Origin of the sequence: Uliginosibacterium aquaticum (genome assembly GCF_012972705.2) — a bacterium.
Taxonomy (GTDB): domain Bacteria; phylum Pseudomonadota; class Gammaproteobacteria; order Burkholderiales; family Rhodocyclaceae; genus Uliginosibacterium; species Uliginosibacterium aquaticum.
Window position 1 is genome coordinate 219725 of record NZ_JABCSC020000003.1, and the last position, 450902, is coordinate 670626.

At 63.7% G+C, this 450902-nt stretch carries 422 protein-coding genes, 1 tRNA gene, 1 other RNA gene and 4 riboswitches (1 of these 428 cut by a window edge); of the genes, 194 read left to right on the plus strand and 230 right to left on the minus strand.

Translation table 11 applies throughout. From position 1 onward, the window contains the following. A protein-coding gene (locus HJ583_RS12390) for a hypothetical protein (RefSeq protein WP_170022219.1) crosses the window boundary here: on the minus strand, positions 1-422 show its 5' portion. It extends 235 nt beyond the left edge of the window; only the first 422 of its 657 coding nucleotides appear in the window; its start codon is at positions 420-422; its stop codon lies off the left edge, out of view. 122 nt (positions 423-544) lie between these two features. Between HJ583_RS12390 and HJ583_RS12395 the strand changes: the two genes are divergently transcribed. The 3 genes from HJ583_RS12395 to HJ583_RS12405 all read left to right on the plus strand — a co-directional run bounded on the left by HJ583_RS12395 (position 545) and on the right by HJ583_RS12405 (position 3118). Further along, complete coding sequence (locus HJ583_RS12395; RefSeq protein ID WP_170022220.1) at positions 545-1273, plus strand: YebC/PmpR family DNA-binding transcriptional regulator; 729 nt, start codon at positions 545-547, stop codon at positions 1271-1273. A gap of 63 nt (positions 1274-1336) precedes the next feature. After that, positions 1337-2242: an EamA family transporter gene (locus HJ583_RS12400; RefSeq protein WP_170022221.1), complete on the plus strand. Its 906-nt coding sequence runs from the start codon at positions 1337-1339 to the stop codon at positions 2240-2242. Between the two features lie 12 nt (positions 2243-2254). Continuing rightward, positions 2255-3118 (plus strand): DMT family transporter, encoded by an 864-nt coding sequence (locus HJ583_RS12405; protein WP_170022222.1) that lies wholly within the window; start codon positions 2255-2257, stop codon positions 3116-3118. A gap of 1 nt (position 3119) precedes the next feature. On the opposite strand, the gene HJ583_RS12410 is transcribed toward HJ583_RS12405, so the two are convergent. From HJ583_RS12410 to HJ583_RS12435, 6 genes are all read right to left on the minus strand, one after another. Then, the gene (locus HJ583_RS12410) at positions 3120-4496 is read right to left on the minus strand and encodes an exonuclease domain-containing protein (protein ID WP_170022223.1); all 1377 of its coding nucleotides are present in this window, start codon (positions 4494-4496) and stop codon (positions 3120-3122) included. A 66-nt stretch (positions 4497-4562) separates the two neighbouring features. Continuing rightward, the gene (locus HJ583_RS12415) at positions 4563-4748 is read right to left on the minus strand and encodes a DUF3460 family protein (protein WP_101940665.1); all 186 of its coding nucleotides are present in this window, start codon (positions 4746-4748) and stop codon (positions 4563-4565) included. A gap of 26 nt (positions 4749-4774) precedes the next feature. Beyond that, entirely contained in the window at positions 4775-6973 is a 2199-nt protein-coding gene (locus HJ583_RS12420; protein ID WP_217423443.1) for a RelA/SpoT family protein, read from the minus strand. Positions 6974-7073: 100 nt separating this feature from the next. Beyond that, a complete protein-coding gene (rpoZ, locus tag HJ583_RS12425) occupies positions 7074-7280 on the minus strand; it encodes a DNA-directed RNA polymerase subunit omega (protein ID WP_101940666.1) in 207 nt (68 codons plus the stop codon). Between the two features lie 17 nt (positions 7281-7297). Further along, positions 7298-7906 carry a guanylate kinase gene (gene gmk, locus HJ583_RS12430; RefSeq protein WP_101940667.1) on the minus strand — a complete coding sequence of 203 codons (609 nt, stop codon included), beginning with the start codon at positions 7904-7906 and terminating at the stop codon, positions 7298-7300. Between the two features lie 3 nt (positions 7907-7909). Next, the gene (locus HJ583_RS12435) at positions 7910-8776 is read right to left on the minus strand and encodes a YicC/YloC family endoribonuclease (RefSeq protein ID WP_170022225.1); all 867 of its coding nucleotides are present in this window, start codon (positions 8774-8776) and stop codon (positions 7910-7912) included. 87 nt (positions 8777-8863) lie between these two features. Between HJ583_RS12435 and HJ583_RS12440 the strand changes: the two genes are divergently transcribed. The 8 genes from HJ583_RS12440 (at position 8864) to HJ583_RS12475 (ending at position 15339) form a co-directional block, all read left to right on the plus strand. Beyond that, positions 8864-9817 (plus strand): serine/threonine protein kinase, encoded by a 954-nt coding sequence (locus tag HJ583_RS12440; RefSeq protein WP_101940669.1) that lies wholly within the window; start codon positions 8864-8866, stop codon positions 9815-9817. Beyond that, on the plus strand, positions 9814-10743 hold the full coding sequence (locus HJ583_RS12445; protein WP_101940670.1) for a PP2C family protein-serine/threonine phosphatase: 930 nt from the start codon (positions 9814-9816) through the stop codon (positions 10741-10743). Before HJ583_RS12440 ends, HJ583_RS12445 begins: the two co-directional genes overlap by 4 nt. Before the next feature lie 201 nt (positions 10744-10944). After that, the gene (gene rph, locus HJ583_RS12450; protein WP_170022226.1) at positions 10945-11661 is read left to right on the plus strand and encodes a ribonuclease PH; all 717 of its coding nucleotides are present in this window, start codon (positions 10945-10947) and stop codon (positions 11659-11661) included. 51 nt (positions 11662-11712) lie between these two features. Then, complete coding sequence (gene can, locus HJ583_RS12455) at positions 11713-12369, plus strand: carbonate dehydratase (protein ID WP_170022227.1); 657 nt, start codon at positions 11713-11715, stop codon at positions 12367-12369. Between the two features lie 100 nt (positions 12370-12469). Next, entirely contained in the window at positions 12470-13030 is a 561-nt protein-coding gene (locus HJ583_RS12460) for an SPOR domain-containing protein (RefSeq protein WP_170022228.1), read from the plus strand. Between the two features lie 35 nt (positions 13031-13065). Next, on the plus strand, positions 13066-13674 hold the full coding sequence (locus HJ583_RS12465) for a thiol:disulfide interchange protein DsbA/DsbL (protein ID WP_101940674.1): 609 nt from the start codon (positions 13066-13068) through the stop codon (positions 13672-13674). Then, positions 13671-14438: an SDR family oxidoreductase gene (locus tag HJ583_RS12470; protein ID WP_328824884.1), complete on the plus strand. Its 768-nt coding sequence runs from the start codon at positions 13671-13673 to the stop codon at positions 14436-14438. The genes HJ583_RS12465 and HJ583_RS12470 overlap by 4 nt, the downstream gene beginning before the upstream one ends. Further along, the gene (locus HJ583_RS12475; RefSeq protein ID WP_170022229.1) at positions 14386-15339 is read left to right on the plus strand and encodes a DMT family transporter; all 954 of its coding nucleotides are present in this window, start codon (positions 14386-14388) and stop codon (positions 15337-15339) included. Before HJ583_RS12470 ends, HJ583_RS12475 begins: the two co-directional genes overlap by 53 nt. On the opposite strand, the gene HJ583_RS12480 is transcribed toward HJ583_RS12475, so the two are convergent. From HJ583_RS12480 to lptM, 3 genes are all read right to left on the minus strand, one after another. Beyond that, a complete protein-coding gene (locus HJ583_RS12480; protein WP_170022230.1) occupies positions 15340-18555 on the minus strand; it encodes a PAS domain S-box protein in 3216 nt (1071 codons plus the stop codon). A gap of 39 nt (positions 18556-18594) precedes the next feature. Continuing rightward, positions 18595-20853 carry a GGDEF/EAL domain-containing response regulator gene (locus HJ583_RS12485; protein WP_328824885.1) on the minus strand — a complete coding sequence of 753 codons (2259 nt, stop codon included), beginning with the start codon at positions 20851-20853 and terminating at the stop codon, positions 18595-18597. A gap of 200 nt (positions 20854-21053) precedes the next feature. Continuing rightward, on the minus strand, positions 21054-21164 hold the full coding sequence (lptM, locus tag HJ583_RS12490) for an LPS translocon maturation chaperone LptM (protein WP_217423406.1): 111 nt from the start codon (positions 21162-21164) through the stop codon (positions 21054-21056). 65 nt (positions 21165-21229) lie between these two features. Here lptM and cyaY point away from each other — a divergent pair, with 65 nt between their 5' ends. Further along, complete coding sequence (gene cyaY, locus HJ583_RS12495; RefSeq protein WP_170022701.1) at positions 21230-21562, plus strand: iron donor protein CyaY; 333 nt, start codon at positions 21230-21232, stop codon at positions 21560-21562. Between the two features lies 1 nt (position 21563). On the opposite strand, the gene HJ583_RS12500 is transcribed toward cyaY, so the two are convergent. Further along, positions 21564-23819, minus strand: a complete 2256-nt coding sequence (locus HJ583_RS12500; RefSeq protein ID WP_235943842.1) for a penicillin-binding protein 1A — start codon at positions 23817-23819, stop codon at positions 21564-21566. 252 nt (positions 23820-24071) lie between these two features. On the opposite strand from HJ583_RS12500, the gene HJ583_RS12505 reads away from it, so the two are divergent. From HJ583_RS12505 to HJ583_RS12545, 9 genes are all read left to right on the plus strand, one after another. Continuing rightward, positions 24072-25148, plus strand: a complete 1077-nt coding sequence (locus HJ583_RS12505; protein WP_170022233.1) for a pilus assembly protein PilM — start codon at positions 24072-24074, stop codon at positions 25146-25148. Then, positions 25145-25738 (plus strand): PilN domain-containing protein, encoded by a 594-nt coding sequence (locus HJ583_RS12510; RefSeq protein WP_170022234.1) that lies wholly within the window; start codon positions 25145-25147, stop codon positions 25736-25738. The genes HJ583_RS12505 and HJ583_RS12510 overlap by 4 nt, the downstream gene beginning before the upstream one ends. After that, on the plus strand, positions 25735-26379 hold the full coding sequence (locus tag HJ583_RS12515) for a type IV pilus inner membrane component PilO (RefSeq protein WP_170022235.1): 645 nt from the start codon (positions 25735-25737) through the stop codon (positions 26377-26379). The genes HJ583_RS12510 and HJ583_RS12515 overlap by 4 nt, the downstream gene beginning before the upstream one ends. 20 nt (positions 26380-26399) lie before the next feature. Beyond that, positions 26400-26918 (plus strand): pilus assembly protein PilP, encoded by a 519-nt coding sequence (locus HJ583_RS12520; RefSeq protein ID WP_170022236.1) that lies wholly within the window; start codon positions 26400-26402, stop codon positions 26916-26918. Then, positions 26915-29053 (plus strand): type IV pilus secretin PilQ, encoded by a 2139-nt coding sequence (pilQ, locus tag HJ583_RS12525; protein WP_170022237.1) that lies wholly within the window; start codon positions 26915-26917, stop codon positions 29051-29053. Before HJ583_RS12520 ends, pilQ begins: the two co-directional genes overlap by 4 nt. A gap of 91 nt (positions 29054-29144) precedes the next feature. After that, positions 29145-29681, plus strand: a complete 537-nt coding sequence (locus HJ583_RS12530; protein WP_328824886.1) for a shikimate kinase — start codon at positions 29145-29147, stop codon at positions 29679-29681. Beyond that, positions 29663-30745, plus strand: coding sequence for a 3-dehydroquinate synthase (gene aroB / locus HJ583_RS12535; protein ID WP_170022238.1), 1083 nt, complete (start codon positions 29663-29665; stop codon positions 30743-30745). The genes HJ583_RS12530 and aroB overlap by 19 nt, the downstream gene beginning before the upstream one ends. Before the next feature lie 2 nt (positions 30746-30747). Then, positions 30748-31875: a deoxyguanosinetriphosphate triphosphohydrolase gene (locus HJ583_RS12540; RefSeq protein ID WP_170022239.1), complete on the plus strand. Its 1128-nt coding sequence runs from the start codon at positions 30748-30750 to the stop codon at positions 31873-31875. A gap of 9 nt (positions 31876-31884) precedes the next feature. Further along, a complete protein-coding gene (locus HJ583_RS12545) occupies positions 31885-32580 on the plus strand; it encodes a transposase (RefSeq protein ID WP_170022240.1) in 696 nt (231 codons plus the stop codon). Between the two features lie 72 nt (positions 32581-32652). Here the strand turns inward: HJ583_RS12545 and HJ583_RS12550 are convergent, their stop codons facing one another. After that, positions 32653-34107 carry a DegQ family serine endoprotease gene (locus HJ583_RS12550; protein WP_170022241.1) on the minus strand — a complete coding sequence of 485 codons (1455 nt, stop codon included), beginning with the start codon at positions 34105-34107 and terminating at the stop codon, positions 32653-32655. Between the two features lie 235 nt (positions 34108-34342). Between HJ583_RS12550 and HJ583_RS12555 the strand changes: the two genes are divergently transcribed. Further along, positions 34343-35260 (plus strand): hydrogen peroxide-inducible genes activator, encoded by a 918-nt coding sequence (locus HJ583_RS12555; RefSeq protein ID WP_170022704.1) that lies wholly within the window; start codon positions 34343-34345, stop codon positions 35258-35260. Between the two features lie 62 nt (positions 35261-35322). Here HJ583_RS12555 and yecR read toward each other — a convergent pair whose 3' ends face one another. The 8 genes from yecR to ydiK all read right to left on the minus strand — a co-directional run bounded on the left by yecR (position 35323) and on the right by ydiK (position 46736). Further along, positions 35323-35652 carry a YecR family lipoprotein gene (yecR, locus tag HJ583_RS12560; RefSeq protein ID WP_170022242.1) on the minus strand — a complete coding sequence of 110 codons (330 nt, stop codon included), beginning with the start codon at positions 35650-35652 and terminating at the stop codon, positions 35323-35325. A 67-nt stretch (positions 35653-35719) separates the two neighbouring features. Beyond that, positions 35720-36988 carry a phosphoribosylamine--glycine ligase gene (gene purD, locus HJ583_RS12565; RefSeq protein WP_170022243.1) on the minus strand — a complete coding sequence of 423 codons (1269 nt, stop codon included), beginning with the start codon at positions 36986-36988 and terminating at the stop codon, positions 35720-35722. Positions 36989-37009: 21 nt separating this feature from the next. Beyond that, positions 37010-38605, minus strand: coding sequence for a bifunctional phosphoribosylaminoimidazolecarboxamide formyltransferase/IMP cyclohydrolase (gene purH, locus HJ583_RS12570; protein ID WP_170022244.1), 1596 nt, complete (start codon positions 38603-38605; stop codon positions 37010-37012). Positions 38606-38660: 55 nt separating this feature from the next. Further along, entirely contained in the window at positions 38661-38897 is a 237-nt protein-coding gene (locus HJ583_RS12575; RefSeq protein ID WP_101940691.1) for a helix-turn-helix domain-containing protein, read from the minus strand. Beyond that, positions 38894-39907, minus strand: a complete 1014-nt coding sequence (dusB, locus tag HJ583_RS12580; protein ID WP_170022245.1) for a tRNA dihydrouridine synthase DusB — start codon at positions 39905-39907, stop codon at positions 38894-38896. The genes HJ583_RS12575 and dusB overlap by 4 nt, the downstream gene beginning before the upstream one ends. Positions 39908-40057: 150 nt before the next feature. After that, the gene (locus tag HJ583_RS12585; protein ID WP_170022246.1) at positions 40058-43861 is read right to left on the minus strand and encodes a translocation/assembly module TamB domain-containing protein; all 3804 of its coding nucleotides are present in this window, start codon (positions 43859-43861) and stop codon (positions 40058-40060) included. Then, entirely contained in the window at positions 43861-45594 is a 1734-nt protein-coding gene (locus HJ583_RS12590; RefSeq protein WP_170022247.1) for an autotransporter assembly complex protein TamA, read from the minus strand. Before HJ583_RS12590 ends, HJ583_RS12585 begins: the two co-directional genes overlap by 1 nt. Positions 45595-45605: 11 nt before the next feature. Then, positions 45606-46736, minus strand: a complete 1131-nt coding sequence (gene ydiK / locus HJ583_RS12595) for an AI-2E family transporter YdiK (RefSeq protein ID WP_170022248.1) — start codon at positions 46734-46736, stop codon at positions 45606-45608. A 242-nt stretch (positions 46737-46978) separates the two neighbouring features. Here ydiK and HJ583_RS12600 point away from each other — a divergent pair, with 242 nt between their 5' ends. The 7 genes from HJ583_RS12600 (at position 46979) to HJ583_RS12630 (ending at position 55723) form a co-directional block, all read left to right on the plus strand. Beyond that, positions 46979-48244 carry a putative acyl-CoA thioester hydrolase gene (locus tag HJ583_RS12600; RefSeq protein ID WP_170022249.1) on the plus strand — a complete coding sequence of 422 codons (1266 nt, stop codon included), beginning with the start codon at positions 46979-46981 and terminating at the stop codon, positions 48242-48244. 44 nt (positions 48245-48288) lie between these two features. Next, complete coding sequence (locus tag HJ583_RS12605; protein ID WP_170022250.1) at positions 48289-48666, plus strand: hypothetical protein; 378 nt, start codon at positions 48289-48291, stop codon at positions 48664-48666. Between the two features lie 67 nt (positions 48667-48733). Then, complete coding sequence (locus HJ583_RS12610) at positions 48734-49066, plus strand: copper-binding protein (RefSeq protein ID WP_170022251.1); 333 nt, start codon at positions 48734-48736, stop codon at positions 49064-49066. Between the two features lie 10 nt (positions 49067-49076). Then, entirely contained in the window at positions 49077-49568 is a 492-nt protein-coding gene (locus tag HJ583_RS12615) for a cupredoxin domain-containing protein (protein WP_170022252.1), read from the plus strand. Then, positions 49565-50830 (plus strand): TolC family protein, encoded by a 1266-nt coding sequence (locus HJ583_RS12620; protein ID WP_170022253.1) that lies wholly within the window; start codon positions 49565-49567, stop codon positions 50828-50830. The genes HJ583_RS12615 and HJ583_RS12620 overlap by 4 nt, the downstream gene beginning before the upstream one ends. Beyond that, entirely contained in the window at positions 50827-52314 is a 1488-nt protein-coding gene (locus HJ583_RS12625) for an efflux RND transporter periplasmic adaptor subunit (protein WP_170022254.1), read from the plus strand. The genes HJ583_RS12620 and HJ583_RS12625 overlap by 4 nt, the downstream gene beginning before the upstream one ends. Before the next feature lie 139 nt (positions 52315-52453). Then, positions 52454-55723, plus strand: coding sequence for an efflux RND transporter permease subunit (locus HJ583_RS12630; protein WP_170022255.1), 3270 nt, complete (start codon positions 52454-52456; stop codon positions 55721-55723). Positions 55724-55894: 171 nt separating this feature from the next. Here HJ583_RS12630 and HJ583_RS12635 read toward each other — a convergent pair whose 3' ends face one another. Both HJ583_RS12635 and HJ583_RS12640 read right to left on the minus strand, forming a co-directional pair. Then, positions 55895-56719, minus strand: coding sequence for a hypothetical protein (locus HJ583_RS12635; protein WP_170022256.1), 825 nt, complete (start codon positions 56717-56719; stop codon positions 55895-55897). A gap of 37 nt (positions 56720-56756) precedes the next feature. Beyond that, positions 56757-57443, minus strand: coding sequence for an NUDIX hydrolase (locus HJ583_RS12640; protein WP_170022257.1), 687 nt, complete (start codon positions 57441-57443; stop codon positions 56757-56759). A gap of 154 nt (positions 57444-57597) precedes the next feature. Between HJ583_RS12640 and HJ583_RS12645 the strand changes: the two genes are divergently transcribed. The 7 genes from HJ583_RS12645 to HJ583_RS12675 are packed head-to-tail and all read left to right on the plus strand — an operon-like array spanning position 57598 to position 64942. Beyond that, the gene (locus HJ583_RS12645; protein WP_170022258.1) at positions 57598-58464 is read left to right on the plus strand and encodes a cysteine hydrolase family protein; all 867 of its coding nucleotides are present in this window, start codon (positions 57598-57600) and stop codon (positions 58462-58464) included. Positions 58465-58498: 34 nt separating this feature from the next. Continuing rightward, the gene (gene pncB / locus HJ583_RS12650; protein ID WP_217423407.1) at positions 58499-59704 is read left to right on the plus strand and encodes a nicotinate phosphoribosyltransferase; all 1206 of its coding nucleotides are present in this window, start codon (positions 58499-58501) and stop codon (positions 59702-59704) included. A gap of 12 nt (positions 59705-59716) precedes the next feature. After that, complete coding sequence (locus tag HJ583_RS12655; RefSeq protein WP_170022260.1) at positions 59717-60220, plus strand: NADAR family protein; 504 nt, start codon at positions 59717-59719, stop codon at positions 60218-60220. Beyond that, positions 60217-61929: an NAD+ synthase gene (locus HJ583_RS12660; protein WP_170022261.1), complete on the plus strand. Its 1713-nt coding sequence runs from the start codon at positions 60217-60219 to the stop codon at positions 61927-61929. Before HJ583_RS12655 ends, HJ583_RS12660 begins: the two co-directional genes overlap by 4 nt. Positions 61930-61939: 10 nt before the next feature. After that, complete coding sequence (locus tag HJ583_RS12665) at positions 61940-62959, plus strand: NUDIX domain-containing protein (protein WP_170022262.1); 1020 nt, start codon at positions 61940-61942, stop codon at positions 62957-62959. Positions 62960-62984: 25 nt separating this feature from the next. Continuing rightward, positions 62985-64004 carry an SPFH domain-containing protein gene (locus HJ583_RS12670; protein ID WP_101940710.1) on the plus strand — a complete coding sequence of 340 codons (1020 nt, stop codon included), beginning with the start codon at positions 62985-62987 and terminating at the stop codon, positions 64002-64004. Between the two features lie 2 nt (positions 64005-64006). Continuing rightward, on the plus strand, positions 64007-64942 hold the full coding sequence (locus HJ583_RS12675; RefSeq protein ID WP_170022263.1) for a diacylglycerol kinase catalytic domain-containing protein: 936 nt from the start codon (positions 64007-64009) through the stop codon (positions 64940-64942). Positions 64943-64962: 20 nt separating this feature from the next. On the opposite strand, the gene HJ583_RS12680 is transcribed toward HJ583_RS12675, so the two are convergent. Next, complete coding sequence (locus HJ583_RS12680; protein WP_170022264.1) at positions 64963-65658, minus strand: DsbA family protein; 696 nt, start codon at positions 65656-65658, stop codon at positions 64963-64965. A 95-nt stretch (positions 65659-65753) separates the two neighbouring features. Then, on the minus strand, positions 65754-66626 hold the full coding sequence (locus HJ583_RS12685) for an MBL fold metallo-hydrolase (RefSeq protein ID WP_170022265.1): 873 nt from the start codon (positions 66624-66626) through the stop codon (positions 65754-65756). 104 nt (positions 66627-66730) lie between these two features. Here HJ583_RS12685 and HJ583_RS12690 point away from each other — a divergent pair, with 104 nt between their 5' ends. From HJ583_RS12690 to HJ583_RS12700, 3 genes are all read left to right on the plus strand, one after another. Beyond that, positions 66731-67618: a LysR family transcriptional regulator gene (locus HJ583_RS12690; RefSeq protein ID WP_170022266.1), complete on the plus strand. Its 888-nt coding sequence runs from the start codon at positions 66731-66733 to the stop codon at positions 67616-67618. Between the two features lie 89 nt (positions 67619-67707). Continuing rightward, positions 67708-69621 carry a linalool dehydratase/isomerase domain-containing protein gene (locus HJ583_RS19135; RefSeq protein ID WP_170022267.1) on the plus strand — a complete coding sequence of 638 codons (1914 nt, stop codon included), beginning with the start codon at positions 67708-67710 and terminating at the stop codon, positions 69619-69621. A 137-nt stretch (positions 69622-69758) separates the two neighbouring features. Then, positions 69759-70157 (plus strand): diacylglycerol kinase family protein, encoded by a 399-nt coding sequence (locus tag HJ583_RS12700; protein WP_170022268.1) that lies wholly within the window; start codon positions 69759-69761, stop codon positions 70155-70157. A gap of 90 nt (positions 70158-70247) precedes the next feature. Here the strand turns inward: HJ583_RS12700 and HJ583_RS12705 are convergent, their stop codons facing one another. Beyond that, entirely contained in the window at positions 70248-71135 is an 888-nt protein-coding gene (locus tag HJ583_RS12705) for a LysR family transcriptional regulator (RefSeq protein ID WP_170022269.1), read from the minus strand. Positions 71136-71239: 104 nt separating this feature from the next. Between HJ583_RS12705 and HJ583_RS12710 the strand changes: the two genes are divergently transcribed. From HJ583_RS12710 to pelA, 5 genes are all read left to right on the plus strand, one after another. Further along, complete coding sequence (locus HJ583_RS12710) at positions 71240-72205, plus strand: DMT family transporter (protein ID WP_170022270.1); 966 nt, start codon at positions 71240-71242, stop codon at positions 72203-72205. A 112-nt stretch (positions 72206-72317) separates the two neighbouring features. Continuing rightward, on the plus strand, positions 72318-74339 hold the full coding sequence (locus HJ583_RS12715; RefSeq protein WP_170022271.1) for a PEP/pyruvate-binding domain-containing protein: 2022 nt from the start codon (positions 72318-72320) through the stop codon (positions 74337-74339). A 43-nt stretch (positions 74340-74382) separates the two neighbouring features. Continuing rightward, complete coding sequence (locus HJ583_RS12720; RefSeq protein ID WP_170022272.1) at positions 74383-75396, plus strand: zinc-binding alcohol dehydrogenase family protein; 1014 nt, start codon at positions 74383-74385, stop codon at positions 75394-75396. Positions 75397-75688: 292 nt separating this feature from the next. Then, positions 75689-76603: an amino acid ABC transporter substrate-binding protein gene (locus HJ583_RS12725; protein WP_170022273.1), complete on the plus strand. Its 915-nt coding sequence runs from the start codon at positions 75689-75691 to the stop codon at positions 76601-76603. Positions 76604-76821: 218 nt separating this feature from the next. Beyond that, on the plus strand, positions 76822-78174 hold the full coding sequence (gene pelA / locus HJ583_RS12730; protein ID WP_170022274.1) for a pectate lyase: 1353 nt from the start codon (positions 76822-76824) through the stop codon (positions 78172-78174). Positions 78175-78236: 62 nt separating this feature from the next. On the opposite strand, the gene leuE is transcribed toward pelA, so the two are convergent. Together leuE and HJ583_RS12740 are read right to left on the minus strand one after the other, a co-directional pair. Next, positions 78237-78881, minus strand: a complete 645-nt coding sequence (gene leuE, locus HJ583_RS12735) for a leucine efflux protein LeuE (protein ID WP_170022275.1) — start codon at positions 78879-78881, stop codon at positions 78237-78239. 640 nt (positions 78882-79521) lie between these two features. After that, the gene (locus tag HJ583_RS12740; RefSeq protein WP_170022276.1) at positions 79522-80094 is read right to left on the minus strand and encodes a cytochrome b; all 573 of its coding nucleotides are present in this window, start codon (positions 80092-80094) and stop codon (positions 79522-79524) included. Between the two features lie 799 nt (positions 80095-80893). Here HJ583_RS12740 and HJ583_RS12745 point away from each other — a divergent pair. Beyond that, positions 80894-83068 carry a putative bifunctional diguanylate cyclase/phosphodiesterase gene (locus tag HJ583_RS12745; RefSeq protein ID WP_170022277.1) on the plus strand — a complete coding sequence of 725 codons (2175 nt, stop codon included), beginning with the start codon at positions 80894-80896 and terminating at the stop codon, positions 83066-83068. A 52-nt stretch (positions 83069-83120) separates the two neighbouring features. On the opposite strand, the gene HJ583_RS12750 is transcribed toward HJ583_RS12745, so the two are convergent. The 4 genes from HJ583_RS12750 to HJ583_RS12765 all read right to left on the minus strand — a co-directional run bounded on the left by HJ583_RS12750 (position 83121) and on the right by HJ583_RS12765 (position 86890). Then, positions 83121-83720 (minus strand): hypothetical protein, encoded by a 600-nt coding sequence (locus tag HJ583_RS12750; protein ID WP_170022278.1) that lies wholly within the window; start codon positions 83718-83720, stop codon positions 83121-83123. A 201-nt stretch (positions 83721-83921) separates the two neighbouring features. Beyond that, on the minus strand, positions 83922-84848 hold the full coding sequence (locus HJ583_RS12755) for a hypothetical protein (RefSeq protein WP_170022279.1): 927 nt from the start codon (positions 84846-84848) through the stop codon (positions 83922-83924). A 193-nt stretch (positions 84849-85041) separates the two neighbouring features. Next, positions 85042-85899 (minus strand): putative phage abortive infection protein, encoded by an 858-nt coding sequence (locus HJ583_RS12760; RefSeq protein WP_170022280.1) that lies wholly within the window; start codon positions 85897-85899, stop codon positions 85042-85044. Positions 85900-85978: 79 nt separating this feature from the next. Next, positions 85979-86890: a putative phage abortive infection protein gene (locus HJ583_RS12765; RefSeq protein ID WP_170022281.1), complete on the minus strand. Its 912-nt coding sequence runs from the start codon at positions 86888-86890 to the stop codon at positions 85979-85981. A gap of 535 nt (positions 86891-87425) precedes the next feature. Here HJ583_RS12765 and HJ583_RS12770 point away from each other — a divergent pair. Both HJ583_RS12770 and HJ583_RS12775 read left to right on the plus strand, forming a co-directional pair. After that, complete coding sequence (locus HJ583_RS12770) at positions 87426-89558, plus strand: putative bifunctional diguanylate cyclase/phosphodiesterase (RefSeq protein ID WP_170022282.1); 2133 nt, start codon at positions 87426-87428, stop codon at positions 89556-89558. Positions 89559-89566: 8 nt separating this feature from the next. Next, positions 89567-90340 (plus strand): GDSL-type esterase/lipase family protein, encoded by a 774-nt coding sequence (locus HJ583_RS12775; protein ID WP_170022283.1) that lies wholly within the window; start codon positions 89567-89569, stop codon positions 90338-90340. A 42-nt stretch (positions 90341-90382) separates the two neighbouring features. Here the strand turns inward: HJ583_RS12775 and HJ583_RS12780 are convergent, their stop codons facing one another. After that, positions 90383-91267, minus strand: a complete 885-nt coding sequence (locus tag HJ583_RS12780; RefSeq protein WP_170022284.1) for a LysR family transcriptional regulator — start codon at positions 91265-91267, stop codon at positions 90383-90385. Between the two features lie 105 nt (positions 91268-91372). Between HJ583_RS12780 and HJ583_RS12785 the strand changes: the two genes are divergently transcribed. Beyond that, positions 91373-92377 (plus strand): NAD-dependent epimerase/dehydratase family protein, encoded by a 1005-nt coding sequence (locus HJ583_RS12785; protein ID WP_235943843.1) that lies wholly within the window; start codon positions 91373-91375, stop codon positions 92375-92377. A 162-nt stretch (positions 92378-92539) separates the two neighbouring features. Next, positions 92540-93850: a right-handed parallel beta-helix repeat-containing protein gene (locus HJ583_RS12790; protein WP_170022285.1), complete on the plus strand. Its 1311-nt coding sequence runs from the start codon at positions 92540-92542 to the stop codon at positions 93848-93850. A gap of 90 nt (positions 93851-93940) precedes the next feature. Here the strand turns inward: HJ583_RS12790 and HJ583_RS12795 are convergent, their stop codons facing one another. Then, positions 93941-94555, minus strand: a complete 615-nt coding sequence (locus HJ583_RS12795; RefSeq protein WP_170022286.1) for a TetR/AcrR family transcriptional regulator — start codon at positions 94553-94555, stop codon at positions 93941-93943. Positions 94556-94757: 202 nt separating this feature from the next. On the opposite strand from HJ583_RS12795, the gene HJ583_RS12800 reads away from it, so the two are divergent. The 5 genes from HJ583_RS12800 (at position 94758) to HJ583_RS12820 (ending at position 99526) form a co-directional block, all read left to right on the plus strand. Beyond that, a complete protein-coding gene (locus HJ583_RS12800; RefSeq protein ID WP_217423408.1) occupies positions 94758-96845 on the plus strand; it encodes a VIT and vWA domain-containing protein in 2088 nt (695 codons plus the stop codon). Further along, positions 96842-97465, plus strand: a complete 624-nt coding sequence (gene rrtA, locus HJ583_RS12805; protein ID WP_170022288.1) for a rhombosortase — start codon at positions 96842-96844, stop codon at positions 97463-97465. The genes HJ583_RS12800 and rrtA overlap by 4 nt, the downstream gene beginning before the upstream one ends. A gap of 149 nt (positions 97466-97614) precedes the next feature. Beyond that, positions 97615-98208 carry a YiiX family permuted papain-like enzyme gene (locus HJ583_RS12810; RefSeq protein WP_170022289.1) on the plus strand — a complete coding sequence of 198 codons (594 nt, stop codon included), beginning with the start codon at positions 97615-97617 and terminating at the stop codon, positions 98206-98208. Next, positions 98198-98926, plus strand: a complete 729-nt coding sequence (locus HJ583_RS12815; protein ID WP_217423409.1) for a lipase family protein — start codon at positions 98198-98200, stop codon at positions 98924-98926. Before HJ583_RS12810 ends, HJ583_RS12815 begins: the two co-directional genes overlap by 11 nt. 162 nt (positions 98927-99088) lie before the next feature. After that, a complete protein-coding gene (locus tag HJ583_RS12820; RefSeq protein ID WP_101940736.1) occupies positions 99089-99526 on the plus strand; it encodes a nucleoside deaminase in 438 nt (145 codons plus the stop codon). Positions 99527-99566: 40 nt separating this feature from the next. Here HJ583_RS12820 and HJ583_RS12825 read toward each other — a convergent pair whose 3' ends face one another. Both HJ583_RS12825 and HJ583_RS12830 read right to left on the minus strand, forming a co-directional pair. After that, entirely contained in the window at positions 99567-100364 is a 798-nt protein-coding gene (locus HJ583_RS12825) for a DnaJ domain-containing protein (RefSeq protein WP_170022290.1), read from the minus strand. A 168-nt stretch (positions 100365-100532) separates the two neighbouring features. Further along, positions 100533-101234: a CatA-like O-acetyltransferase gene (locus tag HJ583_RS12830; protein ID WP_170022291.1), complete on the minus strand. Its 702-nt coding sequence runs from the start codon at positions 101232-101234 to the stop codon at positions 100533-100535. A 175-nt stretch (positions 101235-101409) separates the two neighbouring features. On the opposite strand from HJ583_RS12830, the gene HJ583_RS12835 reads away from it, so the two are divergent. Then, positions 101410-103290, plus strand: a complete 1881-nt coding sequence (locus HJ583_RS12835; protein WP_170022292.1) for a methyl-accepting chemotaxis protein — start codon at positions 101410-101412, stop codon at positions 103288-103290. Between the two features lie 292 nt (positions 103291-103582). Here HJ583_RS12835 and HJ583_RS12840 read toward each other — a convergent pair whose 3' ends face one another. Continuing rightward, the gene (locus HJ583_RS12840; protein ID WP_170022293.1) at positions 103583-103921 is read right to left on the minus strand and encodes a hypothetical protein; all 339 of its coding nucleotides are present in this window, start codon (positions 103919-103921) and stop codon (positions 103583-103585) included. A gap of 198 nt (positions 103922-104119) precedes the next feature. Next, complete coding sequence (locus HJ583_RS12845) at positions 104120-105028, minus strand: LysR family transcriptional regulator (protein ID WP_170022294.1); 909 nt, start codon at positions 105026-105028, stop codon at positions 104120-104122. Positions 105029-105154: 126 nt separating this feature from the next. Here HJ583_RS12845 and HJ583_RS12850 point away from each other — a divergent pair, with 126 nt between their 5' ends. Next, positions 105155-105913, plus strand: a complete 759-nt coding sequence (locus tag HJ583_RS12850) for an SDR family NAD(P)-dependent oxidoreductase (RefSeq protein ID WP_170022295.1) — start codon at positions 105155-105157, stop codon at positions 105911-105913. Positions 105914-105976: 63 nt separating this feature from the next. Here HJ583_RS12850 and HJ583_RS12855 read toward each other — a convergent pair whose 3' ends face one another. Genes HJ583_RS12855 through HJ583_RS12865 form a run of 3 tightly spaced genes read right to left on the minus strand, consistent with a single transcriptional unit; the run spans position 105977 to position 108888 of the window. Beyond that, positions 105977-106972 (minus strand): cytochrome d ubiquinol oxidase subunit II, encoded by a 996-nt coding sequence (locus tag HJ583_RS12855; RefSeq protein ID WP_170022296.1) that lies wholly within the window; start codon positions 106970-106972, stop codon positions 105977-105979. Next, complete coding sequence (locus HJ583_RS12860) at positions 106969-108300, minus strand: cytochrome ubiquinol oxidase subunit I (protein ID WP_170022297.1); 1332 nt, start codon at positions 108298-108300, stop codon at positions 106969-106971. Before HJ583_RS12860 ends, HJ583_RS12855 begins: the two co-directional genes overlap by 4 nt. A gap of 30 nt (positions 108301-108330) precedes the next feature. Then, on the minus strand, positions 108331-108888 hold the full coding sequence (locus HJ583_RS12865) for a GbsR/MarR family transcriptional regulator (RefSeq protein WP_170022298.1): 558 nt from the start codon (positions 108886-108888) through the stop codon (positions 108331-108333). Between the two features lie 380 nt (positions 108889-109268). Here HJ583_RS12865 and HJ583_RS12870 point away from each other — a divergent pair, with 380 nt between their 5' ends. Beyond that, on the plus strand, positions 109269-110147 hold the full coding sequence (locus tag HJ583_RS12870; RefSeq protein WP_170022299.1) for a DUF6268 family outer membrane beta-barrel protein: 879 nt from the start codon (positions 109269-109271) through the stop codon (positions 110145-110147). A 38-nt stretch (positions 110148-110185) separates the two neighbouring features. Here the strand turns inward: HJ583_RS12870 and HJ583_RS12875 are convergent, their stop codons facing one another. From HJ583_RS12875 to aas, 16 genes are all read right to left on the minus strand, one after another. Then, a complete protein-coding gene (locus HJ583_RS12875; RefSeq protein ID WP_170022300.1) occupies positions 110186-112357 on the minus strand; it encodes a GumC family protein in 2172 nt (723 codons plus the stop codon). Positions 112358-112367: 10 nt separating this feature from the next. Further along, positions 112368-113414, minus strand: a complete 1047-nt coding sequence (locus tag HJ583_RS12880) for an acyltransferase family protein (protein WP_170022301.1) — start codon at positions 113412-113414, stop codon at positions 112368-112370. Then, positions 113411-114526, minus strand: a complete 1116-nt coding sequence (locus HJ583_RS12885) for a glycosyltransferase family 4 protein (protein WP_170022302.1) — start codon at positions 114524-114526, stop codon at positions 113411-113413. The genes HJ583_RS12880 and HJ583_RS12885 overlap by 4 nt, the downstream gene beginning before the upstream one ends. A gap of 15 nt (positions 114527-114541) precedes the next feature. After that, positions 114542-115555: an acyltransferase family protein gene (locus HJ583_RS12890; RefSeq protein WP_170022303.1), complete on the minus strand. Its 1014-nt coding sequence runs from the start codon at positions 115553-115555 to the stop codon at positions 114542-114544. After that, complete coding sequence (locus HJ583_RS12895) at positions 115542-116609, minus strand: acyltransferase family protein (RefSeq protein WP_170022304.1); 1068 nt, start codon at positions 116607-116609, stop codon at positions 115542-115544. The genes HJ583_RS12890 and HJ583_RS12895 overlap by 14 nt, the downstream gene beginning before the upstream one ends. After that, on the minus strand, positions 116606-117625 hold the full coding sequence (locus HJ583_RS12900; protein ID WP_170022305.1) for a glycosyltransferase: 1020 nt from the start codon (positions 117623-117625) through the stop codon (positions 116606-116608). The genes HJ583_RS12895 and HJ583_RS12900 overlap by 4 nt, the downstream gene beginning before the upstream one ends. Then, positions 117622-118692 (minus strand): glycosyltransferase family 4 protein, encoded by a 1071-nt coding sequence (locus tag HJ583_RS12905; RefSeq protein ID WP_170022306.1) that lies wholly within the window; start codon positions 118690-118692, stop codon positions 117622-117624. The genes HJ583_RS12900 and HJ583_RS12905 overlap by 4 nt, the downstream gene beginning before the upstream one ends. Further along, the gene (locus HJ583_RS12910) at positions 118685-119920 is read right to left on the minus strand and encodes a glycosyltransferase family 9 protein (RefSeq protein ID WP_170022307.1); all 1236 of its coding nucleotides are present in this window, start codon (positions 119918-119920) and stop codon (positions 118685-118687) included. Before HJ583_RS12910 ends, HJ583_RS12905 begins: the two co-directional genes overlap by 8 nt. Further along, positions 119917-121344 (minus strand): hypothetical protein, encoded by a 1428-nt coding sequence (locus HJ583_RS12915; RefSeq protein ID WP_170022308.1) that lies wholly within the window; start codon positions 121342-121344, stop codon positions 119917-119919. Before HJ583_RS12915 ends, HJ583_RS12910 begins: the two co-directional genes overlap by 4 nt. An 8-nt stretch (positions 121345-121352) precedes the next feature. Next, positions 121353-122294 (minus strand): glycosyltransferase family 2 protein, encoded by a 942-nt coding sequence (locus HJ583_RS12920; protein ID WP_170022309.1) that lies wholly within the window; start codon positions 122292-122294, stop codon positions 121353-121355. Then, a complete protein-coding gene (locus HJ583_RS12925; RefSeq protein WP_170022310.1) occupies positions 122291-123559 on the minus strand; it encodes an oligosaccharide flippase family protein in 1269 nt (422 codons plus the stop codon). Before HJ583_RS12925 ends, HJ583_RS12920 begins: the two co-directional genes overlap by 4 nt. Positions 123560-123632: 73 nt before the next feature. Continuing rightward, positions 123633-124886, minus strand: coding sequence for a hypothetical protein (locus HJ583_RS12930; protein WP_170022311.1), 1254 nt, complete (start codon positions 124884-124886; stop codon positions 123633-123635). A 7-nt stretch (positions 124887-124893) separates the two neighbouring features. Continuing rightward, on the minus strand, positions 124894-125061 hold the full coding sequence (locus tag HJ583_RS12935) for a hypothetical protein (protein ID WP_158239116.1): 168 nt from the start codon (positions 125059-125061) through the stop codon (positions 124894-124896). Between the two features lie 52 nt (positions 125062-125113). Then, positions 125114-126520: an undecaprenyl-phosphate glucose phosphotransferase gene (locus tag HJ583_RS12940; protein WP_217423410.1), complete on the minus strand. Its 1407-nt coding sequence runs from the start codon at positions 126518-126520 to the stop codon at positions 125114-125116. A 376-nt stretch (positions 126521-126896) separates the two neighbouring features. Further along, a complete protein-coding gene (locus tag HJ583_RS12945) occupies positions 126897-129050 on the minus strand; it encodes an AMP-binding protein (protein WP_170022312.1) in 2154 nt (717 codons plus the stop codon). A gap of 124 nt (positions 129051-129174) precedes the next feature. Continuing rightward, a complete protein-coding gene (aas, locus tag HJ583_RS12950) occupies positions 129175-131325 on the minus strand; it encodes a bifunctional acyl-ACP--phospholipid O-acyltransferase/long-chain-fatty-acid--ACP ligase (protein WP_170022313.1) in 2151 nt (716 codons plus the stop codon). A gap of 503 nt (positions 131326-131828) precedes the next feature. On the opposite strand from aas, the gene HJ583_RS12955 reads away from it, so the two are divergent. The 9 genes from HJ583_RS12955 to HJ583_RS12995 all read left to right on the plus strand — a co-directional run bounded on the left by HJ583_RS12955 (position 131829) and on the right by HJ583_RS12995 (position 138828). Continuing rightward, positions 131829-132170: an ATP synthase subunit I gene (locus HJ583_RS12955; protein ID WP_170022314.1), complete on the plus strand. Its 342-nt coding sequence runs from the start codon at positions 131829-131831 to the stop codon at positions 132168-132170. A 1-nt stretch (position 132171) separates the two neighbouring features. Beyond that, on the plus strand, positions 132172-133071 hold the full coding sequence (gene atpB / locus HJ583_RS12960; protein ID WP_170022315.1) for a F0F1 ATP synthase subunit A: 900 nt from the start codon (positions 132172-132174) through the stop codon (positions 133069-133071). A 58-nt stretch (positions 133072-133129) separates the two neighbouring features. Beyond that, entirely contained in the window at positions 133130-133372 is a 243-nt protein-coding gene (atpE, locus tag HJ583_RS12965) for a F0F1 ATP synthase subunit C (protein ID WP_101940759.1), read from the plus strand. A gap of 46 nt (positions 133373-133418) precedes the next feature. After that, on the plus strand, positions 133419-133892 hold the full coding sequence (locus HJ583_RS12970) for a F0F1 ATP synthase subunit B (RefSeq protein WP_101940760.1): 474 nt from the start codon (positions 133419-133421) through the stop codon (positions 133890-133892). 3 nt (positions 133893-133895) lie between these two features. Continuing rightward, complete coding sequence (locus HJ583_RS12975) at positions 133896-134432, plus strand: F0F1 ATP synthase subunit delta (RefSeq protein ID WP_170022316.1); 537 nt, start codon at positions 133896-133898, stop codon at positions 134430-134432. Positions 134433-134442: 10 nt separating this feature from the next. Further along, complete coding sequence (gene atpA, locus HJ583_RS12980) at positions 134443-135984, plus strand: F0F1 ATP synthase subunit alpha (RefSeq protein WP_101940762.1); 1542 nt, start codon at positions 134443-134445, stop codon at positions 135982-135984. A 12-nt stretch (positions 135985-135996) separates the two neighbouring features. After that, the gene (gene atpG / locus HJ583_RS12985; RefSeq protein WP_101940763.1) at positions 135997-136866 is read left to right on the plus strand and encodes a F0F1 ATP synthase subunit gamma; all 870 of its coding nucleotides are present in this window, start codon (positions 135997-135999) and stop codon (positions 136864-136866) included. A gap of 23 nt (positions 136867-136889) precedes the next feature. Beyond that, positions 136890-138314 (plus strand): F0F1 ATP synthase subunit beta, encoded by a 1425-nt coding sequence (gene atpD, locus HJ583_RS12990; protein WP_170022317.1) that lies wholly within the window; start codon positions 136890-136892, stop codon positions 138312-138314. An 88-nt stretch (positions 138315-138402) separates the two neighbouring features. Further along, positions 138403-138828: a F0F1 ATP synthase subunit epsilon gene (locus HJ583_RS12995; protein WP_101940765.1), complete on the plus strand. Its 426-nt coding sequence runs from the start codon at positions 138403-138405 to the stop codon at positions 138826-138828. 53 nt (positions 138829-138881) lie between these two features. Here HJ583_RS12995 and HJ583_RS13000 read toward each other — a convergent pair whose 3' ends face one another. The 4 genes from HJ583_RS13000 to HJ583_RS13015 all read right to left on the minus strand — a co-directional run bounded on the left by HJ583_RS13000 (position 138882) and on the right by HJ583_RS13015 (position 141673). After that, positions 138882-139466: a ubiquinone biosynthesis accessory factor UbiJ gene (locus tag HJ583_RS13000; protein ID WP_170022318.1), complete on the minus strand. Its 585-nt coding sequence runs from the start codon at positions 139464-139466 to the stop codon at positions 138882-138884. A gap of 41 nt (positions 139467-139507) precedes the next feature. Next, a complete protein-coding gene (locus tag HJ583_RS13005; protein ID WP_170022319.1) occupies positions 139508-140401 on the minus strand; it encodes a Tim44 domain-containing protein in 894 nt (297 codons plus the stop codon). 89 nt (positions 140402-140490) lie between these two features. Continuing rightward, positions 140491-141228: a bifunctional demethylmenaquinone methyltransferase/2-methoxy-6-polyprenyl-1,4-benzoquinol methylase UbiE gene (gene ubiE / locus HJ583_RS13010; protein ID WP_170022320.1), complete on the minus strand. Its 738-nt coding sequence runs from the start codon at positions 141226-141228 to the stop codon at positions 140491-140493. Positions 141229-141238: 10 nt separating this feature from the next. Next, positions 141239-141673 (minus strand): gamma-butyrobetaine hydroxylase-like domain-containing protein, encoded by a 435-nt coding sequence (locus HJ583_RS13015; protein ID WP_170022321.1) that lies wholly within the window; start codon positions 141671-141673, stop codon positions 141239-141241. 172 nt (positions 141674-141845) lie between these two features. Between HJ583_RS13015 and phoB the strand changes: the two genes are divergently transcribed. Continuing rightward, positions 141846-142556 (plus strand): phosphate regulon transcriptional regulator PhoB, encoded by a 711-nt coding sequence (gene phoB, locus HJ583_RS13020; RefSeq protein ID WP_101940770.1) that lies wholly within the window; start codon positions 141846-141848, stop codon positions 142554-142556. A 56-nt stretch (positions 142557-142612) separates the two neighbouring features. After that, on the plus strand, positions 142613-143890 hold the full coding sequence (phoR, locus tag HJ583_RS13025) for a phosphate regulon sensor histidine kinase PhoR (protein WP_170022322.1): 1278 nt from the start codon (positions 142613-142615) through the stop codon (positions 143888-143890). Here the strand turns inward: phoR and HJ583_RS13030 are convergent. The 5 genes from HJ583_RS13030 to HJ583_RS13050 all read right to left on the minus strand — a co-directional run bounded on the left by HJ583_RS13030 (position 143841) and on the right by HJ583_RS13050 (position 149013). After that, on the minus strand, positions 143841-145499 hold the full coding sequence (locus tag HJ583_RS13030) for a hypothetical protein (RefSeq protein ID WP_170022323.1): 1659 nt from the start codon (positions 145497-145499) through the stop codon (positions 143841-143843). The genes phoR and HJ583_RS13030 overlap by 50 nt on opposite strands. 300 nt (positions 145500-145799) lie before the next feature. Further along, on the minus strand, positions 145800-146864 hold the full coding sequence (locus HJ583_RS13035; RefSeq protein ID WP_170022324.1) for a CobW family GTP-binding protein: 1065 nt from the start codon (positions 146862-146864) through the stop codon (positions 145800-145802). After that, positions 146854-147636 (minus strand): ZIP family metal transporter, encoded by a 783-nt coding sequence (locus HJ583_RS13040; RefSeq protein ID WP_101940774.1) that lies wholly within the window; start codon positions 147634-147636, stop codon positions 146854-146856. Before HJ583_RS13040 ends, HJ583_RS13035 begins: the two co-directional genes overlap by 11 nt. Then, positions 147633-148073, minus strand: a complete 441-nt coding sequence (locus HJ583_RS13045) for a Fur family transcriptional regulator (RefSeq protein WP_101940775.1) — start codon at positions 148071-148073, stop codon at positions 147633-147635. Before HJ583_RS13045 ends, HJ583_RS13040 begins: the two co-directional genes overlap by 4 nt. Positions 148074-148119: 46 nt before the next feature. Next, the gene (locus HJ583_RS13050; protein WP_170022325.1) at positions 148120-149013 is read right to left on the minus strand and encodes a LysR substrate-binding domain-containing protein; all 894 of its coding nucleotides are present in this window, start codon (positions 149011-149013) and stop codon (positions 148120-148122) included. Positions 149014-149113: 100 nt separating this feature from the next. Here HJ583_RS13050 and aroE point away from each other — a divergent pair, with 100 nt between their 5' ends. Together aroE and HJ583_RS13060 are read left to right on the plus strand one after the other, a co-directional pair. Further along, the gene (gene aroE, locus HJ583_RS13055; protein WP_170022326.1) at positions 149114-149938 is read left to right on the plus strand and encodes a shikimate dehydrogenase; all 825 of its coding nucleotides are present in this window, start codon (positions 149114-149116) and stop codon (positions 149936-149938) included. A gap of 92 nt (positions 149939-150030) precedes the next feature. After that, positions 150031-150801, plus strand: a complete 771-nt coding sequence (locus tag HJ583_RS13060) for a sulfite exporter TauE/SafE family protein (protein WP_170022327.1) — start codon at positions 150031-150033, stop codon at positions 150799-150801. Between the two features lie 76 nt (positions 150802-150877). Here the strand turns inward: HJ583_RS13060 and corA are convergent, their stop codons facing one another. After that, complete coding sequence (gene corA, locus HJ583_RS13065; protein WP_217423411.1) at positions 150878-152218, minus strand: magnesium/cobalt transporter CorA; 1341 nt, start codon at positions 152216-152218, stop codon at positions 150878-150880. Between the two features lie 345 nt (positions 152219-152563). Then, on the minus strand, positions 152564-153268 hold the full coding sequence (gene mtgA / locus HJ583_RS13070; protein WP_170022328.1) for a monofunctional biosynthetic peptidoglycan transglycosylase: 705 nt from the start codon (positions 153266-153268) through the stop codon (positions 152564-152566). A 214-nt stretch (positions 153269-153482) separates the two neighbouring features. Between mtgA and HJ583_RS13075 the strand changes: the two genes are divergently transcribed. After that, positions 153483-155441 (plus strand): DUF4914 family protein, encoded by a 1959-nt coding sequence (locus HJ583_RS13075; RefSeq protein WP_170022329.1) that lies wholly within the window; start codon positions 153483-153485, stop codon positions 155439-155441. 127 nt (positions 155442-155568) lie between these two features. After that, positions 155569-157281 (plus strand): diphosphate--fructose-6-phosphate 1-phosphotransferase, encoded by a 1713-nt coding sequence (locus HJ583_RS13080; RefSeq protein ID WP_170022330.1) that lies wholly within the window; start codon positions 155569-155571, stop codon positions 157279-157281. 92 nt (positions 157282-157373) lie between these two features. Here the strand turns inward: HJ583_RS13080 and HJ583_RS13085 are convergent, their stop codons facing one another. The 3 genes from HJ583_RS13085 to ilvA are packed head-to-tail and all read right to left on the minus strand — an operon-like array spanning position 157374 to position 160487. Continuing rightward, positions 157374-158537, minus strand: coding sequence for an AAA family ATPase (locus HJ583_RS13085; RefSeq protein WP_170022331.1), 1164 nt, complete (start codon positions 158535-158537; stop codon positions 157374-157376). A gap of 15 nt (positions 158538-158552) precedes the next feature. Further along, positions 158553-158921: a VOC family protein gene (locus HJ583_RS13090; protein ID WP_170022332.1), complete on the minus strand. Its 369-nt coding sequence runs from the start codon at positions 158919-158921 to the stop codon at positions 158553-158555. Positions 158922-158960: 39 nt separating this feature from the next. Further along, the gene (gene ilvA, locus HJ583_RS13095) at positions 158961-160487 is read right to left on the minus strand and encodes a threonine ammonia-lyase, biosynthetic (RefSeq protein WP_170022333.1); all 1527 of its coding nucleotides are present in this window, start codon (positions 160485-160487) and stop codon (positions 158961-158963) included. A gap of 158 nt (positions 160488-160645) precedes the next feature. Here ilvA and HJ583_RS13100 point away from each other — a divergent pair, with 158 nt between their 5' ends. Beyond that, entirely contained in the window at positions 160646-161506 is an 861-nt protein-coding gene (locus tag HJ583_RS13100; protein WP_170022334.1) for an EamA family transporter, read from the plus strand. Between the two features lie 43 nt (positions 161507-161549). Here HJ583_RS13100 and HJ583_RS13105 read toward each other — a convergent pair whose 3' ends face one another. After that, on the minus strand, positions 161550-162557 hold the full coding sequence (locus HJ583_RS13105; RefSeq protein WP_170022335.1) for a glycoside hydrolase family protein: 1008 nt from the start codon (positions 162555-162557) through the stop codon (positions 161550-161552). Between the two features lie 22 nt (positions 162558-162579). Continuing rightward, the gene (locus HJ583_RS13110) at positions 162580-164916 is read right to left on the minus strand and encodes a di-heme oxidoreductase family protein (RefSeq protein WP_217423412.1); all 2337 of its coding nucleotides are present in this window, start codon (positions 164914-164916) and stop codon (positions 162580-162582) included. A 303-nt stretch (positions 164917-165219) separates the two neighbouring features. Here HJ583_RS13110 and HJ583_RS13115 point away from each other — a divergent pair, with 303 nt between their 5' ends. Continuing rightward, positions 165220-166356, plus strand: coding sequence for a PQQ-dependent sugar dehydrogenase (locus HJ583_RS13115; RefSeq protein WP_170022336.1), 1137 nt, complete (start codon positions 165220-165222; stop codon positions 166354-166356). A 46-nt stretch (positions 166357-166402) separates the two neighbouring features. Here HJ583_RS13115 and HJ583_RS13120 read toward each other — a convergent pair whose 3' ends face one another. Beyond that, complete coding sequence (locus tag HJ583_RS13120; protein ID WP_170022337.1) at positions 166403-167674, minus strand: O-acetylhomoserine aminocarboxypropyltransferase/cysteine synthase family protein; 1272 nt, start codon at positions 167672-167674, stop codon at positions 166403-166405. Between the two features lie 148 nt (positions 167675-167822). Here HJ583_RS13120 and pyrF point away from each other — a divergent pair, with 148 nt between their 5' ends. Next, positions 167823-168638 (plus strand): orotidine-5'-phosphate decarboxylase, encoded by an 816-nt coding sequence (gene pyrF / locus HJ583_RS13125; protein ID WP_170022338.1) that lies wholly within the window; start codon positions 167823-167825, stop codon positions 168636-168638. Between the two features lie 91 nt (positions 168639-168729). On the opposite strand, the gene HJ583_RS13130 is transcribed toward pyrF, so the two are convergent. Further along, a complete protein-coding gene (locus tag HJ583_RS13130; RefSeq protein WP_170022339.1) occupies positions 168730-169005 on the minus strand; it encodes a TFIIB-type zinc ribbon-containing protein in 276 nt (91 codons plus the stop codon). A gap of 191 nt (positions 169006-169196) precedes the next feature. Here HJ583_RS13130 and HJ583_RS13135 point away from each other — a divergent pair, with 191 nt between their 5' ends. From HJ583_RS13135 to HJ583_RS13155, 5 genes are all read left to right on the plus strand, one after another. After that, entirely contained in the window at positions 169197-169640 is a 444-nt protein-coding gene (locus tag HJ583_RS13135) for a MarR family winged helix-turn-helix transcriptional regulator (protein ID WP_170022340.1), read from the plus strand. A 1-nt stretch (position 169641) separates the two neighbouring features. Next, complete coding sequence (locus tag HJ583_RS13140; protein WP_170022341.1) at positions 169642-171195, plus strand: MFS transporter; 1554 nt, start codon at positions 169642-169644, stop codon at positions 171193-171195. A gap of 92 nt (positions 171196-171287) precedes the next feature. Further along, the gene (locus HJ583_RS13145; protein WP_170022342.1) at positions 171288-172127 is read left to right on the plus strand and encodes a VOC family protein; all 840 of its coding nucleotides are present in this window, start codon (positions 171288-171290) and stop codon (positions 172125-172127) included. A 7-nt stretch (positions 172128-172134) separates the two neighbouring features. Continuing rightward, positions 172135-172641 carry a hypothetical protein gene (locus HJ583_RS13150; RefSeq protein WP_170022343.1) on the plus strand — a complete coding sequence of 169 codons (507 nt, stop codon included), beginning with the start codon at positions 172135-172137 and terminating at the stop codon, positions 172639-172641. A gap of 46 nt (positions 172642-172687) precedes the next feature. Next, on the plus strand, positions 172688-173545 hold the full coding sequence (locus HJ583_RS13155; RefSeq protein WP_170022344.1) for a methylated-DNA--[protein]-cysteine S-methyltransferase: 858 nt from the start codon (positions 172688-172690) through the stop codon (positions 173543-173545). Here HJ583_RS13155 and HJ583_RS13160 read toward each other — a convergent pair whose 3' ends face one another. Beyond that, positions 173546-174118, minus strand: a complete 573-nt coding sequence (locus HJ583_RS13160) for a TMEM165/GDT1 family protein (RefSeq protein ID WP_170022711.1) — start codon at positions 174116-174118, stop codon at positions 173546-173548. Between the two features lie 12 nt (positions 174119-174130). After that, a riboswitch (yybP-ykoY riboswitch) is annotated at positions 174131-174305 on the minus strand. 262 nt (positions 174306-174567) lie between these two features. Here HJ583_RS13160 and HJ583_RS13165 point away from each other — a divergent pair. Continuing rightward, entirely contained in the window at positions 174568-175641 is a 1074-nt protein-coding gene (locus tag HJ583_RS13165) for a pectate lyase (RefSeq protein WP_217423413.1), read from the plus strand. A 59-nt stretch (positions 175642-175700) separates the two neighbouring features. Here HJ583_RS13165 and HJ583_RS13170 read toward each other — a convergent pair whose 3' ends face one another. Beyond that, the gene (locus HJ583_RS13170) at positions 175701-176066 is read right to left on the minus strand and encodes a DUF2195 family protein (RefSeq protein WP_170022345.1); all 366 of its coding nucleotides are present in this window, start codon (positions 176064-176066) and stop codon (positions 175701-175703) included. A 185-nt stretch (positions 176067-176251) separates the two neighbouring features. On the opposite strand from HJ583_RS13170, the gene HJ583_RS13175 reads away from it, so the two are divergent. Beyond that, positions 176252-177373 (plus strand): phosphoserine transaminase, encoded by a 1122-nt coding sequence (locus HJ583_RS13175; RefSeq protein ID WP_170022346.1) that lies wholly within the window; start codon positions 176252-176254, stop codon positions 177371-177373. A 296-nt stretch (positions 177374-177669) separates the two neighbouring features. Continuing rightward, positions 177670-178473, plus strand: a complete 804-nt coding sequence (locus HJ583_RS13180; protein ID WP_170022347.1) for a DUF2846 domain-containing protein — start codon at positions 177670-177672, stop codon at positions 178471-178473. Between the two features lie 133 nt (positions 178474-178606). On the opposite strand, the gene HJ583_RS13185 is transcribed toward HJ583_RS13180, so the two are convergent. Further along, positions 178607-179659, minus strand: a complete 1053-nt coding sequence (locus tag HJ583_RS13185) for a hypothetical protein (protein WP_170022348.1) — start codon at positions 179657-179659, stop codon at positions 178607-178609. Between HJ583_RS13185 and HJ583_RS13190 the strand changes: the two genes are divergently transcribed. Further along, a complete protein-coding gene (locus tag HJ583_RS13190) occupies positions 179658-179840 on the plus strand; it encodes a hypothetical protein (protein ID WP_170022349.1) in 183 nt (60 codons plus the stop codon). The two genes, HJ583_RS13185 and HJ583_RS13190, sit on opposite strands and share 2 nt — an antisense overlap. Before the next feature lie 229 nt (positions 179841-180069). On the opposite strand, the gene HJ583_RS13195 is transcribed toward HJ583_RS13190, so the two are convergent. Both HJ583_RS13195 and HJ583_RS13200 read right to left on the minus strand, forming a co-directional pair. Then, positions 180070-180327 carry a TIGR02647 family protein gene (locus HJ583_RS13195; RefSeq protein ID WP_101940800.1) on the minus strand — a complete coding sequence of 86 codons (258 nt, stop codon included), beginning with the start codon at positions 180325-180327 and terminating at the stop codon, positions 180070-180072. 177 nt (positions 180328-180504) lie between these two features. Continuing rightward, entirely contained in the window at positions 180505-182112 is a 1608-nt protein-coding gene (locus HJ583_RS13200; RefSeq protein ID WP_268968161.1) for a GDSL-type esterase/lipase family protein, read from the minus strand. 4 nt (positions 182113-182116) lie between these two features. Here HJ583_RS13200 and HJ583_RS18990 point away from each other — a divergent pair, with 4 nt between their 5' ends. Further along, complete coding sequence (locus tag HJ583_RS18990) at positions 182117-182413, plus strand: hypothetical protein (RefSeq protein ID WP_217423416.1); 297 nt, start codon at positions 182117-182119, stop codon at positions 182411-182413. A gap of 178 nt (positions 182414-182591) precedes the next feature. Then, on the plus strand, positions 182592-183527 hold the full coding sequence (locus tag HJ583_RS13205; protein ID WP_170022351.1) for a ZIP family metal transporter: 936 nt from the start codon (positions 182592-182594) through the stop codon (positions 183525-183527). 74 nt (positions 183528-183601) lie between these two features. On the opposite strand, the gene HJ583_RS13210 is transcribed toward HJ583_RS13205, so the two are convergent. Then, entirely contained in the window at positions 183602-185422 is a 1821-nt protein-coding gene (locus tag HJ583_RS13210; RefSeq protein ID WP_170022352.1) for a PHA/PHB synthase family protein, read from the minus strand. A 30-nt stretch (positions 185423-185452) separates the two neighbouring features. Next, positions 185453-186475, minus strand: a complete 1023-nt coding sequence (locus tag HJ583_RS13215; protein WP_170022353.1) for an MBL fold metallo-hydrolase — start codon at positions 186473-186475, stop codon at positions 185453-185455. A gap of 149 nt (positions 186476-186624) precedes the next feature. Between HJ583_RS13215 and HJ583_RS13220 the strand changes: the two genes are divergently transcribed. The 5 genes from HJ583_RS13220 to HJ583_RS13240 are packed head-to-tail and all read left to right on the plus strand — an operon-like array spanning position 186625 to position 189333. After that, positions 186625-187302: an SDR family oxidoreductase gene (locus HJ583_RS13220; RefSeq protein ID WP_170022354.1), complete on the plus strand. Its 678-nt coding sequence runs from the start codon at positions 186625-186627 to the stop codon at positions 187300-187302. A gap of 2 nt (positions 187303-187304) precedes the next feature. Continuing rightward, positions 187305-187508 (plus strand): DUF1289 domain-containing protein, encoded by a 204-nt coding sequence (locus HJ583_RS13225; protein WP_101940806.1) that lies wholly within the window; start codon positions 187305-187307, stop codon positions 187506-187508. 42 nt (positions 187509-187550) lie between these two features. Beyond that, positions 187551-188408, plus strand: a complete 858-nt coding sequence (gene rapZ / locus HJ583_RS13230) for an RNase adapter RapZ (RefSeq protein ID WP_170022355.1) — start codon at positions 187551-187553, stop codon at positions 188406-188408. 3 nt (positions 188409-188411) lie between these two features. After that, positions 188412-188795, plus strand: coding sequence for a NusG domain II-containing protein (locus HJ583_RS13235; RefSeq protein ID WP_170022356.1), 384 nt, complete (start codon positions 188412-188414; stop codon positions 188793-188795). 1 nt (position 188796) lies between these two features. Continuing rightward, positions 188797-189333: a Gx transporter family protein gene (locus HJ583_RS13240; protein WP_170022357.1), complete on the plus strand. Its 537-nt coding sequence runs from the start codon at positions 188797-188799 to the stop codon at positions 189331-189333. On the opposite strand, the gene HJ583_RS13245 is transcribed toward HJ583_RS13240, so the two are convergent. After that, positions 189299-190243, minus strand: a complete 945-nt coding sequence (locus tag HJ583_RS13245) for a CysB family HTH-type transcriptional regulator (RefSeq protein ID WP_101940810.1) — start codon at positions 190241-190243, stop codon at positions 189299-189301. The genes HJ583_RS13240 and HJ583_RS13245 overlap by 35 nt on opposite strands. 156 nt (positions 190244-190399) lie before the next feature. Here HJ583_RS13245 and HJ583_RS13250 point away from each other — a divergent pair, with 156 nt between their 5' ends. From HJ583_RS13250 to HJ583_RS13280, 7 genes are all read left to right on the plus strand, one after another. After that, a complete protein-coding gene (locus tag HJ583_RS13250) occupies positions 190400-191182 on the plus strand; it encodes a sulfite exporter TauE/SafE family protein (protein ID WP_101940811.1) in 783 nt (260 codons plus the stop codon). An 18-nt stretch (positions 191183-191200) separates the two neighbouring features. Further along, positions 191201-192883: a nitrite/sulfite reductase gene (locus tag HJ583_RS13255; RefSeq protein ID WP_170022358.1), complete on the plus strand. Its 1683-nt coding sequence runs from the start codon at positions 191201-191203 to the stop codon at positions 192881-192883. A 3-nt stretch (positions 192884-192886) separates the two neighbouring features. Continuing rightward, a complete protein-coding gene (locus HJ583_RS13260) occupies positions 192887-193501 on the plus strand; it encodes a DUF934 domain-containing protein (RefSeq protein WP_170022359.1) in 615 nt (204 codons plus the stop codon). A gap of 1 nt (position 193502) precedes the next feature. After that, positions 193503-194258: a phosphoadenylyl-sulfate reductase gene (locus HJ583_RS13265; protein ID WP_170022360.1), complete on the plus strand. Its 756-nt coding sequence runs from the start codon at positions 193503-193505 to the stop codon at positions 194256-194258. 37 nt (positions 194259-194295) lie between these two features. Further along, complete coding sequence (cysD, locus tag HJ583_RS13270) at positions 194296-195231, plus strand: sulfate adenylyltransferase subunit CysD (RefSeq protein WP_170022361.1); 936 nt, start codon at positions 194296-194298, stop codon at positions 195229-195231. 1 nt (position 195232) lies between these two features. Further along, a complete protein-coding gene (locus tag HJ583_RS13275) occupies positions 195233-196519 on the plus strand; it encodes a sulfate adenylyltransferase subunit 1 (protein ID WP_170022362.1) in 1287 nt (428 codons plus the stop codon). Between the two features lie 188 nt (positions 196520-196707). Further along, entirely contained in the window at positions 196708-198162 is a 1455-nt protein-coding gene (locus tag HJ583_RS13280; RefSeq protein WP_170022363.1) for an MFS transporter, read from the plus strand. 83 nt (positions 198163-198245) lie between these two features. Here the strand turns inward: HJ583_RS13280 and HJ583_RS13285 are convergent, their stop codons facing one another. Next, on the minus strand, positions 198246-198476 hold the full coding sequence (locus HJ583_RS13285) for a hypothetical protein (protein WP_170022364.1): 231 nt from the start codon (positions 198474-198476) through the stop codon (positions 198246-198248). A 169-nt stretch (positions 198477-198645) separates the two neighbouring features. On the opposite strand from HJ583_RS13285, the gene HJ583_RS13290 reads away from it, so the two are divergent. Then, a complete protein-coding gene (locus HJ583_RS13290) occupies positions 198646-200223 on the plus strand; it encodes a hypothetical protein (protein WP_170022365.1) in 1578 nt (525 codons plus the stop codon). Here the strand turns inward: HJ583_RS13290 and HJ583_RS13295 are convergent. The 8 genes from HJ583_RS13295 to HJ583_RS13330 form a co-directional block, all read right to left on the minus strand. Next, positions 200210-200443 carry an RNA-binding S4 domain-containing protein gene (locus tag HJ583_RS13295; protein ID WP_101940820.1) on the minus strand — a complete coding sequence of 78 codons (234 nt, stop codon included), beginning with the start codon at positions 200441-200443 and terminating at the stop codon, positions 200210-200212. The two genes, HJ583_RS13290 and HJ583_RS13295, sit on opposite strands and share 14 nt — an antisense overlap. Continuing rightward, entirely contained in the window at positions 200440-201339 is a 900-nt protein-coding gene (locus HJ583_RS13300) for an aldose 1-epimerase (protein WP_170022366.1), read from the minus strand. The genes HJ583_RS13295 and HJ583_RS13300 overlap by 4 nt, the downstream gene beginning before the upstream one ends. 88 nt (positions 201340-201427) lie before the next feature. Next, complete coding sequence (locus HJ583_RS13305) at positions 201428-202219, minus strand: alpha/beta hydrolase (RefSeq protein WP_170022367.1); 792 nt, start codon at positions 202217-202219, stop codon at positions 201428-201430. Next, positions 202216-204165, minus strand: coding sequence for a transglycosylase domain-containing protein (locus tag HJ583_RS13310; protein ID WP_170022368.1), 1950 nt, complete (start codon positions 204163-204165; stop codon positions 202216-202218). Before HJ583_RS13310 ends, HJ583_RS13305 begins: the two co-directional genes overlap by 4 nt. A gap of 66 nt (positions 204166-204231) precedes the next feature. Next, a complete protein-coding gene (locus tag HJ583_RS13315; RefSeq protein ID WP_170022369.1) occupies positions 204232-205464 on the minus strand; it encodes a multifunctional CCA addition/repair protein in 1233 nt (410 codons plus the stop codon). Further along, entirely contained in the window at positions 205461-207596 is a 2136-nt protein-coding gene (locus tag HJ583_RS13320; RefSeq protein WP_170022370.1) for an AsmA family protein, read from the minus strand. Before HJ583_RS13320 ends, HJ583_RS13315 begins: the two co-directional genes overlap by 4 nt. 145 nt (positions 207597-207741) lie before the next feature. Continuing rightward, positions 207742-209190 carry a pectate lyase family protein gene (locus HJ583_RS13325; RefSeq protein ID WP_170022371.1) on the minus strand — a complete coding sequence of 483 codons (1449 nt, stop codon included), beginning with the start codon at positions 209188-209190 and terminating at the stop codon, positions 207742-207744. Between the two features lie 171 nt (positions 209191-209361). After that, a complete protein-coding gene (locus HJ583_RS13330; RefSeq protein ID WP_170022372.1) occupies positions 209362-210810 on the minus strand; it encodes a cryptochrome/photolyase family protein in 1449 nt (482 codons plus the stop codon). 54 nt (positions 210811-210864) lie between these two features. Here HJ583_RS13330 and HJ583_RS13335 point away from each other — a divergent pair, with 54 nt between their 5' ends. The 5 genes from HJ583_RS13335 to HJ583_RS13355 are packed head-to-tail and all read left to right on the plus strand — an operon-like array spanning position 210865 to position 214577. Further along, positions 210865-211428, plus strand: coding sequence for a YqgE/AlgH family protein (locus tag HJ583_RS13335; RefSeq protein ID WP_170022373.1), 564 nt, complete (start codon positions 210865-210867; stop codon positions 211426-211428). Further along, complete coding sequence (gene ruvX / locus HJ583_RS13340; RefSeq protein WP_170022374.1) at positions 211428-211856, plus strand: Holliday junction resolvase RuvX; 429 nt, start codon at positions 211428-211430, stop codon at positions 211854-211856. Before HJ583_RS13335 ends, ruvX begins: the two co-directional genes overlap by 1 nt. Then, positions 211843-212343 carry a bifunctional pyr operon transcriptional regulator/uracil phosphoribosyltransferase PyrR gene (gene pyrR / locus HJ583_RS13345; protein WP_170022375.1) on the plus strand — a complete coding sequence of 167 codons (501 nt, stop codon included), beginning with the start codon at positions 211843-211845 and terminating at the stop codon, positions 212341-212343. The genes ruvX and pyrR overlap by 14 nt, the downstream gene beginning before the upstream one ends. After that, entirely contained in the window at positions 212336-213298 is a 963-nt protein-coding gene (locus tag HJ583_RS13350) for an aspartate carbamoyltransferase catalytic subunit (RefSeq protein WP_170022376.1), read from the plus strand. The genes pyrR and HJ583_RS13350 overlap by 8 nt, the downstream gene beginning before the upstream one ends. A gap of 4 nt (positions 213299-213302) precedes the next feature. Beyond that, a complete protein-coding gene (locus tag HJ583_RS13355) occupies positions 213303-214577 on the plus strand; it encodes a dihydroorotase (protein WP_170022377.1) in 1275 nt (424 codons plus the stop codon). 65 nt (positions 214578-214642) lie between these two features. Here HJ583_RS13355 and HJ583_RS13360 read toward each other — a convergent pair whose 3' ends face one another. Further along, positions 214643-216802, minus strand: coding sequence for a S8 family peptidase (locus HJ583_RS13360; RefSeq protein WP_170022378.1), 2160 nt, complete (start codon positions 216800-216802; stop codon positions 214643-214645). A 215-nt stretch (positions 216803-217017) separates the two neighbouring features. Continuing rightward, positions 217018-217100: riboswitch (cyclic di-GMP riboswitch) on the minus strand. Positions 217101-217283: 183 nt separating this feature from the next. Here HJ583_RS13360 and HJ583_RS13365 point away from each other — a divergent pair. After that, on the plus strand, positions 217284-218516 hold the full coding sequence (locus HJ583_RS13365) for a phosphoglycerate kinase (protein WP_170022379.1): 1233 nt from the start codon (positions 217284-217286) through the stop codon (positions 218514-218516). Between the two features lie 65 nt (positions 218517-218581). On the opposite strand, the gene HJ583_RS13370 is transcribed toward HJ583_RS13365, so the two are convergent. Continuing rightward, positions 218582-218869 (minus strand): hypothetical protein, encoded by a 288-nt coding sequence (locus HJ583_RS13370; RefSeq protein ID WP_170022380.1) that lies wholly within the window; start codon positions 218867-218869, stop codon positions 218582-218584. A 270-nt stretch (positions 218870-219139) separates the two neighbouring features. Here HJ583_RS13370 and HJ583_RS13375 point away from each other — a divergent pair, with 270 nt between their 5' ends. After that, positions 219140-219583, plus strand: a complete 444-nt coding sequence (locus HJ583_RS13375) for a GFA family protein (RefSeq protein ID WP_170022381.1) — start codon at positions 219140-219142, stop codon at positions 219581-219583. Between the two features lie 11 nt (positions 219584-219594). Here HJ583_RS13375 and HJ583_RS13380 read toward each other — a convergent pair whose 3' ends face one another. The 4 genes from HJ583_RS13380 to HJ583_RS13395 all read right to left on the minus strand — a co-directional run bounded on the left by HJ583_RS13380 (position 219595) and on the right by HJ583_RS13395 (position 221355). Further along, complete coding sequence (locus HJ583_RS13380) at positions 219595-219807, minus strand: KTSC domain-containing protein (RefSeq protein WP_101940837.1); 213 nt, start codon at positions 219805-219807, stop codon at positions 219595-219597. Positions 219808-219822: 15 nt separating this feature from the next. Further along, positions 219823-220368 carry a DUF2799 domain-containing protein gene (locus HJ583_RS13385; RefSeq protein ID WP_170022382.1) on the minus strand — a complete coding sequence of 182 codons (546 nt, stop codon included), beginning with the start codon at positions 220366-220368 and terminating at the stop codon, positions 219823-219825. 94 nt (positions 220369-220462) lie between these two features. After that, positions 220463-220963: a hypothetical protein gene (locus tag HJ583_RS18995; RefSeq protein ID WP_217423418.1), complete on the minus strand. Its 501-nt coding sequence runs from the start codon at positions 220961-220963 to the stop codon at positions 220463-220465. Beyond that, the gene (locus HJ583_RS13395; RefSeq protein ID WP_170022383.1) at positions 220960-221355 is read right to left on the minus strand and encodes a DUF134 domain-containing protein; all 396 of its coding nucleotides are present in this window, start codon (positions 221353-221355) and stop codon (positions 220960-220962) included. The genes HJ583_RS18995 and HJ583_RS13395 overlap by 4 nt, the downstream gene beginning before the upstream one ends. An 86-nt stretch (positions 221356-221441) precedes the next feature. Here HJ583_RS13395 and HJ583_RS13400 point away from each other — a divergent pair, with 86 nt between their 5' ends. Next, positions 221442-221777, plus strand: a complete 336-nt coding sequence (locus HJ583_RS13400; RefSeq protein ID WP_170022384.1) for a rhodanese-like domain-containing protein — start codon at positions 221442-221444, stop codon at positions 221775-221777. Between the two features lie 57 nt (positions 221778-221834). Here HJ583_RS13400 and mscL read toward each other — a convergent pair whose 3' ends face one another. Further along, positions 221835-222263 carry a large conductance mechanosensitive channel protein MscL gene (gene mscL / locus HJ583_RS13405; protein WP_101940841.1) on the minus strand — a complete coding sequence of 143 codons (429 nt, stop codon included), beginning with the start codon at positions 222261-222263 and terminating at the stop codon, positions 221835-221837. 114 nt (positions 222264-222377) lie between these two features. Here mscL and HJ583_RS13410 point away from each other — a divergent pair, with 114 nt between their 5' ends. The 3 genes from HJ583_RS13410 to HJ583_RS13420 all read left to right on the plus strand — a co-directional run bounded on the left by HJ583_RS13410 (position 222378) and on the right by HJ583_RS13420 (position 226995). Continuing rightward, positions 222378-223973, plus strand: a complete 1596-nt coding sequence (locus HJ583_RS13410; protein WP_170022385.1) for a FecR domain-containing protein — start codon at positions 222378-222380, stop codon at positions 223971-223973. A 10-nt stretch (positions 223974-223983) separates the two neighbouring features. Beyond that, entirely contained in the window at positions 223984-226200 is a 2217-nt protein-coding gene (locus tag HJ583_RS13415) for a CHASE2 domain-containing protein (protein ID WP_170022386.1), read from the plus strand. 75 nt (positions 226201-226275) lie between these two features. After that, positions 226276-226995: a response regulator transcription factor gene (locus HJ583_RS13420; RefSeq protein ID WP_170022387.1), complete on the plus strand. Its 720-nt coding sequence runs from the start codon at positions 226276-226278 to the stop codon at positions 226993-226995. Between the two features lie 82 nt (positions 226996-227077). Here HJ583_RS13420 and HJ583_RS13425 read toward each other — a convergent pair whose 3' ends face one another. From HJ583_RS13425 to HJ583_RS13440, 4 genes are all read right to left on the minus strand, one after another. Beyond that, positions 227078-228259, minus strand: a complete 1182-nt coding sequence (locus HJ583_RS13425) for an NnrS family protein (RefSeq protein ID WP_170022388.1) — start codon at positions 228257-228259, stop codon at positions 227078-227080. A gap of 159 nt (positions 228260-228418) precedes the next feature. Beyond that, positions 228419-228724, minus strand: coding sequence for a high-potential iron-sulfur protein (locus HJ583_RS13430; protein ID WP_170022389.1), 306 nt, complete (start codon positions 228722-228724; stop codon positions 228419-228421). A 63-nt stretch (positions 228725-228787) separates the two neighbouring features. Beyond that, a complete protein-coding gene (locus HJ583_RS13435; RefSeq protein WP_170022390.1) occupies positions 228788-230371 on the minus strand; it encodes an NAD(P)-binding protein in 1584 nt (527 codons plus the stop codon). A gap of 18 nt (positions 230372-230389) precedes the next feature. After that, positions 230390-231901, minus strand: coding sequence for a polyamine aminopropyltransferase (locus HJ583_RS13440; RefSeq protein ID WP_170022391.1), 1512 nt, complete (start codon positions 231899-231901; stop codon positions 230390-230392). Positions 231902-231983: 82 nt separating this feature from the next. Between HJ583_RS13440 and HJ583_RS13445 the strand changes: the two genes are divergently transcribed. The 4 genes from HJ583_RS13445 (at position 231984) to HJ583_RS13460 (ending at position 234791) form a co-directional block, all read left to right on the plus strand. Further along, the gene (locus HJ583_RS13445; protein WP_217423419.1) at positions 231984-232376 is read left to right on the plus strand and encodes a DUF350 domain-containing protein; all 393 of its coding nucleotides are present in this window, start codon (positions 231984-231986) and stop codon (positions 232374-232376) included. Between the two features lie 133 nt (positions 232377-232509). Next, the gene (locus HJ583_RS13450) at positions 232510-233004 is read left to right on the plus strand and encodes a GNAT family N-acetyltransferase (RefSeq protein WP_170022393.1); all 495 of its coding nucleotides are present in this window, start codon (positions 232510-232512) and stop codon (positions 233002-233004) included. A gap of 31 nt (positions 233005-233035) precedes the next feature. Next, a complete protein-coding gene (locus HJ583_RS13455; protein WP_170022394.1) occupies positions 233036-234049 on the plus strand; it encodes an SPFH domain-containing protein in 1014 nt (337 codons plus the stop codon). Between the two features lie 100 nt (positions 234050-234149). Then, on the plus strand, positions 234150-234791 hold the full coding sequence (locus HJ583_RS13460) for a hypothetical protein (protein ID WP_170022395.1): 642 nt from the start codon (positions 234150-234152) through the stop codon (positions 234789-234791). A gap of 396 nt (positions 234792-235187) precedes the next feature. Here the strand turns inward: HJ583_RS13460 and cowN are convergent, their stop codons facing one another. After that, positions 235188-235514 (minus strand): N(2)-fixation sustaining protein CowN, encoded by a 327-nt coding sequence (gene cowN / locus HJ583_RS13465; protein WP_170022396.1) that lies wholly within the window; start codon positions 235512-235514, stop codon positions 235188-235190. A 65-nt stretch (positions 235515-235579) separates the two neighbouring features. Continuing rightward, on the minus strand, positions 235580-236260 hold the full coding sequence (locus HJ583_RS13470; protein WP_170022397.1) for a Crp/Fnr family transcriptional regulator: 681 nt from the start codon (positions 236258-236260) through the stop codon (positions 235580-235582). Between the two features lie 213 nt (positions 236261-236473). Between HJ583_RS13470 and dksA the strand changes: the two genes are divergently transcribed. Then, complete coding sequence (gene dksA, locus HJ583_RS13475; protein WP_217423420.1) at positions 236474-236896, plus strand: RNA polymerase-binding protein DksA; 423 nt, start codon at positions 236474-236476, stop codon at positions 236894-236896. Between the two features lie 94 nt (positions 236897-236990). Here the strand turns inward: dksA and HJ583_RS13480 are convergent, their stop codons facing one another. The 3 genes from HJ583_RS13480 to HJ583_RS13490 all read right to left on the minus strand — a co-directional run bounded on the left by HJ583_RS13480 (position 236991) and on the right by HJ583_RS13490 (position 241862). After that, positions 236991-237911, minus strand: a complete 921-nt coding sequence (locus tag HJ583_RS13480; protein WP_170022398.1) for a substrate-binding periplasmic protein — start codon at positions 237909-237911, stop codon at positions 236991-236993. A gap of 54 nt (positions 237912-237965) precedes the next feature. After that, a complete protein-coding gene (locus tag HJ583_RS13485) occupies positions 237966-239651 on the minus strand; it encodes a sensor histidine kinase (RefSeq protein WP_170022399.1) in 1686 nt (561 codons plus the stop codon). Between the two features lie 207 nt (positions 239652-239858). Then, the gene (locus HJ583_RS13490) at positions 239859-241862 is read right to left on the minus strand and encodes a bacteriohemerythrin (protein ID WP_170022400.1); all 2004 of its coding nucleotides are present in this window, start codon (positions 241860-241862) and stop codon (positions 239859-239861) included. Between the two features lie 190 nt (positions 241863-242052). Between HJ583_RS13490 and HJ583_RS13495 the strand changes: the two genes are divergently transcribed. Next, the gene (locus tag HJ583_RS13495; RefSeq protein ID WP_170022401.1) at positions 242053-243393 is read left to right on the plus strand and encodes a peptidase U32 family protein; all 1341 of its coding nucleotides are present in this window, start codon (positions 242053-242055) and stop codon (positions 243391-243393) included. Positions 243394-243424: 31 nt separating this feature from the next. On the opposite strand, the gene arfB is transcribed toward HJ583_RS13495, so the two are convergent. Continuing rightward, a complete protein-coding gene (gene arfB / locus HJ583_RS13500; RefSeq protein ID WP_170022402.1) occupies positions 243425-243832 on the minus strand; it encodes an alternative ribosome rescue aminoacyl-tRNA hydrolase ArfB in 408 nt (135 codons plus the stop codon). Positions 243833-243986: 154 nt separating this feature from the next. Here arfB and HJ583_RS13505 point away from each other — a divergent pair, with 154 nt between their 5' ends. Beyond that, on the plus strand, positions 243987-244619 hold the full coding sequence (locus HJ583_RS13505) for a hypothetical protein (protein WP_170022403.1): 633 nt from the start codon (positions 243987-243989) through the stop codon (positions 244617-244619). A gap of 5 nt (positions 244620-244624) precedes the next feature. On the opposite strand, the gene HJ583_RS13510 is transcribed toward HJ583_RS13505, so the two are convergent. The 4 genes from HJ583_RS13510 to HJ583_RS13525 form a co-directional block, all read right to left on the minus strand. After that, positions 244625-246967, minus strand: a complete 2343-nt coding sequence (locus HJ583_RS13510) for a mechanosensitive ion channel domain-containing protein (RefSeq protein WP_170022404.1) — start codon at positions 246965-246967, stop codon at positions 244625-244627. A 54-nt stretch (positions 246968-247021) separates the two neighbouring features. Next, positions 247022-247420 (minus strand): DUF4124 domain-containing protein, encoded by a 399-nt coding sequence (locus HJ583_RS13515; RefSeq protein ID WP_170022405.1) that lies wholly within the window; start codon positions 247418-247420, stop codon positions 247022-247024. 115 nt (positions 247421-247535) lie between these two features. Beyond that, positions 247536-247706, minus strand: a complete 171-nt coding sequence (locus HJ583_RS13520) for a hypothetical protein (RefSeq protein WP_170022406.1) — start codon at positions 247704-247706, stop codon at positions 247536-247538. Then, a complete protein-coding gene (locus tag HJ583_RS13525; RefSeq protein ID WP_170022407.1) occupies positions 247706-249172 on the minus strand; it encodes a DUF4178 domain-containing protein in 1467 nt (488 codons plus the stop codon). The genes HJ583_RS13520 and HJ583_RS13525 overlap by 1 nt, the downstream gene beginning before the upstream one ends. Before the next feature lie 129 nt (positions 249173-249301). Here HJ583_RS13525 and ruvA point away from each other — a divergent pair, with 129 nt between their 5' ends. Then, positions 249302-249889, plus strand: coding sequence for a Holliday junction branch migration protein RuvA (gene ruvA / locus HJ583_RS13530; RefSeq protein WP_170022408.1), 588 nt, complete (start codon positions 249302-249304; stop codon positions 249887-249889). A gap of 8 nt (positions 249890-249897) precedes the next feature. Next, the gene (locus HJ583_RS13535) at positions 249898-250263 is read left to right on the plus strand and encodes a DUF3592 domain-containing protein (RefSeq protein WP_170022409.1); all 366 of its coding nucleotides are present in this window, start codon (positions 249898-249900) and stop codon (positions 250261-250263) included. Between the two features lie 96 nt (positions 250264-250359). On the opposite strand, the gene HJ583_RS13540 is transcribed toward HJ583_RS13535, so the two are convergent. The 3 genes from HJ583_RS13540 to HJ583_RS13550 form a co-directional block, all read right to left on the minus strand. Continuing rightward, entirely contained in the window at positions 250360-251229 is an 870-nt protein-coding gene (locus tag HJ583_RS13540) for a spermine/spermidine synthase domain-containing protein (RefSeq protein ID WP_170022410.1), read from the minus strand. Positions 251230-251293: 64 nt separating this feature from the next. After that, on the minus strand, positions 251294-252775 hold the full coding sequence (locus HJ583_RS13545) for a glutamate synthase subunit beta (RefSeq protein ID WP_170022411.1): 1482 nt from the start codon (positions 252773-252775) through the stop codon (positions 251294-251296). Between the two features lie 19 nt (positions 252776-252794). Further along, a complete protein-coding gene (locus HJ583_RS13550) occupies positions 252795-257477 on the minus strand; it encodes a glutamate synthase-related protein (protein WP_170022412.1) in 4683 nt (1560 codons plus the stop codon). Positions 257478-257869: 392 nt separating this feature from the next. On the opposite strand from HJ583_RS13550, the gene HJ583_RS13555 reads away from it, so the two are divergent. After that, positions 257870-258865: an alginate lyase family protein gene (locus tag HJ583_RS13555; RefSeq protein WP_170022413.1), complete on the plus strand. Its 996-nt coding sequence runs from the start codon at positions 257870-257872 to the stop codon at positions 258863-258865. A 33-nt stretch (positions 258866-258898) separates the two neighbouring features. Here the strand turns inward: HJ583_RS13555 and fumC are convergent, their stop codons facing one another. Both fumC and HJ583_RS13565 read right to left on the minus strand, forming a co-directional pair. Beyond that, positions 258899-260284: a class II fumarate hydratase gene (gene fumC / locus HJ583_RS13560; RefSeq protein ID WP_170022414.1), complete on the minus strand. Its 1386-nt coding sequence runs from the start codon at positions 260282-260284 to the stop codon at positions 258899-258901. Between the two features lie 423 nt (positions 260285-260707). Further along, positions 260708-260783: transfer RNA gene (locus HJ583_RS13565), tRNA-Ala, on the minus strand. An 81-nt stretch (positions 260784-260864) separates the two neighbouring features. Between HJ583_RS13565 and HJ583_RS13570 the strand changes: the two genes are divergently transcribed. From HJ583_RS13570 to dctP, 3 genes are all read left to right on the plus strand, one after another. Beyond that, the gene (locus tag HJ583_RS13570; protein WP_101940871.1) at positions 260865-261590 is read left to right on the plus strand and encodes an AzlC family ABC transporter permease; all 726 of its coding nucleotides are present in this window, start codon (positions 260865-260867) and stop codon (positions 261588-261590) included. After that, on the plus strand, positions 261583-261918 hold the full coding sequence (locus tag HJ583_RS13575) for an AzlD domain-containing protein (RefSeq protein ID WP_170022415.1): 336 nt from the start codon (positions 261583-261585) through the stop codon (positions 261916-261918). The genes HJ583_RS13570 and HJ583_RS13575 overlap by 8 nt, the downstream gene beginning before the upstream one ends. Before the next feature lie 144 nt (positions 261919-262062). After that, positions 262063-263049, plus strand: a complete 987-nt coding sequence (gene dctP / locus HJ583_RS13580) for a TRAP transporter substrate-binding protein DctP (RefSeq protein WP_328824889.1) — start codon at positions 262063-262065, stop codon at positions 263047-263049. Between the two features lie 50 nt (positions 263050-263099). Here dctP and HJ583_RS13585 read toward each other — a convergent pair whose 3' ends face one another. Together HJ583_RS13585 and mpl are read right to left on the minus strand one after the other, a co-directional pair. Next, positions 263100-263696 carry an SCO family protein gene (locus HJ583_RS13585; RefSeq protein ID WP_170022416.1) on the minus strand — a complete coding sequence of 199 codons (597 nt, stop codon included), beginning with the start codon at positions 263694-263696 and terminating at the stop codon, positions 263100-263102. Between the two features lies 1 nt (position 263697). Further along, entirely contained in the window at positions 263698-265053 is a 1356-nt protein-coding gene (mpl, locus tag HJ583_RS13590; RefSeq protein WP_170022417.1) for a UDP-N-acetylmuramate:L-alanyl-gamma-D-glutamyl-meso-diaminopimelate ligase, read from the minus strand. A 58-nt stretch (positions 265054-265111) separates the two neighbouring features. On the opposite strand from mpl, the gene HJ583_RS13595 reads away from it, so the two are divergent. From HJ583_RS13595 to tpx, 8 genes are all read left to right on the plus strand, one after another. Then, complete coding sequence (locus tag HJ583_RS13595; RefSeq protein WP_235943844.1) at positions 265112-265720, plus strand: hypothetical protein; 609 nt, start codon at positions 265112-265114, stop codon at positions 265718-265720. After that, entirely contained in the window at positions 265717-266271 is a 555-nt protein-coding gene (locus tag HJ583_RS13600) for a TlpA disulfide reductase family protein (RefSeq protein ID WP_217423421.1), read from the plus strand. The genes HJ583_RS13595 and HJ583_RS13600 overlap by 4 nt, the downstream gene beginning before the upstream one ends. A gap of 41 nt (positions 266272-266312) precedes the next feature. Next, positions 266313-266825 carry a type II 3-dehydroquinate dehydratase gene (aroQ, locus tag HJ583_RS13605; protein ID WP_170022418.1) on the plus strand — a complete coding sequence of 171 codons (513 nt, stop codon included), beginning with the start codon at positions 266313-266315 and terminating at the stop codon, positions 266823-266825. Positions 266826-266883: 58 nt separating this feature from the next. After that, positions 266884-267333, plus strand: a complete 450-nt coding sequence (gene accB / locus HJ583_RS13610) for an acetyl-CoA carboxylase biotin carboxyl carrier protein (protein WP_170022419.1) — start codon at positions 266884-266886, stop codon at positions 267331-267333. A gap of 116 nt (positions 267334-267449) precedes the next feature. Further along, positions 267450-268796 (plus strand): acetyl-CoA carboxylase biotin carboxylase subunit, encoded by a 1347-nt coding sequence (gene accC / locus HJ583_RS13615; protein ID WP_170022420.1) that lies wholly within the window; start codon positions 267450-267452, stop codon positions 268794-268796. Between the two features lie 3 nt (positions 268797-268799). Then, complete coding sequence (prmA, locus tag HJ583_RS13620; protein ID WP_170022421.1) at positions 268800-269693, plus strand: 50S ribosomal protein L11 methyltransferase; 894 nt, start codon at positions 268800-268802, stop codon at positions 269691-269693. Further along, a complete protein-coding gene (locus HJ583_RS13625) occupies positions 269687-270994 on the plus strand; it encodes a DUF3426 domain-containing protein (RefSeq protein ID WP_170022422.1) in 1308 nt (435 codons plus the stop codon). The genes prmA and HJ583_RS13625 overlap by 7 nt, the downstream gene beginning before the upstream one ends. Positions 270995-271191: 197 nt before the next feature. Further along, positions 271192-271689, plus strand: coding sequence for a thiol peroxidase (gene tpx / locus HJ583_RS13630; RefSeq protein WP_170022423.1), 498 nt, complete (start codon positions 271192-271194; stop codon positions 271687-271689). Positions 271690-271741: 52 nt separating this feature from the next. On the opposite strand, the gene HJ583_RS13635 is transcribed toward tpx, so the two are convergent. The 5 genes from HJ583_RS13635 to rfaQ are packed head-to-tail and all read right to left on the minus strand — an operon-like array spanning position 271742 to position 276509. Then, a complete protein-coding gene (locus tag HJ583_RS13635) occupies positions 271742-271951 on the minus strand; it encodes a hypothetical protein (RefSeq protein WP_170022424.1) in 210 nt (69 codons plus the stop codon). A gap of 5 nt (positions 271952-271956) precedes the next feature. Continuing rightward, positions 271957-273063 (minus strand): glycosyltransferase family 9 protein, encoded by a 1107-nt coding sequence (locus HJ583_RS13640; RefSeq protein WP_170022425.1) that lies wholly within the window; start codon positions 273061-273063, stop codon positions 271957-271959. Then, entirely contained in the window at positions 273060-274190 is a 1131-nt protein-coding gene (locus tag HJ583_RS13645; protein ID WP_101940882.1) for a glycosyltransferase family 4 protein, read from the minus strand. Before HJ583_RS13645 ends, HJ583_RS13640 begins: the two co-directional genes overlap by 4 nt. A 34-nt stretch (positions 274191-274224) precedes the next feature. Further along, the gene (locus HJ583_RS13650) at positions 274225-275412 is read right to left on the minus strand and encodes a glycosyltransferase family 4 protein (RefSeq protein ID WP_170022426.1); all 1188 of its coding nucleotides are present in this window, start codon (positions 275410-275412) and stop codon (positions 274225-274227) included. Next, positions 275412-276509, minus strand: coding sequence for a putative lipopolysaccharide heptosyltransferase III (rfaQ, locus tag HJ583_RS13655; protein WP_170022427.1), 1098 nt, complete (start codon positions 276507-276509; stop codon positions 275412-275414). Before rfaQ ends, HJ583_RS13650 begins: the two co-directional genes overlap by 1 nt. A gap of 130 nt (positions 276510-276639) precedes the next feature. On the opposite strand from rfaQ, the gene HJ583_RS13660 reads away from it, so the two are divergent. Continuing rightward, on the plus strand, positions 276640-277065 hold the full coding sequence (locus HJ583_RS13660) for a hemerythrin domain-containing protein (RefSeq protein ID WP_170022428.1): 426 nt from the start codon (positions 276640-276642) through the stop codon (positions 277063-277065). On the opposite strand, the gene cobC is transcribed toward HJ583_RS13660, so the two are convergent. From cobC to btuB, 16 genes are all read right to left on the minus strand, one after another. Beyond that, a complete protein-coding gene (cobC, locus tag HJ583_RS13665) occupies positions 277066-277635 on the minus strand; it encodes an alpha-ribazole phosphatase family protein (protein ID WP_170022429.1) in 570 nt (189 codons plus the stop codon). Between the two features lie 20 nt (positions 277636-277655). Beyond that, entirely contained in the window at positions 277656-278426 is a 771-nt protein-coding gene (locus HJ583_RS13670) for an adenosylcobinamide-GDP ribazoletransferase (RefSeq protein ID WP_170022430.1), read from the minus strand. A gap of 55 nt (positions 278427-278481) precedes the next feature. Then, positions 278482-279537 (minus strand): nicotinate-nucleotide--dimethylbenzimidazole phosphoribosyltransferase, encoded by a 1056-nt coding sequence (gene cobT, locus HJ583_RS13675; RefSeq protein ID WP_235943845.1) that lies wholly within the window; start codon positions 279535-279537, stop codon positions 278482-278484. A 7-nt stretch (positions 279538-279544) separates the two neighbouring features. Continuing rightward, positions 279545-280714, minus strand: coding sequence for a GNAT family N-acetyltransferase (locus HJ583_RS13680; RefSeq protein WP_170022432.1), 1170 nt, complete (start codon positions 280712-280714; stop codon positions 279545-279547). After that, positions 280711-281277, minus strand: a complete 567-nt coding sequence (locus HJ583_RS13685) for a bifunctional adenosylcobinamide kinase/adenosylcobinamide-phosphate guanylyltransferase (protein WP_170022433.1) — start codon at positions 281275-281277, stop codon at positions 280711-280713. The genes HJ583_RS13680 and HJ583_RS13685 overlap by 4 nt, the downstream gene beginning before the upstream one ends. Then, complete coding sequence (locus tag HJ583_RS13690) at positions 281274-282200, minus strand: cobalamin-binding protein (RefSeq protein WP_170022434.1); 927 nt, start codon at positions 282198-282200, stop codon at positions 281274-281276. The genes HJ583_RS13685 and HJ583_RS13690 overlap by 4 nt, the downstream gene beginning before the upstream one ends. A gap of 98 nt (positions 282201-282298) precedes the next feature. Beyond that, positions 282299-283081, minus strand: coding sequence for an ABC transporter ATP-binding protein (locus HJ583_RS13695; RefSeq protein ID WP_170022435.1), 783 nt, complete (start codon positions 283079-283081; stop codon positions 282299-282301). Continuing rightward, a complete protein-coding gene (locus HJ583_RS13700) occupies positions 283078-284052 on the minus strand; it encodes a FecCD family ABC transporter permease (protein WP_170022436.1) in 975 nt (324 codons plus the stop codon). Before HJ583_RS13700 ends, HJ583_RS13695 begins: the two co-directional genes overlap by 4 nt. A 9-nt stretch (positions 284053-284061) precedes the next feature. Next, positions 284062-284727 (minus strand): phosphopantetheine-binding protein, encoded by a 666-nt coding sequence (locus HJ583_RS13705; protein WP_170022437.1) that lies wholly within the window; start codon positions 284725-284727, stop codon positions 284062-284064. A gap of 154 nt (positions 284728-284881) precedes the next feature. After that, positions 284882-286351, minus strand: a complete 1470-nt coding sequence (locus HJ583_RS13710) for a cobyric acid synthase (RefSeq protein WP_170022438.1) — start codon at positions 286349-286351, stop codon at positions 284882-284884. A gap of 103 nt (positions 286352-286454) precedes the next feature. Further along, complete coding sequence (cobD, locus tag HJ583_RS13715; RefSeq protein WP_235943846.1) at positions 286455-287447, minus strand: threonine-phosphate decarboxylase CobD; 993 nt, start codon at positions 287445-287447, stop codon at positions 286455-286457. Further along, positions 287431-288339, minus strand: a complete 909-nt coding sequence (gene cbiB, locus HJ583_RS13720) for an adenosylcobinamide-phosphate synthase CbiB (protein WP_170022440.1) — start codon at positions 288337-288339, stop codon at positions 287431-287433. Before cbiB ends, cobD begins: the two co-directional genes overlap by 17 nt. After that, positions 288336-289133 (minus strand): cobalamin-binding protein, encoded by a 798-nt coding sequence (locus HJ583_RS13725; protein WP_170022441.1) that lies wholly within the window; start codon positions 289131-289133, stop codon positions 288336-288338. The genes cbiB and HJ583_RS13725 overlap by 4 nt, the downstream gene beginning before the upstream one ends. Then, positions 289130-290428 (minus strand): cobyrinate a,c-diamide synthase, encoded by a 1299-nt coding sequence (locus HJ583_RS13730; RefSeq protein WP_170022442.1) that lies wholly within the window; start codon positions 290426-290428, stop codon positions 289130-289132. The genes HJ583_RS13725 and HJ583_RS13730 overlap by 4 nt, the downstream gene beginning before the upstream one ends. Positions 290429-290456: 28 nt before the next feature. Then, on the minus strand, positions 290457-291071 hold the full coding sequence (gene cobO / locus HJ583_RS13735; RefSeq protein ID WP_170022443.1) for a cob(I)yrinic acid a,c-diamide adenosyltransferase: 615 nt from the start codon (positions 291069-291071) through the stop codon (positions 290457-290459). 48 nt (positions 291072-291119) lie between these two features. Continuing rightward, a complete protein-coding gene (gene btuB / locus HJ583_RS13740) occupies positions 291120-292937 on the minus strand; it encodes a TonB-dependent vitamin B12 receptor (protein WP_170022444.1) in 1818 nt (605 codons plus the stop codon). A gap of 110 nt (positions 292938-293047) precedes the next feature. Further along, a riboswitch (cobalamin riboswitch) is annotated at positions 293048-293272 on the minus strand. 23 nt (positions 293273-293295) lie between these two features. Between btuB and HJ583_RS13745 the strand changes: the two genes are divergently transcribed. From HJ583_RS13745 to HJ583_RS13765, 5 genes are all read left to right on the plus strand, one after another. Beyond that, on the plus strand, positions 293296-293535 hold the full coding sequence (locus tag HJ583_RS13745; RefSeq protein ID WP_216821635.1) for a hypothetical protein: 240 nt from the start codon (positions 293296-293298) through the stop codon (positions 293533-293535). Positions 293536-293543: 8 nt separating this feature from the next. Continuing rightward, complete coding sequence (locus HJ583_RS13750; RefSeq protein WP_158239128.1) at positions 293544-293831, plus strand: cell division protein ZapA; 288 nt, start codon at positions 293544-293546, stop codon at positions 293829-293831. Between the two features lie 97 nt (positions 293832-293928). Then, positions 293929-294111: non-coding RNA, 6S RNA (gene ssrS / locus HJ583_RS13755), on the plus strand. A gap of 122 nt (positions 294112-294233) precedes the next feature. After that, the gene (locus tag HJ583_RS13760) at positions 294234-294701 is read left to right on the plus strand and encodes an EVE domain-containing protein (protein WP_170022445.1); all 468 of its coding nucleotides are present in this window, start codon (positions 294234-294236) and stop codon (positions 294699-294701) included. 665 nt (positions 294702-295366) lie between these two features. After that, positions 295367-295570 carry a hypothetical protein gene (locus tag HJ583_RS13765; RefSeq protein ID WP_101940903.1) on the plus strand — a complete coding sequence of 68 codons (204 nt, stop codon included), beginning with the start codon at positions 295367-295369 and terminating at the stop codon, positions 295568-295570. A gap of 128 nt (positions 295571-295698) precedes the next feature. On the opposite strand, the gene HJ583_RS13770 is transcribed toward HJ583_RS13765, so the two are convergent. The 5 genes from HJ583_RS13770 to HJ583_RS13790 all read right to left on the minus strand — a co-directional run bounded on the left by HJ583_RS13770 (position 295699) and on the right by HJ583_RS13790 (position 299731). Next, positions 295699-297003 (minus strand): DcaP family trimeric outer membrane transporter, encoded by a 1305-nt coding sequence (locus HJ583_RS13770; RefSeq protein WP_101940904.1) that lies wholly within the window; start codon positions 297001-297003, stop codon positions 295699-295701. Positions 297004-297043: 40 nt separating this feature from the next. Beyond that, entirely contained in the window at positions 297044-297778 is a 735-nt protein-coding gene (locus HJ583_RS13775; protein ID WP_143707342.1) for an amino acid ABC transporter ATP-binding protein, read from the minus strand. Positions 297779-297801: 23 nt separating this feature from the next. Further along, positions 297802-298557 carry an amino acid ABC transporter permease gene (locus HJ583_RS13780; protein ID WP_101940906.1) on the minus strand — a complete coding sequence of 252 codons (756 nt, stop codon included), beginning with the start codon at positions 298555-298557 and terminating at the stop codon, positions 297802-297804. 62 nt (positions 298558-298619) lie between these two features. After that, positions 298620-299387, minus strand: coding sequence for an ABC transporter substrate-binding protein (locus HJ583_RS13785; protein ID WP_170022446.1), 768 nt, complete (start codon positions 299385-299387; stop codon positions 298620-298622). A 188-nt stretch (positions 299388-299575) separates the two neighbouring features. Beyond that, positions 299576-299731, minus strand: coding sequence for a hypothetical protein (locus tag HJ583_RS13790; protein WP_158239129.1), 156 nt, complete (start codon positions 299729-299731; stop codon positions 299576-299578). A gap of 293 nt (positions 299732-300024) precedes the next feature. Here HJ583_RS13790 and HJ583_RS13795 point away from each other — a divergent pair, with 293 nt between their 5' ends. Further along, on the plus strand, positions 300025-300948 hold the full coding sequence (locus tag HJ583_RS13795; RefSeq protein ID WP_101940908.1) for a LysR family transcriptional regulator: 924 nt from the start codon (positions 300025-300027) through the stop codon (positions 300946-300948). Between the two features lie 106 nt (positions 300949-301054). Next, complete coding sequence (locus HJ583_RS13800) at positions 301055-303691, plus strand: putative bifunctional diguanylate cyclase/phosphodiesterase (RefSeq protein WP_170022447.1); 2637 nt, start codon at positions 301055-301057, stop codon at positions 303689-303691. A gap of 13 nt (positions 303692-303704) precedes the next feature. Here HJ583_RS13800 and HJ583_RS13805 read toward each other — a convergent pair whose 3' ends face one another. Then, a complete protein-coding gene (locus tag HJ583_RS13805; protein WP_217423422.1) occupies positions 303705-303953 on the minus strand; it encodes a lipoprotein in 249 nt (82 codons plus the stop codon). Positions 303954-303964: 11 nt separating this feature from the next. Continuing rightward, entirely contained in the window at positions 303965-306643 is a 2679-nt protein-coding gene (gene pepN, locus HJ583_RS13810; protein WP_170022449.1) for an aminopeptidase N, read from the minus strand. 201 nt (positions 306644-306844) lie between these two features. Between pepN and HJ583_RS13815 the strand changes: the two genes are divergently transcribed. Beyond that, complete coding sequence (locus HJ583_RS13815) at positions 306845-307258, plus strand: hemerythrin domain-containing protein (protein ID WP_101940912.1); 414 nt, start codon at positions 306845-306847, stop codon at positions 307256-307258. Between the two features lie 67 nt (positions 307259-307325). Here HJ583_RS13815 and HJ583_RS13820 read toward each other — a convergent pair whose 3' ends face one another. From HJ583_RS13820 to HJ583_RS13830, 3 genes are all read right to left on the minus strand, one after another. Beyond that, entirely contained in the window at positions 307326-308369 is a 1044-nt protein-coding gene (locus HJ583_RS13820; protein WP_170022450.1) for a sugar kinase, read from the minus strand. Between the two features lie 93 nt (positions 308370-308462). Beyond that, entirely contained in the window at positions 308463-309656 is a 1194-nt protein-coding gene (locus HJ583_RS13825) for an acetate/propionate family kinase (protein WP_170022451.1), read from the minus strand. 16 nt (positions 309657-309672) lie between these two features. Further along, complete coding sequence (locus HJ583_RS13830) at positions 309673-311091, minus strand: bifunctional enoyl-CoA hydratase/phosphate acetyltransferase (protein WP_170022452.1); 1419 nt, start codon at positions 311089-311091, stop codon at positions 309673-309675. Between the two features lie 169 nt (positions 311092-311260). On the opposite strand from HJ583_RS13830, the gene glmU reads away from it, so the two are divergent. After that, entirely contained in the window at positions 311261-312625 is a 1365-nt protein-coding gene (gene glmU, locus HJ583_RS13835) for a bifunctional UDP-N-acetylglucosamine diphosphorylase/glucosamine-1-phosphate N-acetyltransferase GlmU (RefSeq protein WP_170022453.1), read from the plus strand. Here glmU and HJ583_RS13840 read toward each other — a convergent pair whose 3' ends face one another. The 4 genes from HJ583_RS13840 to HJ583_RS19350 form a co-directional block, all read right to left on the minus strand. Next, positions 312626-313072 (minus strand): ribonuclease HI family protein, encoded by a 447-nt coding sequence (locus tag HJ583_RS13840; protein WP_170022454.1) that lies wholly within the window; start codon positions 313070-313072, stop codon positions 312626-312628. Positions 313073-313133: 61 nt separating this feature from the next. Continuing rightward, positions 313134-314687, minus strand: a complete 1554-nt coding sequence (locus HJ583_RS13845) for a response regulator (protein WP_170022455.1) — start codon at positions 314685-314687, stop codon at positions 313134-313136. Next, the gene (locus HJ583_RS13850; protein ID WP_170022456.1) at positions 314684-316219 is read right to left on the minus strand and encodes an ATP-binding protein; all 1536 of its coding nucleotides are present in this window, start codon (positions 316217-316219) and stop codon (positions 314684-314686) included. The genes HJ583_RS13845 and HJ583_RS13850 overlap by 4 nt, the downstream gene beginning before the upstream one ends. Positions 316220-316556: 337 nt before the next feature. After that, positions 316557-316718 carry a hypothetical protein gene (locus tag HJ583_RS19350; RefSeq protein ID WP_328824910.1) on the minus strand — a complete coding sequence of 54 codons (162 nt, stop codon included), beginning with the start codon at positions 316716-316718 and terminating at the stop codon, positions 316557-316559. Here HJ583_RS19350 and HJ583_RS13855 point away from each other — a divergent pair. The 3 genes from HJ583_RS13855 (at position 316656) to HJ583_RS13865 (ending at position 319183) form a co-directional block, all read left to right on the plus strand. Next, the gene (locus HJ583_RS13855) at positions 316656-317693 is read left to right on the plus strand and encodes a glycosyltransferase (RefSeq protein ID WP_328824908.1); all 1038 of its coding nucleotides are present in this window, start codon (positions 316656-316658) and stop codon (positions 317691-317693) included. The genes HJ583_RS19350 and HJ583_RS13855 overlap by 63 nt on opposite strands. Before the next feature lie 38 nt (positions 317694-317731). Further along, on the plus strand, positions 317732-318235 hold the full coding sequence (locus HJ583_RS13860) for a putative toxin-antitoxin system toxin component, PIN family (RefSeq protein WP_170022458.1): 504 nt from the start codon (positions 317732-317734) through the stop codon (positions 318233-318235). A gap of 132 nt (positions 318236-318367) precedes the next feature. Next, complete coding sequence (locus HJ583_RS13865; RefSeq protein WP_170022459.1) at positions 318368-319183, plus strand: mechanosensitive ion channel family protein; 816 nt, start codon at positions 318368-318370, stop codon at positions 319181-319183. A 179-nt stretch (positions 319184-319362) separates the two neighbouring features. Here HJ583_RS13865 and HJ583_RS13870 read toward each other — a convergent pair whose 3' ends face one another. Then, on the minus strand, positions 319363-319857 hold the full coding sequence (locus tag HJ583_RS13870; protein ID WP_170022460.1) for a flavin reductase family protein: 495 nt from the start codon (positions 319855-319857) through the stop codon (positions 319363-319365). A gap of 77 nt (positions 319858-319934) precedes the next feature. Beyond that, on the minus strand, positions 319935-320441 hold the full coding sequence (locus tag HJ583_RS13875) for a hypothetical protein (protein WP_170022033.1): 507 nt from the start codon (positions 320439-320441) through the stop codon (positions 319935-319937). Positions 320442-320607: 166 nt separating this feature from the next. Next, positions 320608-320709, plus strand: a riboswitch (TPP riboswitch). Between the two features lie 43 nt (positions 320710-320752). On the opposite strand from HJ583_RS13875, the gene thiC reads away from it, so the two are divergent. Beyond that, positions 320753-322666, plus strand: coding sequence for a phosphomethylpyrimidine synthase ThiC (gene thiC, locus HJ583_RS13880; RefSeq protein ID WP_170022461.1), 1914 nt, complete (start codon positions 320753-320755; stop codon positions 322664-322666). Between the two features lie 189 nt (positions 322667-322855). Here thiC and HJ583_RS13885 read toward each other — a convergent pair whose 3' ends face one another. The 3 genes from HJ583_RS13885 to HJ583_RS13895 form a co-directional block, all read right to left on the minus strand. After that, positions 322856-324478 (minus strand): methyl-accepting chemotaxis protein, encoded by a 1623-nt coding sequence (locus tag HJ583_RS13885; protein WP_170022462.1) that lies wholly within the window; start codon positions 324476-324478, stop codon positions 322856-322858. Positions 324479-324559: 81 nt separating this feature from the next. Beyond that, positions 324560-326017 carry a hypothetical protein gene (locus HJ583_RS13890; protein WP_173863644.1) on the minus strand — a complete coding sequence of 486 codons (1458 nt, stop codon included), beginning with the start codon at positions 326015-326017 and terminating at the stop codon, positions 324560-324562. Between the two features lie 192 nt (positions 326018-326209). Further along, positions 326210-327313, minus strand: a complete 1104-nt coding sequence (locus tag HJ583_RS13895) for a response regulator (RefSeq protein WP_170022463.1) — start codon at positions 327311-327313, stop codon at positions 326210-326212. A 188-nt stretch (positions 327314-327501) separates the two neighbouring features. Between HJ583_RS13895 and HJ583_RS13900 the strand changes: the two genes are divergently transcribed. Further along, complete coding sequence (locus HJ583_RS13900; protein ID WP_170022464.1) at positions 327502-327693, plus strand: hypothetical protein; 192 nt, start codon at positions 327502-327504, stop codon at positions 327691-327693. Positions 327694-327699: 6 nt separating this feature from the next. On the opposite strand, the gene HJ583_RS13905 is transcribed toward HJ583_RS13900, so the two are convergent. From HJ583_RS13905 to HJ583_RS13970, 14 genes are all read right to left on the minus strand, one after another. Beyond that, complete coding sequence (locus tag HJ583_RS13905) at positions 327700-328416, minus strand: uracil-DNA glycosylase family protein (protein ID WP_170022465.1); 717 nt, start codon at positions 328414-328416, stop codon at positions 327700-327702. Next, positions 328413-329678, minus strand: a complete 1266-nt coding sequence (locus HJ583_RS13910; RefSeq protein ID WP_328824893.1) for an AmpG family muropeptide MFS transporter — start codon at positions 329676-329678, stop codon at positions 328413-328415. Before HJ583_RS13910 ends, HJ583_RS13905 begins: the two co-directional genes overlap by 4 nt. A 127-nt stretch (positions 329679-329805) precedes the next feature. Continuing rightward, on the minus strand, positions 329806-330552 hold the full coding sequence (locus HJ583_RS13915) for an anaerobic ribonucleoside-triphosphate reductase activating protein (RefSeq protein WP_170022466.1): 747 nt from the start codon (positions 330550-330552) through the stop codon (positions 329806-329808). Positions 330553-330632: 80 nt separating this feature from the next. Continuing rightward, positions 330633-334100, minus strand: coding sequence for a pectinesterase family protein (locus HJ583_RS13920; protein WP_170022467.1), 3468 nt, complete (start codon positions 334098-334100; stop codon positions 330633-330635). A 151-nt stretch (positions 334101-334251) separates the two neighbouring features. Next, complete coding sequence (gene metW / locus HJ583_RS13925; RefSeq protein ID WP_170022468.1) at positions 334252-334857, minus strand: methionine biosynthesis protein MetW; 606 nt, start codon at positions 334855-334857, stop codon at positions 334252-334254. 1 nt (position 334858) lies between these two features. Next, a complete protein-coding gene (gene metX, locus HJ583_RS13930) occupies positions 334859-335989 on the minus strand; it encodes a homoserine O-succinyltransferase MetX (protein ID WP_170022469.1) in 1131 nt (376 codons plus the stop codon). 156 nt (positions 335990-336145) lie between these two features. Further along, positions 336146-337867, minus strand: a complete 1722-nt coding sequence (ptsP, locus tag HJ583_RS13935; protein ID WP_101940932.1) for a phosphoenolpyruvate--protein phosphotransferase — start codon at positions 337865-337867, stop codon at positions 336146-336148. A gap of 9 nt (positions 337868-337876) precedes the next feature. Continuing rightward, a complete protein-coding gene (locus HJ583_RS13940) occupies positions 337877-338146 on the minus strand; it encodes an HPr family phosphocarrier protein (RefSeq protein ID WP_101940933.1) in 270 nt (89 codons plus the stop codon). A 1-nt stretch (position 338147) separates the two neighbouring features. After that, entirely contained in the window at positions 338148-338543 is a 396-nt protein-coding gene (locus HJ583_RS13945) for a PTS sugar transporter subunit IIA (protein WP_170022470.1), read from the minus strand. Between the two features lie 49 nt (positions 338544-338592). Further along, complete coding sequence (locus tag HJ583_RS13950; protein ID WP_170022471.1) at positions 338593-339642, minus strand: FAD:protein FMN transferase; 1050 nt, start codon at positions 339640-339642, stop codon at positions 338593-338595. 31 nt (positions 339643-339673) lie between these two features. Continuing rightward, positions 339674-340528: a M48 family metalloprotease gene (locus HJ583_RS13955; protein WP_170022472.1), complete on the minus strand. Its 855-nt coding sequence runs from the start codon at positions 340526-340528 to the stop codon at positions 339674-339676. Positions 340529-340899: 371 nt separating this feature from the next. After that, positions 340900-341835 carry a glutathione synthase gene (gene gshB, locus HJ583_RS13960; RefSeq protein ID WP_170022473.1) on the minus strand — a complete coding sequence of 312 codons (936 nt, stop codon included), beginning with the start codon at positions 341833-341835 and terminating at the stop codon, positions 340900-340902. Beyond that, positions 341832-343124, minus strand: a complete 1293-nt coding sequence (gene gshA / locus HJ583_RS13965) for a glutamate--cysteine ligase (protein ID WP_170022474.1) — start codon at positions 343122-343124, stop codon at positions 341832-341834. Before gshA ends, gshB begins: the two co-directional genes overlap by 4 nt. A gap of 85 nt (positions 343125-343209) precedes the next feature. Continuing rightward, on the minus strand, positions 343210-344187 hold the full coding sequence (locus tag HJ583_RS13970; protein WP_170022475.1) for a phospholipase A: 978 nt from the start codon (positions 344185-344187) through the stop codon (positions 343210-343212). Between the two features lie 155 nt (positions 344188-344342). Here HJ583_RS13970 and HJ583_RS13975 point away from each other — a divergent pair, with 155 nt between their 5' ends. The 8 genes from HJ583_RS13975 to HJ583_RS14010 all read left to right on the plus strand — a co-directional run bounded on the left by HJ583_RS13975 (position 344343) and on the right by HJ583_RS14010 (position 349630). Then, positions 344343-344942: a riboflavin synthase gene (locus tag HJ583_RS13975; protein WP_170022476.1), complete on the plus strand. Its 600-nt coding sequence runs from the start codon at positions 344343-344345 to the stop codon at positions 344940-344942. Next, positions 344939-346042, plus strand: coding sequence for a bifunctional 3,4-dihydroxy-2-butanone-4-phosphate synthase/GTP cyclohydrolase II (gene ribBA / locus HJ583_RS13980; RefSeq protein ID WP_101940941.1), 1104 nt, complete (start codon positions 344939-344941; stop codon positions 346040-346042). Before HJ583_RS13975 ends, ribBA begins: the two co-directional genes overlap by 4 nt. 9 nt (positions 346043-346051) lie before the next feature. Beyond that, entirely contained in the window at positions 346052-346525 is a 474-nt protein-coding gene (gene ribH / locus HJ583_RS13985; protein WP_170022477.1) for a 6,7-dimethyl-8-ribityllumazine synthase, read from the plus strand. Beyond that, positions 346522-347007, plus strand: coding sequence for a transcription antitermination factor NusB (gene nusB, locus HJ583_RS13990; RefSeq protein WP_101940943.1), 486 nt, complete (start codon positions 346522-346524; stop codon positions 347005-347007). The genes ribH and nusB overlap by 4 nt, the downstream gene beginning before the upstream one ends. 62 nt (positions 347008-347069) lie before the next feature. Further along, on the plus strand, positions 347070-348032 hold the full coding sequence (thiL, locus tag HJ583_RS13995; protein ID WP_170022478.1) for a thiamine-phosphate kinase: 963 nt from the start codon (positions 347070-347072) through the stop codon (positions 348030-348032). A gap of 47 nt (positions 348033-348079) precedes the next feature. Continuing rightward, positions 348080-348574: a phosphatidylglycerophosphatase A family protein gene (locus HJ583_RS14000; protein ID WP_170022479.1), complete on the plus strand. Its 495-nt coding sequence runs from the start codon at positions 348080-348082 to the stop codon at positions 348572-348574. Next, positions 348571-349146 (plus strand): HD domain-containing protein, encoded by a 576-nt coding sequence (locus HJ583_RS14005; protein WP_170022480.1) that lies wholly within the window; start codon positions 348571-348573, stop codon positions 349144-349146. The genes HJ583_RS14000 and HJ583_RS14005 overlap by 4 nt, the downstream gene beginning before the upstream one ends. Beyond that, complete coding sequence (locus HJ583_RS14010; RefSeq protein ID WP_170022481.1) at positions 349139-349630, plus strand: CinA family protein; 492 nt, start codon at positions 349139-349141, stop codon at positions 349628-349630. Before HJ583_RS14005 ends, HJ583_RS14010 begins: the two co-directional genes overlap by 8 nt. On the opposite strand, the gene HJ583_RS14015 is transcribed toward HJ583_RS14010, so the two are convergent. The 3 genes from HJ583_RS14015 to HJ583_RS14025 all read right to left on the minus strand — a co-directional run bounded on the left by HJ583_RS14015 (position 349622) and on the right by HJ583_RS14025 (position 354880). After that, positions 349622-350368, minus strand: a complete 747-nt coding sequence (locus tag HJ583_RS14015; protein ID WP_170022482.1) for an NYN domain-containing protein — start codon at positions 350366-350368, stop codon at positions 349622-349624. The two genes, HJ583_RS14010 and HJ583_RS14015, sit on opposite strands and share 9 nt — an antisense overlap. 88 nt (positions 350369-350456) lie before the next feature. Beyond that, on the minus strand, positions 350457-353531 hold the full coding sequence (locus tag HJ583_RS14020) for an efflux RND transporter permease subunit (protein ID WP_170022483.1): 3075 nt from the start codon (positions 353529-353531) through the stop codon (positions 350457-350459). Continuing rightward, positions 353528-354880 (minus strand): efflux RND transporter periplasmic adaptor subunit, encoded by a 1353-nt coding sequence (locus tag HJ583_RS14025; protein WP_170022484.1) that lies wholly within the window; start codon positions 354878-354880, stop codon positions 353528-353530. Before HJ583_RS14025 ends, HJ583_RS14020 begins: the two co-directional genes overlap by 4 nt. Before the next feature lie 268 nt (positions 354881-355148). On the opposite strand from HJ583_RS14025, the gene recA reads away from it, so the two are divergent. The 7 genes from recA to hprK all read left to right on the plus strand — a co-directional run bounded on the left by recA (position 355149) and on the right by hprK (position 360772). Then, a complete protein-coding gene (gene recA / locus HJ583_RS14030; RefSeq protein WP_170022485.1) occupies positions 355149-356168 on the plus strand; it encodes a recombinase RecA in 1020 nt (339 codons plus the stop codon). 5 nt (positions 356169-356173) lie between these two features. Next, positions 356174-356638 carry a recombination regulator RecX gene (gene recX, locus HJ583_RS14035; protein ID WP_170022486.1) on the plus strand — a complete coding sequence of 155 codons (465 nt, stop codon included), beginning with the start codon at positions 356174-356176 and terminating at the stop codon, positions 356636-356638. Beyond that, complete coding sequence (lptB, locus tag HJ583_RS14040) at positions 356619-357341, plus strand: LPS export ABC transporter ATP-binding protein (RefSeq protein WP_101940952.1); 723 nt, start codon at positions 356619-356621, stop codon at positions 357339-357341. The genes recX and lptB overlap by 20 nt, the downstream gene beginning before the upstream one ends. 34 nt (positions 357342-357375) lie before the next feature. Continuing rightward, positions 357376-358887 (plus strand): RNA polymerase factor sigma-54, encoded by a 1512-nt coding sequence (locus HJ583_RS14045; protein ID WP_170022487.1) that lies wholly within the window; start codon positions 357376-357378, stop codon positions 358885-358887. An 18-nt stretch (positions 358888-358905) separates the two neighbouring features. After that, a complete protein-coding gene (hpf, locus tag HJ583_RS14050) occupies positions 358906-359235 on the plus strand; it encodes a ribosome hibernation-promoting factor, HPF/YfiA family (protein ID WP_101940954.1) in 330 nt (109 codons plus the stop codon). A 135-nt stretch (positions 359236-359370) separates the two neighbouring features. Further along, positions 359371-359856, plus strand: coding sequence for a PTS sugar transporter subunit IIA (locus HJ583_RS14055; protein ID WP_170022488.1), 486 nt, complete (start codon positions 359371-359373; stop codon positions 359854-359856). Further along, positions 359825-360772: an HPr(Ser) kinase/phosphatase gene (hprK, locus tag HJ583_RS14060; RefSeq protein ID WP_170022489.1), complete on the plus strand. Its 948-nt coding sequence runs from the start codon at positions 359825-359827 to the stop codon at positions 360770-360772. The genes HJ583_RS14055 and hprK overlap by 32 nt, the downstream gene beginning before the upstream one ends. 61 nt (positions 360773-360833) lie before the next feature. On the opposite strand, the gene HJ583_RS14065 is transcribed toward hprK, so the two are convergent. Further along, on the minus strand, positions 360834-362093 hold the full coding sequence (locus HJ583_RS14065) for a putative Na+/H+ antiporter (RefSeq protein WP_170022490.1): 1260 nt from the start codon (positions 362091-362093) through the stop codon (positions 360834-360836). A 133-nt stretch (positions 362094-362226) separates the two neighbouring features. Between HJ583_RS14065 and HJ583_RS14070 the strand changes: the two genes are divergently transcribed. Further along, positions 362227-363228 (plus strand): hypothetical protein, encoded by a 1002-nt coding sequence (locus HJ583_RS14070; RefSeq protein WP_217423423.1) that lies wholly within the window; start codon positions 362227-362229, stop codon positions 363226-363228. Between the two features lie 18 nt (positions 363229-363246). Here HJ583_RS14070 and HJ583_RS14075 read toward each other — a convergent pair whose 3' ends face one another. Both HJ583_RS14075 and HJ583_RS14080 read right to left on the minus strand, forming a co-directional pair. Then, positions 363247-364425, minus strand: coding sequence for an MFS transporter (locus tag HJ583_RS14075; RefSeq protein WP_170022491.1), 1179 nt, complete (start codon positions 364423-364425; stop codon positions 363247-363249). A gap of 42 nt (positions 364426-364467) precedes the next feature. Then, positions 364468-365157 (minus strand): Crp/Fnr family transcriptional regulator, encoded by a 690-nt coding sequence (locus HJ583_RS14080; RefSeq protein WP_170022492.1) that lies wholly within the window; start codon positions 365155-365157, stop codon positions 364468-364470. A 55-nt stretch (positions 365158-365212) separates the two neighbouring features. Between HJ583_RS14080 and earP the strand changes: the two genes are divergently transcribed. Further along, entirely contained in the window at positions 365213-366394 is a 1182-nt protein-coding gene (gene earP, locus HJ583_RS14085) for an elongation factor P maturation arginine rhamnosyltransferase EarP (RefSeq protein WP_170022493.1), read from the plus strand. Positions 366395-366437: 43 nt separating this feature from the next. Next, a complete protein-coding gene (gene efp / locus HJ583_RS14090) occupies positions 366438-366995 on the plus strand; it encodes an elongation factor P (protein ID WP_101940961.1) in 558 nt (185 codons plus the stop codon). Between the two features lie 83 nt (positions 366996-367078). Here efp and HJ583_RS14095 read toward each other — a convergent pair whose 3' ends face one another. Further along, the gene (locus HJ583_RS14095) at positions 367079-367510 is read right to left on the minus strand and encodes a hypothetical protein (protein WP_170022494.1); all 432 of its coding nucleotides are present in this window, start codon (positions 367508-367510) and stop codon (positions 367079-367081) included. A 137-nt stretch (positions 367511-367647) separates the two neighbouring features. Here HJ583_RS14095 and HJ583_RS14100 point away from each other — a divergent pair, with 137 nt between their 5' ends. Further along, positions 367648-369057 carry an aminotransferase-like domain-containing protein gene (locus HJ583_RS14100; RefSeq protein ID WP_170022495.1) on the plus strand — a complete coding sequence of 470 codons (1410 nt, stop codon included), beginning with the start codon at positions 367648-367650 and terminating at the stop codon, positions 369055-369057. A 49-nt stretch (positions 369058-369106) separates the two neighbouring features. Beyond that, positions 369107-370414, plus strand: a complete 1308-nt coding sequence (locus tag HJ583_RS14105) for a chloride channel protein (RefSeq protein ID WP_170022496.1) — start codon at positions 369107-369109, stop codon at positions 370412-370414. Here the strand turns inward: HJ583_RS14105 and HJ583_RS14110 are convergent. Next, the gene (locus HJ583_RS14110; RefSeq protein ID WP_170022497.1) at positions 370398-371837 is read right to left on the minus strand and encodes a carbonic anhydrase; all 1440 of its coding nucleotides are present in this window, start codon (positions 371835-371837) and stop codon (positions 370398-370400) included. The genes HJ583_RS14105 and HJ583_RS14110 overlap by 17 nt on opposite strands. A 118-nt stretch (positions 371838-371955) precedes the next feature. On the opposite strand from HJ583_RS14110, the gene mutY reads away from it, so the two are divergent. Beyond that, positions 371956-372984 carry an A/G-specific adenine glycosylase gene (gene mutY / locus HJ583_RS14115; RefSeq protein ID WP_170022498.1) on the plus strand — a complete coding sequence of 343 codons (1029 nt, stop codon included), beginning with the start codon at positions 371956-371958 and terminating at the stop codon, positions 372982-372984. Here the strand turns inward: mutY and HJ583_RS14120 are convergent. Together HJ583_RS14120 and HJ583_RS14125 are read right to left on the minus strand one after the other, a co-directional pair. Further along, positions 372981-373193 (minus strand): ClpX C4-type zinc finger protein, encoded by a 213-nt coding sequence (locus tag HJ583_RS14120; protein WP_216821637.1) that lies wholly within the window; start codon positions 373191-373193, stop codon positions 372981-372983. The two genes, mutY and HJ583_RS14120, sit on opposite strands and share 4 nt — an antisense overlap. A 196-nt stretch (positions 373194-373389) precedes the next feature. After that, the gene (locus HJ583_RS14125; RefSeq protein ID WP_170022499.1) at positions 373390-373992 is read right to left on the minus strand and encodes an LON peptidase substrate-binding domain-containing protein; all 603 of its coding nucleotides are present in this window, start codon (positions 373990-373992) and stop codon (positions 373390-373392) included. A gap of 72 nt (positions 373993-374064) precedes the next feature. Between HJ583_RS14125 and HJ583_RS14130 the strand changes: the two genes are divergently transcribed. Both HJ583_RS14130 and HJ583_RS14135 read left to right on the plus strand, forming a co-directional pair. Beyond that, positions 374065-375231 (plus strand): class I SAM-dependent methyltransferase, encoded by a 1167-nt coding sequence (locus tag HJ583_RS14130; RefSeq protein ID WP_170022500.1) that lies wholly within the window; start codon positions 374065-374067, stop codon positions 375229-375231. Between the two features lie 117 nt (positions 375232-375348). Further along, positions 375349-376179 (plus strand): type IV pili methyl-accepting chemotaxis transducer N-terminal domain-containing protein, encoded by an 831-nt coding sequence (locus HJ583_RS14135; RefSeq protein ID WP_170022501.1) that lies wholly within the window; start codon positions 375349-375351, stop codon positions 376177-376179. A 72-nt stretch (positions 376180-376251) separates the two neighbouring features. Here the strand turns inward: HJ583_RS14135 and HJ583_RS14140 are convergent, their stop codons facing one another. The 7 genes from HJ583_RS14140 to HJ583_RS14170 all read right to left on the minus strand — a co-directional run bounded on the left by HJ583_RS14140 (position 376252) and on the right by HJ583_RS14170 (position 381725). Continuing rightward, positions 376252-376449 carry a hypothetical protein gene (locus HJ583_RS14140; protein ID WP_170022502.1) on the minus strand — a complete coding sequence of 66 codons (198 nt, stop codon included), beginning with the start codon at positions 376447-376449 and terminating at the stop codon, positions 376252-376254. Between the two features lie 308 nt (positions 376450-376757). Continuing rightward, a complete protein-coding gene (locus HJ583_RS14145; RefSeq protein ID WP_170022503.1) occupies positions 376758-377738 on the minus strand; it encodes an asparaginase in 981 nt (326 codons plus the stop codon). A 71-nt stretch (positions 377739-377809) separates the two neighbouring features. Further along, positions 377810-378538, minus strand: coding sequence for an amino acid ABC transporter ATP-binding protein (locus HJ583_RS14150; RefSeq protein ID WP_170022504.1), 729 nt, complete (start codon positions 378536-378538; stop codon positions 377810-377812). 15 nt (positions 378539-378553) lie between these two features. Beyond that, positions 378554-379219: an amino acid ABC transporter permease gene (locus HJ583_RS14155; RefSeq protein WP_101940970.1), complete on the minus strand. Its 666-nt coding sequence runs from the start codon at positions 379217-379219 to the stop codon at positions 378554-378556. A gap of 11 nt (positions 379220-379230) precedes the next feature. Then, positions 379231-379968 carry an amino acid ABC transporter permease gene (locus HJ583_RS14160; RefSeq protein ID WP_170022505.1) on the minus strand — a complete coding sequence of 246 codons (738 nt, stop codon included), beginning with the start codon at positions 379966-379968 and terminating at the stop codon, positions 379231-379233. 60 nt (positions 379969-380028) lie between these two features. Then, entirely contained in the window at positions 380029-380937 is a 909-nt protein-coding gene (locus tag HJ583_RS14165; RefSeq protein WP_170022506.1) for a transporter substrate-binding domain-containing protein, read from the minus strand. 167 nt (positions 380938-381104) lie between these two features. Continuing rightward, positions 381105-381725, minus strand: coding sequence for a TetR family transcriptional regulator (locus tag HJ583_RS14170; RefSeq protein WP_170022507.1), 621 nt, complete (start codon positions 381723-381725; stop codon positions 381105-381107). A 164-nt stretch (positions 381726-381889) separates the two neighbouring features. Between HJ583_RS14170 and HJ583_RS14175 the strand changes: the two genes are divergently transcribed. From HJ583_RS14175 to HJ583_RS14185, 3 genes are read left to right on the plus strand one after another with little or no spacing between them, the layout of a single operon-like run. Continuing rightward, a complete protein-coding gene (locus HJ583_RS14175) occupies positions 381890-383086 on the plus strand; it encodes an efflux RND transporter periplasmic adaptor subunit (protein WP_170022508.1) in 1197 nt (398 codons plus the stop codon). A gap of 14 nt (positions 383087-383100) precedes the next feature. Continuing rightward, positions 383101-386247 carry an efflux RND transporter permease subunit gene (locus tag HJ583_RS14180; protein ID WP_170022509.1) on the plus strand — a complete coding sequence of 1049 codons (3147 nt, stop codon included), beginning with the start codon at positions 383101-383103 and terminating at the stop codon, positions 386245-386247. Beyond that, positions 386244-387641, plus strand: coding sequence for an efflux transporter outer membrane subunit (locus tag HJ583_RS14185; RefSeq protein ID WP_328824895.1), 1398 nt, complete (start codon positions 386244-386246; stop codon positions 387639-387641). The genes HJ583_RS14180 and HJ583_RS14185 overlap by 4 nt, the downstream gene beginning before the upstream one ends. A 240-nt stretch (positions 387642-387881) precedes the next feature. Here HJ583_RS14185 and HJ583_RS14190 read toward each other — a convergent pair whose 3' ends face one another. The 3 genes from HJ583_RS14190 to HJ583_RS14200 form a co-directional block, all read right to left on the minus strand. Continuing rightward, a complete protein-coding gene (locus HJ583_RS14190) occupies positions 387882-389090 on the minus strand; it encodes an ABC transporter permease (protein ID WP_170022510.1) in 1209 nt (402 codons plus the stop codon). Then, positions 389087-389785, minus strand: coding sequence for an ABC transporter ATP-binding protein (locus tag HJ583_RS14195; protein WP_170022511.1), 699 nt, complete (start codon positions 389783-389785; stop codon positions 389087-389089). Before HJ583_RS14195 ends, HJ583_RS14190 begins: the two co-directional genes overlap by 4 nt. 85 nt (positions 389786-389870) lie before the next feature. Further along, positions 389871-391031 (minus strand): efflux RND transporter periplasmic adaptor subunit, encoded by a 1161-nt coding sequence (locus HJ583_RS14200; protein WP_170022512.1) that lies wholly within the window; start codon positions 391029-391031, stop codon positions 389871-389873. Positions 391032-391161: 130 nt separating this feature from the next. On the opposite strand from HJ583_RS14200, the gene HJ583_RS14205 reads away from it, so the two are divergent. After that, a complete protein-coding gene (locus HJ583_RS14205) occupies positions 391162-392478 on the plus strand; it encodes an enoyl ACP reductase FabMG family protein (protein WP_170022513.1) in 1317 nt (438 codons plus the stop codon). Positions 392479-392713: 235 nt separating this feature from the next. Here the strand turns inward: HJ583_RS14205 and HJ583_RS14210 are convergent, their stop codons facing one another. The 9 genes from HJ583_RS14210 to pyrE form a co-directional block, all read right to left on the minus strand. Continuing rightward, a complete protein-coding gene (locus HJ583_RS14210; RefSeq protein ID WP_170022514.1) occupies positions 392714-394177 on the minus strand; it encodes a hypothetical protein in 1464 nt (487 codons plus the stop codon). Between the two features lie 81 nt (positions 394178-394258). Further along, positions 394259-395557: a tryptophan--tRNA ligase gene (locus HJ583_RS14215; protein ID WP_170022515.1), complete on the minus strand. Its 1299-nt coding sequence runs from the start codon at positions 395555-395557 to the stop codon at positions 394259-394261. Between the two features lie 102 nt (positions 395558-395659). Further along, entirely contained in the window at positions 395660-396814 is a 1155-nt protein-coding gene (locus HJ583_RS14220) for a GNAT family N-acetyltransferase (protein ID WP_170022516.1), read from the minus strand. A 135-nt stretch (positions 396815-396949) separates the two neighbouring features. Further along, positions 396950-397516 carry a YceI family protein gene (locus HJ583_RS14225; RefSeq protein WP_170022517.1) on the minus strand — a complete coding sequence of 189 codons (567 nt, stop codon included), beginning with the start codon at positions 397514-397516 and terminating at the stop codon, positions 396950-396952. A 37-nt stretch (positions 397517-397553) separates the two neighbouring features. Next, positions 397554-398123 carry a YceI family protein gene (locus HJ583_RS14230; RefSeq protein ID WP_170022518.1) on the minus strand — a complete coding sequence of 190 codons (570 nt, stop codon included), beginning with the start codon at positions 398121-398123 and terminating at the stop codon, positions 397554-397556. A gap of 24 nt (positions 398124-398147) precedes the next feature. Further along, positions 398148-398699: a cytochrome b gene (locus HJ583_RS14235; protein ID WP_101943234.1), complete on the minus strand. Its 552-nt coding sequence runs from the start codon at positions 398697-398699 to the stop codon at positions 398148-398150. A 198-nt stretch (positions 398700-398897) separates the two neighbouring features. Beyond that, positions 398898-400988, minus strand: a complete 2091-nt coding sequence (locus tag HJ583_RS14240) for a molybdopterin-containing oxidoreductase family protein (protein WP_170022519.1) — start codon at positions 400986-400988, stop codon at positions 398898-398900. A gap of 4 nt (positions 400989-400992) precedes the next feature. Further along, positions 400993-401610, minus strand: a complete 618-nt coding sequence (locus HJ583_RS14245; RefSeq protein ID WP_170022520.1) for a hypothetical protein — start codon at positions 401608-401610, stop codon at positions 400993-400995. A 1-nt stretch (position 401611) separates the two neighbouring features. Beyond that, positions 401612-402250: an orotate phosphoribosyltransferase gene (gene pyrE / locus HJ583_RS14250; protein ID WP_170022521.1), complete on the minus strand. Its 639-nt coding sequence runs from the start codon at positions 402248-402250 to the stop codon at positions 401612-401614. A 32-nt stretch (positions 402251-402282) separates the two neighbouring features. Here pyrE and HJ583_RS14255 point away from each other — a divergent pair, with 32 nt between their 5' ends. From HJ583_RS14255 to HJ583_RS14295, 9 genes are all read left to right on the plus strand, one after another. Beyond that, complete coding sequence (locus tag HJ583_RS14255; protein WP_170022522.1) at positions 402283-403077, plus strand: exodeoxyribonuclease III; 795 nt, start codon at positions 402283-402285, stop codon at positions 403075-403077. 79 nt (positions 403078-403156) lie between these two features. Next, positions 403157-403408, plus strand: a complete 252-nt coding sequence (locus HJ583_RS14260) for an acyl carrier protein (protein WP_101943242.1) — start codon at positions 403157-403159, stop codon at positions 403406-403408. Beyond that, positions 403401-404657 carry a beta-ketoacyl-[acyl-carrier-protein] synthase family protein gene (locus HJ583_RS14265; protein ID WP_170022523.1) on the plus strand — a complete coding sequence of 419 codons (1257 nt, stop codon included), beginning with the start codon at positions 403401-403403 and terminating at the stop codon, positions 404655-404657. The genes HJ583_RS14260 and HJ583_RS14265 overlap by 8 nt, the downstream gene beginning before the upstream one ends. Then, complete coding sequence (locus HJ583_RS14270) at positions 404654-405628, plus strand: chorismate transformation enzyme, FkbO/Hyg5 family (protein ID WP_328824897.1); 975 nt, start codon at positions 404654-404656, stop codon at positions 405626-405628. Before HJ583_RS14265 ends, HJ583_RS14270 begins: the two co-directional genes overlap by 4 nt. Then, positions 405625-406446, plus strand: a complete 822-nt coding sequence (locus HJ583_RS14275; protein WP_170022524.1) for a MipA/OmpV family protein — start codon at positions 405625-405627, stop codon at positions 406444-406446. Before HJ583_RS14270 ends, HJ583_RS14275 begins: the two co-directional genes overlap by 4 nt. Before the next feature lie 13 nt (positions 406447-406459). Further along, positions 406460-407221 (plus strand): lysophospholipid acyltransferase family protein, encoded by a 762-nt coding sequence (locus HJ583_RS14280; protein ID WP_170022525.1) that lies wholly within the window; start codon positions 406460-406462, stop codon positions 407219-407221. Between the two features lies 1 nt (position 407222). Beyond that, positions 407223-407981: a glycosyltransferase family 2 protein gene (locus HJ583_RS14285; RefSeq protein WP_170022526.1), complete on the plus strand. Its 759-nt coding sequence runs from the start codon at positions 407223-407225 to the stop codon at positions 407979-407981. Between the two features lie 25 nt (positions 407982-408006). Beyond that, entirely contained in the window at positions 408007-408780 is a 774-nt protein-coding gene (locus HJ583_RS14290; RefSeq protein WP_170022527.1) for a class I SAM-dependent methyltransferase, read from the plus strand. A 68-nt stretch (positions 408781-408848) separates the two neighbouring features. Beyond that, positions 408849-409904, plus strand: coding sequence for an RNA methyltransferase (locus HJ583_RS14295; RefSeq protein ID WP_170022528.1), 1056 nt, complete (start codon positions 408849-408851; stop codon positions 409902-409904). A gap of 62 nt (positions 409905-409966) precedes the next feature. On the opposite strand, the gene HJ583_RS14300 is transcribed toward HJ583_RS14295, so the two are convergent. The 14 genes from HJ583_RS14300 to HJ583_RS14365 form a co-directional block, all read right to left on the minus strand. Beyond that, positions 409967-410338: a 50S ribosome-binding protein YggL gene (locus HJ583_RS14300; protein WP_170022529.1), complete on the minus strand. Its 372-nt coding sequence runs from the start codon at positions 410336-410338 to the stop codon at positions 409967-409969. A gap of 504 nt (positions 410339-410842) precedes the next feature. Continuing rightward, positions 410843-411562, minus strand: a complete 720-nt coding sequence (fabG, locus tag HJ583_RS14305; RefSeq protein WP_170022530.1) for a 3-oxoacyl-ACP reductase FabG — start codon at positions 411560-411562, stop codon at positions 410843-410845. A gap of 85 nt (positions 411563-411647) precedes the next feature. Continuing rightward, positions 411648-412082 (minus strand): 3-hydroxylacyl-ACP dehydratase, encoded by a 435-nt coding sequence (locus tag HJ583_RS14310; protein WP_170022531.1) that lies wholly within the window; start codon positions 412080-412082, stop codon positions 411648-411650. Then, on the minus strand, positions 412082-414097 hold the full coding sequence (locus HJ583_RS19355) for a beta-ketoacyl-ACP synthase (RefSeq protein WP_328824898.1): 2016 nt from the start codon (positions 414095-414097) through the stop codon (positions 412082-412084). Before HJ583_RS19355 ends, HJ583_RS14310 begins: the two co-directional genes overlap by 1 nt. Before the next feature lie 384 nt (positions 414098-414481). Further along, positions 414482-415207, minus strand: coding sequence for a class I SAM-dependent methyltransferase (locus HJ583_RS14320; protein ID WP_170022532.1), 726 nt, complete (start codon positions 415205-415207; stop codon positions 414482-414484). Further along, positions 415204-415992, minus strand: a complete 789-nt coding sequence (locus HJ583_RS14325) for a polysaccharide deacetylase family protein (RefSeq protein ID WP_170022533.1) — start codon at positions 415990-415992, stop codon at positions 415204-415206. Before HJ583_RS14325 ends, HJ583_RS14320 begins: the two co-directional genes overlap by 4 nt. Then, the gene (locus HJ583_RS14330) at positions 415989-416645 is read right to left on the minus strand and encodes an alpha/beta fold hydrolase (protein ID WP_170022534.1); all 657 of its coding nucleotides are present in this window, start codon (positions 416643-416645) and stop codon (positions 415989-415991) included. The genes HJ583_RS14325 and HJ583_RS14330 overlap by 4 nt, the downstream gene beginning before the upstream one ends. Continuing rightward, on the minus strand, positions 416629-418977 hold the full coding sequence (locus tag HJ583_RS14335; protein ID WP_328824899.1) for an MMPL family transporter: 2349 nt from the start codon (positions 418975-418977) through the stop codon (positions 416629-416631). The genes HJ583_RS14330 and HJ583_RS14335 overlap by 17 nt, the downstream gene beginning before the upstream one ends. Then, positions 418974-419582 (minus strand): LolA-related protein, encoded by a 609-nt coding sequence (locus HJ583_RS14340; RefSeq protein ID WP_328824900.1) that lies wholly within the window; start codon positions 419580-419582, stop codon positions 418974-418976. The genes HJ583_RS14335 and HJ583_RS14340 overlap by 4 nt, the downstream gene beginning before the upstream one ends. Beyond that, positions 419566-420486, minus strand: coding sequence for an LpxL/LpxP family acyltransferase (locus tag HJ583_RS14345; protein WP_170022722.1), 921 nt, complete (start codon positions 420484-420486; stop codon positions 419566-419568). Before HJ583_RS14345 ends, HJ583_RS14340 begins: the two co-directional genes overlap by 17 nt. A 5-nt stretch (positions 420487-420491) precedes the next feature. After that, on the minus strand, positions 420492-420785 hold the full coding sequence (locus HJ583_RS14350) for a beta-hydroxyacyl-ACP dehydratase (RefSeq protein ID WP_170022535.1): 294 nt from the start codon (positions 420783-420785) through the stop codon (positions 420492-420494). 1 nt (position 420786) lies between these two features. Beyond that, complete coding sequence (locus HJ583_RS14355) at positions 420787-422172, minus strand: AMP-binding protein (protein ID WP_170022536.1); 1386 nt, start codon at positions 422170-422172, stop codon at positions 420787-420789. Between the two features lie 8 nt (positions 422173-422180). Then, positions 422181-422825, minus strand: a complete 645-nt coding sequence (locus HJ583_RS14360; protein ID WP_170022537.1) for a COG4648 family protein — start codon at positions 422823-422825, stop codon at positions 422181-422183. Positions 422826-422831: 6 nt separating this feature from the next. Beyond that, complete coding sequence (locus HJ583_RS14365) at positions 422832-423119, minus strand: phosphopantetheine-binding protein (RefSeq protein ID WP_101943260.1); 288 nt, start codon at positions 423117-423119, stop codon at positions 422832-422834. A gap of 140 nt (positions 423120-423259) precedes the next feature. Here HJ583_RS14365 and HJ583_RS14370 point away from each other — a divergent pair, with 140 nt between their 5' ends. Next, entirely contained in the window at positions 423260-423826 is a 567-nt protein-coding gene (locus tag HJ583_RS14370) for a hypoxanthine-guanine phosphoribosyltransferase (RefSeq protein WP_101943261.1), read from the plus strand. Positions 423827-424022: 196 nt separating this feature from the next. Next, positions 424023-424469, plus strand: a complete 447-nt coding sequence (locus HJ583_RS14375; protein WP_170022538.1) for a DUF2846 domain-containing protein — start codon at positions 424023-424025, stop codon at positions 424467-424469. A gap of 97 nt (positions 424470-424566) precedes the next feature. Here HJ583_RS14375 and HJ583_RS14380 read toward each other — a convergent pair whose 3' ends face one another. The 3 genes from HJ583_RS14380 to HJ583_RS14390 form a co-directional block, all read right to left on the minus strand. Beyond that, on the minus strand, positions 424567-424902 hold the full coding sequence (locus tag HJ583_RS14380) for a GlpM family protein (protein ID WP_101943263.1): 336 nt from the start codon (positions 424900-424902) through the stop codon (positions 424567-424569). A gap of 15 nt (positions 424903-424917) precedes the next feature. After that, positions 424918-425763, minus strand: a complete 846-nt coding sequence (locus tag HJ583_RS14385; protein WP_170022539.1) for a putative RNA methyltransferase — start codon at positions 425761-425763, stop codon at positions 424918-424920. A 66-nt stretch (positions 425764-425829) separates the two neighbouring features. After that, positions 425830-427029, minus strand: a complete 1200-nt coding sequence (locus tag HJ583_RS14390; RefSeq protein ID WP_170022540.1) for an ABC transporter permease — start codon at positions 427027-427029, stop codon at positions 425830-425832. A gap of 318 nt (positions 427030-427347) precedes the next feature. Between HJ583_RS14390 and msrA the strand changes: the two genes are divergently transcribed. The 7 genes from msrA to HJ583_RS14425 all read left to right on the plus strand — a co-directional run bounded on the left by msrA (position 427348) and on the right by HJ583_RS14425 (position 436708). Beyond that, positions 427348-427929, plus strand: a complete 582-nt coding sequence (gene msrA / locus HJ583_RS14395) for a peptide-methionine (S)-S-oxide reductase MsrA (protein ID WP_170022541.1) — start codon at positions 427348-427350, stop codon at positions 427927-427929. Next, on the plus strand, positions 427926-428873 hold the full coding sequence (locus tag HJ583_RS14400; RefSeq protein ID WP_170022542.1) for an MBL fold metallo-hydrolase: 948 nt from the start codon (positions 427926-427928) through the stop codon (positions 428871-428873). Before msrA ends, HJ583_RS14400 begins: the two co-directional genes overlap by 4 nt. Next, entirely contained in the window at positions 428852-429634 is a 783-nt protein-coding gene (locus HJ583_RS14405; RefSeq protein ID WP_170022543.1) for a tRNA threonylcarbamoyladenosine dehydratase, read from the plus strand. Before HJ583_RS14400 ends, HJ583_RS14405 begins: the two co-directional genes overlap by 22 nt. 3 nt (positions 429635-429637) lie before the next feature. Then, on the plus strand, positions 429638-429997 hold the full coding sequence (locus HJ583_RS14410; RefSeq protein WP_170022544.1) for a sirohydrochlorin chelatase: 360 nt from the start codon (positions 429638-429640) through the stop codon (positions 429995-429997). Positions 429998-430170: 173 nt separating this feature from the next. Next, entirely contained in the window at positions 430171-434238 is a 4068-nt protein-coding gene (locus HJ583_RS14415) for a PAS domain-containing sensor histidine kinase (protein ID WP_170022545.1), read from the plus strand. Beyond that, positions 434235-435137, plus strand: a complete 903-nt coding sequence (locus HJ583_RS14420) for a response regulator (protein ID WP_170022546.1) — start codon at positions 434235-434237, stop codon at positions 435135-435137. The genes HJ583_RS14415 and HJ583_RS14420 overlap by 4 nt, the downstream gene beginning before the upstream one ends. Positions 435138-435139: 2 nt before the next feature. Then, positions 435140-436708 (plus strand): SpoIIE family protein phosphatase, encoded by a 1569-nt coding sequence (locus HJ583_RS14425; RefSeq protein WP_170022547.1) that lies wholly within the window; start codon positions 435140-435142, stop codon positions 436706-436708. A 68-nt stretch (positions 436709-436776) separates the two neighbouring features. On the opposite strand, the gene HJ583_RS14430 is transcribed toward HJ583_RS14425, so the two are convergent. The 5 genes from HJ583_RS14430 to clpS all read right to left on the minus strand — a co-directional run bounded on the left by HJ583_RS14430 (position 436777) and on the right by clpS (position 442305). Continuing rightward, positions 436777-437160, minus strand: coding sequence for a SpoIIAA family protein (locus HJ583_RS14430; protein ID WP_170022548.1), 384 nt, complete (start codon positions 437158-437160; stop codon positions 436777-436779). A gap of 75 nt (positions 437161-437235) precedes the next feature. Continuing rightward, complete coding sequence (locus tag HJ583_RS14435; RefSeq protein WP_170022549.1) at positions 437236-438105, minus strand: DMT family transporter; 870 nt, start codon at positions 438103-438105, stop codon at positions 437236-437238. A 109-nt stretch (positions 438106-438214) separates the two neighbouring features. Further along, complete coding sequence (gene aceA, locus HJ583_RS14440) at positions 438215-439519, minus strand: isocitrate lyase (RefSeq protein ID WP_101943274.1); 1305 nt, start codon at positions 439517-439519, stop codon at positions 438215-438217. Between the two features lie 194 nt (positions 439520-439713). Then, positions 439714-441996: an ATP-dependent Clp protease ATP-binding subunit ClpA gene (clpA, locus tag HJ583_RS14445; protein ID WP_170022550.1), complete on the minus strand. Its 2283-nt coding sequence runs from the start codon at positions 441994-441996 to the stop codon at positions 439714-439716. Beyond that, positions 441997-442305, minus strand: a complete 309-nt coding sequence (gene clpS, locus HJ583_RS14450) for an ATP-dependent Clp protease adapter ClpS (RefSeq protein ID WP_101943276.1) — start codon at positions 442303-442305, stop codon at positions 441997-441999. Between the two features lie 374 nt (positions 442306-442679). On the opposite strand from clpS, the gene HJ583_RS14455 reads away from it, so the two are divergent. From HJ583_RS14455 to HJ583_RS14465, 3 genes are all read left to right on the plus strand, one after another. Beyond that, a complete protein-coding gene (locus HJ583_RS14455) occupies positions 442680-442886 on the plus strand; it encodes a cold-shock protein (RefSeq protein ID WP_101943277.1) in 207 nt (68 codons plus the stop codon). A 98-nt stretch (positions 442887-442984) separates the two neighbouring features. Next, complete coding sequence (locus tag HJ583_RS14460; RefSeq protein WP_170022551.1) at positions 442985-443521, plus strand: pseudouridine synthase; 537 nt, start codon at positions 442985-442987, stop codon at positions 443519-443521. Positions 443522-443567: 46 nt separating this feature from the next. Next, positions 443568-443990: a DUF192 domain-containing protein gene (locus HJ583_RS14465; protein WP_101943279.1), complete on the plus strand. Its 423-nt coding sequence runs from the start codon at positions 443568-443570 to the stop codon at positions 443988-443990. Positions 443991-444034: 44 nt separating this feature from the next. Here HJ583_RS14465 and HJ583_RS14470 read toward each other — a convergent pair whose 3' ends face one another. The 6 genes from HJ583_RS14470 to HJ583_RS14495 all read right to left on the minus strand — a co-directional run bounded on the left by HJ583_RS14470 (position 444035) and on the right by HJ583_RS14495 (position 450860). Continuing rightward, on the minus strand, positions 444035-445510 hold the full coding sequence (locus HJ583_RS14470) for a DEAD/DEAH box helicase (protein WP_170022552.1): 1476 nt from the start codon (positions 445508-445510) through the stop codon (positions 444035-444037). A gap of 75 nt (positions 445511-445585) precedes the next feature. Then, positions 445586-446701, minus strand: a complete 1116-nt coding sequence (gene rlmM, locus HJ583_RS14475) for a 23S rRNA (cytidine(2498)-2'-O)-methyltransferase RlmM (protein ID WP_170022553.1) — start codon at positions 446699-446701, stop codon at positions 445586-445588. 22 nt (positions 446702-446723) lie between these two features. After that, complete coding sequence (locus HJ583_RS14480; RefSeq protein ID WP_170022554.1) at positions 446724-447683, minus strand: LysR family transcriptional regulator; 960 nt, start codon at positions 447681-447683, stop codon at positions 446724-446726. Then, positions 447680-448528, minus strand: a complete 849-nt coding sequence (locus HJ583_RS14485; RefSeq protein WP_328824901.1) for a gamma-glutamyl-gamma-aminobutyrate hydrolase family protein — start codon at positions 448526-448528, stop codon at positions 447680-447682. The genes HJ583_RS14480 and HJ583_RS14485 overlap by 4 nt, the downstream gene beginning before the upstream one ends. Further along, the gene (locus HJ583_RS14490; RefSeq protein ID WP_170022555.1) at positions 448525-449643 is read right to left on the minus strand and encodes a YbdK family carboxylate-amine ligase; all 1119 of its coding nucleotides are present in this window, start codon (positions 449641-449643) and stop codon (positions 448525-448527) included. Before HJ583_RS14490 ends, HJ583_RS14485 begins: the two co-directional genes overlap by 4 nt. Continuing rightward, positions 449640-450860, minus strand: a complete 1221-nt coding sequence (locus tag HJ583_RS14495) for a cation:proton antiporter (protein WP_170022556.1) — start codon at positions 450858-450860, stop codon at positions 449640-449642. The genes HJ583_RS14490 and HJ583_RS14495 overlap by 4 nt, the downstream gene beginning before the upstream one ends. Positions 450861-450902 lie beyond the last annotated feature (42 nt).

A 450902-nucleotide genomic window follows, 5' to 3' on the forward strand; every position in this document is an offset into this window, starting at 1 on the left:
ACTTCCGGCGAGAGCTCCAGATCGCTCTGGATGGCTTCGACGCCGGCGTTGCCCTTGAGCAGGCCGGAGCGTTGCAGGGTGTCGAAGGCCCAGCAGTCGGCGCGCTTGACTTGCTCAGTGCTGCGCTCGCGATCAATCGGCTGGCCCAGGCGGGTGATCGCGCAGGCGTGGGCATAGAAGAAGGCGCGGGTCTCGGGCAGCAATTGCGGCATCAGGCTCGGGTTGTAGGTGATCACCCGGTTGCCCTCCACCAGCAGGACGTCGACCAGTTGCGGCAGGGCCGGATCTGCTTTGCTGGCGACCGGGCGATTCATGCCGTCGGTGCAGCCGGCGAAGCTGAAGTTGACGGTGGGGGCGGCCAGCGCATGGGCGCTGCCCAGGCACAGCAGCAGGCTGGCGAACAGGTTGAACAGGGTTTTCATGACTTTCTCCGGCGGATGAACTGAATCTAGCAGGGAAACCCTGCTCCTTCGGCTGGCTGACTGATAGGCGGCTGTATAATCCGGACCTTTGCAAATCCAGCCTAATTTAACAGGGGAGCACCATGGCCGGTCATTCCAAATGGGCCAATATCCAGCACCGCAAGGGGCGTCAGGATGCCAAGCGGGGCAAGGTATTCACCAAGCTGATCAAGGAAATCACCGTTGCCGCCAAACTGGGCGGCGGCGACCTGGGCAGCAATCCGCGCCTGCGCCTGGCCGTGGAAAAGGGCAAGGCCGAATCCTTGCCCAAGGACAACATCGAAAACGCCATCAAGCGCGGTACCGGCCAGCTCGAAGGCGTGGTGTATGAAGAAGCGCGCTACGAAGGTTACGGCATTGGCGGCGCGGCAGTGATCGTGGATTGCCTCACCGACAATAAGGTGCGGACCGTGGCTGATGTGCGCCATGCCTTCTCCAAGTACGGCGGCAACATGGGCACCGATGGCTGCGTGGCCTTCCAGTTCAAGCACTGTGGCACCTTGCTGTTTGCCCCGGGCACGAATGAAGATGCACTGATGGAGGCTGGCCTCGAAGCGGGGGCGGAAGATGTGGTGACCAATGATGACGGTTCGATCGAAGTCATCACCGGGCCCTGGGAATTCACGGCGGTGAAGGAGGCACTTGAGGCTGCAGGCTTCAAGGCTGAATTCGGTGAAGTCACCATGAAGGCGCTGAACGAAACCGAACTGGGGGCGGAGGAGAGCGTGCGCATGCAGAAGCTGCTCGATGCGTTGGAATCCCTCGACGACGTGCAGGATGTGTATACGTCTGCAGTGATGGACGAAGCCTGATCCCTCGTTCATGCTTTGCCCGGAAGGCGGCGCATTCTGCGCCGCCTTTTGTTTGGAAGCCGAATGCCCCTGACTCCGTTGCTGCTCGTTCTGCTGGCCGCTTTGATTCATGCCAGCTGGAATCTGATTGCCAAGAAATCCGGCGGCGATGCACGCTTTGCCGTGCTGACCTGCCTGACGCTGGCTGTGGTGTGGGCACCGCTGGGGGCCTTCATGGCCTGGCGCGATGCCGGTGCTTACGGAACGCTGCAGTGGGCCCTGATCGTCGCCAGTGGCGTGCTTCACATCGTCTATTACCTGTGCCTGCTGCGGGGCTATCGGCTGGGTGATCTGTCGGTGGTGTACCCCCTGGCGCGCGGCACCGGGCCGCTGATCACGGCACTGGTTGCAACGAGTTTCATGGGCGAGAGCCTGCGTGCGCTGGGCTGGTTCGGGGTGGCGGGAATCGTTGGTGGCACTTTGCTGATTGCGGGGGGCCCTGCCCTGTTGAGCAGGCTGCGCGCCCAAACCGACTCGGTGTCCGAGCAGGCACGGCTGCGCGCCGGTCTCGCGTACGGCGTATTGACGGGCGTTTTCATTGGCGCCTATTCCTTGCTGGATGGCTATGCCGTCAAGCATGCAGCGGTGTCGCCGATCCTGCTCGACTACCTGGGGAACCTGGCGCGCTTGCCACTCTTGCTGGGCTTGATGCTGCTGACCCAGCGTGAAGCCGTGATGAGCCTGCCGGCGTACTGGCGCCAGATGTGGAAGCCGGCCTTGCTGGTCGGCGCGATTTCTCCGGTGTCGTATGTCATGGTCTTGTACGCAGCGACCATGGCGCCGCTGTCGCAGGTCGCACCGGCGCGTGAGTTGTCGATGCTCTTTGCTGCCTTGCTGGGCGGCCATCTGCTGGGCGAGCGCGATGCCCCCATCCGCCTGCTCGGCGCAAGTTTCATTGCGCTGGGTGTGCTGCTGCTGACCCAATCCTGAACCGGAATCATCATGCTTGAACGTTTGCTGGCCCCCGTCTTCGTCCTGCTCTGGAGTACCGGTTTCATCGGTGCGAAATTTGGTCTGCCTTATGCCGATGCGCTGCATTTCCTGAGCGCCCGCTATGTGCTGGTGATCGTCTTCATGGGGCTGGCGGCGTTGATCTTCCGTGCTCCCTGGCCGCGCGACCCGCGCCGGGTGCTGCACATTGCGGTGGCGGGTGTGCTGATCCAGGCGACCTATCTGGGCGGGGTTTTCGTGGCCATCCAGCAAGGTCTGCCAGCAGCGCTGACCAGCCTGATCGTGGGCTTGCAACCCATCCTCACCGCGCTGGCGGCCGGCATCCTGCTGGGCGAACGGGTCAGTGGCCGCCAGTGGCAAGGCCTGGCTTTGGGTTTCATCGGTGTGCTGCTGGTGGTGAGCAATAGCCGCAACCCAGGCCTCAATCAGGCCTGGCAATGGTCAGCATTGTGGCCGGCGGCGATTGCGTTGCTGGGCATCACCTTGGGCACGCTGTACCAGAAGCGTTTCTGCCCGCATTTCGATCTGCGCAGCGGGGCGGTGATCCAGTTTGCCGCCAGCCTGCTGGTGACCCTGCCGTTGGCCCTCAGCTTTGAACCGCGCAGTATCGAGTGGACGGGTAGTTTCTGGTTCGCGCTGCTGTGGCTGGTGCTGATGCTGTCGGTGGCGTCGATCAGCGTGCTGAATCTTTTGATCCGGCGCGGCTCGGTGGTGAAGGTGACGAGCCTGTTCTATCTCACCCCGGGCGTGACGGCCTTGTGCGCCTGGCTGCTGTTTGACGAGCGCCTCGGCGCCTTGGCCCTGCTAGGCATGGCGCTGGGCGCCTTCGGCGTGTGGCGCGCTCGCGCCAGCTGAGTCAGAGCGGCCGGATGCGGGCCTGATTGCCCGGTACATTCAGCCAGCGGGTCAACATGCGGTAAACGTCGGCATCGAAGCGGCGGGGCGGTGGGCTGGCCAGCAGTTCGGCCAGTGTGCTCTCGTCGCAGGCACTGCCGAGGCGGCACCAATGATCGAAGACCTGGATTTCACTGCGCTGAGTGCCTTCATGGGTTTCCGCCAGCAGTACAGCACCACGCCAGGGCCAGGCTGTGAGGCGCAGGGCGGCCATCACGGTCGCCAGGCGCAGATCATGTACGCGGGTGTCTTCGCGGCCCACGCAGACGCCGTGGCAACGTCCCAGATGTACGGCCTGACAAGGGCCACCACCCATTTCCAGACCGATCCGGCTGGCGCACAGCTTGTGTTGGCGGGCCAGCTCCTGCAGCGCGGTGCGTGCTTCGCGTTCGCCACGGAAGCAGCCGGAGATGTCGGTCCAGCCGGCCGGGTCCGTGCCGCTCAGATCGGCCAGTTCCAGTACCGGCGCTTTCAGGCTGTGGCGCAGCCAGCGCCAGCCAAACGCGGCAGTGGCCGGCTGCTCGCGTAACTCGCGGGCCAGCTGTAATTCCTTGAGCTGGGCGCCGAATTCGCCAGCGCAGGGGAAGCTTGCCACGTCATGCACGGCTGCCGCGATCTTCTTGTTCTTGGCGCTGGCGCGCCCGGCGGTGAAGAAACCCAGCACCTGTGAGCGCAGATCGCGGGCGCGACCAATCTCCAGCACCTGCCCGGTGGTGGAGCGGAAGACGTAGGCGCCGGGACTGTCCGGCAGGGCTTCGAGATCGCCGATCGGCAGTCGCGGCACGCTGCTGGTGGCAAAGGCCTTGTCCCAGGCGCGCTGCAGGCGTTCGCTGTCGGCGCGCCCGCGTGCGTCCTGCAGGAATTGCCAGACGATGCGGGCGTCATCCAGTGCGCGGTGGCGTGCATCGATGGTGTAGCCGTGACGGGCGATGATGGCGTCCAGCCCGTGCTTGGCGAACTCCGGATCGAGGGCCCGCGAGAATTTCACTGAGCACATTACCGGCGCATCCCAGGCGAGGCCCAGTTGCTCGAAGGCGGCACGCAGGAAGTTGTAGTCGAAGCGCGCGTTGTGGGCCACGAAAACGGCATCCGCGAGCTTCTCACGCACGTTCTCGGCCAGCGCCGCGAAACTCGGCGCATCGGCCACCATCGTGTCAGTGATGCCGATCAGTTCCTGGATGCGTTCCGGGATTGGCATGCCCGGATTGACCAGGCTGCTCCACTGGTCGATGAGTTCTCCGCCCTCAACGACCAGGATGGCGATCTCGGTGATGCGGTCACGGCTGGGGTCGGCGCCGGTGGTTTCGAGGTCGACGATGGCGAGGCGGGGGAAATGCATGCGGTGTCGGGCATGGGGAGCAGTGGATCGGAGCGTATGAGGTCCGACTCGCCACTCCCGCAAACATCATTCCTGAGAGAAATACGGATAGGCTTTTTGCGCCACTTTCGATTCGGCATTGGCTTGCTGCTCAGCGGGCGCTTGCGGCTTGTCCCACCACAGGGCGCGGCCTTTCTGCTTTTCCTGCAGCTCTTCCGGATGCTGCTCGAGCCAGCTGTTCATGAACTGGGTGAATTCGGAAACGTAGGGCATGGTCTTCTCTCTCTGTTTCTGGGGTGTCAGCGTTTTTCGGCGGCTTTGTCGCCGCTGCGGTCGCGCACGATGCGCACCACATCCGGGATGTGGCGCACCGCGCGCATGATGCGTGCGAGATGCGGGCGGTTCTTTACCTGGATGGTGAAGTGGATGATGGTATCGCCACCATGCTCGCTTTCCATGTTCACATTCTGGATGTTGGCTTCCTGATCAGCGATCGCCGAGGCCACGCGGGCCAGCACGCCACGGCGATGGTGGATCAGCACGCGGATGCCGACATCGAACAGACGCTCGCCGCCAGCCTCCCACTCCACGTCCACCCAGCGGTCGCGCTCGGAAGAGTGATTGCGGGTCAGCACCGGGCAGTCGTTGAGGTGCACTTCTAGCCCCTGATCCTTGCGCAGCAGACCCACGATCGGGTCGCCCGGGATTGGCCGGCAGCAGCGCGCCATCTGTATCGCCATGCCCTCGCCACCCTGGATCAGCACCGGTGTGGGGGTGCGCGGGCGGGCCGGTGTTTCGCCGTCACTGATGGCCTTCTCGTCCTGCAGGTCGGCCAGGCGCCGCGCAACCATCGCGGCCAGGCGCTTGCCAAGGCCAATGTCGGTGAAGATCTCCTCGCGCTGCTTGCACGAGAACTCCTTCAGGAAGCGCTCCCAGGCCGTGGTGCCGATATCCGACAGGTGCAGGCCGATGTGTCGCAGCGATTGCGAGAGCAGGCGCTCACCCAGATGAGTGGCCTCTTCCTGATGCACGGTCTTCAGGAAGTGGCGGATCTCGGCCCGTGCCTTGCCGGTGCGCACATACGAGAGCCAGGCCGGATTCGGGTGAGCATGCTGGGCAGTGGTGATTTCGACCTGATCGCCATTCTTGAGCTCGCTGCGCAGAGGGCGCAGCTCGCCATTGATGCGGCAGGCCACGCAGCGGTTGCCCACGTCGGTGTGGACCGAATAGGCAAAATCGACGGCGGTGGCGCCACGCGGCAGGTTGCGGATTTGCCCGGCCGGGGTGAACACGAAGACTTCGCCCGGAAACAGGTCGATCTTCACGTGCTCGAGGAATTCGGAGGAATCACCCGAGGTGGATTGCAACTCGAGCAGGGATTGCAGCCAGTTGTGGGTCTTGTGCTGCAGGTCGGACAGGGATTGCGCCGTACCGTCCTTGTACAGCCAGTGCGAAGCCACGCCGGATTCGGCTACGGCGTGCATTTCGTTGGTACGGATCTGTACTTCCACCGGCAGGCCGTTGGGGCCGATCACCGTGGTATGCAGGGACTGGTAGCCGTTGGCCTTGGGCAGGGCAATGTAGTCCTTCATCTTGCCCGGCACCGGCTTGTAAAGCTCATGCAGGGCGCCCAGGGCGAGGTAGCAGCCGGGGATGTCCTTGACCAGGATGCGGAAGCCGTAGATATCCAGCACCTGCTCGAAACTGAGGCGTTTCTCGAGCATCTTGCGATAGATGCCGAACAGATGCTTCTCGCGCCCATACACCTCGGCATCCACGCCCCAGACCGGCATGCGCTCACGGATGCTGGTCATCAGGCGCATGATCAGCTCGCGCTGATCCCCCCGCACGGCCCGCAGTGCCTTACCCAGCACGCGATAGCGCATCGGGTGGGTGTTCTTGAAGGCCAGTTCCTGCAGCTCACGGTAGAGCGTGTTGAGGCCCAGACGATTGGCGATCGGAGCGAAGATTTCCAGCGTTTCGCGTGCAATCCGGCGGCGCTTGTCCGGCCGCACGGCGTCCAGTGTGCGCATGTTGTGCAGGCGGTCGGCCAGCTTGATCAGGATCACGCGCACGTCGCGGGCCATGGCGAGGAACATCTTGCGATAGTTCTCGGCCTGGGCCTGCTGATAGGTCTGGGATTCGATGCGGTCGAGTTTGGAGACGCCATCGACCAGCTCAGCGGCCGTCTTGCCAAACTGTCCTTCGATGTCGGACTTGGTGACGTGCGAATCTTCCATCACGTCGTGCAGCAGGCCGGCAATCAGGGCCTGGGCATCGAGGTGCCACTGGGCGAGGGTTTCCGCTACGGCCAGCGGATGGAAGACATATGGCTCTCCGCTGATGCGGAACTGCCCGGCGTGAGCATGCGAAGCTAGCTCAAAGGCGGCTTCGAGACGTTCGACATCTTCGGGCTTGAGATAGCGCGCAGCCTGGGTACGCAGGCGGGCGAACTCTACGGCTTCGTCGAAGCCGTTGTCAGCCGCTGCGCCGAACATGCCCGAGGTGGGCAGGGCCGGCTGCGGCGGGCTGAGTGGGGCAAGAGGCCTGGGCTCCATCGATTGCTCTCCGGGTGCTGGCGACAGGCCCCTGTGGGGCTCAGGACTGACTGCGGGTGAGCAGTTCGCGGCCGAGTTTGCCGGCAGCGATTTCACGCAGGGCCACGACGGTGGGTTTGTCGCGTCCGGCTTCCACCAGCGGGGTGTTGCCGGCGGTGAGCTGGCGGGCGCGGTAGGTTGCAGCCAGGGTCAGTTCAAAGCGGTTGGAGATCATGTGCAGACAGTCGTCGACCGTGATGCGGGCCATGGCGGAATCCTTTTTCGTCAGACAGCGGGGAGAAAACTCAGCGGGTGGCGCGCTCGGACAACTGCGGTGCGCAACCGTGCACAACGCACGACACAGCACAGCTCGTCGAGCGCGACCTGCAAGTCATTGTTAATTATAACGTAGTCGAAGTGATCTACCTGACGCATTTCGTCCTCGGCCGCCGCAAGGCGCTGCGCAATGACTTCTTCGCTGTCCGTACCACGCCCGCGCAGGCGTTTGCCGAGCACGTCGAAGCTCGGTGGCTGAATGAAAATGCTCACCGCGTCCGGGAAAATGTTGCGCACCTGGGCCGCGCCCTGGCAGTCGATTTCCAGCAACACATCATGCCCGGCGGCGAGCTGTTCCTCCAGCCAGGGGCGCGAGCTGGCGTAGAAGTTGCCATGAACTTCGGCCCACTCCAGGAATTCACCCCGATCGCGGCGGGCCAGAAAGTCGGCCGAGCTGGTGAAGTTGTAATGCACGCCATTCACCTCGCCTTCGCGCGGTGCACGGGTGGTGAAGGAGACAGACAGGCGCACCGCCGCGTCGCGCGAAAGGAGGGCGCGCACCAGGGTGGTCTTGCCGGCACCGGAAGGCGCGGCGACGATGAAGAGGCTACCGGACATGGCTTACTCCAGATTCTGCACTTGTTCGCGCATCTGCTCGATGTAGACCTTGAGATCGACCGCAATTTCCGTAAGTTGAGGCGAGACGGCCTTCGAGCCGAGGGTGTTGGCTTCGCGATTGAGCTCTTGCATGAGGAAGTCCAGACGCTTGCCGACGGCACCGCCCTTGCCGAGTACGCGTTCGACTTCGTCAAGGTGGGCGTTCAGGCGGGTGATTTCTTCGGCCACGTCAGCGCGTTGCGCAAACAGGGTCACTTCCTGGCGGATACGGTCCTCGTCCAGCGAGGCCACTGCTTCGCGCAGGCGCGTGGTGAGCTTCTCGCGGTATTCGCTTACGGCGGCTGGCACGATTGGAGCGGCTACGGCCACGCGCTCGCGGATCAGGCCGACACGCTCGCGCAGCATGGCCACCAGCTTCTCGCCTTCGCGGGCCCGCGAAGCGCGCAGTTCGCCCAGTGCAGCGCGGGCAATCTCATGCACGGCAGCGGTGAGGCGCTCATGATCCAGGCCTTCCTCGGCGAGCACGCCAGGGTAGCGGAGGATCTCGGCAGTGGACAGCGGACTGGCATCCGGGAAGCTTTCACGGACCCGGTTTTGTGCGGCGCGCAACTGCTCCAGCATGTCGCCGTTGATGGAAAGCCCGCTGTTTCCGCTTGCCACCGCCTGTAAGCTCATGCGGCATTCGATCTTGCCGCGTGATACGCTGGCGTTGATCTGTTCGCGGACGATAGGCTCCGCAAAGCGCAGATCTTCGACGATGCGGAACGCCAGATCCAGGTAGCGGGAATTCACGCTACGCAGTTCGATCTGAAGAGAAGCTTTGCCCACGTCGCGCGAAAGCGCGGCGTAGCCGGTCATGCTGAATACCATGGGAACTTTCCTGGACAGGCGACCGCCTTTACTTGCCGCAGCCAAAGCCTGAGAATTGATTGAACGCGGATCATAACGCCCGGATACATGCCGTCTCAAGTTAATAGCGCCCTGCCGCCCGGCTTTCAGCTGGAGCAATACCGTATCGAGCAACAGCTCAGCTTGGGCGGGTTTTCGATCGTCTATCTGGCGACGGATCAGGACGGCAAGCCGGTCGCGATCAAGGAATACCTGCCGAATTCGCTGGCCTTGCGCAAAGGCGGCGAGATTGAGCCGCAGATTGATGAGGAGCATCAGGCCGCCTTTCGTTACGGCATGAAGTGCTTCTTCGAGGAAGGGCGCTCGCTCGCCAAACTGATGCATCCGAACGTGGTGCGGGTGCTGAACTTCTTCCGCGCCAACGGCACCGTGTACATGGTCATGCAGTTCGAGCGCGGCCGTACCCTGCAGGACTTCATCCAGCGCAACAAGGGGCATATCAAGGAGCGTTTCATTCGCGGCGTGTTCACCCGCATGCTCAATGGCCTGCGTGAAGTGCACTCGCACAAGCTGCTGCACCTCGATATCAAGCCTTCCAACATTTACCTGCGCAACGATGGCACGCCGGTGTTGCTCGATTTCGGCGCTGCCCGCCAGACCCTGGCGCAGGACCAGCCGATGTTGAAACCGATGTATACCCCGGGTTTTGCGCCGCCCGAACAGTTCAATGACCGCGAACACCTCGGTCCGTGGAGTGACATCTATAGTACTGGTGCGGCGATGTATGCCTGCCTGGCGGGTGTCGCACCCCAGCGCTCGGACGAACGCCTCAAGAAAGACCTGATGGAGCCGGCCGTCAAACGCTGGCCCGGTCAGTACTCCCCTCATCTGCTGCAGACGATCGACTGGTGCCTCAATCTCGATCCGCTGCAACGCCCGCAAAGCGTGTATGCACTGCAGAAGGAACTCCTCACCCGTACCCGCTTCATCGCCCATGAGGCACCTACGACCGTGCTCGGCAAGGTGATGCACCGCCTGCGAGCCCTTACAGGTAAAGCATGAAGTTCACGATCTACCAGGAAAGCCGCCCCGGTGCCCGCCCCAACAATCAGGATCGGGTAGCCTACAGCTATACACGCGAATCCTTGCTGCTGGTGGTGGCTGATGGCATGGGGGGGCATCTGCACGGCGAGATTGCTGCCCAGATCGCTGTGCAGTACATCATCGAGTCCTTCCAGCGTGCGGCCAAGCCGCTGGTGCAGGACGAACTGATGTTCCTCTCGCGTTGCCTCGGCAACGCCCATGCCGCAATCCAGGACTACGCCTTCGACAAAAGCCTGCCGGAAGCTCCGCGTACTACCATCGTGGCCTGCCTGATCCAGAACAGCGTGGCGTATTGGGCGCACGCAGGTGATTCGCGCCTCTATCTGATTCGCCGTGGCCGGATTGCCCAGCAGACCAAGGATCACTCGCGTCTGCAGATGATGCTTGATCAGGGCCTGATCGACGAAGAGGCCGCTGCCCGCCATCCGGCGCGCAACCGTATCTTCAGCTGCCTGGGCGGCACCCACTCGCCGCAGATCGAGTTTTCCTCGCCAGTGCCGCTGTTTGCTAACGACCTGCTCGTGATGTGTACCGACGGGGTGTGGGGCAATCTCACCAATGAGGATTTCATCGACCGTCTCGGCGACAGCAATATCCTCGATACCTCGCCCCGCCTGCTGGATCTGGCCGAGAGCCAGGGCGGGCTGACTTGTGACAACCTGTCGATGCTGTCCATGCGCTGGCATGACGATTACGCCGATGAGCAGGCTTCGACGATCTCCACCGAGACCATGCCGGCCGATGGCATTACCACCAAGATGGAAGGTTTCGCCCGGGGCCGCCATCATGAAGCTGGCAGCCTGAGCGACTCGGATATCGAGAAGGCGATCGACGAGATCAACCTCGCGATCCAGAAGTATTCCAAGTTCGACCCGGGTAAATAAGGCGTTCGGCTACTGCGCGAACGGGGCCTGAAACTGCGATGCTCGCCGTACTCTAGTACGGCTGCGCTTCTCCTTTCAGTCGCCGTCCGCTCGCTACGCCGGCTGCCTCATTTACAGCCTTGGCGTTTTCGTAGGGCGCAATCGAAGCGAAACGCTTTGCGCCGCCTGTTTTCTACCTTTCAACAATTCTGACATTCCATCATGCGCCCCTCCAACCGCCTCCCCGACCAGCTGCGCGATGTGCGCATCACCCGGAATTACACCTGCCACGCCGAAGGCTCGGTCCTGATCGAGTTCGGCAACACCAAGGTGCTGTGCACCGCTTCGGTGGAGGAAAACGTGCCGCCCTTTCTGCGTGGCAAGGGTGAAGGGTGGGTTACTGCGGAATACGGCATGCTGCCGCGTTCCACGCACACCCGCATGGCCCGCGAAGCGGCGAAGGGCAAGCAGAGTGGTCGCACCCAGGAAATCCAGCGTTTGATTGGCCGCAGTCTGCGCGCGGTGGTTGATCTGAAGGCGCTCGGCGAGCGTCAGATCACCATCGACTGCGATGTACTGCAGGCTGACGGCGGGACGCGCACGGCCTCTATCACCGGCGCCTGTGTGGCGCTGTACGATGCCTTGCAGGGACTGGTGGCTGCCGGCAAGCTGGCGCATAGCCCACTGAAGGATTGGGTGGCAGCGATCTCGGTGGGCGTGTTCGAGGGCGAAGCGGTGCTGGATCTGGATTACCCGGAAGATTCTGCCTGCGATACCGACATGAATGTGGTGATGACCGGCAGTGGCGGCTTCGTCGAAGTGCAGGGGACGGCAGAAGGCGCGCCCTTTGCGCGTGCCGAGCTGGACAGTCTGCTGGCCTTGGCGGGTGCGGGTATTGCGCAGTTGGTCGAGCTCCAGAAGGCCGCTGTCGCGGCCTGAACTTTCGGGCCGCGTTAGAATCCGAACCCGGTCTATTTTTTGAATCTGCCCATGAGCATTTCACCGAGCGAACTCTTCGAACGCAACCGCGCCTGGTCACAGAAGGAGCGCGACAACGATCCGGAGTATTTCTCCCGTCTGGTCCAGCAGCAGAGCCCGGAGTTTTTGTGGATCGGCTGCTCGGACAGCCGCGTGCCGGCCAATGAGATCATCGGTCTGGCGCCGGGTGAGGTTTTCGTTCACCGGAATATCGCCAATGTGGTGGTGCACACCGACCTGAACTGCCTGTCCGTGATCCAGTATTCAGTCGATGTGTTGAAGGTAAAGCACATTCTGGTGGTGGGCCACTATGGTTGTGGCGGGGTGCGTGCGGCGATGGATAACGTTCGCGTGGGCTTGGCGGACAACTGGTTGCGTCATGTTCAGGACGTGCGTGACAAGTACCGCAGCTGGCTGGCTGGGATCGACGACCCGCTGCAGCGTTGCGAGCGCCTGTGCGAACTCAATGTGGCCGAGCAGGTGCTCAATGTGAGTGAAACCACGGTGCTGCGGGATGCTTGGGCGCGGGGGCAAGATGTGGCCGTGCATGGCTGGATCTACGGGCTCGCCGACGGTATCGTCAGCGAACTGGGCAGCAATCTGTTGCGCGAAGATGATGCCCATGATGTGTATGAGGCCACCGTCGCTCAGATCATGCAGCGCAGCTGAATGTGGCTTTCGTGCCGGGTGGCGGTGCCGCCCGGCCCCGTGGCGCAAGCCGGGCATGAGCTGCGGTTATACTCGGCGAAATTTTCCCAGGGGTTCCTGAATGTCCAGTCAAATCAGTTTCCGTCATGCGCAGCGCGGCAGTACGGCTTCAGGGCTGCTGGTCGGCTTGCTGATCGGCGTGCTGATTGCCGCCGGCGTGGCGCTCTACATCAACTTCGGCCCCAAGCCTTTTGTGACCAAGGTCGAGCAGGCGCCGCGTCCTGCCGCTAGTGCGCCGGCAGCCCAGAGCGCGCCGATCGCGCTGCCGGGCAAACCGGGCGATGCCCCGGTTGAAAAGCCCAAGTACGATTTCTACAAGATTCTGCCTGGTGGCGAGGCGGCTTCGGCTCCGGTCAGTAACAAACCGGCGGAGGCGCCTGCTGCGGACAAGATCTTCCTGCAGGCTGGCGCGTTCCAGAACCCCTCCGACGCCGACAATCTGAAGGCCAGATTGGCTTTGCTCGGCATCGAATCGAACGTTCAGCGCGTAGATCTGTCCGAGAAGGGCATTTTCTATCGCGTGAGGCTTGGCGGTTTCGCCACGCCTGATGCAGCGGACGCGATGCGCGCCCGTTTGCTCACCGAAGGAATCGAAGCCAGTGTAGTCAAGGCCAAGCCCTGAACCGCGCTCATCCCAAGCCTATCCGGAGACCCAGCATGCAACGTCGTAGCACCCTCAAAGTCCTTCTCGCCGGCCTTCTCGCCGGTGCCAGCCTGATTGCTCATGCCGAGGGCGTGAAGGAGCTCAGCCCGCCGCAGCCGACCCTGCCGGCCGGCCAGATCGAAGTGATCGAGTTCTTCTCCTACGGCTGCCCGCACTGCAGCAATTTCGAGCCCCTGCTGGTCAAGTGGCGTGCCCAGCAGAAGCCGGACGTGGTGGTCAAGAAGGTGCCAGTTTCTTTCGGGCGTGCCGAATGGGCCGCGCTGGGTCGTCTGTACATTACCCTGAGCGCCCTGGGACAGGCTGACAATCTGACTCCGGCAGTGTTCGAGGCGGTACACAAGGACCGCATCCGCCTGGAGGATGAAAAGGTGCGTAATGACTGGCTCGCCAAGAAGGGCGTGGACGTCAAGAAATTCAACGATACCTGGCGCTCGTTCAGCGTGGATGCTCAGTACAAGCGTGCTGAACAGATGTCGGTGAGCTACAAGGTCATGTCGGTGCCGAATCTGGTGGTGGCCGGCAAGTATCTGGTTGAAGGCGGTGATCCTGCTGGCCTGAGCACCGTGGATGGCCTGATCGCCAAGGTCCGCGCCGGCAAGTGAGTCTGAAGGTCTTCATCACCGGCGCCTCCAGTGGCATCGGCGCCGCGCTGGCGCACGCTTATGCCGCCAAGGGGGCCAGCTTGGGCCTGCTTGGGCGCCGTGGCGAGGCGCTCGAAGCCTTGTGCGCCAGCCTGCCGGGCGAACATCTGGTGCTGGTGGCGGACGTGACCCGTCCTGAGGAGCTGGCTGCCGCCGCACGCAGTTTTATGGCGCGGTTTGGTGTGCCGGATGTCGTGATTGCCAACGCGGGCGTGTCTGCTGGCACGCTCAGCGAGGAGCAGGGCGATCTAGCCGTGTTCGACGGCATCCTGCGCACCAATCTGCTTGGCATGGTGGCTACCTTCCAGCCCTTCATCGTGCCGATGCGGCGCGAGAGGCGCGGTCAGCTGGTTGGTATCTCCTCGGTGGCGGGGGTGCGTGGTCTGCCTGGTGCCGGGGCCTACAGTGCTTCCAAAGCGGCCGCCAGCCGCTATCTGGAGAGCTTGAGGGTCGAGCTGCGGGGCACGGGAGTCAAGGTGAGCGAAATCCGCCCCGGCTATATCCGAACGCCGATGACCGATGTGAATACTTATCGCATGCCCTTCATCATTGATGCGGACGAGGCCGCCCGACGCTTCATCCGGGCCATTGAGCGCGCACCCGCGCGAGCCACGATTCCCTGGCAGATGGCCATCGTGGCGCGCCTGCTGGCCGCGTTGCCGAGCTTTCTGTATGACCGTTTCGCAGCCCGCGCTGGGCGCAAACCACGTGGCCTCAAGCTCTGAGCAGATGAAGCAGGCTGTGCCCGGTGGTCTTTACCTTCGCTTGGTGCTGACCACTTTTTTCTGGGGCGGCACTTTCATTGCGGGACGTTTCCTGGCCCAGAGCATGCCGCACTTTCTGGCGGCGACCCTGCGTTTCTGTTTTGCCCTGCTGGGCCTGCTGCTATATGCACTTGGCACCGGTCAGCGCCTGTACTGGCCAGATCGGCGCCAGTGGGGTGTGGCACTGGCGCTTGGTGCGAGTGGCATCTTTGCCTACAACGCCGGTTTCTTTGCCGGGCTCGCTCAGGTAGCAGCCAGCCGCGCGGCCTTGCTGGTGGCCGCCAGCCCAGTGATAACCCTGTGCACGGTGCAATGGCTCAATCGCGCTGCCTGGTCAGCCCGGCAGATCAGCGGGGTGCTGCTGTCCTTCTGCGGGGCGGTGCTGGTGGTGTCGCACGGTGATCTGGCGGGCTTGCTGCATGGTGCGGTGGGGCAGGGCGAGCTGTTCATCTTCGGGGCGGTGGTGGCCTGGGTGGTCTACACCCTTGTGATGCGTTACTACGCGCGCGGCTTCGAGGCTTTGTCGATGACTTTCTTTGCCATCCTGTGCGGCACCCTGCTGCTGGCCGTGCCAGCCGGTGGGGAGCTGGTGGCGACGGGGTGGCCCGCATTGGGCTGGCAGGCCTGGCTGGCGCTGGCTTACATGGGGCTGCTGGGGACTTCACTGGCCTTCGTGTGGTATTCGCAAGCCGTGGCCGTGATCGGCGCAGCGCGCGCTACTCAGTTCACCAATCTGGTGCCGGTGTTCGGCGTGCTGTTGTCGGTGCTGCTGCTGGGCGAAAGCCTGGTCTGGTCGAGCCTGGGCGGTGGCCTGCTGGTGGTGGCCGGGGTGATGTGGGTGAATCGGGCCGCGCGCTCCTGATCAGGTGGCGCTGGCTTTGGGAGGCACTGGCGTGTCTTCCTGTGCGGGGGCTTTGAGCGGGATGCAGATACGGAAACAACTGCCCTGTCCAGGGCTGCTGTCCACCGTGATTTCGCCACCGAGAATGCCGGTGACGATGTTATGCACGATGTTTAGGCCCAGCCCGGTGCCGTCGCGACCGAGCTTGGTGGTGAAGAAGGGGTCGAAAATGCGCCGCAGGTTGTTGGCGTGAATCCCGATGCCATCATCCTGACAGGTGAAGATGACCCCCCCGGAGCCATCGAGTTCGGCGCGCAGCCGTACCGTGCCACGCTCCCGGCCTTCGAAGGCGTGCAGGATGGTGTTGTTGAGCAGGTTGGCGATGACCTGGCCGAGCGGTCCCGGATAGCTGTCGAGGCTGATGCCGGCCGGGATCTCGGTTTCGATGCTGTGGCTGGTTTTGCGGAATACCGGCTGCATGGTGACGACGATTTCACTGACTACCTCCGCCAGTTCGAAACGGCGGCGCTGTGAGCTGGTCTGATCCACGGCGACCTGCTTGAAGCTGCTGATCAGCTCGGCGGCACGCTGCAGGTTGCGCAGCAGGATGTCGGCTGCGGATTCGGACTCGGCGACGTAGTTATCCAGCGTGGAGCGACGCAGGCCGGCCTCCATCTGTTCGCGGAAACTCTGGTTCACATCGTGCAACGTGCTGGCCACCATCAGGCTGTTGCCGATGGGGGTGTTGAGCTCGTGGGCGATTCCGGCTACCAACGAGCCCAGCGCTGCAAGCTTCTCGGAGCGCACGAGTTCGTCCAGGGTGCGTTTGAGACGCTCAAGGGTTTTTTCCAGTTCGGCATTGGTAGTGGCCAGATCATGGGTGCGTTCGGTGACGCGCTTCTCAAGCGATTGATTGAGCTCTTCCACCTGTCGCTGTGCTTCGAGCAGGGAGGTGACGTCCACGGTGGCCACCAGCAGGCAGGGCTCTTCATCCATGCTGATCTGACGTACATAGATCTGGCAGTCGCGGATCTCTCCTTCACAGGTGCGCAGGCGCATGTCCGCACCCGATACTTCGCCTGCCTCGTTCAGCAACTGCAATACCCATTCACGCTCGCGCTGATCGGTATAGATCGGGGTGGCCAGCACGGGCTGACCGACGACCTCATGGCGCGGGTAGCCGAAGTTCTGCAGGAAGCTCGGATTCACGTCGAGGCAGACGCTGTCGCTGCGGCGCAGGACCCCGATCGGGATCGGTGAGTACTGGAAGATCGACGAGAATTTCTGCTCGCTGTGACGCAGCGCTTCAAGCGTCAGTAGGCGCTGGAACTCGGTGCTGGCGCGTGCCGCTCCGAGTGCTGCAAGGGATTGGGCTGCTTCGGTGGCAACCAGGGGGGAGTCGAAGAGCAGGGTCAGATGGCCGCTGACCTGCTGCTGGCTGTCCACCACGGGCTCGAGAATCAGGGCCTGGGTGAGGCTGCAGCCCCAGCTCACGGCGTCGCGTGATATCGCTTCATAGGCCCCCGTATTTAGGAGCAGGGCGCCGGTGCGCTCGGCATAGGCGGCCAGCGTGGTGCGGCCCGGGTGATGCCCCCCCACTAGCGACCAGCCAGGTGCGCAGAGGCTGGCACTGATGTCCACGCCGTCGCGGGTATGGGTAGCCAAATAGGCGGCCTGGGCACCGCAGCCGCGTGCGATCACGCCAAGCAGTTGCTCGAGGAACATGCCCGGACTCAATTCGCCACCAAGGCGGGCAATGGCCCGCAGCGCGTCAGTGGTGTGACGGCGCTCGGTGACGTCGGTCATCAGGGCAACCCATTGGATGATCTGTTCGTTGTCGTCGCGCAGCGGCTGCAACTCCAGGGATACCCAGAAGCTCTGCCCGTCCTGCCCGCGGCAGGGCATCTCCAGTTCGGTCAGATGGCGCCCGTTGTTCATTGCCGCTTCGATGGCCGAGGCCCGTGAAGTTTCGCCTGTCAGCTCCTGGGCCTGCAGCACGTCGACCAGCGCCTGTCCGCGCACCTCGCTGGCGTGGCCGGAGCAGCGTTCGGCGAAGGCATGGTTGATCCACTCGATGCGTCCACTGGCGTCGGTGAGGGCCACGAGGTTGCTGGTCAGGCGTACCACAGTGGCGAGTCGGCGGATTTCGTCGTCCGAGCGTTGACGCTCGGTGATGTCTTCAACCATTGCGACGATGCGCTGACCGGTGCCGGCGCTGTCGCGGATCAGGCTGTTGTACCACTGGCAGGTCACGCCGGCCGCGTCCGAACGCTTGCAGGCGAGCTTGATGTGTGGGCTGGCAACGCTGCGTTCGAGCAGCTGGTTCACGCTCAGATTGTCACGTGCGTCCTTGCTGTTGGCCACCAGCATGCCGGCATGGCGTCCGAGCACCTCCTCCCGGCGCCAACCGAAGATGCGTACGGCTGCTTCGTTCCAGTCCAGGATGTGCCAGCCAAGATCGAATTCGATTACTGCCAATGGACTCTGCTCGACCAGGGTGCGCAGACGCTGTTCACGATCACGCAATGCCGCCTCGACCCGCATGCGTTCGCGCAGGTCGACCTCCAGCGCACGGTTCTTCTGCTCCAGGGTGTGGAACAAGCCCTGCAGTGCCTGGCGAGTGACCTCGAGCTGAGCTTCTACATCCCCGATTTCGTCGCGGCGTGAGGGAATGATCGGCTTGTCGAGTTCGCCCCGCGCCAGCGATACGGCTTCCTCGCCGAGCCTCAGCAGCGGGCGGCCGACACGGCGTTGCAGCACGAACAGAATCAGCACGACGCTGATGATCACCTGCAGCGCCAGCAGGCTGCCAAAACCGAGGATCTGGTTGAGCAGGGCGCTGCGCAGAGGGGCTTCGGAGAGTTCGATGCGCACCCGGCCGATGGTTTCGCCACGATGCATGACCTGACGCTCGAGAACGTGCACCACACCTTCGCGGCGCTCCGGAAATTCGCGGAATACGAAGCGGCCGAGGTGGGGGTCGAGAATCTCGACGGTGACTAGGGCTGACTCCTTCATCACGGCTTCGACCAGCGCCGCCGCGGATTCGCTGTCGAGCGCCCATAGGCTTTCGCGCACACCCAGTGCAATGACGTCGGCATCGTGCTGCAGAGTGAGGGCTACCTCGCTGCGGAGCTTGTCGGCGTAGGAAACGCGGGCCAGGTAGAAACCGACCACCAGCGCAGGCAGCAGCATGCCCAGCAGGACGGCCGTGACGACAGCGCGGCGGACGGTCATGTTCAAACCGGAATCCTCCGGCGGCCGGACGCTGCGGGCTCAGTCCGCGGCGTCATCGCGGGCTCCGTGATTGCGTAGCCATTCGACCAGATGCTGAGGCTCCATCGGGCGGGCATACAGGTAGCCCTGAGCATCGTCACAACCCAGTTCGCGCAGGATGTTCGCCTGCTCGGCTGTTTCGACGCCTTCGGCAAGCACTGAGAGATCCAGCTTGTGTCCGAGCTGGATGACCAGTTCGGGAATTCGCCGCGAGCGCTCGTTGTCACCGATCTCGCCGACGAAGGTGCGATCAATCTTGAGCCGGTCTACCTTGAGACGCTGCAGATAGGAGAGTGAGGAGAAGCCCGTGCCGAAGTCGTCCACTGCGATCTTTACTCCCAGAGCTTTGATGCTCTCCAGCGTGCGGGCGAGGAAATCGGCTTCCTCCATGGCCATCGACTCGGTGATCTCGAGTTCAATCAACTGCGGACTGGCACCGCTGTCATGCAGCGCCGACTGCAGGGTGGCGAGGAAGCGCGGGTGGCGGAGCTGGCTGACTGAAACGTTGATGGCCATCGACAACTGCGGGTAGCCGTGGCGCGCGAGCTCCGCTTGCTGGAAGCAGGACATGCGCAGGACCCATTCTCCAATGCCGACGATCATGCCTGAGTGTTCGGCAATCGGGATGAAGCGGGCGGGTTCGATCAGGCGCCCATCCTCTGCACGCCAGCGCAGCAGCGCCTCGATGCCGCAGACCTGGCCACTGTGCAGCGAAATCTGTGGTTGATAGCACAGGAACAGGCGCTGGCGCTCGATCGCTACGCGCAGGGCCTGCATCAGCTTGGAGCGTTCGCGGATTTCCAGCGCCATGTCGCGCGTGAAGAACACATATTCGCCGCGTGCCTGTACCTTGGCGCGACGCAGGGCGAGGTAGGCGCTCTTGAGTGCTTCGGCGCCATTGCCGTCGATATCGGCCAGATGTGCGATCCCCATCGTGGCGGAAATCATCAGTTCCTGCTGCTGGATCAGGAAGGCCTCGCGGAACAGCCCCTGCAGGTTGGCCGGCAGCAATTGCTCGATCTGGCCAAGAATGGCGAAGGTGTCGGCCGACAGACGGGCCAGTACGCACTGGGAACCAAGGGCGCCATGCAGGCGCTCGGCGACAGCCTTGAGCAACTCGTCGCCATACTGGTGACCGAGAGCATCGTTGCTTTCGGCGAAACCGTCGAGATCAAGCAGTGCCAGGGTATAGCGGCCGCGCTCGCCGCCAAGGAGGCGTTCGTCGAGTTTGTTGATGAGGCTGCGGCGGTTGGGCAGGCCGGTCAGCGAATCGAAATAGGCGTAGTCGTGCAACTGAGAGAACAGCAAGGTGTTCTCCAGCCCGATCGAGATATTGGCGCAGAACACCTCGAGGAGCTGACGGCAACTGTCATCCACAGCCAGCGGAGCGTCCAGATAGGCCGCCATGTTGCGCTGGGTGCGGCTGCCGAAGAAGAGGGTAGTGCAGTCTTCGGCGAAAATGTGATGACCTGCGTCGAGGCAGCGATCCAAGGCGCGGTGTACGCGCTCGTCCCCGATTTCGTCGAGTGGCAGATTGATCAGCGAGGCATAGCGCCCGGCCGCTGCGATCACTACGGTACTGTCCTCACCGCTTTCGAGTTCGGGTGGGCGCTGCACGCAGATCAGGCCTTCGGGCTGTACGCCGAGCAGGGCTGACATCTGGGTAATCACTCCGGCGGCAAAGTTGCGGATGCCGGACAAGGCCAGCAACTCGCCGCTGGCACGCACGATCATGTCCAGCCCACGCCGGTTGGCATTGATGGTGCGGATCTGGCGATACGAGCGAACAGCCGAGGTGAGGGCGGTAAACAGTTTGTTGCGGGTGAGCTCGGACTTGGTCTTGTAATCGTTGATGTCATAGTCGCGGATCGCATCCATTTCTGGTGCGTAGCCGGGCTGACCGGTGCGCAGGATGATGCGGGTCTCGCCCATGCCGAATTCATCGCGGATGGTGCGTACGAGCTTCAGGCCGGAGTCTTCCTCCTCCATCACCACGTCGAGCAGGATCACCGCGATGTCTCGGTCGCGTGCCAGCAGGTCACGCGCCTGGGCGGCGGAGTCGGCGTGCAGGAAGGTCAGCGGGCTGCCGAGGATATCGGTGCCGCGCAGTGCAAACGTGGTGGTGGTGTGCACATCCGGATCGTCGTCAACGATCAGGATGCGCCAGGGGGCATTGTTGGTAGGGACTCTCGGGGCAGCCCGCTCCGGCCCGGGGTCTCCGGCAAATACCAGCTCGTCGTCAGCAGCCTTGTCTACCACGATCGTCTCCCGTAGCTTGCTTGTAGCGCGCGGAAGACCAGACTTCCGGGGCTCTCAATGCTTATCGGCCCACGCCAGGCTGGACTTGAAGCCTCAGACGGGGTCTGAGCTGCTTTCTACCACTGAGCAGGTGATGCAGGACTGGCTGCGCGCCGTCCTGGTATGCATCTGCCCGCAAGGGCAGAAGTCGCTAGAATGCTTCAGGCAGGCGCGGACTGAGTCGGTGCGGGGCGTTGCGCCGGGGGATGCTCGAGCGGGCCCTTGATGCCGCAGGCAGCCAGGCTCAGGCTCAGGAAGGCGAGAAGAATCATCGGGCGCATGGTATCCGGACGCAGACAGGGAGATGGGCGCCCATCTTAACAAGGAGTGCAGCAGTATGGACGAAGCGGAATTCCTGGCCTTGGCCGAGGCGGTGCTGGCAAGGCTGGAGGCCAGCATTGAGCGGGCCGCCGAGGCGGCGGGCGTAGATATCGATCTGGAGCCGCAGGAAGGCGGCATTCTCAAGCTGGAGTTCGACAACCGCAGCCAGATCATCATCAATCGCCATGCCGCGGCGCGTGAGATCTGGGTGGCCGCACGTTCAGGCGGTTTTCATTTCCGATGTGAGGGCGAACAGTGGGTTGGAACGCGCGATGGTGCCGAGCTGTACGCCATGCTCTCCGGCCTGATCAGCGAACAGGCAGGAGAGCAGGTTCAGCTCCTGCATTGACTTATTCCGGGGCAGCTGCCGGGGCTGACGCCTCAGGCGCCGCTGCCTGCGGCAAATGTTCGGCGTAGATGTAGTCCGGTCCTTCGCGCTCGAAGCTCGGCTTGACCTCGACAAGGCCCTCCGGCGCGGCGAGATACTGCTCCGGCTTGTCCTTGAGAGCGCGACGCATGTAGTCAATCCAGATCGGGAGTGCCAGCGCACCACCGGTTTCACCTGAGCCAAGCTTCTTGGGCTGATCGAAACCCACCCAGGCAATGCCGACCAGACTGGGCTGGTAGCCACAGAACCAGGCGTCGACATACTCGTTGGTTGTACCGGTCTTGCCTGCTAGATCGCCTCGCCCTAGTGCCATCGCCTTGCCGGCCGTGCCGCGACGGACCACGTCCTTCATCATCAGGTCCGAGAGGTAAACATTGCGCGGATCCAGTACGCGTTCGGATTCGTCGCTACCGGCGCGCTGCGGTTCAACCTTCGCCAGCACCCGCCCTTCACTGTCGAGCATTTCCTTCACGATATAGGGGCGGATGCGATAACCCCCATTGGCGAAGATCGAGTAAGCAGCACCCATCTGCCAGGGGGTAACAGCGCCAGAGCCCAGTGCCAGGGTCAGGTAGGGAGGATTCTTGACCGGGTCGAAACCGAAACGACTGGTTACGTAATCCTGCCCGTAGGCCGGCGTGATCGCTTGCAGCACGCGGATGGCAACCATGTTCTTGGACTTCGCGAGGGCGGTACGCAGGCTCATCGGGCCTTCGTACTTACCATCGTAGTTGCCTGGATTCCAGGCCTGGCTGCCCGTCTGCTCCGCGGAGAAACTCAAGGGCGCATCGTCGAATACGCTGCCAGGCGTAAAGCCCTTGTCGATGGCCGCCGAGAAAATGAAGGGTTTGAAGCTGGAGCCAGGCTGACGCCAGGCCAGGGTGGCGTGGTTGAACTTGTTGCGATTGAAATCAAAGCCGCCCACAAGCGATTTGATGGCACCGTCGCGCGGATCCAGTGACACGAAGGCCCCTTCAACCTGTGGCGGTTGCACAACCTGCCAGCCCTTGGCGTATTTCGCCACCCGGATGACTGCCCCGGGGGATACGCGTTTAGCCTGAGCCGCATTCTCCGCCATCAAGGGCATCGGGTATTTGAGAGCATCGCCGCTGATCTCGATCTGCTCGCCGCCCCGCAGATAGGCCACCAGTTTCTGGCGCGAAGCTTCCAGCACGATGGCCGCACGCATCTCGTCCAGATCCGGGAATGGCTCGATCAGGTCTTCCAGTGTTTCCTCCGACCCTTCGGCCTTGAGTTGCGCCAGATCGACCCTGCCTTCGGCGCCCCTGTAGCCATGCCGGCGTTCGTAGTCGATCAAGCCGCGCCGTAGTCCCTCGTAGGCGGCCTGCTGGTCGAGTTTGCTGATGGTGGTGATGACCTTGATGCCGCTACTGTAGACGTCATCCTTGAACTGCTCGTAGGCTAGTTGGCGAGCCATTTCGGCGACGAATTCGGCATGCAGGGCAGGTGCTGCGGCCTGTACTGCATGGCGGCCCTGAGCTAGGCGTAGGGGCTCGCCACGCGCTTGATCGAGTGCTTTCTCATCAATGAATCCCAGTTCGCGCATGCGGCGAAGTACATAGTGCTGGCGCTCTGTCGCGCGTGACAGATTAACTACCGGGTTGTAGCGGGAGGGTGCTTTGGGCAATCCGGCGAGCATTGCGAATTCGGCGTTGCTGAGCGCTTGAAGATCCTTGCCAAAATAGGTTTGCGCTGCAGCAGCAAAACCATAGGCACGCTGGCCCAGATAGATCTGGTTGATATAGACCTCAAGAATCTGATCCTTGCTCAGACTCTGCTCTATCTTGAAAGACAGCAGGATTTCATACAGCTTGCGACTGACTGTTTTCTCGCGGCTCAGATAAAAGTTGCGTGCGACCTGCATGGTGATCGTACTGCCGCCTTGCTTGCTGCTTCCGACCAGATTCAACAGGGTTGCGCGCATCAGACCGGCGATATCGACACCACCGTGTTCAAAGAAACGATCATCTTCCGCTGCCAGGATGGCGTGCTTGAGACCCTCCGGCACATCCCGTATGGCGACGAATGTACGACGTTCCTCGCCGAATTCCCCAATCAGCGCGCCATCCGAGGTATAGATGCGCAGAGGAATACGCGGCTTGTAATCAGCCAGAGCCTCCAGCGACGGCAGTTGCGGCCAGGCAAAGGCAGCAGCAACGGCAATCCCTGCCGCTGCCAGCAGAGGCAGTCCAAGCATTACAGCAAGACAAAGGATGAGCAGGCGGTTTCGCATGGTGGCCCCGATTGTTTGAAGGGCGATTATATGCGCCCTGCCGGAGCGGGCTTGAAGCGCAGGACGGACGGGGTTGTCTTTCGAGCCAGGCTGCCTACCGTTCGGCGTCCATATGCTTTACTTGTATCGCGAGTTACTGTTAGGATTTAAAGTAATTTATTGTAAGTGCGCCCAAGTATCTGATTCTTAACGATATTTAGAGGACAGCCAGACGTTATGGATATCAAAACCTTGCTGGGAGGAAAATCGAAAGCCTTGATAGGGCTGGACATTTCCTCTTCCGCAGTCAAATTGGTGGAATTGGCCGAAGCAGGCTCGAACCAGTACAGGCTCGAGCGCTATGCGATCGAGCCGCTTCCGCGCGATGCCGTTACGGATGGCAATATTGCCAGCCTTGAAGCGGTGGCAGAGTCCATCCGGCGTGCCTGGAAACGCTTGGGCTCCTCTACTCGCCAGGTTGCGTTGGCCTTGCCGGCTGCAGCCGTGATCACTAAAAAGATCACCTTGCCGGCTGGCCTGCGTGAGCTGGAAATGGAGGTTCAGGTTGAGTCTGAGGCTAACCAGTACATTCCATTTGCGATCGAGGAAGTCAATCTTGACTATCAGGTGCTTGGTTCTGCCAACACCGGCGCGGATGAAGTCGAAGTGTTGATCGCAGCCTCCCGCAAGGAGAAGGTTGAGGATCGTGTGGCTGCTGCTGAGGCCGCAGGTCTCAAGGCTACGGTGATGGACGTTGAGTCTTTCGCTTCGCAAGCTGCTTTCGATCTGATCAAGCGTCGTCTGCCTGAGGCGGGTAGGGGTAAGGTTGTTGCCTTGGTGGATATCGGTGCGCAGATGATGAAGGTCACCATCCTGCGCGACGAGAATGTTCTGTATTCGCGTGAGCAGGCATTCGGCGGCAATCAGCTGACTCAGGATATTTCCCGCAGTTACGGAATGAGTACCGAGGAAGCTGAATCCGCCAAGCGTTCCAACAGTTTGCCGGAAAACTACGAGCACGATTTGCTACGGCCGTTCAGTGAAAGCGTGGCGCTTGAGATCTCGCGTGCCTTGCAGTTTTTCTTCACTTCGACCCAGTTCAATCAGGTTGACCACATCATTCTTTCCGGAGGCTGTGCAGTGATTCCGGGTATCGACCAGATTGTGGCCGGGCGGACTCAGGTCACGACAGAAGTGGCCAATCCTTTTGTAGGGATGGCGCTCTCGCAGCGCGTACGCCCCAAAAATCTGGCTGCCGAGGCGCCAGCCTTGCTTGTCGCATGTGGTTTGGCTTTGCGGAGGTTTGACGCATGATTCGCATCAACCTGTTACCGCACCGTGAAGAGGCGCGCAAAGACCGTCGTCAGCAGTTTATTAGCCTTGCCGTGCTGATGGTTCTGGCGGGCGCCACGGTATGGTTTGTCGGCAGCACCCTGATCGGCAGCCAGATCGACGCACAGAACTCCTCCAATGACTTCCTCAAGCGCGAGATTGCTTCTCTGGACAAGGAAATCGCTGAAATTGCGCGCCTCAAGGAGCAGACCCAATCGCTGCTGGCACGCAAGCAGGTAATCGAATCCCTGCAAGGAAACCGGACCGAGACGGTTACGGTATTCAACGAGTTGGTCAAGCAGATGCCAGAAGGGGTATTCCTCAAGTCCGTCAAGCAGACCGGCAACGGGATCGTATTTGTCGGCCTGTCGCAATCCAATGCCCGTGTCTCCCAGTTGATGCGCAACCTTGATGCTTCACCGATCTTTGAGCGGCCGATGCTGCAGGAGATCAAGGCCGTGAGTTACAAGGGACGTCAGGTGGGCGAGTTCATCCTGGGGGTCAGCATCGAACGTGCGCCAATTGAGGGTGCGGATGCAGCAAAAGCGCCTGCTGCGGGGGGCAAGTCATGAAAGATATTCGCCTCGATCGCATCATCAGCGATTTCCGTCAGCTTGATCCGAACGACCCTGGCGTCTGGCCGCTGGCGCCGAAAGTTCTGGCTCTGGTACTGATTCTTGCTGCCGTGATCGCTGCTGGTTGGTGGTTTGACTGGAAGGGCAAGCTGGAGCAGCTTGAGCAGGCTCAGCAGGAAGAGGTCAAGCTCAAGGATGAGTGGCTCGGAAAGAAGCGTCAGGCTGTCAACCTTGATGAATACCGCAAGCAACTGGCCGAGATGGACCGTCAGTTTGGCGCCTTGCTCAAGCAGTTGCCGAACAAGTCCGAGATGGAAACCTTGTTGATCGATATCAACCAGGCAGGTCGCGGTCGAGGTCTGCAATTCGAATTGTGGAAGCCGGGCCAGGAGGCCATCAAGGTTTTTTACGCCGAACTGCCGATCGCCCTTGCGATTACTGGGTCATATCATGACCTTGGACAGTTCGTGAGTGATGTGGCTAAGCTGCCGCGGATCGTGACCTTGCGTGACCTTAACGTGGCGCCTGGTAAAGATGGGCAGCTAAAGATGGATGCTTTTGCCGTGACCTATCGTTATCTTGATGACGAGGAAGTGGCCAAACAGAAGCGTTCCAAGGCTGGCGAGAAGAAGAATTGAGGCCAGGGATGAAGAAAATCATGAAACCTGTCTGGCTGATTCTGTCTTTTGCTCTTTTGCTGAGTGCTTGCAGCAGCGATGAGCATCAGGATCTGCGTGCCTGGATGGCAAACGAGACTCAGGGTATGCAGGGCAGGATCCAGCCTTTGCCCAAACTGACCCAGTTCCCGGTTGTGGAATACGAGGTGGTGGGCCAGGTTGACCCCTTTCAGGCGAGTCGTCTGGAGCCCGAGAAGCGGGGTGGGAAGGCCAGTCCGCGCAACGACACGCGCCGCCGCGAACCGCTGGAATCCTATCCGCTCGAGACGCTCAACATGGTCGGCATGATGCTGATGAACGGTAAGCCGGTTGCGCTGGTGAAGGCTGACAAGACCATTCATCAGGTCCGTGCTGGGAATTATCTGGGCCAGAACTTTGGAGTGGTGACCAAGATCACCGAAAACGACCTCACGTTGAAAGAGCTGATCGAGGACGCCAATGGCGACTGGATCGAGCGTTTCAGCACCATGCAGCTGCAAGAGCAGGAGACGAAGAAATGAAAACCGTAACGCGTCTGATTGCGCCGGTATTGTGTGTGCTCGTTGGCATCGTTGCGAGCGGCACTGCCAGCGCGCAGGGCTCGCCGGCCGCCGCTGCTGCCGAAGCCAAAAACAGTATTGAGTCTATTCAAGCAGTCCAGTCTGCCACGGGCATCACTCTCAAGGTGACCCTCAAGCAGCCACTGGAAGGTCAGCTTGGCAGTTTCAGTGTGTCGAATCCTGCACGCGTAGCGATCGATCTGCCCTCGACTTCGAATGGCACGGGCAAGACCGCCCAGACTATCGGTGAGGGCGATGTTCGCAGCGTAAATATCGTTCAGGTCGCCGACCGCACACGCTTGGTTATCAACCTGTTGCGCCCCCTGGCTTACGACACGAAAATCGAGGGTCGCGAGTTGCTGATCAATCTGGCAGTGGCTACGGCTAAATCGCCGGAGGCAACGACGACTGCTCGTTTTGCCGAGCAGAAAGGCGGTCCTGACGCGCATTCGATTCGCGACATCAATTTCCGCCGCGGCAAGGATGGCGAAGGTCGTGTAGTAATCGATCTGTCAGATGCCAATACTGGGATTGATATTCGCCAGTCCGGCACCAAGCTGATCGTTGATTTTCTCAAGACTTCGGCGCCAGATCGTTTGCGCAAGAGCCTTGACGTGACCGATTTTGGCACGCCGATCACCAATGTCACGACGATCCAGCAGGGCGGTGCAGTGCGCATGACCATCACCCCGACTGGCATGTGGGAGCACAACGCTTACCAGACTGATAACCAGTTCGTGTTGGAGGTGAAGCCCAGTCAGGAAGATCCGCGCAAACTGGTACAGGGCAGCTCTCGTGCCGTGAAATATGCGGGTGAGAAGCTGTCGCTAAATTTCCAGAACATCGATGTACGTTCGGTGCTGCAGGTTATCTCTGACTTCACCAATTTCAACATCATCACCAGCGACTCAGTGACTGGCTCCCTGACCCTGCGTTTGAAGGATGTTCCTTGGGATCAGGCATTGGAGATCATTCTCCAGGCCAAAGGGCTGGATCTGCGCAAGAACGGTAATGTGATCTGGATTGCGCCGCGTGAAGAGCTTGCCGCCCGCGAGAAGCTTGAACTCGAGTCCAAGATGCAGATCAATGACCTGGAGCCGCTGCGCACAGAAACCTTCCAGATCAACTATCACAGCGCCAAGGCCATTTTCGACGGCATCCTGAAAGACAAGGAAAAGACCATCCTGTCGAAGCGCGGTGCGGTAATCATGGACGAACGCAGCAACAAGCTGATCGTGACTGACACGGCACAACGCCTGGATGATGTGCGTCGTATGCTGGGCGACATCGATCTGCCGGCACGCCAGGTTCTGATCGAAGCCCAGATCATCGAAGCTGAAGATAGCTTCAGCCGCAACCTTGGTGCTCGCTTCGGTGTGCACAATACGGGCGGTACTGCGGGCGGTGGTCGTTATGCACTGGGTGGCAATGTGGCCGACACTGGCTATCACACTGGTCAGGTGTCGGATACGCCTAATTTTCTGACCGATGCACTGAGCTTCAATAACCCGGCCTCTTCGATTGCAGGCAAGTCAGCCGGCCAGTTCGCCTTGACTCTGTGGAACAGCGCCGCTACCCGCTTCCTGAACCTTGAAATTTCGGCGCTGGAAGCGGATGGCCGCGGCCGCGTGGTGTCTCGTCCGCGGGTCATGACGGCTGATCAGATCGAAGCGCTGATTGAACAGGGCGTGGAAATTCCGTATCAGAATGCCACCAGTTCCGGGGCTACTTCGGTTCAGTTCCGCAAAGCTAACCTGTCGCTGAAGGTCAAGCCACAGATTACGCCGGATGGGCGTGTGGCGATGTCACTGGATATCAACAAGGACACCCCGAACACCTCTATCGCCACGGGTGCTGGCGTAGCCATCGATACCAAACACGTCAAGACCGAGGTTTTGGTCGAGAACGGAGGTACAGTGGTGATCGGTGGTATTTTCCAGCAGGAAACAAAGGGTGTTGTGACCAAGGTGCCGCTGTTGGGTGACCTGCCGGTACTGGGCTATCTGTTCCGCAACGATGAAAAGAGTGACAAGAAAATCGAGTTGATGGTCTTCATTACGCCGAAGATCCTGACCGATCAGGTCGTCTCGCGCTGACCCTGGAGTTCCTTTGAAAAACCCGCCCCACCTGATGGTCCGGCGGGTTTTTTCTTGCCGGCAGCAATCGCGGCGCTGTTAAAATCGGCGGGTGAATACCACTCAAGCCAACATTTATCTGGTCGGGCTGATGGGCTCGGGTAAGACCACCATCGGGCGCCAGTTGGCGCGTCGCATGGGGCGTGCCTTCTATGATTCCGACCATGAAATCGTCCATCGCACTGGCGTAAGGATCCCGATCATTTTTGAACTCGAGGGTGAGGCGGGTTTTCGTCGTCGCGAGACGCAGGTGATTGCCGAGCTTGCGCAAGAGGGTGGCGTGGTGGTGGCTACGGGCGGTGGTGCGGTGTTGGATCCAGCCAACCGTGCCTGCATGAAGGAGTCTGGTTGGGTGATCTATCTGGATGTGCCGACCCATATCCTGCTTGAGCGAACCCGCCACGACACCAATCGTCCGCTGCTGCAGGTTGCGGACCCGGCAGCCAAACTGAATGCCTTGCGCACTGAACGTGATCCGCTGTATCGGGAAATCGCCGGCCTGGTGATTGATGGCTCGCGCCTGAACTCACAGACTGCGGTGAGCAAGATCCTCGCTGAATGGGAAAAACGATGCGAACTGTCAACGTAGCGCTGGCTGAGCGCAGTTATCCGATCCGGATCGGACGTGGCCTGCTGGCCTCGGCTGATCTGCTTGTGCCTTCTCTGAAGACTTCGCGTGCGGCCATCGTGACCAATGAAGTGGTTGCGCCTCTGCATCTGGCCACTCTGCGCGACAGTCTGAAGGCCGCCGGCGTAAGCCTGACCGAGATCGTCTTGCCGGATGGCGAGGCGCACAAGGACTGGCCGACCCTGAACCTGATCTTCGACGGTTTGCTGGGGGCTCGCTGTGAGCGTTCGACGACACTGATTGCCCTCGGCGGCGGCGTAATTGGTGACATGACTGGCTTTGCGGCTGCAACCTACCAGCGCGGGGTGCCCTTCATCCAGATTCCGACGACCCTGCTGTCCTTGGTTGACTCCTCGGTAGGGGGCAAGACGGCCATCAACCATCCGCTCGGCAAGAACATGATCGGCGCCTTCTACCAACCGAGACTGGTACTGGCGGATATCGACACCTTGCAGACCCTGCCCGAACAGGAGCTCAAAGCTGGCCTGGCCGAGGTTATCAAGTACGGCTTCATCCGTGACCTGCCGTTCCTTGAGTGGCTGGAAGCCAATCTGGATGCCTTGCTGGCACGGGATCCGGCTGCGCTGGCCTACGCCGTCGAGCGCAGTTGCATCAACAAGGCCGAGGTCGTGGCGGCCGACGAGACCGAGCAAGGCGAGCGTGCCTTGCTCAATCTGGGTCATACCTTCGGCCACGCCATTGAGGCCGGTCTGGGCTTTGGAGTCTGGCTGCATGGCGAGGCAGTGGCTGCGGGCACCGTGATGGCGGCAGAGCTTTCTGCACGCCTGGGGATGTTGAGTTCAGCTGACGTGACGCGCGTACGGCGCATTCTGGAACGCGCCGGTCTGCCCTCCGTGGGGCCCAGGCTCGGCGCTGATCGCTACATCGAGCTGATGCGTCATGACAAGAAAGTCGAAGCGGGGCGTTTGCGTCTGATCCTGTTGCAGCAGGTCGGGCAAGGCATCATTTACGACTCCGCCTCACTCGAGGATATCGCCGCAGCCATCGACAGCTGCTGCGCTTGACGATGCAGATCCCACTTGCGCCCTATGCCGTCAGCGAAGCCAACAGCCGCGGACGCCAGGTGCGCGAGGCGGCACCGAGTGCACGCAGTGAATTCCAGCGTGATCGTGATCGCATCATCCATTGCTCCGCATTTCGACGCCTGGAGTACAAGACTCAGGTCTTCGTGAATCATGAAGGCGACCTCTTCCGGACCCGCCTGACCCACAGCATCGAAGTGGCGCAGATCGGCCGTTCGCTGGCTCGATCGCTGGCACTCAACGAAGATCTGGTCGAAGCCATTGCGCTCTCACACGATCTGGGCCACACGCCTTTCGGCCATGCGGGGCAGGACGCACTCAACGATTGCATGAAGCCCCATGGCGGCTTCGAGCACAACCTGCAATCCCTGCGCATCGTTGATCAGCTTGAGGAGCGCTATGCGGAGTTCGACGGCCTCAACCTGATGTATGAGACCCGCGAAGGTATCCTCAAGCACTGCTCTCTGCCCAATGCTCACAAGCTTGGTGAGCTGGGGCAGCGCTTTATAGAGAAGCAGCAGCCTTCGCTGGAGGCGCAGCTGTGCAATCTGGCCGACTCGATTGCCTACAACAACCACGACGTGGATGACGGCTTGCGCGCTGGTCTGCTGACGCTTGAGCAGCTGGAGCATGTCGAGGCCTTCGCGCGGCATAGTGCAGCAGTGAGGGCGCGTTATCCCGCGCTAGCCGGTCGACGCCTGATCCACGAAACAGTGCGACGCATGATCAATGCGCAAGCCGTCGACCTGATCGAACAGACTCGCGCCAATATTGATGCTGCTGGCATCTCCACGCTCGACGATGTACGGAGCGCCTCCGCGCTGGTGGCTTTCTCGCCGGCGATGGGCCGTGAGTTGCAGCAATTGCAGCAGTTTCTACGCGACAACCTTTACTGGCACTATCAGGTGCTGCGCGAGATGAGCAAGGCACGGCGCATCATTGCCGATTTGTTCGAGCTGTTCATGGCGGACACCCGTTTGTTGCCGCCGCAGTATCAGGCCATGGCTCGGGACGACAAGGCGCGCTCAATTGCCGACTATATCGCGGGCATGACTGATCGCTACGCAATGAAAGAACATCGCCGTCTCTTCTCACTGGCCGACGGCAAGTAAGGTCTGTGCATGAGCCGCCTGCCGCGCCTCTACATTTCGGGCATGCCACAGCTGGTGCTGCAGCGTGGCAATAATCGAGCCCCTGTCTTTCTCGACGAGACGGACTTCCAGCAGTATCGCCTGCACCTGCGCGAGGCTGCCCGCGAGGCTGGTGTCGCGTTACATGCCTATGTACTGATGCCCGATCATGCTCACCTGTTGATCACCCCGCCCGACGAGGGCGCCGCGGGCAACATGATGCAGCGTCTTGGCCGGCGCTATGTGCGCTGGTTCAACGATCGCCATCTGCGCAGCGGCACCTTGTGGGAGGGGCGTTACCGTTCCACCGTGATCGAACCCATGCACTGGTTGCTGGCGGCCAGCCGTTATATCGAACTGAATCCGTTGCGGGCGGGGCATGCGGCCAGTGCCGAGCATTACCCTTGGTCCAGCTGCCGCCATCACCTCGGTCTTGAGCCGGATCCACTCATTACCGACCATGCGCGCTACTGGGCCTTAGGCAATACGCCCTTCGAACGCCAGGCGGCCTATCGTGCCTTGCTGGAGTCCGGTACGCCGCTAGATGAGCTGGATGCTATCCGCTATGCCGCCAACCGCGGCTGGATGCTGGGCGAATTGCCGCTGGCGAGTGGGGAGCTGAGCCCCAACCGGCGCCTGACCCCCTTGCCCAAAGGGCGTCCGCGCAAGAAGCCGTTGGAGGGGTGAAAAAAACGGCCGCTTTGCGGCGGCCGTTGCAACACAGAGCCCGTCCTGCACTCTGCCGGGGAGGAGACAAAATCAGTTCAGGCGAACCACCACATATTGCTGGTTTTCGCCACGCTGGATCAGCAGCGGTACGCTCTTGCCGGCTGCTTCAACAGCCTTGCGCAGTTGTTCAGCGCTGGAGACCTTCTGGTTGCTCACGCCGAGGATCAGATCGCCCTGACGGATACCGGCCTTGGCCGCCGCACCCGAAACTTCCTCGACCAGCAGCCCCGCCGTCACACCACTGCGGCGCGCTTCCTGAGCATTGAGCTGGCGTACTACCAGACCCAGTTTGCCGCCCGGTGTAGCCGCCTCATCGTTGCTTACCGCAACGCGCTCGCTGGCCTGTTCGCCGAGCTTCACGCTGAGGTCGCGACTGGTCTTGTCGCGCCATACCTTGAGCTTCACCGAGTCACCCGGATTACGCTCACCAATGATGCGCGGCAGATCCGTGGAGTCTTCGACTTTTGCGCCATCCACCTGCTGAATGATGTCACCCGCCTGCAGGCCGGCCTTGTCCGCCGGGCCACCAGGCTCGACCGAGTTCACCAGCGCACCGCTAGGCTTGTCGAGACCGAAAGACTGGGCCAGATCCTTGTCCATGCCCTGAATCACCACCCCGAGGCGGCCGCGGGAAACCTTGCCGTGCTTCTGCAACTGTTCCTTCACCTTCAAGGCGGTATCGATCGGGATTGAAAACGAGATTCCCATATAGCCGCCGGAGCGCGAGTAGATCTGCGAATTGATGCCGATCACTTCGCCATCCAGATTGATCAGCGGACCGCCGGAGTTGCCGGGGTTGATGGCCACGTCGGTCTGAATGAAGTTCACATAGCTATCGCCGTCCAGGCGGCGCGCCTTGGCCGAGATGATGCCGGCGGTGACGGTGTTCTCCAGGCCGAAGGGCGAGCCCATGGCGATCACCCACTGGCCGGGCTTGCTGGCATCGGGATTGCCGGTCTTCACCGTAGGCAGGTTTTTGCCATCAATCTTGATCAGGGCCACGTCGGTACGCTTGTCCGCACCGATCACCTTGGCCTTGAATTCGCGCTTGTCGGTGAGCTTGACCGTGACTTCACTGGCGCCGTCCACCACATGGGCGTTGGTCAGGATGTAACCATCTGCGCTCAGAATGAAGCCCGAACCGACGCCTTGCTGTATGCGTGGCTGCGCTTGCTGACCCTGGCCCTGACCAGGAATGCCGAAGCGGCGGAAGAATTCGAAGAAGGGATCGTTCTCGTCGATCGGAAAGCCACTGCGGCTGGGCTTTTCGATGCTGGTAACACTGATGTTGACCACCGCCGGGCCAATGGCTTCGACCAGCCCGCTGAAGTCGGGCAGGCCGGCGCGGGCTGCGCTCACGGCTGCCGGGCTGACGGCCGGCGTGCTGGCGTGGGATGAGGGCATGCCGGACTCTTGCAGGCAGCCGGTAAACGCAACGGTGGCGACGCTGGCCACGAGACTTGCGCGGAAGAAGGAACGACGCATCGGGTCCTCCGGGAATGAGGGGTTGTGGGATGACGAGCGCTTTGTTGTAGCGCGAAGTGTCGGACTGTGCCGGTCGGGAGAGGTTCCACCGATTACATCCGCTTACAAAAAGTGGGGCGACCTGCAGAAACTTCAAGTCCGGTCGACATCGATCAAGCAAGCTATCTATCGGAGTGCATATAATTGGAAAATCCTATTCATGCGCTTCAGCCGGATTCCGGAGCCGGGCATTCCCATGACCCTCACTGATCTGCGTTACATCGTCGCGCTCGCGCAAGAACGCCATTTCGGGCGTGCTGCCGAGAAATGCCATGTCTCCCAGCCGACCCTGTCGGTGGCCGTCAAGAAGCTCGAGGAACAGCTCGGGGTGCTGCTCTTCGAGCGTAGCGCGGTGGACGTGAAAGTTACCGAGATTGGCCGCCACATCGTCGAGCAGGCCGAGCGCGTGTTGCGCGAGGCGAGCCAGATCCGCGATCTGGCTGAGGCCGGGCGGGATGCCTTGTCCGGCCCCTTGCGCATTGGCGTGATCTACACCATCGCGCCTTACCTGCTGCCTTCCCTGATTCCGCTGCTGGCTGAGCGCGCGCCGCGCATGCCGCTGATGATCCAGGAGAACTACACCCATCGTCTCGCTGATCAGCTCAAGAAGGGGGAAATCGACGTGGCCATCCTGGCCTTGCCTTTTGCCGAGCAAGGCATCGTGACCCAGGCCGTGTATGACGAGCCCTTCCGCGTGGTGATGCCCGCAGCGCATCCCTGGGTAAAGGAAGAAGCCCTGACGACTGCCAAGCTGCAGGAAGAGCCGCTGCTATTGCTGGGGGCCGGCAACTGTTTTCGCGATCAGGTGCTGGAAGCCTGCCCGCGCTGTGCTCATGGCACGGGCCTGCAAAAGACCATGGAAGGCAGTTCGCTGGAGACCATCCGCCACATGGTGGCGACCGGACTGGGGGTGACGGTGCTGCCGAGCTCGGCAGCTGACCCGCTGGTGGATAGCCAGAAGCTGGTGGCTATTCGGCCTTTCGCAGCGCCGGAGCCGACGCGGAGGGTGGCGATTGCCTGGCGAGTGACTTACCCGCGCACCAAGGTCATCGACCTCTTGCGCGCGGCCATTCTCGACAGTGGCTTGCCCGGCGCCACGCCGGTACGCAGCTGAACTGCTGGCCCGTGTGAGCCAGGGCTGACCCAGGCGGGTCAGCCGTTCTCAGGCCCAATCGCTCAGCGCAGGCAGCGGAACTTCTGGCTCATCACGAAGCGCCCACAACCCATGCCTCGCAGCGACACGCAGCGCTCTTCGGGCTGGCTCATGGGTTGTTCTGCCCCGCCAGTGAAGCCCCATTCGCGACATGCGGCGCTGGCTTCATTAAGACTGCCAGTGCTGGCGCCCTTGCCATTGTCGATGCGGGTCTGATCCCAGGAAATTTCCACGAAACCGGCATCCTTGCTGCCGCCGCTACGCAGAAAGTCGCTCTGATCCAGCGTGGCACAAGCAGCCAGCAGGAGCAGACCGAAAACCGTTGCGCTTAATACCTTCATCTTCTTGTGCATCTTCCAACCCCCGTCGTGAATATGCGGCGCAGTGCGCGGCGGGCGCACTGCGGGTCTGATGCAGGCTTCAGCGCTTGATGGCGCGGTGCCCGATGTCGCGGCGGTACTGCATGCCGTCGAATTGGATCTGGCTGGTCAGCTCGTAAGCGCGGGTCTGCGCTTCCTTCACCGAGTCTCCCAGCGCCGTGACGCACAGTACGCGACCGCCATTGGAGACTACCTTGCCGTCGCGTAAGGTGGTGCCGGCATGGAACACATGGGCATCCTCTACCTTGGCATCCAGCCCAGAGATCACGTCACCCTTCTTCGGATCATCCGGATAGCCCCCTGCAGCCAGCACCACGCCCAGCGCCACACGGCGATCCCAGTCGGCTTCGGCGGTATCGAGCTTGCCGGCAATACCGGCCTCGATCAGGTCGACCAGGTCGGTTTTCAGACGCATCATGATCGGCTGGGTCTCGGGGTCGCCGAAGCGGCAGTTGAACTCCACCACGCGCGGCGCGCCGGCTTCGTCGATCATCAGGCCAGCGTAGAGGAAGCCGCTGTAGGGCAGGCCGTCGGAGGCCATGCCGGCCAGCGTCGGGTTGATGATCTCGCGCATCACGCGGGCGTGGATCTGCGGCGTCACCACCGGGGCCGGCGAGTAGGCGCCCATGCCACCGGTATTGGGGCCTTCATCGCCATCCTTTAGGCGTTTGTGATCCTGGCTGGTGGCCATGGCGAGCGCGTTCTTGCCGTCGGCCATCACGATGAAACTGGCTTCCTCGCCGGCCATGAATTCCTCGATCACCACGCGCGCGCCGGCGTCACCCATCTTGTTGCCGAGCAGCATCATGTCGATGGCTTCGTGCGCTTCCGCGAGCGACATGGCGACCACCACGCCCTTGCCGGCGGCAAGGCCATCGGCCTTGATCACGATCGGCGCGCCCTCCTGGTCCACATAGGCGTGGGCCTGTGCGGCGTCGGAGAAGGTCTGGTACTTGGCGGTCGGGATGCCGTGACGGATCAGGAACTGCTTAGCGAAATCCTTGGAGGACTCCAGTTGCGCACAGGCCTTGGTCGGCCCGAAGATCGGCAGCCCCTCGGCGCGGAACGCATCCACCACACCGGCGGCCAGCGGAGCTTCAGGGCCGACCACGGTGAGGCCGATGCCTTCCTTGCGGACCAGGGCGATCCATTCCGGAATGCTGCTGGCCGGTACGTTTTCCAGACCGGGTTCGGTGGCTGTGCCGGCATTGCCCGGCGCGACGTAGACCTTCTGGATGCGCGGCGACTGGGCCAGTTTCCAGGCCAGGGCGTGTTCACGACCGCCGGAACCGATTACGAGAATTTTCATGACTTTTTGATTCCCTGCTGATCAATGGCGGAAATGACGGAAACCCGTGAACACCATGGCGACGTTCTGCTCATCCGCTGCAGCGATCACTTCGGCATCACGCATCGAACCGCCCGGCTGGATCACGGCGGTGGCGCCGGCTTGGGCCAGTACGTCCAGACCGTCGCGGAAGGGGAAGAAGGCGTCGGATGCCACCACGCAACCCGGGATCACCAGACCGGCGTTCTCGGCCTTGATCTTGGCGATGCGGGCTGAATCCACGCGGCTCATCTGGCCGGCGCCGACGCCGACGGTCATGCCGTCCTTGCAATACACGATGGCGTTGGACTTGACGTACTTGGCCACGCGCCAGGCGAAGAGCAGGTCGCTGACTTCCTTCGGCGTTGGGGCACGCTTGGTGACGACCTTCAGGTCAGCTTCGGTCAGCACGGCGTCATCATAGGTTTGCACCAAGAGGCCGCCGGCCACGCGCTTGTAGTCGGTCTGGCTGATCTTGCCGAGCGGGCAGGTCAGCACGCGCACGTTCTTCTTCACGGCCAGCAGTTCGAGGGCTTCGGCGGTGTAGGACGGGGCGATGCAGACTTCCATGAACTGGCCGGAGATGGCTTCGGCCGTGGCTTTGTCGACTTCGGCATTGAAGGCGATGATGCCGCCGAAGGCCGAGGTCGGGTCGGTCGAGAAGGCCTTGCGATAGGCTTCTTCAGCCGTCGCGCCGAGGGCCACACCGCAGGGGTTGGCGTGCTTGACGATCACACAGGCAACAGCCGAGGTATCGAAGGCCTTGACGCATTCCCAGGCGGCATCGGAGTCGGCGATGTTGTTGTAGGAGAGTTCCTTGCCCTGCAGCTGGGTGTAGCTGCCGATGCCGCCAGCGGGCGAAGCGAGGTCGCGATAGAAGGCGGCGGTCTGGTGCGGGTTCTCGCCGTAGCGCAGGTCCTGCACCTTGTCGAAGGCCAGTTGCAGGCGGGTCGGGTACTCGGCGCGAACCGGCGCGGCGGCTTCATTGAGCTGATCGGCATCGACGGCGGTGAGCCAGTTGGCGATCATCGAATCGTAACGCGCGGTGTGGGTGAAGGCCTTGCGGGCCAGCTCGAAGCGGGTCTTGTGCGACAGCGCGCCGGCGTTGGACTTCAGCTCTTCCAGAATCGCAGCGTAGTCGCTCGGCTCGGTCACGATGCCGCAACCACCGCAGGCATTGCCGTGGTTCTTGGCGGCGGCGCGGACCATGGTCGGGCCGCCGATGTCGATGTTTTCAATCGCGTCAGCCAGAGTGCAGCCTTCCTTGGCGACAGTGGCCTGGAAGGGGTAGAGGTTCACCACCACCAGATCGATGCGCGGGATGTTGTGCGCGTCGATGGTGTCGAGGTGCTCCTTCAGATCGCGGCGGGCCAGGATGCCGCCGTGCACCTTGGGGTGCAGGGTCTTGACGCGGCCGTCGAGCATCTCGGGGAAGCCGGTGTAGTCACCCACGTCGGTCACGTCCAGCCCGGCATCGCGCAGGCTCTTGGCGGTGCCGCCGGTCGAGAGGAGTTCGACGCCGAGGGCGGCGAGTTCGCGGGCGAACTCGACCACGCCGGTCTTGTCGGAGACGCTGAGGAGGGCTTGGGTGACTTTCATGGTGTGGGCCTGTAGAGCGTAAGAGTGGAGATTCGGACGTGGGCGCGCAGCAGATTCAGAGCAGGCCGTGATCGGTCAGCTTGCGGCGCAGGGTGTTGCGGGTAATGCCAAGAAGTTCGGCCGCCTGGGTCTGGTTGTTGCTGACCCGCCCCATGATCGATTCGAGCAGCGGGCGTTCCACCTGGCGGATGACCATGTCGTAAATGTCGACGGGTTTCTCACCGTCCAGATCGGCAAAGTAGCGATCGAGTGCCTGTGTCACACACAGAGCGATATCGTTTTTCTTGTTCATGCGGCCAATGCCTCAGGCTGATTGTTGTCGTCTTGCAGGCTGGGAGCCTGCTGGATGAAAAATTCGTCGATGGCGTCGAACTGCTCCTGCGGCGTTTCGAGCTGGTTCAGGTGCTGGCGGAAGACCTGCGCGCCGGCGATGCCCTTGGTGTACCAGCCAATGTGCTTGCGGCCCACGCGTACACCACCGAGTTCGCCGTAGAAGGCATGCAGCTCGGCCAGATGGCTGCGGCAGATGGCGTGGATTTCGGCCAGCGCAGGGGCGGCGAGGGTTTCGCCGGTGGCGAGGTAATGCGCGATTTCGCGGAAGATCCACGGCCGGCCTTGCGCTGCACGACCAATCATCACGCCGTCGGCACCGGTGTAGTCGAGCACGAACTTGGCTTTTTGCGGCGAATCGATATCGCCATTGGCGATCACCGGGATACCGCGCTGGGACTTCACCGTGGCAATCGTGTCGTATTCGGCATTACCGGTGTAGAGATCGGCGCGGGTGCGGCCATGAATTGCGATCAGGCGGATGCCGGATTCCTCGGCAATGCGCGCGATAGTGGGCGCGTTGCGGTGCTCACGATCCCAGCCGGTGCGGAATTTCAGTGTCACCGGCACTTCCGGCACGGCGGCAACGACGCTTTCCAGAATCCGGGCGACCAGCAATTCATCGCGCATCAGCGCCGAGCCGGCGGCGACATTGCAGACTTTTTTGGCCGGGCAACCCATGTTGATGTCGATGATCTGGGCGCCATGATCACGATTGTGGCGGGCGGCGGCAGCCATCATGGCCGGGTCCGAGCCTGCGATCTGGACCGAGATCGGGCCGCTCTCGCCCGCGTGGTCGGTGCGCCGGCGGGTCTTGTTGCTGGCGTAGAGGAGCGCGTTGGAGGTGACCATCTCGGACACGGCCAGGCCCGCACCGAGCTGCCTGCACAGCTGGCGGAAGGGGCGATCCGTCACGCCGGCCATGGGCGCGAGGAAGAGGTTGTTTTGTAACTGGAATCCAGCGAATTGCATGGCGACGGGCAGGCGCGGCGCTGCGCAGAAATGGAGCAGGGAAGGGGCGCGATTCTACCCGAAGCGCGCTGAGGATTGCTTACTTTTTGCGCAGCAAATGTGGCGTATCAACAAGTGGCCTTGCTCGCTGGCAGGCAGAGGCCGCAGCGTCTACTTGCTGCGGCCGAAACGCAGGGCGTAATGCAGGTCCAGCGAGTTATCGCTGCCAGTGCGGCCGACCAGGGTCAGGGCGCGCGAGAGGCGGTAGCTGAGCTTTACCACGCTGCCCGCGTCGAGCATGGATTCTTCGTAGGCGATGGAAAAACGGTTGAAGAGGGTTTTACCGACAGTCAGGATCTGATCGTTCGATTCGCTGGTGCTGCTGTTGCTGAAGCCGCCGGTACTGGCGATGCGGCTGCCGCGCCCATTGCTGCTGCCATCGAGCGAGCCGGTGCGCATCTCGAATTGATCGATGCCGAGATTCTGGGCGATCCGAGTGTCACCGAGCAGGCCGGCGGCGGCGGAGATCAGCAGGCTGGCGTCGGTGCCGGTGTAACCCTCGTCCGGGCCGCGCCCGAAGAGCATCCAGCTGAGCTTTTCCTGATCCGGCAGATCCGGTTCGGACACCAGCCTGACCTTCGGTTTTTGCAGGCTGCCGGTGACCTCGACGCCCGCCTCCACGCTGGGGGTGCTGCGCAGGGCGAGGATGTTGAGGCCGGGGTTGCCGACCGGGCCGACGAAGTTGAGCAGGCCGCGGCGGATGTCGAGGCGTGCGCCATAGGCTTCGAAGAGGCCACCGCTGGCGTCGACCGAGCCATTCACGCGCAGCGGATCGGCATCGCTGCTCCTCAGGCGCAGTTCGCCGGCCAGGCGGGTGTTGAGACCGGCGCCCTTGAAGTAGAAGGCCGGGCCGAGATCGGCGCTGAGGTCGATGCGTACCCCATAGGCTGAGGATTTGCGCGTTTCCTTGCCGCGCACCCGCACGTCGTCCGAAAGCTGGGGCCGACTGGCCGGCGGCATTTCGAAGCGGGCCGCGTCAGCCTTGAGCTTGCCGCTGAGGGAGAGGTGCTCATCTTCCACCCGTGCATCGGCCTGGCCCGAGAGCAGCAGCCAGCTGCCCGGCTTTTGCATCACGCCGACGCGCTCGGCCGCAATCGCCAGATCGCCCTTGCCGCTGGTAAGGTTCAGCCCGCCACGCGCTTCGAGCCGGCCGGGCTGGGCGGTCAGGCGTTCCAGCGGCAGGCGTGCATCTTGTGGCAAGGCCCGGTGCGGGGCATCGAAGCTGAGCTGGCGTACACTGAGCTGATCCCCGAGCAGCTCGATGTCGAGCGCCCCCTTATCCAGCCACAAACCGGTATCCGGCCATTGCAGGCCGAGCCCCTCGCCGTGCAGGCGGGCCTGCCACTGCGGCGTCTGCAGCGAACCGGCCAGCGCGGCCTCGCCCTTGAGGCGGCCACTGGCGCGCAGGCTCTTGTTGACCAGTGCGGCGAGGACCGATAGATCGGGTAGCGCCAGTTCGGCCTGGCCTTGCAGCGGGCGCTCGAGCAGTGGCGGAGAGTCCGGCGCGCTGGGCAGGCTCAGGCTGGCCTGCAGGCGACCGGCTAGATTGCTGAGAATCTGCACTTGCAGACTGCTGCGGGTATTGCTGAGGCTGGCGCTGGCTTCCAGGGTGGTGAGACCCAGCGCGCGGCCGTCGGCCAGCTGCAGATCGCCGCTGCTGCGCGCGAGGCGCATGTGGCCGGCCTGTAGCGGTGGGTAGTACACATCCCAATCGCCGTCGAGGCGCAGATCGCCCGGCAGTTTCAGCAACGGCGCCGGGGCCAGGCCTTGAAGGCTGCCGCGGCTGTGGAGCTGGCCGGCCAGCCAGTCGAGCTGGAGGAGATTGAGGCGGGCTTCGCCGAGGCGGAACTCGCTGTTGCCCAACTGCACGCCCTGAGTGCCGACACTGAGGGTTTCATTGCGAACCAGTTGCAGCGGCAGGGCGGCGCCGTCCAGTGTCAGGCGGGTCAGCTGACCTTGCCAGTGCGTGGCTTTCAGATCAGCCGCGCCTTGCGCCTCTGCCTGCAGGGCGAGCTTGCCCTGGTGTGCCTGCAGGCTGGCGTGGTGTTGTTGCAGGCTGCCGTCGATCCGGGCACCGAGCTGCTCAAGCGGATTTTGGCCCTCGATCTGCAGCTGACCGAGGCTCAGTTGCAGCAGCAAGGGGGCGCTGGGTTGCGGCGAGAAGTGCAGCTCGGCGTCGAGTGCCTTGAGCTGGAAGTAGCCGGGGGCGCCGAGTTGTGGGCTGCTGGCCTGGAGTTCCAGTGCCGGGGCGGCCAGTGCACCGCGCAAACGGGCTTGTGCGCGGAGGCTGCCGGCCAGGCCCAGTTGCTCCAGGTGAGGGGCGGTCAGCGTGAGTTCGAGCAGGTCATCGCGCTGGCCGAGGCGGCCCTTGATGTCGAGCTGGTTGGCGCCGGCCACGAGCTGCAGGCGGCCGATTTCCAGTTGTGCGTTGGCGAACAGGAGTTGGCCTTCGCCGCTCAGGGCGTGGCCGGCCACGCTGGAGTCGCGCAGGCTGAAGCTGGCTTGGGCGCGCGCTTGGGCGCCCAATCGGCCGCTGGCGTCGAGGTGGGCATTCAGGCGGGTGACCGGCAGGGCCGCGAAGCGGGCGAGGTCGAGCGCCTCCATCCGGCCCTGCAGGCTGAACTCGCCCGAGGCTTGCTCGAAGCGGCCGCTGGCCTGCAGGCGGGCCGGGCCGCTGGCGAGTTCCAGTGCTTCGAGCTGGAGGCTGCTGGCGTCACGGTGCGCGCGCGCTTTGAGCTGCAGGCGCTTGTCGCTGAGTTGCAGATCGAGGGATTGCGCTTGGGTCGCGATGCGGCTATCGAAGCGCCCATTGAGGCTCGCCGGCAAGGCCTTTGAGTGCAGGGCGGCGGGGTTCAGGGCGTAGATCCGGCCGGCCAGATCAAGGTGGCCGGCCTGCCATTCACCTGTGCCGGCGAGCTGACCGGCACGGCCCAGATCGAGCTGCCAGCGGCTCAGGCTCAGGCGCTCGGCCTGCCAGCGTCCGGTGAGGTTCAGGTGCTGCACCGGCAAGAGATCGCGCTCGGACAGGCCCGGGCGTTGGTTGCGGGCTTCGAGCTGGAAGTCCTGCGCATTGCTGCGGGCTTCGATATCGATGCGGGCTACGGGCGCGGCGGCGAACCAGCTGTGCGGATCGAGGCCGCGCAAGTTCAGCTCGGCAGCTCGCAAGGGCTGAGGCTGGAAGGGTTCGAGCTGGAGATGGCCGTTGCCATTCAGGCTGCCGCTGGCGTCCAGGCTGACATGCAGGGCGCTGAGCTTGCCCTCGGTGCGGGTGTTCAGCAAGAAGGCCTGTTCGCCTTTCTGCTCGAGCTGCAGGCGGGCCGCCAGAGCGTGCGGCGCCGCAGTGGCGAGGCTGGCTTCACCGCTGAGGGCCAGGCGCTGGCTGCGCAGGCTGGCGAGATTCAGCCGGTAGCCAGCGGCATCCGCGTCGAGACTGGCTTCGAGGCCCTTCAGGCTGCCAGGCAGGCCGGCGATTTCGAGTGTGCTGACGGCCAGACGGTGGACGCGCAGGCTGAGCGGTGGGGCCGGAATGTCCGGCGCCTGCAGCGGGCTGTCGTCGCCGGGCGCCGCGGTGAAGTGGACGCGGGCGGCTTGCAGCAGATCGGCTTCGAAGCGCCCGTGCAGCAGGGCGGCCGGTTGCCAGGCGAGGCTCAGGGCGTCGATTTCCAGATGGCTGCCATCGGCACCCTGCCAGCGCAGGCTGGCCAGTTCCAGTGGCCCCAGCAGGCGGCCGTGCAGTCCTTGCAATTGAAGGCCCGGGACGAAGCCTTGCGCACCACGCCCGACGGCCTGCAGGCCGCTGTCGCTGGTCACCAGCCAGCCGAGGCCGCCCGCCAGGACCAGGCTGGCAGCGGCACTGGCCCACAATGTGGGGCGCAGAACACCTGCCAGCGTGGGGAGCAGGTGGAGCTTGGGCATCAGAAGGGAATCGCCAGCGAGAAGTGGGCGCGCCATTCGTGCTCGCGTTCGCCCCAGGCGAGATCAAGCGCCAGCGGGCCGACCGGGCTGCGCCAGCGCGGGCCGAAGCCTATCGCACGGGCGAGGCGGAAGTCACCGAGTTCATCCCGCGCGTCGCCGGCGTCTACGAAGCTAGCGGCCCCCCAGCTCGGACCGAACCAGTGGGTGTATTCGGCGCTGAGCACGGCGAGGTAGCGCGCGCCATACACGGTACTGCCTTCCTGGATGCCGAGGCTCTGGTAGCGATAACCACGCACGGACTGGGAGCCGCCGGTGCGGAACAGCCAGTCGCTCGGGATGCCTTCGGTTTCGTGGGTGAGGGTGGCGCCCAGCTCGGTGCGCAGGGACAGGGTGTCGATGCTGCCGATGGGTAGGTAGTAGTGGCCGCGCCCGTGGATGCGGAAGAAGGCCTCATCCGGCCGGGTCGGACGCACGCCGCCGCCGAGCTGGCCCATCAGGGCCACGCCACGACGCGGCGCGGTGGCAGAGTCGAGATGGCGCCAGGACCACATGCGGTTGAGTGTGATGGCGCGATTGTCCTGCGTGTCACGATCCGGGCTGGACTGGGTCTCGGCCTGCCAGTTGAGCGTGTCGCGGATTTCGAGTGCGCCGCGCGAGTGCGTGCGGATGATGCCGTAGGCCGCACTCTCGGTGTAGAGGTTCTCGATGTCGGAGCGTTCGCCGCCGATACCAAAACCGTAATTGGCGCCGAAGCGGGTGCGTGGCATGAAGACGTCCACGAAAGCGGCCTGGCGGCGCTGTTCGAGATCCGCGCCGGTATGCATTTCCCAGCCGCGTCCGAAGAGGTCAGAGGTGTCGAAGGCGAGGCCGACGCGTGCCCCGGTATTCGAGCTGTAGCCGATGCTGCTGCTGATGGCGTGGGCTTCGCGCTCGGCGAGGCGGACCAACACCTCACGCACCTGCGGTTCGGGGCTGTTTGCCGCGGCCGGAGGTTGAAGCTCTACCTGCACGGCCGAGAAGTAGGGAGTGCGCTGCAGGGATTGCTGCAGCTCCAGCATCGCATCGGTGCTGAAGGGCTCCCCCGGGATGACTCCGATGGCATAGCGTGCGGCGAGGCTCTCGCTATGGCGCTTGAGCCCGCTGTAGCGGATCTGGCCGAAGACCGCGCGCGGATTGCTGCGATAGACGAGACTCAGGACCACGCTGGCGCTGGCCGGATCCACCTCGGCATCGCTGCTGATCAGGCTGGCATCCGGGAAGTGTTCGCTGCCAAGCTGGGTCAGCAGGTTGGTCTTGGCGCGCTCCCAGTCATCCTGGCTGAAGGCCGTGCCGGCCGGCAGCAACCAGCTCTCCTGCAGCTGTGCCTGCTCCTCGGCCGTGAGGGATCCTTCAATCTGCAGGGCCACGCGGGTGATGTGGGCCCGCGGACCGCTGTCCACCTCCAGCAGCAGATCGGCATCAAGCATGTTCATGCGCAGCTGCGGGCTGAAGTAGCCGGCGGTGGCGAGCAGCTCGCGGGTCTGCCGTTCGAGGCTGTGTTGCTGTGAATCGCGCCACTCGCCGCCGCGTGCCAGCTCATCCGCGTCATATACAAGATGAGTCCGGAGCAGCGTCAGCACATCGGCCGGCGCTTCGATCCGTAGCGCTGCACCGGCCATACCCGTCCAGCACAGGGCCAGCAGGCAGGCGAGCAGACGGGCAGGGCTGCGCTTTGGGCAGGGCGGGCGCTTCATCCGGGGCGGTTTCAGTCCGCGGCCTGCGCAGCATCTACCACGGCCACGGCCACGGGCTCGCTTAGCAGTGGGGCGCTGGTATTGGGGGCTTCATCCTCGGCCAGCCAGGAGCCGGCCAGGGTGTAGCTGATCGCCAGCAGCAGCGGGCCGAGGAAAATGCCCAGCAGACCGAAGCTCATCAGGCCGCCGATCACCCCCGCGAGGATCAGCAGCAGCGGCAGATCTGCGCCAAGCCTGATCAGCCAGGGACGCAGCACGTTGTCGAGATTCACTACCACCAGCGTCCACACCAGCAGGAAGGTTCCCATACCGCTCTGATCCGTGCTGTAGAGCCAGATCACGGCAGGTGCCAGCACGGGCAGCACGCCCAGCTGGGCGATGCACAGGATCAGCATCAGGGCGGTGAGCACGGCCGCCATCGGAATACCCGAGATCAGCAGGCCGATGCCGCCAAGCAAGGCCTGCACGACGGCGGTAACGCCTACGCCGAGCGCTACCCCGCGAATGGCTCCCACCCCCAGCTCGAGCATGCTTTCGCCACGCTTGCCGCCCAGTTTGTGGGCGAAGCGGCGCAGGGTGGCGGCCGTGGCTTCGCCGTTCATGTAGAGAATGGCGGCGAGCACGATGGCCAGCAGGATCTGCAGCAGGATCAGGCCGAGGCCACCGATGCGCGCGGCAAACCATTTGCTGAGGCTGCCCAGATGCGGCACCACCTTGGCAGCCAGTCCCTGCGCGCCGAGTTCGGCAAACTGGCCCCACAGCTCGGCCAGGCGCGGCCCGGCGAGCGGTAGGCCAGCCAGCCAGGCTGGGGCGGAGGGGACTTTCATGCCTTCAACATTGCTGACCAGGGCGATCAACTGGTCCGAATGATCCAGCAAGGTCGTGATGGCGGCCATGAAGGGCAGGAACAGGGCCAGCAACAGGATTCCGATCAGGGCCAGTACTGCAAGGCTACGACGGCCCCACAGGCGTTTTTCGAGGCGCAGCATCAGTGGCCAGGATGCCACGACGATCATCGTCGCCCAGGTCAGTGCCAGCAAGAACGGCGACAGTACCCACAGCGAAGCGAGCAGCAGGCCACAGGTGAGGGTGACGCTCAGGAGGGTCTGGGCGAGGTCACGGCGGTGCGGAAAGGCAGGCATGGGGGCGCTCCGGCTGGACGGCAATGGACGGGTGTTCAATGATAAGCGAATCGGCTGGAGGCGCTGCTGCCCGCATGGTGCACAGCCGCAGCGGCCGGGCATGGGCGCTGCTACATCAATTTGCAGACGCGGATCAAAAGTGTTGGTTCGAAGCCTTGAGCAATACCACTGCCGATGCTAGGGTTGCGACCGGTATCATGCCTTCACTTCCGGCGTGGCCTGACGCTGGAGTATTTCCCCTCATGAATCACCTTGCCTCTCCCGAACTCGCGCACCGGGATGCCCCGTCCGGAACTGCCGGGCGATTGAGCCCGCCCAACACCGCGCAGCGTCCTCAGCTCAGTGCGGCGGAAGCGGCGGCGTTCGTGGCGGCGGCGTATTTCGCCGAGGGCGGCCTGCACGCCGCGCCGGACGGCCCTTGGCGGCCTGCCGCCATTGCCGATTCGCGTGCCGACTTCGTCGTCGGCCCCGGCGGCAGTCATGCCAGTGTGCAGGCCGCAGTGAATGCGGCGATCCGCAGTGGCCGCGTCGAGCGTCAGTACATTCACATCCTGCCCGGCGTGTATCGCGGGGCGGTCTATATCCCGGCCTTTGCGCCGCCGCTGAGCCTCGTCGGCTGCGGCTGCCATGGCTCCGACGTGCGCATTGAGCTATGCCTCGATTCGCGTATGACGGTGGCGGAGTACATTCAGCGTGTGAATCCGGCCGCTGAATTCCAGCCCGGAGATCCGGCTTGGCATATGTATCAGGCCTGCGCCGGGCGTCCGGACGACAAGAGTATCGATACTCCCAGCGCGGCCGTGTTCTGGAGCCAGGCCAGCGATCTGCAGCTGAAGAATTTCAGCATCGTAAACAGCCAGCTCGACACGGTGGATGGCAGCACTCACCAGGCCGTGGCCCTGCGCAGCGATGGTGATCGCTGCCAGCTCGAAGGCCTGCGCCTGATCAGCCGCCAGGACACCTTCTTCTGCAATGCCGGCGAGGCCCCGCGTGCCGCCAATGCGATGGGCGCTTACGCCCGTGATCGCGATGCCCGCGTGCTGGCGACCGAGTGCTACATCGAAGGTGATACCGACTATGTGTTCGGCAGTGCCAGCGCCGTGTTCCAGCGCTGTGAGTTTCATTCCGTTTCCAGCCGGCGCCGTGCACCGACCATCGTGTTTGCGCCGGACACGCATCCGGGCAAGCGCTTCGGCTTCCTCGCGCTGGACTGCCGCTTCACTGCAGACGCCTGGCTGCAACAGGATGGCCGCAGCTTCCTTGGCCGCAGCTGGGATCAGGGCGCTGGCAATACCGGCTACCTGCCAGGCAAGACGGCCAACGGCCAGCTCGTGATCCGCGACAGTTTCATAGACGCCGCCTGTGGCGCCGACAGCCCCTGGGACCACGCCGCCACCACGCGCCGGCCGCACCGCGGCAATGCCGATCCGGCACGCGATCTGGATGACCCGGGCTTCAACCGCCTGTGGGAGTTCAACAATTACGGGCCGGGGGCGGTCGCGCGCTGAACAGGGCTGACACCTGGCGCGCAATTTCGTACTAAACTCCAGCCATGCGTGCCCTGTTCCGCCTCCTCTGCATCTGCCTGCTGGCTCTGAGCGTTCCCGTTCAGGGCCTGGCGGCCGTACAGATGAGCCTGCTCTTTCCGGTGGCCGGGCAGGATCAGCCGGTGGCCGAAAACCTGCACGCCAGTTGCCATGGCGCCAGTACCGCGGCGGATGGTGGCAGCTCGCAGCAAGAGCGCGGCCAGCACCACGCCCCCCTCAAGCTCAAGGCCTGCGGCAGTTGCTGTGGAGCCATGCTCGACGCCAGCGTCGTGCCGTCCGCTCTGCCGACGCAGGCTGGCAGCAGCTACCTGCTGTTGCCCGCTGGCACTCCGCCGAGCCATATTCCGGACGGCCTCGAGCGTCCGCCCAGACGCCTTTCCTGAACTCCGCCTCAAGCGCTGGCAGCCTTCTGCCCGCCATTTGTCGTTGTACTCAATTCAGGAAATTGCCATGAACATCCGTATCGCCTTCGCGAGCGTCCTGCTCGCCCTTGCCTCTCTTTCGCAACCCGCTCTGGCCCAGGGCATGAACCATGACATGCATGCCGGCCATGCCATGGGTCAGGAACTGGTACCCGCCGAAGTACGCGCCCTCGATCTGAAAGCACGCAAGATCACCCTCAAGCACGGGGACCTGAAGAACCTCGGCATGCCCGGCATGACCATGGTTTTCGCGCTCGACAAGAAGCTTGTCCTGCCTGCCGATCTGAAGGCCGGCGACAAGGTCGAGGTACGGGTCGAAGACCTCGGCGGCGTCCTGACCGTCACCACCCTCAAGCGCTGAGGTCACCGCCATGATCCGCAGACCATTCCAGATGGTCTGGCTGAGTGCCGCCCTTGCCGGGCTGGCACCGCCAGTACTCGCCCATACCCATACCCCGGCGCAGGCAGCGACCCAGCCCGCCGAGCAGACTGCCTGGGGCATCGCCGGCAGCACCGATGCCTCCGTGCGCAGCATTGAAATCCGCATGACCGATGACATGCGTTTCACCCCTGCCAGCATTCGCGTGAAGCAGGGCGAAACGATCCGCTTCGTCATCAGCAACGCCGGGCGCAAGCTGCACGAAATGGTGATCGGCACACCCGGCGCAATTGCCGAGCACGCTGCACTGATGAAGAAATTCCCGAAGATGGAGCATGCCGACGCTTGGATGGCACATGTGCTGCCGCGTCAGCGCGGCGAGCTGCTATGGCATTTCAATCGCCCTGGCAGCTTCGAGTTCGCCTGTCTGGTCGGCAATCACTATGCACAAGGCATGCGCGGCATGATCGAGGTGACACCATGAAAAGAGTCCTGCCCTGGCTGGCCTTGCTGCTGGCCGCTCCGCTGCTGGCGGCCGAACCGCTCAGCCTGGAGGAGGCGCGTCGGATCGCCGAGACGCGGGCGCCGCAGATCGAAGCCCTGCGTGCACAGGAGATGGCGGCGCGCGAGATGGCCGTGGCGGCCGGTCAGTTGCCGGATCCGGTGCTCAAGCTGGGTCTTAGCAACGTGCCCACCGATGGCGAGATGGCCTGGAGCCTGACGCAGGAGAGCATGACCATGCGCCAGATCGGTGTGATGCAGGAGTTCACGCGTGGCGACAAGCGCCAGGCGCGCGCCGACAAGGCCCTGCGGGAGGCTGAACTGGCGCATGTGAGCCAGCGCCAGAGCCTGGCTGACACACGTCGCGACACTACTCTGGCCTGGCTCGATCTTGCTTATCAGGGCAGCATGCAGGCCTTGCTGGAGAGCCAGATCGCCGAACTGCATCTGCAGCAGCAGGCGGCTGACGCGGCCTTTCGCGCCGGCCGTGGCGAGCAGGCCGATGTGTTTGCCAACCAGCTGGCGATTGCCCGCAGCCAGGATCAGCTGGCTCAGATGAAGCGTGACATTCTCATGGCCCGCTCACGACTGGCGCGCTGGATCGGCGAGGACGCGGAGCGCCCGCTGGCGCCGCCACCTGAGCTGAAGAGCCAGCTGCAGGTGCATCCGGCACTGGCCGAGTCTGCCGAGCAACATCCCTTGCTGGCGAGCCAGCAGGCCCTGGTCGCTCTGGCGGAAGCGGATGCCCGCATGGCGCGTGAAAATCGCACTCCGGATATCGCCGTCGAGTTGATGTATGGCCAGCGCGGCCCGGGCTTTTCCAACCTCGTCTCTGTGAACCTGTCCATGCCGCTGCCCTGGGATCGGGCCAGCCGGCAGGATCGCGAGCATGGGGCGCGCCTGGCTCAGCTCGATCAGGCGCGTGCCCAGCAGGCCGACATGCAACGCGCCTACCGCGCCGAGCTGCGCGGCAATCTGGCCGTGCTCGATAACGCGCGCGAACGCCTGCAACGCTACGACCAGCAACTGCTGCCGTTGGCCCAGCAGCAGGTCGAAGCGGCGCTCGCTGCCTACCGTGCCGGCAGCGGTTCGCTGACCCGCGTGCTCGAAGCCCGCCGCATGGCGCTCGACACCCGCATGGAGCGCCAGCGCGTGGCGCTGGAAGCCGCCCGCGCCTGGGCCCAGCTTAATTTCCTGAATCCGCAGGAGGCGTCTGTCTCCGCTGCGCATGGAGAACAACCATGAACAATCACCGTCAGAAACTCATCGCCTTTGCCGTCCTGCTCGCCTTGGGCGCGGTCGGCTACGGCGCTTACCAACTCGGCAGTCGCCACGCCGCACCGGCTGTAGCAGAAAGCCACGACGCGAAGATTGACCCGGGTACGGGCCGCCGCGTGCTGTACTGGCACGACCCGATGGTGCCCGGCCAGAAGTTCGACAAGCCGGGCAAGTCGCCCTTCATGGACATGCAGCTGGTGCCGGTTTTCGCTGATGAGGCGGCCGATGCCGGCGGCATCAGCGTGAGCCCACGCCAGACCCAGAACCTCGGCCTGCGCACGGTTGAAGTCGCACGGGGCAGCCTCAGTCCGCAGATTAAAGTGAGCGGCAGCGTAGCCTGGAACGAGCGCGGCCTCACGGTTGTGCAGGCGCGCAATACCGGCTTCGTTGAGAAGCTCTTCGTACGTGCCACCCTGGATCGCGTGGCCAAGGGTCAGCCACTGGCCGAGCTGTATGTGCCCGACTGGGTCGCCGCCCAGGAAGAATTTCTCGCCGTGAAGAAGATGGCGGGTGAGGGCATGGCCGCCTTGCTCGATGCTGCGCGCCAGCGCATGCGTCAGGCCGGCATGAGCGAAGCCCTGATCGCGCAGGTCGACAAATCGGGCACGGTGCAGGCGCGCATCACGATCACGGCACCCGCCGCTGGCAGCGTGATCGAACTCGCCGCGCGCGAAGGCATGACGGTGATGGCGGGCGCCACCCTGTTCCGCATCAACGCGCTGGACAGCGTGTGGGTGAATGCCGAAATCCCCGAGAGCCAGGCCGCCCTGATCAAACCGGGCATGCCTGTAGAAGCAAGCCTGGCGGGCTTCTCCGGGCAGATGTTCAAAGGCACAGTGCAGGCCATCCTGCCCGAGGTGGAAGCCAGCACGCGCACGCTGAAGGCGCGCATCGAGCTCGCCAATCCCGGCGGGCGTCTGTCGCCGGGCATGTTTGTACGGATTGCTCTAGGCAGCACGGCGAAGTCGGGACTGGTGATCCCGAGCGAAGCCCTGATCCGCACCGGCAGCCGCAGCGTGGTGATGCTCGCCGAGGGTGAAGGCAAGTACCGCCCGGTGGACGTGCAGACCGGGCAGGAAGCCAATGGCCAGATCGAGATCACCAGTGGCCTCGCCGCCGGGCAGAAGGTGGTTGTCTCCGGCCAGTTCCTGCTCGATTCGGAAGCCAGCCTGCGCTCGGTCGGCACACGTGTCGCCGAACCGATGGCACTGACGGCGAAGGAGTATCAGGTCGAAGCCGTGTTCGAATCGGTCGTGGATGACATGGCCATGATTTCGCACCCGGCGATTCCCGAGTTGAAATGGGGCGCGATGACCATGGGCTTCAAGTTGCCGAAAGACGGCCTGCCCAAGGATCTGAAGCCCGGCCAGAAGGTGCACATCGCCTTCACCACACCGGCAAGCGGCGAGCCGCAGCTCACGCATGTGATGGCGATTGGGGGTGGGAAATGAAACAGCCAAACCTAACCCCCCCAGCCCCCCTTATCAGGGGGGAGTACGGTTCGTGCATGATGGTTTGCTCCTCCCCTGATAAGGGGAGGTCGGGAGGGGTTAAAACGCTCGCAATAGCCTCGCCCTCTGGGAGGTCAGCATGATCGCCCAACTCATCCGCTGGTCGATCAGCAACCGCTTCCTCGTCCTGCTCGCCACGGTGATGCTCACGGCATGGGGCATCTACGCCGCACTGCGCACGCCACTGGATGCGCTGCCGGATCTGTCCGACGTGCAGGTGATCATCCGCACCAGCTACCCGGGGCAGGCGCCGCAGATCGTCGAGAATCAGGTCACCTATCCGCTCACCACCACCATGCTCTCGGTGCCGGGCGCGAAGACGGTGCGCGGCTTCTCCTTCTTCGGCGACTCCTTCGTCTACGTGCTCTTCGAAGATGGCACCGACCTGTACTGGGCGCGTTCGCGCGTGCTGGAGTATCTGAATCAGGTGCAGTCGCGTCTGCCGCCGTCCGCCAAGACCGCGCTCGGGCCGGATGCCACCGGCGTGGGCTGGATCTACAGCTACGCGCTGGTCGACAAAAGCGGCAAGCACGATCTGGCGCAGCTGAGATCGCTGCAGGACTGGTTCCTCAAGTACGAGCTGAAGACCGTGCCAAACGTGGCCGAGGTCGCCTCGGTGGGCGGCATGGTCAAGCAGTATCAGATCGTGCTGAATCCCGACCGGCTGCGCGCCTACGGGCTGAGCCATGCGATGGTCATCGACGCCATTGGCCGCGCCAATCAGGAAACCGGCGGCTCGGTGCTGGAGCTGGGTGAGGCCGAATACATGGTGCGCGCCTCGGGCTATCTGCAGACCCTCGACGATTTCCGCAAGATTCCGCTGATGGCCGAAGCCTCCGGCGTATCGGTGCGCCTTGGCGACGTGGCCAATGTGCAGATCGGCCCCGAGATGCGCCGCGGGATTGCTGAACTCGACGGCGAGGGTGAAGTCGCGGGGGGCGTGGTCGTCTTGCGTAGCGGTAAGAATGCGCTGGAAGCCATCCACGCGGTGAAGGCCAAGCTGGAGTCCCTCAAATCCAGCCTGCCCGAAGGCGTGGAGATCGTGCCGACCTATGATCGCGGCGACCTGATCGAACGCGCGGTGGACAACCTCAGCCACAAGCTGCTGGAGGAATTCATCGTTGTGGCGCTGGTGTGCTTCATCTTCCTGTTCCACTTGCGCTCCTCGCTGGTGGCGATCATCTCGCTGCCGCTGGGCGTGCTGATGGCCTTCATCGTGATGCACTATCAGGGCGTTAATGCGAACATCATGTCACTGGGCGGCATCGCGATTGCCATCGGGGCGATGGTGGATGCGGCGGTTGTGATGATCGAGAACGCGCACAAGCATCTGGAAAAATGGAAGCATGCGCACGCTACTTCCCCTCTCCCGCTTGCGGGAGAGGGTGGCCCGCAGGGCCGGGAGAGGGGTTTTGCAGTGGGCGAGACGCCCCTCTCCCCCGCCCCCTCTCCCCAAAGGGGCGAGGGGAGTCCTCGCGAGCCAACGCCCGCCGAACACTGGCAGATCATCGCGGAAGCCGCCGCCGAAGTCGGCCCGGCGCTGTTCTTCTCGCTGCTGATCATCACTCTCTCCTTCATTCCGGTATTCACGCTGGAGGCGCAGGAGGGGCGGCTGTTCTCGCCGCTGGCCTTCACCAAGACCTACGCGATGGCCGCTGCGGCTGCGCTGGCCGTCACGCTGATCCCGGTGCTGATGGGTTACCTGATTCGCGGCAAGATCCCGGACGAGCACAAGAACCCGCTCAACCGCTTCCTGATCGCGATCTATCGCCCGCTGCTCGACGGCGTACTGGCCTGGCCGAAAGCCACGCTGGCCGGCGCGCTGCTGCTCTTGCTGCTGAGTCTGTGGCCGCTGCAGCACATCGGCGGCGAGTTCATGCCGCCGATGGACGAAGGCGATCTGCTCTACATGCCGACCGCCTTGCCGATGCTCTCCGCTGGCAAAGCCAGCGAGTTGTTGCAGCAGACCGACCGTTTGATCAAGACGGTGCCCGAAGTCGCGCGCGTCTTCGGCAAGGCGGGGCGCGCCGAAACGGCGACCGACCCGGCGCCGATCGAGATGTTCGAGACCACCATCCAGTTCAAGCCGAAGAGTGAATGGCGGCCGGGCATGACCACCGAGAAGCTGATCGAGGAACTGGATCGCATCGTCAAGGTGCCGGGGCTGGCCAACATCTGGGTGCCGCCGATCCGCAACCGCATCGACATGCTCGCCACCGGCATCAAGAGCCCGGTGGGCATCAAGGTGGGCGGGGCTTCGCTGGCCGAGATCGAGCGCCTCACCACCCAGATCGAACGCGTGGTGAAGGAGGTGCCCGGTGTCAGCTCGGCCCTGGCCGAGCGCCTCACCGGCGGACGCTACATCGACGTGAACATCGACCGCGACGCCGCCGCGCGTTTCGGCATGAACATCGCCGATGTACAGAGCGTGGTGAGCGCGGCCATCGGCGGCGAGAACGTCGGCGAGACCATCGAGGGTCTGGCGCGCTATCCGATCAATGTGCGCTACCCGCGCGAGCTGCGCGATTCGGTACAGAAGCTGCGCGAGCTGCCCATCGTCGGCCCGCGTGCCCAGCGCCTGTCACTCGGTGACGTGGCGCAGATCCGCATCAGCGACGGCCCGCCCATGCTCAAGAGCGAAAACGCGCGCCTCTCCGGCTGGGTCTATGTCGACATCCGTGGCCGCGATCTGGCGCGCACCGTGCATGACATGCAGCAAGCCGTCAGCGCACAGGTAAAGATGCCAGCAGGTTATTCGCTGGCCTGGTCGGGTCAGTTCGAGTACATGGAACGCGCCGCCGCGAAGATGAAGATCGTGGTGCCTTTCACCCTGATGATCATCTTCCTGCTGCTCTACCTAACCTTCCGCCGCGTCGATGAAGCCTTGCTGATCATGGCCACGCTGCCCTTCGCGCTGGTCGGCGGTATCTGGCTGCTGTGGCTGCTGGGCTACAACCTGTCCGTTGCGGGCGCAGTGGGCTTCATCGCGCTGGCCGGGGTGTCGGCCGAGTTTGGTGTGATCATGCTGCTGTACCTGAAGCACGCTTGGGAAGAACGCTTGGCCCAAGGCATGAGCGACACGGAAGCCCTGTGTGATGCGATCCGCGAAGGTGCGGTGCTGCGCGTGCGCCCCAAGGCCATGACCGTGGCGGTAATCCTTGCCGGCCTCTTGCCCATCATGTGGGGCGGCGGCACCGGCTCTGAGGTGATGCAGCGCATTGCGGCACCGATGGTCGGCGGCATGATCACTGCGCCGCTGCTGTCGATGTTTCTGGTGCCGGCGGCGTATCTGCTGATGCGCAGAAGAAAACCTGGCGTGGACGAGACGCAGGCGTCGTCCGACTCCTGACGCAGCCTCGCTCCCGTCGGTTTGAAGGAACCCGATCGGCGGGTGATAGCGTTTAGTTAGGCGTTTGGCATTACGTTTTAGTCGTCTCTGTGAAAGCGGGGATCCAGCGTTGCTCGACGGCGCTGGATTTCCGCTCAGAGCGGCGCTTCAGGCTGGTGGCTTTGTGCCCGTCTATTGTGCTGCCCAGCAGCCCCTGGCCTCGGACACAGGCGTGACCCGCTGTACCGTGCCGCCGTCATCAAGCACGACTTCCACTTCGTAGGCAATCACGCTGGGATCGGCGGCCACTTGCTCGCGGAGCCCTGCGGGTACGCGCTTTTCCTCCGCTTCGTAGGAGGCGCTGCAATCCGGCGGCTGCGAGGCACTCAGGCCGGTGGCCTGGCGAATGGTCTGCCAGCAAGCCTCTGGAGCGGCACGCAGCGAGCAGCTGGCCAGGTGGATACGCTCGTAGCGCAGCTTCAACAGGCTGCTATGCCAGGGCCTGTCCTCCGGTCGTTGCGGGGGGCTCAGCAGCTCGATGCGGTGCAGCCCGCCGCTCAGGTCCGCAAATATTTTCCGGCCATCCTGGGTGAAGACGGCAAAGCCTTGTCCATCATTGCGGCCATCGTCACTGGTGAAGAACACGAAGGGGGCTTTGACGCCCTCGAAATAGCCAGCCCAGTCGGTGGTATCGACGACCCGTTCACCGCGCGCTTTCTGGCGCGTACAAGACGGGGGTTTCTTGTCGGGCGGGACTGGAATGATGGCCAGACGTGCCGCGCCTTTCTCGCCCAGATCGACCTGCTTGATCATCAGGCCGGGGTAATGGAAGCACGCCACTTCCGGCTTCGTGTGTGGATTCAGCGGGTCGGGAGGCAGGCGCAGGTGTTGTTCCTGGATGGGCTGGTCAAACAGCGGCTGGGCGTCCTGCGCATGAGCGCTGGCAAAACCAAGGCAGCTCGTCAGGAGTGCGGAAAGGCTGCGGATGACGCGGGTCTGGGGGCGTGCTTCGGGCATGAGATATCCGGGAGTGAAAACCCGGCAGACGCAGGACTTAGCCTGCGGCAGCCGTCAGGGAGCGGGGCGAAACGGACAGACACTGCTGAAACTCGTGCTTGAGGCGATAGAGCTGGGCCGGCCGGTTGGCGCGGCCGGTTTCCATGGCGCCCTCCACCGCTTCCAGCATGTCCAGCTCTTCCATCTTGCGGCGGAAACTCACCTTGTTGATCGGCTCACCGAGCACCGCTTCATAGACGGCCTGCAGGCGTGGCAGGGTGAATTGCTCGCCACACAGATAGACCGGCAGCGAGGAGTAGCTGCTCTTGTTGCGCACCCGCTGCACCGCAGCCTGCACGATGTCCTTGTGGTCGAAGGGCAGGCCCTTGAGCTGCTCGACGGCTTGCAGCACCAGGCCAGGCGCCGGCTCCTGTTCGATCAGTTCGGCCGGAAGCAGGGCGTAGTAGGCGATCGAGATGGACCAGCCACGCGGATCGCGACTGGCCCCGGAAAAAGTGCCGAGCTGTTCCAGGTAAGGGCTGGCAATGCCGGTCTTCTCGCGCAGCATGCGACTTGCGGCGTCCAGCGTATCCACATCTTCCTCGGGGTGGATATAGCCGCCGGGGAGCGCCGGACTGCCTTCGAAGGGCGCGCGCTCGCGCCGCCACAGCGCCACGTTCAAGACCGTTCCGCGCAGGCACAGCAGTACGACGTCGACAGTGCAGATGATGGCCTTCTGAGGCATCAGGAATCCCTGCTTAGTTGCAAAAAGACACGAACAGTCTAGCGACTATCCGTGATTTTTACGACTCCGGTACGGTGTTAGTTGCAAAATGCATCTAAGTTGTTTAGAGTGGATCCATACCCGCCGGGAAACGCGGGTGATCCAGGAGAAATTCATGGCTCAGCGCAATCTTCATCTGCTCATCATCGACCCGCAGAACGATTTCTGTGATCTGCCCGCCGACTATTGCCCGCTCGATCCGCTCGGCGGCCGTTTTGCACCGAGCCTGCCGGTGCCCGGCGCTCACGCTGACATGCTGGCCCTTGCTGCCTTGATCGACGCTGGCCGCGCGGGGCTAGAAGCCATCACGGTCACGCTCGATTCGCACCAGCACCTCGATATCGCTCACCCGACCTTCTGGCAGGATGCCGATGGCCAGGGCGTCGCACCCTTCACCCAGATTACGGCCGCCGAGCTGCGTGCAGGCCGCTACCTGCCGCGCGCGCCGCAGTGGCAGGTGCGCGCGCAAAGCTATCTCGATGCACTGGAGGCCGCGGGTCGTTATACCCACATGGTCTGGCCGGTGCATTGCGAGATCGGCAGCTGGGGTCACAACATTCACCATGTTCTGCGCCTGGCACTCAATCGCTGGGAAGAGGCCCGGACGGCCATCGTCGCCAAAGTCAGCAAGGGCGAAAACCCGCTGACCGAACACTACAGCGCGATGCAGGCCGAGGTGCCGGATCCGGCGGATGCCGCCACCCAGCTCAATGAGGCGCTGCTGGCCCGGCTGCGCAGTGCAGAGCGCGTCTTCATCGCTGGCGAGGCGGGCAGTCACTGCGTCAGGGCCACCACCGAACACATCGTGGCGCACTGGCCGGCCGCCGAGCTGGGCAAGCTGGTGCTGATCGAGGATTGCATCAGCCCGGTGAGCGGTTTCGAGTCCGCGTATGCGGAATTCCTCGCCGCGATGCGCGAGCGCGGCGTGCAGTTGATGAACGCCAGCGAAGTGCGTGCAGAACTGCTGGACAATGCGCGTTGAAATGACAGGCAGGACCCTCGGCGGAGCCACACACATGCAAGCCAATCAGACACCGGTCGTACGCAGCCTGCTGGAGAACGACCTCTACAAATTCACGATGTGGCAGGCCTTGCTGCACAGCAACCCCGGCGCTCAGGCGGAGTACCGGTTTGTCTGCCGCAACCGGCCGGCCTTTCCGCTCGCCGAGCTGAAGGACGAGGTGGAGCGTGAGCTCGATCACCTGTGCAGCCTGTACTTCACCCAGGATGAGCTGGATTACCTCGCCAGCCTGCGCTTCATCAAGAGCGATTTCGTCGATTTCCTCTCCCTGTTCCGTTTTCAACGCCGCTTCATCGAAGTGCGCGCGGTGGGCGAAACGCTGGAGATCGTGGCACGCGGCCCCCTGGTGCACGTGATGGGCTTCGAGATATTCGTACTCTATATCGTGAACGAGTTGTACTTCCGCCGGCTGCCGCAGGAAGGGGTGATGACCGTGGCCCGCGAACGTCTGCAGGCCAAGATCGGCGTGTTGCAGGCCGGTTTGCAGAGCATTCCGGCGAACACGGCCTCTCCCTTCGTGCTCTTCGACTTCGGCCTGCGCCGCCGCTACTCGGGGGCCTGGCAGGAGGAGGTGGTGCAGCGCTTTGCCGAGGTGGCTCCCCAGCACTTTCGGGGCACCTCCAACGTCTACCTGGCGAAGCAGTTTGGCCTGACCCCGATCGGCACCATGGCCCATGAATATCTGCAGGCCTACCAGTCCTTCGGCTTCCGTCTGCGCGATTTCCAGAAGGCCGCTCTGGAGGGGTGGGTGCAGGAGTTCCGGGGGGATCTCGGCGTGGCGCTGACCGATGTCGTCGGCATGGATGCCTTCCTGCGCGATTTCGATCTGTATTTCGCCAAGCTCTTCGATGGTTTGCGCCACGATTCCGGCGATCCCGTCGTGTGGGGTGAGAAGGCCATCGCCCACTACCACAAGCTGCGCATCGATCCGGCCAGCAAGCGTCTGGTGTTTTCAGACGGTCTCAACATTCCGCGCGCGCTGGAGCTGTATCACCACTTCCACGGCCGCATCCAGACCAGTTTCGGCATCGGCACTGATCTCTCCAACGACACGCCGCACAAGGCCCTCAACATCGTCATGAAGATCACCGCCTGCAATGGCCAGCCAGTGGCCAAGCTCTCCGATGCACCGGGCAAGACGCTGTGCGAGGACGAAACCTTCCTCGCCTACCTGCGTCAGGTTTTCGATCATTCGCTCTGAGGCAGTAGCCCGATGCGCCTTACTCCGCAGATGCTGCTGTTCTGGCGAGCCAACGAGATCTACTCGAACTGGTACCCCAGCGTGTTCGAGATCGATGGGCAGCGCTTCAATTGCGGCGAGCAGTGGATGATGTTTGCCAAGGCCCGCCTGTTCGGCGATGCAGAGATGGCTGCGGCGATCCTGGCCGAAGTCCATCCGCGGCGGCAGAAGCTGCTGGGTCGCAAGATCCGCGGTTTCGACAGCGTGCGCTGGTCTGATGAGTGCGAGGCACTGGTGGCCATCGGGCTGCTCGAGAAATTCCGTCAGAACCCGGCGCTGGGCGAAGCCTTGCTCGCTACCGGCGAGCGCCTTCTCGTCGAAGCCAGCCCGGACGATCCGATCTGGGGCATCGGGCTGGAAGAGGAAGACCCGCGCGCGCTCGATCCCACCCAATGGCAAGGTGAGAACCGCCTCGGCAAGGTGCTGATGCAGGTGCGCACCCGCTTGCAACAATTTTCAGGCAGATCCTGTTCATGACATCCGGCTTCAAACTCACCCTCGCACAGATCAACCCGACCGTTGGGGACATCACCGGCAACTGCGCCCTGATGCAGGCCGCGGCCAACCGGGCCCAGGCTGCAGGCGCCAGCCTGGTGGTCTTCCCGGAACTCTCGCTGACCGGTTACTACCCCGGTGACCTGCTCGACGAGCCGGACTTCCTTGCCCGCATCGAGCAAGGCCTGGCGGACCTGTTGGCCGTTACCCGCAGCACGCCGGGTCTGCACTGGGTGGTGGGGGCGCCGCAGCGTCGCGAGGGGCCGGGCAAGGCACTGCAGAATTGCCTGCTGGTGCTGGCCGATGGCGCGGTGCGCCTGCGCTATGCCAAACAGCTCCTGCCGACCTACAACATCTTCGATGAACGCCGCCACTTCGAACCGGGGCCGGACCTGGCCCGCGTGTTGCGCGTGGGCGGCCAGCAGGTCGGCTTCCTGATCTGTGAAGATGGCTGGAACGATGAAGGGCGCGACTATGCAGTGAACCCCTTCGAGCGCCTGGCCGATGCCGCGCCGGATCTGGTCGTATCGATCAACGCCTCACCCTCCAGCATCGGCAAGCATGCCCTGCGCCGCAAGCTCTTCGCGGCGGCGAGCGCTCGCCATCAACTGCCGCTGGTGTACGTGAATCAGGTCGGCGGGCATGACCAGATCATCTACGACGGTTCTTCCTTCGCCGTGGAGCCGCAGGCCGGCGTGGTCTTCGAGGCGGAGCGCTTCAGCGAGGCCATCCGGACCCTGACTTTCGACGACGGCCATTTCTGCGAGGCCAGTGGCGCCCGCCTGCCACCCAGCAGCGATGAAGGCCTGCCGGCGATGGAGTTCTACCGTCGCCAGATCGTGCTGGGCCTGCGCGACTACGCCCGCCGCTGCGGTTTCACGCGAGCTGTGGTCGGCTCTTCCGGCGGGATCGACAGTGCCCTGACCCTGGCGTTGGCAGCCGAGGCGCTGGGGGCGGAGAACGTTGTCGGCATCACCATGCCCTCGAAGTTCTCCAGTGCCGGCAGCGTCGATGATTCCGTTGATCTGTGCCGCAATCTCGGCGTGCGCCTGATCGAGCATCCGATCCGCGATCTCGTGGCCACTTACGGTGAGGGCTTCTCCGCGGCCTTCGAGGCGCCACTGCAGGGCCTCACGCTGGAGAACCTGCAGGCACGCGTGCGCGGAACCATCCTGATGGAATATTCCAATGCCTTCGGCCACCTGCTGCTCACCACCGGCAACAAGAGCGAGATCTCGGTGGGCTACTGCACCCTGTATGGCGATACCAACGGTGGACTCGGGCTCATTGGCGATCTCTACAAGACCGAAGTCTTCGAGCTGTGTCGCCACCTCAATGCCGCAGCAGGCCGGGAGCTGATTCCGGTTGCGATCATCGACAAGGAGCCCTCCGCCGAACTCGCACCGGGTCAGCGCGATACCGATAGCCTGCCGCCCTATCCGGTGCTGGACGCGATCCTCAAGCAGCTCATCGAGGGCGAACGCCTCGGCGAGGATGAGCGCGCCGCCGTGGCTGCCGCCTTCGCCCGGCAGCAGGCCGGCGAGGAGGGGAGGGCGCTGATTTCACGCATCAAGCGCATGATCGCCCGCAACGAATACAAGCGCCGTCAGGCCCCGCCGATCCTGCGCCTGCGCGGGCGTGCCTTCGGCAGCGGGCGGCAGATGCCGATTGCGGCGAAATACGATTTCTGAGGAGAAACAGATGAGTCAATTCGATGCCGCCGTTCTGATCGGCCGCTTCCAGCCCTTCCACAACGGTCATGCCGCCTTGCTCGCCCAGGCGCTGGAAACCGCCCCGCGCGTGATCGTGCTGCTCGGCTCGGCCTTCTCCGCCCGCAATGCCAAGAACCCCTTCAGCTGGGAAGAGCGCGCCGCGATGATGGGCTGCACCTTGAGCGAGGCGCAGCGTGCTCGCGTCAGCTTCCTGCCGATGCGCGATTACTACGACGACGCGCGCTGGGCATCGGCTGCCGCGGCACTGGTCGAGCAGGCGCTCGGCCACAAGGCCCGCGTGGCCCTGATCGGTTACCTGAAAGACGCTTCCAGCCAGTACCTGAACCGCTTCCCGGACTGGGAATTCATCGGCATGCCAAGGCAGGGCGAGATCGATGCCACCGCCCTGCGCCGGATCTGGTTCGAGGGTGAGGATCCGGAGGTGACCCGCGCCTTGCTCGCGCCGCTGCTGCCCGCCGCCGCGCTGCACTACATGCGTGGCTGGGCCGCCTTGCCGATGTTCGCCCATCTGCGCGACGAGCACTTCGCCGTCGAGGAGAGCCGCAAGGTCTGGGGCAACGGGCCTTTCATCACCGTCGATGCGGTGGTCAAGGCGTCGGAACAGATCCTGCTGGTCAAGCGTGGCCGTGCACCGGGCAAAGGCACCTGGGCGCTGCCCGGTGGTTTTCTGGACGGGCGTGAGCGTGTGCTGCAGGGCGCGATCCGCGAACTGCGGGAGGAAACCGGCTTTGGCCTGCTCGATGCCACGCTGGAAGAGGCCTTGGCGGGGACCGCCGTGTTCGATCACCCCGATCGCAGCACCCGCGCCCGCACCATCACCCATGCCCACTTCTTCGACCTGAAGCACACCCGCCCGCCCGAAGTGGAAGGCGCCGATGATGCGGCCGAGGCGAAGTGGTTCCCCATCGCACAACTCGCCGGCATGGAAGGCGAGTTTTTCGAAGATCACTTCAATATCCTCAACCACTTCCTCGCTCTCGTTAACTGAATCCACGATCACGTAAGGAGCATCCATGTTCGGCATCCGCTTCATCAAGGTCGGCCCGACCGACTTCCTGTTGCAGTACAAGAGTGGCAAGGTTGTGCGCGAGGGCGTGGGCTTGTCCTTCTTCTATTACGGCCCGACCAGCTCGCTGGTGCGCGTGCCGGTGGGCAGTGTCGATGTGCCCTTCATCTTCGAAGAGGCCACGGCAGATTTTCAGTCGGTCACCGTGCAGGGCCAGCTTTCCTATCGCGTCACAGACCCGCGCAAGCTGGCCCAGTTGATGAATTTCACCCTGGCGGCGAATGGTCGTGATTACGCCTCAGAGGACCCGCAGAAACTGCCGCAGCGCCTCATCAACCACGCTCAGGTGCTGACCAGTTCGTCGTTGCGCGTGATGTCCCTGCGTGAGGCGTTGGGCGGGGCAGATCGCCTGGTGGGCAGCGTGCGGGTCGGCATGCAGGCTGCCGATGTGATCACCTCGCTGGGCATCGAGGTGCTCGGGCTCTCCATCCTGGCCATCAAGCCAACGCCGGAGACCTCGCGCGCGCTTGAGGCCGAAGCCCGCGAAGCCATCCTGCGTCAGGCGGACGAGGCGGTGTTCGCGCGGCGCAATGCTGCCGTGGAGCAGGAGCGCTCGATCAAGGAGAACGAGCTGAATACCGAGATTGCGGTGGAGAACAAGAAGCGCCAGATCAAGGAAGCGCAGATGGACGCGGAGAAATCCGTGCAGCAGAAGAAGCGCGAGCTGCGCGAAGCGGAGATGGCCACCAAGATCGCGCTGGAAGAGCAGAACAAGGATCTGCTGGCACTCTCCACGGCCAACACCCGCGAGGAGGCTGATGCCAAGGCCTATGGCATTTCGGCCATGATGCGCGCGCTCTCCGAAACCGATCCGAAGGTCTTGCAGGCTCTCACCAGTGCCCGCCTCGATGCGGCGCAACTGGTCGCGCTGTCGTTCAAGGAGCTGGCCGAGAACGCCGGCAAGATCGGTGAGCTCAATATCTCCTCCGAGCTGCTGCAGGGCCTGCTTGAGCGCGAGCGCAACTGAGCATGGAGCGCAGCAGCGAGAACAAGATCGTGCTGGTGACGCGGCGCACCCGGCTTGAAGAGCTGATCCAGCGCTTCAATACCGAGGGGCAGGCGCGCTTCTACGTCGAACATCTCGGTGCGGACTTTTCCGACTATCAGCTGGAGCATCGCCATTACCGTGAAGCGGTGACGGCAACCAGTCAGGCCCTGGCCCGCCACGGACGCCTGCAGGTGCTGGACCGAGCCTTCGTGCCGAACTTCGTGTTTGGCCCGCACGATACGGTCGTCGCGCTGGGTCAGGACGGGTTGGTGGCCAATGTGCTGAAGTATCTCGATGGTCAGCCACTGATTGGTGTGAATCCGGATCCGGCGCGTTGGGAAGGTGTGCTTCTGCCTTTCGTTGTGCGTGATCTGGATCGCCTCTTGCCCGAGGTATTCGCTGCCCGGCGTCCGCTGCATGAGGTGAGCATGGCGCAGGCCAGCCTCAATACCGGAGAGACCCTGTGTGCGGTGAATGACCTGTTCATCGGGCCACGCACGCACACTTCGGCGCGCTACGAAATCAGCTGCGGCGGGGTGACCGAGCGCCAGTCCTCCAGCGGCATCATCGTGTCGACCGGGATGGGCGGCAGTGGCTGGTTGCGCAGCGTGCTGGCCGGTGCCAGCGGCATCGCCACTGCGCTTGGTGGGGATGCGAATGCTGGTGTACTCGAAGACTTTCGCTGGGAGTCTGACTATCTGTACTTTTCGGTGCGCGAGCCTTGGCCCAGCAAGACTTCGGCCAGCAGCATCAGCTTCGGACAAGTCTCACGCGAGGCGCCGCTGATTCTGGTGTCGCAGATGGCTGAGAACGGCGTCATTTTCAGCGATGGCATCGAGAGCGACTACCTGCAGTTCAATGCCGGCACCCGCGCCACCATCAGCCTGGCCGAGCGGCGCGGGATCCTGGTTGGCTGAACAATAGGGGCGCGCCTGCTTCAGGCGTCCGTACAGCCATCCAGCCCGCAATGCGGAATCATTTCTTCCTCGTCCGCTGCCGGCACTTGCTGGCGTAGGGCCGCAGCGAAGGCTTCCGGCTGGCCGAGGAAGGGGCTGACGTCGATACGCGCGAGCGCGCCATCGGCCTGCTCCAGTACCAGGGTCGGGAAGCCCTGGCCGCCGACGCGGGCGAGCCAGTGGCGGCTTTCACGGAAGTGCTGCTCGGTGGCTTCACCCGCGAGTCGCTCGAACGCGGCAGTGAACGCAGCGGCCTCCAGCCCGAGTTCGGCAGCCAGCGCCTGCAGCACGGCTTGATCGGCGATACGGCGGCCCTCGACGTAGTGCGCATGTTGCAGGTGGTGTGCCATGTCCAGCCCCCGCCCTGCGAGTTCCTCGGCAGCGAGGATGGCGGTGGTCGGCGGAGCGGAGTCCATCACGGCCGTGGTGTCACGCAGCAAGCCTTCGAAATAGGCTTCGCCGAAGGGCTGGCCGGTGAGCTGGGCGATGCGGCGGTCGTGTGGCAGCACGTAGTCGCGCCATTGCGGAGTGATGCTGCGCCGGTTGGCGCCGCTCATCATGCCGCCGCCATGCAGGGCGATGCTGAGGCCGGGCACGGCATGCGCTGCGCGGAGCAGCGGGGCGACGGCATAGCACCAGCCGCAAAGGGGATCAAAGATGTAGTGGAGCGTGCTCATGGGGATTTCCTGCGTCTGTTTTTAGTATTCATGACACGCCATTCCCGCTTGCGCAGGAATGGCGGGGCCGGGGCATCAAGTATTGCGCGTTGCGCTCACTGCGGCCACTTCATTTCGCCCTTGATGACCTTGGCCGAAATTTCCAGCGAGGCCGCTTCGCCGGCTTGTGGGTAGCTCGCGCTCATGGCCTTGATCAGGGTGGCGGAGTCCTTGGCCCGGGCGGCTTCCTTTTCGAAGGCCTTGAGGTAATCGCCGGTGTAGCTCACCGCACCGAGGCCTTTGGGCGCATCACCCAGGTAGTGTCCGGGCACCACTGCGGCGGGCTTCAGCGCGGCGATGGCCTTGAGGGTGGCCTGCCAGTCCTGGCGTGACTTGGCGCTCTGCGTGTCGGCCACCCACACATGGATGCCACTGGAGACGACGACGCCCCCGGCTACGGTCTTGAGCGAGGGAATCCACAGATAGCTGCGCTCCGGGCTCGGGCCTTTGAGGCCCTTGATCTGGATGCGCTGGCCTTCGAGCTTGAGCGTATCGCCGGCCAGCACCTCGGGCAGCACCAGCTTCTGCGGCGCATTGTCCTTGAGGATCGGGCCCCAGTAGGCGAGCTTGCTGTCCATGCTGGCCTTGATGTGGGCCACGGTCTGCGGTGTGGCGACGATCTTCGCGGCCGGGAAAGCGGCCTGGATCACGTCCAGCCCGAAGTAGTAGTCCGGATCGCTGTGGCTGATGTAGATGGTGCTGAGGGTCTTGCCGCTGGCCTTGAGCTTCTGCACCAGGGCTTCGGCATCGTTACGCTGGAACTGGGCATCGATCAGGATGGCTTCGTGCTCGCCACTCAGAATGCTGGAGCTGACCGGGAAAATGGCGTTCTCGCCGGGGTTGTAGACCTCCAGCGTGAGCGGCGCAGCCTGGGCGGCCGCCGTGAAACCGAGGGTGGCGAGGGCGATGAGGAGAGGCTTGCGGAGCATGTCGGGCTTCCTTGTTCGGGTTGGAGTGAGCGAAGCATAGGTTGCGCAGATCGCGCGAAAAACCCGCTATCCTGCAATGATTGATTGCTTGAATCGGACGAATTGTGGATCGCATCATCGCCGCCGAAGTGTTTGTCACCATCACCGAGCGTGGCAGCCTGATCGCAGCGGCCGAAGCGCTGCAGATGTCACGCGCCATGGTCACGCGTTACCTTGCCGAGATGGAGCACTGGGCCGGCGCCCGCCTCCTGCATCGGACCACGCGCCGCCTCGGCCTCACTTCTGCGGGAGAGGCCACCCTGGTGCGCTGCCGCGAGATGCTGGCGCTGGCCGGGCAGATGCCGCGCGCGGCCGATGCGCTGGCGGATGAACCCGCCGGCATGCTGCGCATCGCCTGCGCGCCCTCACTGGCCCTGGCGAGTCTGGCGGCGGCGGTGGCGGCCTATCTTGCGCGCTATCCGCGCACCGCGATCGATCTGCAGATCGGCAACAAGGTGGTGAATCTGGTCGAGGAGCGCATCGATCTGGCGATCCGCATCACCAATCAGCTGGATCCGAACCTCATCGCCCGCCCGCTGGGCCAGTGCCCTTCGGTGATCTGCGCCGCACCGGCCTATCTGCAGGCGCGGGGTACGCCGCAGCGTGCTGAGGACCTGGCCCTGCACAACTGCCTGACCTACGCCTATTTCGGCAAGAGCCTGTGGAATTTCGAGCGCGGTAGCGAGCAGCTGAGCGTGCCGGTGAGTGGCAATCTCAGCGCCAATGATTCGGTCGTGTTGCTGCAGGCCGCCGTGGAAGGCGCGGGCATCAGTATGCAGCCGGTGTATTCCGCCGCGTCCCTGATTGCCAGTGGCAAACTGGTCGCCCTGCTGCCGCAGGAAGTGCCACAGCTGTTGGGCATTTACGGCATCTACAGCTCGCGCCAGCACCAGTCCGCCACCCTGCGCACGATGCTGGACTTTCTGGCGAGCTGGTTCGCGCGGCCGGGCTGACTTCACACCGGGCTCACACGCGCCTCACACAGGCCGGCCAGACTGGGCGCCTGTCCTGATGCCTGTCCTGATGCCTGTCCGGAGTCCGTGTGAGCCCCTGCCTGTTGCCCGATCGTCGTCTGCCCTGTGGCCCGCTGAGCCTGTCACGCCTGCTGCGGCTGGGCGCGATCTATGGCCTGCTGTGCCTGAGCGGTGCGGCCCTCGCCGGGGGCGCAGGCGAGCGTTTCTGGCAGGTCTTCGGCCTCGGCCTGATCCTGCCTGGCGGCGGTTTCTTTGCACGTGCCGATTGCGCCTCCGCAGTGGGGCTGCTGCAGGCAGGGCTGTTCGTTGCCAGCCTGCTGATTTTTGCCGCGGCGTGCCTGCTTTGGTTCGCCACCGGCAATCTGCTGGCGCCACCGGTGGCCTGGCTGCTGGCTGCACTGACGGCCGCGTGGATGCAGCCCGGCGGGGCCAGCGCGGATTCACTGCGCGAGCTTTGCCTGCTGGTGCTGTGCGGTTTGCTGAGCGCGCTCCTGCTGAGCGTGCTGCATGCCTGGCGTGGCCGCCGGCAGCGGGTACAGGCCAATCATGATCTGGTTCATGAGGCCGCAGCGCTTGCCTGCCGGTTCGAGCGGCCCGCCGAAGTCTTGCCCGCCGAGCTGAGCCCGCAGGAGCTCAAGCTGATGGGCTTCGTGCTCGACCGAGCCCTGCAGCCGATGGCTGAGTTCGAGGGTTTCGAATGGCGCGACCAGTTCCAGACCGCGGCCGTGCGCTACCAGCTGCACTTCATGGGCTACGCCCTGGCGATGGCGCGCAGCACCCGCCTGCCGGCCTTCAGCGGCTACCTCGATGAGGCCCAGCAGAACCTGATCCACAAGCAGGCCGATCACCGCGTCTGGCGTTACTGGGCACTTGAAAACCTGTGGGGCAACCTGCGCCGCGATCCAGACCCCATCGCGCGCGAAAACATCATGTACACCGGTTTTCTGGCCACCCAGATGGCGCTCTATCAGGCGTCCTCCGGGCGCCGCGAGTTTGCCCGGCCCGGCAGCCTGCCGCTCAGGCATCCCGATAGCAGGCTTTACCAGGCCGATCTGCCGGCGCTGACGGCTGCGCTGCAGCGCGGCTTCGGAGACTCTCCCTTCACCCTGATGGCTTGCGAGCCGAACTGGATTTATCCGCTCTGCAATGCCATCGGCGTAGCCGGCATCCGGGCCTGCGATGCCCAGCGCGGGGAGCGGCACTGGGCCGGCCTTGCCGCGCGCTTTCGCGCCTCGCTTGAAACCGAATTCATCACCCTTGGCGGGGCCTTCGTGCCCTGTCGTTCGAGTCATACCGGGCTGGCCTTGCCGGGCATCGGCGGCGCCATGCCGCAGGCCTTGCCGAGCTTCTTCCTGAACGCCAGCCTGCCGGACATCGCCCTGCGCCAGTGGCTGCTGCTGCGACGCAGCCTGCTCGATGCGCGCGGAGCCCTGCGCCTGACGCGCTTCTGGTCGATCGATACCGGCAACTACGGCCACTCGCCGGCTGCGGCCCTGGCGGCCACGGCGCTCGCGGCGGTGGAGATGGGCGATCGCGAAGTCGCCGGCTTGTGTTTCGAAGCCCTTGAGCAGACCTGCCCGGCACGGGACGAGTCCGCGCAGGGCGGCCCATTCTGGCGCCCGCGCGCCTCGGTGTGGGCGCATGCCGTGGAGCTGATGGCGCGCACTGGTGAGGCAGGGGCTTTCCGGCGCCTGGTCACTCAGCCGAGCCTGCCTGCCCGCCAGCCGCATATCAGCCGCGCCGCCTATCCCGAAGTGCGGGTGGCACGTGCCGTGCAGCATGGCGGTGTGCTCATGGCTACCCTCTATCCGGGTTTGCGCCCCGGCCTGCAGACGCTCGATCTGGCCGGGTTGCGGCCGGGCCAGATCCATCTCTGCAGCGGCTGTGTCGAAACCCGGGTGCGTGCCGATGCGCAGGGTGCGGCGCGCGTGACGGTGTCGCTCGACGCGCGCCGCGAGATCCTGATCCAGCCCTACACCTGAGGAGACAGAAATGGCCTGTTGCGTATTGATTGCCGCTGCCTGCGGCCTCGTGCTGGCGGCCTTGCGCGCCTTGCCGGGGCGTACTCGGCGTACAGCGCCGGACCCGCTGCGCTGGCAGCCCGCACGGAGGCCTCCACATGCGCCGCGCTGAGGGCCGGGCGGATGGCCGCTTCTCGCTGCGGCAGCGCCTGCGAAGTTTCCGTTACGCCGGCAGCGGCATCGCCTTCATGTTGCGCACCCAGCACAACGCCTGGATCCATCTCGCCTGCACGCTGGCGGTGGGTGCGCTGGGGCTGGCCTTGCGGATCAGCGCGGCGGACTGGCGCTGGCTGCTCGTGGCAATGGCGCTGGTGTGGCTGGCCGAGCTGATCAACACCGCCATCGAGTTCGTCTGCGATCTGGTTTCGCCTGGGCATGATGAACGCGTCCGGCGCGCCAAGGATCTGGCTGCCGGCGCAGTGCTGGTTTGCGCGCTGACCGCCGCCGCGCTGGGCGCCCTCACCCTGTGGCCGAGGCTGAGCGCGTTGGCGCTGTGACGGGGCTGGCTGTCGGGGCCGTTGCAGGGCCGGCTTCAGCCGGCGGGGCCTGGGTGGAGTGTGGTTCTGCGGCTGAAGCCGCGGGCGCGCTCAGGCTAGCCGCCCCGGCAGCAGGAAGTCGATGAAGGCGCGGGTCTTGGCGGGCAGCAGGCGATCCGGCAGGGTCACGAGGTGGATCTGGCGTGGCGGCATCTGGCAATCGGCCAGGACCTCGATCAGTTCGCCGCGCTGCAACTCTGCATCCACCAGGTAGCGCGACAGGGCGACGATGCCGAGGCCTTCGAGGGCCGCGCTGCGCATCACTTCAACGCTGTTGACGGCCAGCGAGCCGGCCACTTCCAGCGCCAGCAGTTCGCCTTGCGGGGTGCGCAGCTGCCAGTTGTTGAGGCGGACTTCGCCGGCATAGAAGATGCAGTTGTGGCGCGCCAGCTCCTGCGCCTGGAGTGGTATGCCATGTGTCTTCAGGTAGGCCGGCGCAGCGCAGATCACATAGGGCAGCTCGGCCAGGTGGCGCGCCACCAGCCCGGGCGCCGGGGTGTTGGTGAGGCGGATGGCGATGTCGACCGCACTGGCCGCCAGATCGGCGAGCTGATCGCTCAGCTGCAGCTCGACCCGGATTTCCGGGTAACGCAGCAGGAAGCGCCCGATTTGCGGACCCAGCACGCGGTTGCCCCAGGAATGCGGCGCCGTGATCCGCAGGGTGCCACGCGGCGTGCTGGAGAGTTCCTGCAGATGCGCCTCGGCGCTGTTCATCTCGTCGAGCACGCGGCGGCAGTAGGCATACAGCGCCTCGCCGGCCTCAGTGAGGCTCTGGCGGCGGGTCGTGCGATGCAGCAGGGTGAGGCCGAAATCCTTTTCCAGCGCGCTGATGCGCTTGCTCACCACGGCGCGCGAGCAGCCGAGGCGGTCTGCCGCAGCCGAAAAGCCACCCGCTTCAACCACTTCGGCAAAGCTGGCCATATTGATCAGGCGTTCCATGATTTGCACTCATTAAGAAACAATCATGTTCGACTGTAGCGCTTTTTTGACAGATCGACTCACCCTAAACTGCAGCCATCCCCCGCTGCAACCGAGATCACGCCATGTCCGCCTTCCCGCTCCGTCTGAGTCCCGCTGCCTGGGGCGGGCTCGCCCTGCTGACCGCCACCGTCATGTGGGGCGCCGCCTTCCCGGTCTCGAAAGCCGTGCTGGCCGACATGGACCCGATCAGCATGAGCCTGTGGCGCTATGGCATCGCTGCGCCGATCTTCATGGCCCTGCTGGCCTGGCGCGAAGGCGCGGCCGCCTGGCGCCTCGAGGGCCAGGGCTGGAAGTTGCTGGGCCTTGGCACCTTGGGGTTTGCAGGCTTCAACCTGCTCATGTTCTACGCTGTGGGCATGTCGCGGCCGGAGTTCGGTGCCATCGTGATGGCCCTCCAGCCCCTGATCGCGGTGCTGATCCAGTGGGCCCGCAGTGGCCAGCGCCCGGCGGCGCGCAGTTTCGTGGCCCTGGCCCTGGCGGTGGTGGGCGTGCTCCTGCTGACCACCGACGGCCACCCGGCGCGGCTCACCGAACATGCGGCGCTGCTGCCCACCCTGATGATGATTGCCGGCGGAATGTGCTGGGTGCTGTATTCGATGGGCGCGGCAGCCTTCCCGCATTGGTCGCCGCTGCGCTACACCGCGCTCAGCAGCAGCGGAGGGGCGCTCGGGCTGGTGGCTTTCTGGCTGCTGGCGGGCGTCTTCGGTGCGCTGCGCCTGCCCTCCGCCGCAGCCTTGCCCGCGCTGGCCCCGGCCCTGCTGTTTCTGGTGCTGCTGGCTGCCGTGCTGGCGGTGCTGTGCTGGAATCAGGGCATGCGCCAGATCGGCGCTCAGCGTGGCCTGCTCTTCATCAACGTGGTGCCGCTCACCGCACTGCTGATCGGCGTGCTGCGTGGCCATGCGCTGGGCAATGGCGAGCTGATCGGGGCGGCACTGGTGCTGGTGAGTCTGGTGCTCAACCAGCTGGGCGGGCAGGCCGGGGCCAAGCCTTCCTCAATCCTGCGCCCGGCGCTGGCAACGCCCAAATGAAGGCGCGAGATGGCCGGATCAGTGGCCCGCAGGTGCTCCGGCTGGCAGACCAGTGGCCCAAGGCCGGTGGCATGATGAGGGCCCTGTCATTACCCCGGCATTTTCATTCAGCATGAGCTGCGCTGCGTCCGTTTCCTCCCTGGCTTGCCGCCTCCGCCGAATCGCCCTGGCGGCGCTGTGCCTGATCTCCCTTAGCGCGCTGCCCGCCCAGGCCCAGCTGGCAGCCAAGCCCTCGGCCTTCCGCGCGGCAGGAGAAGTCGATCCCCTGCCGCCGGCAAGCGAGGCCTATCGCCATCACATCAGCCAGCGTGCCGACTTCGATCGCCTGGCGCGGCGCTACAACCTCGGCACGCCGCTGGAGCTGCCGCACCTGCTGTTCCTGATTGACCGCCAGCATGGCGATCAGCCCTACTTCATCAATACCCGACGCTATGGGCTGCATGAGCAATTCCTGACCCGCGGGCCACTCCACCTGCAGCTCGGGCGCGCCGCCATGGCCGCCAACTACCGTGCGCCGGACCGACGCTTCATCCTCGGCACCCTGAGCTGGCAGAACAGCACGCAGCAATGGACCTTCGAATGCTGGGAGGGCGACCAGCTCGATACGAGCCTGCTGCGCACCGCGCAGCAAAGCCTGCAGGCAGCCTTCTTCGCGCCCTTGCTGTTCAAGGCCAACGCGCAGGCCCATGAGCGGGTGGCGACCGCCGCCGGCGTGGCCTTCGTGTCGCAGGAGCAACTGATCCGCGAGCAGGCTTTTCTGCCCCTCAACGAGGGCGTGGCGAGGGGCCGGGTGCGTGTGGTGCCAGCAGGCGGCATCGTGGCCGATGCAGATCCACAGGACATCCTGGTGCTCGACGAAGTGCCGATCAGCCTGCCGCCGGTGGCGGGCGTCATCACCAGCCGTCCCTCCACGGTCATCTCGCATGTCAACCTGCTCGCCAAGGGCTGGGGCATTCCGAATGCCTGGTTGCGCAACGCGCTCTCGGAGCTGTCCGGTTACGACCGGCAGTGGGTGGAACTGCGGGTGACGCGCACCGGCTACACGATCCAGCCGATTCCGCCGCAGACACTGGTCATCGCGCACAAGGCCCGCACGCTGCCGCGGCCCGATCTCAGCCACCAGAGCCTGACGCCACTGGGCCAGCTGCACGCCCGGGATCGCGCGCATTGCGGCGCCAAGGCCGCCAATCTGGGTGAAATCCGCGCAGCAAAGATTCCCTCGGTGCAGGTGCCGGATGGTTTCTGCATTCCCTTTGCGCGCTACGCCGAGTTCATCAAGCGTGCCGACGCCCAGGCCCTGATCCAGGCAGCGCTGGTCACGCCGCACTTTCACGACGATGCCCGCGTGCGCCATGCCGCGCTGGAGACCCTGCGCAGCCAGCTCATCGCCCTGCCGCTACCGGCCGCCTGGCTGGCTGAGTGGCAGGCGCAGTGGCAACAGCAACTGGGCGGCACGGGCGTCTTCGTGCGCAGCTCCTCCAACTCGGAAGACCTGCCCGGTTTCAGTGGCGCCGGCCTCTACACCACCGTGCCCAATGTGCGCCTCGCCGAGGCCTTACCCGAGGCCGTCAAGACCGTCTGGGCCTCGGTCTTCAACAGCGAAGCCTTCGAGGCCCGCCGCGCCGGCGCCATCTCGCTGGAGGCGGTGGCCATGGGCGTGCTCGTCCAGACCGCCATCGATGCGCGCCGCTCCGGCGTCATGATCACCCGTGATCCTTTCGATCCGGCGCATCGCGGCGCCAGCTACATCGCCGCCAAGCGCGGCATCGGCATCAAGGTCGTCGAGGGCCGCCGGATCGCCGAGCAAGTCATGGTCGACGCGCGCAGCGGCGCTGTGCAGTTGCTCAGCCGCACCGACGAACAGAGCGAGCTGACCCTCGATGAATCCGGCGGCGTGCGCGAGCGCGCCATCGACGAGGCCCACCAGCAGCAGGCCGTGCTCGACGAAGCCAGCGCCCGGCGGCTCGCGCGCGTTGGCAGCGCCATCCGCCAATTGTTCCGGGGTCGCGATCAGGACATCGAATGGGCCACCACCGAGGGCGAGCAGATCGTCGTCCTGCAGGCCCGCCCCTATGCAGCCGCAGTGCCCACCCGGCTGGCCACCCAGCCCCCCAGACGCCCCGCCCGAAGCTGACACACGCTTCGCAACATTCCCACCGCAAGCAGGAGAACCGCCCATGAAAGCCGTTGCCTACCAGAACATCCTCCCCATCGAGCACAGCGATGCCTTGCTGGACCTTGAGTTGCCCGAGCCCCAGCACGGCCCGCACGATCTGCTGGTTGAAGTGAGTGCCATCGCCGTCAATCCGGTCGATACCAAGGTGCGCAAGAGCGCGGCCCCGGCGGCGGGCGAGTTCAAGGTACTGGGCTGGGACGCCGTCGGCCGGGTGCTCGCCGTGGGCGCCGAGGTGACGCTGTTCAAGGCCGGCGATCGCGTCTGGTACGCTGGCTCCATCGCCCGCGCGGGTGCCAACAGCCAGCGCCATGTGGTGGACGCACGCATCGTCGGGCATGCCCCGCAGTCCCTGCCGGATGCACAGGCCGCGGCGCTGCCGCTGACTGGCCTGACCGCCTGGGAAATGCTGTTTGACCGCCTCGAAGTGAAGCAGGGCGGCACGAGCGACGATGCCATCCTGATCATCGGCGCAGCCGGCGGCGTCGGCTCGATCATGACCCAGCTGGCACGCCAGCTCACCGGTCTCACCGTGATCGGCAGCGCTTCTCGGCCCGAAACCCAGGCCTGGGTGCGGGAACTCGGCGCCCATCATGTGATCGACCATAGCCAGCCGCTCAGCGAGGAACTCAAGCGCATCGGTATCCCGCAGGTGCGCTACGTGGTGAGCCTCACCCAGACCGACCAGCACATCGCCCAGATCGCCGAATGCCTCGCACCGCAAGGCCGTTTCGGCCTCATCGACGATCCGGCGCCCTTCGACATCAAGCTGCTCAAGCGCAAGTCCGTGTCCCTGCACTGGGAGCTGATGTTCACCCGCGCCCTGTTCAACACGCCGGACATGATCGCCCAGCACCAGATCCTCGACCGGCTCGCCGCCCTGGTCGACGCCGGCCAGATCCGCAGCACCCTCGGCGAGCACTTCGGCCCGATCAATGCGGCCAACCTCAAGCGCGCCCATGCCCTGCTCGAATCGGGCAAGGCCCGCGGCAAGATCGTGCTCGAAGGCTGGCGCTGAACGCAGTGGGGCAGGGCGCCCGCCGGGGCGCCCTGCCGCAGTCGGCACAGCGTGAAAGTACAGGGTGACGGGCTTGGGCGTGCCGCAGCAATGGCCCTTGAGCCAGGGCAGGCTTGTGAAAAATAAGGTTTCACAGAAAGAAGATATACAAGCCGTACGAAAGGGTATGTTTTAGAATCGAACCAGTTCGCAGTTGCTCACCGCCCCGGTTGAGCATGTGCGTTTGCCTGGCGGGCGGATTGATCCGTCTGCACCAGGCCATCTCCTGTATTTTTGAAGATCAAGGTTCCCGATGCTGTACATCCTTTCCCGTCTTTCTTCCGGCCTGGCGATTGCCGGCCTGCTCGTTGCCAGTTCCGTTGCGCATGCCCAGACGCCCGCTGATTCGCTGGCCCGCATTCGCCAGACCCAGACCATCACCATTGCCAACCGCGAAGCCTCGCGCCCCTTCTCCTTCGTCGATGAAAAGGGTCAGGCCAGCGGCTACTCCGTCGAGCTGTGCCAGCGCGTGGTCGAGCGCCTGCGCAAGGATCTCAAGCTGCCCAACCTCAAGGCGCAGTACATCACCGTGAGCGGCGCCGAGCGCATCCCCAAGATCAAGAGCGGCGAAGCCGACATGGAATGCGGCTCCACCACCAACACCAAGGCACGTCAGGAACAGGTCTCCTTCTCCTACACGATCTTCGTGGCCGGCATGAAGATCCTCACCCGCAAGAATTCCGGCATCACCGATCTGCGCACCATCACCAATGGCAGCATCGCACTGAGCAAGGGCACCACCTCCGAGAAGCTCTTCAACCAGCTGCGTGATCAGGAGCTGCGCACCACCGAGCTCAAGAGCTACCCCAGCAACACCGAAGCCCTCAAGGCCCTGCAAGCTGGCAAGGCCGTCGCCTTCCCGCAGGACGACGTGCTCCTCTCCGGCCTGCTGTCCACCCTGCCGGATCGCGATCAATACGCCCTGGCCGGTGACTACCTCTCGATCGAGCCCTACGCCATCATGGTGCGCAAGGACGACAACGAACTGCGCAGCGCCATCGACAAGACCCTCGTCGAGCTCTACGCCAGCGGCGAGATCAACCGCATCTACGACAAGTGGTTCAACACCTCCAGCCTGCAAGTGCCGATGTCGCGCCTCACCCGCGAAGCCTTCACCCGTCCGGCCAAGGATTCCGGCTTTGCCAAGGTGCTCGGCTACACCCTGTAATCACGCATGCAGGCGGCCTCACCGCCTGACGCGCTGTTCGCATCACCCGGAAGGCCTCGCGCAAGCGAGGCCTTTTTGCTGCGCGGCAGTTCAAGATCGCAAGCGGGGCCGGCAGAAAAAAGAAGCCCCCGAAGCCCTCCGCATGGTCAGAATGCGGCTGGGCTGGCCGCAATCCGGCACGGCCCGATCAAACAAGAAACATCCTTGGGAGGAGAACCATGATCACAACACGCCACAGCGTGCTTGCCCTGCTGCTTTGCGCCGGCCTCAGTGCCTGCGGGGGCGGCGGCAGCACATCCGCCAGCACATCCAGCAACCCGGCGAGCAGCAGTGCCGCCAGCAGCGCAGCGGTTTCGAGCTCGGCTGCCAGCAGCAGCGCGAACCGATCCACCACCAGTAGCTCCAGCAGCAGCGCCGCGGTCAGCAGCGCAGCTCCGATCCTCAGCCAGAGCGGCAACCCCGCCAGCGGCGAGATGACGACTTACCAGATCCTGCTCAGCACCACCGGCGATGCAGCGGCCAAGCTCGCTGCAGACATGGCCAAGGCCGACATCATGCTGACCTGGCAGACCACCGAGGGCGGCTTCTACAAGCACCTCACCGACTACAAGAACACCGCCAGCACGAGCAAGACAGCCCTGTACACGGTGGCTTATGTCTCGGGCAGCAAGTCCTCCAGCTGGCTGGGCGTGAATGATGAGAGCCTGGGCACCATCGACAACGACGCCACCACCTCGGAGCTCTTCTTCCTGGCCGACGTTTACAAACGCAGCGGCGACACCAAGTACCGCGATGCGGCCCGCAAGACGCTCGATTTCCTGCTCCTGATGCAATACCCCTCGGGCGGCTTCCCGCAAGTCTACCCGGCGCGCAAGGCAGACACGCCCTATTCCAACTTCGTCACCTTCAATGACGACGCCATGGCGCGGGTGATGCTGGTGCTCGATCAGGTCGCCAAGAAGACGGCCCCGCTGGATGCCACCGACCTGTTCACCGCCGACCAGTACGCCAAGCTGGCCACCGCCATCGACAAGGGCGTGGACTACATCCTCAAATCCCAGATCGTGCAGAACGGGGTGAAAACGGTGTGGTGCGCCCAGCACGACCCGGTGAGCTACGTGGCACGTGAGGGGCGCGCCTATGAATGGCCCTCCAAGAGCGGCAAGGAATCGGTCGGCGTGATCGGCTATCTGATGAGCCGGCCGCAAACTGCCGAGATCAAGGCAGCCGTGCAGGCCGGTCTGGCCTGGTTCCGCAGCAGCGCCGTGCAGGTGGCCAACACTGCCTACATCAATCGCGCCTCCGGCAGCACCGACATCACTTACAACCCGATCCAGACTCAGGCGGGCAGCGTGATGTGGTATCGCTTCTATGATCTGGACAAGGATGTCGGCTTCTTCAGCGGCCGCACCCCGAACGGCAGCGATTGCAGCACCCCGGCCCCCTTCGCCACCTGTACCGGCAAGCAGTACGACATCATGGCCATCGAAGCCGAGCGTCGCTACGGCTACTCCTGGGGCGGCGCCTACGCCTCCAGCCTGCTGAGCTACGCCACATCGGTCGGCTACTGAGCCACTGCAAGCGCATGAAAAAGGCCCCGCCAGTGCGGGGCCTTTTTTCTGCCTGCTGCCGATCAGCTCAGGCTGGCCGTGGCCAGCTTCATACCGAAGCCCAGAAACACCCCGCCCACGCTCGCCGTACCGGCAGCAGCGAGGCGCTGGCGGCTGCGGAACTGGGCCGCCAGATAAGCCCCGCCGAAGATCAGCGCCGAGAGATACAGCGCGCTCAGGATCTGCAGGATCACGCCCAGGATCAGGAAAGCCACCGCCGGCTGAGCCGCCTGCGGATCCACGAACTGGATGAAGAAGGAAATGAAGAACAGGATCGCCTTCGGATTCATCAGGCTGATCACCAGCGCACGCTGGAAGGGCTTCGAGGCTTCCGCCTGCGCTTCGCCTCCTGCCGGCGCGTCGCCACGCCAGTTCGCCAGCGCCTGGCGCAACAGGCTCAGCCCCACCCAGCCCAGATAAGCCGCCCCCGCATACTTCACCAGCATGAACAGCGCCGGATGCGTCTTCAGCAAGGAGGCCGCGCCGGCTGCCGACAGGATCATCAGCACGGTATCGCCCAGGAATACCCCGCAGGCGCCGCAATAACCCGCCGCCACGCCCTCGCGTGAGGCCACCGCCATCACATACAGCGAATTCGGGCCGGGCAGCAGCACGATGAACAGCGCGCCCAGCGCATAGGTCCAGATATCCGTCACACCGTAAAACATGCCTCACTCCTGGAGCAGAAAAACAGCCGAAAGCTTACGCCTTTGTCCGCCGTCCCGGCCGGCTTCAGCCGGCGGAGCCCGGGGTGGCGTGGGGCAGATGCGGCTCAAGCCGCACCTACAAACCCCAACCCGTCTCCAACAAATGCCCTGTAGGGCCGGCTTCAGCCGGCGGGGCTCGGGGTGGCGTGGGGCACATGCGGCTGAAGCCGCACCTACGAAAACCCACCCATCTTCAACAAATGCCCCGTAGGGCCGGCTTCAGCCGGCGGGGCCCGGGGTGGCGTGGGGCGCATGCGGCTGAAGCCGCACCTACAAAAACCCCACCCGTCTCTGATCAATGCCCCGTAGGGCCGGCTTCAGCCGGCGGAGCCCGGGGTGGAGTGGGGCAGATGCGGCTGAAGCCGCACCTACGAAAACCCACCCATCTTCAACAAATGCCCCGTAGGGCCGGCTTCAGCCGGCGGAGCCCGAGGTGGAGTGGGGCAGATGCGGCTAAAGCCGCACCTACAAACCCCCAACCCGTCTCCAACAAATGCCCTGTAGGGCCGGCTTCAGCCGGCGGGGCCCGAGGTGGCGTGGGGCAGATGCGGCAGAAGCCGTACCTACGGCAACCCCACCCAGAGCCACCCCGTGACCGCCCTCAGGCGTCCCGCCCCTCGGTCTGCGGCACGCCACGGCGCTGTGGCCGCGGCAGATCGAAGCCCATCCGCGAGAGCAGGCCATCCTTCAGGATGAACTGGTGAAACAGCGCGCCGCCGATGTGCAGCACCAGCGCCCCGCTCAGCACACAGGCCCCCACCACATGCACCGTGAACGCAAACAGCGACACGATCTCCGCCGGGAACGCCTCCCCGCGCAGGGCCATCAGCGGCAGGCCGGTCTGCAGTGCCATCGCTGCGCCGCTCACGATCATTGTCAGCACCAGCAGATCCAGCCCGCGGTGCACGATCCCGGCCAGCACATCGGCCCAGCCCATGCCGGACGAAAGCCCCGGCAGGCGCTTGCTGCGCCGCCGCCAGAACAGGCGCAGCAAGGTGCCGCCGCAGATCAGCACCCCCACGCTCATGTGGCGCAGGGCCGAGGCCATCTTCTCCGGATCTTCGTCCGGAATCTGCGACATGATGAAAGTGCTCATCACCAGCGCGGCGGTGACCATGAGTGCCACGGCCCAGTGCAGGACCCGGATGACCCAATGATGTCGTACTGCTTCCATGATTCTTCTTCCTTGTCTGAATGGTTCAAAGTCGGAGCCGTCACACACGGAAGGAATCGCAGAAGCTACAGACACACCGGGGCCTCAAAGCGGAATGAGGCCCCCGAAAAAAGGCATGAGAAAACGGGAATGGGCGGCGCTCATTCCCTTCAGGAGCAGGAAGCTCCTGATTGCTACAACGGCTGGGGAGGGCGCCGGCGGCCTGTCATCCTGCGCAGCGGGTTCAGGCAGAACCGGCCGGCACGCAATTCCACCTGATTCGCTACGACTGGCAGTACCAACTCCTGGCCGGGAACCACGGTGATTGCCATGCATGCATGGTGAACAGCACCGCCCTACACCACGCAGCCACCATGCCAGAGGCCATGCCCGATAGCTTATACCCCGCCTGCGGGAATCCGCATGAGCCGGAAACGGCCACGGCACAAGGCCTCCGGGGGTGATGGTGGCGTGCAACGAGACCGGTTCTGGCCTCTGCAGTGACAAGAGCGGGCCGGGCAGCCCCCCAGGCTGCGACGTCAGGCGCCACAAGCTTGTCGCCAAGCCGACAGGCTTGTGGCAAAGCCACCCCGGGCAAGGAACGGAATTGTCGGCATCCACCCACGGCAGCCCTGCCAACACTGGATTCCAGCCCCGCTGCGGCAAGCCACAGGCATCCAGCCGCGCACCGCATGTGGTTGGGCGGAATCCGAAGTTACCCACCCGCGATATTGCGTCGTTCGCCCTTTCGTACAGATCTGGAAGTATTCTTCACTCCCTGAGCGGGGCAAATAGATCCCGCCTTCTGAAGGCCCCAACGATGAGTTCCCCACTGATCAGCGCCTACCTGATTTCCGTAGGCATCCTGCTGATGGCCGCTGCACATGCGTCGATTCTGGCGCGGGGCATCGGGCATGCACGTGAAAACTGGTCGTTCGCGGCCATCTGCTTAGGTTTTGCTGGCTTCCAGTTCTGCAATGCGCTGCAGTATTCGGCGCCGGATCACGCGCGCGCGCTGGCGGCGCATCTGTGGGTGAATTTCTTCTCGCTACTGGTGATTCCGCCGGTAGCGCTGGCCGCCGCAGCGCTGGATCCGAAGAAGCGCTCGCGACAGCCGTTTGTGTGGCTCACGGGCTTCGTGCTGCTGGTGATGGCCTACAACTTCCTCACCCCTTACGGCTACCGCTTCCATGCGCTGAACCCGGACACGCCGCGGAGCCTGCCCTGGGGCGAGAACATCCACATGATCCAGGGCCAGGCGAGTCTGGTGTACCGGGCTGCGCGCCTGGTCTTGCTGATTGTGTTGGCCTACGCGCTGGGGGTGACTTTCTCGCTGATGCGCATGAAGGATCGGCTCTCGAGCACGCTGATCTGGATCGGGCTGGCGATCATGCTGGTGACGCTGCTGCTTTCGAGCCTGTCTGATATTGGGGTGATCAGCCTGCCTCACCTCGGCGGCTTCGGTTTCGTGTTTCTGGCGGGGGCTTTTTCGCTGGTGGTGCGCAAGGAAATGCGCGTGCGCGAGTTGCAGGAAAAACACAATGCCCTGGCCTTGGCCAGGGAAGTGCAGGAGAGGCTGCTGGCCGATGCACGGGCCGATCAGATCCTGCATCACGACGCGCTGACTGGCCTGCCGAACCGGGCCGGTTTCATCCAGCGCCTCGAACACGCCATTGAGCAGCACGGATCTGCTGAAACGAAGATTGCCGTGCTGCTGTTTGATATCGACCACCTCGGTGCGGTGAAGGGCACTCATGGCCTTGCCACCGGTGATGAGCTGTTGCTGCAGGTGAGCCAGCGCCTGCGTGCCCGGATCCGCGACCGCGATGTACTGGCCCGCTCCCGCAGCGATGGCTTTGCGCTGATAGCGAGCCGGATCAAGGCCAAAACGGGTGTCAGCGTCTTGTGCGAAAAGCTCAGCGGCATGCTGGCCGAAGCGGTGGAACTGGAAGGCCAGCACTTCAAGCTCAGCGCCAGCATCGGGCTGGCGATCTATCCGGATGACGCAAGCAGCGCTGGCGAGCTGCTGTCTGCCGCCGAGCTGGCCCTGCACGAGGCGAAGAATGCCGGGGTGAGCCAGATCCGCAGTTTCCACCCGGCGCTGAAAGAGAATTTCCGCCAGCGTATCGGCCTCGAATCGGCGCTGCGCGAGGCGCTGGAGAGGAAGCAGTTCTTCCTTTGCTATCAGCCGCAGGTCAGTGCCAGCACGGGCCGCACCGTGGGCATGGAAGCGCTGCTTCGCTGGCAGCACCCGGAGCTGGGGCTCGTCTCCCCACTGCATTTCATTCCGCTCGCCGAGGCCAACGGCTTGATCAGCCACATCGGCGCCTGGGTGATTGACACGGCCTGCGCCCAGCTCGCGGCCTGGCGGCAGGCCGGGCACGCCGATCTGCGCATGGCGGTGAACCTCTCGGCCACCCAGTTGCTCAACCCTTATCTGGAAGACACCTTGCTCGGCGCCATCGCCAGCCATGGCCTGGTGCCGGCCGATCTGGAGCTGGAAATCACCGAATCCGTGCTGATCCAGGATCCGGATCAGACGGTGCTGCGCTTCAACGCCCTGCGCAAGCTGGGCCTGCGCCTGTCCATCGACGATTTCGGTACCGGTTACTCCTCGCTGAGCTACTTGCGCGTGCTGCCGGTGCAGGCCTTCAAACTGGATCGCAGCTTTGTGGAAGGGCTCGGCAAGGACGAGACCAGCCTCGAAATCTGTGCCAGCGCGATCCGCCTGGCGCAGAACCTGAACCTCGATATCGTGGCCGAAGGCGTAGAGACTTCCGCCCAGGCCGAGTGGCTGCGCGCGCTGGGCTGCCCGATCTTCCAGGGCTTCCTGTTTGCACGCCCGCTGATGGCGGAAGCGGCCACCGCGCATCTGGCGCAGGAGCGTGCCGGGGGCATCACGGCGGAGGCGGCCGGCACGGAACTTCCCCGCTTGCCTTCAGTGTTGGCGGCGCAATCCCACTCCGGCTTGTCTGCCTACAGGGCTCGCCTCTGACGCATATCGCAACGGGTTCCAGGCGTGTGCCCGCCTTGGCGCTGCAGGCTGCTCAGCAGCGCTCTGCGTGGCGCAAATCCGAGAGCCTGCGGCGCTCAGTCGTCCAGTGATCGCCCATGGCGGCGGAGTGCGGCTGGCGCAGCAGCGAATCGAGGCGCTGGATATCGGCCCATAGCGCCTGACACCGCTCCGCACGCGGCGGCTGCGGCGCAGGGGACGGCGACGGGGCGGCCACGGCGGTGCGCGCCACTTCCGCAGCCCGGGCCTGCTCCAGTTCGGCCAGCTGCTGCTGATAAGGCTTGGCGGGCGCGATGCCGGCGGCCGCCGGCGCCGCATTCACCGGCTTCACTTCAGCGCTGACGGCGCAATCGCGCTCCGGCTTGTCGGTATACACGGCGCGCCCCTGACTCATGCAGCGATAAGTGCCGGGCGCATAGCGTGGCGCTGCCGGTGCGGGCGGCGGTGCAAGCAAGGCGGGTTCGGGCAGGGGGCTGTGCGGATTCGCCATCGCCGTAGCAGCCGGCGGCATGGAGATTTCCGGCTCCGTAGGCGACGCAGGCATGCGCCCCAGATATTCCAGCCCCAGCAGCACTGCCAATGGCACTGCAATGGCCCCGACAATCGCCCACACCCGGGCGGAATCTTTTCTCATGGATTGAATGGCGAACAGCTTGAAAAACCGTGAGTCGTGTGGCGTAGGGCGGAGTGCCAACTCCGCCATTTTTATTCAGGCATGCGGTGGAGTTTCGCTCCCTTTACGTACTTCTAACGTTTGACGTGAGGGGAGGCCGAAGCCGAAAACTGTTCATCTCGATGGCATTGTTAGGCTACGTGGATTCGAAGGCAGTCTGCATCAAAAAAGGACCTGCTGATTCATTACGAGTTTTTTATATTCGCGATGTCGCTTTCCTTGTGGCGTCTCAATAGTGCTTTGTCCGTCCGTTTTGTCTATCACTGTAATGACAGAGTAGCCTGTAACCTCGGTTTCACCGATTTCATTGAATTTTCGATGTATATTGAGTACGCAGTTGATACAGCTTCCATGCTGAAATGAAATCTGCTTTTGAAGGACGGAGTTTTTAAATTCAGCGTCAGACATGATGAAGCTGATTGTTTCTCTTTCATAAATCCCCTTCCATTTAAAGTTTCCTTCTTTTAAGACGGGGGCTACGATCTCAATGACTGCGTTATCTATGGTTTCTGTTGGTAGGCTGTTATCGAGAAGAATGTACTTTGTAAAGTCCGTGCGTCGAACCAAGTGCTCACTGACGATATCATGGTTGATTATGTCGTGAGCAGAGAAACCCACTGCGGTTACTTTTTTGTGCCCGTTTAAGTTCTTGTAAAAATTTGAGCGTCTGGATTGGATTTTTACGTTTGACTCGGCAGCCTTTACGGCCTCTTCGATTGCTTTTGTAGAGACGGCGCCTTTTTTAATCTCACTTCTAAGTGTCTCAAGAGCAAGGCGTTTTTCTTCGACGATAAGTTTCTTCTCTTCAATCGTTAGCTCTTGAATTGTTTTTTCCCTCAAATCCTTTTCGGCGTCAGAGATGGGGATTCTACTTAAAGCCGTGCTAACTATAGAAACGAGAACTGTGAATATCGTGAGTGTTGTGTTTATCTGAACACTGTTCTCGCCATAAACCTTCCAGTACTCTCGAAGACCACCTTCACTGAGAGGGAGGCTTTCAATGCTGATGGACGTACCAAGTGTTGCACAGACCTCTTGAAAAATGGCAAGCAACTCTGACTCACATTTGTTTCTGACAAATGCGTCCATTGTGTGCGAATCGTTTTCGAGGTAGTAGTGAATCTGAAAGTTGTCTGCCTGATTCATCATCTTGGTGGCGCGTCCATGGTTTAGTGACACGGATTACTAGGCCTAACAAACGAAAGGGAGAGGCTGCCGGAGCGATGCTCAAGGAACCACAAGCGCAGCTTGTGGCTGCCCCTCTCAACTTTAGTTTTAGAAATTATTTGGGATACGCTTCCCATGAATTGATGTCGGCAGAAATCACCCCGGATTTCCTGAAATTTTTGTCGTAGTTTCCAAAATCTTTGTCCTTAATCCACTCTAGGATTTCATAACGCGCCACATATTTTTTGAACTCAATCCCGTCATCCAGACAGCAGTTTAAATACAGCAGTTTTAGCTCAAGATGCGACATCTGGGCGCGAACAATCTTTGCATATTTGTATTTTTCTTCTCTGGAAAAAGCTTCAGATTCGTCAATTGTTTTGAATATGTGGTAAAGGTTTCTAAAGTAGTGGCCTAAGTACTGCTTTCTGAAGAAACCATGATAATAAAGGCTGTAGGTTTCATGGAGCTTTGCAAGTCGCTCTTGAGTCGTTGCTGAGATTTCGATTTTCTGTCGTTGATACCGAGTCTTCACTTCTTTCTCGAAAACCCAAAAAGCTCTAAGCCCGGAGTTTACTTCTTCAATTTCTTCACTCTCGCTTGGCTCGACTTTGGCCTGATGTTCGGGTTGTGTGTCACCATCCGATTTTCTTTTGTGCTTAGTTCTTACTTCAAAGCTGGAGACGATTTTGCTTTGAAGGTCAAGCATTCTGAAGACAATGTCTTTATCCGCACTCTTTGCAATACTGCTTTTTTGGTAATAAACAATTAGTGCGATATTGAAAAATGCTAAAAGTGGATTTAAGACACCGCCGAAGTAATCGCCGAATTGACCGAATGCGGAGTAGGCTTTTTCATAGCCATCGGCGGGGCCTAAAACCGTTCCGAATTCCCACAAATAGACAGCCAAGATGCCAAGAGATGATAGGGCTGGAACTATGAGCATCCAATAGTTTTTGATTAATTTACGCATTCTGCGCTCTTGATTTCTAACGTCTGACATAACCGGCGCTGCGTGGCTTCATCGCGCAGAGTCCGTGTTGGTGGATGGGTTAGCCGCGTTGCCCATAGTCCGCATTGCTGCCAAATGCTGTCGGTTTGTAATGGGCAACAAGATTATCGAGTAGCTCCCTATTTTGATGGTCTGGAATTCTGAGTGGCATGTGTTCGAAGAATTCGTAGCGCTCGACAAGCAGTTTGTACGGCCGATATGGGTCTTGACTATTTTTGGTAAAGCAATTAACTGCAAGAAGGTAATACACCGTCTCCGGGACAAAAGACCTCACGATGTTCGAGTAGAACTTCTCGTTAGCAGAGGGCGTTGTGTCCTCTAAACTTTGAACATTGAAATGGCCGACAAGCGATGTGTTAGGGCTGTTTGTCGCAACAAACTTCAGGATTTGGTACAAAATTCTGAAATATTGATTTAGCAATGGGTCGTGTTTTAGCAGCACATTTTTGGCTGCCTGCAATGACGTTGTGTATGGAGTTAGTCGGTGCAAATCGCTGCCAATTAGGTCGTGTTTTAATGCCGTTACAACGCTGTTCCTATCGGTTGGTTTTCCCTCAAAGTCATGCCGAACACCTTCGGCTAAGAGTTGTTCCAATAGATTGTTTAGCTGGTTAAGAAGCGCAAAAAAGGTGTCTTCAAACCGTTGTTTGTCGAGCGTGGAAGCTTGTGCTTTCAAAGCTTGACTTGACTCCTTCAATTCATTTCTCGAAAGCTCAAGCTCTGTTTGGTTTTGGAATAGAGTAACCAAAAGCATTATGAGTCCGAGAAATGAGAAGATTGGGTTAAGAGTCCCGCCGAAGAAATCGCCGAGCACCCCCCAGTCTGCGCGGGTTGCATTTAGCAGGATATCGGTGCCAAAAGCGGCCGTGTATAGCGCGTAAAGCTGCCATGCGAACACTGCGGCTATTAGCAGTACGACTAAGAGAAGGATAAGCAGCCAGTACTTTTTCATGGGCATCACATTCGAGGAAGCGGCTAACGTGAAGTGGACACCAGCGCGTCCGTTTACTGGCTTATTGGTCAAAACGACCTGAATTTTTAAGCCATTGTTTTACAAATACGAAAACCGAGGTCAGGCCTGGCCTTTTGCCATCAGGGCTCATCCTCCAGCGCATGAGCCACCGCCAGCCCCCGATCCAAGAACCCAATCAGCATCATCCCCAGCGCATTCCGGCGTCAATTCCATTTCCTCTAAAAGTGTGAGAAATATCAAATCCGCCGGCAATTTCCTTGTCATCGGCATTGGGCGCTCTCCTTGCGCGATGCCATCCGGATCGGCTCGAGGGCCTATCCCGTACAGTTAAAACCCGATCAAGACTGCTCAGGCGCTGGAGCCGCTGGGGCTGCGTCCTGGCGGGCTTTCACTGCGCCGGAAGCCCGCCCGTTTGGTCGGCGACGTTGCGGCGTTCGCCCTTTCGTACGGATCTGGAAGTATTCTTCACATCCTGAGCGGGGCAGATAGATCCCGCCTTTTCAAGGCCCGAACGATGAGCTCCCCACTGATCAGTGCTTATCTGATTTCCGTTGGCATCCTGCTGATGGCCGCTGCGCATGCGGCGATCCTGGCGCGGGGCAGCGGGCATGCGCGCGTGAACTGGTCCTTCGCGGCGATCTGCGTGGGTTTTGCCGGCTTCCAGTTCTGTAATGCGCTGCAGTATTCGGCGCCGGATCACGCGCGCGCGCTGGCGGCGCATCTGTGGGTGAATTTCTTTTCGGTGCTGGTGATTCCGCCGATTGCGCTGGCGGCTGCGGCGCTGGATCCGAAGAAGCGTTCGCGGCAGCCGTTTGTGTGGCTGATGGGCTTCGTGCTGCTGGTGATCGGCTACAACTTCTTCATGCCTTATGGCTACCGTTTCTATGCGCTGGACCCGGACAAGCTGCTGACCCTGCCCTGGGGCGAGAACATCCGGATGATCCAGGGCCAGGCGAATCTGGTGTACCGGGCGACGCGTCTGGTGTCGCTGATCGTGATGGTCTACACGCTGGGGGTGACTTTCTCGCTGATGCGCATGAAGGATCGGCTCTCGAGCACGCTGATCTGGATCGGGCTGGCGATCATGCTGGTGACGCTGGCGCTGTCGAGCATGTCCGATTCGGGGGTGATCAGCGTGCCCTACCTCGGCGGCTTCGGTTTCGTGTTTCTGGCCGGCTCGTTCTCGCTGGTGGTGCGCAAGGAAATGCGCGTGCGCGAGCTGCAGGAGAAGCGCATTGCGCGGGCCCTGGCCAAGGAGGTGCAGGGGCGGCGGCTGGCTGATGCGCGGGCCGATCAGATCCTGCATCACGATGCGCTGACCGGCCTGCCAAATCGGGCCGGTTTCATCCTGTGCCTCGAAAACATGATCGCGCAGCACAGCCCTGAGACGAAGATCGCAGTGCTGCTGTTTGATATCGACCGCCTCGGCGCGCTCAAGGGGACCCACGGCCTCGCCACCAGTGATGAGCTGTTGCTGCAGGTGAGCCAGCGCTTGCGCGGCCGGATTCGCGACAGCGATGTGCTGGCCCGCTCGCGCAGCGATGGCTTCGCGCTGATTGCCAGCCAGATCAAGACGGCCTCGGGCGTCGGGGTGTTCTGCGAGAAGCTCCGCGGCACGCTGACCGAGGCGGTGGCGGTAGAGGGTCAGCACTTCAAGCTCAGCGCCAGCATCGGGCTGGCGATCTATCCGGATGACGCGACCAACGCCGGCGAGCTGCTGTCTGCCGCCGAGCTGGCCCTGCATGAGGCGAAGAATGCCGGGGTGAGCCAGATCCGCAGTTTCCATCCGGCGCTGAAGGAGAATTTCCGCCAGCGTATCGGCCTCGAATCGGCGCTGCGCGAGGCACTGGATCGGAAGCAGTTCTTCCTCTGCTATCAGCCACAGGTGAGCGCCAGCACGGGCCGCACCCTGGGCATGGAGGCACTGATCCGCTGGCAGCACCCGGAGCTGGGCCTCGTCTCCCCGCTGCATTTCATTCCGCTGGCCGAGGCCAACGGCTTGATCGGCCATATCGGAGCCTGGGTGATCGACACGGCCTGCGCTCAGCTCGCGGCCTGGCGGCAGGCTGGGCATGCCGATCTGCGCATGGCGGTGAACCTTTCGGCCACTCAGTTGCTCGATCCCTATCTGGAAGACACGCTGCTCGGCGCCATCGCCGGCCATGGTCTGGTGCCGGCGGATCTGGAGCTGGAAATCACCGAATCGGTGCTGATCCAGGATCCGGAGCAGACCGTGGCGCGCTTCAACGCCCTGCGCCAGCTGGGCCTGCGCCTGTCCATCGATGATTTCGGCACCGGTTACTCCTCGCTGAGCTATCTGCGGGTGCTGCCGGTGCAGGCCTTCAAGCTCGACCGCAGCTTTGTGGAAGGGCTCGGCAAGGACGAGACCAGCCTCGAAATCTGCGCCAGCGCGATTCGCCTGGCGCAGAACCTGAACCTCGACATCATCGCCGAGGGCGTCGAGACCCAGGCCCAGGCCGAGTGGTTGCGCGCGCTGGGCTGCCCGATCTTTCAGGGTTATCTGTTTGCGCGCCCGCTGGTGGCGGAAGCGGCCACTGAGCATCTGGCGCAGGAGCGCGCCGGTGGGCCGGGCGCGGCGGGCGAGCTGTTGCTGCCAGGCTTCGGGCCGGCGCCCTTGCTGCCATGAGGCGGGCGATGCGCAGTGGTTTCTTCCGGCACGGGCTGATGGGCGCGGCACTGGCCGGGCTGCTGCTGGGCTGTGCGGCGCTGCCGCCGCAATCGTCGCCGAGCGTGCCGGGCGTGGCGCGCAGCGTGCCGGCGCTGGAGAAGAAGGATGGCGGCGTGTTCCTGCGCAAACACGCGGCCTGCCTGCAGCAGGTGCAGGGTGGCGATGTGGAGCTGCTCTTTCTCGGCGATTCGATCACCGAAGGCTGGGCGAAGCAGCCGGCGCTATGGCAACAGCATTACGGCGCCTGGCGCACGGCCAACTGCGGGGTGGGCGGTGATCGCGTCGAGCATGTGCTGTGGCGCCTCGATCATGGTCTGCTGGCACAGACCCGGCCGCGTGTGGTGGTGCTGATGATCGGCACCAACAACAGCGCTTCGCAGGGCGCGGATTACATTGTGGCCGGCATCCAGGACATTCTCGCCACGCTGCAGGCGGGCTCGCCGCAGAGCCGGGTGCTGCTGCTCGGCGTGCTGCCGCGCGGGCCGCGCCGCAATGCCGATGGCAGCATGGATGACGGGCTTCGGCGGATGGAAGTGATCCGCGCCGTGAATGCGCGCCTCGCGCAGCTCGATGATGGCCAGCGCCTGCGCTATCTGGATATCGGCGAGCGCTTTCTGGTGGAGGGCCGTATCCCGCCCGAGCTGATGCCGGATCAGCTCCACCCTGGCACGCGTGGCTATGCCATCTGGGCCGATGCGATGCAGGGCCTGCTCGACGAGATGATGGCGCAGACGCGGTAGCGGCGCCTTCCGCCGCGTGTGGCCTTACGCAAGGGGCATGCTTCAGCCAAGGAGTGTGCGCAGGCTGCTTGCCAGCGCTTCGAACACCACCTTGCAGCGCGGGCTGTTGCGCAGATCGGTGTGCATGGCGACCCAGGTCGGCAGCGCTATGCTGATCTGAGGCAACAGCGCCTGCAGCTGGGCATCGCGGCGCGCCACGCCGTGCTGGCAGAAGCCGATGCCGGCTGCAGCACGGAGCAGGGCGAGCTGGCCGAGGTCGCTGTCGCAGCGCAGGGCAAAGGCTTCGCGCCGCCACTGCGCGAAGCCCTTGCCGGCGGCCCGGATGAAAGGGGTTTCGAGATCGAAGCCGATCAGGTCGTGCTGCGCCAGCTCGGCCACGCTCGCCGGCTCGCCCTTGCGCGCGAGGTAGTCGCGGTGGGCGTGCAGGCCCACGGTCACGCTGCCGACGCGAGTGGCGAGGAGTACATCCTGGCGCGGCGGGGTCATGCGTACGGCGATGTCCACCTCGCGCTGGACAAGATCCTGCACCCGGTTGCTGAGCACCAGTTCGATCTCGAGTTCGGGATGGGTCTGGCGCAGGCGGGCGAGGATCGGTGGCAGCCATTCGATGCCCATCACCTCGCTGGCCGAGACGCGCACCGCGCCGCGGACGTTTTCGCCCAGGCCGCCGGCCACGCGCTCCAGCGAGGCGGCAATGCTGTGCATGGCTTCGATGTGGCCGCGCAGGGCGGTGGCGGCATCGGTGGCGGCGAGGCCGGTCTGTGAGCGGGTGAACAGCGCCACGCCCAGTTGCTGCTCCAGTGCCGCGACCTGTCGCCCGAGGGTGGGCTGGGTCAGGCCCAGCGCGCGGGCGGCGCCTGAGAGTGAGCCTTCCTGCAACACGGCGAGGAAGCTGCGGTAGAGATCCCAGGGGATGGTGGTGGTCATGCATAAATGTATAGCGGCGCTACGCATTTGGGTAATTTCCGTTTGATCTGGTGGCGCCCAGAATGCAGCGCATCGCAAGTCTGCGAGGCGAAAAGGAGCGGCGTGATGGACAGGAACGAAACGGCAGGGAACGGCGAGATGCCCCAGCGGGCGCTGGTGCTGGGGGCTTCGGGCGGGGTGGGCGGCGAGCTGGCGCGCGAGCTGCTGCGGGCGGGCTGGCAGGTGCGTGGCCTCAAGCGCGGGCTGGGCGTGCCGCGCCTGTTGCGTGACGGAATCGAATGGCTGGACGGCGATGCGCTGAAAGAGGCCGATGTGCTGTCTGCCGCCGAGGGTTGCGCGGTGATTGCGCATGCGGTGAATCCGCCGGGTTACCGCAACTGGGGCGAGCTGGTCTTGCCGATGCTGGCCAATACGCTGGCGGCGGCGCGTCAGCAGGGCGCCACGATCCTCTTGCCGGGCACGGTGTACAACTATGGTCCGGACACTTTCCCGCTGATTGCGGAGGATGCGCCGCAGGCGCCGATCACCCGCAAGGGGGCGATCCGGGTCGAGCTTGAGCGCCGTCTGCAGGCGGCGGCGGAGGCCGGCGAGCTGCGGGTGATCATCGTGCGGGCCGGCGATTTCTTCGGGCCGCAGGCGCGCAACAGCTGGTTTTCGCAAGGCATGCTGAAGCCGGGGCGGGTGCCCAGCGCCATGCAATGGCCGGGTCGCCCCGGTGTGGGCCACCAGTTCGCCTATCTGCCGGATGTGGCGCGCACGATGCGGCGTCTGCTCGAAGTGCGCGAGCGCCTGCCGGCCTTCAGCCGCTTCAATATGGCCGGTCACTGGGATCCGGATGGCCGTGCCCTGGCGCAGGCGGTGTGCCGCGTGTTGCAGCGCCGGGGGCTGGCCGTGCCGCGGCTGAAAGCCTTTCCGTGGTGGCTGATGCGGCTCGCCGCGCCCTTCGTGACGACGCTGCGCGAGCTGCTGGACATGCGCTACCTGTGGCAGACCGAAGTGCGCATGACGAACGCGCGTCTGCTTGAAGTGCTGGGCGAGGAGCCGCATACCCCGCTGGACGAGGCCATCGAGGCGACGCTGGTAGGCATGGGCTGCCTGGCGCAACGCTGAGAGTGGAGGGGCGTGCACTGCCTGTCGGGCCGGGCGAACCGTCTGGCTCGCTGCGCCAGAAATGCGCAATCCTGGTCAAGACAATGCGGAGGTCTGGTCATAAGGTCGCCGGGCAGTTCCCAAAACCACAAGGGCATACGCCCGCGATCACGGAGACGATCAATGCACACAACTCATTCCCTGCGCTTCCTGGGCAGTCTCATGCTGGGCTTCTCGGCGGCGGCTTCGGCCGGCACCTATTACGTGGCCCCGGGGGGTAGCGATACTGCGGCCGGCACCCAGGCCGCTCCCTGGAAAACGCTGAGCCGCGCCCAGACCAGTGCCGTGGCGGGTGACACCGTTTACGTGCGCGGCGGCACCTACACCATCAAGACCGGCGTGAACAGCTGCGCCTCGCAGACCGATGTGGTCAATGCCATTCTGCTCAACAAGAGCGGGGCTACCAGCAATCCGATCAAATACTGGGCCTACCCCGGTGAAACGCCGGTCTTCGATTTCAGCAAGATGACGGACAACTGCCGCGTGAAGGGCATCAACCTCAGCGCCTCGTGGGTGCACCTCAAGGGGCTGGAGATCAAGGGCGTGCCGCAGGGTAACTACCTGAACCACGAATCCTGGGGCGTGTGGGTGAATGGCAGCCGTAATGTGCTGGAGCAGCTGAATGTGCACAACATCATGGGGGCCGGCGTGTTCATCCAGAACGGCGGTTACAACCTGGTGCTGAACACCGATTCGCACGATAACTACGATCCCAAAACCTCCAACGGCGCAGGCCAGAGCGCGGACGGTTTCGGAGCTCACATCAAGGCCAGCAATCCCGGCAATGTGTTCCGCGGTTGTCGCGCCTGGAACAACTCCGATGATGGCTTCGATCTCATCAACGCCTATTCCAGCGTGACCATCGAAGATTCCTGGGCCTGGTCGCACGGTTACCTGCCGGGCACCACCGCTTCGCTGCCAGCCGGCAACGGCAATGGCTTCAAGATCGGCGGCTACGGCGGTGTGTATGTGGCCGGCGCGCCCAAGCACATCGTGCGCAAGTCGGTAGCCTTCAACAACAAGGCCAGCGGCTTCTATGCCAATCACCACCCGGTGGCGAACGACTACTTCAACAACACCGGCTACAACAACGGCATCGATTTCAACCTGCTCGGCATCGATTCCAGTGGCGCGGCGGTGAACCTTGGCACCCTGCGCAACAACATCGCGTACAAGGGCAGCCTGCTGGCTAACAACGCGGGCGTGAACACGCGCTACAACAGCTGGGATGCGGCTACCGGGGTGTCCGTGTCGGATGCGGATTTCCAGTCGGTGTCGACCAGCGGCTGGGATGCCGCCCGCCAGTCCGACGGCAGCCTGCCAGTGTTGAGCAAGCTGCGCCTGGCCAGCAGCAGCGACCTCATCAACAAGGGGGGCGACGTAGGCCTCAGCTACACCGGCTCTGCACCGGATCTGGGCGCCTTCGAGCGCTGAGCGGGACGTTCGCAGGGGCGGTTTCAGACCGCCGGGCGCGGGTGGGCTGAAGCCCTACCCGCGCCCGCCGTGGCACAAGCGGCCGTGTCTTCAGGCCGCCTGGTGGGTGCTGCGGAAACCGCGCAGGAAATTCTCGATCAGCATGTGGCTCATGGCTTCGGCATCCTGCCCGCCAGCGAGCTCCATGCGCTGGCTGATCTTGAGCAGGCAGATGCCGTGCACGCTGGCCCACAGTACCCGCGCGGCCTGCTCCACTTCGGTGGCACTGGCCCGGTCCGCCAGCGGGGCGAGCGCCGCTTCGACCAGCCCGAACACCTTGCCGACTTTCTGCAGGTGGCTCGCCGGCAGGGCACCGCCTTGTGCCGCGATGTATTCAAAAAGCATGTTCCAGCGCGGTGCGTCGTTTTCGGCATAGGCGATGTAGGCGCGTGCCAGCGCGAACACGGCTTCCTCGGGGCGGGTGGAGGCGCCGCTGCGCGCCTGCAACCAGGCGTAGAGCTTGTCCAGCGTGCGCTCGTTCACCTGGCGCACGACGTCGTCGAGGTTCTCGAAGACGAGGTAGAGGGTGCCCACGGTGTAGTCGATGGCGGCGGCCAGCTTGCGTGCCGAGAGCCCCTTGTAGCCCTCGGCGACGACGATGCGCTCGGCCGCATCGAGCGCCATCTGGTGGATTTCTTCCCTGCTGTGATCGTTGCGCCTGGCCATCCTGACTGTCTCCGCGTGGGTGCTGATGTCGTTGGAGAAGATTTTACCTGTTTATTGAACGACGTTCATTTGTGTGCTACAAACGCATCTGAACGATGTTCAATTGAACTTGGGTGCGTTGGCTGTTGCGCCCCGCAAATGAACAGGTTCTTTTTTCAGGCCGTTAATTGAACGGTGTTTATTACGCGAGGCGAAGATGAACATGATCCGGAAGAGTCGCTTGGGGATGTGGCGGATGCTGATCCTGCTGCTCGGCATGCTGGCGGGAACGATGGTGCAGGCGGCGGGTTTGCTGACCCCTGTTGATGGCAGCAAGCCGCCGCTTGATCTGCGCGAGCAGCATGTGAAGGTAGTGATCGAGGATGGCTTTGCGGTCACCACGGTGGAGCAGGTGTTCCATAACCCGCATGACAAGGATCTGGAAGCGATCTACTCCTTCCCGGTGCCGGAGCATGGCGCGGTGGGCGAATTCACGCTGTGGATCGATGGCAAGCCGGTCACCGGTGAAGTGCTGGAGAAGCAGCAGGCCCGCCAGCTCTACGAGCAGGAAAAGAAGGCCGGGCGTGATGCCGGCCTGACCGAGAAGGACAGCTACAAGACCTTCGACATCAGCGTGGCGCCCGTGCGTGCCGGCCAGGACACGCGCATCCGCCTCGTCTATCTGCAGGCGGCAGCCGTGGATACCGGCATCGGCCGCTATGTGTATCCGCTCGAAGAGGGCGGCGTGGATGAGCAGAAGCTGGCTTTCTGGACCGCCAACCCGAAGGTGAGCGGCAGCTTCAGTTTCAACCTGCACCTCAAATCCAGCTATCCGGTGGATGGTATCCGCGTGCCGAACCAGGGCGCGGCGCAGGTGAGCCAGATTGGCCCCGGCGAATGGAAGGTGAGCCTCAGCAGCCAGGGCGCTACCGGCCCGGCCGCCAGTGAGAGCGGCAAGCCGGCCAGCGCTTCGGCGCCGGCGGCTTTCAACCCGCAGAGCGGCGGTGCGGCCTTTTCGCTGGACAAGGATCTGGTGGTGTACTGGCGCCACAAGGCCGGCCTGCCGGGCAGCGTCGATCTGGTCACCTACAAGCCGGATGCAGCCAAGCGTGGCACTTTCATGCTGACCGTGACGCCGGGTGACGACCTCAAGCCGATCACCGAGGGCAGCGACTGGATTTTCGTGCTGGACATGTCCGGCTCCATGACGGGCAAGTACGCCACGCTGGCTGACGGCGTGCAGCGCTCGCTCGGCAAGCTGCGCCCGAATGACCGCTTTCGCATCGTGCTGTTCAACGACCGTGCGACGGAGCTGACCGGGGGCTACGTGAATGCCACGCCGGAGATGGTCAAGCGCTATAGCGCCGAAGTGGCCGCGGTGCGTCCGAGCAGCGGCACCAATCTCTTCGCGGGTCTGCAAGTCGGGATGGACGCGCTGGAGGCAGACCGCACCAGTGCCATCGTGCTGGTTACCGATGGCGTGGCCAACGTGGGTGAAACCGCGCAGCGCAAGTTCATCGAGCTGATCCAGAAGAAGGATGTCCGCCTGTTCACCTTCATCATGGGCAACAGCGCCAATCGCCCGTTGCTCGAAGCGCTGACCCGTGCCTCCAACGGCTTTGCGATCAGCATCTCGAACAGCGACGACATCGTCGGCCAGTTGCTGACGGCGGTGAGCAAGGTGAGCCACGAAGCCCTGCACGGCGTGCAGGTGAAGATCAACGGCGTGAAGACGGACGACCTCACGCCGGCCCAGATCGGCAGCCTCTACCGTGGCCAGCAACTGGTGCTGATCGGCCACTACTGGGGCGACGGGCCGGCCAAGGTGGAGCTCACTGGGCGCGTTTCCGGCAACCCGAAAACCTACCGCACCGAATTCGCCTTCCCGGCGAAAACGGCTCAGCACCCGGAGCTGGAACGCCTGTGGGCCTATGCTTCGATCGAAGCGCTGCAAGCCGAGATGGCAGACTTCGGCGAGAAGGCCGACCTCAAGCGTGCGGCCACCGATCTGGCCCTGGAGTACTCGCTGGTGACCGACTACACCTCGATGCTGGTGTTGCGCGAGGAGCAGTTCGCCGCCAACAAGATCGAGCGCCGCAATCAGGCGCGCGTGGCGGCCGAGGACGCGGCGCGCCAGCAACGCGCACAGGGCGGCCCGGTGTCGCGCCGGGTGGATACCCAGCAGCCGATCAGCCAGGCTCCGCGTGCCAGTCACAGCGGTGGTAGTGGCGGCGGTGCGCTGGATGGCTGGAACGTGGCTGCGCTGTTGGCTCTGCTGGTCCTGAGCCTGCGTCTGCGCCGCGCGGCATGAGCGAGTCATCCCTTTCGCAAGCAGAGCCGGGCTGGCGTGGCTGGCCCTGGCTCAGCGCCCTCGGGGTGGCGCTGGCCATTCTGCTGTGGCTGGGCTTCGGCCCGGCCCCGGCGGCCCTGGTGTATGACCGGGGCGCCATCGCCGATGGCGAGTGGTGGCGCCTCCTCACCGCGCACTTCGTGCATAGCGATGGCGGCCACGCGCTGTGGGATATCAGTGCGCTGGCGATCATCGGCAGCCTGATGGAAACGCACGGCCGCTGCCGCATGCTGGTCGCCGCCGTGCTCGGCCTGCTCGCAGTGGATCTCGGTCTGTGGTTCGGCATGCCCGAGCTGGCGCGCTACTGCGGCCTCTCAGGCATGCTGAATGGATTGTTCGTGGTGGCGCTGGCCGACCTGTGGTGGGCGCACCGGCATCCGCTGTTCCTGCTCGCAGGCTGCGGGCTGGTCGTGAAGCTGCTGCTGGAGATCAGCGCCGGTCAGTCACTCGTCGTCAACACCGCCTGGCCCAGCGTGCCGTTGACGCATCTGGCTGGCGCCCTGGGCGGACTGCTGCTGCTGTGGTGGCGAAGCCTGGTGGTGTGCTTGCGCTGGAGCCGGCGGCTGGAGCACCCCGCCTGAGGTGGCGGACGTATTGGCCGCAGCCTGCGCCCAGGCGAGCGGGTGTTTGACGCGTCATGTGTTGTGGCCGAGCATCCGGCACTTGTCATATGAGGCAGCCCGTGCAGAGGGAGAAGTCGGCCTGTCTGCCCTTGAATCAGGAGTATCAGATGGGTCGCGCAGCCGTCGTCTTGTTCGCTCTGCTGATGGGGCAATCTGCCCAGGGCTATTCGCCACAAGCAGGAGACATCGTTTTTCACACCTCCCTGTCGAGTCAGAGCAGGGCCGTGCAGCTGGCGACAAAATCCCGCTACAGCCATATGGGGATTGTGCTGTTCCGCGATGGACAAGCTTTTGTCCTGGAGGCGGTACAGCCGGTCAGATACACCCCCTTACAGCAGTGGCTGGATCGAGGAAAGGACCGCCGCTATGTCATCAAGCGGCTCAAGACCCCCTGGTCGGAGGCGGCCATCAAGAGGCTGCAGCAGGACAGCAGTCACTATGAAGGCAAGCCTTATGACCTCGCCTTCGAATGGTCTGACAACCGGATCTACTGTTCCGAACTGGTGTGGAAACTCTACAAATCGGCGGCCGGAATTGAACTGGCGCCGCTGTCGAAACTGGGCGACTTTGATCTCAGCCACCCTTCGGTTCAAACCAAATTGAAGGAGCGCTATGGAAACAGACTGCCGCTTGCCGAGCCCGTCATCGCGCCGGCAGCCATCTTCGAATCTCCGCTGCTGAGGACCGTCAGTGAGCGATGAACGCTGCGCGCCGTCGCCGGCTAGCCGCCTCGCCGCGAGGGCGCCAGCGGACGCCCTGCAGGCATTGTTCATCCACGGCATGGGGCGCACCCCCTTGTCGGGATGGCGGATGCTGCGCACGCTTCAGGCGAACGGAATCGCAACCGGCACATTTGCTTACTCGACTGCGCTGCAGGATTTTGAACAGATCTCCCGCCGGCTCTCCGAACGCATTCAGATGCTCGCCGCCAGGGGCAACTACATTCTGATTGGCCATTCACTGGGAGGCGTGTTGCTCCGTTCGGCACTGGCTTCGCTCCCGGCCGCCACGCGCCAGCCTCTGAGGGTTTTTCTGCTTGGCTCTCCCACCCGGGCCGCGCGTTTGGCCCGGATGCTTGAACGCAATGTCGTCTTCCGGATCGCGACCGGGGATTGCGGCCAGCTGCTGGCTTCAGATGATCGGATGGGCGCCCTGTCGCCGGTGGCGGCGCCCACCACCCGCATCTGTGGAGATCGCGGGATCGCGCTGACCTCACGGTGGTTTGGCGCTGAGCCCAACGATGGTGTGGTGGCGCTGGCGGAAACTTCTGCACCCTGGATCAACGAAGCCGTCTTGGTGCCGGTCGTCCACACCTTCCTGCCCTCCAGCGCGCAGGTGGCGAGGATCATTCTGCTCCGCACGAGCGAAGACGCAGCCCGTCAAGGCAAGACCGGAGCGCTCCAGGCTCCCGGCGAGTGAGCCTTTCCAGACCGTGCTACGACCTGTTGCCCGGCGCGGATGAGTGAGCTCTGCATGCAGCGCAGGATGCGCTGGCGTCGATCTGCTGCACAGCCGGAGCAGGCTGCGGCACAATCATTCCGTGAGCAGGTTTTTCAGCCCCGCAGCGTGAAAGGAATTGCCATGGACATCTATATGCAGGCCGCCATTGAAGAGGCCGAGAAGGGGCGTGCCGAGGGCGGCATTCCGATCGGTTCGGTCTTGGTGCATGAGGGCCGCATCATCGGCCGCGGGCATAACCGCCGGGTGCAGCAGGGCAGTGCGATCCTGCACGGCGAGATGGATGCGCTGGAAAATGCCGGCCGCCTGCCGGCCCGTGTCTATCGCGAGGCTGTGCTCTACACCACGCTTTCACCCTGTCCGATGTGCAGCGGCGCGATTGCCTTGTATGGCATTCCGAAGGTGATCGTGGGTGAGAACGAGACCTTCATGGGCGAGGAAGGCTGGCTGCGCGCGCGCGGGGTCGAGGTGGACGTGCGTCAGGACGCACGCTGCGTGCATCTGATGCGCGAGTTCATCGCGGCGTGCCCGGAGCTGTGGAACGAGGATATCGGGGTATAGGCAGGCAAGGGGCGCGCTCGCGCGCCCGTCTGGCCTTCACTCAGCGCGGGTAATAGCCGTAGGGCGAGGATGAGGACTGGCTGCTCGGGATGCCGCCCGAGGTGCGCCGGTTATCCCGCTCGAGCTGGCGCAGATAGGCCTGCTCCTTGGCGAGGCGATTTCTGGCGTCGCTTTCTTCCCGTCGGCGCAGGGATTCCTGCTCGCTCTGGAGGCGTTGCTGGGAGCGCTGGGCGGCGAGTTCTTCGCGGCGTTGCTGGGACTCCTGGCTGGCGAGGTTGCGGTCCACTTCCCGGCTGATGCTGCGGGCTTCGGATTCGAAGCGGCGCTGCTCGGCCAGGCGGCGCGCCTCTTCCTGTTCCTGAGCGCGGCGCGCATCGCGCTGGGCGGCCAGCTCTGCGGCTTCGGTGCGTGCCCGGGCTTCGTCCTCCAGCCTTTGCTGTTCCAGCTTCAGCACTTCGGCGGCCACACGTTGCCGCTCGAGTTCGACCTTGTGGTTGAAGTAGAAGTAGCTGCCCACGCCGATGGCCAGCAGGATCACGGCCGCCCACTTGAGGCCATTGCCAATGCCTGCTTCTGCTTCGACCGGTGCATAGCTGTAGGCCACTTCCTGTGCAGGCGGATTGCGGCGGGCGTCGTAGCGCTCACGGCGCTGCGGATTGGAGAGGGTCTGCCAGGCGTCCTTGATCAGATTGAAGTGGGTATCCGGATCCAGGGTGTCCGACTTCAGCTTGCCTTCCAGATACCTGGCTTTCAGGCGCTCATAGGCGGATTCGATGGCATCGGCCGAAGCGCTCTGGCTCACTTCGAGCAAATCGTAAAGCGTCTTTTCCTGGGGCATGTGCAGACCTGTCTGGCTCAAGAAGTCGAGATGCCCTGCGCAGGTGCTTCCGGCGGGCACTGACGGATTCGGTGTTTGCCGTGAATATATCGTTTTCAAGCCATCGACATGCGGCGCAATGAGGCCCAAAAGCGGAATTTTTCCGCCTTTCGGACGGATTCTGCGGCCTCAGGCGAAGCGCTGCTGGAAATCCGTGATCAGTGCATTCAGCACATGCGGATCGGTGCAGGCGTGGTGCAGCTTGGCGGCCAGCGGGATCAGCAGGCGGCCGCCCTGCTCGTAGCGCTGGCCGAAGTAGAAGCCGGGCTGACACTGGATCCGGCTCTGGCGCCAGTGCAGGCTCAGGCCGCTGAAGCGCAGCTGCGGCAGATTGCCGATGAAGCAGGCCGCGAGAAAGGTGGTTTCTGGCAGGCGCGGCAGTTCGCCACGCCGGGCTGCGTCGAGCTGCTGGCGATAGTGCCCGGCAAAGTCGGCAAGGCTGAGGCGGGTGGTGTTCTCGAGCAGCAGTTCAGTGAAGCGCTGGGCGCCGCCGATGGCCACCGGCACCACGATCGGGGCATTCTCCAGCACCCACCATTCGGCATGAAACCGGCGTAGCTGGAAATCGGGCTGGCCCTGCATCGCCTGGGCCAGATGCCAGATGAGGAAGGAAAAGAAGCTCAGGCCGGCAAGGCCTTGCGCGCGATAGGCGGCATGCGCTTCAGTAACGTCCAGCTGCAGGGTGATGTCGACGAAGGGGTCCTGCGCCACCGTCTCGTCAGTGAAGAAATCCAGCGCCCAATCGAGATAGCCCTTGCGCTCGGCGCTGCTCAGCGGGCGGGCGGACCAGGCTTGCAGGCTGTCCGGCGGGAGGGGCGGGGTCTGGTTCATGGTGTCCGGGAGGAGAAGTCGCGGGCTGCATTCTCGCTCATGCGGCGCAATTGCGCGGCGCTGGCCTGTGGGGGGAGGATCGGGAGCCAAAAAAGGCGACGATTCTGCTCAAGGCAGGATGAGGTGCTGCCGTGAATACATGCTTCCCCGTATGTTCAATTCACCGCGTACAGCCATGACTCTCCGCTCCCGCCTGATCCTCTTCGTCACCGCACTGGTGACGGCCATCATCCTGATCCTGTCCACCGCGGCCTATCTGCGCATGCAGGACGAGATCACCAACGGGGTCGAACGCGAGATCCAGGCTGCGGTGGTGGGCAGTGGCGAGGCGCTGAGCCGCTGGGCCATGCAGCGCAGCGATGCGATCCAGGCCGCGGCCAGCCATGTCAGCAGCAGCACCGAACCCTATCTGCCGCTCCAGATCGGCAAGGAGGGCGGGCGTTTTGACCAGACCTTCGCGGGCTTTGCCGACAAGCGCATGCACTATCACAACCCGGAGAAGAAGCCTCCCGAAGGCTATGACCCGACCTCGCGCGCCTGGTACAAGAAGGCCAGCGAGGAGAAGACGGCCGTTCTCACCGCGCCTTACGTGTTCTCGTCGACCAAGAAACTCGGCGTGACCTTCGCTGCGCCGGTGCTTGAGAATCAGAGTGTGGTGGGGGTGGTGGGCGGCGATATTGCGCTCGAAGACATCATCAAGCTGACCCAGGACATCAAGCTCAACGGCGAGGGCTATGCCTTCCTCGTGACGCGTGACGGCAAGATCGTGGCGCACCCGGCCGGCGAAAGCACGCTCAAGCCGGTGAGCGAGATTCTGCCGGGGCTGGCGAGCGAGGACCTGCTGCGCCTTGCCGGCGCCCGGAAGCTGGAGGAGATGCAGATCGATGGCCGTGCCAGCCTCGTCAGCATCACGCCGGTCGCCGGTACGGACTGGCTGCTGGGAACGGTGATCGACCGCGACAAGATCTTCGCGCCGCTCAAGGGCATGCTGGTCTTGCTGCTGGCGCTGGGCGTGATCCTTGGCGGCGTAGCGGTAGGCGTGGCGAATCTGGCCCTGGCACGTCTGCTGGGAGGCCTCAACCGCCTGCGCGATGCGCTGATCGAGATAGCCTCCGGCGGCGGCGACCTGACGCGCACCCTGCCGATCGCGCATCGCGATGAAATCGGCCTCACGGCGGAGGCCTTCAACCGCTTCACTGCGAGCTTGCGCGAGATGTTCCTCGCCGTGCGCGAGCAATCCACCCAGATGGGGAGCGCCGTGCACAGCCTTGAGCAGGCGACCCGCACCTTGTCGACCGATTCGGTGAAGCAGGCAGATCTGTCGACCTCGACGGCAGCGACGATCGAAGAAATCACGGTGAGCATCAATCACATCGCTGATAACGCCCAGGAAGCCGAACAGACCGCCATCAACACGGGTCGCATCTCGCAGGAATCGGCTGCCGCCGTGGATGAACTGGCGGCCGGCATCGACCGCATCTCCGGCTCGGTCGAACAGCTCTCGGCCACGCTCGGCCGCCTTGGCACCAGCTCCACCCAGATCACCAGCATCATTGGCGTGATCAAGGAGATTGCCGAGCAGACCAATCTGCTGGCCCTGAATGCGGCCATTGAGGCGGCACGCGCGGGCGAACAGGGACGGGGCTTTGCCGTGGTGGCCGATGAAGTGCGCAAGCTTGCCGAGCGCACCGGCAAGGCCACCGTGGAGATCGGCCAGCTCATCGAGTCCAATCACCGTGAGATCGCTTCGGCGCTCGATGACATGGACAGCACGCGGCGCTCGGTGGTGGAGGGCGTCAGCACCTCGCACCAGGTCGCGCAGCGCATGGGCGGCATCGATGCGCAGATGAACCAGGTGGTGCGTGGCATCCGTGACATTGCCGAGGCCACCCGCGAGCAGTCGGCCGCCACCAACGAGATGGCGCGGGCGGCGGAGCAGGTGACGCGGATGACCACCGAGACCGACGTGGCCGTGCAGTCGGCCGCGGGCAATGCCGCGCAACTGCATCAGCTCTCGCAGCAACTGCAGGCGCTGGTCGCCCAGTTCCGCCTGTGAGGCGGCCGGGCGTTCTGCCACAGGGCGGCGCGCCCATCCTGAAGCAGGCGTTCGGGCCCTGGAGGGGGCCGAACACCGTTGTGGGTGCGTCGCAGCGGCTGAGCCGCAGGCCTCTTTTCAGTCCTAGTCCGGCCGGCTGAAGGCGACCCTAAGAAGCTGTTCGCGATCTTACTGCGAGGCCGTGATCAGGGCTCATGCGCTGCTCGGAATCCTCATTTATCAACATAAACTCTGGTTCCTGTGCGGCTCTTCACTCTGCTGACGGCCTCTCGCGACAGATCGTGAACAGCTTCTAAAGCATTGCCAGGGCGCGGCGGGTCAGGAAACCATCGACGGCTTTGGACTGTTCCTCGATGCGTTTGAGCAGGCGACGTTTTTCCTGCGGACAGATCAGGATGTGCACCGGCTCGACCACCAGTTGCTGCCCCGCCAGTGATGCCGGCAGCCCTTCGGCCCGGATCGCTTCGGCAAAGTTCAGCGCGACCTGGGCGTTGTCGATCATGGCGTGGGCAGAGTAGTCGCGCACCTCGCCGCTGACCGAGATGAAGCGGCAGTCGCTCAGGCGACGCATCTTGTTGCCCTGCTGCGGCTTGTGGCAAGCCACCGTCCAATAGTTGATGCTTTCCTTCATTGCTGCCGAAAGCGGCTGGCCCCGGCCGCCGCTTTCCCCCCGTCTGCAACTCGTCCTGCGTTCTTGTCGTCACCCGCTCTGGCGATCTGGCGGGGGCTTGTGGCTGCGCGCACATTGGCCGCTGCCGGGAGATATATCGACCCTGCCTGCTACGACTTTAGTGTCAGTCTGGTGGCGCGCTGCAAGCTTTGCGCTGGATCAGTCGGCCGCCAGTCTTTCGGCCATCAGGCCGGCCAGCCAGTGCATGAACACCTGGACCCGGCGCGGCAGGTGGCGGCGATTGGCGTAGAGCAGGGAGACCGCCATGGCCGGCGCCGTGAAGGCCGGCAGGATATCGATCAGGCGACCGGCCTCAAGGTGACCACGCACGCCGGCACGCGGCACCTGGATGATGCCCAGGCCCGCAAGGCAGGCGCCTTCGTAGGAAAAGGTGGCGTTGACGCTCAGTGCGCCGGGCAGGGGAATGCTCTGAGTGTGGCCCTGCGCATCCACATACTCGAAACCGTCCGGGCGGGCGCCGAGGGTTGGCAGGTAATTCACCAGCTGGTGGCCGGCCAGCTCGGCCAGCGTGTGCGGCGTGCCGTAGCGGGCGAGGTAGGCCGGGCTGGCGAAGTTGCCCATGCGGTAGTGGCCCAGCGGCCGCGCGATCAGGCTGGAGTCGCTCAGGGTGCCCACCCGCAGTACGCAATCAAAACCTTCGCGGACCAGATCGACGCGTCGATCAGTGGAAGAGAGCTCGATCTCCAGCCCCGGGTGCTCGGCGAGAAAGGCCGGCAACTGCGGGATGACCAGATCGCGCGCGACAGCCTGCGGCATGTCCACCCGCAAGCGCCCGCGCAGCTCCGTGGGGCCGGCGCGGAACAGGCCCTGCAGCTCTTCCATGTCGGCCAGCATGTCGCGGCTGCGCTCGTAGAACACCTGGCCGTCCTGGGTCATCTGGACGCGGCGCGTGGTCCGGTGCAGCAGGCGGGTGCCGAGCAGGTTCTCGAGCTGCTGCACGGCGGCCGAAACGCTGGCCTTGGGCAGGCCCAGTTGCTCGGCGGTGCTCGTGAAGCTGGCCAGCTCGGCAACGCGCACATAGATACGCATGGCGTCCAGTTGATTCATGTCCCGACTCACTGTTCGTGGAATGCGAACAGTTTAGTCATTTTTGCGGTGTTTATCGCGGAGGTCCTGGTTAATAGACTGGCTTCACTGGCTCAACCCGAGCCAAGCCCACTCAAGGAGCTCAGCATGACTCGCAAGATCGCCCTCATTACCGGTGGCAGCCGTGGCCTTGGTCGCAGCGCCGCCCTCAAGCTTGCCGCGCGCGGCGTCGACGTGATCCTCACCTATCGCAGCCAGGTGGCCGAAGCGCAGGCCGTGGTGGCCGAGATCGAGGCGCTGGGCGCGCATGCCGTGGCCCTGCAACTGGAGGCTGGCGATGTCGCCAGCTTCCCGGCATTCATCGCCGAGGTGCGCAATGCACTGCAGACGCACTGGCAGCGCAGTCAGTTCGATTACCTGCTCAACAATGCCGGCATGGGCGTGTATGGCAGCATCGCCGAGACCAGCGAGGCGCAGTTCGACCAGCTTGTGAATGTGCATCTGAAGGGCGTGTTCTTCCTGACCCAGGGCTTGCTGCCGCTGATTGCCGAGGGCGGCCGCATCCTCAATGTGTCCTCCGGCCTGGCCCGCTTCTCCTTGCCGGGCTATGCCGCCTATGCAGCCATGAAGGGGGCCATCGAAGTCTTCACGCGCTACCTCGCGCTGGAGCTGGGGCCACGCCGGATTGCGGCCAATGTGATCGCGCCGGGTGCCATCGAGACCGATTTCGGCGGTGCTGCCGTGCGCAACAACCCGCAGCTGAATGCCATGATCGCCGGCCAGACTGCGCTGGGGCGTGTCGGCCAAGCCGACGACATCGGCAGCCTGATGGCGCTGCTGCTGTCGGACGAAGCCGGCTGGGTCAATGGCCAGCGCGTGGAAGCTTCAGGCGGCATCCATCTGTAAGTGCATCTGGCATTCGGGCATAGGCAGGCGTGGCGTCGGCCACTCCTGCAGTCTGTCACCGTATCAACCGTAGCTGAGGCTGCTGCTCTTGCCGCGGAACACCCAGTAGGAGAAGGCGGTGTAGGCCAGGATCATCGGCACGGTGATCACCGTGCCGATGAAGATCACCGTCAGCGCCGGGGTGGAGGCCGCGGCCTGGAACAGGCTCAGGCGGTCCATGATGATGTAGGGATAGAGGCTGTAGGCGAGGCCGAAGAACCCCATCAGCAGCACGAAGATGCTCAGCACGAAGGGCAGCCAGGCAAACTCTTCACGCACCCTGGGCCGCCCCAGCACCCAGCCCAGGCCCAGCAGGGCCGCGCCGCAGCTGAGTGGAATCGGCAGCAGGGCGAGGAAGACCGGCATTGCGAACCACTTGGCCCGCACCGTGTCGCTGAGCCAGGGCGTGGCCAGCGAAATCAGGATCAGCCCCAGCGCCACCGGCAGCAGGGCTCGCCGGCCCCAGCGCTGCGCCTTTTCCTGCAGTGCGCCTTCGCTCTTCAGGAGCAGCCAGCAGGCGCCGAGCAGCACATAGGCGGCCGGCAGGGCCAGCGCGATCAGCCCGGCAAACGCCAGCGGCCCGGCGCCTTCGGCAAAGCCGCTGATGTAGCGGCCAAGCATCCAGCCCTGGGCGAGGGAGGCGGTCAGCGAGCCGGCGAAGAACGCCAGGTCCCACAGACCCTGGTGCTGGTCGCGCGCCTTGACGCGGAAATCAAAGGCCACCCCGCGCAGGATCAGGCCGATCAGCATGGCCGTGACCGGCAGGTAGAGCGCTCCGAGGATCAGGCCATGGGCCTGCGGAAAGGCGATCAGCAGGATGCCCACGCCGAGCACCAGCCAGGTTTCGTTGGCGTCCCAGAAGGGGCCGATGGCGGCGATCATGGCGTCCTTCTCGGCCCGCTCGACCAGTGGCAGGAGCAGGCCCACGCCGAGATCGAAGCCGTCGAGCAGCACATACAGCAGCATCGCCACACCCAGCACGGCGAAGAAGAATACGGGCAGGAACTGATCGAAATTCATGCTGCATCTCCTGCGGCTTGGCCGGCTTTGCCGGCCATGTAGAAAAGGACGCTGACATAGGCGGCCAGGAGCAGCGCATAGGTGATCAGATAGGCCGTGAGCGAGATGGCGATGGTGGCGGCCGGGGCCGGGCCGACCAGATCGGCGGTGAGCAGTTCGCCGAACACCAGCCAGGGCTGGCGGCCGATCTCGGTGACATACCAGCCGGCGAGGGTCGCGACCCAGCCGGAGAAACTCATCGCCGCGAGGAGGCGCAGCAAGGGGCGTGGCAGGGCCTCGGCACGCCCGGCGCGGCGCAGCGCCCAGACTCCGGCCCAGCTGGCGAACAGCATCAGCACGCCCACCCCGACCATGATCCGGAAGCCCCAGAACAGCGGCGCTACCGGCGGATGGCGGCCTTCGAACTCACTGAGCCCGCGGATCTCGCCGGCCATGTCATGGGTCAGGATCAGGCTGGCGAGCTTCGGGATGCCGATCTCGAAATGGTTGCTGCGGGTTTTTTCATCCGGCAGGGCGAAGAGCAGCAGCGGTGCGCCGCGCTCGGTCTGCCACACGCCTTCGATCGCGGCGATCTTCTGGGGCTGATGCTTAAGAGTGTTGAGGCCGTGAAGATCGCCCAGCAGGATCTGCAGCGGGATCAGCAGCGCGGCTGCGAAGAGACCGGTGCGCAGCGCTACGCCGGTAGCGGCGCTGGCCCGTCCGCGCAGGATCTGCCAGGCCGACAGGCCGGCGATCAGGAAGGCCGCGGTGAGGCCGGAAGCCAGCAGCATATGGCCGAAGCGATACGGGAAGGAGGGGTTGAAGATCACCTCCAGCCAGCTCGCTACATGATACTGGCCGCCCTCGACGTAGAAGCCTGCCGGCGTCTGCATCCAGGAATTCAGGGCCAGGATCCAGAACGCCGAGGCCGTGGTGCCCAGCGCCACCAGCGCCGTGGCGGCCAGGTGCAGGCGCTCGGATACACGGTCATGGCCGAACAGCATCACGCCGAGGAAGGTGGCTTCGAGGAAGAAGGCGGTGAGCACTTCGTAGCCCAGCAGCGGTCCGGCGATATTGCCGACCCGCTGCATGTAGCCGGGCCAGTTGGTGCCGAACTGGAAGCTCATGGTGATGCCCGAGACCACGCCCATTGCGAAAGTCAGCGCGAAGACCTTGGTCCACAGCCGGTAGGCTTCCAGCCAGGCCGTGTCGCGGCTGCGGATCCAGCGCCAGCGGAAGAACAGCAGTGCCCAGCACAGGGCGATGCTGATGGTGGGAAACAGGATGTGAAAGCTGATGTTGGCCGCGAACTGCAGGCGGGCCAGGAGGAGGGGGTCGAGGGCGTCCATGTCGGTTCTCTGTGCTGCGCTGAAACGGGGCTAAGTGCGTGGCTTGGCGCCTGTGGCGCGCTTGATCTTGTCGGTGAAGTCGAGCAGCTTGTGGACGGTGGAGCCCATGCCCATCAGCTTGCTGAGGGTGGCGCTGTCGAGGCGCTGGATATCGTCGAACCAGTTGGTGAGTTGCTCGATCAGGCCGTGCATGTCGCGCATGCGCTCCTGGGCGTGGCGATCCTCGGCGCTGGCAGCGTCGTCCATCAGCGCGGCGCGCAGCATCGACAGGGTTGGCTCGATCTCGCGGCGGCGACGCTCTTCCGCCAGCGTGCGGAACACCTCCCAGGCGTCGCCGGGGGCCTCGAAATACTCGCGCCGGTCGTTCGGAAAATGGCGCAGACGCACCAGCCGCCAGGCCTGCAGCTCCTTGAGGCCCATGCTGACATTGGAGCGCGAAAACTCCAGTTCCTCGGCGATCTGGTCGGCATTGATCGGCTCGGCGGAGACGTAGATCAGCGCGTAGATCTGCCCCACGGTGCGGTTGATGCCCCAGCGGGAACCCATCTCGCCGAAGTGCGAAACGAAACTGCGGACAAGGGGAGTCATGTCCAGCTCTCTGTTGTTTATTGATCTGGATCAAGCCTATCACAAGTTTCAGGAATTACTGAAAATTGAAAATTCTGCTTTTGCAGGGCCGGCCTTTTCCGCCGGGGGCCGAGTTGGCGGGGAGCCCATGTGGCCCAAACCGCCTTCGTGACTCCGACTTGTGCGCCATGACAAGCTCGCGCCGGAGCTGTTTTTCCAAGGCCGGATTCGGCCGCTGGCGCCCGAACAGGCACGGCCTCGTCTGGCGTGGTGGGCCGCTGCTCTGGCGAGCTGGCCTGAAGCGGCTCGTCCGGGCATGATCGGGCAATGAACTTTGTTCTCCAGCCTGTGTCACACGCCCGGTTAACGCCGTCCTCCCTCTCTTTCCCCGAAAGCTGCTCATGACCGTCCGCAAGATTCTCGCCGCCACCTGCCTGTTGTGGGGCGCCTGCGCCCAGGCCCAGATGGCGGGCACCAGCGTGTCGCTGGGCCAGGTCCACCTGAATGAAGCCAACCTGTCCGGGGGGGGCTCGACTTCGGTGGAAAACACCCAGCTGTCCTTCTCCCACACCGCAGCGATCGGCGCCGGCACCACGTTGGGCCTGCAGCTGCGCGGCGATCACGAATTCTGGTCTTTCGAGGGCACGCGTGCCGCGCCCTGGCAGGATGTGCAGCGCTTGTCGCTGGGCCTGCCGCTGAGCCGCAGCCTGTCGGACGGCTGGAGCATGATGCTGACGCCGCGCGCCGAATGGGCCGGTGAGGAGGATGCCAAGAGCAGCGATTCGCTGGCCTGGGGTCTGATCGCGGGCGCCAACAAGCAGTTCGGTCAGGGCCAGCGCATCGGCTTCGGTCTGACAGCCTCGCGCACCCTGGACAAGGACACCGAGTTCTTCCCCTTCGTGATGGTCGACTGGCGCTTTAACGAGCAATGGCGCCTGTTCAACCCGCTGGGCCTGGGCCTGTCCGGGCCGGCTGGCCTCGAGCTGGCTTATCGCGTGACGCCTGGCGTGGAACTGGGCCTGGGCGGCTCCTGGCGTAATTCGCGCTTCCGCCTCGCCGAAGACAATGCCTTCTCGGCCGGCGGTGTCGGTCAGCTGAGCTATGTGCCGGTGTTCCTGCACCTGTCCTGGAAGCCGGTGCCGGTGTTCAGCCTGGATGCCTACGCCGGCATGATGCTCAATGGCCGCCTCAAGGTTGAAGATCGCGATGGCAACGATGTGAGCACCCAGTACATGGACAACACGCCGTCCTTCGGGCTGGCCGCGAGCTTCCGTTTCTAGGATGCTGGGCGGTTGAGGCTCCGCCGCGGGTGAGCCGCTCAGGCCTCGCTGATCGCCGGCTGCATGGCCAGCCCGCTTGCGGTGGGGCCGGGCGGTGAAGTCACGTTGTTGAAGACCAGGCCGAGGATGCGCCCGCGCGCACGCCGCAGGCGCCGCAGCGAACGCGCTGAGAGCGGGTGCACGGTGTCGCGGGCCCGCACTACCAGCAGGCAGCGGGTGCACAGCGGGGCCAGGGCCAGCGCATCGCTGACCGGTGCCAGCGGTGGTGAATCAATGATGATGTTGGCGTAACGGGTGGATAGCTGCGCGAGCAGCTCCACCATGCGCGGCGATTGCAGCGCTTCGAGCGGTTCCGTCAGGGGCAGGCCGGCCGGCATCACATCCAGATCGCTGCCGATCAGGCGATGGATGCAGCGTTCCACCGCTACCCCCAGTTGCAGATGATTGCCCAGGCCCGGCAGCTCGCGTTGAACGCCGAGCTGTTCAGTCAGGCCGGCGCGGCGCAGGTCGGCATCGATCAGCAGGCACGGCCCGGTCTGCGCCATGGCGAGTGCCAGATTGGCGCTGATGGTGCTTTTGCCTTCACCGGCGACGCTGGAGGTGATCAGGGTGCGCCGGCAGCTGAGGTCCAGATCGGCCAGCAATATGCTTGAGCGCAGGCTGCGGATGCTCTCGGCGAGGCGGCTCAACGGTGCGTCCACCTGAACCGTGGCCAGGCTGCGGACCCAGGGCAGCGACACCCAGGGCAGTTCGGCGAGCACCGGGTGGGCAAAGCGTCGCTCGGCCTCGCTGGCGCTGAATACACCGAGCGCCAGGCGATCGCGCAGGATGGCGAACAGCGCTGCGAGCAGCAGGCCCAGCACACCAGCGGCGAGGATCAGGCGTGGCCGGTTCGGGCTCACCGGGCGCAGCTGAGGGCTTGCCGACTGGATCAGGCGGGCCGGATCGCCGCGCAGATCGTGCTGGGCGCTGACTTCCTTGTTCCGCACGCTGAAGCGCGCGTGATGACTGCGGTCGCTGGCGACCTGACGCTCCAGCGCGGCCAGCGCCGCTTCATCGCGATTGAGCCGCTGCACCACGGCGCGGGCGCTGTCGAGTTCGGCCTGCAGCATGCGTTCGCTGGCACGGGCGCGCTGGGCGTCCGCCTCCAGCCCGGCCAGGGCCACGCTGATCAGGTTGTTCAGGCGCTCCTCGGCGGAGGCCAGCTCGGCCGCGGCTTCGCGTAGGCGCGGATGCTCGCTGCCGTAGCGCTCTTGCAGGCGGGCCAGATTCTGGCGGGCCAGATCGCTTACGCCGCGCGCGCTCTGCACATCGGCATTGCCCAGCACACCGGGCAGGCGCGCACGCTCGTCGGGCGCGGCAGTGCGGGCCTGTTCCCAGGCGCTCTCGGCACTGATCCGGCGGCTGCGGGCGCTGGCCAGCTGGATGCCCAGATCGGTGATGCGCTGGGCGACGAGGGCCTGGCCGTTGCCGCCCAGATCCACCAGCCCACGTCGTTCGCGAAAGGCCTGCAGGGCGCGTTCCGAGGACTTGAGGCTCTGCAGTTGCTGTGCTTCGTGCTGGCTGAGGACTTCGCCGGCCTGCTCGGCATTCAGGATGCGGGTTTCGAGCAGGGCGCCGAGATAGTTGTCCACCACGCCATTGGCCACCCGCGCGGCTAGCGCCGGATCGGCCGCATAGAAGCGGATCGCCAGCAGCTGGCTCTTGCCCACCGGCGCCACCTGCAAGCGGCTGGCATAGTGCTGCCAGGTCGCCTCGGCGAGCAGTTCAGGGGTCCATTCGATGGCTTCCGGGGTCTTGCCGATGAGCCCCAGCAGGCGGGCGCGCAGGCCGGGGCGGGCACGGCGCGGATCGAACTCGGCCTCGTCCCACAGCTTGAGGCTGTCCACCACGCGCAGGCCCAGGCTGCGCGAGCCGAGGTATTCCGCCTGGGTTACGAAATGACTGCGCCCGCCCTGCACTTCGCTGAGATCGTCGAGGGCCAGTAGCTGCCCCGGGTTGTCGCCGATCAGCAGCAGGGCCTCGGCTTCGTGCAGCGGCGTCATGAGCAGGCTGGCGAGGCCCGCCAGTACCGCCAGCAGGGCGCCAGCCGCCAGCACCTGCCATTTGCGGCTGCGGATGCTGTGCCAGTAGTCGAGCAGCTCCGGCCTGCCGGGCAGGGCACGCGGACTGTGCTCGAAGCGAAGATAGCGTGGCTCGAATGCCGGCATCGGGGTAGGCCTAGCGCCTGCGGGCGTGCAGCTGACGGGTGAGGGGTTGCTCCAGCCAGAAATACAGCAGGGCAGCGAAGAAGCAGGCAGCAATCACGCTGAGGCTGCCGCCGAGGATCACAACGGTCAGCTGCTCGCCGCCACCGGACTTGAGCAGGCGTGCCAGCGCGATCATGACGAAGGCGTGACTCAGATAGAGCGTGTAGGAGGCGTCACCCATGCGGCTTAGCCAGGCGCCGGCGCGGCCTTCGCAGAAGCTGCCGGAGAGGCTGCAGGCCACCACCAGCAGGGCCGGCAGGCCCCAGGTCCACCAGCGGTAGGTGTCGGCCAGGCCGCCGGTGTATTCGCCGCCGAACAGGCGGGTGGCAAACAGGAAGCACAGGCCGGCCAGGGTCAGCAGGGCGGGGCGCCAGGCGAGCGGGATGCGCAGACCGGATGCTCCCAGCAGCAGACCGAAACCGAACTCGATGATCAGCGGGCTGCTGTACCAGGACTGGGCATGCTGCAGGCCGGCCAGCCCTGCCAGCGCCGGCACCCCCAGCATGAGTACGGCGATGCAGACGGGCCGCCAGCGTACGCGCGGAAAGAGCAGGGTCAGGCTGCACAGGGCATAGAAGTACATCTCGTAGACCAGCGTCCAGGCCACGCCCATGACCAGTGGATCCTCGCGCGCAATCCCCGGCAGCAGGAAGATCGACGACAGAAAGCGCGGCAGGGAGTATTCGAGCGAGCGGAAGGCCAGGCCGCTGCTCCACAGCAGCAGGATCAGGCACAGGAAGGACCAGTAGATCGGGAAGATGCGGCGGATCCGGCGGCGCATGAAATCCCCGGCCCTGACTTCGGGCGAGAAGCCGCGCGTGCTGTGCCACATCACATAGCCGCTGATCACGAAGAAGATGTCGACGCCGCAGGCGCCTACCGTAGTGATGAACTTGGGCAGCATCACCAGCGGGCTGGCGTGCAGCTCTTCGAGCACATGGTGGATCAACACCAGCAGCGCGGCGACAAAGCGCAGCTGCTGCAGGCCGATGAGTTGATCACGGGCCGGGCTGATCATGCTGGGGCGTATGTCTCGGCCAGTTGCTGGAAGCGCTGGCGGAACTGGGCATGTCCAAAGCGCTCGGCATTGCGCCGGCAGGCCAGTGGATCGAAGCCGGCGCCGGCCTCGAAGGCCTCCACTGCGGCGCAGATCGCGTCCACATCCTGGCGCGCAAAGAACAGGCCGGTGTGCTCGGCCGGATCTCCGGTGGCAATCACTGTTTCGAGTGCCCCGCCGCGCCCGAAGGCAATCACCGGAGTGCCACAGGCCTGGGCTTCGACCGGCGTGATGCCGAAATCCTCCTCGGCTGCGAAGACGAAGCCGCGCGCGCGCTGCATGTGATCGCGCAGCACCTCGAAGCTCTGGTAGCCGAGCAGGCTTACATTGGGAGTGGCGAGGGCGCGGCATTTCTCGAATTCGGGCCCGTCACCGATCATCACCAGGCGGCGTCCGGGCATCCTGGCGAAGGCTTCGACGATCAGCGGCATCTTCTTGTAGGGCACCATGCGCGAGGCGGCGAGATAGAAGTCCTCCTTGTCGCCGCCCAGGGCAAAGCCGGAGACATCCACCGGTGGATGCAGCACCGCTGCCTCGCGCCCATACACCTTGCGGATGCGTTTGGCGATGAAGGCTGAGTTGGCGATGAAGTGATCCACCCCGTTGGCTGTGCGTACATCCCACAAGCGCATGTAGTGCAGCAACGCGCGCACGATCCAGGCCTTGAGGCCGCTGGTGAGGCCGGATTCCTGCAGGTATTGATGCTGCAGATCCCAGGCATAGCGGATCGGTGAGTGGCAGTAGCAGATGTGGGTCTGGTTCGGCCCGGTGAGCACGCCCTTGGCCACTGCATGGCTGCTGGAGATGATCAGCTCATAGGCCGACAGATCGAGCTGCTCCATGGCCAGCGGCATCAGTGGCAGGTAGTGGCGAAACCACTTGCGCGCGCGCGGCAGCTTCTGGATGAAGCTGGTGACTGGCGTGCGCCCGCCGAGAAAGGCGCGCTGATTGTCCGGCAGAAAATCCGCTACCGCGAAAAGGTCGGCCTCCGGGTAGAGGGTGAGCAGCTGCTCGACAACTTTCTCGCTGCCGGCGTAAGTGGCCAGCCATTCATGGACGATGGCTATCTTCATGACACTCTCCTGAGCTCAGCCGAGGCCGAGCAGGCGGTTGATATTCCAGCGTCGTGCCAGTGCCGCCAGCGCGAGCGGAACGCCGATGCCCAGCAATAGCTGGCTGGGCAGGATCAGCCACAGGGCTTCGATGTGCAGCAGCTTGACCAAAGCAATCCGGGTGCCTGCCACGATCAGTACATGCAGCACGTAGATGCTCATGGAGAATTGGCCCAGGCATTGCAACCAACTCAGGTGCTGGCCCCAGCAGCGGCAGGCGAGGATCACGGCGCCCACCCCGGCCAGGGTGGCGGGCAGAATCGGGAGATTGAGGCCGGGCGCGTCGCCGTGGTCCTGCACCAGAATGGAGACCGTGCCGCAGGCCAGCAGCAGCAGCGGCACCAGCACGGGCGCGGCGCGACGCAGGGCGGCCTCGCCTGGCCACAGCGGGGCATTGCCGAGGAGGCAGCCGGCGAAGTAGGCCCAGGCTGGCATGGCGGTCCACACCAGGATGCTGGCGCTCTCTGGCCAAGCCCACAGGGCGGCGAGCGACAGCGCGCTGGCCGCACCCAGGCACAGGCTGCGCGGGATGCGCTGGCTGAACAGGGCGCACAGGTGCAGCAGGAACAGGGCATAGAGAAACCAGAACTGGGCCGGCGGCTGCCACAGAAAGGAAATCAGGCGCTGCGCGTCGAAGGGGTACTGATGGTTGGTGTAGGCCGAGCCCAGATGGTTGGCGAGGCTCTGCAGGAAGCCCCACAGGAAATAAGGCCACACCACGCCGATCAGGGTGGCCTGGAGGAAGCGTCCGCTGCCCTTGGCGAGTCGTGCGTCCACGAGACTGCCGGCCAGCCAGAAGAACAGCGGCATGTGAAAGCTGTAGATCGCGTAGAACAGGTGAGCGCCGAAGCCGCTTCGCTCGATGAGGCCGGCGTCGCGCAGGCCACCGAGGATGTGGCCCAGCACCACCAGTAAGATACCGATGCCGCGCGCGGCATCCAGCCAAGCGAGGCGTGCGGGCGTGGCAGAGTGCGTTTCAGGGGGCGCCATGGCAAAGTTTCCGGATCAAGCTGCGAGGGTAGAAAACAAACTGACCGAGGCTGTGACGGTTCAGCACGGCATGATCGAGCAGAGCCGGCAGCAGGATGGCCAGGATCAGCGCCAGCCAGGGAGAATCGCTGCGGCTGGCAATGGCGTGCTGGAGCATCGGGTGCAGCACCATGATCGGCAGGCTGCTGCGGCCCAGCCAGGCGGCGGCCGCAAAACCGCCCAGCGCGTGGCGGGCCAGCAGCAGGCAGCTGAGGGTGCCAGCGAGAGCGGCCAGGGCGGTCCAGGCCGGAGTCGGGCCGATCTGGGCGTGGGCCAGCTCGAGGGTCCACGGCAGCAACTGGCGCGCCGACTGGCTGAAGGCCAGCGCCCACAGTGGCAAGAGCAGGGCCAGCAGCCACAGTACCGGGGTGCTCCGGGCTGGCCAGGCAATCCAGGCGCGCCCGAGCAGGATGAAACCGCTGATGAAGGGCACCACATTGGCCGACCAGGGCAGCAGGGCGTTTGATCCGGCGCCGTGCCAGGTCATCTGCTTGAGCGGCGGACTCTTGTCGACCTCGCCGAGGCAGGCGGCTCCGATGCCGATCAGCAGCAGCGCGCAGGCGCTGAGCCAGCTCGCCTGGCGGGCGGGGCGCTGCTCGCAGAAGTGGATCAGCGGCCAGGCCAGCAGCATGCCCAGAGCCAGGGCGGGCAGGAACCACAGAGTATCGACGCGCAGGCTGGTAGCCGTGCCGTACAGGATGCCCAGCAGCACATGCAGCAGGCGCGGCTGCGGGGTCGGCACGAAGTTGCCGTCCAGGCCGAGCGCCAGTGGCAGGAAGGCCAGCGACACGATGCCGTAGATCCACACCAGCGAGCCGATCCGGACCAGCCACTGGCGCGGGCTGAGATCGCACAGGGTGAGGCCGGCGATGGCGAAGAACATCGGCATGTGAAAGGAATAGATCAGCCCGCGTAGTGCGCCATAGCCGACCAGCGGGCTGTGGCCGAGCACCACCAGTACCACGCCGAGGCCCTTGGCTACATCGATCCACTGCTGGCGCGGGCGGCTGCTCATGCGGCCTCCCCGTTGCAGGCCGGCAGGGGATAGGCAGGGCTGGTGCCGAGACGACCGCTTTCGCCATCGTGGCGGGCCGCCTTGAGCAGGTGCAGGCGTTGCGGGCGCCCCAGTGCCAGTGCATAGGCCTGCAGGATCAGCCAGAAGAGCAGGCGATTGGTGCGCATGACGAGGCCCGGCCTGCCGCTGCGCTGCTGCTCGAGGTGCGAGCGATTGCGGAACTCGTAGTACATGCGCATGTCGCTGCTGCCGGTCAGCAGGGCCACGAACACGTTCGGATAGTTGGCGGCGGCGTGGCCGGACTGATCGACGTCCACGATCTGCGCCTGCCGGTCGAGCACGATGCGGCCACCGGCGTCGGTGAGACGCAGGGTCCATTCGATATCGTCGTTGTAGAGCACGTAATCGGCACGCGGCAGGCCGATGCTCTCGGGCACGGCGCGGTGGAACAGCAGGCCGCCCCACGGCCCCCAGCGCACTTCGCCGCCCTGTGACTGTGGTGCGCTGCGGCGGCCCAGATGGCGCAGCAGCTTGTGGCCGATATCGGCCACATGAAAACCCAGGTAGCTGCTGCGCTCGCGCTGTTGCTGCGCCAGCGAGCCGGCCACGTAATGCTCGGGGCGGAAGGCCAGCACGGCCGAACGCGCCGGCGCGGCCGGCATGCCCTGCGCGGTGTAGGTGGCTAGCAGGCTCGCGAGGCAGCCCGCTGCCAGCACATTGTCATCGTCGAGCAAGCAGATGAAGCTTGCCGGGCGGGTCAGCGCCGCACGTATGCCGGCCGCGAAGCCGCCGGCCGAGCCGAGATTGGTGCTGTGATGGATGAGTTGCACGCGGCTGTCGAACTCGGCTGCGATGCGCCCGGCGAGGCCCGGCGCGGCGGCGTTATCCACCACCGTCACGCCGCCTGCGCCCTCGCTCAGGGCGGCGCTGATCACCTGGCGCAGCAGCACCCAGCGCTCGCCGTAAGTCACGGTGACGACTTCGACTTCGCCGGGCGAGAGCGGCGCCGGCTTCATGTCAGGGCTGCCAGCAGTTGGCTGGCGGCATCGCGCCAGCGCCAGTGCGTGGCCTGAGCCAGGCTGCGATCGTGCGCAGCCTGGAGCCAGGCCTCGTCGCGCAGACTCTGCTGCAGGAGGGTGGACAGCGCCTGGGCATCACCGGCCGGAAAGTAGCGTGCGGCACTGCCGCACACTTCCGGGATCGACGCCGCATTGGCCGCAATCACCGGGCAGCCCAAGGCCATCGCTTCGGCAGCGGGCAGGCCGAAGCCTTCGTAATAGGACGGGAAGACGAAGCAGGCGGCGTGCTCGTAGAGCGCGCGCAGCTCGCCATCCGTGACATAGCCGACATGGCGCACGAAGCCGGGCAGGCTGGCGCCGGCGAAGATGCGCGGATCGGTGCCGCCGGCAATCACCACATCGAAGCCGCAGTCTGCCCCAAGCAATTCCACGGCGCGCACCAGGGTGGCAAAACCCTTGTGCGGCACCATGCTGCTCACGGCCAGCACATACGGCCGACCGAGCAGCGCACGGCGCTCCAGCAGGCCGGCATCGGCCGCCACCCGCAGCATGTGCTCACCGCTCTCGGCCAGCACCCGGATCTTGTCGGCGCGCACATGGTAGGCCGCGGCAATGGCGCGGGCCGAGAACTGCGACACGGTCAGCACCCGCGGAGCGATGCAGCCCAGCCAGGGCATCAGGCAGCGATACCAGAGGCGAAAGGCGCGGCCATAGGATTCCGGCACCTGCGCCGGGGCGGCATCGTGGAGGGTCACGATCTGCTGCCGCTTGAACAGTGGCGCGGCGTTGCACAGGCTCAGCAGTGGCAGGCCACGGGCGGCCAGCGGCAGCTCAAGTTGCTCCCACTGCAGACCCTGGCGCCGACCGCAGGTTTCCACGGCGAGATGACGGAAACTGGCGCTCACGCCCTGCGGCACCAGGATGCGAAAACGCAGCGTGGGATGCGGCTGTTCCTCCAGCAAATCATCGAGTGCGCGCAGCAGTTCGAAAGCGAAGCGGTCCACCCCGGTCGGGCGGCGGCCGAGGAAGCGGCCGTTGATGAGGATCTCGCGGGCCTCAGGCATGAGCGGCCTCCGCCTGCTCGCCGAGGCTGGCTTCGATGGCTGCGAAAACGGCGCTGGCCGGGGTTTCCCGCAGGCAGGCCATGCTTGCGCAGCCGGCGGGCAGGAAGCACGGAGCGCAGGCTTTGGGGGTGGTGACGATGCGGCTGTGGCGAGCTGCCGGGCGCCAGCTGCCGTCCATGATGCCGGGATAGATGCCGACGACCGGAATGGCGTGTGCGGCGGCAAGATGGGTGCCCATCGAGTCGAGGCCGACGAACAGACGGGCCTGGGCGATGCAGCCGGCAAGGCGCGTGAAATCGAGCTGGCCGGCGAGGCTCACGGCCGCTGCTGGGACGCGTGCGGCAATGCGTTGCGCCAGGGCTTCTTCCGCCGGGCCGAAGCCGAGCAGCACGATGCGCTCGCCACGCGCGGCACAGGCCAGGGCCAGTTCATGCCAGGCGGGTTCCGGCCATTGTTTGTGCGCGCCACCGGCGCCAACGTGAAAACACAGGAAGGGCGAGTGAATGCCGGCCGCCTGCAGCAGCTCGCGGCTGCGTGCGAGTGCCGTGGCTGGCAGTGGGCAGGAGGTTTGCAGATGGCCCAGATGCGGGCGGCAGGCCGGTATCTGAGCAAGCAGGCGGCGATGCCACTCGAGGATGTGCTGGCCGGCGCAGTCCCATTCACGCGCATGGCTCAGTAGGCCGCCAAAGCCGCCGCTGGCCCAGCCCAGGCGCAGCGGGATGCGGGCACTGGCGAGCAGCGGGATGCTGTTGGGGAAGTAGGCGTAGAGATCGATGGCCAGCGCGTAGTGGTTGGCGCGGAGGGTCTGCAGAAGCGTGCGGCGCGCGCCAAGGTAGCGCAGCAGGCGGCGCCATAGCGGCCCACCTGCGCGGTCCAGCTTCCAGTGGGTCAGGCTGTGGATCTGGCCCAGCTCGGGGTGCTCGGCCAGCAGGTGGGCCGCGGCCGGATGGACCAGGAAATCGATGCGCGCGGCCGGGAAGGCTGCACGCAGCACCGGGATGGCGGCGCTGGCATAAATCAGGTCGCCGATGTGGGCCTGCATGCAGAGCAGGATGCGGTCGGGGGCGAGGCTGGCCGGCATGGGCCGGGCGAGGCTTCGCGAGAGGCCGGTGAGGGCATCGATCAGGCGCATCGCGGTGCGCAGCAGCGGGTTGAAGAACAGGTAACGGCCGCAGGCGAGGCCGGGGCGGGTGACGCTGGGCGTGGGCAGCGGGACGGAGGCCGTCATGCGAAGACCCCGTCACTGGCCATCACCGGCCTTGCCTGCGGAGTACGGCGCGGTACATACAGCAAGGCCGGGCAGCAGGCGATGGCGCACAGGAGGTAGAACATCACGCCCAGATCGAAGACCGAGGCGACCAGGCTGGCGATGATCAGCGCTGCCAGCACGCCGTGGCGCGCGGCGATGACCAGCGCACGCTGGGTGGCATCGATGCCGGCCGGCAGTTTCGCCAGCAGCACGCGGGCGAGGAAGGCCAGAAACAGCAGGCTGCCGGGCAGGCCCACGTTGGACACCAGTACCATTGGCAGGCTCGAGGCGCGGGCGCTGCCCATGCCGGCACCGAGTCCCCAGGTATCGAGGAAGGCCTGCCAGGAAATCTGGTTCCATTCCCCGCGTTCGATTGCCGAGGAGGAGCTGGATTTGTAGAGCAGGGTGTTTTCGATGATGTCCCAGGCCTGCTCGCGCACGGCCGGCAGCAGGGCCAGGATGGCGCCGATCACGAGCGCCGCCGCGAGGCCGAGGCCCAGGTAATGCCACAGATGGGTGTGCCCGCCCGGGCGCCAGCCCTCGCAGAAAGAGATCACCAGAACCAGCGCGGCATACACGCCGAGGCCGCCGTAGCCGGCACTGGAGGTGGCCAGCAGCAGGGCCAGCAGGCTGCCCAAGGCGAGCGGCCCGCTCAGCCGCGGCCAGCAGCGCTCGCGCCACAGCACGTAGCAGAAGGCCATCAGCGGCAGGGTGAAGCCGGCGAAGGCAGAGGCTTCCGGGAAGGTGCCGTTGATGCGTTTCACATTGCCGAAGGCCGCCTCCGGCATGAAGGCGAAGTTCGCCGTCTGCAGTGGTTCGAGCAGATTGCCAAGGCCGCTGTAATAGCCGCCCAGATCAACCACGGCGGCGATCAGATTGAGCCCGGCCAGCCACAGCATGGCGCGCCCGGCGCGCTCCAGTCCGCCTTCGAGGCGCAGGAAGACCAGGGCCACCGCGAACACCACCAGCTCACCGGCCGCATACACGCTCTGGGTGATGTTGCCAGAGCCCGGCGCGAGGGTTTCGACCGGGACGGCGCCGAGCACCACGCTTGCGCGGTTCATCGACACTACGTCCACCTCGCCGCCGAACAGGCGCGGCAGCACCGCCGCCGATACAAAGCCCCACACCACCAGCAGTAACAACGGGAAGCCGGGCTGGCGCGGTGCCATTGCCTCGAACATGCTGTGCAGGTGGCCGAACTTCAGCACACATAGCGCCAGCAGCAGCAGCACCGCGAAACCGGGCGCTACCGTGGCGCCGCCCAGCGCCGGCAGACTGAAGGCCGCACTGCCAGCGAACACACAGGCCACGATCTGCAGGCTCAGCAGGCGCTCGGGGGCCGACCACAGCAGGCCGGCTCCCAGCAGCATGAACACGACGCCGATCCATTCGAGGCTCATCGTGTGTCCTAACGGATGGACAGCACCCGTTCGGGGTGCAGGCGACCGAGGCCAGCATCAACGAGGGCCTGGAAATTGCCGCGCAGGCGGCCGGTGTAATCCTTGCGGCGATTCAGACGCAGCGAGTTGAACAGATTCGAAGCCAGGTTGCGGGCCGCCAGGCGGGCGCCGAAGCTGGTCCGCATGCTGCCCTTGCGAATCAGGTAAACCGGATTGGCGATCTGCGAATAGCCAAAGCGCAGGCCGCTGGTGCGCGCGCCCTGAACCCCCATGTGCACCCCGCGGCAAGCCGGCTCGCACACCAGCTTGCCGTAGCGGCGGGCGCGGCCGGCAAAGTCGATGTCTTCCTGCCAGCCGTAGAGTGGCAGCTTCTCGTCGAAGCGCTGGGTAATCGCAATGGGGCCACGATAGGCCATGTTGCAGCCATAGAGGCCGTCGACCAGCTCGGTCAGCTGCTTGCCGTGGGCCCAGTGGGATTCCGGCGCACGCTTGCCGAGCAGGTAATCGCGGGCGGTCTGCTCGTCGTAACCACTGGAGTGGATGCCATCGGCGAGCAAGTTGCCGCACAGGCCGACCACCTCTGCTGACTGCGCGAAGCGCTCGGCGCAGCACACCAGCCAGTTGCTGGCCGGGCGGAAGTCATCATCGAAGAACACCACGAACCAGTCTGCCGGTTTGAGCTCTTCAACCAGCCCGGCGAGGCGATCGAGGCCGGCGTTGCGTTGCAGGGTCAGGCCGGCGCGCCCGCACACGAGAACTTCTGCCTGTCCGCCGTGTACCAACGGATGGCTGCCCAGGCCCGCCACGTCGGCCGCGTCGGCGCCCACCACCAGGGTGCGCAGCGGCAGATGGCTCTGCGCCGCGATGTAGCCGAGCAGGTTGGCGGTTTCGACCGGACGGCCCTTGGTGGCGACGATCACGAAGGCTTGTGGCAGCGGGTTCTGGATCATGGGGTTTTCTCGCTTTCAGGATCGAGCAGGCGTTGCAGGATGCCCATGCGCCAACTGGTGAGCAGCAGCATGGCGGCCACCGCCAGCTCGCCGCCGACACGCGCGGCAGCCATGCCCAATGCGCCCCAGGCAAGGCCGGCCGGGATGGCGCAGAGCAGGCTGAGGCCCGCGCCGAAGAGGGTCACGCGGGTTAGCAGACCTTCGCGGTGCTGCGGCACCAGCACATAGGCGCCGATGATCTGGTTGATGGCGGCCAGCGGAAACACGATGGCCAGCAGATGCAGCACCGGGACGCTGGCCTCGAAACCGGCGCCGAAGATCAGGCGCACCACCCAGTGCCCCAGCAGCAGGCTGGCCACGAGGCCTGCGAGGCCGATACCGCCAAGCAGCAGGGCGGCCTTGCGCACCATGCGGAAGGCCGCGCCCTCGTCGTGCAGGAACAGGGCCGTGATGCGCGGCACGAAGATCTGGCTGGCCGGGCCCATCACGCTGAGGCCCACACTGACCAGGCGTTCGGCGGCGCCGAAACTACCTACTTCGCTGCCGCTCGAAAGCAGGCTCAGCAGGTAGGTGGAAGAGGCCACCAGCAGAGTCGAGCTGCAGGTGTAGATGAACAAGGTGCTGCTGCTGCGCACCAGCGCCAGCCCGGCTGCTGGCGAGAAACGCGCCGGGGAGATCTCGTGGCGTACCCACCAGTGCGCCAGGGCCAGGGCCAGCACCCCGGAAACCAGCAGGCAGGCCAGCACCACCCAGGCATCGCCGGGCGCGCGCACCAGGCTGAGGATCGGGATCAGGCTCAGCACGAAGCCCAGCACCTCCAGCTTCACGGTGTGGCGCGGGCGCTCGCTGGCTGTGAAATACCAGCCCAGGTTGTAGGCCGAAACGATGCCCAGCAGCACCGCACAGACGCCGATCACCGGGTGGCTGGCGAGGATCGGCGAGGCCAGGGTGGCGACAATGCCGCCACCGAGAGCCAGGGTCGACAGCAGGGCGCGTGCTGACACGTGCTGCCAGAAAATGCCGCCATAGCCGCTGCGCGGCGCGGTGGCGATCTCGCGTCCGCCGGCCGCTACGAAGCCCCAGCTGACGAAGAGCCACACCATGTTCATCAGCGACATGGCGGCCAGCACCTGGGCATAGCCCTCCACACCGAGCACCCGTCCATAGAAGGGGGTGAGGATCAGCAGGTAGAGGTAGCGCAGTGCATAAGCGAGGTACACGAAGAGCAGATCGGTGTGCTGCGAGGGCAGGGCGCGCGTGTTCATGGCTGGCCGCTCCGCTGCGTCGGCGCGGCTGGGGTGAAGCAGGCTGGTACTGTGCCCGGACATGGTGCTGGCCTCATGGACGCGCGCACGCCGGCGCAGTGGCGGGGCGCTCGAGGCTGAGCTTGCCGGCACCCTGCACCGCCGGGTAAGCATCCCAGCGCGCGACCAGGGGCCCCTTGGCATCGCGGAACAGATAGGCCATGGCGGCGCCGCTGCCGCTCTGGGTGCTGAGCGGGCAGACATAGCGCGCCTTGCCGAGCTTGGCGTGGAGATCGCGGAAGGCGTAATAGGCCGGGCGCGGGCGGCTGTTGTTGTCGGTCAGGCCCATCGGCCCGTCAACCGAATCACGGGTACTGAACCAGCAGGTCGCCTCGGCACCGGTGGCGGCCCCCAGGATCATAGCCCGCGGCAGGTAGGTGGCCACGGCCTCTTCACTGAGCGGGCCGAGAGGCGATTTCTCGCCGACTCCCCAGCCCCATTCGGTGATCCAGATTTCGGGGCGCTTGCCGAGTTTCTGACTGCCGAACTCGCGCAGGCGGCGCATCGCCGAGCCGAAGCTGCGGTCCGGGTCCACCACCTGGTAGGGGCGGGTCCAGTCGGTGTCATAGGTCACGGCGGTGAGTTCCGGGATGTCGCCGCCGGTATAGGGATGGATCGCGAAGCCATCGATCTGGCGTGTCAGCCCGCGCGCCAGGAAGTGGTAGTGGATGACCCACATGTCATCGTCGGTGATGACCCGGATGCTCGGGTCAAAGAGTTTGATGCGGTGGGTGGCCTCATCCACCATGCGCAGGTAGTGATCCACCCAGGGCGAGGGCGGTGCGCCATTCCAGTTGCCGCCGAACTTGTGGAAGAGATCGTTGTGTGGCTCGTTCCACAACTCGATCACGAAGCGCAGGCCCTGCTTGCGCAGGCGCCGTGCCATCTCGGCAGCGTAGCGGCCGTAGGCCACTGGATCGGCCGAGTTGCCGGGCTTGGCCGGGGTGTTCGGGTAGGCCAGCGGATTGTCGTAGGCCAGCAGCATGACCAGCCCGATATCGTGCTGGCGATAGAAATCCAGGCGTTGCTGGAACTCCGGCGGAAAGGCCTGGTACTGCCCCGGCCGCTTTTCGATGTCGAACCAGGCGACGGTGTCGCGCACCCACTTCACGCCCAGATCGGTGAGCATCGGCAGCTCGGAGAGCGGCTGCCCCTGCGAGAACTTCGCAGTCACGCACAGCGTGTCCTCGAAGCGCTCCGGTGCGGCATGGGCGGGGCCGGCCGCTACCAGGCAGCACAGGCCCAGCCAGGCCAGCCAGCCAGCAGGGAGCGAGCGGCGCTGGTTCATGCACGACTCACTCGACAGAGCGCGTGTGCGGAATCACGGCCACAACCGGGCTGGCCGGAGCCGGCTCGGCAGCGGCACTGGGCACTTGCGGGGCGCGCGATTGCGACAGGCTGGTGGCGACCATGAAGCCAAAGCAAGCCACGCAGGCAACCAGACAACGGATGATGATGTTCATGAGAGTTCTCCTTGAAACGAGGGGGTAGAGCCTTTTCTTGACGACGTGTTGTTCAGTAAGCGGCGCTGTCTTTCGCGACCAGGCCGACGGTGCGCAAGATGATTCGCAGGTCCAGGCTCAGCGACCAGTTGCGCAGGTATTGCAGGTCGTAATAGATGCGTTTGCTCATATGCTCGAGATCGTCGCCGCCGCGATAGCCATTCACCTGGGCCCAGCCGGTGATGCCCGGGCGCACCTTGTGGCGCACCATGTAGCCGGAGATCACGGTGCGATATTTCTCGTTCACCGCCACTGCGTGCGGGCGCGGGCCAACGATGCTCATCCGCCCCTGCAGCACGTTGATGAATTGCGGCAGCTCGTCGAGCGAAGTCTTGCGGATGAAGGCGCCAACCTTGGTGACGCGAGCATCGCCCTTGCTGACCTGGGTGTAAGCCTTGTCGCCGTCTTCGGTGACGGTCATGGAGCGGAACTTGTAGACGATCACTTCCTTGCCATCGAGGCCATAGCGGCGCTGGGCGAAGATCACCGGGCCGGGCGAAGTGAATTTCACGGCCAGGGCCACGCCCAGTAGCAGCGGCGAGATCAGCAGCACGATCAGGCTGCCCAGGACCAGATCCTCGGTGCGCTTGATGATGCCGTTCACGCCCGTGAAGGGGCTCTCGCAGACAGCCACTGCGGGCATTCCGCTGACATGCTCGACGCGGCCCTGGATCAGTTCGGTCACGAACAGGTCCGGCACGAAATAGACCGAGGCGGTGGTGTCGCGCAGGCTCTGCAGCAGGGCTAGGATGCGTGGCTGGGAGGCCATCGGTAGGGCGATATAGATCTGATTGACGGCGTTCGTCTTGACGTAGCTGGCCAGATTGTCGATGGCGCCGAGCACCGGGCGATCACCGATGTGATGGCCCATGCGTTCGCGCGGGCGGTCGTCGAAGAAACCCAGAAAGCGTGAGCCGGCGTAGCGATCCTGCTCGAAGTGGGCGGCCAGTTCCACGCCGGTATCGTTGGCGCCCACGATGACGACCCTTGAGGGGTCATGGGCCAGCACTCGCAGCAGGCTCTGGCGCGCAATTTCGTGCGAGGCGAGCAAGGCGGCAAGGGTGGCGAGCTGCCAGGTCAGGATGATGTCGCGGTCGTAGAAATCCAGATAATCCGTGACATAGCCGATGAAGTAGAGCGTGGCGCACAGCACCAGCCAAGCCAGGCTGGCCTTCAGCGCCATGCGCCAGCGGCTCTCCGAGATGCGCAGGATGCCCGGAAAGAGCAGCAGGAAGGTCAGCAGGGAGAGTGCGAAGTAGTGGCGATCGAAGCTGCCCCCGTGTGCCAACACGCTGATGATCAGGGTGACCACCGCCAGCACCGGGCCGAGCAGGGTTTCGATCAGCCCAACCAGCGGGAAGCGCGAGCGCAGATTGTCGGTTTCCCCGGACCAGGAAATGGACGACGCGGCAGCTTGCATGGTGGGCCCTCCGTGTGGAATTCACCGTTTTTGCCATGCCCGCATGACACTTGTGCGACGATCACACAGAGGCGGAAGGGCAGGTGAACTTGATCCATATCAAGCACGGGTTGTGCCATGCAGCATGGATGCATAGGGATCTATGCACCGGGTGAGAAGCCCCAGCTTGCGCCAGCTAGGGGAAATCCCGGATTGCTGCCCGGAAGGGTGTGTTGTGCAGTGCGGAACTATTTCACGGAAATAGCCGCTCTATAAAAGTGGTTTTTGCGCAAGCCTGGTGCCTGGCTGCACGGAAGTGTGCACTTCGGGCGTTTTTCAGAACCTGTTCAGGGCGTCCTGTGCTGGACGCCCTCGCCGCGAGCCCGCCAACGGACGCTCAGGCGGCCGCGAGGCGCTTCAGCTCCGGATAGTCCACCTTGCCCGAACCCAGCAGCGGCAAGGCGTCAAGGCAAACAATACGACGCGGTACGGCCAGTTCCGGGCTGCCCTTGGCGCGCGCGCAGGCAAGCAGGCGCTCGCGCGTGAGGCCGGTGGCCGTGGTGTAGAGCAGGATGCTTTCGCCGCGCTCGTCGTCGCTGAGCGCGATGGCGGCATGCTGGCCCTCCGGCGCCGCCTCGCCAGCCAGCAATTCCACGGCGCCGAGGGACACCATCTCACCGGCCACCTTGGCGAAGCGTTTGACGCGGCCCAGCACGTGCACGAAGCCGTCCGCATCGATGGCGACGATGTCGCCGGTGTCGTACCAGCCGGGGCCGATCTCGGAAGCCGGGGCCTGGAGTTCGCCTGGTGCGTCAAAACGCAGGTAGCCGCTCATCAGGTTCGGTCCGCGCACATGCAACTGGCCGCAGCTCTGCCCGTCCCGGGCTTCCACGCCGGGCAGGGGTTGCAGGCGGTATTCGATGCTGGGCAGGAACTTGCCGACGCTGCCCGATCGGTAGGCCATCTGGGTGTTCACGCTGAGCACCGGCGCACATTCGGTGGCGCCGTAGCCTTCAAAGATGCGCGTGCCGAACTTCTCGAACCAGGCCTGGCGGACGCTATCGGTGATTTTCTCGGCGCCGGCCACCACGTAGCGCAGGCGGTAGAAGTCGAAGGGGTGGGCGTGCTTGGCGTAATTGGCCAGGAAGGTGTTGGTGCCGAAGAGGATCGTGCAGGACGCGTTGTAGGCCAGCTCCGGAATCACCCGGTAGTGCAGTGGCGAGGGATAGAGGAAGACCTTGGCGCCGCACAGCAGCGGGATCATGCCACCGCAGGTGAGGCCGAAGGAGTGAAAGAGCGGCAGCGCATTGACGATCACGTCATTGACCGAGAAATCCAGCACCGAGCGCAGCTGCGACACATTGGCGAGGATCGCGCGGTGCGAAAGCACCACGCCCTTGCACTTGCCTTCCGAGCCGGAGGTGAACATCACCACCGCTGGATCTTCCGGGCGCGAGGCAGGTACCGCGGCAAGCGGTCGGTGGCGAGCGAAGCACAACCACCACAGGCGGTCAGCGAGGCTGACTTCGCGGCGCAGGTCTTCAAGGTAGATGAATTCCACACCCTGCAGGCGGGCGAGCTTGTCGCCGAGCTTGAACTGCTCGATGAATTTGCGCGAAGTGATGATCTGGCGGATACAGGCTGCGCTGCAGGCGGCCTGCATGCCTTCCACGCCGGCGGTGTAATTGAGCATGGCGGGCGGGCGGCGGAAGGCGCCAAGGCCAAAGACCAGCGCCAGCAGGGCCGCCACATTTGGTAGCAGCACGCCGAAGCGTTCATTCTCGGCGCTGCGTGCGGCGAGTTTGCGGCCCAGGACCAGTGCGGTGCGCAGGATGTCGTTATAGGAGTAATCGACATGCTCCACGTCGCCCAGGAGGCGCCAGTTGCGGCCCTGGATGCGGGCTGCTTCGAGCAGGGCTGCAAGCAGGGTCTGCTCAGCGCGGCCGGCGAACATCAGGTCGGTCATCACCCGGTGCATGGCCTGGCCAGCCAGATAGTGCTGCTCGCCGTGGGCCGCCTTGGCGGTTTCGATGAGTGTTGGTTCCTGCACGAAGAGGCGGATCTTCGGGAACAGCGAGCGCGAATAATGGCCCTGTAGCAGCGAGAAGTAGCTCCGTGCGGCACCCTCAATGCGCACCGGCAGGAGGGTGGCGCCGGACTTGGCGGCGATGAAGCCGGGTCCGTCGTAAGTCTTCATCAGGTTGCCGGTGGTGGTGATGCGGCCTTCGGGGAAGATCAGCACCGGCCGGCCGGTTTCGATCAGCCGGATCACCGATTTGAGCTCCATCGGGTTGTTCGGATCAATGGTGAGGTAATCGACCAGGCCGCGCGCCAGGAAACGGAACAGACGACCGCAGCCTGCCGAACTGTAGATCAGGATCACCGGTCGTTGCGGCAGGAACAGGCCCAGCAGCAACTCATCGAGGAAAGACTCGTGGTTGGCCACGATCAGTAGTCGCTCGGCGCGGATATGGGCATTGCCATGCACCCGCACCCGGAACACGAGGCGGAACAGTGGGCGCAGCAAGGCTTTGAGAATCAGGCGCAGCATTCAGTCTCCGGCACATTATTTTGCGCCCGCGCGCTGCGGTGGCGTGCGGGCGGATATTCAGATCTAGGTGCGACTTCAGTCGCACGCTGAACGTGGTGGCGAACCGAAGCCCGCCCTACGAAATTCAGGCCGTTTCAGCCCATTGTTTGAGCGTCACGTAGTCGGTTTTGCCCGAGCCCAAGAGCGGCAGCTCATCCACCACGATGATCTTGCGCGGCACCGCGATCTCCGGCGAGCCGGCGCTGCGCGCGGCGGCCTGAATCAGGTCACGGGTCAGCATCTTGTCGGTGGTGTAGAGCAGGATGTTTTCGCCGCGTGCCGCATCGGGCTGGCTGGTGGCGGCATGCACACCCTTGTCCGAGGCCTGCAGGGCGAGGCGCTCCACCACCTCCAGCGAGATCATCTCGCCGGCCACCTTGGCGAAGCGCTTGAGGCGGCCAACGATGAACAGGTAGCCATCGGCATCGATGTCCACAATGTCGCCAGTGTTGTACCAGCCGCTACCCAGCTCGGAAGAGGGCGGTTCCAGCACACCCGGATTGTCAGCGCGCAGATAACCGCTCATCAGGTTCGGCCCGCTGACATGCAGTGCCCCGCCCAGATCCACGCCCGGCACCGGCACCAGCCTGGCCTGCATGCCCGGCAGGAGCTGTCCCACCGAGCCAGTCCGGTACGCCATACGGGTATTCACGGCGAGTACCGGCGCGCACTCGGTGGCGCCGTAGCCCTCGAGGATGCGGATGCCGAATTTTTCGAACCAGTTCGTGCGTACCGTTTGGGTCAGCTTCTCGGCGCCGGCGATCACGTAGCGCAGGCGATAGAAGTCATACGGGTGGGCGTGCTTGGCGTAATTCGACAGGAAGGTGCTGGTGCCGAGCAGGATCGTGCAGTTGCGGTCATACACCAGCTCGGGGATGACACGGTAATGCAGCGGCGACGTATATAGAAACACGCTGGCGCCTGAAATCACCGGCAGCAGGCCGCCCACTGTGAGGCCGAAGGAGTGGAACAGCGGCAGGGCGTTGAGCAGCTTGTCTTCCGAGGAGAAGTCCACTACTGCACGCGCCTGCTGGATGTTAGCGAGGATCGCGCGGTGCGACAGCACCACGCCCTTGGGCTTGCCTTCGGAGCCGGAGGTGAACAGCACCACCGCCGGGTCTTCGGCATTACCGCCGGGCGCAGCCAGGGCCGGGAAGCGCAGCGCCCAGAGGATCAGCCAGGCCTTGTCCCAGGCACTCATCTCGGCCTTGAGGTCTTCCAGATAAATCAGCTCGTAATGCTGTTCGAGTACTGAAATCTTGTCTTCCAGCTTGGCCTGTTCGATGAAGCCGCGCGAAGTCACGATGCGGCGGATGGTTGCCGCCTCGCAGGCTGCCAGCATGCCCTCCGCGCCCGAGGTGTAATTCATCAGCGCCGGCACCCGGCGGAAGGCGGACAGGCCCAGGATCAGGCCAAGGGTTGGGGCCAGATTGGGCAGGAGCACCCCCACGCGCTCACTCTCGGCGCACTTGCGGCCGACCAGGCGGCCCAGTGCGAGCGTCATCTTGAGCAGATCGCCATAGCTGTACTCGATCTGCTTGATGTCCTCCACTAGCCGCCAGGAGCGGCCATGAATCGAGATCGCCGACAGCATTGCCTCGAACAGGGTCTGGTTTGGCCGGCTGGCGAAGATCATTTCCTGCATCAGGCGGCGCATGGCCTCACCGGCCTTGCGTCGGCGCTCACGGCTGCTGCCTTCGGAGGGCCACTCAATGCGCGTGGTCGGATGGATCGAGATCGTGATGCGCGGGAAGAGCTGGTGCGGATGCTTGCCGGAGAGGCGCGAGAAATAGGTGCGCGCCGCGCCATCGATGCGCACCGGCAGGATGGTGGCTCCGGTTTTGGCGGCCACGAAGGCAGGGCCGTCGTAGGTCTTCATCAGGCTGCCGGTGGTGGTGATGCGACCTTCGGGAAAGATCACTACCGGGCGGCCGCTGTCGATCACGCGGATGACGGTTTTCATGGCCATCGGGCTGGTCGGGTCCACGGCCAAGTGGTCTACGGTCTTCAGCAGCAGGCGGAAGAACAGGGTCCGGGCCACTCCGGTATGGACCACGAACAGCGGACGTTGCGGCAGCGTGATGCCCAGCAACAGGCCGTCCAGGAAAGACTCGTGGTTGGCGATGATCAGCAGCTTGCTCGACGAGACGCGCGGATTGCCGCGCACCTCGATGCGGAACAGCACGCGGGCGATGACCCGCAACATGGTGATACCAATGCGCTTGCCCAGCGTCATTGAAGGACTCCCTCAGACTTGTCAGGAACTGCACAAACTGCGACGCAGTCGTGACTTTCAGCGCGCGACTTTAGCGCAAACTCTGGCGTATGGCTGCGCTGCGCCGCAGCAAGCGCGGATCGCAGCAATCCTGACCGCCGTCCTCGCCTGTGCATATGCCAGCACGTATTGAAATCTGGCCTATCTGTTGCTTTACGAGTTCCCGTTGCGGTGCTGCGTTTGCGTCGCAGCGGGGTTGTGCTTGATTTATGTCGAAAGTGAAGTGGTAAATTGCCTGAAAAGTAAATGCTGTTGCGCACAATCAAGGCGAGTTTGTAAAAAATGTCGAACGCCTCTTCTGGCGGGCCGGGCCTTGATCTGAAAGACCTTCGCTTGGAGAAAGCAAAAAACATCAAAACTGTTAGGGGTTTGCCGCAGTGCCGCATGATTGACTTGCCCCAAAGAGGCTCCTAAGATGGCGCGGCTCTAGGCTGTAAAAGCCCTACTCGCCGCATTGGTCAAGGATGTTGAAGCTCATTGCCCTGCAAGCACTTGCAGCCCTGATCGGCGTTGTAGCAGCTGCCCTGCTGTTCGGTTTGCGCGGTGCAGCATCGGCAGGTTTCGGAGCTCTGGTCTGTGTGCTGCCGACGGCCGTATTCGCGCTCTGGTTGCTGCGAGCGACGAAACGCACGGGCCAAGCGCAAACAAGCGCGTTTTTTACGGGAGAAGTGCTCAAGACACTGCTCTCGTTAGTGATTTTGGCTCTGGTGGCGGCCTTGTATCCGGGCGTTCATTGGGGCGCACTGGTGATGGGTCTGATCATCACCCTGCAAGCGAATTTTTTGGCTTTTTTGGTGAAACCTTGACATGGCTGCTGAACACGACGTCGCCCAGCACACCGTAACTGCGGGCGAATACATTGCTCACCACCTGACCTTCCTGAACGGAACGGGTGCTGCCCAGAAGAATCTGGTCGATTTCGGCCTGATCAATTATGACACTGTGTTCTGGGTGGTTTTTCTGGCAGTACTTGGCGGCTTCGTTCTGTGGCTGGCCGCGCGTCGAGCCTCCTCCGGCGTACCGGGGCGCTTCCAAGCCGCCGTTGAGCTGCTCGTCGAAATGGTGGGTGATCAGGCCAAGGGCTTGATTCACAGCGCCGAATCGCGCAAGTTCGTAGCGCCGCTCGGACTCACCATCTTTGTCTGGGTGTTCCTGATGAATGCCATGGACTTCCTGCCGCTGGATCTGATTCCGCGCATCTGGGAAGGCCTCTATGCCGGTATGGGCCATGATCCTCACCATGCCTACATGCGTGTTGTGCCGACTGCAGACATCAACGCCACGATGGGTATGTCCGTCACTGTGCTGCTGATCTGCCTGTACTACAACGCCAAGATCAAGGGCATTGGCGGTTGGGCTCACGAGCTGGTCAGCGCCCCCTTCGGCACCAGCAAGAATCCGATTCTGGCGGTCGTGCTGGGCCTGGTGAACTTCGCCATGCAGCTTATCGAATTTGCAGCCAAGACCATCTCGCACGGGATGCGTTTGTTCGGCAACATGTTTGCCGGCGAACTTATCTTCATGCTGATCGCTCTGATGGGGGCTGCCTGGACTGGCGCCAACCTGCCGAGCATCCTGCTGTTCTTTGGGCACTTCGTTGCCGGCTTCGCCTGGGCTGTGTTCCACATCCTGGTTGTGGTGCTGCAAGCCTTCATCTTCATGATGCTGACCCTGGTGTATGTCGGCCAGGCACACGAAAGCCACTGATTTCCAGTTTTACCCACCCTTTCAACGCTTCATCAATCACTTACGCTTAGGAGTCAACATGGAACAAGTTTACGGTCTCGTCGCACTCGCTTGCGGTCTGATCATCGGTCTGGGCGCTATCGGTGCCTGTATCGGTATCGCCCTGATGGGTGGCAAGTACCTCGAGGCATCCGCACGTCAACCCGAGCTGATGAACGCCCTGCAGGTCAAGATGTTCCTGCTGGCTGGCCTGATCGATGCCGCGTTCATTATCGGTACCGGTATCGCCCTCTGGTTCGCGACCTCCACGTTCCTGAAGTGATCTTTCCTGATCGTTTCACTCTTCATCACCAGGAAAGGAATCTGCCGTGAATCTGAACGCAACCTTCATTGCGCAGATCGTGGTGTTCTTGACGTTCGTTTGGTTCACGATGAAATTCGTGTGGCCACCGATCGTGAAGGCCCTCGACGAACGCGCAAGCAAGATCGCTGACGGACTTGCTGCGGCGGACAAGGCAAAGAACGATCTGGCTCTGACCGAGAAGCGTGTTGGCGAAGAATTGCGCAAGGCGCGCGAATCTGCTGCTGATGTACGTGGCGGGGCCGAAAAGCAGGCTGCAGTCATCGTGGAAGAAGCGCGTGCCGAAGCGGCGCGCATTGTTTCTGCCGCGCGTGAAGCTGCCCAAGGCGAAGCTGCCACTGCTGCCCAACGTGCCCGCGAAGAGCTGCGCGCCGAAGTGGCTGCGCTGGCTGTTGCCGGTGCCGAGCGCATCCTGCGCCGCGAGATCGATGCCCAGGTCCATGCCGAGCTGCTGACCAACCTGAAACAGGAACTTAACTGAGCCATGGCCGAAAACGTCACCCTTGCGCGTCCCTACGCCGAGGCCGTCTTTGCGCTGGCGCGGGATGCGGGCGCGCTCGCTTCCTGGGGCGAACTGCTTGAGCGTCTGGCTGCCGTAGCGGCCGATGCGCAGGTTAGCGAATGCCTCGGCGACCCGCGTTTTGCTGCTGCCCAGCTGAGCCAGCTGTTGCTGGAAAGCTCGGGCGTGCAGGCCTCGGTCCAGCAGGCCAACTTCGTACGTGTCTTGGTTGAAGCCGAGCGCGCACAAGTCCTGTCCGAGATCAGCGAGGTGTTCGGTCAGCTCAGGGATGCCCATCAAGGCGTCAAGGACGCAGTCGTGACTTCAGCTTTCCCCTTGGACGACGCAGCCCTGGCCCGTCTGTCTGCCGATGTGGAGGCGCACTTCAAGTCGAAGGTGCGCGTCACCGTGCAGATTGATCCGGACCTGATCGGTGGTGTGCGTATCGCCGTGGGCGACGAAGTGATCGATGCCTCCGTGCGCGGCAAGCTTGCCGCCATGGCCGCCGCGCTACAGAACTAGGAGCACATTCATGCAACTCAATCCTTCTGAAATCAGCGATCTCATCAAGAGTCGCATTCAGAACCTGCAACTCGGCGCGACTGAACGCAACGAAGGCACCGTGGTCTCCGTGACTGACGGTATCTGTCGCGTGCATGGCCTGGCCGACGTGATGCAGGGCGAAATGCTGGAGTTCCCGAACAACACTTTCGGCCTCGCGCTCAACCTTGAGCGTGATTCCGTGGGTGCCGTGGTACTCGGCGAATACACTCACATTTCCGAAGGCGACACGGTCAAGTGCACCGGCCGCATTCTGGAAGTGCCGGTCGGCCCCGAACTGATTGGTCGTGTGGTCAATGCACTGGGCCAGCCGATCGATGGCAAGGGCCCGATCAACGCCAAGCTGACCGACAAGATCGAAAAGGTCGCTCCGGGCGTGATCTGGCGTAAGTCGGTGTCGCAGCCGGTGCAGACCGGTCTGAAGGCTATCGACTCGATGGTGCCGGTGGGCCGTGGCCAGCGCGAACTGATCATTGGCGACCGCCAGACGGGTAAGACTGCTGTGGCAGTCGACACCATCATCAACCAGAAGGGCAAGAACCTCTTCTGCGTGTATGTGGCGATCGGCCAGAAGGCTTCCACCATCAACAACGTGGTGCGCAAGCTGCAGGAACACGGCGCGATGGAATACACCATCATTGTCGCCGCCTCGGCTTCCGATTCTGCGGCGATGCAGTACATCGCCCCGTACGCCGGCTGTACCATGGGCGAGTATTTCCGCGACCGCGGCCAGGATGCATTGATCGTTTATGACGATCTGACCAAGCAAGCTTGGGCCTATCGCCAGATCTCGCTGCTGCTGCGCCGCCCGCCGGGCCGCGAAGCCTATCCTGGCGACGTGTTCTACCTGCACTCGCGTTTGTTGGAACGTGCTGCACGTGTCTCGGAAGAGTATGTCGAGAAATTCACCAACGGTGAAGTCAAGGGCCAGACCGGTTCGCTGACCGCTCTGCCGGTGATCGAAACCCAGGCCGGTGACGTGTCTGCATTCGTGCCGACTAACGTGATCTCGATTACCGACGGCCAGATCTTCCTGGAAACCGACTTGTTCAACGCCGGTGTCCGTCCCGCTATCAACGCCGGTATCTCGGTGTCGCGTGTGGGCGGTGCGGCTCAGACCAAGGTTGTCAAGAAGCTCTCCGGCGGTATCCGTACCGACCTTGCGCAGTATCGTGAGCTGGCCGCCTTTGCGCAGTTCGCTTCCGACCTGGACGATGCAACCCGCAAGCAACTCGAGCGTGGCCGCCGCGTGGTGGAGGTGCTCAAGCAGGCTCAGTACGCACCGCTGCAGACCGCTGAAATGTCTGCGACCCTGTACGCGATCACCCGTGGCTATGCCGACGATGTCGACGTCAAGAACATCCTGCCTTTCGAAGCGGCCCTGCATCAGTATTTGCGTGGCAGCCAAGGCGAATTGATGAGCAAGATCGATTCGAGCAAGGATCTGGACGCTGACGCTGAAGCCGTGTTGAAGGCCGCGATCATCGAGTTCAAGAAGAGCTGGAACAACTGATCAGGACACATCATGGCTGGCGGAAAAGAAATCCGGACCAAGATCAAGAGTGTTCAGAGCACCAAGAAGATCACCAAGGCCATGGAGATGGTGGCCGCATCCAAAATGCGCAAGGCGCAGGAAAAGATGCGGCACGCCCGTCCCTATGCCGAGAAGGTGCGTCGTCTGGCAGCTAACCTCTCGAATGCCAACATCGCTGATTACAAGCACCCCTTCCTGACTCCGCGCGAGACGGTGAAGGGGGCTGGCCTGATCCTTGTCACGACTGACAAGGGTTTGTGCGGAGCGATGAACACCAACATCCTGCGGATGACGGTGAACAGCATGCGGGAATGGCAAGCCGAGGGTGTGAAGAACATCGAGGTCACGGCAATCGGCAATCGGGGTTACGGCTTCATGCAGCGCATGGGTGCAAAAGTGGTTTCGCACCTGGTCCACATCGGTGATACGCCGCATCTGGACAAGCTGGTGGGCCCGGTCAAGGTGATGGTCGACAAGTATCTGGCCGGTGAGGTCGATGCGGTCTATATCGCTTACACCCGATTCATCAACACCATGCGCCAGGAACCGGTGATCGAGCAGCTGCTGCCGCTGACCGGTGAGCGCATGGGAGCGCCTGCACACTCCTGGGATTACTTCTACGAACCGGATCCGCAGACCGTCATCGACGAGCTGTTGCTCCGTTATCTGGAAGCCTTGGTGTACCAGGGGGTCGCGGAAAATATCGCGTCCGAGCAGAGTGCCCGCATGGTGGCGATGAAGGCTGCAACCGACAATGCCGGTAACGTCATCAAGGAACTCCAGCTGGTCTACAACAAGACCCGCCAGGCTGCGATCACGAAAGAAATTTCGGAAATCGTCAGCGGCGCCGCAGCGGTTTGAATTTAGTTATTGAGGATATGACAATGAGTCAAGGATCCGTTGTTCAGTGTATCGGCGCCGTGGTGGACATCCAGTTCCCGCGCGAAGCCATGCCGCGCGTGTACGAAGCCCTGGTGCTCGACGCCGCTGAAGAAAACGCGCTGGTGGAGAGGGGCCTGACCTTCGAAGTCCAGCAGCAATTGGGTGACGGCATTGTCCGCACCATCGCCATGGGCTCTTCTGACGGCTTACGCCGTGGCATGAAGGTCAATGCTTCCGGCAAGGGCATCACCGTGCCGGTCGGTCACGGCACCCTGGGCCGCATCATGGATGTGCTCGGTCGTCCGATCGACGAAGTGGGCCCGGTGGAATGCGACGAGCGTCGCGAGATTCACCAGCCGGCGCCGAAGTTCGACGAGCTGTCGCCCTCCGTGGATCTGCTCGAAACCGGCATCAAGGTGATCGATCTGGTGTGTCCGTTCGCCAAGGGCGGTAAGGTTGGCCTGTTTGGCGGCGCCGGCGTGGGTAAGACGGTGAACATGCTGGAACTCATCAACAACATCGCCAAGCAGCACAGCGGTCTGTCGGTGTTTGCCGGTGTGGGTGAGCGTACCCGTGAAGGCAACGACTTCTACCACGAGATGGCTGAAGCCGGGGTCATCAAGCTCGACAACCTGAAGGAATCCAAGGTTGCGATGGTGTTCGGTCAGATGAACGAACCCCCGGGCAACCGTCTGCGCGTCGCACTGTCCGGCCTGACCATGGCCGAGAAGTTCCGTGACGAAGGCCGCGACATTTTGTTCTTCGTGGACAACATCTACCGCTATACCCTGGCCGGTACCGAAGTGTCCGCACTGCTCGGTCGTATGCCTTCCGCCGTGGGCTATCAGCCGACGCTGGCTGAAGAAATGGGCAAGCTGCAGGAGCGCATCACCTCTACCAAGGTGGGCTCGATAACTTCGATCCAGGCCGTGTATGTGCCTGCCGATGACTTGACCGACCCGTCGCCTGCCACCACCTTCCTTCACCTCGACTCCACCGTTGTGCTGTCGCGTGATATCGCTGCCCTGGGTATCTACCCGGCGGTTGATCCGCTCGACTCCACCAGCCGCCAGCTTGATCCGCTGGTCGTTGGCGAAGAGCACTACAACGTAGCCCGTGGCGTGCAGCAAACCCTGCAACGCTACAAGGAACTGCGCGACATCATCGCGATTCTGGGCATGGACGAACTGGCTCCGGAAGACAAGCTGGCTGTGGGTCGTGCGCGCAAGATCCAGCGTTTCCTGTCGCAGCCCTTCCACGTGGCCGAAGTGTTTACCGGCTCGCCCGGCAAGTACGTCAGCCTGAAGGACACCATCAAGGGCTTCAAGGGCATCGTTAACGGTGATTACGACCACCTGCCGGAGCAGGCGTTCTACATGGTCGGCACCATCGACGAAGCCATCGAGAAGGCCAAGACGCTGCAATAAGGGATGGATAAGGGGGAGAGATAAGGGCTGGCTTGGCGCCTGACCTTATTCTTCCCTCTGACCCTTCCCCCTTCCCAAGGGGTAAGAAATGGCAATGACCGTACACGTCGATGTCGTCAGCGCGGAAGAGGAAATCTTCTCCGGGCTGGCCGAAATCGTCTCCCTGCCGGGCGAGTCGGGCGATCTGGGCATTCTGCCCGGGCATGCTCCGCTGCTGACCCGTATCCGTCCGGGTACGGTGCGCATCAAGCTGCCGAACAAGAGCGAAGAAGAGGTGATCTTCGTGGCGGGTGGCATGCTTGAAGTTCAGCCGAACCTAGTTACCGTGCTGGCGGATACCGCCATCCGTGGCAAGGATCTGGACGAAGCCAAGGCGATGGAAGCCAAGAAGCGCGCTGAAGAGCTGATGACGGCTCGCCAGGGCGAAGTCAATTACGCCGCTGCACAGGCCGAACTGGCCGAAGCGATTGCTCAGCTGGCTGCGATCGATAAGTTCCGTCATCGCACGCACTGAGCGCAGGCGGGATACTTCAGCAGACAAAGGCACCTTCGGGTGCCTTTGTTGTTTCAGGGGAGGCGCTTTTCGAGTTGCTGCAGGCGAGTCAGCAGTTCTTCCAGCCTGCTGCTGAACGCGTTCATCTCGTGTTTGCCGACCAGTGTGGCGCCCGGCGCGCGCAAGGCGTCGAGTGCCGAGCCGGCGAGGCTCTGCCCGGCCTTCAGCGTGTGGCGGCTCAGGTTGGCAGCAGTCTGCTCAAGTCGATATGCTGCGACATCACCGATTAGCGGTGCGAAGTGCCCGGCCAGATCGGGGCGCAAATGCTGCAGCAGCAGACCCACGCTTTCTGCAAAGCGCGCGTTGCCCTCGATGTGTGCTGCCTGACGCAAGGCCTCCGGCCCGTCGAAGAGTTGCGTCAGCGCATCGGCGGCAATGCTCAGGCTCAGATCCGCCGGTGCATCCTTGCTCGCGGCATGCAGCATGCCGCTTTCCGTGACGGTGAAGCGTAGCGACAGGCCCCCGAGTTGCAGCGCCGCCGTCTGGCCAGCGTGTGGTCGCAGCAGGTCGGTCGCCCAGCGCTCGGCAGCCAGCAAGCGATTGATCAGGGATAGCGGCAGGGCGTCGAACATGGCGGTGACAGAAATGAAAACGGCCACCGGAGGATACCCCGGTGGCCGTCTGGATGGCGCGTTCTTGTTTAGCCGAGTTGCTGAATGCCGGAGAGGGTCCAGCCGCGATTGCCGTCGACTGGCTTGGCGAGATGCCAGATTTCGTCGAATGCTTGCGGAGCCGCCGCATCATCCTCACGCAGCGAGCCCGAGTAATGCACGCTGGCAATGTATTGGCCGTTTTCTTCCACCACCTCGAGCACTTCGGCGTTGAGAACGACGACATCGGTCTTCTGAGCCTTGCCACCGCGCTCGTCGATGCCCAGCTTGATCTCGGCGAAGATCTCTGGCGAGGTGAAATCGCGAATGTCAGCAAGGTTGCCGGCATCGTTGGCCGCTTGTAGACGGATGAAGTTCAGCTTGGCCTGGCGTTCGAAGGCGGCCACATCAAAGCCCGCCGGGAAACGAGCTTCTGCAGCTCCAGGGCTCGCTCCGGCTGCACCGCCAAAAGCGGCTTGAGGGGCGGCCTCACGTTGCATCGGGCTGACGTTGCCGGCGCCGGCAAAGGCCGGTTCAGCCTGCTGCTGGCGGGCGCCACCCATGAAGCGGCGCAGCAGGGCTACGACAACGACGACAGCGAGAATGGCGAGCAGGATGCCCGCGAACTCGGCCCCTACTCCCAGATGCGAGAGAAGGGCGGCGAGGCCGATACCGGCGGCGAGTCCGGCGAGCGGGCCGGCCCATTTGCGCCAGCCGCTGGGCTGTGCGGCCGGAGCCGGCTGGTTGGCCGGACGCGCAGCTTGAGTGGGCGCAGCCTGCTGTTGCGGGGTGGCCGTGGGCGTCGCCTGACGCTGGGTGGGTGCCACCTGGCGCTGGATCCCGGTATTGCGGCCGCCGCCGAGACGCTTGGCTTCGGCCACTTCGATGCTCGCGCCGACAAGGGCCGAGACGAAGGCGATGGAAAGCATGAGGTTCTTGAACATGGGTTTTCTCTCTGCGAGCGAATGCGCGCAAGACGCGCGCTTCCACTTAGATGGAGTACTTCCGGAAAGGTTTCAAGCCTTGCGCCAAATCAGAGCTTGTAACCACGATGCAGGGCGACGGCGCCGGCGGCCAGATTGAAAAACTCGACGCGTTGCAGGCCGGCACTTGTGAGCATTCCGGCCAGAGTCGGCTGATCCGGATGCATGCGGATCGATTCAGCGAGGTACTTGTAGCTCGCAGCATCATTGGCAATCTTCTGGCCCAGCCAGGGCAGGACCTTGAAGGAATACACGTCGTAGGCCTTGGCCAGTGGCTTCCAGATCTGTGAGAACTCCAGCACCAGGAGGCGCCCGCCTGGCTTGAGCACGCGGCGCATTTCAGCTAGGGCTACATCCTTGTGGGTCATGTTGCGCAGGCCAAAGGCCACGGTGACGAGATCGAAGTGGTTGTCCGGGAAGGGCAGCTTCTCAGCATCACACTGGGCGACCGGTAGCAGGAATCCCTTGTCTGTCGTGCGGTCGCGGCCGACGCTGAGCATGGCGTGATTGATGTCGGTGAGCCAGACCTGGCCGGTCTGGCCAGCTCGCTTGGCGAAGGCGAGTGACAGATCCGCGGTGCCGCCCGCTACGTCCAGCACTTTTTCGCCCGGGCGTACGTTGGCGAGTTCAATGGTGAAGGCTTTCCACAGGCGGTGCATGCCGGCGGACATCAGGTCGTTCATCACATCGTATTTCTGCGCGACGGAGGAGAACACGCCGCGCACGCGGCCGGCCTTCTCGCTCTCCGGAACCTGCTCGAAGCCGAAATGGGTGATCTTGTCGTTCATGGCAGTCGTCTCAGTGCTTGCCGCAGGCTTTGGCCGGGGCGGCGGGGCGAAGATGATCGGGGACCGGTGCAGCCGGATCCCGGCTGGCTCCAGCGGCGGCGAGGCGGGCCAGATAGTCGGCCCACAGGCTTTCGTGCTGGCTGGCCAGCTCGTGGAGGTAATCCCAGGAATACAGGCCGCTGTCGTGACCGTCGGAGAACACCAGCTTAACGGCGTAATTGCCGATCTGCTGGATGTCGATCAGCTCGACGTCCTGTTTGCCGAACTGCAGCACCTCCTGGCCGGCACCATGGCCCCGCACTTCAGCGGAGGGCGAATACACCCGCAGCAGCTCGTGGCTCAGGGTGGCGCTGAGGCCATCCTCGAAGCTGATCTCGAGGGTGCGGGCGCGCTGATGCAGGGTCAGAGCAGTGGGCAGAGGGGTATCGGGGTTCAGGCCAGCCATGTGGAGATGCCGTAGCAGCGGTGGATGCAGCGATTATCCTTCAAAAGCCGTGATCGGGCGCGCCTCGTCCGGCTGTTGGCGGATCCGCTTGTGTTGCACAATGCTTACCTGTCACAAAACAGTCATGCATTGGCAATAGACTGCAGGAATCGAACGCACGAAGGGGAGTGCCATGCCTGCGAACATCCTGCTTGTTGAAGACGAACCTGCGATCCAGGAGCTGATTGCCGCCAACCTGACGCGCGCCGGCCATGCCGTGATGCGGGCCAGTGATGCCGAGACCGCTTCACGCATCGTGCGCGAAGCCCTGCCGGATCTGGTGTTGCTGGACTGGATGCTGCCCGGCATGAGCGGCGTGGAGTTTGCCCGTCGCCTGCGCAACGAGGAACGCACCCGCACGATCCCGATCATCATGCTGACCGCGCGCAGCGAAGAGCAGGACAAGGTCATGGGTTTGGAAATCGGAGCGGACGATTACGTGACCAAGCCTTTCTCGCCGCGCGAGCTGGTCGCCCGTATCAAGGCTGTGCTGCGCCGGCGGGCTCCGCAGGTGACTGAAGATGCCGTGGAGATCGGTGGCCTGCGCCTCGACCCGGCCACCCACCGCGTGACTGCTGGCGGTGAGCCGGCCAATCTCGGCCCGACTGAATTCCGCCTGCTGCATTTCCTCATGACTCACGCCGAGCGGGTACACTCGCGGGCACAGTTGCTTGATCAGGTGTGGGGTGATCATGTGTTCGTGGAAGAACGGACCGTGGATGTACATATCCGCCGCCTGCGCAGTGCCCTCGAAGCCAGCCGCCACGACCGCCTGATCCAGACCGTGCGTGGCAGTGGTTATCGTTTCTCGGCCGAGTTGCCTGCGACCGCAGACCAGGAGTAAAGAAGATTCTTGCCGGGCGTTACATCCTGCTGGCAGCGGGCGAAACGGTTCTCCTCGTGCTCGGGGCGGGCGGTCTGCTGTGGTTGTTCTTCGATCCGCTGACGGCCCTGCTGTTGCTGATCGGTCTGCTGTTGCTGATCCTGCTGCACCATCTGCGGCATATGGCCCGGCTGGTGAACTGGGCCCAGAAGCCGCTTGGTACGCCTACGCCAGTGGCCTTTGGTGTTTGGGACTACATCTTTGCCAGTCTGGCGCGGCGTGCGCGCAGCGAACGCGAGCAGCGCGAACGCCTGGCGCATAGCCTGGCGCGGTTTCGCGAGGCCAGCCAGGCCTTGCCGGATGGCGTGATTTATCTGAGCCGCCAGCACACCATCGAATGGATCAATGCCGCCGCCGCGGGCTATTTTGGACTCGATGGCGAACGCGACATGGGCCGTGCGATTACCACCCTGGTGCGCGAGCCGACTTTCGTGAATTACCTGCGCGCGCCGGCCGAGCTCACGCGCGAGCCACTGGTGCTGCACAGCAGTCGTCAGGAAGGGCTCACCCTCGCGGTGCAGGTGATTCCTTTCGGTGATGATCAGGAAATGGTGCTGGCGCGTGACATTACCCAGCTCGAACGCCTGGACACGATGCGCCGCGACTTCGTGGCCAATGTGTCGCATGAACTGAAGACCCCGCTCACCGTGGTTAATGGCTTCATCGAGACCATGCTGGATGCGGGTGAGGACATCACGCCCGGCGAATCCGAGCATTATCTCGGGCTAGCGCTGCAACAATCGCAGCGTATGCAGCGTCTGGTGGACGATCTGCTGCAGCTCTCCACCCTGCAGGCCAATCAGCTGACCAGTGTGGAAGATCCGGTAGATGCCGGCGCACTGGTGCGCAGCGTGCTCTACGAGACCGAACAGCTGTCAGCCGGAAAGCATGCCATCGTGCTGGATGCAGTAATGCCGGCAACCTTGCTGGGATGCCAGAAGGAACTACACAGCGCCTTCTCCAACCTTGCCAGCAATGCCGTGCGCTATACCCCGGAAGGCGGCTCAATCCGCCTGAGCTGGCGCGTGGCGGCTGATGGCTGCGGGGAGTTTGCAGTGGCCGACAACGGCATCGGTATCGGCCCGGAGCATATCAGCCGCCTGACCGAGCGGTTTTACCGCGTGGATCATGGCCGCTCGCGTGAAACCGGTGGAACTGGTCTTGGTCTGGCCATCGTCAAGCATGTGCTGAACCGTCACCAGGGGCAGCTGCTGATCCGCAGCCAGCCGGGTGAGGGGAGCTGTTTTACGGCGCGCTTTCCGGCGAAGCGACTGCGTCTTCCCGTACAAAGCTGACCCGGTCGAAATTCGCGCCGCGCGCGATGAGCTTGATCATGCGTGCCACCCACGGGGTCTCGGCACGCACTTCGACGCGGCGATCCGACACATACCAGCCTGCCGGTACGATTAGACTGGGTTCGGTCTTCAGCGCGGCGACGCCCGGGATCAGAAAACCCAGTTTGAAGCGTTCGCGCAGAGATTTACGTTGCGGATCGATCAGGCGCACCGGCTGCACCGTGGGTGGCCCCGGCATCAGCGAGATGCCGCAGCACAGCGCACCGTTCTGCAGGTATTGCAGCCAGCTGATCTCGGCTAGCAGGATCCGTTCTTGCGCATTGGGGCGTACGCCGATCAGCTGGCGGTGATCAAGACGCGATTCGCCCTGCGCCCGCATCAGACGGAAGCCCGCCACGGACTGATCCAGCACATCCCATGGCTCCAGCACGTAGCCCAGTTTCAGGGCATGTTCGGTGAGCTGGGCATCCGTCATTTCAGCCTGCTCGACGCGCTCGCCCAGCGCCAGCATGGCTTCGGTGCGGGTGAAGTCGTTGTAGTGGATCTGCTCGTCTTCGGGTTGCTCGAAGGCCTTGCCGGTAAGGAAATAGGCCACGCCGACCGGATCGGCACACACCTCGACTTGGCCATGGAGCAGCTTGCGCGGGAATTTGCGGCCGGAAGAAGCCAGCCCCCAGGGGCGGTAGAGCGATACGATGAGGCGGGCGCAGGCCGGCTGCACGCAGTCGTCACCAAGGCCCAGCGAAGCGGCTGAAACACCGCTCTTGAGCTGACTGACGACGGCCTGGATGTGGCTTGCGAGCTTGGTGGTGTCGAGGCTGCGGACGACTGCGGCGGGATCGACCGTGCCGGCCGGGCGCAGGCCGTGGTCACTGTCGGGTTCCAGCAGGTAGAGGTTGGTGTTGGTGCCCACTCCGCCAGTGTGCAGAGTGCAGTAGGGCGCGAAGCGCTGGGCCCAGCGCACGACCCACAGGAACTCACGCGGGGTGCGACTGTAGGGGCTGGCCGCATCGGTCAGCAGCAAAGCAACATAGGCTTCGAGCGGACTCTGGGCGCCCCAGGTTTCGTTCAGGGCGTCCGGTACACGGGTGCTGGCTACGCCGCTGCGCTCTGCCGAGGCGAAGAGCTGGTGTAGATCCAGCCACAGATTTTCCGGCATTTCCTGGCGGGCACGGAAGTACTCGGTCATGGCCAGGGCGTGATAACGGATGCGGCGCTGGGCGATCAGGGCGCGCTTGTCGTCCACACTGCCATCGCCGGCCAGTGTGCCGCGCTGGGCCACGAAGCCGTAGTTGGTGGCCATCAGCGACCATAGCCGTACGACCTGACGCAGCGTCTCCTCTTCGTGGCTGGAAGGGGGGAGCGGGCGTGAAGCGTAGCGTTTTGAAACCTCGCCGAGCACGTAATCGATGGTCTGGCGGGCTTCTTCCAGTACCTGTAGTTGGGCCAGTGGGGGCGGGCTGGCTACTGCCATGCCCTCAAGCAACTGGATCAGGGTGCGGCCGGCCTCTTCCAGATCGGTGACGCTGATCCTCCGCAGCAGTGCCTGGCACTGGGCGGGCTGATTGAAGTCGATATTCGCCGGAGCCTTCAAGGGCATGAGGTTCATGCGCCGATTCCTGGTAATTGAACTGCCTGACGCCAGCCGGCAAAGCTGCTTGCCTGCCTCGCAACATCCGGGTTGAAGCCGCTGGCATTGCTGCCTCGGTTTACCCGCCCGTCTTAGTATGGTTGACGGCGCAAAGGGACGTAGATTGAGTCCTGATGCGCTGCCCGTAAGGGTGAGCCCTAATGGAATATAGACTCCCGTTGGACGCGTTCGGGCAGGGTTTGGCTGCAAGCGTGAAATGGATCACGCAATTACGCCTGTTGCATACCGGAGTGACGTGGCAGGGTGCCACGCAAACGTTTAGATGGAGGCGTCCGGCTGGGCTGAGCAGAAGGCGGAGAAGGCTTTCTCCAGCACGCTGCGGGGCAACTCGCGCACGATGAAGACGAGACGGCTGCGCCGGTCTTCGTCCGGCCAGGCGGGCAGCTGGCTGTCTGGATAGCGCTCGTGCTGCACGGCATGGATGACCCGCGGAAGGTCTTCGCCCTCGACGGCCACGAGGCCCTTGATGCGCAGGATGTGTTCGCCAACGACCGACTGGAGGGTATCCAGGGCGCGGGCGAAGTCCCCCCAGGCGAAGGGCTCGCTGAAATGCAGCACATGGGTGCTGATGGCCTCGTCGTGCAGTGCTGCGGCCGGAGCGGTCTGACCGAACACGCCGTGGCGGGCATTCAGGCGCTGCTGCTCGCGGATGGCGGATTCATTCAGCCAGTGGGCAACGTCCGGCATCTTGCCTTCCGGCGCATACAGGCTCATGCCTTCGAGCAGGCCGGGAGGGAGTTTGCCGGGCTCGCTGTGCCACAGCTCGGCCGCAGGATTGAGCTCGCGGACGCGCTCCTCCGCTTCGGCGATGCCCAGGCTATCGGCCAGATCACATTTGGTGAGCACCACGCGATCAGCCATCGCGACCTGCTTCACGGCTTCTGGATGCTGGCCCAGTTGCCAGTGCACATGGCGCACATCCACGGTGGTGATCACGCCTTCGAGGCGGAAACGCTCGGCGAGGAAGAAATCCTTGAGGAGTGTATGGATCACCGGTGCCGGATCGGCGAGGCCGGTGGTTTCGATCACCACCCGGTCCAGCGCGCCGATTTCACGTCTCAGTCGGCGCATGAACAGATCACGCAGGCTGCGCGACAGATCGCCGCGTACGGTGCAGCACAGGCAGCCGGATTCGAGCAGGGTGATGTCTTCGGAGACCTGCTCGACCAGCAGGTGATCCAGCCCCACCGCGCCGACCTCGTTGATCAGCACCGCCGCGCCGGCCATCTCCGGTGCCCGCAGCAGGGTGTTGAGCAGGGATGTCTTGCCGCTTCCCAGAAAGCCGGTCAGCAGAACGACCGGGATGCGTTTGTCAGTGACCATGGCCCAGCGAACCGAGGGCAATCACGGCGATGCCGGCGAGCAGGGCCACGGTCTGCCAGATCGAGGTGTGGCGGTGCGGTTCATGGCGCAGCATCGGCAACAGATCGGAGATCGCGATGTAAAGGAAGCTGGCAGCGGCGACGGTGAGGATGTAGGGCAGCAGGCCTTCCATGCCGGAGAGCGCGAAGTAGCCGAGCAGGCCACCGGCAATCGAGGCGAGGCTGGAGACGCCGTTCCACAGCAGGGCGCGCCGGGTGCTCATGCCGGCGGCGCGCAGGATGGCAAAGTCACCGGCTTCCTGTGGCACTTCGTGAGCGATCACGGCGAAGGCGGTGCTCCAGCCGAGCACCGGGTCGGTCAGGAAGGCCGCCGCGAGCAGTACGCCGTCGACCAGATTGTGAAAGCCATCGCCGATCAGCACCGAAACCACGGTGTGGCTACCCACTGCGTGATGATGGTGGCCGTGGTTGGGGCAGTGGTGGTCATGACCTTCTTCGTCCACATGCGCATGGCGCCACAGGGCAATGCGTTCGAGCCCGTAGAAGCCCAGCAGGCCAGCGAGCAGGGTGACGAACAGGGCGTGTGCTTCGACACCGGACTCGAAAGCCTCCGGCAACACGTCAAGCAGCGCCACGGCCAGCAGCACGCCGGTGGCAAAGCCAACCAGGCGCGGCAGCCAGCGTTGCGGGAAGCCGGCGATCAGCAGACCGGCCGCGATGACGCTGAGGAGGCCACCGGCAAGGGTGGCGGCAAGGATGGAGAGCAGGGTCATGTGGATTCTTTTTCGTCACAGCGGGCACATTGCCCGGTGATGCAGTACTCGACGGCACGGCCGGCAAAACCGGCGGGCAGGGTCGGCTGTGGGGCGGGGATGTCAGCCAGGCAGAAAACCTTGCCGCAGCAGTCGCAGCGAAAGTGGGCGTGCTCGCCGTGGGCGGCGGCATCCGGCGCGGCCAGACTGAAGCGGAAGACCCGCTCGACATCGGTGATGCGATGGGCGAGGCCGGCTTCCACCGCCCAGTCGAGCACACGGTAGAGCGTGACGCGATCGAAGCCGGCGCCCAGCGCTTCTTCGATCTCGCGGTGACTCAGGGCGCGCTCGGCTGCTTCGAGCAGTTTCAGGACGGCGATGCGCGCCGGCGTCGCACGCGCACCGAGGGCGTGGATGCGCTCGATCTGGCTGGAATTGGCGGTGACTTGGGCAGGCATGGGGCGGATTGGAACATGTGTGCCGGTCAGATGCAACCCCGTTGCATCAGTCGACGCGAGCCGGAAGCAAGCCGTTCATGAACCCCTGTACGCGTGGTGATGCCTCTTCCGCCCGGGTCGCCAGGGCCATGCACACTTCCGCACCGGGGTCGGCCAGCGGAATGAAGCGCACCCCCTCCACGCGGATCAGGGCCAGCGGTTCGGCCAGTACTGCCACCCCTATACCGGCTGCAACGAGGCCGATCTGGGTCTGCGCTTCACGCGCTTCCTGGGTGATGTGCGGCTCGAAGCCCGCGTTGCGGCAGAGTGCCTGCAGGTAGTCAACCAGACTGGCACCGGCACCAGCCGGGTAGCCGATGAAGGCCTCGTTGCGGCAATCGGCGAGATGGATCCGTGGCTGCGAGGCGAGCGGATGATCGTCCGGCAGGATCAGGCACAGGCGGTCGCGGCGCAGCAGTTGCAGACGCAGGCCGGCCGGTGCGGCAGGTTCGTTGTAGCGTACGAAGCCCACATCCAGCTCACCCGCGATCAGGGCGGCGAACTGGGCGTGGGTATACATTTCGGAGAGGCGCAGGCTCACGCCCGGGTAGCGTTGGCGATAGGTCTTCAGGGCACTGCGCAGCTCCGGGATCAGCAGGCCGCTGGAGGTGAAGGCAATGCGCAATTCACCGCTTTCGCCGCGTGCGATGCGCTGCAATTCGGCCGCCACGTCCGTGCTGGCGGCGAGGATGGTGCGCGCCCGCTCGAGCAGATGCCGACCAGCCTCGGTCAGTTGCACGCTGCGCCGGGTGCGATGAAACAGGCTCACGCCCAGCTCGGCCTCGAGTGCCTGGATCTGCTGCGACAGAGGCGGCTGGCCAATGTGCAGGCGGGCCGCGGCCCGCGTGAAATGCAACTCCTCGGCAACGGCCACGAAGTAGCGCAGGTGGCGCAGCTCCATTCATATCTCCAGGCGATCAATTCATCCTGAAATATATATTGGACAGCTGGTTAGCCCAAACCTAAGATCCGCCATCCCCGAACATTGCAGGAGTCGCTCCATGACTGATCGCTACGCCATCATCGGCAACCCCATCGCCCAGGCCAAGTCGCCGGCCCTGCAGACCGCCTTTGCACAGCAGTGCGGGCAGGACATGGCGTACGGCGCGATTCTGGGTGAGCTGGATGGCTTCGTGGCTGGCGTGCGCGAATTCCAGAAGAGCGGCGGCAAAGGTATGAACATCACCATGCCCTTCAAGCTCGAAGCCTTCGAACTGGCTGATGAACTGACCCCGCGTGGCCGCGCGGCCGGCGCCATCAACATGTTCACGCTGCGGGACGACGGCACGATCCTCGGCGACAACACCGACGGCTTCGGCATCATGCGCGACATCACCCACAATCTTGGCCGCGCGCTCAAGGGTGCCCGGGTGTTGTTGCTGGGTGCTGGCGGCGCGGTGCGCGGCACCCTGCTGCCGCTGTTTGACGAACAACCGGCTGAGATCTTCATCGCCAACCGCACCGCCAGCAAGGCCGTCGAACTGGCCGCCGAGTTTGGCGGTGAGGCCGGCAGCATCAAGCTCGCAGGGGGTGGGTTTGCCGATATCAGTGGCCGCTTCGATGTGATCATCAACGGCTCGGCATCCTCCATGACCAATGACGTGCCGCCCCTGCCGGTCGGGGTGTGGGACAAGGAGTCGCTCGCCTACGACATGGCCTACAAGAAAGAGCCGACCGCTTTCGTGCTCGCCGCGCGGGCTGCCGGCGTGGGGCAGACGGCCGATGGCCTGGGCATGGTGGTGGAGCAGGGCGCCGAGTGCTTCTTCTTGTGGCGCGGCCAGCGCCCGGATACCGCGCCCGTGATCGCGGCCTTGCGGAACGCCTGATGTTTGTAGGTGCGGCTTCAGCCGCACGCCACCTGTGAATGGCGGACTGAAGTTCGCCCTACACCACCACCCCACTCCCCACTTCCCGCACAGTGACCTACGAACTCCTGATCCTGCTGCCCATTTCCTTCATCACCGGGGCCATCAATGCGGCCATCGGTGGCGGTGGCCTGATCGGGATTCCCGCTTTCTACAGCGTGCTGACGAGCTTCTCACCGGCCCAGATCATGGGCGTGGACAAGTTCTCCTCGGTGATGGGCCATGCCATGTCGATCCGCCAGTACGCGGCGAAGATGGACCTGCCCTGGCGCCTGATGCTGCCCACCGTGATCACCGCCTTTGCCGGCTCCTATCTCGGTGTGCGCATGCTGGACCTGATGCCCAGTCAGTGGATGCGGCCGGTGATCATCGTGGTGCTGGCCATCATGCTGGTCTACACCTGGTTCCGGCCACAGCTGGGCCATCTGGATACCAGCCGCACCCCGACCCGCGCCGACCTGATCAAAGGGGCCGCACTGGGCCTGGCGCTGGGCTTCTACGATGGCTTCATCGGCCCTGGCACTGGCAGCTTCCTGTTGTTCCTGTTCGTGCGCTTCTTCCACTTCGACTTCCTGCGCGCCACGGCTTGCGCCAAGGTCGTGAACTTCGGCACCAATGCCGCCACCCTGGTGTTCCTGGTGCCGGCGGGCATGGTGGCCTATGAGCTGGCCGTGCCGCTGGGAGTGGCCGCGATCTGCGGTTCGGTAGTCGGTTCGCGCCTGGCCATGCGCGGCGGGAATCAATGGATCAGGCGCTTGTTTCTGATCCTGGCGGTGAGCCTCCTGGCCAAGCTGGCCTGGGAGACCTTGCGCGGGTGGCTGTAAGGCAAGACTTGCTTTGCAGCTAAAACGCGCAGGACGTTCCCGCGCTACCGAAAACGCTGCCGCTTGATGCGGTATTTCAGCGCAACCAGCCCTTCTTGTTGAAGTACCAGAAGGGGACGAGCACCGAGAACAGCATCAGGAGCAGGGCGAAGGCGTAGCCGTGGCTCCACTCCAGCTCGGGCATGTACTTGAAGTTCATGCCGTAGAGACTGGCGATCAGGGTCGGCGGCAGCATGGCGACGCTGGCCACCGAGAAGATCTTGATGATCTTGTTCTGGTTGATGTTGATGAAGCCGACGGTGGCATCCATCAGGAAGTTGATCTTGTCGAACAGGAAGGCGGTGTGGCCATCCAGCGACTCGATGTCGCGCAGGATCTGGCGTGCATCTTCCTGCTGATCCTTGGACAGGAACTTGCCGCGGATCAGGAAGGACAGGGCCCGGCGCGTGTCCATCACGTTGCGCCGGATGCGCCCGTTCAGGTCCTCTTCGGCGGCAATCGCGGCGAGGATCTTGGCGGCCTGGGTGTCGGTCATCTCGGTGCTGAGCACCTGCTTGCCGACGGCCTCGAGCGAGGCATACACATCTTCGAGGGTATCGGCGGAGTACTCCACATCGGCGGCGTAGAGGTCGAGCAGCACGTCCTTGCCGTCGGACACATAGCCCGGCTGGATGCGCGCACGCAGGCGCTGCAGACGGAACACCGGCAGCTCTTCGTTGCGGATCGAGAACAGGATGCCGTGATGGAGCACGAAGGCCACCGCCACGTTGCGCGACTCATCCGCCTTGTCGAGCAGGAAGTCCGAGTGCAGATGGATCTGCTCGCTCTCATCCTCGATGTAGAAGCGCGCCGATTCTTCAAGGTCGGTGAGGTCTTCCGGGTCCGGCAGGGAGAGGCCGAACACCTGCTTCACCCACTCCAGCTCTTCCTTGTCCGGCGCGATCAGGTCCACCCAGATCGGTTTGGCGGCGGCCAGTGCGGCGCGCGTCTCGATGTTGATCTGACGCAGGCGTCCGTTGTGCAGCTCGAAGGCGTTGAGCATCAGCGGCTTGCGCTCGGGCTGCTCGGGTTCCGAGGTGAGGGTGTCGCGGAAATCGTCCGACGAGAGTTCGTCGAGAATTTCTTCCCCGCGCGCGGCCTTGACCAGCTCCCACACCACCACGCTCTCGTTGTGCGGCAGGGCTTCGAGGATGCGGGCGATCTCGGCGGCGTCGAGGGTATCGAGTTTCTTCTGCAGCTCGACCAGATTCTGGCGGTGCACGAGGCCGTCCACCAGGTCGTGGCGGGGCATCTCCTGGCGCCTGACCAGGTCCTCAACCAGGCGATGACGGCCGAGCAGGCCCTGCACTTCCAGCAAGTGTTGCTGGAAGAGCTCGTTCTCATCGACTTCGGGCTGGAGGTCTTCGTTTTCGGTCATAGGGTCTGCTCTCGGTAGTCAGACGGATCACGTTGCCACATCTGGCCTGCGGGACAAGGCATGGGACGCAGTGCGGGGTGGCGCCCCGCACAAGGAGCATAACGCAGTAGCGCAGGCCAGATGTGGCAACCCGCAGGGCTCGTTTGATTCCGGCGCATCACTACGTTGCCCTTCCTTGCAAGGGGGCCACCCTTGCTGCGTCAGGGCGCCTTGTGCTGCATCCCGAATCAGACGAGCGTGACCGCCTGACTACCGAGAGCAGACCCTTGGCCCCGTTGGAAAGGCGGAATTCTACGCGTGAATGTCGCGATGCAGCAGTTTCCTGGCGGCCTTTGCCAAGGCTGCTCAGGGCACTTCGGAGCCCGCCATGCGTGCTTGCACGCGCGCTGCGTGGGCGGCCAGGCGTGGCGAGTAGTTCCGCTCGTATTTGCGCGGGTTGGGCAGCATTACGGCGAGGCGGGCGGCCTGGGCCGGCGCGAGCTGGCCCGCACCGGTGCCGAAGTAGCGGCGCGCAGCCGCTTCTGCGCCGAAGATGCCATTGCCCCATTCCACCGAGTTCAGATAGACCTCGAGGATCCGGCGCTTGTCCCACAAGGCCTCGATCATTAGGGTGGCCGGCACTTCCAGCGCCTTGCGCGAATATTTCTCGAAGCGCGTGCTGCCGGACCACAGGAACAGGTTCTTGGCCAGCTGCTGGCTGATGGTGGAGCCCCCCGCCACCACCCGGCCCTTCTTGTCATTCTTTTCCAGTGCTTTCTGGATGCCTTCCAGATCGAAGCCGTCGTGATCCACAAAGGTGTCGTCTTCGGCAGCCACCACGGCACGTTTCAGATGGATCGAAATCTTTCCGTAGGGCACCCACTGGTGTTTGAGGCGGGCCGCGGGATCCTTTTCCTGCAGCTCGGCCAGGCGGATCTGCATGAAGCTGGTGGTGCCCGGGTCCATCCACTTCCACCACAGTACCCAGCCCAGCAACCACAGGTGCCAGGCCACGAGGAGGAGGAGGGCTGCCAGCAAGAGGCGGCGCACCCACAGGAGGAGAAGTTTCATAAGGGCCCGAACAGCGGAAGGCAAGCAGAGGAAAAGCGGCGCCAAGCATTGCAGAGCGGGCGCCTTGAGGCAAGCATCGGGGCGCTTGCGCGGCCCTCGCGCTCTACCCGGGTCAGGTCAACAACTCGCTTGGGAGTCCCTGTATCCTTCGGGGTTTCCCTTAGTGGTAGCGCTGTTCCGGCTGCCGCCTCTCAACGCCAGGCCCTTACCGACCATGACGCAAACAACCAAACCCATCGATTTCAAGAACGACTGGCCCAAGCTGGGCTTGCCGGCGCACGTCATCGAAGTGCTCAGTGCCGCTCCGGCCATCTATGTGGCCGAGTGCCGCGAAGATCTGCTCAACTGGGCGCTGAACCGCAAGCCGGGTGAGACGGACTGGCGTCATGGCAACCGTGAAGACAAGGGCGAGGTCGAGGTCGGTTTCGACGTGCCGGGCAAGGGCTATGTGGCGGAGGCCACCGTTACCAAGGCGCGCAACGGCATCTGCATCAACTTCATCGATCCCAAGATGCGCCGCCGCGATCCGGATGCGATGGTCATCGGTGACAAGCTGCCGACCGACAAGCCGACCTACCAGGAGCGTTTCGGCGAGAGCTTCGACAAGATGCGCCAGAAGACCCTGGACTGGCTCAAGACCCAGGAACTGATCGTCGTTCCGTTTTACGCCGGCCCCGATGAACTGGGCTATGGCGCGCTGGCCATCGTGCCCAAGGGCGCGGCTTTCTTTGCCGGCGCCCTGGCTGACCTGCAAGGCATGATCCCGAACAGCCAGGTGCCGTCCAATTTCAAGCTTGCCGGTGGTGCGATCTTCATCGCTCCGCCCTTCCGCCATACCCATTTCGATGGCAAGCAGGTGGTGGTGCACGCACGCTCCGAGACGCATCAGGAAATCTTCGCCTACAACCTCTATCCCGGTCCTTCGGCCAAGAAGGGCGTGTACTCCCTGCTGCTGGACATCGGCGAGCGCGAAGGCTGGACCACCAACCACTGCGCCGCGGTGGGCGTGGTTACCCCCTACGACAACCAGACCATCATCATGCACGAAGGCGCCTCGGGTGGCGGCAAGAGCGAGATGACCGAGCATGTGCACCGCATGGAAGACGGCCGCCTGCTGCTGGGCAAGAACGTCGTGACCGGTGAGCAGCGCACCCTGAACCTGCCGGAAGCCTGCCATCTGAACCCGATGGCCGACGACATGGCCTGTGCTCACCCGCACTACAACGAAGGCCAGACCAAGCTCAACATCAAGGATGCGGAAGCCGGCTGGTTCGTGCGCGTCGATCACATCAAGGGCTACGGCACCGATCCGCACCTTGAGCGTCTGGTGATGCACCCCGAGCGCCCGCTGATCTTCCTGAACCATTACATCGTGCCCGGCGGTCAGGCTCTGTTGTGGGAACACATTGAAGACTCGCCGGGCAAGCCCTGCCCGAACCCGCGCCTGATCATTCCGCGCGACATGGTGCATGACGTGCAGGAAGGCCCGGTGGCGGTCAACATCCGCTCCTTCGGCGTGCGCTGCCCGCCCACCCACAAGGACAGCCAGCTCTACGGCATCCTCGGCATGCTGCATGTGCTGAGCCCGGCACTGGCCTGGCTGTGGCGTCTGGCTGCGCCGCGCGGCCACGCCAACCCGTCGATCCAGGATTCGGCGGCTGGTGGAATGCAGTGCGAAGGCGTGGGCTCCTACTGGGCCTTCTGTACCGGTCGCCGTGTCGATCAGGCCAACCTGCTGCTGCGCCAGATCGTCGCCAATACCGAAACCCGCCATGTGCTGATCCCGAACCAGAACATCGGCGCCTGGCACGTGGGCTTCATGTCCGAGTGGATCGTGCGCGAATATCTGGCCCGCCGTGGCTCGGCGCGTTTCCACCGCGAAGAGCTGGTCGAGTCGCCGTGCTCGCTGTTGGGCTATGTGCCGCGTCAGGTGAAGGTTGAAGGCTCGATGATCCCGCCGGTGCTGCTGCATGTGCAGACCCAGCTGGAAGGTGGCCCGGAAGTGTTTGAACATGGCGCGCAGATGTGGCGCGAGTTCTTCAAGCGCGAGCTGACCCCCTTCCTCACGCCGGATCTGGACCCGTTGGGCCGCAAGATCATCCAGGCCTGTCTGGACGATGCTTCGCAAGAGGATTACTGGAAGCTGATTCCGCACCAGATGTTCAAGGGCTGATCGGCCCCGAAAAACCGGAACGCCGCTTGTAACCGTCCCGGTTTAAAATGGCGTCATTCAAACAGCCGGCTTTGCCGGCTGTTTCATATCCAGAACCTCCGCGTCAGAACCACGAGAGACCCCTGCCATGAGCACACTCGCCGCCCAATTGCAGCAGATGGAAAGCCATCGTTCCGTCTTCGAAAACGAAGTTCGCCAGCTGCCCCTGCCCACCTGCAACGCCTTTGGCACAGCGGCTGCGCCCCAGGCCATCGCCTTTGCCGCGAGCAGCCAGGTGCTGACGACCAAGGATAGCGCCACCGTGGCCCAACACTTCGCACAGAGCGTGAAGGCCTCGGGCAATGCCGTGCTGCGCGTGGCCGGCCCGGCGAGCCCACGCGTTTCCGGCAAGCGCGTTGCGGCCCTGTTCTCGGGCGGCCCCGCCGCGGGCGGACACAACGTGCTGTGCGGCATCAAGAAGATGCTCGGCGCAGACAACACCCTGTTCGGGGTGAAAGGCGGCCCCAAGGGTTTGCTGGAAGGCAAACTGTTCGAGATCACCGATGCCGATGTGGCCAGCATCCTGAATACCGGTGGTTTCGACTTCCTCGGCACTGATCGCACCAAGATCAAGACGGCCGAGCAGTTCGAGCAGGTCAAGCAGACCTGCATCGCTCACAATCTCGACGCCATCGTCATCATCGGCGGTGACGACTCCAACACCAACGCCGCGATCCTCGCCGAGTTCCTGTTCTCCGGCATCAAGGCCGACGGCTCCGGCGTGCAGGTGATCGGCGCGCCCAAGACCATCGACGGCGACCTGCAGGTGCCCGGCCTGCTGCCGATCTCCTTCGGCTTTGACACCGCTACGCGCATCTATGCCGAGCTGGCCGGCAACATCCTGCAAGACACCCGCTCCTCGATCAAGTACTGGCACTTCATCAAGCTGATGGGCCGCTCCGCCTCGCACGTGACCCTCGAAGTCGCGCTGCAGGTGAAGCCCGCCGTGACCTTGATCTCGGAAGAGGTCGCGGAGAAGAAGCTCTCGCTCTCCGCCATCGTCGAGCAGATCGCCAGCGCGGTCATCGATCGTTACCGCAGCAAAAAACTCAAGCACGGTGTGGTACTGGTGCCTGAAGGCCTGATCGAGTTCATCCCCGAGATGAATGCGCTGATCGCCGAACTCAACGACAGCCTCGCGCATCACGCCGAGGCCTTTGCCGCGCTCTCGGTGGATGCCCGCCCGGCTTTCGTGGCCGCCAAGCTTTCGGCCGCCAACAGCGCGCTGTTCAGCTCGCTGCCCGGCTACATCATCAACATGCTGCTGGCCGATCGCGATTCGCACGGCAACCTGCAGGTGTCGCTGATCCCCACCGAACAACTCCTGAGCGACATGGTGCGCGCACGCCTGCAGCAAGTCGCGCCGGAAGTGCCTTTCGCCACCCACCACCACTTCTTCGGCTACGAAGGCCGCTGCGGTGCGCCGACCCTGTTCGATGCCGCCTACACCTGGAACCTGGGCCTCACCGTGGGGGCCCTGATCCTCGACGGCCGTACCGGTTACATGGCCAGCGTCTCGGGCCTTAGCGCCGGTGGCGAGCCGCTGGCGATCCCGCTCTCTGGCCTGCTGAACATCGAGCGCCGCCACGGCAAGGATGAATACGTGATCGAAAAGGCGCTGGTACGCACCAACGCGCCGGCGATGAAGTTCTTCGTCTCGCGCCGTGAAGCCTGGGCAGCGGATGATCTCTTCGCCTCGCCCGGTCCGCGCCAGCTGTGGGGCCCGGCGGCCAAGCAGATGCCGATGACCGTGGCATTGAACGATGGCGCTGACTCGCTGCTCTTCAAGATCGGCGAATAAGCCGTTTCAGACGCTGGAAAACGGAAAGGCCCGTTCGAAAGAGCGGGCCTTTTTCATGGTGCGGAGGATGCGTCGGGCCTTGGAAAACAGATCTACCTTTCCGGCCACTTCCAGCGCCCGGCGTCCAGCAGCGAAGCACCCCGCAAGCGGGTTTCTCCATGCTCCTTGATGAGCTGCAGGGTATTGCAGTCCGGATCATCTTCCAGCGCGGCCACCAGGCGAGCGGCGTGCGAGACGACGATCAGTTGCGAATGCTGCGCAGCATGACGGATCAGTCGCCCCAGCGCCGGCAGCAGATCGGGATGCAGACTGGTTTCGGGTTCGTTGAGCACCATCAGCTGCGGCGGGCGAGGGGTGAGCAGTGCAGCTACCAGCAGCAGGTAGCGCAGCGTGCCATCCGAAAGCTCGGCCGCTTCCAGAGGACGCAAGAGACCCGCTTGCTGCACCTGCAGTTCAAAGCGCCGGCCGGCCCGACCGATCTCGATCGAGGAGCCCGGGAAGGCATCATCGATGGCGGCTTCAAGTGCGTTTGCGTCGCCGATTTCGCGAATGGTCTGCAGGGCAGCGGCGAGGTCGGCGCCATCGTGCCCCAGCACCGGTGTATAGGTGCCGATCTGGGCCTGCCGCGCAGGTGCTGCGGCATCCGTGCGGAAATGATCGTAGAAACGCCAGGAGCGGATGCTCTCGCGCAGGGCCAGCACTTCCGGCGCACGTTGCGGATCGGCGAGCCGACTGAAGAGGCTCTCGAAGGCGGGCAGGCTGCTGTCGAGCACCTGCCACTCGCCATCCTCGCCGCGCGCCTGCACGAAATTGCCATGGCGCTCGACCAGCATGGCGGCCGGGCGCGGCCGGGCACCGCTCCAGATTGACTCCAGTTTGATCTGCGGGTCGCCACTGAAGGCTGAGAGGCTCGGCACCGGCAGGCCCAGCTCGAACGCGCAGGAGAACGCCTCACCCGCGAAACCGAGCCTGAGCGCGACTGGCCTGTTGCGCCGCGTGCCCTGGAGCGGGAATTCCCCGCGCCGCACGGCGGCCGAGGGATTTTCCGGCCCCGCCCAGAGCGTCGAATCGAAACCGCCCTCGCGCGCCAGGGCAGCGATCAGGCCACCCTGTGCCGCCTCGGCCAGCAGGCGCAAGGCACGATACAGGCTGGACTTGCCACTGCCGTTGGCGCCCGTCACCACATTCAGACGCTGCAGTGGCACGGCCAGCTCGCGAATCGAGCGGTAGCCACTGATGGCCAGGGTTTCGATCATGGGCGGTGCGCCTGCTCAGTCGTGATACGCCGCGATCTTGTTGCCATCCGGATCACGGAAGTAGGCGCCGTAGTAGCCGCTGCTGCCGCGCGGGCCGGGTTTGCCTTCATCTGCTGCGCCCAGTTTGATGGCCTTGGCATAGAAGGCATCCACTGCTTCGCGGCTGGGCATGACGAGCGCCACCATGGTGCCGTTGCCAACCGTTGCGGGCTGACCGTCGAAGGGCTTGATCACGCCCAGTGCGGGGCTGCTGTCATCCATGCCCCAGGCGGCACTGCGTTCGGACTCCCACTGGCGCTTGGCGCCGATGCTGGCAAAAAGTGCATCGTAGAAAGCCGAGGCGCGGGCGAGGTCCTGGGTGCCGAGGGTGACGTAACCGATCATGCTGAACTCCTTGAGGTTCGAAGCGGGGGCGCTGCGCGCTCAGCGCAGGAACAGGCGGTAGGCCGGGTTGGCGGTTTCTTCCACGCAGTCATAGCCGACGCGGGCGAGGAAGGCTTCGAACTCGGCCGCATCCTCGGGCGGCACCTGCATGCCCACCAGCGCCCGGCCGAAGTCCGCGCCATGATTGCGGTAGTGAAACAGGCTGATGTTCCAGTCTGAGCGGAGATTATCGAGAAAGCGCAGGAGGGCGCCGGGGCGCTCGGGGAAGATGAAGCGGTAGATGCGTTCATTCTGCGCATGCGGCGCACGGCCGCCCACCATGTAGCGGGTGTGGGTCTTGGCCATCTCGTCGTCGGTCAGGTCCAGCGCCGGCAGGCCGGCAGTGGCGAGCTGGGCGACGAGCTCGCCGGCCTCCGCGCGCCGGGCGATCGAGACGCCGACGAAGACATGTGCCTCGGCACCTTCGCTCAGGCGGTAGTTGAACTCGGTGACATTGCGCCCGCCGAGCAGGCGACAGAAAGCCTTGAAGCTGCCGGGCTGCTCGGGAATCGTCACCGCTAGTACGGCTTCGCGCTGCTCGCCAAGCTCGGCGCGCTCGGCCACGAAGCGCAGGCGGTCGAAATTCATGTTGGCACCGCTGGCCACTGCCACCACGCTGCGTCCGCTGCCGCCTTCGCGTGCCAGCCAGGCCTTGGCTCCAGCCAGGGCCAGTGCACCGGCAGGCTCCAGGATCGAACGGGTGTCCTCGAACACATCCTTGATCGCGGCGCAGATAGCGTCGTTATCCACAAGCACGACTTCATCCACATACTGAAGGCATAGCCTGAACGTTTCTTCGCCCACCAGCTTCACCGCCGCACCATCGGCAAACAGGCCGACCTGGGCGAGCTGGATGCGCTTGCCGGCGGCCAGTGATTGCGCCATGGCATCAGAGTCTACGGCTTCCACGCCGATCAGGCGCGTACCCGGGCGGATCCGCTTGATGTAGGCCGCCACGCCGGCGAGTAAGCCGCCGCCGCCCACGGCGCAGAACACGGCATCGATCGGGCCGGAGTGCTGGCGCAATATCTCCACGCCGATCGTGCCTTGCCCGGCGATGACATCCGGGTCGTCGAAAGGATGGACGAAGGTGAGGCCATCGCGGGCTTCGAGTTCGCGCGCATGGGCATAGGCATCGTCGTAGGAGTCGCCGGCCAGCACCACTTCGCCGCCGCGGGCGCGGACCGCATCCACCTTGATCGCCGGCGTTGCCAGCGGCATCACGATCACCGCGCGGCAGCCGAGCTTTTGTGCGGACAGGGCTACGCCCTGGGCGTGATTGCCCGCCGAGGCGCAGATCACGCCGCGCGCGCGCTGCTCAGGGCTGAGCCGCGCCATCTTGTTGTAGGCCCCGCGCAGCTTGAAGGAGAACACCGGCTGCATGTCCTCGCGCTTGATCCACACCTGATGGCCGAGGCCGGCCGAAAGCTTGGGAGCGAAGTCGAGCGGAGTTTCGCTGGCGGCTTCATAGACGCGCGCATCGAGGATGCGCACCAGGTAATCGTCGGGCAGGTGTTCGGAGGGCATGTCGCGGAGCCAGCAGGGAATGCAGGCTCCATTATGGCGACTTGGCGTGCCGAGCACATGCGCACAGCAGACCCTTTTGCTAGCATGCGGCTCCCGCCCCGTTTCCAGCCTGCCCGCCGGGCAAGCCTGGCGGCTAAGCCTTCTCCCTCGCGCGCCGCATGCACCCCTCTGCTTCCCGCCCCAGTCTGCTGCTGTCTGTGCTCGCCTTGCTGGGCAGCATGGCTGCGCTATGCATCGGTTCGTCCTTCGCCAAGCACCTGTTCCCACTGATTGGTGCCGCGGGGACCACGGCCTGGCGCCTGACGGGCTCGGCCTTGCTGCTGGCCTTGTTGTGGCGGCCCTGGCGTGACTGGCCGGCGCGTGCCGAGCTGGGTCGGGTTCTGCAGTACGGCGCAGCGCTGGGGGCAATGAACCTGTCTTTCTATCTCGCCTTGCGCAGCCTGCCACTGGGCGTGTGCGTGGCGATCGAGCTCACCGGCCCGCTGGCGGTGGCGCTGCTCTCGGCCCGGCGCGCCGGGCACTTCGTGTGGGTGCTGCTGGCAGCACTGGGCATCGTGCTGTTGCTGAACCCTTTCGCGCATGGCGCGTGGCTGGATCCGGTGGGGGTGGGGTTTGCAGTGCTCGCGGCCGTGTTCTGGGCCCTCTACATCCTGGCCGGCAAACGCGTGTCGCATCTGCACGCTGGTTTGTCGGTGTCGCTGGGCATGCTCACGGCAGCCGCGCTGGTGGTGCCTTTCGGGGCCTGGAGTGCCGGCCCGCAATGGTTCAGCCCCAGCGTGGCGCTGTGGGGGCTGGGCGTGGCGCTGCTGTCGAGCGCGCTGCCTTACTCGCTGGAGATGATCGCGCTGCGCGGCCTGACGACGCGCGCCTTCGGCACCCTGGTGAGCCTGGAGCCGGCTATCGGCGCGTTGGCGGGCTTCGTGATCCTGGGCGAGCGCCTGACCGGCCTGCAGTGGCTGGCCATCGCCGCCGTGATGGCCGCTTGCGCCGGCACTGTGGGGACGGCGGCGCGGGATTGAAGCGGCTGGATCCCCGCTTTGCCAGTGTGCGATCTCGCGGCGCTCACCACGGCAGTGACAGGTAGTACTGCCCCAGCTCGGTGAGCTGGCCATCGGCGCCGAGCAGGCTGGTGTAGTGCGTGTCATTGCTCCAGCGTCCGGTGAACCAGGCGTAGCGGAAGACGTCGCTGCGCGCTTCCAGCAGCGCCACCATTTCCTGCATCTGCGCTTTCTGCTTGGCCACCGAGTCGATCTGCGCGCTGCCGTCTCCTGTATGCCAGTTGGCGAACTCGGTCACCCACAGGGGCTTGGCGTATTTCTGCAGGCGATCCAGCTGGGCGACCAGGCCGTAGTCATACCAGTGGAAGGCGAGATAATCGATCTGCGGTTCGCGCTGGGCGTTGGCGGCGCGGTAGGCGGCATAGAAGGCGTCCAGCCAGACCACCGGATCGCTGTAGCCGCTCAGCGTGCCCCAGGTGATGGCGGGGCCGACCAGCTTGACCCCGGTTTTCGCGGCCAGCGCCTCGTAGCCGGGCCAGATCGCGGCGGCTTGCGCTGGCGTGAGATTGGCCTGATCCGTGAGGTTCGGCTCATTCATGACGAGCAGGTACTTGATGTGCGGATTGGCGAGCAGGAAGGCTTCGACCTTGGCAGCATCGAAGTTGCCATTCCACAGCATCGGGATGAAGTCCATCGCGTAGCGGCTGCGATAGTCGGCCGGTGCGCTGGTGCTGGGCTGCGGGCTCCAGTTGTACCACCAGGAAACTCCCGCCGAGAGTGCCGCGAGATCTGCCGCACTGGCCAGGTCATAGGCAATCCCGCGCTTGGCGCTCTTGGTGCGGGCCGCGTTGCTCCCACTCGATGCGCTGGCGCTTGTTCCCGCGCCGCTGGCTGCTGCGGCACTGCTGGCCAGGCTGTTGGCCGTGGCCGAACTCGCTGCGTTGGTGGCTGTCGGCGCTGGCTGCGTGCTGCCGCCGCTGCCACCCCCGCCGCAGGCCGCCAGGAGCAGGGCGAAGACGAGGAGGGCCGCAATCTGGCGGGCGCTGGGCCGGTGCAGGAGGAGGGCGAGCATGGTGCGATGTCCGGAGCGAGGGTCAGAGGGAGTCGAGGAAGTCCAGCAGCGCCTTGCGGTCTGTGGCCGGCAGGGCCTCGAACTTCTTGCGCGTGGCCTCGGCCTCGCCGCCGTGCCAAAGAATGGCTTCCAGTGGCGAGCGGGCGCGGCCATCGTGCAGGTAGCGGGCCTTGTCCGCGCCACCCTGCACATACTTGAGCGAGCCGATGCCCCACAGCGGCGCGGTACGCCACATTGCAGGCTGGGCCTTGAACTCCTGCACTGTGTCGGCCAGATCCGGGCCCATGTCGTGCAGCAGCAGATCGCTGTAGGGATGGATGATCTGGTTGCGCAGTTCGACGAAAGGATGGGTGTTGCCGGTCTTCAGCGTTGTGACGTGGCAGCTGCTGCAGCCGGTGCTGGCGAACAAGGCGGCGCCGGAGGCAATGGCTGCCGGATCGACGTCGTGCTCCACCGCCACGCGCATGCCGGCCGGATAGCCGCTGCGCAGGCTGCGCTGGGCGGGCACGCCAAGCAGGCTCAGGTAGTGGGTGAGGCGCTCGATCTCGCGGGGGGATAGCGCGGTCGCGGCGGAGGTGTTGCGACAGTCCGCTGCGCCCATCTGGCAGCAGTGCTGCGGATACGGCGGAGTGGTGACGCTCATGTCGTTCATCATCGCTTCCGAAGCCTGATGGCGGATGCTGGCCTTGGAGGCTTTCCAGCCGAAGCGTCCGAGACGCGGCAGGCCGCTGTCTGGATCGAGTACCAGATTGAAGATGCCGCGAATACCATCGCCATTCTTGTCGGTGGGGTCGGCCAGCGCCACGATACTTTCCTCCGGCACGGCCTCCAGCAGCCCCATGCCGATCACCTGCGGTGCCTGGCGCACCGAGTAGAGCTTGGGCAGCGGCCCCTTGAAGGCGTACACAGGCTTGCGAAGCTCGACCTTGCTGCCATCGGGCAGGGTGCGGGTCTGGGTTTCGAATCTGCTGATCGTGACGTCATACGGATTGGCGCTGCTGCCGGTGGCGTGGTGTTGCACGTTGAGACCGTAGGTGGGGTCCGGCGTGCGGCGGCCATCGGCCATGGCGCTGCCGGTCATCACCACCATCATGTCCAGCGCGGTGCCAGTTTCCGCAGCGGCGCCGCGGCCGTTATTCACGTGGCAAGCGATGCAGCGCTCCTGGTTGTAGCGCGGGCCCTGCTGACCGATGTGCTCGGTGAAGACCGGATTGGTCTTGTCGTGTTCGGAGTGGCTGCCATCCTTGAAGGAGGTATGGAAGAGGCGCCGGCCTTCGACGAAGCGCTGTACGTTCCGGATGCCGATGTTGTTGGCCGGCTGCTGGAATACGCGCATCGGCTCGTCGGCGTAGTTGTAGGAGATGCTGCTGTCGCCGCCGAGCAGGGCGGCCTCCGGCAGCGGTTCGGAATCGAGATTGGGGGCGATGCCATACCAGGGACGCAGGCCCTTGCCGACGACGTAGAGTTGCTCAAGCGAGTAGTAGCGGCTGCCGCCGCCATCGATCAGAGCTTTGCCGGCGAGCGCAGTGTCGGTGGTGTTCTGGGTGTAGTAGCGGCCGTTGGCGTAGAACGGCCAGCCGGCCTTGGCGGCATCGAGGGTCATTTCCCAGCGTGCCAGGCGTACCGCCGGCGCCAGCTCGATCTTGTCCCCGGCCTTGAGCGGGCTGTGCGGATCGGTGCGCCAGTTCGAATCGAACTCGATCATGCAGTCCTGGCGTGGCTGATCCGCGTGGCAGAAGGGCAGGTTCTTTTCGGTCGGGTTGTTGAAGCCGGTGTTCATGGACCAGCCGTAGTCCCGCACTTCGGGGTTCTGGATGTTGCGGAACAGGCTGAAGGTGGTGCCATCGAAACTGCCGCCATTGGAATGCAGGAAGATCTGGATCTTCTTGCCGCCGGCCGGGATGGTGTCGCGGATCTCGAGGCCCAGGGTGCGGTTCTGGAAGTAGAAGGTGGGGAAAGTGAAGTAGGCGCCGGGGCCCTTGTCGGCTTCGAACCAGCCTTCGCCGCGCTCGCGTGCATGGCGATCGGTGGTACGGAAACCGGCCAGTGTCACCAGGGAGCCATCGGCCTCGGTGTATTGCAGTTGTTCGATGAACTGGGTGCCGGCCGGGAACAGTGGCACATAGCCGTTCGGACCGACTTCCCCACCTGCCGGCAAACCTTCGCTGACCCAGGGTGCGGAAGACGCTGCCACGGACGAGGCGGAAGAGGCGGCTACGGAACTCGTGCTGCCGCCCGCCGCGCCGCCGCCTCCACTGCCACCTCCACCACAGGCCGCGAGCAGACTGAGCAGGAGTGGCCAGAGGCGGCGCACGAAGGATGGACTCTGCGGGGCGCAGGAGGATGGATTCGGATGCATGAGCGGGCTCTCCCTGATTGGGCGGCTTCTGGGGCCGCTTGTGATTGAGCGGAAGTCTGCCCTTCTGGGTGAATTGGTTGTTTGCCAAAACGATCGGCGTGGAGAAGCGTGGGATAGACGTTTTTTTACATCTCACGATGCCGTCAGTACGCGTCACTTGGCTGACGGATTGCGTCAATTAATGCCTTTTTGCGGCATCTTTGGCGGGCGATACTATGCACCGTGGAAGGCTCTGGTCCGGATCGCTGAACCTGGCTTTGTGTCTTCAGTCGAAGCCTTACCCTGACAAGAGCGAGTACGACGATGTGGATAGCCCGATACCTGAGCGCGGGCCTTGCCGGCCTGAGCGCCCTGACTGCCCTGGCCGCTGAAGCCCCGCGCTGCGATGCTGTGGCCGCTGCTCCCAGTCCGGGGCGGATCCAGCTCAGCGAAGTCGCACGCGGGCTGGAGAACCCCTGGGCGCTGGTCTTCCTGCCCGATGGCCGCATGCTAGTGAGCGAGCGCCCGGGGCGGCTGCGCCTCGTCACGCCGCAAGGGCAGCTCTCGGCTCCGCTGGCGGGCGTGCCGGCGGTCGTCGCCAAGGGGCAGGGCGGCCTGCTGGATGTGGCGCTGGATCCGGATTTTGCCCGCAATCGTCTCGTCTATCTGGGCTACGCCGAAGCCGGCGAGGGTGGAGCCGGCACCGCCATTGCAAGCGCCCGGCTCGATGAGGCTGGCCTCGCCCTGCGCGAGCTGCGCGTGATCTACCGACAGACGCCCAAGGTCTCCGGCAGCGGTCACTTTGGTGTGCGCTTCGCCTTCGGCGCCGACGGTAAGCTCTACGCTGCGCTGGGCGAGCGCCAGAAATTCGAGCCGGCTCAAGACCCGCAACAAAGCCTCGGTAAGGTGATCCGCCTGAACCCGGATGGCAGCGCACCAGCCGACAATCCCTTCACGGGCAAGGCCGGCTGGCTGCCGGAAATCTGGTCGCTGGGCCATCGCAATCCCCAGGGCTTCGCCCGTCAGCCAGGGAGTGATCGTTTGTGGCTGGTCGAACACGGTGCGCGCGGTGGCGACGAGATCAATCTGCTCGCTGCCGGCACGAACTACGGCTGGCCGGTGATCAGCTACGGCACCCACTACACCGGTCTCAAGATCGGCGAGGGTCAGGCGAAGCCCGGCATGGCCCAACCGCAATGCTATTGGGACCCTTCCATCGCACCGGGCAACATGAGTTTCTATAGCGGCGACAAGGTTCTCGGCTGGCGCGGCAACCTGTTCGTGGCGGCGCTGAAGGATCAGGCGGTGCACCGCCTGACGCTGGATGGCACGCGCATCAGCGGCGCCGAGCGCATCCCGGTCGGCAAACGGGTACGCGATATCCGAGTGGGGCCGGATGGCTGGCTTTATCTCATCACCGACGAGTCCGAGGGGCAGATCCTGCGGCTGAGCCTGCAATGAAAAGAGCCGGCACGCGGCCGGCTCTTTTTATCTGCGTGAGATGCGTTCAGACCGCCGCCAAGGCCTGATCCAGATCGGCGATCAGGTCGTCGATATGCTCGATGCCGATCGACAGGCGCACCATATCTTCCGATACGCCGGCCTTCTTCAACTCCTCGGCCGAGAGCTGACGGTGCGTGGTGCTGGCCGGGTGGCAAGCCAGCGATTTGGCATCGCCAATATTCACCAGACGCGTGATCAGCTTCAGTGCATCCTGGAAGCGCGCGCCGCCTTCACGCCCGCCCTTCACGCCGAAGGTCAGCAGACCCGAGGCCTTGCCGCCGAAGTACTTGTCGACCAGCGGCTTCGAGGGGTGATCCGCCAGTCCGGCGTAGTTCACCCAGGCGGCCTTCGGATGCGTGCGGAGGAATTCGGCCACCTTGGTGGCGTTCTCCACATGGCGATCCATGCGCAGCGCCAGGGTCTCCAGCCCTTGCAGGATCAGGAAGCTGTTGAAGGGCGAGATCGCCGCGCCCATGTTGCGCAGCGGCACCGTGCGGGCGCGGCCGATGAAGGCCGCCGGACCCAGCGCCTCGGTGTAGACCACGCCGTGGTAGCTCACTTCTGGCTCGTTCAGGCGCTTGAAGCGCGCCTTGTGCTCGGCCCACGGGAACTTGCCCGAATCGACGATGATGCCGCCAATGCTGGTGCCATGGCCGCCCATGTACTTGGTGAGCGAATGCACCACGATGTCCGCACCGTGCTCGATCGGGCGCGTCAGGTAGGGCGAAGGCACGGTGTTGTCCACGATCAGCGGCACGCCGCCGGCATGCGCCACTTCAGCGAAGGCGGCGAAATCCACCACGTTACCGAGCGGATTGCCGATGGATTCGCAGTAGATCGCCTTGGTACGCTCATCAATCAGTGCCGCAGCAGCCTGCGGATCAGCCGCATCGACGAATTTCACCGTGATGCCGTACTGCGGCAGGGTGTGGGCGAAGAGGTTGTAGGTGCCGCCGTAGAGCGCACTGGTGGCGATGATGTTGTCACCCGCCTCGGCAATCGTGAGGATCGCGTAAGTGATCGCGGCCTGCCCCGACGCCAGCGCCAGCGCACCGATGCCGCCTTCGAGCGCGGCCACGCGCTGCTCCAGTACATCGGTGGTGGGATTCATGATGCGCGTGTAGATGTTGCCCTTCACCTTCAGATCGAAGAGATCGGCTCCGTGCTGGGTGTCGTCGAAGGCATAGCTGGTGGTCTGGTAGATCGGCACCGCCACCGCCTTGGTGGTGGGGTCCGGGCTGTAACCGGCATGGATGGCCAGCGTATCAAAGCGCATGAATATTCCTCCGTGATGAAGGAGGTGGATTCTGCGCGGTGAGGCCGGTACTGGAAAGCCCCTGTTTTGAATGTCCTTATGCCCGCAGGCAATAACCCTATCCGGCCTGAGCTAAAATCGCGCCATTCCCTTCCCTCCGGATCGCATCATGCCTTTCATCGCCGACCTTGCCGCCGCCTGGAAAAAGAACAACTCTCTGCTCTGCGTTGGTCTCGACCCGGATCTCTCCAAGTTTCCCGCCCATCTGCAAGGCAAGCCGGACGCGATCTACGAGTTCTGCAAGGCCATCGTCGATGCCACGGCCGACGTTGCCTGTTCCTTCAAGCCGCAGATCGCCTATTTCGCTGGCGAATCCGCCGAAGCTCAGCTCGAAGCCCTGATCGACTACATCCACGCCGAGTACCCGGATATCACCGTCATCCTTGACGCCAAGCGCGGCGACATTGGCGCCACGGCGGCGCAATACGCCCGTGAAGCTTTCGTGCGCTATCAGGCCGACGCGCTCACCGTGAATCCCTACATGGGCTTCGACTCGGTCGAGCCCTACCTCGACTACCCGGACTGCGGCCTCATCGTGCTCTGCCGCACCTCCAACCCCGGCGGCTCCGACCTGCAGAACCTCACTGTTGAAGGCGGCAAGAAGCTGTATCAACACGTCGCCGGCCTCGTCGCCGAAAAGTGGAACAAACACGGTCAGGCCGCGCTGGTCGTCGGCGCCACCTTCCCGCAGGAGCTGGCCGACGTGCGCGCCATCATCGGCGACATGCCCCTGCTGGTGCCCGGCGTCGGCGCGCAAGGTGGCGATGTGCAAGCCACCGTGAATGCCGGCAAGACCGCCGCCGGCCTCGGCCTGATGATCAACTCCTCGCGCGCCATCCTCTACGCCGGCAAGGGCGAAGACTTCGCCGAGCAGGCCCGCAAGGTCGCCATCGCGACGCGCGACGACATCAACCAATACCGCTGAGCCAAGCCGCTTCGTGCGGTAGCGTCAGACCAAGAAACGGGCCGCATTGCGGCCCGTTTGCTTTGCATCGGATGGGCAAGACAGAGGGCTCTCAGTCGAACAGTTCCTCGAAGAAGCTCTTCTTGCGTTTGTGGCGGTAGTGCTCGTCGTGCTGTGGGCGCGGTGCGTGCTGAGGAGGTGGTGCAGAGGCTGGCACGACAGGGCGTGAAGCGACGGCGGGCGCCTGCTCGGCGGCATTGCGCTCAATGATCTTGTCCAGCTCGCCACGATCTAGCCAGACCCCCCGGCAGCCAGGGCAATAGTCGATCTCTATACCTTGGCGCTCGCTCATGATCAGGGTCTTGTCGGTACAGACGGGGCATTGCATGAGTTTCTCCATGTGGCTGCAAAGTGGCTGATTGGACCGCCGGAGCTGCCGCCGGTTCAGTGCGCGGCATGTCTCGACCGTCTTACGAGGCGTTCGCGCTGTGGAGGTGACTCTGTAATGGAAGGTTAAGACAGTTGTTATTAGCAACCATCTTGTTAAGCTGTTGCGTATCGCAACCAAATAGTCTCCCCATGCCCTCCCTCGATTCAAAGCAGGTTCTCGCTCAGCAGCTGCGCGAACTCATCCGTCTCTATCTCCTCGACCAGCGCCGCCACACCCACGCGCTGGGCTATTCACAGCACCACCGCCTGCTGATGCTTCTGCTGCGCAGCGGGCCGCTGACACAGGGGGAGTTCGGGCGCGTGGCGGGGCTGGACAAAAGCTGGATCAGCCGCATCGTGGATCGCTTTGTGGAGGAAGGGCTGGTTACGCGCGAGCCTTTGCCAGAGGACCGGCGCTGCCTGCAACTGCACCTGACGAAGACCGGACTGGCCGAGGCGCGCAAGTTCGATGCGCTGCTTACCGCACGGACAGAGGGCTTGTTTGCCGGCATTCCGGATGATCAGCATGGCTTGATCGGGGCCGCGCTGGAGTCGCTGGTGCAAGGGCTGCGAGTCCGCAGCGAGGAGCTCTGAAATGGAACACGCACCCCGCTCTTTCCGTGCCTCGCTGGCCGCAATGCTGGGCATCTGTCTGGTGATCATCCTGATTGCGCTGGATTCGACCGTGGTCGGCACTGCGATGCCGCGCATCGTGGCCGAGCTGCGCGGTTACGACCTTTATCCGTGGATCGCCTCGGCCTATCTGCTGGGCAGTGCGATCACGATCCCGATTGCCGGGCGGCTCGGCGATCTGTATGGCCGCAAGCCTTTCGTGCTGGCGGCGATCATCACTTTTACGGTCACTTCGGCTGCCTGCGGCTTCGCCGGCAGCATGACGCAGCTGATGCTGGCGCGCGGTCTGCAGGGCATCGGCGGCGGCATGCTGGTGGGCGTGGCTTTCGCCTGCGTACCGGATCTGTTCCCGGACCGCGCTCAGCGCGTGCGCTGGCAGGTGCTGCTGTCGGCCAGCTTCGGCGTGGCCTCGGCCCTGGGGCCGACGTTGGGCGGCTGGCTCACTGAGCATTTCGGCTGGCGTTCGGTATTCACCATCAATCTGCCGGTGGCCGTGCTGGCGCTGCCGATGGTGTGGTGCTATCTGCCCCACATCGTGCATCACGAGGAGGGCGACCGCAGCATCGACTGGCTCGGTGCCCTGCTGCTGGCGGTGAGCGTGACGACCCTGTTACTCGGCTCGGAAGCGATCCAGACCCATGGCTTTGGCGACTGGCGTGGCCCGGCCTTGATGTTGGGCGCCATCGCTTGCGGGGCGCTCTTCGTGTGGCATCAGCACCATTCCGCTTCGCCGATTATTCCGCCGCGCCTCTTCGCCAATCGTGATGCGCTGAAGCTGATGGCGCTGGGCTTGCTGACCGGTTTGTCGATGTTCGTGCTGGTGTTCTACTCGCCGCTGCTGCTGCAGGGCGGTTTCGGCTTCTCACCCAAACAGGCCGGTTATCTGATGACGCCGCTGCTGGTGTGCATCACGCTCGGCAGCATCGTGAACGGCCGCATTCTGCCGCGCGTGGCGCGCGCCGAGCGGGTAATTGCCTGGGGCCAGATCGGCACGCTGGTCAGCTGCCTGTGCCTGAGTCTGCTCGGGCCGGGCGCGCCGAACTGGCAGATTCTGCTGCAATTTGCCCTGTGCGGCTTCAGCCTGGGTTTCCAGCTGCCCAACCTGACCCTGCAGATGATGGCTGTGGCGGGCAAGCGTGATCTGGGCGTGGGCTCGGCGCTGATCCAGACCACCCGCATGATCGGCAGCATGCTCGGTGTCGGCATCGCCGGCGTAATGGTCAATGCCCGCTACGCCCACGATGCAGGAGGGGCGGTGGCAGCCCTGAAGCTGGAGTCACCGGCGCTGGAGAGCCTGATGGACACGCCGCAGATTCTGATCCGGGCGGCTGATCAGCAGGCGCTGGCCGAGCTGGCGGGCAGGCTGGGCTTTGATGCAGCGGCGCTGATTGAGCAGGCGCGTCACGCACTGGTGGGCGGAATCCACCTTGGCTTCGTGCTCTGCGCAATCATGGCCGCGCTGAGCATTGCAATCAGTTTGCGCCTGCCGCGTTACGAGATCGCGAAAAAAAGCTAGGATTGCGCGCAGCAAGCTTCCGAAGCATTTCACGGACAGCCGGGCGCGGTTTGCCAGGCTGCTGCCATCCACCCGTTTCCCGAGGCAATCCCATGGCGATCTATCAGGGCATCGAACACGTTGCGGTTTTTTCTGCCGACACCACGCGCCTGCGTGACTGGTATGTGAAGAATCTCGACATGAAGTGCATCTTGGATAACGGCGCAGGCGTGTATTTCCTGCTTATGGCCAATGGCTCGATGATCGAGCTGGTGCCGAGCCAGGAGCCTTCGCTGTGTGCCGGCAAGCCCCAGGTCAAGGACAGCGGCTTGCGCCACATCGCGCTGGCAGTGGATGCGCATGATTTCGGTGAGGCGGTGCATCGCCTGGCCGAAAGCGGCGTGGAAACCATCGGCAAAACGCCACACCAGTTCCCGGAAGGTCTGGCGACTTATCACTTCCGTGATCCGGACGGCAACATCCTGCACCTGATCTCGCGCCCCAACCGCCTCTCGCTGGCGATGCCGCCGCGCCTTGCCGACGCACCGAAGAACGTGCTGATCCAGGGCATCGAGCACACCTGCATCATCGCTAGGGATCCGGAGGCGCTGCGCGCCTGGTATATCGACGCGCTCAAGTTCCAGCTGATCGTGCGCGACGATGGTCATGGCACGGCCTTCGTGCTGGCAGCCGATGGTAGCTCGATCATCGAGTTCATCCAGGCCGAGCGTGAGATCGGCACCGAGCATTATCGCGCTCAGGGCATCCGTCACATTGCGCTGCGCATGAATGCGGCGGATGTGGCTGAGGGCGCTGGCCGCCTGAAGGGGCGTGGCGTCGAAGTGCTGGAGGACTACAAGGCGCTGGAGAATGGCGTGCAGCTGTTCTTCTTCCGCGACCCCGAAGGCAATGTGTTGCATCTGGTTGGCCGCACCGAGCCGCTCGCAAAATAAGGATTCCATGAGCAAAAAGTTGCATGAGCGCTCGGTCAAGCAGGCCGAGCGCACCCTGTGGGTGAGTGTCGCAGTGGGCGTGGTGTGTCTGGCCTTCGTTCTTTTCGGCGGCAATCTGGATGACACCGGCAAACAAGTCGTGGGCGGGCTGATCGTGGCTATCCTCGCCTATCAGCTGGTGCGCCGTTTCACGCGTGGGCCGCTGGTGGGCGTGGCCATCATCGAGCTACTCGACGGCTTCCTGTATTTTCGCAATCCGTCCAGCCGGCCGATGCGCGTGGATCGCATCGCGCTGGAGAAGATCCACTCGATCCGTCTAATGGGCGAGGATCGCCTGCGCTACTTCGATTGCAAGCTCATGAACGGCGACCTGGCCCACATCGGCCCCTTCGAGCGCGGCCAGGGTGAACTGGTAATCGCCGAATGGTTTTATCAGAACCTGCCGGAGACGCCTTTCATCGTCGACACCTCGGCCACCGTGTTCGAGGAAATGCAGCGCCCGCCGGGGCTCTAGCAAGAATCGGGTGGCGGCCGGTGCTACCGGCTGCGACACTTCGCGCATGCCATCCGATCTCCCCATTCATTCTGCGGCCAGTCAGAGCGAGGCTTACGCCACCATTGCGCAGGCCATCCGCTTCCTGCGCGAACATGCCCGCGAGCAGCCCGATCTGGCTGTACTGGCGGATGCGCTGGGCTTGTCCAGCTTTCACCTGCAGCGCCTGTTCAGTGCCTGGGCGGGCGTGAGCCCCAAGCGCTTCCTGCAGTTCCTGAGCAAGGAGGAGGCGCGTCGGCGTCTGCGGGCTTCCGCCTCGGTTCTGGACGCCAGTCTCGCCAGCGGATTGTCCGGCCCCGGTCGTCTGCATGACCTGATGGTGACCTGCGAGGCCGTCACGCCCGGAGAGGTGGCGCAAGGTGGGGCCGGGCTGGACATTCTCTATGGCTGCGGCGCTACGCCCTTTGGCGAAGCTTTCGTGGCCCTGACCTCACGCGGCATCTGCCGCCTCGAATTTCTGGCAGAAGAGGCTGCCTTGGCTGTCTTGCGTGAGGAATGGCCCAGAGCCCGTCTGTGCCATGAACCCGGTGCGGCCCAGCGCACGCTGAATGCAGCCTTCCAGCGGTTGCCAGGCTCGGCGCCCCTGCATCTGCTGCTGCGTGGCAGCAATTTCCAGATTCAGGTCTGGCAGGCCTTGTTGCGTATTCCGCCGGGCGATCTGGCTAGCTATGGTCAGATCGCCCGTGCCCTGGGCAAGCCACAGGCCGCCCGCGCCGTTGGCAGTGCGATTGGCGCCAATACCCTTGCCGCGCTGATCCCCTGTCACCGGGTGATCCGTGAGAGCGGAGACTTCAGTGATTATCGCTGGGGCATCGAGCGCAAGCAGGCCTTGATTGCGCTCGAAGCCGCACAGAATCGGCTCTGATCAGAGCATTTCGCCCAGATTCAGCAGAGCGGCCACGCCCAGCGCAGCGAAAATCAGTGCGCAGACTATGTGCACGACCTTGATCGGCACAATCTTCGTCAGCTTGTCGCCGAAATACACCACCGGCGCATTGGCCAGCATCATGCCGACGGTCGTGCCTGCCACCACCCAGGCCAGCGCCGAATACTTGGCTGCCAGCGCGACTGTGGCGATCTGGGTCTTGTCACCCATTTCGACGATGAAGAAGGCGATGGTAGTGGTCAGGAAGGCGCCGAAGCGCGCCGGCTTGGGGGCATCGTCGTCATCCAGCTTGTCCGGGATCAGCATCCAGGCGCCCATGGCGAGGAAGGACACGCCGAGGATCCAGCGCATGGCATCCGCGCCGAGATGCAGGGTGATCCATTGCCCGACCGCCGCTGCGCAGGCGTGATTGACCAGTGTGGCGGCAAGGATGCCCAGGCAGATCGGCAGGGGCTTCTTGAGGCGTGCGGCGAGCACGAGGGCGAGCAACTGCGTCTTGTCGCCCATTTCGGCGAGGGCGACGATGCCCGTGGAGACGAGGAAGGCTTCCATGTGAGTCATTACGAGGCAGGCCGACGGACGAACACAATGACTGCCGCGACCCGTCGACCTGCATCGACACCGCAACAGTCAAAGGTCTCGCCGAACCTGGCTTGGCTCCCAGCGCCATGGTCTTGCGACCAAGTCTGTTGACGCTGGGCCCGCTTGTTGCGGGTGGCTACTCCCCGATGACGGGGCGGATTCTACGGGATTTTCCGGCGACAAGGCGGCGCAGGCGAGATTCCTGTGCAAAACGCACGCTGATCAGCAGCCTGAAAAGCTTGCTGAGCGTGACTTTCATGCTGATCTTGCAGCGAACAAAGCCGGATCTTTCTGACGAGCGCAGTTTGCGTTTTTTAAGGCCTGATCTAGCCTGAATGCACCGGAAGGGGTGTCATCCCCCCGGTGCAGCACAAGAAATGGCGCATGAGCGCCAGACAATAAATCTCAGGAGACAGGCAATGACAATCAAGTACTTCATGCTGGGCTTGACGGCCCTGGCAAGCATTGGTGTGGCCCAGGCCGCCAACCGTCCCGCTGGTTACGTCACGATCTGCAGCGAAGGTAAAACCTGCAGTGTGCCGGCCAATACGAGCGTGGCTTATGGCCGTGCGGACAAGTTCACCTACAAGACGCTCTCGGGCAGTTTCGTGTGTGGTGAAGTCACCTTCGGCACGGGCACCAAGGTGGCCGGAGGTACCAATGAGTGTTCGGTGCCTTCCGGCACTTCGAGTGCCTCCAGCGCATCCAGCGTTGCTTCGAGTGCTGCTGCTTCGAGCAGTGCGGCGGCTTCCAGCGCTGCGTCGTCGAGCAAGGCCAGCTCGGCTGCCAGCAGCGCCGCATCCAGTGTTGCCACCAATACATGCGCGCCTGGCAGCACCATCGAAAATGCCACCGTCGATTGCGGTGGCATCACTGTCGGGACTTCCTGCAATGGCGGCAGCGAATCCCAGCAACCGCTGTTCACGCTGAAGAATGCCACCATCAAGAATGTACGCATCAACGCCAATGCGGCCGATGGCATTCACTGCGTATCTGGCAATTGCCGGGCTGAGAATGTGGTGTGGGAAGACGTGTGTGAGGATGCTGCGACCAACAAATCTGAGGGCGGTACCTTCACGATCTCGGGTGGCTCGGCGAATGCTGCGCAGGACAAGACCTTCCAGCACAACTCGAAGAACAGCACCTTTGTGATCGAGAACTTCAACACCTATGGCGCGGTTGGCAAGTTGTGGCGTTCCTGCGGCGACTGCACCAGCAACGGCGGTCCGCGCTATGTGCAGATCAACAACGTAACCATCAATGGCACGATCAGCAGCACCGTAGTGGGCCTGAACCGTAACTATGGCGACAAGGCCACGATTCGTAACCTGAAGGTCAAGGGCCTGGTATGGACCTCGGCCATCACCTCCAAGCCGCGGATCTGCGAGGAGTGGAAGGGCATCGAAAAGGGCAATGGGTCGACCGAGAAGTACGGTGAGTTCTTCAACACCGCTTACTGTGATGTCAGCCCGTCGGACGTGACGAGCTTCTGATCCGGCAAGCCTGAGTAAAGCTCTGCGGGAGGCTTCGGCCTCCCGTTTTCATTTCGTGCTTATTCCGCTGCGCAGCTGAAATGCAGATCCAGGTCGCGCAGGCCCTGTGTGCGGGTGGTTGTACCCAGCACCAGCCGCTTGTGCATGTTGCCTGAAAGACTAAAGCGTTCCTGGCTCAGGGCTTCGCCGGCAAGCTCGCTGTGCCAGGCGACTCGCATCGAGGTGCAGCCGCAGGCCGCCGTTGCCTGCTTGATCCGGAAATCCGCCTCCAGTATCAGCTGCTGGCGCTTTGATTGCGGCGGCGTCATCTCGATGCTTACACACTCTGCCAGTGCGTTATGCAGCCTCAGTTGCGGCGCAGCCATTGCCATTCCAGGCAGCAGCAGAGCCAGCGTCACTGTCTTGATCGACGGACGTGCCGGCATGGGCCTCCCTAGGTTACTGGTAGATGGATGGCGTGAGAGGCCAGTTTAGGGGCTGGCCAGCGTGTTAAGCGGCCGGATGTCGGAAGAGAGGGCAAGAAAATCGTAGCCGGCCAGCGGTTTCCCCTCCCGCGCCCGCCGGACTACAATGGCGGACTCAGAATTTTCCTTCTTCACTGGAGTCTGCCGTGAAACCCACCATCAAACCGAACTCGCCGAACTTCTCTTCGGGCCCCTGCGCCAAGCGTCCTGGCTACTCGTTGGCCAATCTGCCGAAGGACATTCTCGGCCGCTCGCACCGCAGCTCCCTGGGCAAGGCCCGTCTGGCCAAGGCCATCACCGAAACCAAGCGCCTGCTGGGCATCCCGGCGGACTACCACGTTGGCATCCTGCCGGCTTCCGACACCGGCGCCTTCGAGCTGGCCATGTGGAACCTGCTGGGTGCCCGCCCGGTGGATACCTTCGCCTGGGAATCCTTCGGCGAAGGCTGGGTGACCGACATCGTCAAACAGCTCAAGCTCAAGGATGTGCGCAACTTCAGCGCCGCCTACGGCGAGCTGCCGGACCTCGGCCAGTGGGACCCGAAGAACGACATCGTGTTCACCTGGAACGGCACCACCTCCGGCGTGAAAGTGCCGAATGGCGACTGGATCCCGGCTGACCGCGAAGGCCTGACCCTGTGTGACGCGACCTCCGCCGTGTTCGCCATGGAACTGCCGTGGGACAAGCTCGACGTCGTCACTTACTCGTGGCAGAAGGTGCTGGGCGGTGAAGGTGCCCACGGCATGCTGATCCTGTCGCCGCGCGCTGTGCAGCGCCTGAAGGACTACAAGCCGAGCTGGCCGCTGCCGAAGATCTTCCGCATCGCCAAGGGCGGCGAGCTGATGGCCGAGATCTTTGAAGGTGCCACCATCAACACCCCGTCGATGATCGCCAACGAAGACTATCTGGACGCCCTCGCATGGGTGGATTCCATCGGCGGCGTGCCGGCACTGATCAAGCGCAGCAACGACAACCTCGCCGTCTTCGAGCGTTTCGTCGCCAAGACCCCATGGATTCACTTCCTCGCCAAGGATGAAGTCAGCCGCTCCAACACCTCGGTGTGCTTCTCGCTCGACGCCACGCCGGATCAGGTCAAGGCGCTGGTGAAGCTGCTCGACAAGGAAGGCGTTGCGTATGACATCGGCGCCTACAAGGACGCCCCGAGCGGCCTGCGCTTCTGGTGTGGCGCCACGGTTGAAGCTTCTGATCTGGAAGCTGTGCTGCCCTGGCTGGAGTGGGCCTACGCCGAAGTCACCAAGGCCGCCTGATCGTAGGTGCGACTTCAGTCGCACACCACGCGCAAGTAGCCGATGAGGTCGGCCCTACGAAAACGCCCGGACTGGTTCCGGGCGTTTTGTTTTGTGTACTGGCACTGCAGCACAAAACCTTGCTTATAGAATGGATTTGAACCAGCATGCGCGGCTCATGATCTCGCCCGTTCAATTCCTGAAAAAGGTGTAGTCCGCTCATGTGTTATGCCACGAAAACCCTCCTCCTGATTCTTGCCCTGCTCCTCGCAGGCTGTGCCACCCCGGGTGCCCTGCCCCTCAAGGGCTCGCCTGAAATGGATCAGCAAGCCAAGCGCTTTGCGACCACCCCGGAAAAGGCCCGCATCTACGTTTATCGCAACAATTACATTGGCCACATTTTCAGTCAGACTTTGCAGCTTAACGGCCTCGATGCTGGCACTCTGCCCGGCTACTCATTCATGCCGCTGGAAGTCGCTCCGGGCAAGTACAAGCTATTTGCCAAATCCGAAAATGAAACCTCGCTGGAACTACAGGTGCAGAGCGGGAAAAACTATTACGTCCAACTGAACGCATCAATGGGTATCTGGACCTTCCGCAGCGAATTGCGCCAGACGCTCGAAGCGGATGCCCGCCAAGCCATTCTCGACGAGTGCGGTTTGGTCATTTCCAGCCTCTATCCCTTGAACAATGAAAAGGCTCTGCCCTTATCCGCTGAGCAGACAAACAGCTCTCAGGCGCCCGTCGCGCGCCCCGGCGCCGCTACACCACCAAGTGCGAGCCCGGAACTGCTGGCTTTGTTGCGAGTACAACCAGCCAGCGGCTATGCCCGCCCTGAGGACATCAACCGCCTGCCCACTCAGGCCAAGTACCGTGTCAGGTACGAAGAATTCCTTGCCAACCCCAAGCCCACCAAAGCGCTGGTGCTCGGCGACGGCGGTGGATTCTTCTCCACAGGCACCGCCGGCCTGCCTGAACTGTACAAACTTTTCGAGCGATGCCAGAACGACGGTCACAAGGAATGTTGGCTCTATTCCTGGGGGACAGAAGTTGTCTGGAGTGAAGACAAAGCCTTGCGAATCAATCGCGACAAGCTCAACCCTTTACCCGCTACACATTGAAGCTCGCTCGCATCTTCCAGTCAGGCCATGCGCTTACTGATGATGTCGGCGCCTGCAACGAAGCTCCGACTGGCTTGCAAGCCGAATGAAAAAAGCCCGGACAAGTCCGGGCTTTTTTGTTTTCAGCACGTGCTTACTGGCACAGAGGCGTGCCACCCGCTTGCCAATAGCTGGTGGTCTTGCTGATCAGGTTGCCGCCGTCGCTTTCCGGCGTGGTCTGGTTGCTGTCGCCGGCACCGAAGAGCAGGGCGACGACCTTGGCGTTGCGGACCTCGGTCAGGTGGCTGAACAGGTAGTCAACACGATTGTCTTTCCAGTGATTGGCGTTATTGGTTTGTGACGCATTGCCGAGCGGGATTTGCCACATCACCGTGGGTTTGCCGAGCGTATCGGCCACGGCTTGGCTCCAGGCCAGATAGGCCGCCGCGCTGGTGTCGGTCCACCAGCGGTTCTGGCCAATGCTGTCGTAATAGCCGGCGTCGCGATCCGATGGATCGGTGACGACGAAGTCGCCATCAGCCGCGCCGAGCGCCACCATGAAGTTGCCGGTGGCGATGCCGTCGCCACTTGTACCACTGAGCCAGGGTGAGGCGTGCAGGCCGACCTTGGCGTTCGGGGCGTACTTGCGCACCATGGCGATCATGCATCTGGCCAGACCGGTGGCGGTGTTGGCCTGGCTGGCGCAGTCGGTCGGGTTGGCACTACTGACCTTGGCGGGGATCAGTTGCGGATTGCTGTTGCTCTGGCGGACGAAGCCCCAGAAGTCCGGCTCGACATGCAGCAGGGCCTGGCTGCTGCCAAGGGTTTGCAGCAGGAAGCGCCAGTCGTCGAGATAGCGGGCAAGGAAGGCCGCGTCGTTGATGGCAGCCACTTCCGCAGCGCCTTCGCTGGTCTTCGAGCCATGCAGGAGTTCGTAATATGTGATGGCCGGGATCTGCGCCCGGGCCTTGCCTTGCCAGGTCGCGCTGCCGGTAGTCTGGATATGGCTCAGGATGTACTGGCCGGGCGCCTTGCTGGTGTCTTGCCAGCACCCCCACCAGCTGCCACAACTGCCGTCGCAACTGGAGGAGCATGAGCCTGCATCGCGGATGCCGCCGGCCAGATAGCGGTAGCGCACATCGAAGGGGGCCGCCGCCGCGGTTGCGTCTTCCATCTGTGCGCCGATCAGCAGATTGCTGCGGCCCATGAAACTGCCGCCGCAGCTGGCTAGCGAACTTGCTGCAGCCGAGGAGCTTGCAATGCTTTGGGTGGCCGTGCTGGATGTTTTGCTGCTGGCAGCAGAGGCTGCCACCGAGCTGGCACTGGCGGCGCTGCTAGCGGCTGCGCTGCTCTGCCCCGAACTGGCGGTGGAACTCCCGGCTGCCTGACCTGCGTTGCCGCCACCGCCACCGCATGCGGCGAGCAGGCTCAGCGACAGCGCGAGCGTAAGCAAATTTCTGAGCATATCTTTCTCCCTGATGCCATGTTCTTGTCAGGGAGGATTGTTGCAAGCGGGCGCTTGCGCGGGCGCTGCGGGCCGGCGCGGTGGAAGCGCACGGCCGACGTAAGGAGCGGGACTTGCCCGCAGTCCGGCATGGCCGGACCCGGGCAACGCTGTCAGGGCGTGTTGCCGAGCCCTGGCGAGGTGGTGAGGATGGAGATCAGGGTTTGGGCGTGTTCGGCGGCATGACGGCCGAGCGGAGTCAGATAGCCGCCGTCGATCTGGGTGATCAGGCCCTTGTCATGCAGGCGCTGGGCGGAGGCGGCGATGGCTGCAGGTGCATCATGGTGAATCTTGATGCCTTGCTGATTGGTATCGAGATCAAAGCGCAGCAGGGTGTTGAGTTCATCGAGCAATTCGGGGGTAACGGGCATCGGATCCTCCTCTTGGTGTGCGACGCTGCATCTTAGGCTTTCGATGGGGCTCATGGGCAGTTCGGACAAGCCCTGCTTGAGTTAGCGCAGCCGGTTTGCACCCGCTCGGGAAAACCGCAATGGCCCATCATGAAAAAGGCCGGGCACAAAGGCCCGGCCTGCTGGTCGGTGTTGTATTTACTGGGAAACTTTGCCGAAGATTTTCACGCCGTACAAGCCGAGCGATTTACCCGTGGTGGTGGCAGAGCCAGAGGTGTTCCAGGGGTAAATGCGCAGGTAGAGCGTGCCAGTTGCGGCGACCTGAATCGTGGTGCTGTACTCAAGCTTTGTCATGGCGTCCTTGCTGAACGCCAGGGTTGTCGAGTTGAGCTTGGTCCAGCTCACTTTGTCGGTGGAATAGTCCATGTCGGCAACAACGGTGGAACCACCGCTGGTGGTGAGATAGGCCGAAATGGCCGAGACGCTGAAGGCTCCGCTGGGTTTGACCGCGAACTCCAGATACTTGCCTTCGTCTCGACTTGCCCAGGTGTTCACCGAGTAGCGGGCAACCGTTGTGTCCTGCCCATCTACCGCGATGACTTTCGAGGTCGTGGCGGTCAGGTCGCTGGCCAGCACATCGGAAGCAGTCACCAGGCCATCTGTTACGGCTGTCACTGAGGTCCCAGCCGTAAACCAGGTGGCGTAGGAATCAACGCCTGCACCTGCGGCTACACCGCTGCCGCTTACCGCCACGGTTCCGAGCGAACTTCCTGCCTGGGAGAAGCTGATATTGCCGCTGTAGTCCTGCACCGCGGTCGGCGTAAAGCGTACATAGAGCGTCTTGGTGAAGGCGGCGTTGGTGTAGTCCACCGTTACCGCGTTACTCCAGGTCGTTTGGTCGAGTGAAAGCTCGAAGGCGCTGGAGGGCGATGTGGCGGTGACGGTTCCGGTGGCAGGTGCCAGATCAAAAGCCGAGAGCGTGATCGACTTGGTCGACGCCACATTAACGTAGCGGGTACTCCAGGCGAGTGAGCTGGGGCTGGCCACCAGCGAGCTGACATCCACCATATAAGGCGTGAGGATGTTCAGGCTCTTCATGCCTTCGACAGCTTTTTTGGCGATCAGCGTGGCGAAGAGAACCTGCGGGTGCGTGCTGTCGGCGGCAATGTAGAGGTTGGCGGTTGCTGCGGTATCACCATAGCTCTCTACGATGGTCTTGGTTTCTGCGGTCAGGTCGACAAAGGGCACGCCGTACTTGGTGGCCACGGCTTTCATGGCAGCGGGATAGTCACCGCGGGCATAGGTTTCGGTGCCCTTGATGGCGACATTGTGCTGGCCTTCGGCCGTGATTGAGCTACCGCTGAAATACTTGCGCACGATGGGCGACATCAGGATGGGGTAGGCCCCCTTGGCCTTGATTTCAGACACATATTTCTTGAGATACTGGTAATAGGAGTGCTCGTTCTTCTGAGCGCTGCTGTCCAGTGCGTCAACTGCACCCGTGCAGGCTTCACCGTCGCCGCTGCCGTCACTGCAAAAGGCGTAAGTGCCGTAGACGGCGTAGTCCGAACCATATTTCTGGTCGTTGTGAGCGAACTGGATGATCACGTAATCGCCGGCGTTGATTAAGGGCAGGATTGCCGGCCAACGGGTTGCTTCGTTATAGAAGCTGCGCGAGCTGCGCCCGCCCAGAGCCCAGTTCTTTACGGTCACGCTGCTATTGAAGAACATGGGCATCTTTTCGCCCCAGCCCATCTGCGGCCGACGATCTTCGGTATAGATCGTCATCGTCGAGTCACCCAGCATGTGGATGGTTACGCCGCCGGTCGTAGCGCTGCTCGAGGCTGTGCTGGAGGTGGCCGAACTGCTGGAGTCGGCAAGCGAACTGGAGCTGGTCGCCGCTGAGCTGGCGGCGAGAGAGCTTCCGCTTGAAGTGGCGGTTGCTGAGGATCTTGCCGAGCTCGTGGTGTTGCTGGCAGACGTGCTGCCGGAATCGTTGCTGCCGCCGCCCCCGCAGGCGGCGAGCGTCAGGCTGAGCAGCAAGGAGGCTGCCAAGGCCGAGAATTTCTTCATTTTTGTCTCCGTATTATTGATACCGTGCGACTGAAAAGTCGCCGGTTACCGGTCACACTAGAGACGTGATTCTGATTTTTCTTGATCGGGATTGCGGTTTTTTTGCGTCGTGCGACTTAGTGGGCAGTTGCGGGCCGGCAATCGTGTTGATAGCGCCGGCTAGCTGCATTTGGCGCGACAATCGACGCTCTCCCGCTTGCTTGATCCCTGCCATGAATACCGCCGCCACAGCCCTTTCCAATTCCTCCTTTCGTGCCAGCTGGCTGGATCACGCGCGCAAACACCCCTTCACCGCGGCGGGCTTGTTGCTAGCGGGGGGGCTGGTCTTGCTGTTGCTGGTGCAGAGTGTTGTCAGCCTGTTTGCCGGTGTGGCGGCGCCCGGGGTGCGGCAGGGCATGCTGGCCGGTCTGGCGGGGTTTGCCACGACCGCACTGGGGGCTGCGAGTGGCCTGGTGCTGCGTAATGTGGGGCAGAAGGCGGAAGACTGCATGCTCGGTTTTGCTGCCGGGATGATGCTGGCCGCGAGTTCCTTCTCCTTGATCCTGCCGGGCATCGCTGCCGCCGAAACGCTTACCGGGAGTGGCGTACTAGGGGCGTTGGTGGTCGCGGCCGGGCTGGGGCTTGGGGTTTTGCTGATGCTGGGTTTGGACCAGTTCACGCCGCACACGCATGAGAGCTGCGGTGATTGCGGGCCAGGCGCGGAACGCTTGAACCGGGTGTGGCTCTTCGTGCTGGCGATCACGTTGCACAACCTGCCCGAAGGCATGGCAATGGGCGTGGGCTTCGCGCGTGGCGATGTATCGGTCGGCTTGCCGCTGGCGACGGCGATTGCGATTCAGGATATTCCGGAAGGGCTGGCGGTGGTGATGGCGCTCAGGGCTGCGGGGGTCGGCAATCTTCGTGCCGTGCTGCTGGCCATGCTGTCCGGTCTGATGGAGCCGCTGGGAGCCGTGCTGGGGCTCGGTCTGGCCGGGGGCTTTGCCTTGGCTTATCCCGTGGGTCTGGGACTGGCGGCCGGGGCGATGATTTTCGTGGTGTCACACGAAGTAATTCCGGAAACCCACCGAAATGGCCATCAGACGCCGGCCACACTGGGCCTGATGGCGGGTTTCGTTCTTATGATGGTGCTGGATACAGCCCTGGGCTGAGGCCGGGCTGGCGAAACCAAAGGAAGGGGCGCAGCCTTGCGGCATGCGCCCCTTTGCACATGCGGGGTCGTCGTTTAGCGCGGTGCCTTGTCCAGGCGCGCTTTCACATAGCTACCCGGTGCATCTTCGAGGACCGGTAGTTTGCCCGTGGCGGGATCACGGGCGGCAACCTGGCCCGGATCCTGTGCCTGTGCCCAGGCCTGCCAGTCGGTCCACCACGATCCGGCCTGGTGACTGGCATCCTTCAGCCAGTCCTCGCTGTTGTCGGGCAGCTTGCCGTCTTCACGCACCCAGAAGCCGTACTTGTTGGCAACCGGCGGGTTGACGATGCCGGCAATATGGCCGGAGCCACCGAGCACGAAGCGCGGTGTCTTGCCCAGGCGCAGCGCACCGAGATAAGTGCTCTTCCAGGGCGCTATGTGGTCTTCGATGGTGGAGATGAAGTAGCAGGGCACGTTGATTTTGGAGAGGTCGATCTTCACGCCACACAGCTCGATGCCGCCCGGCTCGCTGAGGGCATTCTCGAGATACATCTTGCGCAGGTAGAAGCTGTGCATCTTAGCCGGCAGGCGTGTGGAGTCCGAGTTCCAGTAGAGCAGGTCGAAGGGGAAGGGGTCCTTGCCCATCAGGTAGTTGTTCACCACGAAGGACCAGATCAGGTCATTGGCACGCAGCATGTTGAAGGTGGTAGCCATTTCGCTGCCTTCGAGATAGCCGCGCGCGGCCATTTTCTTTTCGAGGCCTTGCACCTGCGGCTCGTCGATGAATACGCCTAGCTCGCCCGGCTGGGAGAAGTCCAGCAAGGTGGTGAAGAAGGTCGCTGAGGCGATGCGCTTGTCTTTCTTGGCCGCCATGTAGGCCAGGGTGCTGGCCAGCAGGGTGCCGCCCAGGCAGTAGCCGGCGGCATTCACCTCTTTTACGCCAGTCTGCTCGATCACCGCATCGAGGGCGGCCAGCACGCCTTCGGAGAGATAGCTGTCGAAACTCTTTTCAGCATGGCGGGCATCCGGATTCACCCAGCTGATCACGAACACGGTATTGCCCTGATCCACGGCCCACTTGATGAAGGAGTTCTTGTCGCGCAGGTCGAGCACGTAGTACTTGTTGATCCAGGGCGGCACGATCAGCAGCGGACGAGTATTCACCTTGGCGGTGCTGGGGGTGTACTGCAAGAGCTGCATCATGTCGTTCTGGAACACGACCTTGCCCGGCGTGGTGGCGACGTTCTTGCCCAGTTCGAAGGCGCTGGTGTCGGTCATGCGGATGCGCAGTTTGCCATCGCCTTCTTCCACATCGCGCAGCAGGTTGTTGAAGCCCTTGATGAGGTTCTGGCCATGCGAGCGCATGGTTTCCTGGAAGACTTCCGGGTTGGTGAAGGCGAAGTTGGAGGGGGCCAGTGCGTCGATGTACTGGCGCGTGTAGAAGTTCACCTTCTGCTGGCTCTCTTCGTCCAGCCCGTCGACGCTGGATACGGTGTCGTGAATGTGGCGGGCGGTGATCAGGTAGCTCTGCTTGATGAAGTCGAACAGGAAATGGTCCTGCCAGTCTTCATGCTTGAAACGCTTGTCGGATTTGTCTGGCGCCGCCACCGGTGTTGGCGAGAGTCCCCACAGGCGCTGCATGGAGTGCTGCCACAGCGAGAAGTAATCCCACACCAGATTCATCTGCGCCGTGGCCAGGCGGTAGGGATCTGCCAGCAGCTTCTTCATCATGTCCAGGAAGGCCTGCGCCACGCCCAGCTCATCCGAGGGCGGCTGGATGCCGCGCTTGCTCTCGCGCTGCATGTGCTCGGTGAGCAGCTTGGAGGCGCGTTGAGCCACTTCAGCGTAGGTTCGAGCAACTTCCTGCGGGTCCGGCAGTTCGGCTTTGGGCGTTTCGGTCTGGGGGGCTGCCATGGTGAACTCCTGAAAGAGCAAGCGGGGGTTTCAATCCAGAGCCTGATAACGGATCAGGCCCTCTGCTTCTTCAATGCGCTGGGCGCGGCCTTGCCGGCACAGATGGTTCAGGTGGGCGATGGCTTCGCCCAGGGCAAACATGAGTTGGTGGGGGTCGAGTTCGCGCGGGAAAAGCACCGGCAATAATTCTGCTGCACTGCGGCATTCCCGCATCGCTGCGAGCATAGTGGCATCGCGTTCGGCGTGGTGCGCGGCGAGCTGGTCCACTCGGGCAGGTATGCCCCGGAAGGGCAGGCCGTGAGCAGGGAGCACCAGCGTGTCGGCAGGCAGCGGGCGGAAGCGTTCGAGCGAGCTGAGGAAGCGACCGACCGAGTCTTCCTCGGGCATCGCGGCCGGGACGCTGATGTTGGTGGAGATGCGCGGCAGCAGCATGTCGCCTGAGATCAGCAGACCGGCTTCGGCGCAGTGCAGCGCGATGTGCTCGGGCGAATGGCCGTAGCCGGCAATGGCGTGCCAGCCGCGGCCACCGATTTCAAGCACATCGCCGTCGATCAGGCGGCGGTAGTGACTGGGCAGGGTGGGCACGCCACGCCGGTAGATGTTGCCGCGCGCGTTCATCTTCGCGAGCCGGTCTGCGTCCAGGCCGTGGCGCTGGAAGTGGGCGTGCTGGCTGGCCATGTCGAAGCCGCTGGTCTGGGCATGCAGGGCATGGGCCAGCAGGTATTCCGCCATCGAAATCCAGATCGGCGCCCCGGTCGCGGCCGAGAGCCATTCGGCATTGCCTAGGTGATCCGGATGGTAGTGGGTGGCGATGATCTTCGTGAGGGGGCTACCGAGTTGTTCCAGTACCGCTGTCCATAAGCCGCGTGAGGGCGGATCGCCTAGGCCGGTATCGACCAGCGCCACGCCTTCCCCGTCGTCGAGCAGCCACAGATTGATGTGATTGAGGCTCCATGGCAGGGCCATGCGCAGCCAGCGCACACCTGCTGCCACTTCAAGCAGGGCCGGCGCTTCCGGGGCGAGGGTGAAGGGATATTCGATGAGACGGCTCATGGTGGCGGGCTCTTGTGCTGGATTGTGCGCCGCACAAACTGTGGCGGCAAGACGTCGGGCGCCCGAGTCTACCCTTCCCGCACATGAGCGCCCATAATGAGGCGGAACATGACAGGGGCACATGCCTCTAGCTGACAGGAACCTGCGAAATGAGCAAGACCGTGCTGATTGCCGGTGCCAGCCGTGGCATCGGCCTGGAGTTTGCCGTGCAGTACGCGGCCGAGGGCTGGCGGGTGATCGCCTGTTGTCGCTCGCCCGAGCAGGCGCGTGGCTGGCTGCCGGCGGATGTGGATGTGCAGGCGCTGGACGTGACGGACCCGGAATCGGTCGCCGCGCTGGGCTGGCACCTGGACGATGAGCCACTGGATCTGTTGATCTGCAATGCCGGCGTGTTCGGCCCGGACACCGGCAGTTTTGCCGCGCCCGGCGACGCGGCTTTCGATGAAGTGATGCATACCAACGTGCTCGGGCCGATGCGCCTGATTCAGGTGCTGGCTCCCAGCGTGGCACAGGCCAAGGGTGTGATTGCGGTGCTGTCGTCGAAAATGGGGTCGATCTACGAGACCAGCGGTGCGGACGCACTGGCTTATCGCTGCTCCAAGGCGGCCTCGAACATGGTGGTCAAGGCGGCGGCCAACGAGTACGGGCCGCAGGGCGCAACGGTGATCGCGCTGCATCCGGGCTGGGTACGTACCGAGATGGGCGGGCCGAATGCGCTGGTCGGTGTGAGCGAATCGGTGGAAGGTTTGCGCCAGGTGATTGCCGATGCCGGTGTGGACGATAACGGCTGCTTCCTTGATTACACCGGCCGCAACCTGAGCTGGTAAACATGGCTGCTGAGTTGCCGGCCTCACCCTGTGTGCGCGAGTGCTGCCTGGATGGCCGCACCGATACCTGCGTCGGCTGCTTTCGCACGCTGGATGAAATCACCGGCTGGCATGCAGCCGATGCGGCTGAGCGGGAGCAGATCCTGGCGCGCTGCGCTGAACGCCGCGTCGCGTACCAGACCATACATCAAGCCTTGCGGCGCTGAAATTCGCTATCCTCTGCGCAGACTCATCCAGCAGGTCCCCGCATGCAACTCACCCTGATCAGCGGCCTTTCGGGCTCCGGCAAGAGTATCGCCCTCAAGCTGCTCGAAGACACCGGTTATTACTGCGTCGATAATCTGCCCGCCACCCTGTTGCCGCAACTTGTCGCGCAATTGCAGGCCGAGGGTTATCAGCGTGTCGGCGTCGCGGTGGATGTGCGCGCAGGTGCTTCCATCGAAGCCTTGCCCGAGGTGATTGTCCATGTGCGTGGAATGGTCCCCGACCTGCGCTTCATTTTTCTTGACGCGCGTGATGAAGCCCTGATCGCGCGTTACTCCGAATCGCGCCGGCGCCACCCGCTGGCTGAAGACCAGACCACGCTGAAGGAAGCCATCGATCGCGAACGCGAGCTGCTGGCGCATGTGGCCGAACTTGGCCAACGCATCGATACCAGCGCCCTGCATCCGAACGTGCTGCGGGCCTGGATTCGCGAGCTGATCGAGTCTGCTCCAACGGTCGGGCCGACTCTGTTGTTCCAGTCCTTCGGCTTCAAGCACGGCCTGCCAGTGGATGCGGACTTCGTCTTCGATGTGCGCTGTCTGCCCAATCCCTACTACGATCCCGCCCTGCGTCCGCTGACCGGGCTGGATCAGCCGGTGATTGCCTTCCTTGAAGCTTCGGATGACGCGCGTCGCATGGCGCAGGACATTCGCAAGTTCATCGCTGACTGGCTGCCCAGCTTTTGCCATGACGGCCGCAGCTATTTCACCGTGGCGATTGGCTGCACTGGCGGTCAGCATCGTTCGGTGTATCTGGCGGAGTGGCTAGCGCGTGAGTTTGCCCAGCAGGCGCGCGTGATCGTGCGCCATCGCTCGCTGGATGCCGGTCTGAAGAAGACTTGAGGGATGGCTGTCCGTGCCTGGCTGGCCCTGCTGCGCCCCGGGGATTACCTGACCGTACTGGTCGCCGTAGCAGCTACCGTGCTGGCCGCACTGCAGCTATGGGGACCGGATCGCCCGAGCCTCGCCGTAGTGCGGGCCGGGGGCAAGATCGTCGCCAGCCTGCCGTTGGATCGGCCCGGGGGCATTGAAGTCATGGGGCCGCTGGGCAAGACCTTGATCGAGGTACAGCCAGGCCGGGCGCGCGTGGTTTCGGATCCGGGGCCACGCCAGTATTGCGTCAAGCAGGGTTGGCTGACGCGTTCCGGGGCGGCGGCCATCTGTGCGCCGAACGAAGTCAGCCTGCAACTGCAGGGGCGTAGCGAGTCCTACGATTCCCTGAGCTATTGAAATGGTGCAGATCACCTTTCAACCCGATGCTTCCGACTATCGCGTGGCGCGTTACGCGGCAGCGGCCATCGCCTTGAGTGTGGCGGAGGCGGCCATTCCCACGCCCTTGCCAGGAGTGAAGCCGGGCCTGGCGAACATCGTGGTGCTGCTGGTGCTGATGCGGCACGGCTGGCGCGAGGCTGCCTGGGTAGCGCTGCTGAGGGTGTTTGCAGCAAGCCTGCTGCTGGGTCAGTTGTTCGCGCCGGGCTTCTTCCTGAGTCTGGCCGGCAGCCTGTTTAGCCTGGCTGCGTTGGGGCTGGCGCAGTGGCTGCCACGGCGCTGGTTCGGTGCGGTGAGTCTATCGCTGGTCGCGGCGTTTGCGCATATTGCCGGGCAGATGCTGCTGGCGCGCGTATGGCTGGTGCCGCATGAGGGCTTGTGGGGTTTGTGGCCGGTGTTTTCGGCCACTGCCACGGTATTTGGCGCGATCAATGGCCTGATCACGGCACGCCTGCTGGCCGAGCCTACAAACCCGGATCTGCCGCCGAACCGCCCCTGAGCGCGGCATCCACCACGTTGCGCTGCAACTGTGGCGCGAACATCTCGATGAAGGCATAGGCGTAGCCGCGCAGCCAGGCATTCTTCGGCAGGCCGATGCGGGTGGTGGAGGATTCGAACAGGTGAGAGGCATCCATGGCCGCCAGTTCGCGATCTACCAGCGGATCGAAGGCCATGCTGGCGATGATGCCGATGCCCAGATCCATGTTCACATAGGTTTTGATCACATCCGAATCGATGGCGGTGAGGATGATGTTGGGCTTCAGCGCACGGGCCAGGAAGGCTTTGTTGATCAGGCCGCGCCCGGCAAAGGCCGAATCGTAGGTGATGATCGGGAAGCGGCTGGCGGCTTCCAGGGTGAGTGGGCTTTCCTTCAGGATCGGATGCCCCTTGCGTGCGATCACGCTGCGGTTCCATTGCTTGCAGGGCAGCAGCACCAGATCCGGCAGATCGCTGGCGGCTTCCGTGGCAATGGCGATATCCGCCTCGCCAGCGAGCACCTGCTCGCAGATCTGGCGCGGGTTGCCCTGGTGGATATGCAGTTGCACCTTAGGATAGCGGCGCATGAAATCGGCTACGACACGGGGCAGGGCGTAGCGGGCCTGGGTGTGGGTGGTGGCGATCACCAGGCGCCCGGCGTCTTCGTTGCGGAAGTCTTGTCCGACCTGGCGCAGGTTGTCGGCCTCACGTAGCAGGCGTTCGGCCACCGCCATCACCTGCAGGCCCGGCTCGGTGATGGCGGTGAGGCGTTTGCCGTGGCGCACGAAGATCTCGATACCCAGTTCGTCTTCGAGCAGGCGGATCTGCTTGGAGACGCCGGGCTGCGAGGTAAACAGAGCCTCGGCAGCTTCGGAAACCGACAGATTGTGACGGGCGACTTCGAGGACGTAGCGCAGTTGCTGGAGGTTCATGGCGGCTTTCCGAGGGACTTTAAGGATCTATATCACCAAAAGTTCTAAGCATCCAGAAAAGAACCCGGGTGTTTGAGATATCTCAGCCTCTAAGATCCGCTTTCACAAGGACAGGCTTGCGCATTGCCGGCCCCTGAGCACACAAGAAAGCATTTCATGGACCTGATGTACCCCCTCGCCGGTTTTGCGGTAGGAGCCATTGTCGGATTGACCGGTGTTGGCGGCGGTTCCTTGATGACGCCGCTGCTGGTCCTGCTCTTTGGCGTGTCGCCCTCTGTTGCTGTCGGTACCGATCTGCTCTACGCGGCCGTGACCAAGGCCGGCGGCACGGTGGCCCATAGCCTCAAAGGCACCGTAGACTGGGCTATTACCCGGGCGCTGGCCTATGGCTCGATTCCGGGGGCGGCACTGACCCTGCTGCTGGTCCATCAGTTCTTCCCGGGCGGCATCGGCGGCGCCAGCAAGCTGATCTCCCTGTTCCTGGGCATTGCGCTGGTACTGACGGCAGGTGCGCTGATCTTTCGCAAGAAGCTGCAGGCTTTTGCCCAGCGCCACGCACCGGCCCAGCCTAACCCGCGCCGTACTTTCTGGCTCACCGTGCTGACCGGTGCGGTGCTGGGCGTCCTGGTCTCGATCTCCTCGGTGGGAGCAGGGGCTCTGGGCGTAACGGCACTCTTCTTCCTGTATCCTTCACTCCCCGCGCATCGCATCGTGGGCTCGGATATCGCCCATGCCGTACCCCTGACCCTCGTGGCCGGGATTGGTCACTGGCTGCTGGGCAGCGTCGACTGGTTCTTGCTGGGCAGCCTGCTGCTCGGCTCCCTCCCCGGTATCTGGGTGGGCAGCCAGATTTCCGCCAAGGTTCCCGAAAAAGTATTGCGCCCCATCCTGGCCTGCATGCTGGTGCTGATCGGCTCCAAGCTGATTGCGGCACATTGATTCATCAGAGAGACTCGAATGTACAAGTACGACGAATATGACCAGCGGATCGTGGATGAGCGCGTGGCGCAGTTCCGCGACCAGACCCGCCGCTACCTCGCCGGCGAGCTGTCAGAAGACGAGTTCAAGCCGCTGCGCCTGCAGAACGGCCTCTACATCCAGCGTTATGCCCCGATGCTGCGTGTGGCGGTGCCGTATGGCCTGCTCAATTCGACGCAGATCCGCAAGCTCGCGCACATTGCCCGCACTTGGGACAAGGGCTACGCCCACGTCTCCACGCGCCAGAATTTCCAGTACAACTGGCCTGAGCTGAAGAATGTGCCAGATATCCTTGCCGAACTGGCAACGGTCGAGATGCATGCCATCCAGACTTCCGGCAACTGCATCCGCAACGTGACCACCGATCAGTTCGCCGGCATCGCGCCGGACGAAGTGGTGGATCCGCGTCCGCTGGCCGAGATTATTCGGCAGTGGAGCACTTTCCATCCGGAATTCGCGCTGCTGCCGCGCAAGTTCAAGTTCGCCGTGAGCGGCTCCAGCAATGACCGTGCCGTGGTCCAGATGCATGACATCGGGCTGGAGTTCTACCGCGATGGCTCGGGCGAATTGCTGATCAAGGTGTGGGTGGGGGGCGGTCTGGGCCGCACCCCGATTCTTGGCGAAGTCATCGAGGCCGCGCTGCCCTGGCAGCATCTGCTGACCTATGCGGATGCCATCATCCGGGTCTATAACCGCCACGGTCGCCGTGACAACATCTACAAGGCACGCATCAAGATCCTGGTGAAAGCCTTGGGTATTGAAGAGTTCAAGCGTCAGGTGGAGGCTGAGTGGGCGCACCACAAGGATGGCCCGAACACCATTACCCAGGCCGAGTTCGATCGCGTGGCGAAGTTCTTCACTGCGCCGGCCTATGAGACTTTGACTGACCGCGATGCGGGCATCGATGCCAAGGCGGCTGAGGAGAAGGCCTTCGCCAACTGGCTCAAGCGCAATGTGCATGCTCATAAGGTGGCCGGCTATCGTGCCGTGACCCTGTCGCTCAAGCCCACCGGCATTGCTCCAGGCGATATCAGCGACAAGCAACTCGAAGTGGTGGCGGACCTCGCTGACAAGTACAGCTATGGCGAGCTGCGTACCACGCACGAGCAGAACATCGTGCTTTCCGACGTCAAGCTCGGCGATCTGTACGCGTTGTGGCAGGAGGCCAGGGCCGCAGGTCTGGCGACACCCAACATCGGCCTGATCACCGACATCATCTGCTGCCCCGGTGGTGATTTCTGCGATCTTGCCAATGCCAAGAGCATTCCGATTGCCGCCTCGATCCAGCAGCTCTTCGACGATCTGGATTATCAGCACGACATCGGCGAGCTGGAGCTGAATATTTCCGGTTGCATGAACTCCTGCGGCCATCACCATGTGGGCCATATCGGCGTGCTGGGCGTGGATAAAGGCGATTCCGAGTGGTATCAGGTTTCCATCGGCGGCAAGCAGGGCAACGACGCCAGCCTTGGCGCCGTGATCGGCCCGTCCTTTGCTGCCGATGAGGTCGCCGGCGTGGTCAAGCGCCTGATCGACGTGTATCTCGAAAACCGCAGCGTGGATGAGCGTTTCATCGACACCGTGCGCCGCCTCGGTCACACGCCCTTCAAGGAGCGGGTGTATGCCGACCGCCAGCCGGGCAAGCAGAAAGTGGAGGCCTGAGCCATGTCCAACCTGATCAAATTGCAAGACGGTCACGCGGCAATCGTGGCGGCCGATGGCTGGCAGATCGTGCGTCTGCCCGTCGTGGAAACCGAAGTGAAGAAGCAGGCCGGCAAGGTCGTGCTGTTCAAGCTCACCGGCGCCGAAAGCGCCACCGCCGAGCAGATTGCCGGCACCGAAGTGCCTGCTGGCAAGGTATTGCTGCCGCTGTCCGTGTGGCTGGCGCGCAAGGCCGAATTTGCCGCGCGTGTGGCGGCTGGTGAAATCGGCGTGTGGCTGGCAACGCACGAGCTGATCGAGACCCTGGCCGAAGACCAGACCGACCTGAATGTATTCCCGGTGATTGCCGTGTTCATCGAACGCTTCGCCGATGGCCGCGCTTATTCGACCGGTGCACTGGTGCGCTCGCGCTTCGGCTTCAAGAATGAGCTGCGTGCCTTTGGCGATGTGCTGCGCGACCAGCTCTTCTTCCTGAAGCGCTGCGGCTTCAATGCTTATGACATTCGTGCGGATCGCTCGGCTGAAGACGCGCTGGCTTCGCTCCAGGATTTCAGCGAGCCCTATCAGGGTGCGACCGTGATCGAGCAGCCCGTGTGGCGCCGCTACGCCCGGGGCTGAGATGGCGGAAACCGTTTCCTTCCTCAAGCCGCGCGTGGCGAATCCGGCGACCAATCCGCCCATCGACGAAGTGGTGCGCGCCAACATCGCGGTGAAGCGCGCCAATGCACTTGAATTGCTGCATGCGGCGGCCGAAGAACACGGCGAAGTGACCTTTGCCAACAGCTTCGGCGCCGAAGATATGGTCCTCACCGACCTGATCCTGTCCGAATCGCTGCCGATCGAAATCTTCTCGCTCGACACTGGACGTCTGCCCGCCGAGACCTACACGCTGATGGGCGAGGTCGAGAAACGCTACAACACGAAGCTGAAGGTGTATTTCCCGGACGCCACGGCGGTCGAGAGTTATGTGCGCAGTCAGGGCATCAACGCTTTCTACGAGTCGGTCGAGCTGCGCAAGCAATGCTGTGCGATCCGCAAGGTCGAGCCGCTGCGCCGCGCGCTGGCGGGCAAGAAGGCCTGGATCACCGGCATGCGTGCCGCCCAGAGCGCCACTCGCACCGAGCTGCCGGTGCGCCAGTTCGATGAGGCCAACGGACTGGAGAAGTACAATCCGCTCTCCGACTGGAGCGAGCAGGAAGTGTGGGCCTATATCCGGATTCATGGCCTGCCGTATAACGCACTCCACGACCAGTTCTATCCCAGCATCGGCTGTGCGCCTTGCACCCGCGCGATTGCCGTGGGCGAGGATGTGCGGGCCGGACGCTGGTGGTGGGAGGATCCTGCCAACAAGGAATGCGGCCTCCACAAGAAATGATTCCAAATGGCCTCACGGCCGCGCTGAAGATCCAATCATGACGACTCTGAGCAAACAAACCCTCTCTCACCTCGACTGGCTCGAAGCCGAGGCCATCCACATCATGCGTGAGGTGGCCGGCCAGTGCGAACGCCCGGTGCTGCTGTTTTCGGGCGGCAAGGATTCCATTTGCATGCTGCGGGTGGCTGAAAAGGCTTTCCGCCCCGGCAAGTTCCCCTTCCCGCTGATGCACATCGACACCGGCCACAACTACAAGGAAGTGGTTGATTTCCGTGACAAGCGCGCGGCCGAGCTGGGCGAGCGCTTGATCGTGCGTTCGGTGGAAGATTCGATGAAGCGCGGCACCGTCGTATTGAAGACGCCGGACGAGTCGCGCAACAAGCATCAGGCTGTGACCCTGCTCGAAGCGATTGCTGAATTCGAGTTCGATGCTTGTATCGGTGGCGCCCGTCGCGATGAAGAGAAGGCCCGCGCCAAGGAGCGCGTGATGAGCTTCCGCGACGAGTTCGGTTCCTGGGACCCGAAGAATCAGCGCCCCGAACTGTGGAGCCTGTACAACGCCCGCGTGCATCGCGGCGAGAACATCCGCGCCTTCCCGATCAGCAACTGGACCGAGATGGACGTGTGGCAATACATCGAGCGCGAGAAGCTCGAGCTGCCCTCGATCTACTTCTCGCATCAGCGCGATGTGGTGATGCGTGGCGGCGCGATGATGCCGGTGAACGTGCAACTGGCCAGCGGCGAAATCCTCAATGTGCCGAAGGCCGGCGAGGAAGTGCTCAACCAGACCGTGCGTTTCCGCACCGTCGGCGACATTCCCTGCACCGCACCGGTCCTGTCGGATGCTGACACGGTCGAAAAGATCGTGATCGAAACCGCCACCACCACGATTACTGAACGCGGCGCCACGCGCCTCGATGATCAGACTTCCGAAGCCTCGATGGAGCAGCGGAAGAAGGAAGGGTATTTCTGAGATGTCTGCACACGAAAACATTACCGATAACGGCCTGCTGCGCTTCATGACCTGCGGCAGCGTGGATGATGGCAAGAGCACCCTCATCGGGCGCCTGCTGTACGACACCAAGACCATCCTCGCCGACACGCTCAATGCCATCGAGAAGACCTCGGCCAAGCGCGGCATGGAAGCGGTCGATCTGTCGCTGCTGACTGACGGCCTGCAGGCCGAGCGCGAGCAGGGCATCACCATCGACGTGGCTTACCGCTACTTCTCCACCGGCACGCGCAAGTACATCATTGCCGACGCGCCAGGCCACGAGCAGTACACCCGCAACATGGTGACGGCCGCGTCCACCGCCGATCTCGCCATCATCCTGATTGATGCGCGCAAGGGCGTGCTGACCCAAACCCGTCGTCATAGCTATCTGGCCCATCTGGTGAACATCCCCCACGTCGTGGTGGCGGTGAACAAGATGGACCTGATCGACTACGACCAGGAAAAGTTCGATGCCATCGTTGCTGACTACAAGGCTTTCATCGCCAAGATGGGGCTGTTCAATGATGGCCGCGACATCCAGTTCATCCCGATGTCTGCACTGAATGGCGACAACCTGGTGGACCGCTCGGAGGCCATGAGCTGGTACCAGGGCCCCACCCTGCTCGATCTGCTCGAAGCAGCCCCAAGCGCCCACCAGGGCCACGCCGAAGCCTTCCGCTTCCCGGTGCAGTTCGTGTGCCGCCCGCAGGATTCCGCCAACCCCGAGCTGCATGACTACCGTGGTTTCCAGGGCCGCATCGAGTCCGGCTCGGTGAAGGTCGGCGACCTGCTCACCGCTCTGCCGAATGGCCGCGAGAGTCGCGTGAAGGCGGTGCAGATCGGCGGCGTGGATATCGTTGAAGGCCAGACCGAACAGTCCGTGACCATCCTGCTCGAAGATGAAATTGACATCTCGCGCGGTGACATGCTGGTCAAGAGCGGCGAAGTGCCGGAGCAGAAGAAGGAAATCGAAGCCATGCTGTGCTGGCTGTCCGAGACCCCGCTGTCGCCGGCCCGCACCTACCTGATCCGCCACACCACGCGCACCACCAAGGCCAAGCTTACCGGCGTGGCTTTCAAGGTGGATGTGAACTCGCAGGAGCATGTGGAAGCCACGCAGCTCGCCATGAACGACATCGCCAAGGTGGGCTTCAAGCTGGCCCAGCCCTTGTTCTCCGATGCCTACAGCGTGAATCGTGGCACCGGGGCTTTCATCGTGATCGACGAGAGCAACAACAATACCGTCGGCGCCGGCATGATCCTCTGATCCAGTTAGTTCCTGCCAGGAAAACAGGCCTCCACCGCAAGGTGCAGGCCTGTTTTTTTGCGCCGGATTTGAGCACGCGCGAGACCCGGACATGTCCTCTGAGCCATACTGCGCTCCGAGACTAGGGTTTTCCCTAGGTTTTGAATGAACTTCCCGGATCTGGTTACCGTTGCAGCAGGAGCATGAACATGGCAGGAAAACATCCCGATGGAAAAATGTCGCAATACCGCTGGGCTATCTGCTCCTTGCTGTTCTTTGCGACCACGGTCAATTACCTGGACCGACAGGTACTGTCGCTGACCTGGAAAGATTTCATTGCACCTGAGTTTCATTGGACCAACAGCGACTACGGCAACATCACGGCGCTGTTCTCCATCTTCTACGCGTTCAGCATGTTGTTTGCTGGCCGCTTTGTAGACTGGATGGATACCAAGAAGGGCTTTCTGTGGGCGATCGGCGTCTGGTCGTTGGGTGCGGTGCTGCATGCCTTCTGTGGCATTGCGACTTCAGGAGTGGTGGCAGGCGAGTGGCTGGTCGGTTTTGAAGGGGCCAAGGAAGCGATCGCCGCGGTGGGGGATGCCGGGCTGATCGTTACCGTCAGTACCAGTCTGTTCGTCTTTGCGCGTTTCGTGCTGGCGCTGGGCGAGGCGGGTAACTTTCCGGCGGCCATCAAGGCTACGGCCGAATTCTTCCCCAAGAAGGACCGGGCTTTTGCCACCAGCATCTTCAACGCCGGTGCTACCGTCGGAGCATTGCTGGCGCCGGTCACCATTCCGGTGATTGCCCGCCACTACGGCTGGGAAATGTCTTTCGTGCTGATCGGTGCCCTGGGCTTCGTGTGGATGGGGTTCTGGGTGTTCATGTACAAGAAGCCGCATCAGCATCCCCGGGTGAATGCAGCCGAGCTGGCGTACATCAGTCAGGACAAGACCGCTGAAACCCTTGCAAATAACAATGTTGAGCGGATCGAACGCAAGATCTCGTTTGCCGAGTGCTTCCAGTACAAGCAAACCTGGGCCTTCATCTTCGGCAAATTCATGACCGATGGCGTATGGTGGTTCTACCTGTTCTGGACGCCGGCCTACCTCAGCGATGTGTACGGCCTGAGCTCGGATTCGCTGATGGCGCAACTGCTGCTGTTCGTGCTCTACGCGATCACCTTGCTGTCCATCATCGGGGGCTGGCTGCCGTCCTATTTCGTGACGAAACAAGGCATGGATCCTTACGCCGGGCGCATGCGGGCGATGCTGATCTTCGCCTTCTTCCCCCTGCTGGCGCTCCTGGCCCAGCCGCTGGGGCATTACTCCTACTGGTTCCCGGTGATCATCATCGGGATTGCTGGTGCAGCGCACCAGGCCTGGTCCGCGAACATCTTCTCGACCGTTGGCGACATGTTCCCGCGCACGGCGATTGCCACGGTGACGGGCATAGGTGGCATGGCTGGTGGCGTGGGTTCCTACCTGATCAACAAGGGCTCGGGCGTGCTGTTTGATTTTGCAGCCACGAACCAATGGAAGCTGCTGGGCTTCGAAGGGATCAGGGCGGGTTATTTCGTGATCTTTTCGGTGTGTGCGGTGGCCTATCTGATCGGCTGGGGCGTCATGAAGTTGCTGGTGCCCAAGTACCGGCCGATCGTCGCCTGAGCGGCGGCCGACACGCTGCAAGCGGGCCTCTCGCTTACGCGGGAGGCCCTTTTTTCATGGCGTGGCCGTTTGCGGCCCGCCGCTCAGAAGGTCTTGCCGGTCTCGTCGATCACGACGCAACGACCGTCGCGACTGACTTCGGCTGACAGGCTGCGCGAGATGCCGCCGCTGTAATCGACACGCCAGCGAGCGCTATCGTCCGGCGCATCGCTGCACAGCACGACGATGCCGCATTCGCCGGAGGGATGTACCATGCGGTCGCCCTCCATGATCGGATTGCCGTCGAAGTCGGGCCAAGGTGCGGTTTGTCTCATATTTCCCCCAGTTCGGGTTTCGTTTGCCGCGCAGGAATACCCATCTCACTCTAAGGGTTGTGCCCGCGCAGCACAACCGCATTCCGCCGGCTTCCGAAGCGTTCGTGCAAACCTCGCCGCCACCGCTTCGGCTAGGATGCGTGCCATGTTTGCGTGGAGGAGTGCTGCGATGCCTGCCCTGAAGTTGCTGGTCGCCTTGTTGAGCCTGGTGGTGTGGCTGCCTGCGCAGGCGGGCATCGTCCTTCATGTTGCGGCCGGTGCGGATGCCAAGCTGGCGGCCGAAGTGCAGCGCAGCATCGATGCTTTCAACGGGATTGCCGCCGAGAATTTCGGGGTGACGCTGGATAAGCCGACCTTCGTGAACCTGTGCCCCAGCGAGGCCTGCTACATCGAGTCTCTGCGCGTGGAGCGCGGTTATTCGGCGGACAAGGCTGAGCAGGTAGGACGGCTCACCAGCGGGCTGGCGACACCGGGCAAGAACACTGTCTTCCTGAAGCTGACCAATCCGGCCGGGTTGGCCAATGCGCGTTTCACCATGGCGCATGAGCTGACTCACATGTTGCAGGGCCAGCTCGTCGGGCAATTCGGCGGCATGGAGCGCGCCAATCGCTGGATCAAGGAAGGCATGGCGGACTGGATGGGGGCACTGGTGGCCAAGCGCCTGGGTAGTCAGAGCCTGGAGAAGTGGCGCCTCGATCGCGTCAACCGCCTGCGCGGGGCGAGCGATCCGGTGGCCCCCGGCGAGATGGATGGGCTGAGCTTTGATGCCTGGACTCGTCTGATGGACCAGAAGCGCCTGCCCTACGAGATGGCCGATCTGATGATGATGGCGCTGGCCGAAAAGAAGGGGGAGGGCATCTTCCCGGCACTGGCTGCCTACATGCAATGCATGGACAGTTTTTCGCTCGAGAGCACCTGCTTTCGCGAGCACTTCGGCCTTGCCCAACGGGAGTTCTATGCCGGTTTCGAGGGTTGGTATCAACAGGCGATGAAGGGCGGCAAGGCGCTCGAGATGGTTGCCGAGGGAGATATTCCGGACGCATCACAAGCGATCGTCGAAGCAGCTTTCGGGCAGGCGCAAGGCTTGCTGCGCGAGCGGCTGGGCAGCGCGCTGCCGATCACCCTGAGAATCTTCCTGCTGCCGGATCGGGCCGCCATGAGCGCGGCGATTGCGCGCGAGCTGGGGCGTAGCCAAGAGGAGGCGGACAGGCTGGCGCGCGGCTCCAGTTCGCTGTGGCAGGACAGTGTGGTGTTCTTCGATCTGGGCCGTCTCGACACGCCCGAGCGCCTCGCGGCGATCACCGCCTCCACGGTGACCGGGCGTTATCTGCAGGTCGTGGGTAGCAATAAGGGCCAGCTGCACTGGCTGGGCAACGGCTTGCGTGATTACATCGCCAGTGCGGCACTCGATGCGCTGGCCTTGCGCAGCCTGGCCGAGAGTCACAGGCTGCGTAGCGACAACCTGCGCCTGGCCGGCAAGGGCCTGCCGAGTCTGGGCGAATTGCAGACGGCGGAAAGCTATCGCAAGGCGCAGGGGAAATATGGCGCGAGTGTCGTTGCACACTATGCGGCGGCAGCGGTTGATCAGCTGGTGGCAGACAAGGGCGCCGCCATGCTCGGTAAATGGGTGCGCGCCAGCAAGGCCGGCGGCGATCCCGCAGAGACATTTTCCGGCAGCTTTGGCGAGCCGGTCGGGGCCGTGGGCGAGGCCCTCGATGTACGCCTGAAGGGCGCTATTGCGGGCTGACTCCGCCAGTGATGTGAATCTCTTCACCGCCGTGCACGCGCACCACGTCGCCAGCGCGCAGCTTGCGCGTCTTGCGTTGCTCGATCTCGCCATTCACCTTCACCAGCCCTTCGGCCACCATGACTTTGGCAGCGCCGCCTGAAGAGGCGATGGCGAGGAATTTGAGCAGGTTGTCGAGGGTGATGAACTCGCGGTCGAGTTCGAAATGCTGCACGTTCATGGCTGGATCCTGGAGAGGGTCTGGACGACTTCGAGCGCCATGCTCTCGCCTTGGCCAAGCAAACGCAAGCCCGGCATGCCGGCCCGGCTGTGGGCGGCGGTGATGTGGGTAACCGGCTCGTAGCAGAACCACTCGTCGTGGGCCGGGCGATACAGGATGGCGGTGTCCAGCCCGGCCGGCTGGGTGGTCTGCCAGTCCAGGCGCAGATCGATGTCCGGCCGTTCCATTGTCATGCGCCCGTCGCAGCCGTGGAAGTTGTGGTCGATCAGGCCGGAGCCGATTTCGCGCAGCTGATTGAAGTTCCATTCCGCTGGCAAGGCCTCGGCGTGCTCATGCGGCAGGCCTTCACTGGCTGGCCAGTAACCGGCGGCACCGAAGCGCAGGCGCAGGCCTGGCGCGCGCAGGATGTAGGGATGAAAGCCGAGGCCATAGGGCAAGGGCTCCTTGCCCAGGTGAGTAACTTCCAGGTGCATGTGCATCTGCGTACCATCGATCTGGTAACGCTGGCGGGCCTGGTAGTGAAACGGTGCATCCTCGGCCTGACGGGTCTCCATGCTCATCTCGATCTCACTGGCCGAGATGCGGGTCACCAGCCAGCGCTGGCGCCAGCCGGTGCCGTGGGAGGGCATGGGGTTCTCGGGCAGCGGGTTGTGCACCGGATAGAAGCGGCCGTTGAGCTCGAAGCCGCCGCCGGGCAGGCGGTTGGACCACGGGACGAGCGGGAAATTGGCAATGATCCGGCGCGAGCCGGAGGGGGCATAAGGCCGCCAGATCGGACACCAGGGCGAATCCCGCTCATCCCGCCGTACATCCCAGAAGGCGGCGCTGCCGCCGAGTGAGGGCAGGAGGCCAAGGCGTTGGTGGTCGTTTTCGAGGGTGATCAGCGAGCCGGGCATGGTAAGACTAGTTTATAAGTTGCCTGACAATATTATACGGTAGCGCATGGTGCTCCGGGCCCTCCTCTTCGTGACCTCCTGCCGTGTTTCAGAAGCCCTCTGCGGTGAGCCAGGCCGCGATGCGCTCGGCGCCCGGCTGCCAGTGCGGTTCGAGCATCAGGGCGTGGCCGGCATTGGCGATGAATTCGACTGGCAGACCCAGCGCGTGGCCGGTTTGCTCGACCTGTGAGGGCGGGATCAGGGCATCTTCCGCAGCACCGAGGATCAGCATCGGCGGGCGGCGCATGCGTGCCGGGCGGGGCAGGTCGAAACCGCTCATGTCCCACACGGCGCGCATCGATTCGGGTTGCATGTGCATGAAGCACTCGTTGAGCAGCGCTCGGCTGACTGGTTGGTGAAAGAGGGCCTCACGCACGCTGTCGAGCTGCGGCTCACCGCCGCCGATGATGCGATTCAGATCGAAGAGCACATTCGGGCGCGAGAAGATCAGGCTCAGGGTGGCGCCGAGCAGGCCTTGTGGCGGTACCGAGCAGAGCAGCACGGCGCCCGGCAGGTCGGCACTTTCAAGGTATTTCTGCAGTACCAGCCCACCCATGGAGTGAGCGATCACGATTGGGGCGACCGGCATGGCGCGGATCACGCCGGCCAGATCGGCAACGTAATCGGCAATCGAAAAACTGTTCAGGCGATCCTGCCCCGGGCTTGCGCCGTGGCCGGAGAAGGAGAAGGCGTGGCAATCCCAGCCGAGGCCGGCAAACCAAGGCATGTAGTGGCGCTGCCACAGCCAGGCGCCGGCATAGGCGCCGTGCACGAAGAGCAGCGGATGCGGGCGTGGCTGCCCTTGGGGGGGAGTGTGGAAGACTTCGAGCGGGCTGGTCATCGTTCCTGATTCTCGGGGGCTGGGTGAACTTCGAATTCGATGGCGTGAAGGATTTCACCGCGTCCATCGCTGATCGCCAGGCGGTGCTGACCCGGCTGAACATTCCACAGCAGGCGCTGGCCTTCGCCGAGCGGGTGGCCATCGAGCAGCCAGCGCAGGGCGGTACTGCTCTCGGCCTGCAGGATCCAGCGCTCGCGCGGCCGGCCGGTTTCGTCCAGCACATGGTTGAGACCGGCTGCCGGGAAGATTATGCGGCCACGCCGGCCGTCTGCCAGCACCGTGACGGTTTCGATTTCACTGCCGCGCAGGAAGTACTCGCTGCGAGGGGTTTCCAGGGCTGGTTCGAAATACACGTTCTGGGTAACGAGGCCGGGCGGCGCTGGCGGCGGCCGCGAGTCGCCGGCAGCGGCCAGCTGCAGACGTTGCCACAGCCCCAGCGGATCGTTGCCGGTAGTGGCCAGCGCCAGGGTGTAGCGCTCGCTGTGGCCAATCAGCAGGCGGCTGCCGTCTTCGCTGGCGTGGCTTTGCCACAGGCTGGCCCAGCCGGCCGGGCCGGGGCTGGCGAGCAGGTCGCTGAGGACGAAGGCGGTGTCGGCGCGCCAGGCTCGCCGTGGGTTGCTTTCCTGCGTGGGCAGCCAGCGTGCGGGCTGCCATTGGCCGTTTGCCGCGAAGGCTCGCCAGGCGCTGGCAAGCTGGAGCAGGCTGGGCGCAGCTGGGGTGTCGCCGTCGGGCTCGAAGCCGAGCAGGCGCAAGCGCTCAAGCCAGGCGTCGCGCTCCTGGCGGGCGTGCAGGCCGATCAGTGCGGCAGGCTGGTGATCACGCAAGGCGAAGCGCAGGCTCATCCAGCTGGGGGTGGCGGCGCGTGCGTCACGTGGGTCAAAGATCACGGCGCCCAGCGGCAGCGGGCTGGCGGCCGTCCATTGGCGCTGCTCGATACCCAGTGCCGTGGCGTAGGGCCACCACCAGTCCGGTGCCAGGCGCGGGCGGACGACGCCATCGGCGCCGAGCGGGTCCAGGGCACCGATCCAGGCCAGCACTTCGCCGCTGTTGTTGTCCAGTACCAGCACTGCGCTGGCGGGATCATCCTGGGGTGTGAACGCGGCCAGCAGGCGTGCCTGAAGGTGGCCATCGAGCAGGCTGGTGCTGCGCTGGCCGCCTTGCTGCAGCACGCGGCGCGCCAGGTGCGGGGCGAGGCGGTAGCGCGGCACGTTGCGCGGGGTGTCGAGCTGGCTCTGGGCGAGGCGGGTGATCTCGCCGCACTGGTTGTTGCGACCGAGGCTGGCGGCAAGCCGGCAGGCACGCTTGGCCACCAGTGGCGGGGCGGCGTTCGGGCCGCGCAGCAGGGCTGCGAGCAGGCTCGCTTCGCTCGGGCCGAGGCGGCTCGCCGGCAGCTTGAAGATCAGCTCGCTGGCGGCGGAAATGCCCTGCAGATCCCCCCGGAAAGGCGCGAGGTTCAGGTAGGCCTCGAGGATCTGCTGCTTGTTCCACTTCGATTCAAGCTCCAGCGCGGCGCGGCTCTGATCCCATTTCTGCGCCACGCTGCGGCGATTGGCCGGCATGCGCAGGGCCGGGTCGAGCAGGCCGGCGAGCTGCATGGTCAGGGTTGAAGCGCCGCGCTTGCCGCCGCCCCACAGGTTCTGCCAGGCGGCTCCGGCGAAGGCCACCCAGTCCACGCCGCTGTGGGCGAAAAAGCGGCGGTCCTCAGCGGTCAGCAGCGCGTCGCGCATGGCCGGTGAAAGCTGGGCCAGCGGTACCCAGTCGAGCCGGCGCACGCGTGTGTCGAGGCGCAGATCGGCCAGTGGCAGCCCTGTGCGGTCCAGCAGCAGGGCGTCGGAACTGAGATGGCTGGCGCGCACCTGTTCGAAGGCCGGCAAGGCAAAGCCTTCGGCAAGGGCGGCGAGCGGGCTGAGCAGGGCGAGGAGGAGCAGGCAGCGGAACGGCTTCATGGCAGCAGCGGGAGGCGAGGCGCTATTGTGCGCCATGCGCCGCTGGCCTGGCACTCGCCTGCCCGCTCAGCGCAGGCCAGCGAGCGCCGCGGCGACGGCTGCTACGCGCGCTTCATGCACGCGCTGCGGGATCTGGCGCTTGTCGGCAAGCGCTGCTGCAATCGCGCCGGCATCCACGCCGCGGAAGGCGGCGAGCAGGGTTCGCCACAGGGTGCCATGCGGGTCAGCCTGCTGTTCGAAGCCGGTGCGACCGTGAAAGTCGCAGGCGGCAACTGCGAGCAAACCCTCGAAGCGTTCCGGGCGGCGTAGCGCATCGCTGCGCTCCAGCAGTTTTGTGAGGGTGTCGGCACGCATCTCGCCGATCTTGTGGATGTTGCCGTGCTCGCGGGCAGCCAGTAGCGCCAGTTCGCGGCAGTCCACCGGCACCTTGAGGCGTGCGCAGACGGCTTCAACCAGCGGTAGGCCGAGCGCTTCGTGGCCGTAGTGGTGCGGCCAGTTCTCGCGCGGGGTGCAGCCCTTGCCGAGATCGTGCAGCAGTGCCGCCCAGCGCACCGGCAGGCTCATGTTGCGTGCTGCGGCCTGGTCGATCACCAGCAGCAAGTGGCGGCCAGTATCGATTTCGGGATGGTATTGCTCGGGCTGGGGCACGCCGAAGAGGGCGTCGAGTTCCGGCAGCAGGCGAGCCAGGGCGCCACATTCGCGCAGCACTTCGAGCATGCGCGCCGGGTGCTGATACATCAGGCCGCGCGAGAGCTCCTGCCATACGCGCTCGGAGACCAGATGATCGACCTCGCCGGCCGCCACCATCTCGCGCATCAGGGAGAGGGTTTCTGGCGCCAGCGTGAAGTCCGGCAAGCGCGCGGCAAAGCGCGCCACCCGCAATATGCGTACGGGATCTTCGGCGAAGGCCGGGCTGACATGGCGGAAGACGCGTGCTGCGAGATCGCGCTGGCCGCCATAGGGGTCGATCAGCGAGCCGTCAGCGGCCTGGGCGATGGCGTTGATGGTGAGGTCGCGCCGGATCAGGTCTTCTTCGAGCGTGACATCGGCATCGGTGTGGAAGACGAAGCCCTTGTAGCCGGGCGCCGTCTTGCGCTCGGTGCGGGCCAGGGCATATTCCTCGTGCGTGTGCGGATGAAGGAAGACCGGGAAGTCCTTGCCGACCGGCTTGTAGCCTGCGGCGACGAGGGCTTCGGGGGTGGCGCCGACCACGACCCAGTCGCGGTCCTGCACCGGCAGGCCGAGGAGGCGGTCGCGCACGGCGCCGCCGACGATGTAGCTGCTGAATTCCTGGGTCATTTTTTGGCGGGTGAGGCGGTGGGCTTGGCAGTGCCCGGTTCGTAGCGCAGATCCGGGTGCAGCAGTGGACCTTTGAGGCGTAGCGGAATCGGCTTGCCACGCAGGGCGGTGAGCTCGCGTGGTGCGGCTGGCAGGAGTTCGGCTTGCAGGCTGAAATCCATTTCGCCGCGCGGCAGGTCGGCTTGGCCGCCACCGCCAAGCTTGAGCCATTTGCTGCGCGTTTCGATGCGTTCGACCGCGAGCTTGCCTTGCTCGAACACGAAGCGGCTGTTGGCGCTACCCAGTTCGCTGCGTTCATCCGCGGCCGGGCTGCGCGCGGACATGCGCCCGGTACTGATGGCGGGGGCCAGCTCCTGCAGACTGCGCTCGAGATCCACGCCTTGCAGGGTGGCGTCAGTGAGGTTCCAGCGGATGGCGCCGCTGAGCGTTGCGAGCGGGGCCTGGCTGGCTTGCTGCAGCCAGCCGAGGCGGTAGGAGCCGCTGGCCTGGCCGCCTAGCGGCAGGGGCAGGCCGCTCTCCCGGGCGATGTCCGAGAGTGGCAGCGCACTGAAGTCACCTTGCAGGCTGACCCGGCTGCTGGCCGGCTCGACCAGCAGCTTGCCGGAGACTTCGCCGCCATGAATCCGGGCCAGAAAGCCGTCGGCACTGAGCTGGCCCTTGTCTATCAACAGGGGGCTTTGCAGGCTGGCAATCTCCACGCCACCGATGCGCAGGTGGGCGAGTTTCAGGCTGCCGCCAAGGCTGTACTGGTCCAGCGCAGGCAGGGTGAGCGGTGGCAGGCTGTTGCTGGGGCGGGCTTCCGCGAGCAGGCGATCGACATCAAGGCGGGTGGCGCCGAGCTCGAAGCGCCCGCTCAGTGGCCACAGTTGCTGCAGACGGGCCTTGAGCTGCAGCGCATCCTCGCCGAGCAAGGCCTGCAAGGTGAGCTCGTTGTTGCCAGCCTGCAGGCTGAAGCTGCCGTCGAGGCGTGCGCGTGCGGCCGGGGTATGCAGGCGTGGGTGTTGCAGGCCGATTTCGCCGGCAACCCGCTCGGCACGCAGCAGGCCGCTGAGCGGTTCGGCGTAGAGATCCAGCTTGAGCTGGCCTTCGCTGCCCAGCGTTTTGCCATACTGCTGCTTCCAGTCGAAGCGTGCCTGAGCGGTGTGGAAGCCGCGTGGGGCGGTGGCCTGCATTTCCGGCAGGTTCAGGCGCAATTCGCTTTGACCGTCCACTGTGCGCAGGGCCAACGTGGACTGGAAGTCGCGGCCCTGCAGGGTTTCGTCCAGCCAGCCGAGGTCGGGCGCGCTGGCGTTGAAATCCAGTGCCTGAGCCCCGGCGGCACCGCGCAGGCGGGCCTGCAGATCGGCCAGGCTGCCTTCGCGGCCGTAGCGTGCCCACAGCAGGCGCTGGGCATCGAGCTGCAAGGTGGCACCCTGCAGGCCATGGCTGTTGCCATCGAAGTTGGTGTGCAATTCGTCGAGGCTGCCGGAGGAGAGCCCGTCCTGCAGCTTAAGGCGCGCATCCCCGCGGAACTTCAGCTCGCTGGTGCTGGCTGCTTCGCTGAGTTCGCCTTGCCAGCTGAGCTTGCCGGCCATCTCGCTGGCGGGCAGGCTGGCGTCAAGCTGCAGGCCACGCAGCAGGATACGTTCGTTGCCGCCCTGCCGTTCGATGGCAAAGCGCGCCTCGTCCAGGCGCAGGCGCTCAAGCCGGAGTTGCCATTCCGGCAGGCCTGCCGAGGCGGGCGGATCGATCAGGTCGGTGAAGTTCCATTCGCCCTTGCGGTTGCGTTGCAGGCGGACACTTAGCCCGGTGACCCGCACGCCCCGCAGTTCGAAGATGCCCTGCAGCAGCGGCAGGGTAGCCAGCTCCAGGCGCAACTGGGTCACGCTGGCAAAAGCCTCGGAGCGGCCGGCCTCGGTCAGCGAGGCACGCTTGAGCAGCAGCGCCGGGCGCGGCCAGATGGAGAGTTGCGGCGGCTGGCTCATGAGCAGGCCGCGCTGGTGCACATCCTTGAAGTGGCGCGTGAGCGCTTGAGCGGTGTGCTCAGCATCGAAGCTGATCCACACCCACATGGCCAGTGCCGCCACTACAGCCATGATGCCGCCGAGGGTGAAGCCAAGCACGCGCAGGAGGATTGCCAGACGGATCTTCAAACCAGTGCTTCCGGAGCAGGGAGCGGCAATCATACTCCAGCCGCAGGAGCGCTTTCCTGACGCAGGTCGGCTGTGTGAGGCGAGTTTGCCGGAGACAAAAAGGGCCGCCCGAAGGCGGCCCGCAAGCTTTGACTGTGCAGCTGGATCAGTTGCAGCTGAGAGTGGCGTATGCCTTGCCCACGCCCGCGACGCTGGGCAGGTTGGCCTTCACGCAGGCCGGTGTGTGCGGCGTGTAGGTGTAGGGCAGGGTGATCGGGAAGGCGCCAGTGGTGGTCCAGTTGGAAGCACTCTTGTCACCGCTGGAGGGTGTCGACCAGGTGATGTTGTAGGTGGTGAAGTCAGCCGTGCTGGTGATGTTGTTGTTGCGCAGATCCCAGAAGCCGCAGTTGCTGCCGCCGTCATAGAAGCACACCACCGGATTCTTGGCGTTCTGGAAGTAGTTGCTTTCGATCAGCGCGTAGCCGGCTTGGCGGGTGTTGATGCCTGAGTCGCTGATACCGTCGTACAGGTTGTTGTAGACGTGGATCCAGCCACCGCGTTGCAGCGGCAGGCGGGCGTTCACGTTCTTGTAGTAGTTGTGGTGGTAGCTGATCTCGCGGCCGCCATCGATATCGCTGGACGAGGATCCATCCAGGCCGACTTTCTTGCTGTCGTGGATGTAGTTGTAGGACACGGTGATGTTGTGCGAGGCCTTCTTGATGTCGATGGCCGACTCGAAGGTTAGATCGCCGTCGGGCGAGCCGTTGCATTCGTTGTTTACGGCGAACATCTCGTTGTGGTCGATCCACACATTGGAACCGCCGTCGATGCGGAACATGTCGGCATCGTTGCTGGCACCACCGAGTGCGCCGATCTTCATGTTGCGCACGATGACGTTGTTCGAACCACCGTTGATCACGATGCCGAAGTTGGCCGACGAGCCGTTGGCGCCTTCAATGGTGATGCCTGCGGTGTAGTTCTTCACTTCGACATAGCGGTAGGCATCGTCCCAGTGCGGCGCCGGGCAATCGTGATTGGCGTCAATGGTGGAGTCCGCGACGATCTGGGCAATCAATGCGTCTTCATTGCCGGTGTAAGTGATGTGCAGCGGATAGGCTCCGGTAGCCACCTTGGTGCCGGCATCGTCGTAGCGCGCGTTGGCAATGATGGTGTTGATTTCGGTGTGGCTGGCTGCAGTGAATTTGCGTGCACTGGTAACGTTGCCGCCCGTTGCAGTGGAGAAACCACCGGAAGTCGTTGCGGCGGCACCGCCGGCAACGCTTGAAGCGGCTGTGCTGGAGACCGACGACGAGGCCTTGCTCGATGAGGTAGCGGCTGTGCTGCTGGTCGCGGCGCTGGAGGCTGCTGTGGATGAGGTGACCGAACTCGAAGTGGCCGAGGCGTTCGTGCTGGAGACTGACGACGAGGCTTTGCTCGACGAGGTGGCGGCTGTGCTGTTGGCTGCGGAACTGGCCGAGGTTTGACTCGGGCTGCTGCTGGCAGTGCTGGTGGTTTCGCTGGATGACCCGCCACCACCACCGCCACAGGCGGTGAGCGCGACGCTCAGGATGGATGTCAGAAGAGTGGCTTTCAGGCCATGAGAGAGCTGCTGCATGATTCCTCCAGTTCCTTGCCGGCTTGTTATCAGGACGGGGAATGTAGGAAAAATTCCGACAAGGTGGCTGGATGTTAATCTGACAGTTTTTGTTAAAAACGTGAAATTTGTCACAATCCGACGAGCGGTGGCGGGCGCGCGCCAGGCGACCGTTCGCTGGCGTATGGGTGGCTATTCCGCGTCGGTTTCGTGCTCAGACCGGATGGCCTTGAAACGCGCTAGGGTGTGCTCACGCGCGGTGGCATGATCGACGCTCGGGGCCGGATAGTGGCGGCCGATCACGCAGCCAATGGCGTTCTGCTCGGCGGGTTTGAGTTTCCACGGGGCGTGGATGAACTTGTCCGGCACCGCCGCGAGTTCCGGTACATAGCGGCGGATGAACTTGCCTTGCGGATCGAACTTCTCCGATTGGGTGATCGGGTTGAAGATCCGGAACCAAGGTTGGGCATCGCAGCCGGTGGAGGCGGCCCATTGCCAGCCACCGTTGTTGGCGGCCAGATCGTAGTCGAGCAGCCACTGCGCGAAAAAGCGCTCGCCACGCAGCCAGTGAATGCCCAGATCCTTGGTGAGGAAACTGGCGCTGACCATGCGCAGGCGGTTGTGCATGAAGCCGCTGGCGAGCAGCTGGCGCTGCGCAGCATCGACCAGCGGGTAGCCGGTGCGGCCTTCGCACCAGGCATCGAACAGGGCATCGGCAGCCGGGCCTTGTTCCCAGTGCAGCGCGTCGAACTCCGGTTTGTAGGCATGCTCGACCACGTGGGGATGGTTGAACAGCAACTGCTGGTAGAACTCGCGCCAGATCAGTTCCGACAACCAGCTTTCGGCGCCGGCGCCACTGCGCGCGTGGGCATTGCCGGCCAGTGCGCGGATCGATACGGTGCCAAAGCGCAGGTGGGTGGACAGGTAGGACACCCCCTTCACAGCGGGGAAATCGCGCGCCGCGTGGTACTGGTTGATGCGCCCGGTGAATGCCTCCCACAAGGCTTCGCCACCACTCATGCCGGGAGCGACACGCAAATCGCAGGTCTCGAATCCGAGGGCACTCAGCGCCGGCAGGTGGCTGCCTTCCGGCGGCGAGGCAAGATGACCGGCGAAATCGGCAACCGGCCAGGCTCCCAGATCGCGCGGCTGCACACTGCGCAACCAGGCATTCTTGTAGGGCGTGAATACGCCGAAGGGCTTGCCGGACTGGGTCAGGATCTCGCGTCGCTCGAAGATCACCTGATCCTTGAAGGAGCGGAAGACAATGCCATTGTCTTTCAGGCTGTTTGCCACGCGGGTATCGCGGGCGATCGCGGCCGGCTCGTAGTCATGGTTGGCGAAAACCGTCACCACTTTCAATTCATTCGCGAGGCGCGGGATTTCTTCCTCTGCGCGGCCATGACGCACGATCAGGCCACCGCCTTTTTCGCGCAAACGGGCATCCAGCTCGGCGAGGCTGGCATGGATGAAGCTCACCCGTCTATCCTGCCGGGAAGGCAGCGCGTCGAGGATGTCGGTGTCGAACACGAAGGCGCAGAACACTCTGGCGTGAGCCTGCAAGGCGTGGGAGAGCGCGGCGTGATCGAAATCGCGCAGATCGCGGCGGAACCAGACGAGGGCGGCAGGGTCGCGGGACATGGCTTCAGGTGGTTGCGGGCCGGAACAGGGCGCGGGCAAACAGGTTAAAATGGAATGGTGCAAAACGTGAACCTTACCCATCATTTCCTCATCGCCATGCCCGGGCTGGCCGATGGCCCTTTTGCCAAGGCACTGGTCTATCTGGCCGAACACAATGAGGACGGCGCGCTGGGCGTGGTAGTCAATCGCCCGCTCGATCTGGACATCAAAGAATTGATGGAGCGGATCGAGATTCCCCTCCAGCATGCCGAGCGCGGCGATGAATCGATCTACTTCGGCGGCCCGGTGCAGACCGATCGTGGCTTCGTGCTGCATCGCCCGCATGGTGACTGGCAGTCCAGCCTCAAGGTCACGCCCGAGATCGCCCTGACCAGTTCCAAGGACATCCTTCAGGCGCTAGCCGAACGTGGCGAACCGCAAGAATTGCTGATCACGCTCGGCTATGCCGGCTGGGGGGCAGGTCAGCTTGAGGAAGAACTGGCGCAGAACGCCTGGCTCACGGTGGCGGCCGATCCGCGCATCATCTTCGAGCGGCCGGCTGAGGAACGCCTGGACGCCGCCATTCATCTATTGGGCATCGACTTCGCGAATCTCTCCGACGTGGCTGGCCACGCCTGATGGGCACCCTCCTCGGCTTCGACTTTGGCACTGCCCGCATCGGCGTGGCTACCGGCGAAACCGAAACCCGCCTGGCCCAACCGCTGACGACCATCCACGGTGAGGCCAATGATCTGCGTTTCGGTGAGATCGAGAAGCTCATCAAGGAATGGCGCCCGGTGAGGCTGGTGGTCGGCTTGCCCAGCGCCTTGGATGGCACGGCCACCGAGATGACGGCGCGCTGCAAGCGCTTTGCCAACCAGTTGAATGGCCGCTTCGGCCTGCCGGTAGTGCTGGTGGATGAGCGCCTGTCATCCGCGGAAGCTGAAGAAATGTTGCGCGAAGTCAGCCGCAGCTGGCGCGAACGTAAACAACATCTCGATGCGCTGGCTGCCCAGCGCATCCTGCAAAGTTTTCTGGACACGGACAATCACGATGAACCTGCCTGACGCCAATGTGCTCTGCGAGCAACTCGCCACCCTGATCCGCCCGCAACTGCGGCCTGATACTGCACTGGTCGGTATTCACTCCGGCGGCGTGTGGGTGGCTGAGCGCCTGCATCAGCTACTGGACATCTCCGAACCGCTGGGCAGCATCGATGTGTCTTTCTATCGCGACGACTACGGCTCGCGCGGCCTGCATCCGCACCCGCAGAAGTCCGGCATCCCTTTCGACGTGAGCGAGCGCCACATCATCCTGGTGGATGACGTGCTCTACACCGGCCGCACCACGCGTGCCGCGTTGAATGAACTCTTCGACTATGGCCGCCCGGCCTGCGTGGATCTGGCTGTGCTGGTCGATCGTGGCGAGCGCCAACTGCCGATCGGCCCGACCTGGTGCGCCTGGCATCTGCCGGAGCGTCTGCCCGCAGGCAGCAAACTGGATCTGAAGCGCGATGTGGCCGGCAATCTTTCCCTGGAGGTGAAAAGTGCTTAATCCCCAGCTCACCAAGGATGGCCGCCTGCGCCATCTGCTGACCCTCGATGGCCTGCCCAAAGCCATCCTCACCGAGATCCTCGACATCGCTGCGCCCTTCACCGAAGTGGCCGAGCGCGAGGTCAAGAAGCTGCCCCTGCTGCGCGGCAAGAGCGTGTTCAACGTGTTCTTCGAGAACAGCACGCGCACCCGCACCACCTTCGAGATTGCCGCCAAGCGCCTGTCGGCCGACGTAATCAACCTCAACGTGTCGACTTCCTCGACCAGCAAGGGCGAGACCCTGCTCGACACGGTAGACAATCTCTGCGCCATGGGCGCCGACATGTTCGTGATGCGCCATGCCTCCAGCGGCGCGCCCTATCTCCTGGCCCAGCACCTGCGCAACACAGGCCGTGACCACATCAGCGTGGTCAATGCCGGCGATGGTCGCCATGCACATCCCACGCAAGGCCTGCTGGACATGTACACCATCCGCCACTACAAGCAGGATTTCACCAGGCTGACGGTGGCCATCGTCGGCGACGTGCTGCACTCGCGTGTGGCGCGCTCCGAGATCGCTGCGCTGACCACGCTGGGCGTGCCCGAGGTGCGCGTGATCGCCCCCAAGACGCTGCTGCCGACCGATGTCGAACGCATGGGCGTGCGTGTCTTCCACAACATGGAAGAGGGCCTCAAGGGCGTGGATGTGGTGATGATGCTGCGCCTGCAGAACGAGCGCATGAGTGGCGCGCTGCTGCCTTCCAGTGGCGAGTATTTCAAGTTTTACGGCCTCACCGAAGAGAAGCTGGCGCTCGCCGCCAAGGATGCCATCGTGCTGCACCCGGGGCCGATGAACCGCGGCGTGGAGATCGATTCGGCCGTGGCCGATGGCGATCATGCCGTGATCCTGCCGCAGGTGACTTTCGGCATTGCAGTGCGCATGGCGGTGATGAGCATGCTGGCAGCGGGGAACTGAGAACATGAAAATCCAGATTGCAAACGGCCGCGTGATCGACCCGGCCAACCAGATTGACGCCCAGCAGGATGTGTTTATCGAAGGAGGCAAGATCGTCGCCCTTGGCTGCGCCCCCGACGGCTTCGCCGCCGAGAAAATCATCGACGCCAAGGGCCTGATCGTCGCGCCGGGCCTGGTGGATCTGTCGGCCCGCCTGCGCGAGCCGGGCTTTGAATATCGTGCCACGCTCGAATCCGAGATGCAGGCCGCGATGGCCGGCGGCATTACCAGCCTCGCCTGCCCGCCAGATACCGACCCGGTGCTGGACGAGCCGGGCCTCGTGGAAATGCTGTGTTTTCGTGCCAAGAAGCTGCACTGCGCTCACGTCTATCCGGTCGGCGCGCTGACCAACAAGCTCGAAGGCAAGCGCATCACCGAGATGGCCGAACTGGTCGAAGCCGGTTGCGTGGCCTTCTCGCAAGTGAATACGCCGGTGGTCGATACCAACGTGCTCCTGCGCGCCATGCAGTACGCCGCCACTTTTGGCTTCCGCGTGTGGCTGCAACCGATCGACCCCTATCTGGGCAAGGGCGGTGTGGCGCACGATGGCGAAGTTGCCTCGCGCATGGGCCTCACCGGCATTCCGGTGGAAGCCGAAACCGTGGCGCTGGAAACCTATTTGACGCTGGCGCGCATGACCGGCGTAAAGCTGCACATCACGCGCATCTCGTCGGCCGCAGCGCTGAACGCCATCGAGCGTGCCCGCGCTGGCGGGCTGGACGTGACCTGCGACGTCGCCGCGCACCACCTGCACCTGTCAGACATGGATATCGGCTTTTTCAACCCGCAGTGTTATGTGGTGCCGCCGCTGCGCAGTCAGCGCGACCGCAGCGCCCTGCGTGCAGGTCTCGCCAGCGGCAAGATCAACGCCGTGTGTTCCGACCACACCCCGGTAGATGACGATGGTAAGCAGATGCCTTTCGCCGAAGCCGAGCCAGGCATGACCGGCCTTGAAACCCTGCTGCCGCTGGTGATCAAGTGGGCGCAGGAAGACAAGGTTTCCTTGCCCGACGCGCTGGCCCGCGTCACCGCCAGTGCCGCCAGCATCATGGGCATCACCAAGGGCGGCCATCTGGGCGTCGGCGCGCGTGCCGATGTGGTGATCTTCGATGCCGAAGCCGAGCAGGTACTCACCCGCGAAGCGCTCAAGAGCCAGGGCAAGAACACACCCTTCCTCGGCATGCCGCTGCCTGGCGTGGTCAAGCACACGCTGGTTGAAGGTCGGGTGATGTTTGGTTGATGTGTGCTTGATTGATGAAAACGCCCGGCAATCTGCCGGGCGTTTTGTTTTGGTGCCCCGGGATTTCAGAAGCGGGTGCTCCAGATCATGCCGACCGAGGCATCGTTATCTCCCTGGATGTTGTTCGCATCTTTTCGGTAGCTGGCTTGCAGTGTCATGTCGCTGAGTTTGCCGGTAGGCAAGGCGTAGGTGATGCGCTGCTCCAATTCCCTGCCATCCGGCCGCAGGCTGGCTGATTCATGCACGAGGTATGCCTCGCCGTCTTCCGCGATCATGGTGCTCGTCACGTTGATGTTTCCCTGGCTGACGCGCAGGGGCTGACGCAGGCTTAGGGTCAGGCGGTCACGTGGCACTAGCAGTTTGGTTTGCTGGTAGCTCGCGCTCCAGAACGTTGAGCGGATGCGGCTAGTTCCGGCAAAGAGGCCATCGGCCTGCGCCGCCGAGGTGCGTGCGTAGCCGCCTTCGAAGAGCAAGTGATGATTTGCACTTAAGCGCATGCCCAGTGTGGCCGCGTAGCTCATGCTGTTGTTGCGGCCCAGGCTCATTGCAGAGTGTGTGTCATAAGTGCTGCCGAGCAGACCATGCTGCTCGGTCAGTGCGCCGATCTTCACTCCGGTGCTGAACATCTGGGTGAGCTGGTAATTCATGCCCAACTGTATCCCTTGTGCTTCGGGGGTCGCCCAGGAGGGAGACCAGTTCCCGTTGCGGCCTGCTTCGGTTGCAGCCGTGTTGCTCCAGCTGGCAGCAAAGCGCAGCGACTGACTTAGTGGCAGGCCAGCCGCAACCAGTGCGCCGCCCTGGCTGAGGTTCATCAGGTCGGGGAGTGCGCTGTCATGTGAGAGCCAGGCCAGGTTTTCATCGCCGGTCATGGCGCGCGTGAAGGCGTACTGTGCCGGATAGCCGTAGCCCATCGCGATGCTGGTGCCGCTGGCGTCGGTGAACATGGCGAAGCCTTGCTGACGTTGCGAGGCCAGTTCTTCGTTGAAGCCGAATTCACCCAGGTGGTCTCTGGGGCTGTCACTGGGCCCCTGCCAGTAGGCGAGTTCGCGCCCGTCCGCGAGTTTGATTGCACGAGGGCCCTTGTTGACGTTCGTAGGCAGCGCATTGAGGCTGGCTTTGGCTGCGGGGGATTTGATCAGGCCAGAGAGGTTGACCGTGAAGTTGCGCAGATAGGTATCCAGCGCGGTGTAGCTGGCGAGTTTTGACTGCACTGAGGCCATGCTGCCCAGCGCGCCGCTGCTGATCATGCTGCCGGTGAGGCTACTCAGGGCGATGGTGCTGCCATTTGCACGGGTCACGCTGAGAGTGCCATAGGGTTGAAATGCGCGGCCCAGATTCACAAGCCCGACGCCATAGGTGCTGTCAGCGCCTGCAGGGCCCAGGTCAGTGGCCGTGGCGAGCAGCAGGTCGATACTGGTGCCGCGAGTTTTCAGGATCGGCCAGGCCGATTGCAGCAGCAGCAACGAACCGCTGACGACAGGGGCCGCCATTGAGGTGCCGGACCAGTAAGACCAGGTACCGGTACCGGCTGTCGTGTAGGGGGCGAGAATGGATTCCCCCGGCGCGACAAGCCAGCGCAGCGAATAGCCCGTTGCCTGGCCATTGGTATTGACCAGCTTGCCGCTGCCGGGGGTATTGCTGAATGAGGACTTTGCATTGGTCGGGCTCACCGAGCCCACGAATACCAGTCGGCTGATGGCTTGGGCGGTCAGCCCGTTGGTATTGGCACCATTGAGTAGTGCGACATTGCTGTTGCCACCCGCCCAGACGATGAATGCGCCCTTGGATGCCGCATAGTTGATGGCGGCAACCATGTCGGCCGTGTTGCCGTAGGTGATTGAGACATTGATTACGCTCGCGCCGGCATCGGCAGCCTTGCGCACCCCGTTGGCCACGTCAGTGCTGTAGCCAGATCCGGAGGCATTAAGCACTTTTTTAGCAACGATGTTGGCGTTGGGGGCGACGCTGATCACGCTCCCTGCGGTCGTGGTGTAGCCGCCATAGCTTGCGTTCCAGGCGAAGGGTTTGTTGCCGGCCGCGATGGCTGCGACTGCCGTGCCATGGCTGTTGTCATCACGGAATCCGTTGCTGCAGCGAAAGCTGACAGCGGCGCAGGTGCTCAGGGTCTGTGAAACCTGTCCTGTGGCAAACGAAGGGTGGGTTGGATTGACTCCGGTGTCGACCACGCCGAGCAGCTGTCCGGTTCCCCAGTTGGCGGCCGACATGATTGCATCATTTACGCCAATCTGCCTGAGCCAGGGTGCATAGGTTGCCGCTTGAGCAAGGCCTGCTGGAAGAATCAGTGTCAGCAGGAGGACACCGTTACGGCGGGGGTGGTGACTTTTGTTTTGTGGCGCACTCATGCAGGTCTCCTGAATTGCTGATCAATCCGGAGGGGGCAAGCATGAACGGCAGGGCACAGCCCTGTGATGGGCTGTGTTCTGGCGGTCCCGCTGTCGTAGGTTGCCCCTTAGACCGGAAACTTTGCGACCCCGTCTTTCGACGGGTGTGCCTTTGTCGGACTTAGCTCTGATCAAGGTAAATCACGGGTGATCAGGTAACAACCCGACCCACAGAATTTGACAAAACGCAGGTTCTTGCAGGAGGAGGTCCAAAGCAATCCCTGTTCCGCTGCCTTTCGCTGGGTTTGTTTGTAGAATGCCGAACTGATTCCCCTGAAAATCCTTACAAACCAAGGACAAATACATGACCAAGCTGTTCATCGAAGATCTGGATCTGGCCGGCAAGCGCGTGCTGATGCGCGTGGACTTCAACGTGCCGGTGAACAATGGCGTCGTCGAGAGCGACAAGCGCATCCGCGCCGCCCTGCCGACCATCAAGTACGCGCTGGACAAGGGTGCTTCCGTCGTCCTGATGTCGCACCTCGGCCGCCCGGATGGCAAGGTCGTTGCCAAGTGCACCCTGGCCCCGGTGGCTGAGCGTCTGGAAAAACTGCTGGGCAAGCCGGTGAAATTCCTGTCGGACTGCGTCGGCGCTGAAGTCGAAGCCGTCACCAGCAAGCTCGCCGCTGGCGAAGTGGTGCTGCTCGAAAACGTGCGCTACCACCTGGAAGAAGAAGGCAAGGTCAAGGACAAGGAAGGCAACGTCACCAAGGCCACGCCGGAAGCCGTTGAAGCCTTCCGCGCAGCGCTCTCGCGCAACGGCGACGTGTTCGTGCTGGACGCCTTCGGCACCGCCCACCGCGCCCACAGCTCGGTGGTTGGCATCAATCTGCCGCGCGCTTCCGGCCTGCTCCTGAAGAAGGAACTGGATTTCCTCGGTGAAGCCGTGAACAAGCCGGTGCGTCCGCTGGTCGCGATCATTGGCGGCTCCAAGATCTCCGGCAAGATCGACGTGATCGAAGCCTTGCTGCCGAAGGTCGACAAGCTGCTGATCGGCGGCGGCATGGCCTTTACCTTCCTCAAGGCCCAAGGCCTGGAAGTCGGCAACTCGCTGTGCGAAAACGACAAGGTCGAACTCGCCAAGAGCCTGATGGCCAAGGCTGGCGACAAGCTGGTGCTGCCGATTGACACCATGGTCACCAAGAAGCTGGACTTCGGTGCCCGCACGCTGGATGGTCTGGTTGAAGTCGCTTCCACCGCCATCCCGGCGGATCAGGAAGGTGTCGACATCGGTTCCAAGAGCGCCGCGCTCTATGCCGATATCATCCGTGGCGCCAAGACCGTGCTGTGGAACGGCCCGATGGGCGTGTTCGAAATCGACGCTTCCGCCGTTGGCACCTACGCCGTGGCCAACGCGCTGACCGAAGCTACCGCCAAGGGCGCGATCACCATCGTCGGTGGTGGTGACTCCGTGGCAGCCGTCGAGAAGGCGGGTCTGGAAGATCAGGTCTCGCACGTCTCCACCGGTGGCGGCGCTTCGCTGGAATTCCTCGAAGGCAAGGCTCTGCCTGGCGTGGAAGCACTGTCGGAAAAGTAATCCTGGCTGTTTTCCGGATACAGAAAGGCCGACCCACGGGTCGGCCTTTTTCATGCGTGCGGGGCTTAGCCCGCCGCACCGGCAGCGCGGCGATCACGACGCAAATCGCGCTTGTCCTGATGCAGGTCGCGGCGATCCGTGTGCAGATCATGCCGTTCGGCCCGTACGCCACTCAGATCTCCGCTGCGGCGCTCGTGGCGCAATTCGCGGTGATCGGCATGCACGGCCTGTTTGTCGGAGCGGACTTCGCGACGGTCCTGGCGGATTTCGGGGGTGCGCGGAATGCTGGCTGCAAAGCTGCTGGCTGTGCTGAGCAGCAGGGCGAGTGGGATGAGCAGGGTACGGGCTTGCATGATGATCTCCTGAGTCTGAAGGCGGCGGCCTGCCGTCTGTGCAGATTAACGAAGCCCTGCCGCACTGGCTGACGCGTGCTTGCAAGCAAATGTAAGCGCCGTCCGAGTGGCCCCAGGCCCCTGCGGCCTTGCTGGAAGGTGCTTTCGGCTGAACTGGCGGTACTTCTTCGAAACATCTGCTTGCATCTGGCGCGCCTAGGGGCAGGCCGGCAGGATCGTCCTGCGCTGCGGCCTATAGTCAGATCATCCAGGCATTCCCGGGAGGCGATCATGACTGTCGTACTGACAGGAGGCTGTGCTTGCGGCGCAATCCGCTATGAATGCGAGGCGAAGCCGGCTGTGATGCTCAACTGTCATTGTCGGGATTGTCAGCGCAGCAGTGGCGGGGCTTTTGCGCCGCTGGTGGTGGTGCAGGCCGATCACTTTTGCCTGAGGCAGGGCGTGCCGAAGTATTTCGTGTCGGTGGCGGATAGCGGCAACACGGTGCGGCGAGGTTTCTGCGCGGAGTGCGGTTCGCCCTTGTTCATGTCAAGCGCGGCATTGCCCGGTTACATCGCCCTCAAGGCGGGCAGCCTGGACGATCCGACCCTGTTTCGTCCCGCTGCAGATCTGTGGACCCACAGCGCTCAGTGCTGGGACAGCATGAACCCGATCCTGCCCAAGTATGAATACGAGCCGGGGCATCCGCAGCAGAAGGTTCCGGAACACGCCTGATCGGGTCGGCCTCAGCGTCGGGTCGGGTACTCTTCCTCGATCTTGTCCTGGTAGTAGCCCATCGGTGAGCTACTGGCGAGGAAGCGCTGGGCGATCTCGTCGCCCACATTGGTGTGCTGGAGCACCTTGCCGCTTGAGAATTCGATTTCAAGAACGCGGCTGGCGCGATCATAGCCGGCGGATTTGATGCCGCCACGGTTGATCGGTTTGCGACTGATGCTCATGACCTCTCCTGTGACTTACCAGCGCAGGCGCTCGGCGCGCTGCTCGGACAGGCGCAGTTCACGCCCGGCGAGCTCACGTTCCAGGCGTAGCCGGGTCAGCTGGTTTGAATACTGGCGCAACTCTTCTTCGTTGCGCGCGCCTGGCATGCGGACTTCGATGCTGCGCTGTTCTTGCTCCAGATAGTCGATGTGCTCGCGGGCGAGGTGAATCTCACGCCCGGCTTCAAAACCGCGCAGGAAAGCCGCTTCGGAGCGCTCCGGGCATACCCCGGCATAGCGCTCTCCACGTCGGCCGGCGGAGAGGCCGTTGGCCGGCGTGCAGTAGAAATTCAGGCCGCGTTCGCGCCCCAGTCGCCAGGCCGTCTCGTCCGGCTCCAGGCGATACACGCGGCAGGATTTGCGGTGCGTGGAGATGCGCTCGGGCGCTTGGCCGTTCTGGCCGTCACGATAGCCGACGCGTTCCCAGTCTCCCTGCCGGCACTCGTCTTCGCTCAGCGTGGAGCAGCCGGCAAGGAGGCAGACGAAGAGCAGGGGCAGGGCGGTGGGATGCAGGCGGGGCATGGAGGCGTTCCGATGAAGGCAGCGCAAGTGTAACGCTTCAGCCTTCGCCGGGGCTGACAGGGCGTCCACAGGTCGTCCAGCCTCCGCCCGTCGCTCAGTGCCCGCAGCCGCAGCCCCCACCCTTGTTGCCGCCATGACCACCACAGCCACCCCCTTCATGTGCGTGCCCCTTGCCACCGCAGCACTCATGGTCGGGGTTGTCATGGCCTTTGCCACCGCAGCATTCATGATCGTCGCCGTGCGCGTGACCGCCACAGCCGCCGCCCGCTTGTTCGGCATGCGGATCGAAGGGCGGTGCGGCTTCCAGCTCACCGGCCTGGAACTGGGCGAGGGCTTCGGCCGCGGTGGCCGCTTCGCAGCCATACACCTGGATGCCGTTGCGCTGCAGCTCGAAGAGCAGGCGCGGATGGATTTCACTGCACAGGATGCCCTGGATGCCACTGACCAGCTCCTCGCTGATCGATTCGGGCTGGGCCCGGTCGAGCACATGAACGGCTTCGCCATCCACGATCACGAGATGCTGGGCGGCGCCGAAGTCGGCGTGCAGGGCGCTGGAGAGCCCTTCCGGGCTGGCGACGGGGATGCAGAGTTTCATGAAATTGCCTTCAGTACTTGGGTTAAATCGATAGGAGACGGCCCCGTGATTGCGGCCCTCTCCACCAGATCCTCTCCCGCGGGCGGGGGAGGAAAGCGTTGAGCGTCGCCCTGCGATGTGGATGAGATTCGCAGGGCCTTGCCGTTGAGCAGGGCATCGGCAATCTTGTGACGGGCACGGGCAAGGATGTTGCCGATGGTCTGGCGTGAGACACCCATGCGCAGCGCGACCTCGGTCTGGTAATGGCCGTCCAGGTCCGCCAGGCGCAAGGCCTCTAGCTCGTCGAGCTCCAGAGCGATTTCGTCCAGCGCGTGCAAGGGCACGCCGCGTGGCTTGAAGTAGTCTGAAACCGGTGTACATCGGATGCAGCGCTGCTTTTGGGGGCGAGCCATCGAAGCTTGATTATTGGCAAAAGCCAATTATTGTTTGGCGGCGAGAATTCCGGCGTTGATGTGGATCAGACTCTAAGGAGACCGAAATGCTGAAGAAGCTGTGCCTTGTGGCCTTGCTGGCTCTGACTGGCGGGCTGGTCAGTGCGAAAACGGTGCTGATCGATGTGCGCACGCCAGAGGAATATGCCGCGGGCCATCTGGAGGGGGCGCTGAACATTGATCATCAGCTGATCGGCCAGCGCATCGGCATGGCGGGCGTCAGCAAGGACGACGAAGTGCAGCTCTACTGCCGCTCCGGGCGGCGCTCCGCCCTTGCCGTGCAAACCCTCGGCAGCCTGGGCTACCGTAAGCTCATCGATCTGGGCTCGATGGAGACGGCCCGCGCCAAACTCTGCGCGGCCAAGGGCAATAAGGCCTGCTGAGGCGGGCATGAAAAAGGGCGGCCAGCGGCCGCCCCGATAAAGCGTAGGTCGCAGCGCTTACTTTTTCAGCGCGTCGCGGATCTCGCGCAGCAGCAGCACGTCTTCCGGTGTGGCGGGCGCTTCGGCCGGGGCGGCGGGCGCTTCGCGCTTGAGGCGGTTGATCTGCTTGATCATGATGAAGATCACGAAGGCCAGGATCGCGAAGTTGATCGCGATGGTGATGAAGTTGCCGTAGGCCAGCACCGGGATGCCGGCCTTCTTCAACGCGGCGAGATTGTTCTCCACACCGGCCGGCACGGTGCCTAGTACGAGAAACAGATTCGAGAAATCGATCTTGCCGACCACCGCGCCCACGATCGGCATGAACACGTCGCCCACCATCGAATCGACGATCTTGCCGAAGGCCCCGCCGATGATCACACCGACCGCCAGATCGACCACGTTCCCCTTGAGGGCGAACTCTCTGAATTCGCTGAAAAAGCTCATTTCCTGCTCCCTGTGAAGTGTTTATCAGTCGCTATTTCTGCCCAGTGGCATACTCCGAGTGTGCCCGAGCCGCCCCCTCGCGTGCAATTCCCGCCCTGCTTGCCGAGCATCCCGATGACACATCGCCACACATTCCTGCGCCGCCTGCTGCTGGCCGCCAGTTTCCTGCCCCTGTCGGCGCTGGCGGCCCCCGCCGGCGAGATGCTGGAGTTGCAGATTGCCGAACACGACACCCTGATCAGCATCAGCCAGCGCTTGCTCGCTCGCCCGGCGCAGTGGCCGCGCCTGCAGGAACTCAATGGCATTGCCGACCCGCAGCGCCTGAAGCCGGGCAGCACCCTGCGCATTCCCTATGCCCTGCTGCGCAGTGAGCCGCAGCAGGCGCGCGTCGAGTCGGTGCTGGGCGATGTGCGTGGCAGCAAGGGGCCGCTGCTGGCAGGTGTCCAGCTGGCCGTGAATGAAGTGATCAGCACCGGACCCGGCGCCTATGCCGTGCTGGTGCTGCCGGATGGCTCGCGCTGCATCGTGCAGCCCGATAGCCGCACCCGTATCGAGCTCTTGCAGCGCTTGCGCGGCACCGAGGTGCAGCAGAGCCGGCTGGAGGTGAGCCGCGGGCGCATCGAAACCAAGGTGCAGCCGCAACGTGGCCCGGCGGCGCGCTACGAAATCCGCACTCCAACGGCCGTGATCGGTGTGCGCGGCACCGAATTCCGTGCCGGTTACGACGGCATGGCGGCGCGTGTGGAAGTCACCGAGGGTGCGGTGGCGGCCAACCAGCAGCAGCGCATTGCGGCCGGTGAGGGCGCGGTGGTGGATGCGCGCGGCGTGCGCACCGAAACCCTCTTGCCGGCGCCTGCCACGGCCGCCATTCCAGCACTCTTTGAGCGCCCCCTGCTGCGCATTCCGCTGCCGGAAACAGCGGGGGCCGCAGCGCACCGCGTGATCGTGGCGGGCCCGGGCGGTTTCGCTTTGCCGGCAGCGGAGCAACTGGTGAGCGGAGGCGAGGTGCGGCTGGCCGATCTGCCTGATGGCGATTACCGCGTGCGTCTGCGTGCCGTGAGCGCCAGTGGGCTGGAGGGGCTGCACAGCGAAACCGCTTTTCGCCTCAAGGCGCGGCCCGAGCCGCCCTTCGTGAGCGGTGATCGCTCCGGCGGCAAGATCCAGGCCGAGCGTGTCGAATTCAGCTGGACGCGCAATCCGGAGGCGGCCCGTTACCGCCTGCAGGTCGCCGGCCCGGCGGGTTTCGAAGCGCCGGTGTTTGCGCGTGAGGATCTGACCGGCAGCAGCATCAATGTGGCGCTGGCGCCCGGCGAGTATCAATGGCGCCTGGGCTCGGTGCGGGCGGATGGCGATCGCGGCCCGTGGAGCGATGTGGTGTCCTTCACCCTCAAGGCGCCGCAGGGGCCACCTGCCACACCGGCCATCAGTGACGACGAAGTGGTGCTGGCCTGGCCGGCCGAGCCGGGCCAGCGCTTTGAGGTCGAGATGGCGCAGGATCTGGCCTTCAACCAGATCCATAGCCGCCGCGAGACGCAGGAAGCGCGCCTGGTCCTGCCCAAGCCCGAGCCCGGGCAATGGTTCGTCCGTGTGCGGGCCACCGATCCGGATGGCTTTGTCGGCCAGTGGAGCAGCCCGCAGCAGTTTGAGATCGAGGCTTACCGGCCCTGGTGGCTGCTCGGCGTGCCCGTGCTGCTCCTGTTGGCCCTGTGAGTGATTGAGCGTGCAGCCGGCACAGCGCATCCGGCTTGAATGGGCGCTGGTCAGCGGCGTGCTGGCGCTGCTGGCCCTGGCCTGCGCGCTGCAGGGCTGGTTGTGGCGCTTCGATCTGCAATTGCATGACATCGCCCTGAGCCGTGCTGAGCATCCGGCAGATCCGCAGATCGTGATCGTCGCCATCGATGACGCCAGCCTTGCCGAGCTTGGGCGCTGGCCTTGGCCGCGCAGCCTGCATGCGACGCTCGTCGACCGGCTGAGCGCGGCCGGTGCCGCGGCCGTGGCGCTGGACATCATCTTCAGCGAGGCCGCTGCCGAGGATGCGCAGCTTGCCGCAGCCTTGCGCCGCCATGCCCGGGTGGTGCTGCCGGTACTCCAGCTGGAGCATGACGAAATCATCGTCGGCGAAAACCTGCCGGCCCCGGCCTTGCGCGCGGCAGCAGCGGCCCTCGGCCATATCCAGATGGAATTCGATCCGGATGGCCTGGCGCGCAGCGTGTATCTGCAGGAAGGCTGGCAGCGGGCCGCGCATCCCCAGCTGGCCTTGGCGCTTGATCATCTATCGCGTGGCGAGGCGCAACCGGCGCCGCTCAATCCGGGCCCGGGCTGGCGCCGCAGTGGCTGGTTGCGGATCCCCTTTGCCGGGCCACCCGGCAGCTTTGCGCGAGTTTCCTATGCCGATGTGATCGCCGGGCGGGTGCCGGCGGAGCGCCTGCGCGACAAGCTGGTGCTGGTTGGCGCCACTGCGCCGGGCCTTACCGATTCCGTGCCGGTGCCTGGCTCGGGCTTCAGCCGCCCGATGCCCGGCGTGGAGGTGCATGCCAATGTGCTCGCTGCGCTGCGCGCGGGCAGTGGCATTGCGCTGCTGCCGCCCTGGCTCAACGCTGCTTTTGCTTTGTGCGTGAGCCTGGGCCTGATGCTGGGCCTGCGCCGCAGCAGCGCGCGCAGCGGTTTGTTATGGACACTGGCGATGCTGCTCGGCGTGCTGCTTGCGAGTTGGCTGGGTCTGCGCCATCTGGGCTTCTGGCTGGCACCGGGAGCGGCCCTGCTGGTCTGCCTGCTGGCCTACCCCCTGTGGAGCTGGCGGCGCCTCGAAGCCACGCAGCGCTATATGGATGGCGAGCTGCAGGCCTTGCAGCGCGACAGCCTGCTGCCACCCGAAAGCGGGCCGGATCCCTTCCAGCAGCGCCTGACCCTGCTGCGCTCGGCGGCGGCGCTGGGGCGCGAGGCGCATGCCTTGGTCGAAGCTGTGATTGCCCATCTGCCGGTCGGCGTGATCGCCCTGCATGGCGATGGCAGCCTGCGGCTGGCCAATCCCGCCGCGTACAGCCTGCTCGACCTGCCCGCCGGGGCAGATCTGGCGGCGGCCCTGCGCCAGTTGCGCTGGCCCGCCAGCCTGCAGCCGCAGGCCGGCTTGCCAGCCCGTCCGGCCGAGCCGCTGGAAGCCGAACTGCAGAGTGGCGCTGGTCGCCCCTTGCTGCTGCGTCTGGCTGCCTTGGGAGAGGGCTGGGTGCTGGGCCTGGCCGATCTGAGTCATGTCGAAGAAGCCCGCCAGGCCCGCGAAGATACCCTGCGTTTCGTGACCCACGATCTGCGCGCGCCGCTGGCCTCGATCATCAGCCTGATCGACACGCCGCCGGACAACTTCGAGCCGCTGCCTGCGATCCGCGGTATTTCCGAACGCGCGCTGGATCTCATTGACGAGCTCTTCCGCCTGAGCCGGGCTGAAGCCGTGAGCGAGGAGAGCTTCGAGCTGACTGACCTGCAGGCTGTGATCGTGGATGCCTGCGAGCTGTGCTGGAGCCAGGCGCGCGCGGCGCGGGTGGCGTTCCAGGTGGATGCCGGTGGCGATGCCGAAGCCCTGGTCCGCGGCCATCATGAGCTGCTCTATCGGGCAGTCGCCAACCTGCTCTCGAATGCCATCAAGTACGGCGGCCCCGAGCGCACGGTGGAGATCAGTCTGCGGGCAGAGGGCGCCCACTGGCAGCTGGCCGTGCGCGACCATGGCCCGGGCATCCCCGAGGCGCAGCGTGGCCGCCTCTTCGAGCGTTTCGCCCGCCTGCCGGATGCAGTGCGGCGCGGCCTGCCCGGCTCTGGCCTCGGCCTGCTGATGGTGCGTACCGTGGCCACCCGCCATGGTGGCCGGGTGAGCGCCGAGTTCCCGGCCGACGGCGGCTGCCGCTTCATCCTCGAATTGCCGCAGACCCATCAGGATCTGCCCTGAGGGCACTCAAGTTCGGTGAGCTTCATGCCGTGAAAGCACAGACGAAGAAACAAAATTTCACGTCTGGAGCACGCCATGCGCATCGTCGTATTGGAAGACAACCTTACCCAATCCACCCTGGTTTCCTCGCTGTTGCGCGGTGCCGGCCATGACGTGCATGAATTTGCGCTGACCCGCGAACTGCAGCGCTTCTGTAGTCGCGAAAGCGTGGATCTCTACCTGCTGGACTGGATGATGCCGGACATCTCCGGTGAGGAATTCCTGCGTTGGCTGCGCGAAGAGCGCCATGACAACACCCCGGCGATCTTCATCACCGCCCGTGACACCGAGGACGACATCGTGACCGGCCTGTCTGCCGGGGCGGATGATTTCATGGTCAAGCCGATCAGCCAGCGCGTGCTGATGTCGCGCATCGAAGCTGTGCTGCGGCGGAGCAAACCGCGGGTGGCCGGCGAAGTGCTGGAGCTCTCGCCCTACACCATCGATACCGCCCAGAAACGGATCCGCCTGCAGGGCGCGGAAGTCGAGCTCACCGAAAAGGAGTTTGATCTGGCTCTGTTCCTGTTCCGCAACCTCGGCCGCCTGCTCTCGCGCGGCCATCTGCTTGAAGCCGTGTGGGGGCGCAATCCGGATCTGGCGACCCGCACGGTGGATACCCATGTCTCACGCGTGCGCGGCAAGCTGCAACTGCGCCCCGAGAATGGCTACCGCCTGGTGCCGACCTACAACTTCGGCTATCGCCTTGAGCGCGTTGAAGCCGGCGAGATCGAGGCAACACCGCAGGTCGCTGCCTGAATACCCGTCGCAGCGGTTGCAGCCGTACGCCGTACCTCATGCCGGGCCCTGGCGGCTGAAGCCGAGCCAGGGCCTGATGACTTCAGCCCTCCTGCCCGTCCACCCGCGGATGCCACAGCATCGGCGCGTACTTCCACAGATACAGTGCGAAACATGCCGCCCACAGGGTGGCCGACAGGTGCAGGCCCGGCAGGTAGGCCGCCGGCCACAGCAGGGCCGGCAACACCCGCGCCAGCAGGGCCAGCTGAAGCAGCACATAGCAGGCGGTTTCAAGGCGGCCGGCCTTGAGCAGGCGGCCGGTATGGCCCAGTGCGGTGCGCGTGATCATGCCCAGGATCAGGCCGGCGATCAGGCCCACGGTCAGCACGTGCACTGCGGCCGTAAGCTGGCCGGCGGCCAGTAGCAGCAAGGCCACGATCAGCCAGCCATGGGCCAGATGCAGACTCCACAGCAGCGGCACGCGCAAGGTCGGGCCCGGGCGCCAGCCCCAGCAACGCACCGCCTGGGCCATGGCGGCGACGAGCGCCAGCGGCGTCAGCACCTCAGCCGGGGCGGATACGGCCCAGGCCAGCAGGCTGGCGACGCTGGCGGTAATCGCGATGCGGTCCACCCAGGCGTTCTTCCAGGGCACAGTCTTGAGCGCATTGGCAGTGAAGCTCGGCACGATGCGCCCGGCGATCACGGTGCATAGCGTGGCGATCAGGGCGATGGCCAGATGTAGGCCGAGCAGGGGCGAAACCGCCAGCCAGCCGTGTGCACCGGCGTGACTGAGGGCATTGGCGAGGGTCAGCGCGGCGAGGATCAGCAAGGCAAAGTAATTGCGCCGGCTGCCGGCGCGGATCAGTACGCGCGCCAGGGCGATGCCCGCCAGCGGCAGGAAGGTCAGATCGATCACGGCGGCGGCCATCGGGGGCGCCAGCAGCAGGGCGACGCGCCCGGCCAGCCACAAGCCGGCCAGGGCAGCCAGCGGCCAGCCGGTGGGCGTGGCCAGACCGGTCCAGTTCTTGCCGGCGGTGAACAGGAAGCCCACGATCACCGCGCAGGCGAAGCCGAACACCATCTCGTGGCCGTGCCACAGCAGCACCGGCAGGGCCGGATTGAGGCCACCCACGCCGGCCAACTGCAGCACCCACAGTGGTACGAAGAGCACGGCGAGAATCGCCGCAAGCAGGTAGAAGGGGCGAAAGCCCAGCGCAAAAACGGCACAGCCGCGCGGCGGGGCGGCGGGCTTGCGGCGGGGTTCGGTGAGGGGGATGACGGCCATGGCGGTTCCGGTTTCTTCTGGGGATGCTGGCATTGTCGGCAAGCGTGCCGCCAGTCTGCCTTATCGCGCGTCAAGTAGCCGGAATGAGGGCCGGACTGGAGGGGCGGAAATGCAAACGGCCCGCGCGCGGCGGGCCGTTCAGTCCGGAGCAGAAGAGGATCAGGCCTTCTTGATCCAGGCCGAGCACCAGCCCTTGGCAGCGACCAGCTTGTTGCCCAGCGCGACACAGGAGCCTTCATTGGCATTGGCAGACTTGTAGAAATTGCAGTTGGCACAGGTGTTGGTCTTGGCCCAGGTCTTGAACTTGGCGGCATCGACCTTGCTGCCATCAGCCTTGTAGCCCAGCGCCTTGGCGGTGGGATCGTCTTCGGTGACCTTGGCCTGAGCGGCAGCTTCACGCGAGGCCAAGAGGCCCAGGGCAACAGCGGGGGCGGCGAACAGGATGGAACGGCGGCGGCTATCCATGTAGAACTCTCCTAGGGGAAAAAGAAAACAGCCCTCAAAGCATCGTGGCTACTCTTTGCTGCGTCAAGTCAGAATTTTGTGCGCGGCCTGCTCGCCCCACCAGGCCGCCTCCTCGAACACCGACAGGCCTGAGAGATCGGCATGCGCAAAGAGGATGTGCTGGTCCGCCGCACGCAGGGCCGCGATGCCGGGGCGCTGCAGGAAGCCCGGCGCCGGGATGGCCATGGCATGGCCGCGCAGGGTCAGCTCCACCTGCTGGATCCGCCGCTCGAAGTCGCGCCCGTAAGTGGCGCGCAAGTCCCGCCCGGCAAGCTCCAGCAATTCGTCCTGCGCTGCGTTCTGCAGCCACAGCCGGCCGGTGCTTGGTGGCAGGGCGTGGTAGGCGCTGAACACGGTCTGTGCCGGGCGGGCGGCGCGAATCCACTGGTGGGTCGCCACCACCCAGCCCAGGGTGTCGCCGCCGTAGCGCAGGTTGTCCCAGGCCAGTGGGTGTTCTTCACTGGCCTCGCGCGGAAAGCCGTCGAGCAGAAAATTACTCACCAGCCAGGACGCGCTCTGCGGCAGATCGCGTGCCTTGTCGAAGCCGAACTCACCGAGATCCAGTACATGCGCCGCCACATGCAGCGGCATCGCCAGCACTACGCGTTTGGCACGCAGGCGAAAGGCTTCCGCCCCGTTCAGGCACAGCACCTCGACGCCCGCCCCACGCGGCGTTACGCGCAGGGCCATGCCCGGCAGCAGGCGCTCAGCGCCGATGGTGGCGCTCATCTGGCGGGTCAGGGGGGCGAGGCCGTCCGGCCAGGTCAGCACCGCGCCATCCTCGCCATTCGCGGCATGGCCGCCCCGGCTGGCGAAGTAGTGGATGCCGGCCCAGGCCGACACCTGCTCGATGCCGGCGCCATAGTCGTCGCGGCAGCAGTAGTCCGCATACCAGCGCAGTGCCTCGGCGGTGAAACCTTCACGCGTCAGCCAGTTGGCGAAACTCTCATTAGCCAGCGCGCGCCAGGCGGGGGCCTGTGAAGACAGGGCCAGCGGCATCACGAAGGCGCGCCGCCCATCCGCACCGCGCGCCTCGCGCAGGGCCTGCATGCGTGCCGTGAAGCGCTCGATCTGGGCCAGCGCTTCGGCCTCCAGCCCGTGCTGCGGCAGTAGCCCCTCCTGCCACGCTCCATTGATGAACAGGCGCTCCTCCGGCGCATGCACCAGCACGTTTTCATCGAACTCCGGGCGCGCGGAAGACGGATTGCCGCGCAGGATGCCGAAGGCCGCCAGCAGCTCGCGCACATGCGCGGATTCGAGCGAGGGCAGCGGCAAGTAGTGCGCGCCACGCGGGCAGGGGATGCCACCGAGCGCGCTGCCGGCGGCGTTGCCCTGCGGCTCGGGGCCGGCCAGCACACAGAAATTGCGATAACCCTGCTGTGCCAGGCGCCAGCCCGCGAACAGGCCGGCCACGCCGCTGCCAAGAATCGCCACCTCCACCTCGCGCTCGCGCGCCGGATCGGGCGCTGGCAGGCCGTCGCGCAAGGCGTGACCGGCGGCCATGCCGGGGCGCAGCACCGTCAGCGGCGGAGCCTGCCAGGGCAGACGCATTTCGCAGCCGCTGAGGCTGGCGGCTGCGGCAAGTTTCAAGAAGTGGCGACGCTGCATGGCTCGGGGCGGGAACGGTCAGCGGATCACCCGCCGCCAGTCTTCCTCGAAGTAACGCACGAGTGCCTGGTTGTTGAGGCGGTTGGGCTCGACTTCCGGGCGCGGCATGTCGGCCGGGAAGCGGAACATGCTCGCCGTCTGCTCCGCGTCCAGCCAGCGCAAGGGCACGCTGTAGGCCTTGGGCGGCTGGTAGCGGCCGTGGCGGTCGGCCAGCACGAAGCCCCACACGCCGAAGGACGGCACATGTGCCTGATACGGGAAGGTGTGGAAGCCGGCCTCGTCCAGCGTGGTCACCACGCACCAGAACGCGTGCGGGGCGAAATAGGGCGAGGTGGATTGCACCACCAGCAGGCCGGTGTCGCTCAGATGGCGGCTGACGAGCCGGTAGAAGGGCTCCGAGTAGAGCTTGCCGAGGCCGTAGCTGGAGGGGTCCGGCAGATCGATGATGATGGCATCGTAGCTGCCGGGCGCGGTTTCCAGCCACTGGCCGGCATCGGCATTGATCACCTGCACGCGCGGATTGGTCAGCGAATGCTGATTCAGCGCGGTGAGGGTGGCCGAGGTGGAGAAAAGCTGGGTCATGGCCGGATCGAGGTCGACCAGGGTGATGGCTTCCAGGCCCGGATACTTCAGCAGCTCGCGCACCGCTAGGCCATCGCCGCCGCCCAGTACCAGCACGCGCCGGGCGCCGGCCAGGGCGCTCAGCGCCGGATGCACCAGCGCTTCGTGATAGCGGTGCTCGTCGCGGCTGGAGAACTGCAGGTTGCCGTTGATGTAGAGGCGCAGGTCATCTTTCCACTGGGTCACGATCAGGCGCTGGTAGGGCGTGGTCTGGGCATGCACGATCTGGTCGCCGTAGATGCCGCGCTCGCTCCAGCGCGTCACGGCCTCGGCCCCCACGAAGCCGGCGATCAGGGCCAGCAGCACGATGCTCGCACGCAGGCGCAGCGCGGTGGCCTGGCGCAGCTCGGCGCGGAAGGCCTGCGCCGCCACCAGCGCTACGCCGGCATTGGCGATACCGAAGAGAAAAGCGGTGCGCGCCAGCCCCAGCTGCGGTGCCAGCACGATCGGGAAGAGCAGGGAGACGACCAGCGCGCCGAGGTAGTCGAAGGTCAGCACCCGGCTCACGATCTCGGCGAACTCCGCCTTGCGTGCATTCAGCACCCGCATCACCAGCGGGATCTCCATGCCCACCAGCACGCCCAGCGCGAAGACCAGCGCGTAGAGCACCACCCGGAAAGGCGCGGCGACCCAGGCGAAGATCACGAACAGCAGGGTGGCCGACACGCCGCCGATCAGGCCCACCAGCAGCTCGATATCGATGAAGCGCGCGAGCAGGTCTTCATCCTTGATGTATTTCGACAGATGCGAGCCCACGCCCATCGCAAACAGATAGGTGCCGATGATCGACGAGAACTGCAGCACCGAATCGCCCAGCAGATAGCTCGCCAGCGCGGCGGCCACCAGTTCGTAGGCGAGGCCGCAGGAGGCAACGATGAAGACCGACAGGATCAGCAGGCGATGGGGCATCGGGATGGCGGGGAACGCAGTTTTGGTGGCACTATCCGACTGGAATTATGCGGGAAACCAGACTCCCGCCGGAGAAATGCACATGCTCATTCAGGCCCTCGGCAACTATGTGTTGCATCTCTTCACTGGCTTCGCGCTGGTGGGCGTCTTCGTGTGGATCTACCTGCGTCTCACGCCCTACTGCGAGATCAGCCTGATCCGCAAAGGCTGTGTGGCCCCGGCGCTGTCCTTCGGCGGCACCCTGATCGGCTTTTCGCTCACCGTGGCCTCCGGCCTGCTGCACTTGCCGGATTACCTGCACTTCCTGGCCTGGTCTGCCGCTGCCATGCTGATCCAGCTCGTCGCTTTCCTGCTGTTGCAGCGCGCCCTGCCCGAGATGAAACGCGCGCTCGAAGACAACAACGTCGCGATGGGTGCCCTGATCGGCGCGGTGGCGCTGTCCATTGGCCTCATCAGCGGCGCCTGCTTGTCCTAGCAGTCGAAAATAATGGTTCTGGCTGCGTTGCGCCTCCTTGCCGTACTGCTTGTACTGACAGCAAAGGCACGCCTTGCCAGAAGCACTCCGCTGCGCTGCGTTCCATTTTTGCGACTGCTTGGCGTCCGTTGAAATGAGCCCGCTGATCCTGCGCGAACTTGCCGACCACGATCTCGACGCCCTGCTGGGCCTTTACGCCGAGCTGCATCCGGCCGATGCGCCGCTGCCCGCGCGCAGCGAAGTCGAAGCCATCTGGCAGCAGATGCGGGCGACCTCCGGCCTGCAGCTGCTGGGCGGCTTTGTGGATGAGGCGCTGGTCGTGAGCTGCACGCTCGTCATCACGCCCAACCTCACGCGTGGCGGGCGGCCCTATGCGCTGATCGAAAACGTCGTTACCACCGCCAGTCAGCGCCGCAAGGGCTACGCCAAAGCCCTGCTTGAACACGCCAAGGCGTTGGCCTGGCAGGCGCGCTGCTACAAGGTGATGCTGATGACCAGCCGGCAGGATGTCGCCACCCGAGCCTTCTACGAATCCGCCGGTTTCGATGCGCACACCAAGCAGGCGTACTACGCTGCGGCACCCACGCAGCACGACTTGAATCCGTCATTCCCGCCCGCGCGGAAATGACGACCCGAAACGCGACTGACAGGAGAACACCATGGGCCTCACCGATTTCATCAAGAAGCAGTTCATCGACGTTCTGCAATGGAACGAAGACGGCGACGGCGTGCTCGCCTGGCGCTACCCGATGCAGGATTTCGAAATCCAGTACGGCGCCGCGCTCACCGTGCGCGAATCGCAGATGGCCGTGTTCGTGAATGAAGGCAAGGTGGCAGACGTGTTCGGCCCCGGCCTCTACAAGCTCACCACCCAGACCTTGCCGGTGCTCACCTACCTGCAGAACTGGGACAAGCTCTTCGAATCCCCCTTCAAGAGCGACGTCTACTTCTTCTCCACGCGCCTGCAGATCGGCCGCAAGTGGGGCACCCAGCAGCCGGTCACGATCCGCGACAAGGATTTCGGCATGGTGCGCCTGCGTGCCTTCGGCATCTATTCCTACAAGCTCGCCGACCCGAAGAAGTTCTTCACCGAACTCTCCGGCACGCGAGACACCTACACGGTTGAAGACATCGAGCAGCAATTGCGCAACCTCGTCGTCGCCAACATGACCGGCCTGTTCGGTTCGAGTGAATTGCCCTTCCTCGACATGGCCGCCAACCAGATGTTGCTCTCCGAAAAACTGAAAGAGAGCATGACGCCGGTGTTCGAGCAATACGGCCTGGCGCTGGACAACTTCGCCGTCGAAAACGTCTCCCTGCCTGAAGAGCTCCAGAAGGCCATCGACACCCGCATCTCGATGGGCATGATGGGCGACATGAGCAAGTTCACCCAGTACCAGATGGCCAGCGCCATCCCGCTCGCCGCACAGAACGAAGGCGGCCTTGCCGGCATGGGCGCCGGCGTCGGCGTAGGTCTCGGCATGGGCCAGATGATGGCGGGCACCATGGCCCAGACCATGGCCGGCGTCGCTCAGCCTGCTGCTGCCGCGCCTGCTGCTGAAGACCCGACCGCCAAGCTCGCCAAGCTGAAGGCCCTGCTCGATCAGAACCTGATCACGCAGGCGGATTACGACACGGCGAAGGCGGAAGTGCTGAAGAAGATGCTGGGGTGAGTTTATGGGTTAGCTGCGCTTAGCTCGCAAGCGAGCAGGGTTCAAAGCACGTGCTGGTTAATAATTGTGCCGAAGCGATCACTAGGCTTGGAATTAATTGATGAAAAAGCATAGGCGGGATATTTTAAAGGCAGGCGTGAGTGCAATGGTTATGTCGTCAATTTCTGGGTGTGTGACGTATGCACTTTGGGATGATGACAAATATAACTTCTTGGAGAACGAAAATTTTTCAAGTATCCATGCAACGGAAGACTGGTCGAAAATAATCGTTCTTGGGGAAAGTCGTCACTATATTTTCGACGTTCCGGCGGAGCTTGCCCGTACGTTGAATTCCACTTATTACCCCTATGTTTTTGCGGAGTTTGGGGTGTTTAATATCCAGGAAGGCGGAGTTCTGAATGGTTCATTGACAATTCAACTTGTTGGGAATGCACCGGAAAAAGAGCGGGTTAAGGCTCAAGAGGATGGATTCATAAATTTCCGTCAGTATTTTGATCTTAAGGGTCTGGCCTATGATTCGGGACCAAGTTCAAAAGCGATGCGCTCTTTTCAACGCACTCAGGGTTTAAATAGGACGTACTCAGTTGGTGTGTATGCAGAACCATCGAAAACAGCTAAAACTCTAGGTGTAATTGGAAAGCTGGCTCTGACACCAATTACAGTAGCTGTCGATGGTTCCTTGATTCTTGTGACAGCGCCTGTAAGCATTCCTGTTTTGATCATACTGTCTAAAGTTATTTAATCGTGTGAATGAAGCGCTGCGTATTGCACACTCTGCCACTGCATGCCCCGATCCGGGGGGGGGGGGGTCTCTGCCCCACGCCAAGGCCGTAACCGGAGTGAGGGTCGGATAAGCTGAGGGCGACATCCGACGATTGCGTTGGGCAACAAATGTGTCGGAAGGCGCTTCGTTTTTCCGACCTGCCAATCTGAAAGATGTACAAAACCGCTGACCTCGCCTGCGGGGCTGAAGTCCGCCGCGCATGGCGCACCCGTAGGGTGCGGTGAACACCGCACCGCATGCGTTGATCGGAGTGGCGGAGTTGGCACTCCGCCCTACGCCAGCTACGCCAGCGAGTAGCCCGGATTCCGCGCCGCGCAGGATTTGCCCTGCAAGCTGACCCGCTCTGTTTCCGCCTCAGCAGCATTCCTGTTCGATGCGGTCGAGCAGGGCGAGGGCTTCGGGGTCGGCCTTGTCTTCGAAGAGTTCGCGGATCTGGTTCAGATTGCTGTGGACCAGGAACAGGTCGTCCGGGCGCGGGCCGCTGCCGCCTTCGGCTTTCTTCTTGAAATACTCCCAGAAGGCGTTGCTGTGCGCGGGGTCGTCGATGTAGCGGCGGATATGGCGCATCAGTTCGGCGGCTTTGGCGTCGCAATCGAGGCCGACAAAGCTGACATAGCGTTCGGGCTTGGTTTCCTTTTTGCCGGCTTCGGCAGCGGGCGGGTTCTGGCAGGGGCAGCTCATGGTGATCACAGGCAGGAGATGAGGAAGGCCTCATCCTAGCCAGCCGTGCGGCGCGGCATTGTCGGCTAGCCGACAGTTCCGCTGGTGCGCCCTTCTTCCCCTTCCTGCCAGCGCAGCAGGGCGTCGGGCTGGAGCACGACGAACTGGCGGCGGGCCGGCCGAGTGAGGATGGCTTCGCGTTCGAGACGTTTGAACAGGCTGGACACGGTCTGGCGCGTACAACCCAGCAGCAGGGCGATCTCACCGGCCGAGAGATCCAGCCCGAAGCGCATCCCTGGGGCGGTTGCGACGCCTTGCTGGCGGGCCGAGACGAGCAGGAAGCGGGCGAGGCGGCCGGCCACATCGCGGAAGGCGAGGTCTTCGATGAGGGCGATGCTGTTGTCGAGGATGCGCCCCAGCACCGGCATCACCAGGGCCAGCATGCCCGGCTGATGGGCCATGCTGCGGGCAAAGTCGGCGGTGGGCATGGAGAGTACGCAGCAGGCGCTGTCGCAGCGCAGATAGGCGCGGGTGTGGGTGCTGAAGAGCTCACCGGCGCTAAGGTAGGCGAGGGTCAGCTCCTTGTCTTCGCTGGCCACGAATACGCGGATGCGGCCTTCGCGCAGCAGCAGGATGCGGTCCTTGGGCGATCCAGGCGTGCTGAGCAGGTAGCCTGGCGGCAACTGCTGGCTGCTGAAGCGTGCCAGCAGTTCCGGGGGCAGGCCGGGGCGGGCAGGGGCAGCTGACCTGGTTGGAGGCGCGGACATGGGGGCGAGAAGCAGGCTGGAACAAGGCTTTCAGCCTCGCAAGGAACATGCCTTGCGGCCGCCGCCATCCGCACAAACCCCTGTTGTGCCCGCACCACGCCGCCGGCAGGGCGCAGATTGACGGCGAAAAACAAGCGGGACTTTGCTGCAGCGGGCGTGTAGGGTGTCGCGAAGCGTGGGGCATCCGTTCCGCGCTGCAACCCGGAAACCTCCATGAATCCTGCCAGCCCCCAGATGACCGAAGCGCAATTGCTTGCCGCACCGGCGGATGAATACATGTCGCCGGCCCAGCTGGCCTTTTTTCGCGCCCGCCTGGTGGCTGAACGTGATCTGTTGTTGAGCTCGGCGCATGAAACCACCGAGCACCTGCAGGATTTCGTGGCGACGCCGGACCCGGCTGACCGCGCTTCGCAGGAAGAGGATCACACCCTGGAGCTGCGCGTGCGCGATCGCGAACGCAAGATGCTGCACAAAATCGATCAGGCTATCGAGCGCATCGACCAGGGTGAATACGGCTGGTGCGAGGAGAGTGGCGAGCCGATCGGCATCGCCCGCCTGCTGGCCCGCCCGACCGCGAGCTACAGTGTGGAAGCGCAGGAGCGCCACGAAATCCGCCGCAAGATGAAGGGCGGCTGAGCTTCAGCTCACTGCCTCTGAGGAAGCCGGGCTGCAGCCCGGCGTGGGGCTGAAATCGCACCGGCGCTTGGCGCCGGAATGCGCCATGGCCCCTCTATTTTCCGGGCCGTCTGGCGGCGGCCGGTTTGGCGCACAGGCCGGTCTTTGGATCCCAGGGGTTGAACCAGACTTCCTTGCGCTGCAAGGGGGTGCCCGGTGTGAGCAATGGGTTCTCGATGCGGAATACGCGGCGCTGGCAGAAGTTGGTGCGCCGGATCATTTCCTCGTGGTATTCCATCAGCATCCTCTGGAGGCTGCCGTCGGCAACCATCATTTCCATGCCTTCCCGCAGGCGCTGATGCAGGCGCGGTGTTTTCGGCGAGACGAAGATGTAGGTGGGCAGCGGAAACTCGATGAGCATGCTGTTCTCGATCGCCAGATCGGGGTTGTCGGCGCTGCGCGCATCGAATTCGACGAAGACTTCGTTCATGCCACGTGGGAAGTAGTCGAAACGCCCGGCCATCAGCATCTTCAGCAGCGGGTCGAAGCTTTCGCCGGTGACCAGGTTGAATCCATTGGCTTCCATGATCTTGCGCGAGGACCAGGCGGCGCCTACGCCTACCGGCAGGGCCTTGAGGTCGGCCAGCTTGCGCACGGCGGCGATGCGTGCCTGGGCATTACGGTGGGTGAGCGAGATGCGGTAGTTGGAGAGGCCCATGTCCACCGGAATCCAGATCGGCAGTAACTGCTCTTCCCAGCTGGGCTGGCTGGCGATCACGGTGGTGTTGAACTGCTCGCCGCTGAGCATTTCGAGGAGCATGCGTTCGCGGGCAAGGGTGCCGCCGATCCACTCGATGCGGTAAGGGCCGTATTTTTGACGGGTGCGGCGCATGGCTTCGGCCAGGACCCGATCGGTATATTCGAGGCGCTGGCCAACGCCCATGGTGGGGCGGTTGCGGATCAGCACATCCTCGGCCTGTGCGGGCAGGCCGCCCAGCACCAGGCTCAGGCCGAGCCAGCAGATCAGTGTTTTCATGCTTCGCATGGCGGCCTCCTGAGCTTTTTTTTCCGCATAGACACGTGTCTGCCCTCAGCAATCCGATGTCTGGCTGAGGGCCGGGAGCGCCTCGTTGCGTGCCGGGGCGCTACCAGTGGGGGCGTTCAGGGGCAGCTCCAGCACGAATTCGGCCCCTTGCTCAGGCTGGCTGTTGACGCTGATCCGCCCGCCGAGCATGCCGGTGACGATGTTGTAGACGATGGCGAGACCGAGACCGGAGCCACCCCGCCCGAGGCGGGTGGTGAAGAAGGGGTCGAAGATGTGTTCGCGCACTGTGGCGCTCATGCCAATGCCATCGTCACGCAGGCTGATCCGCACCATGCCGTCGTCCGCCAGCGCGGCGCTGAGCCAGATGTTGCCGCTGCTGCGGCCATCGAAGCCGTGCACCAGGGCGTTCAGCTCCAGATTGCTGATGACCTGGCCGAGCGGACCGGGGTAGCTGTCGAAGATCAGGCCCGGCGGGATGGCAACATGCACCGTATAGGGGCTGCGCTTGAAGTTCGGGCTCAGGGTCAGCTGCAGTTCGGCCATGAAAACGGCCAGATCGAAGCGCCGGCGCTGCTCGCTGGTCTGGTCCACGGCCACCTGGCGGAATTTGTCGACCATTTCCACGGCGCGATTCACGTTGCGTTCGGCGATGTGCAGGCCTTCGCCGAGCGTGGCGAGAAACTCGTCAAGCTGGGTGCGGCGCAGCGCCGCCTGCCCCACTGCCTGGCTGAGGCTGCGATGATGATCGAGCAGGGTGCTGACCATGGTCAGGCTGGAACCGAGCGGGGTGTTCAGCTCGTGGGCGATGCCGGCCACCATGCGCCCCAGCGAGGCGAGGCGGTCGGCTTCGATCAGCTCGCTCTGGGCGCGCGACAGATTGTTGATCACTTCGGACAGGTGAAGGTTGCTCTCTTCCAGCTCGCGGGTGCGTTCGGCCACGCGCAGCTCCAGCCCGTCGGCATGTTCACGCAAGGCCTGCTGGCTGGCGGTGAGTTCGGAGAAGGCGCGGGCCAGCGCGACCCGGGTGGCCTCCATGCTCTGGGCGAGCTGACCCAGCTCGTCGCAGCGTTGCAGGTGGATCGGTTCGTCCAGTGCCTGGCGGGCGAGGCGGCCGGAGGCGCGCTTGAGATATTCGATGGGTCGCACCAGACGCCACTGGAGAACGATGAAAGCCAGCAGCAGCGAGCTGGCCAGGCTGAGAGCGGTACGCAGCAGGATGCCGCGCTGGGCCGCTTCGGCACGCTGGCTGGCCTGCAGGGTGGAGAGGGAAAGCTCGAGGCTGCCGACCGGGCGGCCCTGATAGAGTACTTCGCGCTTGAGGCTGATGACTGCTTCGCCGGTTTCGAGTGGGCGCTGGTGCTCGAAGAAGGGTTTACTGCCGCGCGAATCCTGGACTCGCATGAGCTTTACGCGCGGATCGCGGAAGATGGCCTGGACGATCGGCTCGCCCAGCTCCGGATAGATCTGCCACAGGGCTTCGCGCAGGCTCTCTGCCCCCACCTCGGTGAGTTGCTGCAGATCGGTCTGCAGCTGCAGCATGTTTTCTTTCTCGATGGCCTTGGCTTCTTGCAGCGCCACCAGCCAGCCGGGCACGGCGAGGCCGAAAGCCACCGCCAGCATGATCAGCATGCGCAGGCCGAAGAGGCGCTCGAGCCAGCCGGCGCGGCCGGGCGTTGCGCCGGGGGGCGCCTGTTCTGCGGAAGGCTGGAAAGGGGGCGGGGTGTTTGTCATCCACGTAGGCGCAGCGGTCCGGAAGCGGGGGAAGCCCGCCCGTGCAGCTTAGTGTCATCTGCCAGGGGCGGCCATTCAGGTTTCCCGTAGGGGCCATTCCTTGCAAGACCCGTGTGAGCCTTGATCGCAGCCCTTGCACAGGGGGGGGGCCGAGGCCGGCATGGGCCCGGCTTGAGGGCTTGCTTGGCGCATCTTGCAAGCCCGTACTCATTCAGGTGGGAGCGCTTCGCGCAGGCAATCGCGGCCGGCTTCCTTGGCGGCGTAGAGCGCGATATCCGCCGCGCGCAGGAGTTCTTCGGCCGTTGAACCATGTTTGAAGGCTTCGGCGAGGCCGGCGGAGAAGCGCACCGGCGGAAGGGTGGCGTGGGCCAGATGGATTGGGGTTTCACGAACTGAACGTGCCACCACTTCCATGCGCTCACGGGCTTCTTCGAGGCTGGCGCCGGGCATCACGACGACGAACTCCTCGCCGCCGAAACGGCAGGCCAGATCGGAGCTGCGCAGATGGGCGCGCAAGGTGATGGCGAGCTGGGCCAGCACCGCATCGCCGGCTTCGTGGCCCCAGCTGTCATTGACCTGCTTGAAGTGGTCTAGATCGAGCATCACCACGGCCAGCTTGCGGTGCTCGCGGGCGGCGCGGGCGAGTTCGCGCGGCAGGGCTTCATCCAGGTAGCGGCGGTTGAGCAGGCCGGTGAGCGGATCGCGCGTGGCCTGCTCATGCAGGGCTTCACGCAGGCGCACGTTGGAGAGGGCGAGCTTGAGGGTTTCGGCCACCATGCTGGCCAGGTGATTGATGCGTGCCCATTCTGTTTCGCTGCATTCGGCGGGGGCATGCATGCTGAGCAGGCCGAGGGTGTCGCCGAGTACGCGCAGCGGCAGGCACAGGGTGGCGCCCGGAGGGCTGCCTTCGAAATGCTTGCACAGCGGGCCTTCGTCGGCGAGGCGCACGGCGTGACGCTGACCACGGCGCATGCCCCAGCAACTGGTGCACGCAAAGTGGGCGGCAATGTGACCGCCATCTCCCCAGCGTGCCACCGTGCGCAGTTCGCTGCTGCCGGCATCCAGCACGGCCAGGGCGCCACCGCTACCGATCTTGAGGCGGGCCAGCACGTGTTCGACCACTTCAAAGGCTTCGCTCGAGTTCAGGCAGCTCTGCAGGCTTTCGTTGAGTTCGTTCAGACGGGTGAGGTCCGCCGCATGGCGCTCCAGCGCGCCGAGTGAGAGGGTGAGCTGCTGGTTGGTGTCGCGCAGCTGTTGCTGGGCCGCCCGCTCTTCGGTGATGTCGCGCACGATGCCGACCAGGCGCAGTGCTTCGCCGGGCTCGCCGCGTACGCATTCGCCGGTACTGGCCAGCCAGTGCACCGAGCCATCCGGCCACACCACGCGGTGCTCCAGTTCGTAGAGGCTGGTGCCGCTGCGCACGGCTTCGAGGTGGCTGCTGATGCGCTCACGGTCATCCGGATGTACGCAGGCCATGAAGGCTTCGTAGCGGTTGCTGAGATCGCGCAGGCGGAAACCGAAGAGCGGCTCGACTTCATCGGACCAGCTCATCTCCAGGCGATCGAGGTCCAGCTCCCAGCTGCCGATGCGTGCGGCACGCTGGGCCATGGCGTAGCGCGCCTCCGAGATGCGCAGACGCTGATAGGCCTCGGCCAGTTCGCTACTGCGCCGGGTGAGGTTGTCGTTTAGATCGTTGAGTGCGTCGAGCACGATCACGAGTGACTCGGTCTGGCCGGCGATCGAGAGCTGGTGTGCGGTGTCGGCGGACTCGCCGCGCTGGCGGGCGAGCACTTCCTGAGCCATGCGCATGTCGGTGCCGAGCACATGGAAGATCAGCCACTTGGTGAGGAAGGGCAGTAGCCGGCCAATCGCCACGCCGGCCTGCAAGCCGGCCGTTTCGGCTACTTCGCGGACGATGCGGACTTGCTCGCGCAGCGATTCGTGGGCGTGGATGTGCGCCGCAGTGGCTTCCGGCTCCAGCGCGTATTGCGCCATGAGCTCTTCCTCGGTGCGGAAGTGGTAGCCGGTGTAGTCCTGCAGCTCGTCGAGCAGGCCCAGCAGGCGGGCCGGGTCTGAGCGGCCGGCCGAGATGCGTGCCAGCTCGTTGATGAGCTGGACGAGGCGGGCATGCTGCTGGTCAACCTCGTGCAGCCCGGTTTCGAAGCGGGCGGACCAGCTGAAGATGTCCTTCATTTCGGTGACATCACCCACGGTGCAGATCTCCTTGCAGGGGACGGTGAAGGCATCCCCATGAAAATCAACGGTTTGTTGTGGGAAAGCTTTAATTTTGAGCGCCGTGAGGGTATTGCCGGAGGCGCGCGTGCGGGCTATCGACTCCCGAATCTCCCCGCCCGACTCCCTATAATGGCGCACCCCCGCAGAACCCCCGGAAAACCAGAAAATGTCCTCCACTCCCCTTCGCCGCCCCGAGCTGCTGGCCCCGGCCGGCTCATTGGCCATGCTCGATACCGCCCTGGCCTACGGTGCCAATGCGATCTATGCCGGCCAGCCACGCTATTCGCTGCGGGTGCGCAACAATGATTTCGGTGATCTGGCCGTGCTCAAGACCGGCATCGACCGGGTACATGCGGCCGGCGGCCAGTTCTACCTCGTCTCCAACATCTACCCGCACGGCGCCAAGCTCAAGACCTATCTCCGCGACATGGCACCGGTGATCGCGCTCAAACCGGATGCGCTGATCATGTCCGACCCTGGCCTGATGATGATGGTGCGCGAAGAGTGGCCGGAGCAGGCGATCCACCTCTCGGTGCAATCCAACACGGTGAACGCGGCGGCGGTGAAGTTCTGGGCGCGGAATGGCGTCTCCCGCGTGATCCTGTCGCGCGAGCTGTCGCTCGACGAGGTGGCCGACATTCGCCAGGCCTGCCCGGAGACCGAGCTCGAAGTCTTCGTGCACGGCGCGCTGTGCATCGCCTATTCGGGGCGTTGCCTGCTCTCGGGCTACTTCAACCACCGCGATCCGAACCAGGGCAGCTGTACCAATTCCTGCCGCTGGGATTTCAAGGTGCATCAGGGGCGTGCCGACGCCAGTGGTGACGTGTTCCTGATCGAGGAGCGCGAGCGTCGTTCCGGCAGCTACAACGTGATCGAAGAGGATGAGCACGGCACCTACATCCTGAACTCGAAAGATTTGCGCGCGATCGAGCATGTGCAGCGGCTGGTCGAGATCGGCGTGGATTCGCTGAAGATCGAGGGGCGCACCAAGAGCCCGTATTACGTGGCTCGCGTGGCCCAGGCCTATCGCGCTGCGATTGATGCAGCGGTGGCGGGGCAGCCACTCGATCCGGCCCTGATCGACTCGCTCGACGGGCTGGCCAACCGGGGTTATACCGGCGGCTTCTTCGACCGCCACCAGGAGGCTTCGGCCTATCAGAACTATGCGCGCGGCAGCTCGGAATCCTCACGCAGCCTGTATGTGGGAGACGTGGTGCAGTACGACGCGGCACGCGGCCTAGCCGAAGTAGTGGTGAAGAACCGCTTCGCCGTGGGGGACCGGCTGGAGCTGGTGCAGGCACAAGGCAACCGCGTGCTGGAACTCGAGCGCATGGAGCAGGCCGATGGCAGCGCCACGCCGATTGCTCCCGGCAGCGGCCACCGGGTGTGGATCCCCTTGCCGGCAGACAGCGTGGGCGCCTTCCTGACCCGCTTTGTTAATAACGAGATCCCGGCGGCATCGCTTGACGAGGGCTGCGGCTCGGGGGCTTGTGAGGGCTGCGCCTGAGCGGACGCGGCGGCGCGGCGCCGGCGCACGTTTAGCTCTCGACCTTGCCCCGTCCGGCCTTCACCGAGGCGCGGTGGGCCTTTCCCTCCAGTCGCCGCTTGATTGAGCCGCGCGTGGGGCGGGTCGGCCGGCGAGCTTTGTGGGTGATGGCCGCGCTGGCAATGATCTCCTGCAGGCGGCGCAGCGCGTCTTCGCGGTTCTGCTCCAGGCTGCGGAACTGTTGCGCCTTGATGATCAGCACGCCCTCCTTGCTGATGCGCTGATCGCCCCGTTGCAGCAGGCGCTCACGCAGCCATTCCGGCAGGGAGGAGGCGGCGATGTCAAAGCGCAGATGCACCGCCGTCGAAACCTTGTTCACGTTCTGCCCGCCTGCGCCCTGGGCGCGGATGGCTGTGAATTCGACTTCTTCGGGACGCAGGTAATCCGGAGGGGCGGGCATGCGGGCAGCTTCTCGGGCCGGGGATGGAGCCCAAGCATACGTCTGCGGGCACAGTCTGCAAGGCCAATGCGCTGATCCGGCCGGGCCTTGAGTCTGCTGCGAGGCGTGCGCGCCGTGGGCTAAGATCTGCCCACACTCATCCGGGGAGGCTCACATGAAGCGCGTAGTGGTTTGTCTGCTGGCCGCGATGGCCAGCCTGGCGGTGTCTGCCGAAGAGCTGGGTGGGCGCAATGCGCTGACAGTGTATGGCGGCTACCGCGTGGGGGGCAGCTTCACGGAAGTGGATACCGGCAACAGCCTCAAGCTGCAGAACTCGCCCGCCGTATCGCTGGCCGTTGATGTGGGCCTGGATCCGCAGCGGCAGTTGCAGGTCTTCCTGTCACGGCAGAGTTCGCATGTTGATTTTTCCCAGGTTGCAGCTCCCAAGACGAACACGCTGGGCACCACGCGCCTGCCCTTCACGGCGACCTATCTGCATCTGGGGGGCACCTATTTCTTCGATGGCCCGATCGGTCAGGGGCCTTATGCCGTGGGCGGCCTCGGCGTAGCTGTGCTGCAGCTCGACGGCCCCGGCTATGGCGAGGAAGTGCTGCCCTCGATGAACCTGGGCTTTGGCTACCAGTGGTTGTTTGCACGCAATCTTGCGCTGCGCCTCGAAGGGCGTTATTACGCCAGCCTCATCGACAGCAGCGGCAGCCTGTTCTGCTCGGGGGGCTGCGTGGTTTCGATCAGCGGCCAGAGCCTGGGCCAGGGGGAGCTGCTGCTGGGGCTCTCGGTGCCGTTCTGAGAAGCTCAGCCTTCCCGAGCCGGGCTGACGAGGGTCACCGGCAGGGGCTGGCTGGCGTCCAGATGCACGTCGCGCTGCGGATAGGCGATGACGATGCCCTGCTCGGAGAAGGTGTGCTCGATCATCCGGCGCAGATCGCTGGCCACCACCCGTGAGGTGACATTGGGCCCCATCTCCAGCCAGTAGTGCAGCGCGAAGACCTGCGCATCGGCCCCGAAATCCTCGAAGATCACTTCCGGCGCAGGGTCTTTGAGGATCAGGCCGTGGCGCTGGGCGGCCTCGTCGAGCAGTTCGATCACGCGTTTGACCGGCGCGCCATAAGCCACGCCGACCCGTACCGTGAAACGCACACGCGGTGAGCTGTAAGTCCAGTTGGTGAGGTTCTGCTCGATGAAGCTGGCATTCGGCACGATGGTTTCGATGCCGTTGGCGTCGCGAAGGGTGGAGGCGCGGATGCCGATGTCCATTACGGTGCCGCTGATGCCACCGATCTCGATGATGTCACCAGGGCGGAAGGGGCGCTCGCCAAGGATCATTACGCCACTCATGAGGTTCTTGAGCAGGGTCTGCATGGCGAAACCGGCACCGATGGCGATGGCGCCGCCGAGGAAGGCGAAGACCGTGAGCGGGATGCGTGCCCAGGCCAGCACGATGATGCCCAGCACCATGAATTCCACCGTCAGCAGCCAGCGCCGCAGGATGCGCGCGTTTGAGTCGCTCCAGCCGAGCCGGGAGACGAGCAGGCGGCAGATCTGGCGCGCGAAGAGCAGGCAGCCGATGATCCCGGCCACGAAGGCGAGCAGTGCCGCCAGCACCTTGCCGATGGTGATCGAGCGTTTGCCGGTGATCTTGTTGCCATCTACTTCGATGACATCTTCGACTGTCATCAGTTCGTAGTTCCAGGCTGCTTGCGCCCATTGGGTGAGGCGCAGTTGCCACTCATCGAGGCGTTCCGAGGCGCTCAGATCCTTGCGGGCTGTGCCGAGTTCTTCGTCGGTGTACACCAGCAAGGCTTCCATGCTCTCAAGCAGGGAATAGGCGCTGCGCTGCAAGGGCAGGGCTTCCTCGGCTGCGTTACGCAGGGCGATGAGGTGCTTCTGGGCGAGCGGATCGCTGGTGTCGGCAAGCAGGGTGTCGAGGCGCTGCAGGCGCAAGTCCAGCACGGTGCGCTGTTGCTCCAGGCCTCGGCGCCACATACTGATGAAGGGGCGCACCGTTTCGAGTGCTTCGCCAGCTTCCAGGCGATCACTCGTTTCGTCGCGGTGCAGACCCTGGTAACGGGCATTCCAGAGCCGGCGGTGGAGGCGCTGGGCGTCCGCCATGCCGCGCAGGAATTCGCCGCCATAGGTGCTGGCTTCGACGCGGGCGTTGGCGAGTTCCAGGCTGCGCGCTGCCTCGGTGAGCTGTGGGCTGGTATCGACCCGATTGCGGAGCTGCTCAAGTCTGGCCTGGGCCAGTTCGGCATTGTTGCTGCGCTGGAGCTGCTGCTGGGCCAGGGCCGTCCGCCGCTGTTCGATGCGGCTGAAGTCGGCATCCAGCTCGCTGTTGATGGTGGCGAATTCCTCCGCGCTGAAGCGATAGTCGGCGGCGGCCAGCTCGAGTTTGCGGCGGGCAAACTGGAGCTGATCCTGGGCGACGCCCAGCTCAGCCTCCTGCAGCTCCCCGATGGTCTGCAGCGTGGCTGCCGCGATCTGGGCCGTCTGGAGCTGGATCTGACTGAGCTCCCGGGCCCAGCCCTGATGCCCAGGGCTGGCGCTGAGCCCGAAGCGGCGTTCGGCGCTTTCGGTGAGCTTGCGGATTCGAGCTTCGGATTCTTTCACTTCACGGCTGGTGCGCTCGCTGAAAGTCTTCACCAGGGTTTCGCGGGCGCGCAGCGCGGTGAGGGATTGCTGGGCGTTGTCGCGTTCGGCACGGAAACGATCGAGGAGGCGGATTGGGTAGGGCGGCGTTTCGCTGAGGCCACTCCAGGCATGGATTTCCCTGTCCAGCGCAGCGCGGCTGGTGCGCACTTTGGCAAGGCGGGCGAGGTCGGCCAGCTGGCGGTCGATCAGGCTGACGGAGAAGGCGATGCGCAGGTGGCGTTCGTCGAGCTCGGCCGCGGTGGCATCGCTCGGTGCACCGCTGGCGAGGCCGTCCGGCGCTTCCAGGCGTTGCAGGACCTTGAGCAGGGCTGCCTGCTTTTCGCGCAGACGGCTGATCCGGCTGGCCGTGTCCTCAGCCTGGCTGACTGGTGCGGACTGGGGCGCTGCCGCGTGAGGCAGCAGTTTGAGCAAGCTCTGGGCGCCGGTCGGGGCACTCAGCAGACCACAGCACAACAGGGAGGAGGCCAGCAGGGCAAGACGTTTCATGCGCAGAAGATTCCAGCGGGATATGAATGCCAGTGTAGCCCAAGGTGCTGCGCCCTAATGACAGAAGCGGCGCACGTCGTTCTCGGCCACCTCGCGGTCGTACTGGTCGAGTGGTTTGCCGTTGGCGTGCCGCACGGCGCCGCTCAGGATGTCGCGTGCCAGCCGGCAGCGTGAGGCGTCGGAACCGTCTTCGGTGCCGTTCGAGAGTGATTTCGGCCGATCAGGCGCGCGCGAAGCCGGCGGTGTGGCGTACTGTTTTTCAAGCTGACGGCGACGTAACTGGGCTTCTTCCTCTTCCCAGTCGCGGGCCGGCTGCGAGGCGGAGGCCGCAGGTGTCAGCTTGAGCTCGGTGAGCTTGTTGCCCTCGCTGCCTTCCTTGCGCTCCGAGTAGTGGGTCTTGCCCTGAGCGTCCACCCACTTGTAGACCTGAGCCTGGCTGAATGCGGGCAGCATGCAGCCGGATAGCAGGAGGAACCGTCGGATGGCTTGGAGGAAACGCGTAGAGATGAGCATCACTGGCCCTGTTGCGGCCGTTGCCTGCCGCGAAAGATGCCCGCACAGGCGGGCGCTATTTGTGGCTGCTGCCACCGCTCCAGCCACTGCCGCCGCCGGAGCTGTAGCCCGAAGAGTTGCCCCAGGAGCGATAGCTGCCACTGGAGATGTTGTCGACGTGTGAATTGATGCCGGTGGTGGCGAGCACCACGATGGTGGCATACAGGAAATAGACGATGCGGTGCATCAGTCGTCGCCTCCGCCAGAGTCGCTGTCTGAAGTATCCGTATCCCAGTCACCACCGCCGGCATCGCTGCTGCCCGCCGTACCGCTGGTGACCCAGGTCGGCAGCCACAGCAGCATCAGTGCGAGTGCACTGACGATCCAGACCATCGGGCTGAAGCTTACGATCTGGTCGAAGTTCAGGCTCAGCAGGATCAGGCTGGCCCCCAGCGCGTAACTCTTCAGTTCCGACGGAGGCTCTTCCACCCTCGGCGTCGGCAGGCTGTCCGCCGGTTTGCCGAACCAGCGCGCGACCTGCGCGGCATCCACCTCGCGGCTGCGCGACCAGGTGACCTCCTGTGCCGTCACTTCCTCGCAGAGGATGCCATCCGGGCCGTAGTAGTCGGTCACACGGCTCTGATCGCCGATCTTTACGCGCCAATTGAAGGCGCCGGCGGCATAGATCACCTCGGCACCGTAAGTCCATTTCTTGGTGTAGCCCTTGCCGCCAAAGCGCAGGCCGGCGCCCCCGGTGATTTCCGGCAGGGCGTTGAGTACCTCGGTGCGGCTCCAGCCTTGATGACTTTCCACCAGCCACAGGAAACCCTTGCCGGCGTTGAAAAGCAGGTACTCGGTCCACGGCGGATCGGGCTCTTCGCCGGTTTCGCGCACCCGCATGAGGCCGATCAGCTGCCATTTGGAGCGATCGATAGTGGCCTTGTCGCCGAGCTGCAGAGTGCTTTTGAACTGCGCCAGCTCCTTGTGCAGGGCCAGCACTTCAGCCTTCTCCGCCGAGAGTGCCACTTCCGCGTGGCAGGCCGGACACACCAGATGCTCGGCGCGGCCTGGCACCGTGTCGATGCCGCTGCCGCAGGCGGGGCATTCGAGCGTGCGGGCCTTGCCCTTGAGCTTGCCGGCGCTGCTTGCGACTTGCTCTTCTTCCCGCAGCAACTGGCACTTGAGGGCTTCGAGGCTGGTGGCTTCGCCGAGGAAAACCTGCGGTGTGTCGCTCTCCGAGTAGTCGAGGGTCAGGAACTTGTCGCCGTTGCGGAAATCCGCCACCCGCGCCTGCCAGCCTGCACCCACCTGGAAAGGCAGTTCGCCCTCGCCGCCGGTGCATTGCGCCGTGCGTACATCGGTGGCGGTATAGCGTTCGTCCTTGAAGGGAATTGTGGCATTGGGGCGGATCGTCTCGAAGGCAGGCGCCTTGCCCGGTGTGCCGCCTGGTCGGGTGATCACATACTGGCCGGAGCCATCCGCCAGCCAGCCGGCCGAGCCATCATCGAACAGCAGGTACCACTCGTTCCAGAAGCCATCGTCATAGCGCAGCTGGATGCGCCCGACCACGCTGAAGTTCGTTCCCTGATACTGGCCGCAGCTGGTGATCTGCAGGCGGGTGTGGTCCTCGACGATATCGGACATGCGGCCGATCGAGCGTACTGCGTCGGCCTCGCGCAGCAGGGTGCTGCGGCAATAGGCGCACACTGCCATCACCGAGGCGGCAGACCTGAATTCGACTTGGGCCCCGCAGGCGGGACAGGCGCACTGGTACATGAGGCGGTGGAGGATGGCCGGCTTTGTTATCCTGCGGGATTGTGAACGCTTTTGCGGAATTCCTCCATGATCGGACGCCTCTCCGGACTGTTGCTTGAAAAGAACCCGCCCCAGATCCTGCTGGATGTGAATGGCATCGGCTACGAGCTGGAGGTGCCGATGAGCACTTTCTACAACCTGCCCAATCTGGGCGAGCGAGTGACCCTGGTGACCCATCTGGCCGTACGCGAAGATGGCCACTTCCTCTACGGCTTTGGCGCCGAAGAGGAGCGTGCCACCTTCCGCCAGTTGCTGAAGATCTCCGGCATCGGCGCACGCACCGCGCTGGCCGTGCTCTCGGGCATGTCGGTGAGCGATCTGGCGAGCGCCGTGGCACTGCAGGAAACCGGGCGGCTGGTGAAGATTCCGGGCATCGGCAAGAAAACGGCTGAGCGCCTGCTGCTGGAGCTGAAGGACAAACTCGCCAAGACCTTGCCGGGCGTGACCGCCGCCGGCCTTAGTAGCCCGGCCAGCGCTCAGGGGGACATCGGCCACGCGCTGCTGGCGCTGGGTTACAACGAGAAGGAGGCGGCCGCGGCGCTCAAGCAGTTGCCGGCCGACATCGGCGTCTCGGACGGCATCCGTGCCGCGCTGAAGCTGCTCTCCAAGGCATGAGCAAGCCGATGGACGCACTGCTGATCGGCCTCGTGTTGCTGGTGATTGCGGTGGCCAGCTGGTACGCCTGGCAGCAGCAGCGGGCCAGTCAGGCCTGGCCGGCCGTACAGGGCGAGATCCTCTCCGCGCGCATTGAGCGCACCGATGACGGCAGCAATAATCCGGAAACCAGCGTGCGCTATCACGTCGAGCTGGAGTATGCCTATGTCGTGAATGGGCAGCGCTTTACCGGCACCCGCATCCGCATCACCCGTGAGGGCTGGCGCAGCGAAGACGAAGCGCGTACGCAACTGGCGCGTTATGCACCGGGCAGCAAGGTGAAGGTCTATTACGACCCGGCCAGGCCACAATCCAGCGTGCTGGAGCCGGGCTGAACGTCTCGGCATGTAGTTCTGGATGGCGGAGTTCGTACTCCGCCCTTTGCGGGTGTTCCGCTCGTAGGGCGGGGCGCAAACCCCGCCGGGTATTTCTCAGCGCCGGCCCTTACGTTTGGCACGCTGCGCGCTGCGCTCCATGTCGCGCAGCAGCTTGGCAAACTCCAGTGGATGTTTCGCTTCCAGCTCGCGTGCACTGCGCCCGAGGCGTTGCCAGTCAGGCGGGAAGGCTGGGTCCTTGAAGGCATAGACGATGCGGTTGCCATCGGCCATCACATCCACCACCACCACTCGTTCGGCAAATACCTCGCGGATCAGTTCGATGTGCGTCTCGGCCGTCAGGCTATGGCCGGAAATGTTCGTCACCAGTACGCCACGCGGCTTGAGATGGGCGCTCACCTTTTCGTAAAAGCCCAGAGTGCATAGCTGCGGGGCGAGGCCATCTTCCACATAGGCGTCGAGCAGGATCGCGTCGGCCCCGTCTGGCTCACCGGCAAAGTAATCCGCGGCATCGGCCTGCACGATCTTCAGGCGTTCGTCATCAGGCGGGATCAGGAACCAGTTGCGGCAGGCGATCACGCCCTCCATCAATTCCACGGTGGTGACCCGGCTGCGCGCCAGATTCCGGTAGCAGTACTTGGTCAGCGAGCCGCCGCCGAGCCCGACGATCAGCACATGCTTGGGCAGTGGCTGGAATAGCAGGAAGCCCAGCATCGCCCGGGTGTAGGCAATCGCCAGTTCGTCCGGTGTATCGAGGCGCATCTCGCTCTGCACCAGCTTGAGGCTGAAATGCAGGCGCCGCACCTTGCCATCGTCGATCACGAAGGGATGCGGGTAGATGCCGTCCATGAGCTGGCGGATCAGCAACTGGCGGTTCTTGTCCGCCGGCTCGCGCAGCCAGATCTGACCGGATTCGTTGAGGTAATTGGCGGGTAGGCTGAGCCAGCCAGCCGGTGGGAGAGTCATCGTGTAGCCCGAAAGGAAAAAGGCCTCCATTTCTGGAGGCCTTTGCAGCTAGCGCAGGTGTTGATCAGCGCGGCAGAACGGTCGAGCCCATCAGGAACTGGTCGACCTCGCGGGCGGCCTGACGGCCTTCACGGATCGCCCACACCACCAGCGACTGGCCGCGACGGGTGTCGCCGGCCGCGAAGACCTTGGCGACGTTGGTGGCGTAGCAGCCCACGCCATCGGTGGTGGCCTTGGCATTGCCGCGGCCATCCTTCTCGATGCCGAAGCCTTCGAGCAAGGACGCCACCGGGTTGGTGAAGCCCATGGCGAGGAACACGGCCTCGACCGGGATTTCGCGCTCGGAGCCGGCGACTTCGGTCATCTTCATCTGGCCGGTCTTCTCGTCCTTGGCCCACTCGACGTTGGCCAGCACTACGGACTTGAGCTTGCCGTTCTCACCCTTGAATTCCTTGGTGGTCACAGCCCACTCGCGCTGGCAGCCTTCGTCATGCGAGGACGAAGTGCGCAGCTTGTTGGGCCAATACGGCCAGGTGGTGGACTTGTTTTCCTGCACCGGAGGCTTGGGCATCAGCTCGATCTGCAGGATGCTCGCCGCGCCGTGGCGGTTGGAGGTGCCCACGCAGTCGGAGCCGGTGTCGCCACCGCCGATGACCAGCACGTTCTTGCCCTTCACGCTGATCGGGTTGGCGCCGTCGCCAGCGACTTCCTTGTTCTGCGGAATCAGGAATTCCAGCGCGTAATGCACGCCAGCCAGCTCGCGGCCAGGGATCGGCAGATCGCGCGGCACTTCGGAGCCGGCGGTGATCAGCACGGCATCGAAATCCTTCATCAGTTTCTTCTGGCTGATCTTTTCCTTGGCATCGGAGTTGATGCCCTTGGGCAGATCGGCCTCACCGATGTACACACCGGTCTTGAAGACCACACCCTCGGCTTCCAGCTGCTTCATGCGACGGTCGATGATCGACTTGTCGAGCTTGAAGTCAGGAATGCCATAGCGCAGCAGGCCGCCGACGCGCGAGCTCTTCTCGAACACGGTCACGGCATGGCCGGCACGCGCCAGTTGCTGGGCGGCGGCGAGGCCGGCGGGGCCGCCACCGACGATGGCGACCTTCTTGCCGGTCTTCTCGGCGGCCACTTGCGGCACGACCCAGCCGTTTTCCCAGGCCTTGTCGACGATGGCGTGCTCGATGGATTTGATGCCCACCGGCGCGACGTTGATGCCCAGGGTACAGGCGGCTTCGCAGGGTGCCGGGCAGATGCGGCCGGTGAACTCGGGGAAGTTGTTGGTGGAGTGCAGCACTCCGATCGCCTCTTCCCACTTCTGCTTGTAAACCAGATCGTTCCAGTCCGGAATGATGTTGTTCACAGGGCAGCCGTTGTTGCAGAACGGAATGCCGCAGTCCATGCAGCGCGCGCCCTGGATCTTGGCCTGATCATCGCTCAGGGCAATGACAAATTCCTTGTAGTTCTTCTTGCGTTCGTCCGGGGCCGGGTAGCCCTCTTCCTGGCGCTCGAATTCAAGAAAGCCGGTAACTTTTCCCATTTCTATTCCTTCCCGATTCTCAAGCAGCGGCGGTTTCGGTCTTGGCGCGTGCAGCGACGGCCAGTTCCTTCAGCGCACGGCGATATTCCTTCGGCATGACCTTGACGAAAGCCTTGCGGGATTCTTCCCAGTTTTCGAGCAGTGCCTTGGCACGCAGGCTGCCGGTGTAGCGGAAGTGGTTCTCGATCAGACGCTTGAGGATCACGTCATCGGCTTCACCCACGCCGCCACGCTTGACGGCATGCCACACGTCGCGATCGATCTTGTCTGTCTGCTCGGCTGCGGGCAGCACGGCCTCCAGATCGACCATCGCGGTGTTGGCCCGCTTGGCGAACAGCGCTTCCGGGTCATACACATAGGCCACGCCACCCGACATGCCAGCGGCAAAGTTGCGGCCGGTTTCGCCCAGCACGACGACGGTGCCGCCGGTCATGTATTCGCAACCGTGGTCACCCGTGCCTTCGACGACCGCCGCCGCGCCCGAGTTGCGCACCGCGAAACGCTCGCCACCGACGCCGTTGAAGTAGGCCTCACCGGCGATGGCACCGAACAGCACGGTGTTGCCGACGATGATGTGCTCTGGGCCGAAGCCACGGAAGTCGTTCGGGCAGCGGACGATCACGCGGCCGCCGCAGAGGCCCTTGCCGACGTAGTCGTTGCCTTCGCCGACCAGATCCAGCGTCACGCCGTGGGCCAGGAAGGCGCCGAAGCTCTGACCGGCGGTGCCTGTCATCTGCACATGGATGGTGTCGTCCGGAAGACCTTCGATGCCGTACTTGAGCGCCACTTCACCGGAGAGCATCGCGCCGACCGAGCGGTTGACGTTGATGATCGGTTGGATGAAGGAGACGCGCTCGCCCTTGTCCAGAGCCGGGCGGGCCTTCTCGATCAGCTTGTGGTCGAGCGACTTTTCCAGACCGTGGTTCTGGGTAGCGACCACACGCAGCGGCGAATCCACCTGCGGCACGTGGAAGATCTTGGCGAAGTCCAGACCCTGAGCCTTCCAGTGCGAAATGGCTGCCTTCTTGTCGAGCAGGTCGGCACGGCCGATCAGGTCTTCGAACTTGCGGATGCCCAGCTGAGCCATCAGCTCGCGCACTTCTTCAGCCACGAAGAAGAAGTAGTTCACCACATGCTCGGGCTGGCCGGAGAAGCGCTGGCGCAGCACCGGGTCTTGCGTCGCGACGCCAACCGGGCAGGTGTTGAGGTGGCACTTGCGCATCATGATGCAGCCTTCGACCACCAGCGGTGCGGTGGCGAAGCCCATTTCATCCGCGCCCAGCAGCGCGGCGATGACGACGTCACGACCGGTCTTCATCTGGCCGTCGGCCTGAACCACGATACGGTCGCGCAGGCCGTTGATCATCAGGGTCTGCTGAGTTTCGGCGAGACCAAGTTCCCACGGCGAACCGGCGTACTTGATCGAGGACAGGGGCGAAGCGCCCGTGCCGCCGTCGTGGCCGGCGATCACCACGTGGTCGGCCTTGCACTTGGCCACGCCTGCAGCCACGGTGCCGACGCCCACTTCGGACACCAGCTTGACCGAGATGCCAGCCTTCGGATTGACGTTCTTCAGATCGTGGATCAGCTGGGCCAAGTCCTCGATCGAGTAGATGTCGTGGTGCGGGGGCGGCGAGATCAGGCCCACACCCGGCACCGAGAAGCGCAGCTTGCCGATGTATTCGGAGACCTTGCCGCCGGGCAGCTGACCGCCTTCACCGGGCTTGGCACCCTGGGCCATCTTGATCTGGATCTGGTCGGCCGAGGTCAGGTACTCAGTGGTCACACCGAAGCGGCCCGAAGCAACCTGCTTGATCTTCGAGCGCAGGGAGTCGCCTTCCTGCAGCACGATGTCGCGCTCGATCACGTTCTTGCCCACGATGCCGGCCAGCGTTTCACCCTTCTTGATGAAGATGCCCTTCATCTCGTTGCGGTAACGCTTGTCGTCCTCACCGCCTTCGCCGGTATTGCTCTTGCCGCCGATGCGGTTCATGGCAATCGCCAGCGTGGAGTGCGCTTCGGTGGAGATCGAGCCGAGCGACATGGCGCCGGTGGCAAAGCGCTTGACGATGTCCTTGGCAGACTCGACTTCATCCAGCGGGATAGCCTTGGCCGGATCGAACTTGAACTCGAAGAGGCCGCGCAGCGTCATGTGACGCTTGCTCTGATCGTTGATGATCTGCGCGTATTCCTTGTAGTTCTGGAAGTTGCCGGTGCGCGTGGAGTGCTGCAGCTTGGCAATCGCGTCCGGAGTCCACATATGCTCTTCGCCGCGAATGCGGAAGGCATATTCGCCGCCTGCGTCGAGCTGGTCGGCCAGCACCGGAGCTGCGCTGAAGGCGTCAGCGTGCAGCTTGATGGCTTCTTCCGCCACTTCAAAGATGCCGATGCCTTCGACGTTCGACGGGGTGCCGGCGAAGTACTTGTCGATCAGATCCTTGTTGAGGCCGATGGCTTCGAAGATCTGTGCGCCGCAGTAGGACATGTAGGTCGAGATGCCCATCTTGGACATGACCTTGCACAGGCCCTTGCCGACGGCCTTGATGAAGTTGTAGATGGCCTTGTCGCCATCCACATCGGCCATGCCGAGCGCCATTTCGCGCAGGGTTTCCATGGCCAGATACGGATGCACGGCTTCGGCGCCGTAACCGGCGAGCAGGGCGAAGTGATGCACTTCGCGCGCCGAACCGGTCTCCACGACCAGACCGGTCGAGGTGCGCAGGCCTTGCTTCACCAGATGCTGGTGGATCGCGCTGGTGGCGAGCAGGGCCGGGATGGCCACGTTCTGTGCATCAAGCTTGCGGTCCGACACGATCAGGATGTTGTAGCCCGAGCGCACGGCTTCCGCCGCTTGCGCGCACAGCGAGGCGAGACGGGCTTCGACACCTTCCTTGCCCCAGGCCACCGGATAGCAGATATCCAGTTCGCACGACTTGAACTTGTTGTCGGTGTAGGCGCCGATGTCACGCAGCTTGGCCATGTCCTTGAAGTCCAGCACGGGCTGAGAGACTTCGAGGCGCATCGGCGGGTTGATGTTGTTCAGGTCCAGCAGGTTCGGCTTCGGGCCGATGAAGGACACGGTCGACATCACCAGGGCTTCGCGGATCGGATCGATCGGCGGGTTGGTCACCTGCGCGAAGAGCTGACGGAAGTAGTTGTAGAGCGTCTTGTGCTTGTTGGACATGACGGCCAGCGGCGAGTCATTGCCCATCGAGCCAATCGCTTCTTCGCCGGTGGCGGCCATCGGTGCCATCAGGAACTTGAGGTCTTCCTGGGTGTAGCCGAAGGCTTGCTGACGATCGAGCAGGGAGGTGCTGGACTCGATCACCGGCTCCGGGCCGTCGACTTCGTCGAGCTTCACCTGGATGCGGCTGATCCACTCGCGGTAGGGCTTGGCATTGGCCAGCGCGTCCTTGAGTTCCTTGTCATCGATGATGCGGCCGGCTTCCATGTCGATCAGGAACATCTTGCCCGGCTGCAGACGCCATTTCTTGACGATCTTCGATTCAGCCACCGGCAGCACGCCGGCTTCCGAGGCCATGATCACGATGTCGTCATCAGTGACGATGTAACGAGCCGGGCGCAGGCCGTTGCGGTCCAGCGTGGCGCCGATCTGGCGGCCATCGGTGAAGGCAATCGCGGCGGGGCCGTCCCACGGTTCCATCATGGCTGCGTGGTATTCGTAGAAGGCGCGACGGTTCTCGTCCATCGTGGTGTGTTGTTCCCAGGCTTCCGGGATCATCATCATCGCGGCCTGTGCCAGCGGGTAGCCGGACATCGTCAACAGTTCGATGCAGTTATCGAAGGTAGCGGTGTCGGACTGGCCGGCGTAGGCGATCGGGTAGAGCTTCTTGAGGTCGTCGGCCAGCACGGCGGACTTCATCACGCCTTCGCGGGCACGCAGCCAGTTGAAGTTGCCCTTCACGGTGTTGATTTCGCCGTTGTGGGCAATCATCCGGTAGGGGTGCGCCAGCGGCCATTCCGGGAAGGTGTTGGTCGAGAAACGCTGGTGCACCAGCGCCAGCGCGGAGATACAGCGCGCATCGGCCAGGTCCTTGTAATACACGCCGACCTGATCGGCCAGCAGCAGGCCCTTGTAGATCACGGTGCGGGCCGACATTGACGGTACGTAGTACTCGGCGCCGTGCTTGAGCTTGAGTTGCTGAATGGCGTGGCTGGCCATCTTGCGGATCACGTAGAGCTTGCGTTCCAGTGCTTCGGTGACCATCACGTCCGGGCCGCGACCGACGAAGATCTGGCGGATCACCGGTTCCTTGGCACGCACGCGCGGCGACATCGGCATTTCGCTGTCGACCGGCACATCACGCCAGCCCAGCAGTACCTGGCCTTCGGCACGTACGGCACGCTCCAGCTCCTGCTCACAGGCCAGACGCGAAGCGGCTTCCTTGGGCAGGAAGACCATGCCCACGCCGTATTCGCCGGCCGGTGGCAGCTTTACGCCGGCAGCGGCCATCTCTTCACGGTAGAGCTGGTCCGGAATCTGGATCAGGATGCCGGCGCCGTCGCCCATCAAGGGGTCCGCACCCACGGCACCGCGGTGATCGATGTTCTTGAGGATCTGCAGCCCCCCCTGAACGATCTCATGGGTCTTCTTGCCCTTGATGTGGGCAACGAAACCCACACCACAGGCATCATGTTCGTTGGCTGGGTCGTAAAGTCCCTGGCGCTCTTGCATGCTCATACTCCAGATAAAACCGGACAATCTGCGGCTCGCTATACCAAAAGGCGTAGCTTCCGCAACCGTAAGGGTTTGAACTATAGGACGAGCGCCCACCCCCCTCAAGCACTATAAAACGGGGTCAGAGTGTAATTTGATTCTTGCACACTTGCGGTGCATTAAATAATGGGGACATAGTTGTTTGATGCATTGCGGGGCCTGCAGTCTGGAGCTTTCAAGGCAGCGGGCAGATCGATCATGGCGAGGGTGGAGAATGAATTGCTGATGGATCCAGCACGTCTGGCGCAATCAGGCTGCAGAATATGTACGCGCAGATGCTGATCCGCTGAATCTGTCCCGATCCCGCCCCGGCGCAGCAGTGCTTCTTCAGCAAAAACCTGGACTCGTCACCCGCCATGAAACGCCTGCTAGCCTGTCTGTGTCTTGCCAGCCTGATCACCCCGGCCGGGGCGAGCGCCGCCTGCCCGCCTCCGCCCCCAGCTGTGCGGGATATCCGTGCCAATTCCTATTACTCGGATGCAGCTGGTTCCATCATTGATCCGGCGCTGCACGCCCAGTACAAGCGAAATATTGATCCGATCACAGATTTTCATCGCCGCGTGCTTGAGCGCGCCGATGCTTTCGTCGCCACCGGTGATATTGCGCAGGCCCGCTGCACGATTGACTGGCTGAGCGCTTGGGCGCAAGGCGGGGCACTGCTCGGTGCACTGATCAACGAGCGTGGCAACCAGGCCAACTACATCCAGAAATGGACCCTCGCCGGCCTTGCCATGGCCAGCTTCAAAGTCCGCAGTCAGCTCACGCCCGCCGATCACGCCTTGCTCGACCCCTGGCTCAAGGCCCAGGCCGAACGCAGCCTCGCCTTCTGGGACGATGCTCGCCACAAGCGCAACAACCATCTTTACTGGACCGGCCTGGCTGTTGCCGCTACAGCGGCTGCTACCGACGATGCGACTTTGTGGGGCCGGGCGCGAAGCATCTACGACGAAGCCCTGGCCCACATCGCCGCCGATGGCACGCTGGAGATGGAAATGGCTCGTGCTGGCCGAGCCCTGCACTATCACAATTACGCCTTGATGCCGCTTGCGGCCATGGCTGAACTGGCGCACAGCCGGCATGAGGACTGGTATGCGCGCGGTGATGGCCGCCTGCTGCGTCTGGCCGATAAAGTCACCGACGGCGTGCTGGACCCGGCCTGGTTCGTCGAGCAGACCGGCAAGCGTCAGGAGCTGCCCGCCGAAGGCTATCTGGGCTGGAGCGTGCTGCTCGCCGACCAGCCCCTGCGCAATCGCGACAAGCTGCAGGCTCTGGCCGCTCGCGGCCCCTTCTTTAATGCGCAGATGGGGGGTAACCCGGCCCTCACCCGCCAGAGCGCGCGCAACCAGCCCTGATCACGGCCTCGCAGTAAGATCGTGAACAGCGTCTCAGAGCATTTTCTCGGGCCGCACCCAGGCATCGAACTGCGCCGCGCTCACGTAGCCGAGGGCCTGCGCCGCATCCCGCAGCGATAACGCATTGGCATGCGCGTGTTTGGCGATTGCGGCGGCGCGGTCGTAGCCGATATGCGGACTGAGGGCCGTCACCAGCATAAGCGAGTGGCCGAGCAGCTCTGCAATGCGTGCCCGGTCCGGCTCGATGCCCTGCGCGCAATGCGTGTCGAAACTCGGCATCGCGTCACCGAGCAGACGCACGCTCTGCAGGAAGTTGTGCGCGATCAGCGGCTTGAACACATTCAGTTCGAAGTTGCCCGAGGCTCCGCCGATACTCAGAGCTACGTCATTGCCCAGCACCTGACAGCAGACCATAGTCAGCGCCTCGCACTGGGTGGGATTGACCTTGCCCGGCATGATTGAGCTGCCGGGTTCGTTCTCCGGCAGGCGCAGCTCGCCCAGCCCGCAGCGCGGGCCGGAGGCCAGCCAGCGCACGTCGTTGGCGATCTTCATCAGCGCCACGGCCAGCGTCTTGAGCGCGCCGTGCGCACTGACCAGCGCGTCGTGTGCCGCCAGCGCCGCGAAGCGGTTGGCCGCGCAGCAGAACGGCAAGCCGGACTCCGCGGCGAGGCGCGCGGCCACCGCGGCGCCGAAGCGCGGGTGGGTGTTCAGGCCGGTGCCGACTGCGGTGCCGCCGACGGCCAGTTCGAACACGGCATCCAGACTCAAGCTGATGGCACGCTCGGCGTGGTCCAGCTGTGCCACCCAGCCAGACATTTCCTGCCCCAGGGTGAGCGGCGTGGCGTCCTGCAGATGGGTGCGGCCGATCTTCACGATGCCGGCAAAGGCCTGGGCTTTCGCGTCCAGGGTGGCGCGAAGGGCCTGCAAGGCCGGCAGTAGCGTCTGCGTTAGCTCGCTGGCCGCCGCCACATGCATCGCGGTGGGAAAGATGTCGTTGGAGGACTGGCCGAGATTGACGTGATCGTTCGGATGCACGCAGCGTGCCTCACCCCGCCCGGCGCCAAGCAGTTCAGAAGCGCGATTGGCCAGCACCTCATTGACGTTCATGTTGCTCTGGGTGCCCGAGCCGGTCTGCCACACCGAGAGCGGGAAAGCGTCGGCATGAGCGCCGGCCAGCAGCTCATCCGCCGCGCGCGCGATCGCCTCAGCCAGTGCCGCGTCGAGCAGATCCAGCTCACCGTTGACCTGGGCACACGCTCGTTTGACGCGCAGCAGCGCCTGCACCAGCGCCAGCGGCAGGCGCTCGGTGGAAATACGGAAATGCTCCAGCGAGCGCTGGGTCTGAGCTCCCCACAAGGCCTCGGCGGGAACGGCGATGGCGCCGAAAGAATCGTGCTCCAGGCGGTGGTGGGGGCTCATGGCTAAGACTCCGGTGGCGGTGGGCTGATTCAGTCTAGCCCCCTGGTGTTCAGCTGGCTCGTACGGTTCAGGCGCTTGTCATCCTGCTGGGCAGTGCAAAGCCGAGTCCGGTACGACGGCGAAGCGCCCGTCAGTGAATGATCTGCTCTGGCCGTGCAAGCCCCCGCAGCCTGGCTACGGAGCTGCTTGCCCATGCTGATCGCGACAGGCCTGCCGTTCCACTCGTTGGTGTGAGCACCGTGCTTGAAGTCGCCCGCCTCAGTCGCGAAACCCGGCCCGAAGGCGGCAAGCTGTTTTTAGCTGCTGGAGCGGCTGCGGAGTTCAGTCTCGAGGGCGTGCCGGAGTGCCGGCAGGAATGGCCCGGTGCAAAGCAAACAAGGCACTCACTCTTGCGAGCCAGTGCCTTGTTTTTTCGGATGTTTGTGGTGGAGAGGATGAGGATCGAACTCACGACCTCGTCATTGCGAACGACGCGCTCTCCCAACTGAGCTACCCCCCCACGTTCAGCTTGGATTCTAATGATGATCTGGTGTGCTTGCCAAGGTGCGCGTGCACGACGCTTGAATTCAGGGAGATCGGTGTGGGGAATTGGGATCATCTTGTCGGCGCCAGCTGGCGCGGCGAGTGTTGGGCGGGGGCGCGGGCCGAGTTGCCGCTGCTTCTGGGGGTGCTGCCTTTCGGCCTGGTGTATGGGGTGCTGGGCTTGCAGGCCGGTTTGCCGGGCTGGGCTGTGGTACTGATGTCGTCGATCGTGTTCGGTGGTTCTTCTCAGGTGGTGTTTGCGCAGTTGTGGGGGGCGGGTGTGCCGGCCCCGGTGATCGTCGGCACGGTGGGTGTGGTCAATCTGCGGCATGCGCTTTACAGCGCCAGCGTGGCCCAGTTGCTGGCCGAGCTGCCACTGCGCTGGAAGCTTCTGCTGGCCTATCTGCTGACTGACGAGGCCTATATGGCAGCGGTAGGGCGTTTGACGAGCGGGCCGCGCAGCGCAGTGCGCCACTGGTTTCTGTTCGGCACCGGTTTCACCTTGTGGGCCGGCTGGCAGTTGTCCACCCTGGGAGGTGTACTGCTGGGGGCGACGATTCCGGCCGGCTGGGCGCTGGACTTCTCGATTGCACTGACCTTCATTGCTTTGCTGGTGCCTTCGCTGCGCCGGCGTAGCGAGTGTGTGGCGGCTGCGGTGGCTGGCGCAGTGGCTTTGCTGGCTCAGGGTGTGCCCTACAAGTTGTGGATCCTGCTGGCGGCGCTGGCCGGGATGCTCGCCGGGATGCTGGCGCAGGCACTGCAGCGAGGCAAATCCCATGAGTGAGAATCTGCTGTTGTGGCTGTGCATGCTGGCGGGCGGATTGCTGACCTTCGCCACGCGCGCCGCCTTTTTGCTGGGGGGGCGGCGTTTTCATCCCGGGCCACGCTTTCGTCTGATGCTGGGCTATGTGCCACCGGCAGTGCTGGCGGCCCTGATTGCGCCGGAAATTTTCGTGAGCAAGGGCGTACTGCTGAGCGATCCGGCCAATCCCCGCTTGTGGGCGGCGCTGGCTGCGGCGCTGGTGGCGTGGAAGACGCGCAGTGTGCTGGCGACGATTGCTGTCGGTTTGCTGCTGGTTTGGTGTTTGCCGTACTTGCTCGGTTTGCTTTGAGTGTCGATCGGGGGCGATATTCTTCGTGGCTTGTAGGGGAAAGCACTGATGCCCGAAAGTGTGAACTAATTCACGATTGCCCACTTTGTGCACATGGGATCGTCGGGAGGGGCCTGACGGGGTGTGCGGCAAGGGAGTGGCAACGTGGTACGTAGAAGCATTGCAGGGCTCTGGACATGTGGCTTGCTGGCCGGTCTGGGGATGGCGCAGGTCGCGGCCAAGGATCTGGTTCTGGCTGAAATCCATCCGCCGGGGCATGTCATCGTGCAGTCGGAGGAAGTGCTGCACAGCAAGCTGGCCGAGCTGACCAAGGGGGAGTTGCAGGTCCAGGTCAAGCACAGTGGCCAGGCAGGCAATGAGGCGCAGGCCTGGGACAAGGTCAAAGCCGGCACGCTGGACATCGCGCGCGTCAATCTGGCAATGCTGGCCAAGGACATGCCGGCGGTGAAGCTGGTCAGCCTGCCTTATCTGTTCCGCTCCCGCGAGCACATGTGGCGCGTGCTGGAGGGGGAGTTCGGTAAGCGCATCCAGAGTGAGGCGGAGAAGGTGGGCGCCGTGGTGTTGACCTATTACGATAGCGGCACGCGCTCCTTCTATTCGACCAAGCAACCGATCCGCAGCCTTGCTGATTTCAACGGCTTGCGCGTGCGGGTGCAGGATTCACCGGTCTACAAGGATCTGATCCTGCAGTTGGGTGGCACGCCGGTGGTGCTGCCGTATGACAAGGTGGGCGAGGCTTTCCAGAAGGGCGAGATCGATGCGGCGGAGAACAATGTGCCGTCCTATGTCTCCAGCGGTCATTACAAGCTGGCCAAGCACTACAGCTTCGACGAACACTCGGCTGTGCCCGAGGTGCTGGTGGTGTCGCGCAAGACCTGGCAGGGGCTGAGTGTTGCCCAGCAGCAGGCCTTGTCGAGTGCCGCTGCGAGCTCCTCGGCCCAGATGAAGACGCTGTGGGCCGACAGCGAGCTGCAATCGCTGGCCAAGGCGAAGAAGGAAGGGGCGGTGATCACTGACAAGTCCCGCATGTCGATGTCCGGCATCGAGGGTTTCGCAGTGAAGCTGTACTCGAAGTACATCACCGATCGTGATGAACTCGAGACGGTGCTGAGCATCCTGCGCACCAAGTAAGGCTTGCGGCCTGTCCGCAGGGCTTCAGCCCGGCCACGAGCCGGGCTTTTTCATGTTTGCGTCAGCAGCAACTTGAGATCGGCAGCTACGCGCGCCGCAGTTTCACCGTGGCGGGCGAAGAGGCGGGCCCGGCCGTCCGGTCCGAAGAGGTAGCAGCCGGCGCTGTGGTCGATGGTGTAGCGGCCGCCGGCGATATCGCCCTTTTTCTCGTAATACACCTTGAACTCCTTGGCCACGGCGGCAATTTCAGCGTCCGAGCCGGTCAGCGCCAGGAAGCGTGGATCGAAGGCGTTCATGTACATCGTGAGGCGTTCGGGAGTGTCGCGGGCCGGATCCACGCTCACGAAGAGCACCTGAACTCGTTCGGCCTCGGCCGGGCTCATCAGTTGCAGGGCTTCCTTGAGCATCATCAGGCTGGTCGGGCACACGTCCGGACAGTTGGTGTAGCCAAAGAAAATGGCCACCACCTTGCCGCGAAAATCGGCGAGGGTGCGCACCTGACCATGCTGATCCTTCAGGCGCAGCGCCGGGCCGTAGCTGGCGCCGGTTACGTCGGTGGTATTGAAGCTCGGGCCCTGTTCGCAGGCGCCAAGCACCAGCAGTGCAGGCAGGCTCAGCAGGTTGTGGAGCAAGGTTCGGCGCTGCATCTCAGGCACCTGCCTTAAGTGCATCGAGCAGCTTCTCATGAACGCCACCGAAGCCGCCGTTACTCATCACCAGAATCTGGTCGCCGTGCCTGGCTTCCTGAGCGACTGCGGAGACCAGCGCGGCGAGCTCATCGAAGCTCTGTGCCTTGTCGCCGAGCGGAGTCAGGGCCTCGGCAGCATCCCAGCCGAGGTTCTTGGCAAAGCAATACACCTTGTCGGCCTCGGTGAGGCTGACCGGCAATTGGGCTTTCATGGTACCGAGCTTCATGGTGTTGGAGCGTGGCTCCAGCACTGCCAAGATGCGCCGCTTGCCCACCCGCTTGCGCAGTCCGGCAAGCGTGGTGGCAATTGCCGTAGGGTGGTGGGCGAAGTCGTCATACACGGTGACCCCGCGAGCATTGCCACGCGCTTCCAGGCGTCGCTTCACGCCGGCAAAGCGCGACAGCGCGTCGGCTGCTGTGGCCGGTGTGACGCCCACATGGCGGGCGGCGGCCATCGCGGCGAGCGCATTCAAACGGTTGTGCTGGCCGGCCAGCGGCAGGATGCACTGGGCGGCTTCGCGGCCGCTGAGGCTGAAGGCAACCTGGTCGCGGCCGTCATCTTCACGTACCTGCCAGATCCCGTCGCCACCGCCGAAATACTCCAGCTCACTCCAGCAGCCGCGTGCGAGTACCCGGCGCAGCGAATCTTCGTTGCCGTTGGCGAGGATGCGGCCGTGTTGCGGGATGGTCCGTACGAGGTGGTGGAATTGGGTCTCGATGGCAGCCAGGTCCGCAAAAATGTCGGCGTGGTCGAATTCGAGGTTATTCAGGATCACCGTGCGCGGGCGGTAGTGCACGAACTTGCTGCGCTTGTCGCAGAAAGCGGTGTCGTACTCGTCGGCCTCAACCACGAAGAAGGGGGTGTCGGTCAGGCGTGCCGAGATGCCGAAGTTGCTGGCCACACCACCGATCAGGAAGCCGGGGTTGAGGCCCGCATCTTCGAGGATCCAGGCCAGCAGCGAAGCGGTGGTGGTCTTGCCGTGGGTGCCGGCTACAGCGAGCACCCACTTGCCCTGCAGAATGTTGTCCGCCAGCCATTGCGGGCCGGAGGTGTAGGGCAGGCCGCGATCGAGGATGGCTTCAAGCAGCGGGTTGCCGCGCGAGACAGCATTGCCGACCACGAAGAGGTCCGGCGCCATCGCCAGCTGGTCCGGCGAATAGCCTTCCACGAGGGCGATGCCTTGCTCGGCGAGCTGGGTGCTCATCGGCGGGTAGACGTTGGCGTCGCAGCCGGTCACGGTATGGCCGGCGGCACGGGCCAGCAGGGCGATGCCGCCCATGAAGGTGCCGCAGATGCCGAGGATGTGGATATGCATGGAGCTGGAGCCTGCCTGTGTACAATGGCCTCGATTCTACCTCTCGCGAGCCGCCCGCATGCCTGCCCGCTCGAATACCCCGGATACCGTCGTTGGCGATCTGCGCCGCAGCATCGCCCACCAGGCCGCGCGCCTGATTGCTGAGGAAGGCATCGAGGATTACGCCTTCGCCAAACGCAAGGCTGCACGCCAGCTGGGCGTGCCGGAGCGGGATCTGCCGAGCAATGCCGAGATCGAAGGAGCGCTGCGCGAATGGCGCACCATCTTCAGTGATGAAGATGATGCCGAGCGCCTGCAGCAGATGCGCGCGGCAGCGCTGGTGGTGCTGCGTCTGCTGACTCCGTTTCGCCCGTATGTGACGGGGGCAGTCATCGACGGCATGGTGGATGCCTTCTCCGAAGTCGAGGTCGAGGTCTATGCCGATAGCGCCAAGGACGTGGAAATCTATCTGCTTGGCCGCGATGTGCCCTACGAGCATCAGGAAGTGCGCAGCACGGGGCACGATGCGCCGGAAGCGATTCTGGTCTTCGATTGCGATGAGGTGCCGGTCAAGCTCTATGTACACAATCACGTTGCCGAGCGCACGCCGCGTCGCAACCATGCCGGTGCTATCCAGGAGAAGTTACGCCTGGATGCATTCGAGGCCCTGCTCGGGCTGCAAAAATGAAGCTGGCGCGCGTGGCGGGACTGTTCGCTGCGATTCTGTTGAGTGCGCTGCTGGGGGGGCTGCTGCGTGAGCGGATGACTCAGGCTGGGCCGGAGCAGGCTGATGCTGCATTGCAGAAACTCCTGGCGCGTGAGTGGCCGGATGTGGCCGGACAGTCCCAGCCGCTGGCCCGCTGGCGCGGACAGCCGCTGCTGATCAACTTCTGGGCCAGCTGGTGTGGGCCTTGCCGCGAGGAAATGCCACAACTGGAAGCCTTCGCGCAGGATAAAGCCCGTCACGGTGTACAGGTGCTGGGCCTGGCCTGGGAGAATCCGGCCAGCGCTGCGGCCTTTTTGCACGAAACGCAGGTTTCCTATCCGGTTCTGGTGGCTAGCGGCGGCGTACGTGAAATTCTGACAGCCTTGGGTAACCCTGCTGGCGGCCTGCCTTTTTCGCTGCTGGTGGATGCCGGCGGACGCCTGCAAGCCGTGAAACTGGGGGCTTTCAGGGCAGGCGAAGTGGCCCGCCTGGTAGCCCAGCATGCGGAAGCGAATGGGCGTAACTTGAAGTGAAAGATGGACAACGTGCAGCGAAGTGCGGCAAACTCGCGGCCATGAAGAACAGCTCGACCAAGAAGACGAAGAAGTCTGCCGAGGCCCAACAGGCTGACGTTTCGTCCCACACTGCGCGTATTTTGGTTCTGCAAGGCCCGAACCTGAACATGCTCGGTGTGCGGGAACCGGCCGTCTACGGCAGTACTACCCTGGCTGACATCCATCGCGCCATGGAAGACCGCGCTCGTGCCTCCGGTGCGCTGCTCGAATCCTTCCAGAGCAATCACGAAGGCGAGCTGATCGATCGCATCCAGGCGGCCTACACCGAGGGTGTGGACTTCATCATCATCAACCCGGGTGGCTTCGGCCATACCAGCGTGGCTTTGCGCGATGCGCTGGCTGCCGTTTCGATTCCCTTCGTGGAAGTTCATCTTTCGAACATCCACGCTCGTGAGCCCTTCCGCCACCACACCTACCTCTCGGCGATTGCCGTGGGGGTGATCTGTGGTCTCGGTGCAGAAGGTTACCAGTACGCCCTCGACTACGCGTTGAACAAGCTGCTGGCACGCTGAATCCCGATTCAACTGGCGCCGCCTTGCTGCTGCGCCATCTTTACCATTGGAGTGAGACATGGACCTCAGGAAACTCAAGAAACTCATCGACCTCGTGGAAGAGTCCGGCATTGCCGAACTGGAAGTGACCGAGGGCGAGGAAAAGGTACGCATCGCCAAGCATGTGGCGAACAGCGCTCCGATGAGTTACATGACCCAGATGCCGGCCGCTGCGCCTGCTGCCCCGGTTGCCGCTCCGGTGGCCGCCGCCCCGGCCGTGGCAGCCCAGCCTGAAGGCCATGTCGTGAAGTCGCCGATGGTAGGCACCTTCTACCGCTCCTCCTCGCCGGGCGCCAAGCCCTTCGCCGAAGTTGGTCAGAACGTGGCCCAGGGCGAGACTGTGTGCCTGATTGAAGCCATGAAACTGATGAACGAAATCGAGGCCGATGCGGCCGGCGTCATCAAGGCCATCCTGGTTGAAAACGGCCAGCCGGTCGAATTCGGTCAGCCGCTGTTCATCATTGGCTAATAGGAGGAAGAGGGCAGAGATCTGAGGTCTGGGGACTGAGTTGAACCCGGTTAGCATTGCTGACCGCCAACAATCACTCAGTTCTCCGTTCCCGGTATTCAGTCCTCAGAAAAACCATGTTCGACAAGATCCTGATTGCAAACCGCGGCGAGATTGCGCTGCGCGTGCTGCGCGCCTGCCGCGAGATGGGCATCCGCACCGTGGCGGTGCACTCCGAGGCGGATGCCGAGGCCAAGTATGTGAAGCTGGCTGATGAGTCGGTGTGTATCGGCCCGGCCTCTTCCGCCCAGTCCTACCTCAACGTGCCGCGCATCATTGCCGCCGCTGAAGTGACTGATGCCGAGGCGATTCACCCCGGTTACGGTTTCCTCTCCGAGAATGCCGACTTCGCCGAGCGCGTCGAATCCTCCGGCTTCGTCTTCATCGGCCCGCGGCCGGAAACCATCCGCCTGATGGGCGACAAGGTTTCTGCCAAGCAGTCCATGATCGAAGCTGGCGTGCCCTGCGTGCCGGGTTCGGGGGGGGCCCTGCCGGAAGACCCCAAGGAAATCGTCAAGATCGCCCGGGCCATCGGTTACCCGGTGATCATCAAGGCTGCTGGTGGTGGTGGTGGTCGCGGCATGCGCGTGGTGCATACCGAAGGCGCGCTGATTTCTTCCGTGGCCATGACGCGTTCGGAAGCCGGTGCTGCCTTTGGCAACCCGACCGTGTACATGGAGAAGTTCCTCGAGAACCCGCGCCATATCGAGATCCAGGTGCTTGCCGACCAGCATGGCAACGCGATCTATCTGGGCGAGCGCGATTGTTCCATGCAGCGCCGTCACCAGAAGGTGATCGAAGAGGCGCCGGCTCCGGGCATCGACCGCAAGCTGATCGCCAAGGTGGGCGAGGCCTGCGTGGCCGCCTGCAAGCGCATCAACTACCGTGGCGCCGGCACTTTCGAGTTCCTGTATGAAAAGGGCGAGTTCTTCTTTATCGAGATGAACACCCGCGTGCAGGTGGAGCACCCGGTCACCGAGCTGATCACTGGCATTGATATCGTGCAGGAGCAGATCCGCGTTGCCGCGGGCGAGAAGCTGCGCAATACGCAGAAGGAAGTGCACCTGCGTGGTCATGCCATCGAATGCCGCATCAACGCGGAAGACCCGTTCAAGTTCACGCCCTCGCCGGGCAAGATCCTCACCTGGCACACGCCGGGCGGCCCCGGCATCCGCGTCGATTCGCACGTGTTCACCGGCTACACCGTGCCGCCGCATTACGATTCGATGATCGGCAAGGTCATCGCTTACGGTGATACCCGCGAGCAGGCAATTCGCCGCCTGCGCATCGCGCTCTCGGAGATGGCGGTCGAAGGCATCAAGACCAACATCCCGCTGCACCAGGAAATGCTGATGGATACCCATTTCGTGCAAGGCGGCACCAGCATCCACTACCTGGAAAAGAAACTCGCCGGGAATACCTGATCGATGTGGCACTCCGTCTCCCTCAAGGCTGCAGCAGAGCAGGCCGAGGCATTGTCCGAAGCCCTGATGGAGGCGGGCGCGTTGTCCGTCTCGATCGAGGATGCCGATGCCGGTACCGAGCGCGAAACACCGCAGTTCGGTGAGCCCGGCAGCGTTAACGAGAAACTCTGGGATCACAGCGTGGTGATCGCGCTGTTCGATGCCGGTGTCGATCTGCCGGCGGCGCTGGCTGCAGCGGCCGACGAAGCCGGTCTCGAGGATGTGCCACCCTTCACGGTCGAGGATGTGGCGGAGCAGAACTGGGTGCAGCTCACCCAGGCTCAGTTCGACCCGATCCACATCACTGACCGGCTGTGGATCGTGCCGTCCTGGCACCAGTCGCCTGACGCCAATGCCATCAACATCGAGATGGATCCGGGTATGGCTTTCGGCACCGGCTCGCACCCGACCACCCGCTTGTGTCTGCAGTGGCTGTGCGATGTGGTGACGACCGGCGCAACCGTGCTCGATTATGGCTGTGGTTCCGGCATCCTCGGGATTGCTGCGGCCAAGCTCGGTGCAGGCACGGTGACTGGTTGCGACATCGATCCGCATGCCGTTGAAGCCAGTCATGCCAACGCCGAACGGAATGGCGTTACGAATGCAACGTGGCAAAATAGTGCCAAGCATATCGCCGGCGAATTCGATCTCGTGGTGGCCAACATTCTCACCAATCCGCTCTGTGTCCTGGCTCCCGGCATCGCCGCTCGCGTGAAGACCGGCGGCCGCCTGGCCCTCTCCGGCGTGCTCGCCACCCAGGCGCAGCAGGTCATTGACGCCTATGCTCCGTACATTGCGCTGATGGTGGGCGCCGAGCATGAAGGCTGGATTCGCCTGGAAGGCCGGCGCGCATGCTGACAACGCGCTGCCCGCACTGCAGCACTCAGTTCCGGATTCGTCCGGAACAGCTCTCGGTGCGTGGCGGGCGGGTGCGTTGTGGCCACTGCCAGCAGCCCTTCTCCGCGCTGGCCCATCTGGAAGAACTCGACGACGAAAACGATCCGGCGCCGTCAGCACCCGCCGGCGCCCCTGCGAGTACGCCGCCAGCTGCGCCGCCAGTCGTCGTGCAGCCCGCCCCGGTCACGCCTGCTGCCCGGCCTGTGGCTCCGGCGCCAACTGCGACCATCGCGTCACCGGCCGTTGCGCAAACCGCGGTTTCCCGTGCCAAGCCGCTGGTGCCTGAGGCTACGCGCAGCAATTCGATCAGCACTCCGGCTGATACGGCGCAGCCCCGGACCCCGTCAGTCAGTGTCGCGCCTTCAGCTCAGGTGATCGAGCCTATCGAGGCGCCCGCGGTAGGTGACGATTTCACCATGAACATCCAGCTCGACGGCCCTTCGCCGGCCGAGGTCCGCGCCGAAATGGCGGGCGGGCTGGACTTCGATATCGACGGTCTGGACGAGGCTGATGTCGCTGCGGCGCCGCCGGAGCCCGTGGCAGAAGCGCGCAGCGAGCCCTATGTCTCGCAGATTGCCAAGGAACTCGGGGTGGGGCGTTACGACGCGTCCGCCGACATGGTCTTTGGCCAGACAGTCATGCTTGAAGAGCCGATCGACATCCCGGGTATCCCGGATGGCGAACCGGATCGTGGCCCGGCTTCCCTTTTTGATGAACGTCAGCGCCAGCTCAAGACGCCGCCGGCCCAGGTCGAGGACCGTCGTCGCGGCCAGCGCCATTGGGTGTGGGCCGGCGGGCTGGTCCTGCTGCTGTTGCTGGGCTGCCTGCAGTTCGCCTGGCTGTTTCGCAGCGAGCTCACGCGCTGGGTGCCGGACAGTCGTCCGCTGCTCGAAAAGGCCTGCGCGCTGGCCGGCTGCAGCGTGCCTTATCCGCAAGTGATCAAGGCTGATGGCGACGATCTGATCGTCATCGAATCCAGCAGTTTCACGCCGGATAGCACGCAGGAAACCAGCTTCCGCCTGAATGCTACGGTGCTCAACAAGGCGGGCTTCAACCAGGCTTGGCCACACCTCGAGCTCACCATCACGGATCGCTTCGACATCGCCATCGCGCGCCGTGTGCTGGCGCCTGCCGAATGGCTGCCACCGGCCTATGCCAGCCTGCCGGCCTTCGAGTCGCACAGCGAAGTCACCGCTAACCTGACCCTGAATCTGGGGCAGTTACCGGCTTCGGGATATCGTCTCTACGTCTTCTATCCGTAACGTGGCGTGCCCCTGTGACGCCTGCGCGGGTTGGCAGTATCTGTCCTGAAGATCCTTCACCGTGCCGGCTGCAGAAGCGCCATGTTCCTGCAGATAGCTTTCCCCTGTTCTGCGCGGGGTTGGCAAGTGCCTGATCATCCTTCAGGATTCAGGCTTCGCGTACCCGCGCGATTCCCCATTTGACGAGAGCAAACAAGATGACGACTGTGACCCTGGGTGGCAACCCGATCGAAGTGGCTGGTTCTTTCCCCAAGAAGGGCGATGGCGCCGCTGAATTCAAGCTGGTCGGTGCGGATCTGGCTGAATACGGTCTGGCCAGCTTTGCCGGTCAGCGCAAGGTTCTGAACATCGTGCCGAGCCTTGATACCGGCGTGTGCGCGGCTTCCACCCGCAAGTTCAACGAGAAGGCCTCCAGCCTGGCCAACACCGTGGTGCTGGTGATCTCTGCGGATCTGCCTTTCGCGGCCAAGCGCTTCTGCGAAGTTGAAGGCCTCGCCAACGTGAAGACTCTGTCCACCTTCCGCGATGCCGCCTTCAAGGGCGCTTACGGCGTGGATATCACCAGCGGCCCGCTCGCCGGCCTCACTGCCCGCGCCGTGGTGGTGCTGGATGCCGACAACAAGGTCCTGCACGCCGAGCTGGTGCCGGAAATCAAGCAGGAACCGGATTACGAAGCCGCACTGGCGGTGCTCTGAGCTTTCCCTGCTTGAATGAAAAACGGCCGCTGATGCGGCCGTTTTGTTTGGTTCAGCGCCAGAGCAGGGCGTGGATCAGCCAGGCGCTACCCATCGTGGCGAGCCAGAATCCCAGTCCGGCCCAGAAAGCCCATGGGCTCTCCAGCTCGGTATCGCGCCGAAAGTGCTGACAGAGTTTTCGGCCAGGCCAGCGGAGCACGATTTCGCCCACAAATTCGGCCACCCCTCCGATGAGCGCTTCCGAGATGCGTCCTAATGGCACGACGTTCAGCGCGCGAGATAGGCAGAGCAGGCGGTTTTTACATGTTCCAGCGTAATGCCCTGCATGCATCGCGCCTCTGCGCACTGAGTGGGCTGCTCACCGAAGCTGCGTGAGCAGCGCTGGATCCAGTCGCGATGGCGGCGGAAGGTGTTGGTCTGGTTGCGGCAGGCGATCTCGATCGACACCGCAGTGAAGGGGCTGGTTGCCCAGTACTCGCCGGCGCCGCTGATGAGGCTCGAACCGGGACCGAACAGCGCCACGGTGGGGGTGCCGACGATGCGGGCCAGGTGTGCGACACCCGTGTCCGGGCAGACGATCAGACCTGCGCCGGAAAACAGCCGGGCGAGCTGGGCGAGGTCGAGCTGACCGGCATAGCTGGCAAACCGCCCTTTGGGATCGGCCGCCGTGACCAGCGCGGTTTCCCTGGCTCCGGCGCTCCATACGGGGGTGGTACCTTGCGCCGCGAGCCAGTCGGCCAGCGCAGCCCAGCGTTCGCTCGGCCAGTATTTGAGGGGGGAAGATGCGCCCAGATGGAGCACCGCATAGGGCGTGGAGGGGGCGCTGAAAGGCGCTGCCGCAGGCAAGGGCCAGTCTGTTGCCTGATAGTGCTGCGCCGGCCCCTCGATCAGATCGGCGCAAAAGTCACCGAAAGCAGCGGGGGCGTCCGGGAAGGGACGTGCTTCGTCGAGCAGCCAGTTTTTCCAGTGCGGTGTGTCGTCGGCAAAACCGAGCACCCATTGGCTCAGCGCGCGGGCCAGCGGGCTGTAGCGATTCTCTGTCGGGATGATCACCAGATCGAAAGGGGCTGCTGCCAATATGCTGGCGATGTCGCCCTGGCGCGGGTTCCAGGGCAGGGCGGTGAAGCCGAAGGGCTGCCCGGCGTAGAGCGGCGCCAGCGCGGTCGGACAGCTCAGATTGCGCCTGGCCTGCGGGTAGCGGGCGGCGATGCGGGCCAGCAAGGGCGTGAGCATCAGGGTATCGCCCAGCAGCAGATGGTGCAGGACGAGGATGCTTTGCGGCGCCTCGGGTTTGCGGCGCCGCCAGGCACTGGGATTGAGAAGCTGACGAGCGAGGCGGCCGAAAATGCTCAGCCGCGCGCGGGCCCGACTCATCCGGCCACGCGCTGGAAGGCAGCTTCCATGCGCGTGATCATGCGCTCAAGACCACAGTTTTCGACGGCGAACTCGCGTGCAGCGGCTCCGAGCTTGTCGGCGTCCTGCGGATTGTCGAGCAGCTTGCGGATCGCGCTGGCCAGGGCCTTGCTGTCCTTGGGCGGCACCAGCACGCCGGTGAGGCCGGCCTTGACCACGTCGGCCGAGCTGCCGATCGGGGTGGTGATCACCGGCAGGCCGACCGACATGGCCTGCATCACGGCCTGGGACACGCCTTCGTTGGCGAAGGAAGGCAGGGCAAACACATCCAGCGCCTGCAGCCAGGGCACCACGTCGCGCTGCTGGCCGGCGAAGCGCACCACGCGGGTGAGGCCGAGCTCCACGGTGAGGCGGTTGAGCTTGTCGCGCTGCGGGCCATCACCCACGATCACCAGCCGGATGCGCGGATCGTTGAGTTCGGCGACGGCCTTGAGCAGGAACTTGTGGCCCTTCCAGGAGCGCAGGGTGGCGATGATGCCGATCCATACGGCATTCACGTCCAGCCCCAGCTTTTCGCGCGCTTCGACCTTGTTGCCGGGCACGAAGCGCTTGGTGTTGATGCCGGTGAATACGGATTGCACACGGTAGGCCGGCAGGCCCAGGCCGTCGATCAGCTCATGGCGCAGACCTTCGCCGGTGGTGATGATGTGCGAGGCGGCCTTGCCGTAGAGCCAGCGGTTGGCGAAGGTGTTGGCCACCGGCGCCGAAATGTGGCGGGTGCGCAGCACTGGCACGGATTTCTTGCCGAGCGAGAGGTTGGCCAGCGCGACGAGCCAGGAGTCGGTCGAGCTGTGGGTGTTGATGACGTCGATCTCGCCACGATTGGCGACGATCCAGGCGCGCATGGCCTTGAAGTCCGGCCAGCGCTTTTCGCGGATCGGCAGCGAGACGGTTTTTACGCCCCAGTCGCGGGCACGCGCGTAGAGGGTGGATTCCACCGGGCACAGGATGGTCACGCGGTGGCCGCGCTCCATCATGCCGCGCGATTCTTCGAGGATGCGGATTTCCTGACCGCCCCAGCCGCAGGAGGACTCGGTGTGCACGATATGCAGCGAGCGTACGGATAGCAGGGTGTTGTATTGCGCCATGATGGGTGCAGGTGCCGAAGAAAGTAAGGGTCGATTATAGCTGGCTGGCTCCGCCGAGCAGCTGCCGGTAAAGCGCCACCAGTTGAGCGGCCATCGCTTCGTTGCTGAGGGTGTCCACACTGGCCCGGGATGCGTTGCGGAAGGTGCTGCAGCGCAGCGGATCGTGCATGGCTTCGAGCAGGCGGTGAGCGGCGGCGGCCATGCCGGGGATGTCCAGGGCATCGACGCGCTCGCCGTTCTCGCCGAGACGCACCAGTTCGGCTGCGCCGGAGCTGGTCGAGGTCAGGACCGGCAGACCGCTGGCAAGGGCCTCGATGGCGGCATTGGGCATCGGATCGTAGAGCGTGGGCAGGGCGAACACGTCGGCTGCGCCGAGGTAGGGGGCAACGTCCTTCTTCGGACCAAGGAAGCGCACCCGGCTGGCCACGCCCAGGCGCTCGGCGCGTTTTTGGAGGCGGCGGGCATGCCTGTCCTTGCCGATTACCCACAGCTCGGCCTGGGCCAGCGCCGGCTGGGCCAGCGCCTCGATCAGCTGCGGCACCCCCTTGCGTTCGAAGCCGGAGCCGACGAAGAGCAGTACGCGGGTGGACTCGGGTACTCCCAGCTGTTCACGGACCTTCTCGCGATGCAGTTCGCGCAGGCCCGGGTGGAAATGAACGTGATCCACACCGTTGTGAATCACGTGGAGCTTGCTGGCAAGCTGGGGATAACGGTGGGCAATGTCCTGCCGCACCATCTCGGAGTTGCAGATCACCGCGCGCAGCTTGGCATCGCGGAACATTCGGTCTTCCATGCGCAGGATGTAGCGATGCCAGGGCGACAGGCTCTGGGCGAGGCGGCCCAGCGGGCTCAGCGTGCGGGCGCGCTGCTCGAGCCAGCTGGCATGTACGCCGTCGCCGGCGCGGAAAATGTCGCAGCCGGGAATGCGCTCGTGGCTCTGCACCAGATCGAAGACTTGGGTCTTGATCAGCGAGCGCACGCTGCGCGTGAAAGTGATGTCGCGCAGCAGGCGGCCCAGGCGGGGGGCTCCGAGCAGCTTCACCTTGACGCCCGGTTTGTGCTCGCCACCCCAGTTGCGCGTGATCAGGGTGATCTGTACGGCGTTTTCGCCGAGCGCCTTCAGTGCGCGTTCGACGAAGCGCTCGGCGCCGCCGTAGGGGTTGTAGGCCTGGCGCACGATGGCCAGGTGCAGCGGAGCGGCAGCGTCGCGGCTTTCTTTCATCAGGGGGCAACCCGGTCGATGGCATCCAGCACCTGCTGCACGCCGATGGCATACAGGCATTCTGACAGCTTGCCGCCGCCACAACCATCCTGTCCGCAGGGGCGGCAGCTGTGGCTGCTGGAGACGACTTCGCTTTTCACCATCCACGGACCCCATTCCTTGTCGCCGGAGGGCCCGAAGAGGGCCACGCAAGGCGTGCCAACGGCGGCAGCGATGTGCATCGGGGCGGAATCCACACCGATGAAAAGTCTGGCGCGGGCCGTCAGCGCAGCGAGTTCGCGCAGACTGAACTGGCCGGCGAGATTCACCACTGGCACCTTAGCGGCCGCAATGATTGCCTCCACCATTTGCTGCTCGCGCGGATCGGGTGCGGCAGTGATCACGATCTTCTCGCCGCGTGCCGCCAGGGCCTGCAGCAACTGAGCGTTGAGCTTGGCCGGCCAGCACTTGAAGAACCAGCGTGAGGCCGGGTGCAGCTGGATGAAACTGCCGGCCGTGAGGCCATGGGCATTCAGCAGCACATCGATTTTTGTTTCAGCCTCCGGGCCGGGGTGCATCTGCAGTCGGCGCGCCTCCGTGGCGGGCTGGATGCCAAGGCGGCGCAGCGCATCCAGATGGGTGTCGACGGTATGGCGGCGCCCGCCGCCGACCGTGCGGTACAGATGGCTGAAGGAGTTTTTCCACCACTTGGCCTTGCCTGCGCGCTGCGGGGCTACTGCCCAGCGCGGTGTGAGCAGGCGGGTGAGCCAGGCGCCACGTGGGTGATCGGTGAGGTGGATGACCAGATCGTAATGGCGGGCCCTGAGCGCTTTCAGCAGCGCCCATTCGTGGCGCAGCTGGGCCAGCGGGCCGAGTTTCTTCCAGTTGCGGCCGATACAGTGCAAGCGGGCGAGGTCGGGATGGCCTTCCAGCATCGGCGCTGTGTCACTGAAGATCAGGGCATCGATCTCGCAGTCTGGCGCTGCGGCCTTGAGGCTGGAGAAGACGGGCGAGGTGAGCAGCACGTCGCCGTGATGGCGCAGCTTGATGACCAGTGCCCGGCGCAGCAGGGCGGGATCTATGGCATCGGCCAAGTAGGAGGCAGTCGGAGCAGGCATGGCCGGATTGTAACGGAGCGCGCCATGTTGCATTGCGGGCGACGCTGGTACTCCAAACTGCTACGCTGACACTAATCAGAGAAGCCCTTGTCAAAGCGGCCAGAAACCTAGAATCATGGAGAAGAGACACATGAGCAAGCTCGACTGGAATCCAGCCCTGCACGCCCTGGCTTCAGGCCCGATGGATGATGCCCATCAGGAGTTCCTGACGCTGACGAATATCCTTGCCGCTTCCGATGACGAGGATGAGATCCGCAGCCTGCAGCAGTTGCTGGCACACTGCGAGGCCCACTTTGCGCAGGAAGAGTTCTGGATGCGCGAGTCTGGCATCGTTGGAGCGGAAAACCATCAGCGCGATCACGAAGGTGTGGTGAGCCTGCTGCAGAGCGCCCTGAGCGACCTGAAGCGTGGTCAGCATGGCGCCGGGCGTGAGCTCACCGAATCATTGGGAGACTGGTTCCAGCATCACTCGTCGACCATGGATGCGGCACTTGCCTTCCAGATGCAGCAGTTTGCGCGTACCCAGCCACCGGAGAGCATTCCTTCGATAGGCTGATCAGCCCCTGGTGATCACCTGCAGCTCGCCGCACGCAAAGCGGAGCTGCATCCATTCCTCTTCCTTAAGGCCCAGCAGCTGGCCGGCGATGGCTCGCAGCGGGCCGCCATGGGCAACGATTACCAGCGCACGCGTGTCACCACTCAGCGCTGCCGCCAGTGCCGCCTGTGCTCGCGTCGCCATCTGCAGTACGCTCTCGCCGCCATGCCCGCAAAAGTGCAGCGGATTGGCCGCCCAGGCATCAATCAGGCTGAGCTCGATCTGATCCCAGGCCTGTAGCTCCCAGCGGCCGAAATCGATTTCCATCAGACGTGCATCGAATATGGGCTGGCCCAGTGCTTCGGCCAGCTGCCGGCAACGCGTCAGCGGGCTGGAAATGAGCGCGAATTCGGCGGGCAACTGCGCGCGCAGTCCGGCCGCCAGCGCGTCGACCGGTTCGGCCAGCGCCACATCGCTCTGGCCATAGCAAACGCCCGGCGGCACCGCGACAGAGGGGTGACGGATCAGGTAGATGCTGGTGGCGTCTCGCGAACGTGGTGCAGAGGAGGGGGCGGCGTGATCGGAATTCATGGCTGGATGTTTGTTCCTTGTTATCCGGCCCCGTGCGCGCACAGCACCAGATAACCCGTCAGTTCGCAGACCTGCTGCGCAGCGCCCAGCGCATCGCCGGTATAGCCGCCGATGCGGCTCTTGAAATAGCGTGCGCAGATCAGCCCGGTGCAGGTCAGGGCGATCAGCAGGGCCAGCCCGCGCACGGGCGAGAGCAGGCCCAGGGCCACAGCCGCGGCCAGGGGTGCCAGCCCCAGCAGGCTGCCGCCCAGCCATTCGACCGGGCCAAGCCCTTCCGCAACCGGCTTGGCGCGCGTGCTGTCGTCTTCGCGCACGTAAGTCATGCCGGCCATGATCAGCAGCGGTGGTATGCGCGAGAGCGCATGCGCCAGTGGCAGGGCCAGCAGGGCGCTGGCGCTCAGCGCCGTCAGCGTGGCGTACTTGAGCAGTAGAGCGCTCACCAGCGCGATGGCGCCGTAAGTGCCGATACGCGAATCCTTCATGATCGACAGCACCTTGGCCGTCTCCCAGCCGCCGCCGAAACCGTCGGCTGAGTCGGCCAGACCGTCCTCATGGAAAGCACCTGTCAGCAGCAGGCCGAGCAGCATGGCCAACAGCACCGCGACGGGGCCGGGCCAGAACTGCTGCGCCGTCCACAGCGCTGCCGAGCTGATCAGGCCCACCAGCAGGCCCACCAGCGGGAAGTAACGCGTGGCACGGTTCAGTTCGCTGGACGACCAGCCCACCCAGGCCGGGATGGGCAGGCGGGTGAAATAGCCCAGTGCGATCAGGAGGCGGCGGAGTTCAGTCATGGTTTCGAGCGTCGGGAGTGGTATCGCAGGAGCGCCTGGTGGCGTCGCCCCTGCATCAGTGGGCTTCGCTGACCCCCGCATCTTCAAACCCGGCCATCTCGTTCATGCAAGCGATGGCGGCGCGGATCAACGGGAAGGCACTGGCGGCGCCCGTGCCCTCACCCAGACGCATCCCCAGCTGCAGTAGCGGCTCGGCACCCAGGTGGGAGAGTTGCGCGACATGGCCTGGCTCGGCGCTACCATGGGCGAACACGCAGTAATCCAGCACCGCCGGGTTGATGGCATGGGCGACCAGCAGCGCGCTGGTGACGATGAAGCCGTCGACCACGATCAGCATGCGCGCTTCGGCTGCGGCCAGATAGGCACCGACCATGGTGGCGACTTCGAAACCGCCGAACTCGGCCAGCGCCTCCAGCGCATTTAGTTTGCGTCCATTCACACGGGCCGCTGCTTGAGCGAGCAGGCCGCGCTTGCGGGCCAGCCCCGCGTCGTCCAGCCCGGCGCCACGGCCGATCACTGCATCGAGATCCGCGCCGGTGACGAAGTGGGTCAGCAGGCTGGCGGTGGAGGTGTTGCCGATGCCCATCTCGCCGAAGCCGATGGCATTGCTGCCCGCTGCATGCCAGCCGCGTACCAGTTCGGCGCCCTTGGCGATTGCCGCATCGCGCTGGGCGGGCGTCATCGCCGCCTGCTCAAGGTAGTTGGCGGTGCCCAGCCCCTGTTTGGCGATGACGTACTCCACGCCGGGTCGACTGGCGCCGGCCACCTTGCTCGCCACGCCACAGTCGATCACCGAAACTTCCAGCCCCGCCTGGCGTGCCAGCACATTGATGGCGGCGCCACCGGCGAGGAAGTTCAGCACCATCTGGGCGGTGACTTCTTGCGGATAGGCGCCCACACCGGCTTTGGCCGCGCCGTGGTCACCGGCAAACACGGCGATGCGCGGCTGACGGATTTCCGGATGCAGGCTCTGCTGGATCAGGCCGATCTGCAGGGCGATGGCTTCAAGCTTGCCGAGGCTGCCGAGCGGCTTGGTGCGGGTGTCGATGCGCTGCTGAAGGGCGCTGGCGAGGGAGCGGGAGAGAGGCTGGATGTTGAAGACTTGGGTCATGGCGGGATCAGGCGAGAGAAGAATTCGGGGAAACATCGGGCAGGTGCGCGTGTAGCCAGAAGATGTCCGGCGCGGCTTGCAGTGTGCTGATTACCTCAGGCAGGGGCGAGGCCAAAATCTGCGCGAAATCGTGTTCGGTGGCCTCCTTGATCAGAAAGGCCAGTTGCTCGACAGGCGGCGTGAACACGGCATTCACGCCCGGCTTGTTGCCGCGCGGGTCGCAGCGATACCAGCCATGCTCAGGCAACAGCACGGCGTTGAGCCCGTGCAGGCAATACGGCGCACCGCTGTCGCCGACCGACAGGCGCTGATAGCACAGCCCGGCGGCAATGCCATTGGCCCGTAGCAACGCGGCGAGCAGATGGCTCTTGGCGTAGCAGTAGCCGAAGCCTGTCAGCAGCACCTCGGATGCCTTGAGTGTGACGGGCCCCTGACGCACATCCCAACTGTGGGCGATTTCATCGCGTACGAATTCGAAACTGGCGCGTGCCAGACTCAGTGTGTCGGTATGGGTAGCGCGCAACTCAGCGGCTTTGGCGGCAATGGCGGGGTGCTCGAAGTCGATGATCGCGCAGGGAGCGAGGTAGGCTTCGGGGGCGTCCATCACTTGCAGCGTCAGCGGCTCCCGCCAGGCGGGGTTGCGCAGGCCGTTCAACACCACATCCGTCCATTCGCCGTTCAGGCGGATGTACTGACGCGCGAGGCCTTCACGTTCGAAACCGAGCTTGGCGAGCACGCGGGCACTGGCGAGGTTGTCGGGGCGATGGTTGGCCTCGATCCGGTGCAGCTTGAGATGTTCAAAGGCATGGCGGATAGCTGCCGCAGCGGCTTCCGTCATCAGACCCTGACCTGCATGCGCCTGATCCAGTCCGTAGCCCAGCACGCCGGCATGGCGCACGCCACGCTGAATAGCGGTGATGGCGACGTGCCCAATGATGGTGTCTGGCTGTGCGTGCGTGTGCAAGGTCCAGCGACAAGCCTTGCCGTGCTCAACTTCATCGAGTTGTGCTGCGATCCGTTGTGCGCAGGCTTCAGAGGTGAAATCGGCGTCCTTGCGGAGCGGGCCATGCGCGGCATGCGTGGCGCGGTTGTGCCACTCATAGGCGAGCAGCTCAGCGGCATCTTCCATTTGAAGTGGCATCAGCACGAGACGCGCCGTGCACAGCGCGCGGCTCATTGCGCGCCGCCCTTCAGTTTCAGCGGCAGCCCCGCCGCCACCAGCGTGACCTCGTCACACAGTGCCGCCACGCGCTGATTCAGCCGGCCCTGCTCGTCGCGGAACAGGCGTGCGAGTTTGTTCTCGGGCACGATGCTCCAGCCCACCTCGTTGGAGACCAGCACCAATTGGCTCTGTGCTGACTTGATCGCCGAACATAGACCATCGATACGTTCGTTCAAGGTCTCAGGCTGAGTGCACAGGATGTTGGACAGCCACAGGGTCAGGCAGTCCACCAGCACGAAAGTAGGGTGCGCATTGCGCACCGGATTGTCTGGATCGGTGCGCGGTGAGCTCCCTAAGTTCAAGCGTTCGATGGCTTCGGGCAAGTCGACGGGCGCTTCGGTGACATGCCAATGGCTTGGCCGCTCGGCGCGATGCTTGGCGACGCGTTCGCGCATTTCCTCGTCGAGAATTTCGGCGGTGACGATCAGCTGCACGTCGCCCGTATGCGCTTCCGCCATGGCTTGGGCAAAGCGGCTTTTGCCGGAGCGAGCGCCGCCGATGACGAGGTGACGACTCATTTCGCCTTCCTCGCGTCGTCCAGTGCTGCGCAAATCGCCTGCGTGCCATCGAGGATGCGCGGGCCGTGGCGGCTGATGGTGTCGCCCGGAATCAGCCACAGTTGTCTGTTCTTCACGGCAGTCAGCGTGCCGAACTTCAGCCAGCCGGCGAGTGAGGCTTCGTCCATGGCGCGCTGGGGGCCATCGCTATGGCCACCCATGCGTGCGGTGAGAATGACGTCCGGGTTGGTGGCGACCACGCTCTCGGTAGACAGGTGCGGCACCAGCATCGGCTCCTTGCCGAACACGTTCACGCCGCCGCACAGGCGAATCACGTCAGAGATGATCTGCTGGTCGTTGACCGTCAGCAGTGGCTTCTGGGCGATCTGGTAGAACACGCGGACCGGAGCGCGTCCGGCGTTTTCCTTCTGCAGCGTGGCATGGCGGGCGCGGAATTTCGTCGCCGCTGCGCTGGCTACGCGTTCGCTTCCCATCAGCTGGCCGATGCGCTCCAGCACGCCAGGAATGTCGCCGATGCCGTGTGGCTCGAAGTAGGCCATCGGGATGTTCAGGGCGGTGAGACGCTCGACTTCGCGCTGCGCATTGCCGTGAAACCACACCAGCACCAGATCAGGCTTCAGCGTGGCGATGCGTTCCAGATCGAGCTTCTGGTTGCTGCCGATGCGCGGCACCTTCAAGGCCTGCGGCGGGAAATCGCTGTACTCCACCGCGCCGACCAGTTTGTCGCCACCACCCGCCTCGTAAAGCATTTCGGTGAGGCTGGGCGCCAGCGAGATTACCCGCTGGGCGGGCGCCTGCAGGGTGAGCGCCTTGCCCGCGTCGTCCTTCACTGTGATCGGGGCGGCGTGGGCGAGGCCAGCGAAAAGGCACAGAAGAATGATCGTAGGGAGGATTAGGCCGCAGGCCGTAAACCGCCGATCCATTATTTTCCGTTCGCCTTGCGGCCGCATACTTACAAGCGGTGGGTTACGCAAAAAGCCGCTAACCCACCCTAAGAGAACCATCACGCGCTTCAAAATATTCATACGGAATTTTCCAGGTCGATGCGGAACCAGCGCGCATCATTTTCTTCGCGCAGACTCACCGGCACACCATAGGCGGCGCTCAATTGTTCGGCAGTCAGCACTTCCTCGCGCCGCCCATGCACCGCACTGCCCTTGCCATCGAGCAGCAGGGCGTGGGTGGCGAGTGTCCAGGCCAGATTCAGATCATGTACAGCGGCCAGCACCGTGCCGCCCTCTGCGGCCCAGACCTTGAGGCGCGCCTGCAGCAGGGCTTGGTGTGACCAGTCCAGATGCGAGCTGGGCTCGTCCAGCAGCAGCAGGGGCGCGCCCTGCGCACAGGCGGTAGCCAGCGCCACACGCTGACGCTCCCCGCCGGAGAGCATGCGCACATCGGTATCGGCCAGATGGCTGACGTCGAATTCGGTGAGCCAGTGGCGCGCTGTGCGTTCCACCGCACAGGCGGATTGCTCGGGTTGCAGCGCGAAGAGCGCACAGGCCACGGTTTCCCAGGCACTCACCGGGAAGGGATCGAGCCAGAACTGCGGGCACCAGGCGCGTTGTTTCGCCAGCGCCTCACCCGGCCAGTCGGCCAGCGGCTTGCCCTGCAAGAGGATGCTGCCGGCATTGGGTGGCAGCAGCCCGGCCAGCGCGACGAGCAGGGTGGACTTGCCTGCACCGTTCGGCCCCAGCAGTACCCAGCGCTCCCCCGGGTTCATCGACAGGGAAAGGTCGCCGATCAGCACGCGGCCATCCGGCTTGCCGCCGGCATTCAGGCGTAGTTTTTCCAAACGCAGACTCATGCACGCCTCCGCAAGAGCAGCATCAGGAACAGCGGCACGCCCACGCTGGCCGAGATTACGCCCACCGGCAGCTGGGCCGGGGCGATCACGGTGCGTGCCACGGTGTCGGCGAGCACCAGAAACACTCCGCCGAACAAGGCTGAGAAAGGCAGCAGGACCTTGGCATGGCGCAGGCCGGTGAGGCGCACGATGTGCGGCGCAACCAGCCCGACGAAGCCGATGCTGCCTGCCGTGGCAACCGCTGCGCCGGTGGCCAGACAGGCGGAAAAAATCGCGATGCGGCGGCGCTTGGCAACCGGCACGCCGAGGGTCCACGCCCAGGCATCGCCGCGTGCGATCCAGTCCAACTCCTGCGCGCGTGGCCAGGCCAGCAGCAGGGCGAGGCCCACGGCGGCCCACACTGGCCACCACAGTGCGGCGCCATTCAGATCGCCAAGCAGCCAGAACACGATGTTGCGCAGCTGAAAGTCATTGGCCATCGAGAGCATGAAAGACACCATCGCGCCGCAGGCCGCGCCGATCATCACGCCCACCAGCAGCACGATCACCGTGCCGGGCTGGGCGCTGGGGGCGAGGCCGCGCCCCATGCTGCGCCAGGCCAGCGCGAACACTAATGACATGGCGCCGAGTGCGCCGAGCACCGCGCCGATTTCCGGTGCCAGCAGCATGCCGGCCGGGGCGAGCAGCAGCATCATCAGCGCGCCGACCGAAGCGCCGCTGGTCACGCCCAGCACATGCGGGTCGCCGAGCGGATTGCGCGTCACCAGCTGAATCAGCGCACCGGCCAGCGCCAGCGCCGCACCGGTGCCGAAGGCCGCGAGCACGCGCGGCACGCGGATTAGCCACAGGATTTCCTCACTCGGCCAGCCCCAGCCCGAGGAGCCCGAGAGCAAGCCCAGCAGCAGCGCGGCCGGCACGCCGAGGGCGGCGAGCAACAGGGCGAGGGTGAGGGGTGGGGGTTTGAGGGTCATGGGTGAGGCTCAATCCATTCCGAGATCTTTGACGATGTGATGATCAGGCTGGATTTTGGTCAGTTCAATACCGCTTTGCATGGCCGTCAGTTGCAACACCCGTGGCAGAACTTCTTTCTCATTCCATTCATTTCTCTCGGAGACTTTTACGTAAGGAATGAGGTCACGAACGGTTTGCAGGCTGGCTGGAATTCGACTAGCAAAGGACGATGAGAACGCCATCAAGAGAAGCCAGGAAACGCCCAGTACAAGAGCAACCCAGCCCATGCTCAAACCGGCCTGCCAAGCCGCCAAACCGATTGTTATATCGAGTGCGAGGACCACTCCGTGCTGCCAGCCCCGGAAACCCAGCGAGGGTAGTACGCTTGCCCCGCAAATCTCGGTGAGCATCTTCCAGTGCTTGCGAACATCGCCCTGCAAGATTTCGTCTAAAGGCGTGTCTAATTTGAGACTCTTTCTTGATATGCCGAGTTGTTGAACCAGATGGCGTCGCAAACGGTAGAACTGTACTTGAGACAGGCAGCGAGGATCCGCGATGCGAGTCTCCCCAAGTCGTAGAAGCACGTAGTCAGCCAGCTTTCGAGGGGTATCGAGTTCGCAGGCATCTGCGTCGGGGATGGCGATGCCAAACTCTTCCTCGACGCTGAGAACCAGTTCTACCGTATCAAGCCCCATCTTCAGCTCCTCCCGATGGCGTAGGGTGCAATCGAAGCGCCGGAGGCGCGCATTGCACCGGTCGTGAGCCAGCGGTCGCGTTGCGGCCGGAAATTTCTCGATCGGTGGGTTACGGCCTTTGGCCTAACCCACCCTACGCAAATCGCCGCCGCCATCATGCCCGGCCCTCTATAATGGCCATCAGCTTTTCGGTATCCATGAACTCGGCAATCGTATCCGCCAGCCGTTCGATGCTCGTATCGCGCAGCGCGGCGATGTCCGGGGACTTAGCTTCTGTCAGGCCCGCCCAGGCGAGCAGGGCGTCGCAGGCCGTGGGCGAATCGAAGAGGCCATGCAGGTAAGTGCCGAGAATCTGATTGTCATCCGAAATCGCACCGTCCGGGCCGCCGGAGAGTTGCACAGCAGGGCGGGCTAGCGCCGGGCCAGTCGTCACTCCGGCGTGGATTTCGTAGCCCTGCACGGAGGGTTGCCCGCCGAGGCAGAGCTGGCCTTGTTCGTTGCGAAGCTGCTTTGCGGAAGCAAGCGTGGTGCGCATCTCCAGATAGCCGAGGCCGCAAGCCAAGCCCGGCGCGCCTTCCAGACCATCGGGATCGGCGATCTCGGCGCCGAGCATCTGGAAACCGCCGCAGATGCCGATGACTTTGCCACCGTAGCGCAGATGCTTGGCGATGGCTGTATCCCAGCCTTGCAGACGCAGAAAGGCGAGATCGGCGCGTACGGCCTTGGAGCCGGGCAGCACGATCAGATCTGCTGCCGGAATGGTTTCATCCGGGCCAATGAAGCGGAAGTCGATTTGCGGGTGCAGGCGTAGCGCGTCGAAATCGGTGTGGTTCGAGATGCGCGGCGTAACCGGCACAATCACGCGCAGGCGCAGACCTGCGCCAGTCGGAGCGACGACATCGCGCGCAATCGCGTCTTCGGCTTCCAGCTGCAGGCCGTGCAGATAGGGCAGCACGCCGAGCACGGGCTTGCCGGTGCGTTCTTCCAGCCAGTCCAGACCACTCTGCAGCAGGGCGATGTCGCCCCGGAAGCGGTTGATCACGAAGCCCTTCACGCGAGCTTGCTCGGTTGTGGAGAGCAGATCGAGGGTGCCGACCAGATGCGCGAACACGCCGCCACGGTCGATATCCGCCACGATAATCACCGGGCAATCCACCGCCTCGGCGAAGCCCATGTTGGCGATGTCATTCGCGCGCAGATTGATCTCGGCGGGCGAGCCGGCGCCTTCGACGATCACCGCCTCGTACTGGCTGCACAGGCGGGCAAAGGAATCGAGCACGGCAGCCTGTGCGGTGGCTTTGTAGGCGTGGTAATCCAGTGCATCCATGTTGCCAATGGCATGGCCCTGAATGATCACCTGCGCGCCGACATCAGTATTCGGCTTGAGCAGCACCGGGTTCATGTCGGTAGTGGGCGCGATGCGGCAGGCCATGGCCTGTGCGGCCTGGGCGCGACCGATCTCGCCGCCATCAGCGGTGACGGCAGAATTGAGCGCCATATTCTGCGGCTTGAAGGGTGCAACGCGCACGCCTTTGCGTGCGAGCCAGCGACAGATCGCGGCGACCACGGTGCTCTTGCCGGCGTCCGAGGTGCAGCCTTGCACCATGAGGGTTTTGGCATTCATGGCATGGTCCTCTCGGGGCGCGTAGGGTGCGCATTGCGCACCGGCTTAGCTTGTACGTTGGCCGAATCGGTGCGCCATGCGCACCCTACGAAAACCGTGCGGTTCATCGCATGACCTCGTTCAGCACGGCGTCGAGTTTCTGCCACTGCGCCTCATCCCCTGGCAGGCCGAAACGCAGGCCGCCATCGAAGGCGCGAAGCAGCACGGCGCCTTGGGCGAAGGCAGTGAAGAGTTCGCCGGCCAGCGGCGTGGGTACCCAGCGGAACAGCGCGCAACCTGAGGGGCTGTGCAGGGCGTGCGCACTCAGCAGGGCGGCGAGGCGTGCACTGGCGGCAGCGAGTTGTGCTGATTGCTCGGCATGCCAGGCGCGGTCGGCCAGCGCGCGTTGGGCTACCCAGCGCGCTGGGCCGCTGACGGTCCACGGGCCGAGGCGGTCGGCCAGCGCATCCAGCAAGCGATCTTCGGCGGCGATGAAGCCGCAGCGGATGCCGGCGAGGCCCCAGAATTTGCCCAGTGAGCGCAACACGATCAGCCCTGGCTGGCGCGTGTCGCTCAGCACGCTGAGCTCGGGCGTGGCGTCGATGAAGGCTTCATCCACCACCAGCAGGCCACCGCGAGCGGCGAGGCGTGAATGCCATTCGCGTAGCGTGGTGGGTGGCACGATGCGGCCGGTGGGATTGTTCGGGTTGGTGAGGAGCAGCACGTCGAGTCGTTCGATGGCCTGCGCGGCATCGGCATAGTCGATGAGTTCGACCTGATGCCCGGCGCCATGCCAGGCCTTGAAGTGCTCGGCGTAGCAGGGCGAAAGGATTCCGACGCGACGCGGCGTAAACAGCTGCGGCAGAGTCTGGATCGCAGCTTGCGAACCGGCCAGTGGCAGCACGCGCTGGCCGCCGAAATAGGCGAGGCTGGCCATGGCCAGACCGTCGTCGTCTTCGGGCAGGCGGCGCCAGACTTCGGCAGGCAGGGGCGGCACCGGCCAGCCCGTCGGGTTGATGCCGGTGGACAGATCCAGCCAGTGCTGCAGCGGGATGCGGAAGTCATGCGCGGCGGTGCGCAGGCGGCCGCCATGCGTAAGCTTAGAGGAAGTGAGCAAGAGCATCCCCCAAGCCTATCACCAGCATCCAGAGCCATAGGCTGCGTGCAATCAGGTCCAGTGCGCGCGGGATGTCGCGCCCCTCGGCAGGCCGGCCCGCGCCGAGCGCTGGGCGCTCTTCGATGATGCCTTCGTAGATGGCGCTGCCACCCAGCTGCAGGCCCAGGCTGCCTGCGCCAGCGGCCATCACCGGGCCGGCGTTAGGGCTGCTCCATGAGCCGGCCTGGGCGCGCCAGCTGGCAAGCGCGCGGCGAGTCTGGCCGAGCAGGGCGTAAGTCAATGCGGTGAGGCGTGCGGGAATCAGGTTGAGCCCATCATCGATACGCGCGGCCACTTTGCCGAAGCGTTCGAAGCGCGCATTGCGATAGCCCCACATGGCGTCCAGCGTATTGGCAAGGCGGAACAGGATCACGCCGGGCGCGCCGGCGATGGCGCACCAGAAGATCGCGCCGAAGATGGCGTCGTTGCCATTTTCGAGCAGGGATTCGGTGGTGGCACGGGCGATCTGCTCTTCGTTCATCTGCGCGGTTTCGCGGCTGACCAGGTAGCCGGTGCGGCGGCGTGCTTCTTCCAGGTCGCCGTGCTGCAGCGCCTGCGCTACATCGCTGCCATGCTCGGTGAGGGCGCGGGCGCCCAGCGCGAAGTAGAGTGCGATGCCGTCCATGATCCAGCCATACGGGGTTTTGTTCAGCCACGCGGCTGCCAGCGTGAGGGGGGCGACGAGCAGTGCCCAGCCCAGCGCACCTCGCAGGATGCGCGCGTGGCCAATGTTGAGGCGCTTTTCGAGCCAGGCTGCCGCGTTGCCGAAGCCCACCAGCGGATGCCAGCGCGGCACTTCGCCGAAGAGGCGGTCGAGCAGCACGCCGAGCAGGATGGACAGGCTGATGCTCATGCGTGGCGCTCCGCCCAGCGCCGGATGATGGCGGCGAGCTGGTGCAGACCATCGGTGAGCGCAGCCGGGCCGGGCTGCAGGATGTCGCAGGATCTGATCTCGTGCAGCTGGCCGTTGCGTACAGCGGGCACGGCGTTCCAGCCGGGGCGCCCCAGCACCTGCTCGGGCTGGAATTTCTTGCCACACCAGGAGGCGATCAGAATATCCGGCGCACGGCGGACCACTTCGAGTGGGTCGGCAATGATGCGCTGCTTCGCTGACTTGTGCTGCTTGAGTTCCGGGAAGCATTCTTCGCCACCGGCCAGCACGATCAGCTCGGCGACCCAGCGGATGCCGGAGATCAGTGGCTCGTTCCATTCCTCGAAATACACGCGCGGCTGGCGCGGCTGGCGAGCGGTTTCCTGTGTGACCCTATCCAGCCCCGCACGTAACTCGGCCACCAGCGCCGCGGCTTTGTCCGGCACGCCAGCCAGCGCGCCCACGGTGTAGATCGTGGCGAGGATTTCTTCGATGCTGCGCTGATTGGTGATCAGCACATTCACGCCGCTGCGGATCAGCTGCGAAGCAATGTCTGCCTGCAGGTCGGAGAAGCCGATGACCAGATCCGGTTCCAGGGCGAGGATCTTGTCGATCTTCGCGCTGGTGAAGGCCGAGACTTTGGGCTTTTCCTTGCTGGCCCGCTCGGGCCGCACGGTGTAGCCGGAGATGCCGACGATACGGGCCTCCTCGCCGAGTAGATAGAGCGTCTCGGTGGTTTCTTCCGTCAGGCAAACGATGCGTTGCGCGCCGCTCATGCCGAAAACAGCGCTGCGACCGCCTCCGGATTGGAGGGGAAGTAGAAGTGGATGTAGCTGGCGGTGGTGCGGCCGACGCGATAGACGGCCTCCGTTGTCGGCCCGCCATTCGGGTTCGTGCCGGTGGCAATCGGCGTCAGCGGGGTTTCGCTGCGTGAGTAGTGGAAGCTGTGGCCGCGCAGGCGGCCTTCGGGCAGGTCCACGCCCTGCAGGCCCAGTGCGGCGAGTTTTTTCTGCATCAGCGCGGCGCCTTCGAGCAGGCCGAAGCCGGCGTACATGGCGCCATCGCTGGTCACCAGGGTCTCGAACAGGCTCATCATGCCGCCGCATTCGGCGAGCAGAGGTTTGCCGGCCGTGCTGTGAGCGAGTAATGCAAGCTGCATGGTGGTGTTGGCAGCTATTTTCGCCGCGTGCAGCTCCGGGTAGCCGCCGGGCAGCCACACGGCATCGCAGTCCGGTAGCGCTTCATCATGCAGCGGCGAGAAGAAGCTGAGCTCCGCGCCGAGCGCACGTAAGGTGTCGAGGTTGGCGGGGTAGGTGAAGCAGAAGGCTTCGTCGCGGGCGATGGCGATGCGCTTGTTCTGTAGGGCGGGCTTCAGTCCGCCAGGTGTGACTGAAGTCGCACTTGCGGATGCCGCTGCCGCGTCCCATTCCAGCAGCAGCGAGGGGTCGAAACGCAGCGCAGCGGCGGTGTGGTCCAGCTTGGCATCCAGATCAGCCAGCTCGGAAGCGGGCAGCAGACCCAGATGGCGCTCGGGCAGGGTGATCGAGGCTTCGCGCGGCAGCCAGCCGAGGCCGGGAATGTGCGGTGGTAGTGATTCGAAGAGCATGCCGGCATGGCGTTCGCTGCCGACACGGTTGGCAATCACGCCGGCAAATTCCAGATCCGGCTGGAAGCTGGCGAGGCCATGTGCCAGTGCGCCGAAGGTCTGAGCCATGGCGCTGCCGTCGATCACGGCCACAATCGGCAGATTGAAGGCGCGTGCCAGATCGGCGCTGGAAGGCTTGCCATCGAAGAGGCCCATCACGCCTTCAACCAGGATCAGGTCGACCTCCTGGGCTGCCTGCGCGAGCTGGGCGCGGCAATGCTCAAGGCCACCCATGAAGAGATCCAGCTGGTAACAGGGCGTGCCGCTGGCGACCTGGTGAATCATCGGGTCGAGAAAGTCCGGCCCGGTCTTGAACACCCGTACGCGCTCGCCTCGGCTACGCGCCTGACGAGCCAGGGCAGCGGTAACGGTGGTCTTGCCCTGGCCGGACGCCGGCGCAGCAATCAGGAAGGCGCGGCAAGTCATGTAGCGTGTTCCGTCGAGTAAGGATTCATCACCATTCCACCCCCGGCATGGCCTTCACGCCGGCGTGATAGGCGTGTTTGGTGAGGTCCATGGTGGTGACGGTGTCGGCTATCTCGATCAGACCTTCCGGCGCAGCCCGACCGGTGATGATCACATGCTGCATGTCCGGCCGGCTCATGAGTTCGCGGCTGATTTCGTCCAGTGGCAGCCAGCCGTATTTGAGGGTGTAGGTGAATTCGTCGAGGATCAGCAGATCGATGGCCGGGTCGCGCAGGTAAGTCACGACCTGTTGCCAGGCTGCGCGGGCAGTCGCTTTGTCCTGCGCATCGTTCTGGGTGTCCCAGGTGAAGCCATCGCCCATCACATGCCATTTGACGCGCGGATGCTCGCGGAAGAAGGCTTCCTCGCCGGTATCCGAGCGGCTCTTGATGAACTGCACGACGGCACAGTTCATGCCGTGTCCGAGCGCACGGGCCAGTACGCCGAAGGCTGCACTGCTCTTGCCCTTGCCGTTGCCGGTATTGACCAGCAGCAGGCCGCGTTCTTCATCGGCGGCCGCGATGTTCGCGTCGATGATGGCTTTCTTGCGGGCCATGCGCGCCAGGTGGCGGGCTTCGCGTTCGCTGTGGGCGGCTTCGCTCATGTTCTCTCCTCGGGCGCAGCCGGCGGGTGCCGGCTGCGGGTAAGCACTTTACTTGGGTTGATAGCGCAGGGTCAGCCAGGCGCTGGTCCCTGCCTGGTTATAGCCATACGCCGTCTGGTAGTTCTTGTCGAACACGTTCTCGAGGCGGGTCTGGGCACGCCAGTCCTTGTTGAGTGCGTATTCGGCACGCAGATCGGTGGTGGCATATCCACCCAGCTTGATCTTGTTGGCGGCATCGTCATAACGCGAGCCGACACCGTTCAGGCTGGCGCCGATGCTCCAGGCGCCGAGTTGGTGGTCTGCGTCAAGACGGCCGAACTGGCGGGCTCGGCGCACCAGCAGATTGCCATCGGTGCTGCTGCCGGATTGATCCTGCGGATTCTGCAAGGTGGCGCTGGCGGCCAGCGTGGTGTTGCCGAAGTGCTGCTTGGCGCCCAGCTCCAACCCGGTGATGCGGGCCTTGGAGACATTGCTCGGGATCCAGATAGCCGAGCCGGTGCTGATCGGTGCCCAGGCAATCAGATTGCTGACCTCCGTGCGGAACAGGCTGGCTTCCCAGCTGAAGCCGCCGGTCTTGCCGGAAGCACCGAGTTCGCTGCTGCGTGATTTCTCGGGTTGCAGATCCGGATTGCCGGCACCCGGGTAGTACAGGTCATTGAAGCTCGGTGCCTTGAAGGCGGTGCCATAACTGGCTCGCAGGCGCAGGGCGGGGGTGAAGGTGTAGCCCAGCGCGAGGCTGCCGGTGTTGTGATGGCCGTACTGTTCGTTCTTGTCGTGGCGTCCGGCAACTTGCAGATCGACGCGCCCGATGTCGGCCAGATACTGACCGAACACGGCCTGATTGACGCGGCTATCCAGCGCGTAGTTGGTGCTGCTCAGCGCTTCGTCATACAGGTAGTCGTAGCCGCCGACCAGCTGGTGGCCTTCGGCCAGGGTGAAATCGTTCTGCCAGCTGGCTTGGCTGCGGCGTGTGTCGAAGCGCGAGGAGAACTTGTCATCCTTGAAATTCTTCGAGGCATCCAGGGTCTGAGCTAGCTTGAAGGACGTGGTGTAGCGCTCGCTGGCCGCCCAGCGAAGATTGCCAGCGTAGAGGTCCTGCTGCAGATCGGTAAGGTTCGGATTGCCGTCATATTCGTTGCGACCCTCGGTGTGCAGGGCTTGGGCGTCGTAACTCAGGTTTTCACCGATGCGGCCGCCGCCGCGTACATTCACTGTGCTGCGAGTGTAGCCGTCACGATCCGATTCTGGCGCGCTGCCGCCATCCTTGACGTTGATGCCGCGCGTGGTGAGGCCCGACGCGCCGAGGTTGAGCCAGGCGTCCGGCGAGCCAAAGCCACCCGCAGCCGAGCCCTCGAAGCTGTGGCGCGAACCACCAGTGAGGCTCAGACTGGTGGGCTGCACACCCTTCCTGGTGAAGATCTGGATCACACCGCCGATGGCTTCCGAGCCATACAGGCTGGCACGCGGGCCGCGCACGAGCTCGATGCGTTCGATTTGTTCGATCGGTAGATCCTGCAGAGCGGTGCCGCCACTGGTGGCCGAGCCGACTTTCACGCCATCGATCAACACCAGGGTGTGATCCGAGTTGGTGCCGCGCAGGAACAAGGAGGTCGTCTTGCCGGGGCCGCCGTTATTGGCGAACTGCACGCCGGGCAGACCGCGCAGCAGATCCGGCACCGAGCGGGCCTGTTGCTGCTCGATCTCCTTGCGGGTGATGACGCTGACCGAAGTGAGGGTTTCCTCGGCGCTGCGCGCCACGCGGTTGGCGGTGATCACCACTGGCGCGAGTTCGGTTTCCTGAGCCAGCACAGGATGGGAGAGGGCCAGCAGCAAGGCCGCCGGCAGGGTTTTGTGAGTGAAATTCAAGACAGACTCCTTCCGTGCCGCCCGCACGGATCATAGACAGGGGCGGGGCGTCGGGAAGGAGAAAACGCGGAACGTGAGGGAGCGGTTCCGGTCACCGCCCTCCGCGATGCGCCTCGAATACGCTTCGGGCCGGTCTCCGGACTCGCGAGTGAAGAAAACTCTTCCGACACAACGCCTTCCCGTGCAAAAGCACAGTGGCTGCCTGCTGCGTCTTGACTCGCTTACCGTTGCGGGGGCAGTGCCGGAATGGCAATATCCTGTGGATACGGCGCACCGGCTTCCCGTTTAATCCGCACCAAGGGCATGGGGCGGACACCTGAAGCAGCGCGCATTTTAGCCGAACGGCAGGTGCTTTGCGTTGACCGGTTTTGCTGCGCAGCACTACCATCAGCAGATGGATGCCGAACTCACCAGTCTCGAAACCCGTCTTGCCACGCTGCTCGCCGAGTACAAAGGCCTGCACCTCGAAAACCGCGAACTGACTACTCGCGTGGCCACTCTGCAAGCCGAAAACAAACGCCTCGGCGAGAAGGTGGCGGTGGCAACGGAACGCGTTGAAGCGCTGCTCAAACGTCTGCCGGTCGAGGATGAAAAATGAGCGAAGCCGTGAAGATCCAGATTATGGGCCGTGAGTACCAGGTATCGGTCAAGCCAGATGAGCGTGAAACGCTGCAGGCGGCGGTGGAAATGGTCAACGCGAAGCTTCAGCAACTGCTCGGCAAGAACTCATCGGGCAGCGAATCTACTGCCGTGATGTGTGCCCTGATGATTGCGCATGAGGCCGTGGTGGCTCAGCGCACGGCAGGCTTGGACATGCCTTCCTATCAGCGTAGAATCGAGGCCATGATCCGCCAGATCGATCAGGCTTCAATGAAACAGGAGAAGCTTTTCTGAGCGGTTTGTGTAGTCAGGATATGTCCTCACAGCGCAGTGACTGATCCTGGCCGATAAAGAATTCAAGGACGGCCGAAACAAAGGCGGTCCGGCAAGTTTTCCCCTGCGGTGTTCGTTTGAGCCTTAAGCTCCTTGAACCAATGTCTACGCGACATGGTTGTCGGCCCACCAAGCCGCTGTTGTGAGCGCCCCTTATGCCGGGCGCACCTGAAGCGGCCGGGTAGATGACCCCCTGAACCCAGGTTCAGGAATACGGCTCGACGGCACATGCGGGGGACCCAACAAAGGCGCGAAGCTTCCGGCTTCGCGCCTTTTCATTTTTCCGGGCCGCCGCCGGGTGACTGGCCTCTCTGGACCGGCTGGCGGCACAATGCGTGAATCAGGTTTCTTGCCGAGGGAAGCATGCGCTACTGGTTGATGAAGAGCGAGCCGGACGATTGCAGCATCGACGATCTGGCCGCCATGCCGCAACAGACGGTGGCGTGGCACGGCGTACGCAACTATCAGGCGCGCAACTTCATGCGCGACTCCATGCGCCCTGGCGATCTGGCCTTCTTCTACCATTCATCCTGCCCTAGGCCCGGGATCGCTGGCATTGCACAGGTGGCGAGTCTGGCCTATCCGGATGCCAGCCAATTCGATCCGGCCAGTCGTTTCTTTGATCCGAAGTCCGTGCCCGAGCAGCCACGCTGGCTCAATGTTGATGTGCGTTTTGAGCGCAAGCTTGAACTGATTCCGCTGCTTGAGTTGCGCCGTCATGCGGCGCTGGCAAAAATGCGCCTGCTTCAACCCGCCAGTCGTTTGTCGATCACGCCAGTCGCCCCCGAAGAGTGGCAATTCATTCTGGCGACACTGGCGCGGGATGCCTGAGCACGAGTCCGTTTTGCTGATGGAAAGCCCCCTGGGCAAGTGCCCAGCTAAGAAAGCGCAGGGTGTTTGAAATGGAAACAGGGGCTTATACCCTAGGGCGTAAGGGTTTTCCCTTATCTATTTGATTCTATTGGTGTTGTTACGGCGCGACGATAAAAAAGTTTTAAGCCAAAAAAGTATTTTGATACACCCATAAGTCTCAATGATGTGTAAGAATTCTTCTCACCACGGAGTCAGCTCCGCGACCGCAAGGCGCCAGGGCACACCGGGGAGAGTGAGGAGACAGGGCGTTCCGTCAGAGAATGCCTTATATGGAGCGCGCCACGGGCAGCTGCTCCTGGTAGCAGCGAGCAGCCGGGCCCCGGGGGGCCCGGTTTGCCCGGTCAGACGAATTTGGCCCTCAGCTCAGCTCAGCTGAGCTTTGGGCAGGTGACCGAGGGGGTCACAAGAAGGGGGAGGGAAATCCGCGATTCGGATTTCCTCAATTTGGGACGGGAAGTCACGGCGTGACTTCCCGTTTTTTTATGTGCGTCTTGCGGCGTGGCAGTAAGTGTTATGCCGAGACGTGCAGAAACCCCTATTCGCAAACCCTGATAAATTTTTCCTCATCTCCTGCATAGGATGAAGCAAGGCCGGTTTTCCGCTTCAACTACAGGAGGTTCATCATGGCTGCCATTGCAAGCGCTCCGTTGCCGGTGCTGAAGCATGAGACATTTCATAGTGACAATGATCGCGAACACGATGGTTTGGAGGCTGAACTCGCGCCGGACTTTGATCGTGGAAGAATTCTGGAAGACCTGATTGTGGGCGAGCATGGGCGCGCCGAGGAAGAAGGCATGAAGCTGTTGCTCAAGGGCGGCATGATCTGAACCGTCCGTTCTACGCAGGATTTAGGGTTTGTGGTTGCCGTTCTTGGCATCGCGCTGACCTGAAAAACAAAAGCCCCCGTTGCCGGGGGCTTTTTCCTTGCTGTGGGCCGTTGAGTGGCCCGCCAGGATTAGTTGCCGAAGCTGTAGGTTGCGGCGAGGTTCAGGCGCGGTTCGGTACCGCTCTGGCCGTCCAGCGTATCGCGGTGGGAGAGCATGAACTCGCTGCCCAACTCGATGTTGGCCACCGGGTTCCACAGCAGGCCGATGCTGCCGCTGCGAATCGAGCGGTTAAGGGTGCCCTTGCCGTTCTGGTTGGCGTACTCAACATAGTTGCCGTTGTAGGTACGTTGTTGACCGTAAGCGAGCGTTGAGCGCAGCGTGTCGCTGAATTTGTGTTGCAGCGAAAAGACCATGCCCAGTTCGCGCGGCAGGTAAACCTTGCTGGTGGCCGAGTCGGCGATAGCACCAACGGATTCGTTGAAGAAGCGGCCCATGCCTTCGCCGTAGCTGAAGCTGGTCAGGAAGGCGGTGCTGTCGGTGATCTTGAACGAGTTGCCGAGGCCGAGGCCGTAGCCGCGCTTGGCAGCGCTGGTGACATCGCTCTTGATGGCGTTGTCAGTGGTCAGGCCGCGCACGGCGATGTGGCCCCAGTCGAAGGCACGATCCCAGCGCAGGACCAGATCCGGCGTGCGCGAGATGTTGTCGCCGCTGTCCTTGCCTGTACCCTTGGTTTCGAGTGCGGCGATGAAGTTGCCAGCGCCAGCGGTGGCGTAGGTGTAGCGGATTTGCGGCTGACGCAGCGAGGTGTTGCCGGTCGGGCCGTTGAAGTCCACCACATCCGGGCTGGAGTCCAGATCCATGAAGGTGGACCAGGTCTGGCCGAGCAACCAGCCACCCACTTGGCCGTAGGCGTGACGCAGGCGCATGGTGTTGGAGTCGGTGTAGAAGTCGCCTTCAACCTTGGTCGTGAGCGAGCCCAGCGCGGTCGGCGTGAAGGCTTCGAAGCCCAGGCGCGAAACGTTGGCGAACATATAGGTTTCGTTCTTGCGGGCAGCGTCGGCCGTGCCGTTCAGGGCGATGTTGGGCTGATAGGCTGCGTAGTCGCCGCCGTTGCTGCGGTTGTTACGGCCACCGAAGTTATGCACCGCGTCGAGGCGGGCAAAGCCGTACAGGCGCACCGAAGTCTCCTCGCCGGCACGACGCGTCGAGCCGGGGATGTCGCCCTTCATGACCACTTCCTTGCTCTGAGCTTCGACCTGATTGGCCAGATCCTGGCGCTGCTTGGCTTCGGCAGCCTGGCTGGTCTTGAGATCAGCGATCTGCTTCTGCAGTTCGGCGATCTGTTTTTCGAGCAGATCAAGTTTGGTATCGGCGGCGAAGGAAGGAAGGCTCAGTGCTGCGGCGACGGCGCCGACAAGGATGCGTTTTTTCATGGATTCACACTCACTTGATGGTTGAAAGGACGGGCAAAGCTCATGCTGCGTGCTTGATCTGCTTCAGGAAAGCCTGGGCACGCGGGTGATTCGGGGCAGAAAAGAACTGTTGCGGGTCTGTACTTTCTTCTACGATCTGGCCGTGATCGAAAAAAATCACACGGTCAGCTACTTCTCGGGCAAAGCCCATTTCGTGGGTCACGATCAGCATGGTCATGCCACTTTTCGCGAGATCCCGCATGACCAGCAGCACTTCGTTAACCATTTCCGGGTCCAGCGCCGAAGTAGGTTCGTCGAAGAGCATCACCTTGGGCTGCATGGCGAGTGCGCGGGCAATGGCGACACGCTGCTGCTGGCCGCCTGAAAGCTGGCTCGGATATTTATGAGCATGCGCTGAGAGGCCTACCCGCTCTAGCAATTCCAGTGCCACTTGCTCGGCTTTGGCGCGACTCCATTTGCGCACCCGGCGTGGTGCCAGGGTGATGTTGTCCAGCACGGTCATGTGGCTGAACAGGTTGAAGCTCTGGAAAACCATGCCGACTTCCGTACGCACGGCGTCGATGTGCTTGAGGTCGTCGTCAAGCAGGATGCCGTCGACCGTGATGCGTCCGGCATCGTGCTTCTCCAGATGATTTATGCTGCGGAGCAGGGTGGATTTGCCGGAGCCGGAGGGGCCGATGATGCAGACCACTTCACCTTCGCGGAAGGTGACCGAGACGTCATTGAGGGCAGTGAAGCTGCCCCAGCTCTTGCGGACGTTTTCGACTTCGATGATCGGTTTGCCGTTGCGCATGGTGCTTAGCGTTTTCCGACAGCCAGCTTGCGCTCGAGCGCCGCGGCGAACTGGGTGAAGGTGGTGGTGAGCAACAGGTAGATGGCTGCCACGGTGATGAATACAGGGACGGGCTGAAAGCTCTCGGCCTGGACGCGCGAGCTGACCATCGAAAGTTCCACCACGCCGATGGCATAAGCCAGCGAGGAATCCTTGAGTAGGGCCACCATGTTGTTGGCCAAGGGGGGCAGTGAGATGCGCACGGCCTGTGGCAGCACGATGTCCCAAAAGGTGTATAGCGCACTCAGACCCAGGGAGCGGGCGGCTTCTACCTGACCATTCGGAACGGCGTTGATCCCGGCGCGAATAACCTCAGCGTTGTAGGCGCCGACGTTTAACGAAAGCGCAATGACGGCCGTCCAGAATTCCGACAGCTGGAGCTGCGGCGCAATCGCGGGCAGGGCGAGGAAGAAGAACAGGATCTGCAGCAGCAAGGGTGTGCCGCGGATGATCCAGACATAAAGGTCGGCAATCCAGCGCAAGGGGGGAAGGTGCGAGCGTTTGCCAAGTGCCGTGAGTACGCCCAGCACAATGCCGAAGAAGCAGGCCCACAGGGTGAGCTGGATGGTGGTCAGGGCGCCTTCAGCGAACTGGGTCGCGGCCGGACCGATGGGGTCCGGCAAGGCGGCCAGTGGCAGGGCCATCAGCCACAGGATGAGGCCGAGACCGATAACGGAGCCGGCAAGGATCAGCGAGTCGCGATCTTTGAGTTTATGGATCATGTTCTCAACAAGTCGGCGGGCATCGCAAGGATGCCCGCGGTGTCAGCGAAAGTGCACGAAATTTAGTTCGTGCAGCTGATGTCTTCCTGGAAGTACTTTTCCGAGATCGCTTTTAGCGTGCCATCAGCCTTGATCGCAGCCAGACCCTTGTTGAGTTGCTCGTGCAGTTCGTTATTGCCCTTGCGGTGAATCATCGAGACGCGCTCGACGAAGACCATGTCGCCGCCCTTGATGCCTTCAGCAGAATTCTTGGCGAGTGCGTTCTTGGCAACGAAGCGATCGGTGATCCAGGCATCCACGCGACCACCCAGCAGGGCTTGAAGTGCGTCGGTGTCCTTCGGATAGGTCTTGACCTCCTTGGCGCCGGAAACCTTCTTGGCGGCTTCAGCGTAGGTCGTGGCGAGTTGCACGCCAAGGGTCTTGCCAGTGAGTTCAGTGGCCTTCAACGGGCCGCCGGCCTTGGCCACGATCTGGCCACCGGAGCAGTAGTGCGGTGTGGTGAAGTCGACCGACTTGGCGCGCTCTTCGGTATAGCCGTGGCTGGCGATGGCGACATCGAAGCGATCCTGGCGAATGCTGGCGATCAGGGCATCGAAAGCCAAGGCGCGCCATTCAAGCTTGAGGCCCAGCTTCTTGGCGACGGCTTCCATCACATCGATTTCATAACCGGTGAGACGCGAGCCCTGGAAATAATTGAACGGAGGGTACGCGCCTTCACTGGCAGCGATCAGCGTGCCGGATTGTTTGACGGCAGCCCAGTCGCGGGCTTGCACGCCAGTGGCGGCACAGACGAGGCCGAGGGCCAAGGCGAAGGTGTGGATCGCGCGCATGAGCTTTTCTTACTCCGGAATAGTTGAAAAGACGAACCAAGGGTGTACGCAATGGTATGGAAAACGCAGAACGCTGTCCATGCGTGAAACTAATACCTTGGTTCTATACCGGGTATGTCAAAAAACACATAAAAAATCCCGCCCGGAGGGGCGGTTTGCGCTTTGGGCCACAGTTTCAAGCATGCCGCCTAAAGGCCATATTGTTCGTGGTAGACGAACACGCCTAGAGCGGCCAGCGCGTACGGTGCCAGCGTGCTCAGGATGGCCACAAGGATCTTGCGGCTGCGGTCCGAAAGGGTGAAGTGCAGTCCATGCGGGATGTGGACAGGATGGGCGAGTTTCATGGTGATCTCCTTGAATCCGGTCGTGCACGGGCTTGCCAGCAGGGGCAAGATGGCGCATGAATGGGGCGTACGGGCGAGTCGCGCGTCAGCGCGACGGCTCAGGGCACATGGCTCGGGCGCGACGGCCTGAGCTGCGGGGAGGGCTCGCAAGGAGACAGCGGAAAGCAGCCGGGCGCCTTGCGTTTGTCCCGCTAGAAATGCGGTTTGACATGGGGTCACCTCGTTCAAGTGCTTGAACTATAGGCGCTGATCTGGTCGAATGGGCTTAATTCATTGTTCGGTAATATTGGATAATGCAGGCGCTCAAGCATTTTTCTGAATTGCAGACCTTCCTGGCGGTAGCGGAGCTGGGGTCCTTTTCGGCGGCGGCCAAGCGACTCGGACTAGCCCGTTCGACCGTCAGTACCCAGGTGCAGGCGCTGGAGCGGGCCCTGGGGCTGGCGCTGTTTCACCGCACCACACGGCATGTATCGCTGACGGCCGATGGTGAGCGTTACGCGGCACGTGCCGGGGTGCTGGTGAGCGGGCTGGAGGAACTCACTGCGGAGTTCTCGCAGCGCGCTGGGAGGGTTGCCGGGCGCCTGCATGTGCAGATGACCGAGTCGATTGCCAATACTCTGGTGCTGCCGCGGATGGCGGAGTTCCTGCGTGCCTACCCGGATCTCGCGCTGCGCATCTCACTCTCCGAGCGCGCGCCGGATCTGGCGGCTGAAGGCATTGACGTGGCCCTGCGCCTCTCGGATAACAAGGACTCGGCCTATCGTTACAAGCGCTTTGGCCAGGTGAGTTTCGTGATGGCGGCGAGTCCGGCTTATCTGGCGCGCTTTGGTGTGCCGCGCCATCCGAACGACTTGTTGCGTCACCAGACTATCGATTTCTTCGATGCCGATGCCGGACGAGCCATCGATTACGTGCTGGTGAAGGGGCGTGAGGAAATTAGTGTGACGGCCGACGGTGACCTGGCGGTGGATAATGCACGTGCTGGCCTGACCTGCGCCCTGGCGGGGCTGGGTATCTATGAGGACTTCGATTTCCTGCTGCGTCCGCACCTGCAGGAGGGCAAATTGGTGCGTGTGTTGCCGGACTGGCGCCGCCCCGGTCCTGCGGTGCTGGCCCTGTATCCGGGGGGGCATCAGAACTCGGCGCCGGTGCGGGCCTTCCTGAAATTTCTCGACATGGTGCTGAGCCCCGCCTTGAAGGGGGGCGGTGTTGCCTGAACCCCACGGCCTGTGTGGCGGCCAGACCGCATTGTTGCGCTGCGCAGGGGGCGCCCGACGGGATCGGTTATTGTTCGCCCTGACTTCAAATTGAGCCGCTCTTCCCATGCCCGGAAAACTCAATCGCAGTGCCCTCCTGATTCTCGCCATCGCCGGCTTCCTGCTGCTCAGCCTGGGGGGCTGGGTGGCCTGGTCCGGCGTACGCACTGATGTGGACGGCATGAATCAGCGCGCGGTGCCGGCGCTGATCGCGGTGACCGACATCAGCACCGACTACCGTGAATTGCGCGCCGTGCTTCAGGGGATGGCGCAGGAGCCTGACGCGGGAGAGCGTGAAGTCTTCCGGGAGCGCTATGAGCGCGATCTGCTGCACCTGCAAGGCGGGCTGGCGGCCCTGCGTGGTTTGGGCATGAGCAGCCCGGCACTTGATGAAGTCACCGAGGCCTATCAGCAAGCCGCCGGCAGGACGGCCATGGTGGCCATGACTGGCCAGCGCGATGCCGCCCATGCCCTTGTGTATAGCAGCCTGATTCCGGCCGAGCGCCAGTTGCAGGCCTATATCGACGAGATCCGGCGTGAGGTTCAGGCGCAGCAGAAGGCGGTGGCCAAGAGCCTTAGCCTCGGCGGCTTCAAGTTGCTTGCGTACAGCATTGCCAGTCTCTGTCTCGGGCTCGGGCTGTGGATGTTGCTGGCGCCGCCGGTAGCGGTACTGGTGCCGGCCGGTCACGATGTGTTGCTGTCGCGCGAAATCGCTGCGGTGCTGTATGGCTACACCGGCAGCGTGGTGCCGGCCTCCCTGGTGACTTCGGCGGCGCTGGTGACGGTCTTCCTGGGCCATCCTGAACGCATCATGCTGTACTGCTGGTGGGCCGTATCGCTCGGCGTTCTGACGGCGCGTACCACGGCTTACCTGCGCTGGCACGCGGTGCGCGACACGGATTTTGACGGCCCGACCGCGATTCGCCATTTCAGTGCCGGGGCCTTGGCCATGGCACTGGTGTGGGGCTGTTTTCCGGTGCTGTTCTTTGCCGAGGCGAGCGCCCTGCAACGGATTGCCATGGCTTTTGTGTTTGCCGCCATGGCTGGTGCGGGTGCGGCGGTACTGGCGCCTTTGCGGCGGATCTCGCTGCTCTATCTGTCCCTGATGCTCTTGCCCCAGGTGCTGCTGTTTGCGGCCGAAGGCAGCCGCCTTGACGTGACTGTGGCGGTACTTAGCATGGGCCTGCTGGTGATGCTGGCCGCCTCGGCCATGGCGGCACGCCAGACCACGCTCTCGGCGCTGCTGCTGAGCCGTGAGAACAAGCGGCTGGCGGAAGAGTCGGTGTTGCGCCAACTGGAGCTGGAGCAGTTGAACACCACCCTTGAGGATCGGGTGCATGAGCGTACCGTTCAGCTCGAAGTCGAGATGGATGCGCGTGAAAGCTATGCCGATCAGCTCAAGGAGCTGGCCTTGCATGACCCGCTCACCGGGCTGCTCAACCGGCGCGCGCTGGCTGGCCGGATGGATGAGGTACTGGCAAGGGCGGCCGGTATCGGCATGGGCGTGCAAGTGCTGTTCATCGACCTGGACCGCTTCAAGGACGTGAATGACGTGCAGGGCCATTTTGTGGGCGATCAGGTGCTGATCGAGCTGGCCCAGCGTTTGCGCCGTACCCTGCCGGAAGCTGCTGTGGTGGCACGCTGGGGTGGGGATGAATTCGTGGTGGTGGTGCCGGCGCCGGCCGGGCTGAATCATGCTGGCGGCATTCGGGCGGCAATCATGGAACCAGTGCGGGTGCGCGATCACGAAGTGAGGCTGGATGCCAGCATCGGCATCTCGCTGTTCCCCGAGCAGGGGACTGATGTGGATGTGCTGGTACGCCAGGCTGATGTGGCGATGTACCAGGTCAAGCTCAAGGGCCGCTCCGGCGTGCAGCTCTACGATCCGGCGATGGGCGACAGCATCCGCCGCCAGCACGAACTTGGCCAGGCTCTGCGCGAGGCGATGGCACATGATGCACTGAGCCTGGTGTTTCAGCCGGTAGTGCCGGAAGTGGCGGGCCATGCGCTGAAGATGGAGGCCTTGCTGCGCTGGGAGCACCCGGTGCGCGGCGTGATTTCACCAGCCGAATTCATTCCGGTGGCCGAGGATGGTGGCCTGATCGGCCCGCTCGGGCGCTGGGTGTTGTTCCGCGCCTGCCACGAAGCGCTGGCCTGGAGTGGTGATACGGTGATTGCGGTGAATGTGTCGGCGCTGCAGGTAATGTCCGGCGAATTGCTTGGTGACGTGGCCGATGCCTTGCGCGAGACCGGCCTGCCGCCGCATCGGTTGGAGCTGGAGCTGACCGAAAGCGTTTTTGCACACGATTTCGGGGCAATTTCGCGTGTCTTTGGCGCCTTGCGCGAAATGGGCATCCGTATCGCCATCGATGATTTCGGTACGGGCTACTCCTCGCTGTCCTACCTCTACCGCTTGCCGATCGATGCGATCAAGATCGACCGCAGCTTCGTGCGCGATTCCGAACACACCGGCGACCAGATGCTGCGCGCCATTCTCGGCATGGCGCGTGGTTTTGGTTATGGGGTGGTCGCCGAGGGGGTGGAAACCGAGTTGCAGCGCGACATGCTGTTGCGCATGGAAGTGGATTTCATTCAGGGAGCCTGCCATGCGCCGCCGATGCTGCCGGAGGCCGCGGTCGAATGGACGCGAAATTACACCCTGAATGCGCGCAGCGCGGTGCGCCCGCTCGGCAAGGTGGCCTGAGCCGAGGCGCTGGCTACAGCCCCTGGCCGGAGAGGCTGACGGCCGCGTCGGCGGCAAAGCTCACCGCGATGTAGTGCTTGTCGTCGCCCCAGCGGCACTGCTTCAGCAGCAGGACTTCGCTGCACTGGCCGGGCTGGCCGAGGATGGCGCTGATCTCGGCGAGGCTCATGCCGGCATGCAGTTTGGCGTAGTTGTCCGCCGTGATCTTGCTGCAAGCGGCCAGAAGCAGGATGGCGCCAAGCAGGCAAAGTGTCCTGTTCATGTTCATTCTCCTCATTCCAGTGCCTTGCCGACGACTTCGGCCACGTCGCTGGACAGGCCGTCGTGGGCGCGAACCCGTTCGAGCTGGGTGCGGGCTTGGTGCTGGCGCTGTGCGTCGAACTTCTTCCAGCGATCAAAGCAGCGCGCGATGCGCGAGGCGACTTGCGGGTTGAGCGCATCGAGCTGCAGGATCACGTCGGCGGCGAGCTGGTAGCCGCTGCCATCAGCGGCGTGGAAGTGCTTCGGATTGGCGGCGCAGAAGGCGCGCACCAGCGAGTACACCTTGTTCGGGTTGCGGATGTCGAAGGCTTCATGGGCCATCAGGGCGCGCACATCCTGCGTGGTGCCGGGCAGGCGCGAGGTGGCCTGCACCTGCAGCCACTTGTCGACCACCAGCGCCTCATCGCGCCACTTTGAGTAAAAGCTGTCGAGCAGCACGTGGCGCGCCGGAATGTCGAGATTGGCCACGGCGGCGAGCGCGGCGATGCTGTCGGTCATGTTGCCGGCGGTCTCGAAGTGGCCGATCACCAGCGCCTGGGCGCTCGGCTCGTCCAGCTCAGCCAGATAGCCGAGGCAGGCGTTGCGCAGGGCGCGTTTGCCGGCTTGCTCGCCCTCGGGTGAGTAGGGCGCGTCAATCTTCAGCTCCAGATACGCAGCAAGCAGGGCTTCGCGCAGATCGCGCGCCAGGGTGCGGCGAAGGGCGAGACGGGCGGCGTGAAGCGCATCCGGATCGACTACTTCCATCTGTTCGGCGAGCACGTTTTCGGACGGCAGCATCAGGGCTTCGGCGACCAGTGCCGGATCGCCGCCGTCGACAAACGCTGCGCCGAGCAGGCGCGCCATTGCATGGATGTAATCCAGCGGGATCCAGTCGCTGCCGCTGTGACCTTGCTGCACCGCCTTCGCACCCGCGAGCAGGATCTCGGTGGCGAGGCGCTGGCCAGCTTCCCAGCGATTGACGGCGTCACCGTCGTAAGCCATCAGGTGCACCAGTTGCGCCGTGGTGTAGGGATAGTCCAGCAGCACCGGCGCCGAGAAGCCGCGCAGCAGCGAGGGTATGGGCTCGGCTGCTACGTTTTCGAAGACGAAGCTCTGCTTGGCGTCGCGCAGTTGCAGGGTGCGCTGGGTGCTGGCCGGTGTCGCTTCGCCCGCCAGTTGCAGCGGCAGGGCGTGCCCATCGGCATCCAGCAGGCCCAGCACGATGGGCAAGTGGTAAGGCCCGCGCGGCAGGGCGAGGCCTTCCTTCTCCATGCGCGCTTCGTAAGGCGTGGGTGCGAACTGCTGCTCCACATGCAGGCTGTAGCGGCGCGCAGCGGCATCGAATTCGCTGCGCACGATGAGGCAGGGTGTGCCGGCTTGCGAATACCAGCGCTTGAACTGGGTCAGGTCCAGCCCGGATGCATCCTGCATGGCCGCGACGAAATCCTCGCAGGTCACGGCCTGACCGTCGTGGCGCGCGAAGTACAGATCCATGCCCTTGCGGAAGGCATCCTGACCGATCAGGGTGTGGATCATGCGGATCACTTCCGCGCCTTTTTCATACACCGTGGCGGTGTAGAAATTGTTGATCTCGGCGTAGCTCTCCGGGCGGATCGGGTGGGCCATCGGGCCGGCATCCTCGGGGAACTGCGCGGCGCGCAAGGTACGCACTTCCTGGATGCGGGTGACGCCGGCCGAATGCACGTCCATGCCGAACTGCTGGTCGCGGAAGACGGTGAGGCCTTCCTTGAGTGACAACTGGAACCAGTCGCGGCAGGTGACGCGATTGCCGGTCCAGTTGTGGAAATACTCATGGGCAACCACGCGGTCGATGTTCTGGTAATCGGTGTCGGTGGCCGTGTCCGGGCGGGCCAGCACGTACTTGGTGTTGAAGATGTTGAGGCCCTTGTTCTCCATGGCGCCCATGTTGAAGTCGCCGACCGCGACGATCATGTAGTGATCGAGGTCCATCTCCAGACCGAAGACGTCCTCATCCCACTTCATGGACTTCTTCAGCGCGGCAATCGCGTGATCGCACTGATCGAGCTTGCCGGGCTCCACATACACGGCGCAGCGCACGCGGCGGCCGGAGGTGGTGGTGTAGAAGTCTTCGAGCATGTCCAGCTTGGCGGCGACGCAGGCGAACAGGTAAGCCGGCTTGGCGAAGGGGTCTTCCCAGGTCGCCCAGTGGCGGCCATTCTCTTCAGCGCCTTGCGCGACCGGGTTGCCGTTGGCGAGCAGAATCGGGAAGGCGGCCCTGTCGGCGGAGAGCCGGCACACGAACTTTGCCATCACGTCCGGGCGGTCCGGGTAATAGGTGATGCGGCGGAAGCCCTGCGCCTCGCACTGGGTGAAGTAGCCGTCTTTCGACCGATACAGGCCGGAAAGCTGGGTGTTCTGGTCCGGCGCGATCCGCACCACGCTTTCGAGCACGCACACGTCCGGCAGATCAGTGATCCACAGCTTGTCGCCCTCAATGCGATAGCGTTCGGCCGGCAGCGCCACGCCGTCCACGCGCAGTGCCTGGAGTTCCAGTTCCTCGCCGTCGAGTTCCAGCGCGCTGGCACTGCCTGGCGCCTGGCGACGCAGGGCGAGACGGGCCTGTACACGCGTGAAGTCCGTGTGGATGGCGATATCCAGCGCCACCGTGTCGATTAGGAAGGCCGGCGGGGTGTAGTCCTTGAGGTAAATCGTAGCGGGCGTATCAGACATGGTTGTGGCGCGGTAGAAAGGGCAGAATGGCGAGTGTAACCGAGCTCCGTGCGTGCCCTGCGGCTGCATTTGCAGGACTGCGCGTTTCACGGGATTGACTGGAGTCAACGGGCTTGCAGGCGAGTTGTGATTAGCTGCGAAGACAAAAAATGCCTGCCGGCAGATCCCATACCCATATCAGCAGAGTAGAGAGACAGACTCATGAGAAAGCTTAGCCTTCGCCTCAAGCATCTGGCCCAGGAGCATCAGGCGGTGATGCATTTCGTTTCCGCGGTGCGTAGCGCCAGTCCTGAGAGCGAGGCGGACATCCCGGAAATTGCCCGCCGTGTGCGGCAGGTTTTTGTGTCGGATCTGGAGCCGCACTTCGTAGAGGAGGAGCGTTACGCCCTGCCGATGCTGCGCGAGGCAGGCTACGGGGCGCTGGCTGACGAGGTGTTCGCCCAGCACGAGCAGATGCGGGCCATGGAGCGGGCGCTGGATCATCCGAGCACCGAGATGCTGGTTGAGTTCGTGCACATGCTGGAAAAGCATGTTGAGCTGGAAGAGAACGAAGTGTGGGACGTGCTCGACGCCGAGCTTGAGAAGCAGGCTAACGCCAAGGCCGAAACGCCCTGATCCGGGCAGGGGCTGCAAGGACAAAGGCCATCCGTAACGGATGGCCTTTTTGTTGGGCGAGGCGTGCTTAGCGCGAGATGCTTTCGCCACCCGTGCTTTGCATCAAGGCCACGACTTCTTCTGCTGAAACGAGGTTGAAGTCGCCATAGATGGTGTTCTTGAGTGTGCCGGCAGCGACGGCGAACTCCAGCGCCGAGGCGTCGTCACCGGGGTAGTTGATCAAGCCGTAGATCATGCCGGCCGCAAAGGCGTCGCCCACGCCGACGCAATCCACCACGTGTTCGATGGCATGGGTGCGGGCCTTGATCATCTTGCCGTCGGCCCAGACCAGGCCGGTGAAAATGTGATGGTTGGCGTCCAGGGTGTTGCGCAGCGCCAGGAACAGCTTCTTGTCGGCGCCGGCCTTGGCGCTGGTAGCTTCGAAGAAGCGCTGATAGCGGTCCAGATCGATACTCTCCTCGGCGCTGCGCGCCTTGAAAGCCACCGGCTCAACGCCATACACCACCTTGTATTCGCTGCCGGTGCCGAAGAGTACGTCAGTCAGTGCCAGCATGGGCTGCATGATTTCCTGGGCAGACTTGCCGTATTGCCACAGATTCTTGCGATAGTTCAGATCGCAGGACACCTTCAGGCCCATTTTGCGCGCCACTTCAATGGCTTCGCGGGTGGCGTCAGCGATGCCCTGGCTCAGGCCCGGGCCGATGCCTGACCAGTGAAACCAGGTGGCGCCCTGGAAGACCTTGTGCCAGTCGATCATGCCCGGCTGGAGGGTGGCGAAGGAGGAGTTGGCGCGGTCATACACCACTTTCGAGACGCGCTGGGAGGCCGGGTTTTCGTAGTAGTAGAGCCCCAGGCGTTCACCGCCGAAGATGATGTTGGCGGTTTCAATGCCGTGCGAGCGCAACTCGGCAAGGCAGGCGTCAGCGATGTCGTTTTTCGGGAAACGGGTTACGAACTCGCTTTTGAGGCCAAAGTGGGCCAGTGATACCGCACAGTTGGTTTCGCTGCCACCGAAGGTGGCGGCGAACATGTTGGTCTGCGATAGCTTGAGATAGCCGGGTGGGGTGAGGCGCAGTAGCACCTCGCCGAATGTCACGATCTTGTGTTCCATGGTGAGCCTTTTTTATGTGGGGGAAAGCCGGTGCTACGGGGGCTGCAATGAAAAAGGCCATCCGGAGATGGCCTTTTCGATCCTGCCAAGGGCTTAGAGGCCCAGCAGCGAGGTGGTGTGGTGCGCGATCATCCATTCTTCATTGGTCGGGATCACGGCTACGGCAATCTTGGAGTCAGCCGTGTGAATGCAGTGAGCCTTGCCGCGGACCTTGTTCAGTTCCGGATCCAGCTTGGCGCCCATCCATTCGAGGTAGCCGATGACCTTGTTGCGCACGAACTGCGAGTTCTCACCGATACCGCCGGTGAACACCAGTGCCTCAAGGCCGCCGGCGGCCATCATCAGAGAGCCGATTTCGCGCGCTGCGCGGTAGCAGAACAGTTCCAGCGCTTCCTTGGCTTCTGGTGCATCGGAGGCTTCGAGGGTGCGCATGTCCTGGCTGATGCCGGAAACGCCCAGCAGGCCCGATTCCTTGTACAGGAAGTTGGAGATTTCCTTCGGGCCGTAACCGTGGCGGTCCATCATGTACAGCAGCACGCCCGGGTCGATCGAGCCGGTGCGGGTGCCCATCATCAGGCCTTCGATGGCGGTGAAGCCCATCGAGGTGGCGACGCACTTGCCGTCACGCATGGCGGCCATCGAAGCGCCATTGCCCATGTGTGCCACGATCACACAGCCGTGAGCCTTGTCGCCGATCACTTCCGGCAGCTGGCGGGCAATGTAGTCGTAGGAGGAACCGTGGAAACCGTAGCGCTTGACGCCTTCGGCCGTGATCTTGCGCGGGATCGCGTAGGTCTGGGCTTGCCACGGCTGGGTGCGGTGGAAGGCGGTATCGAAACAGGCCACTTGCGGCAGGTTCGGGTACTTGGCGGCCAGTACGCGGATCGGACGCAGGTTGTGCGGCTGATGCAGGGGGCCCAGCGGGATGAAGGTTTCGAGCACTTGGAACACTTCCGGGGTAACCACCACCGGGGCGCTGTACTTCTCGCCGCCTTGCAGCACGCGGTGACCAACTGCGGCCAGCTCGACCTTCTGTTCCTCAACCCAGTTGAGCAGGGTGGTCAGGGCCAGTTCCTGCTGGGCTTCCAGCTCGGTACCTTCCGGCGACTTGATGATGGTGTCGAGCAGCGTCTTGCCGTCGATATCCTTGGCCACGAACTGGGTGTTGGCGCCGATGCCGTCGATCTGACCGCGGAAGATCGAGGGAGCGTCCTTGACCAGAGGCAGGTTGAATACGGCGAACTTGAGGCTCGAAGAGCCGGCGTTGATGATGAGGAGGGACTTCATTGTTTCTTTCTCCGACTTACAGGGTTGCCGCCGCGAGGCGGTGGGCTACTAGACGTTTGACGATGGCACAGGATGCGGCCCGGGCTTCTGCCTTGTCCGCACGGCTGGTCAGGACGATGGGCACACGGGCTCCCACCACGACGCCAGCGAGCAGCGCGCCGGCGAGGTATTCGAGTTGTTTGGCAAGCATGTTGCCTGATTCCAGATCGGGCACTACGAGGATATCCGCATTGCCTGCGACTTCCGAGACGATGCCCTTGGTGCGGGCTGCGAAGGGCGACACGGCATTATCGAAGGCCAGCGGGCCGTCGAGCACACCGCCTTTGATCTGGCCGCGATCGGCCATCTTGCACAGGGCGGCGGCAATCAGCGTGGAGGGAATCTTCGGGTTGATGGTTTCCACCGCTGAGAGCAGCGCCACGCGCGGTTTGGCAATGCCGATGGCGTGCGCGACGTCGATCACGTTCTGCACGATGTCGACCATGTCCGCCAGCTCGGGCTGGATGTTGATGGCCGCATCGGTAATCAGCAACGGGCGAGGATAGCGCGGGACGTCGGCGAAGAAAACATGGCTGATGCGGCGTGCGGTGCGGATGCCGGTGAGCTTGTTGACCACCTGGCTCATCAGCTCGTCGGTATGCAGGCTTCCCTTCATGAGCGCGTCGACTTCGCCGGACCGCGCCAAGGCAACGGCGCGCTCGGCCGACTCCAAGCTGTGTTCGGTATTGATGATCGTGCAGCCGTCCAGGCTTTGGTCGATCTGTTCGGCGGCCTTGCGGATCTTGGCTTCCGGGCCGATCAGCCAAGGCACGATGAGACCTTCGTGCATGGCTTGCAGGGCGCCCTTGAGCGATTCGGCGTCGCAGGGGTGGGCCACCGCCACCTTGATGGCCGGCAGGCCGGCGCTCTGGGCCAGCAACTCGTCGTAGCGGCGCTGCTGGTCGGTGATGGTGACTTCCGGCAGGGCCGCGCGCGAGCGGCGGATCTTCTGCGTGGGGGCGGCTACCGTGGCCTCACCTTCGACCACCAGCTCGTCATCCTGATTGGTGACCTTGCAGGCGATGATCAGCTGCTTCTTGTCCGCAATCTTTTCGGCACAGCTGAGTTTCACCGTGAGGGTGTCACCAATATGCACCAGGCTCTTGAAACGCAGGTTCTGCCCGACATAGACCGTGCCCGGCCCCGGGAATTTGTTGCCGAGGAGCGCCGAGATGATGGCACCCGAGAGCATGCCGTGGGCGGTCACTTCGCCGGAGGGGCTGTCCTTGGCGTACTGATCGTCAAGATGAGAGGGATTCACGTCACCCGACACGATGGCGAAGAGCTGGATGTCTTCACGACGCACCGTACGCGAGAGGGTGGCGCTGTCGCCGACCTTGATCTCGTCGTAAGTGATGTTCTCCAGTGTTTCGAGCGGTGTATTGGTGCTATCCATGAGCTTCGTCCTCTTGCATCAATGTTAACTATCGAGACCTGCCCTTTTGGTGACGATCATCAAATCGTCCGCGGAATCTTGCCGCGCTGCCGCAAAAGAGGGCGCAAAGCGGCCGATGCTAGAATTCCGCCCTTCCTTTTCGCTACTGCGCGCACGCGCTTTCCGAACCATGCAAATCACGATTCTGGCCGCCGGACAAGGCAAACGCATGAATTCACGCTTGCCCAAGGTGCTGCAGCCGATTGCCGGCCAGCCCATGCTCGGGCATGTGCTGGCGACCTCGCGTTCGCTCGGGCCCCGGGCGCTGTGCGTGGTGTACGGCCATGGCGGTGATCAGGTACAGACTGCGCTGACTGCGCCCGATATCCTGTGGGCAGAGCAGGCGCAGCAACTGGGCACCGGTCACGCTGTGCAACAAGCCATGCCCTTGCTGGGCGACGAAGGTGCGGTGCTGGTGCTCTATGGCGACGTGCCGCTGATCCGGGCCAACACCCTGCAGGCGTTGGTGGACGCGGCGGGGAGCTCCCGCGTGGCCTTGCTGACGGTGACACTGGCCAACCCCAAGGGCTATGGCCGCATCGTGCGTGACGTGAATGACCGCGTCGTTTCCATCGTAGAGGAGAAAGATGCCTCTGCGGCCGAAAAGGCCATCAGGGAAGTCAATACCGGCATCCTGTGTGCGCCTGCCGCCATGCTGCGTGGCTGGCTAGGCCGCCTCCAGAATAATAATGCTCAGGGCGAGTATTACCTGACCGACGTGATTGCGATGGCCGTGGCGGATGGCGTTGAGGTCGTTGCCCAGCAACCCGAACACGAGTGGGAAGTGCTCGGCGTGAACAACAAGGCCCAGCTCGCCGAGCTGGAGCGCATCCATCAGCGCAATCAGGCCGATGCCCTGCTCGATGCCGGCGTGACCCTGCTGGACCCGACGCGCATCGACATCCGCGGTGAGCTGGTGTGCGGTCGCGATGTGGAGATCGACGTGGGCTGCGTGTTCGAAGGCCGCGTGGAGTTGGCTGACGGTGTGCGCGTCGGGGCGCATTGCGTGCTGAAGGACGTGACGGTGGGGGCTGGCAGCGTCATCAAACCTTTCTGCCATTTCGAGGAGGCGGTGATCGGTGCGGCCGGGGTGCTCGGCCCCTATGCGCGCCTGCGCCCTGGCACGGTGCTGGCAGAGGATGTGCACGTTGGCAACTTCGTGGAGATCAAGAACAGCCAGATTGCCGCGCATTCCAAAGCCAATCATCTGGCCTATGTGGGGGATGCGACGGTGGGCAGCCGGGTGAATATTGGCGCTGGCGTGATCACCTGCAACTACGATGGCGCCAACAAGTTCCGTACCGTGATCGAGGACGATGCTTTCATCGGCTCCGACAGCCAGCTGGTGGCGCCGGTCACGGTGGGCAAGGGCGCGACCATTGCGGCGGGCACCACCCTGACCCAGAACGCACCCGCGGATGCGCTGACGATCGGTCGCGCCCGCCAGCTGAGTATTACTGGCTGGGTGCGGCCGGTGAAGAAGAGGCCGGCCTGATCAGCGCCTGCGGCGCGCCGGTTTGGCTGGTGCGCGTGGCGGCAAGCCCAGTGCGGCACGCGCCAGCTGGTCGGCTGCGGTGTTGCGATGCTGAGGCAGCCAGCGCAATTCCAGGCGGCTGAACTCGGCGGCAAGCTGCCGGATCTCGGCAAAGAGCGGCGCCAGGCGCGCTGCTTCGGTGGCTTCGGCGTCTTGGGCGAGGCGCACCACCACGTCGCTGTCGCACTGCACTTGCAGATGTGCAGCGCCGAGCGCGCGGGCCAGTCTGAGGGTGGCGAGCAGAGCACGGGCTTCGGCTTCGTTGTTGCAGCCGGTGTGGGGGCTACGCTCGGAGAGTTCATGACGGCCACCCTGCGGCCCCAGCAATATCGCGCCGAGGCCGATGTGGCCTGGGTTGGGGCGGGCGCAGCCATCGCACCAGGCCTGCCAGAGGAAGTCTTCATTCATCGCTGGATGATACGGGCTTGTGTCTGGAGGCGGCGACTTGGGCGGTTCTGCGTCGCGGGGCTCATCCTTCTGGCGGGAGGCTTGCTTCCGCAATCATGTTTGCGAATACCCCCTGATCTAGCAAGCCTAAGAAGGCATCAACGACCTGTGGGTCGAACTGGATATCACGGCCGGCAAGAATTTCGGCGCGGGCTTCGGGCAGTGGCCAGGGCGTTTTGTAGGGGCGATGGCTGACCAGCGCATCGAAGACGTCGACCACGCTGACGATGCGTACTGCCAGCGGTAGCTCAGCGGAGCGAATGCCAGCCGGGTAACCCAGGCCATCCCAGCGTTCGTGGTGACTGGTGGCGATGCTGCGGGCGAGGCCGAGTGCCTTGTCGTGGCCGAGGATGCTGCCGCCGATGCTGGCGTGGTGCTGCATGATGCGAACTTCCTCCGGGTCGAGTTTGCCGGGCTTGCCGAGGATGTCGTCCGGAATGCCGATCTTGCCGACATCGTGCAGGCGGCTGGAGATGCCCATGTGCTCGGCTTCGGCACGCGAGCAGCCCATCGCCAGTGCGACTTTCTCGGTATAGGTGGCGATGCGTTCGATGTGGCGGCCGGTGGTCTTGTCCTTGAACTCGGCGATTTCGGCCAGCATGTCGATGGCGTAGCGGAAAGCGTTGGCGAGATCGATGTGCAGGCGCAGATTTTCGAGTGATTGCGCGCTTTGCTGGGCGGTGAGGCGGATCAGGCGTTTGTCGTCATCGGAGAGCGGCAGGGTGGGTTCGATGTAGATGTAGCCCTCGGCCTGGCCATGGATCACGATCGGAATGATGAAGGCGTTGCCGGGCAGGCCCGTGGGGTCCTGCCCGGCGAGCACCGCCTTGCGGCATTGTTCATGGATGGCATGGAAGCGCCCGCTGGCGATGAAGGGGGCGGTACCGGCATGCACCGCCTGCTCGCCGCTTTCCACCGTGGCGATCACGCCCTCGATGGTGGAGATGAAGGAGTCCGGTGAGAGGTGGCAGAGACCGACGACCTGGGTCAGCACGCCGGAGAAGAACTCCTGCAGTGAGACGTTGGCCAGGCGGTAGATGTCCGGCGCGGCCTGTAGCAATCGCTCCAGGCCGAGACGGTTGATGTCGATGGCGCAGAGGTCGCGATAGGATTTGAGGGCGCTGCGCACCGTGGTGTAGAGGCGGGTGGTGGTGAGCTCGGTCTTGTCCTTGTAGTCGTCGATGTCGTAGTGGTCGATCACATAGCGTTCGGGGGCGGCCCCGGGCTGGCCGGTGCGGATCACCAGGCGAATGAGCTTGTTGCCGAGTTCGTTGCGGATCTTCTCGACCAGGCGCAGCCCGGCATCCTCGGTTTCCATCACCACGTCCACCAGCGCCACGGCGATGTCCGGATGTTCGGCGAGGCGCTGCAGGGCCTCACTGGCAGAGCTGGCTTCGATGAATTCGAGCGGCCGCTCGGCGAAGGTGAAATTGCGCAGGCCGAGGCGGGTTACGGCGCGTACGTCCGGTTCGTCATCCACGACCAGCAGCTTCCAGGTGTAGAGCGGCTTGGCTGTCGGGCTGGCGGGCGTGGCGCGCTCGGCCTCGAACTGGATGGCATCCTTGATGATTCTCATGGTGTCTCGCCTGAAGGTGCGGTGGGGGTGTGCTGGGGCAGGCGGATCAAAAAGTGGGTGCCGGCGCCGGGCAGGCTGTCACAGCGAATGCTGCCGCCCAGACGCTCGGTGACCAGGCTGTAGCAGATGTAGAGACCGAGACCGGTGCCGCCCTGAGCCTGACGGGTGGTGAAGAAGGGCTCGAAGATGCGGCGCTGGACTGCGGGGGACATGCCTTTGCCGTCGTCAGCGTAGCCGATGAGGATTTGTCCGGCGCCATCGCTGTCGATCGCGATGCGGATGTGACCATCGCTTTGTTCGGGCCCGAAGGCGTGGGTGACGCTGTTGACGATCAGATTGGTGAAGATCTGGTCGAGCAGGCCCGGGACGCTGGTCATGCTGAGTTCTGGTGGGCAATCAAGCTCGATGCGGGCGGTTTTCTTGTAAACGTTGCTCAGGGTCTGCAGCACTTCGTCAACGATCTCGCGCAGCTTGAAGTGGCGGATGTCTTCACGTTCGATGTCGGTGGATGAGCGCTTGAAGCCGCTGACCAGATTGGCGGCCCGGCGCAGGTTGGACTGGGCGAGTTGGCCGCTTTCACGCATGTCGGTGAGCAGGGCGCGGATCTCCTGCTCCGGCACCTCCTCGCGCTGGAGCAGGTGGCCGAAGTCGTCGAGGCAATGTTCATGGTGCGAGAGGGCACTGATCGCCACCCCCAGCGGGGTGTTCAGCTCATGAGAGAAGCCGGACACCAGACGCCCCATCGAGGCCATTTTTTCGGCCTGCATGAGGCCTGACATGGCCTGTTCGGTCTGCGCCCAGCGTTTTGCCAGCGACCGATGTGCCAGCAGACTGCCACCGGCCAGCAGCAGGAAGACCAGGGCGTGCAACAGGCTGCTGTGGATGATCTGGTTGCGCGTGGCGGAGTCCTGCCAAGGTTGGCTGATGCTGATGCCGCCGCGCACATCGCCTATGGCATAGCCTTGGTGAGCGTGGCAGCCCAGACAGGTTTTATCGACAAACAGTGGCGCCATGAACCGGAATTCTTTTTCTTCATTTGCGCGCTCTACGACCTCCCCGACTTCAAGTTCGCCCTGCTCGAGGCGCGCAAGGCTCTGTTTTTCCCAGCTGTCCGGGCTGTTCTCCGGGCGAAGGACACGCAACGACGTCATGTGAATTTTCAGCGTGCCTTGCAGGCTAGCCTGATGAGCAATCTGGCGAGTCATGTAGGCAGGGTTGATCTGGGTGAGCGACAGTTTGTCGGTGTGCAGATCACGGCTGGGGCTGAACAGGAAGGGGTTGGGCGGATTCTGCTCACTGGCCGGAACATATACGCCTCCGCTTGAGGCGTTCCAGGCGCGTGCCGCTACGATGGTGCGAAACACGTTGCGTGCGCCTTCCAGCATCAAGTCATGCGCGTGCTGTTGGATGCGGCTGATGCTCAGCGCCAGCGATACCGCGACCAGCAAGGTCCAGACGGCCAGCAGTACGCTCAGCTGGCGCAGGCTGGCAGGGGGATGAAGCGGGGCGGAATAGGCCGGGTGCTGAGGCATGTTGGGGAGTCCGGGCTGACTGTCAGGTCTACGGCGCTGGTGTGTGGGGCTGGAGCTGTACTTGCGGGCTTTATGGGGATCGGGAACACGGCCCTGGGGGCTGACGGGTATCGAAAAATGGTGAAAATTTTCTCAAGAATTTGGGGTGTGGGCCGATAACGCTGCCATGGTTTGTGCGATGCACAAACCACTCCCCCGAAAAGAGAAAATCATGTTGACCCTTCCTTCTTTCCCGCAGCTGACTTTCCGGCATCAGCAGAGCCACTCGGGCCGGGCTACAGAGATAGCCGGCCTTCGGCAGCAAGCAGTGCATCAAACACTTGCCGGGGATGGCCCTTCACGGCGCATCGGCCTGCTGATCGATTCCCTGATAGGTGGGGGGGCCGAACGCGTGGTGCTGAATCTGGCAGAAGGCTTTCGCCGGCAAGGGCATGAGGTGCACATCATCCTTGCGCATGATCAGATCCAGCATCGCGTGCCCGATGGGGTCCGGCTGCATGCGTTAGCCCCTGCCGGAAGATTGAACCCCATCCGGGCGCTGGAAAAACTCATGCTGGCCTGGCGCTTGCGGCGCTGTGTGGCAGAGATCGAGGCCGATGGCCGTCGCTTCGATTTTTTCATCTCGAATGCAGAGGATGCCGACCGGATTTCGCGTCTGGCTTGCCTGCCGCATGTGTATATCCGCTATCGCAACTCCATGGTGGAATACCTGCGAGGAAAAATCGGCGACAAGAGCGGGCTGAAGCGCCTGTTCCGCACGCTCAAATGGCGTATCCGCTTTCATCTGACCTATGGCGGGCGCGACATCATCACGGTATCTGACGCCCTGCAGCGCGATATCGTCGACGAAGTGGGTGTGCACCCGCACTCGATCCGGACCATCTACAACCCCTTTGATTTTGAGGCGATCCGGCAGTTGGCCCGGGAGTTCCAGCCCCCCGTCGATGGCCCCTACATCGTGTACGCCGCACGTTTTTCCGCCCGCAAGCGGCAGGATCTGCTCCTGCGCGCCTTTTGCGACAGCCATGCCTGCCAGAGCCACAAGTTGGTGCTGATCGGCGACGCCTACACGGAGGCGGAAAAAAACTGGCGTGAGCAGATTGCGCTGCAGGTCGCGAGTCTGGGCCTGCAGGACAAGGTATTGCTGCCCGGCTTCCAGACCAATCCTTACCCGTGGATCAAGCACGCTGCACTCTTTGCCATGTCTTCCGACAGTGAAGGCCTGCCCACCGTTCTGATTGAATCCCTGATCCTGGGCACCCCGGTGGTGAGTACTGATTGTCCGACCGGGCCGAGTGAAATCCTCACCGGGCGACTGTCGCCTTTCCTGTGCGCGCGCAACGATCACCTGGCGCTGGCCGTCCGCATCGATGAAGCGCTTGCTCACTATCCGCATGTGGGTGACAGGGAGCTGGCGCGGTTCTCGGCAGAAAACTCGATCCGTCAGTATCTGGCGCATTGCGCTGAGGCCTGATTGAAGGGGCTCTCCGGAGCGCGTAGTAAGATCCGGGCATGCCCTTTTCTTTGCCTTCCTCCCACCCGCTGCGCGTGGTACTCGATACCAACGTGGTGATGGCCCTGTGGCACTTCCGTGATCCGGCTCTTGCCGCCTTGGCTGACTGGGTCGAAACCAGCGCTGTCGAGTTGCTCACGCGTGCCGACTGCCTCGATGAACTGGCGCGCGTGCTGGCTTATGTCCAGTTCCGCATTGAGCCTGCACAGCGTGCGCAGATTTACGCGACTTACGCTCAGACAGCCCGTTGTCTGCCGGAGCCGGATGACACGCGTCTGGCAGAGCTCGACGCACTGCCGCGCTGCAAGGACCGCGATGACCAGAAGTTCCTTGCCCTGGCCTGGCTGGGTGAGGCTGACCTGCTTCTGACCCGCGACAAGCTGCTGCTCAAGCTCGCCCGCAAATCGCCTTTTCGCGAGCGCCTGAGGATCCTCACGCCGGAGCTCTGGCAGCGCGAGCTGCTGGCTGCAGAGGCGCTTGCCCTTTCGGGCGGAGAGTCCTGAAAAGCCCTTCCTGCCTGCGTTTAGAACGCTGTGTAGGGTTTTGGGGGCACAAATGGAAACGACAGCCCGCAGGGGGCGCGGGTATCGTTCCGGCAAGCAAGCCTGTTGCTGCCCTCACGGAGAATGAAGAACATGGACGAAACCCTGCTGACCCAACTGCCGGCCATCATCCTGCAGAATCTGGTCCCCTTTGCCTGGAAGATCGTCGGCGCCGTCGTGCTGTGGATCATCGGCGGCTGGATCATCAAGAGCGTCAAGCTGTTGTCCCGGCGTGGCATGGATGCGCGCGGTTTTGATGCCACGCTGATCGAATATCTGGAATCCGCCATTGGCATGAGCATGCGCGTGCTGTTGGTGATCGCCATCCTGAGCCTGTTCGGTGTGGAAACGGCCTCCTTTGCCGCCATCATCGCGGCCGCCGGCGTGGCTATCGGGATGGCCTGGTCGGGCCTGCTCGCCAACTTCGCGGCGGGGGTCTTCCTGATCCTGCTGCGCCCGCTGCGCGTGGGCGACTTCATTGCCGCCGCCGGCATCACTGGTACAGTGCATGAAATCGGCATGTTTGCCACGACGATTGATCAGCCGGACAACGTGCGGACCGTGGTGGGCAACAACAAGCTGTTTGCCGACAACATCGTGAATTTCAGCAGCAATGACTTTCGCCGCGTTGATCTCACCGCCCAGTTGGCCCACGGCGTTGATCCACTTAATGCCATTAGCCTGCTCAAGGCTCGGGTGGCGCAGATCCCGAATGTGATGGACAAACCGGCGCCGGATGTAGAGATCCTCGAGTTCAATCCAGCCGGGGTGAAGCTGGTGGTGCGCCCTTACTGCCATACCGACGATTACTGGCAGGTGTATTTCGATACCAACAAGGCGATTCTGGAAATTGCTACGCAGGCCGGCTGGCCCGCAGCCGTGCCGCATCAGGTACTGATCCAGAAATGAGTGCTTGATCGGGGTTTGCCCTCAAGCCGGGCCGATCCGGGCCGTAAAAGCATGAGAGCGGCTGTGCGGGGCCGGCCAGGCGGCGATGCCAGGAGCCCCGTGCGAAAAGCCGCTCACTCCATACGACAAGAGCCAGCTTCCATCAGGGGGCTGGCTCTTTCTTTGTCGCTGGCTGATTTCTACAGCGCAGCAAGTTTGCGATAGCGGCCGTTGAAGAACAACAGGGGCTCCCGCTCTGAACGATCGCAACGCGCCACCTCGCCGATGAAGATCACATGGTCTCCGCCCGGGTAGCGCAGGCTGTTGCGTACTTCGAACACGGCTGCGCAGCCGGCCAGTACTGGTGCTCCGCCGAGCCCCGGCTCCCAGTCCACGCCGGCGAAACGGTCTGCCGCCTTGCTGGCGAAGAGATTCGATAAAGCTTCCTGATCGTCGGCAAGCACATTCACTGCGTAATACTCACAGCGCTCCAGCACCTCGCGCACGCCGCTGTTGTTGCCCAGGCTCCACACGATCATGGGCGGGGTCAGCGACACCGAATTGAAGGAGTTTGCGGTCAGCCCGACCAGGCTGCCATCTTTGGCCTGTGCGGTGATGACCGTGATCCCGGTTGCGAACATGCCCAGGGTGCGGCGGAAGGTGCTTGAGTCGAAAGCAAGGGCGGGAGAAGTCATCAGGTCAGGCCGGGTACAGCGGAGATGGGCGCGAATTATCCGTTACTTGGGGACGGAAGCAAACCGAGGCGTGACTCTCAAGGAATCACGAAGAAGCGATACAGGCGCGGCAGCCCCTCGCGTAGCTGGATCCTGCCGCCAGGTGTATCGCGTACCAGCGCTGCTTCGCGAACGTAGACCTGAACCTTGGCCGAGGGCTGAGCGAGCAGGGTGTTGGCATCGCACAGGATTCCGGTAGGGCTTTGCTGGCGTGCGCTGCAGTATTGCAGCCAGTCTGGGCCCTGAATCGGCGCGGCAGCTTTGCGCGTGACGGCTTTGGCGCTGGTGGCGGGCGCTACCGCACTCGGTGCGGCCTCAGGCGTTGACGCTTTGCTGCTGACCTTGCTGCTTTTGGGGGCAGGCTTGGCTTTGGTGACTGGCTTGGTGGGTGCAGGCGGAGGCGGCGGTGGGGGCGGCTCGACGATCACTTGCGGGGCAGGCGCAGGGGGAGGCGCCGGCGGCGGCTCGGGTTTGTCGGCCAGCAGGCTGCAAGCCGCCAAGGCAGGCAAACTCAGCAGAGAGCAGGAAAGGCGAAACGGGGCCATGCCCGGTCCTCACGGATATACAGGTCCAGCCAGTGCTAACGGCAGCCAGGGTGAAAGCCTTGAAGCGGCAGGATGAACGGCGGTGTCGGCCCGGCTGCTGCCAGAGGGTTTGAATGCCCCGGTGCGCTGCCGGGTTGCCCTGCGCGCGCCTTTTCAGTATGGTGGCCAGATTCGCCGGGGGTCCGTCCAATGTTTTGAGGACGGTGAGAAACACCCTTGGAACCTGATCCGGGTCATGCCGGCGTAGGGAAGGCGAGTGCAGCGCCCCCGCTGCGCCCGCTTCCTCGCCTTGCCCATTGAGAGGAAGCACCATGAACGCCAAAGAACAATTCGTTGCCGCGTCGGCCCAGGTCGACGAAGCCGCAATTGCCCCCCTGCCCAATTCGCGCAAGGTCTATTTCACCGGTTCGCGTGAGGACATCCGCGTGCCGATGCGCGAGATCACCCAATCCGACACCCCGACCGGCATGGGCGGCGAGAAGAATCCGCCGATCTACGTCTACGACTGCTCCGGCCCCTACACCGACCCGGCCGCCAAGATCGATGTGCGCAACGGCCTCGAAGCCCTGCGCGCCAAGTGGATCGAGGAGCGTGGTGACACCGAGGTACTGCCGCAGCTCTCTTCCGAATACGGCCGCGCCCGTGAAGCCGACCAGAAGCTCGACGAGCTGCGCTTCAATCTGCAGCGCAAGCCGCGCAAAGCCAAGCCTGGCCACAACGTCAGCCAGATGCACTACGCGCGCAAAGGCATCATCACGCCGGAGATGGAATACATCGCTATCCGCGAGAACCTGAACCGCGCCGCCTATATCGAATCGCTGAAAGCCACCGGCCCGACCGGCGAGAAAATGGCCGCCTTCATGGGCCGTCGTCACCCCGGCCAGAGCTTCGGCGCCGCAATCCCGGACGTGATCACGCCCGAGTTCGTGCGCGACGAAGTCGCCCGTGGCCGCGCCATCATCCCGAGCAACATCAATCACCCCGAGAGCGAGCCGATGATCATCGGCCGCAACTTCCTCACCAAGATCAACGCCAACATCGGCAACAGCGCGGTGTCGTCCTCCATTCAGGAAGAAGTCGACAAGCTGACCTGGTCGATCCGCTGGGGTGGCGACACGGTGATGGATCTGTCCACCGGCAAGAACATCCACGAAACCCGCGAGTGGATCCTGCGCAACTCGCCCGTGCCGATCGGCACGGTGCCGATCTATCAGGCGCTCGAAAAGGTGAATGGCAAGGCCGAAGACCTGACCTGGGAAATCTTCCGCGACACGCTGATCGAGCAGGCCGAGCAGGGCGTGGACTACTTCACCATTCATGCTGGTGTGCTATTGAAGTATGTGCCGATGACGGCCAACCGCATGACCGGCATCGTCTCGCGTGGTGGCTCCATCATGGCCAAGTGGTGCCTCGCGCATCACAAAGAGAATTTCACCTACACGCACTTCGAAGAGATCTGCGAAATCATGAAGGCCTATGACGTGGCCTTCTCGCTGGGCGACGGCTTGCGCCCCGGCTCGATCTGGGATGCTAACGACGAAGCCCAGCTCGGCGAACTCAAGACGCTCGGCGAGCTGACGCAAATCGCCTGGAAGCACGACGTACAGGTGATGATCGAAGGTCCCGGCCATGTGCCGCAGCAGCTGATCAAGGAGAACATGGACCTGCAGCTGGAATGGTGCGACGAAGCCCCGTTCTACACGCTGGGCCCGCTGACCACCGACATCGCCCCCGGCTACGACCACATCACCAGCGCCATCGGCGCCGCGCAGATCGGCTGGTACGGCTGTGCGATGCTCTGTTACGTGACGCCCAAGGAGCACCTCGGCCTGCCGGACAAGGACGATGTGAAGGCCGGCATCATCGCCTACAAGATCGCCGCGCACGCCGCCGACCTCGCCAAGGGCCACCCGGCCAGCCAGATTCGCGACAACGCGATGAGCAAGGCGCGCTTCGAGTTCCGCTGGGAAGACCAGTTCAATCTTGGGCTGGATCCCGACACCGCGCGCTCCTACCACGACGAAACCCTGCCCGCCGAAGGCGCCAAGGTGGCGCACTTCTGCTCAATGTGCGGCCCGCACTTCTGCTCGATGAAGATCACCCAGGACGTGCGCGACTTCGCCGCCGCTCAGGGCATCAGCGAAATCGACGCCTTGAAGAAGGGCATGGAAACCAAGTCGGTGGAGTTCGTGAAGAAGGGCGCTGAGGTTTATCACAAGCTGTAATTCCGGCGCCAGCGGGGCCGAGACTTTGTCGACTGCGTCGTGCCGTGCTTAAGCACTGTCTGCGACTTGTCTTTGCGTCTCGGCCCCGCTGGTGCCGGAATGTCGCTCTTCGATGTGAGCCTGATTGGCTGAAATGAAATGGGCCGCCTGAATCACTCGGGCGGCCCATTTTTTTGAAGCGCGTTCTCGTCAGAGCTTGTAGGTTTGCACGATCTGCTGCATCGAGGCGGACAGTGCATCGAGCTCGTGGGCAGCATTGGCGCTGAGGGCGGCGCCTTCGTTGCCGACTTCGGCCATCTGGGCGATGCGCTCGACCTGCTGCGCGATGCTGTGGCTGGCCGCACTTTGCTCACGGATGGCGTCGGTGATCTCGCGCACCATCTCCACCGCCTGGCCGCTGGTTTCGCTGATGCGAGCGATAGCCTGGCTGGCGCCTTCAGCGCGGGTCACGCCAACGCTGACGCGATCCACCGCAATCGCCATGCTGTTGACCGCGTCCTTGGCGCCGTTGCGCACGCCATCGATCATGGTGGTGATTTCGCGGGTGGAGTTGGCGGTGCGTTCGGCGAGCTTGCGCACTTCGTCAGCCACAACCGCGAAACCGCGACCTTGTTCGCCAGCGCGAGCGGCTTCAATGGCTGCGTTCAGGGCGAGCAGATTGGTCTGATCGGCCACTTCGCGGATCACCGCCACGACCGAAGAGATCTTGTCGCTCTCGGCTTCTACGATACGGATGCGCGAGCTGGTTTCATTCACGGTGCTGGCGATCTCGTGGATGTCCTGCACGGTCTGGCCGATGATCTGGCCCCCTTCCTGAGCATGTCGGCCGGATTCCTGCGAGAGCTGGTTGGCTTCGGAGGCACGGTCGCCGATGTGACCGATGCTGACCGTCAGCTCTTCGATGGCGGCGGCCATGGCCGAGGCGGACTCGCTCTGCTGGCCGGAGGACATGGATACCTGCTGAGCGGTGCCCGCCATGTGGCGTGATTTGCTGGCCACATCCTCAGCGTTCTGGCCGATGTGCTGGAGGTTGTTCTGCATGGAGCCGATCAGACGATTCAAACTGGCACCCATCTGGCTCAGCTCATCCTGGCCGCTTTCCGGTACGCGGATGCGGAAATCGCGCTCGCGTTCGATACGGGTGATGGCGCCTTGCACGCCCTCCAGTGTGCCGCGGATGGTACGCACCAGCAGCAGGCCAAAGGTGGCAATCAGGCCCACGCCGATGATGATGACGGCCCACGAGATGTTACGGTGGCGGCTCGCCGCAGCTTCGGCTGTGGTGCGATCCGCTTCGATGTCTTTCTTCAACTGCTCATAGTGAGCGTTGAGGCTGCGGGCGGCATCGGCCGAGGTTTTCACGACGGCATTGATCAGTTTTACTGAGTCGGGGTCGCTCGGGATGTTCTTGCGGTTCTGTGCAACGGCCGGAGCCAGCGAGGTTTCGAAGACCTTGAGGGCCTCCTTGTCGGCCTCCAGCATCTCCCGATCTTTCGGGTCGGAGACGAGCTTCTCGTACTTTTCCACCTCTTCCCACAGCACGGCCATGCTCTTGGTCATGGCCTTCTCGATCTTGTCCATCTCTTCGGTGGTTTCGGCCCGGGCATGGTTGTACACGTGAACGCGCACGCGCAGCGACTGGCCGATGATCCGGTGCAGGGCGTCCACTTGTGGCACGGTGATCGACTGGACCTTGCGCAAGGAGTCTGTCAGCGAACCTGTGGCCAGCATGCCGACCAGCCCGACTGTCAGCGCGGTGATGGCTGAGAAGATGACGATCAGGAGCAGACGGAAGGCGATGGTTGTTTTCATGGTGTTCTTTCGGAAGGGGCGGATGCTCGTCTAAGGGTTTACGACGGGCATCCTGCTTTCTTGAACACCACGGCTATTTACTCAGTTGCAGGCTGCCACGCGTGTGACCGATACCACCCCGCTACTGGCCGCGTTGGCGAAGGCCAGATCGCCATTGCCCAGGCTGACGAATTCGTCGAAATTCGAGACCCCGGCGGCGCTTGTGACAGGCGTGCCGAGCAGCGTGCCGCTGGCGTCGGCAGCCTGCAGGATGAGCTTGCCGCCACTCTTCCAGCCGAGCAGGAGTTGGCTGCCGAGCTTGCCCAGATAGGCGCGGAAAGGGTACTGGGCGTCGATGCCGGTGGCGCTGCTGATGATCTGGTCGCTGATCAGCGTGCCGTTGTTGTTGAAGCGGGCCAGATGCAGGCGCAGGCTGCCGGTGGTTTCCAGGTAGCTGAGCCAGTAGCCGTCGGTATCGGCCACTACGCCGCCGAGAGCACGGGTGTCGGCGCTCGTGCCGCTGAGCCATTCAGTGGTTTTTGTGCTGACGCCCGTAGCGCTGAGTTGTTGCAGGCGCAGGGCGTTGGGATAGGCGTCGCCATGGCAGAAGGCGCTCCAGCCGCTGCTGTTGCCGGCCAGGCGCACGGACCAGCTATGGCTGCAGCCCCACTGCCAGCCACCGCTGAGGCGATTGCCGTTGGCGTCGAGCATGCGCAGGGTATCGCCGGCGTGGATATCGATTTCGCCGGCTACGTTGGGGCGGGCGTAGGAGCCGGCAGAGCGGAAGTAGGCAGCATAGCGGCTGCCGTCCCAGGCCAGGCGGCCGGTGTGGCCGTACCACCAGATGAAGAGTGCGCCTTCGCTATCGACATTGGCCTTGTCGGTGAGTGTGGTGCTAGAGAGCACGCTGCCTTTGCCGTCGAAGCGCAGCAGGGACATTTTCTGGCAGGCCGCGTTGCTGGGCGTGGCAGCGCTCTTGCAGTACTTGCTGCTGTAAATGTCCGGGTCGTCCGCCACCATCAGCAGGGCGCCGCCACTGCTGTGACCGACCATGCTGTGTACTTCATCGCCGGTGGTGGTGAGCAAGGGGCTGAACTGTTTGTCGTCGCTGGCGAGGGTGCCGACGCGGATCTGGCTGGCACTTTTTTCTTTCCAGGCGATCAGGCTGCCATTGCTGCCATAAGGGGCGAGCACCACGGGCGTGTATTCATCGCTGGGGGCCGAGAGGGTCGGCAGGGTGGGTTGGGTGGTGCGGACGCGCTCGGACAGGGCTGTGCAGCTTGCCCCGCTGCTGGCCTGGCTGCTGGTGCTGCTGCTTGAAAGACTGCTGGTGCTGGTGGCCTTGCTGGTCGAGCTGCTTTGGGTAGCGCTGCTGGCGGTGCTGCTGCGTACGGAGCTGGCGGTCGAGGCGCTGCTGACCGATGCAACGCTGGTGCTGCTGCCTGAGTTGCCGGCGCCAGAACCTCCACCACCGCCGCCGCAGGCGGCGAGTAGCAGGGCTACGAGCAGTGTGGCACCGTTGCGCACATCGAGGGCGCGGAGGTAAGCAGAGGCAGGCATGGTCTTGTTCCGGTAAAAAGCTGCCGTATCGCAGCGATCAGGCCGGAATTGTGACGAATGAGCTGGGTGCTCTGTGCGGATGCGCCGTTGGTCGCGGCTGAATGCCGGGGGCGCTGGCCGGGCGGGCGGCCATGCAGGATGAATGGTCCGGCCGCAGTACCTGAAGGGGGCTGAACTGAGGCTATGCGGGGCTCAGTCGCCCGGGGGGCGCAATACGGGAGCGCTACTCTGGTCGCTGCACTGGTTCAGCAATACGAGGATGCGCTCGAGCGGGTCGCGCACGGCATGCATGATGCGTTCCTCCTGATGCCGATCGGTGGACATCAGGTCGAAGGCTGATTCGAGGCGGTCGAGAATTTCCTGCAGGAGCAGACGGATGTCTGCCGCCATCTTGCCTGGCAGGGCTTCCATGGGAACCGCAGCCGGCGCTTCGGGAGATGCCGCTGGCAGCTCGTAGCGCTGGGCGAGGTGGTCGGCCAGGGCGGCAGCCATCTCCACGAGAGCGGACATGTTCTCGCGAATGCGGGTGGCTTCTTCCGATGCTTCATCCGGCATGTTGCTTACGACAACGCTGAGCCGTTCATGACTGAGGGCGAGGCGGTTCTTGAACTGGACCAGTTGCCCCATGCCGGCCACCCGCGCGAGCACCGCGCGCTCAAGGGCCGAGGCTTCACCTTCAAGACTCCAGGCCGATTCGCCTCCTTCGTGGCGAATGGCGATGCAGCACTGCACACCGAGATGCCGGCAGGCTTGCAGGAAGTTCTGGGCAAGCTGGGCAGGGTTTTCGCAGCTCAGACTGGTGCGGACAAATTGCAGCAGCAGGCGGCGCTCACTCATGCTGGACTGGTATTGCTCGGCCTTGGTCTGCAGGGCGTCTTTTTCGGCACGCAGGGCAGCGCGTTCGCGCCACTGCGTGATGGCAAGCCGAACCTTGCGAAGCAGGATCTCCGCCGATACAGGCTTCACGCAGAGATCGCTGGCGCCCGCATCAAAGGCCTTCAGATGCTCGTCGAGTGATTCATGCGAGGTGGCAAAGATGATCGGGATGTCGTAGTGCCGGCGCAGTGCCCGGCATGTATCGAAGCCGTTGAGCCCGGGCATCTCAACATCTAGTAGTACAAGATCAGGCAGGCGTTCGGCGCAGAGCTGCAGCGCCTCCTGGCCTGAAGCGGCGCTCTTGACCTCGAACTGACGGGAGAGCATCAGGGAATGCATGGCACGCGTTGTCGCCACATCGTCGACGACCAGCACATAAGGGGTCTGGCTGCTGGCCCGATGCTCCTCATAGGCGTCCATCGCTGCGCTCCGAATAACCATGGTCAGAACCTGTTTACGGCAGGGCAAGGAGGTCCTGTAGCGCTCCGCTGGCGGGCAAAAGGGGTATGGGACCCTCCGGGGTTTGTTTCCCCTGATGGCAGGGAGCGCCGTTTACGGTCTATCACACAGCATGGCCGGCGCGCTTGCGCGGGCGATGGAGGTGAATCATGGCCAAGATCGACAAGATAGTTTCCGTGCCGCAGGTGATCGGCGATTTCGGGCAGGACGATGCGTTTGCCACCGAGAGCAATCCGGAAGGTTTGCGCTACGGTGAGGCACCTCATGCGCCGGGCTGTTTGCCCCATCCTCCGAAGACGGTGGTGTTGCCACCGGAGCATGGCGAAATCTCTATCGGCTGAGCTGGCTCAGGCCCATACCCCAAGCGCGGTGAGCTGCTTTGTTGCGGCTTCAGACCAGCCGCGATTGGCGGCCGGGCTGGCCGGGCTGGGGTGGAGCACGCGGCCGAACTGCACGGCCATGCCAGCACAGGCTTCACGCGCGCGCAGCTCGCTCCAGGCGCCGATGCCGATCACCCACTCGGCGCCAGTTGCCTCGACCAGCGCGCGCAGGTGTGCATCGCAGGCGGCAAGCAAAGGGGCTTGCTCGGCGGCCGGGAGCTTGTCCGGCGTGACGTTGCGCTTGCCCTCGAAGAAGGCCAGCGGGCAGTAGTTGGCGACGAAGTGGTCCGTGAAGAAAGCCTCGGCCGTGCCGAAGCGCTCGGCGAACAGGCCCCACAGGCGGCGGCCTGAAACTTCTGAGCGCGCACATTCCCAGCCTTCGATGGGGCGGGCCGGCGTCTCTTCGGCAGGTTTTTCGACCGGTGCGGAAATGCCCATCCAGTCACGTGCAGCGGCGATCTCGCCGAAAGGCACGCCAATCTGCACCATGCCGAAGGGGCCGGGATTCATGCCGACGAAGATGATCTTCTTCTTGCCCGCGCCAAACTTGCGCAGGTATTCCTCATGCGGCGCCCAGGCGTAGTCCAGCGGGTTGTAGGTGTGGGTGATCGGCGTGGCGAAGCGCATCGGGGTGACTGCCGCAGAGAGGGTGCGGGCGGCGGTGATGAGGGTTTCGGTACTCATTGATTGTCCTGGCTGGTCCATGGAGCGACCTTTAAGAGCAGCAGCATGCCCGGTATGGCGAGCACGAAGCACAGTGCGAAGAAGTTGAACCAGCCCAGGCCTTCGACCAGCCAGCCAGCGCTGGCGTTGATGAAGGTGCGTGGCACGGCCATTAGGCTGGTGAACAGGGCGAGTTGGGTTGCCGTGTAGGCCGGGTGGGTGGTGCGTGCCATCCAGGCCACGAAGGCTGTGGTGCCAAGCCCCACGCCGGCCGCTTCGACGCCGATCACGATGGCCAGTACCGCGAGGCGCGCGGCATCCGCTTCGGCCGGGCCGAGCCAGGCCAGCCAGGCAAAGCCGACAATGGCCAGCCACTGCAGGAAGCCGAATACCCACAGTGCGCGGTTGATGCCCAGCTTCACCATCCACAAGCCGCCGAGCAGGCCGCCGATCACGCTGGGCCACAGGCCGGCGTTCTTGGCGACGAGGCCGATCTGGGTCTTGGTGAAGCCCATGTCCAGATAGAAGGGGGTCGCCAGTGCGGTGCACAGCGAGTCCCCGAGCTTGTAGAGCAGGATGAAGAGCAGCACCAGCAGGGCCGAGCGAAGGCCATGGCGGCTGAAGAATTCGTGGAAGGGTTCAAGCACCGCTTCGCGCAGCGTGCGTGGCCGGGCGGCGGCGGCGCGGGGCTCGCCAGCCAGCAGGCTCATCGCCACGCCGGGCAGCATGAACAGGGCGGTGACCAGAAACACGCTGCCCCAGGGCAGGTGGTCCGCCAGGATCAGCGAGATTGAGCCCGGCACCAGGCCGGCGATCTTATAGGCATTCACGTGGATGGCGTTACCCAGGCCGAGTTCGATCTCGGGCAAGAGTTCGCGGCGGAAGGCATCCAGCACGATGTCCTGGGTAGCCGAGAGGAAGGCGATCAGCGCGGTGAGGATCAGGACCAGGCCGACCTGTGAGGTGGGCGATACCTGCCCCAGCGTGGCGATGGCCGCCAGCAGCAGCAGTTGGGTCAGCAGCATCCAGCCGCGCCGGCGGCCCATCAAGGGCAGGGCATAGCGATCGAGCAGCGGCGACCACAGGAACTTCCAGGTGTAGGGAAACTGGATCAAGGCAAAGGCGCCGATCACCTTGAGGTTCAGGCCTTCGGTCTTGAGCCAGGCCGGCACCAGGTTCAACAGCAGGTAGAGCGGCAGGCCGGAAGAGAAGCCGGTCAGGATGCAGATCAGCATCCGGCGGTTCAGCAGGGCTTCGAGCCAGGCGGGACGGGAATCGGTCACGAGCGGGGTCCGGTGGGGCGGTGCGTGAGTGGGCGATTATGGCCGAAGTAGGTATTTCGGAGTCAGCCCCGGTGTCGTGGGCGCGAGGTTTAGGGCGCGCATGCCGGCGGGTGCGATATGGGTGTTCTTATATCGCGAGCCCGCAGAGTTCGCCACGCAATTCAAAGTCTGTAAACAGGCCTCGGATCTGTTCGACCAGGTCAGCGCTGGGCAAAGAGTGGGCCGCGATTGCCGGGTGAGTGACGCCTTCTGGACGGAAGACCTGCAGCACGAAGCGCTGGGCCCCCAGATGCTGCGCGAAGTGGGCGGCGAGCAGGGCAGCGTCTTCGCTCAGCAACTCGTGATGCCAGGTGAGGCGGAACTCATGCGTTACGCCGCTGGCCACGATCAGCTGCGCGCTGCGTGTGGCCCGCGCGGCGCTGCCCGGTGCACCAGTGAGGGTGTCGTAGCCGTCGTAATCACTCTTCAGATCGAAGCCGACCCAGTCCAGCAGCGGCAGCACCTTCTCCAGGCGTTCAGGGTAGGCGCCGCTGGTATGCAGGCCGACCGCAAAACCCATGCCCTTCACGGCGAGGATGGCATCAGGCAGGCAGCTGTCGGCCGTGGGCTCTCCGCCCGAGAACACCACGCCATCGATGGTGTGACGATGGGTTGCAAGTTCCGTGGCGATCTTCTCCCAGGAGAGCAGGCGCATGCTGCTGCGCGATTGCAGCTCGGGGTTGTGGCAATAGGCGCAGCGCCACGGGCAGCCATGCAGGAACAGCGTGGCGGTGCGGCGGCCTGGCCAGTCGTGCTCGGCGGCAGGGTTGAAGGCGCCGATGCGGATGCGGGCAGTCCACGGGCTGACGATGAAAGCGTGTGCGGCAGAAGTCATGGGAGGATTCTACGGGGTTTGCGCAGGACGAAAAAAAGCCCGCCGGGGAGGCGGGCTCGGGATGCGTCGTCAGAGCGTGATCAGGGCGTTGTGATCGACACGAAATCGAACACGCTGGTGGAGGTGACCGTCGTACTGCCGGAGACGCCGGCCAGACCAACATAGACCGTGCTGTCGAAAGGAGCGGCGCCTGTGGCGGTGCCGAAGTCTTGCGTTTTCGGCGTGGCGGGTAGCCAGGAGACGCCAGCATTGATGGAGTAGGTAACGGATATTACTTGGCCGGTGCGCTGCAGCTTGAGCCAGACGGGATCTGTGCTGGAAGGTTGGCCGGTGGTCAGGTTGGCAAGGCTCGTAGAGGCTGTGGCACCGCCATCAGCCAAGCGTTGTTCCCATTGCACCCGGGGTACTCCACGTACCATGATGCCGTAGAAGCGCGAGTTGTCTGCCAGACTGTTCCGAATCATCAGGCCCGCGCGCACGTTGGATGTGTTGCTGAGTCCGACCATGCTCATGGCGGTTAGTCTGGCAATCATGGTGAAGTCGCCCGTGATCTGCTGGTAGGCGAACTGCATCGAGTCAGTGAGCACCGTGGTAGTGCCAAGCAGACCCGCCGATTCCAGCGTGTACTTGCCATTCACGCTGTCGTAGCTGGTGCCGACGGTGACCGGTAGGCCGCTGGCGACATAGGCATTGGTGAGCGTCGTGGAGCCGGTAATCGGGGTGTTCGAGCCGCTGCCGGTGGCTACACTGGAGTTGGCCGACGACGTGGCTGCCGAGCTGGCGGTTGCCGAAGAACTGCTCGCCGAACTCGCTGCCGCGCTGCTGGCCGCAGCACTGCTGGTCGCCGAGGAGCTGGCCTTCTGTACCTCATCCCAGTTGCGGTACTCATTGAGGTAGGTGTACTGGGTGGCCGAGCCGCCGATGACGGTCGGGCTCCACGGCCCGCTTGTCAAAGCCACATGCTTGCCCAGCACCGAGTTGCGCACCAGCACCTTGCCTGGTGCGTCGGTTGCGCTGTCGTCCCACTGGCGGGCCAGATAGATGCTGTTGTCCGTCGTTGCGCTGTCGGCCAGGAAGACGCTGTTGTTGAACAGCAGGCCTACGCTCTGGCTGGCAGCGGTGGTGGAGGGAGAGGTGATCGATGTGCCGGAGGGCTTGCGCGCGCCGAGGGTGCGGATGGTGCTGCCTTCGAACACGCCGATGCCGGCACCGAAGATGAAGTCCACGTCACCACTGATGTCGCTGGCGGTGACATAGACGCGCTTGCCGCTGTTGGCGAGATACAGGGTGTCCTGGTTGCTGATCAGGCGTACGCCATCGAGCACCACCTTGTCGGCCTTGTCGACCATCACGGCAACCGCCTGATCACTGCTGCCGGTTTCTACCCAGGCGTTTTCAACGCTGAGGTTCACCAACTGGAAACCGTTGTTACGCACGCGGATCGTGGCCGAGCACTCCTTGCCGACGCTGCCGGTTTTCTTTGAGCACGCGTTGTACAGCGTGGTGGCATCGGTATTGCCGGTGTAAGTGCTGTTTGTGACGAAGGTGTTGTAGCTCGCGCCGAGGCTGCCCTGCGACAGTGCGTTGTAGATGCGTACCTTGGTGGCATCGGCTTCGCTGCTGTAGAGGGTGATGGCGGCGGTGGTGTTGCTGACGATCAGTTGCTCGTTGTAGTCCCCCGCCTTGACCTGGATGTAGACCCGCGCGGCGGTGCTGGTGGAGGCGGCGTTCAGCGCGGACTGGATCGTGCTGTAGGGTGTGCTGCCATCCTTGGTGACGACGAAATCAGCAGTGAAGCCTGCCGGGTAGAGACGACCCGCATTCGGTTGACCGGCGTTCACGCTCTGCGGCGCCCAGGCGTCCGAGCCGGCAAGCGCCTTGGCTACGGTGGCGTTACTGGCGGCCGTATCGTCGAGCATCGGGCGTGTGCTGCTGGCGGCCGTTACCGGCAGTTTGCCGGCCCCGGCGTTGACCAGGTTGTGAGCCCGTACAACGTTCGCCGAACTGCCCGGGGTGTAGCTGTAGGCTGGCGTCCAGCCAAGTTGATTGGTGTAGGCGGCGAGGGTGAAGACGCTGTTGACCTTGTCAGCAGTCGGAGTGGTCGAGCCATCCGCGGCCTTGCGGGCATCATTCCAGCGAGCGTCCAGGGCTGCCTTGGCGGCCGCTTCGAGTTCGGCCGAAGCCGCTACGCCGTTGAACCAGGAGCCGACATCCTTGAACTGGTAGCCGTTCAGGTTGGACATCACGCGCGCGACAGTGGCTTTGGATCCGCTCATGTCGAAGACGTTGGCTTCCGACAGAATGCGCGATTCCGCGCCCATGCCGACGTAGTAGCTGACCGGGTAGTCGGCAGAGTCGGTATTGCCGCTGTAGCTGTTGTTGTAAAGGTGGATCTGGCCAAAGCGGGCGCGCGGCGCGCGCTGGGTGGTGTCCTGCCAGATGTTGTTGCTGAAGGTGAGGCGATTGTAGGCACGCTCCTTGGCGCCGTTGCCGTCACCCGAACCGCCGACCATGTTGGTCTTGTCGTGATTCTTGAAGATCGAGTAGGACACGGTGACGTAATCCGAGCTGTCCTCGATGTCGAGCAGGCCGTCGTGACGCTGGACGTGTTTAGTCACGCCGTTGATGGTGCGCACTTCCTTGCTGTCGAAGTTGGCGCCGTCGCTGAAGGTGCAGTGGTCAATCCAGATTTGCTTGCCGGTGACCATGTTGATGGCTTTGAACTTGGCGTTCCATTCTTCTTTGCCTGCGGTCCAGGTGTAGGACGTGCCGAGATCCTGCGGAGCCTGGAACTCCAGATTGCGGATCACGATGTTGCTGGTGGCGTTAACGGTGAGGAAACCATCAATGATCTTGGCGTCGGCGCCAACACCCAGAATAGTGGTGTTGGATGGAACCGAGAATTCGATCTGGGCTTTCTGCGCGTTCTGCATGATGCTGCGCGCCGAGGCCGCCGCCGTCTGTTCTGTCGTTGCAGTGCCGCCGGTGGCTTGTGCGGTCACGTAGCCGATGTAGGCTTCAAAATCCCAGTTGTTGATGTTCTTGTAGGTCGTGGTGAGCGTCTTGTAATACGCCTCGTTGGCGAACTGGCCATTGCCCAGGTCGGTGCCGTAGATGGAACCAACCACGTAGATGATCTTGGCTTCGCTCTTGGCGGTGGTGGCATTGCTGGCATAGGTCGGGCTGTTCTGGTTGGCCAGGGCCGCCTTCAGCTCGGCGCGGTTGTGCACCACGTAGATGTTGCTGGCCGGAGCACCGGCTCCGCCTGTGGTGCCGGTGCCTTGGGAGGCCCAGCCGGTCACGCCAACCGGTACGCTGAGGGCGCTGGCAGCCGAGGTCTGGGCGGCTGCGCTGCTAGCGCTGTCCCCTTCGCTCTGGCTGGTGGCGCTGTTGCTCGTAGCCTGGCTGCTGGTGGCACTGCCGCCGTTATTGCCACTGCTGCTAGCGGAATTCGTGCCGCTGGAACCGCCGCCGCAGGCAGCGAGCAGGCCGAGCATGGCCGAGCCGAGACAAAGCACGCCTAGCGTGCGGCGAATTGCTGCAATCATCCTTGTCACCTCCGTTTGTTTTATGGCGCCCTATCAGTGATGAGCTGTGGGCGCCTTAGTGCAAACGGGAAAGTAACTCAGGGTGAAATCGGTCACAAGCTGCACCGCCGCAGGACTGTGCAGTTCTTCGCAATACGCCTGCGATGAGGCCTCAGTCGGCTTTGCGACCGAGCCGGTAGAGCGCCACGCTGGCGTAATTGTTGGGATCGATGTCGATCGCACGGTCTTCGTCGAAGGCGGCGCGCTCCAGCACGACAATGCCGCGCTGTTCACACAACTGCTCGAAGTCCGCCATCGTGAAGAAGCGCACGTTCGGGGTGTTGTACCACTGGTGCGGCAGGCTGTCGGAGACCGGCATGTGGCCTTCGTTGATCGAGACCCGATGGCGCCAGTAACCGAAGTTCGGGAAGCTCACTACCGCTTCGCGGCCCACGCGCAGCATCTCGGCGAGAATGCCCTCGGTGTTGTGCACCGCCTGCAGCGAGAGGCTCATGATCACGTAGTCGAACTCGCCGTCCTTGAAGCCGGCGAGGCCTTGTTCAAGGTCGCTCTGCAGTACGTTGATGCGATGGCTCAGGCAGTTGATGACATGCGCCGGGTCGCGCTCGATGCCGTAGCCGCGTGCCTGGCGGGTGCTGGCCAGATGCAGCAGCAATTCGCCATCGCCGCAGCCCAGGTCGAGCACACGCGCACCTTCGCTGACCCAGCCGGCGATCACGTCGTAATCGTGGCGTTCCTGATTGCCGAATTTCACCATGTCACACCTCGATGTTCTGGAAGTACGCGCGCATCGCGGCGTGGTAGGTTGGATCGTCGAGCAGGAAGGAGTCGTGCCCGGCATCGCTTTCAATCTCGGCGTAGCTCACGTCGCGGCCGTTGTGCAGCAGCGCGAAGACCAGCTCGCGCGAGCGGGCCGGGGAGAAGCGCCAGTCGGTGGAGAAGGAGGCGATGAAGAACTTGGCTCGTGCAGCCGCCAGCGCAGCTTCCAGATCACCCTCGAAGGCGTAAGCCGGGTCGAAGTAATCAAGGGCTTTGGTGGTGAGCAGATAGGTGTTGGCGTCAAAAAAGCCGGCGAATTTGTCGCCCTGATAGCGCAGATAGGATTCGATCTCGAACTCGACATCGAAGTGGTAGCGGTGTTCGCCGTGGCGCAGCTTGCGGCCGAACTTGTCCGCCATCGCGTCATCCGAGAGATAGGTAATATGCCCCAGCATGCGCGCCAGGCGCAGGCCGCGGGTGGGCACCACGCCATGTTCGTAGTAGTCGCCGTTGTGAAACTCGGGATCGGTCAGGATGGCCTGCCGTGCGACTTCGTTGAAGGCGATATTTTCGGTTGAGAGCTTGGGGGCGGCCGCGATGATCATGCCGTGGCGTACCCGCTCCGGGTAGCGCAGAGTCCAGGCCAACGCCTGCATGCCGCCGAGGCTGCCACCGAGTACTGCAGCGAGTTGCTGGATGCCGAGGCGATCCATTAGGCGGGCATGGCTGTCGACCCAGTCTTCCACAGTCACGAAGGGGAAAGCTGAGCCCCAGGGTTTGCCGGTGGCCGGATTGGTGCTCCTCGGGCCGGTGCTGCCGAAACAGCCGCCCAGGTTGTTGATGCCAATCACGAAAAACTTGTTGGTGTCCAGCGGCCGGCCGGGGCCGACCAGGTTGTCCCACCAGCCAGTGCTCTTGGCTTGGCCAGCATAGGTTCCCGCAACGTGGTGCGAGCCGGAGAGCGCATGGCACACCAGCACGGCATTCGAGCGCTCTGCGTTGAGCGTGCCGTAGGTTTCATAGACCAGATCGTAAGCCGGCAGGCTGCTGCCGCTGCGCAGGGGCAAGGGCTCGTCGAAGTGCGCACATTGCGGAGTGACAACGCCGACGCTATGAGAATGTGTAGTCATGAAATGCAAAAACCCGATCAGCCAAAGCGTGATCGGGTTTGAGGGCGCCCATCCGCTTTAGCCGTATTTGTTACGCGCCCGCAAGCTGAATCAAATCGGCGCAATGCAGAGAACTTACTCCCGCAGGAAAATGATGTCAAACCATGCGTTCGGTCACTACAGTTTATCCACTGCTTCACGGATCTTGTCCGGCTCATCGAGCTTGAGCAGGCGGCCGACCTTGATGGCGAGCTCGGCGGCGTCCGAGCGCAGGATTTCCTGCTTTACCTCAAGGATCTGTGTTGGGTGCATGGAGAACTGACGCAGGCCCATGCCCAGCAAAAGGCGGGTGAACTTCTTGTCCCCCGCCATTTCGCCGCACACTGAAACCGGGATGTCGGCCTTGGCGCCAGCATGAATGGTGGCAGCGATCAGACGCAGGATGGCCGGATGGAGCGGATCGTAGAGATGGGCGACAGCCTCGTCCGTGCGATCAATGGCCAGGGTGTACTGGATCAGGTCGTTGGTGCCGATGGAGAGGAAATTCAGGCGTCGCACGAAGATGCCCAGCGCCAGTGCGGCTGCGGGTATTTCGATCATGCCGCCGACCTTGATGTCCTCGTCGAACTTGATCTTTTCAGCCCGTAACTGGGCTTTGGCCTGCTCGATGGCACCCAGCGCAGCGTCCACTTCGTGGGCATGTGCCACCATCGGGATCAGGATCTTGATCTTGCCATGCAGGGAAGCGCGCAGGATGGCCCGCAACTGGGTCAGGAACATCTGCGGTTCAGCCAGGCAAAATCGAATGGCGCGCAGCCCCAGGGCCGGGTTCAGTTCGGGGCGCGGACCACCGGTACTGAGCGCCTTGTCGGCTCCGATATCCAGTGTGCGGATCACCACCGGCTTGCCGCCCATGGCGCGGGCCACGCTCTTGTAGGCTTCGAACTGCTCCTCTTCATTGGGCAGCGTGTCACGGTTCATGAAGAGGAATTCGGTGCGGAACAGGCCGATGCCGTCCGCGTACACATCCTTGACTGCTGGCACGTCGCGCGGCAACTCGATATTGGCCTGGAGGGCGATCTCGTGGCCGTCGATGGTGGCCGCACGATTGGCTTTCAGGCGTTTGAGCTTGGAGCGCTCCAGTTCCAGCGCGCTGCGGCGCAGGCGGTATTCCTCGAGGACGCGCTCATCCGGGTCGATGATGACCACTCCGCGTGCGCCATCGATGATGATGATGTCGCCGTCGCGGGTGATCTGGCGGATGTGGCGCAGGCCCACCACAGCCGGGATACCCAGGCTGCGCGCCACGATTGCCGTGTGCGAGGTTGCGCCACCGACATCGGTGACGAAGCCGGCAATCTGGCTGTCCTTGAAATGGATGGTGTCCGCTGGCGAGAGATCGTGGGCGACCACGATGGAATCCAGCCCGTTCTTGTTGCGTTTCGTGCCGACATGGCTCGGGTGGCCCAGTAAGGCCTTGACCAGGCGTTCCACCACTTGAATTACATCGGCCTTGCGTTCGCGCAGATAGGGGTCGTCGATATTGTCGAAATCATCGACGATTGCTTCCATCTGCTGCACCAGCGCCCACTCGGCATTACAGCGGCGCTCACGGATCAGTTTGATGGCATTTTCGACCAGCATCGGATCGTCGAGCAGCATGGTGTGCAGATCGACAAAAGCAGACACCTCTGACTGGGCGCTGGCAGAGACTTCACGCAGTGCGCGTAACTCGAAGCGCACCTTGGCCGCGGCGTCTTCGAGGCGGATGACTTCGGCATCCACATGGCGTGGAGCGATCAGCAGATGGTCGACTTCCAGCAGCGCATGAGAAATCAGATGCGCATTGCCAATGGCGATTCCCTGCGATACGGGCAGGCCGTGGATGACGAAGGGCATGCGTGAGCCTTACTCGCGTTCGCCGAAGCGGCTGGCAATAAGTTCGACGATGGCCGCGAGGGCAGCATCGGCGTCTTCACCTTCGGTTTCGACAGTGAGCTTGGTGCCATGCGAGGCTGCCAGCATCATGACTCCCATGATGCTTTTGGCATTTACTCGGCGGCCTTCGCGCTCCAGCCAGACATCAGAGCGGAACTGCGTGGCGAGCTGGGTGAGTTTGGCTGAGGGACGTGCATGCAGACCCAGGCGGTTTGCGATTTCGGCAATCGCTCTTGGCATTTCAGATACTCCCTTTAATGTGAAGCACTCCATCACACCCACCGGTGATGGCCTTATGCACTACGGTATCGATATCGTGCTTCTCCCGGTAGGTCAAGACGCGAAGCAGCATTGGAACATTGACCCCGGCTACTCCCTCGACCTTGCCCGGCTGCAGAAGTTTCATTGCGATATTGCTGGGAGTGGCGCCAAAAATGTCGGTGAGCACCAGCACTCCATGACCGTCGTCAACCACGGTGAGCAGGCGCTGCGCCTCTTGCAGCAATTCGTGCGGATCATCCTGCGCAGCGACACCAAGTTGGGCCAGCCGGGCCGGGCGCCTGTTCACGACATGACATGCACACTGGATCAGCGATTCGCCGAGCGTGCCATGAGTGATGAGGAGGATGCCGATCATGCGTGAAACCAGAGCGGAGGGTGCATGCGGGCGAGATGCCTGCCAGCCCTTACTCTACCACCGTCGCCGGACCCGCACCGTCCGCCCATCGCAGCCGTGCCCGCATGTCCGGGGTCAGGCTGATATGGCCGGCCGCATCCACACGCAAAGCATGTCGGATCTCAAAACGACGGGCCATCGCGGGCCAGTCGTCAGCAGCCAGAAAAAGCGGCTTGCTGGCGACGTCGGAGAGCATGCCGGCATTCTCGCGCGGGGTGACGAGTACGGTGAGCGCGGCAGTATGTTTGGCGGGTACACCAGTGCGTGGATCAATGAGGTGGCTATAGCGCTGGCCCTCGAATTCGAAGAAGCGCTGGTAGTCACCGGAGGTGCCGATAGCCTCACCGTCATAGAGCGCGAGGGTTGCCAGAGGGCCGGACGCTCGCGGATGCTGAATGCCGACCGACCAGGGCTGCTTGCCCTTGGCCCCGAGGGCCATCACATTGCCGCCAATATTGATCAAGGCGTTCTTGATGCCGTGCTGGCTCAGGATGGCTGCGGCACGATCGAGCGCATATCCTTTGGCGATACCGCCAAAATCCAGGTTCACGGCACGATTGCTGCTGCGCACGAGCTCTCCCTGCAGGCTCAGCTGGCGCACGCTGGGCGCGGCGGCGATGGCTGCTTGCAGTGCTGCAGGCTCTGGAAGGTGCGGTGTGAAGCTGTCGCCATGGAATCCCCACAGTTCGATCAGCTTGCCGATGGCCGGGTCGAAGAGGCCGTCACTGAGCTCTGCATAGCGCTGTGAGGCTTGCAGCAGGCTCAGCATTTCGGGGCTGACCGGAGTGGATTTTCCGGCGGCGATGGCGGCGTTCAGGCTGGTCAGCTCGGAGGGTTGCCAGGCGTGATAGCTGCGGTGGAGGCGATCAAATTCTCGTAGCACGGCATTGAGTGCGGTGCGAGCTTCGGCTTCCGGACTGCCGTAGCTGACCACCTCGACACGAGTGCCAAAAACGAAGGACTCCTGGCGTACCAGAGGGCCGTCACCGCAGGCGCTGAGAAACAGGGCAAGGGTCAGGCAGAGCAGGCGCAGCAGGGCGGGCAGGGTAGGGGCAGGCATGCCTGCATGATACGGTAGGGCCCCCGCTTGGTCACTGTTGCAGCATCAGAACGTAGCGACGCGCTTCAGTGTAGGCAGGTAGGCGCTCGGGGCTGCTGAATTGTCCGACGGCGCCATTCTCTCCATGTTCGCTCAGCAGCCCCTGAAGGACTCCGGGAGCGATTCGGTTTGCGGCCAGCATGGCGGCTGCGTAACGGTCGGCTTCCTGCAGTTGCGGCAGTGTGTATTCGACACGTTGCAGGCCTTCGGTCAGCGCTCCGATGCTGTGTTCGGCGCTGCCTGCCAGTGCGGCAGTGGCGAGGCGCAGCAGTTTGAGTTCGATGGCGTTGTGCAAGGCGTGCTGGTGGTGTAGATGGCCCAGTTGCTGACACAGCAGGGCGAGCTGGGTAACGGGGTCTGGCTCGTGCGTGAAGAAGGCGTCGGTGACTACGATGTCGCCGCTGGGCAGTGAGAACAGCAGCGGACTGGCGCTGCCGCCCTGGCGAAACACGAGGCGGTAAGGCGGGGCACCTGTGGTCGGAGCGTTGAGATTGGCGAAGCGTTTGCGCAAATCAGTCTGGCGGGCTGCATCGCTTTGGCTGGGGCGCAGGAGGCTGCCGTCGAGGCGGGCGAGGACGCGTTCGGAACTGCCGTGAATCCAGTTGGTGGGCAGATTGGCGGCCAGCGAACGAGCGAGCATCGGGCTCAACAGGTGCAGACCCAGCCCCAATGCGAGTAGGCCGGATATCAGCAGTAGCAGTGCTTGCAGGCGCTTGAGCAGGCTTGGGCGGGTACACGTTTCGCCACTTCCTGGAGCCAGGTGCTGCCAGTCGGAGCCTTTTGTGCGCGAATGCTCAAGTACGGTGCCGACGCTGCCGCGGTGCAGGAGGGTGGAGGAGGTTCGCATGATCGAGAGACTCGCGCAGTGGGGGCTGGTGAGTTGATTATGCGTAGCGCCCGGATACCAACCTTTAGCGCGCCCGTAGGTCGGTACGCAAAAAAGGGTAGGTTCCTGATGGTCGGAATGCTGCGCTGCAGCGAGGATTGAGGGCTGTTAGAAGTTGTTCTCGATCTGTGGCGAGAGGCTATCAGCAGGGGCGAGGCAGGGTTTGGCAGAGCCTGCTCTGCGCTGCCGCAGCCGGTTTGCTGTGCAAAGCAAACCGTGGGGAAGCGCAGCACAGGAACCGGAGTTTATGTTGATCAATGAGGATTCCGAGCAGCCCATGAGCCCTCTCAGTGATCAATGAGCGGCCTCGCAGTAAGATCGTGAGCAGCTTCTTACAGACTTTCCAGGGTGGTGATGACTTGGGCGGCGACAGCATGGCCCGTCTGATGTTCGATCTCCACCATGCAGGTCGGGCTGGTGACATTGATCTCGGTGAGATGGCCACCGATCATATCCAGTCCGACGATCAGCAGGCCGCGTTGCCACAATACCGGTGCGAGGCTTTCGGCGATTTCGCGTTCGCGTGGCGTGAGTGGCATGGCCACACCCTTGCCGCCGGCGGCAAGGTTGCCGCGGGTTTCGCCGGCCATCGGGATGCGCGCCAGGCTGTAAGGCTGGACTTGTCCGCCAATCAGCAGCACCCGCTTGTCGCCCTCGCTGATCTGCGGAAGGTAGCGCTGCGCCATGATCGTGCGGCGGCCTAGATCGGTGAGGGTTTCGAGAATGGCGTTGCGGTTCGGATCCTCGCGACGCACTCGGAAGATACCGCTGCCGCCCATGCCGTCCAGCGGCTTGAGGATGACATCGCCCAATTCATCAATGAAGGCTTGCAGATCTGCCGTATCCCGTGCAACCAGGGTGGTGGGCGTGAATTGCGGGAACTCGGCGATCGAGAGTTTTTCCGAGTGATCGCGGATCGCACGTGGATCGTTGAAGATTCGCGCACCTTGAGCGGCGGCACGTTCGAGGATCCAGGTGGCGGCGACGTATTCGGCATCGAAGGGCGGATCCTGGCGCATCAGGATGGCATCAAAGTCCGTCAGGGGCGTTAGCGCTGAGGGGGCGGCTTGATACCAGGCATGGTCGTCCGCACTGAGTTGCAGGGCGACAGTGTGAGCACTCACCCGGCCATCGCGGACCAGCAGGTCTTCGCGCTGGATAGCGAAGGTCTGGTGGCCGAGAGCCTGTGCTGCCCGCATCATGGCGACGCTGGAGTCCTTGTAGGGCTTGAGCTTGTCGAGCGGGTCGACGATGAAGGCGATTTTCATGCGTGGGTCAACTCCGTCGGGGCGGTTTGCTCCAGCTCCAGCGAGGCTGCCAGCAAGGCCAGGCGGGCGACCACGCCGTAGGCATAAAAACGGTTCGGTGCGGCATCCGGGGCCTGCTTGCAATCGGGGATGTTGCAACAGGTTTCGAAGGCTAGTGGCTCGAAATGCATGCCGGGCGCATTGAGGTTCTCGTCGCGGCCGCGATCCGCATGGACACGATAAAAGCCGCCCACCACATAGTGGTCCATCATGTAGACGACCGGCTCGGCGACGCCGCCGTTGACCGTTTCGAGGGTGTGTACGCCTTCCTGGATGATGACTTCGGAGACCTGCTGGCCTTCCTTGATCACGCTCATCTTGTTGCGCTGACGGCGGTTCAGGCCAATAACTTCGCTGGCGTCCCGCACCGTCATCACGCCCATGCCGTAGGTGCCGGCATCCGCTTTGACGACCACGAAAGGCGTTTCGGTGATGCCGTACTCAGCATATTTCTGACGGATCATCGTGAGCAGGGAGTCGACCTGGGTGGCCAGGCAGTCCTCGCCGGTGCGCTCATGAAAGTTGATCGAGCCGCAGCGGCCGAAATAGGGATTCACCAGCCAGGGGTCGATGTCCAGCAGGCGGCCGAAGCGCGCGGCGACCTGATCGTAGGCCGAAAAGTGGATGGACTTGCGGCGCGTGGCCCAGCCGGCGTGGATTGGAGGTAGCAGCCACTGTTCGTCCAGCCCGTGCAGGATTGCCGGCGCACCGGCGGAGAGATCGTTGTTGAGCAGGATTGCGCAGGGGTCGAAGTCCTTCAGGCCGAGGCGGTTGCCGTTGCGCACCAGCGGCTCGAGCAATAGCGTGCTCCCGTCGGGTAGCTCGAGGGGCGTGGGTGCAGTGATTTCCGGCAGCAGGCTGCCGATGCGTACCTCCAGCCCGGTAAGGCTGAGGATGCTGGCAATGCGTGCCACGTTTTGCAGGTAGAACAGATTGCGCGTGTGGTTCTCGGGAATCAGCAGCAGGCGGCTGGCCTGCGGACAGAGGCGTTCGACCGCCGCGCTTGCGGCCTGCACACAGAGAGGCAGGAAGTCGGCCCCCAGATTATTGAAGCCACCCGGGAACAGGTTCATGTCGACCGGCGCGAGCTTGAAGCCGCTGTTGCGCAGGTCCACCGAGCCATAGAAGGGGGGCGTGTGCTCCATCCATTCACTGCGGAACCATTGTTCGATGCGGGTCGCGTTGCCCAGCAGTGCGCGTTCGAGGTCTTGCAGCGGCCCGGAGAGGGCGGTAGTCAGGTGCGGCACCATGGCGCGATCTTTCTTTGGAGGAGCGGAATCCTGTTCCAGATGGGGGCGTCGGAGCTGAATGCAAGCCCGGCGTGTTCGCTGCAGCTTACCAGTCGACCAGTTCGATGCCGGCGCCGATGGATTCCTGTTTGTGGTTGTAGCTGATCAAGCTCTTGCCATAGCCGCTGAAGCCCTGAAAGTAGAGGCGCAGATGGTTGGAGCCGGGAATCGGGATGCCGTAGGACAGCTCGTAGCCACCGCGGTTGTGCTCGAACTCTAGGTTGTTGCGCAGCATGAAGGACAGGCGGTGGCGGTTCTGGAAGCGCCAGGTGCCGTTCAGATCGAAGTTGCCGAGATAGTGATTGATGTCCGGGTTGTCGTCGTTTGCGGCGCTTTCCGGAATGCGCCACCAGGGGCGCAGCACCAGCGCGAAGTTTTCGCTGTCGGCCACGAAGCTGGAGGTGATCCGATTCCAGCTGCGCGACCATTCGGCCGTTTGGCCGTTGGATTGGTGGTTAAAGCCTACTGTGGCTGCGCGCAGGGTCAGGCCGGTGCCGGGTAGGTAAATCGATACCGGAAACTGCAACCAGGTTTCCGGTTCATGGTTGGTTTCGCGGAAGGGGCGCGACCAGTTTTCGTTGTAGACCTGCCAGAACGAGCGATTGGTGTAGGCCACCATCCACTTCATGCTGCCCAGGTCGCCAGGGATGATCGGAAACTTGAGGCTGATCTGGAATTCAGCTTCGGTCTTGTTGGCCGAGCCTTGCCCATTGTTGGCGTTCTGGAAAGGTGGGCTGGACGGGGTGTGGCTGCTCTGCACCACTCCGAGCATGTAGTTCGGCTTGTGCGGAGCAATCGCGTAACCGTCGGCATAGGTCAGCTGCTCTGCCTTGGCTCGTTCCACGACAAAGGATTCGGCCGGGCGTTGCTGGCATTCGCTGCGGATCTGGCCTACGGTCGTGTCAGGGCTGGCTTCGACGAATTTTTCGATCATGCACAGCTTTACGCGTTCTGAATCCGTCGTTTCTGCATGTGCCAGTGCGGCGGGCAGCGCCAATGCGCAAAGCAGGAGGGCTTGTTTCATGATGAGTTCCGAGGCTTGGTTTGTGTGGATCATTGCTTGCCGGCAGGCCGCTGTGCAAGTGTCCGCTCGGTGCTGCCATGCAGCTTTGCAGGCGGCGCGACTGGGAATGACGTAAAATTGCAACTCGCGAATCAAATCAAGGGATTGTCCCCCACATGTTTTCCGGAATTGTTGCAGCAGTTGGCCGCATCCAGTTATGCGAGCCTCTGCAGGATGGCGTACGCATCAGCGTGGACGTCGGTGCCTGGGACGTGTCGGATGTCGCTATTGGCGACTCGGTCGCGCATAACGGTGTGTGTCTGACCGTCATTGAAAAGGCGGGCAGTGTGCTGCGCTACGACGTGTCGCGTGAGTCGCTCAACTGTACCGTGGGCCTGGATCAGGCGGGTGGCGAGCTGAATCTCGAAAAAGCCCTGTGCCTGAATGACCGCCTTGGCGGCCATATGGTGACCGGCCATGTGGATGGCGTTGGCGAGGTCGTGAAGTTCGCGCCGCTGGCCGAAAGCCACGAGCTTGTGATCCGGGCTCCGGCCGCCATCGCCGGTTACATCGCCCGCAAGGGCTCGGTCACCGTGGATGGAGTGAGCCTGACGGTCAACCGGGTCGATGGCCGCGAATTCTCGATCAACCTGATCCCGCATACGGTTGAAGTCACTACCCTCAAGCGCCTCAAGGCGGGCAGCCAGGTCAATCTCGAGATTGACCTGATCGCGCGTTACGTGGAGCGCATGCTCGAATGGAAGGCCCAGTCATGAGCAGCGTCCAGCTCTCCCCGATTCGCGACATCATCGAAGACATCCGTGTCGGCAAGATGGTGATTCTCATTGATGATGAAGATCGCGAAAACGAAGGCGACATCGTCATTGCCGCCCAGCACGTCACGCCCGAGGCGATCAACTTCATGGCGAAGTTCGCGCGCGGTCTGATCTGCCTCACGCTCACCGAAGAACGCTGCCGCCAGCTGGGCCTGAACCCGATGGCACGCGACAACCGTAGCCAGTTCACCACGGCCTTCACCGTGTCCATCGAAGCGGCTGAAGGAGTGACTACCGGCATTTCGGCAGCCGACCGCGCCCGCACGGTGCAGGCAGCCGTGGCGCGTAACGCGCGCCCGGCCGACATCGTGCAGCCGGGCCACATTTTCCCGATCCAGGCCAAGCCGGGCGGCGTGCTGGTGCGTGCCGGCCATACCGAAGCGGGTTGCGATCTGGCTGATCTGGCCGGCCTGGAGCCGGCGTCGGTGATCTGCGAGATCATGAATGAAGACGGCAGCATGGCCCGCCTGCCGGACCTGATTCCTTTTGCTCAGCAGCACGGCCTCAAGATTGGCGCGATTCGTGATCTGATCCACTACCGTGCGGCCGTCGAGAAGCTGGTTGAGCGCGTGGCTGACAAAGCGGTGGCGACCGCGCATGGCGAGTTCCGCCTGGCTGCTTTTACTGACGGGGCTTCGGGCGATCTGCACCTGGCGCTGTACAAGGGTGAGATCAAGCCGGAGGTCGAGACCCTGGTGCGGGTTCATGAGCCGATCTCGGTGCTCGACTTCCTTGACCCGGCCGGTAGCCGTCACAGCTTCCCGGTCGATGACTCGCTGGCTCGCATTGCTGCCCACGGTCATGGTGTGCTGGTGATGTTGCGCCGCGCAGAGTCCACCGAAGAAATGCTCGTTGCACTGGGCGTGAAGGGCGAGGAAAAGAAGCCGGCCGCCAAGTGGGATCCGCGTCTGTTCGGCATCGGTGCGCAGATCCTGCGTGACCTCGGTGTCGGCAAGATGCGTGTGATGGCGCAGGCCCGCCGCATCCCGAACATGACTGGCTTCGGGCTCGAAGTCACCTCTTATGAAGAACCTCGCTGAAGGCATTCCATGTCCAGTTTTGACAACATCCCCAAAATTTCTCCTGATCTGGATGGCAAGGGCTTGCGCATCGGCATCGTGATCGGACGCTTTAACGCCAACATCGGTGAAGGCCTGCTGCAGTCCTGCCTGACCGAGCTGCTGGCTCGGGGCGTGGCCGCCAGTGACATCCTGGTCTGCAAGCTGCCGGGTGCGCTGGAAATGCCGCTGACCCTCAAGACCCTGGCCGAAACCGGCAAATATGATGCGCTGATCGCACTCGGCGCCGTGATCCGCGGCGATACCTACCACTTCGAAGTGGTTTCCAATGAAATGGCAGCGGGTATTACCCGTGTCCAGCTCGACTGCAATATTCCGGTGGCCAATGGCGTGTTGACCACCAACACCGATGAACAGGCTGAAGTGCGCATGGATGTGAAGGGGCGTGAATGCGCCGAATGCGCCATTGAAATGGCCAAGCTGTTGAGGACAATCCGCGCATGAGCGACGACAAAGTACTGATCCCACAAGAAGCCCCGAAGAAGACTCCGCGTCGCTTGGCGCGAGAAGTCGCGATGCAGGGCCTTTACGAGTGGCGCATGAGTGGCAACTCGCTGCCGGTGATCGAAGATCACCTGGAACAGGAAAATGAAGCCTGGACGCGCGCTGACCGGCCCTTGGCACTGGTGCTGCTGCGCGGCGCAGCCGAAAACGCCGATGCGCTCGAAGCCAGCGTGGCTGCTTTCGTGGATCGCCCCCTGGGCGAAATCTCGCCGATCGAGCGCGCCATCCTGCTGCTGGGCGCTTACGAGCTGACTCATCGCATCGAAACGCCGTATCGCGTGGTGATCAACGAGGCCATCGAGCTTGCAAAGTCTTTCGGCGGCACGGATGGTCACCGCTACATCAATGGCGTGCTCGACAAGTTCGCGCCGACTGTGCGCGCGGCAGAAGTTGAACACTCGGCCAAGCAGAGGAAAAAATAAGGAGTAGTGAGTCGGGAGTCGGCAAGCCGGCCCCACTCCCCACTCCCCACTCCCCACTCCCCATGGCAGGCGAATTCGAGCTGATCAAGCGCCACTTCCACTACCCCGTGAGTCACTCTGTGCTCGGGGTTGGGGATGACGCCGCGCTGATGCAGCCGCGCCCCGGTATGCAACTGGCCGTGTCGACCGACATGCTGGTGGCCGGGCGCCATTTCTTTGCCGATGCCGATCCCTTTCTGTTGGGCTGGAAGACTGCGGCCGTGAATATATCGGACATGGCCGCGATGGGCGCCGAGCCGCGCTGGATCACCCTGGCACTGGCCTTGCCAGAAGCTGACGAGGCTTGGGTCGGGGCGATGGCGCGGGGTTTTCGCGACTGCTGCGAAGCCTATTGCGTTGACTGGGTGGGGGGAGATACCACCCGTGGGCCGCTGAACCTCTGTGCCACCATTTTCGGCGAAGTTTCGCCGGATAAAGCCGTGCGCCGAACGGGGGCGGATCATGGTGACGATCTGTGGGTGTCCGGCTGGCCCGGCATGGCTGCGCTCGGGTTGGCTCATCTGCAGGATCGCCTGGAGCTGGTGAGTGACTGGCGCGAGGCTTGTCTCGAACGCCTGCATCGGCCCTTGCCGCGGGTCGCGTTGGGTCTGGCCCTGCGCGGTGTGGCGAGCGCCATGCTGGACGTGTCGGATGGCCTGTGCGGGGACCTCAGTCATATTCTCGAGGCCTCCGAAGTGGGCGCCATCCTGGACGAAACCCTCCTGCCACTGGAGCCCTTGCTGGCCGCCTGTAAACGTACCGAGGCGGCTACAAAAGCACTGCTTTCCGGAGGCGATGATTACGAGCTCTTGTTTGCCGCCCCACGTGAGCAGCGCGGGCACGTGGAAGCCATTGGCCGCCACCTCGAACTACCCTTGCACCGCATCGGCCGCATTCTCGACAAACCCGGTCTGTGGCTGCAACGGGGTGACGGCGTGGCCGAGGCCTTGCAGGCAGGCGGCTTTGATCACTTCCAGACAGACTGACCGCCCGGAGGCCTGCCCCTCCGGCGCTGATTGTCCTCAAGGCTGCCATGCAACCGACCTTCAAGCTCCTGCTCTCCCATCCCGCCCACTTCATTTCGCTCGGCTTCGGCTCCGGCCTCGCACCGAAAGCGCCGGGTACCTTCGGCAGCTTTGCAGCTTGGGGCGTCTACGCCTTGCTGAGCTGGCGGGTGCCGGCCGCATTGCGCTTCGAGGGCATGGCCGTGATGCTGATCGTTGTCAGCTTCCTGCTCGGAGCCTGGTGCATTGAGCGTACCGGCGCGGCGCTGGGCGAGGTGGATCATGGCGCCATCGTGTGGGATGAGTTCGTTGCGGTGTGGCTGGTGCTGGTCTTGATCCCAACCGGTTTTGGCTGGCAGCTGGCCGGGGTGCTGGTGTTCCGTTTCTTTGACATCCTCAAGCCTTGGCCGATTCGCCAGGCCGATCGCCGCTTCAAGAACGGCCTCGGCGTGATGTTCGATGATGTGCTGGCTGCGCTCTACACGCTGGCCTGCCTGTGGCTGGCGCTGACGCTGCTGGCATGAGCACCGATGCCCTGCTGGACTTCGTGCTGACGCTCGATCGTCTCAAGGCCGTGGAGCGCCGCACCAGCCCGGCAGGCCTTGAGCGCCGCGAGAACAGCGCCGAGCACAGTTGGCATGGCGCTTTGTGTGCGCTGCTGCTGGAGCGGGAGTGCGCTTTTCCGGTGGATGCGAAGCATGCCGCGCTGCTGTTCCTGATGCACGATGTGCCCGAGATCGAATGCGGTGATACCTTCGCGTATGCCGCCGCGCGTGCCGATGCGGCGGCGGCCGAGGCGCTGGGGCTGGAGAGTCTGCTTGCAACATTGCCGGCGCAGACTGGCGAGTGCTTGCGTGCCCTGTGGCAGGAATTCACCGCCGGCGAAACGCCGGAGGCGCGGTATGCGAATGCGCTGGATCGGGTGATGCCGCTCTTGCATAACATCAGTCATGGCGGCAAGGTATGGCACGAGCATGGCGTGACGCTGGCGCAGGTGCTGGCACGCAACGCTTTTGTGGCAGAGGTCTTGCCCGCCGTCTGGCAGCGGCTGCTGCCCCGGATAGAACGCCTTTTCAGTGGAGTCGCAGATGAGTGAAGAGATCCGCACGCTGGCCGAACAGATCGGCGCAGCGCTGCAGGCCCAACGCTGGCAACTGGCGACAGCCGAGTCCTGCACCGGCGGTCTGGTCAGTGCCGCGGTGACTGAAATTGCCGGCTCAAGCGGCTGGTTCGACCGTGGGTTCGTGACCTACTCGAACGAGGCCAAGGTCGAGATGCTGGGCGTGTCGCCCCTGACCCTGCATGCGCACGGCGCAGTGAGCGAGGCGACCGTGCGCGAGATGCTGGCCGGCGCGCTGGCGAAGTCCGTGGCGCATGTGGTGCTGGCTATTTCAGGCATCGCCGGCCCGGCGGGCGGCACGGCCGAGAAGCCGGTCGGCACTGTGTGCTTCGGCTGGCAGCGACGGGGCTATCCGGCCCAATGCCTTACGCTGCTGCTGCCCGGTGATCGGGCCGCAGTGCGCGATGCGGCTGTCAAACAGGCCTTGCGTGGCTTGCTGGACTTGAGCCGCTCAGCTTGAAGCCGCCGGCTTGGCGCGACGCTTGTCGCGCACACAAACGCCTTTGCCCTCGCGCTGCTCGAGCTCGAAGAGGTCGACGGCCTTGAACAGGTCCACCAGCTTCTTGTAGCCGTAGTTGCGGGCATCGAAGGAGGCCTGGTTGGCGATGTGGCCGCCGACCCTGCCGAGCTGGGACCAGCCATCATCGCCTTCGGCGGCCTGCACGGCGTTGCGCAGCAGGGTCACCAGCTTGGCGTCGCCCTTGAGCTCGTTGGCATTCCATTTCCTGACGCTGACAATGTTGCCGCTGGCCGCTTCCGGCTGCTCTTCCTCGCGGTCGAGGTAGAGAAACTTGGAGCAGGCATTCACGAAGGGCAGCGGGGTCTTGCGTTCGCCGAAGCCGACCACGGTCTTGCCGTCGGCCTGCAGGCGGGTTGCCAGCGGGGTGAAGTCCGAGTCTGACGAAACCAGCGCGAAGACGTCCACGTGGCGTGCGTAGAGCGCGTCCATGGCGTCGATCACCAGTGCGATGTCGGTTGCGTTCTTGCCTTTGGTGAGATCGAACTGTTGGATCGGCTGGATGGCGTATTCGTGTAGCAGCTTTTCCCAGGAGTTCAGCCGCTCGCCCTTCCAGTTGCCGTAGGCGCGGCGGATGCTGACGGTGCCGAAGCCGGCGAGCTCGTTGAGGATGACGTCCACATGGCTGGCCGGCGCATTGTCGGCATCAATGAACAGGGCTACGAAGCGATCGGCGTGCATGGGAGCCTCGCGAGGAGATGGGCGGGAGCGTCCATCTTACGCGGCATGGGGCGGGGGCTGGCAAACTGCCTGGCGCCCGCCCGTATTGTCAGTGCGCCTTCTTTTCAACCAGCCCCAGCTTGTGCTGCAGCCAGTCGAAGGAGAGGTAGAGCGCTGGCGTGATGTAGAGCGTGATCAGCTGCGAGAAGATCAGGCCGCCAACGATCGCTACACCCATCGGCTGGCGCAGTTCGGCGCCGGCGCCGAGGCCCAGGGCGATCGGCAGCGCGCCCATGATGGCTGCCAGGGTGGTCATCATGATCGGGCGGAAACGCAGGCGGCTGGCCGCACGGATGGCGTCGTGCGGCGACAGGTGCTCCTTACGCTGCGCCTCCAGCGCAAAGTCGATCATCATGATGGCGTTCTTTTTCACGATGCCGATCAGCAGCAGGATGCCTACCATGGCGATGAAGGAGAGCTCCAGCCCGGCGAGCTGCAGCGAGAGCAGTGCGCCAACGGCCGCCGAGGGAATGCCGGCAAGGATGGTGATTGGGTGGATCCAGCTTTCATACAGCACGCCCAGCACTACGTAGATCACGGCGATGGCGATCAGGATCAGCCATAGCTGGCTGCCCTGGGATTCCTGATAGACCGCAGCATCACCTGCGAAGGCGCCGAAGACGTTGGCCGGCATGGCCAAGTCTTCCTTGATCTTCTTCACTTCGTCGATCGCCTGCGAGAGCGTGACACCCGGGGCGAGGTTGAAGGACAGAGTGACTGCGCCGATCTGCCCCTGGTGGTTCACCGAGTTGTTGACGGCTGCTCGCTCGATGCGCGCAAAGGCGGTGACCGGCACCAGCTGGCCGCCCTTGGCGCGCACGCGCAGGAAGTCCAGCCCGCTCTCGTCATCGCGGTACTCGTCGGCCCACTGCAGCAGCACCGGGAAGTTGTCCTGCGGCGCGTAGATCGAGGTCACCTGGCGTTCGCCGAAGGAGGCGTTGAGCACATTGCGCAGGCTCTGCATGTCCACCCCGAGGGCGAGGGCCTGATCGCGGTCGATCACCAGTTTGGCCTGCACGGCACGCCGCTCGGAGTTGGTAGCGATATCTTTCAGCAGAGGCGATTCGCGCAGTCGGCGCTGCATGCGTTCGGCCTGATTGGCGGCCAGGTCGTAGTCCACCGATTGCAGGGTGTACTGGAAGCGCGAGGCCGAGCTCACGCCACCGATGCGAAGGTTCTGGATCGCGGAGAAGGAGATCTGTCCGCCGGGAATGCCCGCCGCATCCTTGCGCAGGCTTTCCAGTACTTCCTTCATAGGCGGACGCTCACCCTTGGGTTTAAGGGTGATGAAGATGAAACCACGGGTGCCGCTGCCGTTCATGTTCGACACCACATCCAGCACGTAGGGATTGCGTCGGATGCGCTCGTCGTATTGCAGTGTCATGTCGCGCACGGCTTGCCAAGACATGTCCTGGGCCGGGGTGACGGGGGCGCGCACCTGGCTGATGTCTTCGTCCGGGAAGAAGCCCTTGGGCATGATCAGATACAGCCACACGGTGCCGACGCAGGTGGCCAGCGCCAGCAGCAGCATCAGCCAGCGGCGCTTGAGCGTCCACGCGAGGCTGTGACCGTAGGCGTTGAGCACCGCCTCGAAGCCGCGCTCGAAGGCCCGGCTCCAGGCGGGGGCGTGCGCTGCTTCTTCCGGGTGGTGATGGATGAAGCGCGCCGCCAGCATCGGAATCACGGTCAGGGCTGCAACCGCTGAGACGGCGATGGAGAGCGTCACGACCACTGCGAACTCGTGGAACATCAGACCCACGGTGCCCGGCATGAAGAAGATCGGAATGAACACGGCGACCAGCGAGATCGAGATCGAGATCACCGTGAAGCTCACTTCGCGCACGCCGCGCACGGCGGCCGGGAAGGGTTTCACCCCATTTTCGATGTGGCGCACGATGTTTTCCAGCACCACGATGGCGTCATCGACGACCAGACCGATGGCGATAGTGAGGCCCATCAGTGAGATGTTGTTGAGGCTGAAGCCGGCCCACAGCATCAGGCCGAAGGTGCCCAGCAGCGAGGCGGGCAGGGAAACAGAAGGGATCAGGGTGGCCGAGATGCGGCGCAGGAACATCAGGATCACCAGCATCACCAGCCCGATCGTGAGCAGCATGGTGAGGCTCACGTCGTGAATGGATTCGCGGATCGAGGTCGAACGATCATTGAGGATGCTGATATCCACTGAGGCTGGCAGTTGGGCTTGCAGCTTGGGAATAGCAGCGCGTACCGCATCCACCACGGCCACGGTGTTGGCGCTCGGCTGACGCAGAACCTGCAGGTTGATGCCGCGCTTGCCATTGACCCAGCTGGCGCTCTTGATGTTCTCCACGCTGTCGATCACTTCAGCCACATCGGCGAGGCGCACCGGCTGGCCGTTCTTCACGGCAACGATCATGCGGCCGAAATCGGCTGCGTTCATGAGCTGGTCGTTGGCGGTGATCACCAGCGTCTGGCGCGCGCCTTCGAGTGAGCCCATCGGCGTGTTGGAGTTGGCGGCAGCCAGAGCGGTGGACAATTCGCCGATCGAGAGATCGCGCGCGGCGAGCTTGGCCGGATCGACCGTCACGCGGACGGCATAGCGTTTCTGGCCGTTGATGCTGACCTGGGCCACCCCGTCCAGCGTGGCGAGGGTCGGCGAGATCAGGTTGTCGGCGTAATCATTGAGCTGGTCCAGCGACAGCGAAGGCGAGTCCAGGGTAATGAAGAGGATGGGATCGTCCGCCGGATTGACCTTGCGGTAGCTTGGCGGCGTGGTCATGTCCTTGGGCAGCAGGCGGTTGGCGCGCATGATCGCCGCCTGCACATCCACCGAGGCGGCATCGATATCGCGCGAAGGGATGAATTCCAGCGTCAGGTTGGTGCTCCCCAGGGTGCTGGAGGAGGTCATCATCTTGAGGCCGGAGATCGTCGAAAACTGGCGCTCCAGCACGGTGGCCACCGAGTTGGCCATGGTTTCCGGATTGGCTCCGGGCAGGCTGGCGCTGACCTGGATGATCGGCTGGTTGAAGGAAGGCAGGGCTGCGATCGGCAGCTTGAACCAGGCGGCGATACCGCCAATCATCACGGCCAGCCACAGCAGGGTAGTGGCGACCGGGCGATGGATGCTCTGCTCGGTGAACTTCATTGCGCAGCCGCCTTGGCTGCCTGACGCTCACGCCGGCGGGCAAGGATCTCGCGCTTCTGCTCATCGCTGGCGGCAGCCCAGCGGTCCGGGTCGCGTGGCGTGAAACCGGGTGGTATTTCAACGCCTCCGGCTGTATTAGCAGCGGTGGCTGCAGGCTGGGCGGGGGCCTTGTCATCGGTAGCTTTCTCGGCGCGCTTGCCTTTGCCTTCCTTGTCCCCCTTGGTTTCCGTGATTTTCACGCCGGGGCGCAGGTTCTGGGTGCCTTCCAGGACAACCTTCACGCCTGCCGGGATGCCTGACACGACGGCGCGCTGATCCGCGATGCGCAGCAGCTCGACGTTTTTCGGCTGCACGGTCTGATCGTCCTGCACCACGTACACGAAGCGCCCGCTGGGACCGTTCACCACTGCTTGCGCGGGTAGTACAACGGCATTATCGAGCTTGCCGGCTTCGAGTTTTACCGACAGGTACTGGCCCGGCCACACCAGTCGATTCTTGTTCTCCAGGCGCCCCTTGATCAGCAAGGTGCCGGAAGCGCGATCTACCGAACTGTCAACGAAGCTTACTTCGCCTTTCAGCACAGCCTGCGCATTGGTGCGCGCGCTGAGCTTGACCGGGCCCTTACGCAGCGCGACGAGCAAGGGGCCCATGTCACGTTCGCTGATCGAGAAGCTCACCCCGATCGGATCCATGCGGGTCAGGCGCACCAGTGCAGTGGCGGTGGAGTTGGAGGTCACGAGGCTGCCAGGGCGTACATTGATCACGCCGGCTCGACCATCGAAAGGAGCTACGATGCGGGTATAGGTGCGGCCGACCCGAGCTTGCTCCAGGCTGGCGCGTGCCTGACCCAGATTGGCAATGGCGGTGTCGGTCTTGTTGCGCGCCGTGTCCAGGGCCGAAGGTGAGATGAACTGTTTTTCAGACATCTCCTGAGCGCGTTTCAGGTCACGCTCGGCAATTGCCGCCTGTGCTTCGGCACTGGCCACGCCGGCCTCGGCCTTGCCGACGTTGGCGTCGTCGTCGCGTGAGTCCATCGAGAACATCAGCTGGCCGCGGCGTACCTCCTGGCCTTCTGTGAAATGAATGGCAGTGATCATGCCGTTTTTCTGCGGACGCAGATCCACTTCGTCCAGCGGTACGACGCTGCCTTGCGTCTCGATCACGATCGGCACGTCCTCCACCCGACTGATGGTGGTTGATACGCTTTGCGGCCTGCCCTGAGCAGATGCGGTGGGCGCAGATACCCCGCTGACGGGAGCCGAGCTTTCTGCCGCTGGCGCAGCCTCCTTGTTCTGACAGGCACTGAGCAGGCAACACGCGGTGAGCAGGGCAAGCGACTTACGAAGCATGGTGGGGTTCCGGGGCAGGGGGCGGTGTATTCATGAGCTGCGGACGCGAATCATCACCCAAGCGTGGAGGGGCGCCAAGCGCCTTAACTTGTTCTCACAAAGCAAGTTTTCTAGCTGTGACTTGTGCCGCAGAAATGATGGTGTATATTTGTACAGTAGTTGGTGCAGTCGGCTCCCGGGCGGAGTCGAGTTGGCATGCGGGGCGGACTTCGGTTTCGTACAGCAAGCTCTGTGCCATAATCCTTCAGACCACTCAGTGAGGACTTTCATGGACGACAACAAGGCCAAGGCACTTGCCGCCGCACTCTCCCAGATCGAGAAGCAGTTCGGCAAGGGTTCCATCATGCGTATGGGTGACGGCAAACTGGAAGAAAATATCCAGGCTGTTTCCACGGGCTCCCTCGGGCTGGACATTGCGCTGGGCATCGGCGGCCTGCCGCGTGGCCGGGTGGTGGAAATCTATGGTCCGGAATCTTCCGGCAAGACCACGCTGACCCTGCAGGTCATTGCCGAAATGCAGAAAATTGGCGGTACGGCCGCCTTCATTGATGCCGAGCATGCCCTGGATGTGCAATACGCAGCAAAGCTCGGCGTCAAGGTTGAGGATCTGCTGATTTCGCAGCCCGACACCGGTGAGCAAGCCCTTGAAATTGCCGACATGCTGGTGCGTTCCGGCGGTATCGATATCGTGGTTATCGACTCGGTCGCCGCGCTCACGCCGAAGGCCGAGATCGAGGGTGAAATGGGCGATCAGTTGCCCGGTCTGCAGGCGCGCCTGATGAGTCAGGCTCTGCGCAAGCTGACGGCCAACATCAAGCGCACCAATACGCTGGTCATCTTCATCAATCAGATCCGCATGAAGATCGGTGTGATGTTCGGCAACCCGGAAACCACCACCGGTGGTAACGCACTCAAGTTCTACGCCTCTGTCCGCCTGGATATTCGCCGCACCGGAACGATCAAGCGTGGCGACGAAGTCGTCGGCTCCGAAACCAAGGTCAAGGTCGTCAAGAACAAAGTTGCGCCTCCCTTCAAGGAAGCCCACTTCGACATTCTTTATGGCGAAGGCATTTCGCGTGAAGGCGAAGTGATCGACATGGGCGTCGATCACAAAATCGTCGACAAGAGCGGTGCCTGGTACGCCTATAACGGCGAGAAGGTCGGTCAGGGCAAGGACAATGCACGCGAATTCCTGCGCGCCAATCCGGCGCTGGCTCTCGAGATCGAAAACAAGGTGCGTGCCAGTGTGGGGGTCGCCGTGATGCCCACTGCGGCTGAAGCGGAGTAAGCTGTTTGAAGAAGCCCGCCGCTTCGCTCAGCTCGACAGCCTTGCGCCTGCTCGCCACGCGGGAACACTCGCGGCTGGAGTTGCGGCGCAAGCTGGCGGCAAGAGCCGACGCCAGCGATGATGTCGAAGCTGTGCTGGATCGCATGGCAGAGACAGGTCTGCAGTCTGACGAGCGCTTTGCCGAGAGTTTCGTGAGGTCGCGCGCTAGCCGTTTTGGTGCCGCACGCATCCATCGCGAGCTGGGGGAGCGGGGCGTGGATGGCGAGACGGCCGCTAGCGCCATGAGCGAGGCTTTGCAGGAAGATGAACTGATGCGCGCGCGCAGCGTGTGGCAGAAAAAATACGGGGTGTTGCCGCAGGATCACAGGGAGTGGGCGCGTCAGGCGCGCTTCCTGCAAACCCGTGGGTTTGCGGTCGACATCATCAGGAAACTCTTGAAAGAAACACTGGATGAGTCTGCTCAGGGTTAGCAATCTGCAGAAACGCTACAAGGCACGCACCGTGGTGCACGACGTGTCCTTCGAGGTTGGCAGTGGCGAAGTGGTGGGCTTGCTGGGGCCGAACGGCGCGGGCAAGACCACCTGTTTCTACATGATCGTCGGCCTCGTACGTGCCGATGGCGGAAAAATCCATCTCGATGGAACCGAGCTCACCCATTGGCCGATCCACAAACGGGCGCACCAGGGGCTCTCCTATCTGCCGCAGGAAAACTCGGTGTTCCGCAAACTTACGGTCTCCGAGAACATCATGGCGGTGCTGGAGTTGCAAAAGCTCTCCAGCGCTGACATGGAAAAACGCCTGGATGAGCTGCTGGATGAACTTAACATCGGTCATTTGCGCGAGGCGACCGCCATGTCCTTGTCCGGCGGTGAGCGCCGCCGCGTCGAAATCGCGCGTGCGCTGGCCACCCGGCCGCGCCTGATCCTGCTGGATGAGCCTTTTGCCGGCGTTGATCCGATTGCGGTGATCGATATCCAGAAAATCATCAGTTACCTCAAGGCGCGCGGTATCGGCGTGCTGATCACCGACCATAACGTGCGCGAAACCCTCGGTATTTGCGATCACGCCTACATCATCAATGCGGGTGAAGTGTTGGCGGGCGGCAAACCGGCAGAAATCGTGCAGAATGAACAGGTACGGCAGATTTACCTTGGCGAACACTTCCGCCTTTAGGCTTGGCCGCTCCGCACCTCCCCGTCTGTAAAGAATGAAACCCTCGCTTCAGCTCCGCCTCTCTCAGCAACTTGCGCTCACTCCGCAGTTGCAGCAATCCATCAAGCTGCTTCAGCTGTCCACGCTCGAACTCAATCAGGAGATCGAACGCATCCTGCTCGAAAACCCGATGCTGGAGCGTGAAGGCGGTGATGAAGAAAGTGATGGACCCGTCCCTGTCGAGGCGGGCGAAGCCAGTGTGGCAACGGCGGGTGAGGAATACCGCATCGAATCCTCTGCTTCATCATCCTCCGGCGATGAGGATTTCGAGTCGCCGGGCGTGACGGACATGCCGGACAACATCGGGGAGGCGTACGACAGCGTTTCGGATGATGATATCGGCGAAGCTGCCGAATGGCGCACGGAAGGCGCATCGCGTAATGGTGGCGGGGACGACGATGATTCCGACTTTCAGGAATTCCAGGCCGCCGCTACTTCCCTGCGTGATCACCTGTTGGGGCAGGTTGCGCTGATGCCGCTGGTTGATCGTGATCGTGCGCTGGTGCAGTTGATCATCGAAGCGCTGGACGACGACGGTTTGCTGCTGCAGGACCTCGAGGAACTTCTGCCGCTGATTCCGGCCGAATGGGAAGTAGAGCTCGATGAGTTGAACATTGCCTTGCATCAGGTTCAGAACCTTGACCCCGCCGGCATCGGCGCCCGCAACTTGCAGGAGTGTTTGCTCCTGCAGATTCGCGCCTTGCCGGAAAGTGCCACGCGCGAGCACGCGATGCTGATCGCGGACGGCAATCTGGAATTGCTGGCTGCGCGCGATTTTGCGCGCCTCAAGCGGCGCCTAGGCTGCAATGATGATGCCTTGCGCGCAGCTCAGGAACTCATTTGTCATTTGAATCCGCGTCCGGGCGCTCAGTTTGCGCCGATGGAAACGCGCTACGTGATTCCGGACGTGGTGGTGCGCAAGCAACGTAGCGGCTGGACGGTGAGCCTCAATCCAGAGGCCATGCCGAGACTCAGGATCCATCGGGTCTACGCCGATATACTTCAACAGAACAGGGGCGTAAGTAGTTCCTTATCGGGACAGCTGCAGGAAGCCAAGTGGCTGATCAAGAATGTGCAGCAGCGATTCGACACCATCCTGCGGGTTTCGCAGGCTATCGTCGAACGTCAGCGCCAGTTCTTCGATCATGGTGAAGTGGCTATGCGTCCTCTGACCCTGAGGGAGATCGCCGAAGAGCTGGAGCTGCATGAGTCAACGGTGTCGCGGGTGACCACCCAGAAGTACATGGCTAGTCCCCGCGGTGTGTTCGAACTGAAATACTTTTTTGGCAGTCATGTTTCCACCGATACCGGTGGTGCATGTTCAGCAACGGCGATACGCGCGCTGATTCGCCAGCTGGTCGCGGCCGAAGACGGGAAAAAACCCCTGTCGGATGCCAGGATTGCCGAATTGTTGGGCCAGCAGGGTATCGTGGTGGCACGCCGGACGATTGCGAAATACCGGGAGTCGCTGAATATTCCGCCGGTCAGTCAGCGCAAGTCGATCTAACAGGAGAGGAGTAGTTTTATGAATCTCAACATCACCGGCCATCATCTGGAAGTCACTCCCGCTTTGCGCGAATATGTGGTTTCCAAGCTCGATCGGGTGATTCGCCATTTCGATCATGTTACGGCGACCCATGTGACCCTCTCGGTACAGAAACTCAAACAGAAAGCAGAGGTGACTGTCCACGTGCGCGGCAAGGATATCCACGTGGAAAGTGAAGACGACGATCTGTATGCCGCCATTGATGCGCTGGCAGACAAGCTGGATCGTCAGGTTCTCAAGCACAAGGAAAAGATCAGCGATCACAATCGTGAATCGATGAAACGGCAAGGCGCCGAGAGCGCCAGCTGAAGCGCTGGACGCAGCCGGTCTGGACAGGCAGAATTGTCCGGCCGGCGATGGTTGAGGCCTTCTGCCCCAACCGCTCTGAAACCCAGAAAGCGGCGAGCTCCGGTCCGGAGACTCGCCGCTGTGCTGTAAAGACTCATGAACCTGATTTCGCAGATCCTTGACCCCGCGCGCATCCGTGTCGATGTAGCGGCCTCCGAGCGTGACGGCCTGTTCGCCGCCATTGGCGAGCTGTGCGAGCGTGACAGTGGCCTCGCGGCCCGCAAGCTGGTGGATGCGCTAAACCAGCGCGAAAAACTGGGTTCGACAGGGCTTGGGATGGGGATTGCGATTCCGCATCAGCGCATCAAAGGTCTCAAAGAGCCGCTGGGCGCTTTCCTGCGCACAGCTAGCCCGATCCCTTTTGATGCGCCGGATGGATTGCCGGTCAGTTTGTTCTTCGTGATGTTGGCGCCGGAGCAGGCCAATGAGACCCATCTGCGTCTGCTCGCCGAACTCGCTCAGATGTTCAGCGACAAGGGGTTTCGTGACGCCCTGCTGAGCGCACCGGATTCCGCCGCCATTGCGGCAGCCTTCCAGAACTGGAGCCTCCATGCGGCGAGCGAGCGTAGCTCAGCTGTTTGAAGTCAATCGTGCAGCCTTGCAACTGCGCCATGTAGCCGGGCGTTTGGATTCCTTCCTGTCGGTGTCTGACAATCGGGTGTGGCCCGCTGATCTGGTTGGCCACCTCAACATGATTCACCCGAATCGTTTGCAGATCCTTGGTGAGGCTGAATTCGCCTGGGCGCGCCGGCAGAGCCGGGAGAAGCTCGATCTGCACATGATGGATCTTTTCGCAGCCACTCCGCCTGGCATGATCGTGGCCGATGACTGTGAAGTGCCGGAGCTCTTCCGCCGTGCCTGTGATGAGGCAGGGGTGCCGGTAATGGCTTCGCCGCTGGAGTCCGCCCGGATCATCGACGTACTGCGCGCCTATCTCTCGCGCAAGCTGGCCGAGCGGGTTTCACTGCACGGGGTGTTCATGGATGTGCTGGGGGTCGGGGTGCTGATTACCGGCGATTCGGGGGCTGGCAAGTCTGAACTGGCGCTCGAGCTGATTTCGCGTGGCCACGGTCTGGTGGCTGATGATGTAGTCGAAATCTCGCGTGTGGCCGCCGGAGTGCTGGAAGGCCGTTGCCCGGACATGCTCAAGGACTTCCTCGAAGTACGCGGCCTGGGTATTCTCAATATCCGCACCATCTTTGGTGAAACTGCCTGCCGGCGCAAGATGAAGCTCAAGCTCATCGCCCACTTGCAGCGCCGTACCGGGGCCCAGAACGAGCCCCTGCGCCTGGCGCTGGATGATGAAGACACGCAGGATGTTCTGGGGGTGCCGGTGCGCCGGGTGGTGCTGCCGGTGGCTGCGGGCCGCAACCTTTCGGTGCTGTTGGAAGCGGCCGTGCGCAACACCATCCTGCAGTTGCGTGGGATCGATTCCACCCAGGAGTTCGTGCAGCGGCAGCGGGATGTGCTGGATCAGGATGATCCTTACGATCGTTGATTCCGCGTTGGCACACGTAAAAAAGCCCGCACATCAGCGGGCTTTTTTACGTGTGCTGCGCTCAGAGCAGGAATAGCGCCGCCATGGCGACCAGCGTGGGAGGCAATGCGGCCAGCAGAAGCGGCAGCGTGCCGATCGATTCGTCGGCAAAATGGCCCCGCAGCAACGAAACGCCGGCCGGATTCGGTGCATTGGCAATCACGGTCAAACCGCCTCCGGCGACTGCCCCCGCAACCAGAGCGTACTTGAAGCCATCGCTGAGGCCTTCAACGAGCGAGCCCAGATAGGTCAGTGCTGCGTTGTCGGTAATCGCAGTCAGCGCAGCGGCGCCGAAAAATACCGCCTGTTCGCTCATGCTCATCAGGAGTGGGCTCAGCCACCATTCCTGCAAGCCTCCGAGCACCACCAGGCCACCGAGGAAAAAAGCCACCAGCAAGGCTTCGGTCACCATCAGCGGGCTCTGGTAGTGCTTGTAGGCATGCGTGAAGCCGAGAAAAGCCATCAGCAGGCCGATACAAATGATCGGGTAGTGGGCAAAGAAGACCGTGGCGGCCAGAAACCCGACATGAACCAGATTGACAGCAGTCGGAATCGTGGCTCCGCCGGCCATTTCACGTTCAGGCAGATTCCTCAGTTCCTTGCGGAATAGCCAGCTGACTGTAGCGGTGTTGATCAGCACTGCCACTGTGGCCTTCCAGCCGAACATGCTGAGCATGAAGCCGGTGTCCCAGCCCCAGGCTCCTGCCACCATCAGCACAGGGGGGGCTGCGTAGGAGGTGAGCAGGCCACCGACCGAGACATTCACAAAGAGCACACCGATGGTGGCGTACTTGAAGCGCTCACTCATTCCGCGTGCATAGAAGTTGTCGCGTAGCATCAAGGCGGCGACGGTCATGGCGGCGGGTTCGGTGATGAAAGAGCCTGCCAGTGGCAGCAGGCCCAGGCAGAGAATGTAGAGGGCAGTGTCGCGGGGAAGTGGCAAGCGTCCTGCCAGACTTCTGACCAGATGTGCGGCCATCTCCATGATCGGTCGGCTGGCTGCGATGACCATGATGACAAACACGAACAGCGGCTCGATGAAACTGCGTGAAGAAACGTAAGTGGTGGCAGCGGTCTTGCCATCAAGGAAGAGCATCAGCACGAACAGCACCATCGCCCAGAAGCCGAAGACGACCTCAACTTCGCCCAGCAAGTGAAACAGCCCCCCGTGTTTTGGGTAGCGGTGAGCCAGGCGTTCAAACAGGCTGGTGGAGAAGGTGTGGATCAGGGCCAGCGCAAAAAGGATCGCGGCAAGCAATTCGATGTTGGTTGGATGGACCATGAGTGCACAGAGTGAATGACAGAAGTGTATGAAATATCGGGGATGATTGGTACGACTAGCATACTCCGGCGTGGTTCCCGTCCCGACTGTCGGCGAAGGAGACCGTCCCTGCAGGCATATTGCAGCATTCGGAGTGTACGCTCAGAATTACTTCAACACTTCTGCCTTGAATGCCATGCGCAATTCTCGCCTCTGCTCCTTTCAGGTCCGTCTTGCAGCCCTTCTTCTGTTCTCTGCGGGCGTGCTGCCAGAAGCCTGGGCGCAGCATGTCATCGGCACGAACGTAAAGAGGAATGCTGATGCAGTGCTGACGCTGATGACCTTCACCATCACGCCGGATGTCACTACCAGCTCCCTGTCGCTGAGCAGCGGTTCGACGGGTAATCCGAATTTGCAAATGTCCCAGTTGGGGGGCGGCTTCACGCTGAGCAAGGACGTGCCCGTTTATATGGAGGGGAACGCGGCCTACTCGCGTTTTGACCCGAAATTCCTCGTCAGCAACGGAACGGAAGAGCGAGAAGTTCCGATGAAATGGAATACCGCTTCGGTAACTGTCGGCCTTGGCTGGGACTTCAAGCTGATGCCGGAGCTATCCCTGCGGCCGATCTTCAACTACACACAGGGCTATGTCAGCAGCGATGCTTCGCTTGCGGCGAGTTTCATCAATTACAGGACAGGCTCGGATATCGACTTTCTGAAAGGCGGCAAGATGAGCGCCTATGGCAATGGCGGTTCGCTGATGCTGGATTGGGAGAAATTCACGCCTGAGCACGACACGGATCTGGAGATTCGTTATACGAACGTCACTCTGCGCACCAAGAGTGATGTGGATGCGTCCATGAATGGCAGTGCCACCGCAGAAAGCCTGAATGTATGGAGCCGACTGCGGGTGCCGACCGGTTGGGTCGCGTTCGAACGGCCGGTTCGTTATGTTTATGAAGGCACTTACTCCGAATTTTTCGGTGATCAGGCTTATGCCTTGGGTTTCAAGCGTCTGTTCTCGCTAGGCTTTGGTCTGGAATTGGATACCAGCGCGACCTGGTTGCCGCTGACCCAGCGCGCCCGCCTGGTGGCGCGTCATGTATTTGGTGAAGGGGTGTCCGGCTGGTCTCTGGGTATGGCGATCAGCTTCTGATGTTTTGATCGCTCCGGTTCAATCCCGGCGACTGAGGCGCCAGCCGCGGTCCGCTTGCCAGCTGGCAAAACCGGCGACCAGACCGACGCCCAGAAAGACTGGCGTTGCACCGACCAGCCCGGAGACTGCGCCGTACAAGGAGGGGGCGGTCAGCCCCATGGTGTTGCCCATCATGGCACGCAGGCCAGCACCTTCACCCGCTTTGTCAGCCGGCATCACCCGGTAGATCAGGCCCAGGATGGCGGGTTGGCCAACCCCTGCCGACAGGCCGAAGCAAAAGCCGAGTGCGGCATGCAGCCAGACCTGATGCGCAAAGGGCAGTAGCAGGAAAGTTGTGGCCGTGATGGCATAGGCCAGCGTCATCAAGCGCCATTCGACCAAGCGACGGGATAGCCAGGGCAGCAGCGCACGCGAGGAAAAAGTGCCCACCGCAAAGCAGGACATGATCAGGCCGATGCTGGTGGCCGACAGGCCGCGCTCATGCCCCAGCACCGGCGTCATGAACGCGAAGCAGTCGTAGGCCATCGAAACAGCCATCGCCAGGAGGTAGATGCGTAGCAGACGAGAATTCGAGAACACCATTTTTACCACGCTGCTGCCTTGCCCCTTGCCCTTGCGCGGCTGTGCTTCGCCTCCCGGTACTTCCACACAGAGGGACATGACCAGGCTGGCCAGCACGATGGCAGCCATTGTGGCGTAGGCGGCGGCAAAGCCGCCGTGGTCGATCACGAAGCCGGCAATGGTCGGCCCGCCAACAGCGGCGACCGAATTTCCCATGCCCAGCCAGCCCAGCATGCCCACGCGCTCGCCCTCGTGCTGGAAAGGCATCAGGCTGACGGCAACGTTCGCGGCCAGCATGTAGCTGGCAAAGCCGAAACCGCAAACCAGCGCGGCACCGAGGACGGTGAACATGGAAGGGTGCAAGGCAGGCAGGGCAAGGCCAGCGATCATGATCAACTGGCTGGTGCGCATCACCTTGCGAGCGCCGACCCGGTCTATCCATTTGCCCATCGCAAGCGAGAGCAGGGCCGGAAGCAGGCTGTAGCCGCTGTAGGCAATGCCGGCGAGGGCTTCCGAGCCGCCATGCTTGAGCATGTAGAGCGATGCAGCGATGCGTCCGCCCCCCACCGTGATGTGGGCCAGCATCGAGACGGCAATGAGGGAAAAGAGCTGGATCTGGTTGCGGGTCAGCTGCATTGCTGCATTCTACCGCCTTTGTCTGACAAGTTTCGGAGGCCGTCAGGCCTCATGGTCGCGCAGGCGGGCAAGGTTTGCGACGCGGATGGTCTTGCCATCCACCTCCACCAGCCCGTCGGCCGACAGGTTGTGAAGGATGCGCGAGAAGGTCTCGGGGGTGACCGAGAGACGCGAAGCCAGTACCTGTTTGCTGGTTGGCAGATCAATTTCGACCGGGTCGGCGGCATCGTCTCCCGCCTCGCGCAGCAGGTAGCCGATCAGGCGCTGGGTGGAGGAGCGCAGGGCATAGCCCTCCACATCCTTGACCAGCGAGTGCAGGCGCAGCGACAGGCCGGCCAGCATTTTGCGGGCAAACAGCTTGTCGCTGTCGATCAGATCCTGCACCGGGTCGCGCGGCACGCCCAGTATCAGCGAGTCGGTCAGGGCTTCAGCCGTCACCGGGAACGGGCGGCCGAGGAACATCACCGCTTCGCCGAAACTCATATGGGCGGGGATGATCTCGAGCACTTTTTCGTTGCCGTTGGGCGCCGTCACCGCCAGCTTCATCTGACCATGTACCACCACATAGAAGCCGGTACAGGGCGAGTTCTGGCGGAACAGCACATCACCGCGCGCCAGACGATGTTCAGTGACACTGGCGGCAATCCGGTCCAGCGCTTCGCCATCCACGGCGGCAAACATCGGCAGGCGGCCAAGCAGGCCGCGCACGTCGGCTTTGAGCTGTTTTTCCATCTTGTTGTGACTTGCTGGGACAATGTGGGGACCCCGCATTCTGATCAATCCTGTCATGTCCGTCACGCGCTGCGACATCTTCTGCAAAGTCATCGACAACTATGGCGACATCGGTGTGTGCTGGCGCCTTGCCCGACAACTGGTGGCCGAGCATGGCCTGGCCGTGTGTTTGTGGGTCGATGATCTGGCAGTCTTTGCCCGGCTGGAAGGGGGCGTGGCGGTGGATGTCGCGGTGCAGGAGGTGGCTGGGGTGCGCATTTGCCGCTGGCGGGACGCTGTACAGGCCGAAGCTGCTGATCTCGTGATCGAAGCTTTTGCTTGTGACCCACCTGAGGCTTACGTGCGGGCAATGGCGGCGCGCGCCCACCGTCCGGTGTGGATCAATCTCGAATACCTCACCGCGGAAGACTGGGCCGCCGGCAGCCATGCCTTGCCCTCGCCGCATCCACGCCTGCCTCTGGTCAAACACTTCTTCTTTCCGGGTTTTACGCCCGCAACTGGTGGCCTGATCCGCGAAACCCGCCTGTTCGACACGCTGCACATATTTCAATCGAGCGCCTCGGCTCAGAACGCATTCTGGCAGCGCATCAGCGGCGCTTGCGTGGCAGATGAGGCCTTGAAGATCTCGCTGTTCGCCTATGAAAACGCTGCGCTCCCGGGCCTGCTTGATGCTTGGGCAAACGGCGAGCGTGAAATCTTCTGCGCTGTCACTGCCGGGCGGCATTTGCCGCAGATCGAGGCCTGGCTTGCAGCTAAGGGCGTGGCCAACGGCGGTGACATGCCGGCTCGCGCCCACCGGCCGCTTCCGCAGGTGGGGCGCCTGCGCTTGGCTTTCCTGCCTTTCCTCGCCCAGCAGGATTACGACCTGCTGCTGGCTGCCTGTGATCTGAACTTTGTGCGCGGCGAAGATTCCTTCGTGCGTGCCCAGTGGGCCGCGCGGCCGCTGGTGTGGCACATCTATCAGCAGCAGGAGGGCGCCCATCTTCCCAAGCTGGCGGCTTTTCTCGCGCTTTACTGCACGACACTGGGGGAAATGGAAAGCCGTGCGCTGCGCAAATTCTGGCAGGCCTGGGAGGACGAGCAGGGGGCCGACGCCTGTTGGCCGGCTCTGCTGGCCGCGCTGCCGGGCTTGCAGAAGCACGCACAGCGATGGACAAAAAATCTTGTTTCGGAGCCCGATCTGGGCTCCAAGCTGCTGATTTTCTGTAAAAACTTGCTAGAATGCCCGGCTTTGTAAACTTGTCAGGCGCACATCCGGGCGCCGCTTTAAGGTGTCCCCTATGAAAACCGCTCAAGAACTCCGCGTCGGCAACGTCGTGATGGTCGGCTCCGAGCCGCTGGTTGTGCAACGCGCTGAATACTCCAAGGGTGGCCGTAATGCCGCTCAAGTGAAGATGAAGTTCAAGAATCTGCTCACCGAAGCGGGTTCCGAATTCGTCTACAAGGCTGATGACAAGTTTGAGGTCGTTCAGCTCGACCGCAAGGAAGTGACCTACTCCTACTTCGCCGAGCCGATGTACGTGTTCATGGACGATGAGTACAACCAGTACGACATCGAAGCCGACAACATGACCGATGCACTGAAGTATCTGGAAGACGGCCTGAAGTGCGAAGTCGTGTTCTACAACGAGAAGGCCATCTCGGTTGAACTGCCCACCTCCGTGGTCCGTGTGGTCGAGTACACCGAGCCTGCCGTGAAGGGCGATACCTCCGGCAAGGTGATGAAGCCCGCTCGCCTGGCGACCGGTTTCGAACTGCCGGTACCGGCCTTCGTTGAAATCGGCGACAAGATCGAAATCGATACGCGTACCGACGAATACAAGAGCCGCGTGAAGTAAGTGCCGGACGCTTCGCCAGAGATTCTGGCGAAATGAAAAAGGGACCTCCGTGGTCCCTTTTTGTTTTTCTGCGTTTCTTTTGTTCAGCGTTGCAAGGGGCCGGCGGCCGGCGCACTCATGGCCAGGGTTTGCGCGACGGATGCTTCGCGAGCGATCAGGCGCAGGCTGTGCGCGTCGTAGCGGTAATCGGCATCGTCGCCGCGCAGCCACAGTTCGTGACCGTTTGCCTGCAACTTCATGGCTCGCACCTCACGCCGTTCGGCGCTGCGCAAAGCACCGATTTCGCCGACGGTGTTGCGCAGGTTCAGCACCCGCACGCTGCCATCGGCCTGCGCTACATAGAGCATCTGGCGGCTGGCGTCGAAGCTTTGCTGCGTTGGAGCCGGGCTCGTGATGGCGCGCATTTTCTCGCCGGCCAAGCCTAGCAGTAGTGGGATGGCGATGACGCTCGTGCATAGCGCAAGGGTTTGCAGGCGTGAAGGGCTGGAGGCGGCGGAGGTGGTTTGCGGCAACATGATGGCTCCCGGTTTTGTTGTCGTGCAACAAGACAATAGCGGACAATTCCGTTTGCCGACCGGTACAATAATTCTGGCAATGCAACGCACTGTACCGGTCCAATCACCGGCACGGACATGGCCGGAGGAGCCGACACATGCTGCAGATCAGCCTTTCCCCCGAGAGCGGCGTGCCGCTCGTAGATCAGATCGTGCACGCCATTCGTGGCCAGATCGAAGATCGCGTGTTGCGCCCGGGAGCACGCTTGGCGGCGATCCGCCAGTTCGCCGAAAACCATGAGGTGAGCCGCTTCACGGTGGTGGAGGCGTATGACCGGCTGGTGGCTCAGGGTTACGTCCAGTCGCGCCGTGGCTCCGGTTTTTACGTCGCCAATCGCAGCTTGCCGGCGAGCAATCCCCATCCCGCCCCGATTGCGAGTGCGGCCGTGGATGCAGCCTGGCTGATGCGGCAGGCACTCGATGCGGGGGCCGAGGGCTTGCGCGCGAGTGCCGGCTGGCTGCCGCGCAGCTGGCTGGATGAAGAGGGCTTGCGGCGCCAGTTGCGTGCCATGCTGCGCGACGAGGGCAGCAATCTGGGCGACTACGGCCGTCCGCAGGGCTACCTGCCGCTGCGCCAGCATCTGCCCTTCAAGCTGGCCGAGCTGGGCATCGCGGTGCAGCCGGCGCAGATCGTGCTGACGCATGGCGCCACTCAAGCGCTGGATATGGCGGTGCACCACTTCGTGCGACGCGGTGACGCGGTGCTGGTGGATGATCCAGGCTATTTCTCGCTTTTCGGCCTGTTGCGGCTGCATGGTGCGCGCCTGATCGGTGTGCCGTGGACGCCCGAGGGACCGGATGCGGCCGAGCTTGAGCGCCTGGCCGCCGAACACAAGCCGAAGGTGTATTTCACCCAGTCGGTGCTGCACAACCCGACTGGTGCCTGTCTCTCGCCAGCCAATGCCTATCGCATCCTGCAGTGCGCGGCGCGCCACGATTTCCATATCGTCGAAGACGATACTTACTGTGATCTGCATCCGGGCATTACGACGCGCCTGGCGGCACTCGATCACCTGGATCGAGTGGTCTACATCAGCAGTTTTTCCAAGACCCTGTCCGGCAATCTGCGGGTGGGGTTTGTGGCGGCCTGTCCGGCCATCACCGAGGCGCTTACCAACATCAAGGTGCTGACCTCGCTGGCCACCCCCGAAGCGGCCGAGGATATGGTGTATCGGATGCTGACCGAGGGCCACTACCGAAAATATGTGGAGCGTTTGCGCAACCGTCTCGGTGAGGCCAGTGCGCGCACCCTGCGCCTGGCCGACAAGGTGGGGCTCGCGCCCTTTATCGCGCCCCAAGGCGGGGTCTTCATCTGGACGAGGATTCCCGGCGTGGACGATGCCGTAGCGCTGGCCGCACGGGCCGCGCAGCAGGGCATCATTCTCGCGCCCGGCACCCTGTTCCGCCCGCAAGGCCAGGCCTCTCCGTGGCTGCGCCTGAACGTGGCTTATGGCGGTGATGTGCGCCTGGAGCGTTTTCTGGGTGAGGCGCTGGATGCGCAAGGCTGAAGGCACGTCGCTTGCGTGAATCCGTTGCTGTTTAGACGAGGAGAGGCTTGTGCGCTTTGAAGCACTGATGGCGAAATTGCCACGCAGTTGGCGGATTCCGCTGCGCGCCGGGCGCTGGCAGGGGCGGGGGCTGTTCGGTGCGCTGGCCCTGCTGGCTGCGTGCGGGGTGATCCTGCTGGCGGTGCTGGCGGATTGGGCGGCCTTGCTGCACCTGCGGCTGATGGCGGTGTCGCCCTGGCTGGCCCTGCTGTGGATGCCGGCCGGTTTCGCGTTGAGCAGTTGGCTGAGTCTGCGGATTTTTGCCGGTACGCAGGGGAGTGGTGTACCGCAGACGGTGGCTGCCGCCCTCGATCATGGGGTGCACATGCCGGGTTTTCGCGCCGCACTCGGCAAACTCCTGCTGACGCCACTGGCCATGCTGTGGGGCGCTGCAGCCGGGCGTGAAGGGCCGAGTATCTTTCTGGGGGCTGCGATCATGCAGGGTGGTGCGCGCTGGTCCTACCTGCGTCACGCTGCGAGCCCGCGCCAGTTGCTGGTGGCAGGTGGTGCGATCGGGGTCGCCGCGGCTTTCAACACGCCGCTGGCGGGCATCATGTTTGCAATCGAGGAGCTCAGCCGCAAGCGAAGTTTCAATGCCAATGCCACCACCCTGATGGCTGTCGTACTGGCAGGCCTGGCTTCAACTGCACTGCTTGGCAACTACCTCTATTTCGGCCGCAGCGCGGCCACTCTGGCTGTGTTCAGCGAACTCGATGCGCTCTTGCTGTGCGGCATAGTGGGTGGGCTGGCTGGCGGCCTCTTTTCGCGCGCCGCGATCAATGTCGAACGCCTGCTGCCGGTGCGCCTGCGCAGCCTGCGGGCTGGGCGACCGATGTACTTTGCCTCGGCCTGCGGGCTGTGCGCTGCTTTATTGGGATTGGCCAGCGGCGGGCTGACATGGGGAACCGGCTATGAGGAGGCGCGACAGGCCGTGACCAGCGCCGCCAGCATGCCCTTGTACTACAGTCCGCTGAAGATGCTGTCTCTGCTGATCACTTTCGCCTCTTCCATTCCGGCCGGCATTTTCGCGCCTTCGCTGGCCATCGGCGCCGGTTTATCCGGTTTCGTAGAGTTTCTCTGCCCCGGCAGCACGCTTGGGGCGCTGGCCTTGCTGTGCATGGCTGCCTATCTGGGAGGACTGACTCAGGCTCCGATCACCTCTTTCGTCGTGGTGCTGGAGATGAGCAGCAATCAGCAATTGATGATCCCGCTGATTTTGGCCGCAACTCTGGGCCATGTCGCCGCACGGGCAAGTGGCGCCGAGCCGGTGTTCTACGGTCTGGCGCGGCGCCTTCCATTGCCTAGCGGCTCTCCTTGATTACGCGCCCCTTCTGGGCTTGGAGCGGGCGGGCGTTGTTGCTATAGAAGCGGCTGAAGATTTCGATCTGCTCGCGCGATAGGCTCATTGGTTGCTTGAGCACCAGCCACAGCACGCCTTCGGTGCACGGCGGGGTTGTGAGTGAGCCCATGTAGCTGTAGTAATCGAGCCTGGCGGGCAGCAGTTCGCTCATGCGGATGGAGGCTTTTGGCGTGTATTCCTCGTTCTTCTCCAGCGGCAGATTGTTCCACAGGGTCTGGATCAGAGGGTTGGCCGCGCCTTCCTCGATTAGTACCGCGACGACCGCCAGGCGCCCCTCCAGATCCTTATGCACCAGATGCGCCACCATCGCGAAGGCGCGTCCGCCGACGCGCTCTTCGGACGGCCGATGAAAGTGGAATTGCTGCAGCTCGTAGTTGCGCCCCATGACCGTGAGCATGGAGCCGGATCCGTAATTGACCTGGATGGTGTGGCCGTTATCGACGATGCGGAAATAGGACGGCTTGTAGTCGAACACCAGCTCTTCCTGCTCAACGCGGATGCCGTCGCGGATGTCGATCGGGGATTGTCGGCTGCCGCGGCTACAGGCGCTGTTGGCCGGATTCAGCGAGGCCCAGAATTCAGGCCCGGTCTCGCCCTCGTAACTCCAGTGGGCGTGCGGGTTGTGAGCCACTGGAGCCGCCGCGACCGCATGGCTGGCCGGGGCTTTGGGGGCTCTCGGCGCGACCGGCCGGGGCGTGTATTGCGGCGGTGCCGCGCGATACACCGGCGGAGTGGGGGCTTCCTGGCTGGCGGCTTTGGGCTCCGGGTTCAGGGGCGGCTTGGCGGTGATTTCTCCATGGGCGGCGGCGGAAGCCGGAGCGGCTGGCTTTGCGCTGGCGGCGGGGGCTTCGTCCTTGACGAGGCGGAGCTCGGCGCGGCGAAAGGGGCGCTCGCTGCCCTCTGTACTGCCGGCCGCGGCGGCACGCCGACCGGCCTCATCGGCGATTTCCTGCAGGCTGCGTTTGCTGGCAGGGCTGGTTTTCTTCGCCGTTTCAGAGGCAGGGAGCGGGCAGATTTCGTTCAGGAAGCGCTCATCGACGGTGCCCGGGCGAACGACGCTGGGGTTGCTGGCATCAACGTTTTCCTCGCGCAGTACGCGGTCGTCGGCCGACAGATAGACTCGTTTGACGAGGGTGAAGCTGCGTGTGCGGCAGTCGTAACGGTTTAGTGCGCGCAGGGTCTTGTAACCTGCTTTGTCGGCCTGAGCCTCGGTGAGTACGATGCGCCCCCAGGCCACCCGTGAGCCACCGTCGGATTCCATCACGCTGCCACGATCGATTTCGACGCTGCGCAGCTTGTCTTTGGCTACCACTAGCCAGTCAGCCGCCTGCAGTGGCAGGCAACACACGGCACACAGCAGCCCAGCAGAAAATTTGCCCATGATCACACCCGGAATATGCGGAAACTTCCTTGCTTAGCGGCACAGCGGGGGGCTGCCTTGAGCGGAGCGCGCCACTTCGGGGCCCGGACGGTCGTCAGCGATGCTAGGCTCCGGCCCCATGAGTGACTTTGCTACCCGCCTGATGGCCTGGCAGCGCCAACATGGCCGCCACGACCTGCCCTGGCAGAACACACGCGATCCCTACCGCGTCTGGCTGTCCGAAATCATGTTGCAGCAGACCCAGGTGGATACGGTGATCCCGTACTACCTGCGTTTTCTGGTGCGTTTTCCGGATGTTGCTGCGCTGGCAGCAGCCCCGCTTGATGAGGTGCTCGCACTGTGGGCCGGGCTGGGCTATTACGCCCGGGCGCGTAACCTGCATCGGGCTGCGCAGGCCGTGATGAGCGAGCATGGCGGGCGCTTCCCGGCCACTGCCGCGCTGCTCACCAGCCTGCCCGGGATCGGCCGTTCGACTGCCGCGGCGATTGCCTCCTTCTGCTACGGCGAGCGGGTGGCGATTCTCGATGGAAATGTGAAGCGCGTGCTGTGCCGGCATTTCGGCATCAGTGGTTTCCCCGGCGAGCGGGCGGTGGAGCAGCAACTGTGGGCTTTGGCGGAATCCTTGCTGCCGGAGACCGGGCTCGAAATCTATCCGCAGGCCCAGATGGATCTGGGTGCAACGCTGTGTACGCGCAGCCGGCCGCGCTGTGAAGCTTGCCCCTTGAGTGAGTCCTGTCATGCCCGGGCGCATGGCCTGACCGCCAGTTTGCCGGCGCCGCGGCCCAAGAAGGCACAGCCTCAACGCTGTGCCGAGCTGCTGCTGATCGAGGCTGAAGGCGCGGTTTTGCTTGAGCAGCGGCCGCTGCAGGGGATCTGGGGAGGGCTCTTCAGCCTGCCCGAAATGATCGAGGGCGAAACACCGGCGCAGGCCGCGCTACGCTATCTGGGTCAGGCGGCTCAGAACTGGGAGGCGCTGCCGCCGGTACAGCATGTGTTTACCCATTTCCGTCTACAAATCCAGCCTTGGCGGACTTGCCTCGCTCACGTGCCGCCTGGCGTGGCGCAGGGGGCCTTGCGCTGGGTGCCGCGTGAGGCATTGGCGCAGTTGGGGCTCCCGGCACCGATCCGCAAGCTGCTGGAAACTTAGCTGCGGGTTGAGATCAGGCGCGCGGCACGCGTGACGCACAGGTCGCAGATATAGACCGAGTTCGGCCCTGGCACCAGCATGCCTACGGCCGACTGCGGCTTGCCGCAGAAGGAGCAGCAGACATCCTCAGGTTCGCGCTCGCGCAGCTGGTTGATGGCTTCGTTCAGTTCCAGCATTGTTTGGCTGAAATCCATCGTTGAATCGCTCATGGCATCTCTCCCGGAAAGATTCTCCGGTCCATTTTAGGGACAGGTGAGTGCTGAGTGTCGATCGCTTCCCCTTCGGCGTACAAGGGAATCCGTCACGCTTTACGCCAGCGTCGGACGAGGGGCGGATATCCGCTATGAATGGTAGGCGGAAGCTGCCAAATAATTGATTTGTTGAAACAATCATTTGGCGGCAGCATCAGCTGACGCTCTTCAGCAGGCCTTGCTGGGTGAGGTAGTCGGCAATGATGCGCAGGCGCAGCTGGGCATCATCGAGCTCCAGCAGGCGCTGGCGCGCCAGGGGCTGGATCGGCAGGATCTCGGCATAGCGATAGCCGACCCAGCTTGCGTCATCGAGTGCATAGGGGCGTGGGATGCGCGCTTCACCCGCGTCCTTCAGTACCACGGCCAGCAGCGGCAGAAGATTCAGGAATTCCGCTGCAGGCGGTTCATTGGCGGGCTCGCCGAGCCATTCGATTTCGCCGGTCAGGAGGCCTTGGGAATCGACCTCCTGCTCAAGGATGCGAAAGCGCCGGCCGCCGCGTACGACCAGGCCCAGGATGCCGGGTTGGCTCATGTCCCAGTCCACGATCAGGGCCTCGGTGCCGATGCGGTGCGGCAGGGCCGGGGCGCCCACCTCGCTGCCTTCGGCAATCAGGCAGATGCCGAAGGGGGCATTGGCCTGCATGCAGCGGCCGATCATGTCCAGATAACGGGCTTCGAAGACCCGCAGGTTCATCCGGCTGTGCGGGAAAAGCACGCTCTGGAGCGGGAAAAGCGGCAGGGACTGGCTGGCGGGCATGGGCGGGAGCCGTGAAGGGGTGTGTCATTGTAGTGGATGCCGGGCGAGCGCCGCCGCCGCTACAATCCGGCCATGCACAATCAGCTTCCCACTCCCGGCGCAGACGCGCTGGAACACTCCGCCCGCCTGTCCGCCCGGATTGCCATTGAGATCCGTGATGCCGGCGGCTGGCTCGGCTTTGCCCGCTTCATGGAACTCGCTTTGTTTGCCCCTGGTCTCGGCTACTACAGCGGTGGCTCGCGCAAGTTCGGTCCGGACGGGGATTTCGTGACTGCACCGGAAATCTCGCCGCTTTTTGGCCGTGCACTGGCTGCGCAGGTACTGCAGGTCATGGAGGCTTCTGCTCCGGAGCTCATCGAGGTGGGCGCCGGTACCGGGGCGCTGGCCTGCGACCTTTTACTGGAGCTTGAAGCGCGTGGCTGCCTGCCCGCGCAGTACGGCATCCTTGAACTCTCGGGCGAGCTGCGCGTGCGTCAGGCGGAAGCTATTCAGGCCCGGGTGCCGCATCTGGCCGGGCGGGTAGTGTGGCTGGATGCACTGCCTGAAAATTTCAGTGGCTGCGTGCTGGCCAACGAAGTGCTCGACGTGATGCCGGTGCAATTGGTGGTGTGGCGCGACGGCGCCATTTTCGAGCGCGGTGTGGTGCTCGATGCAGCGGGTGAATTCGCCTGGCAGGATCGCCCGGCTGCGGGTCGTCTGCTGGCAGCCGCCAAGGCCTTGCCCGTGGCCATGCCGGAGGAGGGGGAATACCTCAGCGAGATTTGTCTTGCCGCCCAGGCCTGGGTGGCTGAGTGGGCTTCGCGCATCGAACGTGGGGCACTGCTGCTGATCGACTATGGCTATCCGCAGGCTGAGTACTACCTGCCCAGCCGCTCTAGCGGCAGCCTGCAGTGCTACTACCGCCACCGCGCCCACCCCGAAGTGCTGCTGTGGCCCGGCCTTAATGACATCACAAGCTTCGTTGATTTTACGGCCATCGCGACCGCCGCCCATGACGCAGGCTTCAGCGTGGCCGGCTACACCAGCCAGGCAAGCTTCCTGCAGAACTGTGGTTTGCTTGAGTTGCTGGGCAGCGTTGGTCCCAGCGATTCGCCGGCCTATCTGCGTGCTGCGCGCGCGGCCCTGCGTCTGGTGGCGCCGCATGAGATGGGCGAGCTGTTCAAGGTGCTGTTGCTGACGCGCGGCCTCGACGAAGCCTGGCTCGGCGTTCTGCGCGGGGATCGAACCCACGCCCTGTAGTTCTCGCGATGGGATTGCCCGGCCGGGCTTCAAGTCCGGCACCGACTGGGGGTGTCATCTGGCTTTAATGCAGCCAACGCAGAATTCACATTTGCTTACTACTTTGGTAATAAATAAATGTGCATTAATTCACGCTGGTGGGCACTCTGCCTGATCCTGTGCTTTCCTTTCGCCTGCTCGGCCGTGGCGGCACCGTCCTCGCCGGCCGTGATGACGCCGATGGAAGCGGCCGGCAAGCTGCGTAGCCTGGCTCAGCGTCAGGCCAAGCTCTACCTGCAGGCCCGTGTGGGTGTGGAGCAGGGATCTGCGCAGCAGCGTCTGGCCGAGAGCATTGCCGAGTTCGAGCGTTGCCTGCCGATCGTGCAGGCCGCGGCCCAGAGCGGTTCGGCGGCGCGCTCGGCACGGCGTATCGGGAGTGAATGGGAGAGTTTCCGCAAAGCCCTGGAGGCTCCACTCAATGGCCCGGCCGCGAGCAGCCTGTCAGCTGAAGCCGAGCAGATCTCGATTGCGGCGCAGAGCCTGGCTGTGCAGTTCGATCTGGCGCAGGAGTCGCCACTCTATCGTCTGGTTGACCTGGCTTCGCGCAGTGACATGCTGGCGCAGCGACTGGCGCGTATCTATATGCAAATGCGGGCGGGAATGGGCGGCAAGGCTGCTGAGGTGGATCTGGAGCAGACCCGCAAGGAATTCAAGGCGGCCTTCGGCGAGCTGGCGGCTGCAGCCGAAAACACCCCGACGATTCGCGCCAATCTGGAGGTTGCGCGGCAGCAGTGGATGTTCTTCGAGTTGGCCGTGAATGATCGCGAGAAGAGTTTCGAATTCGCACGCCGCGATGTGGCCACGACCAGCGAGCGGATCAGCCAGATCATGAATGAATCGGCGCTGGCCTATATGCGGCTGGTACGTGATGCCGCGCCGGCGGTGGCCAGCAACGCCGGCCGGCGCTGATCTACAGGGCTGCGGGTAGGCGTGTAGATCGCCCGTGCGGCGTGCTCGAGCCAGTCAAGCCGGAGGCGGGGCTTACTCCTGGGCGCGGTACAGGCGCGCCATGAAGGTCTCCGGATCCTTTACGCTGCTGCTGCGGGCATGGCGGTTGCGCGTGTTGCCGGGCGGCAAGCCCAGGGCGGCGAGCATGGCCTGGGGCAGCCAGTTGGCATTGAGCACTTCGTCACTGTAGGTTTCGATTGCTGCCGGGGCGGGGCGGGTCATCGTGTTCATGCTGGTCACCATCTGCGTGGTCGATCTGGGCAGAGTGCGGCGCAGGCCTCACCCCGATTCCCGCAATCAGCCCGGCTGCCGTGGGCACTCGCGTGGATAAATACGCTAACGTCGGAGCAGCGCTGAACTTGAGGTGGATGGCGGCCCTTTCTTGCAAAACTGTGTGATCGCCGATTCACCCGCAGGATGAATCGATTCAACTCCTCGCTGCAGGGGCTGGCAACACGACCAGAGGGCTGCTCCAAGGGGTGTCAGGCGCTTTTACACAGGGGTTTCCCCCTTGCTAAAGGGGCTGGGCGAGGCCGGTCTCAGGCGTGGTAGCGCGCAAATAGTCCGGAGAGCGGCTGCGGATCAGGGTGTGCCTGCCCGGCCAGTGCCAGGATGAGGAGCACGCGCGCCTGCTGTGGGCTCAGCCGGCCGGCAGCGAGCCAGCCGTTAGCGGTATCGTCTTCGTTGCAATTTGGCCACACACCACCCGCGCTGATGCGCGTGGCGCGCACCACCTGCAGGCCGCTCGCCCGGGCTTGTGCCAGTGCCGGGCGCCAGGATTGTGGGATGGAACCGTGACCGCTCAGGGCGAGAACCAGCCCACGTGCGCCAGCGGCGACACAGGCTGCGATCAGATCTGGTGTGGCGCCGGCATGGGCATACAGGATGTCTACGCGCGGCAATTCGCCCGGCTGGACTTGCAGTGGCGCGGAGCGTGGCGGTTGGCCGGGGGACAGCTGCACGATTTCACCTATGACCTGGCCGAGGGGCGCCGCGCCGGCCTGTGGCTGCAGCGCTTCGACAGCATGGGTGCTAGTCTTGCGCAACTGTTGTGCCGCGATGATCAGGCCGTTGGCCACCACTAGCACTCCGCGCTCCCGTGCCGCCGGATGCAGGGCCACACAGGCGGCTTGCAAGAGATTCAGCGGACCATCGGAGGACAGGCTGGTGGCCGGGCGCATGGCGGCGGTGAGCACCACCGGCTTGCCGGCAGGCAGCAACAGGTCCAGCGCAAAGGCACTTTCCTCCAGCGTGTCCGTGCCGTGGGTGATGACGATGCCGTCGATGGCCGGGTCGTCCAGCATGGCCTGCACACGGGCCGCGAGGAGCAGCCAGTGAGCCGGCTCCATATCGCGGCTGTCCAGTGCAAAGGGCTGCTCCACATGCCAGTCCGCCAGCCGGCGCAACTCCGTGACCGCGCCGAGCAGCACATCAGCGCCGAGCACGCCGGCGATGTAGTTCTCCTGCGCGCCGCTGCCGGCGATGGTTCCGCCGGTGGCAATCAAGGCTAGACGTGGCATGGCGTGAGGGTTGAGGGCTGGGGGCCGTGAGATGCTGCTCGGCACTCAGTCCTCCTGGCTCCGTCTGGTTCTCAGTGGTTGAGGATCTTGGACAGGAACTGTTGGGCACGGTCCGAACGCGGCTGGCCGAAGAACTCGTCCTTGCTGGCATCCTCGACGATCTTGCCCTGGTCCATGAACACCACGCGGTGCGCCACCTTGCGAGCAAAGCCCATTTCGTGGGTGACGACCATCATGGTCATGCCTTCGTGCGCGAGGTCCACCATCACGTCGAGCACTTCGCTGATCATTTCGGGGTCCAGCGCCGAGGTGGGTTCGTCGAAGAGCATGCAGATCGGGTCCATCGACAGCGCACGGGCAATCGCCACGCGTTGCTGCTGGCCGCCGGAGAGCTCGCCCGGGAACTTGTTGGCGTGGGACTTGATGCCGACGCGATCGAGCAGTTTCATGCCGCGTTCATTGGCTTCGTCCTGGCTGCGACCGAGCACCTTGACCTGGCCGATGGCGAGGTTCTGGATGATGCTCATGTGCGGAAACAGTTCGAAGTGCTGGAACACCATGCCGACGTGCGAGCGCAGCTTGGGCAGGTTGGTGGCGGGGTCGTTCACCTGGATGCCGTCGACGATGATCTTGCCCTGCTGCACCGGCTCGAGGCCGTTGACGCACTTGATCAGGGTCGACTTGCCGGAGCCGGAGGGGCCGCATACCACCACCACCTCGCCCTTGGCGATGCTGGTGGTGCAATCGGTGAGCACCTGGAACTGGCCATACCACTTGGAAACGTTCTGGATCTGGATCATGGTGAGGAGACCTGGCTAGCGAATGATGGCGATGCGCTTGTTCATGTATTTGACGAGCATGGACAACGCGAAACAGATGGCGAAATAGATCAGCGACACGAAGAGGTACATCTCCACCGTGCGGCCGTAAAGCATGCCGGCGTTTTCAGCGGCCTTGAGCAGATCGGTAGCGCCGATGGCATACACCAGCGAGGTGTCCTGAAATAGCACGAAGGTCTGGGTCAGCAGCACCGGCACCATGTTGCGGAAGGCCTGCGGCAGGATTACGTGCCCCATGCTTTGCCAGTAGGTCATGCCGATGGCCAGTGCCGCATTGACCTGACCGCGCGGGATGCTCTGGATGCCGGCGCGCATGATCTCGCTGTAGAAGGCCGCCTGGAACAGCGTGAAGGTGATGATGGCGGACTTTTCCTGGCCGATCGGCTGCCCGGTAAGCAGCGGGATCAGGAAGAAGAACCACAGGATCATCATCAGCAGTGGAATCGAACGCATGATGTCGACATAGAACTTGGCGGCGCGGCCGAGCCACTTGCCGCCGGAGAGGCGGGCGAGGGCGAGCAGGGTGCCGAGAATTACGCCGCCAATCATGGCGATCAAGGTGAGTTCAAGACTGAAAGCCAGGCCCTTGAAGATGGCGGGCAAGGCCAGCGGTATGACTGAAAAATCGAGCGTACTGAACATGGCCGTCTTCCTTATTTCGCCACGATGAAGCCGGGCACATGGGCGCGCCGGTCAATCACGGCCATCAGCTGGTTGGCGGCATAGGCGCAGAGAATGTAGAGCACAGTCGGCACGATCAGTGATTCGATGACCTGACCGCCGGTTTCTTCTACCATCTGGCGCGAAACGAAAATCAGCTCCCACACGCCCACGGTATAGGCCACGCCGGAGTTCTTGAAAGCGTTCATGAATTCCGAGGTCAGCGGCGGGATGATGATGCGGAAGGCCATCGGCAGGATCACATAGCGATAGGTCTGGGCCTGGGTGAAACCGATGGCCAGACCAGCGTTGCGCTGGCCGCGCGGCAGAGCCTGGATGCCGGCGCGCACCTGTTCGGCAACCCGTGCCGAGGTGAACAGGCCCAGTGCCACGAAGGCGGTGATGAATTCCTTGGCAGGCATGTCCTGCTTGACCCACATGCCCCAGTCGCGCGGCAGCATCTCGGGCACTACGAAGAACCAGATGAAGAGCTGCATCAGCAGCGGCACATTACGGAAAAATTCGACCCAGGCGTGGCCGATCAGGCGCAGGCCGGTGTTGGGGACGGTACGCAGGGTGCCCATCACGCTGCCCAGCACAAGGGCGATTACCCAGGCTGCCAGCGATATGGAAACGGTCCAGCCGAGCCCGTGGATGATCCAGGCAAGGTAGGTCTCGTCACCAGAGGGGATGGTCTGGAAGAAGACGTTCCAGTTCCAGTGGTAGTTCACATGTTTCTCCCGGAGGCATGAAGAGGAAGCGGCCTGTCGGCCGCTTCCTTGCTGAGTGTATTACTTCTTGGTGTTGTACATCTCGGCGGGATTGTCGTTGGGCTTTGCCATCAGCGCCTTGAGTGCATCACTCATGGCGAAGTTCAGGTTGATGCCCTTGGGCGGGATCGGCGCAAGGAACCACTTGTTGTAGAGCTTGGTGAGGGCTCCGGTCTTGGCCATGTCGGAAATGGTGGCGTGTACCAGTCCCTTGAATTGCGGATCATCCTTGCGCAGCATGATGGCGATCGGCTCGATCGACAGCGGGGCACCCACCAGCGCGTAGTCAGACGGGCTCTTCGAGTTGGCGATCAGGCCGGCGAGCAGGTTGTCGTCCATCACGAAGGCCACGGCACGATCTGTTTCGAGCATCAGGAAGGAGTCGGCGTGATCCTTGCCGTACACTTCCTTGAAGTCGATGCTCTTGCCCTTTTCGTTGGCCCGCATCAGCGCCACACTGGTGGTGCCGGTGGTGGTGGCGACCGGCTTGCCGCCAAGGTGATCCAGATCGGTGATGCCCGAGGCCTTCTTCACCGCCATGCGCACATTGGTGACGAAGGTGGTGGGGGCGAAGGCAACCTGCTTCTGGCGATCCAGGTTGTTGGTGGTGGAGCCGCATTCCAGATCAATGGTGCCATTGACCATCAGCGGAATACGATTCTGCGAGGTAACAGCCTGCATCTTCACTTCGAGCTTAGGGTTCTGCAGGCGGGTCTTTACGGCCTCCACAATCGCCATGCACACGTCGATGTGATAGCCGATCGGCTTCTGGTTCGCGTCCAGATAAGAGAGCGGGAAGGAGGATTCGCGGATGCCCAGGGTGATGCTCTTGGTGTCGCTGATCTTCTTCAGGGTGCCGTCTACCTGGGCTTGGGCGGTGCCAAGACTACAGAGAAGGGCGCTAGCGAGAAGCAGGTGGAACTTGGTCATAAAGGGTCTCCTGTCTGAAATCAGACGCCCGGCGAGCGCAGGGCGATAGAAGTAGCTTAATGCGAAAACTGTACCAATCGGCACGTTTGGGCATGTCACTCACTTCTTTGCTCAGTGTATGCACCAATCTGGTGTGGCGATACCGAGGAAACACTAATTTTACGGCTTTATCTGGTGCATTCAAGGCCGCTCAAGTAGGCCTCGACGGCTGCACGGGTGCATGCCTGGATGCAGAAGCGCTCGCGATCGATCAGCCAGTGAAAGCACAGGCCGTCGACCAGGCCGAATAGACCCAATGCGCTGCGCTCGGCATCCAGGGTCAGCGGGAGCTGCTGCTGGGCGATGGCTGTGCGGAATTCGTCGGTCATGCCGGCCAGGCATTCTTCGCGCACTTCGCGAAAGTGCGCACGGGCACCCTCGGTTTCTGCGGTGAACTCGCAGCGCAGCATGAGGATGTTCATGATCGCCAGCATGTGGGCGTCAGCACCAATATGGTCGGCCATCCAGCAAGCTTTTTGCACGATGCGGGCGCGAGGATTGCTTGCCTGTTCCCGGTCCACCGCTTCGAGGCCTTGCTGAAGTGGAAGGGCGACGCGCTCCCAGAGAGCCTTCAGAAGATCGGCTTTGTTGTCGAAATGCCAGTACACAGCCCCGCGGGTGAGGCTGGCAGCGCGGGCTATATCGTTCAGCGAGGTGTGGCTGACGCCGTGCGTACTGAACAGCTGCTCGGCCGTATCGAGCAGCAACTCGCGTGTGGCCTGGGCTTCTTCCTTGGTTTTTCGGGCCATACTGATTTGGTCGTGGGTGAATTCGTGTAAATCATCTTAGCTGATGACTTACATACATGCACGGATGTATGTATATTTCTGCCCAAGGAAATGGTTGGGCTTAACAACCATTTCATATCTGACTTCCAGCCGCCCAGACGGCATCCCCCGTAACGGAGAATCGCATGAAGCTTTCCTCGCACAAGAACAGCCTGCTGCCGGCTGCCCTGCTCGCCGTCCTGGCACTGAGCGCCTGCAACAAGGGCCAGCCCGGCGCTCAGGGGGCCGGTGGCCAGATGCCGCCCGCCGAAGTCGGTGTGGTGACCCTGGCCCCGGCCAGTGTGGCACTGACCACCAGCCTGGCCGGACGTACCGCGCCCTATGCGATTGCCGAGATTCGTCCGCAAGTGGGAGGCATCATTCAGCAGCGCATGTTTGCCGAAGGCGGCGATGTGAAGGCTGGCCAGACGCTGTATCAGATTGAGCCGGCCAGCTTCCAGAATGCCTTCGAGAGCGCCAAGGCCGCGCTGGCCCGCTCTGAAGCCACGCTGACCAGCAGCCGCCTGAAGGCTGAGCGCTACAAGGACCTGGTCGGCATCAAGGCCGTCAGCCAGCAGGATTACGATGACGCTGACGCAGCCCTGAAGCAGGCTGAAGCCAGTGTGGCATCCGACAAGGCCGCACTCGACACGGCCCGCATCAACCTCGCCTACACCCGTGTGTCTTCCCCGATTCCGGGCCGTATCGGCAAGTCTGCCGTGACCCAGGGCGCCCTGGTGACCGCCAACCAGGCCACGGCGCTGACGACCGTGCAGCAACTCGATCCGATGTATGTGGACGTGAGCCAGTCGGTGGCCGAGTTGGCCAAGCTGCGCCGCGAACTGGCCAGTGGTGCCCTCAAGAGCGGCGCCAAGCAGGCAGTGGTGAGTCTTGAGCTGGAAGACGGCAGCATCTACCCGCTCGAAGGCAAGCTGGCCTTCACCGATGTGACGGTGGACGCCGGCACCGGTTCAGTGAATCTGCGTGCGGTGTTCCCGAACCCGAAACTGGAACTGCTGCCGGGCATGTTTGTGCGTGCGCGCCTGCAGACTGGCGTGCGTGAAGGCAGCTTCCTCGTGCCGCAACAGGCTGTGGCCCGCAATACCAAGGGCGAAGCGGTAGTCATGGTGGCGCTCGAGGAAGGTAAGTTCGCGCCGCGCGTGGTGAAGACGACCCAGGCCATCGGCGACAAGTGGCTGGTGACTGAAGGCGTGAAGGCCGGTGATCAGGTCATCGTGGAGGGCCTCCAGCGCCTGCGCCCCGGTACCGTGATCAAGGCAGTGCCGGCGGGTGCCCAGTCGGCTCCGGCAGGCGCCGCTTCCGCGCCGGCCGCTGGCCGCTGAGAAGGAGAAGATCCATGGCACGTTTCTTTATTGATCGCCCGATCTTTGCCTGGGTGATCGCGCTGGTCATCATGCTGGCCGGTGCGCTTTCCATCGAGACCCTCCCGGTTGCGCAGTACCCCACGATTGCGCCGCCCACAGTGGCGATCAACGCCACTTACCCCGGTGCTTCGGCCAAGACCCTGGAAGACTCCGTCACCCAGATCATCGAGCAGAAGATGAAGGGCCTCGATGGCTTGCTCTACATGAGCTCGGCCAGCGATTCCTCCGGCTCGGTGAGCGTTACCCTGACCTTCGCTGCCGGTACCAATGCCGATATTGCCCAGGTGCAGGTGCAGAACAAGCTGCAGTCCGCGCTCTCCTCTCTGCCGCAGGAAGTGCAGAAGCAGGGCGTGACCGTCACCAAGAGCTCCTCCAGCTTCCTGATGGTGGTGGCTTTTACGTCTGAAGACGGCAGTCTTGGTCAGAACGACCTCGCGGACTACATGGTCGCCAACGTAATCGATCCGTTGAGCCGCGTCGAAGGCGTCGGCGAGATCCAGCTGTTCGGTTCGCAATATGCGATGCGCATCTGGGTGGACCCGGCCAAGCTCAACAGCTACAAGCTCACCCCGGCGGACGTGAAGAACGCCATCACGGCGCAGAACGTACAGGTCTCTGCGGGCCAGCTCGGTGGTGCCCCGGCCGTGCAGGGCCAGCAGCTGAACGCCACCATCAACGTGGCGAGCCGCCTGCAGACGCCTGAGCAGTTCGGCCAGATCCTGCTGCGCAGCAATCCCGACGGCTCTTCGGTGCGCCTCAAGGATGTGGCACGCGCCGAGCTCGGTGGTGAAGGCTACAACGTGGTTGCCCGTTTCAAGGGCAAGCCCGCTTCCGGCCTGGCCGTGAAGCTGGCGGCCAACGCCAATGCGCTTGAAACCGCGCAGGCCGTCAAGGCCAAGATCCAGGAAATGAAGCCTTTCTTCCCGGCGGGCGTGAAGGCTGAAATCCCCTATGACACCACGCCTTTCGTGCAGAACTCGATCAAGGAAGTGGTGTGGACCCTGATCGAAGCCGTGATCCTGGTGTTCCTGGTGATGTGGCTGTTCCTGCAGAACCTGCGGGCGACCCTGATCCCGACCATTGCGGTGCCGGTGGTGCTGCTGGGCACCTTCGGTGTGCTGGCCGCCTTCGGCTACTCGATCAACACCTTGACCATGTTCGGCTTGGTGTTGGCCATCGGCCTGCTGGTGGATGATGCGATCGTGGTGGTGGAGAACGTCGAGCGGGTGATGAGTGAAGAGGGCCTGTCGCCCTATGAAGCCACCCGCAAATCGATGGACCAGATCACGGGTGCGCTGATCGGTATCGCCCTGGTACTGTCGGCCGTGTTTGTGCCGATGGCTTTCTTTGGCGGCTCCACGGGTGTGATCTATCGTCAGTTCTCGATCACCATCGTTTCCGCCATGGTGTTGTCGGTGGTCGTCGCGCTGGTGCTCACCCCGGCTCTGTGCGCCACGCTGCTCAAGCCCATTCACAAGGGCGAGCACTTCTCGGAGAACTGGTTCTTCCGCGGCTTCAATCGCATTTTCGACGCGGGGGTGCTGCGTTATACCCGCACCGTAGGCAACATCCTTGGCAAGCGTGGCCGCTATCTTGCGGTGTACGGCCTGCTGGTGGTCGGCATGGGCCTGCTCTTCATGCGCCTGCCCACCGCCTTCCTGCCGGATGAGGACCAAGGTGTACTGTTCACCATCGTGCAACTGCCGGCGGGTGCCACCCAGGAGCGTACGGTTGAAGTGCTCAAGCAAGTCGAGAAGCACTTCCTGGAGAAGGAGACCGAGGCGGTCGAATCCATCTTCACGGCAGCCGGCTTCAGCTTCGCCGGCAGCGGCCAGAACACCGGCCTCGCCTTCGTCAAGCTCAGGCCCTGGGAGGAGCGCCACGGCGCAGGTCAGCGCGTCAAGGCGATTGCTGGTCGCGCCATGATGGCTTTCTCGCAGATTCGCGATGCGATGGTGTTTGCCATTGCCCCGCCGGCCGTGCCCGAGCTGGGCAATGCCTCCGGTTTCGATGTGAAGCTGCAGGACCGCACCGGTGTGGGCCATGAAGTGCTGATGGCCGCACGCAACCAGTTCCTTGGTATGGCCATGCAGGACAAACGCCTCGTTGGCGTGCGCCCCAATGGCCAGGACGATACGCCGCAATACCAGGTGGATATCGACAATGCCCGCGCCACGGCGCTGGGCCTGTCGCTGACTGACATCAACGATACCCTCGCCACCGCTTGGGGGAGTTCCTATGTGAACGACTTCGTCGATAAGGGGCGCGTGAAGAAGGTCTTCCTGCAGGGTGAGGCTGCCTCGCGCATGCTGCCGGAGGATCTCGACAAGTGGTTCGTGCGCAACAGCAAGGGCCAGATGGTTGCCTTCTCAGCCTTCGCAACCGGCCGCTGGACCTATGGTTCGCCGCGTCTGGAGCGTTACAACGGCAATCCCTCGGTGGAACTCGTTGGTCAACCGGCGCCGGGTTTCTCCACGGGGGCTGCGATGCAGGCTGTCGAGGAAATCGCTGCCAAGCTGCCGGAAGGCGTCGGCTACGAGTGGACGGGTATCTCGTACGAAGAGCGTCAGGCCGGTTCGCAAGCGCCTGCCCTGTATGCGATCTCTCTGCTGGTGGTGTTCCTGAGCCTCGCCGCGCTGTACGAGAGCTGGTCCATCCCCTTCTCGGTGATGCTGGTGGTGCCGCTCGGCGTGATCGGCGCGTTGCTGGCCGCTTCCGGCCGAGGCCTGTCGAACGACGTGTTCTTCCAGGTCGGCCTGCTCACCACGATTGGCCTCGCGGCCAAAAACGCGATCCTGATCGTCGAGTTCGCCAAGCAGTTGCAAGAGGAAGGCATGGATCTGGTGGCCGCCACGCTGCAAGCGGTGCGCATGCGTCTGCGCCCGATCCTGATGACCTCGCTGGCCTTCGCGCTGGGCGTGCTGCCACTGGCCATTGCCACGGGAGCCGGCTCCGGCGGCCAGAACGCCATCGGCACCGGCGTGCTCGGCGGCATGATCAGCGCCACCCTGCTCGGGGTCTTCTGGATTCCCTTGTTCTTCGTGGTGGTGCGCAGCATTTTCAAATACAAGCCCTCGCAGCGTGAGCAAGCAGCTGCAGAAGGCAAGGAGCAAGCATGATGAAGCGCCCGCAATGGATCATTACGACGCTGGCCGCCAGTGTGCTCGCCGCCTGCTCGATGGCCCCCAGCTACGAGCGTCCGGTGGCTCCGGTGGCCCAGAGCTGGAAAGCCGCCGGCGCTGGTGAGTACAACGCCGCTGAACTCGGCTGGCGCGAGTACTTCGCCGAAGAGCGCCTGCAGCGCCTGATTACCCTGGCGCTGGAAAACAACCGCGACCTCCGTGTGGCCACCGCCAACATCGACAAGGCGCGCGCCCAGTACCAGGTGCAAAGGGCGGCTCAGCTGCCGGCCATCAACGCCACCGGCGGTGAGAGCGCCACCCGCACCCCGGCGCAGCTCTCCACCACCGGGCAGGATCGTGTTACTCGCCAGTACAGCGCCGGCATCGGCATGGCCAGCTGGGAGCTGGACTTCTTCGGCCGCATCCAGAGCCTCAAGGATCAGGCCCTGGCGCAATACCTGGCGACCGAAGAAGCCCGTAACAGCACCCAGATCAGCCTCGTCGCCGAGCTGGCGAATGCCTGGCTGACCCTTGCTGCCGATCGCGAGCGCCAGAAGTTCTCGCAGGCCACACTCGACGCTCAGCGCAATACCCTGAACCTGGCCCAGCGCCGCTTTGATGTCGGCACTTCGTCCGGGCTCGATCTGGCCCAGGCGCGTGCCGCGCTTGAAGCTGCTCGCGTCGATGTGGCCCGTTATGCAGCCTTGGTGGAGCAGGATCTGAATGCCCTGACCTTGCTGGCCGGCGGCGAAGTGCCGGCTGAGCTGTTGCCGGTTGCTCTGCCTGAGCGAGTCACCCAGGCCGCAGAGCTGCCGGCAGGCCTGCCCGCCGAAACCCTGCTCAAGCGGCCGGATGTACGCGCTGCCGAGCAGCAGTTGATCGCCGCCAATGCCAACATCGGCGCTGCGCGTGCAGCCTTCTTCCCGCGCATCAGTCTCACGGCCTCCACCGGCTTTGCCAGCCCTTCGCTTGAAGGCCTGTTCTCGGGAGACAACCGCACTTGGAGCTTCGCCCCGCAGATTAGCATCCCGATCTTCGCCGGCGGCGCCAACATCGCCAACCTCGATGCAGCGAAAGCCAGCCAGCGTGCTCAGCTCGCCACCTACGAAAAGACCTTGCAAAGCGCCTTCCGTGACGTGGCTGACGCCCTTGCGCAGCGAGCCACGATTGGTGAACAACTCGAAGCCCAGCAGGCCTTGTCCCAAGCCTACAGCGACGCCTTGCGTCTGACCCAGGCCCGCTACGACAAAGGCGTGAGCAACTACGTGCTGGTGCTTGATGCCCAACGCAGCGATTACTCCGCACAGCAGAATCTGATCACCACGCGCCTTGCGCGCGAGCAAAACCGGGTTGCGTTGTACAAGCAGCTGGGTGGTGGGCTGAAAGAGTAAACAGAAGCTTGGAAACAAAAAAAACGGGGAGCCTGGCTCCCCGTTTTCATTTCAGTTCCGAGTCGGAGGCTATTGCTCACCTTCTGGCTAGCGGTTGTGCCAATCCAGCGCAGGCGAGCCGAAGAAGATGTGAGCACCACGATGATTTACACCCATGCGCTGAATCGGGGCGGTTTGGGTGTGTTGTCGCCGCTGGATCGGATCTGACGTATCCGGTGGCAGGATGAACCTGCCTTGGCTTCAGCGCCGGCCCAGCGCATCCACCGGATCGAGCTGCGCCGCGCGGCGGGCCGGCAGCCAGCCGAAGAGGATGCCGGTGAGCAGCGCTGTGCCGAGCCCGGCCAGTACGGCCCAGTTCGGTGGCCAGGCGGGGAGCTCGGGGTAGGCGATACGCAGCGCCCAGGCGCCGAGCTGGCCGAGCACGAGGCCGACCACGCCACCGCCGAGCGAAAGCAGCACGGCTTCGCTGATGAAGGCGCTGCGGATGTGCTGGCTGCTCGCGCCCAGGGCCTTGAGCAGGCCGATTTCGGCGGTGCGCTGGGTGACGGAGACGAGCATCACGTTCATGACGAGGATGCCGGCCACGCCGAGGCTGATCGCGGCGATGCCAGCCACGCCAAGGGTGATGGCGCCGAGGATCTTGTCGAAAGTGCCGAGTACGGCATCCTGAGTGATGGTGTTGAAATCTTCTTCGCCGTCGTGGCGGGCCTTGAGCAGACTCACCACGCGCGTACGGGTAGCCTCGATGCTGGCCCGGTCGCGGGTTTCGATGAAGATGCGGAACAGGGTGCTCGTATTGAAGAGAGCGAAGGCCTGTTCGGTGGGGATGAAGGCCATCTCGTCGATGGCCAGCCCCATGGCATTGCCGGTGGGTGCCAGCACGCCTTGGACGCGGTAGCGTCTGTCGCCCACGCGCAGCATGCGGCCGACGGCGGGCGCGCTGCCGAAGAGCTCGCTGCGCAGCTTGCTGCCCAGCACCACCACGGCGGCGTTGTCCTGACCGGCGCTGGCGGGCAGGAAGCTGCCTTGGGCCATCTGGAAGCGGCGCAGGGGAAGGTAGTCCGCACTGGTGCCGAGCACCATGGTTTCGCGCAGTTTTCCGCCAAAGGAGACTTCCGAGGTGCCGACGGCCAGCGGGGCCGCGCGCACCACGCCGGGTACCCGGCGCACGGCCTCGGCGTCGGCATTGGAAAGGTCGCGCGGGGTTTCGGTGAAGAAGCTGCCGGGATTCACGCCGCGCGTTTCCGAGCGCCCCGGCAACACGATCAGCAGGTTGCTGCCCAGCGCGTTGAATTCATTCACCACGTACTGGCGCGCGCCGTCGCCCAGCGCCGTGAGCATGACCACGGCGGCCACGCCGATAGCCATGGCGAGCAGCATCAGTGCGGTGCGTAGCGGGTAGGCGGTCACGGCGCGCAGGGCGAAGCGCAGGATGTCGAGGGGTTTCACGCGCTTGTGCCTGCCGCGCTCCGGCTGTCGCTGAGCACTGCGCCATCTTCCATGCGGATCTGGCGGCGGGCGCGTTCGGCCATGACGGGGTCATGCGTCACCACGATCAGGGTCACGCCGCCGGCATTGAGGTCTTCAAGCAGATGGGTGACTTCCTGCCCGGTGGCGCGGTCGAGGTTGCCGGTAGGCTCGTCGCACAGCAGTACCGAGGGTTGCATCACGGTGGCGCGGGCAATCGCCACGCGCTGGCGCTGGCCGCCGGAGAGCTGGTTGGGGCGGTGGTCGGCGCGATCGCTGAGGCCAAAACCTTCCAGTGCCTTGGCCACGCGGCGCTTGCGCTCGTTGGCGTCGATGCCGGCGAGCACCATCGGCAGGGCGATGTTCTCGGCGGCGGTGAGGCGCGGCACGAGGTGGAAGCTCTGGAACACGAAGCCGATCTGGCGGCTGCGCAGGGTGGCGGCTTCGTCCGGCGAGAGGCCGGTGGTGTCGCGCCCGGCGAGTCTGTAACTGCCGGCATCCGCCCGGTCGAGCAGGCCAAGCAGGTTCAGCAGGGTGGATTTGCCTGAGCCGCTGGGGCCGATCACGGCTACGTATTCGCCGGCCTCGATGTTGAGGCTCACGCCGCGCAGGGCGTGCACCACGCTGTCGCCAAGGGTGAAGCGGCGCTCGATGTGGGTCAGTTCGATCAAGGGCATGCGGCCGCCCACTTTTGTCGTAGGTGCGACTTCAGTCGCACTTCACCCTGAGGAGGGCGGACTGAAGTCCGCCCTACAGCGCTGTTCATTTAGCGGCCTCTTCTTCCGCCTTGGCCAGCACGCCCGCCTTCACGCCGGCGCGCTCCTGCGAGGTGACGATCTGCTCGCCGGCCGTGAGGCCTTCGAGCACTTCGGTGTATTCCCAGTTGGCGAGGCCCGGTTTGATCTTGCGTTCTTCGAGCTTGCTGTCGGCAGGGCGTAAGACCAGCACACGATTGCCTTCGAGGATCGCGGCAGTCGGGATGCGCAGCACGTTTTCGCGGCTGGCCAGAACTACTTCCACGTCGGCGCTGTAGCCCACCAGCAGGTGGCCAAGTGCCTCCTCTGGCCTGCCAAAATCCACTTCGATATCCACGGTACGGGCCTGCTTCTCGACGGCGGAAACATAGGGCGCGATGCGCCGCACGCGGCCCTCGAAAGTCTTGCCAGGCAGGGCGTCGAGGCTGATGCGCACGGCTTGTCCGGCAGCAAGGCGCGGGGCGTCGACTTCATCCATGGGCGCCTTCACGTAGAGGCAGGAATCGTCAATCAGATCAATGGCGGGCGGGGTGGCGATGCCCGGCGGCGAGGGCATGGTGTATTCGCCCACTTCGCCGACGATCTTGGCGACCGTGCCGGCAAAAGGCGCGATCAGCACGGTGCGGCGCTGCTCGATACGCACCGAGGCAAGCCGCGCATCCGAGCTTTTGACTTCGGCGCGGGCGGTTTCGCAGGCGGCGCGTTTCGCGTCGGCCTCCATGCGCACCACTTCCTCACGCCCGGTCGACACGAAGCCCTGCTCGGCCAGCTTGCGCGAGCGCTCGGCCTCGCGGGCGGCGCTGTCAGCCGCCGTGCAGATCTCGCTGACGCGGCGGCGCACGGCTTCGAGCTGGGCACTGGCGAGGCCGGCCTGCGCCTGCTGGTCCTCATTCCACAACCGCATCAGCACTTGCCCGGCCTTGACCCGATCACCTTCCTTGACGCCTACGTACTCGATGCGCCCGCCCATGATCGGCGCCATCTTGGCGCGCTGGCAGGCTTCCACCGAGCCGGCACGGGTGTTTGCGATACTGGCCTCCACTTTGCCGTTCGCCACGGTCTGCAGCGTCACCATTACCGGCTGGGGCCGGCGCAGCCAGCTGATGGCGGCAGCGAGCAGGAGCAGCACGAGCAGGCCAGACAGGAGTCGGCGGTGGAGCGGGCGCATGGCGGTTTTCCGGGGCAGGAGTGGTGGGATTATCTGCCCGTACCACTTGGTATGCCAGTGCGCGAAGGCGCAGTCGGCCGGCTGCGGTAGAATCCGCCCCTGACCTGTTGTCCAGATTGAGGATACCGACGTGAGCGCAGTAACCGGATTGAGAAACCTGAGCCAGCAAACCCTGTTCAAGAAGGGCGATGTATTCGTCCTGTTCGGCGAGCTTTTCGGGCGCGGCTACGCCAATGGCCTGGTGAACGAAGCCCGTGATGCAGGCCTGACCCTGATCGGCATGACCGTGGGCCGCCGCGAAGCGGATGGCAGCCTGCGCAAGCTGAATGACGAAGAACTCGCCACCGCTGAAGCCAATCTCGGCGGCAAGATCATCAATGTGCCGATGATGGCCGGCTTCGATATGGATTCCCCGGCTGGCACGCCCACCGTGACCGCGCTGGTCAATGAGATGGGTCTCAAGACCTGGCAGGAAGACAAGCTCGACTGGGCGCATGTGGAAGCCTGCCGTGAAGTCGGCGTGACCCGCTTCAAGGCCGCCGTAAGCGAAGCGATGGCCCAGCTCGACGGCATGATTCCGGATGGCGCCAACGTGTTCTTTGCCCACACCATGGCCGGTGGTCTGGTGAAGGCCAAGGTCTTCCTGGCGATTGCCAACCGTATCTACAAGGGTCGTGGCGATCGCTTCATGTCCTCGCAGGCGCTGATCGAGTCTGATCTCGGCAAGCTCAACCTGATGAACTTCGACGAAGTCACCGCCAACACCTTCGGCTACCTGATCGAAGGCTCGGCCGCGATCCGCGCCCGCATCGAAAAAACTGGTGGTGCGGCGCGCTACACCGCTTACGGCTACCACGGTACCGAGATCCTGATCGGTGGCGAATACCACTGGCAGACCTACACCAACTACACCCAGGGGTACGCCAAGAAGCGTCTGGAAGACATCGCCAAGGCCGCGTGGGACAAGGGCGTGAAGGCCACCGTGTTCAACTGCCCGGAGATCCGTACCAACTCGTCGGACATCTTCGTGGGCGTGGAGCTGTCGCTGGTGCCGTTGTTGAACGCACTGAAGCGCGAAGGCTGTGGCGCCTGGGGCGAAGCCCAGTGGGCGGCTTGCGAAGCGCTGCTGCAGGATGGCCACTCGCTGGCGGCAATCCTCGAACAGCTCGACACCTACAATCAGGACCCGGTGATGGTGGGCTTCCGCAATTTCGACGCCTGGCCGATGAACAATACCCCGGAGCTGGCCGAGCGCATGATCGGCACCTCCGAAGCCATCACCGGCATGCACAAGGAACGCAGCGCGCTGATCACCGACCACCTGAGTGGCCTGGTGATCGAAGCCACCGGCCCGCTGATGTTCAACGAAGCCGCCGCTCCGGCTGGCCCGGTGTTGTGGCTCAGCCATGACGTGATCGCCAAGCAGCTGGCTAAGCTGCACGGCTGATCCGGTTCGGTGTTTGAATGCGAAACAGCCCGCTGATGCGGGCTGTTTGCTTTTGGGGTGGGGGATACGTAGGGCGGGTTAGCCGCAAGCGTAACCCGCGCAGACTGGGTGAATCGAGATGGATCGGAAGGGTTTGGCGGCGCGGGGCAAATGACCCTCCCTAAAAGGCGTTGGGGCGGAGTGAGAACTCCGTCGTCATGGATTTCCACAGGCGGTGCATTTTTGCGCCCTACAACTACCCCGTATGCGGTATTTTTTTCCGGGTTGCGGCCTTTTGAACGTCATTTAGCCAAGAGTATCGGACTGGATTTTGCGCAAGCAAGAAGCGCTTCATGGCTTCACGGCCGGAAGCGTCTAGCTTCTGGAAGATGCTTCGAAGCTCAGAGTCGATACCAGGCTCCGGAGCTCCGAGAGCTCGGGCCTTTTCGTACCAAGTGTGCCCGTTTTCAAAGTTTCGCTGCTCCATGTGTACAGCGCCAAGGAGTGTGCATGGGCGGTAATCTTTGGGCATCAAGGTATGAGCGCGCTCTCCTGCTTGGATAGCCTCGTGGGGGCGGTAGAGATCTCGCAGCGCTCCTCCGCGCGTTGTCAGCACGGCTGATTGGATTTTGGGTTGGTTGAGACGATCTTGTGAAATGCCGTCAATTAGTTTGAGCGCCTTTCCCGGTTCATCGGATTTGCGGTAGTGCCCGCAGGCATTGACGGCGTTCCATGGATCTTTGGCGCGTTGATATTCTGTCTCGTAAAAAATTGCTTCCAGCTGATGATAAGCCTTCCGGAGCAACGGTGTGATGCACTCTTTTCCGAGAGTACCTAGCCATTCCCAATCGTTTTTTGATAGCCGCGTACCATCTTCTATTTGCTTGAGGAGTTGCGTCATCCTAGGTCTCAATGAATCGTCTTTCAGTGAGATACCGTATTTCGAGTACAGGGCTTGGTCGTGTGCTCTGGCTATGCGTATCAGCGCCTCTGCTTCGACAGCCCTTGCCACTGGGGTGTATGACTCAAGAGTTGATTGACCAGAGGCCAGACGATAAAGAACTTCCGGACCATCCGTTCTCAGGCGATTCATTTCACTATCGGCTATTGGACTCCCGTGAAATAGCGCTTGCAAAAGCAAGGTCAACGAAGCTTCAGCAGCGATATGTTCAAGATGGTAGTAACGAGCAAGCTCCTGAGGCGTTGGATCGTTGTATCCGGAAGTATTTGCTAGGGACTGGTAATTGGCTGCAGCCAGCTCACGATTGCGTTCACGCTGTAATTTCCATTCGGCTTGGCGTGCGTTTTGCGCCCTGAGGACGAGCGCTGTTTCCTCTCGCTCACGCTGCCGGCGCAGTTTGCGTGCAGTTTCGACATCCACTTTCGGCGTTGTTTGGCGAATTGGGCGACTGGCGTAATGAGCTGCGCGTGCGCGCAGCTCTTCTTCCCGCGCTTGATTCAGAGCCTTCGCGGTTTCGTGCTCGTTGAGATCAGTAGAGTCAAGCCCGGCAATGTAAGCCTCGTAGGTGATCGCCCCGCAGGCGAGGCGATGTAGTGAGTGAAGCTTTTGCTTCTGCAGATACTCCATCGCGTGCTGAGTGAGCGGTTGCCCTTGATACATTCTGGATAGGATGTTGTTCAGGAGCGAACAAGGAATAGTTGCAGCTGCGATGTGACTGACGCAGTAGTAATTTGCAATTTGAGTAGCGTCGGTGGTCATGGATGTGGCTCTTCTTTAAATTTTATCCGAGCGGATCCTGTTCGATGATGCATGCCCGAGAACGAGATGTTGGCGGTTGGCTCACCCCGCAAACGCCCCCAGCGCCGCTGCCACATCCTCGCGAGCAACGCCTTCGCCGAAGCTCGCCGGCACGCTGTCCAGCGCGCTAGCGCCTTCGCTCTTGAGGCGCCCGACCCACTGGCCAGCGTCGCGGCCTGAATCGAAGCCCTGGCTCTGCAGGAGCAGACGGCCATCGTGGCTGCTGAGTTTGAAGTAGAACTTGCCGTCGGCTTCGCGGTATTGCTTGAACACCGGCAGCTGCGGTGCGGCGGCTTCGGCCTTCTTTTCAACCGCGACCGGAATCGCATTGAAGCGGCGCAGGCCGACGGCTTCGCGCAGCTCGGCCAGAAACGGCGTGGCGACCGCGCGGGCCTTGGCGGCACCTTCCTGCAGCAGCGCTTCGATGTGCTCGGGGCGGCTCATCAGTTCGTCGTACTTGGCACGCATCGGGGCGAGGTCGCGTTCCAGCACAGTGAGGAAGCGTTGCTTGGCTTCACCCCAGGCGAGACCCGCGCGCAGGTCGGCGCGGAATTGTTCGCGCTCGTCAGCCGTGGCGAAGGCGTCGAAGAGGGTGACGAGGTGGCTGTTGTCCGGATCTTTCGGCTCGCCGGGCAGTTTCGAATCGGTGACGATGCGCGCCACCGCAGCCTTGAGCGCCTTGGCGCCGCCTTCAAACAGCGGGATGGTGTTGTCGTAGCTCTTGGACATCTTGCGGCCGTCCAGCCCCGGCAGGGTGGCGACGTTGTCTTCGATGGCCGCCTCGGGCAGCACGAAGAGTTCGCGGCCGGCGCCGAAGAGATGGTTGAAGCGCTGGCCGACGTCGCGTGCCATTTCGATGTGCTGGATCTGATCGCGGCCGACCGGCACCTTGTGTGCCTTGAACATGAGAATGTCGGCCGCCATCAGCACCGGGTAGCAGTAGAGGCCCATGGTCACGCCGGCATCCAGCTCTTCGCCCGCGGCTTCATTCGCGTCGGTGCTGGCCTTGTAGGCGTGGGCACGGTTCATCATGCCCTTGCTGGTGACGCAGGTGAGCAGCCAGTTCAGTTCCGGGATCTCGGGGATGTCGCTCTGGCGGTAGAAGGTAACGCGCGAGGTGTCCAGCCCGCTAGCCAGCCAGGTGGCAGCGATTTCGAGACGTGAGCGCTGGATGCGCGCGGGGTCGTCGCACTTGATCAGGGCGTGGTAGTCGGCCAGGAAGAAGAAACTTTCGGCACCGGGCTGGCGGCTGGCGGCTATCGCAGGGCGGATGGCGCCAGCGTAGTTGCCGAGGTGAGGGGTGCCGGAGGTGGTGATGCCGGTGAGTACGCGCAGAGTCATGATCGGGTTCGGTGATGAGCGCCGGATGGGCGGGCAAGGCGCAAGTGTACGGTGGAATTGGGCGCGCGGGGCAGGGCCGACTGCGGAATGGCGGGCGGGTGTTCAGTTCTCTTCCGCACTGCGCAGGAGGAGCGGATTCTGGCGCTGCAGTGGGTTGCGCGCCTCCAGTTCGCTGATGTACTGGGCCATGCCGTCTGATTCCCGCGCCAGAAAGTCTTCCACGGCACGGGCAAAGCGTGCGTCGGCGAGCCAGTGCAGCGAGCTGGTTTCCACCGGTTGCAACCCGCGTGCGAGCTTGTGCTCGCCCTGGGCACCGCCTTCGAAGCGTTGCAGCCCGTGCTGGATGGCGTATTCGATCGGTGCGTAATAGCAGGCTTCGAAGTGCAGGCAGCTGACGTCGGCGAGCGTGCCCCAGTAGCGTCCGTAGAGGCTCGTGCTGTCGCGCAGGAGCAGGCTGGCGGCGATGTCCTGCCCGCTCTGATGGGCGATCAGCAGAACGCAATGCTGCGGCAGGCGCTCGCCCAGTAGTTCGAAGAAATCCAGATTGAGATAGGGGGCGGAGCGGTGCAGGGCGTAGGTGCGGGCGTAGCAGCGGGTGAAGAAGGCCCAGTCCTGCCGGCTGATCCGCGCGCCTTCTAGCACCCGCAGGCTAACGCCGGCTTCGGCCACGCGGCGGCGCTCCTGGCGGATCTTCTTGCGCTTCTCGCCGCTGAGTGCGGCAAGGAAGTCCTCGAAGTTGCGATAGCCCGCGTTGTGCCAGTGAAACTGCACGCTGGTGCGGCGCATGCAGCCCAATTCCTGTGCCCAGCGCACTTCATCGGCTGCCGCAAACAACAGGTGCAGGGACGACAGGCCGCTGTGCTGGGCGGCTTGCAGAACGCCACCCAGCAGCGCACGGCGACAGGCCGCGTCCACGCCCAGCACGCGCTGACCCGGCACTGGCGTGAAGGGAATGGACGCCAGCCACTTCGGGTAATAGTCGAGACCGTGCCGGGCGTAGGCCTCGGCCCAGGACCAGTCGAACACGTATTCGCCCATTGAGTGCTGCTTGAGATAGAGCGGCATGGCGGCGAGCAGCCGGCCGTCGTCCCATAGGGCGGCGTGGGCGCTTTGCCAGCCCGTGCCTTCGCCGACGCAGGCGGTGGCCTCCAGTGCGTGCAGGTAGGCGTGACGCAGGAAGGGCTGGTCATTCGGCGCCAGGGCGTCCCAGGCGCGGGCCGGGATTTCGCTGATGCGGGCGTGGTGGCGGAATTCCATGATGCGGTTCGAGATGCCGGGGGCGGCGCTTAGTGTTTTTCCGGATGATGCCTGAAGCGGGCGGCGCAGTCTGGCCTGCCGGAAACGCCAAGGGCCAGCGCGTGGCTGGCCCTTGGGCGGCGAAGCGGGAGGCGTTTATTCCTTGATGGCTTCGACGGAGATGCTCAGGGTGACTTCGTCCGACACATAGGGGGCGTACTTGCCCATGTTGAAATCGCTGCGCTTGAGTGTGGCCACGGCGTTGGCGCCGATGGTGTCCTTCTTCATCATCGGATGCGGCGCCAGAGTGAAGTTGGTGACAGTGAGGGTCACGGGCTTGGTGATGCCCTTCATCGTGAGGTTGCCTTCGATGGACGCCGGCTTGTCGCCCTCGAATTTCACGGCGGTGGATTTGAAGCTGATGCTGGGGTACTTGGCGCTGTCGAAAAAGTCTTCGCCCTGGATGTGGCCGTTGAACACTTCATAGCCGGTGTTGACCGACTTGGCGTCGATCACCACATCCACGGCGCCGGTCTTGGCTGCGCGATCCAGCGTGATCTTGCCGCTGGTCTTGTCGAAACGGTGCTGCTGGTTGCTGTAGCCGAAGTGGTTGTACTCGAAGCGCGGCGCGGTATGCGTCGGGTCGATGGCGAAGCTTTCAGGGGCGGCGAAGCTGGTCGCGGAAACCGCGGTCAGGACGAGGGCTGCGATGATTTTTTTCATGGTGACAATCCTTTGGGTGGGGTGGGGATGGAACTGTTTATTTCTTTGCCGCGGCGAGCAGGCGGAACTTGATCTGGACGTCGTTGGCCACGGTGCCGAAATCGGCCCACATGCCTTCACCGATGGCGTAGTCAGCGCGCTTGATGGTGAAAGCGCCTTCGAAAACGCCGTTGGCTCCGTCGGCCTTGAAGCTGACCGGGGTGCTGACATCCAGGGTCTTGCCCTTGATCGTGAGCTTGCCGGCTACTTCAAAGCGGTTATTGCCCAGTGCCTTGATGCCGCTGGAGACGAAGCGCGCAGTCGGGTGGGTGGCTGTGTTGAACCACAGCTTGCCGCTGACCTCGGAATTGCCTTCCGCCGAGCCCACATCGATGCTGGCCACTTCGATCTCGAAGGCCGCGCTGGCTTTGGCCGGCTGGGCCGGGTCGAAGGCGAGCTGAGCCTTGAAACGCTTGAAGCTGCCATCCATTGGCACATTCATCTGGCGGTAGGAAAAGCCCAGGCTGCTCTTGTCGGCAAGGAGTTGGCTGTACTCGACGGCCTGTGCTGCAGTGGAGGCGAGCAGGCTCAGCAACAGGGGAAGGGTGTAGGCGAGGCGGATTTTCATGGCGGTTCCGGAGCGGGAAGGGAGTCAGGCTTTGTTCAGAAAGGGCAGCATGCGGCCCAGCACTTCGTCACGATCGATCACGTAGTGTTTGAGGGCGGCAGCAGCATGCAGGGCGACCAAGCCCAGCAGGCCGAAATTGAGGGCGCCATGTAGCTGGCCGAGCTGTTTGCCAAGTTCAACATTGCGTTCGAGCAGGTCAGGCAGCGGCAGCACGCCGAAATACACGGTGGGAACGCCCTTGGCCGAGCTCATCAGCCAGCCTGAAAGCGGAATCGCCAGCATCAGCAGATAGAGCAGGCGATGCGTCCATTCCGATGCTGCGTGCTGCCAGGCCGGCATCCCCGCCGGGGCGGCCGGAGCCGGGTGGGTGAGGCGCCAGCCGAGGCGGAATACGGCCAGCAACAGCAGGGTGATGCCGGCCCACTTGTGCCAGGAGTAGTACTGCAGCTTGGCTGGGGAGAAAGGCAGGTCGCTCATGTAGAAGCCAAGCGCCAGGGTGGCGGAGAGGCCGAGGGCCAGCAGCCAGTGCAGGCGGATTGCGGTACGGGTGTAGGAGCCGGGGCGGGAGGAACTCATGGCAAGGCGCAGCCTTCAAGTCAGGATGAAGCGGACTTTACACAAGGCGTTAATTGCGTTGAATCTGCTTGTAGGCAATTAATTGTTGCGAAAATTGCAACTATTGGCTGGGAACTTTCCGGTGGGGTGGTGAACTTGAGCGGAAAGCTGGAGGGTGGAGTGGGGCTGCAGGCCTGATTGCTTCAGGAAAAGCAGGGCTCAGTCCGCAGCAGCAGCGACCTCGACCAGGCAGTCGTAGAAGGTCGCTCCCTTGCCCAGATCGGTGGGCGCCTGGGAGGTGACGGCGTTGGCGTTGCAGCCGTCGCCGGAGAGTTTCTGCCACCAGATCGAGGGGGCGCTGACTACGCCCTCGCGTACCCCGGGATGGGCTGCATCGACGCGCAGGCTGGCGTGGAAGGCGCCGCGAGCGTTGAAGATGCGTACCCGCGCACCGTTCTGCAGGCCGCGTGCAGCGGCATCGGCCGGATGCATGTCCAGCCAGGGTTTGCCTTCGGCTGCAACAAAGCGTGGCAGGTTTGCGAAGCTGGAGTTCAGGAAGTGGCGTGAGGGGGGGCTGACGAAGGCCAGTGGGTATTTCGCAGCCAGCGCTGGGTTGCTGCGCGGCCCCTCGCGCGGCGGTATGTAATGTGGCAGCGGATCAATGCCCTGGTGCGCCAAAGTGTCGGAGTAGAACTCGCACTTGCCGGAGGGGGTCAGGAAGCCCCCCTCGGCGAAGGGTGCATAGGGCGTCGGCACGTTCAGGCGCTGCCAGCCCTGTGCTTGCAGACTTGCCATGTCGATGTTGCCGCTGCGTGGATGGTCCTTGCGGAAGGCCTGGGCGCCGATCTCTTCGTCGGTTTCGGCGAAGCAGGGTTCGGTAAAGCCCATGCGGCGAGCGAGTTCGCGGAAGACCCAGGTATTGGGCCGCGCTTCACCGAGCGAGGCGATGGCGGGCTCGTTCACCATCACGTTGAGATGACCGTAGGATTTGTGAATATCCCACTGCTCCAGCTGACTGGTGGCTGGCAGCAGGATGTCGGCAAAGTCGGCGGTATCGGTCTGGAATAGCTCGTGCACCACGCAGAAAAGGTCTTCGCGGGCAAAGCCGGCCCGCACCCTGTTCGAATCGGGCGCGACGGCGACCGGGTTCGAGTTGTACACCATGATCGCGCGGATAGCCGGGTCGTCCGCTTCGAGCAAGGCGTCGCCGATCGCGCTCATGTTGACGTGGCGTGGCGGGAAACGCGAGTCGAAGGGATAGAGGTCGGGGCGTTCCAAGGCATGGCTGTCAGTGCCATAGGTGCCGGAGGTGGACAGCAGGATGCCGCCTTGTGGCCAGCGCCAGTGCCCGGTCAGCGCCGGTAGGCAGCTGATTGCACGCATGGCGGAGCCGCCACCGGCGCAGCGGTTGAGGCCGTAATTCACGCGGATGGCGGCGGGGCGGCCGTCCTGGCCGTATTCGCGGGCCAGTTGTTCGATGTCGGCGGCAGCCAGTCCCGTTTCGCCGGCAGCCCGCTCTGGCGTCCAGTCCGCGACGCGGCGTTTCAGGGCGGCGTAGCCGGTGGTGTAGCGCGCGACGTAGTCTTCGTCGACCAGTCCATCACGGATCAGCACATGCATCAGGGCCAGTGCCAGCGCGCCATCGGTGCCGGGCAGCGGTGCGAGGTGCCAGTCAGACTTCTCGGCGGTGAGGCTGCGGACCGGGTCGATGCACACCACGCGGGCACCCTTGCGCTTGGCTTCAACGATGCGCGCCCACAGATGCAGATTGGAAACAACCGGGTTACTGCCCCAGATCAGGATGTAAGGCGCGTCGGCAAAGGCTTCCGGATCAGTGCCGAGGGTTGCGCCGATGGTGGCCTTGTAGCCCTGATAGCCGGCTTCGGCGCAGATCGTGCGATCAAGGAAACTGGCGCCGAGGCGGTGGAAGAAGCGCCGGTCCATCGAGCTGCCCTGCACCAGGCCCATGGTGCCGGCGTAGCTGTAGGGCAGGATGCTGCGCGGATCGGTCGCGGCGAGCTGGCGAAATTTTTCAGCGATGGTGTCCAGCGCCAGTTCCCAGCTGATGCGCTCGAAGCGCCCTTCGCCTTTCTTGCCGACGCGCTTCATCGGATACAGCAGGCGCTGCTCGGAGTAAGTACGTTCCAGGTAGTGGGCGACCTTGCTGCACAGGGTGCCGCGCGTGATCGCCACGTCCGGCGCACCGCGCACTGCGGTGGCTCGTCCGTCTTCAACCGTGACCTGCATCGCGCAGGTGTCAGGGCAATCATGCGGGCAGACGGCGCGGACACTGCGGCGGCTGTCGCTCATGGCCTTACCTGTGCGGAACGACGGGGGTTTCGGTGAGTTCGACGTAGCGCTTGCGGTCGGCATCGAAGCTGGTCCGCAGTTGCTCGATCTCGCGGAGCTTGGAGGCGATCACCTGACGGATACCTTCAAGCTCCGAAGCATTCACGGCAATGTTTTCTGACAAGGTGCGCGGAATTGCTCCCTTGGCCGGCTTCTGCTTTTCGAGCTGGGCGTTCTGGGCGACCAGGTCGGCTTCACGGGCACGCGCGGCGCGGATTTCGCCTTCGATGTTGCCGATGTCGCGATCGCGGCGGCGATCCAGCTCACCGACCGTGGCGTAGGAGTCCAGCAGCACCTGATCGCGGCGGCGGGCTTCGGCCTCCTTGGCAACCTTGGCGCGTTGGGCGCGCAGCTCAACCTCGCGCCTGGCTTTCTGCTCGGGCGTCAGTGGCGCCTCGACTTCACGTATCACCCGGCCGCCCAGAATTTCATAGTAAGCGCGGTCGTAACAGATCTGCGGCAGGCTGTCACCACAGTTGCGGCGGCCGCTGCTGTCATTGCAGCAATACGTGCGCGTCTGAGCCTGTGCGGGCGCAGCCAGCATCAGCAGCAAGGGCAGCACGAGCAAGGCGCGCACGGGCATTTCAACTCACTCCGTAGGTGGTCCGGTAGGTTTGCACCGCCGGCAGGTATTCGGTGAGACGAGCGTCATCGGCAATGAAAGCCATCAGATCGTCCAGCGTGGCGACGGCTACCACGGGTACGCCGAAGGCGTCACGCACTTCCTGGGCTGCGCTCTTGGCGCCGGTGCCGCGCTCCATGCGATCAATGGCGATCACCACGCCGGCCAGCTCGGCGCCATTGGCACGGATGATTTCCACGGACTCGCGTACCGAAGTGCCCGCCGAAATCACATCATCGACCACGATCACGCGGCCTTTGAGCGGTGCGCCCACCAGGGTGCCCCCTTCGCCATGATCCTTGGCTTCCTTGCGGTTGAAGCAGAAGGGGATGTTGCGACCCTGGGCGGCCATCTGCATGGCGGTACCGGCAGCGAGCGGAATGCCTTTGTAGGCCGGGCCGAAGAGGGTGTCGAAAGCGATGCCGGACGCGCCGATGGCCTGGGCGTAGAAGCGGCACAGCTCGCCGAAGGAGGCGCCGTCATCAAACAAGGCTGTATTGAAGAAGTACGGCGACAGGCGTCCGGCCTTGGTCTTGAATTCGCCAAAGCGTAAAACCCCCTTGCGCTCGGCAAGGGCGAGGAAATCACGGCTAAAATCCACGGCAATCAATCATCCACAAGAAAACACGCTGAATGTTACGCATCATCACTGCCAACCTCAACGGCATCCGCTCCGCAGCGACCAAAGGCTTCTTTGACTGGCTGGCCTTGCAGGAGGCAGATGTGGTCTGCCTGCAGGAGCTCAAGGCGCAGGAAGCTGATCTGACGGCAGAGATGCTGAATCCGCACGGCTTGCAGGGGCATTTTCACTGTGCCGAGAAGAAAGGCTATAGCGGCGTGGGCATTTACACGCGCCAGCCCCCCGCGGCAGTGGCGAGCGGCATCGGGGTGGCCGAGTTCGACGCAGAGGGGCGCTATCTGCAGGCTGACTTCGATACGCCGGATGGGGGCTTGTCGGTCGTGGCGCTCTACCTGCCTTCCGGCTCCAGTTCGGAAGAGCGGCAGCAGGCCAAATTCCGTTTCATGGACGAGTTCGCGCCCCGCATGGCCGCCTTGCGTAGCAGCGGGCGGGAGGTGGTGATCTGCGCGGACTGGAATATCGCTCAGCGCGAGATTGACCTGAAAAACTGGAAGAGCAACCAGAAAAACTCCGGCTTTCTGCCCGAGGAGCGGAGCTGGATCGCGGCACGGCTGGCCGAGGGCTGGGTGGATGCTTATCGCCGCCTGCATCCCGAGGCGACTGACGAGTGCTACACCTGGTGGAGCAATCGTGGTCAGGCCTGGGCCAAGAACGTGGGCTGGCGGCTGGACTATCAGCTGGTCACGCCTGGCCTTGCTGGGCGGGTGGAGCAGGCCGCCGTTTACAAGGCGCAGCGCTTCTCGGATCACGCGCCGCTGAGCGTGGATTACCGTTGGAGCAACGCCTGACCCCTGATTTGAACAAGAGTTCAACAGGCTGGGGCGAGGCTGGATTAAAATTCCGCAAATCCGCTTTACGAAGACAATCATGGAAACTCTCGAACTGCTGCAGGAATTCATCAAGCGCCGGGTGCCGAATCCGCCGGAAAACGTGACGCTGGAAAGCAAGCTCGAAGAAGTCGGGGTGGACTCCTTGACCTTGCTGGACCTGATGTTCGATATGGAAGACAAGTTCGGCGTGCGCATGCCGGACGATCTGCCGCGCCCGGAGACCGTGGGTGAATTGATCGAGATCTTCGAAAAACTCAAGCCGGCCGACGCTGCGATTCCGAATGAGTAATGCTGGCCGCCGCCGTGTGGCGGTGACTGGCGTCGGGCTGGTCAATCCCTTTGGCGGGATGGACGCTCAGGACTTCTTCGCGCGTCTGATGCGTGGCGAGTCTGCCGTTCGCCTCCATCAACATCCTGCTTCGCCTGCGCCACTGGCTCAGCCCGCAGGCGTGTGCACCGGCTTTGACGCCGAAGCTGTACTCGGCCGCCCCCTGGCGGCCGTGACCGACCGTTACGCCCAGCTGGGTGTGGCTGCCGGTTTTGCGGCCTGGGACGACGCGGGCATGCCACGCCAGGGTGAAGAGCGTGACGAATACGGCGTGTCCTGGGGCACCGGCATCGGCGGCACGATGAGCATGGAGAAGGGCTATAACGACTTCTTCGTGCACGGCAAGGACCGCGCCCATCCGCTATCGGTGGTGCTGGTCATGAACAATGCGGCTGCCTCGCATCTGGCCATCAATCTGGGCCTCGGTTCGGCTTGCCTGACCTATTCGGTGGCCTGTGCTTCCTCGGCGATTGCGATTGGTGAGGCGATGCGGCGGATCCAGAGCGGTGAGTCGCAGATGGTGATTGCCGGTGGCTCAGAGGCGCCGCTGTCTTTCTCGATCATGCGCGCCTGGGAAGCCATGCGCGTGGTGGCGCAAGGGAACGAAGAAACGGCTTTCATGGCTTGCCGCCCCTTTCAGGAAGGGCGTAGCGGTCTGGTCCTCGGCGAAGGTGCCGCGGCGCTGGTGCTGGAAGACTGGGCGCATGCCCAGGCGCGTGGCGCCCGTATCTATTGCGAGCTGGCCGGCTATGGCCAGAGCTGCGATCACACGCATCTGGTCAAGCCGGATGCCTACGGCCAGACCCGCGCCATGAACCTGGCGCTGCGCGAGGCGGGCCTGGCGGCTGAAGAGATTGGCTATCTGAACGCCCATGGCACGGCAACCCGCGAGGGAGATCCCTCAGAGATCGAGGCGCTGCGTCAGGTCTTCGGGGTGCATGCGGAGCAATTGCTGGTCAGTGCCAGCAAATCCATGCATGGCCACTTGCTGGGCGCCACCGGTGCATTGGAGGCGCTGATCACTGTGCTGGCCCTGGCGCGTGGTGAAGTGCCGCCGACCGCGCATCTCGATCATGTGGCCGAAGATTGCCGCGGCGTGCGGCATGTGATGGGCGAGGGCCTGTGCAACGTGCCCTTGCGCGCGGCCGTATCCAACTCTTTTGCTTTTGGCGGCAGCAATGCCGTGCTGGCGTTCAAGGCGGTGTCGTGAGTTTTTTGTCCCTGAGTCTGCAGGTGCCGGATGTTGCTGCAGAGGCTTCCGGATGGCTGGGGGCGGCGGTTTATGGTGAGGCGCTGGCCTTGCCGGGGGCGGTGCATGTGCCGATGCCCCTGCTCGCCACTTCGCAAACCTCCTTGCTGCATGCCTGGCACTGTGATGGCACGCTCAGCGAGGGGCGTCTGGGGGCTGTGGCTTATCGCCGCAGCGAAGATTTCCTGTTCGGAGTCCTGAGCCTGCCCGAGGCGGGGCGTGGCATGCAGGCTCTTGGCTTTGCCGCCTATCGCGACATCTTTGCCTGCCTCGAGCGTGAGGGCATGCCACAGTTGCTGCGTTTCTGGAATTACCTGCCGCGTATCAATGAGGCAGGGGGAGGCATGGAGCGCTATCGCGAGTTCAATGTCGGCCGTCAGGATGCCTTCATCGAAGGCAGTCATCCGCATCTGGCCGGTTCTCCCTCGGCGTGTGCGCTGGGCTGTGGTGGCGATGCGCTGGTGGTGTATTTCCTCGCTTCGCGGCATGCGCCACTGGCGATCGAAAATCCGCGCCAGCTCAGCGCCTGGAGCTACCCGCAGCAATACGGTCCGCGGGCTCCGACATTTTCGCGTGCCAGTCTGCTGCAGTTGCCCACGCAGGAGGTGCTGTTCATTTCCGGTACGGCCAGCATCGTTGGTCACGAGAGCGTGCATCCGGGCGAAGTGGCCGCGCAGACTCAGGAAACCCTGCGCAATGTCGAGGCTGTGCTGAGCGAGGCCAATCGCCGCGCCCGCCACGGACGCTTTGCGGCGCGTGATCTGACGCTCAAGGTTTTCGTCCGCCATGCGGAAGACGTCGTTGCCGTGCAGCGTGTGCTGGAGGCTGAATTGGGCAAGGATCTGAAAATCATGTATTTGCGCGCCGATGTCTGTCGTGCCGAGCTGCTGGTGGAAATCGAGGCTTTCGGTTTTCTCGGAGCGGGCGCATGAAGGCGCTGCTGCTGTTCTTGCTTCTCCTGGCGCTGCCCGCACAGGCCGAGCTCAAGCCGCGTTGGGAGCTGGGCATGGGGGTGGCCGCTGCGACCTTGCCGGATTACCGTGGCTCGGATGAAGCCAATGAGATGCTGCTGCCCTTTCCGTATGCGGCCTATCGCTTTGACTGGCTCAAGGCCGATCGCAATGGTGTGCGTGCAACGCTTTTTGATTCGGACAAGGTCGAGCTGAACCTGAGCGCCGGTGCCACGCCGCCGGTGAAGAGCAAGAATAACCAGGCGCGTCAGGGTATGAGCGATCTGAAGCCGATGATCGAATTCGGCCCCTCGCTCGATTTCAAGCTGTGGCAGAGCGACAACCAGGACACTCGGCTGGACCTGCGCCTGCCGGCGCGTGCGGCCTTCGAGTTGCGCGAGGGCATGCATTACAGCGGCTGGCTGTTCTCGCCGCGCCTGAATCTGGATTTCCTCAATGTGGGGCTACCCGAAGGCTGGCGCGTGGGGCTGGTGACCGGCCCGACCTTTCAGGACAAGCATCTGAACGCCTATTTCTACTCGGTCGACGAGCAATATGCGCGCGCTGACCGCCCGGCCTACTCGGCCAGCGGCGGTTATACCGGCTGGCAGTTTCTCGGCGCTGTGTCACGCAAGTTCGGCAAGACCTGGGTGGGCGCCTACGCGCGCTGGGATACGCTGAAAGGCGCGGCTTTTGAGGATAGTCCGCTGGTCAGGCGCAAGACGTATTTTACCGCCGGTATCGGCGTGACCTGGACCCTGGCGCAATCCTCGGAGATGGTCGAAGTCGGCGACGACTGAGGCGGTGCGCAAGATGAAGTCCCTGATTCTGTTGCTGCGCCGCGCGCATGCTTTCCTTGCCTTGCACCTCGGCCTGGGTTCGCTGGCTGCGGGTTGCCTGTTGTGGACCGCAGTGGCCCTGCCACTGAACCTGCTCCTGCCCCGTCAGGGGGGCATCCGTCTCGGTCGCCGCATTGCCATGCTGGGGTTCCGCCTGTACCTGTGGTGGTTGCGCCGGCTCGGCATTGGCCACTTCGATCTGCGGGCACTGGATGCCTTGCGCGAGGCCGGCCCGCTGATCATTGCGCCGAATCATCCAGGCCTGCTGGACGCGCTGATGGTGATCTCGCGCTTGCCCAATGTCGCCTGCGTGCTCAAGGCCAGCCTGCTGGACAACCCACTATGGGGGGCCGGCGCGCGCTTGGCCGGCTATGTGCGCAATGACTGGTTCATCGGTTCGATCAATCTTGCCGTCGAGCAGTTGCGCGCTGGTAGCCAGTTGCTGCTGTTTCCTGAAGGCACGCGAACCGAAACGCCGCCGGTGCTGAATCCGTTCCGCGCAGGCACCGGTTATGTGGCCCATCGTGCCGGGGTGCCGATCCAGACCGTGATCATCGAGCAGGACACGCGCTTTCTCGGCAAGGGCTGGCCGCTGTTCCGCCCGCCCGTGATGCCGATGCATTTCCGCGTCCGCCTTGGTCAGCGCTTTGCTCCGCCGGATGACCCGGTTGCCTTCACGGCCGAACTGCAGGATTACTTTGCGCGCGAAATGCGCAGCCCGCCGCTTCCCGACTGACATGCCGACGCCCTCCCAGACCCATCTCGTCCTGATTCCCAGCTACAACCCCGGCGCCAAGGTGTATGAAACCGTGCGTGCCGCGCGGGCGCAGTGGAGCCCGGTGTGGGTGGTGGTGGATGGCAGCACCGATGGCACGGATGCCGGCCTGCGCGAGATGGCGGCGACCGACCCCGAACTGCGCGTGATCGTGCTGGCGCAGAACGGCGGCAAGGGCGCGGCCGTGCTGCATGGGCTCGATGAAGCGGCGAAGCTCGGCTTCACGCATGCCTTGAGCATGGATTCCGACGGCCAGCATCCGGCGGAGCTGATCCCGGCCTTCATGGCGGCTTCGCAAGAAAACCCCACTTGCATGGTGCTGGGCAAGCCGGTGTTCGACGCCAGCGCCCCGGCGCTGCGCGTGAAGGGTCGCAAGATTTCCAATTGGTGGGCGAACCTCGAAACCCTTTGGATGGGCATCGGCGATTCGCTCTACGGTTTCCGCGTCTACCCGGTCGAGCCACTGAGATCCGTGATGCGCGGCCAGCGCTGGATGCGCCGCTTTGATTTCGATCCCGAAGCCGTGGTGCGCATGTGCTGGCGCGGCGTACGCCCGCTCAATCTCGATGCGCCGGTGAAATACCTCACGGCCGAGGAGGGCGGCGTGTCGCACTTTAATTACTGGCGCGACAACCGTTTGCTCACCTGGATGCACATCCGCCTGATGTTCGGTTTCGGCATGCGTTTGCCGTTGCTGGTTTGCCGCAAACTTTTTTCCTGAATCAACTTCCTGACCCGAGGTCATCATGTCCACCGATCCGAAACTCACGCCGGCCCATGCGCCGCACCAGCCGCTGACCGACTATTACGCCAACGAGGATGCGCGTGCCGGCTTCGTGCGCGAGATGTTCGATTCCACTGCGGAAGACTATGACCGCATGGAGACCATCCTCGGTCTCGGCACCGGCCCCTGGTATCGCGGTCAGGCGCTCGAGCGTGCGGGCCTCAAGGCCGGCATGCGCGTGATCGACGTGGGCACCGGTACAGGCCTGGTTGCCAAGGAAGCCGCTCGCATCGTCGGCGATGGCGCACTGGTCACCGGCGTCGATCCCAGCCCCGGCATGATGGCCCAGGCCAAGTTGCCGGCCGGCGTGCAACTGGTGGAAGGCCGCGCCGAAGCGATTCCCTTCCCGGACGGCACGGCAGACTTCCTCTCCATGGGCTACGCGCTGCGCCACATCAGTGATCTGGAAGTCGCTTTCCGTGAGTTCTACCGCGTCATGAAGCCGGGCGCCAAGCTGTGTCTGCTCGAAATCACCCGCCCCGAGTCGTCCTGGGGCCGCTTCTTCCTCAAGATCTACATGAAGGGCATTGTGCCGCTGCTGGCTTTCGTGGTCGGCCGCCAGAAGAAGGGCACCTGCAAACTGTGGCGTTATTACTGGGACACCATCGAGGCCTGCGTGCCCGCCGCCCAGGTTGTCGCTACGCTGGAAGCCGCTGGTTTCGTGAATGCCCGTCGCTATATCGACACCAAGGGGCTGCCCATCCTGGCCGAGTACCAGGCCACCAAGCCGGAGTAAGCGAGCTTTGTCGGGCGGTCTTCAGCCCGTCATGTGCGGCTGAAGCCGCACCTACAGCGTCAAGCATCATGCTCATCAGCCAGCTCCGTGATCACCTCCGCGCGCTCGGCGCCAAACCGGCGCACGAGCAGCGCATCCTGCGTGCCTGGCTGCAGGGCCAGCCGCTCACGGCCGGGCGCAAGAAGGCTGAAGACGTGCTGCCGCTGGCGGTGCGGGATGCCTTGCCCGGCATCGAGACCGAACTCACGGCGCTGGCCACGCTGCGCAGCAGCCACCCGGGCGAGGACAGCTCGGCGCGCCTGCTGGTGGGCCTGCTCGATGGTCAGACCGTGGAGAGCGTGCTGCTGCCGCGCGACGGTTTGTGTGTGTCGACCCAGGTCGGCTGCGCGGTCGGTTGCGTGTTCTGCATGACCGGGCAGGACGGTCTGCTGCGCCAGGTCGGCAGCGCCGAGATCGCCGCCCAGCTGGTGCTGGCTCGCCGCCAGCGCACGGTGAAGAAAGTCGTGTTCATGGGGATGGGCGAGCCGGCCCACAATCTCGACAATGTCATGGAGGCGATCGAAGTCTTTGGCCTCTATGGCGACATCGGCCACAAGAACCTCGTCTTCTCCACGGTGGGCGATCCGCGCGTCTTTGAGCGCCTGCCACAAGGCCCGGTGAAGCCAGCACTGGCGGTGTCGCTGCATACCACCGACGCCAAGCTGCGCGAGGAGCTGCTGCCGCGCGCGCCGCGTCTCGATCCGGCCTGGCTGGTCGAACAGGCCGAAGCCTATGCCCGCGCCACCGGCTATCCGATCCAGTATCAGTGGACTCTGCTCGAAGGCATCAACGATTCCGAAGCCGAACTGGCAGGCATCGTGCGCCTCCTGGCTGGCAAGTACGGCCTGCTCAACATGATTCCCTACAACACCAATGAAGGTCTGCCTTACCAGCGCCCCTCATGGGACAAGGCCCGCGCGATCGCCAGGCGCCTTACCGAGGCCGGCGTGCTCACCAAGCTGCGCGACTCGGCCGGGCAGGACGTGGATGGCGGTTGCGGCCAGCTGCGGGCACGCGAGAAGGAAAAGTTCGAGCCGGCCGTGGCCAAGGCGCAGCGGGTGGAGTGGCTGAAGCGCGGGATCTAGGGCCGACTTCAGTCGGCCATTCACGCGTGGCGTGCGACTGAAGTCGCACCTACGACAATGGCTTACCAGCCGTACCACGCATCCTTCAGCGGACCGGCTTCCACTTCGCGCACGCTGGCCTGCGTCTTGAGCCAGTCCAGCACGGCTTGACGGGCTTCTTCGCTGACGGTGCCGGGGCCTTCGCTGCACACGAAGGCGTCGGTTTCGCTCAGCGGCAGCTGGCCGCCCAGCCCCACCAGCATCAAGCCCTCTTCGCGGGCACAGGCGCGCAGGCCTTCCCACACCGGCATGTAGGCGCGTGCATCGAGCGCTTCGCTGAATACGAGACGCAGTTCGAAGCCGGTCTCACGGTGTTCGCCCACGCGCAGCTTCTTGCGCTGACGCAGGTTCAGGCGATGCAGCCAGGTGGCAGAGGGGATGGGGCGATTGGTCATATATCTTTACCAAGGCTGGTTTGCAGATATCAGAGGGCTTGATCAAGGTTTGCAGAAGTCTGGTTTGAGGCCATTCTTTGGGCAGCTTTCAACCCTGTAATAAGGAGTTTGTACAGCCGAAAGCATCTGCAGAAGGACTTTGGTGGAGCACTTGCCAGGAGCATCCTTGCAGCTTGGCTCCGGCTTTGCCTGCTGAGACTCTACGGCTGACTGCCGCATCGGTTCGCTGGGTTGCCGGGAAAAGTGGTTTTGCTCTTTCAGAACATCTGCCGGAATCGCCAGATTCAGATTCGTTGTCGGTTCCGCTAGATTCTGCGCGGGTACCTCCATGCAGGCCAGCGCAGCGACAGAGGCACATAGCAGGATGTGAAAAGTGCGAAAGCGTCCCACGTGCTTACTCCATTAGTGAAAGCTTGGAGTATAGATGCAGGGGGCTTTCTTGTTTTGTCGCTGCATGTCTTTGGTATGCGTGGCGGATCTTTGTCACTCTGCTTCTCTGATTTTTCAGATCATGCCGCCATTGATGGATATGACCTGCCCGGTGATGTAGGCCGCCGCATCCGAAGCGAGAAAGCCCACCAGGGCGGCGACTTCTTCCGGCTTGCCGGCGCGCTTCATCGGCACCAGCTGTTTGATGGTGTCGGCGTCGAACACATCCTTGGTCATGTCCGAAGTGATGATGCCGGGCGCCACCGCATTCACGGTGATGTTGCGGCTGGCGAGTTCCAGCGCCAGCGATTTGCTCGCCGCGTGCAGGGCGCCCTTGGCCGCAGAGTAGTTCACCTGACCGCGGTTGCCGGTGATGCCGGCGATGGACGAGATGGTGATGATGCGTCCCCAGCGTGAGCGGATCATCGGCATGGTGAGTGGCTGGGTGACGTTGAAGAAACCGTTCAGCGACACGTCCAGCACGCGGCTCCATTGCTCGCGACTCATGCCAGGGAAGACGGCATCGTCGTGGATCCCGGCGTTGTTGACCAGCACCTGGATGGGGCCGGCTTCGAGCAGCTTCTCGAGGGCTGCAGTGGTGGCATCAGGGTTGGCCACATCGAACTGACAGGCTTCGGCGGAGAGGCCAGCAGCTGTGAGTTCGGCGACCAGTGCGGTGGCGGCGGCGAGATTGCTGTTGGCGTGGACGATCACGTGCAGGCCATCGGTGGCCAGCTTGCGGGCGATTGCTGCGCCGATAGCGCCGCTACCGCCGGTGATGAGAGCGCGTTTCATGGCTGACTCCTTGGTAGATAACGTAGGTGCGACTTCCGTCGCACACCGCGCGTGGCTGGCCGATTGAGGTCGGCCCTACCGCAGTTCATGGGGTGTTGTCGGCATCCAGCATCACGCTGGCACGCCCGCTGACCAGCGTTCGGCTGGCCGCTTTGATGCGGAATGCATACATGAGGTGGTTTCCCTCGCCGGAAAGGCACTCGGCGTGGATATCGAGCTGCTCGGCTTGATCAAGCCGGTCGGTATGGAATTCCACTTCGCGCACGCTGGTCAGGAAGCCCGCGCGTGGGGCGGTGTCCGCTCCGGCACGCAGGGCACCGTGTACGGCCATGGCCTGGGCCGCGTATTCGATGGCGTTGGCCGGGCCAAGGCGCTCGCCTGCGCGCAGCGGGTTATCTGCCAGGCACTGGCTGCTGGCCGTACAGTGGATCGCTTCCGGCGACCAGCGGGTGACGGCATCGAGCAGACACATGGCGCCGGCGTGCGGAATCCTGGCTACGATCCATGCCCGATCAAACATCACCGGCTGACCTCGATCGTCAGCGAAAGATCATCGAAGCAGTCAATCACGACGCTGCCGGTTTCACGCCGGGCGAGCTTGTGCAGCAGCGGCAGAGCGCGGGCTGCAGGCACGCGCTGACGCAGCGTTTCGAGGGTGGCATCGGCCATGGCATCCGGCTGTGCTGTGCCGAGGCGGATGGCGAGTTCTGCCAGGTTTTTTTCGCTGGCTTGCGGTGTCAGCAGCAGGGCCACGCCGATGGCATGCGGGATCGGCCGGCAGGAATACAGCGGCTCGGGGTAAGCAGTGTCGTAGGTCAGCAGCAGGCAGGGCTGGCCGGTGGTGGCGACCTGGCTGGCGGCTTCGAGCAGGCCGGCGGCAAAGGTGGCGTCGTAGGCACACAAGCTGGTGGAAGGCGCCATGCAGTGGGTGGCGATGCCCCAGTAGCCGCTCGGGGCGTTGTGCACCGAGTTATGAAAGCGGGTCGGTGATACCGATCGATCGTCACTGGCCAGCACTTCGAGGATGGCGTGGCAATTGTCGCAATCGCCGCCGGTGGAGGAGAACACACTGGCGAGCTGACTGGCATCCACGCCGGCCTGTTTGATCGCATCGAAACCGATGGCCATCGACAGCTTGATCGGCAGGCCGACGCGGCGGCGCTCGGCCGGCGGCAAGGCTTCGGCCGGCGGAAGAGTGAGCGGCGTGAGTTCAAACGGGGCGTTACTGGCCAGCAAGGCCTGCGCGGTTTCCCAACCATTCAGGCCGGGGCCGTAGAGGCCGATGCCGGCGACGCCGACGTTCAGGCTGTCCTGCCCGGCGCGGGCCGAAGGGGCGGCGGTGGGGGCTGCCAGCTTCGAGAGCACGATGCTGCTGTTGCTGCCGCCGAAGCCGAAGGAATTGCTGAGCGTGTGGCGCATCGGCTTTGCTTCGTTGGCGAGCAGGTAGTGGCTGGTGAGCTTCGGGTCGATTTCGCGGGTGCCGACGCCCCCCGGTGCGAAATCATGCGTGAGCGCCAGCGCGCAGATCACGACTTCGACACCACCGGCGGCGCCCAGGGTGTGGCCGGTGTGGCCCTTGGTCGAGCTGCACGGGGTTTGCGAGCCGAACAGGCTTGCCACGCCCTTGTCTTCGGCGGCGTCATTGCTGGGCGTCGAGGTGCCGTGCAGGTTGATGTAGTCGATGTCGGCCGGCTGGAGCCCGGCCATGTCCAGCGCGGCCTGCATGGCGAGCTTGGCGCCAAGGCCCTCCGGATGCGGCGAGGACATGTGGTGTGCATCGCTCGACTCGCCGATGCCGCTCATGACGATGTCGCCAGGCTGCGCCAGCTCGCCGCGCTCGACGAGGATGAAGGCGCCGGCTTCGCCGATCGAGATGCCGTCGCGGTTCGCATCGAAGGGCTTGCAGGGGTTGGGCGAGACCAGTTGCAGCGAGTTGAAGCCGTAGATGGTGGTCAGGCACAGCGAGTCGACGCCGCCGACGATGGCTGCGTCGATCAGGCCGCAGGCCATCATGCGCTGGGCGTCAGCGAAGACCTTGGCCGAGGACGAACAGGCGGTGGACACCACCCAGGCCGGGCCGTGCAGATCGAAATAGCTGCGCACGAAATCGCCCACCGAATAGCTGTTGTGGGTGTGGCGATAGTCGTGGTTCTCCGGCCAGCCGCCGGCGGCCGGATCGCGGTGGCGGAAAGCGATTTCGGAACTCAGGATGCCTGAGGTGCTGGTGCCGAGGAACACGCCGATGCGGGTCTTGCCATAGCGGCCAATCGCGTCGCGCACGGCATCGGTGAAGCCGTCGCATTCGAGGGCGCGCTGGGCGAGGCGGTTGTTGCGGCAATCGAAGGCCGCCAGGTCGGCGCGTACCGGCGCATCATCCAGCCCGGCGACGGAACCGATGCAGGTATCGAGATCGACAGTCTCCCAGTGCTGGCGCGCGAGGCCGCTGCGCTGCGCACGCAGCGCGGCGAGCGTGGCATCGAGGCCGCTGCCGAGGGCACTGGCGAGGGTGTAAGCGGTAAGGCGGAGGGGCTGCACAAGGGCTCCGATCTGGGTTGGCGCGCGGATTTTACCTGATGGGCCGGGGCCCGCCCCTCTGTATTGTCAAAGCCAGGCTGGAGATGGCTGGATTGGGCCGCCGGAACCCGTTGCGGCTAGGGTCTGTTGACATTCATCCGCCGGTCGCGCTCGTGGCGCTTTGGTCGGGGGGCAAGGCGCTGCGCCGAAGTCAGGGTGGCCCCCTGCCGAGAAGCTGCAACGCAGCTCCACGTCCAAAGCGTCCGAGCCCGGAGGGGTGAAGCGTATGGCTCGCGCTACTGCGTTGCACTCCTTGTGCGGGGGAGCCACCCCGCACTGCGTCGCGCGCCTTGTCCCGCAAGCCATACGCTTCACCGCGATCCGGCGAGTGAATGTCAACAGACCCTAGGGCAGCACGCGGGCGATCAGCATCACGTTGGCGAAGGGGTTGTGGCCGTTCATGGGCAGACATTCCACCTTGAAGCCACGTGCCTCCAGTGCGGCCACCCAGGCCTTCACCGGGCGGCACCACATGCGCGGCAGGCGATGCCCCTGGACGAAGGAAATACCGCGATCCACCAACTGGCTGATGCGAAAGCGCAGGCCACCCTCGGCATCGCCCACGCGGGTCAGGAACAGCCCGCCGGCGGGCAGTGCTGAGCGAATCTTGTCGAGGAGGCGATCCTGCTCGGCGTAGTCGATGTAGTGCAGTACATCGAGGATGGCTATGGCGTTCAGCCCGGAGAGGTCGGCCGCGCGCATGTCGCCGCCGGAGAGTTCGACGCGTCCCGGGTAGAGCGGCTGCAAGGCGCGGTTGCCGACTTCGGCTTCGCGGCCCATCAGCTCGCAGCCGCGAAAACGCAAGCCGCGGGGCGGTGGCGTGACGTCGTCGGGCCATTGCCCCTCATCGGCCAGGCGCTCGGCGGCGAGGAACCAGGCTGCGAGCAGGCCGCGGCCGCAGCCCAGATCGGTGATGCGTGCGCCGTCCGGAAAGATCTGGCGCTCCAGCAGGGCGCAGAAGATCGGATCATTGCCGAGCTTGCCGCGCCCCCAGCGGTAGTGGAACACGCCCAGCCCACGGTAGGGCGCGGTGGCGCGATCGAGGAGATGGCGTTTGAGGCTGGACTTCATGGCAGACAGGAGCGCAGGGTGACCGGGGTGAGGCCGCGTGCGGCGAGGGTTTCGAGTAGCCGTGGCAGGACGCCGAGAATGATCGGCTGGCCGGCCGCATCGCGCGCAGCGTGGCCATCGTGGAGGAGCAGGATGGCGCCGGGCTCTAGCCCTTTGCACAGGCGGGCGAGTACTTCGGCGGGATCGCTGCAGCGGGTGTCAAAGCCGCGCCGGCTCCAGGTGGCGAGATGCAGGCCCAAGGCTTGCAACACCGGGTCCAGGAAGGGATTGCGCAGCCCGGCCAGCGCCCGGTAGAAGCGTGGTGGCGTGCCGGCCAGTTCGCTGAGCGTGAATTGCGCGCTGCCGACCTCGCGGCGCCAGCCGCCAAAGCCGGAGAAGGCGAGGTGATTGCGGTGATGCATGCCGTGGTTCTCCACCGCATGACCCGCGGCCACCATGGCGCGCACGAGTTCAGGATGCCTGGCCGCGCGCTCGCCGATGCAGAAAAAACTGGCCACGGCGCCATGGGCGGCGAGGATCGCCAGCACCTGCGGGGTGACGGCGGGGTCGGGGCCGTCGTCGATGGTGATCGCCACCTCGCGCCGCGCCGCGGCGTGCGCTGGCAGACGGGTGATGTTGGCACCGAGGAGTGTGCTCTGCGGCCACATGCCGGCCAGGCCCAGCACCAGATGGTCCAGCACGAAGATCGCCAGCAGCACCGGCCACCAATCCGGGCGCAGCAGCAGGGCCACGGCCAGCGCGCCATGCAGGCCCAGCGAGAAACGCATGAAGGGGCTCAGCTTCATGCGCGGCTCCAGGGGCCGTGGTCCAGCCAGTGTGCCCACTGCGCCTGCCAGGCCGGCCAGTCGTGCGCGCCGGGCAATTCGGTGCGGCAGGTGGCGGGCAGGGTGTCCATCAGCAGCCGCTGGCCGCGGATGAAGCGGTCTTCCGTGCCGGTGATGGCGTGAATCGGGCAGGGCCAGTGGTCGCTACGCTGGCATTCGGCGAGCCAGCGCCAGAACACGCGTTCGTCGCCTTGCTGAGCCTCGGGTGTCTCGAGCCAGCTTTGCGGACCGCCAGCGCTGCGGATCTCGCCCAGGATGTCTCCGGTACCGGGGTAGGGCGAGAGCAGGCACAGACCGGCAAGTTCCGCTGCGTGCTGGCTGGCGTAGAGCAGGCTGTTGAAGGCGCCCAGCGAGATGCCGGCGAGCCAGATCTGGCGGTAGCCGGCGGTCTGGGCCGGCTGGATGACTTCGGTGTGCAGGGTGCTTTCCACCGTGCGCGCCATGACGTGGGTGTAGTCCAGCGCGGCGCACTGGATGTCGAAGGCGTAGCCACGCTCGCGCACGGCGGCGATGAAGCCCTGGCGCGCGAAATCCTCCAGCGCGATTTCGGCGCCGGGCAGCAGGATCAGCAGGCGCTCGCTGCCGCCCGGATGAGGGTCAGTGAGCAGACGCATCCTGATCTCGTGCGAGGATGGCGGCCGACACCAGTGCCAGGAAGGCGCCGGGGCCGACGGTGCAACCGAGGTAAGCGAGCACCGGCACCGAGGAGAAGGCCAGCACGCCGAAGCTGCCGACTGCCGTGAGGTTGGCAACCAGGATCGAGACTTGTACCTGGCGTTGCTGCTCGGCGTTGCCGGCGTGGCTGCCGGCGTCGAAAAACAGCGTGTAGTTGCGGCCGATTGCTACGACCAGCAAGAGGCCGATCAGATGCAGGATGGTGAGACTGGTGCCGCTGGCGAGCAGGCCGGCAGTCACACCGATCACGGCGCAGGCCAGCGGTGCCACGGCGCGCAGCGCACGCGGCAGGGAGCGCAGGGCGGCGAGCAGCAGCAGGAAGATCACGCCCATGCCGCAGGCCACCAGCAGCTTGGCTTCGGAGAGATAGCTGGCGAAGAGGCTGGTGGATTCTTCGAGGATGTCCAGCACCGTCACGCCGGATTGCCCGGCCCCCTGCAGGGCAGCTTCCAGCGCGCGGGTGTCGAGCTCTTCCTGGCCCGCCGGCGCCCGCAGCGGCAGCAGCACCAGCCAGTCCTGCTGGCGCTGGATCAGCAGCGAGTCAACGCCCAGCGCGGCGGAGCTGCCGGCGAGATCTGCCCGGCTCAGCAGGGGCTGCTGACGTGCTTTCTGCACATCGGCCACGAAGCCTTCGAGGCGCTCCGCACGCACCGGCAGCTCGCGCAGTGCGTCGCCGAGGCGGCTGCGCAGGCTGGCTTCATCCGGCAGGGCCTGCTGGCGGGCCTGCTGGGTCTGCCGGCTGGGCAGGAACTGGGCTGGCGAGGTGAAGCCACCGAGGCGCCCGGCCGCCACTTCGGCGCGCAGCACCTGGCCCACGGCTTCGGCCGCCTGCAGCGCGCGCTCGGCATCCGGCGCGGTGAGCGCGGCGATGTAGCGCATGTCCGGCGCGCCCATGTCATTGCGCAGGGCCATGTCCAGATCCTGCTCGGCGCGCGTCACCGGGCTCAGGGCGTTGAGTTGGCGGTTCCAGATGGTATCTCCCTGCCACAGGATCCAGGCCGTGGCGGCGAGCGCGCCGGCCAGCAGCAGCGGACGCAGGCGGCGCAGGCTGCGGAAGATGCGGTCGAGCAGGCGGGCCGGGGCGGACAGATCGCTGATCTGCAGTTGCTGCGGCATCAAGGCCGGCAGCACATGGCGGGCGACCAGCGCCGCACCGACCAGGCCGGCCATCGAGAACACGCCAAGCTGGGCGAGGCCCGGGAAGCCGGAGACCAGCAACACAGCGAAGCCGGCCAGCGAACACAGTACGCCGAGCCACATGGTGCGCCAGAAGCGCGAGGCCTCGATGCCGGCAGCGCGCTGGATGAAGTAGTAGATCGAGTAATCGACTGATTCACCGATCAGGGTGGAGCCGAAGGCGAGCGTGAGGCCGTGGATGTTGCCGAAGACGAGGCTCACCGCAGCGATGCCAGCCACCAAGCCACTGGCCACCGGTAGCAGGCCCAGGCCGAGCAGGCGTGGCGAGCGATAGATCGCCAGCAGCAGGCCGATCACCAGGATGCTGCTGCCGATTGCAAGGCGGTGGATGTCGCTCTGGATACGCTCGCGCGACGTCACCGAGAACACCGCCGTGCCGCTCAGCAGCAGGCGATGTCCCGCCTGGTGCGCGGGCAGGCTGGCGAAGGTTTCGCGCACGCGCTCGAGGCTGGCGGCCTGGGCGTCGGTATCGGAGCCGTCGGCTCGGGTCTGGACCAGCAGCAGGGCGCGTGTGCCGTCGCGCGAGGCCCAGGCACCTTCGAGCTGGCGCGGCTGCTGGCCACCGGCGAACTGTTCGAGCAGGGCCAGGGTTTCACCGGTTGGATCGTGCGGCAGGAGCTTCTTGAGCATCAGACCGGCGTCGCCCGAAAGTTTCTCCACCGAGGCGCCGATGGCCGCCTGCAGGCCCTCGCTGCTGAAGCGCTCGGCACTCATCGCCGGGCTCAGCAGATAGCGGTTGTCGAAAAAGTAGCTGCGGTCGCGCGTCTCGACCGAGGCTTCGCCGTTCTGCACGCCGACGAAGGCCGGGTCCTGGCGCAGGCGGGCCGCCAGTTGGCGCGAGAGTTCGGCGCGGCTGGCCGCATCGCCGCCTTCGATGCCCACCATCACGAGGCGGGCAATGATGCCGTCACGCAGCTGCTCGATCAGCATCTGCTGACGGGCATTCGGGGCCTTGGGCATGAAGGCCGAGAGGTCGGCGATGAAGCGGGTGTGCAGGATCACCGTGACGCAGGCGGCCAGCGCCAGCAGCCACAGGCCCAGCGGCAGGGCGTGGGTGCGCAGGCGGGCGATCACGGCCCCACCTTGCTGATCAGCATCTCGGAATGGTCGCCATCGGCCAGTGCGAACTCGATGCGCTGCACTTCACCCTGGCGGCCGCTGATCGCGATGCGGGTGAGGATGGCGCTCATGCTGGTGTATTTCGGCAGCAGGATCAGCTGCCATTTATCCGCCGAGCCCAGCAGGTTGAGCTGATAGCTGTTTTCGAGCGCCTTGCGGTCGCCGGCCAGGGTGGCGCGAATGCTGTCGACGAAGGCGGCCACTTCCGGATAGCTCGAAAGGTTCAGGTTGAGCGGGGCCTTGCCGGCCTGCTCGATGTAGAGCTTGTCGCCTTCCAGGCGCAGCAGCTCGGGGCGCGGCTTGAGGGTCCGTTTTTCAAGCTTGTCCGGCGCGGTGAAGGCCAGCGTGCCGGAGGATTCGACCGGCTTGTCGAGAATGCCGATGTATTTCTTTTCGATGTAACTGGCGCGGCCGGATTTTTGCTGGGCGAGCAGCTTGAAGAGCTCGGCCGCGGGCCATTCCGCGGCCTGGGCGGCGAGGGGGGCGAGCAGCAGGGCGGGCAGCAGCACCGCGCCAAGCAGACGGCGCAGGCGGGCGTGAAGATCAGGAGTGCTCGGCACGGGCGGATTTCCAGAAGTCGAAGAAGTTGAACCAGTTGTGGGGCGCGGCGCGCACATGCTTTTCGAGCACCCGCACATAGCTTTCCATCGCAGCGCGGATGGCCGCATCGCGCTCGCGCGGGCCTACCTGGCTGAAGTCGGCAATCTGTTCGAAGTGCACGTCGTAGCGCTTGCCGCCACGGTACAGACCGATCATGAAGAATACCGGGTGGCGCAGCATCGCCGCCATGCGGAAGGGGCCGCTCGGGAAGTGCGCCGGGCTGCCGAGGAAATCCAGTGTCTCGTAGGCGTCGTCACCGCTGGCGCGGTCAGCCAGGATGCCGACCATGGCGCCCTCGATCAGGCGGTTGTGTACCTCCAGCATCGAATCTAGGCGCCCCAGCGGAATGATGTCCTGCATGGCGTCCGGGTTGATGGCGGAGAGCGCCGAGTTGATCAGGCGGGCGTTGTCCGGGTACATCGCCATGCTCACCTTGAGCCTGGGGTTAGCGCGTGCCAGGCTGCGCATCACTTCGAAGCTGCCGACATGGGCGCCGAACAGGAAGAAGCCGCCGTCGCGGGCATGCAGTTCGTGGAGGACTTCGGCGCCGATCTGGCGCAGATCGAACTCCTCGAAGCAGTCGTTGAGCAGATAGGTGCGATCGTGGATGGTGCTGGCAAAAGCCAGGATGTGGCGGTACAGATCGAGCCAGCCGGCCGGGCGGCCGAGTACGCGCGGCAGGAACTCGCGCAGGGCGGCGCGGGCCGGGGCCACGGCAAGCAGGAAGTAGAGGGCGATGCCGTACACGATCAGGCGCGAGGCGCTACGCCCGAAAGTTAGCGAGATCCAGCGCATCACGCGCAGCCAGAACATGGAGCCGCGCTCCTTGCGCTGCATCCACTCGGGCGTGCGCTTGTCGGCCATGGCACTCACGCCCTGGGCTCCAGCGTGAAGCGGCCGCTCGCCACCTTGCGCTCGGCGCAGCGGATTTCGAAGCGGGCGCCGCCTTCGCTGGCGCTGAAATCGAGCTCCAGCGCCTCGCCAGGCACGGCCGGGCTGAGGAACTTGGCCATGGCCAGGCCGCTCACGCGCTGCCCGCAGGCGGCTTCGATGGCGAGCTGGGCCTGATCGAGCAGGACCACGCCCGGCACGATGGGGCGGCCGGGGAAGTGGCCGGCAAAGGCGGGGTGGTCGGCAGGAATCGTGAGTGGCAGGGCGGGCATGTCAGCGATCGTGTTGGGCCCCGCGCGGTGGCGAGGAAAGTCCTGGTGCGGACCGGCGACTTTCCTGGGGCTTGAGGTGTTGCTCGATCAAGGCTTGCAGTTCGGCGGCCGGGATCTTGCCGGTGGCATTGCGTGGCAGGCTGTCGAGGAAGACCAGCGGGCGTGGCAGGAACAAGGGGTCGAGATAGGGGCGCAGGGCGCTGTTGATCGCGGCCGCGCTGAGCCCGGGGGCCACTACGAAGGCGGCGAGACGCCCGGCTTCGCTTTCGTCCGGCAGGCAGAAGGCCGCGTCGCGCACTCCCGGCAGCTTGCACAGGATGTGATTGAGGTAGGCCAGAGAGGAGCGCTTGCCGGCAATATTGATCATGTCGGCATGGCGGCCGATCAGGCGGAAGCGGCTTTCATCGAGCAATTCCAGCACATCGCCAAGCTGCTGGCGCTGCTCCAGAAAGGCGCCGTCGGCCCAGGTGTAGTCGCCTTCCTGCTCCAGGCTGAGGCCTTCGAACAAGGCCCAGTCAGGGCCGGCGGTGGTGCGGCGGGTGGCGATCTGGCCGGTTTCGGTGGAGCCGTAGATCTCCAGCAGCGGCGCGCCGAGCTGGGCTTCCGCACGCGTGGCCAGCTCGGTGGCAAGCGGCGCGGTGGCGGACAGCAGGGCCGCCAGCGGTGGCAGGGCAATTTCGGCGTCGAGCAGATTGCGCAGATGGAAGGGCGTGGTGACGAGGAAGCGCGGCGCTGGCAAGTCCGCCAATGCCGAGGCCACGTCGGCCGGGAAGAAGGGGCGCTCGCCGCACAGGATGCCGCCGCCGAAAATCGGTAGCAGCACGGTCGACTCCAGTCCGTACATATGCTGGAAAGGCACTGTGCCGAGCACCGCACAGGGCCCGCCCGTGGTGGCCCAGATGCGCCGGGCCTCGGCTTGGGCACAGGCAAAGAGGCGGCCAAAGGTCTTGATATGGGGCTGGGGCTGGCCAGTCGAGCCGGAGGTGAATACGCAGGCCACCACCTGTTCTGGAGGGATCTGCGGCATGGCTGGCGTGGCCGTTGCGATCTCCGGGGCGGTGATGCGCAGGGTGGGCAGGCCAAAGGGCGGTTCCTGCTGGTCGCTGAGGCAGAGCAGATCCGGGTGCGCGGCGTGCAGCGCGGCGATGTTTTCTGGTGCGGTGCTGTTCGGCAGTAGGCTCAGGTTGCCGTGCGCGATGGCAGCGAAGAGTCCGAGCGCGAAGTGGTAGCGATCATTGCAGAGATTCAGCAGGGGCCGGCCTGCAGGCAGCGCTGCGGCCAGTGCCAGCACCTGGGCAAGGAACTCGTCCTGGCTGATGGCGCGCCCCGCGTGCAGGGCGAGAACATGTCCGGCAGGGGCGGGCGGGAGCAGGGGCAGGGATGACATGCAGCTCCTCACTGCTTGCGCTGAGAGTATTCGCGGTAGGCCTTGATGGTCTGCGCGATGCTGGCGTGGCGATCGCGCGGCAAGGCGCGCTGGCGGATCGCGAACTCGATCACGAAGATCGCCCCGATGATCACCGGGGTCAGCAGGTTGGCAAATACCGACCACCACGCCAGCGGCCCTAGCCAGAACAGCAGCACCGAGAGCAGGGTGGTGAGTGCGAAATAGGCGGTCCACACCACGGTGACGCGCCAGGTGTAGAGGTAGAAAGCGGCATCCAGATCGTTGCCATACACCACGCGCGAAACCTGCGAGCACAGTGCAGCCGAGTGATCGTGCCCGAGCGTGCGGCCGAACATCACCCCGAGCATGGCGTGCATGCCCGCATGCTGGATGAAGTAGACCCAGGCCGTATTGGCGCGCAGGACATCCAGCTTCAGCAGCATGGCGAGCAGCGCTGCCACACACAGCCCGAGCAGCCACGGCGAGCGGCTGGCCCAAGCCAGCAGCAGGGCGCTGACCGACAGCGGCGCCAGCCCGATCAGCAGACTCAGCAGCGGCGGGTCGCTGGAAATCGAAGCCTGGTGCCCCAGCCACAGGTAAGCAGCGCCCACCACGACGATCAGCCCGGTGCGCAGCCACTGCATGCCGCTCATCACGACTTACTTCGTACGCTTGGCGGCAATATGGCCCGCGAGGCTGCGCAAGGAGGAGAAGATGCGGAAGTTGTCTTCACTGTCCGCCTTGAGTTGGAAACCGTAGCGTTTGGACACGACCAGCGCCACTTCGAGGATGTCGATCGAATCCAGGCCGAGGCCGTCATCGCCATAGAGTGCCTCTTCGGCCTTGATCTCGTCTGCGCTGATCTCAAGATTCAGGGCTTCGACGATCATGCCGGCCACCTCGCGTTCGAGGGCGGCATCGCTGGCTGCGGGTTCTTGCTGGCTCATGGTGCAAAAGGAAGTAAAAGGTCAATCAGCAATTATACAGGCGGCGGGCTGAGCCAGATCAGCCAAGCGTGGTCAGGCGCAGCCAGCGCCGGCAGGCGCAGGGTAGAATCGGCTGCTTTCCGGATTTGAGGGCAGACCCCATGGACAAGCACAACGAAAACCTGCGCGATGCAAAGCTGGCGATGGCCGAGGCGGATTGCCTGGTCGATAACGCGCAAGTTGAAGCCGCGCTGGACGCCCTGGCCGGGCGCATTACCGAGAAGCTGGGCGAGAGCGATCCGCTGGTCTTCACCGTGATGAATGGCGGCCTGGTGCTCGCCGGGCGCCTGCTGCCCAAGCTCCACTTCCCGCTCGAAGTGGCCTACCTGCATGCCTCGCGCTACGGCCATGCTCTCAACGGCACCCTGCTCGACTGGCGTGTGCGCCCCACCCAGGATCTGCGTGGTCGCACCGTGCTGATCCTCGATGACATCCTCGACGAAGGCTTCACCCTGAAGGCCATTCTCGAGCACCTCAAGGCCGAAGGCGCCGCTGAGGTGTATTCCGCGGTGCTCGTCCATAAGCTCCACGAGCGCAAGGCCTACCCCGGCATGCGCGCCGACTTTACCGGGCTGGACGTGGCTGACCGCTTCCTCTTCGGTTGCGGCATGGACTACAAGGGCTACTGGCGCAATGCGCCGGGGATCTACGCGCTCAAGGGGCACTGAGCGTCAGGATGCCCCCAAATGCGGGGTAAAAAACAAACGCCGGCTTTTGTCGGCGTTTGTTTTTTACAACGTTTTTAATGGTTTTGTGCTTTTTTGTTGATTTTTGTGGGCAGGAGCCCGCGGGTGACTTGCTACTGTGCGGCCGCGCAAGTGCGTGACTGCGCCTGAGTAAAACTATCAATAAATTGGAGAAACCATGATTCGCCGCATTCTTACCTGTTCCTTCCTCGCTGCCGCCGCTCTCCTGACTGGCTGTGCTTCCGTGCCGATGGCTACGCCCGAGCAGGATGCCGCTGCCAAGAGTTTTGCTGTGACCGCAGACAAGGCAAACGTCTATATCTACCGCAATGAGAGCTTTGGCGGCGCAGTCAAGATGCCGGTGGTTGTTGATGGCAAGATCGTGGGCGACACGCTTGCAAAGACCTACATCAAGCAGGAAGTTGCTCCGGGCTCGCATACCATCATCTCCAAGGCTGAGAACGATGCCGAACTGAAGTTTGATGTAGCCGCCGGGAAGAACTACTTCGTGTGGCAGGAAGTGAAGATGGGCATCTGGATGGCTCGCTCGGCACTGACCCTGGTGGATGAAGCCCAAGGCAAAGAAGGTGTTGCCGAGTGCAAGCTGATCGAAGGCGCGAAGTAAGGCCTCGCTGAGCGCTGGCAGGGAAAAGGGGCTCCTGTTGCAGGAGCCCCTTTTGTTTATGGAGCGCCTCTCGCGCCCTGCGTGGTCAATATGCCGCTCAGCGCGCCTGCCAGATCGCCAGTAGGGCGCCAGCCAGCACGAACCAGGCGAGGGTGGCGCTGATCAGGGTGGGCGCAAGCGCCAGGCGCGGGCTCAGCCAGTACACCACTAGCAGATAGCCCGCATAGGGCAGCAGCGAGCACAGCCCGAACAGGGCGGTGGTCTGCAGGTCGGCTGCCGAGCGCTCGGAGCCGACGATGTAGTGGGCGATCAGGGCGAAGGTCGGGAATAGCGGCACCAGCCCGGCCACAAAAAAATGCTGCGAGCGCGACAGCAGAGCGATCAGCAGGACTGCGGCGGCACCGAGAAGGCTTTTGAGGAGCAGGGCAAGCATGGTGTTGAACAGCCTTTAAGCTTCCCGTCCGAAGCGGGTCAGCCGTACATCCACCGTCAGCGAGATTTCGGTCAGCGCCGCGGCGCGGGCACGGCCTTCCGCCGTGGCGCGGTAGAGGTGTGGCGTCATGGCCAGCAGGTCGGCGATCTGCTCGGCGCCACAAACCTCCACGCGGTAGCTGAGGGCTTCGCTGGTGGGCGCAGCGAAACCTGCCGGGGTGAGGGTTTCGCCGTTGCGGGGCGGTTTGAGGCTGGGGTAGATGACTTCACGCAGCTCGCGCAGATGATCCGGCCCAGCATCCACCTGCAACAGGAAGCCGCCGGGTTGGAGGACGCGTGCGAACTCGGCGTAGACCGGGAAGCCGAACATGCACAGCACCCGATCCAGCGTGGCGGGTAGCACAGGCAGGGCGGCATTGCTGCCGACCACCCAGGTCGATTGCTTGTCCCGCTTGGCTGCCGCCAGCACGGCCCACTTCGAGATGTCGAGGCCCAGCAGGGCCAGCGTCTGCCCTTCGCGCTCCGCTGCTGCTGCTAGTTGGCGCAGGTAATAGCCCTCACCGCAGCCTGCATCCAGACAGCTCAGTACACCCGCCTGAACCCCGGCCAGCGTAGCCTGGCTGACCGCTGCGGCAATCGGGGCGTAATGGCTGGACTCCAGGAAGCGCCGGCGTGCGGCGACCATTTCCTTGCTGTCGCCCGGATCCAGCGAGCGTTTGTTCTGCACCGGCAGCAGATTGGTATAGCCCTGGCTGGCGATATCGAAGCTGTGGCCAGCGGCGCAGCACAGGGCGGCGCCCTGGCGCTGAAGGGGATTGCCGTCGAGGGGACAGGCGAGCGCCTGGAAGGGGAGGGTGGTCATCGGGTTCTGGTTCATGGCAAGCAGGTTGCCAGGATGCAGCGGTGAAGGTGGCGGGCGGAGAGGATTTTACTCGGCGCGCAGCGCTTCCACCGGATCCAGTCTTGCTGCGCGTCGCGCCGGCCATACGCCGGCGATCAGGCCGATGCCGATTGCGATGCCCTCGGCCAGCAGCACATACAGCAATGGGGTGTGCACCGGCATGGCCGGGGCCGCCAGCTGCAGCAGCCGGGCGACGCCGATGCCGGCCGCCAGTCCGATCACACCGCCTGCGGCCGAGAGCATCACGGCCTCGCCGAGAAACAGCGCCAGGATGCTGCGCCGGGTAGCGCCGAGGGCCACCAGCAGGCCGATTTCCTGGGTGCGCTCGGCCACCGCGATGCTCATGATGGTGACGATGCCGACGCCGCCCACCAGCAGTGAGATGCTGCCGATGGCCGCGACGGCGGCGGTCAGTACATCGAGGATCTTGCCGAGCGTGCGCAGCATGTCTTCCTGGGTAGTGAGCGTGAAGTCCTCGCGGCCGTGGCGGGCCTTGAGCAGTTCGCTGACGCGGCCAGCGATCAGGGCTGAGGGCGTGCCTTCGCGATAGGTGAGGTCCACCTTCATCATGCCGTCGCGGTTGTAGAGCGCCAGGGCCTGGCTGGCCGGGATGTAGGCGGTGTCGTCCAGATCCATGCCGACGAACTGGCCCTTGCTCTCCATCACGCCGATTACGCGAAAATGCTGGCCGGCAATGCGCACCCGCGCGCCGAGCGGGTTGCGGCTGCCGAAGAGTTCCTGCTTGAGTTTCGAGCCGAGTACCACGAAGGCGCGCGCCGCAGCGGCATCGTCCTGCGGCAGGAAGCGGCCGCTGCGCACGGCCATGCGGAACACCTCGGCCATGTTGGCGCCGACGCCATACACCATGCTGCGGCGCAGCCGGCCTTCGGCTTCGACTTCGGAATTGCCCCACACGATGGGTGTGACGCCGCTGACGCCGGGCAGGCGTGCCAGCGCCGCCACATCTTCCTGGGTGATCGGCCGCGCCGAACTGGGCAGGCCTTGTGGCGCGCCACCGGTGGAGACCTTGCCGGGCGTGAGCTCGATTACGTTGGTGCCGAACTGGGTGAATTGCGCCAGCACGAACTGATGCACGCCTTCACCGATCGAAGTCAGCAGGATCACGGCAGCGATCCCGACGGCGATCCCCAGCAGGGTCAGTGCGCTGCGCAGGCGGTGAGCGGTGATGGCGCGGATGGCCAGGCGGAGGAAATCGGGCCAGAGCATGCGGCAGGGTCGCGCGCGGGGCTGGCGAGTGTCAACAGACCCTGCCCGGCGTGCGGGCAAAAAAGTGGCCGTTACCGGGCGGTAACGGCCAAATAGGACAGATTGGAGACAGACCCGTAGCGGCCTCTGTGAAAACCGGAACGGCAGCACTACACGTGGTCGGCACGCCGGGCGCCCCGGCCACGTGCTTTACTTCGGATTCAGGAGCATTCTGCCTTGAATTCGTTTCGCCCGTAAACTAAGTGGGGTGATTTTGGTGAATTCTATGGCTTTCTTGTCAGACAACAAATTCCAATTACGTGCCAGCAGGGGTGAGATATGACGAGTGGAGCGTTTTCCGGGACCAGCGCTAGCCTTCCAGGCGAATTCGCGATCCTGGCGGGAGGCTGTTTTTGGTGTACTGAGGCGGTATTTGCGCCCTTGCGTGGGGTGCTGGCGGTGGAGCCGGGCTATATCGGTGGTGAGTTGTCAGACACCGCCAACTACGAAGCCGTCTGCAGTGGCCAAACTGGCCATGCGGAGGCGGTGCGGGTGCGTTTTGATCCCGTTTTGCTCACTTATCGCGACTTGCTCGAAGTTTTTTTTGCCACGCATGACCCGACCCAGCTCAATCGCCAAGGCAATGACGTGGGTAGCCAGTACCGCTCGGCGATCTTCTGGCTGGACGAGGCGCAGCGGACCACGGCGCAAGCCTTGCTGGACGGGCTGCAGCAGTCGGATGCCTATGGCGCGCCGATCGTGACGGAAGTCGTGGCGGCCGGCGAATTCTTCCCGGCCGAGGCTTATCATCACGACTACTATCGCCGCAATCCGCAGCAGGGCTACTGCGCCTTCGTGATTGCGCCCAAGCTTGGCAAACTCCGCGCGAAATTCGCGAATCTCCTGAAAAACGACGCATGAAGGATCTCGAAGCGCTCGGGATGGGCATTTACGCCATCGATAGCGGCTATCAGCGCCCGCGCATGGACGCGTTGCACCTGATCGTCGAGGGCGGCCGCGCCGCGCTGATCGAGAGCGGCACCGCGCACTCGGTGCCGCATGTGCTGGCAGCGCTGGAGGCGCTTGGTTTGGCGCCAGAGGCGGTGGACTGGCTGCTGTTGACGCATGTCCATCTGGATCACGCTGGTGGTGCCGGGGCGCTGATGCAGGTCTTGCCGAACGCCCGTCTGGTGGTGCATCCGCGCGGGGCGCGGCACATGATCGAGCCTTCGAAGCTGTGGGCAGGTACGGTCGCCGTGTATGGCGAAGCCTTTGCGCGTGAGGCCTATGGCGAACTGGTTCCGGTGCCGGCCGAGCGCATCGTGGATGCCACGGATGGGTTACTCATCAAGCTGGCCGGCCGGCACATCGAGGTGATCGACGCGCCGGGGCACGCGCGCCACCATGTGTGTTATTTCGATACGCGCACGCAAGGCTGGTTTTCCGGTGACGCCTTTGGCCTCTCCTATCGCGAGACGGATCGCGCAGGTCGGGCCTTCATTTTCCCGGCGACCACGCCGGTGCAGTTCGAGCCGGCCGCGATGCATGCCACGATTGCGCGCATGCTGGCACGGCAGCCGGCCTGCATGTATCTCACGCATTACAGCCGGGTGACGGATCTGAGCCGGTTGGCGGCCGATCTGCAGCGTCTGATCGACGCCTTTGTGGAGATCGCCGAAGCCGCTGCCAATGTGGCGGAAGACATGCAGCGGGCGCTGATCCGCGCCGCGCTGGAAGCCCTGCTGCGGCGTGAGGCTGCGGAGCAGGGCTGGGCGCAGCAAGGCAATGAGGCGGTGGCACTGTATGCCACCGATCTGGAATTGAACGCACAGGGTTTGCAGGTATGGCTGAAGAACAGGGCCTGAACGGGGCCGATCAGGCACGCCGTTTCGGCGGTGTGGGGCGCCTTTATGGCGAGGCCGCGGCGCAGCGTTTTGCGGCGGCGAAAGTGTGTGTGGTGGGCATTGGCGGAGTCGGCTCATGGGTCGCCGAAGCCCTGGCGCGTAGCGCCGTGGGCCAGCTGACTCTGATCGACCTGGACATGGTGGCCGAATCGAATGCCAATCGGCAGATCCATGCTCTGGACCCGGTATGGGGGATGGCCAAGGTGGAGGCGATGCGCGCGCGCATCCTTGCCATCAATCCGGCCTGCGAAGTGCGCTGCGTGGAGGATTTCGTCACACCGGAAAATCTCGCGGAGTTGCTTGGCGGGCATGATCTGATCGTCGATGCGATCGACCAGACCCGCGTCAAGGTGGCGATGGCCGCCTGGTGCGTGGCGCAGGGCGTGCCGCTGGTGATGGCCGGTGGTGCCGGCGGCAAGCAGGATCCCGCGCTGATCTGCAGTGCGGATCTATCTCGTACTGAGCAGGATCCGCTGCTGGCCCGGGTGCGCGCCCAGTTGCGCAAGGAGCATGGTTTTCCAAAGGATCCCAAGCGCAAGTTCGGTATCACCGCGATCTATTCCAGAGAGCCGCTGCAGCGTCCGGTAGTCTGCGAGAGCGGTGATCCGGCCGACGCGCCACAAGGCCTGTCCTGCGCGGGTTACGGCTCCGCGGTGTGCGTCACGGCGCCGTTCGGTTTTTTTGCCGCAGCAGCGGCTTTGCGTCTTCTTACTCAGGTTTGAACCATGCACAGCATCATCCTGTTTGCTCATGGCGCCCGTGATCCGGAATGGGCGCGTCCGCTCCAGCGCCTGCGTGAAGCGGTGCTGGCGCGCCGCCCGGAGGCGGACGTGCGTCTGGCCTTCCTTGAGTTCATGACGCCCAGCCTGCCCGAGGCGATCGATGCCGCGGCGGCAGTGGGGGCCACCGATGTTGCGGTGGTGCCGGTATTCCTGGCCCAGGGCGGCCATGTGCGGCGGGATGTGCCGGCCATGCTGGAAACGGCCTGTGCTCGCCATCCTGCGCTGGAGATCCGCCTGCAACCGGTGCTCGGCGAGGCGCAGTCCGTGCTTGATGCGATGGCCGAGGTCGTGCTCGCCGGCTAGTCGGCGTCCCTTGGGGGCAGGTTCAGGCGACCCGCTCCCGGCCGTATTACCGTACTCAGCCCATGCAGAACTTCTGCTCCCGATCCGCCTCTTGCCCCGTCAGCGCATCTGCCTCTTGCCGTGCGCGCGGCTGGGTGCGTGCGGCTTATGCGGGAGCGGTTTTCGGCGGGGGCGTGCTGGGTTGGCTGACAGGTCCGGCCTGGGGTTTGCTGTTTGCGCTGGGCGCTGGAGGTGCCGCACTGCTGTACTGCCAGCGCCTGCAGTTGCGTGCGACAGAGGCTCGCGTGGTGCGTCTCGAGGCTGATCTTTCCCTGGCCCAGCCGCGGTTGGGGCGGGTGATCGAGGCGACTCAGGATGGCGTGTGGGAATACGATGCCCAGGATCGCGCGCTGTTCTGTTCCGAGCGCGCGCTGGAGTTGCTCGGGCGGCGCGTGAGCGGCGAAGGCTCGCCGATCCGTGTGCTGCTGCGCCAGCTTAACCGCGAGCAGCGCCGCCGCCTGATCTGGGCGGTGCGGGATGCCTGGCAGGAAGGCGGGCGCTTCGACGAGCTGTTCCCGATCACCCCCAAGGGCGCGCGCAAGCGCTGGTTGCGGGTGCAGGCCAGCGTGGCGCCGGATCGCCGCTTCTTTACCGGTGCCTTGTCTGATGTAACCGAAGAGGTCGAGCTGTCGCGCGAACGCGCCCTTTATCAGACCTTCATGGAGGGTGTGATCGACGCCTTGCCCTTGCCGGTATCGGTGAAGGACGAGAACGGCCTGATCATGCTGGCCAACGGGGCATTCTGCCAGGCTTTGGATTTGCGTCCGGGCGAGGCCAATGGCAAGCGCGCCGCGCAACTGGTGGGCGGGCATCTGGCCGAGCGCCTCGAAGCGCTGGATCGCCTCACCCTGGAAACCGGCCGCTCGCATGCGCTGGAGGACTGGGTCGAACTCAGCCGTGTGCACCGTCGTGAATTCCTGCGTATCACCAAGAGTCGCTGCGTAGACCGCAATGGTCGCCGTGTGGTGGTAACCGCCTATGAGGACCAGACCGCCGTGCGGGACTACGCCCGCCGCATGGGCGAGCTCTCGATGAACGTGGAAGCCTTTGTGCAGCGGCTGATTCGCACCATGCCTCATCCGGTGTATGTGAAGGATGCCGAGAGCCGTTACCTGATGGTCAATGATGCGATCGCCGAGCAGTGGGGCCTGCATGCCGAAGACATGATCGGGCTATCCTCCAGCGAGCTGTTCGGCGCTGAAATCGGCAGCGAGATCGAAGCCGAGGATCAGCGTGTGCTGGCAGGCGAAGTGATCTACAAGGAAGACTGCATCCCGGACAAGCGCACCGGCATGAAGCGTTACTGGACGGTGACCAAGGCGGCCTGTACCAATGTGGATGGCAGCCGCATCATCGTTGGATCCAACTTCGAGATCACCGGTGTGCGCCGTGCTGAGGTCGAACTGCGCGAGGCACTGGCGCAGCAGACGCGCTTGCGCGAGTTCCTGCAGCAGGTCTTTGACGCGCTGCCGCACCCGCTCTTTGTCAAGGATGCGCAGCATCGCTACCTGATGACCAACCGCGCTCATGCCCAGTTTCATGGCTGCAGTGTGCAGCAGATCATTGGCAGCCGCTCAGCCGATTACGCCATGCCCGGCGTGGCCGAAGCCGTTGAGCGTGAGGAGGCGTCCATCTTCAGCGGCCTGGCCGAAGGCGCCGTGATCGAGAGCGAACACGTGCTCTACGATGCCTCGGGTCATCCGCACCAGACCCTGATCCGCAAGGTCGCGGGTGTAGGGGCCGAGGGCGAACCGGTGGTGATCGGGGTGACCTTCGATGTCAGCGAAATGCGGGCGCTGGAGAGCGAGTTACGCGAGGCGCTGGCCCGCCAGTCGCGCACCCGGGGCTATCTGCAGGAAGTCTTCGATGCCCTGCCGCATCCGGTGGCGGTGAAGGATCACGCCCATCGCCATGTGATGTGCAACCGTGCCTATGCCCGCATGCTCGATCTGTCGGCCGGTGAGATTCTCGGCACCCAGACCAGCGAACTCTTCGATGCCACCCTGGGGGCGGCCATCGAGCAACTGGAGGCTGAACAGCTGGGCCGGCCCGCCGGGCAGATCGGCGAGGTGGAGCAGAACATGCGCTGGCCCGATGGTCACGCACGGCGCATGCGGCTCTTCGTGCGGGTGTGCCGCGATCCGGAAGGGCAGCCACTGGTGGTCAGCGCCTTTCTCGATGTGTCGGCCCAGCATCGCCACGAGGAGCGTCTGCAGCGCATCAACCGCTTCATGCAGGATGTGTTCGACGCCATTCCCAACCCGATCGCGGTGAAGAATCGTCAGCATGTCTACGTCATGGCCAATCGGGCGCTCGGGTTGGCCAACGGCCTGCGGCCGGAGGAAATGGTCGGGCGCACGACCTGGGACTTCAACCTGCCTGAAGTGGCTGAACAAACCGTGCAGGCGGACGATGAGCTGTTCGCCTTGGGGCCGGGCATCACCACCGAGCGCGAAGTGCCGCTGCGCTATGCGGATGGCAAGCTGCACCGGGTATTGCTGCGCAAGGTCGTGTGCCTCGATCCGGATGGCGGCTCGCTGATCATTGCTTCCAACAGCGATGTGACCGAGCTGGCCGAGAAGGAGGCCGAGCTCACCGCCAGCCTGGCCCGCCAGACACGTATGCGTGAGTTCCTGCAAACGGTCTTCGATATGCTGCCGTTTGCCACCTATGTGAAGGATGAGGCGCTCACCTACGTGATGGTGAATCAGGCCTACGCCGAGCAGCTCGGCCAGGCGCGCAGTGCGATTGCCGGTCAGCGCCTGGGCGCTTTTGTGCCGGCAGCGCAGGCGCAGGCGGTGGAGGCCTTCGATGCAGAGTTGCTGGCCCGCGATGGCGGCGAGGTGTTCAGTGTCGAGGTGGAACTCAGCTATGCCGAGGGACACAGCCGCCAGGTCATGTTGCACAAGAAGCTGGCGCGGGATGTGGATGGACGCCGCGTGATCATCGGCATCAACCAGGATCTCACCGCTTTACGTGCGGCCGAGTTGCAGTCGCGCAAGACTCTGGCGCGGCTCGACACCCTGGTGCGCAATGCCCCGCTAGGGATTGCGCGCTGTGACAGTAAAGGTCGCTTCCTGCAGGTCAATCCCTTCCTGCAGCAGTTCATTGGCCTGCCCGAGGCGGGGCTGCTCGGGCGGGACTATCGCAGTTTGTTGCCCGCTGCCGAGCGCGAGCGGATCGAAGCCCACCTGCAGGAGTTTCGCCGCAAGGGCGTGCTTCAGCCACTGGAGCTGGTGCTCCAGCACAGTGATGGACACAGTCTGCCGGTGAGTCTTTCCGGCGTAATGGTGGGGGCCGGTGCAGAAGAGGAAAACTATTGGGTACTGATTTCGGATCAGAGCGCACGCAAGCAGGCCGAGGCCGAGCTTCTGCGCCATCGTGATCAGTTGCGCGAGCTGGTGCTGGAGCAGACGGCAGACCTGCTGCGCGCCAAGGAGCTGGCCGAGCGCGCCAGTGCGGCGAAGTCGGACTTTCTCGCGCACATGTCGCACGAGCTGCGTACGCCACTGCACGCCATTCTGAGCTTCGCGCGGCTTGGCAACGCGCGCTGCGGGGAAGTGCCGCCCGAGCGTCTGCAGGAGTACTTCAGTCGGGTCGCAGACGGCGGCGAGCGCTTGCTGTGCCTGCTCGATGAATTGCTCGATCTGGCCAAGCTCGAAGCCGGGCGCATGCATCTGGAGCTACGGGTACAGTCGCTGGCGCGCCTGCTGGATGACGCCGCGCGGGAGTTTGAAGCCTTGCTGGCGGCCCGGCGCATGAGTCTTGTACGCGATTACGCCAGTGGGCTGCCTCCGCTGGCGGTAGATGCGGTGCGCATGGGTCAGGTGCTGCGCAATCTGCTTTCGAATGCCTCCAAGTTCGCGCCTGAAGGCAGCTGCATTACCATGAGCATCCGCTCCGCCCGGCTGGGAGGGGCGCCCGGAGTGGCTGGGCTGGAATTCGTGATCGCCGATGAAGGGCCGGGCATCCCGGCCGGCGAGCTGGAGCAGGTGTTCGACAAATTCGTGCAGAGCAGCCGTAATCGCGCGGCTGCCGGAGGTACTGGACTGGGGCTGGCCATCTGCCGCGAGATCGTGCAGGCGCATGGCGGGCAGATCCGGGCCTGCAATCGGGTGGGGGGAGGCAGCGAATTCATTGTCTGCCTGCCGCTGGAGAGTCAAGCGCTGCCGCCTGCGGCAGCCAATGAGGAGGATGCATGAGTGCATCGATCATGGTGCTCGATGACGAGCCCCTGAATCTGGAAATCATCGGTGAGTACCTCGCCGATACGGGCTATCAGCTGAGTTTCTATGAAGACCCCGAGTTGGCCTGGGCCACGCTTGACGCACGCCCCTACGATTTCGATCTGGTTCTGATGGATCGCATGATGCCCAGGCTGGACGGGCTGTCGATGCTCAAGCGGATCAAGGCTGATTCGCGCATGAAGCATCTGCCGGTGATCATGCAGACCGCGGCTGCCGGACCCGAGCAGGTCAGCGAAGGCCTCGCCGCCGGCGCCCATTACTATCTGACCAAGCCCTTCCGCTCCGAAGCCCTGCTCGCCATCGTGCGCGCTGCCCTGCACGATCGCGCACGCTGGGCCGACGTTTCGCAGCGCATGGCCAACCATTCGCGCGCGGTGCTGTTGCTCAACGAGGCGCAGTTCGTGCTGCACACGCTGGAAGAAGCGGAGTCGGTCGCCGGTTTGCTGTCACTGTCGGCCAAGGAGGCCGATGCGGTGGCCATGGGGCTGGCTGAACTCCTGGTCAATGGCATCGAGCACGGCAATCTGGGGATCGATTTCAATACCAAGGCCCGTTTGAAGAGCGAGGATCGCTGGTTGGAGGAAGTGTTGCGCCGCCAGGCGCTGCCTGAGAACCAGGGCAAGCGCGTAAGCGTGCAGTTGCGTCAGGAGGCCGAACACACCCGGGTAGTGATCGAGGATGAGGGCGAGGGCTTCGACTGGGAGCCCTTCCTGCATATCGCACCGGATCGCGCCTTCGCACCGAACGGGCGCGGGATTGCCGTTTCGCGCCAGGTGGCCTTTACCGAGCTGCGCTATACGGGCAAGGGTAATGTGGTCGAAGTGCTTTTTGTACGTGGGCAGGACGAGGAGTGAACATGCTCGACCTCACTCTGGAACCCGCCAACGCCCAGCGTTCCTTCCGTGTTCTGATCGCGGACGATACTCAGGCCAACCGTGCCCTGCTGCGCGCCTACCTGGTCCGTCTGGGCTTCGAAACCCTGATGGCGGAGGACGGCGAGCAGGCGCTTGAACTCTTCGAACGTGAGCGCCCGGACATCGTGCTGATGGACCTGATGATGCCCAAGATGGATGGTTTCGAGTCCATCGAACGCATCCGCATGCTGCGCAGCGACCGCTGGGTGCCGATCGTGATCGTTTCGGCGATGGATGCCGAGTACGACATTACGCGCGGGCTGGAGGCTGGTGCGGATGATTTCATGACCAAGCCGCTGTCCTACCAGATGTTCGCGGCCAAGATGCGCAACCTGTCGCGGGCGCTGGAGTTCCAAGTCAGCCGCGAAGAGTCGCAGCGCAGGGAGGCCGCGATCGCCGACGCCGTGATCGACGGCATCATCACCTTCGATGCTGGTTTCTGTGTAGTGGACGCCAACCGCGCGGCAGCCACCATTTTCGGGCGTAGTGAAGGTGAGTTGCCAGGTTCGGATCTGCGCAACCATCTGCGTGAGCCGAGTGGTGAAGGTAGCTGGGAGCGCCATTTCCGTGCCTGCGTTGAGGGGCGCGACCCTGATTTTATCGGCAGCCTGCAGGAACTGATGGGGCGGCGTGCCGATGGCCGCATGTTCCCCTGCGAAATCTGCGTCACCGAACTGCCGCTGGCCGAAGAGCGACTCTTCATTGCTGTGGTGCGCGACATCAGCGAACGCAAGCGCGTCGGCCGCCAGCTCACCGAAAACGCCGCGCGCCTGCAGCAGTATCACGACGAAGCCGAAGCCGAGGCCGAACTGGCCAAGGACATCATGGAACGCCACATCCGCCGTGACGCCCTGGAGCAGAGCGGCGTGCAGCAGGCGGTGATTCCCACTCAGCGCTTCTCGGGCGATATTGTGCTGGCTGCCCGCTCGCGCAGCGGCAAGCTCTACGCGATGCTCGCCGATGCCACCGGCCACGGCCTGGCGGCGGCGATGAGCGGGCTGGCGATCGTGAACGATTTCTATCGTGCCGTGGAGGATGACGTTCCCCTGCGGCGCATGATCCTGATGCTCAACAACACCCTGGCTGAATTGCTGCCGCGCGGGCGTTTCGTGTCGGCTGCGGTGCTGGTGCTGGACCAGAAGCATCGGCGTGGCGAGATGTGGCAGGGCGGCGTGCCGGACGTGCTGCAGGTTGCTCCGGACGGCCAGTTGCTGGCGCGCTATCGGGCGGACCAGCTGCCGCTGGGCATCGAAGTCTGGCAAGCCGAAGAAGTGAGCATCACACCGCTGGAGTGGGATACGGCGTCGCAGCTTCTGCTGTGCTCGGACGGCCTGATCGAGGCCTGTTCCGGCAAGGGGGAAGAGTTCGGCTACGAGGGTGTGCTCGCAGCGCTGGCTTCCAGCCGGGTCGAGGGACGTCTGGATGCCCTGCAGGTGGAGCTGCGCCGGCATCTGGACGTGCTCGCCGGGCACGACGATATCTCGATGCTGTTGCTGGACCTGCCGGTCTGATCGGCGACGGTATCCCACTGTTTGGATCAGCGCCGGCCTTAGCCGGCGCGGCCGGGGGCAGGCGCGGCTTAGTGCAACTCGCCATCCGCGAGATCTTCGAGCTGGCTGTCCTTGTCCAGCCAGCGGCGGGCGGAGCGTTCGCTCTCGAAGATGCGGATGTCGGCCTCGGTGAAGAATTGCGATACCCAGGCAGACCAGCTCACCAGCTGATCGTCGGTCAGCAGGGCGATCTTGCCGAAGTCGCTCTGGTGGGCGCGCACATAGCGCCACTCTTCCATCGCCACATCCAGTGAACAGCCGGTCATGCTGCGCAGATCGATCAGCAGGTCGACCGGATGATTGAAGCGTACGCGGTAATCCGAGAGTTCCTCGAAAGCCTTGCAATCGGCCAGGGTCAGGGTGCCATAGGCTCGCATCTCGACGCGGTCAGGCAGAACGTCGGTGGTGATCATGGTGGGCTCCTCGGGCAGTTTCTTGTGCGGAGCATCACGCTCGGTGAGGGGCTCCTGTCCTGACTATAGAAATGCTCAGGAGCCCTTGCCATGCGCGTCTTGCGCCTTTGCCCAAGTGGCCGGACGGGTGATGACAAGGCTGGTAACGATGATCAGTAGCATGCCCAGCCACGAGAGTGGCGGGATGTGTTCATGCCATAGCAACGCACCGTACAGGCTGGAGAAGATCACCGTTGTGTAGCCAAGGCTGGCGGTGATGATGGCGCGTCCGAGCTTGAAGGCGCGGGTGAGCGCAAGCTGCCCGAGTCCGCCGCACAGACCTACGGTCAGCAGGAAGCCCCATTCAATCGGGCCTGCCGCCAGCGGACTGGAAGGTTGCAGCATGGCCAGCGGCGCGGCCAGCAGGACATTGCTTGCGGACAGGAAGAGCACCGTGCGCCACTCGGGTTCGCCGGCGCGTCCCAGCTCGCGCAGATTGAGCTGGGCGATGCTGGCGAAGATGGCCGAGCCCAGCCCGAGCAGGCCGCCGGCCCATTGCTCGGGGGTGAAGGTTGGTCGCAGTACCAGCACCACCCCGGCAAAGCCCAGCAGTAGCGCACCACTCACGGCACGCGGAGGCGGCTGGCGCAGGGCGACTGCCGCCGCCACGAACAATGCCGAGCAGTTGTTGAGGGTGACGGCGGTGGCCAGCGGCAAGCGCGCGATGGCCGCGAAATACATCAGCATGGCGATACTGCCGGCGGTGGAGCGGTACAGGTGGCTCTTCCAGTGCGGGCTAGCCAGGCTGAGGCGATGCCAGAAGACCCAGGCGCCGATCAGCAGCAAAGGCAGCAGGCCGCGCATGCCAACCGCCTGCCCGGCATTGAAATGCTCGCCGGCCAGTTTGACACAGGCGCCCATGGTGGCAAACAGGAAACAGGCAGACAGCATCCACAGCGCGTGCATTGTGATTGATCCGGGGGAAACGGAAACGGCGCCGGAGTGCCCGGCGCCGTGGAAAGGATAGCGCGTTCAGATGGAGCAGCAAGCTGCTCCGGTCAGGCGCTGCAGGGGCTCAGTGGGCTTTTTCGAAGAACTGCTCGTTCTCGGTCGAGCCCTTCAGAGCGGTGGTGGAGGATTGGCCGCCCTCGATTACCTGGGTGACCACGTCAAAGTAGCCAGTGCCCACCTCGCGCTGGTGCTTCACCGCCGTGAAACCGCGTTCGGCTGCGGCGAATTCGGCTTCCTGCAGTTCGACGAAGGCCGGCATGCTGTGACGGGCATAACCGTAGGCAAGGTTGAACATCGAGTAGTTCAGGCTGTGGAAGCCCGCCAGGGTGATGAACTGGAACTTGTAGCCCATCGCACCGAGCTCCTTCTGGAATTTGGCGATGGTCGTGTCGTCCAGATTCTTCTTCCAGTTGAAGGAGGGCGAGCAATTGTAGGCCAACATCTTGCCCGGAAATTTCTGGTGAATGGCTTCAGCGAAAGCCTTGGCGTAGGCCAGATCCGGCTTGCCGGTTTCACACCAGACGAGATCTGCGTAAGGCGCGTAGGCCAGACCACGCGAAATCGCCTGGGCCAGCCCCGGGCGCGTGCGGTAGAAGCCCTCGATGGTGCGCTCACCGGTGCAGAAAGGCAGGTCATTGGGGTCGACGTCGGAGGTCAGCAGATCCGCCGCTTCGGCGTCGGTACGTGCGACCACCAGCGTCGGTACGCCCATCACGTCAGCCGCGAGCCGGGCGGCGACGAGCTTGGCAACCGCTTCGCGAGTGGGCACCAAGACCTTGCCGCCCATGTGACCACACTTTTTCACCGAGGCCAGCTGATCCTCGAAATGGACGCCCGCCGCCCCGGCTTCGATCATCGCCTTCATGAGTTCGAAAGCATTCAGCACGCCGCCGAAACCGGCTTCGGCATCGGCCACGATGGGAGCGAAGTAGTCGATCCAGCCTTCGTCGCCAGGATTCTTGCCCTCTGACCACTGGATCTGGTCGGCGCGGGTGAAGGTGTTGTTAATCCGGCGTACCACGGCGGGAACCGAGTCGGCCGGGTAGAGGGACTGATCCGGATACATCTGGCCGGCGAGGTTGGCATCTCCCGCCACCTGCCAGCCCGACAGATAGACCGCCTTGAGACCGGCTTTGACCTGCTGCATGGCCTGATTGCCGGTCAAAGCACCGAGCGCATTGACGAAGGGGGTTTCAGTGATGAGCGCCCACAGCTTCTCCGCCGCCAGCCTAGCATGAGTGTGCTCTACAGCCACTGAACCGCGCAGATTGACGACATCGGCAGCCGTATAGCCCCGTTTGATTCCCTTCCAGCGCGGGTGGCTGCTCCAGTCCTGCTCCAGTTTGCTGATCTGTGCTTTGCGTGTCATGGCGGCTCTCCTGTCGGGTGAAGCGGCCGGCCATGGGTGTTGGGGTGAAGGCCGGCGCTCATCCACTATAGGAAAGCGTATTGTGCATGGCAGCAAATCCGGCCTTATGGCTTTCCCTGATCGGGTTGCGCCGCAGCACAATAGAAAAGGGCCGCTTGCGCGGCCCTTTCAGATCAGTCATCAGGATCGAAACCTTAAGCGTGGGCCTCTTCCTCGTCGAAGATCAGCGCCACCTTGCCATCTTTGCCTAGATCAATGGTTACCCGGCCGCCATTGGCCAGGCGGCCGAACAGCAGCTCGTCGGCCAGCGCCGAGCGGATCGTGTCCTGGATCAGGCGGGCCATCGGGCGAGCACCCATCAGCGGATCGAAGCCTTTGTCGGCGAGCCAGCTCTTGAGTTCTTCGGTGAAGCTGGCTTCGACCTTCTTCTCCTGCAGCTGACCTTCGAGCTGGAGCAGGAACTTGTCCACCACCCGCATGATGACTTCGCGATCCAGCGCCTTGAAGGAAATCACTGCATCCAGCCGGTTGCGGAACTCCGGCGTGAAGTGGCGCTTGATTTCGCCCATCTCGTCGCCGGCTTCGCGTGTGGCGGTGAAACCCATGGTGCTCTTCTGGATGGTTTCCTGGCCCGCGTTGGTGGTCATGATGATGATCACGTTGCGGAAGTCGGATTCGCGGCCGTTGTTGTCGGTCAGCTTGCCGTGGTCCATCACCTGCAACAGGATGTTGTAGATATCCGGGTGAGCCTTCTCGATTTCATCCAGCAGCAGCACGCAATGCGGCTTCTTGTTGATCGCTTCGGTGAGCAGGCCGCCCTGGTCGAAACCGACGTAGCCCGGAGGCGCGCCGATTAGGCGGCTCACGGCATGGCGCTCCATGTATTCGGACATGTCGAAGCGCTGCAGCTCGATGCCCAGGGTGTAGGCGAGCTGGCGGGCGACCTCTGTTTTGCCAACGCCGGTGGGGCCGGAGAACAGGAAGCAGCCGATCGGCTTGGCCGGGTTGCCAAGGCCCGAACGACTCATCTTGATGGCCTTGGTCAGTGCATCGATGGCCGGATCCTGACCGAAGACCAGGTTTTTCAGGTCGCGATCGAGCTTTGCGAGGGCCGCGCGGTCATCGTTGGAGACCGAACGCGGCGGGATCCGTGCAATGCGGGCCACGATCTCTTCGATCTCACCCTTGCCGATGGTTTTCTTCTGCTTGCTCTTGGGCAGGATGCGCTGAGCAGCGCCAGCCTCGTCGATCACGTCGATGGCCTTGTCCGGCAGATGGCGGTCGTTGATGTAACGCGCGGCCAGTTCGGCGGCACTGGTGATCGCGGCAGCCGAATACTTGATCCCGTGGTGCTCCTCGAAACGGCTCTTGAGGCCCTTGAGGATCTCGATGGTTTCCGGCACCGAGGGCTCGTTTACATCGATCTTCTGGAAGCGCCGCGACAGGGCGTGATCCTTCTCGAAGATGGTGCGGAACTCGGTATAGGTCGTCGCGCCGATGCATTTGAGCTGCCCCGAGGACAAGGCGGGCTTAAGCAGGTTGGAGGCGTCCAGCGTGCCGCCGGAGGCTGCACCGGCGCCAATCAGGGTGTGGATCTCGTCGATGAAGAGGATCGCGTTCTGATTGTCGACCAATTGTTTCAAAACTGCCTTCAGGCGTTGTTCAAAATCGCCACGATATTTCGTGCCGGCGAGCAGGGCGCCCATGTCCAGCGCGTAGACCTGAGCATCGGCCAGTACTTCAGGCACACGCCCCTCGATGATGTGGCGGGCGAGGCCTTCGGCGATCGCCGTCTTGCCCACGCCGGCTTCGCCGACCAGCAAGGGGTTGTTCTTGCGGCGGCGGCAGAGGGTCTGGATCACGCGCTCCAGTTCTTTGTCGCGCCCGATCAGGGGATCGATCTTGCCCACCAGCGCCTGCTGATTGAGGTTCTGGGTGTAGTTCTCGAGCGCGCCGCCGGGGCCACCGCTCTCGCTCTCACCCTGTTCGCCATGCTCACCATCCGGCGCCTTGCGCTCGATGGATACCGGCTTGTCGCTGCCGCCCGGCTTGGTCACGCCGTGGGAGATGAAGTTCACTACATCCAGGCGTGAAATGCCTTGCCGCTGCAGGAAATACACGGCGTGTGAATCCTTCTCGCCGAAGATCGCGACCAGCACGTTGGAGCCGTTCACTTCCTTCTTGCCAGAAGACTGCACATGCAGGATCGCACGCTGGATCACACGCTGGAAACCCAGCGTGGGTTGTGTGTCGATCTCGTCGGAGCCGGAAACGGTGGGCGTGTGCTCGGTGATGAAATTGGAGAGCTCACGGCGCAGCTCTTCAAGATTCGCGGCACACGCACGCAGTACTTCGGTGGCCGAAGGATTGTCGAGCAGGGCCAGCAGCAGGTGTTCCACGGTAATGAATTCGTGGCGTTTCTGACGGGCTTCGACAAAGGCCATGTGGAGGCTGACTTCGAGTTCCTGGGCAATCATTTAGGCTTCCTCCATCACGCAGGCCAGCGGGTGCTGACTCTGACGCGCAAAACTGCAGACCTGCTCGACCTTGGTGGCTGCCAGGTCGCGCGGAAAAACACCACAGACCCCCTTGCCGTCGTGATGCACCTGCAGCATCACACGGGTGGCCTGCTCCCGATCCAGCGCGAAGAACTTCTGCAGCACATGCACCACGAAGTCCATCGGAGTGAAATCGTCGTTCAGTAACAGCACCTTGAAGAGGGGCGGCGGCGCAACTTTCGCGCGTTCTGCTTCAAGGATAGCTTCGGTTTGTTTACGGGTTGGCATGCGACCAATTTTAATGACTTCGCTTTGGACTACAAACTATCACGACGGTTGCAAAAACCTTTCTGTTCCGGCGATCAGGCCGGATGTGCTGCAGCGCACCGATTCCTGCTTAACGACAAGCAATCCATGTGCCTGAATGGCGGCACGGAAAACATCTGTGCGTCATGTGTCGCATCCTTGCCACGATCAGGGCCCGGCCCGCTTGACGCTGCGCGGCGCCTTGGCGTAAAAGCCGAAGGTGCTCCACCGTGGTGCAGGGGTTTGCAAAAGCCCAGGTGTCGCGGTTCCGGCATTCCGCCGGGCAGACCAAGAAGCACCCCGCGCAAGCGGGAAAGTTACAGATAAACCAGAGGAAGAAGGAAGAGGTAAAGGGAATGGCAACTGGTACCGTGAAGTGGTTCAACGACGCCAAGGGTTTTGGTTTCATCACCCCGGACGACGGCAGTGAAGATCTGTTTGCGCATTTTTCCGCCATCAACATGAACGGCTTCAAGTCGCTCAAGGAAGGCGAGAAAGTTTCGTTCGAAGCCACGCAAGGCCCGAAGGGCAAGCAGGCGGCGAACATTCAGCGCGCATCCTGATCGCGTCCGCGCAAGCGGATCCCGAGGCCTGCCAGACTCTGGCGGGCCTTTTTGTTTGTTTTTCCTGCATTTTCCAGTTTTCAGCGACCTAACCTGCCATGAGCCGCATCCTTCTGCTCAACAAACCTTTCGGCGTGCTCAGCCAGTTCACGGGTGAGCCGGGCCAGCGCACGCTGGCCGAATGTGTGACCGAAAAAGGCGTGTATGCCGCCGGCCGACTGGATGCTGACAGCGAGGGCCTGCTCCTGCTGACTGACGACGGTGCCTTGCAGCATCGTCTGGCCGATCCGCGCCACAAGCAGGTGAAAGTCTATCTGGCGCAGGTCGAGGGCTTGGTGACGCCCGAGTCGCTGGCACGCCTTCAGGCGCCGCTGGATCTGGGGGATTTCGTGACCCAGCCCTGCCGGGCTCGCGAAGTGGCCGAACCGGCCTGGCTGTGGCCGCGCACCCCGCCGATCCGGGAGCGCAAGGCGATCCCGACCAGCTGGTTACGCATCGAGCTACGCGAAGGCAAGAACCGCCAGGTACGGCGCATGACGGCCAAGGTCGGCCTGCCCACCCTGCGCCTGATCCGCGAGGCAATCGGTGAGTGGTCGCTGGGCGATCTGCAGCCGGGTGAATGGAGAGTCGGTTGATCCTCGGGCACAATGCCCGCTTTCCTGAATGTTTGCGGAGCGATTCATGTTGCGTGCCCTGTGGCTGAGCTGTCTTGTTTTCACCAGTGGTGCTGCGCTGGCGCAGCAAAGCTTGCGCACCGTCGAGCTGCGAGCTGGCATGTATCGCATCGAGGCGGAAGTGGCCTCCACTGAAAAGCAGCACGAGATCGGCCTGATGCATCGCGCCAGCATGCCCGCCCATGCCGGGATGCTCTTCGTATTCGATCAGGCGCAGGAATACTGCTTCTGGATGAAGAACACTCAGATTCCTCTCTCCATTGCCTTTCTGGACGAGGCCGGCAAGATCGTGAACATTGCCGACATGCAGCCGCAGAGCGAGGAAAACCACTGTGCGGCAAAGCCCGTGCGCTATGCCCTGGAGATGAATCAGGGCTGGTTCCGGAGCAAGGGCATCAAGGCCGGCTCCAGCATCCAGGGGATCAAATGAAAAAAGCGCCCAAAGGCGCTTTTTTCATGGGGTGCTGAAAGCGTTCAGCCCTTGCGAGCGCCGCCGAGCAGGAAGGCGACACGGGATTTCTGCTTGCCACCGGCCTGCTCCTGCGCAGCTGCCTTGCTCGCCTCGGCCTTGTCTGCCGCGGCGGACTTGGCGACATAGGGGGCGCTGAAGTCAAAGCCGTCCGCAGCGATTTGCGGCTTGCTGGCAGGTTTGCTGGATGCACGGGGCGGGCGGGGCTTGCTGCCAGGCTTGAGTTCGCTGGCGCTGTCGTAGGGGCGGTTGAAATCAAAACCGTCCTCGGCTACCTGAGCGCGCGGGCGGCCATGGCCGTTGCGATAGCGACGCAGTTCTTCAACAGTGGTTTCCGGGCCGTAGCCGGGCACTTCTTGCTGGGTGATCTTGAGCTTGATGAGCTTTTCGATGGCCACCAGCTTGTAGTTCTCTTCCGGCGCCACCAGTGACACCGCGGCGCCCTGTTTGCCGGCGCGGCCGGTGCGGCCGATGCGGTGCACATAGTCTTCCGGCGTGCCAGGGATCTCGAAGTTCACAACATAGGGCAGGTCGTCCACATCCAGACCGCGTGCGGCCACGTCGGTGGCGACCAGTACACGGATCGCTCCACTCTTGAAGGCTTCCAGCGCTGCGCTGCGCTCCAGCTGGCTCTTGTCGCCGTGGATGGCGTCGGCCGAGATGCCTTCTTTTTGCAGGTGGCGGGCGAGGCGTGCGCAGCCGAACTTGGTGTTCACGAACACCAGGGTCTGGCCCAGACCATCCGCGCCGGCGTTCAGGATGTCGGCGAGCAGATCGCGCTTCACATGGCTGGAGACCGGGTGCACCAGGTGGGTGATGTTCTCCGACACCGCATTGCGGCGCGCCACTTCGATCAGCTGCGGCTGGCGCAGCATGGTGTCGGCGAGCTTCTTGATCTCGTCCGAGAAGGTGGCTGAGAACAGCAGGCTCTGGCGCTTGGCCGGCAGCAGCGCGAGGATGCGGCGGATGTCCGGGATGAAGCCCATGTCGAGCATGCGGTCGGCTTCGTCGAGGATCAGGAATTCGACGTTCTGCAGCAGGATGGTCTTCTGCTCGACGTGATCGAGCAGGCGGCCCGGCGTGGCGACCACGATCTCGATGCCGCGCTTGAGTTCGGCCACCTGGGCCTTCATGTCCACGCCGCCATAGATGCAGGTGGAGCGCAGCGGAACGTACTTGCTGTAGGTCTTGACCGACTCATGCACCTGCACGGCCAGCTCGCGGGTCGGCGCAATGATCAGCGCGCGCACTGGATGCTTGGCCGGCGAGGTGCTGGTGCTGGCATAGGGTTGCAGGCGCTGCAGCAGCGGCAGGGTGAAGCCAGCGGTCTTGCCGGTGCCGGTCTGGGCGCCACCCATCACGTCCTTGCCGGCCAGTACGACCGGGATGGCCTGGGCCTGGATGGGCGTGGGCTCGGTGTAGCCGGCTTCGGTGACGGCGCGGAGCAGTTCGGGGCTGAGCCCCAGATCGGCAAAACTCATGGATGCAGGTGGCCGGGCAGCAGGCGCGGCAGGTCTCGGGTCATTGAAGCTCGCGAGTATACCCGCCTCGCTGCGCTAACGTCTTGACGGTTTTGGAGTTTCCACCACCGGGACGTGGATTTTCGCCAGGTAAGCGGTGACTTCTTCGCGGTCGTGATAGAGATGGCGGATGCGCAACACATAGCTGTCGCCATGCAGCTTGAAGCGCGCGTCGATCACCTGGCGGCACTTCTTGAGCTCCTCGAAGCGTTTTTTCATCGGCAGCTTGAGGTTGAAGATGCAGCGTTTGGCCTTGCCGGAGGCGATCCAGTCCGACACCAGCTGGGCCACGCGAGCCGGCTGCTCGACCATGTCGCAGACCAGCCATTCGACCTGTTTGCGCGGCGCGCGCCAGGAGAAGCCGTCGGCCTTCACGTGTTCGACCATGCCGGTGGCAACCAGCGAATCGGCCAGCGGGCCGTTATCGACGGCGAACACATGCATGCCGCGCTCGGCAAACTGGAAGCTCCAGCCGCCCGGCGCTGCACCGAGGTCGACCGCGTAGAGGCCGGCCTTGAGGCTCTGGGCGCGTTCTTCCTCGGTCATCAGCGCGTCGAAGGCTTCCGCGAGCTTCAGCGTGGAGCGGCTTGGCGCATTGCGCGGCATGCGCAGGCGGGCGATGCCCATCGGCCAGGGCGACGCATCATCCGGGCGCGAGAGGCCCAGGTCGACCTGGCTGGAGTCCTTGAAGAACAGGTGCAGGGTGGGCAGTTCGGGCTTGTTCTCGCGCAGGAAACCGGTGGCCTTGAGATGGCGTTCGATGTGCGGGATGAAGCGCTTGAGAAAGCCTGCCAGCGATTTGGCGTCGTTGGTGTCGGCCGTCTCGACTTCCAGGCGGCCGAAGCGTACGCCCTGGCCGAGGATGGTCTGCACCAGCGGGGTCACGCGGTCGTCTTCCGGCATCTCGGCGACGCGCTCGATCCACACGCTGCGCTGGCGGGTGAAGACAAGGGCGTGGAAAGGCGCAACCTCAAGGGCCTCCTTCCAGTCGATCAGTTCGTCAAACACGTAGTGCACGCTGCCTGCGTTCTGCGCGGTGCGGGCGCGCCCGCTGATACCGGCGTGCTTGGCCAGCAACTCGGCCTCGGCGGCGCATTCATTCTCGAAGCCGGGACGGCACAGCAGGATCAGGCCCTTGGCAGTGGGGGACATCGTGGTGAAACCGGAAATTTTCTCAGCCCGGATGGTAACGGAATGAGGCCGTGGCTGCAGGAGTGAGCGTGCTGCCCAGCGCCAGCTGTTGCCGAATGGCCTCTGCCTGCTGGCGCAGGGCGCTGGCGAAATCCTCGCTCAGCGGGGTTGAAGGGCGGTACTCGGGGCGCACCAGACTTACCCGAAAGGGGATCGAGATCGAGAAGGGGCGCAGGACCAACGCGGCGCTGGCGTATTCGAGTGCGCTGAGCGGATTGACGATGGCCAGCCCGAGGCCTTCGCGCACCAGGGCGCAGACTGAAGCGGCGGTCTGGGTTTCGAGCTGTAGCCGACGCTCCACGCCTAGTTCGCGGAACACGCTGTCGAGCTGGCGGCGGTAGGGGTCGCCAGGGGCGAGGCTCACGAAGGGCTGGCCGGCGAAATCCTGCGGGCTGAGCAGGGCTTTGGCTGCGAGTGGATGCGCGGCGGGCAGCACGCAGACCTCGTCGGCTTCGAGCAGCACTTCGAGCTGGGTGCCGGGCGGTGCCGTGTCCTGCTCGGTAAGGCCCAGATCAAAGCGCTGGGCGCTGAGCCATTCCTCCAGCAGCGGTGATTCCGCCGGGGTGATGGCCAGATTGACGCCCGGATGCAGGGCCAGAAAGTGGCGGCAGGCAGCAGGCAGCAAGGCTTGGGCGAAAGCCGGCACGCAGACGACAGCCAGCGAGGCGGCGGAAAACTCACGCAGGCCGCTGGCGGTGGCGACGATGCGCTCGAGGCCGAGCCAGGAGCGCTGCACTTCTTCGAACAGGCTCAAGGCGCGGGCGGTGGGCTGGAGTCGACCACGCACCCGGTCGAAGAGGGCGAAGCCGAGCAATTGTTCGAAGCGGGCGAGGTCGCGGCTGACGGTGGGCTGCGAGGTGAACAGGCGGGCGGCGGCGGCGGTGACGCTGCCGGCCAGCATTACGGCCCGGAAAACCTCGATATGGCGGTGTTCGATATTCATGTGCGTTCCTGATCGGCACGTTTGCGCGCAGCGCGCAAAAACTCCTGCAGCAGCGGCCCGCTGTCGAGCAGGCCCTGGTCATGGGCTGGATGGAATTCCGGGTGCCACTGTACGCCGTAGACGAAGCTGCTTCCCTCCCAGCGGATGGCTTCCACTACGCCATCAACGGCGGAGCGGGCTTCGATATGGAGGCCATTGCCCAGGCGGTTTACGGCCTGGTGGTGGATGCTGGAGATCCGGGCGCTGAGGGCGTTGTGTGGATAGAGGCGGGCGAGCAGGGAGTTTTCGCTGAAGGCGACCGGATGGGTGTGGGCGTCGTAGGCCTCGGCATCCACATGGCGGATGGCGTCGGGCAGCTGGGTGCTGATGTCCTGATACAGGCTGCCGCCGAAGGCCACGTTGAGCAACTGGCAGCCGCGGCAGATGCCCAGCACCGGTTTGCCCTGGAAAATGCATTCCCAGATCAGATCCAGTTCGTAGAGATCGCGCACACGGTCGCCGCTCCATTCCGGGCGCAGCGGGAATTCGCCGTAGCTGTTGGGGCTCACGTCCATGCCGCCCTGCAGGAGCAGGGCATCGATGGCATGCACATAGTCGCGCAACTGTATGGCCGAGCGGTGCAGGCTGCTGGCCCCTTCCACGGTCGGAATCATGAAGGCCAGCGCGCCTTCGGACAGTACCCAGTGGGCGATGTTCTGCTCCAGGTATTGCAGGGTCTTGTTGCGAAAGCCCAGTTCGGCCGGCGGCTTGTGCATCAGCCGGGCTGAAATGCCGATCCGCAGGGGCTGTTTGCGCAGCGCCGGCTTGAGGCCGGCGGGCTGGCCCGGCCTGCTCGCCGCAGTCACGGCGTGTCACGCCACTTGCGGGCCTGCTGCCAGACCAGGTCTGGCAGCGAGCCCTGGCGGGCATACACTTCGCGCATCCAGCTGGCGTCGTTGCCCGCCTGCAGGGCGCTGCGCAGCGAGGCGAGCAGTTCGCTGGTGCCCAGCTCGGCTGCATGCGGGGCAAGCAGCTCGAAAGTCGCGAGAATGTCCTCGCGCAGCACCAGGCGCTGCTGGCTGACCGGATCGAGCAGGCCCCCATCGAGGCCGAAGCGGGCGGCCTGGAAGCGGTTGAAGGTGTACACCGCATACAGCGTTTCGTTGATGACGAAGGGTCGCTCGACCAGCAGATAGCGGCACAGGGTTTGGGCGTAGGCCGTGAGTTCGGTGGCGCGGCGCACGGTGAGCGGGGTGTCACAGATGCGGATTTCGACGGTGCCGAATTCGGGCTTGGGCCGGATGTCCCAGTAGAAGTCCTTCATGCTTTCGACCACGCCGGCGGCCTGCATGTTTTCGTAGTAGGCGACGAAATCATCCCAGCGATGCACCAGCGGTGCCCGGCCCGAGAGCGGGAAGGCCGACACGGCGGTCAGGCGCGAGCTGTCGAAGGCCGTATCCACGCCCTGGTAGTAGGGCGAGGCGGCGGACATAACGATGAAGTGCGGCAGATAGCGCGACAGGCTGTGAAGCAGGAACAGTGCTTCGTCTCCGTTCGGGCAGCCGATGTGGATGTGCTGGCCGAACACCGTGAACTGCTTGGCGAGATAGCCATACATTTCGTTGAGCTGGTGAAAGCGCGGCTTGTCGAAGATCTTGCGCTCGGCCCAGTGCTGGAAGGGGTGGGCACCGCCACCGCTGATCAGCAGGTTGAGGCGGTCTGCCGCCGCCAGCAGGGTCTGGCGGATGTCATCGAGTTCGGCACCGAGCTCCGTGCAGCTGTGGTGCACCGAGGTCGATACCTCTATCATGCTCTCGGTCATCTCGGGCTTGAAGTCGCCACGATGCGGCTTGCGCTCCACCAGCCCCAGCAGTTCGCTGGCACCGCCGGTGAGATCGCCGTCGAGGCGACTGATGATCTGCAGTTCGAGTTCGACGCCGAGGGTCAGTGGCGTGGAGGCGGGAAAATCTAGGCTACTCATGTCGGGTCTCCGGCTTCGTTGGCACGGCGCAGCGCAAACTGCAGTGCGGGCGGGGCGAGGAATTCCATGATCAGCAAGGCTGTGAGCACCACGGCGGCCAACTGGCCGCCCAGCTCAGGCCATACCAGGGCGGTGCGTTCGGTCCACAGCAGGGCCGCGCCGGACATCGGCAGCATGCCGATCGCCAGCAGCGAAGCCTTGCGCAGCGACAGGCCGCTCGGGCGGGCAAAGGCGAACACGGCTACGCCCTTGGCCAGTGCGCGCGCCGCGAGCAGACCGATGGCCGGCAGGGCTGCGCTGGCGAAGCTGTCCGGGTTCAGCAGCGAACCGGTGGCGACGAACATTACGATCAGTGCGACCCGGCTGAGCAGGCCGAAATCCATCGGCTGCAGGCGATGTTCGCGATCCAGGCTGCGGCTCAGGATGCCTGCCATCAGCATGGCCAGCACCACCGAGAGATCGAGGGTGTGTGCCAGCGCCACACTCACCATGATCACTGCGATGGCGGCCAGGGTCTGGCTGTAATGGCCCACGCGAATCCTTGCCAGCAGGCGCAGCACGGTCCAGGCCGCAAGCGCACCGAGCAGTGAGGAGCCGGCCACCAGATACAGGGGATGCAGCAGGATGGTGGTGAGTGGTGCGGCCGTCTCGCCATGCAGCACTCCGTAGCACACGCCGAGGATCAGGAAGCTGTGGCAGGTGGATAGCGCCGCGAGCAGGCCCAGGCGATCGGTGACCTGGCCGCGGGCTGCGCAATCCTTGCTCACGGCGAGGATCACGATCGGCCCGGTTGAGCAGGCGATAGCGCCGATCAGCACGGCCAGCATCGGCGGCTGCTGGAACAGCAGCATCAGTGCGGCCACGGCGACAAAGGCCAGTGCGGATTCGGCCAGGCTGGTGACCAGCAGCCAGGGATTGCGCCGCAGCCAGCCCAGATCGATGCGCTGACCCAGCTCGAAGAGCAGCAGCGCGAAGGCGAATTCGAAGATCTGGTGAGCGACCGGACGCAGCCCGGTGAGGCTGGGCTCATCGCGCAGCAGGCTCAGTAGCACGCCGGTGAAAATGTAGGCGCTGATGCGTGGCAGGTGCAGACGGCTGAAGAGCTCGCCCAGGGCGATGGCAAGGAATAGCAACAGGCCGAACAGGAGCAGGGGATGGGCTTCGGGCGGCCAGGCGGGCAGGAATGGCAGGGCTTGCAGGGGCTGCAGAATCTCCATGAGGTGGGTTCCCTTCGTGGATGGCGTGAGCGCGGATGATCG

Bases quoted from the DNA above. Each gene is read 5' to 3' on its own strand.
- HJ583_RS12395 (WP_170022220.1), top strand. From the start codon at position 545: ATGGCCGGTCATTCCAAATGGGCCAATATCCAGCACCGCAAGGGGCGT.
- HJ583_RS12400 (WP_170022221.1), top strand. From the start codon at position 1,337: ATGCCCCTGACTCCGTTGCTGCTCGTTCTGCTGGCCGCTTTGATTCAT.
- HJ583_RS12405 (WP_170022222.1), top strand. From the start codon at position 2,255: ATGCTTGAACGTTTGCTGGCCCCCGTCTTCGTCCTGCTCTGGAGTACC.
- HJ583_RS12410 (WP_170022223.1), bottom strand. From the start codon at position 4,496: ATGCATTTCCCCCGCCTCGCCATCGTCGACCTCGAAACCACCGGCGCC.
- HJ583_RS12415 (WP_101940665.1), bottom strand. From the start codon at position 4,748: ATGCCCTACGTTTCCGAATTCACCCAGTTCATGAACAGCTGGCTCGAG.
- HJ583_RS12420 (WP_217423443.1), bottom strand. From the start codon at position 6,973: ATGTTCGGCGCAGCGGCTGACAACGGCTTCGACGAAGCCGTAGAGTTC.
- rpoZ (WP_101940666.1), bottom strand. From the start codon at position 7,280: ATGGCCCGCATCACGGTCGACGACTGTCTGCACATGATCTCCAACCGC.
- gmk (WP_101940667.1), bottom strand. From the start codon at position 7,906: ATGTCCGGTAGCCTCTTCATCGTCGCCGCGCCTTCCGGTGCCGGCAAG.
- HJ583_RS12435 (WP_170022225.1), bottom strand. From the start codon at position 8,776: ATGGTATTCAGCATGACCGGCTACGCCGCGCTTTCGCGCGACGTGGGC.
- HJ583_RS12440 (WP_101940669.1), top strand. From the start codon at position 8,864: ATGCCGTCTCAAGTTAATAGCGCCCTGCCGCCCGGCTTTCAGCTGGAG.
- HJ583_RS12445 (WP_101940670.1), top strand. From the start codon at position 9,814: ATGAAGTTCACGATCTACCAGGAAAGCCGCCCCGGTGCCCGCCCCAAC.
- rph (WP_170022226.1), top strand. From the start codon at position 10,945: ATGCGCCCCTCCAACCGCCTCCCCGACCAGCTGCGCGATGTGCGCATC.
- can (WP_170022227.1), top strand. From the start codon at position 11,713: ATGAGCATTTCACCGAGCGAACTCTTCGAACGCAACCGCGCCTGGTCA.
- HJ583_RS12460 (WP_170022228.1), top strand. From the start codon at position 12,470: ATGTCCAGTCAAATCAGTTTCCGTCATGCGCAGCGCGGCAGTACGGCT.
- HJ583_RS12465 (WP_101940674.1), top strand. From the start codon at position 13,066: ATGCAACGTCGTAGCACCCTCAAAGTCCTTCTCGCCGGCCTTCTCGCC.
- HJ583_RS12475 (WP_170022229.1), top strand. From the start codon at position 14,386: ATGACCGTTTCGCAGCCCGCGCTGGGCGCAAACCACGTGGCCTCAAGC.
- HJ583_RS12480 (WP_170022230.1), bottom strand. From the start codon at position 18,555: ATGACCGTCCGCCGCGCTGTCGTCACGGCCGTCCTGCTGGGCATGCTG.
- lptM (WP_217423406.1), bottom strand. From the start codon at position 21,164: ATGATTCTTCTCGCCTTCCTGAGCCTGAGCCTGGCTGCCTGCGGCATC.
- cyaY (WP_170022701.1), top strand. From the start codon at position 21,230: ATGGACGAAGCGGAATTCCTGGCCTTGGCCGAGGCGGTGCTGGCAAGG.
- HJ583_RS12500 (WP_235943842.1), bottom strand. From the start codon at position 23,819: ATGCTTGGACTGCCTCTGCTGGCAGCGGCAGGGATTGCCGTTGCTGCT.
- HJ583_RS12505 (WP_170022233.1), top strand. From the start codon at position 24,072: ATGGATATCAAAACCTTGCTGGGAGGAAAATCGAAAGCCTTGATAGGG.
- HJ583_RS12510 (WP_170022234.1), top strand. From the start codon at position 25,145: ATGATTCGCATCAACCTGTTACCGCACCGTGAAGAGGCGCGCAAAGAC.
- HJ583_RS12515 (WP_170022235.1), top strand. From the start codon at position 25,735: ATGAAAGATATTCGCCTCGATCGCATCATCAGCGATTTCCGTCAGCTT.
- HJ583_RS12520 (WP_170022236.1), top strand. From the start codon at position 26,400: ATGAAACCTGTCTGGCTGATTCTGTCTTTTGCTCTTTTGCTGAGTGCT.
- pilQ (WP_170022237.1), top strand. From the start codon at position 26,915: ATGAAAACCGTAACGCGTCTGATTGCGCCGGTATTGTGTGTGCTCGTT.
- aroB (WP_170022238.1), top strand. From the start codon at position 29,663: ATGCGAACTGTCAACGTAGCGCTGGCTGAGCGCAGTTATCCGATCCGG.
- HJ583_RS12540 (WP_170022239.1), top strand. From the start codon at position 30,748: ATGCAGATCCCACTTGCGCCCTATGCCGTCAGCGAAGCCAACAGCCGC.
- HJ583_RS12545 (WP_170022240.1), top strand. From the start codon at position 31,885: ATGAGCCGCCTGCCGCGCCTCTACATTTCGGGCATGCCACAGCTGGTG.
- HJ583_RS12550 (WP_170022241.1), bottom strand. From the start codon at position 34,107: ATGCGTCGTTCCTTCTTCCGCGCAAGTCTCGTGGCCAGCGTCGCCACC.
- HJ583_RS12555 (WP_170022704.1), top strand. From the start codon at position 34,343: ATGACCCTCACTGATCTGCGTTACATCGTCGCGCTCGCGCAAGAACGC.
- yecR (WP_170022242.1), bottom strand. From the start codon at position 35,652: ATGCACAAGAAGATGAAGGTATTAAGCGCAACGGTTTTCGGTCTGCTC.
- purD (WP_170022243.1), bottom strand. From the start codon at position 36,988: ATGAAAATTCTCGTAATCGGTTCCGGCGGTCGTGAACACGCCCTGGCC.
- purH (WP_170022244.1), bottom strand. From the start codon at position 38,605: ATGAAAGTCACCCAAGCCCTCCTCAGCGTCTCCGACAAGACCGGCGTG.
- HJ583_RS12575 (WP_101940691.1), bottom strand. From the start codon at position 38,897: ATGAACAAGAAAAACGATATCGCTCTGTGTGTGACACAGGCACTCGAT.
- dusB (WP_170022245.1), bottom strand. From the start codon at position 39,907: ATGCAATTCGCTGGATTCCAGTTACAAAACAACCTCTTCCTCGCGCCC.
- HJ583_RS12585 (WP_170022246.1), bottom strand. From the start codon at position 43,861: ATGCCCAAGCTCCACCTGCTCCCCACGCTGGCAGGTGTTCTGCGCCCC.
- HJ583_RS12590 (WP_170022247.1), bottom strand. From the start codon at position 45,594: ATGAAGCGCCCGCCCTGCCCAAAGCGCAGCCCTGCCCGTCTGCTCGCC.
- ydiK (WP_170022248.1), bottom strand. From the start codon at position 46,736: ATGCCTGCCTTTCCGCACCGCCGTGACCTCGCCCAGACCCTCCTGAGC.
- HJ583_RS12600 (WP_170022249.1), top strand. From the start codon at position 46,979: ATGAATCACCTTGCCTCTCCCGAACTCGCGCACCGGGATGCCCCGTCC.
- HJ583_RS12605 (WP_170022250.1), top strand. From the start codon at position 48,289: ATGCGTGCCCTGTTCCGCCTCCTCTGCATCTGCCTGCTGGCTCTGAGC.
- HJ583_RS12610 (WP_170022251.1), top strand. From the start codon at position 48,734: ATGAACATCCGTATCGCCTTCGCGAGCGTCCTGCTCGCCCTTGCCTCT.
- HJ583_RS12615 (WP_170022252.1), top strand. From the start codon at position 49,077: ATGATCCGCAGACCATTCCAGATGGTCTGGCTGAGTGCCGCCCTTGCC.
- HJ583_RS12620 (WP_170022253.1), top strand. From the start codon at position 49,565: ATGAAAAGAGTCCTGCCCTGGCTGGCCTTGCTGCTGGCCGCTCCGCTG.
- HJ583_RS12625 (WP_170022254.1), top strand. From the start codon at position 50,827: ATGAACAATCACCGTCAGAAACTCATCGCCTTTGCCGTCCTGCTCGCC.
- HJ583_RS12630 (WP_170022255.1), top strand. From the start codon at position 52,454: ATGATCGCCCAACTCATCCGCTGGTCGATCAGCAACCGCTTCCTCGTC.
- HJ583_RS12635 (WP_170022256.1), bottom strand. From the start codon at position 56,719: ATGCCCGAAGCACGCCCCCAGACCCGCGTCATCCGCAGCCTTTCCGCA.
- HJ583_RS12640 (WP_170022257.1), bottom strand. From the start codon at position 57,443: ATGCCTCAGAAGGCCATCATCTGCACTGTCGACGTCGTACTGCTGTGC.
- HJ583_RS12645 (WP_170022258.1), top strand. From the start codon at position 57,598: ATGGCTCAGCGCAATCTTCATCTGCTCATCATCGACCCGCAGAACGAT.
- pncB (WP_217423407.1), top strand. From the start codon at position 58,499: ATGCAAGCCAATCAGACACCGGTCGTACGCAGCCTGCTGGAGAACGAC.
- HJ583_RS12655 (WP_170022260.1), top strand. From the start codon at position 59,717: ATGCGCCTTACTCCGCAGATGCTGCTGTTCTGGCGAGCCAACGAGATC.
- HJ583_RS12660 (WP_170022261.1), top strand. From the start codon at position 60,217: ATGACATCCGGCTTCAAACTCACCCTCGCACAGATCAACCCGACCGTT.
- HJ583_RS12665 (WP_170022262.1), top strand. From the start codon at position 61,940: ATGAGTCAATTCGATGCCGCCGTTCTGATCGGCCGCTTCCAGCCCTTC.
- HJ583_RS12670 (WP_101940710.1), top strand. From the start codon at position 62,985: ATGTTCGGCATCCGCTTCATCAAGGTCGGCCCGACCGACTTCCTGTTG.
- HJ583_RS12675 (WP_170022263.1), top strand. From the start codon at position 64,007: ATGGAGCGCAGCAGCGAGAACAAGATCGTGCTGGTGACGCGGCGCACC.
- HJ583_RS12680 (WP_170022264.1), bottom strand. From the start codon at position 65,658: ATGAGCACGCTCCACTACATCTTTGATCCCCTTTGCGGCTGGTGCTAT.
- HJ583_RS12685 (WP_170022265.1), bottom strand. From the start codon at position 66,626: ATGCTCCGCAAGCCTCTCCTCATCGCCCTCGCCACCCTCGGTTTCACG.
- HJ583_RS12700 (WP_170022268.1), top strand. From the start codon at position 69,759: ATGCGCCGCGCTGAGGGCCGGGCGGATGGCCGCTTCTCGCTGCGGCAG.
- HJ583_RS12705 (WP_170022269.1), bottom strand. From the start codon at position 71,135: ATGGAACGCCTGATCAATATGGCCAGCTTTGCCGAAGTGGTTGAAGCG.
- HJ583_RS12710 (WP_170022270.1), top strand. From the start codon at position 71,240: ATGTCCGCCTTCCCGCTCCGTCTGAGTCCCGCTGCCTGGGGCGGGCTC.
- HJ583_RS12715 (WP_170022271.1), top strand. From the start codon at position 72,318: ATGAGCTGCGCTGCGTCCGTTTCCTCCCTGGCTTGCCGCCTCCGCCGA.
- HJ583_RS12720 (WP_170022272.1), top strand. From the start codon at position 74,383: ATGAAAGCCGTTGCCTACCAGAACATCCTCCCCATCGAGCACAGCGAT.
- HJ583_RS12725 (WP_170022273.1), top strand. From the start codon at position 75,689: ATGCTGTACATCCTTTCCCGTCTTTCTTCCGGCCTGGCGATTGCCGGC.
- pelA (WP_170022274.1), top strand. From the start codon at position 76,822: ATGATCACAACACGCCACAGCGTGCTTGCCCTGCTGCTTTGCGCCGGC.
- leuE (WP_170022275.1), bottom strand. From the start codon at position 78,881: ATGTTTTACGGTGTGACGGATATCTGGACCTATGCGCTGGGCGCGCTG.
- HJ583_RS12740 (WP_170022276.1), bottom strand. From the start codon at position 80,094: ATGGAAGCAGTACGACATCATTGGGTCATCCGGGTCCTGCACTGGGCC.
- HJ583_RS12745 (WP_170022277.1), top strand. From the start codon at position 80,894: ATGAGTTCCCCACTGATCAGCGCCTACCTGATTTCCGTAGGCATCCTG.
- HJ583_RS12750 (WP_170022278.1), bottom strand. From the start codon at position 83,720: ATGAGAAAAGATTCCGCCCGGGTGTGGGCGATTGTCGGGGCCATTGCA.
- HJ583_RS12755 (WP_170022279.1), bottom strand. From the start codon at position 84,848: ATGGACGCATTTGTCAGAAACAAATGTGAGTCAGAGTTGCTTGCCATT.
- HJ583_RS12760 (WP_170022280.1), bottom strand. From the start codon at position 85,899: ATGCGTAAATTAATCAAAAACTATTGGATGCTCATAGTTCCAGCCCTA.
- HJ583_RS12765 (WP_170022281.1), bottom strand. From the start codon at position 86,890: ATGAAAAAGTACTGGCTGCTTATCCTTCTCTTAGTCGTACTGCTAATA.
- HJ583_RS12770 (WP_170022282.1), top strand. From the start codon at position 87,426: ATGAGCTCCCCACTGATCAGTGCTTATCTGATTTCCGTTGGCATCCTG.
- HJ583_RS12775 (WP_170022283.1), top strand. From the start codon at position 89,567: ATGCGCAGTGGTTTCTTCCGGCACGGGCTGATGGGCGCGGCACTGGCC.
- HJ583_RS12780 (WP_170022284.1), bottom strand. From the start codon at position 91,267: ATGACCACCACCATCCCCTGGGATCTCTACCGCAGCTTCCTCGCCGTG.
- HJ583_RS12785 (WP_235943843.1), top strand. From the start codon at position 91,373: ATGGACAGGAACGAAACGGCAGGGAACGGCGAGATGCCCCAGCGGGCG.
- HJ583_RS12790 (WP_170022285.1), top strand. From the start codon at position 92,540: ATGCACACAACTCATTCCCTGCGCTTCCTGGGCAGTCTCATGCTGGGC.
- HJ583_RS12795 (WP_170022286.1), bottom strand. From the start codon at position 94,555: ATGGCCAGGCGCAACGATCACAGCAGGGAAGAAATCCACCAGATGGCG.
- HJ583_RS12800 (WP_217423408.1), top strand. From the start codon at position 94,758: ATGATCCGGAAGAGTCGCTTGGGGATGTGGCGGATGCTGATCCTGCTG.
- rrtA (WP_170022288.1), top strand. From the start codon at position 96,842: ATGAGCGAGTCATCCCTTTCGCAAGCAGAGCCGGGCTGGCGTGGCTGG.
- HJ583_RS12810 (WP_170022289.1), top strand. From the start codon at position 97,615: ATGGGTCGCGCAGCCGTCGTCTTGTTCGCTCTGCTGATGGGGCAATCT.
- HJ583_RS12820 (WP_101940736.1), top strand. From the start codon at position 99,089: ATGGACATCTATATGCAGGCCGCCATTGAAGAGGCCGAGAAGGGGCGT.
- HJ583_RS12825 (WP_170022290.1), bottom strand. From the start codon at position 100,364: ATGCCCCAGGAAAAGACGCTTTACGATTTGCTCGAAGTGAGCCAGAGC.
- HJ583_RS12830 (WP_170022291.1), bottom strand. From the start codon at position 101,234: ATGAACCAGACCCCGCCCCTCCCGCCGGACAGCCTGCAAGCCTGGTCC.
- HJ583_RS12835 (WP_170022292.1), top strand. From the start codon at position 101,410: ATGACTCTCCGCTCCCGCCTGATCCTCTTCGTCACCGCACTGGTGACG.
- HJ583_RS12840 (WP_170022293.1), bottom strand. From the start codon at position 103,921: ATGAAGGAAAGCATCAACTATTGGACGGTGGCTTGCCACAAGCCGCAG.
- HJ583_RS12845 (WP_170022294.1), bottom strand. From the start codon at position 105,028: ATGAATCAACTGGACGCCATGCGTATCTATGTGCGCGTTGCCGAGCTG.
- HJ583_RS12850 (WP_170022295.1), top strand. From the start codon at position 105,155: ATGACTCGCAAGATCGCCCTCATTACCGGTGGCAGCCGTGGCCTTGGT.
- HJ583_RS12855 (WP_170022296.1), bottom strand. From the start codon at position 106,972: ATGAATTTCGATCAGTTCCTGCCCGTATTCTTCTTCGCCGTGCTGGGT.
- HJ583_RS12860 (WP_170022297.1), bottom strand. From the start codon at position 108,300: ATGGACGCCCTCGACCCCCTCCTCCTGGCCCGCCTGCAGTTCGCGGCC.
- HJ583_RS12865 (WP_170022298.1), bottom strand. From the start codon at position 108,888: ATGACTCCCCTTGTCCGCAGTTTCGTTTCGCACTTCGGCGAGATGGGT.
- HJ583_RS12870 (WP_170022299.1), top strand. From the start codon at position 109,269: ATGACCGTCCGCAAGATTCTCGCCGCCACCTGCCTGTTGTGGGGCGCC.
- HJ583_RS12875 (WP_170022300.1), bottom strand. From the start codon at position 112,357: ATGCCGGCATTCGAGCCACGCTATCTTCGCTTCGAGCACAGTCCGCGT.
- HJ583_RS12880 (WP_170022301.1), bottom strand. From the start codon at position 113,414: ATGATCAGCCCGGCCCGTGATCAACTCATCGGCCTGCAGCAGCTGCGC.
- HJ583_RS12885 (WP_170022302.1), bottom strand. From the start codon at position 114,526: ATGAAGATAGCCATCGTCCATGAATGGCTGGCCACTTACGCCGGCAGC.
- HJ583_RS12890 (WP_170022303.1), bottom strand. From the start codon at position 115,555: ATGGCGCCCCCTGAAACGCACTCTGCCACGCCCGCACGCCTCGCTTGG.
- HJ583_RS12895 (WP_170022304.1), bottom strand. From the start codon at position 116,609: ATGAGCAGCCGCCCGCGCCAGCAGTGGATCGATGTAGCCAAGGGCCTC.
- HJ583_RS12900 (WP_170022305.1), bottom strand. From the start codon at position 117,625: ATGAAGCCGGCGCCGCTCTCGCCCGGCGAAGTCGAAGTCGTCACCGTG.
- HJ583_RS12905 (WP_170022306.1), bottom strand. From the start codon at position 118,692: ATGCCTGAGGCCCGCGAGATCCTCATCAACGGCCGCTTCCTCGGCCGC.
- HJ583_RS12910 (WP_170022307.1), bottom strand. From the start codon at position 119,920: ATGACGGCCTCCGTCCCGCTGCCCACGCCCAGCGTCACCCGCCCCGGC.
- HJ583_RS12915 (WP_170022308.1), bottom strand. From the start codon at position 121,344: ATGAGCCTCGAATGGATCGGCGTCGTGTTCATGCTGCTGGGAGCCGGC.
- HJ583_RS12920 (WP_170022309.1), bottom strand. From the start codon at position 122,294: ATGATCCAGAACCCGCTGCCACAAGCCTTCGTGATCGTCGCCACCAAG.
- HJ583_RS12925 (WP_170022310.1), bottom strand. From the start codon at position 123,559: ATGAACACGCGCGCCCTGCCCTCGCAGCACACCGATCTGCTCTTCGTG.
- HJ583_RS12930 (WP_170022311.1), bottom strand. From the start codon at position 124,886: ATGAACCAGCGCCGCTCGCTCCCTGCTGGCTGGCTGGCCTGGCTGGGC.
- HJ583_RS12935 (WP_158239116.1), bottom strand. From the start codon at position 125,061: ATGAACATCATCATCCGTTGTCTGGTTGCCTGCGTGGCTTGCTTTGGC.
- HJ583_RS12940 (WP_217423410.1), bottom strand. From the start codon at position 126,520: ATGCAAGCTGCCGCGTCGTCCATTTCCTGGTCCGGGGAAACCGACAAT.
- HJ583_RS12945 (WP_170022312.1), bottom strand. From the start codon at position 129,050: ATGCTGCGCCTGATTCTCAAAGCCTTGCTGCGCCCACTGTTCCGCCTC.
- aas (WP_170022313.1), bottom strand. From the start codon at position 131,325: ATGACGCTGGGCAAGCGCATTGGTATCACCATGTTGCGGGTCATCGCC.
- HJ583_RS12955 (WP_170022314.1), top strand. From the start codon at position 131,829: ATGTTGAAGCTCATTGCCCTGCAAGCACTTGCAGCCCTGATCGGCGTT.
- atpB (WP_170022315.1), top strand. From the start codon at position 132,172: ATGGCTGCTGAACACGACGTCGCCCAGCACACCGTAACTGCGGGCGAA.
- atpE (WP_101940759.1), top strand. From the start codon at position 133,130: ATGGAACAAGTTTACGGTCTCGTCGCACTCGCTTGCGGTCTGATCATC.
- HJ583_RS12975 (WP_170022316.1), top strand. From the start codon at position 133,896: ATGGCCGAAAACGTCACCCTTGCGCGTCCCTACGCCGAGGCCGTCTTT.
- atpA (WP_101940762.1), top strand. From the start codon at position 134,443: ATGCAACTCAATCCTTCTGAAATCAGCGATCTCATCAAGAGTCGCATT.
- atpG (WP_101940763.1), top strand. From the start codon at position 135,997: ATGGCTGGCGGAAAAGAAATCCGGACCAAGATCAAGAGTGTTCAGAGC.
- atpD (WP_170022317.1), top strand. From the start codon at position 136,890: ATGAGTCAAGGATCCGTTGTTCAGTGTATCGGCGCCGTGGTGGACATC.
- HJ583_RS12995 (WP_101940765.1), top strand. From the start codon at position 138,403: ATGGCAATGACCGTACACGTCGATGTCGTCAGCGCGGAAGAGGAAATC.
- HJ583_RS13005 (WP_170022319.1), bottom strand. From the start codon at position 140,401: ATGTTCAAGAACCTCATGCTTTCCATCGCCTTCGTCTCGGCCCTTGTC.
- ubiE (WP_170022320.1), bottom strand. From the start codon at position 141,228: ATGAACGACAAGATCACCCATTTCGGCTTCGAGCAGGTTCCGGAGAGC.
- HJ583_RS13015 (WP_170022321.1), bottom strand. From the start codon at position 141,673: ATGGCTGGCCTGAACCCCGATACCCCTCTGCCCACTGCTCTGACCCTG.
- phoB (WP_101940770.1), top strand. From the start codon at position 141,846: ATGCCTGCGAACATCCTGCTTGTTGAAGACGAACCTGCGATCCAGGAG.
- HJ583_RS13030 (WP_170022323.1), bottom strand. From the start codon at position 145,499: ATGAACCTCATGCCCTTGAAGGCTCCGGCGAATATCGACTTCAATCAG.
- HJ583_RS13035 (WP_170022324.1), bottom strand. From the start codon at position 146,864: ATGGTCACTGACAAACGCATCCCGGTCGTTCTGCTGACCGGCTTTCTG.
- HJ583_RS13040 (WP_101940774.1), bottom strand. From the start codon at position 147,636: ATGACCCTGCTCTCCATCCTTGCCGCCACCCTTGCCGGTGGCCTCCTC.
- HJ583_RS13045 (WP_101940775.1), bottom strand. From the start codon at position 148,073: ATGCCTGCCCAAGTCACCGCCAATTCCAGCCAGATCGAGCGCATCCAC.
- HJ583_RS13050 (WP_170022325.1), bottom strand. From the start codon at position 149,013: ATGGAGCTGCGCCACCTGCGCTACTTCGTGGCCGTTGCCGAGGAGTTG.
- aroE (WP_170022326.1), top strand. From the start codon at position 149,114: ATGACTGATCGCTACGCCATCATCGGCAACCCCATCGCCCAGGCCAAG.
- corA (WP_217423411.1), bottom strand. From the start codon at position 152,218: ATGACCGAAAACGAAGACCTCCAGCCCGAAGTCGATGAGAACGAGCTC.
- mtgA (WP_170022328.1), bottom strand. From the start codon at position 153,268: ATGAAACTTCTCCTCCTGTGGGTGCGCCGCCTCTTGCTGGCAGCCCTC.
- HJ583_RS13075 (WP_170022329.1), top strand. From the start codon at position 153,483: ATGACGCAAACAACCAAACCCATCGATTTCAAGAACGACTGGCCCAAG.
- HJ583_RS13080 (WP_170022330.1), top strand. From the start codon at position 155,569: ATGAGCACACTCGCCGCCCAATTGCAGCAGATGGAAAGCCATCGTTCC.
- HJ583_RS13085 (WP_170022331.1), bottom strand. From the start codon at position 158,537: ATGATCGAAACCCTGGCCATCAGTGGCTACCGCTCGATTCGCGAGCTG.
- HJ583_RS13090 (WP_170022332.1), bottom strand. From the start codon at position 158,921: ATGATCGGTTACGTCACCCTCGGCACCCAGGACCTCGCCCGCGCCTCG.
- ilvA (WP_170022333.1), bottom strand. From the start codon at position 160,487: ATGCCCTCCGAACACCTGCCCGACGATTACCTGGTGCGCATCCTCGAT.
- HJ583_RS13100 (WP_170022334.1), top strand. From the start codon at position 160,646: ATGCACCCCTCTGCTTCCCGCCCCAGTCTGCTGCTGTCTGTGCTCGCC.
- HJ583_RS13105 (WP_170022335.1), bottom strand. From the start codon at position 162,557: ATGCTCGCCCTCCTCCTGCACCGGCCCAGCGCCCGCCAGATTGCGGCC.
- HJ583_RS13110 (WP_217423412.1), bottom strand. From the start codon at position 164,916: ATGCATCCGAATCCATCCTCCTGCGCCCCGCAGAGTCCATCCTTCGTG.
- HJ583_RS13115 (WP_170022336.1), top strand. From the start codon at position 165,220: ATGTGGATAGCCCGATACCTGAGCGCGGGCCTTGCCGGCCTGAGCGCC.
- HJ583_RS13120 (WP_170022337.1), bottom strand. From the start codon at position 167,674: ATGCGCTTTGATACGCTGGCCATCCATGCCGGTTACAGCCCGGACCCC.
- pyrF (WP_170022338.1), top strand. From the start codon at position 167,823: ATGCCTTTCATCGCCGACCTTGCCGCCGCCTGGAAAAAGAACAACTCT.
- HJ583_RS13130 (WP_170022339.1), bottom strand. From the start codon at position 169,005: ATGCAATGCCCCGTCTGTACCGACAAGACCCTGATCATGAGCGAGCGC.
- HJ583_RS13135 (WP_170022340.1), top strand. From the start codon at position 169,197: ATGCCCTCCCTCGATTCAAAGCAGGTTCTCGCTCAGCAGCTGCGCGAA.
- HJ583_RS13140 (WP_170022341.1), top strand. From the start codon at position 169,642: ATGGAACACGCACCCCGCTCTTTCCGTGCCTCGCTGGCCGCAATGCTG.
- HJ583_RS13145 (WP_170022342.1), top strand. From the start codon at position 171,288: ATGGCGATCTATCAGGGCATCGAACACGTTGCGGTTTTTTCTGCCGAC.
- HJ583_RS13150 (WP_170022343.1), top strand. From the start codon at position 172,135: ATGAGCAAAAAGTTGCATGAGCGCTCGGTCAAGCAGGCCGAGCGCACC.
- HJ583_RS13155 (WP_170022344.1), top strand. From the start codon at position 172,688: ATGCCATCCGATCTCCCCATTCATTCTGCGGCCAGTCAGAGCGAGGCT.
- HJ583_RS13160 (WP_170022711.1), bottom strand. From the start codon at position 174,118: ATGGAAGCCTTCCTCGTCTCCACGGGCATCGTCGCCCTCGCCGAAATG.
- HJ583_RS13165 (WP_217423413.1), top strand. From the start codon at position 174,568: ATGACAATCAAGTACTTCATGCTGGGCTTGACGGCCCTGGCAAGCATT.
- HJ583_RS13170 (WP_170022345.1), bottom strand. From the start codon at position 176,066: ATGCCGGCACGTCCGTCGATCAAGACAGTGACGCTGGCTCTGCTGCTG.
- HJ583_RS13180 (WP_170022347.1), top strand. From the start codon at position 177,670: ATGGATCAGCAAGCCAAGCGCTTTGCGACCACCCCGGAAAAGGCCCGC.
- HJ583_RS13190 (WP_170022349.1), top strand. From the start codon at position 179,658: ATGAAACTGCCGCCGCAGCTGGCTAGCGAACTTGCTGCAGCCGAGGAG.
- HJ583_RS13185 (WP_170022348.1), bottom strand. From the start codon at position 179,659: ATGGGCCGCAGCAATCTGCTGATCGGCGCACAGATGGAAGACGCAACC.
- HJ583_RS13195 (WP_101940800.1), bottom strand. From the start codon at position 180,327: ATGCCCGTTACCCCCGAATTGCTCGATGAACTCAACACCCTGCTGCGC.
- HJ583_RS13200 (WP_268968161.1), bottom strand. From the start codon at position 182,112: ATGCTGGGTGACTCGACGATGACGATCTATACCGAAGATCGTCGGCCG.
- HJ583_RS18990 (WP_217423416.1), top strand. From the start codon at position 182,117: ATGGTTACGCCGCCGGTCGTAGCGCTGCTCGAGGCTGTGCTGGAGGTG.
- HJ583_RS13205 (WP_170022351.1), top strand. From the start codon at position 182,592: ATGAATACCGCCGCCACAGCCCTTTCCAATTCCTCCTTTCGTGCCAGC.
- HJ583_RS13210 (WP_170022352.1), bottom strand. From the start codon at position 185,422: ATGGCAGCCCCCCAGACCGAAACGCCCAAAGCCGAACTGCCGGACCCG.
- HJ583_RS13215 (WP_170022353.1), bottom strand. From the start codon at position 186,475: ATGAGCCGTCTCATCGAATATCCCTTCACCCTCGCCCCGGAAGCGCCG.
- HJ583_RS13220 (WP_170022354.1), top strand. From the start codon at position 186,625: ATGAGCAAGACCGTGCTGATTGCCGGTGCCAGCCGTGGCATCGGCCTG.
- HJ583_RS13225 (WP_101940806.1), top strand. From the start codon at position 187,305: ATGGCTGCTGAGTTGCCGGCCTCACCCTGTGTGCGCGAGTGCTGCCTG.
- rapZ (WP_170022355.1), top strand. From the start codon at position 187,551: ATGCAACTCACCCTGATCAGCGGCCTTTCGGGCTCCGGCAAGAGTATC.
- HJ583_RS13235 (WP_170022356.1), top strand. From the start codon at position 188,412: ATGGCTGTCCGTGCCTGGCTGGCCCTGCTGCGCCCCGGGGATTACCTG.
- HJ583_RS13240 (WP_170022357.1), top strand. From the start codon at position 188,797: ATGGTGCAGATCACCTTTCAACCCGATGCTTCCGACTATCGCGTGGCG.
- HJ583_RS13245 (WP_101940810.1), bottom strand. From the start codon at position 190,243: ATGAACCTCCAGCAACTGCGCTACGTCCTCGAAGTCGCCCGTCACAAT.
- HJ583_RS13250 (WP_101940811.1), top strand. From the start codon at position 190,400: ATGGACCTGATGTACCCCCTCGCCGGTTTTGCGGTAGGAGCCATTGTC.
- HJ583_RS13255 (WP_170022358.1), top strand. From the start codon at position 191,201: ATGTACAAGTACGACGAATATGACCAGCGGATCGTGGATGAGCGCGTG.
- HJ583_RS13260 (WP_170022359.1), top strand. From the start codon at position 192,887: ATGTCCAACCTGATCAAATTGCAAGACGGTCACGCGGCAATCGTGGCG.
- HJ583_RS13265 (WP_170022360.1), top strand. From the start codon at position 193,503: ATGGCGGAAACCGTTTCCTTCCTCAAGCCGCGCGTGGCGAATCCGGCG.
- cysD (WP_170022361.1), top strand. From the start codon at position 194,296: ATGACGACTCTGAGCAAACAAACCCTCTCTCACCTCGACTGGCTCGAA.
- HJ583_RS13275 (WP_170022362.1), top strand. From the start codon at position 195,233: ATGTCTGCACACGAAAACATTACCGATAACGGCCTGCTGCGCTTCATG.
- HJ583_RS13280 (WP_170022363.1), top strand. From the start codon at position 196,708: ATGGCAGGAAAACATCCCGATGGAAAAATGTCGCAATACCGCTGGGCT.
- HJ583_RS13285 (WP_170022364.1), bottom strand. From the start codon at position 198,476: ATGAGACAAACCGCACCTTGGCCCGACTTCGACGGCAATCCGATCATG.
- HJ583_RS13290 (WP_170022365.1), top strand. From the start codon at position 198,646: ATGCCTGCCCTGAAGTTGCTGGTCGCCTTGTTGAGCCTGGTGGTGTGG.
- HJ583_RS13295 (WP_101940820.1), bottom strand. From the start codon at position 200,443: ATGAACGTGCAGCATTTCGAACTCGACCGCGAGTTCATCACCCTCGAC.
- HJ583_RS13300 (WP_170022366.1), bottom strand. From the start codon at position 201,339: ATGCCCGGCTCGCTGATCACCCTCGAAAACGACCACCAACGCCTTGGC.
- HJ583_RS13305 (WP_170022367.1), bottom strand. From the start codon at position 202,219: ATGACCAGCCCGCTCGAAGTCTTCCACACTCCCCCCCAAGGGCAGCCA.
- HJ583_RS13310 (WP_170022368.1), bottom strand. From the start codon at position 204,165: ATGAAGCCGTTCCGCTGCCTGCTCCTCCTCGCCCTGCTCAGCCCGCTC.
- HJ583_RS13315 (WP_170022369.1), bottom strand. From the start codon at position 205,464: ATGACCCAGGAATTCAGCAGCTACATCGTCGGCGGCGCCGTGCGCGAC.
- HJ583_RS13325 (WP_170022371.1), bottom strand. From the start codon at position 209,190: ATGCAGCAGCTCTCTCATGGCCTGAAAGCCACTCTTCTGACATCCATC.
- HJ583_RS13330 (WP_170022372.1), bottom strand. From the start codon at position 210,810: ATGTCCCGCGACCCTGCCGCCCTCGTCTGGTTCCGCCGCGATCTGCGC.
- HJ583_RS13335 (WP_170022373.1), top strand. From the start codon at position 210,865: ATGGTGCAAAACGTGAACCTTACCCATCATTTCCTCATCGCCATGCCC.
- ruvX (WP_170022374.1), top strand. From the start codon at position 211,428: ATGGGCACCCTCCTCGGCTTCGACTTTGGCACTGCCCGCATCGGCGTG.
- pyrR (WP_170022375.1), top strand. From the start codon at position 211,843: ATGAACCTGCCTGACGCCAATGTGCTCTGCGAGCAACTCGCCACCCTG.
- HJ583_RS13355 (WP_170022377.1), top strand. From the start codon at position 213,303: ATGAAAATCCAGATTGCAAACGGCCGCGTGATCGACCCGGCCAACCAG.
- HJ583_RS13360 (WP_170022378.1), bottom strand. From the start codon at position 216,802: ATGTCGGCCGCCAACTGGGGAACCGGACAGCTGCTCGGCGTGGTCGAC.
- HJ583_RS13365 (WP_170022379.1), top strand. From the start codon at position 217,284: ATGACCAAGCTGTTCATCGAAGATCTGGATCTGGCCGGCAAGCGCGTG.
- HJ583_RS13370 (WP_170022380.1), bottom strand. From the start codon at position 218,869: ATGCAAGCCCGTACCCTGCTCATCCCACTCGCCCTGCTGCTCAGCACA.
- HJ583_RS13375 (WP_170022381.1), top strand. From the start codon at position 219,140: ATGACTGTCGTACTGACAGGAGGCTGTGCTTGCGGCGCAATCCGCTAT.
- HJ583_RS13380 (WP_101940837.1), bottom strand. From the start codon at position 219,807: ATGAGCATCAGTCGCAAACCGATCAACCGTGGCGGCATCAAATCCGCC.
- HJ583_RS13385 (WP_170022382.1), bottom strand. From the start codon at position 220,368: ATGCCCCGCCTGCATCCCACCGCCCTGCCCCTGCTCTTCGTCTGCCTC.
- HJ583_RS18995 (WP_217423418.1), bottom strand. From the start codon at position 220,963: ATGAAACTCTGCATCCCCGTCGCCAGCCCGGAAGGGCTCTCCAGCGCC.
- HJ583_RS13395 (WP_170022383.1), bottom strand. From the start codon at position 221,355: ATGGCTCGCCCCCAAAAGCAGCGCTGCATCCGATGTACACCGGTTTCA.
- HJ583_RS13400 (WP_170022384.1), top strand. From the start codon at position 221,442: ATGCTGAAGAAGCTGTGCCTTGTGGCCTTGCTGGCTCTGACTGGCGGG.
- mscL (WP_101940841.1), bottom strand. From the start codon at position 222,263: ATGAGCTTTTTCAGCGAATTCAGAGAGTTCGCCCTCAAGGGGAACGTG.
- HJ583_RS13410 (WP_170022385.1), top strand. From the start codon at position 222,378: ATGACACATCGCCACACATTCCTGCGCCGCCTGCTGCTGGCCGCCAGT.
- HJ583_RS13420 (WP_170022387.1), top strand. From the start codon at position 226,276: ATGCGCATCGTCGTATTGGAAGACAACCTTACCCAATCCACCCTGGTT.
- HJ583_RS13425 (WP_170022388.1), bottom strand. From the start codon at position 228,259: ATGGCCGTCATCCCCCTCACCGAACCCCGCCGCAAGCCCGCCGCCCCG.
- HJ583_RS13430 (WP_170022389.1), bottom strand. From the start codon at position 228,724: ATGGATAGCCGCCGCCGTTCCATCCTGTTCGCCGCCCCCGCTGTTGCC.
- HJ583_RS13435 (WP_170022390.1), bottom strand. From the start codon at position 230,371: ATGCAGCGTCGCCACTTCTTGAAACTTGCCGCAGCCGCCAGCCTCAGC.
- HJ583_RS13440 (WP_170022391.1), bottom strand. From the start codon at position 231,901: ATGCCCCATCGCCTGCTGATCCTGTCGGTCTTCATCGTTGCCTCCTGC.
- HJ583_RS13445 (WP_217423419.1), top strand. From the start codon at position 231,984: ATGCTCATTCAGGCCCTCGGCAACTATGTGTTGCATCTCTTCACTGGC.
- HJ583_RS13450 (WP_170022393.1), top strand. From the start codon at position 232,510: ATGAGCCCGCTGATCCTGCGCGAACTTGCCGACCACGATCTCGACGCC.
- HJ583_RS13455 (WP_170022394.1), top strand. From the start codon at position 233,036: ATGGGCCTCACCGATTTCATCAAGAAGCAGTTCATCGACGTTCTGCAA.
- HJ583_RS13460 (WP_170022395.1), top strand. From the start codon at position 234,150: ATGAAAAAGCATAGGCGGGATATTTTAAAGGCAGGCGTGAGTGCAATG.
- cowN (WP_170022396.1), bottom strand. From the start codon at position 235,514: ATGAGCTGCCCCTGCCAGAACCCGCCCGCTGCCGAAGCCGGCAAAAAG.
- HJ583_RS13470 (WP_170022397.1), bottom strand. From the start codon at position 236,260: ATGTCCGCGCCTCCAACCAGGTCAGCTGCCCCTGCCCGCCCCGGCCTG.
- dksA (WP_217423420.1), top strand. From the start codon at position 236,474: ATGAATCCTGCCAGCCCCCAGATGACCGAAGCGCAATTGCTTGCCGCA.
- HJ583_RS13480 (WP_170022398.1), bottom strand. From the start codon at position 237,911: ATGAAAACACTGATCTGCTGGCTCGGCCTGAGCCTGGTGCTGGGCGGC.
- HJ583_RS13485 (WP_170022399.1), bottom strand. From the start codon at position 239,651: ATGACAAACACCCCGCCCCCTTTCCAGCCTTCCGCAGAACAGGCGCCC.
- HJ583_RS13495 (WP_170022401.1), top strand. From the start codon at position 242,053: ATGTCCTCCACTCCCCTTCGCCGCCCCGAGCTGCTGGCCCCGGCCGGC.
- arfB (WP_170022402.1), bottom strand. From the start codon at position 243,832: ATGCCCGCCCCTCCGGATTACCTGCGTCCCGAAGAAGTCGAATTCACA.
- HJ583_RS13505 (WP_170022403.1), top strand. From the start codon at position 243,987: ATGAAGCGCGTAGTGGTTTGTCTGCTGGCCGCGATGGCCAGCCTGGCG.
- HJ583_RS13510 (WP_170022404.1), bottom strand. From the start codon at position 246,967: ATGAAACGTCTTGCCCTGCTGGCCTCCTCCCTGTTGTGCTGTGGTCTG.
- HJ583_RS13515 (WP_170022405.1), bottom strand. From the start codon at position 247,420: ATGCTGCCCGCATTCAGCCAGGCTCAGGTCTACAAGTGGGTGGACGCT.
- HJ583_RS13520 (WP_170022406.1), bottom strand. From the start codon at position 247,706: ATGCACCGCATCGTCTATTTCCTGTATGCCACCATCGTGGTGCTCGCC.
- HJ583_RS13525 (WP_170022407.1), bottom strand. From the start codon at position 249,172: ATGGCAGTGTGCGCCTATTGCCGCAGCACCCTGCTGCGCGAGGCCGAC.
- ruvA (WP_170022408.1), top strand. From the start codon at position 249,302: ATGATCGGACGCCTCTCCGGACTGTTGCTTGAAAAGAACCCGCCCCAG.
- HJ583_RS13535 (WP_170022409.1), top strand. From the start codon at position 249,898: ATGGACGCACTGCTGATCGGCCTCGTGTTGCTGGTGATTGCGGTGGCC.
- HJ583_RS13540 (WP_170022410.1), bottom strand. From the start codon at position 251,229: ATGACTCTCCCACCGGCTGGCTGGCTCAGCCTACCCGCCAATTACCTC.
- HJ583_RS13545 (WP_170022411.1), bottom strand. From the start codon at position 252,775: ATGGGAAAAGTTACCGGCTTTCTTGAATTCGAGCGCCAGGAAGAGGGC.
- HJ583_RS13550 (WP_170022412.1), bottom strand. From the start codon at position 257,477: ATGAGCATGCAAGAGCGCCAGGGACTTTACGACCCAGCCAACGAACAT.
- HJ583_RS13555 (WP_170022413.1), top strand. From the start codon at position 257,870: ATGAAACGCCTGCTAGCCTGTCTGTGTCTTGCCAGCCTGATCACCCCG.
- fumC (WP_170022414.1), bottom strand. From the start codon at position 260,284: ATGAGCCCCCACCACCGCCTGGAGCACGATTCTTTCGGCGCCATCGCC.
- HJ583_RS13575 (WP_170022415.1), top strand. From the start codon at position 261,583: ATGAGTGAGAATCTGCTGTTGTGGCTGTGCATGCTGGCGGGCGGATTG.
- HJ583_RS13585 (WP_170022416.1), bottom strand. From the start codon at position 263,696: ATGCAGCGCCGAACCTTGCTCCACAACCTGCTGAGCCTGCCTGCACTG.
- mpl (WP_170022417.1), bottom strand. From the start codon at position 265,053: ATGCATATCCACATCCTCGGCATCTGCGGCACCTTCATGGGCGGCATC.
- HJ583_RS13595 (WP_235943844.1), top strand. From the start codon at position 265,112: ATGCCTGCCCGCTCGAATACCCCGGATACCGTCGTTGGCGATCTGCGC.
- HJ583_RS13600 (WP_217423421.1), top strand. From the start codon at position 265,717: ATGAAGCTGGCGCGCGTGGCGGGACTGTTCGCTGCGATTCTGTTGAGT.
- aroQ (WP_170022418.1), top strand. From the start codon at position 266,313: ATGAAGAACAGCTCGACCAAGAAGACGAAGAAGTCTGCCGAGGCCCAA.
- accB (WP_170022419.1), top strand. From the start codon at position 266,884: ATGGACCTCAGGAAACTCAAGAAACTCATCGACCTCGTGGAAGAGTCC.
- accC (WP_170022420.1), top strand. From the start codon at position 267,450: ATGTTCGACAAGATCCTGATTGCAAACCGCGGCGAGATTGCGCTGCGC.
- prmA (WP_170022421.1), top strand. From the start codon at position 268,800: ATGTGGCACTCCGTCTCCCTCAAGGCTGCAGCAGAGCAGGCCGAGGCA.
- HJ583_RS13625 (WP_170022422.1), top strand. From the start codon at position 269,687: ATGCTGACAACGCGCTGCCCGCACTGCAGCACTCAGTTCCGGATTCGT.
- tpx (WP_170022423.1), top strand. From the start codon at position 271,192: ATGACGACTGTGACCCTGGGTGGCAACCCGATCGAAGTGGCTGGTTCT.
- HJ583_RS13640 (WP_170022425.1), bottom strand. From the start codon at position 273,063: ATGAGTCGGGCCCGCGCGCGGCTGAGCATTTTCGGCCGCCTCGCTCGT.
- HJ583_RS13645 (WP_101940882.1), bottom strand. From the start codon at position 274,190: ATGGCGCAATACAACACCCTGCTATCCGTACGCTCGCTGCATATCGTG.
- HJ583_RS13650 (WP_170022426.1), bottom strand. From the start codon at position 275,412: ATGAAAGAAAGCCGCGACGCTGCCGCTCCGCTGCACCTGGCCATCGTG.
- rfaQ (WP_170022427.1), bottom strand. From the start codon at position 276,509: ATGCCTGCTCCGACTGCCTCCTACTTGGCCGATGCCATAGATCCCGCC.
- HJ583_RS13660 (WP_170022428.1), top strand. From the start codon at position 276,640: ATGAGCAAGCTCGACTGGAATCCAGCCCTGCACGCCCTGGCTTCAGGC.
- cobC (WP_170022429.1), bottom strand. From the start codon at position 277,635: ATGAATTCCGATCACGCCGCCCCCTCCTCTGCACCACGTTCGCGAGAC.
- HJ583_RS13670 (WP_170022430.1), bottom strand. From the start codon at position 278,426: ATGACTGAACTCCGCCGCCTCCTGATCGCACTGGGCTATTTCACCCGC.
- cobT (WP_235943845.1), bottom strand. From the start codon at position 279,537: ATGACCCAAGTCTTCAACATCCAGCCTCTCTCCCGCTCCCTCGCCAGC.
- HJ583_RS13680 (WP_170022432.1), bottom strand. From the start codon at position 280,714: ATGAGCCGCGCGCTGTGCACGGCGCGTCTCGTGCTGATGCCACTTCAA.
- HJ583_RS13685 (WP_170022433.1), bottom strand. From the start codon at position 281,277: ATGAGTCGTCACCTCGTCATCGGCGGCGCTCGCTCCGGCAAAAGCCGC.
- HJ583_RS13690 (WP_170022434.1), bottom strand. From the start codon at position 282,200: ATGGATCGGCGGTTTACGGCCTGCGGCCTAATCCTCCCTACGATCATT.
- HJ583_RS13695 (WP_170022435.1), bottom strand. From the start codon at position 283,081: ATGAGTCTGCGTTTGGAAAAACTACGCCTGAATGCCGGCGGCAAGCCG.
- HJ583_RS13700 (WP_170022436.1), bottom strand. From the start codon at position 284,052: ATGACCCTCAAACCCCCACCCCTCACCCTCGCCCTGTTGCTCGCCGCC.
- HJ583_RS13705 (WP_170022437.1), bottom strand. From the start codon at position 284,727: ATGGGGCTTGATACGGTAGAACTGGTTCTCAGCGTCGAGGAAGAGTTT.
- HJ583_RS13710 (WP_170022438.1), bottom strand. From the start codon at position 286,351: ATGAATGCCAAAACCCTCATGGTGCAAGGCTGCACCTCGGACGCCGGC.
- cbiB (WP_170022440.1), bottom strand. From the start codon at position 288,339: ATGAGCATCAGCCTGTCCATCCTGCTCGGCGTGCTGCTCGACCGCCTC.
- HJ583_RS13725 (WP_170022441.1), bottom strand. From the start codon at position 289,133: ATGAGCGGCGCGCAACGCATCGTTTGCCTGACGGAAGAAACCACCGAG.
- HJ583_RS13730 (WP_170022442.1), bottom strand. From the start codon at position 290,428: ATGACTTGCCGCGCCTTCCTGATTGCTGCGCCGGCGTCCGGCCAGGGC.
- cobO (WP_170022443.1), bottom strand. From the start codon at position 291,071: ATGAGCGAAGCCGCCCACAGCGAACGCGAAGCCCGCCACCTGGCGCGC.
- HJ583_RS13760 (WP_170022445.1), top strand. From the start codon at position 294,234: ATGCGCTACTGGTTGATGAAGAGCGAGCCGGACGATTGCAGCATCGAC.
- HJ583_RS13765 (WP_101940903.1), top strand. From the start codon at position 295,367: ATGGCTGCCATTGCAAGCGCTCCGTTGCCGGTGCTGAAGCATGAGACA.
- HJ583_RS13770 (WP_101940904.1), bottom strand. From the start codon at position 297,003: ATGAAAAAACGCATCCTTGTCGGCGCCGTCGCCGCAGCACTGAGCCTT.
- HJ583_RS13780 (WP_101940906.1), bottom strand. From the start codon at position 298,557: ATGATCCATAAACTCAAAGATCGCGACTCGCTGATCCTTGCCGGCTCC.
- HJ583_RS13785 (WP_170022446.1), bottom strand. From the start codon at position 299,387: ATGCGCGCGATCCACACCTTCGCCTTGGCCCTCGGCCTCGTCTGTGCC.
- HJ583_RS13790 (WP_158239129.1), bottom strand. From the start codon at position 299,731: ATGAAACTCGCCCATCCTGTCCACATCCCGCATGGACTGCACTTCACC.
- HJ583_RS13795 (WP_101940908.1), top strand. From the start codon at position 300,025: ATGCAGGCGCTCAAGCATTTTTCTGAATTGCAGACCTTCCTGGCGGTA.
- HJ583_RS13800 (WP_170022447.1), top strand. From the start codon at position 301,055: ATGCCCGGAAAACTCAATCGCAGTGCCCTCCTGATTCTCGCCATCGCC.
- HJ583_RS13805 (WP_217423422.1), bottom strand. From the start codon at position 303,953: ATGAACAGGACACTTTGCCTGCTTGGCGCCATCCTGCTTCTGGCCGCT.
- pepN (WP_170022449.1), bottom strand. From the start codon at position 306,643: ATGTCTGATACGCCCGCTACGATTTACCTCAAGGACTACACCCCGCCG.
- HJ583_RS13815 (WP_101940912.1), top strand. From the start codon at position 306,845: ATGAGAAAGCTTAGCCTTCGCCTCAAGCATCTGGCCCAGGAGCATCAG.
- HJ583_RS13820 (WP_170022450.1), bottom strand. From the start codon at position 308,369: ATGGAACACAAGATCGTGACATTCGGCGAGGTGCTACTGCGCCTCACC.
- HJ583_RS13825 (WP_170022451.1), bottom strand. From the start codon at position 309,656: ATGAAGTCCCTCCTCATCATCAACGCCGGCTCTTCGAGCCTCAAGTTC.
- HJ583_RS13830 (WP_170022452.1), bottom strand. From the start codon at position 311,091: ATGGATAGCACCAATACACCGCTCGAAACACTGGAGAACATCACTTAC.
- glmU (WP_170022453.1), top strand. From the start codon at position 311,261: ATGCAAATCACGATTCTGGCCGCCGGACAAGGCAAACGCATGAATTCA.
- HJ583_RS13840 (WP_170022454.1), bottom strand. From the start codon at position 313,072: ATGAATGAAGACTTCCTCTGGCAGGCCTGGTGCGATGGCTGCGCCCGC.
- HJ583_RS13845 (WP_170022455.1), bottom strand. From the start codon at position 314,687: ATGAGAATCATCAAGGATGCCATCCAGTTCGAGGCCGAGCGCGCCACG.
- HJ583_RS13850 (WP_170022456.1), bottom strand. From the start codon at position 316,219: ATGCCTCAGCACCCGGCCTATTCCGCCCCGCTTCATCCCCCTGCCAGC.
- HJ583_RS19350 (WP_328824910.1), bottom strand. From the start codon at position 316,718: ATGCAGCCGGACCCCATCGGGCACGCGATGCTGGATCTGATCATGCGC.
- HJ583_RS13860 (WP_170022458.1), top strand. From the start codon at position 317,732: ATGCCCTTTTCTTTGCCTTCCTCCCACCCGCTGCGCGTGGTACTCGAT.
- HJ583_RS13865 (WP_170022459.1), top strand. From the start codon at position 318,368: ATGGACGAAACCCTGCTGACCCAACTGCCGGCCATCATCCTGCAGAAT.
- HJ583_RS13870 (WP_170022460.1), bottom strand. From the start codon at position 319,857: ATGACTTCTCCCGCCCTTGCTTTCGACTCAAGCACCTTCCGCCGCACC.
- HJ583_RS13875 (WP_170022033.1), bottom strand. From the start codon at position 320,441: ATGGCCCCGTTTCGCCTTTCCTGCTCTCTGCTGAGTTTGCCTGCCTTG.
- thiC (WP_170022461.1), top strand. From the start codon at position 320,753: ATGAACGCCAAAGAACAATTCGTTGCCGCGTCGGCCCAGGTCGACGAA.
- HJ583_RS13885 (WP_170022462.1), bottom strand. From the start codon at position 324,478: ATGAAAACAACCATCGCCTTCCGTCTGCTCCTGATCGTCATCTTCTCA.
- HJ583_RS13890 (WP_173863644.1), bottom strand. From the start codon at position 326,017: ATGCCTGCCTCTGCTTACCTCCGCGCCCTCGATGTGCGCAACGGTGCC.
- HJ583_RS13895 (WP_170022463.1), bottom strand. From the start codon at position 327,313: ATGGACGCCTATGAGGAGCATCGGGCCAGCAGCCAGACCCCTTATGTG.
- HJ583_RS13900 (WP_170022464.1), top strand. From the start codon at position 327,502: ATGGCCAAGATCGACAAGATAGTTTCCGTGCCGCAGGTGATCGGCGAT.
- HJ583_RS13905 (WP_170022465.1), bottom strand. From the start codon at position 328,416: ATGAGTACCGAAACCCTCATCACCGCCGCCCGCACCCTCTCTGCGGCA.
- HJ583_RS13915 (WP_170022466.1), bottom strand. From the start codon at position 330,552: ATGACTTCTGCCGCACACGCTTTCATCGTCAGCCCGTGGACTGCCCGC.
- HJ583_RS13920 (WP_170022467.1), bottom strand. From the start codon at position 334,100: ATGATTGCAGCAATTCGCCGCACGCTAGGCGTGCTTTGTCTCGGCTCG.
- metW (WP_170022468.1), bottom strand. From the start codon at position 334,857: ATGGTGAAATTCGGCAATCAGGAACGCCACGATTACGACGTGATCGCC.
- metX (WP_170022469.1), bottom strand. From the start codon at position 335,989: ATGACTACACATTCTCATAGCGTCGGCGTTGTCACTCCGCAATGTGCG.
- ptsP (WP_101940932.1), bottom strand. From the start codon at position 337,867: ATGCCCTTCGTCATCCACGGCCTGCCCGTATCGCAGGGAATCGCCATT.
- HJ583_RS13940 (WP_101940933.1), bottom strand. From the start codon at position 338,146: ATGCCAAGAGCGATTGCCGAAATCGCAAACCGCCTGGGTCTGCATGCA.
- HJ583_RS13945 (WP_170022470.1), bottom strand. From the start codon at position 338,543: ATGATCGGCATCCTCCTCATCACTCATGGCACGCTCGGCGAATCGCTG.
- HJ583_RS13950 (WP_170022471.1), bottom strand. From the start codon at position 339,642: ATGCCTGCCCCTACCCTGCCCGCCCTGCTGCGCCTGCTCTGCCTGACC.
- HJ583_RS13955 (WP_170022472.1), bottom strand. From the start codon at position 340,528: ATGCGAACCTCCTCCACCCTCCTGCACCGCGGCAGCGTCGGCACCGTA.
- gshB (WP_170022473.1), bottom strand. From the start codon at position 341,835: ATGAAAATCGCCTTCATCGTCGACCCGCTCGACAAGCTCAAGCCCTAC.
- gshA (WP_170022474.1), bottom strand. From the start codon at position 343,124: ATGGTGCCGCACCTGACTACCGCCCTCTCCGGGCCGCTGCAAGACCTC.
- HJ583_RS13970 (WP_170022475.1), bottom strand. From the start codon at position 344,187: ATGAAACAAGCCCTCCTGCTTTGCGCATTGGCGCTGCCCGCCGCACTG.
- HJ583_RS13975 (WP_170022476.1), top strand. From the start codon at position 344,343: ATGTTTTCCGGAATTGTTGCAGCAGTTGGCCGCATCCAGTTATGCGAG.
- ribBA (WP_101940941.1), top strand. From the start codon at position 344,939: ATGAGCAGCGTCCAGCTCTCCCCGATTCGCGACATCATCGAAGACATC.
- ribH (WP_170022477.1), top strand. From the start codon at position 346,052: ATGTCCAGTTTTGACAACATCCCCAAAATTTCTCCTGATCTGGATGGC.
- nusB (WP_101940943.1), top strand. From the start codon at position 346,522: ATGAGCGACGACAAAGTACTGATCCCACAAGAAGCCCCGAAGAAGACT.
- thiL (WP_170022478.1), top strand. From the start codon at position 347,070: ATGGCAGGCGAATTCGAGCTGATCAAGCGCCACTTCCACTACCCCGTG.
- HJ583_RS14000 (WP_170022479.1), top strand. From the start codon at position 348,080: ATGCAACCGACCTTCAAGCTCCTGCTCTCCCATCCCGCCCACTTCATT.
- HJ583_RS14005 (WP_170022480.1), top strand. From the start codon at position 348,571: ATGAGCACCGATGCCCTGCTGGACTTCGTGCTGACGCTCGATCGTCTC.
- HJ583_RS14010 (WP_170022481.1), top strand. From the start codon at position 349,139: ATGAGTGAAGAGATCCGCACGCTGGCCGAACAGATCGGCGCAGCGCTG.
- HJ583_RS14015 (WP_170022482.1), bottom strand. From the start codon at position 350,368: ATGCACGCCGATCGCTTCGTAGCCCTGTTCATTGATGCCGACAATGCG.
- HJ583_RS14020 (WP_170022483.1), bottom strand. From the start codon at position 353,531: ATGAAGTTCACCGAGCAGAGCATCCATCGCCCGGTCGCCACTACCCTG.
- HJ583_RS14025 (WP_170022484.1), bottom strand. From the start codon at position 354,880: ATGCTTCGTAAGTCGCTTGCCCTGCTCACCGCGTGTTGCCTGCTCAGT.
- recA (WP_170022485.1), top strand. From the start codon at position 355,149: ATGGACGACAACAAGGCCAAGGCACTTGCCGCCGCACTCTCCCAGATC.
- lptB (WP_101940952.1), top strand. From the start codon at position 356,619: ATGAGTCTGCTCAGGGTTAGCAATCTGCAGAAACGCTACAAGGCACGC.
- HJ583_RS14045 (WP_170022487.1), top strand. From the start codon at position 357,376: ATGAAACCCTCGCTTCAGCTCCGCCTCTCTCAGCAACTTGCGCTCACT.
- hpf (WP_101940954.1), top strand. From the start codon at position 358,906: ATGAATCTCAACATCACCGGCCATCATCTGGAAGTCACTCCCGCTTTG.
- HJ583_RS14055 (WP_170022488.1), top strand. From the start codon at position 359,371: ATGAACCTGATTTCGCAGATCCTTGACCCCGCGCGCATCCGTGTCGAT.
- hprK (WP_170022489.1), top strand. From the start codon at position 359,825: ATGCGGCGAGCGAGCGTAGCTCAGCTGTTTGAAGTCAATCGTGCAGCC.
- HJ583_RS14065 (WP_170022490.1), bottom strand. From the start codon at position 362,093: ATGGTCCATCCAACCAACATCGAATTGCTTGCCGCGATCCTTTTTGCG.
- HJ583_RS14075 (WP_170022491.1), bottom strand. From the start codon at position 364,425: ATGCAGCTGACCCGCAACCAGATCCAGCTCTTTTCCCTCATTGCCGTC.
- HJ583_RS14080 (WP_170022492.1), bottom strand. From the start codon at position 365,157: ATGGAAAAACAGCTCAAAGCCGACGTGCGCGGCCTGCTTGGCCGCCTG.
- earP (WP_170022493.1), top strand. From the start codon at position 365,213: ATGTCCGTCACGCGCTGCGACATCTTCTGCAAAGTCATCGACAACTAT.
- efp (WP_101940961.1), top strand. From the start codon at position 366,438: ATGAAAACCGCTCAAGAACTCCGCGTCGGCAACGTCGTGATGGTCGGC.
- HJ583_RS14095 (WP_170022494.1), bottom strand. From the start codon at position 367,510: ATGTTGCCGCAAACCACCTCCGCCGCCTCCAGCCCTTCACGCCTGCAA.
- HJ583_RS14100 (WP_170022495.1), top strand. From the start codon at position 367,648: ATGCTGCAGATCAGCCTTTCCCCCGAGAGCGGCGTGCCGCTCGTAGAT.
- HJ583_RS14110 (WP_170022497.1), bottom strand. From the start codon at position 371,837: ATGGGCAAATTTTCTGCTGGGCTGCTGTGTGCCGTGTGTTGCCTGCCA.
- mutY (WP_170022498.1), top strand. From the start codon at position 371,956: ATGAGTGACTTTGCTACCCGCCTGATGGCCTGGCAGCGCCAACATGGC.
- HJ583_RS14120 (WP_216821637.1), bottom strand. From the start codon at position 373,193: ATGAGCGATTCAACGATGGATTTCAGCCAAACAATGCTGGAACTGAAC.
- HJ583_RS14125 (WP_170022499.1), bottom strand. From the start codon at position 373,992: ATGCCCGCCAGCCAGTCCCTGCCGCTTTTCCCGCTCCAGAGCGTGCTT.
- HJ583_RS14130 (WP_170022500.1), top strand. From the start codon at position 374,065: ATGCACAATCAGCTTCCCACTCCCGGCGCAGACGCGCTGGAACACTCC.
- HJ583_RS14135 (WP_170022501.1), top strand. From the start codon at position 375,349: ATGTGCATTAATTCACGCTGGTGGGCACTCTGCCTGATCCTGTGCTTT.
- HJ583_RS14140 (WP_170022502.1), bottom strand. From the start codon at position 376,449: ATGAACACGATGACCCGCCCCGCCCCGGCAGCAATCGAAACCTACAGT.
- HJ583_RS14145 (WP_170022503.1), bottom strand. From the start codon at position 377,738: ATGCCACGTCTAGCCTTGATTGCCACCGGCGGAACCATCGCCGGCAGC.
- HJ583_RS14150 (WP_170022504.1), bottom strand. From the start codon at position 378,538: ATGATCCAGATCCAGAACGTTTCCAAGTGGTATGGCCAGTTCCAGGTG.
- HJ583_RS14155 (WP_101940970.1), bottom strand. From the start codon at position 379,219: ATGTTCAGTACGCTCGATTTTTCAGTCATACCGCTGGCCTTGCCCGCC.
- HJ583_RS14165 (WP_170022506.1), bottom strand. From the start codon at position 380,937: ATGACCAAGTTCCACCTGCTTCTCGCTAGCGCCCTTCTCTGTAGTCTT.
- HJ583_RS14170 (WP_170022507.1), bottom strand. From the start codon at position 381,725: ATGGCCCGAAAAACCAAGGAAGAAGCCCAGGCCACACGCGAGTTGCTG.
- HJ583_RS14175 (WP_170022508.1), top strand. From the start codon at position 381,890: ATGAAGCTTTCCTCGCACAAGAACAGCCTGCTGCCGGCTGCCCTGCTC.
- HJ583_RS14180 (WP_170022509.1), top strand. From the start codon at position 383,101: ATGGCACGTTTCTTTATTGATCGCCCGATCTTTGCCTGGGTGATCGCG.
- HJ583_RS14185 (WP_328824895.1), top strand. From the start codon at position 386,244: ATGATGAAGCGCCCGCAATGGATCATTACGACGCTGGCCGCCAGTGTG.
- HJ583_RS14195 (WP_170022511.1), bottom strand. From the start codon at position 389,785: ATGCCCTTGATCGAACTGACCCACATCGAGCGCCGCTTCACCCTTGGC.
- HJ583_RS14200 (WP_170022512.1), bottom strand. From the start codon at position 391,031: ATGCGCCCGCTCCACCGCCGACTCCTGTCTGGCCTGCTCGTGCTGCTC.
- HJ583_RS14210 (WP_170022514.1), bottom strand. From the start codon at position 394,177: ATGACCACCGACGCTACTCAAATTGCAAATTACTACTGCGTCAGTCAC.
- HJ583_RS14215 (WP_170022515.1), bottom strand. From the start codon at position 395,557: ATGACTCTGCGCGTACTCACCGGCATCACCACCTCCGGCACCCCTCAC.
- HJ583_RS14220 (WP_170022516.1), bottom strand. From the start codon at position 396,814: ATGGAATTCCGCCACCACGCCCGCATCAGCGAAATCCCGGCCCGCGCC.
- HJ583_RS14225 (WP_170022517.1), bottom strand. From the start codon at position 397,516: ATGAAAAAAATCATCGCAGCCCTCGTCCTGACCGCGGTTTCCGCGACC.
- HJ583_RS14230 (WP_170022518.1), bottom strand. From the start codon at position 398,123: ATGAAAATCCGCCTCGCCTACACCCTTCCCCTGTTGCTGAGCCTGCTC.
- HJ583_RS14235 (WP_101943234.1), bottom strand. From the start codon at position 398,699: ATGAGTTCCTCCCGCCCCGGCTCCTACACCCGTACCGCAATCCGCCTG.
- HJ583_RS14240 (WP_170022519.1), bottom strand. From the start codon at position 400,988: ATGAGCGACAGCCGCCGCAGTGTCCGCGCCGTCTGCCCGCATGATTGC.
- HJ583_RS14245 (WP_170022520.1), bottom strand. From the start codon at position 401,610: ATGCCCGTGCGCGCCTTGCTCGTGCTGCCCTTGCTGCTGATGCTGGCT.
- HJ583_RS14255 (WP_170022522.1), top strand. From the start codon at position 402,283: ATGTTACGCATCATCACTGCCAACCTCAACGGCATCCGCTCCGCAGCG.
- HJ583_RS14260 (WP_101943242.1), top strand. From the start codon at position 403,157: ATGGAAACTCTCGAACTGCTGCAGGAATTCATCAAGCGCCGGGTGCCG.
- HJ583_RS14265 (WP_170022523.1), top strand. From the start codon at position 403,401: ATGAGTAATGCTGGCCGCCGCCGTGTGGCGGTGACTGGCGTCGGGCTG.
- HJ583_RS14275 (WP_170022524.1), top strand. From the start codon at position 405,625: ATGAAGGCGCTGCTGCTGTTCTTGCTTCTCCTGGCGCTGCCCGCACAG.
- HJ583_RS14280 (WP_170022525.1), top strand. From the start codon at position 406,460: ATGAAGTCCCTGATTCTGTTGCTGCGCCGCGCGCATGCTTTCCTTGCC.
- HJ583_RS14285 (WP_170022526.1), top strand. From the start codon at position 407,223: ATGCCGACGCCCTCCCAGACCCATCTCGTCCTGATTCCCAGCTACAAC.
- HJ583_RS14290 (WP_170022527.1), top strand. From the start codon at position 408,007: ATGTCCACCGATCCGAAACTCACGCCGGCCCATGCGCCGCACCAGCCG.
- HJ583_RS14295 (WP_170022528.1), top strand. From the start codon at position 408,849: ATGCTCATCAGCCAGCTCCGTGATCACCTCCGCGCGCTCGGCGCCAAA.
- HJ583_RS14300 (WP_170022529.1), bottom strand. From the start codon at position 410,338: ATGACCAATCGCCCCATCCCCTCTGCCACCTGGCTGCATCGCCTGAAC.
- fabG (WP_170022530.1), bottom strand. From the start codon at position 411,562: ATGAAACGCGCTCTCATCACCGGCGGTAGCGGCGCTATCGGCGCAGCA.
- HJ583_RS14310 (WP_170022531.1), bottom strand. From the start codon at position 412,082: ATGTTTGATCGGGCATGGATCGTAGCCAGGATTCCGCACGCCGGCGCC.
- HJ583_RS14320 (WP_170022532.1), bottom strand. From the start codon at position 415,207: ATGAAGTCCAGCCTCAAACGCCATCTCCTCGATCGCGCCACCGCGCCC.
- HJ583_RS14325 (WP_170022533.1), bottom strand. From the start codon at position 415,992: ATGAAGCTGAGCCCCTTCATGCGTTTCTCGCTGGGCCTGCATGGCGCG.
- HJ583_RS14330 (WP_170022534.1), bottom strand. From the start codon at position 416,645: ATGCGTCTGCTCACTGACCCTCATCCGGGCGGCAGCGAGCGCCTGCTG.
- HJ583_RS14345 (WP_170022722.1), bottom strand. From the start codon at position 420,486: ATGGCCGACAAGCGCACGCCCGAGTGGATGCAGCGCAAGGAGCGCGGC.
- HJ583_RS14350 (WP_170022535.1), bottom strand. From the start codon at position 420,785: ATGCCCGCCCTGCCACTCACGATTCCTGCCGACCACCCCGCCTTTGCC.
- HJ583_RS14355 (WP_170022536.1), bottom strand. From the start codon at position 422,172: ATGTCATCCCTGCCCCTGCTCCCGCCCGCCCCTGCCGGACATGTTCTC.
- HJ583_RS14360 (WP_170022537.1), bottom strand. From the start codon at position 422,825: ATGAGCGGCATGCAGTGGCTGCGCACCGGGCTGATCGTCGTGGTGGGC.
- HJ583_RS14365 (WP_101943260.1), bottom strand. From the start codon at position 423,119: ATGAGCCAGCAAGAACCCGCAGCCAGCGATGCCGCCCTCGAACGCGAG.
- HJ583_RS14370 (WP_101943261.1), top strand. From the start codon at position 423,260: ATGGACAAGCACAACGAAAACCTGCGCGATGCAAAGCTGGCGATGGCC.
- HJ583_RS14375 (WP_170022538.1), top strand. From the start codon at position 424,023: ATGATTCGCCGCATTCTTACCTGTTCCTTCCTCGCTGCCGCCGCTCTC.
- HJ583_RS14380 (WP_101943263.1), bottom strand. From the start codon at position 424,902: ATGCTTGCCCTGCTCCTCAAAAGCCTTCTCGGTGCCGCCGCAGTCCTG.
- HJ583_RS14385 (WP_170022539.1), bottom strand. From the start codon at position 425,763: ATGACCACCCTCCCCTTCCAGGCGCTCGCCTGTCCCCTCGACGGCAAT.
- HJ583_RS14390 (WP_170022540.1), bottom strand. From the start codon at position 427,029: ATGCTCTGGCCCGATTTCCTCCGCCTGGCCATCCGCGCCATCACCGCT.
- msrA (WP_170022541.1), top strand. From the start codon at position 427,348: ATGACGAGTGGAGCGTTTTCCGGGACCAGCGCTAGCCTTCCAGGCGAA.
- HJ583_RS14400 (WP_170022542.1), top strand. From the start codon at position 427,926: ATGAAGGATCTCGAAGCGCTCGGGATGGGCATTTACGCCATCGATAGC.
- HJ583_RS14405 (WP_170022543.1), top strand. From the start codon at position 428,852: ATGGCTGAAGAACAGGGCCTGAACGGGGCCGATCAGGCACGCCGTTTC.
- HJ583_RS14410 (WP_170022544.1), top strand. From the start codon at position 429,638: ATGCACAGCATCATCCTGTTTGCTCATGGCGCCCGTGATCCGGAATGG.
- HJ583_RS14420 (WP_170022546.1), top strand. From the start codon at position 434,235: ATGAGTGCATCGATCATGGTGCTCGATGACGAGCCCCTGAATCTGGAA.
- HJ583_RS14425 (WP_170022547.1), top strand. From the start codon at position 435,140: ATGCTCGACCTCACTCTGGAACCCGCCAACGCCCAGCGTTCCTTCCGT.
- HJ583_RS14430 (WP_170022548.1), bottom strand. From the start codon at position 437,160: ATGATCACCACCGACGTTCTGCCTGACCGCGTCGAGATGCGAGCCTAT.
- HJ583_RS14435 (WP_170022549.1), bottom strand. From the start codon at position 438,105: ATGCACGCGCTGTGGATGCTGTCTGCCTGTTTCCTGTTTGCCACCATG.
- aceA (WP_101943274.1), bottom strand. From the start codon at position 439,519: ATGACACGCAAAGCACAGATCAGCAAACTGGAGCAGGACTGGAGCAGC.
- clpA (WP_170022550.1), bottom strand. From the start codon at position 441,996: ATGATTGCCCAGGAACTCGAAGTCAGCCTCCACATGGCCTTTGTCGAA.
- clpS (WP_101943276.1), bottom strand. From the start codon at position 442,305: ATGCCAACCCGTAAACAAACCGAAGCTATCCTTGAAGCAGAACGCGCG.
- HJ583_RS14455 (WP_101943277.1), top strand. From the start codon at position 442,680: ATGGCAACTGGTACCGTGAAGTGGTTCAACGACGCCAAGGGTTTTGGT.
- HJ583_RS14460 (WP_170022551.1), top strand. From the start codon at position 442,985: ATGAGCCGCATCCTTCTGCTCAACAAACCTTTCGGCGTGCTCAGCCAG.
- HJ583_RS14465 (WP_101943279.1), top strand. From the start codon at position 443,568: ATGTTGCGTGCCCTGTGGCTGAGCTGTCTTGTTTTCACCAGTGGTGCT.
- HJ583_RS14470 (WP_170022552.1), bottom strand. From the start codon at position 445,510: ATGAGTTTTGCCGATCTGGGGCTCAGCCCCGAACTGCTCCGCGCCGTC.
- rlmM (WP_170022553.1), bottom strand. From the start codon at position 446,701: ATGTCCCCCACTGCCAAGGGCCTGATCCTGCTGTGCCGTCCCGGCTTC.
- HJ583_RS14480 (WP_170022554.1), bottom strand. From the start codon at position 447,683: ATGAATATCGAACACCGCCATATCGAGGTTTTCCGGGCCGTAATGCTG.
- HJ583_RS14490 (WP_170022555.1), bottom strand. From the start codon at position 449,643: ATGAGTAGCCTAGATTTTCCCGCCTCCACGCCACTGACCCTCGGCGTC.
- HJ583_RS14495 (WP_170022556.1), bottom strand. From the start codon at position 450,860: ATGGAGATTCTGCAGCCCCTGCAAGCCCTGCCATTCCTGCCCGCCTGG.